The sequence below is a fragment of the Acidovorax sp. SUPP950 genome (assembly GCF_030158935.1).
Taxonomy (GTDB): domain Bacteria; phylum Pseudomonadota; class Gammaproteobacteria; order Burkholderiales; family Burkholderiaceae_C; genus Paracidovorax.
Genome location: NZ_BQXE01000001.1, coordinates 169,274 through 617,478, shown reverse-complemented (window position 1 = coordinate 617,478; position 448,205 = coordinate 169,274). Strand labels below are relative to the sequence as shown.

At 66.8% G+C, this 448,205-nt stretch carries 431 protein-coding genes, 4 tRNA genes, 2 other RNA genes and 4 pseudogenes (2 of these 441 running past the window's edge); 241 read left to right on the top strand and 200 right to left on the bottom strand.

Features of this window, described 5'->3' with window-relative positions:
- The 11 genes from hutH to hutG form a co-directional block, all read left to right on the top strand.
- Positions 1-593: the 3' portion of a histidine ammonia-lyase gene (gene hutH, locus AVME950_RS03035; RefSeq protein WP_284428714.1), read on the top strand. It extends 994 nt beyond the left edge of the window; the window shows 593 of its 1,587 coding nt (coding positions 995-1,587); its start codon lies off the left edge, out of view; it ends in the stop codon at positions 591-593.
- Positions 594-606: 13 nt separating this feature from the next.
- The gene (hutU, locus tag AVME950_RS03030) at positions 607-2,337 is read left to right on the top strand and encodes a urocanate hydratase (protein WP_284428713.1); all 1,731 of its coding nucleotides are present in this window, start codon (positions 607-609) and stop codon (positions 2,335-2,337) included.
- A 123-nt stretch (positions 2,338-2,460) separates the two neighbouring features.
- The gene (locus AVME950_RS03025; RefSeq protein WP_272563939.1) at positions 2,461-3,210 is read left to right on the top strand and encodes an IclR family transcriptional regulator; all 750 of its coding nucleotides are present in this window, start codon (positions 2,461-2,463) and stop codon (positions 3,208-3,210) included.
- 70 nt (positions 3,211-3,280) lie between these two features.
- Positions 3,281-4,057, top strand: coding sequence for a glutamine ABC transporter substrate-binding protein (locus AVME950_RS03020; RefSeq protein WP_284401839.1), 777 nt, complete (start codon positions 3,281-3,283; stop codon positions 4,055-4,057).
- Positions 4,058-4,107: 50 nt separating this feature from the next.
- Complete coding sequence (locus AVME950_RS03015) at positions 4,108-4,776, top strand: amino acid ABC transporter permease (RefSeq protein WP_284401841.1); 669 nt, start codon at positions 4,108-4,110, stop codon at positions 4,774-4,776.
- Positions 4,773-5,567, top strand: coding sequence for an amino acid ABC transporter ATP-binding protein (locus tag AVME950_RS03010; protein WP_284428712.1), 795 nt, complete (start codon positions 4,773-4,775; stop codon positions 5,565-5,567). The genes AVME950_RS03015 and AVME950_RS03010 overlap by 4 nt, the downstream gene beginning before the upstream one ends.
- Before the next feature lie 37 nt (positions 5,568-5,604).
- Positions 5,605-6,468: a phytanoyl-CoA dioxygenase family protein gene (locus tag AVME950_RS03005; protein WP_284428711.1), complete on the top strand. Its 864-nt coding sequence runs from the start codon at positions 5,605-5,607 to the stop codon at positions 6,466-6,468.
- On the top strand, positions 6,465-7,085 hold the full coding sequence (locus AVME950_RS03000; protein ID WP_272563934.1) for a HutD/Ves family protein: 621 nt from the start codon (positions 6,465-6,467) through the stop codon (positions 7,083-7,085). Before AVME950_RS03005 ends, AVME950_RS03000 begins: the two co-directional genes overlap by 4 nt.
- A 47-nt stretch (positions 7,086-7,132) precedes the next feature.
- The gene (hutI, locus tag AVME950_RS02995; RefSeq protein ID WP_284428710.1) at positions 7,133-8,395 is read left to right on the top strand and encodes an imidazolonepropionase; all 1,263 of its coding nucleotides are present in this window, start codon (positions 7,133-7,135) and stop codon (positions 8,393-8,395) included.
- Between the two features lie 58 nt (positions 8,396-8,453).
- On the top strand, positions 8,454-9,920 hold the full coding sequence (locus tag AVME950_RS02990; protein ID WP_284428709.1) for a formimidoylglutamate deiminase: 1,467 nt from the start codon (positions 8,454-8,456) through the stop codon (positions 9,918-9,920).
- A gap of 50 nt (positions 9,921-9,970) precedes the next feature.
- The gene (hutG, locus tag AVME950_RS02985) at positions 9,971-10,795 is read left to right on the top strand and encodes an N-formylglutamate deformylase (protein WP_284428708.1); all 825 of its coding nucleotides are present in this window, start codon (positions 9,971-9,973) and stop codon (positions 10,793-10,795) included.
- A gap of 66 nt (positions 10,796-10,861) precedes the next feature.
- Here hutG and AVME950_RS02980 read toward each other — a convergent pair whose 3' ends face one another.
- Positions 10,862-12,808, bottom strand: a complete 1,947-nt coding sequence (locus AVME950_RS02980; protein WP_284428707.1) for a phosphatase PAP2 family protein — start codon at positions 12,806-12,808, stop codon at positions 10,862-10,864.
- Between the two features lie 157 nt (positions 12,809-12,965).
- Between AVME950_RS02980 and AVME950_RS02975 the strand changes: the two genes are divergently transcribed.
- Positions 12,966-13,220 carry a hypothetical protein gene (locus AVME950_RS02975; RefSeq protein WP_284428706.1) on the top strand — a complete coding sequence of 85 codons (255 nt, stop codon included), beginning with the start codon at positions 12,966-12,968 and terminating at the stop codon, positions 13,218-13,220.
- 67 nt (positions 13,221-13,287) lie between these two features.
- Here AVME950_RS02975 and asd read toward each other — a convergent pair whose 3' ends face one another.
- Positions 13,288-14,139: an archaetidylserine decarboxylase gene (gene asd, locus AVME950_RS02970; RefSeq protein ID WP_284428705.1), complete on the bottom strand. Its 852-nt coding sequence runs from the start codon at positions 14,137-14,139 to the stop codon at positions 13,288-13,290.
- A 451-nt stretch (positions 14,140-14,590) separates the two neighbouring features.
- Between asd and infA the strand changes: the two genes are divergently transcribed.
- Both infA and AVME950_RS02960 read left to right on the top strand, forming a co-directional pair.
- A complete protein-coding gene (infA, locus tag AVME950_RS02965) occupies positions 14,591-14,839 on the top strand; it encodes a translation initiation factor IF-1 (RefSeq protein WP_092739728.1) in 249 nt (82 codons plus the stop codon).
- A 73-nt stretch (positions 14,840-14,912) separates the two neighbouring features.
- Positions 14,913-14,989 (top strand) — tRNA-Pro (locus tag AVME950_RS02960).
- Between the two features lie 110 nt (positions 14,990-15,099).
- Here AVME950_RS02960 and AVME950_RS02955 read toward each other — a convergent pair.
- Positions 15,100-15,381: a hypothetical protein gene (locus AVME950_RS02955; RefSeq protein ID WP_284428704.1), complete on the bottom strand. Its 282-nt coding sequence runs from the start codon at positions 15,379-15,381 to the stop codon at positions 15,100-15,102.
- A gap of 145 nt (positions 15,382-15,526) precedes the next feature.
- On the opposite strand from AVME950_RS02955, the gene AVME950_RS02950 reads away from it, so the two are divergent.
- Entirely contained in the window at positions 15,527-16,324 is a 798-nt protein-coding gene (locus AVME950_RS02950) for an acetyltransferase domain-containing protein (RefSeq protein ID WP_284428703.1), read from the top strand.
- A 110-nt stretch (positions 16,325-16,434) separates the two neighbouring features.
- Here AVME950_RS02950 and AVME950_RS02945 read toward each other — a convergent pair whose 3' ends face one another.
- The 5 genes from AVME950_RS02945 to AVME950_RS02925 form a co-directional block, all read right to left on the bottom strand.
- Positions 16,435-17,220, bottom strand: coding sequence for a foldase protein PrsA (locus AVME950_RS02945; protein WP_284428702.1), 786 nt, complete (start codon positions 17,218-17,220; stop codon positions 16,435-16,437).
- A gap of 67 nt (positions 17,221-17,287) precedes the next feature.
- A complete protein-coding gene (locus AVME950_RS02940) occupies positions 17,288-17,557 on the bottom strand; it encodes a BolA family protein (RefSeq protein WP_284428701.1) in 270 nt (89 codons plus the stop codon).
- Positions 17,554-18,141, bottom strand: coding sequence for a septation protein A (locus AVME950_RS02935; RefSeq protein ID WP_284428700.1), 588 nt, complete (start codon positions 18,139-18,141; stop codon positions 17,554-17,556). The genes AVME950_RS02940 and AVME950_RS02935 overlap by 4 nt, the downstream gene beginning before the upstream one ends.
- A gap of 37 nt (positions 18,142-18,178) precedes the next feature.
- Positions 18,179-18,592, bottom strand: coding sequence for a peptide-methionine (R)-S-oxide reductase MsrB (gene msrB / locus AVME950_RS02930; protein WP_272563923.1), 414 nt, complete (start codon positions 18,590-18,592; stop codon positions 18,179-18,181).
- The gene (locus tag AVME950_RS02925) at positions 18,589-20,073 is read right to left on the bottom strand and encodes a protein adenylyltransferase SelO (RefSeq protein ID WP_284428699.1); all 1,485 of its coding nucleotides are present in this window, start codon (positions 20,071-20,073) and stop codon (positions 18,589-18,591) included. Before AVME950_RS02925 ends, msrB begins: the two co-directional genes overlap by 4 nt.
- Positions 20,074-20,260: 187 nt before the next feature.
- Here AVME950_RS02925 and AVME950_RS02920 point away from each other — a divergent pair, with 187 nt between their 5' ends.
- From AVME950_RS02920 to AVME950_RS24365, 10 genes are all read left to right on the top strand, one after another.
- On the top strand, positions 20,261-21,901 hold the full coding sequence (locus tag AVME950_RS02920; RefSeq protein ID WP_284428698.1) for a 3-(methylthio)propionyl-CoA ligase: 1,641 nt from the start codon (positions 20,261-20,263) through the stop codon (positions 21,899-21,901).
- A 149-nt stretch (positions 21,902-22,050) separates the two neighbouring features.
- Positions 22,051-23,286, top strand: a complete 1,236-nt coding sequence (locus AVME950_RS02915; protein WP_284401886.1) for a branched-chain amino acid ABC transporter substrate-binding protein — start codon at positions 22,051-22,053, stop codon at positions 23,284-23,286.
- An 85-nt stretch (positions 23,287-23,371) separates the two neighbouring features.
- Entirely contained in the window at positions 23,372-24,325 is a 954-nt protein-coding gene (locus tag AVME950_RS02910) for a branched-chain amino acid ABC transporter permease (RefSeq protein ID WP_284409351.1), read from the top strand.
- A gap of 4 nt (positions 24,326-24,329) precedes the next feature.
- On the top strand, positions 24,330-25,640 hold the full coding sequence (locus tag AVME950_RS02905; RefSeq protein ID WP_284428697.1) for a branched-chain amino acid ABC transporter permease: 1,311 nt from the start codon (positions 24,330-24,332) through the stop codon (positions 25,638-25,640).
- Entirely contained in the window at positions 25,637-26,431 is a 795-nt protein-coding gene (locus tag AVME950_RS02900) for an ABC transporter ATP-binding protein (protein WP_272563917.1), read from the top strand. The genes AVME950_RS02905 and AVME950_RS02900 overlap by 4 nt, the downstream gene beginning before the upstream one ends.
- Before the next feature lie 3 nt (positions 26,432-26,434).
- Positions 26,435-27,130: an ABC transporter ATP-binding protein gene (locus tag AVME950_RS02895; protein WP_272563916.1), complete on the top strand. Its 696-nt coding sequence runs from the start codon at positions 26,435-26,437 to the stop codon at positions 27,128-27,130.
- 236 nt (positions 27,131-27,366) lie between these two features.
- A complete protein-coding gene (locus AVME950_RS02890; RefSeq protein ID WP_284428696.1) occupies positions 27,367-28,602 on the top strand; it encodes a transglutaminase family protein in 1,236 nt (411 codons plus the stop codon).
- 16 nt (positions 28,603-28,618) lie between these two features.
- Positions 28,619-29,215, top strand: coding sequence for an RHS repeat-associated core domain-containing protein (locus tag AVME950_RS02885; RefSeq protein ID WP_284428695.1), 597 nt, complete (start codon positions 28,619-28,621; stop codon positions 29,213-29,215).
- Positions 29,212-29,634, top strand: a complete 423-nt coding sequence (locus AVME950_RS02880; RefSeq protein ID WP_284428694.1) for a hypothetical protein — start codon at positions 29,212-29,214, stop codon at positions 29,632-29,634. The genes AVME950_RS02885 and AVME950_RS02880 overlap by 4 nt, the downstream gene beginning before the upstream one ends.
- A 333-nt stretch (positions 29,635-29,967) precedes the next feature.
- The gene (locus AVME950_RS24365; RefSeq protein WP_502869351.1) at positions 29,968-30,168 is read left to right on the top strand and encodes a DUF6980 family protein; all 201 of its coding nucleotides are present in this window, start codon (positions 29,968-29,970) and stop codon (positions 30,166-30,168) included.
- A 4-nt stretch (positions 30,169-30,172) separates the two neighbouring features.
- Here AVME950_RS24365 and AVME950_RS24360 read toward each other — a convergent pair.
- The 11 genes and pseudogenes from AVME950_RS24360 to AVME950_RS02830 all read right to left on the bottom strand — a co-directional run.
- Positions 30,173-30,241, bottom strand: a pseudogene (locus AVME950_RS24360) (hypothetical protein); the annotation flags it as partial.
- Positions 30,242-30,293: 52 nt separating this feature from the next.
- The gene (locus AVME950_RS02875) at positions 30,294-30,650 is read right to left on the bottom strand and encodes a GNAT family N-acetyltransferase (protein ID WP_284428693.1); all 357 of its coding nucleotides are present in this window, start codon (positions 30,648-30,650) and stop codon (positions 30,294-30,296) included.
- A gap of 172 nt (positions 30,651-30,822) precedes the next feature.
- Complete coding sequence (locus tag AVME950_RS02870) at positions 30,823-31,395, bottom strand: DUF3885 domain-containing protein (protein ID WP_284428692.1); 573 nt, start codon at positions 31,393-31,395, stop codon at positions 30,823-30,825.
- A gap of 167 nt (positions 31,396-31,562) precedes the next feature.
- Complete coding sequence (locus AVME950_RS02865) at positions 31,563-31,835, bottom strand: hypothetical protein (protein ID WP_284428691.1); 273 nt, start codon at positions 31,833-31,835, stop codon at positions 31,563-31,565.
- 223 nt (positions 31,836-32,058) lie between these two features.
- Positions 32,059-32,859, bottom strand: a complete 801-nt coding sequence (locus AVME950_RS02860) for an amino acid ABC transporter permease (protein ID WP_284428690.1) — start codon at positions 32,857-32,859, stop codon at positions 32,059-32,061.
- Positions 32,856-33,518 carry an ABC transporter permease subunit gene (locus AVME950_RS02855; RefSeq protein WP_272568813.1) on the bottom strand — a complete coding sequence of 221 codons (663 nt, stop codon included), beginning with the start codon at positions 33,516-33,518 and terminating at the stop codon, positions 32,856-32,858. Before AVME950_RS02855 ends, AVME950_RS02860 begins: the two co-directional genes overlap by 4 nt.
- A 6-nt stretch (positions 33,519-33,524) precedes the next feature.
- The gene (locus tag AVME950_RS02850) at positions 33,525-34,427 is read right to left on the bottom strand and encodes a glutamate ABC transporter substrate-binding protein (protein WP_284428689.1); all 903 of its coding nucleotides are present in this window, start codon (positions 34,425-34,427) and stop codon (positions 33,525-33,527) included.
- A gap of 160 nt (positions 34,428-34,587) precedes the next feature.
- Positions 34,588-37,014, bottom strand: a complete 2,427-nt coding sequence (locus tag AVME950_RS02845) for a molybdopterin-dependent oxidoreductase (protein WP_284428688.1) — start codon at positions 37,012-37,014, stop codon at positions 34,588-34,590.
- On the bottom strand, positions 37,011-38,039 hold the full coding sequence (locus AVME950_RS02840; protein ID WP_284428687.1) for an NrtA/SsuA/CpmA family ABC transporter substrate-binding protein: 1,029 nt from the start codon (positions 38,037-38,039) through the stop codon (positions 37,011-37,013). Before AVME950_RS02840 ends, AVME950_RS02845 begins: the two co-directional genes overlap by 4 nt.
- 64 nt (positions 38,040-38,103) lie before the next feature.
- Positions 38,104-38,841: an ABC transporter ATP-binding protein gene (locus AVME950_RS02835; protein ID WP_284428686.1), complete on the bottom strand. Its 738-nt coding sequence runs from the start codon at positions 38,839-38,841 to the stop codon at positions 38,104-38,106.
- Positions 38,838-39,710 carry an ABC transporter permease subunit gene (locus tag AVME950_RS02830; RefSeq protein WP_284428685.1) on the bottom strand — a complete coding sequence of 291 codons (873 nt, stop codon included), beginning with the start codon at positions 39,708-39,710 and terminating at the stop codon, positions 38,838-38,840. The genes AVME950_RS02835 and AVME950_RS02830 overlap by 4 nt, the downstream gene beginning before the upstream one ends.
- Before the next feature lie 243 nt (positions 39,711-39,953).
- Here AVME950_RS02830 and AVME950_RS02825 point away from each other — a divergent pair, with 243 nt between their 5' ends.
- From AVME950_RS02825 to AVME950_RS02780, 10 genes are all read left to right on the top strand, one after another.
- Positions 39,954-42,053, top strand: coding sequence for a 3-hydroxyacyl-CoA dehydrogenase NAD-binding domain-containing protein (locus tag AVME950_RS02825; RefSeq protein ID WP_284428684.1), 2,100 nt, complete (start codon positions 39,954-39,956; stop codon positions 42,051-42,053).
- A 49-nt stretch (positions 42,054-42,102) separates the two neighbouring features.
- Complete coding sequence (locus tag AVME950_RS02820; protein ID WP_284428683.1) at positions 42,103-43,278, top strand: acetyl-CoA C-acyltransferase; 1,176 nt, start codon at positions 42,103-42,105, stop codon at positions 43,276-43,278.
- 17 nt (positions 43,279-43,295) lie between these two features.
- Positions 43,296-43,766: a PaaI family thioesterase gene (locus AVME950_RS02815; protein ID WP_284428682.1), complete on the top strand. Its 471-nt coding sequence runs from the start codon at positions 43,296-43,298 to the stop codon at positions 43,764-43,766.
- Positions 43,767-43,850: 84 nt separating this feature from the next.
- The gene (locus tag AVME950_RS02810) at positions 43,851-45,704 is read left to right on the top strand and encodes an acyl-CoA dehydrogenase (RefSeq protein WP_284428681.1); all 1,854 of its coding nucleotides are present in this window, start codon (positions 43,851-43,853) and stop codon (positions 45,702-45,704) included.
- 133 nt (positions 45,705-45,837) lie between these two features.
- The gene (locus AVME950_RS02805; RefSeq protein WP_272568825.1) at positions 45,838-46,629 is read left to right on the top strand and encodes an SDR family oxidoreductase; all 792 of its coding nucleotides are present in this window, start codon (positions 45,838-45,840) and stop codon (positions 46,627-46,629) included.
- A 175-nt stretch (positions 46,630-46,804) separates the two neighbouring features.
- On the top strand, positions 46,805-47,248 hold the full coding sequence (locus AVME950_RS02800) for a PaaI family thioesterase (RefSeq protein WP_284427144.1): 444 nt from the start codon (positions 46,805-46,807) through the stop codon (positions 47,246-47,248).
- A gap of 105 nt (positions 47,249-47,353) precedes the next feature.
- Positions 47,354-48,370 (top strand): NADP-dependent oxidoreductase, encoded by a 1,017-nt coding sequence (locus tag AVME950_RS02795; RefSeq protein ID WP_284428680.1) that lies wholly within the window; start codon positions 47,354-47,356, stop codon positions 48,368-48,370.
- 2 nt (positions 48,371-48,372) lie between these two features.
- A complete protein-coding gene (locus AVME950_RS02790) occupies positions 48,373-48,825 on the top strand; it encodes a GNAT family N-acetyltransferase (RefSeq protein WP_284428679.1) in 453 nt (150 codons plus the stop codon).
- Between the two features lie 49 nt (positions 48,826-48,874).
- Entirely contained in the window at positions 48,875-49,816 is a 942-nt protein-coding gene (locus AVME950_RS02785) for a glutathione S-transferase family protein (RefSeq protein ID WP_284428678.1), read from the top strand.
- Positions 49,813-50,715 (top strand): SDR family oxidoreductase, encoded by a 903-nt coding sequence (locus tag AVME950_RS02780; protein ID WP_284428677.1) that lies wholly within the window; start codon positions 49,813-49,815, stop codon positions 50,713-50,715. The genes AVME950_RS02785 and AVME950_RS02780 overlap by 4 nt, the downstream gene beginning before the upstream one ends.
- Positions 50,716-50,849: 134 nt before the next feature.
- Here AVME950_RS02780 and AVME950_RS02775 read toward each other — a convergent pair whose 3' ends face one another.
- The 3 genes from AVME950_RS02775 to AVME950_RS02765 all read right to left on the bottom strand — a co-directional run bounded on the left by AVME950_RS02775 (position 50,850) and on the right by AVME950_RS02765 (position 53,556).
- Positions 50,850-51,608, bottom strand: a complete 759-nt coding sequence (locus tag AVME950_RS02775) for a 3-hydroxyacyl-CoA dehydrogenase (protein ID WP_284401082.1) — start codon at positions 51,606-51,608, stop codon at positions 50,850-50,852.
- Between the two features lie 114 nt (positions 51,609-51,722).
- Positions 51,723-52,772: an extracellular solute-binding protein gene (locus tag AVME950_RS02770; RefSeq protein ID WP_284428676.1), complete on the bottom strand. Its 1,050-nt coding sequence runs from the start codon at positions 52,770-52,772 to the stop codon at positions 51,723-51,725.
- A 223-nt stretch (positions 52,773-52,995) separates the two neighbouring features.
- Positions 52,996-53,556, bottom strand: coding sequence for a phasin family protein (locus AVME950_RS02765; RefSeq protein ID WP_272568836.1), 561 nt, complete (start codon positions 53,554-53,556; stop codon positions 52,996-52,998).
- 225 nt (positions 53,557-53,781) lie between these two features.
- Between AVME950_RS02765 and AVME950_RS02760 the strand changes: the two genes are divergently transcribed.
- Positions 53,782-54,252: an acyl-CoA thioesterase gene (locus AVME950_RS02760; RefSeq protein WP_284428675.1), complete on the top strand. Its 471-nt coding sequence runs from the start codon at positions 53,782-53,784 to the stop codon at positions 54,250-54,252.
- Positions 54,253-54,365: 113 nt separating this feature from the next.
- Here AVME950_RS02760 and ggt read toward each other — a convergent pair whose 3' ends face one another.
- Positions 54,366-56,378: a gamma-glutamyltransferase gene (gene ggt, locus AVME950_RS02755; RefSeq protein ID WP_284428674.1), complete on the bottom strand. Its 2,013-nt coding sequence runs from the start codon at positions 56,376-56,378 to the stop codon at positions 54,366-54,368.
- A gap of 322 nt (positions 56,379-56,700) precedes the next feature.
- On the opposite strand from ggt, the gene pncB reads away from it, so the two are divergent.
- The 5 genes from pncB to AVME950_RS02730 all read left to right on the top strand — a co-directional run bounded on the left by pncB (position 56,701) and on the right by AVME950_RS02730 (position 63,162).
- Complete coding sequence (gene pncB / locus AVME950_RS02750; RefSeq protein ID WP_284428673.1) at positions 56,701-57,912, top strand: nicotinate phosphoribosyltransferase; 1,212 nt, start codon at positions 56,701-56,703, stop codon at positions 57,910-57,912.
- 110 nt (positions 57,913-58,022) lie between these two features.
- Entirely contained in the window at positions 58,023-59,435 is a 1,413-nt protein-coding gene (locus AVME950_RS02745; RefSeq protein ID WP_284429554.1) for a sodium:proton antiporter, read from the top strand.
- A gap of 13 nt (positions 59,436-59,448) precedes the next feature.
- Positions 59,449-60,435, top strand: coding sequence for a 2-hydroxyacid dehydrogenase (locus AVME950_RS02740; RefSeq protein ID WP_284428672.1), 987 nt, complete (start codon positions 59,449-59,451; stop codon positions 60,433-60,435).
- Between the two features lie 122 nt (positions 60,436-60,557).
- Positions 60,558-61,973 (top strand): DNA recombination protein RmuC, encoded by a 1,416-nt coding sequence (locus AVME950_RS02735; RefSeq protein WP_502869376.1) that lies wholly within the window; start codon positions 60,558-60,560, stop codon positions 61,971-61,973.
- Between the two features lies 1 nt (position 61,974).
- The gene (locus tag AVME950_RS02730; protein WP_284428671.1) at positions 61,975-63,162 is read left to right on the top strand and encodes an MFS transporter; all 1,188 of its coding nucleotides are present in this window, start codon (positions 61,975-61,977) and stop codon (positions 63,160-63,162) included.
- Between the two features lie 34 nt (positions 63,163-63,196).
- On the opposite strand, the gene AVME950_RS02725 is transcribed toward AVME950_RS02730, so the two are convergent.
- The 9 genes from AVME950_RS02725 to AVME950_RS02685 all read right to left on the bottom strand — a co-directional run bounded on the left by AVME950_RS02725 (position 63,197) and on the right by AVME950_RS02685 (position 71,926).
- The gene (locus AVME950_RS02725; protein WP_284428670.1) at positions 63,197-64,102 is read right to left on the bottom strand and encodes a hypothetical protein; all 906 of its coding nucleotides are present in this window, start codon (positions 64,100-64,102) and stop codon (positions 63,197-63,199) included.
- 132 nt (positions 64,103-64,234) lie between these two features.
- Complete coding sequence (locus AVME950_RS02720; protein ID WP_284428669.1) at positions 64,235-65,098, bottom strand: LOG family protein; 864 nt, start codon at positions 65,096-65,098, stop codon at positions 64,235-64,237.
- A 50-nt stretch (positions 65,099-65,148) separates the two neighbouring features.
- On the bottom strand, positions 65,149-65,529 hold the full coding sequence (crcB, locus tag AVME950_RS02715) for a fluoride efflux transporter CrcB (protein WP_272547945.1): 381 nt from the start codon (positions 65,527-65,529) through the stop codon (positions 65,149-65,151).
- 95 nt (positions 65,530-65,624) lie between these two features.
- Positions 65,625-66,938: a TRAP transporter large permease gene (locus AVME950_RS02710; RefSeq protein ID WP_284427132.1), complete on the bottom strand. Its 1,314-nt coding sequence runs from the start codon at positions 66,936-66,938 to the stop codon at positions 65,625-65,627.
- A gap of 57 nt (positions 66,939-66,995) precedes the next feature.
- Positions 66,996-67,529: a TRAP transporter small permease gene (locus tag AVME950_RS02705; RefSeq protein ID WP_272568849.1), complete on the bottom strand. Its 534-nt coding sequence runs from the start codon at positions 67,527-67,529 to the stop codon at positions 66,996-66,998.
- The gene (locus AVME950_RS02700) at positions 67,529-68,539 is read right to left on the bottom strand and encodes a TRAP transporter substrate-binding protein (protein ID WP_284428668.1); all 1,011 of its coding nucleotides are present in this window, start codon (positions 68,537-68,539) and stop codon (positions 67,529-67,531) included. Before AVME950_RS02700 ends, AVME950_RS02705 begins: the two co-directional genes overlap by 1 nt.
- Positions 68,540-68,846: 307 nt before the next feature.
- Positions 68,847-70,631, bottom strand: a complete 1,785-nt coding sequence (locus AVME950_RS02695; RefSeq protein ID WP_284428667.1) for a M14 family metallopeptidase — start codon at positions 70,629-70,631, stop codon at positions 68,847-68,849.
- Positions 70,632-70,688: 57 nt separating this feature from the next.
- The gene (locus AVME950_RS02690; protein WP_284428666.1) at positions 70,689-71,372 is read right to left on the bottom strand and encodes a hypothetical protein; all 684 of its coding nucleotides are present in this window, start codon (positions 71,370-71,372) and stop codon (positions 70,689-70,691) included.
- Positions 71,369-71,926 (bottom strand): pesticin C-terminus-like muramidase, encoded by a 558-nt coding sequence (locus AVME950_RS02685; RefSeq protein ID WP_284428665.1) that lies wholly within the window; start codon positions 71,924-71,926, stop codon positions 71,369-71,371. The genes AVME950_RS02690 and AVME950_RS02685 overlap by 4 nt, the downstream gene beginning before the upstream one ends.
- Before the next feature lie 242 nt (positions 71,927-72,168).
- Between AVME950_RS02685 and AVME950_RS02680 the strand changes: the two genes are divergently transcribed.
- Positions 72,169-75,876 carry a hydantoinase B/oxoprolinase family protein gene (locus AVME950_RS02680; protein WP_284428664.1) on the top strand — a complete coding sequence of 1,236 codons (3,708 nt, stop codon included), beginning with the start codon at positions 72,169-72,171 and terminating at the stop codon, positions 75,874-75,876.
- Positions 75,877-76,120: 244 nt separating this feature from the next.
- Here the strand turns inward: AVME950_RS02680 and mnhG are convergent, their stop codons facing one another.
- The 16 genes from mnhG to gyrA form a co-directional block, all read right to left on the bottom strand.
- On the bottom strand, positions 76,121-76,492 hold the full coding sequence (mnhG, locus tag AVME950_RS02675) for a monovalent cation/H(+) antiporter subunit G (RefSeq protein WP_284401042.1): 372 nt from the start codon (positions 76,490-76,492) through the stop codon (positions 76,121-76,123).
- Positions 76,489-76,773 carry a K+/H+ antiporter subunit F gene (locus AVME950_RS02670; RefSeq protein ID WP_284415051.1) on the bottom strand — a complete coding sequence of 95 codons (285 nt, stop codon included), beginning with the start codon at positions 76,771-76,773 and terminating at the stop codon, positions 76,489-76,491. The genes mnhG and AVME950_RS02670 overlap by 4 nt, the downstream gene beginning before the upstream one ends.
- Positions 76,770-77,264 (bottom strand): Na+/H+ antiporter subunit E, encoded by a 495-nt coding sequence (locus AVME950_RS02665; protein ID WP_284401041.1) that lies wholly within the window; start codon positions 77,262-77,264, stop codon positions 76,770-76,772. The genes AVME950_RS02670 and AVME950_RS02665 overlap by 4 nt, the downstream gene beginning before the upstream one ends.
- Positions 77,261-78,943 (bottom strand): monovalent cation/H+ antiporter subunit D, encoded by a 1,683-nt coding sequence (locus AVME950_RS02660; RefSeq protein WP_284404575.1) that lies wholly within the window; start codon positions 78,941-78,943, stop codon positions 77,261-77,263. The genes AVME950_RS02665 and AVME950_RS02660 overlap by 4 nt, the downstream gene beginning before the upstream one ends.
- A 32-nt stretch (positions 78,944-78,975) precedes the next feature.
- Positions 78,976-79,341, bottom strand: coding sequence for a Na+/H+ antiporter subunit C (locus AVME950_RS02655; RefSeq protein ID WP_272568874.1), 366 nt, complete (start codon positions 79,339-79,341; stop codon positions 78,976-78,978).
- On the bottom strand, positions 79,341-82,301 hold the full coding sequence (locus AVME950_RS02650) for a monovalent cation/H+ antiporter subunit A (protein WP_284428663.1): 2,961 nt from the start codon (positions 82,299-82,301) through the stop codon (positions 79,341-79,343). The genes AVME950_RS02655 and AVME950_RS02650 overlap by 1 nt, the downstream gene beginning before the upstream one ends.
- A 99-nt stretch (positions 82,302-82,400) precedes the next feature.
- Positions 82,401-82,730 (bottom strand): ComEA family DNA-binding protein, encoded by a 330-nt coding sequence (locus AVME950_RS02645; RefSeq protein WP_284428662.1) that lies wholly within the window; start codon positions 82,728-82,730, stop codon positions 82,401-82,403.
- The gene (gene lapB, locus AVME950_RS02640) at positions 82,727-83,884 is read right to left on the bottom strand and encodes a lipopolysaccharide assembly protein LapB (protein WP_284401038.1); all 1,158 of its coding nucleotides are present in this window, start codon (positions 83,882-83,884) and stop codon (positions 82,727-82,729) included. The genes AVME950_RS02645 and lapB overlap by 4 nt, the downstream gene beginning before the upstream one ends.
- Entirely contained in the window at positions 83,874-84,194 is a 321-nt protein-coding gene (locus AVME950_RS02635) for a LapA family protein (RefSeq protein ID WP_272568882.1), read from the bottom strand. Before AVME950_RS02635 ends, lapB begins: the two co-directional genes overlap by 11 nt.
- Positions 84,195-84,308: 114 nt before the next feature.
- Positions 84,309-84,638 (bottom strand): integration host factor subunit beta, encoded by a 330-nt coding sequence (locus AVME950_RS02630; protein WP_284415059.1) that lies wholly within the window; start codon positions 84,636-84,638, stop codon positions 84,309-84,311.
- A gap of 103 nt (positions 84,639-84,741) precedes the next feature.
- Positions 84,742-86,427 (bottom strand): 30S ribosomal protein S1, encoded by a 1,686-nt coding sequence (gene rpsA / locus AVME950_RS02625; RefSeq protein ID WP_092739611.1) that lies wholly within the window; start codon positions 86,425-86,427, stop codon positions 84,742-84,744.
- Between the two features lie 183 nt (positions 86,428-86,610).
- Positions 86,611-88,629: a bifunctional 3-phosphoshikimate 1-carboxyvinyltransferase/cytidylate kinase gene (locus AVME950_RS02620; protein WP_284428661.1), complete on the bottom strand. Its 2,019-nt coding sequence runs from the start codon at positions 88,627-88,629 to the stop codon at positions 86,611-86,613.
- Complete coding sequence (locus tag AVME950_RS02615) at positions 88,629-89,516, bottom strand: prephenate dehydrogenase (RefSeq protein WP_284415064.1); 888 nt, start codon at positions 89,514-89,516, stop codon at positions 88,629-88,631. The genes AVME950_RS02620 and AVME950_RS02615 overlap by 1 nt, the downstream gene beginning before the upstream one ends.
- An 11-nt stretch (positions 89,517-89,527) precedes the next feature.
- Positions 89,528-90,625 (bottom strand): prephenate dehydratase, encoded by a 1,098-nt coding sequence (gene pheA / locus AVME950_RS02610; protein ID WP_284428660.1) that lies wholly within the window; start codon positions 90,623-90,625, stop codon positions 89,528-89,530.
- A 38-nt stretch (positions 90,626-90,663) separates the two neighbouring features.
- Positions 90,664-91,773 (bottom strand): 3-phosphoserine/phosphohydroxythreonine transaminase, encoded by a 1,110-nt coding sequence (serC, locus tag AVME950_RS02605; RefSeq protein ID WP_284428659.1) that lies wholly within the window; start codon positions 91,771-91,773, stop codon positions 90,664-90,666.
- 101 nt (positions 91,774-91,874) lie between these two features.
- Positions 91,875-94,514, bottom strand: a complete 2,640-nt coding sequence (gene gyrA, locus AVME950_RS02600) for a DNA gyrase subunit A (RefSeq protein WP_284428658.1) — start codon at positions 94,512-94,514, stop codon at positions 91,875-91,877.
- A gap of 224 nt (positions 94,515-94,738) precedes the next feature.
- Here gyrA and ompA point away from each other — a divergent pair, with 224 nt between their 5' ends.
- From ompA to ssrA, 4 genes are all read left to right on the top strand, one after another.
- Positions 94,739-95,404: an outer membrane protein OmpA gene (gene ompA, locus AVME950_RS02595; protein ID WP_272568896.1), complete on the top strand. Its 666-nt coding sequence runs from the start codon at positions 94,739-94,741 to the stop codon at positions 95,402-95,404.
- A 76-nt stretch (positions 95,405-95,480) separates the two neighbouring features.
- Positions 95,481-96,194 carry a bifunctional 2-polyprenyl-6-hydroxyphenol methylase/3-demethylubiquinol 3-O-methyltransferase UbiG gene (gene ubiG, locus AVME950_RS02590; RefSeq protein ID WP_284428657.1) on the top strand — a complete coding sequence of 238 codons (714 nt, stop codon included), beginning with the start codon at positions 95,481-95,483 and terminating at the stop codon, positions 96,192-96,194.
- Positions 96,191-96,868 (top strand): phosphoglycolate phosphatase, encoded by a 678-nt coding sequence (gene gph / locus AVME950_RS02585; RefSeq protein ID WP_284428656.1) that lies wholly within the window; start codon positions 96,191-96,193, stop codon positions 96,866-96,868. The genes ubiG and gph overlap by 4 nt, the downstream gene beginning before the upstream one ends.
- A gap of 12 nt (positions 96,869-96,880) precedes the next feature.
- Positions 96,881-97,259, top strand: a transfer-messenger RNA (tmRNA) gene (gene ssrA / locus AVME950_RS02580).
- Between the two features lie 114 nt (positions 97,260-97,373).
- Here ssrA and AVME950_RS02575 read toward each other — a convergent pair.
- The 25 genes and pseudogenes from AVME950_RS02575 to AVME950_RS02460 all read right to left on the bottom strand — a co-directional run bounded on the left by AVME950_RS02575 (position 97,374) and on the right by AVME950_RS02460 (position 114,111).
- Positions 97,374-98,540, bottom strand: a complete 1,167-nt coding sequence (locus tag AVME950_RS02575; protein ID WP_284428655.1) for a site-specific integrase — start codon at positions 98,538-98,540, stop codon at positions 97,374-97,376.
- Positions 98,516-98,764 carry a hypothetical protein gene (locus AVME950_RS02570; protein ID WP_284428654.1) on the bottom strand — a complete coding sequence of 83 codons (249 nt, stop codon included), beginning with the start codon at positions 98,762-98,764 and terminating at the stop codon, positions 98,516-98,518. The genes AVME950_RS02575 and AVME950_RS02570 overlap by 25 nt, the downstream gene beginning before the upstream one ends.
- A gap of 19 nt (positions 98,765-98,783) precedes the next feature.
- Complete coding sequence (locus AVME950_RS02565) at positions 98,784-99,119, bottom strand: hypothetical protein (protein ID WP_284428653.1); 336 nt, start codon at positions 99,117-99,119, stop codon at positions 98,784-98,786.
- Positions 99,109-99,357 (bottom strand): hypothetical protein, encoded by a 249-nt coding sequence (locus tag AVME950_RS02560; protein ID WP_284428652.1) that lies wholly within the window; start codon positions 99,355-99,357, stop codon positions 99,109-99,111. The genes AVME950_RS02565 and AVME950_RS02560 overlap by 11 nt, the downstream gene beginning before the upstream one ends.
- Before the next feature lie 655 nt (positions 99,358-100,012).
- Positions 100,013-100,213: pseudogene (locus tag AVME950_RS24290) on the bottom strand (phosphoadenosine phosphosulfate reductase domain-containing protein); the annotation flags it as partial.
- Positions 100,206-100,622, bottom strand: a complete 417-nt coding sequence (locus AVME950_RS02555) for a DUF551 domain-containing protein (RefSeq protein WP_284428651.1) — start codon at positions 100,620-100,622, stop codon at positions 100,206-100,208. The gene AVME950_RS02555 and the pseudogene AVME950_RS24290, both read right to left, overlap by 8 nt.
- Entirely contained in the window at positions 100,615-101,265 is a 651-nt protein-coding gene (locus AVME950_RS02550) for a J domain-containing protein (RefSeq protein WP_284428650.1), read from the bottom strand. Before AVME950_RS02550 ends, AVME950_RS02555 begins: the two co-directional genes overlap by 8 nt.
- A 43-nt stretch (positions 101,266-101,308) precedes the next feature.
- Entirely contained in the window at positions 101,309-103,243 is a 1,935-nt protein-coding gene (locus AVME950_RS02545) for a DNA cytosine methyltransferase (protein ID WP_284428649.1), read from the bottom strand.
- 85 nt (positions 103,244-103,328) lie between these two features.
- Positions 103,329-103,889 (bottom strand): hypothetical protein, encoded by a 561-nt coding sequence (locus AVME950_RS02540; RefSeq protein WP_284428648.1) that lies wholly within the window; start codon positions 103,887-103,889, stop codon positions 103,329-103,331.
- A 66-nt stretch (positions 103,890-103,955) separates the two neighbouring features.
- Positions 103,956-105,056 (bottom strand): RNA-directed DNA polymerase, encoded by a 1,101-nt coding sequence (locus AVME950_RS02535; RefSeq protein ID WP_284428647.1) that lies wholly within the window; start codon positions 105,054-105,056, stop codon positions 103,956-103,958.
- Positions 105,057-105,211: 155 nt separating this feature from the next.
- Entirely contained in the window at positions 105,212-105,673 is a 462-nt protein-coding gene (locus AVME950_RS02530; protein WP_284428646.1) for a four helix bundle protein, read from the bottom strand.
- A 27-nt stretch (positions 105,674-105,700) separates the two neighbouring features.
- On the bottom strand, positions 105,701-106,105 hold the full coding sequence (locus tag AVME950_RS02525; RefSeq protein WP_284428645.1) for an Lcl C-terminal domain-containing protein: 405 nt from the start codon (positions 106,103-106,105) through the stop codon (positions 105,701-105,703).
- 42 nt (positions 106,106-106,147) lie between these two features.
- Positions 106,148-106,723: an Lcl C-terminal domain-containing protein gene (locus tag AVME950_RS02520; protein ID WP_284428644.1), complete on the bottom strand. Its 576-nt coding sequence runs from the start codon at positions 106,721-106,723 to the stop codon at positions 106,148-106,150.
- Positions 106,724-106,790: 67 nt separating this feature from the next.
- Positions 106,791-107,099: a KTSC domain-containing protein gene (locus tag AVME950_RS02515; RefSeq protein WP_284412539.1), complete on the bottom strand. Its 309-nt coding sequence runs from the start codon at positions 107,097-107,099 to the stop codon at positions 106,791-106,793.
- A gap of 72 nt (positions 107,100-107,171) precedes the next feature.
- Entirely contained in the window at positions 107,172-108,887 is a 1,716-nt protein-coding gene (locus AVME950_RS02510; RefSeq protein WP_284428643.1) for a YqaJ viral recombinase family protein, read from the bottom strand.
- 17 nt (positions 108,888-108,904) lie between these two features.
- Entirely contained in the window at positions 108,905-110,083 is a 1,179-nt protein-coding gene (locus AVME950_RS02505) for a recombinase family protein (protein ID WP_284428642.1), read from the bottom strand.
- A 99-nt stretch (positions 110,084-110,182) separates the two neighbouring features.
- Positions 110,183-111,250 (bottom strand): HNH endonuclease, encoded by a 1,068-nt coding sequence (locus tag AVME950_RS02500; protein ID WP_284428641.1) that lies wholly within the window; start codon positions 111,248-111,250, stop codon positions 110,183-110,185.
- Positions 111,247-111,468 carry a hypothetical protein gene (locus AVME950_RS02495; RefSeq protein ID WP_284428640.1) on the bottom strand — a complete coding sequence of 74 codons (222 nt, stop codon included), beginning with the start codon at positions 111,466-111,468 and terminating at the stop codon, positions 111,247-111,249. The genes AVME950_RS02500 and AVME950_RS02495 overlap by 4 nt, the downstream gene beginning before the upstream one ends.
- Complete coding sequence (locus AVME950_RS02490; protein ID WP_284428639.1) at positions 111,465-111,758, bottom strand: hypothetical protein; 294 nt, start codon at positions 111,756-111,758, stop codon at positions 111,465-111,467. The genes AVME950_RS02495 and AVME950_RS02490 overlap by 4 nt, the downstream gene beginning before the upstream one ends.
- Positions 111,755-111,961, bottom strand: coding sequence for a hypothetical protein (locus AVME950_RS02485; protein ID WP_284428638.1), 207 nt, complete (start codon positions 111,959-111,961; stop codon positions 111,755-111,757). Before AVME950_RS02485 ends, AVME950_RS02490 begins: the two co-directional genes overlap by 4 nt.
- A complete protein-coding gene (locus AVME950_RS02480; protein WP_284428637.1) occupies positions 111,958-112,131 on the bottom strand; it encodes a hypothetical protein in 174 nt (57 codons plus the stop codon). The genes AVME950_RS02485 and AVME950_RS02480 overlap by 4 nt, the downstream gene beginning before the upstream one ends.
- Positions 112,128-112,475, bottom strand: a complete 348-nt coding sequence (locus tag AVME950_RS02475; protein WP_284428636.1) for a hypothetical protein — start codon at positions 112,473-112,475, stop codon at positions 112,128-112,130. The genes AVME950_RS02480 and AVME950_RS02475 overlap by 4 nt, the downstream gene beginning before the upstream one ends.
- Before the next feature lie 222 nt (positions 112,476-112,697).
- Complete coding sequence (locus AVME950_RS02470; RefSeq protein WP_284428635.1) at positions 112,698-112,994, bottom strand: hypothetical protein; 297 nt, start codon at positions 112,992-112,994, stop codon at positions 112,698-112,700.
- A 518-nt stretch (positions 112,995-113,512) separates the two neighbouring features.
- Positions 113,513-113,719: a hypothetical protein gene (locus tag AVME950_RS02465; RefSeq protein WP_284428634.1), complete on the bottom strand. Its 207-nt coding sequence runs from the start codon at positions 113,717-113,719 to the stop codon at positions 113,513-113,515.
- A complete protein-coding gene (locus tag AVME950_RS02460; RefSeq protein ID WP_284428633.1) occupies positions 113,716-114,111 on the bottom strand; it encodes a hypothetical protein in 396 nt (131 codons plus the stop codon). Before AVME950_RS02460 ends, AVME950_RS02465 begins: the two co-directional genes overlap by 4 nt.
- Positions 114,112-114,298: 187 nt before the next feature.
- Here AVME950_RS02460 and AVME950_RS02455 point away from each other — a divergent pair, with 187 nt between their 5' ends.
- A complete protein-coding gene (locus AVME950_RS02455) occupies positions 114,299-114,970 on the top strand; it encodes an SOS response-associated peptidase (RefSeq protein WP_284428632.1) in 672 nt (223 codons plus the stop codon).
- 3 nt (positions 114,971-114,973) lie between these two features.
- On the opposite strand, the gene AVME950_RS02450 is transcribed toward AVME950_RS02455, so the two are convergent.
- Both AVME950_RS02450 and AVME950_RS02445 read right to left on the bottom strand, forming a co-directional pair.
- Positions 114,974-115,729: a DNA/RNA non-specific endonuclease gene (locus tag AVME950_RS02450; RefSeq protein WP_502869375.1), complete on the bottom strand. Its 756-nt coding sequence runs from the start codon at positions 115,727-115,729 to the stop codon at positions 114,974-114,976.
- A 131-nt stretch (positions 115,730-115,860) separates the two neighbouring features.
- Complete coding sequence (locus tag AVME950_RS02445) at positions 115,861-116,517, bottom strand: S24 family peptidase (protein WP_284428630.1); 657 nt, start codon at positions 116,515-116,517, stop codon at positions 115,861-115,863.
- A 71-nt stretch (positions 116,518-116,588) separates the two neighbouring features.
- On the opposite strand from AVME950_RS02445, the gene AVME950_RS24285 reads away from it, so the two are divergent.
- Positions 116,589-116,861 carry a carph-isopro domain-containing protein gene (locus AVME950_RS24285; RefSeq protein ID WP_349817223.1) on the top strand — a complete coding sequence of 91 codons (273 nt, stop codon included), beginning with the start codon at positions 116,589-116,591 and terminating at the stop codon, positions 116,859-116,861.
- On the opposite strand, the gene AVME950_RS02440 is transcribed toward AVME950_RS24285, so the two are convergent.
- Positions 116,805-117,161 (bottom strand): hypothetical protein, encoded by a 357-nt coding sequence (locus AVME950_RS02440; RefSeq protein WP_284428629.1) that lies wholly within the window; start codon positions 117,159-117,161, stop codon positions 116,805-116,807. The genes AVME950_RS24285 and AVME950_RS02440 overlap by 57 nt on opposite strands.
- 73 nt (positions 117,162-117,234) lie before the next feature.
- Here AVME950_RS02440 and AVME950_RS02435 point away from each other — a divergent pair, with 73 nt between their 5' ends.
- From AVME950_RS02435 to AVME950_RS02225, 43 genes are all read left to right on the top strand, one after another.
- The gene (locus AVME950_RS02435) at positions 117,235-117,585 is read left to right on the top strand and encodes a hypothetical protein (protein WP_284428628.1); all 351 of its coding nucleotides are present in this window, start codon (positions 117,235-117,237) and stop codon (positions 117,583-117,585) included.
- A complete protein-coding gene (locus tag AVME950_RS02430) occupies positions 117,582-117,749 on the top strand; it encodes a hypothetical protein (RefSeq protein ID WP_284428627.1) in 168 nt (55 codons plus the stop codon). The genes AVME950_RS02435 and AVME950_RS02430 overlap by 4 nt, the downstream gene beginning before the upstream one ends.
- Positions 117,749-118,060, top strand: a complete 312-nt coding sequence (locus AVME950_RS02425) for a hypothetical protein (RefSeq protein WP_284428626.1) — start codon at positions 117,749-117,751, stop codon at positions 118,058-118,060. Before AVME950_RS02430 ends, AVME950_RS02425 begins: the two co-directional genes overlap by 1 nt.
- Positions 118,053-118,925, top strand: a complete 873-nt coding sequence (locus AVME950_RS02420) for a phage replication initiator YdaU family protein (protein WP_284428625.1) — start codon at positions 118,053-118,055, stop codon at positions 118,923-118,925. Before AVME950_RS02425 ends, AVME950_RS02420 begins: the two co-directional genes overlap by 8 nt.
- Entirely contained in the window at positions 118,922-119,392 is a 471-nt protein-coding gene (locus tag AVME950_RS02415) for a hypothetical protein (protein WP_284412583.1), read from the top strand. Before AVME950_RS02420 ends, AVME950_RS02415 begins: the two co-directional genes overlap by 4 nt.
- Complete coding sequence (locus tag AVME950_RS02410) at positions 119,383-120,312, top strand: DnaB-like helicase C-terminal domain-containing protein (RefSeq protein ID WP_284428624.1); 930 nt, start codon at positions 119,383-119,385, stop codon at positions 120,310-120,312. Before AVME950_RS02415 ends, AVME950_RS02410 begins: the two co-directional genes overlap by 10 nt.
- A 46-nt stretch (positions 120,313-120,358) precedes the next feature.
- Complete coding sequence (locus tag AVME950_RS02405) at positions 120,359-121,057, top strand: hypothetical protein (protein WP_284428623.1); 699 nt, start codon at positions 120,359-120,361, stop codon at positions 121,055-121,057.
- A 2-nt stretch (positions 121,058-121,059) separates the two neighbouring features.
- The gene (locus AVME950_RS02400) at positions 121,060-121,545 is read left to right on the top strand and encodes a RuvC family protein (RefSeq protein ID WP_284428622.1); all 486 of its coding nucleotides are present in this window, start codon (positions 121,060-121,062) and stop codon (positions 121,543-121,545) included.
- Positions 121,542-121,817: a hypothetical protein gene (locus tag AVME950_RS02395; RefSeq protein WP_284428621.1), complete on the top strand. Its 276-nt coding sequence runs from the start codon at positions 121,542-121,544 to the stop codon at positions 121,815-121,817. The genes AVME950_RS02400 and AVME950_RS02395 overlap by 4 nt, the downstream gene beginning before the upstream one ends.
- Positions 121,814-122,038, top strand: coding sequence for a hypothetical protein (locus tag AVME950_RS02390; RefSeq protein ID WP_284428620.1), 225 nt, complete (start codon positions 121,814-121,816; stop codon positions 122,036-122,038). Before AVME950_RS02395 ends, AVME950_RS02390 begins: the two co-directional genes overlap by 4 nt.
- A complete protein-coding gene (locus AVME950_RS02385) occupies positions 122,035-122,187 on the top strand; it encodes a hypothetical protein (protein ID WP_284428619.1) in 153 nt (50 codons plus the stop codon). Before AVME950_RS02390 ends, AVME950_RS02385 begins: the two co-directional genes overlap by 4 nt.
- The gene (locus AVME950_RS02380; protein WP_284428618.1) at positions 122,184-122,552 is read left to right on the top strand and encodes a hypothetical protein; all 369 of its coding nucleotides are present in this window, start codon (positions 122,184-122,186) and stop codon (positions 122,550-122,552) included. The genes AVME950_RS02385 and AVME950_RS02380 overlap by 4 nt, the downstream gene beginning before the upstream one ends.
- Positions 122,549-123,094 (top strand): hypothetical protein, encoded by a 546-nt coding sequence (locus tag AVME950_RS02375; RefSeq protein WP_284428617.1) that lies wholly within the window; start codon positions 122,549-122,551, stop codon positions 123,092-123,094. Before AVME950_RS02380 ends, AVME950_RS02375 begins: the two co-directional genes overlap by 4 nt.
- Positions 123,095-123,467: 373 nt before the next feature.
- Complete coding sequence (locus AVME950_RS02370) at positions 123,468-123,992, top strand: nuclease domain-containing protein (protein ID WP_284428616.1); 525 nt, start codon at positions 123,468-123,470, stop codon at positions 123,990-123,992.
- Positions 123,989-124,492: a hypothetical protein gene (locus tag AVME950_RS02365; protein WP_284428615.1), complete on the top strand. Its 504-nt coding sequence runs from the start codon at positions 123,989-123,991 to the stop codon at positions 124,490-124,492. The genes AVME950_RS02370 and AVME950_RS02365 overlap by 4 nt, the downstream gene beginning before the upstream one ends.
- The gene (locus tag AVME950_RS02360) at positions 124,489-124,926 is read left to right on the top strand and encodes a hypothetical protein (RefSeq protein WP_284428614.1); all 438 of its coding nucleotides are present in this window, start codon (positions 124,489-124,491) and stop codon (positions 124,924-124,926) included. The genes AVME950_RS02365 and AVME950_RS02360 overlap by 4 nt, the downstream gene beginning before the upstream one ends.
- Positions 124,923-125,186, top strand: a complete 264-nt coding sequence (locus AVME950_RS02355) for a hypothetical protein (RefSeq protein WP_284428613.1) — start codon at positions 124,923-124,925, stop codon at positions 125,184-125,186. The genes AVME950_RS02360 and AVME950_RS02355 overlap by 4 nt, the downstream gene beginning before the upstream one ends.
- Position 125,187: 1 nt before the next feature.
- Positions 125,188-125,703 (top strand): hypothetical protein, encoded by a 516-nt coding sequence (locus AVME950_RS02350; protein ID WP_284428612.1) that lies wholly within the window; start codon positions 125,188-125,190, stop codon positions 125,701-125,703.
- Positions 125,704-125,794: 91 nt separating this feature from the next.
- On the top strand, positions 125,795-126,145 hold the full coding sequence (locus tag AVME950_RS02345) for a hypothetical protein (RefSeq protein WP_284428611.1): 351 nt from the start codon (positions 125,795-125,797) through the stop codon (positions 126,143-126,145).
- A 10-nt stretch (positions 126,146-126,155) separates the two neighbouring features.
- Positions 126,156-126,326, top strand: a complete 171-nt coding sequence (locus AVME950_RS02340; RefSeq protein WP_284428610.1) for a hypothetical protein — start codon at positions 126,156-126,158, stop codon at positions 126,324-126,326.
- The gene (locus tag AVME950_RS02335) at positions 126,323-126,550 is read left to right on the top strand and encodes a hypothetical protein (protein WP_284428609.1); all 228 of its coding nucleotides are present in this window, start codon (positions 126,323-126,325) and stop codon (positions 126,548-126,550) included. The genes AVME950_RS02340 and AVME950_RS02335 overlap by 4 nt, the downstream gene beginning before the upstream one ends.
- A complete protein-coding gene (locus AVME950_RS02330; RefSeq protein ID WP_284428608.1) occupies positions 126,534-127,028 on the top strand; it encodes a hypothetical protein in 495 nt (164 codons plus the stop codon). Before AVME950_RS02335 ends, AVME950_RS02330 begins: the two co-directional genes overlap by 17 nt.
- The gene (locus AVME950_RS02325) at positions 127,025-127,237 is read left to right on the top strand and encodes a hypothetical protein (RefSeq protein ID WP_284428607.1); all 213 of its coding nucleotides are present in this window, start codon (positions 127,025-127,027) and stop codon (positions 127,235-127,237) included. Before AVME950_RS02330 ends, AVME950_RS02325 begins: the two co-directional genes overlap by 4 nt.
- Positions 127,238-127,278: 41 nt before the next feature.
- Positions 127,279-127,965 carry a hypothetical protein gene (locus tag AVME950_RS02320; RefSeq protein ID WP_284428606.1) on the top strand — a complete coding sequence of 229 codons (687 nt, stop codon included), beginning with the start codon at positions 127,279-127,281 and terminating at the stop codon, positions 127,963-127,965.
- Entirely contained in the window at positions 127,955-129,517 is a 1,563-nt protein-coding gene (locus AVME950_RS02315) for a terminase (RefSeq protein ID WP_284428605.1), read from the top strand. Before AVME950_RS02320 ends, AVME950_RS02315 begins: the two co-directional genes overlap by 11 nt.
- Positions 129,518-129,522: 5 nt before the next feature.
- The gene (locus tag AVME950_RS02310; protein WP_284428604.1) at positions 129,523-131,634 is read left to right on the top strand and encodes a portal protein; all 2,112 of its coding nucleotides are present in this window, start codon (positions 129,523-129,525) and stop codon (positions 131,632-131,634) included.
- 302 nt (positions 131,635-131,936) lie between these two features.
- On the top strand, positions 131,937-132,269 hold the full coding sequence (locus AVME950_RS02305) for a hypothetical protein (protein ID WP_284428603.1): 333 nt from the start codon (positions 131,937-131,939) through the stop codon (positions 132,267-132,269).
- Positions 132,270-132,293: 24 nt separating this feature from the next.
- Complete coding sequence (locus AVME950_RS02300; RefSeq protein WP_284428602.1) at positions 132,294-132,473, top strand: hypothetical protein; 180 nt, start codon at positions 132,294-132,296, stop codon at positions 132,471-132,473.
- Positions 132,474-132,521: 48 nt separating this feature from the next.
- Positions 132,522-133,544, top strand: a complete 1,023-nt coding sequence (locus AVME950_RS02295) for a hypothetical protein (RefSeq protein WP_284428601.1) — start codon at positions 132,522-132,524, stop codon at positions 133,542-133,544.
- A 167-nt stretch (positions 133,545-133,711) separates the two neighbouring features.
- A complete protein-coding gene (locus AVME950_RS02290; RefSeq protein ID WP_284428600.1) occupies positions 133,712-134,815 on the top strand; it encodes a N4-gp56 family major capsid protein in 1,104 nt (367 codons plus the stop codon).
- Positions 134,816-134,880: 65 nt separating this feature from the next.
- Positions 134,881-135,279 (top strand): hypothetical protein, encoded by a 399-nt coding sequence (locus AVME950_RS02285; RefSeq protein WP_284428599.1) that lies wholly within the window; start codon positions 134,881-134,883, stop codon positions 135,277-135,279.
- 79 nt (positions 135,280-135,358) lie between these two features.
- Positions 135,359-135,772: a hypothetical protein gene (locus AVME950_RS02280; RefSeq protein ID WP_284428598.1), complete on the top strand. Its 414-nt coding sequence runs from the start codon at positions 135,359-135,361 to the stop codon at positions 135,770-135,772.
- A 5-nt stretch (positions 135,773-135,777) separates the two neighbouring features.
- Positions 135,778-136,449 (top strand): phage adaptor protein, encoded by a 672-nt coding sequence (locus tag AVME950_RS02275; protein ID WP_284428597.1) that lies wholly within the window; start codon positions 135,778-135,780, stop codon positions 136,447-136,449.
- 41 nt (positions 136,450-136,490) lie between these two features.
- The gene (locus AVME950_RS02270) at positions 136,491-137,153 is read left to right on the top strand and encodes a hypothetical protein (RefSeq protein ID WP_284428596.1); all 663 of its coding nucleotides are present in this window, start codon (positions 136,491-136,493) and stop codon (positions 137,151-137,153) included.
- The gene (locus AVME950_RS02265; RefSeq protein WP_284428595.1) at positions 137,150-137,989 is read left to right on the top strand and encodes a hypothetical protein; all 840 of its coding nucleotides are present in this window, start codon (positions 137,150-137,152) and stop codon (positions 137,987-137,989) included. Before AVME950_RS02270 ends, AVME950_RS02265 begins: the two co-directional genes overlap by 4 nt.
- Positions 137,979-138,473, top strand: a complete 495-nt coding sequence (locus tag AVME950_RS02260) for a hypothetical protein (protein WP_284428594.1) — start codon at positions 137,979-137,981, stop codon at positions 138,471-138,473. Before AVME950_RS02265 ends, AVME950_RS02260 begins: the two co-directional genes overlap by 11 nt.
- Positions 138,474-138,483: 10 nt before the next feature.
- Positions 138,484-138,945 carry a hypothetical protein gene (locus tag AVME950_RS02255; RefSeq protein ID WP_284428593.1) on the top strand — a complete coding sequence of 154 codons (462 nt, stop codon included), beginning with the start codon at positions 138,484-138,486 and terminating at the stop codon, positions 138,943-138,945.
- A 362-nt stretch (positions 138,946-139,307) separates the two neighbouring features.
- Positions 139,308-140,894 carry a hypothetical protein gene (locus tag AVME950_RS02250; protein WP_284428592.1) on the top strand — a complete coding sequence of 529 codons (1,587 nt, stop codon included), beginning with the start codon at positions 139,308-139,310 and terminating at the stop codon, positions 140,892-140,894.
- 9 nt (positions 140,895-140,903) lie between these two features.
- Positions 140,904-142,739, top strand: a complete 1,836-nt coding sequence (locus AVME950_RS02245; protein WP_284428591.1) for a hypothetical protein — start codon at positions 140,904-140,906, stop codon at positions 142,737-142,739.
- Positions 142,739-143,803 (top strand): hypothetical protein, encoded by a 1,065-nt coding sequence (locus AVME950_RS02240; protein ID WP_284428590.1) that lies wholly within the window; start codon positions 142,739-142,741, stop codon positions 143,801-143,803. The genes AVME950_RS02245 and AVME950_RS02240 overlap by 1 nt, the downstream gene beginning before the upstream one ends.
- Positions 143,800-144,837 carry a hypothetical protein gene (locus AVME950_RS02235; protein ID WP_284428589.1) on the top strand — a complete coding sequence of 346 codons (1,038 nt, stop codon included), beginning with the start codon at positions 143,800-143,802 and terminating at the stop codon, positions 144,835-144,837. The genes AVME950_RS02240 and AVME950_RS02235 overlap by 4 nt, the downstream gene beginning before the upstream one ends.
- Before the next feature lie 73 nt (positions 144,838-144,910).
- Complete coding sequence (locus AVME950_RS02230) at positions 144,911-147,658, top strand: hypothetical protein (protein ID WP_284428588.1); 2,748 nt, start codon at positions 144,911-144,913, stop codon at positions 147,656-147,658.
- Positions 147,658-149,511 carry a hypothetical protein gene (locus AVME950_RS02225; RefSeq protein ID WP_284428587.1) on the top strand — a complete coding sequence of 618 codons (1,854 nt, stop codon included), beginning with the start codon at positions 147,658-147,660 and terminating at the stop codon, positions 149,509-149,511. Before AVME950_RS02230 ends, AVME950_RS02225 begins: the two co-directional genes overlap by 1 nt.
- On the opposite strand, the gene AVME950_RS02220 is transcribed toward AVME950_RS02225, so the two are convergent.
- The 3 genes from AVME950_RS02220 to AVME950_RS02210 all read right to left on the bottom strand — a co-directional run bounded on the left by AVME950_RS02220 (position 149,498) and on the right by AVME950_RS02210 (position 150,787).
- Positions 149,498-149,737 (bottom strand): hypothetical protein, encoded by a 240-nt coding sequence (locus tag AVME950_RS02220; RefSeq protein WP_284428586.1) that lies wholly within the window; start codon positions 149,735-149,737, stop codon positions 149,498-149,500. The two genes, AVME950_RS02225 and AVME950_RS02220, sit on opposite strands and share 14 nt — an antisense overlap.
- Positions 149,738-149,825: 88 nt before the next feature.
- Positions 149,826-150,290, bottom strand: coding sequence for a hypothetical protein (locus tag AVME950_RS02215; protein ID WP_284428585.1), 465 nt, complete (start codon positions 150,288-150,290; stop codon positions 149,826-149,828).
- A 2-nt stretch (positions 150,291-150,292) separates the two neighbouring features.
- On the bottom strand, positions 150,293-150,787 hold the full coding sequence (locus AVME950_RS02210; RefSeq protein ID WP_284428584.1) for a hypothetical protein: 495 nt from the start codon (positions 150,785-150,787) through the stop codon (positions 150,293-150,295).
- 81 nt (positions 150,788-150,868) lie between these two features.
- Between AVME950_RS02210 and AVME950_RS02205 the strand changes: the two genes are divergently transcribed.
- The 12 genes from AVME950_RS02205 to AVME950_RS02150 are packed head-to-tail and all read left to right on the top strand — an operon-like array spanning position 150,869 to position 156,981.
- Positions 150,869-151,225 (top strand): hypothetical protein, encoded by a 357-nt coding sequence (locus tag AVME950_RS02205; protein ID WP_284428583.1) that lies wholly within the window; start codon positions 150,869-150,871, stop codon positions 151,223-151,225.
- The gene (locus tag AVME950_RS02200) at positions 151,218-151,718 is read left to right on the top strand and encodes a hypothetical protein (RefSeq protein ID WP_284428582.1); all 501 of its coding nucleotides are present in this window, start codon (positions 151,218-151,220) and stop codon (positions 151,716-151,718) included. Before AVME950_RS02205 ends, AVME950_RS02200 begins: the two co-directional genes overlap by 8 nt.
- Before the next feature lie 9 nt (positions 151,719-151,727).
- The gene (locus AVME950_RS02195; RefSeq protein ID WP_284428581.1) at positions 151,728-152,237 is read left to right on the top strand and encodes a hypothetical protein; all 510 of its coding nucleotides are present in this window, start codon (positions 151,728-151,730) and stop codon (positions 152,235-152,237) included.
- A 3-nt stretch (positions 152,238-152,240) separates the two neighbouring features.
- Positions 152,241-152,612 (top strand): hypothetical protein, encoded by a 372-nt coding sequence (locus AVME950_RS02190; RefSeq protein ID WP_284428580.1) that lies wholly within the window; start codon positions 152,241-152,243, stop codon positions 152,610-152,612.
- Positions 152,609-153,196, top strand: a complete 588-nt coding sequence (locus AVME950_RS02185; RefSeq protein ID WP_284428579.1) for a hypothetical protein — start codon at positions 152,609-152,611, stop codon at positions 153,194-153,196. Before AVME950_RS02190 ends, AVME950_RS02185 begins: the two co-directional genes overlap by 4 nt.
- Before the next feature lies 1 nt (position 153,197).
- Positions 153,198-154,145, top strand: a complete 948-nt coding sequence (locus AVME950_RS02180) for a hypothetical protein (protein ID WP_284428578.1) — start codon at positions 153,198-153,200, stop codon at positions 154,143-154,145.
- The gene (locus AVME950_RS02175) at positions 154,142-154,552 is read left to right on the top strand and encodes a hypothetical protein (protein ID WP_284428577.1); all 411 of its coding nucleotides are present in this window, start codon (positions 154,142-154,144) and stop codon (positions 154,550-154,552) included. The genes AVME950_RS02180 and AVME950_RS02175 overlap by 4 nt, the downstream gene beginning before the upstream one ends.
- Positions 154,549-155,070 (top strand): hypothetical protein, encoded by a 522-nt coding sequence (locus tag AVME950_RS02170; protein ID WP_284428576.1) that lies wholly within the window; start codon positions 154,549-154,551, stop codon positions 155,068-155,070. Before AVME950_RS02175 ends, AVME950_RS02170 begins: the two co-directional genes overlap by 4 nt.
- A 39-nt stretch (positions 155,071-155,109) precedes the next feature.
- Positions 155,110-155,442: a holin gene (locus AVME950_RS02165; protein ID WP_284428575.1), complete on the top strand. Its 333-nt coding sequence runs from the start codon at positions 155,110-155,112 to the stop codon at positions 155,440-155,442.
- 26 nt (positions 155,443-155,468) lie between these two features.
- Positions 155,469-156,074: a lysozyme gene (locus AVME950_RS02160; RefSeq protein ID WP_284428574.1), complete on the top strand. Its 606-nt coding sequence runs from the start codon at positions 155,469-155,471 to the stop codon at positions 156,072-156,074.
- Positions 156,071-156,613 (top strand): hypothetical protein, encoded by a 543-nt coding sequence (locus AVME950_RS02155; RefSeq protein ID WP_284428573.1) that lies wholly within the window; start codon positions 156,071-156,073, stop codon positions 156,611-156,613. The genes AVME950_RS02160 and AVME950_RS02155 overlap by 4 nt, the downstream gene beginning before the upstream one ends.
- On the top strand, positions 156,610-156,981 hold the full coding sequence (locus AVME950_RS02150) for a Gp49 family protein (protein ID WP_284428572.1): 372 nt from the start codon (positions 156,610-156,612) through the stop codon (positions 156,979-156,981). Before AVME950_RS02155 ends, AVME950_RS02150 begins: the two co-directional genes overlap by 4 nt.
- A gap of 41 nt (positions 156,982-157,022) precedes the next feature.
- On the opposite strand, the gene AVME950_RS02145 is transcribed toward AVME950_RS02150, so the two are convergent.
- Together AVME950_RS02145 and AVME950_RS02140 are read right to left on the bottom strand one after the other, a co-directional pair.
- The gene (locus tag AVME950_RS02145) at positions 157,023-157,289 is read right to left on the bottom strand and encodes a hypothetical protein (protein ID WP_284428571.1); all 267 of its coding nucleotides are present in this window, start codon (positions 157,287-157,289) and stop codon (positions 157,023-157,025) included.
- Between the two features lie 79 nt (positions 157,290-157,368).
- Positions 157,369-157,860, bottom strand: coding sequence for a hypothetical protein (locus AVME950_RS02140; protein WP_284428570.1), 492 nt, complete (start codon positions 157,858-157,860; stop codon positions 157,369-157,371).
- Between the two features lie 274 nt (positions 157,861-158,134).
- On the opposite strand from AVME950_RS02140, the gene AVME950_RS02135 reads away from it, so the two are divergent.
- Positions 158,135-158,653, top strand: a complete 519-nt coding sequence (locus AVME950_RS02135; RefSeq protein WP_284428569.1) for a hypothetical protein — start codon at positions 158,135-158,137, stop codon at positions 158,651-158,653.
- An 82-nt stretch (positions 158,654-158,735) separates the two neighbouring features.
- On the opposite strand, the gene AVME950_RS02130 is transcribed toward AVME950_RS02135, so the two are convergent.
- The 6 genes from AVME950_RS02130 to AVME950_RS02105 all read right to left on the bottom strand — a co-directional run bounded on the left by AVME950_RS02130 (position 158,736) and on the right by AVME950_RS02105 (position 168,943).
- Positions 158,736-159,668, bottom strand: a complete 933-nt coding sequence (locus AVME950_RS02130) for a manganese catalase family protein (protein ID WP_284429552.1) — start codon at positions 159,666-159,668, stop codon at positions 158,736-158,738.
- Between the two features lie 351 nt (positions 159,669-160,019).
- Entirely contained in the window at positions 160,020-160,862 is an 843-nt protein-coding gene (nadE, locus tag AVME950_RS02125; protein ID WP_284428568.1) for an NAD(+) synthase, read from the bottom strand.
- A 280-nt stretch (positions 160,863-161,142) separates the two neighbouring features.
- Positions 161,143-165,762, bottom strand: a complete 4,620-nt coding sequence (locus AVME950_RS02120; protein WP_284428567.1) for a PAS domain S-box protein — start codon at positions 165,760-165,762, stop codon at positions 161,143-161,145.
- 337 nt (positions 165,763-166,099) lie between these two features.
- A complete protein-coding gene (locus AVME950_RS02115) occupies positions 166,100-167,500 on the bottom strand; it encodes a sigma-54-dependent transcriptional regulator (RefSeq protein ID WP_284428566.1) in 1,401 nt (466 codons plus the stop codon).
- Positions 167,501-167,582: 82 nt separating this feature from the next.
- Positions 167,583-168,692 carry a sensor histidine kinase gene (locus tag AVME950_RS02110; protein ID WP_284428565.1) on the bottom strand — a complete coding sequence of 370 codons (1,110 nt, stop codon included), beginning with the start codon at positions 168,690-168,692 and terminating at the stop codon, positions 167,583-167,585.
- Between the two features lie 68 nt (positions 168,693-168,760).
- On the bottom strand, positions 168,761-168,943 hold the full coding sequence (locus AVME950_RS02105; RefSeq protein ID WP_284428564.1) for a hypothetical protein: 183 nt from the start codon (positions 168,941-168,943) through the stop codon (positions 168,761-168,763).
- 28 nt (positions 168,944-168,971) lie between these two features.
- On the opposite strand from AVME950_RS02105, the gene rpoN reads away from it, so the two are divergent.
- The 4 genes from rpoN (at position 168,972) to AVME950_RS02085 (ending at position 171,750) form a co-directional block, all read left to right on the top strand.
- Complete coding sequence (gene rpoN / locus AVME950_RS02100) at positions 168,972-170,351, top strand: RNA polymerase factor sigma-54 (protein WP_284428563.1); 1,380 nt, start codon at positions 168,972-168,974, stop codon at positions 170,349-170,351.
- A 49-nt stretch (positions 170,352-170,400) separates the two neighbouring features.
- A complete protein-coding gene (locus AVME950_RS02095; RefSeq protein WP_284428562.1) occupies positions 170,401-170,679 on the top strand; it encodes a hypothetical protein in 279 nt (92 codons plus the stop codon).
- A gap of 118 nt (positions 170,680-170,797) precedes the next feature.
- Positions 170,798-171,115 (top strand): KGG domain-containing protein, encoded by a 318-nt coding sequence (locus AVME950_RS02090; RefSeq protein WP_284428561.1) that lies wholly within the window; start codon positions 170,798-170,800, stop codon positions 171,113-171,115.
- Positions 171,116-171,300: 185 nt separating this feature from the next.
- The gene (locus AVME950_RS02085) at positions 171,301-171,750 is read left to right on the top strand and encodes a hypothetical protein (RefSeq protein ID WP_284428560.1); all 450 of its coding nucleotides are present in this window, start codon (positions 171,301-171,303) and stop codon (positions 171,748-171,750) included.
- Between the two features lie 46 nt (positions 171,751-171,796).
- Here AVME950_RS02085 and AVME950_RS02080 read toward each other — a convergent pair whose 3' ends face one another.
- From AVME950_RS02080 to AVME950_RS02070, 3 genes are all read right to left on the bottom strand, one after another.
- Complete coding sequence (locus AVME950_RS02080; protein WP_284428559.1) at positions 171,797-173,260, bottom strand: iron-containing redox enzyme family protein; 1,464 nt, start codon at positions 173,258-173,260, stop codon at positions 171,797-171,799.
- Positions 173,261-173,352: 92 nt separating this feature from the next.
- Entirely contained in the window at positions 173,353-174,678 is a 1,326-nt protein-coding gene (locus AVME950_RS02075; protein ID WP_284428558.1) for a phosphoribosylamine--glycine ligase, read from the bottom strand.
- The gene (locus AVME950_RS02070; RefSeq protein WP_284428557.1) at positions 174,675-175,646 is read right to left on the bottom strand and encodes a methyltransferase; all 972 of its coding nucleotides are present in this window, start codon (positions 175,644-175,646) and stop codon (positions 174,675-174,677) included. Before AVME950_RS02070 ends, AVME950_RS02075 begins: the two co-directional genes overlap by 4 nt.
- 334 nt (positions 175,647-175,980) lie before the next feature.
- Here AVME950_RS02070 and carA point away from each other — a divergent pair, with 334 nt between their 5' ends.
- The 4 genes from carA (at position 175,981) to AVME950_RS02050 (ending at position 181,474) form a co-directional block, all read left to right on the top strand.
- Complete coding sequence (gene carA, locus AVME950_RS02065; RefSeq protein ID WP_284428556.1) at positions 175,981-177,144, top strand: glutamine-hydrolyzing carbamoyl-phosphate synthase small subunit; 1,164 nt, start codon at positions 175,981-175,983, stop codon at positions 177,142-177,144.
- Positions 177,144-180,389 carry a carbamoyl-phosphate synthase large subunit gene (gene carB / locus AVME950_RS02060; protein ID WP_284428555.1) on the top strand — a complete coding sequence of 1,082 codons (3,246 nt, stop codon included), beginning with the start codon at positions 177,144-177,146 and terminating at the stop codon, positions 180,387-180,389. Before carA ends, carB begins: the two co-directional genes overlap by 1 nt.
- A gap of 185 nt (positions 180,390-180,574) precedes the next feature.
- Entirely contained in the window at positions 180,575-181,051 is a 477-nt protein-coding gene (gene greA, locus AVME950_RS02055) for a transcription elongation factor GreA (protein WP_272568938.1), read from the top strand.
- 15 nt (positions 181,052-181,066) lie between these two features.
- On the top strand, positions 181,067-181,474 hold the full coding sequence (locus AVME950_RS02050; protein WP_284428554.1) for a DUF4149 domain-containing protein: 408 nt from the start codon (positions 181,067-181,069) through the stop codon (positions 181,472-181,474).
- A gap of 36 nt (positions 181,475-181,510) precedes the next feature.
- On the opposite strand, the gene AVME950_RS02045 is transcribed toward AVME950_RS02050, so the two are convergent.
- Entirely contained in the window at positions 181,511-182,254 is a 744-nt protein-coding gene (locus AVME950_RS02045) for a glycosyltransferase (protein WP_284428553.1), read from the bottom strand.
- Positions 182,254-182,730 carry a YhbY family RNA-binding protein gene (locus AVME950_RS02040; protein WP_272568941.1) on the bottom strand — a complete coding sequence of 159 codons (477 nt, stop codon included), beginning with the start codon at positions 182,728-182,730 and terminating at the stop codon, positions 182,254-182,256. Before AVME950_RS02040 ends, AVME950_RS02045 begins: the two co-directional genes overlap by 1 nt.
- Positions 182,731-182,751: 21 nt before the next feature.
- Between AVME950_RS02040 and AVME950_RS02035 the strand changes: the two genes are divergently transcribed.
- The 4 genes from AVME950_RS02035 (at position 182,752) to glmM (ending at position 187,816) form a co-directional block, all read left to right on the top strand.
- Complete coding sequence (locus AVME950_RS02035) at positions 182,752-183,414, top strand: RlmE family RNA methyltransferase (RefSeq protein WP_284428552.1); 663 nt, start codon at positions 182,752-182,754, stop codon at positions 183,412-183,414.
- 189 nt (positions 183,415-183,603) lie between these two features.
- Positions 183,604-185,523: an ATP-dependent zinc metalloprotease FtsH gene (ftsH, locus tag AVME950_RS02030; protein WP_284428551.1), complete on the top strand. Its 1,920-nt coding sequence runs from the start codon at positions 183,604-183,606 to the stop codon at positions 185,521-185,523.
- Between the two features lie 84 nt (positions 185,524-185,607).
- The gene (folP, locus tag AVME950_RS02025) at positions 185,608-186,447 is read left to right on the top strand and encodes a dihydropteroate synthase (RefSeq protein ID WP_284428550.1); all 840 of its coding nucleotides are present in this window, start codon (positions 185,608-185,610) and stop codon (positions 186,445-186,447) included.
- A 34-nt stretch (positions 186,448-186,481) separates the two neighbouring features.
- Positions 186,482-187,816, top strand: coding sequence for a phosphoglucosamine mutase (glmM, locus tag AVME950_RS02020; protein WP_284428549.1), 1,335 nt, complete (start codon positions 186,482-186,484; stop codon positions 187,814-187,816).
- Between the two features lie 52 nt (positions 187,817-187,868).
- Here the strand turns inward: glmM and AVME950_RS02015 are convergent, their stop codons facing one another.
- Entirely contained in the window at positions 187,869-190,088 is a 2,220-nt protein-coding gene (locus AVME950_RS02015; protein ID WP_284428548.1) for a sensor domain-containing protein, read from the bottom strand.
- A 256-nt stretch (positions 190,089-190,344) separates the two neighbouring features.
- Between AVME950_RS02015 and AVME950_RS02010 the strand changes: the two genes are divergently transcribed.
- From AVME950_RS02010 to AVME950_RS02000, 3 genes are read left to right on the top strand one after another with little or no spacing between them, the layout of a single operon-like run.
- On the top strand, positions 190,345-191,181 hold the full coding sequence (locus AVME950_RS02010; protein WP_284428547.1) for a GNAT family N-acetyltransferase: 837 nt from the start codon (positions 190,345-190,347) through the stop codon (positions 191,179-191,181).
- Between the two features lie 16 nt (positions 191,182-191,197).
- The gene (gene ppk1 / locus AVME950_RS02005; protein WP_502869349.1) at positions 191,198-193,486 is read left to right on the top strand and encodes a polyphosphate kinase 1; all 2,289 of its coding nucleotides are present in this window, start codon (positions 191,198-191,200) and stop codon (positions 193,484-193,486) included.
- Positions 193,483-193,947, top strand: coding sequence for a SixA phosphatase family protein (locus AVME950_RS02000; protein ID WP_284428546.1), 465 nt, complete (start codon positions 193,483-193,485; stop codon positions 193,945-193,947). The genes ppk1 and AVME950_RS02000 overlap by 4 nt, the downstream gene beginning before the upstream one ends.
- 51 nt (positions 193,948-193,998) lie before the next feature.
- On the opposite strand, the gene AVME950_RS24280 is transcribed toward AVME950_RS02000, so the two are convergent.
- The 3 genes from AVME950_RS24280 to AVME950_RS01985 form a co-directional block, all read right to left on the bottom strand.
- Positions 193,999-194,268 carry a hypothetical protein gene (locus tag AVME950_RS24280; RefSeq protein ID WP_349817222.1) on the bottom strand — a complete coding sequence of 90 codons (270 nt, stop codon included), beginning with the start codon at positions 194,266-194,268 and terminating at the stop codon, positions 193,999-194,001.
- Positions 194,269-194,532: 264 nt separating this feature from the next.
- Complete coding sequence (locus AVME950_RS01990; RefSeq protein ID WP_284428545.1) at positions 194,533-196,011, bottom strand: Ppx/GppA phosphatase family protein; 1,479 nt, start codon at positions 196,009-196,011, stop codon at positions 194,533-194,535.
- A 125-nt stretch (positions 196,012-196,136) separates the two neighbouring features.
- Positions 196,137-196,631 carry a fasciclin domain-containing protein gene (locus AVME950_RS01985; protein ID WP_284428544.1) on the bottom strand — a complete coding sequence of 165 codons (495 nt, stop codon included), beginning with the start codon at positions 196,629-196,631 and terminating at the stop codon, positions 196,137-196,139.
- Positions 196,632-196,823: 192 nt separating this feature from the next.
- On the opposite strand from AVME950_RS01985, the gene pstS reads away from it, so the two are divergent.
- From pstS to phoR, 7 genes are all read left to right on the top strand, one after another.
- Complete coding sequence (gene pstS, locus AVME950_RS01980) at positions 196,824-197,864, top strand: phosphate ABC transporter substrate-binding protein PstS (RefSeq protein WP_284428543.1); 1,041 nt, start codon at positions 196,824-196,826, stop codon at positions 197,862-197,864.
- 72 nt (positions 197,865-197,936) lie between these two features.
- On the top strand, positions 197,937-198,950 hold the full coding sequence (pstC, locus tag AVME950_RS01975; RefSeq protein ID WP_272569680.1) for a phosphate ABC transporter permease PstC: 1,014 nt from the start codon (positions 197,937-197,939) through the stop codon (positions 198,948-198,950).
- Positions 198,947-199,828 (top strand): phosphate ABC transporter permease PstA, encoded by an 882-nt coding sequence (pstA, locus tag AVME950_RS01970; protein ID WP_272568960.1) that lies wholly within the window; start codon positions 198,947-198,949, stop codon positions 199,826-199,828. The genes pstC and pstA overlap by 4 nt, the downstream gene beginning before the upstream one ends.
- Positions 199,829-199,847: 19 nt before the next feature.
- Complete coding sequence (gene pstB, locus AVME950_RS01965; RefSeq protein WP_272547864.1) at positions 199,848-200,630, top strand: phosphate ABC transporter ATP-binding protein PstB; 783 nt, start codon at positions 199,848-199,850, stop codon at positions 200,628-200,630.
- An 11-nt stretch (positions 200,631-200,641) separates the two neighbouring features.
- Positions 200,642-201,343 carry a phosphate signaling complex protein PhoU gene (phoU, locus tag AVME950_RS01960; RefSeq protein ID WP_272547863.1) on the top strand — a complete coding sequence of 234 codons (702 nt, stop codon included), beginning with the start codon at positions 200,642-200,644 and terminating at the stop codon, positions 201,341-201,343.
- Positions 201,344-201,359: 16 nt separating this feature from the next.
- Complete coding sequence (gene phoB, locus AVME950_RS01955; protein ID WP_272568962.1) at positions 201,360-202,067, top strand: phosphate regulon transcriptional regulator PhoB; 708 nt, start codon at positions 201,360-201,362, stop codon at positions 202,065-202,067.
- 53 nt (positions 202,068-202,120) lie between these two features.
- Positions 202,121-203,494, top strand: a complete 1,374-nt coding sequence (phoR, locus tag AVME950_RS01950) for a phosphate regulon sensor histidine kinase PhoR (RefSeq protein ID WP_284403800.1) — start codon at positions 202,121-202,123, stop codon at positions 203,492-203,494.
- Here phoR and AVME950_RS01945 read toward each other — a convergent pair.
- The 3 genes from AVME950_RS01945 to AVME950_RS01935 all read right to left on the bottom strand — a co-directional run bounded on the left by AVME950_RS01945 (position 203,457) and on the right by AVME950_RS01935 (position 206,967).
- Positions 203,457-204,815 (bottom strand): MATE family efflux transporter, encoded by a 1,359-nt coding sequence (locus AVME950_RS01945; protein ID WP_284428542.1) that lies wholly within the window; start codon positions 204,813-204,815, stop codon positions 203,457-203,459. The two genes, phoR and AVME950_RS01945, sit on opposite strands and share 38 nt — an antisense overlap.
- The gene (locus AVME950_RS01940; protein ID WP_284428541.1) at positions 204,815-206,530 is read right to left on the bottom strand and encodes a hypothetical protein; all 1,716 of its coding nucleotides are present in this window, start codon (positions 206,528-206,530) and stop codon (positions 204,815-204,817) included. The genes AVME950_RS01945 and AVME950_RS01940 overlap by 1 nt, the downstream gene beginning before the upstream one ends.
- A gap of 176 nt (positions 206,531-206,706) precedes the next feature.
- Positions 206,707-206,967 carry a type B 50S ribosomal protein L31 gene (locus tag AVME950_RS01935; protein WP_272568968.1) on the bottom strand — a complete coding sequence of 87 codons (261 nt, stop codon included), beginning with the start codon at positions 206,965-206,967 and terminating at the stop codon, positions 206,707-206,709.
- 142 nt (positions 206,968-207,109) lie between these two features.
- Here AVME950_RS01935 and sbcD point away from each other — a divergent pair, with 142 nt between their 5' ends.
- The gene (gene sbcD / locus AVME950_RS01930) at positions 207,110-208,330 is read left to right on the top strand and encodes an exonuclease subunit SbcD (protein WP_284428540.1); all 1,221 of its coding nucleotides are present in this window, start codon (positions 207,110-207,112) and stop codon (positions 208,328-208,330) included.
- Positions 208,327-211,788, top strand: coding sequence for an AAA family ATPase (locus AVME950_RS01925; protein ID WP_284428539.1), 3,462 nt, complete (start codon positions 208,327-208,329; stop codon positions 211,786-211,788). Before sbcD ends, AVME950_RS01925 begins: the two co-directional genes overlap by 4 nt.
- On the opposite strand, the gene AVME950_RS01920 is transcribed toward AVME950_RS01925, so the two are convergent.
- Positions 211,752-212,966: a citrate synthase family protein gene (locus AVME950_RS01920; RefSeq protein WP_284428538.1), complete on the bottom strand. Its 1,215-nt coding sequence runs from the start codon at positions 212,964-212,966 to the stop codon at positions 211,752-211,754. The two genes, AVME950_RS01925 and AVME950_RS01920, sit on opposite strands and share 37 nt — an antisense overlap.
- A 100-nt stretch (positions 212,967-213,066) precedes the next feature.
- Here AVME950_RS01920 and AVME950_RS01915 point away from each other — a divergent pair, with 100 nt between their 5' ends.
- A complete protein-coding gene (locus AVME950_RS01915; protein WP_502869348.1) occupies positions 213,067-214,476 on the top strand; it encodes a CoA transferase in 1,410 nt (469 codons plus the stop codon).
- Positions 214,477-214,584: 108 nt separating this feature from the next.
- On the opposite strand, the gene rho is transcribed toward AVME950_RS01915, so the two are convergent.
- Both rho and trxA read right to left on the bottom strand, forming a co-directional pair.
- Entirely contained in the window at positions 214,585-215,847 is a 1,263-nt protein-coding gene (gene rho, locus AVME950_RS01910) for a transcription termination factor Rho (RefSeq protein WP_272547856.1), read from the bottom strand.
- Between the two features lie 264 nt (positions 215,848-216,111).
- Positions 216,112-216,444, bottom strand: coding sequence for a thioredoxin TrxA (gene trxA / locus AVME950_RS01905; protein WP_272568977.1), 333 nt, complete (start codon positions 216,442-216,444; stop codon positions 216,112-216,114).
- Between the two features lie 109 nt (positions 216,445-216,553).
- On the opposite strand from trxA, the gene AVME950_RS01900 reads away from it, so the two are divergent.
- The 3 genes from AVME950_RS01900 (at position 216,554) to AVME950_RS01890 (ending at position 224,009) form a co-directional block, all read left to right on the top strand.
- On the top strand, positions 216,554-219,121 hold the full coding sequence (locus AVME950_RS01900; RefSeq protein ID WP_284428537.1) for a PD-(D/E)XK nuclease family protein: 2,568 nt from the start codon (positions 216,554-216,556) through the stop codon (positions 219,119-219,121).
- A 10-nt stretch (positions 219,122-219,131) separates the two neighbouring features.
- Positions 219,132-222,572, top strand: coding sequence for a UvrD-helicase domain-containing protein (locus AVME950_RS01895; protein WP_284428536.1), 3,441 nt, complete (start codon positions 219,132-219,134; stop codon positions 222,570-222,572).
- Between the two features lie 69 nt (positions 222,573-222,641).
- The gene (locus AVME950_RS01890) at positions 222,642-224,009 is read left to right on the top strand and encodes a TIGR03862 family flavoprotein (protein WP_284428535.1); all 1,368 of its coding nucleotides are present in this window, start codon (positions 222,642-222,644) and stop codon (positions 224,007-224,009) included.
- Here AVME950_RS01890 and AVME950_RS01885 read toward each other — a convergent pair whose 3' ends face one another.
- On the bottom strand, positions 224,010-225,227 hold the full coding sequence (locus tag AVME950_RS01885) for a GGDEF domain-containing protein (protein ID WP_284428534.1): 1,218 nt from the start codon (positions 225,225-225,227) through the stop codon (positions 224,010-224,012).
- Between the two features lie 285 nt (positions 225,228-225,512).
- An RNA gene (gene ffs / locus AVME950_RS01880) (signal recognition particle sRNA small type) lies at positions 225,513-225,609 on the bottom strand.
- Positions 225,610-225,773: 164 nt separating this feature from the next.
- On the opposite strand from ffs, the gene dnaX reads away from it, so the two are divergent.
- The 6 genes from dnaX (at position 225,774) to AVME950_RS01850 (ending at position 230,913) form a co-directional block, all read left to right on the top strand.
- The gene (gene dnaX, locus AVME950_RS01875; RefSeq protein WP_284428533.1) at positions 225,774-227,798 is read left to right on the top strand and encodes a DNA polymerase III subunit gamma/tau; all 2,025 of its coding nucleotides are present in this window, start codon (positions 225,774-225,776) and stop codon (positions 227,796-227,798) included.
- A 91-nt stretch (positions 227,799-227,889) separates the two neighbouring features.
- Positions 227,890-228,222, top strand: a complete 333-nt coding sequence (locus tag AVME950_RS01870) for a YbaB/EbfC family nucleoid-associated protein (protein ID WP_272568985.1) — start codon at positions 227,890-227,892, stop codon at positions 228,220-228,222.
- Positions 228,223-228,305: 83 nt separating this feature from the next.
- On the top strand, positions 228,306-228,896 hold the full coding sequence (gene recR, locus AVME950_RS01865) for a recombination mediator RecR (RefSeq protein WP_284400952.1): 591 nt from the start codon (positions 228,306-228,308) through the stop codon (positions 228,894-228,896).
- 65 nt (positions 228,897-228,961) lie between these two features.
- Complete coding sequence (locus tag AVME950_RS01860; RefSeq protein ID WP_284428532.1) at positions 228,962-229,366, top strand: MAPEG family protein; 405 nt, start codon at positions 228,962-228,964, stop codon at positions 229,364-229,366.
- A gap of 166 nt (positions 229,367-229,532) precedes the next feature.
- A complete protein-coding gene (locus tag AVME950_RS01855) occupies positions 229,533-230,585 on the top strand; it encodes an ABC transporter substrate-binding protein (RefSeq protein ID WP_284428531.1) in 1,053 nt (350 codons plus the stop codon).
- Between the two features lie 175 nt (positions 230,586-230,760).
- Positions 230,761-230,913, top strand: a complete 153-nt coding sequence (locus AVME950_RS01850) for a DUF3096 domain-containing protein (RefSeq protein WP_272547845.1) — start codon at positions 230,761-230,763, stop codon at positions 230,911-230,913.
- 84 nt (positions 230,914-230,997) lie between these two features.
- On the opposite strand, the gene AVME950_RS01845 is transcribed toward AVME950_RS01850, so the two are convergent.
- A complete protein-coding gene (locus AVME950_RS01845) occupies positions 230,998-232,530 on the bottom strand; it encodes a transglycosylase SLT domain-containing protein (protein WP_284428530.1) in 1,533 nt (510 codons plus the stop codon).
- Complete coding sequence (gene gloB / locus AVME950_RS01840) at positions 232,527-233,303, bottom strand: hydroxyacylglutathione hydrolase (protein ID WP_284428529.1); 777 nt, start codon at positions 233,301-233,303, stop codon at positions 232,527-232,529. Before gloB ends, AVME950_RS01845 begins: the two co-directional genes overlap by 4 nt.
- On the opposite strand from gloB, the gene AVME950_RS01835 reads away from it, so the two are divergent.
- Together AVME950_RS01835 and rnhA are read left to right on the top strand one after the other, a co-directional pair.
- Positions 233,302-234,156, top strand: a complete 855-nt coding sequence (locus AVME950_RS01835; RefSeq protein ID WP_284428528.1) for a class I SAM-dependent methyltransferase — start codon at positions 233,302-233,304, stop codon at positions 234,154-234,156. The genes gloB and AVME950_RS01835 overlap by 2 nt on opposite strands.
- 5 nt (positions 234,157-234,161) lie before the next feature.
- Entirely contained in the window at positions 234,162-234,611 is a 450-nt protein-coding gene (gene rnhA / locus AVME950_RS01830; RefSeq protein ID WP_284400891.1) for a ribonuclease HI, read from the top strand.
- A 39-nt stretch (positions 234,612-234,650) separates the two neighbouring features.
- On the opposite strand, the gene AVME950_RS01825 is transcribed toward rnhA, so the two are convergent.
- From AVME950_RS01825 to AVME950_RS01790, 8 genes are all read right to left on the bottom strand, one after another.
- On the bottom strand, positions 234,651-234,983 hold the full coding sequence (locus tag AVME950_RS01825; RefSeq protein ID WP_284428527.1) for a thioredoxin family protein: 333 nt from the start codon (positions 234,981-234,983) through the stop codon (positions 234,651-234,653).
- Positions 234,984-235,122: 139 nt separating this feature from the next.
- Complete coding sequence (gene moeA / locus AVME950_RS01820; protein WP_284428526.1) at positions 235,123-236,487, bottom strand: molybdopterin molybdotransferase MoeA; 1,365 nt, start codon at positions 236,485-236,487, stop codon at positions 235,123-235,125.
- On the bottom strand, positions 236,484-237,032 hold the full coding sequence (locus tag AVME950_RS01815; protein WP_284428525.1) for a GNAT family N-acetyltransferase: 549 nt from the start codon (positions 237,030-237,032) through the stop codon (positions 236,484-236,486). The genes moeA and AVME950_RS01815 overlap by 4 nt, the downstream gene beginning before the upstream one ends.
- The gene (gene mobA, locus AVME950_RS01810) at positions 237,029-237,706 is read right to left on the bottom strand and encodes a molybdenum cofactor guanylyltransferase MobA (RefSeq protein ID WP_284428524.1); all 678 of its coding nucleotides are present in this window, start codon (positions 237,704-237,706) and stop codon (positions 237,029-237,031) included. The genes AVME950_RS01815 and mobA overlap by 4 nt, the downstream gene beginning before the upstream one ends.
- Before the next feature lie 3 nt (positions 237,707-237,709).
- The gene (gene moaA, locus AVME950_RS01805) at positions 237,710-238,849 is read right to left on the bottom strand and encodes a GTP 3',8-cyclase MoaA (RefSeq protein WP_284426425.1); all 1,140 of its coding nucleotides are present in this window, start codon (positions 238,847-238,849) and stop codon (positions 237,710-237,712) included.
- A gap of 73 nt (positions 238,850-238,922) precedes the next feature.
- Positions 238,923-239,693, bottom strand: a complete 771-nt coding sequence (locus AVME950_RS01800) for an SDR family oxidoreductase (protein WP_284428523.1) — start codon at positions 239,691-239,693, stop codon at positions 238,923-238,925.
- Between the two features lie 46 nt (positions 239,694-239,739).
- Entirely contained in the window at positions 239,740-241,044 is a 1,305-nt protein-coding gene (locus tag AVME950_RS01795; RefSeq protein WP_284428522.1) for an FAD-dependent monooxygenase, read from the bottom strand.
- A gap of 4 nt (positions 241,045-241,048) precedes the next feature.
- Positions 241,049-244,147 (bottom strand): LodA/GoxA family CTQ-dependent oxidase, encoded by a 3,099-nt coding sequence (locus AVME950_RS01790; RefSeq protein ID WP_284428521.1) that lies wholly within the window; start codon positions 244,145-244,147, stop codon positions 241,049-241,051.
- A 343-nt stretch (positions 244,148-244,490) separates the two neighbouring features.
- Here AVME950_RS01790 and AVME950_RS01785 point away from each other — a divergent pair, with 343 nt between their 5' ends.
- On the top strand, positions 244,491-245,123 hold the full coding sequence (locus AVME950_RS01785; RefSeq protein ID WP_284400868.1) for a superoxide dismutase: 633 nt from the start codon (positions 244,491-244,493) through the stop codon (positions 245,121-245,123).
- Positions 245,124-245,211: 88 nt separating this feature from the next.
- Entirely contained in the window at positions 245,212-246,111 is a 900-nt protein-coding gene (locus tag AVME950_RS01780; RefSeq protein ID WP_284412771.1) for a ZIP family metal transporter, read from the top strand.
- Between the two features lie 77 nt (positions 246,112-246,188).
- On the opposite strand, the gene AVME950_RS01775 is transcribed toward AVME950_RS01780, so the two are convergent.
- Both AVME950_RS01775 and AVME950_RS01770 read right to left on the bottom strand, forming a co-directional pair.
- Positions 246,189-247,622 carry an aldehyde dehydrogenase family protein gene (locus tag AVME950_RS01775; protein ID WP_284428520.1) on the bottom strand — a complete coding sequence of 478 codons (1,434 nt, stop codon included), beginning with the start codon at positions 247,620-247,622 and terminating at the stop codon, positions 246,189-246,191.
- 76 nt (positions 247,623-247,698) lie between these two features.
- On the bottom strand, positions 247,699-248,403 hold the full coding sequence (locus tag AVME950_RS01770) for a Crp/Fnr family transcriptional regulator (RefSeq protein WP_284428519.1): 705 nt from the start codon (positions 248,401-248,403) through the stop codon (positions 247,699-247,701).
- 140 nt (positions 248,404-248,543) lie between these two features.
- Between AVME950_RS01770 and AVME950_RS01765 the strand changes: the two genes are divergently transcribed.
- Both AVME950_RS01765 and AVME950_RS01760 read left to right on the top strand, forming a co-directional pair.
- The gene (locus tag AVME950_RS01765) at positions 248,544-249,074 is read left to right on the top strand and encodes an Mpo1 family 2-hydroxy fatty acid dioxygenase (protein WP_284428518.1); all 531 of its coding nucleotides are present in this window, start codon (positions 248,544-248,546) and stop codon (positions 249,072-249,074) included.
- 234 nt (positions 249,075-249,308) lie between these two features.
- Complete coding sequence (locus AVME950_RS01760) at positions 249,309-250,214, top strand: hypothetical protein (protein WP_284428517.1); 906 nt, start codon at positions 249,309-249,311, stop codon at positions 250,212-250,214.
- Positions 250,215-250,220: 6 nt separating this feature from the next.
- Here the strand turns inward: AVME950_RS01760 and AVME950_RS01755 are convergent, their stop codons facing one another.
- A complete protein-coding gene (locus AVME950_RS01755) occupies positions 250,221-250,370 on the bottom strand; it encodes a hypothetical protein (RefSeq protein ID WP_284428516.1) in 150 nt (49 codons plus the stop codon).
- A 335-nt stretch (positions 250,371-250,705) separates the two neighbouring features.
- Between AVME950_RS01755 and AVME950_RS01750 the strand changes: the two genes are divergently transcribed.
- The 7 genes from AVME950_RS01750 to AVME950_RS01725 all read left to right on the top strand — a co-directional run bounded on the left by AVME950_RS01750 (position 250,706) and on the right by AVME950_RS01725 (position 258,551).
- Positions 250,706-253,165 carry an RHS repeat domain-containing protein gene (locus AVME950_RS01750; protein ID WP_284428515.1) on the top strand — a complete coding sequence of 820 codons (2,460 nt, stop codon included), beginning with the start codon at positions 250,706-250,708 and terminating at the stop codon, positions 253,163-253,165.
- Between the two features lie 12 nt (positions 253,166-253,177).
- Positions 253,178-256,138 carry an RHS repeat domain-containing protein gene (locus AVME950_RS01745; RefSeq protein ID WP_284428514.1) on the top strand — a complete coding sequence of 987 codons (2,961 nt, stop codon included), beginning with the start codon at positions 253,178-253,180 and terminating at the stop codon, positions 256,136-256,138.
- 92 nt (positions 256,139-256,230) lie between these two features.
- The gene (locus tag AVME950_RS01740; RefSeq protein WP_284428513.1) at positions 256,231-256,596 is read left to right on the top strand and encodes a hypothetical protein; all 366 of its coding nucleotides are present in this window, start codon (positions 256,231-256,233) and stop codon (positions 256,594-256,596) included.
- Positions 256,597-256,742: 146 nt separating this feature from the next.
- Positions 256,743-257,321: a hypothetical protein gene (locus AVME950_RS01735; protein ID WP_284428512.1), complete on the top strand. Its 579-nt coding sequence runs from the start codon at positions 256,743-256,745 to the stop codon at positions 257,319-257,321.
- Entirely contained in the window at positions 257,255-257,503 is a 249-nt protein-coding gene (locus AVME950_RS24275; RefSeq protein ID WP_349817221.1) for an RHS repeat-associated core domain-containing protein, read from the top strand. The genes AVME950_RS01735 and AVME950_RS24275 overlap by 67 nt, the downstream gene beginning before the upstream one ends.
- A 251-nt stretch (positions 257,504-257,754) precedes the next feature.
- Positions 257,755-258,231, top strand: a complete 477-nt coding sequence (locus AVME950_RS01730; RefSeq protein WP_284428511.1) for a hypothetical protein — start codon at positions 257,755-257,757, stop codon at positions 258,229-258,231.
- 146 nt (positions 258,232-258,377) lie between these two features.
- Positions 258,378-258,551 (top strand): hypothetical protein, encoded by a 174-nt coding sequence (locus AVME950_RS01725; RefSeq protein ID WP_284428510.1) that lies wholly within the window; start codon positions 258,378-258,380, stop codon positions 258,549-258,551.
- A gap of 136 nt (positions 258,552-258,687) precedes the next feature.
- Here the strand turns inward: AVME950_RS01725 and AVME950_RS01720 are convergent, their stop codons facing one another.
- Positions 258,688-260,769 (bottom strand): sodium-translocating pyrophosphatase, encoded by a 2,082-nt coding sequence (locus AVME950_RS01720; protein WP_284412829.1) that lies wholly within the window; start codon positions 260,767-260,769, stop codon positions 258,688-258,690.
- A gap of 258 nt (positions 260,770-261,027) precedes the next feature.
- On the opposite strand from AVME950_RS01720, the gene ppa reads away from it, so the two are divergent.
- From ppa to AVME950_RS01700, 4 genes are all read left to right on the top strand, one after another.
- Positions 261,028-261,555, top strand: coding sequence for an inorganic diphosphatase (gene ppa, locus AVME950_RS01715; RefSeq protein ID WP_272569020.1), 528 nt, complete (start codon positions 261,028-261,030; stop codon positions 261,553-261,555).
- A gap of 195 nt (positions 261,556-261,750) precedes the next feature.
- Positions 261,751-262,698, top strand: a complete 948-nt coding sequence (imuA, locus tag AVME950_RS01710; RefSeq protein ID WP_284428509.1) for a translesion DNA synthesis-associated protein ImuA — start codon at positions 261,751-261,753, stop codon at positions 262,696-262,698.
- The gene (locus AVME950_RS01705; RefSeq protein WP_284428508.1) at positions 262,664-264,286 is read left to right on the top strand and encodes a DNA polymerase Y subunit UmuC family protein; all 1,623 of its coding nucleotides are present in this window, start codon (positions 262,664-262,666) and stop codon (positions 264,284-264,286) included. Before imuA ends, AVME950_RS01705 begins: the two co-directional genes overlap by 35 nt.
- On the top strand, positions 264,283-267,522 hold the full coding sequence (locus AVME950_RS01700) for an error-prone DNA polymerase (protein ID WP_284428507.1): 3,240 nt from the start codon (positions 264,283-264,285) through the stop codon (positions 267,520-267,522). Before AVME950_RS01705 ends, AVME950_RS01700 begins: the two co-directional genes overlap by 4 nt.
- 139 nt (positions 267,523-267,661) lie before the next feature.
- Here the strand turns inward: AVME950_RS01700 and AVME950_RS01695 are convergent, their stop codons facing one another.
- Together AVME950_RS01695 and AVME950_RS01690 are read right to left on the bottom strand one after the other, a co-directional pair.
- Entirely contained in the window at positions 267,662-268,858 is a 1,197-nt protein-coding gene (locus AVME950_RS01695) for an FAD-dependent monooxygenase (RefSeq protein ID WP_284428506.1), read from the bottom strand.
- Positions 268,859-269,034: 176 nt separating this feature from the next.
- Positions 269,035-271,311, bottom strand: coding sequence for an AsmA family protein (locus AVME950_RS01690; RefSeq protein WP_284429548.1), 2,277 nt, complete (start codon positions 271,309-271,311; stop codon positions 269,035-269,037).
- 265 nt (positions 271,312-271,576) lie between these two features.
- Here AVME950_RS01690 and AVME950_RS01685 point away from each other — a divergent pair, with 265 nt between their 5' ends.
- The gene (locus AVME950_RS01685; protein WP_284428505.1) at positions 271,577-272,176 is read left to right on the top strand and encodes a hypothetical protein; all 600 of its coding nucleotides are present in this window, start codon (positions 271,577-271,579) and stop codon (positions 272,174-272,176) included.
- Positions 272,177-272,233: 57 nt separating this feature from the next.
- Here the strand turns inward: AVME950_RS01685 and AVME950_RS01680 are convergent.
- From AVME950_RS01680 to AVME950_RS01670, 3 genes are all read right to left on the bottom strand, one after another.
- A tRNA-Gly gene (locus AVME950_RS01680) sits at positions 272,234-272,307 on the bottom strand.
- Positions 272,308-272,445: 138 nt separating this feature from the next.
- Entirely contained in the window at positions 272,446-273,576 is a 1,131-nt protein-coding gene (locus AVME950_RS01675) for an IPTL-CTERM sorting domain-containing protein (protein WP_284428504.1), read from the bottom strand.
- A 206-nt stretch (positions 273,577-273,782) separates the two neighbouring features.
- Complete coding sequence (locus tag AVME950_RS01670; protein ID WP_284428503.1) at positions 273,783-274,694, bottom strand: pseudouridine synthase; 912 nt, start codon at positions 274,692-274,694, stop codon at positions 273,783-273,785.
- Positions 274,695-274,875: 181 nt separating this feature from the next.
- Between AVME950_RS01670 and AVME950_RS01665 the strand changes: the two genes are divergently transcribed.
- Positions 274,876-275,310 (top strand): hypothetical protein, encoded by a 435-nt coding sequence (locus AVME950_RS01665; RefSeq protein WP_284428502.1) that lies wholly within the window; start codon positions 274,876-274,878, stop codon positions 275,308-275,310.
- Between the two features lie 73 nt (positions 275,311-275,383).
- Here AVME950_RS01665 and AVME950_RS01660 read toward each other — a convergent pair whose 3' ends face one another.
- Both AVME950_RS01660 and AVME950_RS01655 read right to left on the bottom strand, forming a co-directional pair.
- Entirely contained in the window at positions 275,384-276,988 is a 1,605-nt protein-coding gene (locus AVME950_RS01660; protein WP_502869346.1) for a rhodanese-related sulfurtransferase, read from the bottom strand.
- A 5-nt stretch (positions 276,989-276,993) separates the two neighbouring features.
- Positions 276,994-277,662 (bottom strand): cysteine dioxygenase family protein, encoded by a 669-nt coding sequence (locus AVME950_RS01655; protein ID WP_284428500.1) that lies wholly within the window; start codon positions 277,660-277,662, stop codon positions 276,994-276,996.
- A gap of 209 nt (positions 277,663-277,871) precedes the next feature.
- On the opposite strand from AVME950_RS01655, the gene AVME950_RS01650 reads away from it, so the two are divergent.
- Positions 277,872-278,978: an LLM class flavin-dependent oxidoreductase gene (locus tag AVME950_RS01650; protein WP_284428499.1), complete on the top strand. Its 1,107-nt coding sequence runs from the start codon at positions 277,872-277,874 to the stop codon at positions 278,976-278,978.
- A gap of 66 nt (positions 278,979-279,044) precedes the next feature.
- On the opposite strand, the gene AVME950_RS01645 is transcribed toward AVME950_RS01650, so the two are convergent.
- The 4 genes from AVME950_RS01645 to AVME950_RS01630 all read right to left on the bottom strand — a co-directional run bounded on the left by AVME950_RS01645 (position 279,045) and on the right by AVME950_RS01630 (position 284,219).
- Complete coding sequence (locus AVME950_RS01645) at positions 279,045-281,591, bottom strand: TonB-dependent siderophore receptor (protein ID WP_284428498.1); 2,547 nt, start codon at positions 281,589-281,591, stop codon at positions 279,045-279,047.
- A gap of 86 nt (positions 281,592-281,677) precedes the next feature.
- Positions 281,678-282,682, bottom strand: coding sequence for a FecR family protein (locus tag AVME950_RS01640; RefSeq protein ID WP_284428497.1), 1,005 nt, complete (start codon positions 282,680-282,682; stop codon positions 281,678-281,680).
- On the bottom strand, positions 282,679-283,191 hold the full coding sequence (locus AVME950_RS01635) for a sigma-70 family RNA polymerase sigma factor (RefSeq protein WP_284401145.1): 513 nt from the start codon (positions 283,189-283,191) through the stop codon (positions 282,679-282,681). The genes AVME950_RS01640 and AVME950_RS01635 overlap by 4 nt, the downstream gene beginning before the upstream one ends.
- A gap of 71 nt (positions 283,192-283,262) precedes the next feature.
- Positions 283,263-284,219, bottom strand: a complete 957-nt coding sequence (locus tag AVME950_RS01630) for a LysR family transcriptional regulator (RefSeq protein WP_284428496.1) — start codon at positions 284,217-284,219, stop codon at positions 283,263-283,265.
- Positions 284,220-284,317: 98 nt separating this feature from the next.
- Between AVME950_RS01630 and AVME950_RS01625 the strand changes: the two genes are divergently transcribed.
- Entirely contained in the window at positions 284,318-285,556 is a 1,239-nt protein-coding gene (locus AVME950_RS01625; protein ID WP_284428495.1) for an MFS transporter, read from the top strand.
- An 18-nt stretch (positions 285,557-285,574) separates the two neighbouring features.
- On the opposite strand, the gene AVME950_RS01620 is transcribed toward AVME950_RS01625, so the two are convergent.
- The gene (locus AVME950_RS01620) at positions 285,575-286,609 is read right to left on the bottom strand and encodes an ABC transporter substrate-binding protein (RefSeq protein WP_284428494.1); all 1,035 of its coding nucleotides are present in this window, start codon (positions 286,607-286,609) and stop codon (positions 285,575-285,577) included.
- Between the two features lie 234 nt (positions 286,610-286,843).
- On the opposite strand from AVME950_RS01620, the gene AVME950_RS01615 reads away from it, so the two are divergent.
- The 5 genes from AVME950_RS01615 to AVME950_RS01595 all read left to right on the top strand — a co-directional run bounded on the left by AVME950_RS01615 (position 286,844) and on the right by AVME950_RS01595 (position 291,922).
- Positions 286,844-287,659, top strand: a complete 816-nt coding sequence (locus AVME950_RS01615) for a class II aldolase/adducin family protein (RefSeq protein WP_284428493.1) — start codon at positions 286,844-286,846, stop codon at positions 287,657-287,659.
- Positions 287,656-288,801, top strand: coding sequence for an acyl-CoA dehydrogenase family protein (locus tag AVME950_RS01610; RefSeq protein WP_284428492.1), 1,146 nt, complete (start codon positions 287,656-287,658; stop codon positions 288,799-288,801). Before AVME950_RS01615 ends, AVME950_RS01610 begins: the two co-directional genes overlap by 4 nt.
- An 82-nt stretch (positions 288,802-288,883) precedes the next feature.
- Entirely contained in the window at positions 288,884-289,843 is a 960-nt protein-coding gene (locus AVME950_RS01605; RefSeq protein ID WP_284428491.1) for an ABC transporter substrate-binding protein, read from the top strand.
- A 344-nt stretch (positions 289,844-290,187) separates the two neighbouring features.
- Positions 290,188-291,255 carry a methionine ABC transporter ATP-binding protein gene (locus tag AVME950_RS01600; RefSeq protein WP_284428490.1) on the top strand — a complete coding sequence of 356 codons (1,068 nt, stop codon included), beginning with the start codon at positions 290,188-290,190 and terminating at the stop codon, positions 291,253-291,255.
- A 1-nt stretch (position 291,256) separates the two neighbouring features.
- A complete protein-coding gene (locus tag AVME950_RS01595) occupies positions 291,257-291,922 on the top strand; it encodes a methionine ABC transporter permease (protein WP_272547794.1) in 666 nt (221 codons plus the stop codon).
- 55 nt (positions 291,923-291,977) lie between these two features.
- Here the strand turns inward: AVME950_RS01595 and AVME950_RS01590 are convergent, their stop codons facing one another.
- Entirely contained in the window at positions 291,978-292,763 is a 786-nt protein-coding gene (locus tag AVME950_RS01590; RefSeq protein WP_284428489.1) for a GNAT family N-acetyltransferase, read from the bottom strand.
- A 131-nt stretch (positions 292,764-292,894) separates the two neighbouring features.
- Here AVME950_RS01590 and AVME950_RS01585 point away from each other — a divergent pair, with 131 nt between their 5' ends.
- The 8 genes from AVME950_RS01585 (at position 292,895) to AVME950_RS01550 (ending at position 300,671) form a co-directional block, all read left to right on the top strand.
- The gene (locus tag AVME950_RS01585) at positions 292,895-293,692 is read left to right on the top strand and encodes a MetQ/NlpA family ABC transporter substrate-binding protein (RefSeq protein WP_284428488.1); all 798 of its coding nucleotides are present in this window, start codon (positions 292,895-292,897) and stop codon (positions 293,690-293,692) included.
- Positions 293,693-293,928: 236 nt separating this feature from the next.
- Positions 293,929-294,408: a rhodanese-like domain-containing protein gene (locus tag AVME950_RS01580; RefSeq protein ID WP_284428487.1), complete on the top strand. Its 480-nt coding sequence runs from the start codon at positions 293,929-293,931 to the stop codon at positions 294,406-294,408.
- A 70-nt stretch (positions 294,409-294,478) separates the two neighbouring features.
- Positions 294,479-295,378 (top strand): serine O-acetyltransferase EpsC, encoded by a 900-nt coding sequence (gene epsC, locus AVME950_RS01575; protein ID WP_284428486.1) that lies wholly within the window; start codon positions 294,479-294,481, stop codon positions 295,376-295,378.
- A gap of 69 nt (positions 295,379-295,447) precedes the next feature.
- Complete coding sequence (locus AVME950_RS01570) at positions 295,448-295,717, top strand: helix-turn-helix domain-containing protein (RefSeq protein WP_272569047.1); 270 nt, start codon at positions 295,448-295,450, stop codon at positions 295,715-295,717.
- A 60-nt stretch (positions 295,718-295,777) separates the two neighbouring features.
- Positions 295,778-296,710, top strand: coding sequence for a family 2A encapsulin nanocompartment shell protein (locus AVME950_RS01565; RefSeq protein WP_272547788.1), 933 nt, complete (start codon positions 295,778-295,780; stop codon positions 296,708-296,710).
- A 16-nt stretch (positions 296,711-296,726) separates the two neighbouring features.
- On the top strand, positions 296,727-298,775 hold the full coding sequence (locus AVME950_RS01560; RefSeq protein WP_284428485.1) for a family 2A encapsulin nanocompartment cargo protein cysteine desulfurase: 2,049 nt from the start codon (positions 296,727-296,729) through the stop codon (positions 298,773-298,775).
- Between the two features lie 261 nt (positions 298,776-299,036).
- Positions 299,037-299,591, top strand: coding sequence for an NADPH-dependent FMN reductase (locus AVME950_RS01555; RefSeq protein WP_284412884.1), 555 nt, complete (start codon positions 299,037-299,039; stop codon positions 299,589-299,591).
- 123 nt (positions 299,592-299,714) lie between these two features.
- Complete coding sequence (locus AVME950_RS01550) at positions 299,715-300,671, top strand: bifunctional helix-turn-helix transcriptional regulator/GNAT family N-acetyltransferase (protein WP_502869345.1); 957 nt, start codon at positions 299,715-299,717, stop codon at positions 300,669-300,671.
- 71 nt (positions 300,672-300,742) lie between these two features.
- On the opposite strand, the gene AVME950_RS01545 is transcribed toward AVME950_RS01550, so the two are convergent.
- Positions 300,743-301,387, bottom strand: a complete 645-nt coding sequence (locus AVME950_RS01545; protein ID WP_284428483.1) for an FMN-dependent NADH-azoreductase — start codon at positions 301,385-301,387, stop codon at positions 300,743-300,745.
- A gap of 136 nt (positions 301,388-301,523) precedes the next feature.
- Here AVME950_RS01545 and AVME950_RS01540 point away from each other — a divergent pair, with 136 nt between their 5' ends.
- From AVME950_RS01540 to AVME950_RS01510, 7 genes are all read left to right on the top strand, one after another.
- Positions 301,524-302,480 carry a LysR substrate-binding domain-containing protein gene (locus tag AVME950_RS01540; protein WP_284429547.1) on the top strand — a complete coding sequence of 319 codons (957 nt, stop codon included), beginning with the start codon at positions 301,524-301,526 and terminating at the stop codon, positions 302,478-302,480.
- A 181-nt stretch (positions 302,481-302,661) separates the two neighbouring features.
- A complete protein-coding gene (locus AVME950_RS01535; RefSeq protein WP_284428482.1) occupies positions 302,662-303,339 on the top strand; it encodes an RBBP9/YdeN family alpha/beta hydrolase in 678 nt (225 codons plus the stop codon).
- 204 nt (positions 303,340-303,543) lie between these two features.
- The gene (locus tag AVME950_RS01530) at positions 303,544-304,554 is read left to right on the top strand and encodes a sulfate ABC transporter substrate-binding protein (protein ID WP_284428481.1); all 1,011 of its coding nucleotides are present in this window, start codon (positions 303,544-303,546) and stop codon (positions 304,552-304,554) included.
- A gap of 3 nt (positions 304,555-304,557) precedes the next feature.
- A complete protein-coding gene (cysT, locus tag AVME950_RS01525) occupies positions 304,558-305,445 on the top strand; it encodes a sulfate ABC transporter permease subunit CysT (RefSeq protein ID WP_284412893.1) in 888 nt (295 codons plus the stop codon).
- Positions 305,442-306,368, top strand: a complete 927-nt coding sequence (cysW, locus tag AVME950_RS01520; RefSeq protein WP_284403923.1) for a sulfate ABC transporter permease subunit CysW — start codon at positions 305,442-305,444, stop codon at positions 306,366-306,368. The genes cysT and cysW overlap by 4 nt, the downstream gene beginning before the upstream one ends.
- 13 nt (positions 306,369-306,381) lie before the next feature.
- A complete protein-coding gene (locus tag AVME950_RS01515; RefSeq protein ID WP_272569061.1) occupies positions 306,382-307,506 on the top strand; it encodes a sulfate/molybdate ABC transporter ATP-binding protein in 1,125 nt (374 codons plus the stop codon).
- A 46-nt stretch (positions 307,507-307,552) separates the two neighbouring features.
- A complete protein-coding gene (locus AVME950_RS01510; RefSeq protein WP_284428480.1) occupies positions 307,553-308,086 on the top strand; it encodes a disulfide bond formation protein B in 534 nt (177 codons plus the stop codon).
- 72 nt (positions 308,087-308,158) lie between these two features.
- Here AVME950_RS01510 and trhO read toward each other — a convergent pair whose 3' ends face one another.
- Positions 308,159-309,832: an oxygen-dependent tRNA uridine(34) hydroxylase TrhO gene (trhO, locus tag AVME950_RS24270; protein ID WP_349817220.1), complete on the bottom strand. Its 1,674-nt coding sequence runs from the start codon at positions 309,830-309,832 to the stop codon at positions 308,159-308,161.
- Between the two features lie 52 nt (positions 309,833-309,884).
- Positions 309,885-310,763, bottom strand: coding sequence for a LysR family transcriptional regulator (locus tag AVME950_RS01495; protein WP_284428479.1), 879 nt, complete (start codon positions 310,761-310,763; stop codon positions 309,885-309,887).
- Between the two features lie 129 nt (positions 310,764-310,892).
- On the opposite strand from AVME950_RS01495, the gene bla reads away from it, so the two are divergent.
- Positions 310,893-311,819 carry a class A beta-lactamase gene (bla, locus tag AVME950_RS01490; protein WP_284428478.1) on the top strand — a complete coding sequence of 309 codons (927 nt, stop codon included), beginning with the start codon at positions 310,893-310,895 and terminating at the stop codon, positions 311,817-311,819.
- A 28-nt stretch (positions 311,820-311,847) separates the two neighbouring features.
- Here bla and argA read toward each other — a convergent pair whose 3' ends face one another.
- The 3 genes from argA to AVME950_RS01475 form a co-directional block, all read right to left on the bottom strand.
- Positions 311,848-313,194, bottom strand: a complete 1,347-nt coding sequence (gene argA / locus AVME950_RS01485; protein ID WP_284412906.1) for an amino-acid N-acetyltransferase — start codon at positions 313,192-313,194, stop codon at positions 311,848-311,850.
- A gap of 88 nt (positions 313,195-313,282) precedes the next feature.
- Positions 313,283-314,644, bottom strand: a complete 1,362-nt coding sequence (locus tag AVME950_RS01480; RefSeq protein WP_284428477.1) for an NAD(P)/FAD-dependent oxidoreductase — start codon at positions 314,642-314,644, stop codon at positions 313,283-313,285.
- Positions 314,645-314,770: 126 nt separating this feature from the next.
- A complete protein-coding gene (locus AVME950_RS01475; RefSeq protein ID WP_284428476.1) occupies positions 314,771-315,013 on the bottom strand; it encodes a hypothetical protein in 243 nt (80 codons plus the stop codon).
- Between the two features lie 343 nt (positions 315,014-315,356).
- Here AVME950_RS01475 and hrpA point away from each other — a divergent pair, with 343 nt between their 5' ends.
- Positions 315,357-319,535: an ATP-dependent RNA helicase HrpA gene (gene hrpA, locus AVME950_RS01470; protein ID WP_284428475.1), complete on the top strand. Its 4,179-nt coding sequence runs from the start codon at positions 315,357-315,359 to the stop codon at positions 319,533-319,535.
- Positions 319,536-319,753: 218 nt separating this feature from the next.
- On the opposite strand, the gene AVME950_RS01465 is transcribed toward hrpA, so the two are convergent.
- The gene (locus AVME950_RS01465) at positions 319,754-319,876 is read right to left on the bottom strand and encodes a hypothetical protein (RefSeq protein WP_272569070.1); all 123 of its coding nucleotides are present in this window, start codon (positions 319,874-319,876) and stop codon (positions 319,754-319,756) included.
- 607 nt (positions 319,877-320,483) lie between these two features.
- Complete coding sequence (gene lexA, locus AVME950_RS01460; RefSeq protein ID WP_284401200.1) at positions 320,484-321,158, bottom strand: transcriptional repressor LexA; 675 nt, start codon at positions 321,156-321,158, stop codon at positions 320,484-320,486.
- An 84-nt stretch (positions 321,159-321,242) separates the two neighbouring features.
- Between lexA and AVME950_RS01455 the strand changes: the two genes are divergently transcribed.
- Positions 321,243-322,211, top strand: a complete 969-nt coding sequence (locus tag AVME950_RS01455; RefSeq protein WP_284428474.1) for an asparaginase — start codon at positions 321,243-321,245, stop codon at positions 322,209-322,211.
- Positions 322,212-322,281: 70 nt separating this feature from the next.
- On the opposite strand, the gene adk is transcribed toward AVME950_RS01455, so the two are convergent.
- The 6 genes from adk to AVME950_RS01425 all read right to left on the bottom strand — a co-directional run bounded on the left by adk (position 322,282) and on the right by AVME950_RS01425 (position 326,229).
- On the bottom strand, positions 322,282-322,938 hold the full coding sequence (gene adk / locus AVME950_RS01450; RefSeq protein ID WP_284412921.1) for an adenylate kinase: 657 nt from the start codon (positions 322,936-322,938) through the stop codon (positions 322,282-322,284).
- Positions 322,939-323,078: 140 nt separating this feature from the next.
- A complete protein-coding gene (gene kdsB / locus AVME950_RS01445) occupies positions 323,079-323,876 on the bottom strand; it encodes a 3-deoxy-manno-octulosonate cytidylyltransferase (protein WP_284428473.1) in 798 nt (265 codons plus the stop codon).
- Complete coding sequence (locus AVME950_RS01440) at positions 323,873-324,055, bottom strand: Trm112 family protein (RefSeq protein ID WP_272547767.1); 183 nt, start codon at positions 324,053-324,055, stop codon at positions 323,873-323,875. The genes kdsB and AVME950_RS01440 overlap by 4 nt, the downstream gene beginning before the upstream one ends.
- Before the next feature lie 19 nt (positions 324,056-324,074).
- Positions 324,075-325,136 (bottom strand): tetraacyldisaccharide 4'-kinase, encoded by a 1,062-nt coding sequence (lpxK, locus tag AVME950_RS01435; RefSeq protein WP_284428472.1) that lies wholly within the window; start codon positions 325,134-325,136, stop codon positions 324,075-324,077.
- Between the two features lie 5 nt (positions 325,137-325,141).
- The gene (locus AVME950_RS01430; protein ID WP_284403947.1) at positions 325,142-325,567 is read right to left on the bottom strand and encodes an ExbD/TolR family protein; all 426 of its coding nucleotides are present in this window, start codon (positions 325,565-325,567) and stop codon (positions 325,142-325,144) included.
- 32 nt (positions 325,568-325,599) lie between these two features.
- Positions 325,600-326,229 carry a MotA/TolQ/ExbB proton channel family protein gene (locus AVME950_RS01425; protein ID WP_272569077.1) on the bottom strand — a complete coding sequence of 210 codons (630 nt, stop codon included), beginning with the start codon at positions 326,227-326,229 and terminating at the stop codon, positions 325,600-325,602.
- A gap of 374 nt (positions 326,230-326,603) precedes the next feature.
- Between AVME950_RS01425 and xseA the strand changes: the two genes are divergently transcribed.
- Both xseA and AVME950_RS01415 read left to right on the top strand, forming a co-directional pair.
- Positions 326,604-327,923, top strand: coding sequence for an exodeoxyribonuclease VII large subunit (xseA, locus tag AVME950_RS01420; RefSeq protein WP_284428471.1), 1,320 nt, complete (start codon positions 326,604-326,606; stop codon positions 327,921-327,923).
- Between the two features lie 147 nt (positions 327,924-328,070).
- The gene (locus AVME950_RS01415) at positions 328,071-328,652 is read left to right on the top strand and encodes a superoxide dismutase (RefSeq protein WP_272569080.1); all 582 of its coding nucleotides are present in this window, start codon (positions 328,071-328,073) and stop codon (positions 328,650-328,652) included.
- 95 nt (positions 328,653-328,747) lie between these two features.
- Here AVME950_RS01415 and AVME950_RS01410 read toward each other — a convergent pair whose 3' ends face one another.
- Together AVME950_RS01410 and AVME950_RS24355 are read right to left on the bottom strand one after the other, a co-directional pair.
- Positions 328,748-329,236: a DUF192 domain-containing protein gene (locus tag AVME950_RS01410; protein ID WP_284428470.1), complete on the bottom strand. Its 489-nt coding sequence runs from the start codon at positions 329,234-329,236 to the stop codon at positions 328,748-328,750.
- 130 nt (positions 329,237-329,366) lie between these two features.
- Positions 329,367-329,501 carry a hypothetical protein gene (locus AVME950_RS24355; protein ID WP_372588240.1) on the bottom strand — a complete coding sequence of 45 codons (135 nt, stop codon included), beginning with the start codon at positions 329,499-329,501 and terminating at the stop codon, positions 329,367-329,369.
- Between the two features lie 283 nt (positions 329,502-329,784).
- Between AVME950_RS24355 and icd the strand changes: the two genes are divergently transcribed.
- A complete protein-coding gene (gene icd / locus AVME950_RS01400) occupies positions 329,785-331,044 on the top strand; it encodes an NADP-dependent isocitrate dehydrogenase (RefSeq protein WP_284428469.1) in 1,260 nt (419 codons plus the stop codon).
- Positions 331,045-331,172: 128 nt separating this feature from the next.
- On the opposite strand, the gene AVME950_RS01395 is transcribed toward icd, so the two are convergent.
- The 10 genes from AVME950_RS01395 to AVME950_RS01350 form a co-directional block, all read right to left on the bottom strand.
- A complete protein-coding gene (locus tag AVME950_RS01395; RefSeq protein WP_284428468.1) occupies positions 331,173-332,492 on the bottom strand; it encodes a S8 family serine peptidase in 1,320 nt (439 codons plus the stop codon).
- Positions 332,489-333,166, bottom strand: coding sequence for an anti-sigma factor family protein (locus AVME950_RS01390; protein ID WP_284428467.1), 678 nt, complete (start codon positions 333,164-333,166; stop codon positions 332,489-332,491). The genes AVME950_RS01395 and AVME950_RS01390 overlap by 4 nt, the downstream gene beginning before the upstream one ends.
- Before the next feature lie 9 nt (positions 333,167-333,175).
- Entirely contained in the window at positions 333,176-333,754 is a 579-nt protein-coding gene (locus AVME950_RS01385) for an RNA polymerase sigma factor (RefSeq protein WP_284428466.1), read from the bottom strand.
- 85 nt (positions 333,755-333,839) lie between these two features.
- Positions 333,840-334,550 carry a TorF family putative porin gene (locus AVME950_RS01380; protein ID WP_284428465.1) on the bottom strand — a complete coding sequence of 237 codons (711 nt, stop codon included), beginning with the start codon at positions 334,548-334,550 and terminating at the stop codon, positions 333,840-333,842.
- 27 nt (positions 334,551-334,577) lie between these two features.
- Complete coding sequence (locus tag AVME950_RS01375; protein WP_284428464.1) at positions 334,578-335,912, bottom strand: enolase C-terminal domain-like protein; 1,335 nt, start codon at positions 335,910-335,912, stop codon at positions 334,578-334,580.
- Between the two features lie 48 nt (positions 335,913-335,960).
- Positions 335,961-336,929 carry a 2-hydroxyacid dehydrogenase gene (locus AVME950_RS01370; protein WP_284428463.1) on the bottom strand — a complete coding sequence of 323 codons (969 nt, stop codon included), beginning with the start codon at positions 336,927-336,929 and terminating at the stop codon, positions 335,961-335,963.
- A 129-nt stretch (positions 336,930-337,058) separates the two neighbouring features.
- Positions 337,059-337,517, bottom strand: a complete 459-nt coding sequence (locus AVME950_RS01365; protein WP_284428462.1) for a nuclear transport factor 2 family protein — start codon at positions 337,515-337,517, stop codon at positions 337,059-337,061.
- A 103-nt stretch (positions 337,518-337,620) separates the two neighbouring features.
- The gene (gene kdgD, locus AVME950_RS01360) at positions 337,621-338,532 is read right to left on the bottom strand and encodes a 5-dehydro-4-deoxyglucarate dehydratase (protein ID WP_272569093.1); all 912 of its coding nucleotides are present in this window, start codon (positions 338,530-338,532) and stop codon (positions 337,621-337,623) included.
- A 42-nt stretch (positions 338,533-338,574) separates the two neighbouring features.
- Positions 338,575-339,546, bottom strand: coding sequence for a Bug family tripartite tricarboxylate transporter substrate binding protein (locus AVME950_RS01355; RefSeq protein ID WP_272547750.1), 972 nt, complete (start codon positions 339,544-339,546; stop codon positions 338,575-338,577).
- A gap of 153 nt (positions 339,547-339,699) precedes the next feature.
- A complete protein-coding gene (locus AVME950_RS01350; RefSeq protein ID WP_284428461.1) occupies positions 339,700-340,527 on the bottom strand; it encodes a FadR/GntR family transcriptional regulator in 828 nt (275 codons plus the stop codon).
- Positions 340,528-340,592: 65 nt separating this feature from the next.
- On the opposite strand from AVME950_RS01350, the gene AVME950_RS01345 reads away from it, so the two are divergent.
- The 9 genes from AVME950_RS01345 to AVME950_RS01305 all read left to right on the top strand — a co-directional run bounded on the left by AVME950_RS01345 (position 340,593) and on the right by AVME950_RS01305 (position 350,170).
- Positions 340,593-341,405 (top strand): NAD-dependent epimerase/dehydratase family protein, encoded by an 813-nt coding sequence (locus tag AVME950_RS01345; protein WP_272569096.1) that lies wholly within the window; start codon positions 340,593-340,595, stop codon positions 341,403-341,405.
- Positions 341,406-341,410: 5 nt separating this feature from the next.
- On the top strand, positions 341,411-342,340 hold the full coding sequence (locus AVME950_RS01340) for an SMP-30/gluconolactonase/LRE family protein (protein WP_502869343.1): 930 nt from the start codon (positions 341,411-341,413) through the stop codon (positions 342,338-342,340).
- Positions 342,341-342,413: 73 nt separating this feature from the next.
- Positions 342,414-343,385: a TRAP transporter substrate-binding protein gene (locus tag AVME950_RS01335; RefSeq protein WP_284401250.1), complete on the top strand. Its 972-nt coding sequence runs from the start codon at positions 342,414-342,416 to the stop codon at positions 343,383-343,385.
- 104 nt (positions 343,386-343,489) lie between these two features.
- Positions 343,490-343,978 (top strand): TRAP transporter small permease, encoded by a 489-nt coding sequence (locus tag AVME950_RS01330; protein WP_272569100.1) that lies wholly within the window; start codon positions 343,490-343,492, stop codon positions 343,976-343,978.
- Positions 343,979-343,986: 8 nt separating this feature from the next.
- Positions 343,987-345,282, top strand: a complete 1,296-nt coding sequence (locus AVME950_RS01325) for a TRAP transporter large permease (RefSeq protein WP_272569102.1) — start codon at positions 343,987-343,989, stop codon at positions 345,280-345,282.
- Between the two features lie 20 nt (positions 345,283-345,302).
- Entirely contained in the window at positions 345,303-346,403 is a 1,101-nt protein-coding gene (locus AVME950_RS01320; protein WP_284428459.1) for a lactonase family protein, read from the top strand.
- 106 nt (positions 346,404-346,509) lie between these two features.
- The gene (locus AVME950_RS01315; RefSeq protein WP_502869342.1) at positions 346,510-347,565 is read left to right on the top strand and encodes an SMP-30/gluconolactonase/LRE family protein; all 1,056 of its coding nucleotides are present in this window, start codon (positions 346,510-346,512) and stop codon (positions 347,563-347,565) included.
- A 26-nt stretch (positions 347,566-347,591) separates the two neighbouring features.
- Positions 347,592-348,587: a Bug family tripartite tricarboxylate transporter substrate binding protein gene (locus AVME950_RS01310; protein ID WP_284428458.1), complete on the top strand. Its 996-nt coding sequence runs from the start codon at positions 347,592-347,594 to the stop codon at positions 348,585-348,587.
- Positions 348,588-348,790: 203 nt separating this feature from the next.
- The gene (locus AVME950_RS01305) at positions 348,791-350,170 is read left to right on the top strand and encodes a PQQ-dependent sugar dehydrogenase (protein WP_284428457.1); all 1,380 of its coding nucleotides are present in this window, start codon (positions 348,791-348,793) and stop codon (positions 350,168-350,170) included.
- Between the two features lie 17 nt (positions 350,171-350,187).
- On the opposite strand, the gene AVME950_RS01300 is transcribed toward AVME950_RS01305, so the two are convergent.
- The 6 genes from AVME950_RS01300 to AVME950_RS01275 form a co-directional block, all read right to left on the bottom strand.
- Positions 350,188-351,231, bottom strand: a complete 1,044-nt coding sequence (locus AVME950_RS01300) for a phytanoyl-CoA dioxygenase family protein (protein ID WP_284428456.1) — start codon at positions 351,229-351,231, stop codon at positions 350,188-350,190.
- A 16-nt stretch (positions 351,232-351,247) separates the two neighbouring features.
- A complete protein-coding gene (locus AVME950_RS01295; protein ID WP_284428455.1) occupies positions 351,248-352,561 on the bottom strand; it encodes a type II toxin-antitoxin system HipA family toxin in 1,314 nt (437 codons plus the stop codon).
- Positions 352,562-352,581: 20 nt separating this feature from the next.
- Entirely contained in the window at positions 352,582-352,890 is a 309-nt protein-coding gene (locus tag AVME950_RS01290) for a helix-turn-helix domain-containing protein (RefSeq protein WP_284428454.1), read from the bottom strand.
- Between the two features lie 133 nt (positions 352,891-353,023).
- Positions 353,024-353,239 carry a YjfB family protein gene (locus AVME950_RS01285; protein WP_272569111.1) on the bottom strand — a complete coding sequence of 72 codons (216 nt, stop codon included), beginning with the start codon at positions 353,237-353,239 and terminating at the stop codon, positions 353,024-353,026.
- A 99-nt stretch (positions 353,240-353,338) separates the two neighbouring features.
- Positions 353,339-354,751 carry a dihydrolipoyl dehydrogenase gene (locus tag AVME950_RS01280; protein ID WP_284428453.1) on the bottom strand — a complete coding sequence of 471 codons (1,413 nt, stop codon included), beginning with the start codon at positions 354,749-354,751 and terminating at the stop codon, positions 353,339-353,341.
- A gap of 98 nt (positions 354,752-354,849) precedes the next feature.
- Positions 354,850-355,437: an IMPACT family protein gene (locus AVME950_RS01275; RefSeq protein WP_284428452.1), complete on the bottom strand. Its 588-nt coding sequence runs from the start codon at positions 355,435-355,437 to the stop codon at positions 354,850-354,852.
- Positions 355,438-355,623: 186 nt separating this feature from the next.
- Here AVME950_RS01275 and azu point away from each other — a divergent pair, with 186 nt between their 5' ends.
- The 3 genes and pseudogenes from azu to AVME950_RS01260 all read left to right on the top strand — a co-directional run bounded on the left by azu (position 355,624) and on the right by AVME950_RS01260 (position 359,008).
- Positions 355,624-356,076 carry an azurin gene (azu, locus tag AVME950_RS01270; protein WP_284412969.1) on the top strand — a complete coding sequence of 151 codons (453 nt, stop codon included), beginning with the start codon at positions 355,624-355,626 and terminating at the stop codon, positions 356,074-356,076.
- A 131-nt stretch (positions 356,077-356,207) separates the two neighbouring features.
- Positions 356,208-356,417, top strand: a complete 210-nt coding sequence (locus tag AVME950_RS01265; RefSeq protein WP_284401284.1) for a hypothetical protein — start codon at positions 356,208-356,210, stop codon at positions 356,415-356,417.
- A 167-nt stretch (positions 356,418-356,584) separates the two neighbouring features.
- Positions 356,585-359,008 (top strand): annotated as a pseudogene (locus tag AVME950_RS01260) (YgiQ family radical SAM protein).
- Here AVME950_RS01260 and AVME950_RS01255 read toward each other — a convergent pair.
- The 4 genes from AVME950_RS01255 to AVME950_RS01240 form a co-directional block, all read right to left on the bottom strand.
- Positions 358,961-361,510: an EAL domain-containing protein gene (locus AVME950_RS01255; RefSeq protein WP_284428451.1), complete on the bottom strand. Its 2,550-nt coding sequence runs from the start codon at positions 361,508-361,510 to the stop codon at positions 358,961-358,963. The pseudogene AVME950_RS01260 and the gene AVME950_RS01255 sit on opposite strands and share 48 nt — an antisense overlap.
- 198 nt (positions 361,511-361,708) lie before the next feature.
- Positions 361,709-362,125, bottom strand: a complete 417-nt coding sequence (locus tag AVME950_RS01250; RefSeq protein ID WP_272569117.1) for a hypothetical protein — start codon at positions 362,123-362,125, stop codon at positions 361,709-361,711.
- Positions 362,126-362,297: 172 nt separating this feature from the next.
- On the bottom strand, positions 362,298-363,077 hold the full coding sequence (locus AVME950_RS01245) for a cold shock and DUF1294 domain-containing protein (protein WP_284428450.1): 780 nt from the start codon (positions 363,075-363,077) through the stop codon (positions 362,298-362,300).
- 3 nt (positions 363,078-363,080) lie between these two features.
- Positions 363,081-363,962, bottom strand: a complete 882-nt coding sequence (locus AVME950_RS01240) for a CoA transferase (RefSeq protein WP_284428449.1) — start codon at positions 363,960-363,962, stop codon at positions 363,081-363,083.
- 218 nt (positions 363,963-364,180) lie between these two features.
- Here AVME950_RS01240 and ygiD point away from each other — a divergent pair, with 218 nt between their 5' ends.
- Positions 364,181-365,041 (top strand): 4,5-DOPA-extradiol-dioxygenase, encoded by an 861-nt coding sequence (gene ygiD, locus AVME950_RS01235; RefSeq protein ID WP_502869374.1) that lies wholly within the window; start codon positions 364,181-364,183, stop codon positions 365,039-365,041.
- A 112-nt stretch (positions 365,042-365,153) separates the two neighbouring features.
- On the opposite strand, the gene AVME950_RS01230 is transcribed toward ygiD, so the two are convergent.
- Positions 365,154-366,350 carry an amino acid aminotransferase gene (locus AVME950_RS01230; RefSeq protein WP_284428448.1) on the bottom strand — a complete coding sequence of 399 codons (1,197 nt, stop codon included), beginning with the start codon at positions 366,348-366,350 and terminating at the stop codon, positions 365,154-365,156.
- 106 nt (positions 366,351-366,456) lie between these two features.
- Here AVME950_RS01230 and uvrB point away from each other — a divergent pair, with 106 nt between their 5' ends.
- From uvrB to AVME950_RS01150, 16 genes are all read left to right on the top strand, one after another.
- On the top strand, positions 366,457-368,538 hold the full coding sequence (uvrB, locus tag AVME950_RS01225) for an excinuclease ABC subunit UvrB (RefSeq protein ID WP_284428447.1): 2,082 nt from the start codon (positions 366,457-366,459) through the stop codon (positions 368,536-368,538).
- 251 nt (positions 368,539-368,789) lie between these two features.
- A complete protein-coding gene (iscR, locus tag AVME950_RS01220; RefSeq protein WP_092739258.1) occupies positions 368,790-369,326 on the top strand; it encodes a Fe-S cluster assembly transcriptional regulator IscR in 537 nt (178 codons plus the stop codon).
- Positions 369,327-369,412: 86 nt separating this feature from the next.
- The gene (locus AVME950_RS01215) at positions 369,413-370,633 is read left to right on the top strand and encodes an IscS subfamily cysteine desulfurase (protein ID WP_284428446.1); all 1,221 of its coding nucleotides are present in this window, start codon (positions 369,413-369,415) and stop codon (positions 370,631-370,633) included.
- 34 nt (positions 370,634-370,667) lie between these two features.
- Positions 370,668-371,066 carry a Fe-S cluster assembly scaffold IscU gene (iscU, locus tag AVME950_RS01210; protein ID WP_272553075.1) on the top strand — a complete coding sequence of 133 codons (399 nt, stop codon included), beginning with the start codon at positions 370,668-370,670 and terminating at the stop codon, positions 371,064-371,066.
- A 15-nt stretch (positions 371,067-371,081) separates the two neighbouring features.
- The gene (gene iscA / locus AVME950_RS01205; RefSeq protein WP_092739252.1) at positions 371,082-371,405 is read left to right on the top strand and encodes an iron-sulfur cluster assembly protein IscA; all 324 of its coding nucleotides are present in this window, start codon (positions 371,082-371,084) and stop codon (positions 371,403-371,405) included.
- Positions 371,406-371,471: 66 nt separating this feature from the next.
- Entirely contained in the window at positions 371,472-371,990 is a 519-nt protein-coding gene (gene hscB, locus AVME950_RS01200) for a Fe-S protein assembly co-chaperone HscB (RefSeq protein ID WP_284412986.1), read from the top strand.
- A gap of 81 nt (positions 371,991-372,071) precedes the next feature.
- A complete protein-coding gene (hscA, locus tag AVME950_RS01195) occupies positions 372,072-373,943 on the top strand; it encodes a Fe-S protein assembly chaperone HscA (protein ID WP_284428445.1) in 1,872 nt (623 codons plus the stop codon).
- 16 nt (positions 373,944-373,959) lie between these two features.
- Complete coding sequence (gene fdx / locus AVME950_RS01190) at positions 373,960-374,298, top strand: ISC system 2Fe-2S type ferredoxin (RefSeq protein ID WP_284412990.1); 339 nt, start codon at positions 373,960-373,962, stop codon at positions 374,296-374,298.
- Positions 374,298-375,026: a DNA polymerase III subunit epsilon gene (gene dnaQ / locus AVME950_RS01185; protein ID WP_272569130.1), complete on the top strand. Its 729-nt coding sequence runs from the start codon at positions 374,298-374,300 to the stop codon at positions 375,024-375,026. The genes fdx and dnaQ overlap by 1 nt, the downstream gene beginning before the upstream one ends.
- A gap of 25 nt (positions 375,027-375,051) precedes the next feature.
- Positions 375,052-375,126 (top strand) — tRNA-Val (locus AVME950_RS01180).
- A 42-nt stretch (positions 375,127-375,168) separates the two neighbouring features.
- A tRNA-Val gene (locus AVME950_RS01175) sits at positions 375,169-375,243 on the top strand.
- Positions 375,244-375,389: 146 nt separating this feature from the next.
- Positions 375,390-376,445 (top strand): histone deacetylase family protein, encoded by a 1,056-nt coding sequence (locus tag AVME950_RS01170; RefSeq protein WP_284429543.1) that lies wholly within the window; start codon positions 375,390-375,392, stop codon positions 376,443-376,445.
- The gene (locus AVME950_RS01165) at positions 376,442-377,545 is read left to right on the top strand and encodes an NAD(P)/FAD-dependent oxidoreductase (protein WP_284428444.1); all 1,104 of its coding nucleotides are present in this window, start codon (positions 376,442-376,444) and stop codon (positions 377,543-377,545) included. Before AVME950_RS01170 ends, AVME950_RS01165 begins: the two co-directional genes overlap by 4 nt.
- 124 nt (positions 377,546-377,669) lie before the next feature.
- Entirely contained in the window at positions 377,670-377,978 is a 309-nt protein-coding gene (locus AVME950_RS01160; RefSeq protein ID WP_272553263.1) for an ElaB/YgaM/YqjD family protein, read from the top strand.
- A gap of 43 nt (positions 377,979-378,021) precedes the next feature.
- Positions 378,022-378,417: a phage holin family protein gene (locus AVME950_RS01155; protein ID WP_284428443.1), complete on the top strand. Its 396-nt coding sequence runs from the start codon at positions 378,022-378,024 to the stop codon at positions 378,415-378,417.
- A gap of 4 nt (positions 378,418-378,421) precedes the next feature.
- The gene (locus AVME950_RS01150) at positions 378,422-378,739 is read left to right on the top strand and encodes a hypothetical protein (RefSeq protein WP_284428442.1); all 318 of its coding nucleotides are present in this window, start codon (positions 378,422-378,424) and stop codon (positions 378,737-378,739) included.
- Between the two features lie 90 nt (positions 378,740-378,829).
- On the opposite strand, the gene AVME950_RS01145 is transcribed toward AVME950_RS01150, so the two are convergent.
- Entirely contained in the window at positions 378,830-379,900 is a 1,071-nt protein-coding gene (locus tag AVME950_RS01145; RefSeq protein ID WP_284428441.1) for a quinone-dependent dihydroorotate dehydrogenase, read from the bottom strand.
- A 36-nt stretch (positions 379,901-379,936) separates the two neighbouring features.
- On the opposite strand from AVME950_RS01145, the gene rpiA reads away from it, so the two are divergent.
- Positions 379,937-380,626 (top strand): ribose-5-phosphate isomerase RpiA, encoded by a 690-nt coding sequence (rpiA, locus tag AVME950_RS01140; protein ID WP_284428440.1) that lies wholly within the window; start codon positions 379,937-379,939, stop codon positions 380,624-380,626.
- A gap of 116 nt (positions 380,627-380,742) precedes the next feature.
- On the opposite strand, the gene AVME950_RS01135 is transcribed toward rpiA, so the two are convergent.
- The 5 genes from AVME950_RS01135 to AVME950_RS01115 all read right to left on the bottom strand — a co-directional run bounded on the left by AVME950_RS01135 (position 380,743) and on the right by AVME950_RS01115 (position 387,636).
- Positions 380,743-381,378 (bottom strand): glutaredoxin domain-containing protein, encoded by a 636-nt coding sequence (locus AVME950_RS01135; RefSeq protein WP_284428439.1) that lies wholly within the window; start codon positions 381,376-381,378, stop codon positions 380,743-380,745.
- Positions 381,379-381,422: 44 nt separating this feature from the next.
- The gene (locus AVME950_RS01130; protein WP_284428438.1) at positions 381,423-383,462 is read right to left on the bottom strand and encodes a M3 family metallopeptidase; all 2,040 of its coding nucleotides are present in this window, start codon (positions 383,460-383,462) and stop codon (positions 381,423-381,425) included.
- Positions 383,463-383,520: 58 nt separating this feature from the next.
- Complete coding sequence (gene folD, locus AVME950_RS01125) at positions 383,521-384,372, bottom strand: bifunctional methylenetetrahydrofolate dehydrogenase/methenyltetrahydrofolate cyclohydrolase FolD (RefSeq protein ID WP_272569139.1); 852 nt, start codon at positions 384,370-384,372, stop codon at positions 383,521-383,523.
- Positions 384,373-384,454: 82 nt separating this feature from the next.
- Positions 384,455-385,081, bottom strand: a complete 627-nt coding sequence (locus tag AVME950_RS01120) for a response regulator transcription factor (RefSeq protein ID WP_092739228.1) — start codon at positions 385,079-385,081, stop codon at positions 384,455-384,457.
- Positions 385,078-387,636 carry a PAS domain-containing sensor histidine kinase gene (locus tag AVME950_RS01115; protein ID WP_284428437.1) on the bottom strand — a complete coding sequence of 853 codons (2,559 nt, stop codon included), beginning with the start codon at positions 387,634-387,636 and terminating at the stop codon, positions 385,078-385,080. The genes AVME950_RS01120 and AVME950_RS01115 overlap by 4 nt, the downstream gene beginning before the upstream one ends.
- Positions 387,637-387,800: 164 nt before the next feature.
- Here AVME950_RS01115 and aceE point away from each other — a divergent pair, with 164 nt between their 5' ends.
- From aceE to AVME950_RS01090, 5 genes are all read left to right on the top strand, one after another.
- Positions 387,801-390,524 carry a pyruvate dehydrogenase (acetyl-transferring), homodimeric type gene (aceE, locus tag AVME950_RS01110; RefSeq protein WP_284425764.1) on the top strand — a complete coding sequence of 908 codons (2,724 nt, stop codon included), beginning with the start codon at positions 387,801-387,803 and terminating at the stop codon, positions 390,522-390,524.
- Between the two features lie 103 nt (positions 390,525-390,627).
- Positions 390,628-392,331, top strand: coding sequence for a dihydrolipoyllysine-residue acetyltransferase (gene aceF / locus AVME950_RS01105; RefSeq protein ID WP_284428436.1), 1,704 nt, complete (start codon positions 390,628-390,630; stop codon positions 392,329-392,331).
- 13 nt (positions 392,332-392,344) lie between these two features.
- A complete protein-coding gene (gene lpdA, locus AVME950_RS01100; protein ID WP_284428435.1) occupies positions 392,345-394,210 on the top strand; it encodes a dihydrolipoyl dehydrogenase in 1,866 nt (621 codons plus the stop codon).
- 209 nt (positions 394,211-394,419) lie between these two features.
- Positions 394,420-395,385, top strand: a complete 966-nt coding sequence (locus tag AVME950_RS01095) for a tripartite tricarboxylate transporter substrate binding protein (protein WP_284428434.1) — start codon at positions 394,420-394,422, stop codon at positions 395,383-395,385.
- Positions 395,386-395,609: 224 nt separating this feature from the next.
- A complete protein-coding gene (locus AVME950_RS01090) occupies positions 395,610-396,560 on the top strand; it encodes a class I SAM-dependent methyltransferase (RefSeq protein ID WP_284428433.1) in 951 nt (316 codons plus the stop codon).
- Between the two features lie 61 nt (positions 396,561-396,621).
- Here the strand turns inward: AVME950_RS01090 and AVME950_RS01085 are convergent, their stop codons facing one another.
- Positions 396,622-397,521, bottom strand: a complete 900-nt coding sequence (locus tag AVME950_RS01085; RefSeq protein WP_284428432.1) for a LysR family transcriptional regulator — start codon at positions 397,519-397,521, stop codon at positions 396,622-396,624.
- Positions 397,522-397,642: 121 nt separating this feature from the next.
- Here AVME950_RS01085 and AVME950_RS01080 point away from each other — a divergent pair, with 121 nt between their 5' ends.
- A complete protein-coding gene (locus tag AVME950_RS01080) occupies positions 397,643-398,593 on the top strand; it encodes an NAD-dependent epimerase/dehydratase family protein (RefSeq protein ID WP_284428431.1) in 951 nt (316 codons plus the stop codon).
- A 46-nt stretch (positions 398,594-398,639) separates the two neighbouring features.
- Here AVME950_RS01080 and AVME950_RS01075 read toward each other — a convergent pair whose 3' ends face one another.
- The 3 genes from AVME950_RS01075 to AVME950_RS01065 form a co-directional block, all read right to left on the bottom strand.
- Positions 398,640-399,134 carry a 2OG-Fe(II) oxygenase gene (locus AVME950_RS01075; RefSeq protein WP_284428430.1) on the bottom strand — a complete coding sequence of 165 codons (495 nt, stop codon included), beginning with the start codon at positions 399,132-399,134 and terminating at the stop codon, positions 398,640-398,642.
- 150 nt (positions 399,135-399,284) lie between these two features.
- Entirely contained in the window at positions 399,285-400,052 is a 768-nt protein-coding gene (locus tag AVME950_RS01070) for a hypothetical protein (protein ID WP_284428429.1), read from the bottom strand.
- A gap of 46 nt (positions 400,053-400,098) precedes the next feature.
- On the bottom strand, positions 400,099-400,923 hold the full coding sequence (locus AVME950_RS01065) for a DUF2167 domain-containing protein (protein WP_284428428.1): 825 nt from the start codon (positions 400,921-400,923) through the stop codon (positions 400,099-400,101).
- Positions 400,924-401,470: 547 nt separating this feature from the next.
- On the opposite strand from AVME950_RS01065, the gene AVME950_RS01060 reads away from it, so the two are divergent.
- Positions 401,471-402,592 carry a sensor histidine kinase gene (locus AVME950_RS01060; RefSeq protein ID WP_284428427.1) on the top strand — a complete coding sequence of 374 codons (1,122 nt, stop codon included), beginning with the start codon at positions 401,471-401,473 and terminating at the stop codon, positions 402,590-402,592.
- Between the two features lie 47 nt (positions 402,593-402,639).
- On the opposite strand, the gene AVME950_RS01055 is transcribed toward AVME950_RS01060, so the two are convergent.
- Complete coding sequence (locus AVME950_RS01055) at positions 402,640-403,323, bottom strand: TetR/AcrR family transcriptional regulator (RefSeq protein WP_284428426.1); 684 nt, start codon at positions 403,321-403,323, stop codon at positions 402,640-402,642.
- A gap of 120 nt (positions 403,324-403,443) precedes the next feature.
- Between AVME950_RS01055 and AVME950_RS01050 the strand changes: the two genes are divergently transcribed.
- Complete coding sequence (locus AVME950_RS01050; RefSeq protein WP_284428425.1) at positions 403,444-403,875, top strand: ABA4-like family protein; 432 nt, start codon at positions 403,444-403,446, stop codon at positions 403,873-403,875.
- 133 nt (positions 403,876-404,008) lie between these two features.
- Positions 404,009-404,734: a hypothetical protein gene (locus AVME950_RS01045; RefSeq protein WP_284428424.1), complete on the top strand. Its 726-nt coding sequence runs from the start codon at positions 404,009-404,011 to the stop codon at positions 404,732-404,734.
- Positions 404,735-404,804: 70 nt separating this feature from the next.
- Here AVME950_RS01045 and AVME950_RS01040 read toward each other — a convergent pair whose 3' ends face one another.
- The 4 genes and pseudogenes from AVME950_RS01040 to AVME950_RS01025 form a co-directional block, all read right to left on the bottom strand.
- Complete coding sequence (locus AVME950_RS01040) at positions 404,805-405,671, bottom strand: isocitrate lyase/PEP mutase family protein (RefSeq protein ID WP_284428423.1); 867 nt, start codon at positions 405,669-405,671, stop codon at positions 404,805-404,807.
- Between the two features lie 4 nt (positions 405,672-405,675).
- On the bottom strand, positions 405,676-407,136 hold the full coding sequence (locus AVME950_RS01035) for a bifunctional 2-methylcitrate dehydratase/aconitate hydratase (RefSeq protein WP_284428422.1): 1,461 nt from the start codon (positions 407,134-407,136) through the stop codon (positions 405,676-405,678).
- Between the two features lie 57 nt (positions 407,137-407,193).
- A pseudogene (gene prpC / locus AVME950_RS01030) lies at positions 407,194-408,305 on the bottom strand (bifunctional 2-methylcitrate synthase/citrate synthase).
- Positions 408,302-408,727 carry an acyl-CoA thioesterase gene (locus tag AVME950_RS01025; protein WP_284428421.1) on the bottom strand — a complete coding sequence of 142 codons (426 nt, stop codon included), beginning with the start codon at positions 408,725-408,727 and terminating at the stop codon, positions 408,302-408,304. The pseudogene prpC and the gene AVME950_RS01025 overlap by 4 nt, the downstream one beginning before the upstream one ends.
- A gap of 120 nt (positions 408,728-408,847) precedes the next feature.
- Between AVME950_RS01025 and AVME950_RS01020 the strand changes: the two genes are divergently transcribed.
- The 7 genes from AVME950_RS01020 (at position 408,848) to AVME950_RS00990 (ending at position 417,711) form a co-directional block, all read left to right on the top strand.
- Positions 408,848-410,314: a short-chain fatty acyl-CoA regulator family protein gene (locus tag AVME950_RS01020; RefSeq protein WP_284428420.1), complete on the top strand. Its 1,467-nt coding sequence runs from the start codon at positions 408,848-408,850 to the stop codon at positions 410,312-410,314.
- A gap of 154 nt (positions 410,315-410,468) precedes the next feature.
- Positions 410,469-411,047 carry a sigma-70 family RNA polymerase sigma factor gene (locus AVME950_RS01015; RefSeq protein ID WP_284428419.1) on the top strand — a complete coding sequence of 193 codons (579 nt, stop codon included), beginning with the start codon at positions 410,469-410,471 and terminating at the stop codon, positions 411,045-411,047.
- Positions 411,048-411,128: 81 nt separating this feature from the next.
- A complete protein-coding gene (locus tag AVME950_RS01010) occupies positions 411,129-412,211 on the top strand; it encodes a FecR family protein (RefSeq protein ID WP_284428418.1) in 1,083 nt (360 codons plus the stop codon).
- Between the two features lie 163 nt (positions 412,212-412,374).
- Positions 412,375-414,819, top strand: coding sequence for a TonB-dependent siderophore receptor (locus AVME950_RS01005; protein ID WP_284428417.1), 2,445 nt, complete (start codon positions 412,375-412,377; stop codon positions 414,817-414,819).
- Positions 414,820-414,865: 46 nt separating this feature from the next.
- Complete coding sequence (locus AVME950_RS01000) at positions 414,866-416,515, top strand: PepSY-associated TM helix domain-containing protein (protein WP_284428416.1); 1,650 nt, start codon at positions 414,866-414,868, stop codon at positions 416,513-416,515.
- Positions 416,512-416,817 carry a DUF3649 domain-containing protein gene (locus tag AVME950_RS00995; protein WP_284428415.1) on the top strand — a complete coding sequence of 102 codons (306 nt, stop codon included), beginning with the start codon at positions 416,512-416,514 and terminating at the stop codon, positions 416,815-416,817. Before AVME950_RS01000 ends, AVME950_RS00995 begins: the two co-directional genes overlap by 4 nt.
- A gap of 27 nt (positions 416,818-416,844) precedes the next feature.
- Positions 416,845-417,711: an alpha/beta hydrolase gene (locus tag AVME950_RS00990; RefSeq protein ID WP_284428414.1), complete on the top strand. Its 867-nt coding sequence runs from the start codon at positions 416,845-416,847 to the stop codon at positions 417,709-417,711.
- 76 nt (positions 417,712-417,787) lie between these two features.
- Here the strand turns inward: AVME950_RS00990 and AVME950_RS00985 are convergent, their stop codons facing one another.
- The 5 genes from AVME950_RS00985 to AVME950_RS00965 form a co-directional block, all read right to left on the bottom strand.
- The gene (locus AVME950_RS00985) at positions 417,788-418,546 is read right to left on the bottom strand and encodes a hypothetical protein (protein ID WP_284428413.1); all 759 of its coding nucleotides are present in this window, start codon (positions 418,544-418,546) and stop codon (positions 417,788-417,790) included.
- Between the two features lie 121 nt (positions 418,547-418,667).
- The gene (locus tag AVME950_RS00980; protein WP_284428412.1) at positions 418,668-419,165 is read right to left on the bottom strand and encodes an EVE domain-containing protein; all 498 of its coding nucleotides are present in this window, start codon (positions 419,163-419,165) and stop codon (positions 418,668-418,670) included.
- Positions 419,166-419,297: 132 nt separating this feature from the next.
- On the bottom strand, positions 419,298-422,129 hold the full coding sequence (locus AVME950_RS00975; protein ID WP_284428411.1) for a DEAD/DEAH box helicase: 2,832 nt from the start codon (positions 422,127-422,129) through the stop codon (positions 419,298-419,300).
- Positions 422,130-422,188: 59 nt separating this feature from the next.
- Entirely contained in the window at positions 422,189-422,710 is a 522-nt protein-coding gene (locus AVME950_RS00970) for a hypothetical protein (protein WP_284428410.1), read from the bottom strand.
- Positions 422,711-422,724: 14 nt separating this feature from the next.
- Positions 422,725-422,976 (bottom strand): GlsB/YeaQ/YmgE family stress response membrane protein, encoded by a 252-nt coding sequence (locus AVME950_RS00965; RefSeq protein ID WP_284428409.1) that lies wholly within the window; start codon positions 422,974-422,976, stop codon positions 422,725-422,727.
- A 314-nt stretch (positions 422,977-423,290) separates the two neighbouring features.
- Between AVME950_RS00965 and AVME950_RS00960 the strand changes: the two genes are divergently transcribed.
- The gene (locus tag AVME950_RS00960; protein WP_284428408.1) at positions 423,291-423,602 is read left to right on the top strand and encodes a hypothetical protein; all 312 of its coding nucleotides are present in this window, start codon (positions 423,291-423,293) and stop codon (positions 423,600-423,602) included.
- 50 nt (positions 423,603-423,652) lie between these two features.
- Here AVME950_RS00960 and AVME950_RS00955 read toward each other — a convergent pair whose 3' ends face one another.
- Positions 423,653-424,204, bottom strand: a complete 552-nt coding sequence (locus tag AVME950_RS00955; RefSeq protein WP_272569691.1) for a C40 family peptidase — start codon at positions 424,202-424,204, stop codon at positions 423,653-423,655.
- A 266-nt stretch (positions 424,205-424,470) separates the two neighbouring features.
- Here AVME950_RS00955 and AVME950_RS00950 point away from each other — a divergent pair, with 266 nt between their 5' ends.
- The 5 genes from AVME950_RS00950 to AVME950_RS00930 all read left to right on the top strand — a co-directional run bounded on the left by AVME950_RS00950 (position 424,471) and on the right by AVME950_RS00930 (position 427,897).
- Positions 424,471-425,574 carry a PQQ-dependent sugar dehydrogenase gene (locus tag AVME950_RS00950; RefSeq protein ID WP_284428407.1) on the top strand — a complete coding sequence of 368 codons (1,104 nt, stop codon included), beginning with the start codon at positions 424,471-424,473 and terminating at the stop codon, positions 425,572-425,574.
- Positions 425,575-425,703: 129 nt separating this feature from the next.
- Positions 425,704-426,306 carry an isochorismatase family protein gene (locus AVME950_RS00945; RefSeq protein ID WP_272569259.1) on the top strand — a complete coding sequence of 201 codons (603 nt, stop codon included), beginning with the start codon at positions 425,704-425,706 and terminating at the stop codon, positions 426,304-426,306.
- A gap of 158 nt (positions 426,307-426,464) precedes the next feature.
- Entirely contained in the window at positions 426,465-426,920 is a 456-nt protein-coding gene (locus tag AVME950_RS00940) for a hypothetical protein (RefSeq protein ID WP_272569261.1), read from the top strand.
- A 164-nt stretch (positions 426,921-427,084) separates the two neighbouring features.
- Positions 427,085-427,453 (top strand): VOC family protein, encoded by a 369-nt coding sequence (locus AVME950_RS00935; protein WP_284428406.1) that lies wholly within the window; start codon positions 427,085-427,087, stop codon positions 427,451-427,453.
- Between the two features lie 36 nt (positions 427,454-427,489).
- Positions 427,490-427,897, top strand: coding sequence for a GFA family protein (locus tag AVME950_RS00930; RefSeq protein ID WP_284402811.1), 408 nt, complete (start codon positions 427,490-427,492; stop codon positions 427,895-427,897).
- A gap of 192 nt (positions 427,898-428,089) precedes the next feature.
- Here the strand turns inward: AVME950_RS00930 and AVME950_RS00925 are convergent, their stop codons facing one another.
- Complete coding sequence (locus AVME950_RS00925; RefSeq protein ID WP_284428405.1) at positions 428,090-429,019, bottom strand: DMT family transporter; 930 nt, start codon at positions 429,017-429,019, stop codon at positions 428,090-428,092.
- Between the two features lie 95 nt (positions 429,020-429,114).
- On the opposite strand from AVME950_RS00925, the gene AVME950_RS00920 reads away from it, so the two are divergent.
- On the top strand, positions 429,115-429,984 hold the full coding sequence (locus AVME950_RS00920; protein WP_284428404.1) for a LysR family transcriptional regulator: 870 nt from the start codon (positions 429,115-429,117) through the stop codon (positions 429,982-429,984).
- A 66-nt stretch (positions 429,985-430,050) separates the two neighbouring features.
- On the opposite strand, the gene AVME950_RS00915 is transcribed toward AVME950_RS00920, so the two are convergent.
- Complete coding sequence (locus AVME950_RS00915) at positions 430,051-431,670, bottom strand: methyl-accepting chemotaxis protein (protein WP_284428403.1); 1,620 nt, start codon at positions 431,668-431,670, stop codon at positions 430,051-430,053.
- A 290-nt stretch (positions 431,671-431,960) separates the two neighbouring features.
- Between AVME950_RS00915 and AVME950_RS00910 the strand changes: the two genes are divergently transcribed.
- Complete coding sequence (locus AVME950_RS00910) at positions 431,961-433,886, top strand: propionate--CoA ligase (RefSeq protein ID WP_284428402.1); 1,926 nt, start codon at positions 431,961-431,963, stop codon at positions 433,884-433,886.
- 67 nt (positions 433,887-433,953) lie between these two features.
- On the opposite strand, the gene AVME950_RS00905 is transcribed toward AVME950_RS00910, so the two are convergent.
- The 9 genes from AVME950_RS00905 to AVME950_RS00865 form a co-directional block, all read right to left on the bottom strand.
- Positions 433,954-435,093: an MFS transporter gene (locus AVME950_RS00905; protein WP_284428401.1), complete on the bottom strand. Its 1,140-nt coding sequence runs from the start codon at positions 435,091-435,093 to the stop codon at positions 433,954-433,956.
- An 85-nt stretch (positions 435,094-435,178) separates the two neighbouring features.
- A complete protein-coding gene (locus AVME950_RS00900) occupies positions 435,179-435,781 on the bottom strand; it encodes a DUF1349 domain-containing protein (RefSeq protein ID WP_284428400.1) in 603 nt (200 codons plus the stop codon).
- A gap of 2 nt (positions 435,782-435,783) precedes the next feature.
- Entirely contained in the window at positions 435,784-436,437 is a 654-nt protein-coding gene (locus AVME950_RS00895; RefSeq protein WP_284428399.1) for an HAD family hydrolase, read from the bottom strand.
- Positions 436,437-437,114: a dihydrofolate reductase family protein gene (locus AVME950_RS00890; protein WP_272569274.1), complete on the bottom strand. Its 678-nt coding sequence runs from the start codon at positions 437,112-437,114 to the stop codon at positions 436,437-436,439. The genes AVME950_RS00895 and AVME950_RS00890 overlap by 1 nt, the downstream gene beginning before the upstream one ends.
- Positions 437,115-437,151: 37 nt before the next feature.
- The gene (locus tag AVME950_RS00885; protein ID WP_284428398.1) at positions 437,152-438,171 is read right to left on the bottom strand and encodes a zinc-dependent alcohol dehydrogenase; all 1,020 of its coding nucleotides are present in this window, start codon (positions 438,169-438,171) and stop codon (positions 437,152-437,154) included.
- Positions 438,172-438,830: 659 nt separating this feature from the next.
- Positions 438,831-442,724: a sensor domain-containing protein gene (locus tag AVME950_RS00880; protein WP_349817219.1), complete on the bottom strand. Its 3,894-nt coding sequence runs from the start codon at positions 442,722-442,724 to the stop codon at positions 438,831-438,833.
- Positions 442,725-442,929: 205 nt separating this feature from the next.
- On the bottom strand, positions 442,930-443,865 hold the full coding sequence (locus AVME950_RS00875; protein WP_284428397.1) for a DMT family transporter: 936 nt from the start codon (positions 443,863-443,865) through the stop codon (positions 442,930-442,932).
- Positions 443,862-444,458: a methylated-DNA--[protein]-cysteine S-methyltransferase gene (locus AVME950_RS00870; RefSeq protein WP_284428396.1), complete on the bottom strand. Its 597-nt coding sequence runs from the start codon at positions 444,456-444,458 to the stop codon at positions 443,862-443,864. Before AVME950_RS00870 ends, AVME950_RS00875 begins: the two co-directional genes overlap by 4 nt.
- A gap of 54 nt (positions 444,459-444,512) precedes the next feature.
- Entirely contained in the window at positions 444,513-446,069 is a 1,557-nt protein-coding gene (locus AVME950_RS00865; protein ID WP_284428395.1) for a DNA-3-methyladenine glycosylase 2 family protein, read from the bottom strand.
- A gap of 239 nt (positions 446,070-446,308) precedes the next feature.
- Between AVME950_RS00865 and AVME950_RS00860 the strand changes: the two genes are divergently transcribed.
- Positions 446,309-447,697, top strand: a complete 1,389-nt coding sequence (locus AVME950_RS00860; protein WP_284428394.1) for a phosphomannomutase/phosphoglucomutase — start codon at positions 446,309-446,311, stop codon at positions 447,695-447,697.
- Positions 447,698-447,764: 67 nt separating this feature from the next.
- Positions 447,765-448,205, top strand: partial view of a carbon-nitrogen hydrolase family protein gene (locus tag AVME950_RS00855; protein ID WP_284428393.1) — the 5' portion only. Its footprint extends 366 nt past the window's final position; only the first 441 of its 807 coding nucleotides appear in the window; its start codon is at positions 447,765-447,767; its stop codon lies off the right edge, out of view.

Here is a 448,205-nt window from a genome sequence, read left to right as displayed (position 1 = left end):
GCAACTTCCACGCCGAGCCAGTGGCCTTCGCTGCCGACATCATCGCGCTGGCGGTGGCCGAGATCGGCGCCATCTCCGAGCGGCGCCTGGCGCTGCTGCTGGACACCGGCCTGTCGGGCCTGCCGGCCTTCCTCATCCGCGACAGCGGCGTGAACTCAGGCTTCATGATCGCGCAGGTCACGGCCGCGGCGCTGGCGTCCGAGAACAAGTCGCTGGCCCACCCGGGCAGCGTGGACAGCCTGCCCACCTCGGCCAACCAGGAAGACCATGTGTCCATGGCCACCTACGCCGCGCGGCGCCTGACCGACATGGTGCGCAACACGGCGGTGGTGGTCGGCATCGAGGCCATGGCCGCCACCCAGGGCATCGACTTCGACCGCGTGCCCGCACCGGGCGCCGCCGCCACCCCGTGGCTGAAAAGCTCGCCGCTCATCGAAGCGCAGATCGCCGCCATCCGCGCGCGCGTTGCCTTCCTGGAGCAGGACCGCTTTCTCGCCACCGACATCGAGGCCATGCGCGGCTGGGCCCAGGAATCCGCCTGGCCCGCGCCCGTGACCGCCCACCTGCCCAGCTTCGTTTCCCAGATTTCGTGAAGGAGCCTTTGCCATGAACGCCAACGACGCCATCCTCTCCACCGCCGCGGCCCCGCTCGCCGACCCCCGCCACGACCCCACGCGCGTGATCCGCGCCCCGCGCGGCAGCCAGCTGAACTGCAAGAACTGGCTGGCCGAGGCCGCCTACCGCATGATCCAGAACAACCTGGATGCCGAGGTGGCCGAGCGCCCGCAGGATCTGGTGGTCTACGGGGGCATCGGCCGCGCCGCGCGCGACTGGGCCTGCTACGACCAGATCCTGTCGTCGCTCAAGGTGCTGGAGGCCGACGAAACCCTGCTGATCCAGTCCGGCAAGCCGGTGGGCGTGTTCAAGACGCACGAGAACGCGCCGCGCGTGCTGCTCGCCAACTCCAACCTGGTGCCGAAGTGGGGCACCTGGGAACACTTCAACGAACTGGACCGCAAGGGCCTGTTCATGTACGGCCAGATGACGGCCGGCAGCTGGATCTACATCGGCAGCCAGGGCATCGTGCAGGGCACGTTCGAGACCTTCGTCGAGGCCGGCCGCCAGCACTACGACAACGACCTCTCCGGCAAGTGGATCCTCACGGCGGGACTGGGGGGCATGGGCGGCGCGCAGCCCCTGGCCGCCACGCTCGCGGGGGCGGTGTCGCTCAACATCGAGTGCCAGCAAAGCAGCATCGACTTTCGCCTGCGCACGCGCTATGTGGACAAGCAGGCGCGCGACATCGACCATGCGCTGGAGTTGATCCGGCAGCACTGCGACGCGAAGGAGGCCGTCTCCATCGCACTGCTGGGCAACGCGGCCGAGGTGCTGCCCGAACTGGTCCGCCGCGCGAAGGCGGGCGGATTGAAACCCGACCTGGTGACCGACCAGACCTCCGCCCACGACCTGATCCACGGCTACCTGCCCGCCGGCTGGACAGTGCCGCAATGGCAGGCCGCGATGAAGGACCCCGCGCAGCATGCCGCCCTGACGAAGGCCGCCGCCCAGTCGTGCGCGGTGCACGTGCAGGCCATGCTGGACTTCCAGGCCATGGGCATTCCCACGGTGGACTACGGCAACAACATCCGCCAGGTGGCGTTCGACGAGGGGGTGAAGAACGCCTTCGACTTCCCCGGCTTCGTGCCCGCCTACATCCGCCCGCTGTTCTGCGAGGGCAAGGGCCCGTTCCGCTGGGTGGCGTTGTCAGGCGACCCGGAGGACATCTACAAGACCGATGCCAAGATCAAGGAGCTGTTCCCCGACAACCACCACACGCACCGCTGGCTGGACATGGCGCGCGAGCGGATCGCCTTCCAGGGCCTGCCCGCGCGCATCTGCTGGCTGGGCCTGGGCGAGCGCCACAAGGCGGCGCTGGCCTTCAACGAAATGGTCAGGAGCGGCGAACTCAAGGCGCCCATCGTCATCGGCCGCGACCACCTGGACACCGGTTCGGTGGCCAGCCCCAACCGCGAGACCGAGGCCATGAAGGACGGCACCGACGCGGTGAGCGACTGGCCGCTGCTGAACGCGCTGCTCAACACGGCGGGCGGCGCCACGTGGGTGAGCCTGCACCACGGCGGTGGCGTGGGCATGGGCTACTCGCAGCATGCCGGCGTGGTCATCGTGGCCGACGGCACCGATGACGCGGCCGCGCGCCTGGGCCGCGTGCTGTGGAACGACCCGGCCTCGGGCGTGATGCGGCATGCCGACGCGGGCTACGACATCGCGGTGGCCACCGCACGAAGGCAGGGCCTGAACCTTCCCATGGTGCGCTGAGGCCTCCGCAGGGCCGCCGGAAAACGGAATTTCGCCATTCCGCGAGAAAAAAGGGGAACCCCATTCCCAATGGCCGGGAATGGGGGCGTGTGCTCCCGGGCCGCTTCCTTCGATACTGAACGCATGACCCGAAGTGCATTGCCCAGCGCCGTTGCGACGTCCGACCGAGTGCTCCAGGTGCTGGCCGTGCTGGCCCAGCAGGGCAGGGCGATGGCCGCGACCGAGCTCATGGAGCACACCGGCATGGCGCGCAGCACGCTGTACCGCCAGCTCGCGCGCCTCAAGCGCTGGGGCTTCGTGCTGGAAAGCGATGGCGGCTATGCGCCGGGCCCTTTGAGCCTTCAGCTGGCCCTCGGCTTCGACCTGGCTTCGCACCTGGTGCGGCAGGCGCGCCCCGGCATGGTGGAGCTGTCGCAGCAGTCGCAGGAAAGCGTCGGCCTGATCGTCGCGGTGAACGACCAGGCCATCTGCCTGGACATGGTGGAAAGCCACCATTCGCTGCGCTGCTCGTTCGAAAAGGGTCGCAGCGTGCCGCTGCGCACGGGCGCTTCGGCCAAGTGCGTGCTGGCCCATCTGCCGCCCGCCGCGCGCGATGCGGTGCTCGACAGCCAGTGGGGCACGGGCACGCCCGAGCGCGAGGCCGCCCAGCAGGCGCTGGAGGCGATCCGCAAGGCCGGCTTCGCCACCAGCGAGAGCGAGGTGGACCCCGGCGTCTGGGGCTGCAGCGTGCCGCTGTTCGGCGCGTCCCGCCAGGCCGCGGGCGCCATCACGCTGATGGCGCCGGTGATGCGGGCCCAGGGCCAGGAGGCCGCGCTGATCCGCATGGTGGTCGTGGCGGCTGCCCGCATCTCGCGCCAACTCGTTTTGCACTGAACCCGGCCGCATCGTTTTTCTTTTTCCCTCGAGTGCCTTTCCCTTCCTCCCACCCCCACCGGAAACTCCCATGAACATCCGACGCAATCTCCTCCTGGCCAGCCTGGCTGCCGTGTTCGCCCTGGGCGCCGGCGCCGCCCGCGCGCAAGACAACGTGCTGCGAGTGGCCACCGATGCCACCTTCCCGCCGATGGAGTTCGTCGAGAACGGCAAGCGCACCGGCTTCGACGTGGAGCTGGTGGAGGCCGTCGCCAAGAGCATGGGCAAGCAGGTCGAGTGGGTGGACATCGACTTCAAGGGCCTGATCCCCGGCCTGATCTCGCGGCGCTTCGACATGGCCGTCTCGGGCATCTACATCACCGACGAGCGCAAGAAGGTCGTCGATTTCACCGAGCCTTACTACGCCGGCGGCCTGGTCGCCATGGTCAAGGAAGGCAATACCACCATCCGCAAGCCGGCCGACCTGGACGGCAAGAAGATCTCGGTGCAGGTGGGCACCAAGTCGGTCGCCTTCCTCACGCAGAACTACCCCAAGGCGCAACGCGTGGAGGTCGAGAAGAACCAGGAAATGTTCAACCTGGTGGACATCGGCCGCGCCGACGCCGCCGTCACCGGCAAGCCCGCGGCCTACCAGTACGTGCGCACCCGGCCCGGCCTGCGCGTGATCGAAGAGCAGCTCACCACCGAGGAATACGGCATGGCGCTGCGCAAGGACACGCCGGAGCTCACCCGCGCGGTGAACGCCGCGCTGGCCAAGCTCAAGGCCGACGGCACCTACGCGGCCATCGTGAAGAAGTGGTTCAGCGGCAGCGCCGCCACCACCGCGGCCACGCCGGCTGCCAAGTGAGCCGGCGGACCACCGCCGCCGACCGAATCGACAAGCACTGAACCCGAGCGATGGAACTCGACTTTTCCCCCGTGTGGGCCGGCTGGCCCCAACTGCTGGAGGGCGCGCTGGTGACCGTGGAGATCACGGCCGCCTCGCTGCTCCTGGGCTGCGTGATGGGGTTGCTGGTGGGCATCGGCCGCCTCGACCCCCGGCGCCGCATCGTGTATGGCCTGTGCACGGCCTATGTGGCGGCCATCCGCGGCACGCCGCTGCTGGTGCAGCTGTTCATCCTGTTCTTCGGGCTGCCGCAGTTCGGCATCCTGCTGCCGGCGTTCCTGTGCGGCGTGATCGGGCTGGGCATCTACTCGGGCGCGTACGTGTCCGAGATCGTGCGCGGCGCGATCCAGTCCATCGACCGGGGCCAGATGGAGGCCGCGCGCTCCATCGGCATGTCCTCGGGCGTGGCGATGCGCTGGGTGGTGCTGCCCCAGGCCGTGGTGCGCATGATTCCGCCGCTGGGCAATGAGTTCATCGCGCTCATCAAGAACTCGGCGCTGGTGTCGCTGCTGACCATCCACGACCTGATGCACGAGGGGCAGAAGATCATCAGCGTGTCGTACCGCTCGCTGGAGGTGTACCTGGCCATCGCGGTCGTGTACTTCCTGCTCACCGGCGCGACCACGCTGGTGCTGCGCCACATCGAGTTGCGCCTGCGCGCCGGGGGGATGGTGCAATGACGCAGTCCCCATCGACCCAGGCATCCGCTGCGGATGCGGCACCCATCGTACGCATCCGCGGCCTGCGCAAGGCCTTCGGCGAGCACGTGGTGCTCAACGGCATCGACTTCGACGTGCAGCCGTCGCAGGTGGTTGTGGTGATCGGGCCCAGCGGCTCGGGCAAGAGCACCTTCCTGCGCTGCTGCAACGGGCTGGAGCAGCCCCAGGGCGGGCGCATCGACATCTGCGGGCGCACCCTGGTGGACGAGGGCCGCATGCTGCCCGAGCGCGAGCTCAACGCGCTGCGCGAAGAGGTGGGCATGGTCTTCCAGTCGTTCAACCTGTTCCCGCACCTGTCGGTGCTCGACAACGTCACCCTGGGCCCGCGCAAGCTGCGCGGCGCTTCCCGCGCCGAGGCCGAAAGCCAGGCGCGCGCCTTGCTGGACAAGGTGGGCCTGGGCCACAAGGCCGCGGCCATGCCGGCCAGCCTGTCGGGCGGGCAGAAGCAGCGCGTGGCGATCGCCCGGGCCCTGGCCATGCAGCCGCGCGTGATGCTGTTCGACGAACCCACCTCGGCCCTGGACCCGGAGCTGGTGGGCGAGGTGCTGCAGGTCATGAAGCTGCTGGCGCGCGAGGGCATGACCATGATGGTCGTCACGCACGAGATGGACTTCGCGCGCGAGGTCGGCGACACCGTGGTGGTGATGGACGGCGGCGGCATCATCGAATCGGGCCCGCCCGCCAGGATCTTCACCGAGCCCACGCAGGAGCGCACCCGCGCGTTCCTGCAGGCCGTGCTGTCGCGCACTTGAGCGCCCCCACCGAGCCGCCGAGAGTGAGGCCTTCGCCATGACGCTTTCCACCCCCCTGGTGCCCCCGCGCGACCTGCAGCAGCGGCTGCGCGAGCGCGTGACCGACGCCCTCGTGGCCGACTTCGCGCGCGACGGCGCGGTGTGCATCCGCCAGTTGCTCACGCCCGGCGAAGTGGCCCTGCTGCGCAGCGGCATCGACGCCAACCTGGCCGTGCCCAGCCCGCGCGCCAAGGTGGCGAGCCGCCCGGACGATCCGGGCCGGTTCTTCGAGGACTTCTGCAACTGGCAGGACATTCCCGCCTTCGGCCGCTTCATCGCCGAAACGCCCGTCGCCTGGGCCGCCCAGCGGCTCATGCAGTCGGCCAGCGTGCGGCTGTACCACGACCATGTGCTGGTCAAGGAGCCGGGCACGCGCCAGCGCACGCCCTGGCACCAGGACCAGCCCTACTACAACATCGACGGCACGCAGAACGTGAGCCTGTGGATTCCCGTGGACCCGGTGGCGCGCGAGGCCACGCTGGAGTTCGTGGCCGGCTCGCACCGGGGGCCGTGGCGGATGCCGCGCACCTTCATGGACCAGCAGGCGCGGTGGTTTCCCGAAGGCTCGCTGGCCGAGCTGCCCGACATCGAGGCCGACCGCGCGGCGTTTCCCATCCTGGGCTGGGAGATCGCGCCCGGCGACGTGGTGTGCTTTCACATGCTGGCCCTGCATGCCTCGGGCGGTGTGCCCGGGCCGCAGCGTCGCCGCGTGTTCTCGGTGCGCTTTCTGGGCGACGACACGCGCCATGCGCCGCGCGCCTGGAAGACCTCGCCCGATTTCCCGGGCCTGGCCGACACGTTGCCGGCCGGCGCACCCATGGCGCACCCGCTCTTTCCGCTGCTGGTGGGGGAGGCGGGATGACGGCGGCGCTGCAGCGGTTCGACCTGTCGGCCATCGCGCCCACCCCGTGGAAGAACGGCGGCGGCGACACGCGCGAGCTGGCCTGCTGGCCGCCGGGCGCCGGCATGGACGCCTTCGAGTGGCGCGTGAGCGTGGCCACCATCGCGGCGCCCGGGCCGTTCTCGGCCTTCCAGGGCGTGCAGCGCCAGATCATGCTGCTGGACGGGGCCGGCGTGCGCCTGCGCGCCGAGGACGAGGGCATCGACCATGCGCTGGACGAGCGCTGGCAGCCCGTGGCGTTCGCGGGCGACCAGGCCATCGACTGCATCCCGCTGGGCGGCGCCTCGACCGACTTCAACCTGATGCTGCGGCATGGCCGCTGGCAGGGCGCGGTGCAGGTGCTGCAGAACGCGTGCGTGCCGGGCAGCACGCCCGCGGGCCTGTGCATGGTGCTGTCGGGCCGGTGGCATCGGGGCGGCGAGGTCTTCGGGCCAGGGCAGGGCCTGTGGTGGGCCGCCGCCGCGCCCGCTGGCGCCTGCGCCGCGCTCCAGCCGCAGGCCGGCGGGGCCGACGCGCCGGCCATCGCCTGGGTGGCGCTGGTGCCAGGGTTTCAGCCAAATCGGGCGCTGGCACAATAATCACTAGGGCATACTGCTATGCATTTAATAGCAAAAGGGAGAATCGCATGACCGTGCCGCACCAGGACTTCGCCCACGCCCCCAGCGCCGACGGGGTCTGGCACACCCTGCACCTGGCGCCCGGGCTGGCGGTGGCCGACGTGCCGGTGCCCGACGGTGTGCCGGCGGCGCTGGTGGTGGAGCAGGGCGTGGTGCGCTGGGTGGGCCCGGAGGCCGCCGTGCCCGCGGCCCATGCCGCCTTGCCGCGCCACGCCGCGCGCGGCGCGCTGGCCACGCCCGGGCTGGTGGACTGCCACACCCACCTCGTCTACGGCGGGCAGCGCGCCAACGAGTTCGCCATGCGGCTGGCCGGCGCCTCGTACGAGGAAGTCGCCCGGGCCGGCGGCGGCATCGTCGCCTCGGTGCGGGCCACGCGCGAGGCCAGCGAAGACGAATTGTTCGACCTCGCCCTGCCGCGCCTGTCGGCGCTGCTCGACGAAGGCGTGTGCGCCATCGAAATCAAGTCCGGCTACGGCCTGGCGACCGCGCACGAGCGCAAGCAGCTGCGCGCGGCCCGGCGCCTGGGCGAGGCCACCGGCACCACGGTGCGCACCACGTTCCTGGGCGCGCACGCGCTGCCGCCCGAATACGCCGGCCGCAGCCAGGACTACATCGACCACGTGTGCCAGGAGATGCTGCCCGCGCTCGCGGCGGAAGGGCTGGTCGATGCGGTGGATGTGTTCTGCGAGCGCATCGCCTTCTCGCTGGCCGAGACCGAGCAGGTCTTTCAGGCGGCGCAGCGGCTGGGCCTGCCGGTCAAGCTGCATGCCGAGCAGCTCTCCGACATGGGCGGTGCGGCGCTCGCCGCGCGCTATGGCGCCTTGTCGTGCGACCACATCGAGCACCTGTCCGCCGAGGGCATCGCCGCCATGCGGGCCGCCGGCACGGTGGCCGTGCTGCTGCCGGGCGCCTACTACACCCTGCGCGACACGCACCTGCCACCCATCGCGCTGCTGCGCGAGGCCGGCGTGCCCATGGCCGTCTCCACCGACCACAACCCCGGCACCTCGCCCGCTTTGAGCCTGCTGCTCATGGCCAACATGGCGTGCACGCTGTTTCGCCTGACCGTGCCCGAGGCGCTGGCCGGCATCACCACCCATGCCGCGCGCGCGCTGGGGCTGCAGGATTCGCACGGACTGATTGCCGCGGGGCGGCCGGCGAACTTCGTGCTGTGGCCCTTCAAGGAGGCCGCGGAGCTGGCCTACTGGTTCGGGCACAAGCCGGCGCACACCATCGTGCGGCAGGGGCGCATCGCCCGGGCGGCGGCTTGATGCACCGGTGGCCCCAATCCTTTTTCTCTTTTCCCATCTGCCCCGAGGCCATTGACTGATGCGCACCACCGTTCCATCCCCGCCTGCCGAGTCCTCTGCGCCGCGGACGCCTCCCGCTGGCGCCCTGTTCGCGCAGGACGCCTTGTTGCCCGGCGGCTGGGCGCGCGACGTGCTGCTGCAGTGGGATGCCGCGGGCCGGCTCACCGCGGTGGCGCCGGGCAGCGCCGCCGGCACCGCGCCGCGTGCGCCGGGCCCGGTCCTTCCCGGCATGCCCAACCTGCATTCGCACGCCTTTCAGCGTGCCTTCGCCGGGTTGACCGAATACCGCGCGCCCCAGCCCGACGGCGGGCAGGACAGCTTCTGGAGCTGGCGCAACCTCATGTACCGCTTTGCCGCGCGCACCACGCCCGAGCACCTGGAGGCGATCGCCACCTGGCTCTATGTCGAGATGCTGGAGGCGGGCTACACCGCGGTGTGCGAGTTCCATTACGTGCACCACGACGCGGCAGGCCAGCCCTATGCCGACGATGCCGCCATGTCGCTCGCGCTGCTGCGCGCCGCCCAGGCCGCGGGCATCGGCATCACCTTGCTGCCGGTGCTCTACCAGGCCAGCGGCTTCGGCGGCCGCGCCCCGCGCGAGGACCAGCGCCGCTTCATCCGCAGCACCGACAGCATGCTTGCGCTGCTGGAGCGCCTGGCGCCCGTGGTGGCCGCGCAGGGCGGCATCCTGGGCCTGGCCCCGCATTCGCTGCGCGCCGTGCCGCCCGACAGCCTGCGCATTGCGGTCGAAGGCCTCACCGCCCTGAGCCCGGCGGCGCCGGTGCACATCCACATCGCCGAACAGACGCAGGAGGTGGACGACTGCATCGCCTGGAGCGGCCAGCGCCCGGTGCAATGGCTGCTGGAGCATGCGCCGGTCGATGCGCGCTGGTGCCTGGTGCATGCCACCCACATGACGCCCGACGAATACGCGCGCGCCGCCCGCACCGGCGCGGTGGCCGGCCTGTGCCCCACCACCGAGGCCAACTTGGGCGATGGTCTGTTCAACTTGCCGCGCTGGCTGGCGGACGGCGGCCGCTGGGGCGTGGGCTCCGACAGCCATGCCTGCGTGAACGCGGCGGAAGAGCTGATGCTGCTCGAATACGGGCAGCGCCTGTCCCTGCGCCAGCGCAACGTGCTGGCCAGCCGCGCCCACCCCGAGGTCGCCACCGCCATGGCGCTGCAGGCAGTGCAGGGCGGGGCGCAGGCCAGCGGCCGGTGCACGCCCGGCGCTCCGGCCGGCATCGCGGTGGGCGAGCGTGCCGATCTGGTGGCGCTCGATGCGCAGCACATCGCGCTGCAGGGCCTGCCGCCCGACAGCATGCTGGGCGCGCACGTGTTCGGCAGCCATCGCACCTCGGCGCTGCACAGCCTCTGGACCGCCGGCACGCCGCGCGTCGTTGCGGGGCGCCACGCGCTGCACGACCGTGCCGCCGCCGCCTTCGTGGCGGCCCGCACGGCCACCATCACCCGCGCCGGGCATTGACCGACCGGCCGGCCCTCGGCTTTCGAAGCCCCCAACGCAGACCCGATCGCATGACCGCCACCCATTCCCCGCCACCCTTCACCTTCCACCAGGGCACCGCGCCGCTGCTCGTGTCCATGCCCCACGTGGGCACGCATGTGCCCCCGGACATCGCCGCGCGCTTCACCGACGAGGCCCGCCAGGTGCCGGACACGGACTGGCACCTGGAGCGGCTCTACGGCTTTGCCCGCGACCTCGGCGCCTCGATCCTGGTGGCCACGCACTCGCGCTATGTGATCGACCTGAACCGGCCGCCGGACGGCGCCAGCCTGTACCCCGGCCAGAGCGTCACCGGCCTTTGCCCGGTGGACACCTTCGACGACACGCCGATCTACGCGGAGGCGGGCGATGCGCCGGACGACGCCGAGATCGCCGCGCGCCGCGATGCCATCTGGGCGCCGTACCACGCGCAGCTGGCCGCCGAGCTGGAGCGCCTGCGCGCCGCCCATGGCGTGGCCATGCTGTGGGATGCGCATTCCATCCGCTCCGTGCTGCCGAGGTTCTTCGCGGGCAAGCTGCCGGACCTGAACCTGGGCACGGCCGAAGGGGCCAGCTGCGACCCGGCGCTGGCGCAGGCGCTGCTGCGCATCGGGCAGTCCGACCCGGCGTACACCGCGGTGCTCAACGGCCGGTTCAAGGGCGGCCACATCACGCGGCACTACGGCGATCCCGCGCGCAACGTGCACGCGGTGCAGCTGGAGATGACGCAGTGCAGCTACATGCAGGAAGCCTTGCCGTTCCACTACCTGCCCGAGGTGGCGGCCGGCGTGCAGCCCGTGCTGCACCGCATGCTGGAGGCGGCGCTGCAATTTGCCCGCACCCGGGTGCGGGCGTAAGGCCCGCCAGGAGCGGCCGGTCCGCGCCCGCCGCACCGGGGGAAGGGCGGCGGGGCGCCCGCGGCGTCAGGCCGCCGCGTCGATCCGAAGCTGCACGGAGTCGTCCAGATAGATGGGCGTGACCTTGAAGCCGTTGACCGTGATGCTGCCGAACGTCCCGCGCACCGGGGCGCCACGCACCAGCGTGAGGGTCGATCCGATCGTTGGCGTGAAGCCCGAGCGGAAGGCGATGCGCAGGGTGCCCGCCAGCGTGACCGGGCCGGCGGCCTGCAGCTGGCCGGCGCCGTTGGCGCCCACGCGCAGTTCCAGCGTGCTGCTGCTGCCAAGGGTGAAGGCGCCGCCGATGGCCAGTTCCGCCGACGTGTTGCCGATCAGCGTGCCGCCGCTCAGGTACACGTCGCCTTGCCCCAGCGCGCTGCTGCTGTCGGCCCGCACGGCGCCCGCGGCCACTTCCGTGCCCCCGGTGTAGCGGTTCGCGCCCGCCAGCACGAGCGTGCCGCTGCCGCGCTTGGTGAGCTTGCCGGCGCCCGCAATGGGATTGCGCCAGGCGTCCAGTGCGTTGAAGCCGCCCTGCGCCGCGTCCATGGTCACCGCCACGTCGCCGTTGAAGGCGCCGTAGCCGTCGCCGGCCGCGAACAGGTTCAGGCGCCCCCAGCCTTCGGCGTCGTCCAGCACTGGGTAGCCCGAGGCGATCGCGGTGGTCTTGAGCACCACGCGGCGCTGGCCCGCATCCAGGTAGGGGAAGCGTGTTTCCAGCAGCACCTCGGCGCTCTTGGGCACGACGGCCGGGCGCGTGGTGTCGCCGATGGGGGCGAAGCCGAACGTCATGCGGCGCAGGTACTCGGCCTGGTTGGTGGCGCGGTCGGCGAAACGGTCGGCCGTGGTGGCCTGCGAATGGGCGATCTGCAGGAATTCCTCCGGCGTGCGCGCACCCACCGCCGCCATCAGCGTGCTGCGGGCCTGGGCCACGGCAGCGGCCTTGCGCGGCGCGTTCGCGCCGGTGGCGATGCTGGCGGCAGCCACGGCCTGGCCGTGCACGCGGCCGCTGATCACATCCAGGGGCGAGTGCATGCCGGCCAGGATGCGGCTTTCGCCCAACTCCAGCCCGCGCGCCAGCATTTCCTGGAACCGCTCCGGCACCAGGTAGGCCATGGCAATGGCATCCCGCACGCCCTCGGCGGTGTGGCCGCTGGTGAAGCCGCCGTCGGTGGCTGGGGTGGTGCTCCTGGCGGGCACCAGGGCCGGCACGATCTGCACATTGGCGCTCCAGCGCCACGGGCGGGCGTATTTGTAGAAGCGCTTGGCTGGCTCGGTCGAGCCGTTGTCGCCGATGCCGCCGATGAAGTCCACCACCGTGCCGAAGCCCGCATTGGCGCTGCCGCCCACGCCGGCGTTGTTGCCGGTGTCGTTGTAGAGCACCGTGGTCGCATCCGCGGGAATGCCCGAAATGCTGGTCTTTTGCTGCGCCGCGGTGCGCCATGCATTGGTCAACGGGCCCAGGCCATCGGTCACGCTGTAGGCCTTGCCGCGCCGGTCGTCTTCGTAGGCCAGGCGTTCCTGGGCCGCGGTGCGGCGCGCCGTGGCGTCCACCACGTACTGGATGTTGCGGGTGTGCACCTGCGCGTTCAGCACCGTGCCGTCGGTCGCGTCGCCGGGAATGCCGGTCCAGGCTGCCGGCTTGATCGCGGGGAAGGCGCCGTTGGCATCGGCCGTGACGCCGGCATCCACCAGCAGCGTGCTGGGTTTCCAGATGTCGAGAAAGCCTGACAGCACCCGAACGCCGGCGTTGGTGGCCAGCGTGGCGTAGCGGGCATCGCCGCGCTGGTTGGTGAAGGCGAAGTCCACGAACGCGGGCGTGGTCGATTCATTGGGCACCGGCGCCGAATCGGCATACCCCAGGCCGCGCGGCGCATCCGGTGGTGCGGCATCGGAACCCCCGCCGCCACAGGCGGAGAGCGCGAATGCGGCGGCAAGCGCCAGGATCAGGGTGCGTCGGGGCAGGGGCAGCGTCATGGGGAGCAGGCAGGTTGGAAAGGCGAGGGCGAAAACGGGTGCGCGCAGGCCGCTCGCGGCCTGCTGCGGCTGCACTCTAGGGTCGCGCTGTGACAGCGCCATGACGCCGCACGCCAATCATTTCCCCGCAAAGGGCCGCGGCGGAGTAGCATGCGCCATGGACATTGCCCCCACCCTCGCGCCTGCGGTCGCGGAAAAGCCCGCAGCCCTGCCTGGATGGGGAGAGTTCTTTCACATGCCGCTGTTTCGGCCCGGCACCGCGGTGCGCATGGGCGACCAGTGGGAAACCGTGAGCCACGTGGCCTTGCGCCGCCAGGAACTGGCCATCTACCTCGTGGGCCACGAGGCGTCCGTCTCCCCCAGCCGGCTCTTCCTGGCACCCAGCGCGTTCACCACCGTGCGCAAGCGCTGAAGTCTCCCGGTATCCCGCTTCATGCAGGAGCCGGGCAGGCCGACTCAGGCCTGGGTCATCCAATCGCTCAGCCGGCCGACTGCTCGGCCATCGCCTCGCCCAGCCGCACGGGCCGGGCAGGGGCCCATTGCTCCGAAAACCGCACCGCACCGCGCTGAAACAGAAGCACCACGGTGGAGCCCAGCAGGAAGCGGCCCATTTCCTCGCCCTGGCGCAGCACGATCTGCCGGTCGGCATAGTCCCAGTGGCGCAGCTCGCCGCTGCGCGGCGGGTTGACCTGACCGTGCCACACCGTGGCCATGCTGCCCACGATGGTCGCGCCCACCAGCACGAGCACCATCTTTCCCAAAGGCGTGTCGAACACGCACACCACGCGCTCGTTGCGCGCGAACAGGCCGGGCACGCCCCGCGCAGTGACCGGGTTCACCGAAAAAAGGTCGCCCGGCACATGCACCATGCGCAGCAAGGTGCCGTCGCAGGGCATGTGGATGCGGTGGTAGTCGCGGGGGCTCAGGTAGATGGTTGCGAAGCTGCCGTTGTCGAACTGCGCGGCCAGCGCCGCATCGCCGCCCACCAGGGCCGTGGTCGAGTAGCGGTGGCCCTTGGCCTGGAAGATCTGGTCCTGGTCGATGGGACCGAACTGGCTGATCGCCCCATCCACCGGGCAGACCGCGGCCGCCGCGGCGAGCGGGCGCACACCGGGACGCAGGGCGCGGGTGAAGAAGTCGTTGAACGTGGCGTATGCGGCCGGGCGGGGCTCGACCGCCTCGCTCATGTCCACCCGGTAACGGGCAATGAAACGCTCGATCGCGGCCGTGGTGCGGGGGCCGCCCTGCGCCCGTGCAAGCCGCCCCGCCAGCGCCGTCAGCGCCTGTTTGGGAAGTAGATATTGAGGCAGTACGGCAAGGCGGTCTGACAAGGTGGACTTCCTGAGCGGTTGGGGTGCGAGGCATTCTACCGAGCGCGCCTGCGGGGCCCCGCCGTGCGCCTTGACGCTGCATGCGCAGGCCATCTGGCGCCAGATGCCGAAACGAAGTCAGTCGGGGCTGCTGTCAAATCGAAGCCATAACCACGGGGTGCAACCGGCCCGGTGCATGGGCCGGGGAGCGGCGCAGTGGTGTATCGGCACTATTCCACACGATTCCTTACTACGTTACAATGGTGCGGTTTTGCGCAGCGCCTCGCTGCCGCTGCTGTGTGTGGAAGCCGCCCCGCCGGCCTTTTCCGACCGATGCGCCATGGGGCGCAGTGACCACCCCCGCTTGCTGTGCACCGCGCCTGGATCTCTTGCGAGATGGGCCGACATTCCGGTTGCAGTTTCGCGCAGGCCCCGATACCTCCTATTACTGTTTGAAGATTGACTTGAAATCATGGCCAAAGAAGAACTGATTGAAATGCAGGGCTCCGTGACGGAAGTCCTGCCCGATTCCCGCTTTCGCGTCACGCTGGACAATGGCCATCAACTGATCGCCTACACCGGCGGCAAGATGCGCAAGCACCACATCCGCATTCTTGCCGGCGACAAGGTCTCGCTGGAAATGTCCCCCTACGACCTGTCCAAGGGCCGCATCACCTTCCGCCACCTCCCAGGCCGTGGCCCGGGTCCTTCGTCGCGGTGATTTGGAAAAAAACTGGCAAATTTCCTTGAATCTTCCAAATACGGCTGTGATGCAGGGTTAGAATACTAGTTGTCGGAGCGTAGCGCAGCCTGGTAGCGCATCTGCTTTGGGAGCAGAGGGTCGCGAGTTCGAATCCCGCCGCTCCGACCATTGATTCAAGGGGTTAGGTCATTTGACCTGACCCCTTTTGTCTTTTTGAATTTCCCTCTCCAGTATTTCCTTTGCTGCAGTTTCCCGCGTCCATGGCAGGCGCGAGAAGGTCAGCCCCGGGTGCGGAGCAGTCTCAGGATCCATTCGCGCTGGTGTGCCAACCGCTCCGCTTCTTCCTCTTCCATGAGGAAGGGTAAATCCGGCGCGCTGGCTTCGGGAGTCGCATGCTCGAACACCATGCGCAATGCTGCAGGCTCCTGGTGCAATATCACCAGGGCCTGGGCCAGCATATTCAGCGGTTGCACCTGGGTCGTGACGTTGGCGAGTGCGCTTTTGAGCGTTCTGATTTCCTCGCGCAGCAGTTCTATTTCTGCTTGTGGATGATTGTCCATAATGCCTCCTCGGTCCCATGCTAGAACGGGGCCATAAGGCCAACAAGCTGAAATTGCATCCAGCACCACGGTAGGCCCACCCTGAGGCTCAGCCATGGCAGCGCCTGGACCGATCGCTCCACCATTTCCCACTCTTCCAAAGCACATGGCAACGTCCCGTCCGTTTTCCCCCTTTGGCTCTTCTACGCGCACCGGCGGGGCGCGCATGGAGGGCGTGGACGCCTTGCGGGGCGTGGCCATGGTGTGGATGACGGTCTTCCATTTCTGTTTCGACCTCAGCCACTTTGGGTACTGGCCGCAGAATTTCCGTGCCGATCCTTTCTGGACGACCCAGCGGACAGCCATCGTGGCGCTCTTTCTCTTTTGCGCGGGGCTGGGGCAGGCACTGGCTTGGCAGCAGGGCCTCGGATGGGCCCGCTTCTTCAAGCGCTGGCTGCAGATCGTGGGATGCGCCCTGCTGGTCACCGCAGGGTCATCCCTGATGTTTCCGCAGAGCTTCATCCATTTCGGCGTCTTGCACGGGATGGCCGCCATGCTCCTCGTCGCGCGATGCACGGCGGGGTGGGGCGCCTGGCTCTGGCCTGCCGGCGCGATGGCCGTGGCACTTCCCTCTGTCGCAGGGTGGGCGCTGACGGAGGGGCCGCTGGCGGCCGGGGCGCCCACGTTCAACGGCTATGCGCTCAACTGGCTGGGACTGGTGTCGCGCAAGCCTTTCACCGAAGACTACGTGCCGGTGCTGCCCTGGCTGGGCGTGATGTGGTGGGGCCTGGCGAGCGGGCAATGGGTGCTGCAACAGCGCCCACAATGGATGATGGCCACTCTGCCCCGGGGGCTGTCGCCGCTGGCGGTGCTGGGGCGCTGGAGCTTGAGCTATTACATGCTGCACCAGCCAGTCATGATCGGCCTGCTCATGGCGGCATCCTGGGTACTGGGCCGTTCCTAGGAAAAGGGGAAAAGGCCCGGTCCCAAAAGCAGAACGCGGCCCGTGAGGCCGCGTCGAGACGAGAGCGTGTCGGCTCGGCAGGTGACTGCCAATCCGCCGGCTAAGAGCGATTATTCGATCTTGGCCTTCGTGCGCAGTTCTTCCTGGAACTTCGCCAGCTTCTGCTGCTGCAGTTGCTGCGCCACCTGGGGCTTCACTTCTTCCAGCTTGGGCAGCTTGGCTTCGCGCACATCGTCCAGGCGGATGATGTGCCAACCGAACTGGGTCTTGACCGGCGTCTGGGTCATCTGGCCCTTGTTCAGCTTGACCAGCGCTTCGGTGAACTCGGCCACGTAGCTGCTCGGAGCCGACCAGTCCAGGTCGCCGCCACGGGCGCCGGATCCGGGGTCCTTGGACTGCTTCTTGGCGATGTCTTCAAACTTGGCGCCCTTCTTGATGGACGCGATGATGGCCTTGGCCTGGTCTTCCTTTTCCACCAGGATGTGGCTGGCCTTGTATTCCTTGCCGGTGTTGGCGGCAACGAACTTGTCGTATTCGGCCTGGATTTCGGCGTCGGTGACGGGGTTGGCCTTTTGGTAGTCGGCGAACAGTTCGCGGATCAGGATGGTCTGGCGGGCCAGTTCCATCTGGACCTTGTAGTCGGGCGAGGCTTCGAGGCCGCGCTTCTGGGCTTCCTGCAAGAAGATTTCGCGGGCGATCACTTCTTCCTTGATCTGGCCTTCGACCTCGGGGGTCACGGGGCGGCCGGAGCGTTCCACTTGCTGCTTCAGGACCTCGGCGCGTTCCTTGGGAACGGCCTTGCCATTCACAACGGCGAGGTTTTGAGCGTAGACGGGAAAGGCCGTCGCGCCCAGCACGGCAGCGGCCACGAGGCCGGACAAGAGCTTTTTCTTCATTGGGGAGTCCACAAAAAGGAAATGAGTTGCAGCCGTTTGAGCCGCAAGTCCGACAAATAGGGCCGGATCAAAGAACTTCAATGGCTATGGCGTGAGCGCCCTGGTCAATAAATTCTTGCAGCGCATCATACACAAGGCGATGTTGTGCCACGCGGGGTTTGCCTGTAAACAAAGGTGACGAAATCCGCACCCGGAAATGGGTGCCGAAACCCGTTCCGTTGGCCCCCACATGGCCTGCGTGGGCGGCGCTTTCGTCCAGCACCTGCAGCGCGGAAGGGTTCAGCCGCTCCCGCAGCCGGGCCTCCATGGCCTCGGCGGTGATGGCCAGCGCCGTCATGGCTGCACGTCCTTGCGGGCCGCCTCAGGCGTGGTCTTGGGCACGGCCTTGGTGTCGTCTTCCTTCATATAGCGGCTCAGGTACAAAGCCTGGCCGATGACGAACACCGCCATCAGCCCGATGCCGCCGAACAGCTTGAAGTTGACCCAGGTGTCGGTGTCGAAGCGGTAGGCCACCCACAGGTTGACCAGACCCATCACGGCGAAGAACCCGGTCCAGCTCCAGTTCACGGTGCGCCAGGCGGCGTCGGGCAATTCCATCTGCGCGCCCATCAGGGAGCGGATCAGGTTCTTGCGGAAGAACAGCTGGCCGATCAGCAGCGCCGAGCCCATCAGCCAGTACAGCACGGTGGGCTTCCACTTGATGAAGGTTTCGCTGTGCGAGAGCAGCGTGGCGCCGCCGAACACCACGATGACGCCCAGGCTCACCCACTGCATGGGCTCGACCTTGCCGTTCTTGTACCGCAGGTAGCCGATCTGCAGCACGGTGGCGGCGATGGCCACGGCCGTGGCCGTGTAGATGCCCCACAGCTTGAAGGCCGCGAAGAACAGGATGATGGGAAAGAAGTCGATCAGCAGTTTCATGGGGGAGGGCTGGAGCGTGGGCGGGCGTTGCCGCCGTTCAGGAGGAGCCGGGCTCGAAATCGAGCGATGCGGAGTTCATGCAGTAGCGCAGGCCGGTGGAGGCGGGGCCGTCCTCGAACACGTGGCCGAGGTGGGCCCCGCATTGTGCACAAACCGTCTCCGTCCGGACCATGCCATGGCTGCGGTCCACGATCTCCTTGATCGAGCCCGGCACCGCCTCGGAAAAGCTGGGCCAGCCGCAGCCGGCGTCGAATTTGGTGCCGGAGTCGAACAGCTTGGCGCCGCAGCACACGCAGTGGTAGCTGCCGTCGGCCCAGTGCGCTTCGTACTTGCCGGTGAACGGGCGCTCGGTGGCGGCGTGGCGGGTGACTTGCCAGGCGACGGGCTCGGCGCCTTTGCTCTGCAGCAGGGCCTGCCATTCGGCATCGGTCTTTTTGATGGGAAAGGTCATGATGAGCAGCTGATTTCGATGGAGGAAGCCCAGTCGGGCGGGAAGTCGGCCCAGGACTCGTGGCCCGAGTGTTCGTCGAACGGTTCGGCCAGCAGGGCCTGCAGGGTGTGAAGCGGCGCGAAGTCGCCTTGCGTGGCCGCGCGGATGGCCTGCTCGCCCAGGTGGTTGCGCAGCACGAATTTCGGATTGCATTTCAGCATCGAATCGGCCATATGCCGGTGATTTGATTGTCCTGGGTGCTCTGAAAATGATAGCAACCACGCCTCCCAGCCCGCCCGGTCGATGAACAGGTCGCGCACGGGTTCGAAGTCGCCGCTGGCCACGGCATGCGACAGGCGCCGCCAGAAGATGGGGTAGTCGACCCCGCCTTGGGCGAGCAGGTTGAGCAGGCCGTCCACCAGCGCAGCGTCGCCGTCGTGGACGGCCTGCAGGCCGAGCTTGCCGCGCATGCGCTGCAGGAACGCGGCCGGGAACACGGTCTGGTAGGACGCGAGCGCTGCTTGCGCCAGCGCCACGTCCTCGATCAGCGGCAGCAGCGCCTGGCCCAGCCGGAACAGGTTCCAGTAGGCCACGTTGGGCTGGCGGTTGAAGGCGTAGCGGCCCTGCGTGTCGCTGTGGTTGCACACATGGCCCGGCACGAACGCGTCGAGGAACTGGAAGGGCCCGTAGTCGATCGTGAGGCCCAGGATGCTCATGTTGTCGGTGTTCATCACCCCGTGGCAAAAGCCCTGCGCCTGCCAGTGGGCGAGCAGTTCCGCCGTGCGCTCGCTCACCGCCTGGAGCAGGGCGGCGTAGGGGTTGCCGCCCGGCGCATCCGGGCCACGGCACTCGGGGTAGTAGCGGTCGATGACGTAGTCGGCCAGCGTGCGCAGCTGCGGCAGCAGGTCGCGTGCCGCGAAGTGCTCGAAGTGCCCGAAGCGGATGAAGCTCGGCGCGGTGCGGGTCACGACGGCGGCGGTCTCCACCACCTCGCGCTGCACCGGGGCGGGCGAGCCGGTCAGGGCCAGCGCCCGCGTGGTGGGCACGCCCAGCGCATGCATGGCTTCGCTGCACAGGAATTCGCGGATGCTCGAGCGCAGCACGGCACGGCCATCGCCCCCCCGCGAATACGGCGTGCGCCCGGCTCCCTTGAGCTGTACCTCCAGGCCGCCGTCGGTCTCGCCCAGCAGGATGGCGCGGCCATCGCCCAGTTGCCCCGCCCAGACCCCGAACTGGTGGCCGCTGTACACCGTGGCCAATGGCTGCATGCCCGACAGCAGCGCGTTGCCCGAACACACCTGCAGCGCCGCGTCGGAGGCCAGCCAGGCGGCGGGCACGCCCAGCTGCTGAGCGGCATCCAGGCTCGTGGCCACCCAGTGCGGGGCGGGGAGGGGGGTGGGCACCAGTTCGGTGAAGAAATCCGGGCCCAGCGCTGCAAAGCCGTTGCGCCATTCGAGGCCGGACGCGGGCGCCGTCGCGGCGGTGGGAAGGGGGGCGTTCATCTGCCGAATTGTCTCCGACCCGCTTTGCCACGCGCGGCGAGGGGGCTTGGGCGCCCGGGGCCGCGGCGGCGGCTGTCAAGCTGGCGACAGATGCGGCCCCGGCGCTTGGCGCCCCCAGGGCGGCAGCACACAGGGCGCACGGTAGGATGCCGCGGAACCATTCACAACGACAACCCAAGGAGCCAACATGCTGGGCCTGATGCAGAGTCAACCCTTGCTGATTTCCACGCTGATCGAATTCGCCGAGCGCCACCACGGCGACGTGCAGATCGTGTCGCGCCGCGTCGAGGGCGACATCCACCGCTATACCTACCGCGACATGGCGGTGCGGGCGCGGCGGCTGGCCAATGTGCTGGACGGCATGGGCCTGGCAGCCGGCGACCGCGTGGCCAGCCTGGCCTGGAACGGCTACCGCCACATGGAGATGTACTACGGCGTGAGCGGCTCGGAGCGGGTGATGCACACCATCAACCCCCGCCTGCACCCCGAGCAGATCGCGTGGATCGTCAACCACGCCGAAGACCGGGTGCTGTGCTTCGACATGACCTTTCTGCCCATCGTGCAGGCCGTGCACGCCAAGTGCCCCACGGTGCGCCAGTGGGTGGCGCTGTGCGATGCCGACCAGCTGCCCGCCGACAGCGGCATCCCGGGCCTGCTGAGCTACGAAGCCTGGATCGGCGAAGCCCCCGACACCTACTTGTGGCCCACGTTCGACGAGAACACCGCCTCCAGCATGTGCTACACGAGCGGCACCACCGGGCACCCCAAGGCGGTGCTCTACAGCCACCGCTCGACCCTGCTGCACGCGTATGCCGCCGCGCTGCCGGACGTCATGGGCCTGTCGGCCAGCGATGCGGTGCTGCCGGTGGTGCCGATGTTCCACGTCAATGCCTGGGGGCTGCCGTACTCGGCGCCGCTGGTGGGCGCCAAGGTGGTCTTTCCCGGCCCGGCGCTGGACGGCAAATCGGTCTATGAACTCATGGATGCCGAGGGCGTGACTTTCGCCGCTGGCGTGCCCACCGTGTGGCAGATGCTGCTCAACCACGTGAAGGCGGGCGGCCTGCGCTTCGGCCAACTGAAGCGCACCGTGATCGGCGGCTCGGCCTGCCCGCCGGCCATGATCCAGTCGTTCCAGGACGACTACGGCGTGCGCGTGCTGCACGCGTGGGGGATGACCGAGATGAGTCCGCTGGGCACGCTGTGCTCGCTCAAGAACAAGCACCTGGCGCTGCCGCGCGGCGAGCAGATGCAGATCCTCATGAAGCAGGGCCGCGCGATCTACGGCGTGGACATGAAGATCGTGGACGGCGACGGCCACGAACTGCCCTGGGACGGCAAGACCTATGGTGACCTGCTGGTCAAGGGCCCATGGATCGTCGAGAACTACTACCGCGGCAAGGGCGATCCGCTGGTGCCCGATGCGCAGGGCCGCGGCTGGTTCCCCACGGGCGATGTCGCCACCATCGATGCCGACGGCTACATGCAGATCACCGACCGCAGCAAGGACGTGATCAAGTCCGGGGGCGAGTGGATCAGCTCCATCGACATCGAGAACATCGCCATGGCACACCCGGCCGTCGCCATGGCCGCGTGCGTGGGCATGCCGCACCCCAAGTGGGATGAGCGGCCCATCGTGGCGGTGGTCAAGCGTCCGGGCGCGGAGGTGACGCGCGAGGAACTGCTGCAGTTCTACGCGGGCAAGACCGCCAAGTGGCAGATCCCGGACGATGTGCTGTTCGTGGACGCGATCCCGATCGGCGCCACGGGCAAGATGCTCAAGGCCAAGCTGCGCGAGCAGCTCAAGGACTACCGCCTGCCGGGCCTGTGACGCACGCCGATGCGGCGAGGGGGCGGCCGCGAGAGGCCGCCGCCCAGTCGCATGCGGGATAGCGGATAGGGTGAATCCCTGAGCATCTCCTCTGTGGCGTGCCTTACGCTGCGCCCTGTTCCATTCAAGAACCCAAGAGGAGACAAGCGATGAGATTTGCTATCAAGGCTGTAGCTGCATCCGCAATCCTGGTGAGCGCTGGCGGCGCGTTCGCTCAAAAGGGCGACACGGTGAAGATCGCCTGGCTCGACCCGCTGTCCGGCCTCATGGCGGCGGTGGGGACCAACCAGCTCAAGAGCTTCCAGTTCCTCTCGGAGGAGTTCAACAAGAAGAACGCGGCGGGTGTGAAGTTCGAGATCATCGGTATCGACAACAAGCTCAGCCCGCAGGAAACCACCAGCGCCCTGCGCTCTGCCATGGACCAGGGCGCGCGCTACGTGGTGCAGGGCAACGGCTCCGGCCCGGCGCTGGCCATCATCGACGCGCTGGAAAAGCACAACGCGCGCAATCCCGGCAAGGAGGTCATGTACCTCAACTACGCCGCCGTGGACCCCGACCTCACCAACAGCAAGTGCAGCTACTGGCACTTCCGCCTGGATGCCGACACCTCGATGAAGATGGAGGCCATGACCACCTTCATGAAGGACCTGCCCGAGGTCAAGAAGGTGTACCTCATCAACCAGAACTACTCGCATGGCCAGCAGGTCTCCAAGTTCGCCAAGGAGAACCTGGCGCGCAAGCGGCCCGACGTGCAGATCGTGGGCGACGACCTGCACCCGCTGGCCCAGGTGCGCGATTTCGCGCCCTACATCGCCAAGATCAAGCAGTCCGGCGCCGACAGCGTGATCACCGGCAACTGGGGCTCGGACCTGGCCCTGCTCATCAAGGCCGCCAACGATGCGGGGCTGGCCAACGTCAACTTCTACACCTACTACGGCGGCGTGACGGGCAGCCCCACGGCCATGGGCGCGGCGGCGGCGGGGCGCGTGTACATGGTGTCGTACAACCACCTGAACCTGCCCGGCGACATCGGCCGCGTGGTCACCGAGTACAAGAAGAAGTTCAACGACGACATGTACACCGGTGCCGTGTACCACGCCTTCGCCATGCTGGATGCCGCCTTCGTGAAGGCCAAGTCCACCGACCCGGTGAAGGTGGCCCCCGTGCTGGAGGGCATGAAGTTCAACAGCTTCAACGGCGAGGTCGAGATGCGCAAGAGCGACCACCAGCTGCAGCAGGGCCTGTTCGTCTCCAAATGGGAGAAGGCCGGCGGCAAGTACCCCAACGACGCGGAAAATACCGGCTACACCTTCGTGCCGGTGAAGTACTACGAGCCCTACGTGGCCAGCACGCCCACCTCGTGCCAGATGAAGCGGCCCTCCTGATCCGGGCATCCGATTTCATTGCTGTGAGACCTTGGGCCCGGGGTTCCTCGGGCTCTTTTTTTAACCGTGCGGGCGCTGTTCTTCGATGAATCTTGAGTTTTTCGTGATCTCGCTGCTCAACGGCGTCAGCTACGGGCTGCTGCTGTTCATGCTCAGTTCGGGGCTCACCCTCATCTTCAGCATGATGGGCGTGCTCAACTTCGCCCACACCAGTTTCTACATGCTGGGGGCCTACATCGCCTACACCCTGTCCGGCCTGGTCGGCTTCTGGGTGGCGCTGTTCGTGGCGCCGCTGCTGGTGGGCGCGCTCGGTGCCGCGTTCGAGCGCTACGCGCTGCGCCGCGTGCACCAGTACGGCCATGTGCCCGAACTGCTGGTGACCTTCGGCCTGTCGTACCTGGTGCTGGAGGTGGTGCAGCTGGTGTGGGGCCGCTCCACCGTGCCCTACGGCTTGCCCGCGCAATTGCAGGGGCCGCTTTTCACGCTGTACGGCACGCAGTTCCCGAAGTCGCGGTCGTTCGTGATGCTGGTGGCCCTGCTGATGCTGCTGTCCGTGTGGCTGCTGCTTACCCGCACGCGCATCGGCCTGGTGATCCAGGCCGCGCTCAAGCACCCCGACATGGTCGAGGCGCTGGGCCACAACGTGCCGCGCGTGTTCATGCTGGTGTTCGGGGGCGGCTGCGCGCTCGCCGGGCTGGCGGGCGTGATCGGCGGCAACACCTACGTCACCGAGCCGGCGATGGCGGCCTCGGTGGGCTCGATCATCTTCGTTGTCGTCGTCGTGGGCGGCATGGGGTCGCTGGCCGGGGCCTTCCTCGCCTCGCTGCTGATCGGCGTACTGCAGACCTTCGCGGTGGCGCTGGACTATTCGCTGGCGCATGCGCTGCGCGCGGCCGGCATGGCGGTGACCGAGCAGACCTTCGGCTGGCCATTGCTCAAGCTCACCGTGTCGCAGGTGGCGCCCATCCTGCCGTACCTGCTGCTGGTGCTGATCCTCATCTTCCGGCCCAAGGGCCTGCTCGGCACGCGGGAGGACTGAACCCATGCGCTCCCACACCTCATCGCCGCCGGCCTACCGGTTCAAGCCGCTCAACATCGGGCGCATCGTCATCTGGGGCCTGTTCGCGGCCGCGCTCATCGTGGCGCCCATGCTGTTCACCAGCAGCCTGGCGCTCACCATGCTGTCGCAGATCGGCTACCTCATCGTCATCTGCCTCTCGTACAACATGCTGCTGGGGCAGGGCGGCATGCTGAGCTTCGGCCATGCCGTGTACACCGGCCTGGGCTCGTTCATCGCCATCCATGCGATGAACCTGGCCGGCAAGGGCGCGGTGCCCATTCCGCTGGTGTTCATCCCGCTCGTGGGCGGGCTGGCGGGGCTGTTCTTCGCCGTGCTGCTGGGCTTCGTCACCACCAAGAAGTCGGGCACCACCTTCGCCATGATCACCCTGGGCATCGGCGAGCTGGTGGCGTCCATGGCGCTGATGTTCCCCGAGTTCTTCGGCGGGGAGGGCGGCATCACCACCGACCGCGTGTACGGCAAGGGGTTCATGGGCATCACCTTCGGCCCGGCCATCCAGGTGTACTACCTGATCGCGGCCTACTGCTTTGTGTGCACCGCGCTCATGTTCGCCTTCACCGGCACGCCGCTGGGCCGCATCCTGAACGCGGTGCGCGACAACCCCGAGCGCGTGGAGTTCATCGGCTACAACACGCAGCGCGTGCGCTACTTCGCCTTCATCATCGCGGGCTTCTTCGCGGGCGTGGGCGGGGGGCTGGCGGCGATCAACTTCGAGATCGTCACCGGCGCCGACAGCGTGAGCGTGCTGCGCTCGGGCGGCTACCTGCTGTTCACCTTCCTGGGTGGGGCCACCTTCTTCTTCGGGCCCATCATCGGCGCGGTGCTGCTGGTCTTTGCCTCGGTGCTGCTGTCCGAGCTGTCCAAGGCCTGGCTGCTGTACCTGGGCCTCGTGTTCCTGTTCATGGTGATGTATGCGCCCGGCGGCATCGCCAGCCTGATCATGATGAACCTGCGCGTGGCCAAGTACGGCCGGCTGCGCACGCTGTGGGTGTCGTACCTGGCCCTGGGCTGCACGGCCCTGGTGGCGGTGCTGGGCGCGGCCTGCATGGTGGAGATGACCTACCACCTGCAGCTCAATTCGGCGCTCGGGCCACAGATGAACTTTCTCGGCGCCACGCTGAACGCGCGGGCCTTATCCAGCTGGTTCGGGGCGGGCTTCGTGCTGCTGGTGGGCCTCGGCCTGTTCGAGACCGTGCGGCGCCAGTTCCTGCTGCAATGGGGCGCCATCCAGGAAGCCATCGAGCAGGACATCAAGCGGGGGGAGGCCGCATGAGCGTGACCCCCGTCAACACCCCCTATGCGCTGGAGTTGCGCGACCTGCACAAGCGCTTCGGCAAGACCGAGATCATCCGCGGCGCCAACCTGTGCGTGGCCCCGGGCGAGCGCGTGGCCATCATCGGCCCCAACGGCGCCGGCAAGTCGACGCTGTTCAACCTCATCAGCGGACGCTTCGGCGCCACCAGCGGCCAGGTGCTGCTGAACGGCCAGCGCATCGACGGCAAGGCGCCGTACGAGATCAACCGCATGGGGCTGTCGCGCAGCTTCCAGATCACCAACATCTTTCCCAAGCTCAGCGTGTTTGAGAACCTGCGCTGCGGCGTGCTGTGGAGCCTGGGCTACCGCTACACCTTCCTGCGCTTTCTCTCGCGCCTGCACGATGCCAACGAGCGCGCCACGCAACTCATGGAGCAGATCCGCCTGGACAAGAAGCGCGACACGCTGGCCATGAACCTCACCTACGCCGAGCAGCGCGCGCTGGAGATCGGCATCACCATCGCCGGGGGCGCCAACGTCATCCTGCTGGACGAACCCACTGCCGGCATGAGCAAGAGCGAGACCGCGCGTTTCATCCGCCTCATCAAGGAAGTGACGGTGGGCCGCACGCTGCTCACCGTGGAGCACGACATGGGCGTGGTGTTCGGCCTGGCCGACAAGATCGCCGTGGTGGTCTACGGCGAGGTGATCGCCTTCGACACCCCCGAGGCCGTGCGCGCCAACCCGCGCGTGCAGGAGGCCTACCTGGGCTCGGCCGTGGCGGCAGCGCAGCAGGCGGAAGGACACTGAACCATGCTCAAGGTCGACAACCTGCACGCCTACTATGGCAAGAGCCACGTGCTGCATGGCGTCTCGTTCGGCGTGCAGCCGGGCGAGATCGTCGCGCTGCTGGGGCGCAACGGCTCGGGCCGCTCCACCACCGCCAAGGCCATCATGGGCCTGGTGGACTGGGAGGGCACGCTCGAATGGAAGGGCCAGCGCCTCGATGGCAAGAAGGCCTACGAGATCGCGCACCTGGGCCTGGGCTACGTGCCCGAAAGCCGCGACATCTTTCCCAACCTGACCGTGCACCAGAACCTGCTGCTGGGCCAGAAGGGCAAGGGCAAAGGCAGCCGCTGGAGCTTCGACGACATGTACGGCATGTTCCCGCGCCTGAAGGAGCGCCAGCACACCGAAGCCGGCGTCATGTCGGGTGGCGAGCAGCAGATGCTCACCCTGTGCCGCACCCTCATGGGCGACCCCGACCTCATCATCATCGACGAGCCCACCGAAGGCCTCGCGCCCAAGATCGTGGAACTGGTGGGGCAGTACCTCATGGCGATCAAGGCGCGCGGCATCTCGGTGCTGCTCATCGAGCAAAAGCTCACCATCGCCATGACCATCTCCGACCGCGCGCTGGTCATGGGCCATGGGAGCATCGTTTTCGAGGGTACGCCCCAGGGCCTGCGCGAGAACAGTTATGTGCGCAAGGAGTGGCTGGAGGTGTGAGGGGCGGGTGGGGTTGCTTTTGACGCAACCTGCCACCCTGTCCCGCTGAGGGCTCCTCTGGCCTATGGAGGACGCCCACGAGCATTCGCGCGACAAAAGCCACTCAAAACCATCGCACGCAACACACTGATCGGTGGTTAACAAATAGTTAATATTTGGCATGCATTTTTGCCCCGCGCCGGCCGCTCTGCCTTTAACATCCGCCCCAACAAAAAAGATGAAACGGGGAGGTTTCAATGAGCGCAGAAGGCGCGGCCATGTGCGTGCACGTCGGCGATGCACAGGTCTTGGCTTCGGCCATGGACAAGTCCAGAAGGGCGTGCCCAGGGATGCACACCAATCATGGCCGCAAGACCCAACGCAGCAGTGCATTACAGGGCCCGCGAAATCTTGCAACGCGCCCCCGACCGAAGCGGGTACGGGGCGAGGCGGAACATGCATCGAGCCCCTCTCCCACGCCTCAATGTCTGGCCTTGGCGGTGCGTTTGACGCGATGGGCATCTGCCATCTTCTTCCTGGCATTGGTTTCGATGGCCCATGCCCAGCGACTGAGCCAACCGCCGGATGAAAACCGACAAATCATCCAGAAGATGTTGGAAGCCCCAGAGGCCGACATCGACCTGTCCAGAGCCAAATTGGTCATCGACCGAATGATGGACCCCAGTGTCGATGTCGATGCGACATTGGAACGATTGAATGAGATGGCGCGGGGGATTCGAAAGACGCTGCCCACAGGGGCGTCTAAACGCTTGATCTTGGATGCCTTGCGTTTTCACATCTATCAGCCCAACGAGTGGAACGAGCGGCGGCCATTTCAATACGACCTGGAAGATCCCCTGGGCCGCGCTATCAAAAACAAACTGCTGTCCAACTACCTGAGAAGCAGAAAGGGCAACTGCGTCTCGATGCCGTTGCTTTTCATCTTCTTAGGGCAGCGGCTGGGTCTGGACGTCAGCCTGGCGGCCGCCCCCAACCATCTGTTCGTGCAATGGCGAGACAGCGACGGCAAGTTGTACAACTTGGAAACGACCAGCGGCGCCGGTTTCACGCGGGACGCCTGGCTGCGCCAGCAGTCGCCCATGACCGACATTGCTCTGAAATCAGGGATTTACCTGCGGCCCATGCCCAAAAAAGAGGCCATTGTCGCCATGGCAGAAACGCTCATGGCGTTCTATGAAAAGCAGGATCAACCGTATCGGCATGCCGCTATGGCCCAATTTTTATTGAAATACAGTCCCAATGACATCTGTGCGCTTTTGAATCTGTTCACTGCGACGCAGGAAATCCGAAAGCGGGAGTTTATTAGAAAATATCCTGGGCCCAGTGATATACCGATGAATCAGCGCCCGCGGCTCCTGATGCTGGATGATCAACTCAAGTCAATTTACGATCGGGCTTATGGGCTGGGTTGGCGGCCATTGGAAATTTCTGTCAAAAATGGATACGGCGCAAATGCAAAATTTCAAATTTAGGAGAGGGAGAATCTTGATGAAATGGTTTAAATATATATTGCTTGTTAGTTTTTTGAGCTTGGTGCAAGGGCCTGCACTAGCACGGTATATACAGGCCGATCCAATTGGGCTGGATGGTGGGTGGAATAGATATGTTTATGTGGACGGCGATCCACTGAACTATATCGACGCAACTGGTCTGGTAAGAATGAATCCTTTGGCTTTGGCGCCGGAGGGAGTTGGAGGCGGTGGGCTTGCGGGTCTTCCTCCTCTGCCACTTACTGGGCCTGGTGTGACTCGGCCATTTCGTGGTCCAAACGCGCTGCATGCACCAAATGCCACAGTAGTTGAGAAAATGAATAATCTTCCAATTACGACGGGAACTGATTGCTCTGAAATTGCAAAGGTATTAATGAGCACCGCAGGCGATGGACGAATTTTGCGAGTTACAGGAAAGAATGGTGGTGATATACGCCTGATTGAGTATGGCAAGCTGGATGCTGGATTTAAATACCACGAGGTTTATAGTGACGGAAAATATATATATGATCCGCGCTTAAATAGCATTCCAGTCCCTCTTGGTGATTGGACACGAATGATTCAGCAGTTAAATCCTGGGGTGGTAATCAAATGAAAGATTTTGGCAGAGGTGTTATTAATGCTTTGGAAGGCGTTGCCAAATTGGAATGGTTTCGGTATCCCGTATTGAAGCCTGAGCAAATCGGATTTGTACTGCCTATTGCTGTTTGGCGATTTGATAAAAATACGGTAGACGATTATCTCGAAAATCGTCTTATTTCTTGCTTGACTTCATTGTTGGAAAATTATAACGGTAATTTTCCATGGTCTTTGAGTGAGGTCGGTAGAAATTGGATTCTACAGCCTTTATTAATAAAAAAATTGCAAGATAGTGGCGCATTTAAAAATGAGGAGGAAGTTAGAAACCATGTTTTAAATTTTCATTCAAATGTAATGGCGCAAGCGTTTGATGACTATAAGGCGATTGCAGGGCTTATGGAGGCTGATTTAAAAACGCTCTCAAATAATAATTAAAATATAAATGGCTGCGAAAGTGTAGTCCTGTAGGCCACGTTTTTTATGGGCATCATTGCACTCCTGCTGGTGAAAATGGATATGAATATCAATGTGCAAAAGTGGAAAAGAAATTTTTTGACCGTTTGAGGCAGGGTGCCCGGAGAAGTTGTATATGACCGCGATGAAAAAATTTGTATAAGGAAAGATAACTGAGAAGGCGATTTTCTCACTTGGTCTTACGAAGATAAGGGATTTGGGTAAATCGAACACTTTTTGAGCTAATTTACTTATTAAATATAGAATGTAGCTTGGTAATTGTTAAATTAATTTTTTCGACACTGCTGCTCGGCCATGTATGATGGGGTAATTTCGGATGATTTTAATTTGGAATTTATTCCAAAATTCAGAGAATACGAAATCACATACGGTAACGGGGGAAGCTATCAGGCGATTGACTATTGCCCGTGGTGCAGGGAAAAACTGCCACCGTCTCTACGGGCGGCTTGCGTTTGCGTGACGGGTAGACCTCAGCGAGTTCGCCGGTCTCGATGAACCCGACATAGCGATTGATCTTTCTCTGTAGGAGAAGCATCGCATCTCGGTCCCACGGCAGATGGACAACGATGCTCAGATAAGCCGCGCCGGTCTCTGTATCCGTGCCGATCGCGTCGCAGCTGTCATGGTCGCTGTTTCTTCAGTCGGATATCTCCGTCACCAATCTCGACCTCGCTACCCCATCCGAGGTGACGATAGAGCCGCGCAGCGCGGCTCCCATTGGCGGTTTCGAGCCACGCGGCAGGGTGCCGCTCGAACAACGCGCGTTCACAAATCCGGGTCAGGCGCGAGCCTATCCCGCAACCCTCATGTTTGGGTAACACGAACAGGGCAAACAGGCACGCGTCGTCCAAATCGACCATCGCGAAGCCAACGATTTCCTCATCGATGGTCGCGACCCACGCGCAAGGTGCGCTACTAACGGCAAGGGCGATTGCTTCCGGCGTGATGCCTATCGCCGAAAGCTCGTCGGCAGTCATCGTGTTTTCTCCGACAGATGCCCTGACTTTGAACATTGCGTTCACGTCCATGGCGGAGGCAGGCCGAATTTCTGGGGGGCAAGGTTCTCATGAAGTAGCGGTGATCGCGAAGGTCTGCTTCTAGCCGGATTCTGCCCACCGTGTCAGGACGCTGTGGGCCCAAAGCTATCGTTCATAGACCGTCCGGACGAGGCGATCGCCAGTCCGCGAAGAGGGCGCGAAGCTCTTCCGGCGCGATGGAGTACGTAAAGACGTCCATTCCTCCATCGTAGGGACAGAGGATGTTCTTTGTGGACGGAGAGACAAACGATACGCCCACCTCTTTCCAATCGGCTAGCAGGCGAATCGCAGCTTCGAAAAAATCAGGTTTCCATTTGGAAACGAAAGCCCGGACATACATTCGATCCTCTTTGTCCTGTCCGAGACTGATGGGCGGCACAACAGCCAAGGCCTCTCTGAATTGCCGCCCGGCAAGCTGATGCCTCGCTTTTCCACGCAGCCTGGCCTCATCATGGTGTGCGCGAAAAACGTACAAGGGCTCGCCGGCGTTGAAGAGCGCTGAGGCGACGAGATGGTGTCGATGTTCAATTTCGGCGTATTCCTCCAGCGATTCCGCGTACCGCTTTGAGTCAGGGAGTGAATGGAACCGCACCCATTTCGCACTGAGCGCGCGACGCAGAAGATGCCCGCGAGGGGCAATCTCGCCGAACTCAGACTGCCACCAGGCAAGGGGATCAGGGTGCATATTCGTTACGCTATCCAAGCGCATTTTGCTGATTGCGTAGGCTGAAAGCGGCCATGCCGACTCGCAAGATAGTACTCATTCGTTCACGGCCACGGATTGGTAGCGACCAGCCTGAAGCCGTCAGCAAAGCACGTGTTGTGATTCGTCGCTCCTGCCTGATGGACTCATCATGTCGGCTTGCGCCGCCACGCGTCAGACCGAAGTGGTGCTGGTAGATCACCTTCGGGTTCAAGGCCTAAGGGATCCAACTCGTCGAACCAAGCATCGCGCAAGGAGGGGGCAGTTGAACCCGCGCCATGGGCAATAGACGATTCTCTGAATACCACCGCCGCATTCAGCGCGGTAATGGACTCCATTTTCTTGAAAGCGGGGCTCATAGGAAAGATAAAACTGGCCGTTGCGAGATGAGCCGTCATCTGGTGACAGAAGTGATCATGCATACCAACCAGCCTTTCGATGTGCGCGTCGGATCGAATTCCGCCCTGCGCAATTGGACACTTTCGGTTCGTTGAGGTCGCTCAGCTCCCACGTGCAGGCGTCGTCTTACAGGGCGTGACACCGACTGCCACGTCCGCCAACGACCAGAGTCGGTCCCCACTAAACCTCCTTTTTTTTCCTCTGCCAAAGCGCCGCGTCACCGACCCGCGAGTCCTTTGATAGCGTTCAATGCACCGGCCGCCCCAGCCATTGGCTCGCCCTGGAGATCGCGTAATTCACCAGGCAGTACAGCGCCGCGACCACCAGGTACACCGGTACCAGCGAGTGGTAGTTGGCGATGAGCACCTTGGCGTTCTGCATGAGTTCGCCATAGGTGACGACGTAGCCGAAGGTGGTGTCCTTGACCACGATGACCAGTTGCGCGACCAGGGCCGGGACGATGTAGCGCAGCGCCTGGGGAAAGACGACGACGGAAAAGACCTGGACCTCGGTCAGCCCCAGGCTTCGCGCGGCATCGGTCTGGCCTCGGGGAACGGCGAGCACGCCCGCGCGGTACACCTCGGCCACGACGGCGGCGGTGCTCAGGCCGACGGGCAGGGTCAGCATCCAGTAGGTGCTCAGTTTGATCCCGGCCGACGGCAGTACCAGAAAGCACACGTAGATGAGCAGCAGCGTCGGCGTGCCACGCAGGAACTCGATGGCCGCGGTGCTGGGCCAGCGCACGAGCCGCAACCGCGCCCGGCGGCCCACCATCAGTACGAGGCCGAGGGTCAGCGCGATGACGGCGGCCATCGCCGCCGAGGCCAGCGTGCCGAGCAGGCCCTTGGCCAGGAAGGCCCAGGTCGAGGGCCAGGCGAAGAATTTCCAGAACCGGGCGTCGAGCTGCCCCGCCGAGTGGAACCGGAACGCGACCGCCGCCGCCAGCAGGAGCAGCAGGGCCGCCGCGGCCCCGCTTGCGACACGCGCGACGGTTTGGGCCCGGGGGCTGGGCGCCCCGAACAGGATGTCTTCGAGGGGGCGGCTCATCGCAGGATTCGCACCTTCTTTTCCAGGGCGGCGCCGGCCCAGGCGATCAGCAGCCCGGACGCCACGTACATCGCGGCGGCCACTGCGAACGCGGCCATGCCGGCCGCGGAGTCGTTGGCGATCTTGGACACGAGCGTGGTGAGTTCCCGGCCCGGAAACGGCACCTGCGATGCCAGCGAGGTGGACAGCATCAACGCAATGAGCAGCGAGGTCATCGGTTGCACCACCGCGCGCAGCGCCTGCGGCAGCAGCACCGCCGAGACGATGCGCATCGGGCGCATGCCCAGGCTGAGGGCGGCCTCGATCTGGCCGCCGGCCACGGTGTTGATGCCCGAGCGCAGGTAGTCCGCCGTGAACGCGGAGCAGACCAGTATCAACGTCAGGATGACGGCGGGCTCATAGTCGAACAGCACGTTCAGGTCGGGCAGCGCGAACACGATGAAGATCAGCAGCGCGACGCTGGGAATGTTGCGGAAGATCTCGACGTAGACGGTCAGGACGAAGCGCAGCGGCGGCAGCGGCAAGAGCCGAAGCACCGTCACGGCCATGCCCAGCACGAAGCCGGGCACGAACGACAGAACCGTGAGCTTCCACGTCAGCAAAAGGGCCTGCCCGAAGGCAGGCCCGTGGTCGGCCAGGAGCCGGGAGACCTCGCCCATCGGGGATCAGGGCAGGGCGGGGGGCGTCGGCACGGCGGTGCTGCCGGTTCGCTGTCCGATGGAAATGGTCCAGAGCTTGGCCCAGGTGCCGTCGGCTTCGATCTTCTTGAGGAAGGCATTGACGAAGGCCACGCCGTCCGAGCCCTTGGGCAGTCCGATGCCGTAGGGGTCTTGCGCACCGAAGGGGGCGCCGGCCAGTTTGGCGTCGCCGGTTCCCAGGCTCAGGGCGTTGAGCAGCAGCGTGTGGTCGGTCACGTAGGCATCCACGCGTCCCTGGCGCAGGGCGTCCAGGGCCTCCTGGTGGGTCTGGAACTCTTGCACGGCCGCCTTGGGCGCGTACTGCGCCAGGATCGCGGGGCCCGTGGAGCCCGCCTGCGTGGCGACCTTCTTGCCGGCCAGGTCGTCGTGTGACTGGATGGTCTTGTTGTTCGCCTTGACCAGCACGCCGGCCTGCGAGGTGTAGTAGGGCCCGGCGAACGAGATCTTCTCGGCGCGGGCGGGCGTGATGGAATAGGTGGCGAACACCATGTCCACCTGACCGTTGATGAGCACCTGCTCGCGCGTGGCCGAGGTCACCTGCGTGAACTGGACCTTGGCCCCGTCGCCCAGGATGTAGCGCGTGATGAGCTGGGCCAGGCCGGCGTCGAAGCCGCGCATCCTGCCGTCCTTCTCGTTGAGCAGCGAGAACAGGTTCGAGGTCTGCGTGCCGCCCAGGCGCAGGGTGCCGGCCTGCTTGATCTTGCTGGCCCAGGTGCTGGATGCGATGGTGGCCGCGTCAGCGACGGGGCCCTGCGCGACCAGCGCGTCGAACGCCGCGGTGTTGATGGACGTGCCCTGTGCGAAAAGCGACCCGCTGGAGGCGATCGCCAGGGCCGCCACGGTGGATTTCAGAAGGGTTTTGATCGACATGCGTTCCTCTTGAATGGTGTGTTGCGTGAATCCGTGTATAGCACCGATCGCCGGACTGCGGCGCCACGGGCGCGTGCCAGCGGCGAGCATAGCCCGACTCGCCCTCGACATGCTCCGTCGGCATGTGTGCTATTTAATTGATAGCATTATGCCCTAGTAACTACTGTGCTGGAGGCCAATTGGGGTATAAGTCTTGATCGGGCTGGGGCTGGCTTGTGGCCGAATGGGCGAACGCTGCGTCCACTTTCAACCGCTGCGGCGGCTCGAACGCCGTCACCTCCGGCAACGGCCCCCGCCACAGCGCCACCTCCACCCGCGCGCTCTGCGCCGCGCAGCCCTGCGACAGGCGGGAACTGCCGACATCTGGCGTGACCAGGTTGGGGTTGCCATGCTTGTCCAGGCTGCCGGCCACCTGCGGGTCCAGCGGGTCGTACCAGGCGCCCGTGGCGATCTGCGCCACGCCGGGACGCAGGCCGTCGCTCAGCACTGCCCCGGCCAGGAAGGCGCCGTGGGCGTTGAACACGCGCACCACGTCGCCCCCGGCGATGCCGCGGCGCAGTGCGTCGGCGCGGTTCAACGTGATCGGCTCGCGGCCCTGCACCTTGGTGGCGCGGCTCACGCGGCCGTGGTCGTATTGGCTGTGCAGCCGCGCCGCGGGCTGGTGCGACAGCAGGTGGATGGGCCAGGCGGATGCCTCGGGCGCGAACCACGTGGCCTGGCCCGGGCAGTCGTCGTAGCCGAAGCGGTCGATGGTCTGCGAGAACAGCTCGATGCGCCCCGAGGGCGTGGGCAGCGGGTGCGCGGCCGGGTCTTGTCGAAAGCGTTCCAGCAGCACCACGGGTGCGGCGGGCCGGGACAGTTCGAGGTGGCCGGCGCTCCAGAACGCATCGAACGGGGGCAGTGCGATGCCCGCCGCTTCGGCGCGCGGGCGGGCGGCTTCATACAGGTGGCGCAGCCATTGCGCGGTGTCGCGCCCTTCGGTGTAGGCGGCCTCGAAGCCCAGCCGCCCGGCCAGCGCGCGGAAGATGGCGTAGTCGTCCCGGGCCTCGCCCACGGGCGCGATGGCAGCGCGCATGGCGATCATGCGCGGCTCGCTGGCGGCGCTGCCGATGTCGTCGCGCTCCAGCGAGGTGGTGGCGGGCAGCACGATGTCGGAGTATTGGGCCTGCGCCGTCCATACCTGTTCGTGCGTCACGATGGTTTCGGGCCGTTGCCAGGCCTCGATGGTGCGGTTCAGGTCCTGGTGGTGGTGGAACACGTTGCCGCCGGCCCAGTACAGCAGGCGGGCATGAGGGTAGCGATGGCGTTCGCCGTTGTAGTCGAACGGCTCGCCGGGCTGCAGCAGCATGTCGGCGATGCGCGCCACGGGAATGAAGGCGCCAACGGGGTTGTGCCCCTGCGGCAGGCGCGCGCCCGAGAAGCTGCCGTGCCCGCTGCCGATGTAGTTCATGCAGCCGTACCCCAGGCCGAAGCCGCCGCCGGGCAGCCCGATCTGGCCCAGCAGCGCGGCCAGGGTGACGGCCATCCAGAACGGTTGCTCGCCGTGCCGCGCGCGCTGCAGCGAGTAGGTGCAGTTGACGAGGGTGCGCTGGCGGGCCATGCGCCGCGCCAACGCCACGATGCGCTCGGCGGGAATGCCGGTGTGCGCGGCGGCCCACTCGGGCGTCTTGGCGGTGCCGTCGGCACCGTGGCCCAGCAGGGCGTCGCGCACCCGGTCGAAGCCTACGGTGTAGCGGGCGCAGAAGGCGGCGTCGTGCAGGCCTTCGGTGACCAGCACGTGGGCCAGGCCCATCATCAACGCGGTATCGGTGCCGGGGCGGATCGGCAGCCACTCGGCCCCGGGCACGGCCGCCAGGTCGTCGCGCGCCGGGCTGATGTTGACGAAGGCCGTGCGCCCGCCCGCGGCCATGCGGGCCAGGGCCGGCGCCGCGCCGTGGTCGCTCGCGCCGCCCGGGCTCACCTGCGTGTTGCGCACGGGCAGGCCGCCGAAGGCCACGAACAGCTCGCAGTGCTGCGCCAGCACGTCCCACGCGGTGTGGTGCTGCAGCAGCGCGTCCATGCCATCGACGATGTGCGGCAACAGCACGCGGCCGGCGCCCAGGCTGTAGCTGTCCTTGCTGGCGATGTAGCCGCCGAAGCCGTTCAGGAAGCGGTGCAGCTGGCTCTGCGCGTGGTGAAAGCGCCCCGCGCTCGACCAGCCGTAGCTGCCGCCGAAGAGGGCCTCGTTGCCGTGGGCCGCGCGCACGCGGCGCAGTTCGCCGGCCACCAGGTCCAGCGCCACGTCCCACGGCAGTTCGACGAAGGGCTCGCGCCCGCGCAGGTGGCCGCTCGTGTGGCGCGTGGCCGGGTCCAGGAAGCTGCGGCGCACGGCGGGCCGGCGCACGCGGGTGGGCGAGTCGATGGCGCCGGGCAGGGACTGGCCGATGGGGGAGGGCGCGGCGTCCCACGGCGCAGGCGCCATGCCGGTGAGCCGGCCGCCTTCGACGATGGGCCGGTACACGCCCCAGTGCGTGGCGGTGAAGGCGGCGTGGGCCGTCGGCGCCGGATTCGCAGAGTGAGGCGGATGGGTTCGCGGGGCGGTGCTCACAGCCGGGCCAGATAGTCCTTGACCTGGACCTTCTGCGGCAGGATCTTGCGCTGCGACAGCCAGTCGGCGGCGTTCTGGAATTTCTGGATGAAGGCTGCGTCGTTCACGCCGTGCACCTCCCAGCGGCGTTTGAGTTGGAGCAGCGAGGCGCGCACGGCGTCGCTGTAGTTGGCGTCCTGCTGGTAGAGCGCCTCGGCCTCGGCCGCGTTCTGCGTGGCCCATTGGGCTTCGGCGGCGTAGGCCGCGTTGACGGCGTGCACGATGGCGGTGTTCTCTTCGGCGAATTTCCGGTGGGTGACGTAGGAGTTGAAGTCGATCAGGAAGTCGAGGTCGCGCCCCTCGAAGAACACGTCATGCGCCTTGTACTCGGTGCGGGCGATGTCCACGCCCGGGCTCCACATCGACCAGGCGTCGATCTTGCCCTGCGCGAAGGCGGGGCCGGCGTCGGGTGGGTTCAGGTACACGAACTTGACCTGGCTGCGGTCGATGCCGTGCTTTTCCAGGGCGGCCACGAGCAGGAATTCGCCCAGGCCCGAGCGGTTGACCGCCACCGACTTGCCCACCAGGTCCTGCACCTTGTCGATGCCCGAGCCGTCCTTGGCGATGATGGCCGTGCTGCGCGGCTCCACGATGGCGAACTGCGTGAACACCAGCGGCGAGCCCGCGATCATGGCCGCCAGAGCGGGCGTGGTGCTGCCGCCGAAACCGAAGTCGCTGCTGCCGCCTGTCACCGCCTGCAGCGACGGCGCGTGGTTGGGAAACGGCCCCACCCACTGCACCTTGATGCCGTCCTGGGCCAGGCGCTTTTCGAACGCGCCCCGCGTCTTGGCCAGGCCGGGCAGGCCGCCGCGGCCCCAGGCCAGGCGCACGGTGTCGGTGTTGCGCGCGGCCGGGTTGGCGGCGAAGGCCGGTGCCTGCAGCGCGGCCAGGCCGCCGGCCAGCAGGCCGGCCTGCAGGAAGCTGCGGCGGGAGGACGATGGGGCGTGGGGGGCGGCGAAAGCGTCGGTCGAAACGGCGGAGGTCATGGTGCGGGAGAAAGAAAAAGTCATTCGGGAAGCCATTCGGAAGGCGGGAATCGGTGCGGGGGCATCAGGCCTCGGCGGCCACGCCCAGCTCGGCCAGCAGGGCCTCGCGCAGCGCCACGGCGTGGGGGTGGGTGCGCAGGGTCTGCGCCTCGGGCGGCACGGCGTATTCGCCGGCGATGGCGCCTTCGCGCATCACCAGCACGCGGTCGGCCAGGGCGATGGCTTCGTCCACGTCGTGCGTCACGAGCAGCACGCCGGGCTGGTGGCGCCGTACCAGCGCCTTGACCAGGGCGTGCATGCGGATGCGCGTCAGGGCGTCGAGCGCGGCGAAGGGTTCGTCGAGCAACAGCAGGCGCGGCTCGCGCACCAGCGCACGGGCCAGGGCCACGCGCTGGGCTTGGCCGCCCGAGAGGTTGCGCGGCCAGTCGTGCAGCCGGTCGCCCAGGCCCACTTCGGCCAGGGCCTGCTGGGCCAGGGCTTGCGCGGTGTCGCCCTCCAGGCCCAGCGCCACGTTGCGCCACAGCGGCTCCCAGGGCAGCAGGCGGTGTTCCTGGAACACCACGGCCGGCTGGGGCGGACCGTCGATGCGGCCGCCGTCGATGGTGTCCAGGCCCGCCAGGGCGCGCAGCAGCGTGGTCTTGCCGCAGCCGCTCTCGCCCAGCAGGGCGACGAACTCGCCGCGTGCGATGGCCAGATCGAGCCCGTCGATCACCGTGCGCTCGCCGTAGCGGCGGCGCAGGCTGTGCACGGCGACGGCGGTGCCGGCGGTGCCGGCGGTGGTGGGGGCGTGCGGCGCGCTCATCGGCCACCCCGCGCGGCGTAGTTGGGGTGCCACGACAGCAGCCGCCGCTCCAGCGCCCGCGCCACCGCGTCCGAAGCCACGCCGATGGCGGCATAGACCACGATGGTGAGCACGATCACGTCGGTGCGCAAAAACTCGCGCGCGTCCATGGCCAGAAAGCCGATGCCGGCCTCGGTCGCGATGGTCTCGGCGATCACCAGCGCCAGCCAGGCCACGGCCAGCGCGTAGCGCACGCCCGCCAGGATGGAGGGCAGGGCGCCCGGCAGCACGATGCGGCGGATCAGCGCGGCGGTGGACAGGCCGTTGACCCGGCCCACCTCCACCAGCTTGGGGTCCACCTGCCGGATGCCTAGCACGGTGTTGATGTAGATGGGGAACATCACGCCCAGCGACACCAGGAAGATCTTGCCCGCCTCGTCCACGCCGAACCACACGATGACCAGCGGCAGCATGGCCAGGAACGGCACCGCGCGCACCATCTGCACGCTGCGGTCCAGCAGGGCCTCGGCCAGCCGCGAGAACCCCACCAGCGTGCCCAGCGTGAAGCCGATGGTGCCGCCGATGGCGAAGCCCGTGGCCGCGCGCAGCAGGCTCACGCCCAGGTCGCTGATGAGCTGGCCCTGCAGCACCAGCTGCCACGCGGTCTGCGCCACGCGGCTGGGCGCGGGCAGCACCTGGGGAGACAGGGCGCCAGCGCGGGCGAACAGCTCCCACACCAGCACGAGGGCGAGCGGTGCCAGCCATGAAATCAGGGCCAGGCTGCGTGGGCTCCAGGGGCGTGGTGCCCGGCGCGCGGCCGGGGCGGCCGGCGCCGTGTGCTGCGTGCCGATGCGCGCCGCGGTGGGAAGGTGCTGTGTCCATTCGCTCATGGGAGGATCCTCTGCGTGCGGGAAAACGGCCGAGGCTACCGGCGCGCGCCGCACGGCGATACGAAGGAAAACCGACGTGCATATGACGTTTGCGTGCGAGCCCCGCGCCGGCGGGTGTCCCAGAGCGGACACCGGTGGATACCTGGCCGCCATGCAAGGCCCCTAGAATGGAAAAGCACGATCGTTCGCTAAAGAGCCGCCAAGGCCCGCAGCGTTGTCTTTTCAAACCCGAGGAACAAGCGCATGACCGCTGAGTACCAAGTCCACGGCGATGTGGCCGTGATCACGCTCGACAACCCCCCCGTCAATGGCCTGGGCCATGCCACCCGCCAGGGCGTGGCCGACGGGCTGGCGCGTGCCAACGCCGACGCGGCCGTCCGCGCCATCGTCATCACGGGCGCCGGTGGGGCGTTCTCCGGCGGGGCCGACATCAAGGAGTTCGGCACCGACAAGGCGCTGCAGGAGCCCAACCTGCAATCGGTGATCCTGGCGGTGGAGAACTCGGCCAAGCCCGTGGTGGCGGCCATCCATTCGGTGTGCATGGGCGGCGGGCTGGAGCTGGCCCTGGGTTGCCACTACCGCATCGCCGCGCCGGGCTGCAGCGTGGCGCTGCCCGAGGTCAAGCTGGGCCTGCTGCCCGGCGCTGGCGGCACGCAGCGCCTGCCGCGCGTGCTGGGCGTGGAGGCCGCGCTCAACATGATCGTGAGCGGCGAGACGGTCAAGAGCGAGCTGATCGGCTCCATCCCCGGCCAGAAGCTGTTCGACAAGCTGGTGGCCTCGCCCGAGGCGCTGGCCGCCGAGGCATTGGCCTTCGCCCAGAGCGTGGCTGACGTGCGTCCGCTGCCGCTGGTGCGCAACCTGCCCTGCAAGCACCCCGAGGGCGATGCGTACTTCCAGTTCGCGCGCAACATGGTCAAGGGCATGGCCAAGAACTTCCCGGCGCCCGCCAAGTGCGTGGACGCCGTCGAGGCCGCCACCAAGCGCAAGTTCGCCGATGGCATCGCCTATGAGCGCGAGCTGTTCATCAACCTGATGTGGACGCCCGAGTCCCGCGCGCTGCGCCACCTGTTCATGGCCGAGCGTGCCGCAAGCAAGATCGCCGACGTGCCCTCCAGCACCCCGAAGCGCGACATCCAGAAGGTCGGCGTGATCGGCGCGGGCACCATGGGCGGCGGCATCGCCATGAACTTCCTGAACGCCGGCATTCCCGTGACGATTCTGGAGACCAAGCAGGAGGCGCTGGACCGCGGCATCGCCACGATCCGTAAGAACTACGAGTCGCAGGTCAAGAAGGGCAAGCTCAAGGAAGACAAGTACCAGCAGCGCATGGGGCTGCTCGCCACCACGCTGGACTACGCCGACCTCAAGGACGCCGACCTCATCATCGAAGCCGTGTTCGAAGAACTGGGCGTGAAGGAGGCCGTGTTCAAGCAGCTCGATGCTGTGGCCAAGCCCGGCGCGATCCTGGCGTCCAACACCTCCACGCTGGATGTGGACAAGATCGCCGGCTTCACGAAGCGCCCGCAGGACGTGGTGGGCATGCACTTCTTCAGCCCTGCCAACGTGATGAAGCTGCTGGAAGTGGTGCGCGGCCAGGCCACCGCCAAGGACGTGCTGGCCACGGTGATGGCCCTGGCCAAGAAGATCAAGAAGACCGCCGTGGTCTCGGGCGTGTGCGACGGCTTCATCGGCAACCGCATGATCGAGCAGTACAGCCGCCAGGCGGGCTTTTTGATCGAGGAGGGCGCCACGCCGCAGCAGGTGGACAAGGCGGTGGAGAAGTTCGGCTTCGCCATGGGCCCGTTCCGCATGGGCGACCTGGCCGGCAACGACATCGGCTGGGCGATCCGCAAGCGCCGCTACCAGGAAAAGCCCGACATGAAGTACAGCAAGACGGCCGACCTGCTGTGCGAGATGGGCCGCTATGGCCAGAAGACCGGCGCGGGCTGGTACGACTACCAGGCCGGCAAGCGCGATGCGATCCCGAGCGATGTGGTCAACCGCATGATCGAAGACCACCGCAAGGCCCTGGGCATCACGCCGCGCAAGATCTCGGACGAAGAGATCGTGCAGCGCCTGGTGTTCTCGCTGGTGAACGAAGGCGCGCACATCCTGGAGGACGGCATCGCCGGCAAGTCGGGCGACATCGACATGGTGTACCTCACCGGCTACGGCTTTCCGATCCACCGCGGCGGCCCCATGCACTACGCCAACGAGGTCGGCCTGTTCAACGTGGTGCAGGCCATGAAGCGCTTCGCGCAGAACCCGCTGGACGACGCGAAGTTCTGGGAGCCCGCGCCGCTGCTGGCCCGGCTCGCCGCGGAAGGCAAGGCCTTCTCCTGACCCGACCGACCGCACCGCACGTGTCCCCCCGAATCCCAAGGAATTGCACATGACCTCCGCAGTGATCGTTTCCACCGCCCGCACGCCGCTCGCCAAGAGCTGGAAGGGCTCGTTCAACATGACCCACGGCGCCACGCTGGGCGGCCATGCCGTGCAGCACGCCATCGCGCGCGCCGGCATCGACGGCGCGGAAGTGGAAGACGTCATCATGGGTTGCGCCAACCCCGAGGGCGCCACGGGCGCCAACATCGCACGCCAGATCGCGCTGCGCGCCGGCCTGCCGGTCAGCGTGTCGGGCGTGACGGTGAACCGCTTTTGCTCGTCGGGCCTGCAGACCATCGCCCTGGCGGCGCAGCGCATCATCGCCGGCGAGGCCGACGTGTACGTGGCCGGCGGCGTGGAGAGCATCTCCTGCGTGCAGCAGGAGATGAACCTGCACATGCTGCGCGACCTGGCGCTGGCCAAGGCCAAGCCCGAGATCTACTGGAGCATGCTGGAGACCGCCGAGCAGGTCGCCAAGCGCTATGGCATCGGCCGCGACGCCATGGACGAATACGGCGCCGCCAGCCAGCAAAAGGCCTGCGCCGCGCAGGCCGCGGGCTTGTTCGACGACGAGATCGCCCCCATCACCGTGACGGCCGGCGTGGCCGACAAGGTGCGCGGCCTCATCACCCAGCAGGTGACGGTCTCCAAGGACGAAGGCACGCGCGAAGGCACCACCAAGGAAGGCATCAGCGGCATCCGCCCGGCCATGCCCGGCGGCGTGATCTCGGCCGGCAATGCCAGCCAGTTCTCGGACGGTGCCGGCGCCTGCGTGCTGGTGAGCGAGGACTACGCCAGCCGCAAGGGCCTGAAGCCCCTGGGCCGCTTCCTGGGCTTCGCGGTGGCGGGCTGCGAGCCCGACGAGATGGGCATCGGCCCCGTGTTCGCCGTGCCCAAGGTGCTCAAGAAGCTGGGCCTCACGGTGAATGACATCGACCTGTGGGAGCTGAACGAGGCCTTCGCCGTGCAGGTGCTGTACTGCCGCGACAAGCTGGGCATTCCCGCCGACCGCCTGAACGTGAACGGCGGCGCCATCGCCCTGGGCCACCCCTACGGCGTGAGCGGCCAGCGCCTCACGGGCCATGCGCTCATCGAAGGCAAGCGCCGCGGCGCCAAGCGCGTGGCGGTGACCATGTGCATCGGCGGCGGCATGGGCGCGGCCGGCATCTTCGAAGTGCTGTAACCGCACGGGGCACGCCCATGGCCGCGCCACCCGTCACCGTGCCGCCCGAGGCCTTCCTGGCCATGGGCCGCGAGGTGCTGGCGGCGCAGCCCTTCAGCGTGCTGCTGGGCGCCGAACTGCACGCGTTCGCCCCGGGCGCGTGCGAACTGCACCTACCCATCACCGAGCAGATCCGCCAGCAGCACGGCTTCGTGCACGGCGGGGCGGTGAGCTACCTGGCCGACAACGCGCTCACCTACGCGGGCGGCTCGGCGCTGCGGGTGCCGGTGGTCACCTCGGAGTTCAAGATCAACTACGTGCGGCCCGCCGTGGGCGAGCGCTTGGTGGCGCGCGCCCAGGCCGTGCATGCCGGGGCGTCGCAGGCGGTCTGCCGCTGCGACGTGTTCGCGGTGCAGGGCGGGGTGGAAAAGCTCTGCGCCATCGCCCAGGGCACCATCGTGGCCCTGCCATCGCATGCCGCGCCTTCGCCACCGGCTTCGCCCGGCTGAACGCCAGTGGTGGTTGTTTGCTATTGTTTTTGTAGCTGTATGCCGCCGCATTCATTGCGGTGAAGCCTTATTCGATGCCCCATCATGAGCCTGCGCACCACGGTTGATTTCTTGCTCTACGACTGGCTGGACGCTCCCGCGCTGCAGGCGCGCGAGCGCTTTGCCGACCATTCGCGCGAAACCTTCGATGCGGTGCTGGACACCTGCGAGCGCATCGCCCGCGAAAAGTACGCCCCGTTCAACCGCCTGGTGGACACCGAGGAGCCGCGTTTCGACGGCGAGAAGGTGATCCTGCCGCAGGCCACGCACGAGGCGCGCCGCGCCTATGCCGAGTCAGGCCTGCTGGGCGCCGCGCAGGACTACGAGCTGGGCGGCATGCAGCTGCCCTACACGGTGGAGGCGGCGGCCAACAGCTTCTTCGCCGCGGCGTCGGCCAGCATCGGCTCCAACCTGCTCACCTCGGGCAATGCCAACCTGCTGATGGCGCACGGCACGCCAGCGCAGCAGCAGGTGTTCGCGCACAACGAATTCAACGGCCGCTGGGCCGGCACCATGTGCCTGTCGGAGCCGCAGGCAGGCTCGTCGCTCTCGGACGTGGCCACGCGCGCCGTGCCGGACGCGGACGGCGATGGCGGCGGCGGCGATGCCTGGCAGCAGGACCCGCTGGGCCCGCGCTACCGCCTGACCGGCAACAAGATGTGGATCTCCTCCGGCGACCACGAGCTGACCGAGAACATCGTGCACCTGGTGCTGGCCAAGATCCCCGGGCCGGATGGCAAGCTGGTGCCGGGCACGCGCGGCATCTCGCTGTTCATCGTGCCCAAGCGGCTCGTCGATGCGCAGGGCCAGCTCACGGGCGTGCGCAACGACGTGGCGCTGGCGGGGCTCAACCACAAGCTGGGCTGGCGCGGCACGACGAACACGCTGCTGAACTTCGGCGAGGGGCGCTACCCCGTCGAGGGGCGCGCGGGCGCCATCGGCTACCTCGTGGGGCAGCCGGGCGAGGGCCTGAAGTGCATGTTCCACATGATGAACGAGGCGCGCATCGCCATCGGCATGGCCGCGACCATGCTGGGCCTGGCCGGCTACCACGCGAGCCTGGACTACGCGAAGAACCGGCCGCAGGGCCGTCTGCTGGGCAAGGCCGGCAAGGACGCGAGCGCCCCCCAGGTGCGCCTGATCGAGCATGCCGACATCAAGCGCATGCTGCTGGCGCAAAAGAGCTACGGCGAGGGCGCGCTGGCGCTCAACCTGTACTGCGCGCGCCTGGTGGACGAACAGCACACCGGCACCTCGCCCGACGCCGACGAGGCGCGGCTGCTGCTGGAGGTGCTGACGCCGATTGCCAAGAGCTGGCCCAGCGAGTGGTGCCTGGAGGCCAATTCGCTCGCCATCCAGATCCACGGCGGCTACGGCTACACGCGCGACTTTCCCGTGGAGCAGTACTGGCGTGACAACCGCCTGAACATGATCCACGAGGGCACGCACGGCATCCAGGCGCTGGATCTGCTGGGCCGCAAGGTGCTGATGGAAAACGGCCGGGGCCTGCAGCTGCTGGCCGCGCGCATCAACGCCACCGTGGAGCAGGCCATCCAGCAGCCCGCGCTGGCGGCGCACGCCAACGCGCTGGCCCAGGCGCTGCAGCAGGTGGGCGCGGCCACCAAGGCCGCCTGGGCGACGGGCGAGCCCACCGAGGCGCTCGCCAACGCCGTGCCCTACATGCAGGCCTTCGGCCACACGGTGCTGGCCTGGGTGTGGCTGGACGTGGCCCTGGCCACGCTGCGCGCCGATGCCGCGCAGGCCGCGCCCGCGAGCGTGGGCCGCCTGGGCGCAGCGCGCTACTTCTTTCATTACGAACTGCCCAAGATCGGCGCCTGGCTGAACGTGGTGCGCACGCGCGACGACACCTGCGCCAGCCTGCCGGAAGACGCGTTCTGAGCGCGCCCGGCCATCGCTCCCGGGACACCGCCGGGCGCCGGTCCGCAGCACAATGCACCGGCGCCGCGCGGATCGGGCAACGTTCAGGCAGGCCGCGCCGGCCCACCATCACCACCAACGAGGAGACCCCGACATGACCCGCACCATCCAACAACTGTTCGACCTCTCCGGCAAGACCGCGCTGGTCACCGGCGGCTCGCGCGGGCTGGGGCTGCAGCTGGCGCAGGCGCTGGGCGAGGCCGGCGCGCGCATCGTGCTCAGCTCGCGCAAGGCGTCCGATCTGGAGGAGGCCACGGCCACCTTGCAGCAGGCCGGCATCGACACGCGCTGGATCGCCGCCGACTGCGCGCAGGAGACCGACATCCGCCGTCTGGCCGACGAGACGCTGCAGCGCGTGGGCGACGTGGACATCCTCGTCAACAACGCCGGTGCCGCCTGGGGCGCCCCGGCCGAGGACCACCCGGTGGAGGCCTGGGACAAGGTGATGAACCTGAACGTGCGCGGCTACTTCATCCTGAGCCAGCAGATCGCCAAGCGCAGCATGATCGGGCGGCGCAGCGGCAGCATCATCAACGTGGCCTCCATCGCCGGCCTGGGCGGAAACCCCAGCGGCATGAACACCATCGCTTACAACACCTCCAAGGGCGCCGTGATCAACTTCACCCGTGCGCTGGCCGCCGAGTGGGGCAAGTACAACCTTCGCGTGAACGCCATCTGCCCCGGCTTCTTCCCGAGCCGGATGACGGTGGGCACCCTGAAGGCCATGGGCGAGGAAAAGCTCGCCAACCATGCGCCGCTCGGACGGCTGGGCGACGACGAAGACCTGAAGGGCCTGTGCGTGCTGTACGCCAGCGATGCCGGCAAGCACATCACCGGCCAGTGGCTGGCCGTCGATGGTGGCGTGAGCATCGTCACGGGCGGCTGAATGTGGCCCCCACGGTCGCGCACTGCGTGTCGCTCCCTGCCCCCCGAGGGGCCGCGTTTCGCCTTGGGGCGGCCCGGCGGCGAAACCTCCGCTACCCCTCGGCGGCACTGGTGAGGCGGGCGGTGTGTTTTCGTGGCTATGCTTTTCGTCTTCCCAATGATTCCTGGAGTGCCCTGTGCTGAGTTTTGGTGTCGAAATTCCTTTTGTCGATGAGCTGGGCTTCACGCTGCACCACATGAAGGGTGGCGCGTCCGAGCTGCACTATGAAGCGCGGCCGGAGCACATGAACTCGTTCGACGTCACGCACGGCGGTGCCTCCATGACGCTGCTGGACGTGGCCATGGCCACGGCGGCGCGCAGCGACACGCCCGACTTCGGCGTCGTCACCATCGAGATGAAGACCAGCTTCATGCAGCCCGCGCGCGGCCCGCTGGTGGCGCGGGGGCGGCTCATCCACCGCACCGTGTCCATGGCCTTCACCGAAGGCACGGTCACCGATGCGGAAGGCCGCGTGTGCTGCCATGCCACCGGCACCTTCAAGTACGTGCGGCGCAAGCCCGCTACGCCCGGCGCGCCCGACGGCGCGGGCGCCACGGAGGGCGCACTGCCCACCGATTGACCCACCCAACCGAGCCCGCCAGGGTTCGGAGTCCTATCGCCTGCCAGCGCAATGAAAACGCCGGCATGCTGCTATCAAAAAAATAGTCAACCCAAGGAGTCCAACATGCCCAGCAACGAACAGATCCTGCTCGACAACCGCCCGCAGGGCGAAGCGGCCACCAGCAACTTCAAGCGGGTGACCACCGACACGCCGGCCCTGAAGGACGGCGAGGTGCTGGTGCGCCACCACTACCTCAGCCTGGACCCGTACATGCGCGGCCGCATGAACGACAGCAAGAGCTACGCGGCCAGCCAGCCGCTGGGCGAGGTGATGATCGGCGGCACGGTGGGTGAGGTGGCGGAAAGCCGCCACCCGAAGTTCGCCGTGGGCGATAAGGTCGTCGGCATGGGCGGCTGGCAGCAGTTCAGCGTGGTGGACGGCAACGCCCCCGGCATGCTGCGCAAGGTCGATACCACCCATGTGCCGCTGTCGCACTACCTGGGTGCCGTGGGCATGCCGGGCGTGACCGCCTGGTACGGCCTGGTGAAGATCATCGCGCCCAAGGCCGGTGAAACGGTGGTGGTGAGCGCGGCCACCGGCGCGGTGGGCAGTGCCTTCGCCGCGCTGGCCAAGGCCCGCGGCTGCCGCGTGGTGGGCATCGCCGGCGGTCCCGAAAAATGCAAGTACGCGACCGAGGAACTGGGCTTCGACGCCTGCATCGACCACCGCGAGCACGGCGACCTCAAGGCCATGTCCAAAGCCCTGAAGGAAGCCTGCCCGGACGGCATCGACGGCCACTTCGAGAACGTGGGCGGCTACATCCTCGACGCCGTGCTGCTGCGCGCCAACGCCTTCGCCCGCGTGGCCGTGTGCGGCATGATCGCCGGCTACGACGGCCAGCCGCTGCCGCTGCAGAACCCCGCGCTGATCCTGGTGAACCGCATGAAGATCGAAGGCTTCATCGTGAGCGAGCACATGGAGATCTGGCCCGAGGCGCTCAAGGAACTGGGCACGCTGGTCGGCTCCGGCCAACTGCGCCCGCGCGAGACCATCGCCGAGGGCTTGGCCGCGGCGCCCGAGGCCTTCCTGGGCCTGCTCAAGGGCAAGAACTTCGGCAAGCAGCTCGTCAAGCTCGTCTGACGATGGCGCTGCACTGGACCTGGGCCCGCTTCGACGACATGGGCGTGCACGCGCTGCACGATGCGCTGGCGCTGCGCTGCCGCGTGTTCATCCTGGAGCAGGGCCCCTACCAAGACCCCGACGAGGCCGACAAGACCGCCTGGCACCTGCTGGGCCGCGGCGGCGCGGGCGACCTGCAGGCCTACCTGCGGCTGTCCGACCCGGGCGTGCACTACGTGGAGCCCTCCATCGGCCGCGTGGTGGTCGCGCCCGAGGCGCGGGGCACCGGCATGGGCTGGGCCCTGGTGCGCGAGGGCCTGGCGCGCTCGCAGGCCACCTGGCCGGACCGTGCGGTGCGCATCAGCGCGCAGGCGCATCTGCAGCGCTTCTACGGCGAGATGGGCTTCGTGGCCGTCTCGGCGGAGTACCTCGAAGACAACATCCCCCACATCGAAATGCTGTGGAGCCCCGCCTGACGGCCCGGCGGCCCGCACGCAGCAGCCACCACTGGCCAGGAGATCGTTCATGTCCGCGCTGATCCTTCACCACTACCCCTCGTCGCCATTCTCCGAAAAGATCCGCGCGGTGCTGGGCTTCAAGCAACTGGCCTGGAAGTCGGTCATCGTGCCCAGCGTCGCGCCCAAGCCCGACGTGCTCGCGCTCACGGGCGGCTACCGCCGCACGCCCTTCCTGCAGGTGGGGGCCGACATCTACTGCGACACCGCGCTGATCTGCGACGTGCTGGAGCATGCCCAGCCCGAGCCGGTGCTGTATCCGCCGCACCTCAAGGGCGTCTCGCGCGTGTTCGCGCAATGGGCCGACACCACGCTGTTCTGGGTCGCCATGGCCTACAACCTGCAGCCGCGCGGCGCGGCCGTGCTGTTCGCCAACCTGCCGCCCGCGGCCGCCCAGGCCTTCGGCGAGGACCGCAAGGCCATGAGCGCCGGCATGAACCGCCTGCGCCCGCACGATGCCACGGCGGCCTACCGTTCGTACCTGCGCCGCATCGCGCACATGGCCGAGGAGCACGAGTTCCTGTTCGGCGCCGAGCCGTGCGTGGCCGACTTCGCCGCCTACCACCCGCTGTGGTTCACGCGCACCTGCGTGCCGGTGATGGCCGAGATCTTCGCCGCCACGCCCGCGGTCACCGAGTGGATGGACCGCATCGCCGCCCTGGGCCACGGCCGCATGGAAAAATTCAACGCGCAGGACGCGATCGCCGTGGCCGCGGCGGCCGAGCCCCTGCCGCTGCCGCCGGAGCCGTTCCAGGACGAGCACGGCATTCCCCTGGGCAGCGCCGTCACCATCGCCGCCGAGACCTTCGGCACCGAGCCGACCGAGGGCACGCTCGTGGCGGCCACGCGCACGCGCTACACGCTGGCCCGCACCGACGCGCGGGCGGGCGCGCTGCACGTGCATTTCCCCCGCATCGGCTACGTACTCAAGAAAACGGAGACATCGGCATGATCGAATCGTTCCAGGGCAAGACGGCGGTACTGACCGGCGCGGCATCGGGCTTCGGCCTCGAATGCGCGCGCATCGGCGCGCAGCGGGGCATGAACCTCGTGCTGGTGGACGTGCAGCAGGACGCGCTCGATGCCGCCACGGCCGAGCTGCAGGCCGCGGGCGCCGCCGTGCTGGCCCGGCGCGTGGACGTGGCCGACGCCGCGCAGATGGCGCAGTTGGCCGCCGACGTGCAGCAGCGCTTCGGCGCGCCGCACCTCGTGTTCAACAACGCGGGCGTGGGCGCGGGCGGGCTGATCTGGGAAAGCAGCGTGCAGGACTGGGACTGGGTGATGGGCGTGAACCTGATGGGCGTGGTGCACGGCGTGCGCCTGTTCACCCCCATGATGCTGGCCGCCGCGGCGCAGCACCCGCAGTGGCGGGGCCACATCGTCAACACGGCCAGCATGGCCGGCCTGCTCAACGCCCCCAACATGGGCATCTACAACGTGAGCAAGCACGCGGTGGTGAGCCTGTCCGAAACGCTGTACCAGGACCTGGCCCTCGTCACCGACCAGATCGGCGCCAGCGTGCTGTGCCCTTACTTCGTGCCCACGGGCATCACCCGCAGCGAACGCAACCGCCCGGACGTGGCGACCGCGGCGCAGCCCACCAGGAGCCAGCTGATCGGCCAGGCCATGACCGACAAGGCCGTCAGCAGCGGCAAGGTGACGGCGGCCGAGGTGGCCCAGCGCGTGTTCGACGCGGTGGGTGCCGGGCAGTTCTACATCTTCAGCCACCCGCAGGCGCTGGGCAACGTGCAAAGCCGCATGGAGAACATCGTGCGGATGGAGAACCCGCCCGATCCGTTCCTGGCCCGGCCGGACATCGGCCAGCGGCTGCGCGAGCAGCTGCGCGGATGAGCCGCCGCGGGCCTGCCGGCACGGGTGGCTCGGCAGGCGAGGGTGGCGCTGGCGGCACAGGCGCTTTGGATGAAAAAGGCCGCCAGCGCAGATTCCACTAGGGCATTCTGCTATTAATTAAGTAGCAATCGTGCTCAGCGTGGTGCCAGGCGGATCGCACCGTCCAGGCGGATCACCTCGCCGTTGAGCATGTCGTTCTCGAAGATGTGCTGCACCAGGCGCGCATAGTCTTCGGGCGTGCCCAGGCGGCTCGGGAAGGGCACGCCCGCGGCCAGCGCGTCCTGCACTTCCTGCGGCATGCCGAAGAGCATGGGCGTGCCGAAGATGCCGGGGGCGATGGTCATGTTGCGGATGCCGTTGCGCGCCAAGTCGCGCGCGATCGGCAGCGTCATGCCCACGATGCCGCCCTTCGATGCGGCATAGGCGGCCTGGCCGATCTGCCCGTCATAGGCCGCCACGCTGGCGGTGGAGATGAGCACGCCGCGCTCGCCGGTGGCCTCCGCCTCGTTCCTGGCCATGGCCTCGGCAGCCAGGCGGATCATGTTGAAGCTGCCGATCAGGTTCACGGTGACCGCCTTGGCGAACAGGGGCAGGGCGTGCGCGCCGTTCTTGCCCACGGTCTTCTCGGCCGGGGCGATGCCCGCGCAGTTGACCAGGCCCATCAGCTTGCCCAGGGACACGGCCTTCGCCACCACGGCCTGTCCATCGGCTTCCTGGCTCACGTCGCACTTCACGAAGGCGCCGCCGATGTCGCGGGCGACCGCTTCGCCCCGGTCCGCCTGCAGGTCGGCGATGACGATCTTGCCGCCCTGCGCGGCCAGCCGGCGCGCCGTGCCTTCGCCCAACCCCGACGCGCCGCCGGTGACGATGAATACCTTGCCTTGGATTTCCATGGGGGATGTCTCCTCGATATGACGTTAACGTAAACGTCAATTATGGCCGAAGCCGCGGGCGTGAAAAAGCCCGGCATGCCGGGCTCTTGGTGCGAGGAAAGGACGGTGCGTGGCTTACTGGAAGTTCACGCGGTCCAGCATCTGCTGCACTTTGGTCATGTGCTCGCCCACCGCGCTGATCGGGATGGTCTCGCTCTTGAAGGGCTTGCCGTCCGTCATGGCTTTCAGGGCCGGATTGCCCGTGTCCACGCCCTTGGCGGCGGGCCATTCGTTGTTGCCGTTGGCGAAGTAGTTTTGCGCTTCGGGGCTGGCCAGGTATTCCAGGAACTTGACCGCGTTGGCCTGGTTCTTGGTGTTGCGTGCCACGGCGCCCCCGGCGATGTTCATGTGCGTGCCCCACGATTGCTGGTTGGGGAACACCACCGACACCTTGCCGGCAATGGCTTTGTCCTCGGGCTTGTCCGAACGCAGGATGCGGGCCAGGTAGTAGCTGTTGGTCACGGCGATGTCGCACTCGCCGGACGCCACGGCCTTGATCTGGTCGGTGTCGCCGCCCTTCGGAGGACGCGCCAGGTTGCCGGCCACGCCCTTGAGCCAGGCCTCGGCCTTCTGCTCGCCCATGTGCTCGGTCACGGCGCCGAACAGGCTCAGGTTGTAGGGGTGCGAGCCGGAGCGGATGCAGATCTTGCCCTTGTTCTTCGGGTCGCCCAGCTCTTCATAGGTGTCCACGTCTTCCTTGCTGACCTTGTCCTTGTTGTAGACGATCACGCGGGCGCGGGTGGACAGGCCGAACCAGGCGATGCCGCCGTCGGCCGCGGGCTTGGCGCGCAGGTTGGAGGGGATCGTGTCTTCCAGCACCTTGGAGCGGATGGGCAGGAACAGGCCATCGACCTCGCCGCGGTACAGGCGGGCGGCGTCCACCAGCAGGATCACGTCGGCCGGGGAGGCGGTGCCTTCGGCCTTCAGGCGGGCCATGATGCCGGCGTCGTCGGCGTCCACGCGGTTCACCTTGATGCCGGTGGCCTTGGTGAAGCCGGTGTACAGCGCTTCATCGGTGGCGTAGTGGCGGGCGGAGTACAGGTTGACGACCTGGTCCTGGGCGGAGGCGGCGCCAGCGGCGGCCAAAAGGCAGGCCGCCAAAACGGCTTTCATGGACTTCTGCATGGAGAGGGTCTCTTCTCTGGAGGTTGGAAACCGGGCGATGATAGGTCGAACGAGAATGATTCTTAAACAAGACCTGCTGAACCAGAGGTCTTATCGCCGTGGTCCCGCCCGGCCCGCGGCCACTCCAAGCGCCGCGCGCCCATAAAAAAAGCCCGGTCGCAAGACCGGGCTTGAATTGGATCCCTGAAACCCGGTTTCGAGAGATCCAAGGAGACAACGGGTTTTAGCGCTTGCGCTGCTGCACGGCGGCGGCCGACTTGGCGGCGGCGTTGGCAGCGGTGTTGGCCACGGCGTTGAAGTTGGCTTCAGCGACATCGCTGGCTTGCTTCACGGCCTTTTGAACGGATTCGAAGGCGTTGTTGGCGGCAGAGACGGCGCTCTTGAACACGGCCACGCTGGTTTCCGAACCGGCGGGCGCATTCTTGGCGGCGCTGTCCACCAGGTTGCTGAAGTTGCGCTGCACTTCGGACGCCTGGGCTTCGAACGTGCGGCCGAATTCGGCGCTGGTGCTCGAGGCGATGTCGTACAGGTGGCGGTTGTAGGCAGCGGTCTTTTCTGCCAGGGGCTGGAACAGGCTGGCTTGCAGGGACAGCAGTTCTTGCGCATCCTTGGCGCTCAGCACGGCTTGCGTGTGCGTGGCGACTTCGGCCAGGGCAGCGCGGGAGGCGGTGACGTTCAGTTCCACCAGCTTTTCCACGCCTTCGAATGCCTTGTTGGTCAGGCCGAACAGGGTTTCGAGGTGGGCCTTGTGGGATGCAATGAGTTGTTCCGGGGTCAGCGACATGGTGTATCTCCTATTGATGAGTCCTCGAGGGACGGATGGTTGAGACATCTGCGCTGTCGTGACCTGGAAGTCATGTTGCAGTGCAGCATGGGACGGATTCTAGGCGGTTGAGTTCAGGAATCAAGCGATTTTGCTGCGTTGCAACATGATTAGAGTGCATAACCAAAAATGCCGGTCACCTGAGGCACATCAAAGGAGGCGCCTCCACTGGCAGAATTTGCCGCCATGAATGCCCCCACCGTTTCCATGCCGCCCCGCCGCCTGCCGGAGCCGCGCTCCGCATATTCCGTGTTCCGCACGATTACCACCCGCTGGGCGGATAACGACGCATATGGCCATGTCAATAATGTCGTGTATTACAGCTGGTTCGATACGGCGGTGAATGCCTATCTGATTGAGCGTGGTGCCCTGGATATCCATGCGGGCGAGACGATCGGCCTGGTGGTCGAAACCCAGTGCCATTATTTCGCGCCCCTTGCTTTTCCCCAGACGGTGGAGGCTGGCATCCGCGTGGCGCACGTGGGCCGCTCCAGCGTGCGCTACGAAGTCGGGCTGTTCGCCGAGGGCGCGCCCGAGTCGGCGGCGGGCGGGCACTTCGTGCACGTGTATGTCGGCCGCGAGGACCGCCGGCCCCGCGCCTTGCCGCAGGCGCTGCTGGACGCCCTCGCACCCCTGCGCATCGCGGTCGGCCCCTGACCCGGCCCCTTCCATGAAAAAGCACCGGAACGCTCACGCGGCCGGTGCTTTTGGGATGGGGGCGCGGCAGGCGGCAGCCCTTCGGCCGGGCCGCCTGGCGCGTCAATGCACGGTCAGGGCTTGTAGGTATCGCCCAGCACCACGCCTTCGCGGCGGGGATCGGCGCCGCCTTGCAGCACGCTCTCGCCGTTGCGCTGCACGCGGATGATGGTGCTCGTGCCGCTCGACTGGGCCGAGGTGGACACCGTGTGGCCCAGTGCGCGCAGGCCCGTGATCAGCGGGTCGTTGTTGCCGCCGTTGCTGCTGTTGATGGCCGGGTGTTCGCCGCCCAGCGAGGTCGTGGGGCTGTTGCTCGCGCCGAAGTCCACCAGCGAGGTGGCCTGCTGCGCATCCAGGCCCCAGTCGAGCGCGCCGACGACCGTCTTCACCACGTACTGGATGATGGTGCCGCCGCCGGGCGAGCCCGTGCCCATCAGGAAGTCGCCCATGCTGCCGTCCGCGGCCTTCTTGAACACCAGCGTGGGTGCCATCGAGCTGCGGGGCCGCTTGCCGGCTTCGACGCGGTTCGCCACCACGGCGCCGGTGCTGTCGGTCGGCGTGGCCGAGAAGTCGGTCAGCTGGTTGTTCAGCAAGAAGCCCTGCGTCATGTGGAACGAACCCATGCCGGCTTCCACCGTCGTGGTCATTACCACGGCATTGCCCTGCTTGTCCACGATGGTGAAGTGCGTCGTGCCCTTCTCGTCGATCAGGCTCACGCCGGCAGGCTTGTTGCTCAGGTCGCCGGCCACGGCCGTGCCCATGCTCTTGGTCATGCTGATCAGGCCCGCACGGTTGCGCAGGTAGGTCTTGTCCAGCATGGCCGCGGGCGAGCCGCCGGGCAGCGACACGAAGTCGGTGTCGGCGATGTACTTGTCGCGGTCGGCATAGGCCAGGCGCTCGGCCTCGCTCACCAGGTGCACGCCCATCACCGAAGGCTTGCCGCCTTCGATGTCGATGGCCGTGGGCTTGTAGTTGGCGAGGTTGAAGTTCTCCAGGATGCCGAGCGCCGACGCCACGGCGATGCCGCCGGAGGACGGTGGCGACATGCCGCACACCCAGTAGTCGCGGTAGGTCGTGCAGACCGGGTCGCGGCGCTTGGCGCGGTAGTTGGCCAGGTCGCTCATCTCGGTCAGGCCGGGGGTGATCGCCACTGTGGGCGTGCCGCCGCTGGTGACCTTGATCTTGTTCACGATGCCTTGCGCCACGGGGCCGGTGTAGAACGCATCGGCGCCGCCGCTGGCGATGGTGTTCAGCGTGGTGGCGTAGGCGGGGTTCTTGATCAGCGTGCCCAGGCCCTTGGGCGTGCCATCGGCATTGAAGAAGTAGGCGACAGCCTCGGGATCGCGCGAGAGGCCGGTGGTGGCGCCGGCGATGGCGCTGGCCATGCGACCGCTGATCTGAAAGCCGTCCGAGGCCAGCTTGACCGCGGGCTGTAACAGCTCGCTCCACTTGAGCTTGCCGTGGTCCTGGTAGGCCATCTCCAGCATGCGCACGGCGCCGGGCGTGCCGATGGAGCGGCCGCTGGCGCGCGCGCCGCCGGGCTGCGGCAGGGTGCGGTCGCTGTCGCTGACCCAGCGCAGGTAGTTTTCCGTCGCGGCCGCGGGGGCGGTTTCGCGGCCGTCATAGGCCTGCACTTTCTTCTGCGCCGCATCGTAGTGCAGCATGAACGCGCCGCCGCCGAGGCCCGACGATTGCGGTTCGACCAGGCCCAGCACCATCTGCACCGCCACGGCCGCATCGACCGCGGAGCCGCCCTGGCGCAGCACTTCGCAGCCCGCGCGGGAGGCCAGCGGATTGGCCGTGCTCACCATGTACTGCTTGGCATAGACCGCGGTCTTGCCGACCTTGTAGCCAGAGGCGGGTTCGGGCGCTGCGGGATCGCCGGGCAGGCCGGAGCCGACCGTGACCGAGCCGCCATCGCTGACGACCGCGCAGGCCGAATCCTGTCCGGGTGCCGAAGCGCTGCCACTGCCACCCCCGCCACCGCCGCAGCCGGCAAGGACCAGCAGGGCGGCCGTCAGCGTGGCGGTGTAGCGCCAGACAGGGCGCGTGGTGGAGGGTGTGATGGGCGGGCGGGAATGGCGCATTGGAAAAATACCTTTGTTCTTGAAGGAGGAAGTGCCGTCGTCTCTGCGGCGCATCGAGCATACGCGCTGCGCGGGCCCGTTCGGACCCGCTCCATTCCGCCGTGCGACATGTGCGAGATGCGATCGGTGGCGAAGCGGATGGAGCGGTGGCGCGTGCGCGCGTTGCGGGATGCATGCAGTGCGGCGGCCGAAGTGCGGTGCAAGATCCGGACCAGTGCGGTGCCCGGCAATGGGGCGCCCTTGATGACACAATGCCATGCGACGGTGCGCCGCTGCCGTTCACTGCAGATGCCCAGCCGGCCCGCCGCGGCCGCTTCCACCCATGATCATCACCAGCCTGCTCGACACCGATCTCTACAAGTTCACCATGATGCAGGTGGTGCTGCACCAGTTTCCCGGCGCACAGGTGGAGTACCGCTTTCGCTGCCGCAATCCCGGCGTGCAGCTGGTGCCTTTCGTCAACGAGATCCGCGAGGAGATCCGCTCGCTGTGCAGCCTGCATTTCCAGGATGCCGAGCTGGCCTACCTGCGGTCCATGCGCTTCATCAAGAGCGATTTCGTGGATTTCCTCGGGCTCTTCCGGCTCAACGAAAAGTACATCACCGTGAGCCCGCTGGCCTCGGGCGAGATCGACATCACCATCACCGGGCCATGGCTGCACACCATCCTGTTCGAGGTGCCGGTGCTCGCCATCGTGAACGAGGTGTACTTTCGCAATACGCAGAAGGTGCCCGATTTTCCCGAAGGCCGCCGCCGGCTCGACGCCAAGATCGCCCTGCTGCAGGCCGATGGCCTGGGTGACCTCAAGATCGCCGACTACGGCACACGTCGCCGCTTCAGCCGCGCATGGCACGAAGAGGTGCTGCGCGTGCTGTGCGCTCGCCTGGGTACGGGGGAGCGCCGCACGACGGGCGCGCCTTCGGGGCCGGGCCAGTTCGCCGGCACGAGCAACGTGCTGTATGCCATGAAGCTCGGCGTGACGCCGCTGGGCACCATGGCGCACGAGTACCTGCAGGCCTGCCAGGCGCTGGGCCCGCGCCTGCGCGACAGCCAGATCTTCGGCTTCGAGATGTGGGCCAAGGAGTACCGCGGCGACCTGGGCATCGCGCTGTCGGACGTGTATGGCATGAGCGCCTTCCTGCGCGACTTCGACCTGTATTTCTGCAAGCTCTTCGACGGCGCGCGCCACGACAGCGGCGACCCGTTCGCCTGGGGCGAGCGCCTGCTCGACCACTACCGCCGCAACCGGGTCGACCCGCTGACCAAGACGCTGATCTTCAGCGACGCTCTCACCGTGCCGCGCACCATCGAGCTGTACCAGCAGTTCCGCGGGCGCTGCCAATTGGCCTTCGGCATCGGCACCAACCTTACCAACGACCTGGGCTGCGAGCCGCTGCAGGTCGTGATCAAGATGACGCGCTGCAACGGCCAGCCGGTGGCCAAGCTGTCCGACACCCCGGGCAAAGGCATGTGCGACGACGAGAAGTACCTGGCCTACCTGCGCCAGGTGTTCGAGATCCCGGCGCCGCAGTGAACGCATCGACCCGCATGCAGCGCACCGGTCCGCCGGCGCGCGCTTCGATGGCCACCCCCAGCCCCGTTCCCACCCTGGAGGCTTCCAACGCCATGTCCCTGTCTTTACCGATGTCCCGCGGCCTGCGTGGCTTGTTGCTGATCGCCACGGGCCTGCTGCCGGGCCTGGCGCGGGCCGCCGAGATCGACGGGAGCGCGCTGTCGGTGCTGTGGGGCGTGCCCTTCGCGGGCCTGTTGCTGTCGATCGCGCTGGTGCCGCTGTTCGCCCCCGCGTTCTGGCACCACCATTTCGGCAAGATCGCTGCCGCGTGGGCGCTGGCGTTCCTGCTGCCGTTCGCGGCAGTCTTCGGGGCCGGTGCGGCGGGTGTGAACCTGGTGCATGCGCTGCTGGCCGAGTACCTGCCTTTCGTCATCCTGCTGGCGGCGCTGTTCACCGTGGCGGGGGGCATCCACATCCGCGGCAACCTGCATGGCGGCCCCGGGCTGAACACGGCCATCCTGGCCATCGGCGCGGTGCTGGCAAGCTTCATGGGGACGACGGGCGCATCGATGCTGCTGATCCGGCCGCTGGTGCGCGCCAACGACCACCGCAAGCACGTGGCGCACATCGTCGTGTTCTTCATCTTCATCGTCTCCAACGCCGGGGGCTCGCTCACGCCGCTGGGGGACCCGCCGCTGTTCCTGGGCTTTTTGAAGGGCGTGGATTTCTTCTGGACGGTCGGGCACATCCACCAGGAGACGCTGTTCCTCGTGGGTTCGCTGCTGGCGATCTTCTACGCGATCGACCGCTGGTTCCATGGCCGGCCGGGCGAGGCGGCACGGCCGGACCCCACGCCCGACACGCGCTCGATCGGCTTCGACGGCCAGGTCAATTTCTGGCTGCTGGGCGCGGTCATCGCCCTGGTGCTGCTCAGCGGGTTCTGGAAGTCGCCGGTGGTGTGGAGCATCGCCGGCACGCCCGTGGGCCTGCCCGGGCTGGTGCGTGACGTGGGGCTGCTGGCGGTGGTGGGCGCCTCGCTGTGGCTCACGCCGCGCCAGGTGCACGCGGACAACCAGTTCGGCTGGGCTCCCATGCAGGAAGTGGCCAAGCTGTTCGCGGGCATCTTTCTCACCATCATCCCGGTCATCGCGATGCTCAAGGCGGGCACGCAGGGGCCGTTCGGCGCCATCGTCGGCGCGGTGACCCGGCCTGACGGCACCCCCGATCCGGCCATGTACTTCTGGGCCACCGGCCTGCTGAGCGCGTTCCTGGACAATGCGCCGACCTACCTCGTGTTCTTCAACACCGCTGGCGGCGACCCGGCCGTGCTCATGACCACGCTCGCCCCCACGCTGGCCGCGATCTCGGCCGGCGCCGTGTTCATGGGCGCGGGCACCTACATCGGCAATGCGCCCAACCTCATGGTCAAGGCCATTGCCGAAGAGCGCGGCGTGAAGATGCCCAGCTTCTTCGGCTACATGCTCTGGTCGTGCGGCATCCTGCTGCCGCTGCTCGTCGCCATGACATTCCTCTGGTTTCGCTGAAAGGTCCTGATCCATGTCCAAGCCCCGCATCCTGGTCGCCCGCGCCATCTTTCCCGAGGTGGTGGAGCGGCTCTCGCAGCATTTCGAGGTCGAGGCCAATCCCGCCGACGCGGTCTGGTCGCCGGCCGAACTGGCCGAGCGCCTGCAGGACAAGGACGGCGCCCTGACCACCGGCAGCCAGCGCATCGACGCCGAGTTGCTGGCGCGCTGCCCGCGGCTGCGCATCGTGGCCAACATGGCGGTGGGCTACAACAACTTCGACGTGAACGCGCTCACCGCGTCGGGCGTGCAGGGCACCAACACGCCCGACGTGCTGACCGAGACCACGGCGGACTTCGGCTTCGCGCTGCTCATGGCCACCGCGCGCCGCATGACCGAGAGCGAACACTATCTGCGGGCCGGCCAGTGGACGAAATGGAGCTACGACATGTTCGCCGGCTCCGACGTGCACGGCAGCACGCTCGGCATCCTGGGCATGGGCCGCATCGGGCAGGGCATCGCCCGGCGCGGCGCGCACGGCTTCGGCATGCAGGTGATCTACCACAACCGCTCCCGCCTCTCGCCCGCGCTGGAGGGCGAATGCGGCGCGCGCTACGTCTCCAAGGATGAGTTGCTGCGCACGGCCGACCACCTCGTGCTGGTGCTGCCCTACACGGCCGAGTCGCACCACGCCATCGGCGCCGCCGAGCTGGCGCAGATGAAGCCGACCGCCACCCTGGTCAACATCGCGCGCGGCGGCATCGTGGACGACGCGGCGCTCGCGGCGGCGCTGCGCGACAAGCGCATCGCAGCGGCCGGGCTGGACGTGTTCGAGGGCGAGCCGCAGGTGCACCCGGACCTGCTCACCGTGCCCAACGTGGTGCTGACCCCGCACATCGCCAGCGCCACCGTGCCCACGCGGCTGGCGATGGCCAACCTGGCGGCGGACAACCTGATCGCGTTCTTCGACGGCCGGGGCGCGCTGACGCCCGTCAACACGCCGGCCGAACGGCCGGTGTGACGGATGCCGCCACGGCGCGGCCGCGCCGCGCCGAGGTTTCAAGCCGAATTGGCCACATGCCGGCGATTTCCATGCCGGTGTAGCTATCAAATCAATAGCAAAAGGAGTGTCGGGTTTTGGAAATGTTCGCTGTCCTGGGTTTGCTGGTGCTGGTCGTCCTGATGCTGGGGGTTCTGCTGCTGCGCAGCCAGCGCGCCGAACTGCCCCCCGAGTGGCTGATGCGCCTGCAGCGCCTGGAGGCCACGGCCCAGGCCACGCAGCTGGCGGTGGCCAAGAACGATGGCGCGCTGGAGGGCATGGCCCAGCAGCTGCGCGGCTTCACGCAGACCATGCAGGGCACGCTGGAGAGCGTGCGCCAGGCCGTGGACGAGCGGCTGGCCCAGGCGGTGCACGAGTCGCGCAGCGGCCGGGCGGAGCTGCTCGCGGCCTTCACCGCCTTCGAAGGCAAGCTGGAGCAGCGCCTGGCGCTGGGCCAGACCGATGCCGTCGCGGCGCGGCAGGAACTGGTGCAGGCGCTGGGCGCTTTCCGTGCCGAACTCACGCAGACCGGCGAGGCCCTGCGCGGCGTGCTCAATGAGCGCCTGTCCGCCATCCAGGCCGACAACGCCGCCAAGCTGGAGGAGATGCGCCGCACCGTGGACGAGAAGCTGCACGCCACGCTGGAGCAGCGCCTGGGCGAATCCTTCAAGCTGGTGAGCGACCGGCTGGAGCAGGTGCACAAGGGCCTGGGCGAGATGCAGACGCTGGCCGGCAGCGTGGGCGACCTCAAGCGCGTGATGACCAACGTGAAGACGCGCGGCACCTGGGGCGAGATGCAGTTGGGCGCCATCATCGAGAACGTGCTCACCGTGGACCAGTTCGCGCGCAACGTGAAGGTCATGCCCGGCAGCGACGACCTGGTGGAGTTCGCCATCCGCCTGCCGGGCCGGGGCGACGAGCAGCCCGTGTGGCTGCCCATCGACTCCAAGTACCCGGTGGAGCAGTACCAGCGCCTGCTGGACGCGCAGGACCTGGCCGACAAGGCGGCGGTGCTGTCCGCGGGCAACGCCTTCGAGACTTCCATCAAGGCCGAGGCGCGCAAGATCTTCGCCAAGTACGTGTCGCCGCCGCACACCACCGACTTCGCCGTGATGTACCTGCCCACCGAGGGCCTGTTCGCCGAGGTGATCCGCCGGCCCGGGCTGGTGGAGGCGCTGCAGAACGACTGCCGCGTGATGATCACCGGGCCCGCCAATCTGGCGGCCATGCTCAGCAGCCTGCAGATGGGCTTCAAGACGCTGGCGATCGAAAAGCGCTCTTCCGAGGTGTGGGGCCTGCTCGGTGCGGTGAAGATGGAGTTCTCCAAGTTCGGCGACGTGGTCGAGGCCACGCGCAAATCCATCGACGCGGCGGCCCGGCGGTTCGACGAGGTGGGCGTGCGCACGCGCGCCATCCAGCGCCAGCTGCGCGAGGTGCAGGCCCTGCCGGCCCCGGGGGCGGCGGGGGCGGGTGCCACGGATGGCGGCCTGCCGCCCACCACCGAAGACGAGGCCGTTTGACATGAACACCGCACTGGCCCGCCTGATCGCCGGACAGATTTGCATCCACGCCTGCATGGCCGGCATGCGGCTGGCCGCGCCGCTGCTGGCCCTGCGCGAGGGCTACAGCGCGGCGGCGGTCGGCATCCTGCTCGCGCTGTTCGCGCTCACGCAGGTGTTCCTGGCGCTGCCGGCGGGCCGCTATGCCGACCGCCACGGCCTCAAGCGCCCGGTCGGCTATGCCGTGGTCGTGGCGGTGGTCGGGGCGGCCGGGGCGCTGGTGTGGCCGGTGTTTCCCATGCTGTGCCTGGCCGCGCTCATGACGGGCGGCGCCACGGGTGCCGCCACCATTGCCCTGCAGCGCCATGTGGGGCGCGCGGCGCACGACTCCACGCAGCTGCGCCAGGTGTTCAGCTGGCTGGCCATCGGCCCGGCCGTGTCCAACTTCGTCGGGCCGTTCTGTGCCGGCATGCTCATCGACCATGCCGGTCCCACGGCCGGCAGCACCGAGGGCTACCGCGCCGCCTTCGCGCTGATGGCTGTGCTGCCCATCGCCACCTGGTTCTGGGTGAGGGCCACGGTGGAACTGCCGCCCGTGATCGCGGCGGCCGGCGGCGTGCGCCCCCGGGCCTGGGACCTGCTGACCGAGCCCGGCTTTCGCCGCCTGCTCATCGTGAACTGGCTGCTGTCGTCGTGCTGGGACGTGCACACCTTCGTGGTGCCGCTCCTGGGCCACGAGCGCGGCCTGTCGGCGTCGGTGATCGGCACCATCCTGGGTGCGTTCGCCATTGCGGCGGCCGTGATTCGCGTGCTGATGCCCCTGGTGGCGGCGCACCTGCGTGAGGCGGTCGTGGTGACCTGGGCGATGGTCACCACGGCGGTGCTGTTCGCGGTGTACCCCTTGCTGCCCAACCCGTGGGCACTGGGCCTGTGTTCGGTGCTGCTGGGCTTCGCGCTGGGATCGGTGCAGCCGATGATCATGAGCATGCTGCACCAGATCACGCCATCGCATCGCCACGGCGAGGCGCTCGGCCTGCGGCTGATGGCCATCAATGGTTCGAGCGTGCTGATGCCTGTGCTGTTCGGATCGGCAGGGGCGCTGATCGGCGTGGCGGGGCTTTTCTGGGTCGTGGGTGCGGTGGTGGGCGGCGGCTCCCGGCTGGCCGCGCGCCTGGGAGACGGTGACGCGCATTCCGCCGTGCCGCATTGAGGCCGTGGCCGATCCGGCCGCTCCCTTGCCGGCTTCAGTTCGGTCTGGCACCCCGGGAATTGGGGCGCTGAGACAGCACCGGCGAATCGGCAGTCACCAGGGCGTGGAGGTTGCGCACCAATTGCGCCGGGACTTCGTTTGCTGCCAGCGCAGCCGCATGGACGGTCTCGGATGCGGATCCCTGTCTCAGGTCCATGAGGTGATCGACCACCTGGGGCACATGGCGCCCCACCTCTTGTGACAGGTCCTCCGGGTCGTCGGGATCGGGCTCGCCCATGACGAGAATCATACCGAGGGCAGCGACGGCCAGTTCCTGGGAAATTTGGGGCTCACGTCCCTCTGCCATGGCGGCTTGCGCCAAGGCCTGGAAGGCCTCTGCCATGTCCCGAAGGGCCCCGGGTGCCGCCTGGATGCCCTCCGCTATGTCCCGAAGGGCCCCGGGTGCCGCCTGGATGCCGTCCGCGACCGCCTGGGCGGCGCCAGGAAGCATCGCGAAGAAAGCGCGTGTTGCCATCAACGTGTATCCCGCGAAAGCGATCGCCGACCCTCTCACGGTTTCCAGGTCATTGGCGCGCTGGTGGTTGATCAAGGCGTAACTGCTGCCACCCGCCAGCATGGCGATTCCGGTGGTCCGGACAGGGTCTGCCAGAAAGGCAGCACCGGCTGCCGCGCCGATGCGTGCACCGGCATGTGCGACGACCGTGCCGCCATCGACCGCCGCCTGCGCTGTCTGCCGCAAGGCCTGCAGTCCCGTGCGAACGCGTGCCGGTTGCGGCGCATGCTGCGCGGCGGCAGGTGCATCTGCGCGCTGCTGCAGGCCTTCCGGTGCCTGGTGGCGCGCACTGGAGCGCCGACGCACATCGGACGGCTCTGCCTGCGTGTGTTGCGATGCGCTGGACGCGGCCTGGGCCGAGGGATTGGGAGCGTCGATGCGGGGCATGGTGGTTTGAGGAAAAGCCAAAATGCCCATTGTTCGCGCTGCGCCGGAATGCCGCCGGCGCCATGCGATGCTCCGGCCCATGGTGCGAAACAACGGGTGAACGCACCCGGTTGCAGCGCGGTCAGGCCGGATTCAAAGCTTGTAGAACGCCTTGATGATGTTCCAGGCTTCCTGCGGGTCGTCCGTGTAGTGGAACAGGTTCAGGTCGGCGGCGGAGATGGTGCCTTGCTCCACCAGCGCATCGAAGTTGACCAGCTTCTTCCAGAAGTCGGTGCCGAACAGCACGATGGGCACCGGCTTGGCCTTGCCGGTCTGCACGAGGGTGAGCACTTCGAACAATTCGTCCAGCGTGCCGAAGCCGCCGGGGAATGCCACCAGGGCCTTGGCGCGCATCATGAAGTGCATCTTGCGCAGCGCGAAGTAGTGGAACTTGTAGCTCAGCGAGGGGGAGATGAAGCGGTTGCCGCTTTGCTCGTGGGGCAGCGCGATGTTCAGGCCCACGTTGAGCGCGCCGACGTCGTGCGCGCCGCGGTTGGCGGCTTCCATGATGCCGGGGCCGCCGCCGGTGCACACGTAGATGCGGTCCGCCGGCTGCTGCTGTTCGCTGTGCTCGGCGACCACGCGTGCGAACTGCCGCGCCAGGTCGTAGTAGCGGGCGTTGCGCACGGCGAGCCTGGCGCGCGCGATGCGGCTGTCGTCGCCGCTGGCCTCGGCATCGGCCAGTTGTTGCTCGGCTTCGTCGGGGGCGATGAAGCGCGCGCTGCCGTACACCACCACGGTGTTCTCGATGCCCTGCGCGGTCTGGCCCAGGTCGGGCTTGAGCATTTCGAGCTGGAAGCGGATGCCGCGCGTTTCACGCCGCAGCAGGAATTCGGGGTCTGCGAACGCCAGCCGGTAGGCATCGGCGTGCAGCGGGTTGCCGTTCACGGCGTGGTTGTTCAATTCGGCCCAGGCATTGGCCAGGCGGCTGTCGTTGAGTTCGGTATTGGAATCCATGGGGTGAGATTGTGCGGGCAAAAAAGAAGGGCCCGTTGCCGGGCCGTCGGTCAGCGGGCCGCCCACCACAGGGCCGTGCGCATGCCGGCCCAGGTGAGGGTGAAGGAGCCGCCCACGTGCAAAAGCAGCGTGGCCAGCGCGATGCCATAGCGCTGCTGCATCAGCATGGTCACGACTTCGCCAGAGAAGCTGGAGAAGGTGGTCAGGGTGCCGAGAAAGCCGGTGATGATGAGCAGCCGCCAGGCCGGGTCGATGTCCGGCCGCTGGGTGAACACGGCGATGGCGATGCCGATCAGGTAGCCGCCGATGAGGTTCACCGCCAGCGTGCCCCAGGGCAGCAGGCCGCCGGGGTTGAGCCACAGGGCGAAGCCCCAGCGCAGCAGGGCGCCCAGGCAGGCGGCCAGGCAGATGACGGCGACGTTGAGCAGCATGCCGCAAAGTATCGCAAAAACCCGGGGCCTCGCCGCCGAGGCGCTCATCTTCCTCCCGTGGAGTGGCGGCGGCCAGCGGCACAGGACGGCGGCGCCTAGCCGCCGTCCTTGCCCATCACCAGGTCCGGCAGCACGGTGACGATCTGCGGGAACACGGTGATGATCGCGATGCACACCACCAGGCACAGGAAGAACGGAATGGCCGCGCGTGCGATCGTGTTGCTGTCCTTGCCGGTCATGTTCTGCAGCACGAAGAGGTTGAAGCCCACGGGTGGCGTGACCTCGGCGATCTCCACCAGCAGCACGATGAAGATGCCGAACCAGATCAGGTCGAAGCCGGCCTTCTGGATCATGGGCAGCACCACCGCGCTGGTGAGCACGATCATGCTGATGCCGTCCAGCGCCGTGCCCAGCACGAGGTAGACGATCGTCAGCACGCCAATCAGCGCGAAGGGCGAGAGGTTCATCGCATTGACCCACTCGGCCAGCTCGCGCGGAATGCCGGTGAAGGCCATGGTCTTGGTCAGGAAGGCCGCGCCGGCCAGGATGAACATGATCATGCAACTGGTGCGCGTGGTGCTCATCAGCCCCTCGGTGAAGTTCTTCCACGTGAGCGAGCGGCTCCACAGCGCCAGCCCCAGCGAGCCGGCCACGCCGTAGGCGGCGCACTCGGTGGCGGTGGCGTAGCCGGCCACCAGCACCCACACGATGAAGACGATCAGGACCGCCACCGGAATCAGGTTGCCGGACTGCCGGATCTTCTGGCGGAAGGTCGTCGGTGCATCGGCCGGCGGCACCTTGTCGGGGTTGCGCAGGCTCCACCAGCCGATGTAGCCCGAAAACAGCAGCATCAGCAGCAGGCCCGGCAGGAAGCCGGCCAGGAAGATGCGGATGATGGAGGCATCTGCCGCCACCGCATACACCACCATGGTGATGGATGGCGGAATGAGAATGCCCAGCGTGCCTGCCGTGGCAAGCGAGCCCAACGCCAGGCGCTCGTCGTAGCCGCGCTTGAGCAGCTCGGGCAGGGCCACCTTGCTGATGGTGGCGCAGGTGGCGGCGGACGAGCCCGACACCGATCCGAAGATGCCGCACCCCAGGATGGTGGTGTGCATCAGCCGGCCCGGCACCCGGTTGAGCCAGGGCCGCAGGCCCTCGAACATCTCTTCGCTCAGCTTGGTGCGAAAGAGGATCTCGCCCATCCAGATGAAGAGCGGCAGCGCCGCCAGCTCCCAGCTGGCATTGCTTTCCCAGAAGGCCGAGAACAAATTCTTGCCCGGCTGCGTGTTCGTGAAGAACGCCTGTCCGACCCAGCCGCAGATCGCCAGCGTCATCGCGATCCAGACGCCGCCCGAGAGCAGCACGATCATCAGCAGCAGCAAGATGCCGCCCACCATCAGAATGTCCATGGGATTCTTCTTTCGGGCCCGGCCGGGCCGCAGCGAGGGTTCAGGTCGGGTGGAGGGTCAGATGTCGGAAGAGAAATCGCCGCGCGCATGCCGGTCCTCGACTTCGCGCACGAAGGTGGGCACGCCGCCGCGCAGGACGATGATGAATTCATCGACCACCGCGACGAACAGCAGCACCGAACCCAGTGCGAAGCTCATCTGGGGAATCCACATCGGCAGCGGCAGCAGGCCCTGGGCCACATCGTTGAATTCCCAGCTTTCGTAAGTGAAGAGGCACGCCGACCAGGCCAGGTAAGCCACTGCCACCGAGCCGATGGCCAGCGAGACGATCTCGAACTGCCGGCGCCGGGGCGGCGAGAGCTTTTCCAGCAGCAGCGTGACCCGCACGAAGTCGCCGTGCTTGAAGGCATGCGCCATGGCGAAGAACGCCGCGGCGGCGCAGAACCACGCCACCACGTCGTTCAGCGCCCCGGTGCGCACCCCGACCTCGCGCAGCACGCTCTGCGCGATCATCAGCACGCAGATCAGGGCCACGAAGGTGGCGCCCAGGGCGCCCGCGCCCAGGTACAGGCGGTCCAGGAAGCGGCGCATCACTTGGCTGCCATGGGAGCCGGCTTGCGGTAGGCGGCGATGATGGCCTCGCCATCGGGGCCGGCCTTCTTGAGCCAGTCGGCCAGCATGATGTCACCGACCTGGCGCAGGTCGGCCACCAGCTTGGGCGGGGGCGGGAGGATCTTCATGCCCTTGTCGGTCAGGGCCTTCTTGTACCACTCGTTCTTTTCCGCGCTGACCTTCCAGCCGCGGGCCTCGGCCGCTGCGGCGCTCTTGAGCAGTTCGTACTGCGTGGGCTTGTCGAGCGCGTCGAAGGCCTTCTTGCTCACGATGACCGCGTTCTTGGGCAGCCAGGCCTGGGTGTCGTAGAAGTACTTGATGCTCTCGTAGAGCTTGCTGTCGTAGCCGGTGGAACCGGAGGTCATCATCGATTCGACCGCGCCAGTGGCCGTGGCCTGCGACAGCTCAGCCGCCTGGATGGTGACGGGCTGCGCGCCGATCAGCTCGGCGATCTTGGCCGTGGCGGGGCTGTAGGCGCGCCATTTGATGCCCCGCAGATTGGCCACCGAGGTGATTTCCCGCTTGGAGTAGATGCCCTGCGGAGGCCAGGCCACGGTGTACAGCAGCCGCAGGCCCTGCGCATTGAGCAGTTTTTCGAGCACAGGCTTTTGCGCTTCGTACAGCCGCTTGGAATCGGCGTACGAGGTGGCCAGGAACGGAATGCCGTCCACGCCGAAGATGGGGTTCTCGTTCTCGAAGTTGGGCAGCAGGATCTCGCCGGCCGGCGCCTGCCCGCCCTGCACCGCGCGCTTGATTTCGTTGGCCTTGAACAGCGATGCATTGGCATGCACCGTGATCTTGAGCTTGCCGCCCGTGGCGGTGTCCACGTCCTTGGCAAACTCCATCAGGTTCTCGGTGTGGAAGTTGGTGGCGGGATAGGCGGCGGCCAGGTCCCATTTGGTCTGCGCGAACGCGGTGGGGGCACACAGTCCGCAACCCAGGGCGCCGGCAAGGGCCCATGCGGACAGAGGGAGAGCGCTACGCTTCATCGATGAACTCCACAGTGGTAGTGAGACAGGGAAACGAAAGACCGCATTCAATGTAACCGCGTGTTTGCGGCAACACCCTCAGGTGTTTACCTGAACAAAGCGCATGGCAAAGGCCCGGACCGGGCCCATCGCCAGTGCGGTTCGGTATGCACAGACCGTGCCAGAGAAGGGGGCTGCCAACCCCCCCTGTTTTCATGCCGCCGGGCGCTTGCGGCAAGCGATGCGATGGCCTTCAGCGCCGGGCGTGCACCACGTCACGCACCGCCGAAGGGAACAAGGCCCGATCCCCCCATTCACCCAAGCGCAATCAGCCGCGCTCGGAAAGAATGGCCTGCCAAGCGTCAACCGCAGCCAGCACGGCGGCCTTCTGCACGCCGTGCGCGAAGCGGAAGGCATCGCTCGACACCGTCTCGTCCGGGAACTCGGTGATGAGCGTGACCGGCGCACCGCGCGGGTTCTCGGACTGCGTGCAGGCCGTGCCATGGATCACCTCGAACGGCAACGCCCCCGCATGGTGCTCATACAGCGCCATCTGGCGGGCGTTGTACTCGGGCAGGCCGGGAACGGCCTGCAGCGCCGCGGCCACCTGCTCCAGCAGCGCACGGCCTTCGGCCTGCCAGCCCGGGTGGTGGCGCAGGATCAGAAAGAACCCCTTGGGCACCGTCCACAGGCCGAAGCCACGCGGCACATAGCCGGACAGCGGCCGGGTCCACTCGTGCGCGGGGTAGCCGTGCAGGTTGATGTGCAATTGCGCGCCGGAAAGGGCCAGGGCCTGTTCGCGGGCTTCGCGCTCGTAGAGCGGCGCCGTCTCGCGGTATTCGATGTCGTCGCCCAGCGCGCTGTAGCGCGCGGCATGCTGCATGTGGTGGGCGTGGTGCGCGCCCAGTTCGCGGTGCAGCGCATAGCCGTCGGGGTTCTCCAGCGCGATGAGGGCGAAGTGCGCGCCGGGCCGCGCATGCAGCGCCTCGGCCGCGCGCAGGGCCCCCACGACGCCGGAGGTTTCGTTGGCGTGCTGGCCGCCGCTCAGCAGGATCGGGGCCTCGGTGCCGGTGCGGTACAGGCCCAGCACCTCGCGCCCCTGGCGGCTGCGCGCGGAAAAGCGCTGGCCGCCCAGCCGCGCCATCGCTTGTGCGATGCGCTCGGGCGGCGGAGCCTGGCCCATGTCGTCCAGGGCCTGTCCGGCCGTGGTGTCCGCCCAGGCGCCCGCGTCCTGTGCGGCCACGTCGAAGGCGCGCAGCGCGATGCGCAGGCGTGGCGGGCCGTCGTGTTGGCGGATGTCGGGCACGATCTGCCCGGGCTGCAGCCGGCGGTCGCCCGCAGGGCGGCCGGAGTGCTGCTGAAAGAACTCGAGCAGCGAAAAATACAGGTCTTCGTGCAGGGCCTCGTGCAGGCTCATGCATTCGTGCGGCGTGGACAGCGGCTGCTCGAAGCCCGGCAGGTCGACGCGGATGTCCAGCCGTTCGAAATAGGGCTCCTGCGCGGGCCAGGCATGCTCCCGCAGCGTGCGCATGGCGTGCGCGAAGAGGTCTTCGAAATCGGTGGATTCGGCCGCATCCTGGTTGCTGTCCGGCGCACCGGACGCGTCCACGCGCAGCCAGCCCGTGGGCGACAGCAGCGGGTCCGGGCTGGTGGGGTCTTCGTGCACCCGGTTGGGTGCGAAGACCCGATCGACCGTTTCGCGGCCATCGCGAAAGCGCAGCGCCACGCCGTAGTGCAGGTCGTCGCCCCCGGGTTCGAACCGCAGGTCGCACCCGGCCAGCAGGTCGGCCAGCGGATACGCCTCCAGCAGAAAACGCCCGGGCGAGCCGGTGGCCGGCACCGGGTAGCGCACCGTGGCGGTGGCCAGCTGGGCGGTATCGACCTCTTCCAGAAAGTAGTGCACCAGGGGCTTGTAGGCACTGCGAAACCGCGCCACCACGCCCACCGCCGCAAGGCGCTGCTCGGCCGCGCGCCGCGCGGCCACGCCCTCGAACAGCCAGCCTTCGATGCGGGCGCCGCGAAACGCGGGTTGGCCGAAACGCTCCACCCAGGCGGACAGGGTGCGGGGAAAGGTCTGGTCCAGCAAGGGACGGTGGGGGACGAAAGAGGCCATGCGATTCGGTACCTGCGGCGCCCCGGTGACGGGGCTAAAGGAAAGGAGCGCCCATTGTCATCGGGGCGATGCCGCCGCGGTGTACAGGCCGGACGCCGCACGGGGCGGATGCACGACGATGTTGCTGTACCCGCGGTAGGTGCCGTTCTTGAGCTCGTCCGTCACCCAGACGATCCATTCGGGCGGGTGGCCCCTGCCGTGGTCGATGGTGCCCACGACCTCCAGGCGGAAGAACTGCTCCGGGGTTTCCACCTGGACGGCGCTGCCTTCGGATTGGGGCGTGCCGGGCAGCAGCGTCTGGAGCGTGTGCTTCTTGCCATCGGCGCGATTGCGCAGCGACGAGGGGAACGACCGCAGGTCCAGTTTTTCATACAGGGTTTTGCCCTGCTTGCCGGAGGCGGCGGCCTTCTGCGCGACGAAGGGCTTGCCCGCGATCACGCGGATGCTGTCGCACAGCCGGTATTCGCTGCGGATCTCGAAGTTGCGGGTCGACTCGACCGGCTGGCTCTTCGACAGCAGGTCCGAATATTCGAGGCAGTTCTTGGCCGAAGCGCCGTTGTCGAACGCGAGCGGCGTGCGCTCTGCCGTGAGCGAGGCCTTGAGGTTCTGCAGCGCCGAGAGCAGTTCCGGGTTGGTGACATGCACCACACCGACCGCGTGGTCGGCGCCAGGGTTGGCAGGTGCAGCATGCAGGGCGGCGCAAGCCATCGCGGCGCTGGCCAGGGCGATCCATCGTTTCATTTGACTTTCTCCAGCAGGGCGGCTTCCTTGCCGCGGCGGGTGGGATACACATCCCCGAAGTTCTTGAGCAGCTTGACCGCTTCGGTCCAGTCCTGTTCGGTGACGGCCTTCCAGAACTTCGGCGTGGCGGCATCCAGGTTGACGCCGTACTGGAACGACACCGACGCGATGACGGTCTGCGCTTCCGCCGGCAGGTCGATGAAGTTCTTCTTGGCGGCCGTGGCCGAATCGTATTTGAGCTTCACGCTCGCGATGTGGCTGGCCTTGGTGGCCTTGTCGATGGATTCGGCCTCGGCGGCAGTGATCGTCAGCGGGGTCTTTTCGATCAGCGTCTTGGCGTCGGTGCCCTTGGTGCCGAGGTAGGGTTTGAGCTTGATGACCAGGCCGCTGGCCAGGCCCAGGTTCTTCAGATCGCTCTCGGAGCGCTGGCCCAGGTCGAACCCGGTCGCGATGGTCACGCCGCTCTTGCTCACGTTGGCCGCCGGCACGTAGCCGGTGGTCAGCGAGCCGCCCTCCAGGGCGCTCAGGAAGGCATAGTCGATTTGTTCTGGCATGTCTGGTGGATGAAGGGGATCGGTGGCTGCCGCACTCGTTGGAATGGGCTGGTTCGTTGAGGGGGCGGGGCGCCGAAAATCGCCCACGCAATGAATGCAAGCGGGCCGCAGCGGCGTGCCGCGGGCCGAAGATATCATCGAAAAAGGTCGGCAGATCGTGGATGCTCTCCTGTCTCGCAGGTGATGCCTGCGTCAATGTTGTCCAACCATTTCATTCGTAACAGGCTGAGGAAAGCATCGACATGGCAACGCAACTGTGGCAGTTCTGGGTGGACCGTGGCGGCACCTTCACCGACGTGGTGGGCCGCCGGCCCGACGGCACCCTGGTCACTCACAAGCTGCTGTCCGAAAACCCCGGGCACTATCGCGATGCCGCGGTGGCCGGCATCCGCCACCTGCTGGGCCTGCAGCCCGGCGCGCCCGTGTCGCCCGCGCAGGTGGAGTGCGTGAAGATGGGCACCACCGTGGCCACCAACGCGCTGCTGGAGCGCAAGGGAGAGCCCACGCTGCTGGTGACCACGCGGGGCTTTCGCGATGCGCTGCGCATCGCCTACCAGAACCGCCCCCGACTGTTCGAGCGCCGCATCGTGCTGCCCGAGCTGCTGTACAGCCGCGTGATCGAGGCGCAGGAGCGCGTGGGGGCCCATGGCGAGGTCGAGCAGGCGCTGGACGAGGCCCACCTGCGCGAGCGCCTGTGGGCCGCCCACGACGCGGGCCTGCGCAGCGTGACCATCGTGTTCATGCATGGCTACCGCTACACCGCGCACGAGCAGGCGGCGGCGCGGCTCGCGCGCGAGGCGGGCTTCACGCAGGTGAGCACCTCGCACGGCACCAGCCCACTGATGAAGTTCGTGAGCCGGGGCGACACCACGGTGGTGGATGCCTACCTGTCGCCCATCCTGCGCCGCTACGTGGAGCAGGTGGCCGCCGAGATGCCGGGCGTGCCGCTGTACTTCATGCAGTCGTCGGGCGGGCTCACCGATGCGCACCGTTTCCAGGGCAAGGACGCGATCCTCTCCGGCCCGGCCGGCGGCATCGTGGGGATGGCGCGCACGGCGGAGCTGGCCTTCGCGGGCGAGGCAGGCGGCGCAGGAGGTGCCGGCGGGGCCGCGGGCCCGGGGGATTCGGTGCGCGTGATCGGTTTCGACATGGGCGGCACGTCCACCGACGTGAGCCACTACGCGGGCGAGTTCGAGCGCGAGTTCGAAACCCAGGTGGCGGGCGTGCGCATGCGCGCGCCGATGATGAGCATCCATACCGTGGCCGCCGGTGGCGGCTCGCTGCTGGAATACGACGGCGCGCGCTTTCGCGTGGGCCCGCAGAGCGCGGGCGCCAACCCGGGGCCGGCCAGCTACCGCCGGGGCGGGCCGCTGGCCGTGACCGATGCCAACGTGATGGTGGGCAAGATCCAGCCCGCGCACTTTCCGCACGTGTTCGGCCACGGCGGCAACGAGCCGCTCGATGCGGGCGTGGTGCAGGCCCGCTTTGCCGACCTGGCGGCGCAGGCCGGCCGCCCCGCGCACGACGTGGCCCACGGCTTCATCCAGATCGCGGTGCAGCAGATGGCCAATGCCATCAAGAAGATCTCCGTCGCACGGGGCTACGACGTCACGCGCTACACCCTGCAGTGCTTCGGCGGCGCGGGCGGGCAGCATGCCTGCCTGGTGGCCGATGCGCTGGGCATGCAGCGCGTGTTCGTGCACCCGCTGGCCGGCGTGCTGTCGGCCTACGGCATGGGCCTGGCCGACCAGAACCTGATCCGCGAGCAGGCGGTGGAAGCGCGCCTGTCGTCCGAGGCCCTGGGCGGCATCGCCCACACGCTGGATGCGCTGGCCGAGGCGGCCCGGGCCGAGATGGCACAGCAGCAGCAAGGCGGTGCGCCGGTGTCGGTGCGCCGCCGGGTGCATGTGCGGTACGAGGGCTCGGACGCGGCGCTGGTCGTGCCCGTCGGCGAGGTGCCGGAGGTGGCGGCCATCACGGCGGGGTTCGAGGCCGCCTACCGCCAGCGCTTCGCCTTTCTCATGCGGGGCCGGGCGTTGATCGTGGAGGCGGTCTCGGTCGAGGCGGTGGTGGCCGGCGACGCGCCGGTCGAGCCGATGCAGGCCCTGCAACCGCCGCGCGAGGCGCCGCGCCGTGGCACCGTGCGCATGTACACCGTGGGCGTGGACAGCGTGCCCGCGTGGCACGACGCGGCCCTGGTGGTGCGCGAGGACCTGCGCCCCGGCGATGTGATCGCCGGCCCGGCCATCATTGCCGAGAAGAACGCCACCACCGTGGTGGAGCCGGGCTGGCAGGCCGCGCTGACGGCCCTCGACCACCTGGTGATCGACCGCACCACCGCGCGCAGCGTGCGGCATGCGCTGGGCACCACGGTGGACCCGGTGCTGCTGGAGGTGTTCAACAACCTCTTCATGAACATCGCCGAACAGATGGGGCTGCAGCTGCAGAACACCGCGCACTCGGTGAACATCAAGGAGCGCCTCGACTTCAGCTGCGCGCTGTTCGACGCCGAAGGCCACCTGATCGCCAACGCGCCGCACATGCCGGTGCACCTGGGCTCGATGGGCGAGAGCATCAAGGCGGTCATCCACCGCAATGCCGGCCGCATGCAGCCGGGCGACGTGTACGTGCTGAACGATCCGTACCACGGCGGCACCCACCTGCCGGACATTACCGTCATCACGCCCGTGTACCTGGCCGAAGAGGCCGAGCCCACGTTCTACGTCGGCAGCCGCGGCCACCATGCCGACGTGGGCGGCACCACCCCCGGCTCGATGCCGCCGTTTTCCACGCGCATCGAGGAAGAGGGCGTGCAGATTGACAATGTCAAGCTGGTGGAGCGCGGCGTGCTGCGCGAGGCCGAAATGACGGCCCTGCTGCAAAGCGGCGAATACCCCAGCCGCAACCCGCAGCAGAACCTGGCCGACCTGAAGGCGCAGATCGCCGCCAACGAAAAGGGCGTGCAGGAACTGCGGCGCATGGTGCAGCAGTTCGGCCTGCCCGTGGTGCAGGCCTACATGGGCCATGTGCAGGACAACGCCGAGGAGTCGGTGCGCCGCGCCATCGCCCGCCTGGCCGCCCGGCTCCAGAACGGTGCCTTCACGCTGCCGCTGGACAACGGCGCGCAGATCCAGGTCGCGGTGCGCGTGGACGCCGCCGCCCGCAGCGCGGTGATCGACTTCACCGGCACCTCGGCGCAGCAGGCCAACAACTTCAATGCCCCCACCGCAGTGTGCATGGCCGCGGTGCTGTACGTGTTCCGCTCGCTGGTGGACGACGACATTCCGCTGAACGCCGGCTGCCTCAAGCCACTGGAGGTCATCATCCCGCCCGGCTCCATGCTCAACCCCTTGCCGCCGGCGTCCGTGGTGGCGGGCAACGTGGAGACCTCCACCTGCATCACCAACGCGCTGCTGGGCGCTTTGGGCGTGTCGGCGGGCAGCCAGTGCACGATGAACAACTTCACCTTTGGCAACGACCGCCACCAGTACTACGAGACCATCTCGGGCGGCAGCGGCGCCGGTGGGGTGTTCGGCGATGGAGGGGAACTGGTGGAGGGTTTCGACGGCACCGGTGTCGTGCAGACGCACATGACCAACTCGCGCCTGACCGATCCCGAGATCCTGGAGTTCCGCTTTCCGGTGCGGCTGGAGAGCTACGCCATCCGCGCCGATTCGGGCGGGGCGGGGCGCTGGAACGGCGGCAATGGCGGCGTGCGCCGGGTGCGTTTTCTCGAACCCATGACGGCCGGCATCCTGTCGAACGGGCGCCGCCACGGCGCGTTCGGCATGGCGGGCGGCCAGCCGGGGCAGCCGGGCATCAACCGCGTGGTGCGTGCGGACGGCCGGGTGGAGGTGCTGGAGCACATCGGCCAGGCGCAGATGGAGCCGGGCGATGTGTTCGAGGTGCACACGCCGGGTGGCGGCGGCTTCGGTGGGGCGGGTTCTTGATTCGAGCGGAAAAGGCCGTCAGCGCAGATTCCACTAGGGCATCATGCTATTGAATTAGTAGCGTTCGGCTGTGTCCAGCCACCGATGCCGCTCGTCCGGTACGGACCGTTCGGCATGTGGTCAAACAGGCCGTGGCGGAATATTCTTCTAGGGCATATTGCTATAAATTTGGTAGCAAATGCGTCGAAGAAGGCGCCGAGAAACACGCCGAGAAACGCGCCGAAAAGATGCGCCGACGATCGCCTCAGGAGTCGCGGTCGGTGCTCTCGTGCAGGCGGCTCAGGCTGGGCGGCACGTTCTGGCCGGCCCGGCGCGCGCGGAACAGGGCGGCGCGCATCAGGAAGATGTTGGTCACCGGCACGGTGACCGCCACGAACAGGCCGATGAGCAGCGCGTGCAGCGCCAGCCCGGCGCCCTGGACCGAAAAGTACAGCAGCGTGGCCAGCACGATGCACCAGCACCCGAGCGTGGCGATCACGGACGGCGCGTGCACCCGCTCGAAGTAGGTCGGCAGGCGCAGCAGCCCGAGCGACCCCAGCAGGGCGATGCCGCACCCGGCCAGCACCAGGGCCGCGATGGCGATCTCGGCCCACAGGGGCAGGGTGGTGGCGGTCATTCGATCACCTCGCCGCGCAGCAGGAACTTGGCCATCGCCGTGGAGCTGGCAAAGCCCAGCAGCGCGATCAGCAGCGCCGCCTCGAAGTAGTTCGTGCTGCCGTAGTAGATGCCCAGCACCAGCATGCACAGCATGCCGTTCAGGTACATGCAGTCCAGGGCCAGCACCCGGTCCTGCGCCGACGGGCCCTTGAGCATGCGCACCAGGGCGCAGGACATCGCCAGCACCAGCAGGAAGACGGCGACCGGCAGCGCGATGGACAGGATGGAACCGTTGGTCATGATTCGAAAATCTCCATCAGGGGGCGCTCGTAGCGCGTTTTGACGTGATCGATGGCGGCCTGCTTGTCGTCCAGCTCCAGCACGTGCAGCATCAGCACCGAACGGTCCAGCGACAGTTCGGCCCACGACGTGCCGGGGGTGATGCACACGATCATCGCCAGCACCGCCAGGGCGTTCGGGTCGCGCATCTCCAGTGGAATCTGCACGAAGCCCGGCGGGTGCGGCCGGTGGCCCGATGGCGTTGCCAGAAAGCGCAACAGCCGCAGGTTGGACACCACGCTGTCGGCGATGACGGACGCCACCAGCCGCAGCACGGTGCCGGGCCGGCGGATGCGCACCGGCAGGGGCCGCAGGCCACGCGTGAGCACCGGGATGGCGATGGCCACGCACGCCGCCAGCACGAGCTGCCCGGCACTCACCGAGCGGTTGAGCATCAGCCACATCACGAACAGCGCCACGGACAGCAGCGGGGCCGGGAACAGGCGCTTCATGGCGTTTCCTTCGCGGGCGGCTGCGCCGGCGTGACCGGCCCGGGCACGGGCCGCGCCGACATCACCGCGCGGATATAGCTGGACGGGGTGTGCAGCGCGTTGGCGGTGGCCTGCGTGAACCGCATCACCGCGCCGGCGTACAGCGTGAGGCCGATGCACCCGGCCAGCAGCAGCGCGATCGGCAGGCCTTCCAGCACGCGCAGCTGGGGCGGGCGGCGGTCGTGCGTGGTCCAGAAATAGCGGATGCCGGTGCGGGTGAGGGCGATCAGCGCGAACAGGCCAGTGACGATCATCAGCGCCAGCAGCACCCATCCCGGCGTGCCGGGCTGGTAGCCGGACGACGAACCCAGGCCCAGCGGGTTGAGCAGCGCCGTCAGCATGGCGAACTTGCCCACGAAGCCCGACAGCGGCGGCAGCCCGGCGATCACCAGCGTGCACAGCAGGTAGGCCAGGCCCAGGAAGGCGGCGGCGGCGGGAATGACCCGGCCGATCAGCACGGTCTCGTCCTCGTCGAGGTTCAGGCCCGCGGCGGGCACCAGCTCGGCCGTGAGGAAGGGCGCGTCGTCGTGCCGCTCGTGCGGCGCGAGCGTGGCGCCGTCGTTGCGCCAGCGGTCGATCAGGTCGCCCAGCAGGAACATCGCGCTGATCGCCAGCGTGGAGCTGGGCAGGTAGTACAGCAGCCCGGCGGTCAGCACGTTCTGCCCGAAACCGGCCGCCGCCAGCAGCGTGCCGGACGAAAGAATGGCCGCATAGCCCGCCAGGTGCGTGAGCCGCTGCGAGCCCAGCATGCCGATGCCGCCGAAGGCCATGGTGATCATGCCGCCGCCGATCAGCCACAGGCTGCCGAACAGCGCGGAGGCGCCGGCCTCGCTGCTGAACATGAGCGTCCACAGCCGCAGGATGGTGTACACGCCCACCTTGGTCATCAGCGCGAACAGCGCGCCGGCCGGCGCGGTGGCGGCGCTGTAGGCCGGCACCAGCCAGAAGTTGAGCGGCCACATCGCGGCCTTGATGAGGAAGGCCGTGGCCAGGATGGCCGCCGCTGCGTGCAGCAGGCCCCGGTCCGCCGCCGCCACCTTGGGAATGCTCTGCGCCAGATCGGCCATGTTCAGCGTGCCGGTGATGCCGTACAGCATCGACACGCCAATGAGGAACAGCGACGAGGCCGCCAGGTTGATGGCGATGTAGTGCAGCCCGGCCTGTACCCGAGTGCGTCCGGAGCCGTGCAGCAGCAGCCCGTAGGAGGCGGCCAGCATGATCTCGAAGAACACGAACAGGTTGAACAGGTCAGCGGTGAGGAACGCGCCCGCCAGCCCCATCAGCTGGAACTGGAACAGCGGGTGGTAGTGCACCCCGGCGCGGTGCCAGCGCGCGGCCGCGAAGACGATGGAGCACAGGGCGACGGCACTGGTCAGCACCAGCATCATGGCCGAGAGCCGGTCCAGCGCCAACACAATGCCGAACGGCGCGGGCCAGTTGCCCGGCAGGTACACGCCCATGGTGGTGGGCACGGTGGCCTGGGCCGTCCACAGCAGCAGCGCCGTGGCCACCACCAGGCCGAGGAAGGTGGATGCGATGTTCAGGCCCAGCTTGAGCCGCTGGCGCTCTTCGCGCAGCAGCAGCATCAGCGCGGCGGTGAGCAGCGGCAGCACGATGGGCACCAGCATCAGGTGCGGCATCCATGCGGAAAGGGCGTGCGCGAGGGCCGGGGTCACGGCATCTCCTGCACGTCGTGCGAGCGCGTGCCGTCCACATGGTCAGTGCCCGACATGCCGCGCGATGCCAGCAGCACCACGAGGAACAGCGCCGTCATGGCGAAGCCGATCACGATGGCGGTCAGCACCAGCGCCTGCGGCATGGGGTCGGCATAGTGCAGCAGGTCCTTCGGAACACCTTCCACCAGCACGGGCTCCTTGTTGATGGCCAGACCCAGGCGGCCCATGCTGAAGATGAACAGGTTGACCGCATACGACAGCAGGGCCAGGCCCATGATGACCTGGAAAGTCCGCGGGCGCAGCAGCAGCCACACGCCGGAGCCGGTGAGCACGCCGATGGCAATGGCGAGAACGATTTCCATCAGCGGGCTCCTCCTTCGGGGGCGGTGGCGTCGGGGCTGGCCGCCAGTTCGGCCTCGCGCTCCTCGGCCAGGCGCGCGTGGTAGCGGTGGCCCCGCACCGATTGGTGGGCGATGGCGGTGAGGATCAGCAGCGTCGAGCCGACGACCAGGGTGAAGACGCCGATGTCGAAGAACAGCGCGCTGGCGATGTGGATCTCGCCGATCACCGGCAGGTGCAGGTGCGCGGTGTGGCTGGTCAGGAACGGATAGCCCAGCGCGATGGCGCCCAGCCCGGTGCCCAGGGCGAACAGCAACCCCGTGCCGATCCAGCGGCGCGGGTACAGCGGCAGATGCGCCTCGACCCAGTGCGTGCCCGAGATGATGTATTGCAGCAGCAGCCCCACCGACAGCACCAGCCCGGCCACGAAGCCGCCGCCCGGCTCGTTGTGGCCGCGCATGAACATGTAGAACGACACCAGCGCCGTGAACGGCAGCAGCAGCCGCACCAGCACGGCGGGCACCATCAGGTAGCCGATGGCGGTGTCGGTCGCATTGCGCGGGTTGAGCAGGTCGGTCTGCAGATCGGCCGGCATGTTGCGCTGCTGCTCGGGCAGGTCCATGGTCTCGCGCGCCGGGCGGAAGCGCCGCAGCAGCGCATACACCGTCAGGGCGACGATGCCCAGCACCACGATCTCGCCGAAGGTATCGAAGCCGCGGAAGTCCACCAGCATCACGTTGACCACGTTGGTGCCGCCGCCCTCGGTCTGCGCGCGCTCCAGGAAGAAGGTGGAGGTGCTCTCGGGGAACGGCCGGCTCATCATGGTGAAGGCCAGCCAGGCCATGCCGCCGCCGGCGGCCAGCGCCACCGCCATGTCGCGCAGCCGCCGTGCCCGCACGATGCCCGGGTGGGTGGTGTCCACGCCGCGCAGCCGCTCGTCGCGCCGGGGCAGCCAGCGCAGGCCCAGCAGCACGAGCACGGTGGTGACGATCTCCACCACGATCTGCGTGAGCGCCAGGTCGGGCGCCGAGAACCACAAAAAGGTGATGCAGGTGCACAGGCCCGCGCCGCCCATCAGTGTCAGCGCCGCCAGCCGGTGGTACTTGGCCTGCCACGCGGCGGCCACCGCGCAGATCGAGCCCAGCGTCCACAGCACCACGAAGGCCGGCGACAGGGGCAGCGTGCCGCGGTCGCCGAGCTGCAGGCCCTGCGTCCACAGCGGCAGGGCCGCGCCGGCCAGCGCCGCCAGCACCAGCCACAGCATCTGCCACTGCAGCCGCGGCGTGGCCATCAGCCGCCGCCCGTTGTGCCCGCACAGCGTGAGCCAGGTGAGGGCGATCTCGAACAGGCGCCGTCCGCTCACGCGGTAGATGAGCGGGGGCGCATCCACCTTGCCGGCGGCGCGCTGGCGGCGCAGCAGAAGGTAGAGCGCGGTGCCGCCGCCCAGGGCGACCAGGCTCATCACGAAGGGGGTATTGAAGCCGTGCCAGATGGCCAGGCTGAACTCGGGCAACGGGCCGCCGACCACCGGCCGCGCCGCCGCGTCCAGGTACTGCCCCACCGACCACGCGGGAAAGATGCCGACCACCAGGCAGGCCAGCACCAGCAGTTCCACGGGCACGCGCATCCAGTGCGGCGGCTCGTGCGGCTGGCGCGGCAGGTCTTGCGCGCGCGGGCCCCAGAACACGTCCACGATGAACCGCAGCGAGTAGGCCACGCTGAACACGCCGGCCAGCGTGGCGGCGACGGGCAGCACGGTCGCCACCAGCGGCGAGGCGTCGAGGAACACCGTCTCGGCGAAAAACATTTCCTTGGACAGAAAGCCGTTGAGCAGCGGCACGCCCGCCATGGAGGCGCTGGCCACCATCGCCAGGGTGGCCGTCACCGGCATCATGGTGCGCAGTCCGGACAGGCGCCGGATGTCGCGCGTGCCGCTTTCATGGTCCACGATGCCCGCCGCCATGAAGAGCGAGGCCTTGAAAGTGGCGTGGTTCATGATGTGGAACACCGCTGCCACCGCCGCCAGTGGGCTGTTGAGCCCCAGCAGCAGCGTGATCAGGCCCAGGTGCGAGATGGTGGAATACGCCAGCAGCCCCTTGAGGTCGTTCTGGAACATGGCCGCGTAGCCGCCCACCAGCAGCGTGCACACGCCCGCGCCGCCCACCAGCCAGAACCAGGGCTCGGTGCCGCCCATCACGGGCCACATGCGCGCCAGCAGGAAGACGCCGGCCTTGACCATCGTGGCCGAGTGCAGATAGGCCGACACAGGCGTCGGCGCGGCCATGGCGTTGGGCAGCCAGAAGTGGAAGGGAAACTGCGCGCTCTTGGTCAGCGCACCCAGCAGCACCAGCACCAGGGCCGCCAGGTACCACGGGTGGTTGCGGATCTGCTCGCCGGCGGCCAGCACATGGTCGAGGTCGTAGCTGCCCACGATGTGCCCGATCACCAGCATGCCTGCCAGCATGCACAGCCCGCCCGTGCCCGTCACGGTGAGCGCCATGCGAGCGCCCCGGCGCGCGTCCTGGCGGTGGTACCAGTAGCCGATCAGCAGGAAGGAGAACAGGCTGGTGAGCTCCCAGAAGAAGGCCAGCTGGATGATGTTGCCCGACAGCACCACGCCGGCCATGGCGCCCATGAACGCCAGGAAGAACGAGAAGAAGCGCGGCACCGGATCGGCCGGCGACATGTAGTAGCGCGCATACAGCACCACCAGCGAGCCGATGCCCAGGATCAGCATGCAGAACATCCAGGCGAATCCGTCCATGCGGATCACCAGGTTCAGCCCCAGCGCGGGCAGCCAGGGGATTTCCTGGCGCAGCACCCCGCCCGCGGCGATCTCCGGAAAGTACAGCGCAGCCTGCACCGCACAGAACAGCGCGATCGCACCGGCGAGCGTGGATTCGGTGTTGCGCGCGTTCGACGGCAGCACCGCCGCCAACAGGCTGCCGATGAAGGGGAGGAGGACGAGGAGGATCAGGGGCATGCCCGAACGATTCTACGGGCATGCCTTTCGGACATGCTATGAATACCCTAGCAGAGCCCGGAGATTGGGCGTGCTGCGGGCTCGCAATCCGTTGGGTGTCTAACGCGACGCGCCCGCCATGGGCAGCGATGGAACGGCTGCGGCCGGTGCGCCGTCGAACGCGGCACCGTTCACCGTGAGGCCTTCGCTGGACAGGCGCGCGGCGGAGGCCTTGCCCAGGCCCGGGACGCGGCCGACGAGGTCCGGCCAGTTCTGGAACGGACCTTTCTCGCGCGCCTGGAGAATTTTGGCCGACAGCGCCGGGCCGATGCCTTTGACCCCGTCGAGGTCGGCAACGGACGCCGTATTGACCTCCACGGCCGCCGCGCAGTGAACGGCCGCAGCCGCGGCCACGGCCACGAGCAGGGCCTTGATCCCCGGAAGCTTCATAGCTCTTCCACGCGCCGGGCAGGGTAGCTGTCCCAGGTCTGGCAGCCGGGGCACTGCCAAAAATGCTGTCGTGCCTCGAAGCCGCAGGCCGCGCAGCGGTAGCGGGTGAGCGGCTTGGTCGCCTGGTCCAGCGCCTTTTGCACCTGGGGATGGAACTGCTCGTGCTCCAGTGTTTCCTGCGCCAGCCACTTCGCGGCCGCCACCAGCGAGGGCTCCTTGTCCAGATGGCGCACGTACCACTGCGGCCCGGGCCGTGACGCGTCGCCCGAGGCGGCGTCCATCGACACGATGGCCTCCAGCATGTCCAGCGACGGCGCCCGCTCGTAATGGCCCAGCAGCAGCTGGTAGGTTTCCTCGGCGCGCTGGGTGGCTGCGCCCACCTCGACCAGCAACGGGGCGGCCAGGGGCAGGGCGCCGGGCGATTCGCGCGACAGCTCCAGCAGCGTGGAAAACGCCTGTTCCGGCCGGCCGCAGCGGTGGTGCAAGCGGGCCAGTTCGATGCGCGGGCGGGGTGCGTGGGGCGCGGCGGCCACGGCCTCTTCGAACTGCGCCTGCGCGGCTTCCTGGTCGCCTTGCGCGGCCCGTGCGATGGCCTGTTCGCACAGGTAGTGTGCCTGCCGCGTGCTGAAGTCGCCCTGGTGCGATCCGTGCATCTTGCGGGCGATGGCCGCCGCCTGCGGCCAGTCGCGCGAGCGTTCGTAGATGGCCAGCAGGGCCAGGCGCGACTGGCTCTCGAACGGCGTGTTCTCCAGCCGCCGCAAGGCATCTTCGGCGCGGTCGAGCAGGCCGGCCTTGAGGAAGTCCAGGGCCAGCGCATGCTGCGCCCGGTCGCGGTCGGTGCGGCTCAGGTCGCCGCGCGACAGCAAGTGCTCGTGCACTCGGACGGCACGGTTGTACTCGCCACGGCGGCGAAAGAGGTTGCCCAGCGCGAAATGCAACTCGGACGTGTCTGGATCGTTCTGCACCGCCTCGATGAACGCATCGATCGCCTGGTCCTGCTGCTCGTTGAGCAGAAAGTTCAGGCCTTTGAAATAGGCCTTGGGCGCGCGGCGGTTCTCCTCGCGCAATTGCCGCAGGTCGAAGCGGGAGGCGAACCACCCCAGCACGAACGCCAGTGGCAGGCCCAGCAGCAGCCAGCTGAAATCAAATTCCATGGATGGAGGGCGGTTGTTGTTGCAGGTCCGGCACGGCTGGAGCCGCGACCGGTGCGGGGGCCGGGGCTTCAGCCGGCAACGCGGCCTGTGCGCGCCGGGCGGCGCTGCGGTGCTTCCACCAGCGGGGCACCATGCCCAGCACGCCCACGACGACCCCGGCCGCGAAGGCCGTCAGCACGACGAGCACCAGGGGCGCGCTCCAGTGCGTGCCGAAAAAGAAGTGCACGGTGGCGTCTTGCTGGTTGTTCAGTGCAAAAGCGAACAGGGTAAAAAAAATGGCTGCCTTGAGCAGCCACAGGAGGTATTTCATGCGTCTCCCCGGTGGTGTGGGGGCATTCTACGGGCACGCCGTGGCGCGTCTGCCATCTGCGCCGATACCCGTGCCATGGGCTCCCGGCGCTTGACAGCCAAGCGCAGGCAGCTATCAATTTTGATGTTTTTGCGACGGTGCATCGACGATGCCCATTTCGACCGTGCGCTGGTCTACGGCTTCGCGCAGGGCCTTGCCGGGCTTGAAGTGGGGCACGCGCTTTTCCGGGATCGCCACGGCTTCGCCGCTGCGGGGATTGCGGCCCATGCGGGGCGGGCGGCGGTTGACCGAAAAGCTGCCAAAACCCCGGATCTCGATGCGGTGGCCACGCACCAATGCGTCGCCCACGGCGTCCAGAATGGTCTTGACGGCGTATTCGGCATCGCGCTGGGTGAGCTGGCTGAACCGTGCCGCCAGTTCTTCAACGAGGTCTGATCGGGTCATGGAATCCTAGTCTTTGCAACCTGGGAAACAGAACAAAAAGAAGCGGGCGCACGAGGCGCCCGCCATTCACAACCGCCGAAGCGGTCGTTGCCTGACTCTCGGATTACTTGTCCGAGTTGTCCAGCTTGGCGCGCAGCAGGGCGCCCAGGCTGGTCGTGCCGGCGCTTTCGCGGCTCGATTGCTGGCTCAAGTTGGCCATGGCGCCTTGCTCGTCGGCCATGTCCTTTTGCTTGATGGACAGCTGGATGTTGCGGGTCTTGCGGTCCACGTTCACCACCACGGCCGTGACTTCGTCGCCTTCCTTGAGCACATTGCGGGCATCTTCCACGCGGTCGCGGGAGATTTCCGAAGCGCGCAGGTAACCGATGATGTCTTCGCCGAGGTCGATTTCAGCGCCACGGGCGTCCACGGTCTTGACCTTGCCGGTCACCGTTTGGCCCTTGTCGTTCACCGTCACGAAGGTGGTGAATGGGTCGCCGTCGAGCTGCTTGATGCCCAGCGAGATGCGTTCGCGGTCCACGTCCACGGCCAGCACGATCGCTTCGACTTCCTGACCCTTCTTGTAGTTGCGAACGGCGGCTTCGCCGGTTTCGTTCCAGGACAGGTCGGACAGGTGCACCAGGCCGTCGATGCCGGCAGCCAAGCCCACGAACACGCCGAAGTCGGTGATCGACTTGATCGGGCCCTTGACGCGGTCGCCGCGCTTGGTGTTCTGCGCGAACTCTTGCCATGGGTTGGCCTTGCACTGCTTCATGCCCAGGCTGATGCGGCGCTTGTCTTCGTCGATTTCGAGGACCATGACTTCGACTTCGTCACCCAGCGACACGAGCTTGGAAGGAGCGATGTTCTTGTTGGTCCAGTCCATTTCGGAGACGTGCACCAGGCCTTCGATGCCGGGTTCCAGTTCCACGAATGCGCCGTAGTCGGCAATGTTCGTGACCTTGCCGAACAGGCGGGTGCCCGAAGGATAGCGACGCGAAACGCCCATCCAGGGATCGTCGCCCATTTGCTTGAGGCCCAGGGACACGCGGTTCTTTTCGGTGTCGAACTTGAGGATCTTGGCCGTGATTTCCTGACCGGCCGTGACCACTTCCGAAGGATGGCGAACGCGGCGCCATGCCATGTCGGTGATGTGCAGCAGGCCGTCGATGCCGCCCAGGTCCACGAACGCACCGTATTCGGTGATGTTCTTGACCACGCCCTGGACGATGGAGCCTTCCTTCAGGGTTTCCATCAGCTTGGCGCGCTCTTCGCCCATGGAGGCTTCCACCACCGCGCGGCGCGACAGCACCACGTTGTTGCGCTTGCGGTCGAGCTTGATGACCTTGAATTCCAGGGTCTTGTTTTCGTAAGGCGTCAGGTCCTTGATCGGACGCGTGTCGATCAGCGAACCTGGCAGGAAGGCGCGGATGCCGTTGACCAGCACCGTGAGGCCACCCTTGACCTTGCCGCTGGTCGTGCCGGTGACGAATTCGCCGGATTCCAGGGCCTTTTCCAGCGCCAGCCAGGAGGCCAGGCGCTTGGCGGTGTCACGCGACAGGATGGTGTCGCCGTAACCGTTTTCGATCGAGCCGATGGCCACGGAGACGAAATCGCCCACCTGGACTTCGACTTCGCCCTTGTCGTTCTTGAACTCTTCCAGGGGCACGTAGGCTTCGGACTTGAGGCCGGCGTTCACCACGACGAAGTTGTGTTCCACGCGCACGACTTCGGCGGTGATCACTTCGCCCGGACGCATTTCGGTGCGTGTCAAGGACTCTTCGAAAAGGGCGGCAAAAGATTCAGACATGTATTTCCTAAAGCCGCAAACAGGGTTCCGACAGCACCATTGCCATCGTTTTTAGAGCTGCCTGCGGAGGTTTTTTGCGGCAAAACCGCGGTTAGGTTGGAGAACCGCACGGTCTGGGCACTGGGTGCCTGTGGGGCCGGGCGGGCCTGTCCGGGGCGTGAGCCTCGGCGCGCAACCCCGTGCCTAGGTGGCGAAGGGCTGTCGTTCCTGCCACCAGGCAAGTACCTGCTCGACAGCCGCATCGACCGTGAGCGAGGAGTTGTCCAGAACCAGGGCATCCTGCGCCGGCTTCAAGGGCGCAACGCTGCGGGAACTGTCCCGGGCGTCGCGCGCCTCCAAATCGGCGCGAAGGTCTGCGATGCTAGCCGAAATCCCCTTTGAAATCAACTGTTTATGCCGGCGTTCGGCCCGGCATGCCGCGCTGGCGGTCAAGTAGACCTTCAAGGCGGCCTGGGGAAAGATCACGGTGCCCATGTCGCGCCCGTCCGCCACGAGTCCCGGAAGCCGCCGAAAGCTGTGCTGCAGGGCCACCAGGGCCTCCCGCACGGCGGGCAGTGCGGAGACGCGCGACGCATTCATGCCCGCTTCTTCGGTGCGGATGGTATCGGTCACATCATCGGCGCCGAGCCAGATCCGCCCGCCTTCGAATCGCACGGGCAGCCCGCGTGCGAGCGTCGCGATGCGCGGCTCGTGCGCCGCATCGATCTGCAGGCCCGCCCGCAAGGCCGCCAGCGCCGCGATGCGGTACATGGCGCCTGAGTCCAGAAACCGGTACCCCAGTCGCTGCGCCACGGCGGCGGCCACGGTGCCCTTGCCGGATGCGGTCGGGCCGTCGATGCAGATCACCGGAATGCGTTCCGTGGGGGTTTGCGTGACGGAAAACAGTGCCTCGAAATAATCCGGAAACGTCTTGGCCACGCACTTGGGATCTTGGATGCGAACGGGCAGCGCCGCCGGATTGAAGGCCGCCAGTGAAAAGCACATGGCCACGCGGTGGTCGTCGTAGGTGTGGATGCTGGCGGCCAACCAGCCACCAGGCGCAGCCGGGGGCGTGACGCGCAGGAAGTCCGCGCCTTCCTCCACCGTGGCGCCGAGTTTGCGCAGCTCGGTCGCCATGGCGGTCAGGCGGTCGGTTTCCTTGACGCGCCAGCTGGCGATGTTGCGCAGCGTGGTCGTGCCTTCGGCATAGAGGGCCATGACGGCCAGCGTCATGGCGGCGTCGGGAATGTGGTTGCAGTCCAGATCGATGGCCTTGAGCGGCCATGCGCCGCGGCGGATCTTCAGCCAGTTGGGCCCGCCCGTGACCTGTGCGCCCATGGCCTGCGCGGCCTCGATGAAGCGGATGTCCCCCTGGATGGAGTCTTGCCCCACGCCCAGGATCTGCACGCCGTCGTCCTGCTCGGCAACGCCGGCGATGGCGCCCAGCGCAATGAAATAGCTGGCCGAAGACGCGTCGGCCTCGACGTGGATGCTCCCGGGCGAACGGTATCGGCTGCGGGCCGGGATGGTGAACCGCTGCCACCGGTCATGCTGTACATCGATGCCGAACCGCGCCAGCAACTGCAGCGTGATGTGGATGTAGGGCCGCGAGATCAGCTCGCCCACCACCTCGATCACCACGTCTTGCTCGACCGCGACCAGTGGAAGCGCCATCAGCAGGGCGGTGAGGAACTGGCTCGACACGTCACCGCGCACGGGAATGGGCCTGGACAGCGATAGCGGCGGCACGCCTTGGGCGTGTGCAATGCGAAGGGGTGGAAACCCTTCGTTGCCCAGGTAATCGATGCGGCAACCGAGCTGGCGCAGCGCATCCACCAGGTCACCGATGGGCCGCTCGTGCATGCGCGGCACGCCGGACAACTCGAACTCGCCACCCAGCAGCGCCAGCGCGGCCGTCAGCGGGCGCATCGCCGTGCCGGCATTGCCCAGGAAAAGGGCGGCCGGGGCGTTCGCGGGTTGGGTGCCCAGCCCGGTGATGCGCACGCTGGCGCCCTGCTCGTCCACCGTGCAACCCAGTTGCCGCAGTGCATCGAGCATGACCCGGGTGTCATCGGATGCCAGCAGGTCGTGGATTTCGGTGGTGCCTTCGCTCAGTGCCGCCAGCAGCAAAACACGGTTGGAGATGCTCTTGGAGCCTGGAAGCTGTATGGCGCCGCCCGCCGTGGACAGCGGCGGGAGGTCGAGAAACTCGGTGCTGAACATCAGGAATTGGGGGTGGGGGTGCGTTGGGCGCCCATGCGCCAGTGCGCGCGGGTTTCGCTGGCCAGGGTGATCAGGTCTTCCAGCGCCTGGGGATTGCCCTGCTGCATGGTCTGCTCCAACTGCTGCAACGCCTGCTGGAAAAGCCGCGACTGTGCCAGAAGCTCTTCGCGGTTGGACAACAGAATGTCTCGCCAGACCTTGGGGTCGCTGGCCGCGATGCGGGTGAAATCGCGAAAGCCCGGGCCTGCCAGGGACAGGAACATATCGCCATGGTCTTGCGCCGTGATGCTGTTCATCATGGCGAAGGCCAGCAAATGAGGCAGGTGGCTGACGGACGCAAAGGCAGCGTCGTGCGATTCGGGCGACATGCTTTGCACCCGGCAGCCCAGCGTGCGCCACACTTCTTCGGCCTTTTGCAGATGGGCGGTCAAGGTGCGCTCGGTCGGCGTGAGGATGACCTGGCGCCCGCTGTACAGCTCGGCTTCCGCGTATTCCACGCCGGACACCTCGCGCCCGGTGATCGGGTGGGCCGGAACGAAGGATCCCACCTGGTCGCGGAGGGCGCGGCGTGCGGCCTGCACCACGTCGGCCTTGGTCGAGCCCACGTCCATGATCAGCATCTGCGGTGTGACGAGGTGCTTGATGGCCTTGAGCGTGGCCTCGGTCGCGGCCACGGGGACGGCCACGAGCACGATGTCGGCGCCCGCCACGGCGAGCAACGCGGACGGTGCCTCGACATCGATCACGCCCATCTGGCGGGCGCGGTCGGTGGTGGACGGCGACTTGCTGTACCCGACCACGCGCTTGACGAGGCCGGCCTTCTTCATGGCCAGAGCGAACGACCCTCCCATCAGGCCGCAGCCGATCAACCCCAGCTGTTCAAACATGGCGGGCCCGCTCATGGCGCGACCGGGTAGGTGCCCAGCACCTTGTAGAACGCACACAGCGCACGCAGTTCTTCGAGGGCCCGTGCCACATGGGGCAGGGACGGGTGGCCGTCGAGGTCGATGTAGAAGTAATACTCCCACTGGCCTGTGCGGGCGGGGCGGGATTCGAACCGGGTCATCGACACCCCGTGTGTCTTGAGCGGCACCAGCAGGTCGTGGACCGCGCCGGGCCGGTTGGGCACCGAGATGACCAGGCTGGTGCAGTCCTTGCCCGACGGTGGTGGCGTCTGCAGCGTGTGCGGCAGGCAGATGATGGCGAACCGGGTGCGGTTGTAGGCATCGTCCTGAATGGCATGCGCGACCAGATGCAGGCCGAATTGCGTGGCGGCCCGTTCGCTCGCAATGCCCGCCCACGCCGGATTGGTCGCGGCCAGCCGGGCCCCTTCCGCATTGCTGGATACCGGGCGGCGCTCTGCGTGGGGCAGGTGCTTGGACAGCCATCCCTGGCATTGCGCCAGCGCCTGCGGGTGTGCCAGCACCGCCTCGATGCCTTCGAGCGAGTCGGACTGCCGCATCAGGTTGTGGCGCACGAGCAGGCTCACTTCGCCGACCACGTGGCAAGGCGTGTGCAGGAACAGATCGAGCGATCGGGTCACCACGCCCTCGACCGAATTTTCCACGCCGACCACACCGTATTGCGCGCTGCCTGCCGCCGTGGCGTGGAACACTTCGTCAAAATTGGCGCAGTACATGAGGTCGGCCGCGCCACCGAAGAACTCCACGGCCGCCTGCTCACAGAAGGTGCCGGCCGGGCCGAGCACGGCCACCCGCTGCGGTGACTCGAGTGCCAGGCAGGCGGACATGATCTCGCGCCAGATGGCCGCGACATGCGGCCCCTTCAATGGGCCGGGATTGGCGGTCTGGATCTTCTCGATGACCTGGGCCACCCGGTCGGGGCGGAAGAAGGGCGTGCCTTCGCGCTTCTTGATCTCGCCCACCCGTTCGGCGACCAGGGCGCGCTGGTTCAGCAGCGTGAGCAGCTGCTGGTCGATGTTGTCGATTTGGACGCGCAGGCTGGCGAGGTCCGGAGAGGCTTGCGGGATGGTCATGAAAGGTGTGGGGGCGTTTTCTCTGGACTGTCAGGGCTTCAGGCGTGCTTGCGTTCAAATTCTCGCATGTAGGCCACCAGGGCCTCGACGCCCGACAGGGGCATGGCGTTGTACAGGCTGGCGCGCATGCCGCCCACCGATTTGTGCCCCTTGAGCTGCAGCAGCCCGCGTTCCTTGGCGCCTGTCAGGAAGGCATCGTTGCGCGATTCGTCGCGCAGGAAGAACGGAATGTTCATGCGGGACCGGGCGTTCTCCGACACCTTGTTCACATAGAACTGCGACTGGTCGATGGTGTCGTACAGCAGCCGGGCCTTTGCGATGTTCCGATGCTCCAGCGCCGCGATCCCGCTCAGTTCGCCCTCGCGCTGGCGCTTGAGCCACTGGAAGGTCAGGCCGGCCACGTAGATGCCCCAGGTGGGCGGGGTGTTGAACATGGACTGGTTGTCCGCCACGATCTTGTAGTCGAAGGCGCTGGGGCAGGCGGGCAGGGCGTGCCCCAGCAGATCCTCCCGCACCACCACCAGCGTGAGGCCGGCAGGGCCCAGGTTCTTCTGCGCTCCACCGAACGCCAGGCCCACGCGCGACCAGTCGACGGCGCGCGATGCCACATGGGAAGAAAAATCGATGACCAGGGGCGCATCGCTGCCCAGCGCCTTCAGGTCGGGCAGTTCGTGGAATTCAATGCCGTGGATGGTCTCGTTGCTGCACAGGTGCAGGTAGCTCGCGCCGCGGCTCAGCTGCCAGCTGGCTGGCTCGGGAAGCGTGGTGAAGTGGCTGGTCTCGCCCGATGCGGCCACGTGCACTTCCGCCGCATATTTGCGGGCCTCCTTCACCGACTTCTGGCTCCAGCTGCCGGTGACGACCATGTCCACCGTCGCTGCGCGCGAGAGGTTCAGCGGCACGATGGCGTTCTCAGCCAGACCGCCCCCCTGCATGAACAGGATTTTGAACTGCGAAGGCACCGCCAGCAGCTCACGAAGGTCGGCTTCGGCCTGTTCGTAGATCGACAAGAACTCCTTGCCGCGGTGGCTCATCTCCATGACGCCCATGCCGCTTCCGTGCCAGTCCAGCATTTCGGCAGCCGCTTGCTGCAGGACTTCGGCGGGAATGGCGGCCGGGCCGGCGGAGAAGTTGTACGGGCGATTCATGGTTTCAAGTGAAATAAGGCCTCAGCGCATATTTATCTAGGGCTGATTGCTATGGTTGTGATAGCAAAGCGCCCATCGGAGCGCTTTGCATGGGGCAGGGATCAGGCTTCTGCGGGCGGCGTGCCACCTTCTTCATCGGCGTCGATGTCTGGCACATTGGCATCGTTTTCCACGATGCGTTGCAGGCCGCTCAACTGCGAGCCTTCGTCCAGCGCGATCAGCGTCACGCCTTGGGTGGCGCGGCCCAGCTCGCGGATCTCCGACACGCGGGTGCGAACCAGCACACCCTTGTCGGTGATCAGCATGATCTCGTCATCGGCGTGGACCAGCGTGGCCGCCACGACCTTGCCGTTGCGCTCGCTCTGCTGGATCGCGATCATTCCCTTGGTGCCCCGGCCATGGCGCGTGTATTCGACGATGCTGGTGCGCTTGCCGTAGCCGTTCGCGGTGGCAGTGAGCACGCTCTGGGTCTCGTCTTCGGCCACCAGCATGGCGATCACGCTCTGCCCGTCTTCCAGCATCATGCCGCGCACGCCACGTGCCTGGCGGCCCAGGGGGCGCACGTCGTTTTCGTCGAAGCGCACCGCCTTGCCGCCATCGCTGAACAGCATGACGTCGTGCGCACCGTCGGTGAGCGCCGCGCCGATCAGGTAGTCGCCATCGTCCAGGTTGACGGCGATGATGCCGCCCTTGCGGGGGTTGCTGAATTCATCGAGCGCCGTCTTCTTCACGGTGCCCATGCTCGTGGCCATGAACACGTAGCGATCGGCCGGGAACGTCCGCATGTCGCCGGTCAGCGGCAGAACCACATTGATCTTTTCGCCTTCTTGCAGCGGGAACATGTTGACGATCGGGCGGCCGCGCGAGCCGCGCGAGCCTGCCGGAACCTCCCACACCTTGAGCCAGTAGAGTCGACCACGGTTGGAAAAGCACAGGATGTAGTCGTGCGTGTTGGCGATGAAGAGCTGGTCGATCCAGTCGTCTTCCTTGGTGGCCGTCGCCTGCTTGCCGCGGCCGCCGCGCTTTTGCGCCCGGTATTCGGACAGCGGCTGGCTCTTGATGTACCCCGTGTGGCTGAGCGTGACCACCATGTCGGTGGGCGTGATCAGATCTTCGGTCGACAGGTCCTGCGCGCTGTATTCGACCACGCTGCGCCGCGCCCCGAGCTTGTGCTGTCCGAACTCCTGCTTGATGGACGTCAGCTCTTCGCCAATGATGACGGAGACGCGTTCTGGCTTGGCCAGGATGTCCAGCAGGTCTTCGATCACCGCCATCACGTCCCGGTATTCGGAAACGATCTTGTCCTGCTCCAGGCCGGTCAGGCGCTGCAGGCGCATCTGCAGGATTTCCTGCGCCTGGGTGTCGGACAGCCGGTACAGGCCGTCCTGGCCCATTCCGTATTCACGCTCCAGCCCTTCCGGCCGGTAGTCGTCCGCATTCACGGTGCCACCGTCGGCCCGGGTGCGCGTGAGCATCTCGCGCACCAGTTTGCTGTCCCACGAGCGGGTCATCAGTTCCGCTTTGGCCACGGGGGGCGTCGGCGATTCGCGAATGATCCGGATGAAGTCGTCGATGTTGGCCAGCGCCACCGCCAGACCTTCCAGCACGTGGCCGCGTTCGCGTGCCTTGCGCAGTTCGAAGACCGTGCGGCGCGTCACCACTTCGCGGCGGTGCTGCAGGAAGACGCTGACCAGTTCCTTCAGGTTGCAAAGCCGCGGCTGCCCGTTCACCAGGGCCACCATGTTCATGCCGAACGTGTCCTGCAGCTGCGTTTGCTTGTAAAGGTTGTTCAGGACCACCTCGGGCACTTCGCCGCGCTTGAGTTCGACCACCAGGCGCATGCCCGACTTGTCGGATTCGTCCTGGATGTGGCTGATGCCTTCGATCTTCTTTTCGTGCACCAGCTCGGCCATCCGCTCCTGCAGCGTCTTTTTATTGACCTGGTAGGGCAGCTCGTCCACGATGATGGCCTGGCGCTGGCCGCGGTCGATGTCTTCGAAGTGGCAGCGCGCACGCATGACCACCTTGCCGCGGCCCGTGCGGTAGCCGTCCTTCACCCCGTTGATGCCGTAGATGATGCCGGCCGTGGGGAAGTCAGGAGCGGGAATGATCTCCATCAGATCGTCGATGGACGCGTCGGGATGGTGCAGCAGGTGCAGGCAGCCATCCACCACTTCATTGAGGTTATGGGGCGGGATGTTGGTGGCCATGCCCACGGCGATCCCGCCGGAGCCATTGACCAGCAGGTTGGGCAGCTTGCTGGGAAGCACCAGCGGTTCTCTTTCGCTGCCGTCGTAGTTGGGGCCGAAGTCGACGGTTTCCTTGTCGATGTCCGCCAGCATTTCATGGGCGATCTTCGCCAAGCGGATTTCGGTGTAACGCATCGCGGCCGCGTTGTCGCCGTCCACCGAGCCGAAGTTGCCCTGGCCATCGACGAGCAGATGGCGCATGGAGAAGTCTTGCGCCATGCGCACAATCGTGTCGTACACCGATTGATCGCCGTGCGGGTGGTATTTACCGATCACGTCGCCCACGATACGGGCGGACTTCTTATAAGGCCGGTTCCAGTCGTTGTTGAGTTCGTGCATGGCAAACAGCACGCGCCGGTGCACCGGCTTGAGGCCGTCGCGCGCATCAGGCAGCGCGCGACCCACAATTACGCTCATGGCGTAATCGAGATAACTTCGCCGCATTTCCTCTTCAAGGCTGATGGGCAGGGTTTCTTTGGCGAACTGTGTCATGGAGAACTGCGTGGACGGCGGAGGAGGGCCATTCTAGGCGGAACGTCTTGTCGCAAGTGCGCAACACATCAGGGGTAAAGCGCTTTTGTCCTACCGTGCGCGCCCCGTCTGCAACCACTTTGCGTTGTTACGTATGGCACAATCATTTCAACGTTTTTAGTGATGGTCACTGATGACGTCCATATTCGCAGCGCGGCTGCGGCTTTTTCCCCAAGAGGAGAACCATGAAGAAACTGAACAAAGTGGCGATGTTGTTGGCCTCTGCTGTGCTTGCTACCTCGGCTGGCGCTCAAGTCAAAGCAGCCGACGGCGGCAAGGTTGTTGACAACTGGCAGAACGGTACCGGCGAACTGGTGTGGAAGAACGGCACGAACGAACTGTGCTGGCGCGATGCCAACTGGACCCCTGCTACCGCTGCTGTCGGTTGTGATGGTGCTCTGGTTGCTCAGGCTCCTGCTTCTACCCCTGCCGCTGCTGCTCCCGCACCTGCTGCAACGCCTGCCCCTGCAGCGCCTCCTGCTCCCGCAGTGGCCAGCAAGGTGACGTACGCTGCCGATGCGTTCTTCGACTTTGACAAGTCCGTGCTCAAGCCAGAAGGCAAGGCCAAGCTGGATGACCTGGTTTCCAAGGTCAAGAGCGTGAACCTGGAAGTCATCATCGCCGTGGGTCATACCGACTCCGTCGGTACGGATGCCTACAACCAGAAGCTGTCGGTTCGCCGCGCTGAAGCTGTGAAGGCTTATCTGGTGTCCAAGGGCATCGAAAAGAACCGCGTTTACACTGAAGGCAAGGGCGAGAAGCAACCCGTCGCCGACAACAAGACCAAGGAAGGCCGTGCGAAGAACCGTCGCGTGGAAATCGAAGTGGTCGGTACCCGCGCTTCTAACTGATTTCCGAATCAGTCATGAAAAAGCCCCGGAAACGGGGCTTTTTTTATGGGCCATCTCTTTTGGAGCACCTACCCACATGAGCGATCACATTAATGCCGATCCAGCAGAGCTGGCCAAATTTTCCGCACTCGCCCACCGCTGGTGGGATCCGGAAAGTGAATTTCGTCCATTGCACCAGATTAATCCGCTGCGCCTGGAATGGATCAATGGCATATCGCCTTTAGAAGGGCAGCAGGTGCTGGATGTGGGATGTGGCGGCGGCATCCTCACGGATTCGATGGCCAGAAAAGGCGCGCAGGTAACAGGCATTGATCTGGCCAGCAAATCATTGCGAATCGCGCAACTGCATGCCTTGGAAACCGGGACACCCCATGTGCAGTACCGTGAAGTCAGCGTGGAGGACTTGGCCGCGGAAGTACCTGGCACCTTCGATACTGTCACATGCATGGAAATGCTGGAGCACGTGCCGGACCCCGCCTCCGTGATTCAAGCGTGCGCGCGTCTGGTCAAGCCGGGTGGCTGGGTCTTTTTTTCCACCATCAATCGCAATGCCAAGGCGTTCATGCTGGCAGTCGTCGGCGCCGAATACATTTTGGGCATGCTGCCCAAAGGCACGCACGAGTATGCGAAATTCATCAAGCCCAGCGAATTGGCGTCCGCCAGTCGGCTGGCGGGCCTCGATATCGTTCACAGTCGGGGACTGGAGTACAACCCGCTGACCAAGCGCTATTGGCTGAGTGCCGACACCTCGGTCAACTACATGCTCGCTGCACGCCGCGCCGCCTTATGAGTTCACCTGTCTTTACCCATGTTCGTGCCGTCTTGTTCGATCTCGACGGCACATTGATCGATAGTGCTCCCGACCTGGGTGCTGCTGCCGACAAATTGCGAACGGACCGTGGCTTGCCGTCTCTGCCTGCCGATCGGTATCGGCCCATGGCAGGGGCTGGAGCCAGGGGCATGCTGTCAGTGGCATTCGACATGGATACGGCCCATCCCGACTTTCCGGCGTTGCGAGAAGAGTTCTTCGTCAACTACGAGGCCTGCATTCAGCAGCGCACGAAAGTGTTCGATGGTGTGGAGTCAATGATCGCCGAGTTGACCCGGCGTGGCATGCCTTGGGGCATCGTCACCAACAAGGCGGCAAGGTTCACGGATGTGCTGGTGGCGGCCACGCCACTGTTCAGTAGCGCCGGTGCGGTGATCAGTGGCGACACCACCGCACACAGCAAGCCGCACCCCGAGCCCCTGCTCGAAGCGGCCAGACGCCTGGATATCGAACCAGCGCATTGCATCTACGTCGGCGACGATGAGCGCGATATCGTCGCGGGCCTCGCGGCCGGCATGCGCACCGTGGCTGCGTTGTATGGCTACCTCGGCACGCAAACCGCTGTGCACGAGTGGGGCGCACAGGCCGTAATTAAATCTCCGCTCGAGGTCTTGCAATTGATCTCTGCGCCTTAAAATACGAGGCTTGGGGCTGCCCTGGTTTCGACGTGGGTTCGGAATCGGTGTGGTGCATGTCGAGCTTGAGTGGCGCTCGTAAATCTGCATTCAAAAAACTAACTGCAAACGACGAACGTTTCGCACTCGCCGCTTAAACACCGGTGAGCCTTGCAACAGCATGCTAGCGGGCTGGGCAAGGGGGTCGCAAGACCTCCCGGCTGCAAGGTTATTCACGCTGGCTGGTTCCGTGCCGGGTACCTTGGCATGGAGCGAGATCCAAGGGTACTGGTGTCCCACGTAGCGTGCGACTGCGCGACGTGGGCCATGAGAATCAAAACAGACCGCTAAACATGTAGATCTGCCCGAAGAAGGCTTGCGGACGCGGGTTCAATTCCCGCCAGCTCCACCACCTTAGCCAACGCCTGCCAATGGTTCACGCCATCGGCAGGCGTTTTCTTTTGCACCATTGTTGGCATGTTTTGGCTTGTGAATCACACCGAATTCACACCCTGATTCACACCGCTCAGGACACCGCCTTCAGGACGGCCTTCGGCTTTTGGTAGTCCTCGCCGATGAATTTGCCGTAGGTCCGGAAAACCATCTCCACGTCCTCGTGCCCCAGCTGCTGGGCCAGATACCACGGGTTCGCCCCAGCGGTCAGCAGGGATGACGCGTAGGTGTGGCGGACCTGATAGGGATTCCGGTACGGCAAGCCAGATCGGGCCATCAGCGGCATCCACAGAGTCTTGCGGATCTGCGCGTCTGTCTCCCAGGGCTGGGCGTTTCTCGGGTTGAGCCACACTCGTGTGCCTTTGGCTGCGGACCATGGTCGCTGTTCGGTCAGGGCGGCGAGTGCTTCCGACGACAGGTCGACATCGCGGATGCCGGCCATGGTCTTCGGCGCCTTGATGACGCCCACCACCTGGTTCTGTTCGATCCTTGCCACTTTGCGCCCCACGTCGATGTGCCGCCACTCGAGCGCCTGCAGTTCCCCGGGCCGCAGGCCGGTGGCGAACCAGAACTGCATCATCGGTCGTTCGTCCGCTCGGCACGCAGCCAGCAGCTGCGCCCGCTCCGCCGCTGTGAATGGCTGGATGACGTAGTCGCTGGCCTTGGAGGTCTGTCGGATTAGCTTGGCCAAGGCGATGCGCTCGAAAGGGTTGAAGTCAATCAAGCCGTCGTTGAGAGCGTCCTCGAACACGCTGCGCAGTGGGATCAGGACGTTCCTGATCGCCTTGCTGGTGCAATCCATTTCAGAGATCCAGAGTCGGAGATCACTCGGTGTCACCTCGCGCACTTGGCGGCCATGCCAACGGCGCATGCGCTCCCCGTTGATTGCCTTGGCGTAACCCCGCAGTGTCGCCGGCGACATCTGCCCGTTGTCGACTTGCTGCTGGTAGGTCTGCAGTTGGACCTGGAGTGCTGTCTCCATCAGTGGAGTGCTGGCTGACGCCGCCTTCGCCTTCGGACTGTCCGGGAAGTACTCTGCGTAGACGAACGAACCGTCCTCGATCTTGCGCTTGATCTCGGCGCGGAGGTTTGAGGCGTACAGGAGGGCCCCCTTGGTGATGGGGCCCTCCGGCATCAGCTCTCGGCACTGCTTGCCCTCCCAGCTGAATGCGATCTGCAGGCGATCGCGCCTGCGCGTCACGCCGGCGGGCAGCGTCAGTGCTTCTGGCTTTCGACCCATCGGTTGTACTCCTCAATGTTGACGTAGAGCCGCTTCTTGCTTGCCAGCTTTGTGTGCTTGCCGTCCAGCCAGATGCCCCGTTTTCGGCGAGTGTGGACCATCTGGGAGGTCTCGCCCGTGCGCCGGCAATGTTCGGCCAGCAGCACCCAGCGGTAGTCGGCAGCGTCCGAGGGGGGCTCCGGCGCGGCCTTCGGGGTAGGAGTGGGCAGAGATTGCGATTTCATTCGTGTCTCCTGTGATCGCTCATGCGGAAAGAAAAAAGCCCGCGTCTGCGGGCTGTGGTGGTGGTTCGTCTGGCTGATCAGCTGTTGGCCGAGCATAGAGCGCAGCACCGTCAAGCGACCGGTAGTCCATGCGGGTCCGACCCTCCGGGAAGCGGATGGGGGGCCACTGGGTCATGTCGATCCACGCGAGGGGATCGGCCGGCGCGGCTGCGGTCAGGGCGTGCAGGCGGCGCAGCTCGGCGGCTGCGTTTACATGCTCGATGGACTCGGCGCATGATTGCAGCCAATCAGCCAGGCGCAGCGCCTCCGGCAGGTCTGCCGCTGCTGCGGGGGTGGTGGTTGGATCAGAAGCCATCGAATTCTCCCAGCGCGTCGTAGTCGCGCACGAGCAGGGTTTTGAACGTAAGGGTGTAGGTAGGGCTGTCGTCGCCCTCGCGGTCGGTCTTGCTGTCGTCCAGGCCTTCGATGTGCTGCTGTAGATCGGCTGCTGGCACGGTCAGCGTTATGCCGTCCAGCGTGATGCATGCCGCGCGGAGCATGGGCATCTGGTGGCGAATGCCGTTGGGCTGCACGCTGTGTGGGGTGGTGGTCATGGGGTTTCCTCGAAAAGTTCAATTTGCTCGTCCAGGTACGGCTCACAGGACTCAGAGCAGCCGCCGTCGTGGATGGTTGGCCGGTAGGAGGTGTCAGCCGCCGCGAATTCGGCGACGAGATCAGGTGCAGAGCGGAATCCTCGGTACAGCGGCGTGGGCCCGGCACGTTGTTCGGCCCTACGTTGCGGTAAAGCTGGTCCAGCAGCACCGGGAAATCGAAGTTGGTCGGGTCTTCGCGGTAAAGCTTCAGCAGCTTTTGGTCTGACTTTTTGTAGCAAGCGATGCAATTGCCTTGGTGCTCCGGGATTCGGAGATCCCAGTCGAATCCCTCGAAGAAGGCCAGCACATCTTGCTTGTCGGTCGGAATCATGTTGGCCAACGGGTAGACGATGCCAGCCGCCTCCGCACGCTTGGAGACCCGCCTGCGCTCGTCTGCGCGAATACCGATTGCCGTCTGGGTGCCCGCCCAGCCGATGCTGGCGAAGTAGTCGTTGATCGGGTGCAGCTTCAGTTCCCGGGTGCAGTGTCCGTATGTCTGGTTCGGCAGCCCGTAGGCTGCCACCACCGCCTCGAAGGGCTCGCCGTTGCGGCTCGCGGTTTCGTAGGTGACGACCCGGTGCCCGGACGATTTGCCAGTGTGCCGGCGTGGCACAGCTTCCACCCAGGCCAGCCCCAGCTCATAGCGACGGTCAACCTCGTGCACAAAGCGCAGCGTGTCCGGATGCTCCCAGCCGGTGTTCGCGAACACGAACCGCATTTCATACACGTCGGCCATGTTCTGCTTGAGCCAAATCGACATGAAGGCGCTGGTACGGCCGCCCGAAAACGAGACGCGCAGCCGAGGCTTGTCAGCCATTGCCGGCCTCCTTGCTTGCATTGAGGGTGGGAGGGGGAGGGAGCGGGCGCCAGTGGGTGGGGTACTGCGTGTTCCCAGTGGCATCTGTCCAATGGGTGTTGACGGAATACCACTCGCGGCGTTCCTCGTCGTAGTAGCAGGCCATGACGAATGCTTCGCCCCAACCAACTCCCGAGCAAAGCACCTCCACTCCGCCATCCGGCAAGCGATCCTCCACGCTGATCCACCCATCAGCCAGCGCTGCATTGGGCTGGGGGGCGCCCTTGAGCAAGCTGACGATGCGTGCCTGTTCAGGGCCGGCATGAACCACCGCCAGCAGCTTGTCGTCCGCCGCGCTGCGAATTTCCGTGTCTGCGTACAGAGCATTGAATTTCCACCGGGCGTGGTCCGTGCTTTTTGTGTCAGCCATTGCATTCCTTCAGCGCCTCGTCGCGGGCGCGGTTGATCTCGGCCATGCGGTCGGCACTGCCGCCGCGGTCAGGGTGATGCCGTGCAGCCAGCGAACGGTATGCGTCGCCGATCGCCTGTGTGGACGCATTGCGCGGCACGCCGAGTACTTCCCACCACTCGCGGTGCATGCCAGCCGCGATCGGCGCGGGCAGGGCGGCGAAGCCGGTGAAGGCGCGTTCCAGCACGACTGCGCCACCGTGGCGCTCGATCGCGCGCAGCGCTTCGATGGTGGCCGCCAGCGCGGCGATGTTCTGTTCGACCTTCGTGTACCGGTCGATCGCCATGCTGCGCGGCTGGCCGTTGAATGGGTCTTTCCAGTACACAGCGGCGCCGGGGTCGGCCGGCGCTGCCTGGCCCGAGCGTGGCAGCCCGTCTTGGCGAAGCACCGGGTTGGTGGACAGCACCACGGTGCTTTGCTTGGCGCCCATGCGCTCCAGCTCTGCGAGCAGTCGTGTGGTGGCCTCGGCGATGCTCAGCGGGACTTTGCTGGTGCTCCCGAAACGGTTTTCCTTCTTCATGCCGAAATTGCCGGACAGCCGAGATGCTGCAGGCGTGCGCTTCCAGCCCGCCGGCCATGAGAGTGGGTATGCGGTAACGGCCATGCGGCCTCCAATAGGTAAAGGGGTGGGGCCCGGTGGGGCGGGGTCAGGCGGCCCGGCGCAGCTCTGCTGCCTGGGCGTCGCTGTAGTTCGCGGCCACGATGAGCCGCATCGGCAGGGGGCTCACGCTGTTGCCAGCCATGCGCACTTGGGCTGTCTTTGTGAGGGGCTTACCGGCCGCGGTGCGGTCGATCACGTAGGTGGCGGGGAAGTCCTGGGCGTTGTAAAGCTCGCGCGGCACCAGCATGCGGAGCGTGATGTCCACGATCACCCAGGGCTCGCCCTGCAGCCACACCGTCACGAGCGCCAGGCGGTCGTGCGTGGTGATGGTGGTCATGGGGTCACGCAGGTCCGACCATTGGCCGCCGCTCGCGTGGTAGCGCATCAGGAAGGCCGCGCAGCGCAGCGCTCCCTCCTCATGCTCTTGGCTCAGCTCGTACTGCACCAGCGCCTGATGCTCACCGCCAGCGGGCACCGTGGTGATGGGCTCGCGCGCATCGCGCCCGGTGCTGTGCTTTCGCAGCGTGGTGAGGTGAGCCGCGATGAGCTGCTGCTGGCTGCCGGAGGTCGTGACCGTGGACATGGATTCCTGCAGGTCGCGCGCTGGCGTGCTGTTGAAGCCGCCGTTGGCCTGGACCATGAACGCAGCCGCTACGCTCTGCCCGCCACCGCTTGCTGTGACAGTCCCCAGCGGTCCGGTGATGTCGTTTGTGCCGTGGCTGCGCCGCTTCGACGTGCCTTGCCCCTCGCCGTGCCCAGCCTGGACGAGATACGCCGCTGCGGTGGCGAACTTCTGGCCGCCGGCAGTGATGGTGCCCAGTGGCTTCTGCGGATTGAGGGCGCGGGGCGCTTGTCCGGCGCGCTCGCCATATCCCATCTGCACCAGGTGGGCCGCCATCAGAGCTGTCTCGCCGCCCTTGGCTGTCGTGATGGTTCGCAGCGGCTTCGCCACGTCGAACGAAGTGTCACGGGTGTGCGTGACTGGAACAAGCGCTGGCGTCAGCAGCATCTTGTGTCCGCCGGTCAGGGCGGTAGACAGCGGCTCCGACACGGGACGGGGCACGTTGTTCGCCATGTTGTTGACGATGAACGGTTCGGGGCTGTCCAGCACGTACTTGCGCATCCCGTGAGCGATGCGGCGCATGGTGGCTTCCGCCAGATCCTTCTTGCGGCCGAAGATGCTCGTGCCAGGGATGCTCCAGTCGATGCAGTCCGCGGCCGGCCGGTGAGCCTTCAGCCCGGCGCGCGGCTTTTTCGCATGGGTCTGCTGGGGCCAGACGATCGGTAGGCCATCGCACCGCGCGACCATGTAGAGGCGCGTGCGGGTGCTGTGCGCGCCCAGGTCGGCGTTGCAGATCACCCGCCATTCGACCCTGTAGCCCATGGCGCGCAGCCCGGCCACGAAGTGATCCCAGTTGCGGCCCTTGCGCTTGGTGTCGGGCACCAGGAACTGGTTGCGCCGCGGCACCACCTCGCCAGGCGAGGCTACGCGGTAGGTGGCTTTGCCGGCGGCATCCGTCACCTTGTCCAGCGTGATGACGCGGCCCGTGGCCGAATCGCGCTTCGCCACCAGTGGGGACCACTGCAGCATCTGCTCGACGTTCTCCAGCGTGATGACATCCGGCTTCGTCTTGCCGGCCCACCGGTGCACCACCCATGCCAGGGATCGGATCTCCTCGCTGCGGGGCTGGCCGCCCAGGGCTTGGCTGTGGTGAGTGCAATCCGGCGAGGCGTGAAGCAGGCCTACCGACTGGCCCTTGGTCACAACCAGTGGATCGACTTCGCGGATGTCGGCGCGGTAGTGCTGGGTCTGTGGGTGGTTGACCTCGTGCATGCCAATGGCGTCGGCTTCGTGGTTGATCGCCTTGTCGACGTGGCGGCCGATGGCCTGCTCAATTCCGGTGGAGGCCCCGCCGCCCCCTGCGAAGAGGTCGATCACCAGCTTGGCGGACAGGGCAAGGACGAATTGGGGTGTGAGCATTCAGGGCTCCAGAAATGCAAAAGGCCCGCAGCGTTGGCGGCGGGCCGAAAACAAGAAAGCCTGCACGGGCAGGCTTGGTTATTGGTCAGTTCAAGAAGTCGGACGGCAACGTCACGGCGGTTTCGCCCTTGCGCCAACTCAATGGTGGCTCGGTGCGGATCACTTCATTGAGGGCGGCAAAGGCGGTCTTCAGCCGGTCGCTTACCTCGCCATCTTCAGATGGGAGGTCGTCTGCGAAGTGGTCTTCGGGGTCAATCTCCGAGGCCATGTTTGGGACGCAAAAGACCAGTCGCGCATCGGCGGGGGCGATGCTGTTGTCGATGAGCCAGTCCCGCAGAGAGTCCGCATCAAAAAAGAATTCATCGCCATCAAGCACCGTCACTGGGCTCTCGTCATATTCCATCCGAGGCATTGCGTCGTAACGGGCCTGCATTCGCTCATCGCGGCACAGCCTGCACCAGCCGCGTATTTCATGCGTGCCGTGCGATGAGTTCTTCTCGCACACCCGGTGTGTGGATCCTGCGTAGCGGGCCATGTGTTCGTCTTTCCCCCAGAACTGTCCGTTCGAGGAGACCCAGCCGGTGACCGTCTTGATGCTTGCAGCTTCATCGGACTCGTAGGGGATCAGTTTCTGTGCATTGCGCATGGTTGCTCCAAAAGAAAGTCCCGCACCGGGGCGGGCCTGGGAAGGGATGCCCTCCGGGGAGGGCGGCTATGCCGCTTTGCGGAATGCCTTGGTGAGGTGCTTGCCCTCTACGGCATGCCCTCGCTTGAGCAGCGCACGGCAAAGCAAGGCCTGTGCGTGGTGGCTGTGGCTGGCCTGGCGCGCGAGCCCCAGGTAGCTGTTGCCGCTTGCGTAGACGTCAGCGGCGGGCATGTCCTCCAGCCGTGCAAGGGCCGAGTGCAAGGTGCGCGGCCTGGTGGTGCGGCGCCAGGGCTTGATGACGTGGCCCACGTAGTCGATGCCACGATGGATCGGCTGCAGCACCGTCTTGCGCGGGTTGAGCGCCAGCCCAAGGCCAGGCAGAAAGCCATTGATGCTGGCGAGTGCGCCATTGAGCCATGCCGCAGACTCGTGCAACAGCACCATGTCATCGACGTAGCGCGTGTAGTGCCGGGCGCCGATACGGTGCTTGATGTGCTGGTCAACCTCGTTGAGTAACACGTTTGCGAAGAACTGCGAGGACAAGTTTCCGATGGGTAGCCCGTGATAACGGCTGGCGTTCATGAGGCGCTTGTGCGCAGGCACGGCGGCCAGCGTTGCCGCATCGCCGCGCAGCTCATAGTCCAGTCGCGGATCGTGGAACAGGACCATCTTCGTCAACCCGCGCCACCAACGCTCCGGGATTTGCCGCATCAGCAGCGGCCAAAGAACGCGCTTGTCGATGGAAACGAAGAAGTTGGCGAGATCGGCCTTTAGGTAGAAGCCGGGCCGGCTCCAGTTTTGCGTCTGGCCGCGCACCTTGGCCTCCAGGCGTTCGGCGGCGTAAAGCGTGCCGCGGCCTGGGATGCAGGCGCACGAGTCTGCGATGAACCGGGCGTGAAACCGATCCATGATCTGGTTGTAAAGCAGGTGGTGCACCACGCGATCGCGGAAGCCAGATGCCCATACCTCACGCGGCCGGGGCCGGCTGATGGCAAAGCAGATCGATGGACCCGGGCGGTAGCTGCCGCTCTCCAGCTCCTCATGCAGAGCCAGTAGGTTGTGCTCCAGGCCCTGCTCGAAGCGCAGTGCGCTCGCTGTGGTGCGCTTGTGCCGGCGGCAGTCGTAATACGCCTGCACCAGCTTTTCGAATGAATAGCCAGGATCCATAGAAACTCTCGGTGGATTTTGCGGAAGGGGCGGACCCGGAACTCGTTGTTCCGGTTGTTGTTGTTCGTGTTGCCGTTCTCGAAATCGACCGCCCACGGTCTATCGAACTTGTCACGTCGGCTCGCCGAATGGCTCAGCGGGCAAACTGCGCGGGATCACTGCGGCCCTTGCCGCCGATATCCCTGTTGCGCCTGTCGGTGGGCTTGTGGCCCAGCGGCTCGACCAGATTCCATGGCGCGTTGGTCGGACTGCCTTGACAGACCGGCGGCAAGCGCACTCTCCGAATGTTTCTGCCACCCTGTGGCTTGCTTCCCGATGCTCCCTGTCAGGGCTATGGCTCTGCTGTACTGCTTGACCGAGATCTGCCGGAGATCGACCGCGAGGCGGAGGGCAAGATTCACCGCCTCCACCTCCTGGCGCATGCGCCGCAGGATGGGCGGCTTTTCCTCTGTGGTGTTGGCCTCATAGGTGCGCATGACCAGGGCCATGCAGCGCTTGCGAAGCTCGGCGCCGAAGTCCGCCTTGTACTTCCGCTCCATGTTGGCGACGTACTCCGTGACCAGCTTGCACAGTTCATAGGTCGCCTTGTAGATTTCAGTTTCGGTGTGCAGTGCCATGCCGAGGCGGGCTACGCCCGCGAATGGTTAAAGGGATGAATCGGGAAAACTGCGGAAGGGGCGGACCCGGAACTCGTCGTTCCGGTGGGTGCTGAGCGTGTAGCCGTTCTCGAAATCGACCGCCCACGGATAGCCGTGGTGCTCGCTGCGGCTCCAGTAGTACTCGGGAGCGAAGTGCTCGCGCGCATTGATGTAGGCCAGCATCAGGTCTTCCTGGTCACCTGCATGCCAGTCGCTGTGACCGTTGATCTCGCCGAACTGCACGCCATGGGCGGCCTTGAAGTTCTGGTCTTCGAGGTCGCGGGTCGTACCGCCGTCAGCGATGACGACGTGGTGCACAACGCCATCGATCAGCCGCGAGCCGATGTAGATGCCGCCCTGCTCGGGCCAGGGCTGGTTGAGTGCGGGAATGGTTTTGGCTTGGGTGCTCACTGGGTGCTCCTTTGGTTGAGGTGAGAGAAATTGGCGAATGGCTCAATAGATGAATCTGCGGAAGGGGCGGACCCGGAACTCGTGGCTCCGGTCGTGGTAGCGCGTGTAGCCGTTCTCGAAATCGACCGCCCACGCGTAGCCCTCGGAGTACGGTGTGCTGGTCCAGTACCAGCTGTCCTTCCCGAAAGTGCTGTGCAGCGTGGCGCCGGCGAAATTCAGTTCTCGCCGCGCGGGCAGGTAGAAGTCGCTGTGGCCATCGCGCTCGTACTTGGCGGCCAGGTCTGCGGCGGGGCACTCCTTGCGGATGCGCTTCGTGTTCTCCAGCCCGTCCCAGTCGGACAGTTCCCGTTCGCCATCGGGCGCCCAGCGGGCCCGGCCCACGTCCTGCTCCGCAGCGACGATCAGCCCGAAGGGCACGCCGTCATCACCCTGGAAGTCGCCTGCGTAGATCCCGCCCTGGCCAGCCCAGTACTCGCCGATGGAGGGGCGGTTGGTTGGGCCCTCGGTGGCTGATGGCTCATCCTCTCCATCGCGCAGCAGCGATGCGAAGAGTGCGCTTGCCATGGCAGGCTGCGCCGTGTGGAAGTTGAAGACCGGGTTGTTGATGGTGATGTGCATGGCTGCTCCTGGTGGTGGATGTAAAAAAGCCCGCATGCGGCGGGCTTGGGTGGAGGAACGGCGGGGGTTAGGCGTTGGCTGGGTCAGCCTCGGGCTCGGGCTTCGGCGCCGGGAATTTGTCGAACGGGAGCGCCTTGATGCGCTTGCCGAAAAACGTGCCCTTGGAATCCGCCGCCATGAATTCGGCATACAGCTCGGGGCTCACGTCCGGGTAGTGGTAGATGGCGCCCGCACCGCGGGCAAAGCTGACGGCCAGGGTGCTGGTCGCAGGGTCGTAGCCCACGGCGCCCACTTGGTTGGACTGGACAGGTGCCATTGGGATCGCGACGTAGGGCTTGTCGGCGAAAGCGGCAGGGGCGGAAGTTGGGCGGGGCATGGTGAGTTCTCCGGAAATGAAAAAGGCCCGCGCATCGGCGGGCCCGGGTTGGGGAAGGGAAGGATTCGCGTTTCAAGCGGCGGTCGTTGCGGTGGCTTCTTGGGCCGCCTCCATGGCTCGTCGCGCAACAGCGCGGCACAGCATTGGGAACAAGGCGGCAGGGAAGTGCACAGAGGCTTTGACGCGCGTCGTGGTGAAGCCCATCGCTTCGAGACCTGCGGCGTCCAGCTTGATCGGCGCCAACAAGGTGTTGATGCGACCCAACGTGATGGTGTCGTCCTCGACTGTGGAGGCGCTCGCCTGTGCAGCGCCGATGGCATGGCGCGCATCGATCTCCGAGACTGCATCGTTCTTGAGGTCGGCGGCAAGGCCGCTCAATGCGTCAAGCAGTGGCGCAGGGAGTGCTTCGACCGCGCGTGCCTCGGCGATGCCTTCCTGGGCCAGCTTCTCCGCGTCGATCAACTGCTGGCGCTTCGCCGCTTCATCGGCGGCCTGTCGTGCCTTGCCGATGCGCAGCGCGGCCAGCGCTTGAAAGTCTTCGGCCGCCTTCGTGCCTACTGCGGCGAAGTCCGGGAACAGGGTGATCCAGTCCTGGTCTTCCTGCTTCAAGTGGGCGCGGTTTGCGGCCAGCCGCGCAGCGGCGACGTAAGCATCCGCCATGGCGCTGGCAAGTGCCGCCTTCACCTTGTTTTCCATGCTGGCCAGCGACTTCAGCCCTTTCGTTACGGGCTCGAAAGATCCGCGTGGTGCCTGCAGGTAGTTCGCGTCGAGCTGGAAATTCAGGCTGCCGATGTGCTCTGCCAGATCCTTGTCGGCTTTCGCCAGGATCGCCTCCTTGCGAGAAACCTTCTCGGTCTTCACCTTCTTCTCGATGGCGATGGCCTTATCCGTGGCAATCCTGTCCAACTGCTCCAGTACGCGCAGCACCTCGTCCACGTCGTGCATGTTGGCGCGCACAGCTTTCACGGCCAGCTTCATCCCATCGGCCACCTCGCGCAGCCACTTGCCATCGGCATCCCCCTGGGCGAAATCGTCGTCGGTCACCAACTCCATGTTCACGGAGTTGATGCGGGCCAGTGCGATCACCTGGAACTCATCCAGGTTGCTGGCGGTGATGGCGCCGCTGGCCTCGATGCGCAGCGCGGGGAGGGCCTGTTGGAGCTTGGCGGCCGCGGGCTCAGCCTTGGGCGGCGTGTAGGCCGCCACGTCCTTCTCCAACAGCTCCCAGCCGGCCACGATCTTGCCGCGCAGCGCCGGGTTCGGCGTGTACCAGCAGTGCCGCTCCTCCACCAGCTCCCACTCGCCCGTTTCGCCGTTGAGGCGCCATTCGGACGCCATGAACAGGATGCGCTCGATGGTGGGGCAGACCATGGCCTGGTGCTCGCACTGCACCTGGTAGCACAGCGGCAGATCCTCGCCCGTGCAGTCTGGCACCATTGCCTCGCGCAAGGCAGCGTTTAACCTTTTGTGTTCAAACCCGACGTCCTCCAGCATGGTCAGCCCGTCGAAGCTAGCGCCATACACGCCGTCGTCGTGCACGCCTACCACCGGGTACAGCTCCTCGCCCACGATGGTGTCGGCCAGCGGGCGGGCCAAGCCCTCGAATAGGTGGCCGCTGCTCAGGATGGCCTGCTGCTCGGGGCTGAACTCCTGCCCAATGCCGGTGGCCAGCTCGCGCACCAGCTCGCTACGTTTCTTGTACGGGCTGCAGTCCAGAACGGCCGGCGCGTCGCTGGCGTTGCGCGTGGTGCGGCGGTGGGCGAGCCACTCGGGGCTGCCCTGCGTCAATCGAAGGTGGCGCATATTTAGCCTCCCAGCTCTGCCAAGCGCAAATTGAAGATGTCGTTGAGTGCGCTGCGGTGCTCGTGCTGCAGCGTGTCGATCAGGTCGGCGGCCTGGTAGAGCGCGTCCGTGTCCTTGGCTTCGCGCAGGCGCTGGGCCAGCGTGTCGGCGTCAACGGTCGGCGCGTCGGCGTCCGGCGTTACGGCTTCGGCGTGCTCCTTCACGATGGCGTCCTGCGGTGCCAGCGCTGCCACAGCATCCGCCAGGGCCTTGCGCTGCTCGCCCGTCACGGAGCCCTTGGACTCCAAGGTGACGATCACTGCGTCCAGCGTCTTCTTGCCGGCGGCGATGGCCTTCGCCCAGCCGGGCATGCCCTTCTTGAATTCGGCGTCCGGATAGGTCTTCTCGTCTTCCGCAACGGTGCCAGTGGTCGGGTCCAGCGTGCCGGAACTCGGTGGCACGACATGGCTGCCGGTGTGCACAACGTTGCCGGCGCCGTCCTGTACAAAAACGTCCTGCACCTCCTCTGCGGTGGGCAGACCCATCAGCAGCTCCGGCGCGTAGATTCGGCCGAAGAACGCGGCGCTGCGGTAGCGCAGCATCAGGTCGGGCATGGAGCGCCATTTGCTGCCGTTCTTCCCATACCAACCCTCGTTGACGGCCATTTCCATCGTCACAGGCGCTGACTCCAGGCGCTGCCCGGTGGCCTTTTCTGTGGCCCAGGCAACGCAGCGCGCGTTCTTGATGCGGATCTTGTGCTTCTTCTCGATCTTCTGCCGGTTCTCCCACTCGAAGGTCGAGTAAGTCGCGTCGATTTCGTCCAGCCATTCGAGGTCGAAACGCAGGGGGCTGAACTTACCGCTGCTGTTGATGGCGGCGATGATGAATTGGCTTGACCAGCTCGGCTTGCCTTCGATGACGTGCAGGTTCTGCATCACCTGCAGCGGGTTGGCATTCATCCGCTGCGCCATGTCCAGCGCGATCATGCAGTTGGACATCGCTGCAGGGTTCGGCTCGATCTTCTGGTTCTGACCGTAGCCTGTTGTGACCATGGCCTGGTAGGCGGTGGGAACCATGGTGCTGCTGGCGAAGGCCTTGGCCGTGCGCTGCAGGAACTCGAAGCTGGCGAGGTCACCGAAGCCCATGGTGACGGGGAGTTGGGCGCCGCTCTGCGCCAGGGCGGTGGTTTGTTGTGTGCTCATGGATTGCTCAGTAGATGAAAGGTTGGTGCAGCCACGCCATGTAGAGAGCCATGGCGAGGGACACGGATAGGAGCCAGGCGGCAAGGGCGAGGGGAAAGTTCATGGGGTGCGCCGGAAGGTGACGACCCACACCCAGGGGTCGGTGTCCCAGGAATCCGGACCGTTGATTTCCTGCCACAGCGAGCGAAACCCTACGCGGTAGGGCTGCGGCCCGCTGCAGCCGATGTCAGCGCAGGAAAGTCGAACGTGGTCGCACGGGTCGGGGATCGGCTTTGTGCCCTCTGCCTGAGCATCCGCTTCGCTTATGTCCTGCAGGCGCTCCACTCGCACGTCGGTGATCTCCAGCAGGATGCGGCTGGCCCACCGGGGCATGTGGATAGGCGATTTCCACAGCGAGAAGGGCTTCTCGTTGCGCTCGCCGCACTGGTGCTCGCCCCACGTCTTGCCAAGCCGAGCGTCGGACACCGTGGCCTGCGAAACACCAAACTTGCGGGCAAGATCGCGTTGAGACAGCGCTGAAGATCGAATCTCAGCAACAGCAGCACCGTCTAGCTTGGCGGCGTGGTGCGCCTCGCCCATGCCTCCGCCGTGACCCTTACGGTCCTGCCAGTTGTCAGCGTGGGTGCCCCAATCGAGGTTGGCCGGCGTGCTATTAGCGCGGTCGCAATCAAGATGGCGGACCTGCGCGCCAGGCGTTGGTGGAGGCCCGTAGAACGATTCGCAGACCAGTCGATGTACCGCGTGCGTCTCCCTTGCGCCTCGGCTCAGGCAAACGGTGTGGTAGCCCTTGCTGTTTGGCGATGGCGTCAACGGCTTAGGGTCGCCGCGGTCCATCCGATAGATCACGCCGTCGGTGCCCGCCGCGTAGATCCCCTCCCACCCGGAAATCGGCTTGAAATACACGGGGAACAGGTTGGCGGCATGTTTCACCCACAGCCTGTCGCCAGGCTGGCCGTATGGGCAAGTAAACGGATCGCCAGTGCCGTGCCCGGTTGCCGCAAGCACCCAGTTCCATCCGCCTTGCCCGTTGTGATACGGGACAATCGGATGATGCTTTCTCGGGTCGTTCTCAGGTTGTGGCTTGATCACCCGTCGCGTCTGCGTCTTGCTGCCATCCAGCAGCGCGCGGACCATGGGCCCGCTGAACAGGATTGGTCGCTCCGTCATCGCGCAACCTCCACGCGCCGCAGGCAGCGCATCGACTTGTCGTCCAGCCATTCCGCTTCGCGGCCAGGCCCACACGCCCGCTGAGCGGCCCATGCGCGCGAGTGCAGCGCGGCCTCGTCTTCTCGGTCGGCTTCGGCCTCAGCGTGGCCATGGCCGGCCAGGGCTCCCACGCCGAGCGTCAGCACGCTCGCTGCGATCCAGATGAGTGCGTGCTTCATGCTGGGTCACCCTGCTCGAGAGACGCGGGGTCGAGATCTGCGCCGATGGCCAGCGCCTCGCGCGGAACAGGCGTGGGCATCTCGCGCGCTTCGTCGATCGCCGCGCGCGTGCCGCGGCCGCTGTTGCGCACGTCAATGCCGCGGCCGCCGCGCAGGTAGATGATGTCCACGCCCTGCGCCTCGAGGAAGTCGAGGCGGGCCGTGTCCGGGTGGATGTGGCGCTCCAGGTTCTGCTTTCGGACGATCGCGTTTTGCCGCATTGCTGCGGCGAGTCCTGCGGGGGTACTCATGGTCTTTTGGCCTCTTTGGGCATTGGGGTGGAGAGCGCCCGCAGCGCGGCCGTGCACTCGGCACAGACGTCGCGGGCTCGGAATTTCGTTGCGCCGGTTGCCGGCTTGGGCTGCTCGCAGCGGATGCAGTCGATGCGCTGCGCTGGCGCAAGGTCGGCCAGAGTGAGGCGTGGCGCGCGCCCCTTGGAGGGGCTGCGCTTCATGGCTCAACGGGTTCGGGGTGGTCGGGGTCCCTAGGGTCCGGATGTGCAGCCAGCCTGCGCTGGCAGGCCCGCTCGCGCCGGTCAGCGTCCAGCTCGTCGTTGTCCACCAGCAGGGCAGCGGGCAGCGGCCAGCAGCGGTGCGTGTTCGTGGTGATGGGCAAGGCAGTCATCGTGCGCTGTCTTCCTGGCAGGCCTGGGCGGACGCGCCCCAGCGTGCCAGGACAGCCCGGGCGAACGGAACAGCGAGACGGGGTGTCACCGGGACGGTGTAGGCGCCAGCTTCATCCTTTCGATAGCCCATGCCCCAGCTATCGAAGGGCCTATGTCTACCCAGTGTTTCAGCCACTTTCAGGATCTCTGCATCGCTCGGCGCTGCGGCACTGCTGGCGGCATCGCGCCCGATCCTCGCCCGGAGCAAGTCCACTACAGCCCGCAGCTGCGGTGCATCGTCTCGTGCGGCCTGCTCAATCTCCGGCAGGATGGCTTTGAAAATGTCCAGGTCGTTGGATTGCATGAATGCCTCGGGCAAGAAAAAGCCCGCGCAGTGGCGGGCCGGTTGGAATAAAAAAGCCCGCCGAAGCGGGCAAGGGTGCCGCGGTGGCACCCAGGGAGGAAAAGAAAGACCGCTGCCCTGAAGGGCTGTCAGATCAGGGATCGTGGTCCTGCTCCGGCGCGGTGAAGGGCGGCCCTGAGCGGGGACGCCGAAAAGGAAACGCCCTCGGGGTGAGGGCGTGGGTTATGCCGGCAGCAGCGCAAGCTGGCCGAGCGGCTCGGGCACCGGGCGCGTGATGCGCGCGCTGCGCTGATTGATCGCCTTGAACCGGGCCATCATGATCGCGTCGTACCGGCCGGCCTCGCTGCGATCCACGAATAGCGGCCGCATCTTGTTGGGGTCGATCCGCTTCTCGCCTCCGAGCTCGAAGGCCTGCTTGCCGACCCGTGCCGTAGCCAGGCTGGAGAGATAGGCCGGCACTGTGGTGCCTTTCGTGTTGCCCACAAAGATCTCCGATTTGCTTTGCTCTGGGTGGCTCATCTCGTTCTCCTGAAAAACAAAAGCGCCGACCCGCGACGCTTGTGTTTCGCCCCTGTTGCCAAGGGCTGTGCCGGGATTCCAACCGGCATGACCGTTTTTGTTCTTGGCCGTCTTCGCCTCACCTCTGTATCTACCGCTCCGAGGACGCGGTGCTGGGCATCTCCCAGCCTGGTTTGTGATCTCCCGATCCTCCCCAGACCGACCGTATCGCGGGCCGTTCGCTCCGGGCCTGCTTGCGCTGGCCTGAAACGAATATTAGGGATACCTTACTTGTGTGTCAATAGGCATGCCTAATTTACTAGGTTGATCTTTGGTCTAGAACGGCGCGGGAGATGTGACCACCTCTACAGGGCCCGGCCCGACGTACACCCAGTCGCCGGTAGCGCGGACATCGACCCTCCAGAGGTCGACCGCCAGGCGTCGCACCTCGTAGGCTGCAGGAGGGAGAGGCACAACGTGCTCGGCCCGCGGCCATGGCCACGATGGGATGCACAGCAGGGTGGGGTGTGGCACGGACATCAAAAGGGCGGGGGCTCGGCGATGAGCTCGATCGGGCCGATGCCCTGGTAGACCAGCACGCCACCGTGGACGACGCGGAGCGTCCACAGATCACCGCTGCGGACAATCTCGTACGCGTCGCGCCACAGGGGCAGCGGGAGGTCTTGCGTCTCACCCAGCCAAGTTGGAAGGCGCACCGAGACTGGCGCCCAGTCGGCGGCCTTCACGGCGCTGTCTCCACTCTGACGGGGCCTGGGCCGCGGTAGACCTCGCGCGGGTGCTTGCCAGCCTGGATAACGGTCCAACAGCCATCGACCTCAAGCACCGAGTATTCGGCGACTGCTGCCGGCAGGGGGATCTCGCCTTTGTGGCCCGGGATGTTCGATGGCCAGTACAGCACCGATGGATAGGGCGCCCTGGCGAATTGGGATTGGGAGCAGCTGTTGGCATAGTCCACTTCGGCTGGCTGGTCCAGTTGGCGCTTTTCCCGCCTCGTGCCCGGCACGGCCACGGCTTCCGGGTGTTCCTTGCGGATCTGCTGTTCTGTGGTTTCCCATCGGCTTGTGACCCACCGACCGCCCCACTGGTAGCGCCACCGATGTGTGATTTCGATTCGCATGCTTCCTCCAAAAGACTGTAAATCTATACAGTGATTTGGAGTGAGGCAACCATCGTTGGCGGCGCCCTTGGTGGCATTTCTGAGTCTCTCTCCGCTTGGCGTCGGCAGCGGATGCTCCAGAAAACTGAGCGTGGAAAGTGCGCATGATCCGACATGCTGCGGTGCCGAGCGGCCGCATGCTGACCCCATGTGCAACACATACAAGCCGCCGGCTGACGCCCGGGCGATCGAGCAGGGCTGGGAGATCAGCAATGGCCGAGGAAACGGCCGATGGTGGGACGACGTTCTCTACCCGCGCGGCCTGGGCCCCTTCCTGCGCCGCTCCCGAGATGACGAGGGATTCAGCCGGGAGTTGGTGGTGGGGCAGTGGAGCCTGATCCCGTGGTTTGCAAAGGCAGCCAAGCTGCCGTACCCCACCAACAACGCCAGGTCAGAGGAGATGGCGGCCAAGGCCAGCTACAAGCAGCCCTGGGCCCGCGGGCAGCGCTGCATCATCCCGGCCGAATCATTCGACGAGCCCAACTGGGAGACCGGGCGGAATGTCTGGTGGCGCTTCCGGCGTGCCGACAGTCAGTTGCTGGGCCTGGCTGGCCTCTGGAACACCTGGACCGACCCAGCCACGGGCGAGGTGCACGAGAGCTACACGATGCTGACCATCAACGCAGACCACGACCCGCTGATGAGTCGGATGCACAAGCCCGACAAGAAGCTGCCGCCTGACCAGCAGGACAAGCGGAGCGTTATCCCGCTGGACCCCGCCGACTACGACCAGTGGCTGGCCGGAACGCTCAAGGACGCGCAAGCGCTGCTGCGGCTGGCTCCTGTCGATGTGTACGACGCCGGGCCGGTGGCAGCCTGACCGTCAGTCGGGACGAGCGCCAGGCAGCAGTTGCATGCCGGTGCGCTTGATCAACTCCGCATAGCTGATCGGCCGCCCCACTTGCGCGCTCGGGTCGTTCTGTTGCCAGTGTGCCCACGACTTTTCAGTGTTCGGGTCATAGACCAGCTTGAACAGGTGCGACGGCACGGCCACGCCGCCGGCGCCGATCCGCTGCGCGCCAGGCTCGAAGACCGGCCCGGTGATCACGTACACGTCGCCCCGGGCGCGCATCACGTAGCGCCGCGTGTCTTCCTCGATCTTTGCCCACGGGCCGCCGTTTTGTTTCGGATCCTGCGGCACCATGTTGGCCAGGCTGAACGACTGGGCCATTGCCTCGGGCGTGCCCATGTCGCCGGCAGGAGCCATGTGCCCGCGCGACCAGCCTGAGCCCTTGTAGTCGGCCAGCTCGGCGCGCTCGCCGGCGGGCAGCCTGGCCTCGGCGTAGAAGCGATCGGTGCGCTTCCCGCCGCCGGCCTGCAGGATCTGGCGGTTGAGCCTCTGCGCCACATACACCGGGGTCTTCGTGTTGCCCGAGTGCAGCACGGCGAAGGAGTCGAAGCACAGCTCGCGCAGCTTGGGCGCCGCAGGGGTTACGGGAGGTTGTCCATTCGCAAAGTGCTGGGGGCAGGCTGCAAAACCTGTGGAGGTGGAGGAGGGTGGCCGGGCCTGGGCGGGCGCCACGCCGGGTGCCACGCCGCAGCTGGTGACCTGCAGTCCCACCACGCCGGCGGTGAACAGGGAAATCAGGAACCTCCGGGCCTTGCCGGAGGTGCGATGGATGAGGGTCACTGCCGACGCTCCGGCCGGCTTCTTCTTGCGTTTTTGGGTCATTGCCCGCGAGTCTACCGGCCGCTACCGGCAGCCCGCGGTTAAAGCGTGGTGCCCATCCAGAGCGCCCGGCCAATGATCGAGATCGGCTCGCCATCATCGATCTGGATCGGATCGAAAGACGGGTTGTCCGAAGTGGCAAGCCATCGGCCGTCCTGATTCCGTAGCCGCTTGACGATCAATCCCTCTGCTGGCCGGACCAGCGCAAAGATGCAATCGTGGGCTGGCTCCTTCGTTCCGGTGTCGATCAGCACCACCGCGCCATCCGGAATCGTGGGATGCATGCTGTGACCGCGGACGCTGACGACCCTCGCTTTTGCTGGAGACACCTTGCATTCGCGCAGGAAGCTGGTCGCAAATTTGAGGTTGCCGATCACTTCCTCGAGGCCTTGTACCGCGCCGTCGCCGCCCGCCAAGCGCGCATCGATGCGGAGCACGTCCTGGAATTCTTCGTCAGCTCGAGCAGGCGGCTCTTCGGGTCGCATCGGCCCGACGCCTTTGGCTAGCCATGTTGGGTTGACGCCGAGAAAGGCGGCAGCCGATATCAGGTTGGATCCTTCAATCGTCTTGGACTCCCCCGTGACCCAGCCATTCACTGACGGCGGAGACACGGAACAGGCTTTCGCGAGCGCCTTTTGGGTCTTCTTCGGAGGTCCTGCAAGCGCAAGTTTTACCCGGTCGGCCAGAGTGCTTTGCATTAGGTAAGCCTATGGGAAAAGAGTAAGGCATGCCTATTGACACCATAGTAAGGCATGCCTAATATCGGGGCATGGACGCACTTCATCTCCAGCTCATCGAGGCCCTCGGCGGCACGAACACCGTCGCCGACTTGGCTGGCGTAAAGCCGCCTTCTGTGTCTGGCTGGAAGGAGGCCGGTCGCATTCCTGACGGGAAGTTGATCCGGCTTGCCCCTATAGCGGAGACGCGAGGTGTTTCCAGCAGGAAAGAGCTGTTCCCAAACGACTGGCATCTCATCTGGCCAGAACTAGTCAACGGCTCTTCCGAAGTCGTGGGGCCTCCTTCCGAGGCCGCCCATGGCTGATGCCTGCTCGGTCACTTCGGACTCGAGCGTCCGCAGAACACCGCGCCGCTGCGCCTTGGCCAAGAGCCACGCGTCCCAGTCCGGTTCCCAGTTTCCCCCGTGCTCTTCCTCGACCTCCTCCCTCTCTGGGGCACGGGCTTTCCCGTCGGCGCTTGGTGCGCCGGCGGGCTTTTCTTCCGCATCTGTGGACGCCTTCTTGATGTCCCCCTCTGCAAAGCCAAACGCCTTCCGGCTGCCCTCCGGGGCGTTGGCTGCGCGGGTGGGGGGCATCAAAAAGGCGTTTTTTCGTGTGTTCTGCATGCGAAAAATTTTTGCCCTCTCGCAACCGGTAACTCAACCGGTAACCCCATGAATTTTTCCTTCGAGGCAGCGAATGGAACAACTTGGTCTCCCTCTGTTGGGACGCCTGGAGGGGCCGGCAACGGCTCCTTCACAGCTGGTCTGCATTGCGCAGACATACCGGGAGGCTGTGCGCCTCTCCTGGCGCCTGCGCCGCATCCACTTCGCCACCCAGAGGCAACTGGCTGCGGAAGCTGGCCTGTATGCGCCGCACGTGTCGGACTACTTGGCGGCGGACGACAAGCCGAGCCGGCGCAGTTTGCCGGCCGAGCACATCCCGGCATTTGAGTCGTTCGTCGGCCACACCCTGATTTCCCAGTGGCTGGCCGCGCGCGCACGTCTCACCGTCCTCGAAGAGATCCAGGCCACGAAAGCAGCAGCATGACGATCTTCCCACTCACAACCGCAGTGCTGCAGCAGCACGCGCGCGACGCAGCCGAGCGGGGCATCCCCCTGGCCGAGGCCAATCACTACGAACCTGGCTCGGCGCTGTGGAGCGAGTTCAACGCCGCGTATGCCAAAGCGCTCGGCGAGTGCGAGGTGGCGTGATGCGCGCCCGTGACACCCTCGTCTCGGTGCGCACCCATGCGACTGGCGAGACCCGCGTCGATCTCGTCACCGCAGTTTGCTTTGGCGCGGCCGTCGAGCCTCTCGCACCCGAGGACCAGGAGCGCGAACTGCGCATCCGTGCCCACGGGCAGCTGATGGAGGCCGAGATGCTGGCATGGGAGCGCACTGGCGAGTTCGATGCGCACGGCGCCGCCTCCCACCACCGTGCGCAGATGGAGGCGCTGATCAAGCAGCGGCCTGAGCACGTGCGTGCACGCATGGCGGCGGAGAGGGGGTTGCCCCATGGCTGAATCCTGGATTCGCATGCGCGGAAGCCTGCCTACCAACCCTCGTGTGATCGCCATGGCGCGCGCGCTGCTGGCGGACCCAGATTTTCTGGACTGGTACGGCCACACCGATGTCACGGCTGAATCGTCACGCGCCGTCACGATGCGTCACGTGACGGTCGTGACGCGCGTCACGGTGGGTGCGCTGGTTCCGCTGTGGGCGATGGTCAATGAGTGCGCCGCAGAGGATGGAATATTGCATAAAACGACCCTGTTCGAGGTCGACGCGATGGCCGGCGTGCCAGGTTTCGGCCATGCGATGCGGGCGGTCGGATGGATTTTCGAGACGCCTGATGGTGTGCGCTTTCCCAATTTTCATGAGCACAACACCGTGAAGGAGAGCCGCTCTACAGCTGCAAAGACGCCGGCAGTGCGGGCCAAGGAGTACCGGGATCGCCAGAAGTCTGAGAGTGCAACGCCGTCACGAAATTCGTCACGTGACGGCGTCACGGAAAAACGTGAAGCGTCACGTGACGCCGTCACCACAGATAAGAGAAGAGAAGAGAAGAATATAGAACCCCCTACGGGGGTGCAGGGGGGCGAGCCCCCCACGTCCCCCTCGGGTGTGAAGTTCGAAATCCCCGAGTGGATGCCTGCTCAGCCGTGGGAAGACTTCGTTTCCATGCGCAGGGCCAAGGGCAAGCGCGCCCCGTTCACGGTGGCAGCCGCCAAGGGAATCGTCCGCGAACTGGAGAAATTCCGGGAGCAGGGGCACGATCCTGCGGCTGTTCTGCAGGCGTCCGTGATGAACGGCTGGTCTGGCGTTTTTGCTCCAGGTGGGCGCAATGGCGCGCCTGCCGGCAGCGACTGGACATCGGGGGCGCAATGAACTTCCCCCGCTTCGCCGTCAACGCGCGCAATTTGCTGCAGACACGCCAGAACGGCTTCCGTCCCAGCAATCCCGTCAACGTAGCTTTGGCTGGAGACAACTTCGCGGGCACCACGCTGTACGTCCACGACGACATGCCCAACGACCTGGATTGGCGAATGCTGGTCAACGTCGATGTGTGGGTGTGGGCTGATCGCTCCGTGCCCCTTTCCCGCGTCATCGACACGACCGTCGCCATTTCGCGCGCCATGCCTTCGGGGCTGCTGCTGCGATTCATGGAGGCCGGTGCTGTGCACGACATCGACGTTGGCTCAGGCAACCACCACAACGGCGCCCCCGAAGTGGGCATCCAGCCAGAGCACTCCTTTCTCTGGCTCCCCATCAACGTCTGCGGCAGCGCCCTGGGCTACCGGCTCAAGCGCGCGCTGTGCAGCCCAACTGCAGGAGGAAAACGCAAATGCAGCTGATCGCTGACAACACCAATTTCGAGGACTATTTTGACGAGCAGCAGAACGATGCCGCTCTGGTGAAGCCCGCTAGTGAGTGGTGCGAGCAGGTCATCGACCGCTTTCATGGCGCCAACTCTCAAAGCAGTTGGCAGTCCATCGGCTGGAACAAGACGAATGGCCTTTTCGACCTGAGGCCGGGCGAAGTCACGATCTGGGCGGGCGTCAATGGTCACGGCAAGACCACCTTCCTGTCGAACGTGATGCTCAACATCATGAACGACCACGGTGCGAAGGTCTGCCTGGCGTCGCTGGAAATGAAGCCGGCCGTGAGCATGGCCAAGATGGCTCGACAGGCCATCGGCACAGGCCAGCCCACAGTGGAATACATCCGGGCCTTCCACAAGTGGACCGATGGCCGCCTGTGGATCTTCGACAAGGTCGGGAAAGTGGCTCCGAAGCGGATGCTGGGAGTGGCCACCTACGTGCGCAAGGAACTGGGCATCGACCACTTGGTGATCGACAGCCTGATGAAGTGCGGCCTTGGCACTGACGACTACACCGCGCAGAAGGACTTCGTTGACAGCCTCTGCGCCATTGCCATGGATACCGGGCTGCACATCCACCTGGTGTGCCACATGCGCAAGGGCGAAGCCGAGACAAAAGCCCCGGACAAGTTCGACGTGAAGGGCGCCGGCGAGATCGCCGACATGGCCGACAACATCGTGATCGTCTGGAAGAACGTCCGCAAGACCTCGAAGGACGAGAAAGACCAGAACAGCGACCCCGACGCCTACGTGCGCGTCGCCAAGCAGCGCCACTTCGAGTGGGAAGGCAGCTGGGCCTTCTGGTTCCACAAGGACACCCAGCAGTTCCTCGAATTCCAAGGCGGCCGACCGACCTGCGTGACGTTAGAGGCTCAGGCCTCCGCGTTCCATTGATCCCCCACCCACCACCAACCTGCAACCACCTGAGAGGACATCCACCATGGGCAATTCCGTAACCCCCATCGCCTTCCGCGAACCTACCGATGTGATGCTGAAGCACGTCAACCACCGCAAGCAATTTAACGGCGGTGGCGGTGACACCGTGCAAGGCATCGATCTGAACTTCGAATTCGATCGCCCCAACACCTTCCTGGACAGCCTGTTGCCTGGCCTGCGGGAGTCGCTGTATTGCAACCGCGACGCGGACAACGGTCAGGTAGACCTGGATGGTGTTGATGCACCTCTGCCAAACCTGCGCTACCCGAACCTGAACGGCGGCAGCTACACGCTGATGAAGAAGAAGGACGCCTTCGCAGGCTATGAACTGGGCGTGCAGTTTGGCTTGGGCGATGACATCAGCAACATGCTTTTCGACTGCTGCAAGCTGAAGATCCAGAAGGTCGAAACCAACGAAGGCGGCACCGTCCGCGTTTTCATCCAGGTCAGCTACGGCGGCGATCGCGCCGACGGCAGCACCATCGGCAAGCTGATCGAGCAGGAGGGCGGCGAGGTCACCATCCAGTTGTGGCCGCCAGCTGTGACCCAACCGGTGGAAGAGCCCGAGGAAATGGAAAACCCATTCCCGGTGCAGGAAGCGGACGAGCCGCCGCTGACGGCCGGCGACATCTTCGCCAGCGGGCCCAGCAGCGACCAGGATGCTCACGAGCAATCGGCGGCGCTGGAATCGGACGAGCGCTGAGCATGCTGTTCGTTGGCATCGATCCGGGACTCACTGGCGCATGCGCCGTTGTCGGGCCGCAAGGCCTGCGCGGCGTGTTCGACCTCCCTACCAAGCCGCTCCCCAACGTGGGCCCGAAGGCCATGGTCTCGCGCCAGATCGACGGCCGGCGTTTCGCCGAGCTACTGGCCGAACTGCTGGACCCTGCGGAGGCGCGCACCGCCATCATGGAAGACGTGCAGGCGATGCCAGGCAGCGCCATTCAGACGATGGGCTCCATGATGCACAGCAAGGGCGTGCTCGACGGAGTGCTCGCCGCCAAGGGCATCACGGTGCAGTTCGTGCGCCCCCAGGCCTGGAAGAAGCCGTATGGCCTGACCGCGGACAAGGGGGCTGCCCGGGCCTGCTGCGCCCGCCTGTATCCGACGGCGCCAGTGTCGCGCGTGAAGGACCACAACCGCGCCGAGGCCATCCTCATCGCGCACTACGGTCGGGCGGAGTTGGCATGAGCAGCGATCTCATCCGCATGGCCCGCGAAGCGGGTGCGCCTGACTGGTGGCTCGGCATCGGGATCGATGGGCAGCAGTCTGGCTCGGCCCTCGTGTGGGTTGGACGTCTGGCTGCCTCAGTTGCCGCCGCTGCTGCCGAAGTTGAACGCGAAGAATGCGCCAAGGTCTGCGACCACTACGCGACAGCGCTGGATGGTGGAGACAACCACTATTTGCGCTCAGCGGAGTGCCGCCAAGCCGCCGCCAAGATTCGCTCGAGAGGTCAGGTATGACCACTGAAGCCTTCAGCCGCATGCAGCCCTTCGTGCTCAAGGCCCTGACGGCGGTCAAGCGCCGCCATTGCGCTGAGCCCAACTATGCCCCGGCCGCGCCCGTGGCCGACCAGATCGCCTGCCCCAAGTGCGGTGGCCGCCTGAACTACACGGTCGACACCAAGGGCATGACCTCCGCCCGCTGCGCCAGCGCCGGCTGCGTGAAGTGGAGCCTGCAGTGACCCTGATCCTCGTCCCGCCCGGCCGCGGCCAGTGGCGCACTACCACCGTCCGTATTGACGGCGACCGGACTGCACCCCTGTTTTTCCGGGTGGGGCAACGGATTGAGTTGGGCGGTGTCCTTTTCAGAATTTCCAAGGTGCTTGCATGAGCCGAGAAACCGTTGACGCATTGATCGAGCGGGTGCTGGCTCAACACCCCAGTAATTCGCCGGGCGCCGTGGCCCGCTATTTCGAAGCCGTTCACCAAGAGCTGGCGCCGCTGGCGCGGGAGCTGGAGGCGGAGAACGAGCGACTGCGCCACCAGGTGCAAGGCGGCTGGATATCGGCGAAGGAGTTGCTGGCCACCCGCCAGCGTGCCGTGTTCTCGTGCGGTCGCTGCGGCAACGTGTACCGCGCCGGGGACCAGAACGTGACCATCTACGCAGAAGACGGCGCCGCGAAGTGCAGGCGCTGCAACCCCACCACCGGGCGCGGCGGCCAGGTGATGACCAAAACCATGGAGCCAAAGCAATGACGAAACCCGCATCCATCATGCTCGTGAAGCGCCACCCATTGGACGGCTTCAGCGAGTTCGAGCGGTCGATCATCCGCCGCTTTCTGTTCGACTGCTTCCGCGGCCTGGATGACCAGAACGAGGGCCGTTGGCGCCGCTGGTGGTCCCGCGTGTGGAAGGCGGAGCCCGGTCAGGTCTTCCAGCTCGACAGCGTGATCGAACGCTCCGGCGAGTTCCACAAGCGCCACATGGCCATCGAGCAGCGCCTATTCAACAGCCAGGACTGTTTCGCCAACCTGCCGGCGCTGCGTGCGTGGCTCAAGGTCGGGGCCGCTTTCGTGACTTGGGAGCCCGATGGCCGTGGCGGCATCGTGGCCGTGCCTCGCTCCACCTCCTACGACGCCTGCAGCGACGACGAGATGCGAGAGCTGCACGACGACGTGCTGGTGCACCTGCGCACCCCAGCCTCCCAGGCCCAGCTCTGGCCCCATCTCGGGCCGGCCGCGCGCGCCACGATGCTGGAAAGCGTGCTGGCGGACCGGGAGAAGGGAGAGCAAGCATGACCTACGACGTTGAGAGTAACCACTTCATGATCGGCTGCAGCTGTGCAAGAGTCCAACCGATGAGGTCGACCAGGGCCTTCGCGTCTAAGGCTGCCCTGATCCAGAAGGGGCTTTTCCAGTCCCGCACAAATAGAGGTTTTTGCATTTTTCCCTTTCGCGTGAAGAGGGCATGCGGGATGCGTCCCTACTTCTATAGGGTGACAGGACGCTCCATGCGGGCGCTGATGGGGGCCTCTGCATGAAGCGCACTTCCATGAAGCGCACCGCGTGGCTGCGCACCTCCAGCACCACCGCGAAATCAGAGCCAAATCGGGCGCAGCGCCTTGCAGAACGTGCGCAACGCGCTATGAAAAATGGAGCGGTTTGCGATCCTGTGCAAACTGCCGGAAAACGCTCTCCAGCGCTTATTTCATCGGTGCGAGTAGCTATTAAATATGTAGCGATCAACGGCACCACCGCTGCGCGGCCGCAGGCCAAGTCGGTGGCGCACCGCAACGCCCATCTGCGCGCGATGGCGCGCGGCATGCCCTGCCTCCTGCGCGTGCAGGGCGTGTGCACTCAGGACATCAGCACCGTCGTGTGCTGCCACAGCAACCTGGGCATCCATGGCAAGGCCGGCGCCCGCAAGGCCGACGACCAGTACAGCGTGTGGGGTTGCGCGGCATGCCACCGCTGGCTGGACCAGGGCCCAGCGCCACGGGCGCGCAAGGAATCGGCCTTCATGGCCGCCCACCTTCGCCAGGTGCTGGCTTGGCGCGCCATCGCAATGGACGGCGAATCAGCGAAGGACCGAGCCGCAGCCCAGTGGGCGCTGGCCCTGCTGAATGCGCTGCCGCATATGCCTCCAGCGCAATCAATACAAGGCCTTCAAGCTATTAATTCAGGAGCGAATGCATGACCATCACCCTCGAACAGATCCACTCCCGATGTGAAGAGGTCGGGGACTGCTGGATATGGCAGGGCGCCACCAGCGACACCGGCTACCCGATCATGAAGCGCCATGGCGGCCCCTGCTTGCTGGTGCGCCGCGTGGTGATGCAGCTTACGGACAGGCCGCCCGCAGCAAGGCAGCCCGTCACGGCCGCCTGTGAAGACAAGCGCTGCTGCAGCCCGAAGCACCTTCGGCTGTCCACTCCGAGCAAGGTGGGGAAGCGCGCAGCGGCCAATGGAGCGTTCTCATCCCCGGCCCGTGGCGCGAAGATCGCGGCTGCACGTCGGGCGGCATCTGGGGTAAAGCTCACCTTGGATCAGGCCCAAGAGATTCGGCTCAGCACAGAGTCAGGGCCCGTGCTCGCCGAGCGATACAAGATCCACCGCAGCCAGGTCAACAACATCAAGCGTGGCGAGGCCTGGAAGGACTACAGCAACCCGTTCGCGCGCTTGGGAGCCCGGCCATGAAGAAGCGCCGCCAGTCCAACGTAGCAGTCAACTTGGTCGAGCGCGCAGTCATCGCTGCGCAGTGGCGCCAGAACGTGGCCACCGCACGCATTCACGCGCTGATGGGCGAGAACGCCAGAGAGCTGGTGAACCAGGCCGGGCGCGTCTTTTTTGTCGTGCTCGGCGCCGCAATACAGCAGCGGCTATCTGCAGACCGGCTGGAGCTTCGCATCCTCCGAGGGGCTGTAAACGCTACCCACGACCAAGCAGGCGTTGAGCCCATTGATCCCGTGCGCCGTGCGTCGATCCTGGCCGGACTGGAGGCTGCCGCCAAGATGCTGCACGAACTCCCTCATCCCGCCCTAGTGTGCGCCGCCTGTGTGCTGGCCGCGAAGCTCAAGAATTCAGACGTTTGCATGTCGGACTTTCAAAAGCTGATTGAGGGTGCGACATGACCACAACCACATGCCCCGACTGCGCCCAAGCGCAAACCTCCAAGCACTGGGGCGGCTTCCGCGCCCATTGCAAGGGCTGCACAGTCCGGGCCCTGGCCACCGGCCCTGCTTTCTGGGAATCCCGTTGCGCGTCCCAGATCACCCCCGGCTACCGTGCGGCGCTCGTGTCCGCGTTCGGGGAAGACGGTGTGCAGGCCGGACACCAAGCGGTGAAGACCGAGTACGAGCGCAACCAGGCCATGAAATCCACCGGGAGCTGATATGTCCACCGCAGAAAAGACAACTGCCCAGATCATCTGGGATGCCATCGAGGGGCTCCACCAACAGGGCCAGGTGGCCACCCGTGAGCTGCTGTGCGAGTTGACCGGGCTGAAGATGACCATCGTCGACGATCACGTCGGCCGCATGATCGAAAGCGGGCGCCTGCGCCGGCTGCGCGCCGGGGTCTTCGGCCCGATCGCGGCCATGCCGGAGCCGCGCGCGGTGTCGTCCACCGCCATGCCCGACGGCACTTCCATCATCGAGGTCGGCGACGTGGTGCTCCACCTGTGGCCGCGCGAGCGCCGCGCCCTCGCGACCCTACTCGTGGGCGACGCCGTTCAGTACAGCAACATCCAGGCGGGCATGGAGGCGGGGACCTTGGCCACGGAGCTTGCAACCGACCTGCTGGCGACAAAGCGGGAGATGTCGGCACGGATCCAGGATCTGGAGCGGCAGCTCAACGCCGCGGTGCGCGGCGTGGCCCCCCAGCCCACCCCGCAGCTGAGCCTGCTGTAGAGCAGACCATCCGCTACGCGGCGGACCGGCATCTCTGAACTCGCGTAAAAAGCGCTTGCAATAGTCTACTCAGTAGACTATATTTGCATCCATGGTGATCGCAGTGATTGCCATCGGCGCCTTCCCGTATGAGGGGGCAAGGAAGAAAAAAATGACCGCAGCACAACAAGCAGCCCGGCACGCAGCAACCCACAACGAGGGCGGCTTCGGCTACAACCCCCACGCCGCAGCGGTGGAGCAAGAAGCTCGCGCCAAGGCCGAAGCCCGCATCCAGCACATCATCGACAACATCGGTACTTACCGTCCTAAGTGGGCTGCTGCAGTGGCCAAGCACAGCAAGGGCGGCCAGATCAACGTCGCCGACTTGGCGAAGATCGAAGCCGAGGCTGGCGTGACCAGTCTGGAGATCCAGGCGGTCAAGAGCCGGATGGCAGCCAAGTAAGGAGCGGCCCATGACCATCGCAGCTATCCGCGCAGCGCTGATCGCCAGGTTTGGTGCCCGCAAGTACCGGATCACCGCCTCCGGCGAAATCCATGCCTACGGCACCTTGCCCAACACCAGCATGGACGGCTGGTTTGTCCTGGGCGATGTGCAAACAATCCAGCCCGAGGATCTCGCTTGAGCAAGCTCGCCAAGCTGACCATCACTCGCGGCGGCTCGTGGCGTCTCTACCAGCATGCGGTGCTACCTGGCTGGGAGATGCTGGGCACGGTGCAGCGGGGCAGCGAGATAGGAGCGCTGGCGCGCGCCAAGGCCACGGGAAACCTGGTCATGATGCGCGCCGGAGCGGTCTCTATGCTCAACCAGCGCAAGGCGCAGGCTGCTCTTGATGCGCAGGCTGGTTGACTGGGCTGCTGTCGATTGGCGCAAGCCCAACGCTGTATTGGCTGCAGAGATAGGCGCCTCGGTGCATACGATCATCAAGCGCCGTACCCAATACGGGCACCGAGCAGACCCGCAGCCTTGGGCCCGCCCGGATGTGGCAGCGATCAATCAGCGGCCAGAGCGCAGGGCAGACTCTGCCCGCCAGCAGCCGCAGGCCACCGCTGCGGCCAAAGAGTCAGCAGCCGCAGGGCGCGGCATTCTCAATGTCCACGCGGTCGATTGGGTGTTGCTTTCCCCATCGGGCGAGCAGCATCATGTGCGCAATCTTTACGAGTTCGTGAGGGCTAACCCTGAGCTCTTCGCCGACGCAGATGTGGTATGGAAGCGCACCGGCGGTGCCCGCCGCGCTGGGGGTGAATGGTGTAACGCGACGGCCGGCATCCTCAACATCAAGGGCGGACGCGCCAAGAGCTGGAAGGGCTGGACCCTTGTGCAATGACCTCTGACGAACTCCGCTCCTGGCAATCGCACATGGGCTACACCTACGACACAGCGGCGCAGGCCCTGGGCTTGTCCCGCGCCGGCTACGCCAAGATGGTCCTCGGCAAATCGCCCATCGAGCGCCGCACCGCGCTGGCATGCGCTGCCCTGGCCGCAGGACTGGACGAGTGGCAGCCCACACTGGGTAGCAATACGGCCCCCCTGTAGGGTTCGCCAGAAGTTGCCACCTCCGCAACCATGCGGGGGCAATGGCAACCAATACCCCCGACACCCCAGCACCACACACCGCCGGCGCGGGCGGCGCAGCCGCCCCCGGGCGGCGGCGGGCTGACTGGGAAGCCATCGAGCGCGACTACCGCACCGGGCAGTTCTCGGATCAGGAACTTGCCGACAAGCATGGCAATGTCGTGAGCCGGCAAGCCATCAGTAAGCGCGCCAAGGTGCAGGGATGGCAGAAAGACCTCAGCCGCGAGGTTCGTCAAGCCACGAAGGCAAAGCTGATCGCCGAGCAAGTGGCGGAGCAAGTTGCCGGGGAAGTTGCCGACCGGGTTGCCAAGAGTGGCAATGCAACCGTTCAGGCCGTTCTGGCCGCAGCCGAGACCAACAAGCAGGTCATCCTGGGCCACCGCCGTGACATCGCCAAGGTGCGGGACATCACCATGACCCTGGTGGCTGCACTGGAGACTGCGGCCGCCGAGACCGATGGCGCGAAGCGCCTCCCGCTGGGGGAGCTTGTCCTGACTGCTCAGCGGGCAGGCCAATCGGTGGCTCGGCTGCAACAGCTGGAGCGGGTCGCATTCGGGCTGGATGAGGAGGACGACTCGGCGGGCGCCGCTGGCGTGTCCAAGCTGACCGACGCACAGCGTGCGGCGCGCTTGGCCGCATTGACGGCGATTGCGGCGAAGCGGCGGGAGGAGGGCGGCGATGCAAGCTAGCCCCACGCCAGCCGAGTTGCTGGAACTGGTGAAGCACCTCACCCCGGAGGAGCGTGAAGAGCTGGACGGCCTGTTGACCGAGGGACTGCCGATCTGGCTGCCTCAGGTTGGGCCGCAGATGGCTGCGTTGCAGTCCCTGGCCGACATCCTGTTCTATGGCGGCACGGCCGGCGGCGGCAAGACCGACCTGCTGCTGGGAGCAGCACTCACCGAGCAGGAGCACAGCATCATCTTCCGGCGAGAGGCTGTGCAGCTCATCGGGCTCGAGGAGCGGATGACCAAGATCCTTGGCACTCGCAACGGCTACAACAGCCAAAGCGGGCTGTGGCGGCTGCCTGGGGATCGGGTGATGGAGTTGGGCTCCGTGAAGGAGGCTGACGACTGGATGAAGTACCAAGGCCGCGCCCACGACCTGAAGGGCTTCGATGAGATCACCCACTTTCTGGAGTCTCAGTTCCGCACGCTGATCGGCTGGATGCGGACTGACAACCCCGGCGTGCGCCAGCGCGTCATCTGCGCCGGCAACCCGCCCACGAGCGCAGAGGGCGAGTGGGTCATCCGCTATTGGGCGCCGTGGCTCGACCCGCAGCACCCCAACCCGGCCAAGCCCGGAGAGCTGCGCTGGTTCGTGACCGACGAGCAGGGCAAGGACATGGAAGTGCCCGGGCCTGAGCCGGTGATGGTCGGCAAGGAGCTGATGAAACCCAAGAGCCGGACCTTCATCTCCGCCGACGTTGACGACAACCTATTCCTGCAGATCACCGGCTACAAGGCCACGCTGCAGGCGCTGCCGGAGCCGCTGCGCTCCCAGATGCTGCATGGCGACTTCATGGCCGGTCGCACGGATCCGGTGTGGCAGCTGATCCCCACCGACTGGGTGAAGGCGGCTCAGGCCCGGTGGAAGGAGCGCGAGGCGAAAGGCTTGATGACGGCCATTGGGTTCGACCCGGCGCGGGGGGGGATCGACAAGTCCTGCGTGGCGCGCCGGCATGGCCAATGGTTCGACCAACTGGTATCGGCGCCTGGCGCCGTGACCAAGGATGGGCCCACGGCGGCGGCCTTCGTCGCGCCGTTGGTGCGAGACGGTGCCGTGATAGCAGTCGACAGCATCGGGATCGGATCAAGCGCCCTTGACTTCATCAACGGTCTGGGTCTGCACGTTCACCCCGTGGTGGCATCAGCCGCCAGCACCATGATGGACAAGGCGGGGCAGCTCCACTTCAAGAACCTGCGCGCCGAGATGTACTGGCGCCTTCGCGAAGCACTGGACCCAACGAACCCAGATCCGATTGCGCTGCCGCCCGACCTCGAACTCTTGGGCGACCTCACAGCGGTTCGCTACAAGGTCGTGACCATGGGCAAGCTTGCCGCAATCCAGATGCGCAGCAAAGACGAGATCCGCGAAGTGCTGGGCCGCAGCCCGGACAAGGGTGACGCAGTGGCCATGACCTTTGTGTCCAGCCTGCCGCAACCCAAGCGCGGGCCTCGCGTCAAGAGCTGGCGCGAGCGGCTCGGCAATAGATCAATCAATGGATCGGCCCAGGCCGCATGAACACCATGGCAATGGACCAAGCAGCGAGCGAGAACTGGTACCGCTACCAGTACGGCAAGGACCGCGGGCACATCGAGTACACCGAGCGCGCGGCCCTCTGCGAGCGCATGTACCTCGGTGGGGGCGAGCAGTGGAGCGACGCTGACAAAGAGATCCTACGCAGCCAGGGGCGACCCTTCTACGAGTTCAACGAGGTGATGCCGAGCGTAAACAGCGCGGTCGGGTACCAGATTCAGAACCGCATGGACATCGCCTTCAAACCGCGGGGCGAGCAGGGCGACCTGCAGACAGCCACCATCTTGTCAAAGGTGGCCATGCAAATCGCCGATCGGACCAAGCTTCATTGGGTCGAGACGCAGGTCTTCTCCGACGGACTCATCGAGCAGCGCGGCTACTACGACGTGCGGATGGACTTCAGCAGCAACATGAAGGGCGACGTCGATATTTTCGGCCTTGACCCCCGTGACGTGATTCCAGACCCCGATGCCAAGAGCTACGACCCCGACAAGTGGGGCGACGTCATCGTGACGCGCTGGCTCTCGTTGGACGAGATCGAAAGGCTATGGGGCCGAAAGGCTCGGGACAGGGCTGAGCAATCAGGAGACGAAGGCCAGGACTTCGGTGACATGGACGACGAGGTGCACCGCGGCAAGTTCGGCAGCGATCGTCTGGCGGGACTGTTCGACGCGTTCGCCATGGGGGGCGACAGGCTCAAGCGTTACCGCATCATCGACCGGCAGATCGCTGTGTATGAGTCCACCGACTGCTTGGTCTACCCGGAGACTGGCGACGTGGCGATCATCGCCAACATGGCCCAAGACTCCATTGAGGATGCTCTCGCCAAGGGCGCCGTGCGCGCCAAGAGGATGCGCCGCAGGGTCAAGTGGGTGGTCAGCACCTACACCACCACGCTGCATGAAGGCTACAGCCCATACGACCACTTCACGGTCGTTCCCTACTTCGCTTACTTCCGGCGTGGGAAAACCCGCGGCATGGTGGATGGCGCGATCGGGCCGCAGGAAGCACTGAACAAGGCCGTCAGCCAATACGTGCACATCATCAACACCAGCGCGAACAGCGGCTGGGTGGTCGAGCAGAACTCGCTGACCAACATGGACACCGAGGAACTAGAGGCGGTCGGCGCAAAGACTGGTCTCGTGATCGAGTACCAAAAGGGCACAACTCCTCCGGAGAAGATCCAGCCCAACCAGGTCCCGAGCGGCGTGGACAAGCTCATCGATCGCGCCACCAAGGCCTTGAAAGACGTCACCGTCCCAGAAGCCATGCGTGGCATCGGTGGCAACGATGAGGCTGGCGTGGCCATCCAGGCCAAGCAGTTCGCCAGCCAGCAACAGCTGGCCGTGCCCCTGGACAACCTTGCCTACACGCGCCAGATGCTGGCCACCCGCATCCTGAAGCTGATCCAGCGCTACTACGACAGCTATCGCGTCTTTCGCATCACCGAGACCGATCCCATGACGGGCAAGCCGAAGGAGGAGGTCCTGGAGATCAACAAGTTCGACCCGGAGAGCGGGAAGTATCTCTTCGACGTCACGGTGGGCGAATACGACGTGGTCATCACCGAGCAGCCGATGCAGGTGACCTTCGAGAACAGCCAGTTCAACCAGGCCCTGGAAATGCGGAAGGCGGGGATCAACATTCCAGACCCGACCGTCATCCGCTACTCGAATCTGGCGGACAAGCACGAAATCTTGGGCCAGATGCAGGGCGCCGGTGCACCACCCCCCGACCCCAAGGCAGAGGCGGAAGCCGGGCTCAAGACAGCCCAGGCCGAAAAGACCCAGGCCGAGACCGACAAGGTGCGCGCCGAGACCGTGGAGGTGCGCGGCCGCACGATGTACAGCGCGATGCAGAGCGCCCAGGTACTGCAGCAGATGCCGGGCACAGCCATGGTGGCCGACCAGATGCTGGGCTCGCAGGGTTTTGAGGACCAGGACGCCGGGCCCGCGGTTGCGGCCATGACGGGCGGCCTGCCAGCGGAGCCAGCGCCAGCAGGTCTGATCCCCGAAAACACCGACCCGCTGACGCCCACCAGTCCGGCCGCGGGCTTCGAGGCAGGCATCGAGACGCCAGAGGCTGACGGGGTGCTGCAGTGACGGTTGTGCCGTTCAAGCGCCCTGCGCCCGAAGCGATGACCGAGCAGCACGGCGCTGGTGAGGCTTTCTGCATCGGATGCGGCCACACCTGGGCCGCAGTCGCACCCACTGGCACGCTCTCGTTGCACTGCCCGGCATGCCACAGCGAGAAGGGCCGCTGGAAGTTCGAGTTCGCCCCGTCGCCGGGGCAGATGGTCCGGGAGTGTGGCTGCGGCAACCAGCTCTTCTACCTCACGCCCGATGGACACCTCTGCGCCAACTGCGGGATCTACCAAAGCTACCGACCACCAAGAAGGAAGACCATGACCACCGAGCAAGACTCCTCAGCCGTCCAAGACGGCGCCAACACAGCAGACGACGGCCTGGTGAAAGCCATCGCCAGAGTCGCGCATGAAGTCGTCGCCGCGCACAGCGTAGCCCACGGCGACTACACGACGGAGCCCTGGGAATCGTTTCCCGAGAAGGACAAGGCCCGCACCTGCGCCAGGGTGGCCGCGTTCCTGAACAACCCCGGCCTGCACCCCACTGCCGACCTTGGGCCGGCGGTGGCCACCCTGAGCGCCACGGAGCGCTCAGCCGCCTATGTGTTCCACGGTGTGGTGCATGCCATCGCCCGAGAACAAGCTCGCACCTGATTTCAACCCCCGAAGGAGATCGACATGAAAGGTTCCGTGATGGCTGCTTCCGACGACGACAGGGACTGGCGCGCCGAGGCGGACATGCGCCGGCTGGCCGATGCCGAAGAGATCCGCAAAGACCCCAAGCGCTTGAAGGCCGCACTGGCCAAGGCCAAGGAAAAGATCAGCGAGCTGCAGGCGCTGCAGCCCGAGAAGAAGTAAGCGGCCCTCAACCATCCCAACTACCGACCACCAGAAAAGAGAATGACCATGAACCCACTGCTCCGATTGATCCTTTCCCGTGTGATGGCCCCCGCCGGCGACGAGGGCTCCGACACCGGCGGTACTGCCGCCGGCGGCGATGAAGACCGCGGCGATGTGCTCGACCCCACCCTGACAGTCGACAACCTGGAAGCGCTGGTCCAAGCGAACGCCGACGGCAGCGACGCCGACCACAGCGGCCCCGATGATGCGGCGGCAGACGCCACAGGCGAAGGTGACGACACCACCGACGAGGAACAGGCCCGCCACACCGCCGCAGGCATCCCGAAAGGCCGCTTCAACGAAGTGAACGCCAGGCGCAAGGCTGCTGAAGCCGAGCTCGCCACGACGAAGCAGGAGTTGGCCCGGTATCGGGAACAGGAGGCAGCGCGCGCCGCGGCAGCCAAGGCCCCGAGCCCTGCACCAGCACCGGCTGCCGCCAATGCCCCAGCTTCAGCACCTGCGGGCCCGCTCGATGTGCTAGCAGAGGAGGCCGCGTATATCGAGGCCTTGCTCGAAGGCGACAAGACTGCCGCCATCGCGATCCGCCGCCGGATCAACACTTACCTGCAGGAAGAGGCCAGCACGCGCGCCACGCAGCAATTCACCCAGCGGCAGACGGCGCAGTTGCTCGAAAAGACTGCACAGAACATCACAGCGGCCTACCCATGGCTCAACCAGGCATCGAACGCCGAAGTGCTGGAGCTGATCATGGCCTCTCGGGACCGCAAGATTGCCGGCGGCATGCCAGCGCATCTGGCCCTCGCGGAAGCCGCGGACACGATCGCGCCGCGCTTCGCTCCAGCTGATACCCCCAGTGGGGACTTGCCCGAGGGGGGGAAGGGCAAAGACACTCGCTCTGCAGCTGCATTGGCAAGGGGCGCGGCGGACTCAACCGCTCAGCCACCATCCATCCAGCAGGCAGGAATCGGCCAACGGGCGACCGCGGGCCGCGTGAATGTGAGTCAACTGACCGAGGAGCAATTCGAGGCGCTGACACCAGCTGAGAAGAAGCGCCTCCGGGGCGACTGACGCTCAGGGCCAGCGGGAGCCACCCGCCTGCTGGCCATCCTCTCCAGGGTGATTCCGTCCCCCACGGCAGGACGCAAATCTCCGCCCGGCGCTCTTGGCCGCCTCAAGTCCATGTCTCCGCATTGGCAGCGCACGCCTCAGTCCGTAACCAATCCGAGGAGCATGGCATGAGCCTTACCAATTTCGCGGCGCTGACGCCGCAACAAAAACTCGTCTGGTCCCGCGACGTGTGGCAGGCTGCCCGCGACCAGATGTTCGTCAAGCGCTTCCTGGGCACTGGCCAATCGGCCATGATCCAGCGCATCACCGAGCTGACCAAGACCGAAAAGGGCGAGGCAGTGATCATGCATCTGGTGGCCGACCTGGTCGAAGATGGCGTGATTGGCGACAACGAGCGCGAAGGCAACGAAGAGGCGATGCAGTCTTTCGCGCAGACGGTGACCATCGATCTGATCACCCACAGCGTGCGCAACAAGGGCAAGCTGTCCGACCAGAAGACGGTTATCAACTTCCGTGAAATGGGCCGTGACCGTTTGGCGTACTGGCTCGCGAACCGCATTGATCAGCTGGTCTTTCTCACGCTTTCCGGCATCAGCTACGCGTACCAGAACAACGGCGCGCTGCGTGTGGGTTCGCCCTTCCCGAACCTGGCCTTCGCCGCCGACGTGTCCGCCCCGTCGGCCAAGCGCTCGCTGATGTGGACCGGCACCGACCTGGTGCCGTCCACGACCGGAAGCATCACGTCGTCGTTCCTGCCCAGCTACAAGATGATCGTGGCTCTCATCGCCTATGCGAAGGAGAACTATGTGAAGCCTCTGATGGAAGGCGGCAAGGAGTACTACGTGCTGCTGGTCGCTCCGGGGACTCTGGCCGCGCTCAAGACCGACCCAGACTACCTGCGCGCCGTCACTGCGGTGGCCACGAAGTCTGGCACCGATTCGCCCTGGTTCACCGGTGCCACCGTGACCGTAGATGGCGCAGTGCTGCATGAGCATCGTCTGGTCTACACCACGAAGGGCGCGGCCGCTGGCTCCAAGTGGGGCGCGGGTGGCAACGTGAACGGCACCCGCACCGTGCTGTGCGGCGCCCAGGCATTGGGCATGGCGGACCTGGGGCCGGCGGAGTGGACCGAAAAGGAATTCCAGTACGACAGCCAGCAGGGCATCAACATCGACAAGATGTTCGGCCTCCTGAAGCCGAAGTTCTACTCGATCTACAACAAGACGGTCGAAGACTTCGGCACCGTCGCGGTGGATCACTTCATCGGCTGACAGCCGCCGCCGAAAGGGGCTTCGGCCTCTTTCCTCCCTCCCGTTGATGATGAAAGGAGGCCCTCATGGCCCTGAAGAAAAACTCCGGTCGGCAAGAGCTGATCGTCGCTCACCTCATCGTTGGCTTCGCCGACCCCGCCTATGGCACTGCCGAGAAGGCCATCGAGCTTCCACCAAACGCCGTGATCGTCGGTGGAGACGTGACCGTTGGCACGCCCTGGAACAGCGCCACCACCGCGACGCTGAAGCTGGGTGACGCCACCGACGACGACCGCTACACGCCCACCCCCATCGATCTGAAGACGGCGGGCCGCACGGCCTTGGTTCCTGTCGGCCTGAAGTACTCGACGCTGGACTTCCTGACAGCCCTCGTCGCCCAGACCGGCGCTGCCGCCACTGCAGGCTCCGCCCGCATCGCCATTCAGTACTACGTGGAAGGCCGTGCTGCCTTCGCGCAGGGCTGATCAGTTCTCTTGTGGTCAGGCCGGCAACGGCCCTTACCCGGCGGCCCAGCGCTGCCGGGTCTTTTCAAAGGACACCATCATGAAATTCCATGCCCCCACCCATGACCCGCTGCACGTCGCGCTGACGTCCGGCCACACGGCAGTTGTTACGCACGAAGGCGTGACGCTGGATCCGATGTTCCATCGCGAGGCTGTCGCCCGCGGCGCTGTTCCTGAGTCGATGTTCGCACTCGCGGCGAATGGCTCGGACGGCCGGCTTGACCTTGGCGCGTTGCCGCAGCATGTGGCTGACTCCTTCACCGACCCCAACAACGCCTCCGCCGCCCGCTCGGCGCTGATCCGCTCCACGCTGACCCAGATGATGGATGGGAGCAACGAGGGCGACTTCAACGCCGACGGAAAGCCGAACCTCAACCGTCTGAAAGCGCGTCTGGGCTTCGAGATCACGCGCGAGGAAGCCGACGCCGCCTTCGAGGACGTCGCGGCAGGCTGATCGCAATGAACGTCGCCGATTTCCTGGCCGCATTCCGCGCCGACCTGCAGGACGAAGAGCAGCCGTACCTGTGGAGCGACCAGGAACTCGTGCGCTACCTCAACGCTGCGGTTCAAGAGGCCAATGAGCGCGCGCTGCTGACCGAGGACCGTAGCACCCCCGCAGTCTGCGTGATCCCTCTGCAGGCAGGTGTTGCCACCTATGCGTTGCACCCGAGCGTGCTCCAGGTCAAGCGCGTGACCCTGCGCGGGCGACCGCTGGATGAAACCAGCATCGAATCGCTGGACTGCGAATACCGCGACTGGGAATCCCGCAACGGCCATCCACGTCGGTTCATCTTCGCGCAGGCCAGCGGCTCGATGCCCCCGCAGCTTCGGCTCGTTTCCACGCCCGTTGCTGCGGATGTGGTGAATCTAACGGTCTACCGCGGTGCGTTGAAGCCGCTGTGCGAGGATCGAGACACGGAGAAGCCAGAGCTGCCCGTTCGCTTCCATGAGCAGCTGAAAGACTGGGTGTACCGATGCGCTTACCTGAAGCAGGATGCGGAGACCCTCGACAAGGCCAAGGCGGCCGACTTCGAAGCGATCTTCGTCGGGAATTTTGGGCAACGCCCCGATGCCAACGTGCAGCGCAAGCAGCGCGATCGCAGGTCGCCAATCGTCCGATTCACTTGGTAGGCGGCACCCCCCGATAGGGTTTCCCGAAAACGCGCCCAGCCGTGACCATCACGGCCATGGCAACCATCTTCCTAGACGACTTCAACGGCTCCGGCAGTGTCGACGGACACGCGCCTGCCATTGGCGCAGGCGTCTGGCACCACTCGGATGGATACCCACCGGCGGCCACGAGCCTTGCAGGGGGTCAGGTGCAGCTCGGGGCCGGATTCAACCTGGTCTACGTGGACTTCGTCGGCTCCCAGGTTCTCACGGATGCAACGTTCGTTGCCGAGTTTGACTTCATCGGCTTAGAGGGCGTTGATGCCCGAGCCGAACTGGTGGGGCAGATGACGCTGGTCGAGAGTGAGGACGTGGAGCTGGAAGTGGGCGCCGCGCTCTACTACAGCCCTGGCAGTTCCCTGTACGACCCACCGCTGTGCACGGGCTATGCGTACGGGCCCGGCAGCGGAGGCTCTGCCGGAATCCGACCGGCGATCCCTTCGCCGGGCGTGCAGAGACATGTGCGACTCACGGCCAGCAACGGATCGCAGTCGGTGGAGCTCGACGGCATCCCCGTCTACTCTGGATCCGCCTCCCTGCCGCTCTCACCGAAGCTCAGGCTGACCTTCAAGCTGCTTGGCGCCTGGGCATTGAGCCGGGTGACCGTGCAGGGCCAGGCTGCGCCGCTGGCGTGGACCCGACTGGTGGAGGCGCAGGAGCGATGACCGATCCCGTCCGCATCGGGCCCTTCCCCGGAGGCGCCGACAACCGCCGCAGCGACGAGGAGCTGTGGAGCGAGCGGGGTGGTGCGCTGCTGCGCGCGGCTTCGAACGTCGACGTGACCGACGAAGGTCGGCTGCGCCGGCGCAAGGGCTTTGCTCTGGCCTCGGGCGAATCGGTGCCGCAGGATTTCCCGGTCGCACTGCCGATAGTCCGCACGCACTCCACCTCGGGCCAAGAGATCCTGTCCAACGACGATCTGCGCGACCTCATGAACCCGCAGCCGCGGGCATTGAGCTGCAAGCACTTCGGGCGGTATGTGGCGGCATTCGGGGACACGCTTTTCTTCAGCGATCCCTACCTCGACGGCGATGAATTCGGCCGCGGCGCGCGCACCACGGCGGACCGCAACTTCCTCCCCTTCCGTGGGCAGATCACTGCAGTTTTCTCCACCGACGATGGCCTCTACGTTGGCTCCGATGCCACGTACTTCATAGCGGGTGACGTGCAGGGCTCGGCACCGCTGCAGGTGCACCCCGCACAGATCATCCAGGGCAGCGTCACCGCCATTGCGAAGGAAAAGCGCTTCGCATGGATCTCCAGCCAAGGGCCGGTGACAGGGAGCGCAGGAGGGCAGGTAGAGGCCCTGGCCGCCGACCACCTGGAGACGGGATTCCTGCCGCCAACGCTGACCGGCACGTCGCTCTACCGAGTGGCCGGCGGCCTCCGGCAGCTTGTCATGACCCTGCACGGCGCGCCGGATGCCAGCGCTGCGGTGTCATCCGATTTCATGGACGCGGAGGTCATCCGCAACGAGGTGAATTATGGACATGGACATTGAACGTATCGCGGTGGTCTACCGGCTCCGCCATTTCAAGGGCAGCGAGCTCGTGCAGGAGGAAACGGCGACCAACTTGGTCCCGGCCGAGGGCGTCTCGCTGATCTCGGACGCGCTCTTCTTCGGCGCGGCCATCCCTGCCCAGTGGTACCTGGGCCTGTACAAGACCAACTACACGCCCACCCCTACGGTCAGCGCCGCGACCATCAACGCGCTGGCGGTGGAGTCCCTGGCCTACAGCCAAGGCACGCGCCCCGCATTCGTGCCGCAGAACGCCGGCGTGGGCGTGGTGAACAACGCGGCCTCCGTGGCGCAGTTCAACTTCTCGGCCACCGAAACCATCTACGGGGGCTTCCTGTCCTCGTCCCCCACCAAGGGTGCGCCCGCGGGCGTCCTGCTCTCGGTCGTCAAGTTCCCCACCGTCAAGAACGTCGATGCCACTTCGCGCCTGGAAGTGACCGGCGGTCTGACTCTCGTGTCTGCCTGAAAGGACCATCATGACCCTCAAACTCTCGACTGGTCTGCGCGACAAGCTGCTGGCACAGTCTTCCCTGAAAGCCCTGCTGGAAGCCGGCGACGGTGGCTGCATCCGCATCTTCACGGGCCCGGTGCCAAACACCGCGGATGCGGCCGAAACGGGCACCTTGCTGTGCGTGATCACCAAGGGCTCTGCGGCGAGCGGAACCCCTGGAAGCACTCTCACTTTCGAGGCAACGGCTGCCGGTGGCGTGCTCGCGAAGGACGTGGATGTCTGGTCCGGCGTCAATGTGGCAACGGGTCAGGCAGCCTATTACCGGCACGTGGCCACGGGCGACACCGGGGCGGCCTCTACCACCGAGGTGCGCATGCAGGGCGCCGTGGCCGTGCTCGGCGCGGAGCTCAATTTGAGCTCTGTGGCTCTTGTGAATGGCGCCACGCAGACGATCAACTCCTACTTCGTCGCAGCGCCGACGCTGTAGCCATGGCGGGGTTCACGCGCCGCGAAGGCGCCGATGACACCCGCGACGTGGTCGGTCAGGCCGGCGTCGGCCTGGACCACATGACACAGGCCCGCCCAGTCCTGGGCGGCAGTCTCACCACCGACAAGGCCGGCAACGGGATCGATGGGCACTGGACCCGGGTGACCTTTACCCCTGACCCGACCGACCCAGGCGAAACGCTTCTCGCGGCGGCCTTCGGAGACCCCTCATTCGCTGATCGGGGCGTAGAGACCGCTCCCTTCGTGGTCGAGCGCTCGCGGAACTTGGGCGCGGCCTTCCAGAAGACCAAGGTGGCCGCCAGCATCTGGCCACGGGGTGGCACCCCACCATCAGGGCCCTGCGTGACCTACCCGCTGGACGTTGCCGTCGGCGACGGGCAGCTCGCGATCAGCATCACCATCGACGGCGGGACGCCCCAGGCCATCAATCCCAAGCCCGACGCGCCAGGGTTGTACGTGTCATCGCTGCTCACCAATGTCTACTCGGTCGACATGGAGCGCCAGGCGCTGCGCCTGCGGTACGCCTTTCCTGCGCCGCGCTACGTGATCAACCACGACGAGACGCCCAGCAACCAGCCCTTCGTGCTGCCGTTCGCGCTGCACGGCCAGCCGGGCCGGGAGACCTGGGGTATCGGCTTCGTGGGCGCGAATTACGCCCGTCCCACGGGCTCGGGCAACTATTCCGCGGTGTTCTCCGATCCCCCGAAAATCGCGCTCTTCTCGGGCAACCGGGCGCCGGTGGTGCGCACGCTGCCCAGCACCGGCAACACCACGCTCGCTGACATTCCGTCTGCGGTCGGCCCCGGCGGCGCGCCTGTGATCGCCGACCACAATGACGCTTACCTCGCGCCCCTGGTGGTGGCCACGTCCAAGAAGAGCATGGTGGCGATCGTGGTGCGTGGCCGGGGCAACCTGGACCCCGCATCGCGGGACAGCAGCGGCACCCGGTTCGGATACCTCCCTTTGCCCTCGCCCAGGATCTACTGGACCGAGGACGAGGGCGTGACTTGGCTCGAGCGGCCCGGTGCCGGCTGGGACATGACCCTCTACCAGCCCTGGCAGCTCACGAGCGGGGGATTCACCATCGGGCAGAACCCCACGCTGACAAACCCCCAGGCGCTGCGAGCCGGGCTGCTGGGCGTGCCCTGGACGCCGGACTCTGCGCTGCTCGCGGGGTTCTTCATGGACGCGTCCAACGCGGCCCAGGGCGGCGCCTGGCGCATCTTCCGCGCGGGCAAGGATCTCACCGTGCAGGTGGCGGAGGTCGATGCGCCGGGGTACCAGATCGACCTGCGCAGCGCCTGTCGCCCCCGCGGCGCGGCCGTGATCAGCTACTACGCGCGCGCCCATCTCGACACCGCGCTCAACAACACCACGACGGGCGTGGTGGGGCCAGGGCAGCCGCCGAAGTACCTCACCGGTGAGTTCGCCTACCTCTACGCCCGCCTGTCGCTGGACGGTACGGTGCTGATCGATGACTCGGCAGGCTACCTGGAGCACGCGGGCGTCATCGTGGTGCTTGAGGACGGCACCGTCCTGCGGCGGCCATTCCCGTGGAGCCGGCTGCGCAGCGGAGCGTCGCCATCAGTGTTTTGCCTGGACAACGAGGGCCGCGCGATCGGGACCGCAGTCTACGAGCCGGCCACAGCCGGCCAGGAGGGAGGGTGGTACATCTACCGGTCGACCGATCTCGGGCAGACCTGGCGCCGCGCGGCCGTCCTCACCCGAAAGTGCCCGGCGCCGCGCATGGCCTATGACGGTGAAACGGGGCCGAGCTATCCACCGGAGCGCGCGGTGATCGCTGGCAAGCAGTACCGGCCCGACCAAGGCGACGAACTGGCCTACGTGAGCCCGAGCGTGGTCACCCCGTTGAGGTTTGAAGGCGCCGCGGCCCGCGCATACCCTGGCGCACCGTGGTTGTACCGATGAAAGCGCCCGATGCCTGGAACCCTGACGAAAAAGCTCATTGAGCGCACGACGGTCACGCCCGGCGCCCCAGGCACGCCCGGCAGCCCTGGCCAGCCCTACATCCCGCCCAGCGACTATGTGACCACTGCGGTCGTGTGCAACTGGGTGTTCCTCGGCACTGGGCAGTACTCGGACGATCGGACCCGCAACGAGATCGGCCGCACTGTACGGATCTGCCGTGAGGTCCAGGTGATCAACCGCTCGCCCGGCCAGCCGTACATCGCACCCACGCCCGGCACGCCGAGCACACCCAGTACTTCACGCACCGAACTGAACCTCGGGTGGACGGGCGGCGCGCACACGGTGGACGTGCTCACCGAGGATGGTGCATTCGCGTTCTCGGTGCCGCAGGCATCGGGCGCAGTGGTGGGGCTGGCGGCGAACGACTCCACGACGTCACCGGCAGAGGCGTCGCACGCACTGCAGTTCGGCTCCGGGCGGTATCGGGTGACCGAGGGCGGCATGTACCAGGGCGTCAGCGGCGTGCACGTGCCCGGCACCACGTACCGGATCAGCAGGTCGGCGGGCGTGGTGAAGATCTCTGCCGGTGGGGATGTGGTTTACACAAGCTCCACACCCAGCTCGGGGCCCGTCTCTCTGGATGCGGCGCTGTACGCCGCGGGCGACACTGTGGTCTACCTGGGCATGACGCAGAGCGCCGAAGGCCATGGTGCCGCCACGATGGAGCCGATCCAGGCCGCCGGCGGCGATCCCTATGCGAAGGGCACGGCCAGCCTGGGCGTGTTCAAGGCGTCGGGCGAGGGCTACGACATCTGGCGCGTGAACTCCTCAATCGGCCGATTCCTGTCCCGCGGCGGCGACTACGCCTATGGCGCAGGTGAGGGCGCTCTGGGCCTTTTCTCGGCGGCCGGCGAGGCGGGCTTCCCCGAACCGGACTTCGGGATCGGCACGGCGCGGCTGGCCCTGCTCCTGTCGAGCGGCCAGGGGCTCACCGGTGGCGTGGGTGGAGGTGGCGCGACGATGCAGACGTTGCTGGCGCTGGGCGCGGACGCGCCTTATGGCGCCTCGGGCTCAGCATCGGACATCGGTGCCGAATGGTTCGCGTTCGGCCAGGGCGGGCCGCTGGAGGATAAGGCGGAGATGCTCTCGCTGCTCGTGTGCGCCGATGGGCTGGCGCCGTTCACCTACCTTGCCATCTCCTTCACCAGCAGCGCGGCGGTCATCGGGAGCCTTGGCGTGCAGGCGGTGCTCTCCGCCACCATGGACTCGGGCGTGCTTGCCAGCTTCTCGGCCGGGCTGAGTAGCGTCCTGACTGCCCGCTTCGACAGCGAGATGGCGTTGAGCTCCCAAGCCGGCAACACCAAGTTCACCGGCAGCCGCCGCGCCGAGGACGCGAAGACCTGGGTCTTCAACTACGGCACGGGCGCCATGTCGGAGTACTCGGGCTTCGACTTCGACCAGATGTACGAGCGCGAGGGCCGCTACTACGGCACCCGCGGCACGGCCGTCTACCTGCTCGGCGGTGAGTCCGATGCCGGGGCGCCGATCGATGCGTTCGTCTCCTTCGGCAAACAGACGTTCGGCACATCGGCCCTCAAACACCTGCCCACGTTCTACGCGGGCTTGGCCTCCACCGGCGAGCTGCTGCTGCGCGTCAGCACGGGCAAGGAGACCTTCACCTACCGGCCGCGCCGCGTGGACGGCCACGCCAGGACGCAGCGCTTTGACCTCGGCCGGGGCCTGCGCGCCTCCTACTACGAGTTCGAGCTTTTCAACCAGGCCGGGGCCGACTTCGACCTCGACTCGGTGGAGTTCGTCGTGCTGCCCACCACCCGGAGGATCTGATGGCCGACTTTCCCGTCTTCGAGCAGGACCGGCTGACGCTTGGCAACGTCGTCAACAAGCTGGAGCAGGCGCCCCACACGCGGCAGGCCGCCCTGGACGTGATCATCGCCGCGGCCAAGCCCTACATCGACCGTGACCTCAGCGTCCAGTCTTCGACCTTCAGGGACTCGCAAGACTCCGGGTTCGCCTCGGGCTGGACATCGTTGCACGCCAGCATGGCAACGGGGGACGCGCAGCGCCTGGCCAGGGTGGCCGGCATGGACCTCGACGGCGCCGCGGTCGCGTTCTCGGATGCCTTCTTCGGCCCGCTGGGGCTGAGCCAGGGCGAGCGCAGCGCCATGATGCAGCGGCTGGCCAACATCTTCATCGACCCCCGTGAAGCCATCAGCGTGGTCGGCGACAAGCACTTTGCGCGCGCTGCGCAGCAGGCCCTGATGGACGCCGAAGTAGCGCGCGCCAAGGGGCTGGCCCGCGCCGGCGAGTACCTGGTGCCGACATATGCGCGCAACACAGCGGTGGACCGGGCGGACAACCGCATCGACACGCTGGCCACGGTGGCGCTCAGCGCCATGGAGCGACGATTCCTCGAGTTCGACCGTGGCCTGCAGGACGAGCTGGTCCAGATCCGGCTGCGTGCGGCCAAGGCGCTGTACGGGGAGATGGGCGAGGCGTTCGCGACCACGATGATGTTCACCGGGCAGGTGGCCGTGCCGGCATATGCGCGGGCCCAGGGCATCCGGCCGACGCAGGAGGACCTGGCCGGCCGGTACGCGCGCATCTACCAGACGGCGTTCGAGACCCGGGCCGGCAAGGTCGTCGCCAATGGTGAGCGCAACAACACCGCCATGCGCGAAACCTACGCGAGCTGGAAGCTGGACCACGACCTGAAGAACCAGGCTTTCGCGGAGGCCACGCGCGCCATCGTGGCCGCCGCCGGCGAGGTGTCCCGCCAACTGAGCGCCGCGCTCAACGCCGTCAGCGGCAGCGGCTCCATCGGCAGCTCCGGATCGCTGACCGAGCGCTGGAAGACCATCAACATCGATGAAAACGGGGTCGCGACATGAGCACGAGCTTCGTGGAGTTTGCGCAGACGGTGCTGGCGGAGGCCACCACGCTGGAGTCCACCTTCGCGGCCCAGGCCGGCGCGCTGGCCACCCGCTACAACGTGCCGCTGACCACGCCTGCAGCGCCCCGGCTCACCGATGAGCCCATGTACCGTGGCGATCAGTTCTCGACGGTCTCCGTGGCGCCTGGCCTCGGATCGGCAGTGCCGCCGGCACTGACCAATCGCCGGATCGACTTCGCCGCGCTGGGCTCTGCCGAGTACTCCGGCACCGTGCAGCGGGGGAAGACGTTCTTCGACAAGTGGTTCGGCACGCCCACCACCGACCAGTTGCTGTCCGACGCGTTGGCCAAGCTGGAAGGTGGCACGGTGTCCGGGCTGATGGAAGACTACATCGCCCTCAACCAGCAGGAGGCCAACGAGATCCGCCACCGGCTGATGCTGGCCCACCATCGGCAGGAGGATGAGATCCTGGCGGCCGGGGTTCGGCAGAACACGCCGCGGATGTCCGGCGCGGTGTACAACCAGATCGCCGTGCTGAAAGAGCGGACCCACGAAGCCATCCGGGACGAGCTGCGAAAGCTGGGTGGGGAGGGCCTGCAGCGAGAGTTCGCCCTCATGCTCGGGCTCATCGAGGAGCGCCTGCGGCTGAACCATGACGCCAAGCGTGCGCTCGCGCGGTGGGTCAGTGCGGTGGACGATCCCCTGTACGCCGCACAGGCTTCGCACGACGACGCTGCGCTGCGTGGCGCGGCGGCCGCGGCGGAGCAGGTGCAGGCCGTGGCCGCCCAGCTTGCCAACTTCGACCAGCGGGGCCTGGCGCTGGCCAGCACTGCACTGGGGGCCAAACGCGACCTGACCTTCGCGCCGGTGGTGTCGCAGCTGGACAAGACCAAGCTGCAGCTGGACTACCTGGTGTCCGACCTGCAGGCGCTGAGCGTGCAACTCGCGGGCTCCTACAACCGGCTCCGCGCGTCCTTCGGCGCGTCCTGGAGCAGCTCGGTCACGAAGAATATCAACCGCGAGGACGTGTAGCGGCACCCCCGATAGGGTTTGTGATGGGGCGTGGTGCGGGGGAGACTGCTGGCAATCTCCCGAAAGGACTCCCATGCACGGATTCACCCCTGCTGCGCAGCGCATGGCGCAGCTCCCCAAGCCCGGGCCCCGAGGCTTTGCCACTGGCGGCCTGATCCGCGGTCCGGGCACCGGCACCAGCGACTCCATCCCGGCCGAGGTGGCGCAGGGCTCCTACATCCTGCCGGCCGACACCACGCAGGACCTGGGCCTCGCCCCGGGCGGCGCCGCTGAGAAGCTGAGCAGCGGCGTGCCGGTGGCCCTGAGCAACGGCGAGTGGAACGTCACGCCAGAGCAGGTGCAGCAGATCGGCGCCAGCGTCCTGGACATCCTGCGCGGCGTCACGCACGAGCCCACCGAATCGGAAGGCGCGGCGAGCTCCGACCCCGCCGGCTTCGCGGGCCCTGAGGGCTTTGCCGACGGTGGGCTGGTGGACTCGCCCGCGGCGCGCGCGCTGGGTAGCGTCTCCCGCGTGGGCAACAGCTACAGCGGCGGCAACGTGGGCGGCGCGGTGACCATCAACGGCCAGGCTCCGGCCGGCACCTACTCGGAGAATCCGGCAGGATTCGCCCCGCGCGCGGCCGCCCCAGCAGTGCCGCAACCCCGGCCCTCGGCCGACATGACCACTCTGTCGTTCATCCCGCCGGCCCAGGCGGCACTGAGCACGCTCCCGGCCCGGCCCGGCTACGCCGACGGCGGCCTCGTCGATGACCCGCGCCGGCGCCCGAACAGCTTCGGCGATGTGGCTGCGGCCGCTGCCAGCCCGGGCGTCACGCAGGTGGGCGCCGCAGCGCCGCCCGCACCTGCGCCAGCGCCAGCGCCGTCCGCCGCGCAGCGCCTGGGATCGGTGGCCGACATCCCCACCGGCGGGATGCAGGCGCCGGCGGCGGACGGCTCGCAGAACAACCCCCTCACGAACAACGACGTAGGCCGCAACGCGCTGAACACGCTGTCGGCCCTGCCTGGAGCTGCGGGCTTTGCCGGGCGGGCGGCTGCGCCGACGGCGCGCGCTGTGGGTGGCGTGGCCCAGGCAGAACGCGCTGCGCCTGCGGCGTGGGAGGTCGTGCAGGAGGGGGGCGCTCTGGTCCGCAGTGGCGGGGACGCGGCCCAGCGGCTCGCCCAACTCGGCGGCAACTCTGGCGGCGCCCTGACCCGCGCCGCCGGCATGGCCCCTCCGAGCGCGGCGCAGCAGTTGGCAGCGCCTGCCGGCCAGCTGGCCCAGCGCGGCGCCAGCCAAGTCGGCGAGGCTGCGGGCTTCGCCGGCCGTGCCCGGCAGGCCACGCAATGGGCCGACGTTGTGGAGCCCGCGGCCCTCGGAGCGCCAGCCGCTTCAGGCGGTGCAGCGGCAGCGGGTGCCGGCGCAAGCGGGGTGGGGCGCGTAGCAGGCCTGGGCGCGGCGGGCGTGGGCGCCGCCGCCTTGCTTGGAGCGGACTCGCAGCCGGCTGGCGCTGCTGGTGTTCCGGCACCGGCCATTGCCGGCGCGCCACCTGCAGCAGCGCCAGCCCAACCATCGGCCGCCGCAATACTCGCCTCGCCACCGGTGACCCAGGGATTCATCACGCGCAACGGCAACAGCTATTCCGGCCCGGCCGGCATCTCGGGTGACGTCGACATCCGCAACGCCGACGGCACCTCGCGTTCGGCCCCTGCGGGCTTCGCGCCAGGTGGTGCGGCTGCGCAGCTCGCCACCTTGGCCGGCGGCGGCGTGCCCACGCCCGGCGCCATGGCCGCGGCTGACAACCTCGCGGCACGGTCCGCAACCGAATCGCTCGCCCGCCTCGGCCTTCCCGGCGCGCCAGCAGGGTTCTCCGGATCGATCGGGCAACCTGTGAGCAACGGCAATATGTGGGCTCGCACGCCCGAGCAGCAGCGCCAGGACGCTGCCACGCAGGCCACCTCCATCCAGCGCGGCACCGCAGCGCGCGGGCAGGCCGCCGTGGACAACTTCCGCGCGCAGGACATGATGGGCATTCGGAACGAGGGTGCTCTGGACGTGGCGCGCGTGCAGGACGGCGGCGCCACGGCGCGCGCCGGCATTCAGGAGCGGGGCGCCAACACCCGGGCGGCCATCGAGGCGCAGGGCCGGGTGGCCGCTGCGGCGCAGGGGCGGGCGGTTCAACAGGCCCCGGCAGGTTACCGGTGGACCGCAGGCGGATCGCTTGAGGCGATCCAGGGCGGCCCAGCCGATCCCAACGTCCGCGGCGCGCGCGCACCGCTGAACGACGTGCAGTCGAAGGCGCTGCAGTTCGGCACCCGGATGCAGACTGCTGGCCAGGTGCTTGATGGCCTCGCCGCCCAGGGCGTGGACCGACCGGGCGACATCAAGCGGGCGGCGGATTCCGTTGGCTTGGGCGCGGCCGCCAACTGGACTCAGAGCCCGCAGCAGCAGCAGGTCGAGCAGGCCCAGCGCGACTTCATCAACGCAGTGCTCCGGCGCGAGTCCGGCGCGGCCATTGCCGACAGCGAGTTCGCGAACGCACGGCAGCAGTACTTCCCCCAGGTGGGAGACACGCCCGAGGTGGTGGCGCAGAAGCGCCGCAACCGAGAGATCGCGACGAACGGAATCCTGGCCGAGGTGCCCGATGCAGAGAAGCGGGTGAACCAGGTGCTGAGTGGCACGCCGATCACCCCGAATTCCGGCGCCGCACCCGCGCCGCGGCCGGCCACCGCCGCGCCCGCTGCCGGCGGCTCCGTGCAGGTCTCGGACGCGGCCAGCTATCAGGCGCTGCCATCGGGCGCGCTGTACACCACGCCAAGCGGCGAAGTGCGGAGGAAGAAATAATGGCCAACCCATGGGACAACGACGAGATCGTTACGCCCGCGCCAGCGCCGGCCGCGCCCGCGCAAAGCATCGCGCGGCCACCAGCAGCACCAGCAGCACCAGCAGCGCGCGTGCCTTCCGCCGCGCCACCGCCAGCAGCGGCCGCCAACCCTTGGGATGCGGATGAGATCGTGACGCCGGCACCGGCGAAAGCACCGGCCCAACCCCAACGCACGCTTGGCGAGCAGGTCAGCCGCCAAGTCGGCCTCACGGCGCGCCACGCGATCAACGGCGTGGCTGCGCTGCCGGCCATGGCCGCCGATGCCGTCACAGGGGTGGCCAACACGGTACTCGACAAGACGAGAGGGCAGGGCAACGGCTTCCGTTTCCAAAAGTCCGCCCAGGCGCTGGACGACACGCTGACCAACCTGGGGCTGCCCACCCCCGAGACGGCGCAGGAGCGCTTGGTGGGCGATGCAACCTCCGCCCTGGCCGGTGCCGGCGGCGTGATGAAGGCGGGCCAGGCCCTGGCCAGAGGCGCAGCTTCGAACACCACTACCCGGGCTGTCGGCAACGCGCTCGCTGCTGATCCGGCTCTCCAGGCAACCAGCGCAGTGACCAGCTCCACTGCCGCCGGCGCAGTGCGTGAGAACGGTGGTGGCGCGGGCGCGCAACTGGCCGCGGGGTTGTTGGGGGCGGCTGCGCCAAGTGCTCTCACCGCCTCCACCCGTCGTGTGGCCATTTCAGGTGGTGCCCAGGTCCGCGAAGCTGCACAGAAGGCGAATGCCGCGGGATATGTCATACCGCCCGCCGACTTGTCGCCGGGCCCGCTGACCGAGACCCTTTCGGCCATTTCAGGCAAAGTGAAAACCGCTCAGGTGGCCAGCGCGCGCAACCAGACGGTATCCAACGGCTTGGCACGAAAGGCCCTTGGCATAGGTGATGACGTCCCGCTTGACTTCGACACTCTGGAGGGCATCCGGCGTACCGCAGCGCAGGCGTACGCTCCTGTGGCCAGCTCCGGGACGGTCGTTCCTGGCAAATCGTACGGCGCAGCCCTCGATCGCGCCCTGAGCCCTTTCACCAGCCAGGGCAGTTCCTTTCCTGGGGCCAGGGTTCCCAAGGTCGTGGACGATATCAACGCGCTTCGGACGGGCCAGTTCGACGCCGGCGACGCATTGAACATGATCCGCACCATGCGCGAGTCGGCGGACATCTCTTACAGGGCCGGCGAAGCGCTGGCTGGCAAGGCGTACAAGCAGGCCGCCGGGGCTCTCGAAGATGCGGTCGAGGGCCACCTGAAAGGGCTCGGGCAGCCGGGCGGCGATTTGTTGAAGAACTTCAGGGATGCGCGGCAGACCATCGCCAAGACTTACAGCGTTCAGAGCGCCCTGAACAACGAAACTGGGGCTGTGAACGCGATCAAACTCGCGTCCGAACTCGCGAAAGGAAAGCCGCTCACCGGCGAATTGCGAACCATCGCTGAGGCGGGTCGTGCGTTCCCGAAAGCCACCCAGGCATTGAAAGAGGCACCGAAGGCCAACAGCGTACTGGACGCTGCCACGGTGCTGGGGACTGGAATTGCGACGGGAAGCCCGTTGGCCTTGGGCCTATTCGCTGCTCGTCCTGCAGCGCGCAGTGTGCTGCTTTCCAAGATTGCCCAGGGCAAGGCTGTGAGGAATGCAGGTACCACCAGTCAGGCTGTACCGGAGTCAGCGCCTGGGATCGCTGCGAACGCGACAGCGCAAAGTTCAGACGGAGATTCGCTGGATGGTGTGGTCTACAAGAACCGGATACAGGCCGGCGCTGCGGCGCGTGCGGCGGGTGGTTCTGTGGTGCAGGTACCTGGTGGTTTTTCAGTCAGCCGCCCTTGATGCGGCCTCTGAGCAGGAAATAGAGGGCAGCTACGACGATCGCCCCCGTGCTGCCCACCACAGCGCTGACGCCGAGAAAGAAAATGCTCAGCGCCGCCACTGCTGCCAGTACGAAGACGATGGCATAGGCATCCGCACCGAGGTTCTGCCAAAAGTGCTCTTGATCGCGCGCCTTCCTGAGAAGGCGTTCGGACTCTTCCAAATCGCGCGGCGGCTGGTATGACATGCGCGCACTGTATCAGGCTCGCTCACCCTTGTGGGGTTCGCAATGGAGCGCGGTTTAAACCACCATCCCTTCCATGAATTTGCACACTCTAGTTTGGGACGCCCGGGCTGCCCTTAAGCGTATGGCCACCGATGTACGCCTTGCAACGATGGCAGACATACTTGGATGGATGTCCTTCACGTTGAAGGATGCTTATTACCTGCTGCTCAAAACAGTTTGTGCACGCCCAATGAGGTGGGCTTGCAGGCTGCATGCTTGGCTTCGACGCGTACACAAAAAGCCCAACTCCCGGAGAATGCAACTCGTAATTCTGGGATTTTGCTTCCCAGTTTTTCAGCTTACTAACTTCTTCGGCAAGATTTTGCTTGTCGCGCAAGAGCGCCAATTTCTCCTCCGCGCCGCTCGCGTTCGCGATAAGGGCTTCTGACAGCTTCTCTTGTAATGCAGTGGCGGCGTTCATTAACTCACCATACACCGCCAGCTGATCCAATTGTCTCAGCAGTGCGGTAAGACTCCGGGAACTGCTGATGGCCTCGGCAATTTCGTTTGCCATGGCTAGCAAAAGGACTGAAGTGCGGCTGCAGCTACCGTGGCGATAAGGGGATGCCGCAGGAACTGCGCCAAGAGCCCTTTTGCTTCAGCCTTTTCTTCCTCTGTCCCCTTGCTTGAGTCAATGATCTTCACGAGTTCCTGCACGCTGTGCTGGATAGTTAGTTGATTGTTGTCGCCTATCACCACGTTGGACGAACCTGTGATGTTGATGTTTTGCCCAGCCATAAGATCAATCCTCAAATCTGGTGAACTGCCGGACTCTACGACGTCAATGCCTCGCGCAGATATTCGACAGGCGACTAATTTCCTACTGCCTTCGATAAATTCCACGATTTTGGCATCGACAAATTTGTGCTCTTGAAGTTGGACACATATGCGAATCAGGTCCAAGTCGCTTATCGGTGGCTTGAGTCGCTCCCCCGCTGGCAAGTAATGGTGATCGCCACGATGCGCGTAGAGGTCGTTAAGGACCAATCCCCGAAGTTGAACGTCGTTCATTTCCATCCTCCTTTTTTTGGCACTGTAGCAGCCCCCCGGTAGGGTTCGCCATCTGTCACGCCGGCCGGCAAAGTGCCGGTCATGACCACCCCGGCCAAGCTCAAGCTCACCATCTACCAGGGCGCCACGTTCCGCCGGCGCCTGCAGTGGCTGCAGCCGGACCGCACGCCGATGGACCTCAGCGGATGCACTGCCCGAATGCAGGTGCGCGCCGAGGTGGAGTCTCCCGCCGTACTGCTGACCCTCACCACGGAGGATGGCCGGATCGCCCTTGGTGGCACGGCCGGCACCATCGATCTGATCGTCTCGGACGGAGATACGGCGCCGCTCGCCTGGGGCTGTGGGGTCTGGGATCTCGAGATAGCGCACCCCGGCGGCGATGTGACCCGTCTGGCCCAGGGCTCTATCTCTGTTTCCCCGGAGGTCACCCGTGTCTGACCTGGTTGTCGTCGAGGAAACGCAGATCCTGGCGGAGCAGGCCGACAGCTCGATCCTGGCCGAGGAGTTCAAGACCACCGAAATACTGGCCGTGGCGGAGCAGGGCCCGCCGGGGCCGCGCGGGCTGCCGGGGCCGGAGGGCGGCGCCACGCTGGTGACCGTCGGCGCCGTGCCACTCAGCGGCCACAGTGCGGTGGCCTGCAACAGCGCCGGCCTGCTGGTGCCCGCCGACAGCACGAATCCATCTCACCGCGGCGCCGTGCTAGGGCTCGTGGCGGACGCATACAGCCCTGGCGACGAGGCCGTGGTGCAGACCGCCTACGTGCTGGAACACGCCGGCTGGACCTGGGCGCCCGGTCCGGTGTTCGTCGGCACGGCCGGTCAGCCCACTCAGACCCTCCCCATTGGCGCGCTGTTCAGCCAGGCGCTTGGCCAAGCCCTTTCCGCCACGCGCGTTCTCGTGGACGTGCAACCCCCCATCACCATCGCATAGGAGCCGACCATGCCCGCCAAGACTTTCATCCGCCTCATCAACGGCATCCTGACCCGCGTTTCTGGCGTGGTGGTTTCCACGGGCGCCGCCAACGATGGCGACATCCCAGCGCTGGACGCCACGGGTCGCCTGGACCTCAGCGTCATGCCGGTGGGCATCGGGGCGGACACGGCGTCGATCACCGCGAGCGAGGCGCTCGCCGCTGGCGACTACGTCAACATCTGGAACAACTCCAGCGCCTTCGCCGTGCGAAAGGCCGACGCTACGGTGGCCGGAAAGGAGGCCCACGGGTTCGTGATCTCCGCCGTGTCGAGCGGCGCCGCGGCGACGGTGTACTTTGAGGGCACCAACACCCAGGTGACAGCCCAGACGCCGGGCCCGGTGTTCCTGCAGACCACGGCGGGGAAGGGCGCGGCGACCGTGCCGGCGGCGACGGGCAACGTCGTGCAGAACCTGGGCTACGCCACCAGCGCCACGTCGGTGAACTTCCAGTCCCAACTTCCCATCGTCCTGGCCTGATCGATGGCAGATCGCCGCGCACTTGTTCTTGTCAGCGGAGGCCCACGCGAGCTGGCGGCCGATGATCGCCTGCTCGGCTACCGACGCTACTACGAACAGGAGGCCGCGCCGAGCGATGCCCGCGCCGTGGGCGACCTGTGGCGCAAGACCAGCGCGGACGGTACCGGCGGGGTGATGTACGAGTGGTACATCGGCACCAGCTCCTCGTGCTGGGTGGCCTGGGAGAACGCGGACGAGTCCGCGGCGCCCTACCTCACCAGCGGGGATGTGGAGATCACGGACGCCACGAAAGGCCTGATCCTGCGCTCGCCCAACGGCACGCGTTGGCGGGTCACCGTCAACAACTCGGGCGCCCTCGTCGTCGCATCGCTATGACCATCACCCGATCTCCCTTGCAAGTGCCCACCACGGCCGACCTGCGGCTGCAGCCGGTGGATGCGGATGTGCTGGTGCTGACGGTGTGCGACACGGTGCTGGGCGATGACAGGGGCGGCCTCTACCGCTGGGACCCCACCAGTACCGCAGCGGAAGACCCGGCATTCCTCAACGTGGTGGCCTCCAGCTACACCGCCTTGGGCCGCTGGCTGCGTTTCGCGCAGCGCGTGCGCCAGCTCCCGCAGGGTGTGCTGACCAACCTTTGGGGCGTGAAGACCCTGATCGCGAGCGGCGTGGTCAGCAGCTCCAGCGATTGCGCGTTCAACCTGACGCTGGACAACACCACCACCGGCGAGGCCATCTTCACGGAGGTTTGGGACAACCGCGCGTACAGCAAGGGCACCGCCTCGGCCCCCGCCGGGGCGGTCATGTCATACCCGAAGGCGCTGGCCGGCAACCTGAAGACGGTCACCCACGGGTTCTACAAGGCCAACATCGTGACCATCACCCTGAGCCTTGTGTATTCGCCTTTCATGGCCGCCGACCCCGGTAGCGCGGTGGGCCTGACGATCACGGGGAAGTGACATGGCCGCGATCGACTTTCCCGCCAGCCCGACCGTGGGGCAGACATCGAACAGCGGGCGTTTCACCTGGAACGGCACAGGGTGGGTGCGCACAAAGACGCCGACCGTGATCCCGATCGCCCAAGGCGGTACCGGGTCCTCCACGGCTGCCGGCGCCCGTGCTGCGCTGAGTGTGCGCGAGCAGCTCATGGCTGCCCGGACGTACTACGTGCGCACCGATGGCAACGACAGCAACACTGGCCTGGCCAACACCGCGGGCGCGGCGTTCCTGACAATCCAGAAGGCCGTGGACGTGGCCGCCACGCTCGACAACGGAGGCTTCGACGTCACGATCTCGGTCGGCGCGGGGACTTACGCCGCGGGCTTCCGCCTCCGGTCGTTCGTGGGGAGTGGGAAGATCATCGTCACCGGCGCCGCGGCCGACCTCACCAGTACCGTGATTTCGGTGACGAGTGGGTCCTGCGTGATTTCGGAGGCTCCTACCGCGGGCAACTACCGGATCCAGTACCTCAAGATCCAGACCACGACATCGGGCTACGGCATCGTCCTCTACGGCGGGGCCAATTACCTCGAAATCAGCAACATCAACGTCGGGGCCTGCGCCAGTGGTCAGATCACCATCGGCAACGGGTCGACGGTCAACGCGTTCGGGGCAAGCTACACGATCTCCGGCAACTCGCCCACGCACATTGACGCATCCGATGGGGGCGTCTTCCGAGGCCAGTTCGGCGCTGTGACTTTGAGCGGCGCTCCTGCATTCGGCTCGTGCTACGCCAACGCCGCGCGCCTGGGGCTGGTGACGATCTTCTCGACGACCTTCACGGGATCCGCATCTGGCGCGCGCTACCTGGTCAGCACCAACGCTGTCATCTTCACGGCCGGTACCGGCGCGAGTTACCTCCCCGGCAGCACGGCTGGCTCCACCACGACTGGAGGACAGTACGCATGACGATCTACCAGTTGACCAACGAAGGCTATGTCATCCGGGACGGAGATACCAAGGTGCCGACTGTGGACCTGCCGGGCAATCCGAACACGAACCCTGACTTTCTGGCCTACAAGGCCTGGCTGGCAGCCGGCGGAGTGCCGCTCCCCGCCATCGCCGGCCCCGCCGTGGTTCCGGCCTCGGTGACGATGCGGCAGGCCAGGCTGGCGCTGCTCGCCGCCGGCAAGCTGCAACTGGTGGAGTCCGCGATCGCTGCGTTGCCGGATCCCCCGCAGACGGCCGCCCGCATCGAGTGGGACTACAGCAACGAGGTGCTGCGGCACAACGGGTTCGTTGCCATGATCGGGCCGTCGATCGGCCTGGACGCTGCCGCCCTGGACGCGATCTTCATCGCCGCGGAGAAGCTGTGAAACTCGCCTCGTACCGCTCCACCCGCCCGGGTCTGCAGGGCCTGGCCAACCGCGCCATTCGCCTGCGTCTTCGCGGCCCACACAGCCACACGGAGCTGGTCTTCGAAGCCGGTGATGGCGTGGGTCACCTGATGCCCGACGGCACGTGCGAGCCGGACGCCCACGGCGCGCTGTGGTGTGCATCGAGTGTGGCCTCGGAAGTGCTGCCTGCTCACTCAGCGCGCCGCGCAGGCAGAAGCGGTGGCGTGCGCCTCAAGCGCGTGGTGCTGAACGGCGATCGATGGGACGTGGTGCCGGTGGCTGGGAACGCGCGGGCCGCAGCCGAGTGGTTCCTCGCCCACGAGGGGGCGCTCTACGACTGGCAGCTCATCCTGGGGTTCGTGGCGTGGGTGGTGCCGGGCAAGGCCTCGCGCTGGTCCTGCTCGGAAGCTGTGGCTGCTGCGCTGGGCTACTCCGACCCCTGGAGACTCGACCCGTGCGTCCTGCATGCGGTCACGGCCCGTGGCGCCCCCCTGTAGGGTTCGCGCGATTTCCCGCCTCCCGGAATCATCCGGGGCATGAAAATCGAAACCATCGAGCAGGTCGCCTCCATAGGCAACAAAGCCACCCTGGTCGGTGGGGCAGCGGGCGGCGTTGCCGCCTTTTTGGAATCCAACGCTGTAGGGCTGCTGGGCGTGCTGGTCGCCCTGTTTGGCGTGCTGGTCAACGTGCACTTCAAGCGCAAGGCGGCCCGGCTGCGTGTCGACCTGGCCGAACTCGAGAAGGAAGAGATCCGTGCGCGCATCCGCCTGATGAATGCCACGGGCGTGCCCGTCATCCCTGTTCCGGCCGACATCGCGCGGCAAGTCTCCACCGACTTCGGCGAGCTGGAAGCGGAGCAGGGCAAATGAGCGATTCCAAGATCCCACCCGCTCTCGTGAAGAGCCTCTCTGCGTTGGTTGTCATGGCCGGCCTGGGCAGCGGCTCCTACTACGCCGGCAAGGCCACCGAGGCGGCCCAGCGGGACGAGTACGTCCAGACCGTGGCAGCGGACCCCGAGACCAGCGCCGGGGTCAAAGTGGCTATGGTCATGGGCAGCTACTACGAGAGCAGCGGCAAGCACATCGGCACGCCCTACATCGACCGCAACGGGAAGGGCGAGCCGCTGACCGTCTGCAACGGCGTCACGGGCCCAGCGGTGGTGCCGGGTAAGTGGTACGGCCCGGGGGACTGCTACAGGCTGGAGAGGGCTCGGTACATCCAGGCCGAGCGCGATGCATCTCGACTGCTGGTGCGCTGGAGCACTTACGACCCGTTCGTCCAAGGCACGTTCATCGACTTCACCTGGAACAAGGGAGCGGCGAATTTGGCCTCCAGCACCATGCTGCGCAGAGCGAACGCGGGCGACCTCGAAGGCGCATGCCGCGAGAACCCTCGCTGGAACCGCGGCACGGTCAAGGGCGTGTCCACGGTACTGCCCGGCCTGCAGATCCGAGGCGACTCCAATGACGAGATCTGCCGCAGCTGGAGGGTGACTCGGTGATCCCATCCCTCTACACCCACCTCATCGCGGCAGGCGCCGCCTTGGCCATCGGAGCGTCCGGCGCGGCCTACGTGCAGGCGCAGCGCTACGGCCTGCAGATCGAAACCCTCAAGCACAAAACCACCACCGAAGAGCTGGCCGGCGAACGACAGGCCGTGAAAGACATGGCCGCTTTCCAGAAAGGACTGAACGATGCACTCGCCAATTTCCAAGCCACCGGGAAGCGCAACGCTGCGGCGCAGCAAGACCTGGACCGCAGCCTTCGCGATCTGCGCGGCACTACTGCAGGGCTGCGGGGCGACTTTGCCGACCTGCCGGCCCGGCTCGAGCGAGCTTCCAGCGCCGCCCGAGCTGAGTACGTCACAGCCTGCACAGCCGCCTTCGAGGACCTGGCAGCTGCAGGTGGAAGACTGGCAGAAGGTGGTGCAGCAATCGCGCGACAAGCTGAAGGGCACGCGGCTGATGCTCGACTGATGCAGCAGGCCTGGCCCAAGAAACCGAGCCAGCCGGCAGCTGGCGCCACCGAAAGCAAACCATGAACGACAAAATCATCGAGCAAGAAATCCAGGCCAAGGGCAAGACCGCTGCGCGCGTGACGCCGGCAGACCTGCAGGCGAATATCGAAAGTTGCTGGTACTTCACCGCTGCTCAGGGTGTTGAAGGCGCCGCAGCAGACGGCACGCCGTACGAGGCGCAGCCGCCTGTGCATGCTGGCTCGCCACTGCGTCTGCTGACATTCTGCATGCTCGTGCTCAAGAACGGCTTTATCGTCACGGGCGAATCGGCTTGCGCCAGCCCGGAGAACTTCGATGCCGAGATCGGCCGCAAGATCGCGCGCCAAAACGCCGAGCAAAAGATCTGGCCGCTGATGGGCTACGAATTGCGCAGCAAACTGGCCGCCGGCTGACCGGCCGCCGCGGAAAGGATGCCCGCCGTGCGCGGGCTTTTTTACTGGGGGAGGGGGTGTGGGGTGCCGTCGTGCGCGATCAGCACGCCGGTGGACGAAGCCTCGACTTCGATGATGACGCCGAGGAACTTGTCGGTGCGCAGCGGAGCGTCGGCAGGCTTGCCCTGGCCGATGCCGGCGATCCGCTGCATCTCGCGCAGCTCCAGGTTCTGAGCGGGCGAGAGGATGACCTTCTTGGGATATGCGTTGTTGTGGGCCTGCCAATGGGCCCGGATGGCGTCGGTGATGCTCTGGTGGATGCTGCTCATCGGCATATTTTGCCGGGTCGCGGAGCGTTGTGTTTGCTGGCTGACGTTGGCCGAGATCGGTGCAGAAGACCAGCAAGAATCACACTGAATTCACACCATACGGCAGAAAGCCGCGCCAGCTATAGGCCTGACGCGGGTTCAATTCCCGCCAGCCCCCACTCAGGATACCGCCACACTCTGACACCGTCAGGCTGTGGCGGTTTTTTCTTGCCCGGCGCTTTGTGGGTGTCGCGCCCATCGCATCGAAATGGCCTGCGAGTCCCACGTGCTGGTTACTGCACTTGCCGATACGCCATCGAGCGTGGACGTGCCCGGCATGTCCATGCCGACTCCACGCACGTGCATCGAAAACTGTTCTGCCCTCGGTATCACGGCCTGTGGTGCCACTGCGGCATGAGCGCTGCAGTCCTACACCCGCATCGAACAGGGGTTCGCAAACTGATTTTTCCTTGGAAAGGAAATTCATGCAAACCACCAGACCAGCCGGTATTTCAAGCACCGCCAACGCGGTACCGGCCACGACGCGCATCGCCACAGGAACGCAGCCCTGCCAGGTGGCAGTGGCCGACATGCCGGAGGTACAGCCATGGTGAACCAGGTCGACTCCCCGGACGGTAAGCCGCGCAAGGACCCCGGTCGTCCCAGCCCAGAATTGGTCGAAACAGATCCCGCAATGCAGCGCATGCCGCAGAAACGGCCTGCACCGCAAAAGGAGGGGGAAGACGGCGGTGGCATTGCGGATTCCCGCGAGCCGTCAGACCCCCGTCGAAACGGCTAGCCAGACGGCCTTCAGCGCGCCGCCACCCATTCATCCATCCGTCGTCGTCTCTGGAAGAAGTCCTCCCATGAACACCCGCAGCCCTGATGCCTTTCCCTTTCCGACATCTGAAAGCCATCCTTGTCCTCCGCCTGAAGGCACTGCTCCGGCGTTGAGACCTGCGGCCAATCCCGCGCACACGGAGCCTGCCCTCGATCATGGAATAGAGGAGTCGTTTCCTGCCAGTGATCCTTTGTCGATCGCTTTGACGCAGGTCCACGTTCTGCCGACGTCGGATTTGCAATGCCTGCAGCATGGCCACCACGGCCCGCATGCCACTGCACGCTCGGTGATCAGCATAGGGCTGATGGCTGGGACTTTGGCAAGCGTCGCATCGACGATGGTGCTTGCTTGGCGGGGGCGCGGCGGGCCTGGCAAAGCTGGCATGTTGGAGCGGTGGGTCGAGCCGACTGATGGCACTCCAGGCCTTGTGGATGGCGGCTCTCAGCAGGCCATGGCAACGCTTTGTGCGACTTTCGCCGCGGGGCTTGCCGTGGGCTGCGCTGCGGCCCGTCGGGGCCACCGCATCCGTCGGGAAAACCCATAAGAAGGCATTCAGGGCCGGTCCCAGGCCGCGGCAATGACCTTATCGGGGGCATCACCACGGCCGCAGGAGCCTGCCCTGCCCATCAGTCTTCGAGCGTTTTCGGCACACCGCGCGAACGGCCTGCATCACCCACAGGGTCCAGATCTTCTCCCATGCCCAGTTCGGCACCCGTGGTGGGATCCATGTCGGGCTGAGATGCCGTGCGTGCGGCCATCTGCTCCACGGCGGGCGCTTCAAGTTCGTTCAGGGCCACGGTCGCTAGGCCATCGCCGCCATCCACCGCTTCGGCGCCCTGGGGAAGGGGAACGACGTTCCAGCGCTCTCCTTCGTTCCACGCACCCCGCACTTCCGGCTCGCCCTGCGAGGTGCGAAAGTACACGCTGGTGAAGCGCGGATCGCCTGGCAGCTTGCCGGGAGGGAAGTTCGGTTCGATGGCATAGAGTGCTTTTTCAAACGACTTCTGGTGGGCGATCTCTCGCGTCATGAGGAAGGTCAGCGCGTCCTTCACGCCCGGGTCGTCCGTGAGGTTGATGAGGCGCTCATACACGATCTTCGCGCGGGATTCGGCCGCGATGTTCGACCGCAGATCGGCGGTGGGCTCGCCGATGGTGTCGACGTACGCTGCCGTCCAGGGTACGCCTGCCGAGTTGATCAACGCTGGGCCACCCCCGTACAGCACCTGGGTGAGGTGGCTGTCGTTGCCTGCGCCGGTGATGGACCGATAGAGGTCGCCCTCTTTTTCAACGCCTTCCGCCAGTCGGCCCTTGGCGCCCTTGTTGAGCATGCCCACGATGGTTCCGATGATCTCCAGATGGCTCAGCTCTTCGGTCGCGATGTCGAACAGCATGTCCTTGCGGCCCGGATCGTCCTCGCCCAATGCCTGGGTGAAATAGCGGCAGGCTGCGGCGAGTTCGCCCTGGGGTCCGCCAAACTGCTCGAGCAGCAGGTTGGCGAGGCCGGGATTGGTTTCGCTGATTCGTACGGTGTATTGCAGCCGCTTGTTATGAGAAAACATGAATGCTCCTGGTGGGGTTGAGCCAGCGGGTTCACCGACAGGCAACGCCATGTGGCGTCGAAGGAGTCAGGGCAAGCGGTGTGCCGAAGGGCCGGGCAATGGGCCTATGGCCATGCCGGACAGGGCGGCGCAGAGGGTGAAACGCAACCAAACACGGCATGTACCTTGCCTGTTCCCTGGCGCGCCACAACCGAGAGGCCCAGTCCGGTGCGGACGGCGCTGGCAGTACAGGGCCACTACGGCGACGAGGTGCCGCGGCGGATGGGCGATTGCCCGGACCATGCCGCGCGGTAAATTTTGCAGCGGTTTTTTCTGTTCGCTCGCTGGCGCGGTCCGTGGCTTGGGGCCTGTCTAGAGAGTTGAACGGGCCATGGTTGGGGTCACGGCGGCATCGCGCTTGTGGGCGCTGGCGAGGTAGGTGTTCACGATGATCCGCTCGGCCTCGCGATCGATGGGCAGGCCTTCCAGGAAGTCGTCGATGGTGTCGTAGCTCACTCCGAATGCGTCTTCGTCGGGCCGTTGCGGGGCCAGTGTTTCCAGATCAGCCGTGGGCACTTTCATCACCAGATCGCGGGGAGCGCCCAATGCAAAACCCACCGCGCGCACGCGGCGCTTGTTCGGGCCCGCCAGCGGCAGCACATCGGCTGCTCCATCGCCATGCTTGGTGAAGAACCCCATCAGTGCCTCGGCTGCATGATCGGTGCCGATGACCAGCCCGGCGGTGGCGCCGGCCACCGCGTATTGCGCCACCATGCGGGCGCGGGCCTTGATGTTGCCGACCAGAAAGTCTTCCGCCGGGGCATCGCCCAGGTCCACGCCGGCGGCGATCAGCGCTTGCTGCATGGCATCGACCGATGCGCGGATGTCCACGGTGCGCACCTCGTCGGGCGCGATGAAGTCGAGGCACCTGACTGCCTCGGCCTCGTCCCGCTGCTGGCCATACGGCAGCCGCATGGCGATGAAACGGACGCTGTCTCCGGAGGCCCGCAGGCGGGCCACGGCCCGTTGCGCCAGGCAGCCGGCAACCAGCGAATCCACGCCGCCGCTGATCCCGAGCACGTAGGTCTGTCGCCCGGTGCGCGCCAGGTACTGGGCGAGAAAGTCGACACGGCGCTCCAGTTCGACCTCGACATCGAACTCGCGCACCACCGACAGGGATTCCGGAATCTGTGGCTGACTGGGCCTGACGCTCATTGGGGTCGCTCCTCAAAGGTGGATGGCACCGGCGCGAACTTCGCCGGGCCGCAATGGACCATTGGGCGGCCAAGTGGCCGAAGCGGTTGTCGGATGGTGCCGGCATGTCGCTGCCGCCTTGCACGGCAGGAGGCGTGTCAGTGGGTGTGTCAGGGGCGCAAGGCCTGTCAGCCGGCCCAGCCATTCCGGATGCCACCGAAGCACCGTGGATCAAAACGGCTTCCAGCACAATAAGTACTAGGGCATGTCGCTATGAAAAACATAGCGCCTGGTGGTGAACTCAGCGCGGTGCCTTGTCCCGCTGGCGGGCCTCGATCAGCGCGATGAGTTGCTGGACCTCCACGGGCTTGACCATGTGTGCGTCGAACCCCGCTTCGGCGGCGGCGTTCCGGTCGGCTTCCTGGCCCCAGCCGGTCAACGCGATCAGCTGCACGTCCGCGCCGCCCGGCAGGGTGCGCATCTGGCGCGCCACTTCGTGCCCGCTCATGCCCGGCATGCCGATGTCCAGCACCGCCACGTCAGGCATGCCCTCGCGGGCGGCCGCGACCGCCGCGGGGCCGTCGGAACAGGTGCGTACCTCGCAACCGGAAATTTGCAGCAGGGTGGCGATGCTCCAGGCCGCATCGGCGTTGTCGTCGGCCACCAGCACCTTGGGCGCCAGGGCGGAGAGATTGCGCAATGGGGCCGGCAACCCGGGCTCCGGCAACGGCGCAAGGGGCTCCGCCTGCGCCAGCGGCAGGCGCACGGTGAAGGTGCTGCCTTGGCCCTGGCCCGGGCTGGAGCCTTCCACCAGGCCGCCGTGCAATTCCACGATGCTGCGCACGAGCGCCAGCCCGATGCCCAGGCCCCGCGCGCCGGGCAGGTCGGATGTTTCCTGCACGAACATGCCGAACAGGCTATGGATGTTGTCCGCTGCCATGCCGATGCCGTTGTCCGTCACGGCGATCACGGCGGTGCGCTGGTCCACCTGGGCCCGTACCCCGATGTGGCCACCTGGAGGGGTGTATTTGGCGGCGTTGGCCAGCAGGTTGGACAGCACCTGGCTGAGGCGCACCGGGTCCGCATCGAGCACCACCGGCATGTGCGGAAGCACCACCTCCAGCCGGTGCGCGCCGGCTTCGATGGCGGGCCTGGTGGTTTCGATGGCCATGTCCACGACCTCGGACAGCAGGATGCGGCGGCGGTGCAGGGCCAGGCGCCCCAGCCGCAGGCGCGAGACGTCCAGCAGGTCGTCCAGCAGCGTCTTCATGGCGGCGGATTGCCGGTCCAGGATGCTGGACGACTGGGCCCGCTCCTCGCCGTTCAACTGCCCCGACTGCAGCGCCTCTGCGGCATTGCGGATGGAGGCGAGGGGGTTGCGCAGTTCGTGCGACAGCACGGCCAGGAAGCGGTCCTTGGCGGCGTCGGCGGCTTCCAAGGCCGAGTGCGCGGCTTCTTTCTGCCGCAGGGCCTCGACCAGTTCGGCCCGGCTGGTCTCCAGGTCTTCCTGGGCTTGGCGGGCACGGCTCTGGTCGCGCAGGATCTTGACGAAGCCGACCACGGCGCCATCGTCGAGCATCGGCATCAACACCCCGCTGGCCCAGAAGGTGGTGCCATCTTTGCGGCGGTGCAGGCGGTCGTCCATGGCGCGGCCATCGGTCAGCGCCTGGCGCACCTCGATCTGCGGTGCGCCCAGGGCGCGGTCTTCGTCGGTGAAGATGATGTCGGCGGGCTGCCCCAGCACCTCGGCCTCGGGGTAGCCGAGCAGGCGCTCGGCGCCCACGTTCCAGCGGGTCACGCGCATCTGCGGGTCGGTGGAGAAGATGGCGAACTCGACAGCGTTCTCCACGATGAGCCGCAACTGCTCCTCGCTGCGGCTGAGGGCTTCCTCCGCCCGTTTGCGTTCCGTCACGTCGGTGCACATCACCAAGGCAGCGTCCGCACGGCCTTGCACATTCGACAGGCGGCTCACGTTGTTGAAGGTCCAGATCACTGAGCCGTCCTTGCGCAGGCAGCGCTTTTCGACCTGGAACGGCTCGCCGTGGCGGGCGAGTTTCTCGAACAGCCGTGCGCTCTCGGCCCGGTCGTCGGGGTGGACGAGGTCGAGCAGCGACATGCCCACGATGTCGGCCTCGGAATAGCCCAGCAGTTCGCGGTAGCTGCGATTGGTGAATTCGATGCGCCCGTCCAGCGACACCTCCATCACCCCGGCCGTCGCCTGGCTGACGATGAGACTGAATCGGTCCTGCGAGACGCGCAAGGCCTCCTGGCTGTGCTTGCGTTCGGTGATGTCCACGAAGGTGAGCACCACCCCGGCAATGCGGTCGTCCAGCGTGCGGTAGGGCAGGGCCCTGACCAGGAACCACTGGCCGCTGCCCTTGCCGACCTCGCGCTCCATCGGCACCAGCCGCTCCAGGACGCGGCGGGCATCGGAGGTCATCTCCGGGTAGTCCAGGTGGGTTGCCAGATCGGACAGCGGGCGGCCGATGTCGGTGGGAATCAGTTTGAACAGCGTGATCGCCGAGGGGGTGAAGCGGGTGATGCACAGCTCGCGGTCCAGGAACACCGTCGCGATCGCGGTGGCGTCCATCAGGTTGTGCATGTCGCTGTTGGAGTGGCCGAGTTCATCGACCTTGCTCTTGAGCTCGTGGTTGACGGTGGTGAGCTCTTCGTTGATCGACTGCAGTTCTTCTCGGCTGGTTTCGAGTTCCTCGGTGGCCGAGCGCAGCTCTTCGTTCATGGCCTGCAGCTCTTCGTTGCTGGCCTTGAGTTCTTCGGTGGACACCTCGTACTGCTCGACCGTGTCGCGCAGGTGCAGTTTCATGCGCTCCAGTTCTTGCTCCAGGTGCTGCGCCAGTGGCTCGGAGACCGACATGGGCCGCACCGGCATGGGCAGCAGCGGCTGCAGCGCCGACGCGGGCTGGATGATCACCAGATGAAAACCCGGCGCCTCGTGGAACGGGACGATGCGGACCACCAGCACCAGTTCGCTGCCGGCATGGGTGACGGCCACGGGCGGGGTCTCCACGGCCATCTTGCGCTGCGCCGCCTGGTAGAGCGCCGCGCGCACTTCGATGCGCAGGTCCTCGTGGATGGCGCGCAGCAGGTTGCGGCTGGGCTCGCCGCCCTGAAAGCGCAGGAACTCGCCGGCGTTGGGCGACAGGTGCACGATGTCGTGGCCGGCATCGATCAGCACGGAGGGCGGCGCGATCTTCTCCAGCAGCCGGAAATGCAGCTCACCCCAGCTGTGGCTGCGGCCATCGAGGGGCGGCAGATCGCGCGAGGCCGGGGGCGTCGAGGTGAAGGCCGGGCCGGCCAGCACCGGGCCGGACCGCGCGGCGTGCTGCGCCTCCATGGCGAGCGAGACGGTGCCGGGCGCGGAGTGCCCTGGCATGCCCGAGCGCGAGGCGGGGCGGTGGCTGTAGATGCGGTGCTTCTTGTCGAGCACGACAAACAGGGAGCTATTGTCTTCGACGGATTCCGACGAGCCCAGAAACATCAGCCCGCGGGGCTTGAGCGAGAAATGGAAGGTGTCGAACACGCGGTGCTGGGCGTTGCGGTTCAGGTAGATCAGCAGGTTGCGGCAGGTGACGAGGTCGAGCCGCGAGAACGGCGAATCCTTGAGCACGTCATGCACCGCAAACAGCACCATTTCGCGGATTTCGCGGCGAAGCCGGTAGCCGCGGTGCTCCTTCACAAAATACCGGCGCAGCCGTTCTTCCGACACGTCGGCCTCGATGGTCGTTGGGTAGAGCCCCTCGCGGGCGATGCCGATGGCCTCGTCGTCCAGATCGCTGGCGAAGACCTGGATCACCGGCGCCGCATCCACCTTGCGTGCGTATTCACTGAGCAAGATGGCGATGGAGTAGGCCTCCTCGCCCGTGGCGCAGGCGGCCACCCACACACGGAGCGAGTCCCCCGGCCCCTTGCCGGCAAACAGCCCCCCGATGTGCGCCTCCAGCGCACTGAAGCATTCGCCATCGCGAAAGAAGTTGGTCACGCTGATGAGCAGGTCCTGCAGCAGCGCCCCAGCCTCACCGGGCCGCGTGCGCAGGCAATCCAGATAGCCCGGCAGATCGGCGATGCCGTTGACCTGCATGCGCCGGCCGATGCGCCGCAGGATGGTGGCCCGCTTGTAGTAGGCGAAGTCCCGGCCGGTCCGCGTTCGCAGGAAGATCAGCACGTCGCGCAGGGCCGCTTCTGTGGCCATGCCATGGGGAATCGGGTTTTCCATGGGCGGGGGTCCCTTCTCCGAAGGCAGCTTCAGGCGGCGCTCCAGCCGGTAGTACTCCAGCAGCCGGCCGGGCATGGCCGCCGCGGGCAGCGTCCAGTCCACCATGCCGGTGGCCAGCGCCGAGCGGGGCATGCTGCTGTGCTCCGCCTCGTCCGGGTCCTGGGCGATCGTGAGTCCGCCCCGCTCTTTGATGCGCTTGATGCCAATGGCACCGTCGCCATCCATGCCGGACAGCACGATGGCCGTGGCATGCGGACCGTGGGTGTCGGCCAGCATGCGAAAGAACAGGTCCACGGTCACATGGCCATGGCGCGGGCTCGGCAGATCGGCCAGCTGCAGAAAGCCGTCATAGGTGCGCAGCACCTTGCCAGGCGGGATGACGTAGACGGTGTTGACCTGGACCTTGCAGGTCTCGCGCACCTGCATCACTTGCAGGGAGGTGCTGCGCTGCAGGATTTCGGCCAGCTCGCTGTCGTGGTCGGGCGACAGGTGCAGGATGACGACGAAAGCCAGTCCGGGGTCTTCGGGCATGGACTGCAGAAAGGTCTGCAGGGCCGGGATGCTGCCCGCCGAACCACCCAGACCGATCAGCGGCAACATGTGATAGGCCCGCGCCGGCGCCACGCTGTCCAGCGCCTCTCCCACATGCTCTTCGGCTTCGTCGGGGGTGGTCAGCGAGTCATCCATGTTGGCGTCTTTCTAGTGAATGCCGATTATCGATCGTGGGCTTTCGCGTTCGACGGCGTGGTCTGGTGGGCCACGGCGGAAAGCATGCGCGGGGTTCGTTCGATGCCGTATAGGGGTTGGGCTTGCTGGGGGAGCGGCCGCTGCGCGCGGAGACGCGCGTGGACTGCTGGGGCGGGCGATGGCGTGCGCGCCCAGTGTGCCCGGCGCATGGCGGGTTCTGGATTCAGGATGTATGACCGGACAACGGGTTGTACCGGCGTTCAGGCCGCAGGCTTGGAGCCCGGACGATTTGCCGCCCTTGAGAAGGCCAGGCCCGGTGACGGCCACCGTCAGCCGGTCAGGCGCCGTCGCCGTATTCCTTCAGCCGGTTGTACAGCGTCTTCATGCTGATGCCCAGCATGGCGGCGGTCTGCTCGCGCCGCTGCCCGCAGTGGGCGAAGGTGGCGAGGATCAGCGCCCGCTCCACTTCCGCCAGCGAGCTGCCCAGCTGCAGCCGCAGTTCGGTGGAGGCGGCAGCGCCGTCGGCCATCGGTGCCATCTCGCGTTGCTGCGGCGCAAGCGGTGGCAGTGGCTGCGAAGGCACGAGGTCGCGCGGCAACCAGCGCTCGGTCACCGGCCCTTCTTGCGTCATCACGAAGGCGCGCTGCAGCACGTTGCGCAACTCGCGCACGTTGCCGGGCCACCGGTATTCCGCCAGGCGCTCCAGGGCGGCGGCGGTCAGCGTCTTTCGGCCCCCCTCACGTGCTGCGATGTCGTCCAGGAAATGCTGTGCCAGAAGGGGCAGGTCTTCCAGCCGGTCCCGCAGAGGCGGCAGGTGCAGCGGGAACACGTTGAGGCGGTATAGCAGGTCTTCCCGCAACGCGCCATCCACCACGGCCTGGGCCAGGTTGCGGTTGCTGGCAGCCACGATGCGCACATCGGTGTGTCGCGCCTCGGTGGAGCCCACGCGCAGGAACGTGCCGGTCTCCAGCACGCGCAAGAGCTTGACCTGCAGCTCCAGCGGCATCTCGGTGATCTCGTCCAGGAAAAGGGTGCCGCCATTGGCGCGCTCGAAAAACCCCAGGTGCTGTCGGTCCGCCCCCGTGAAGCTGCCCCGCTCGTGGCCAAAGATTTCGCTCTCGATCAGCTGGGGCGAGATCGCGCCGCAGTTCACCGCCAGAAAAGGACCGTCGCGTCGCCGGCTGAGGTCATGGAGGGTGCGGGCAACCAGCTCCTTCCCAGAGCCGCTTTCCCCTGTCACGAACACCGAGACCGAGGTGCCGGCCACGCATGCGATCTGCTCGTACACCTCGCGCATGATGGGCGACCGGCCCAGCAGGTGGCCGAAGCGGCCGGTCGATTCCCACTGCAGGCGCATGTCCTGGATCTCGGCCAGCAGGGTGGAGGGCGAGCGAGCGCGGGAGAGCACGGCACTGAGCCGTTGCGTATCCACCGGCTTGATAAGGTAATCCGCAGCGCCCAGGCGAAGGGCCTGGATCGATGTGTCCAGGCTGGCGTGGCCAGTGATCAGCACCACTTCCGAATAGGAGAGCAGTTCGGCCTCCTCGCACAGGGACAGCCCATTGCCGTCGGGCAACTGCAGGTCGAGCAGCACGATGTCGGGGCGCTGCAGGGCAATCTGACGGCGCGCATCCCGGAGCGAAGACGCCGTGGCTGCCGTGAATCCGCCAGTGTGCAACAAGCTCGCGAGCATGCGCGCGGAGTCGGCATCGTCTTCCACTACCAGGGCATGGGCCATGCAAATCTCCCCGAGTAAGAATTTGAAAAAGAGGAATTATTTGCAGCGATCGCTGCCATGGGTGTAAACGAACGTACAGCGGTCAACCGCTTTCGCGTTCCAGCGCGTCCGTCAGCACCTGGGGCCACTGGCCCCAGGCGGCCCATGCGTCAAAGCCTGCGCGCCGGGCGCCGGCTGCATCCAACGCCTCTTCCTGCGCACAAGGCATGGCGGCTGCCACGGCCACCATGCGGCCGGCATACCCGGTCTCCCGCGCGGCGGCTGCAAACGCGCGCGCCTCTTTGGCAGGCTGAGCATTTGCAAGAACCAGATCGGGCACGTGCTGCAGCAACAGGTCCAGCGCCGGCTGGGTCGCCCCGCCGTCCAGCACGGTATATCCCTGGCGCTCCAGAGTTCGCACTGCTTTCTGGCGATCTTGCGCGCCGTGCAGTGCGACAAGCACCTTCAGGCGCCGCAGTCGGGCTGGCGGTGGTGGCGTTTCTGCGAGGCAGGGCAGCGCGAGATACTGCAGCGGTCCATCGGAGTGCGATGGAGTGCGTCCCCCATGCAGTGCAATGACATGGTCGGCAAGAAGGTCTGCCAAGGTGGCAGGTGCGCCGACCCGCACATGCAGAGCCAGCAGGCATGCGGCTCCCGAGGGCCGCTCCATGTGGTCGTTCGGCAGGCCGCGAACTTCCACGCGCACCTCGCCCCCTTGCCTGAACACGTTCAAGTCCATGCGCATGCCCGGCGCCGCCGCTTTGCACGCCCGGCAAAGCATCTGATCCATCGCCCGGCGCATCAGGCGAGGATCTGCCATGACCCGCAGGTCCGCAGCGATCTGCTGGGTGCAGGCATAGCCTTTGTTGGAGTTCACCAATGCCTCCCAGGCCTGCCGCACCAGACCCGAGAAGTCCAGCGGCACACGCCGCAGTTCCATGCGCCCCTCGCGCGCCGCCAGCACGTCCTGCAGGTCTTCCAGCAGCGAAGACAGATGCCGTGTCTGCCGAGCGGCCACCGCGCACGCTTCGCTCTGGATGGGCATTGGATGGGGGGCGAGCGCAATCACCTCCAGCGCTGCGGACAGTGCGCCCAGCGGGGTGCGCAATTCATGCCCCACACCAGCCATGGAAAGCCACGGCGGCGCTGCAACGGGGACCTCTGCGGCGGGGTGAGGCGCTGCTGTCGGGATGGGTGTGGAGGTGTCATTCATGATGGGCGAGGGCGCTCCGCTCGTGATGGTGTTGCCGGGTGCCAGTGCCGCAGCATGCCGCGTGCCAGTCAGCGCCGGTAAAAACCGGACCAAGCAACGAACCCGTGGGCGAAACCGGCAGGAATTGCGGCAATCTCTACCGGTTGAGCAACATGCCTGCATTGAAGGATAGCGCCAAGTGCTCGTTTTCGAGGCTGGGTGAGCTCTTTCCAAGCCATGCGTTGTTTGGCATATGCCTTGCTTTGTTGCATGGGATGCTCCCCAACCCATGGACCTTCGATGAGCCAGCTTAGTCTGAGCACTTCCGCAGCACTCACCCAGAATGCTTCGCCCCGCTTGCAGCATGCCGTGCGCCTGCTGCAGATGTCCTCACAGGATTTCGCACGCGCGGTGAGGGAGGCGGTGGAGAGCAATCCGCTGCTGGAAGTCGAGGATGGCGATGCGCAGCGGGATATGCAGGCGGTGCCGCACGCGCCGCCGAGCGACTGGAGTCCGTCATCTGGCAGCGGCCGGATCCCGTCTGCCGACAGCGATGGGGAGAGGGCCTGGGAGCGTTCAGCAGCGCCCATTTCATTGCGAGCCCATTTGCATGGGCAACTGGACCTGCTTCGTCTGCCGGAGCGGGATCTGCTGTTGGCAAAGGCGGTCATCGAATCGCTGGACGACGATGGCTACCTGCGCGGCGGGCTTGAAGAGATCGAGCAGGCGGTGCACACCATGGCCCTGTCTCCGGAGCCGGATGGGCAGGAAATCCGCATGGCGTGGCGCCGGGTCCAGGGGCTGGATCCAGCAGGCGTTGCCGCCGTGGACCTGCAGCATTGCCTGCTATTGCAATTGCACACGATGGAGTGCGTGACGACCCGGGATCTGGTGCGTCGTGCCATTGAAGGCCACCTGAAAGCCGTGGCGTTGCGCGATCCCACACGGCTGTCCGAGGCGCTGGGGGTGTCGCGCGAGGCTGCAGCAGCGGCTTGCGCGAAGATTCGCGCGCTCAACCCCAGTCCTTGCCGCGCCTTCCTGCAAGACGATGTGCCGCTGGCGGTGCCTGACATCGTGGCGGTGAGGGGCGGGAGAGGTTGGCAAATGGTTCTCAACGATGCTGTGATGCCTCGCCTTCGGGTGCATTCCGCCTATGCGCGGATGTTTCAGCAGCGCAAGCGCCATGGTGAGAGTGCGGCGTTGAGCGCCTGCCTGCAGGAAGCGCGTTGGTTGGTGGGTAACGTGGCGCAGCGCTTTGCCACCATCCTGGCGGTGGCGCGAGCCATCGGGCGGCACCAGCAGGCGTTTTTCGAGCATGGCCCGTTGGCGCTCAAACCACTGAAGCTGCAGCAAATCGCGCAGGAAGTGGGGGTGCACGAATCCACCGTGTCCCGTGTCACCAACAACAAGTTCTTGGCGACCCCGTTCGGCTTGCATGAACTCAAGTATTTTTTCTCGCGCGGCTTGTCTACGCGCAATGGCACCACCTGCGCTCCTGCGGCCGTCAAGGAGCTGGTGTCGGAGTTGATTGCGGCCGAGTCGCCCTTACATGCTTTGTCCGATGCGGCGATTGCCGGCCTGCTGGCGCAGCAGGGGTTTTCGGTCGCCCGGCGCACGGTCACCAAGTACCGGCAGGCGCTTCGCATTTCGGCGGCGCCGGAACGTCACAGGAACGTTTGAACCAACGGTTTGCACCTCAGGGTGAAGACCAATTCACCAAAGATCAATCATGGCTTTCGCCTGGGCTTCCATTGACGGATTGACCTTGTTTTCCCGCACGTTGGCGGTGGATGGTCATTGGTGTGGGCTGGTCGATGTGCTGCAGGGCATGCAGCCCCGGATCACGACTGTGGCCTGTGCGCAAATGCGGTTCAGTGCAGCGCAAGCGGATTGCGATGCGATTGACCTGGTGCAGACGCTTTATGCGGGTACCGCTCGCCGCAGGCATGCGAGGCAAGAGGCTGCGCGTTGTGTCAAGCGAGCAATCCAGGCAGACGTGGACCGGTAGCTGCGCAAGGGGGCCTGCAGGTGCCGGGCATGTCGATTGCCTCTGCCGTGCCAAGCCTGGTTTGACCGCCAGGCCTGGGCCGCTCCCCTCCACGGGAGCACATTGAAGGAGTATCGAAATGGCCAACCAAGGCAATCCATCCAGTAGCAATCGTGGCTTCGCCGCCATGGATGCGGCAAAGCAACGTGAAATTTCAAGCAAGGGTGGGCAGGCGGCGCATCAAAAGGGCACGGCGCATCAGTTCACCTCCGAAGAAGCCCGCGCCGCTGGCGCCAAGAGCCATAGTCGCCGCAATTCGAATACTGGCGGTGCCAAAGCCGGTGCGTCAGCCGATGCGGAGGCCACTCTGTCGGACAGCACTTCCAGCACGAAACCCAACGGAGCGACTCGCGCGCCGCAGGGCGCAGGTCGCGATTCAGGCCCCCAAAGCCGTTGAATCCAGCGCCGGGGTGCAGACGATTTGTTCGGGGTCTACCGCTGAAAACAGATGGGTGGCACATCGATTGCCGTTGGAAGCGCTGCACGTGTCGAACCCGCATTCCTGCGCAAGCCCAGGCATTCGTTCCGTCGGCTGTCCAGGAGGGTAGGACGCGCCATAAATCCTATCCCATGAGGCAATCCATGAGCACCAACTACCCCACGCGCGCCCCGCGCCACCGCGGGCTCTTTCAGCAATTTTCGCCGCTCCATCTCGCGCCTGAGTGGGAGCAGTACAGCGTCATCAAAGCGCGGGGAGTGCGCACCATTGCCCTCGGCGGGCATGCCCCCTATGCCACTTCTGGCTGGGTGGTCGAGCAGGCAGTGGGTTGCATCGAGCTTATCGGCGCCAAGGTGGCAGGTCTGGGGCAGATGCTGCTGATCGGGTTCACCCTCGGCGAACCTGCGGCTCCTGCGGGCTTTGAAGTCACGACAACCGACGCCATCGGCACATTGATCTTGCCGGCCCACTGCTTTGCCGCCTGCGTGGCGATTGCGACCGGTCAGAACGCGCACTTTCGCATCGGCGGAGACGGACAGTTGAATGCGATCGGCAGCGACCCTTCGTTGCTGCAGATGCCATCACCCCTGTAAGTCTTTGCGGTCCACCGCTGTCTCAGGGCAATGGTCGCTCCAGCGGTCAGGCCGCCCAGCCTTCGTTGATGAAGAGCCGGGTGGCCAGCAACCCTGTCGAAGTCCAATGCGTCGCGGGAGACAGCGCGGCGCTGAGGAACTGTCGGCGCTGCTCTCCTTCCAGTGACTGGAGTTGTTCATTGAATTGATTCAGTTCGGGGTCCAGTACAGGCTCTGCGCTGGCCGCGAAAGGGCCCGCCGAGCGGTGGCGTGCCAGGGCTCTGAACGAGGGCAGTCTGCGCGTCTGGTTGGCCGAGGCGGGCTGGGCATAGTCCTGTCCGTCGCGGCTGTCCTCGCCACGAATCCAGTCGTGGATCACCTGCAACTCATATCCCGTGAAAACGCCGAACATTTCCGCGCGTTCTCCTTGAAGCAGGTTCCAGAATCGGCTTTGCGCCACCGGCGCGCCGAGTCGGATCCACCCGCCGTCCACCAGCGCGTCGAGCAATGCATCGATGTTGCCCTGGGGCCCCAGCCAATCGTTGACGGTGCGCCCGCCAATGCGGCAATAGTCGGAGTGCATGCCTGCACCGGCCGGTGCCTTTCTTTCGAAGATTTTTACCACTTCGGCCCTGGCGTCAAAAGATGTGATGACCTCCTGCGTGCCACGCCCGGCGTCTGCGAGCTTGCTCCCGGCGCGAACGCGCTGCCAAAACTGCTCGCGGTCTGCCTGCACTTCCATCATCTGAAGCACTGCTTCGCAAGCTTGCCATGCATGGCCGCTGTCGCCGTTATCGACCGTGACGTGAAGCGTGAAGTAGTAGGGGTCGATCCCAAGCTCGTTGAGCTCGTACGCCGTGATCAGCAGGTGCAGCGGCAACTGTTCATAGCCCAGGTTGAAGCCGATGACCTCCGGCAGGAAATGCTCGGCATTCCATCCCAGGGCCAATTGCACCGCGCCCTGCAGATAGTTGGCATCGTCCAGTTGCAGGTCTTGCTGAAGGCCGTGCCGGCGCATCAATTGGCGATAGAGCGTGACGTGGTTCTTGTGCGGCACGCCGTCTCCGAGTTCTTCGAGGTAGGTCTGGAGCAGGGGTCGCAGCCGTTCAGTCGATGAATGCTGCGCCAGACCGTAGAGCCAGGACCCGTCCACCAGCTTGGTGGGCGCCACCGATGCCAGAAAGTTGAGCGCATGGGCGCGGTTGTGAAAATACTGGCGCTCGCCGCCTGCGCGCCGCCCATCCAGGTAGGCTTGATAGCGCTGCGCCACAGACTGGGCGTTTGCGTGGGCCCACGCATGCAGGTCCTCGGGTGCTTCGCACAATGCGCTGGGGACGTCTTTGCTATCGTCCATCAGCCGCTGCAGCCACTGGGCGGCGTGCTGGCGGGTTTGCAGCGTGGGGGACGGCGTGAGCAGCGCTTCGTAGAGACGACGATAGGGGCCGGCGGCATTCGGGCGCTGCGCATCGTCAGCGCGAGGTGCTTGGCTGCCATGGTGGTCGACGGAGGGAAGAATTTTTTGTGCAAGCATCGTTGGCGATGGGCTGGAGGAGTGGACCCATGCTGCGATGCTGGAAAGAAGGCAGAAACCACCAGATGGCGCGAACCCCGGTCGGCAAGGTCCTACGCCGCCGATGGCTTCCCCTGCAGCCAGCCCCACGAGCGCAGTTGCTGCAATTCGCCCCCGTGCAGCCGCGGGCCAATGTCGCTACGGTACCGCAGATTGGGCACGATCACTTGGCGAACGCAATCCAGCGCGGCCAGGTTGGCGGCATGCACTGTTGCGCCCACGCCCGTGGCAACGCCCAGGTAGCCGCATGAGCCACTCGCCACCAGCTGTCCCTGATGCAGAGCCACCTCTGAAAAATGCAGGCTGTCTCGCTGTGCCTGCGTGATGGAGGGATCCAGGAACACCGGCAAACCCTTGGACAGTTCCGCATACCCATGCCGGTAGGGAAACGGCGGGACTGTAAGAACCACGCCGCAGGCAAAACCCTTTTTCGTACCGAAGTCCAACGTGTCGCGGCGCAGCATTCGGCGAAAGATGGCGTCCCACGGATCATCGTGAAGCGCTTCGCAAATCGCGAAACCCGGGTAGCCGAACCGGCAAGTGAATTCGAGGGGCCACAGCCCGTTTTCGTTGGCGATGAGGTTCACGTTGATGTAGCCACAGTAACCGCCATCCCGCAGCATGGACAGCAGGGGACGCAGGACGGTGTCGTACAGGCGCGCGCTTTCGTGGTAGCTCACGATGGTGCCCATCTCTCCGGTGAGCTCGCCCAGGTCGCCCGGGAAAAACCGCTTGTGCTCGAAATCGACACACACGGGCGACAGAAAGTCATGGCCGTTGAAATACCCGCCGACCCCGATCTCGATCCCATCGATGAACTCCATCAAGATGAAGTCCGGTGCCTCGGCCTGGTCCACTCGGGTTTTGCCCGCGTGCATGGCCAGCAGGGCGCGCACGTCGGCGCCGTTGCTGGACTGGCCGACGTAGTTGCTCGTGCGCTCGCCGGAGGCCCCGTTGAACTTGAGTACATAACGTGCGGGATGGTCATCAAGGAACACCATCGCTTCGCCATAGTCGGTGAAACGGTGGCAGCCCGCTACCTGCAGTCCCGCGGCCTGCAAGGCACTCTGCCCGAAGGCGCGGTCCGCCTCCAGTCGATCGCCGAGGGCGCTGCCGCCGATGACCTGAAAGCCTTCCGCACGCAATGCATCCTGCAATTCGCCCTGGGTCGCGGATTCGAAGAGGATCACGCCTTCGTTTCCAGCCGCCTTGATCCATCCCAGTTCGCTTTCCCATCCTTCGACCCGCTGCAGGATGCCCTGAAAGACGTCGTGGCACGCAGGGTCTTCAATCACGACCCGCACCTCGTGGCCGCGGTGCTGGAGGCCGCCATACATGGCCGCCAGGTCGTTGGTCTGCCCAATGCCCAGAAATCTCATGCAGCCCGCCTTTGCACCACCACGCCGACGGCCGCGATCCGATCCGCCTTGGCATAGGCCGGCCCTTCCAGTTCCTCTCCGAAGACATCGGGGTCCAGTTCTTCATAGTGCACCGCACAGTCGTGGGCCGCGGCGTAGGCGACAACGGAGTCGCGCAAAGCACCGCGTCCTTCGACGATGGTCGAGCCGGTGTAGAGTAGCAGGCGGCCGGTGGGCGTCAAGCGATCGAGGCTCTCTTTCAAAATGCGCTCGGAAAGGGCTTCTCCAAACTGTCCGCCTCCGTGCCGGTACGTGCGGTTGGCATCGTCAACCAAGTAGGGCGGGTTGGAGACGATGAGATCGAACCTGCCAGCGACCTCGGAGAAGAGGTCACTTTGAACGCACTGCGCATAGGGGTAGCCGGCGACTGCTGCATTGGCTTTCGCGTGCAAGAGCGCGCTGGGATTGATGTCCACCAGGACGATCTCGCATCCGTTGGGCTGCGCCTGCCACGCCCTCGCCGCGACGAGTCCTCCCGGCCCGGCGCCGCACCCCACATCGGCAATGCGTGGCGATTCCGGCTGCGGCTGCATTCGCAACTGATGGCGGATGAAACTCGCAAACCGGTAGGTGTCCGGCCCGAAGAAAACGGCATCCTCTTGCGCCGTCGGAAAGGCGGAGTGGGCAAAGAGGAATCCATCGAGCGAACTGAACCGAACGTTGCTTTGCAGCAGCCCATTTGGGGCGGACTGCAGCCAGCCATCGTCCAGCAGAGCAGTTGATAGATCTGGGGGAAGCTGGTCTTTTGGAAAAGGTCGGTTCCATCCAAATGCGTCACGCAGGTCCGAAGCCTCAGGGACGTGCGGCCTTGCAAGCACTCTCTGGTGCGTGAGCGGCGTTACCGTGACGAACCGGTAGCCCATGACCGTGAGCCACTGCCCGAGCCGCTGAAGACTGTGTTGGGCAGAATGCGTGGTGGATGCTTTCATCGGATTTGGCAAGCGGCATTGCAAGGAGAGGGGGCGAGCGGCGAGGGGGGCGGGCGCCGCAGGATGCCAACCGCTGCGATCTTTCAGGGGGCCTCGGCCGTCGTGGTGTAGGACAAAAGAGCCTGCTCGCTGACGATCGTTGCATCGCCGGATCCGGTTTGCGGGGGCTGAATGGGCCGCGGAAGTCGGGATGCTCTTTCAGTGAGGCTACAATTGGAGGCTTTCCCGCAAAAACGTCGCCCGGCAGCAACCAAAGCAATCCCCCAACAAGCAGCAGTCTTCAGGAATGTCTTCCTGCGGACTCCGGGCGACCCGTAACCATTCGGAGAACCCAGTGCTTTTGTCTCTACAGGGATCCTTCCCGCCCGCCATCCTGGCGCTCGCAGACGGCACGGTCTTTATCGGCAATTCGATTGGTGCCACCGGCACCACGGTCGGCGAAGTGGTGTTCAACACCGCGATCACCGGCTACCAGGAAATCCTCACCGACCCGAGCTACTGCCAGCAGATCGTCACCCTGACGTATCCGCACATCGGCAACTACGGTGTCAATACCGAGGACATCGAAGCCGACAAGGTCCATGCCGCAGGCTTGATCATCAAAGACCTGCCGTTGCTGGCCAGCAATTTCCGCAGCACCGAGACCCTCTCGCAGTACCTTGTGCGCGAAAACACCGTTGCCATCGCCAACATCGACACCCGCAAGCTCACGCGCATCTTGCGCACCCACGGAGCGCAGAACGGCGCCATCGTCGGGCTTGCGGCCGGCGAAGCGGTGACCCAGGCGCGCATCGACGAGGCCCTGGCCGCCGCCAAGGCGGCACCCAGCATGAAGGGCCTGGATCTGGCCCAGGTGGTGAGCACCTCTGCGGCCTATCCGTGGGACCAGACCGAGTGGAAGCTTGGTTCGGGTTACGGCACCCTTGCCGCTCCGCGCTTTCACGTGGTGGCCTACGACTACGGCGTGAAAAAGAACATTCTGCGCATGCTGGCCGAGCGCGGCTGCCGACTCACCGTGGTTCCGGCCAAGACCCCGGCAGCCGAGGTGCTGGCCATGAAGCCCGATGGCGTGTTCCTGTCCAACGGCCCTGGCGATCCGGCGCCGTGCGACTACGCCATCGAAGCCACGCGCCAGATCATCGATGCCGGCGTGCCCACCTTCGGCATCTGCCTGGGCCACCAGATCATGGCCCTGGCCAGCGGCGCGAAGACCTTCAAGATGGACAACAGCCACCATGGCGCGAACCATCCCGTGAAGGACCTGGACAACGGCCGTGTCAGCATCACCAGCCAGAACCATGGGTTTGCCGTGGAGATGGAGTCGCTGCCGGCGACCCTGCGCCCCACGCACATCAGCCTGTTCGACGGCACGCTGCAGGGCCTGGAGCGCACGGACAAGCCCGCGTTCTGTTTCCAGGGCCACCCCGAGGCCTCGCCCGGCCCGCACGACATCGCCTACCTGTTTGACCGCTTCACTGCGCTGATGGAGAAGAAATAATGCCGAAGCGCACAGACCTCAAATCGATCCTCATCATCGGCGCCGGCCCCATCATCATCGGCCAAGCCTGCGAATTCGACTATTCCGGCGTGCAGGCCTGCAAGGCCCTGCGCGAGGAAGGCTACAAAGTCATCCTGATCAACAGCAATCCTGCGACGATCATGACCGACCCGGCCACCGCCGATGTGACCTACATCGAGCCCATCACGTGGCAGACCGTCGAGAAGATCATCGCCAAGGAGCGCCCCGACGCGATCCTGCCGACGATGGGCGGGCAGACGGCGCTCAATTGCGCCCTCGACCTGTGGCGCAATGGCGTGCTGCACAAGTACAAGGTGGAGCTGATCGGCGCCACGCCCGAGGCGATCGACAAGGCGGAAGACCGCCTCAAGTTCAAGGATGCGATGACCCGCATCGGCCTGGGCTCGGCCCGCTCCGGCATCGCCCACAGCATGGACGAGGCGTGGACGGTGCAAAAGACCGTGGGCTTTCCCACGGTGATCCGTCCCAGCTTCACGCTGGGCGGCACCGGCGGCGGCATTGCCTACAACCCTGAAGAGTTCGAGACCATCTGCAAGCGCGGGCTGGAGGCTTCGCCCACCAACGAACTGCTGATCGAAGAATCGCTGCTCGGCTGGAAAGAGTACGAGATGGAAGTGGTTCGCGACAAGGCGGACAACTGCATCATCATCTGCTCGATCGAGAACCTCGATCCGATGGGCGTGCACACGGGCGACTCGATCACGGTGGCGCCTGCGCAAACGCTGACCGACAAGGAATACCAGATCATGCGCAACGCGTCCCTCGCGGTGCTGCGCGAGATCGGCGTGGATACCGGTGGCTCCAACGTGCAGTTCTCGGTGAATCCGAAAGACGGTCGCATGATCGTCATCGAGATGAATCCACGCGTATCGCGGTCGTCGGCCCTGGCATCGAAGGCCACGGGCTTTCCGATCGCCAAGGTCGCGGCGAAGCTCGCGGTGGGCTACACGCTCGACGAACTGAAGAACGAAATCACGGGCGGCGCTACGCCCGCATCGTTCGAACCCTCGATCGACTACGTGGTCACCAAGATTCCACGTTTTGCATTCGAGAAGTTCCCCACGGCCGACAGCCGCCTGACCACGCAGATGAAGTCGGTGGGCGAGGTCATGGCCATGGGCCGCACGTTCCAGGAGTCTTTCCAGAAGGCGTTGCGTGGCCTGGAAGTCGGCGTGGACGGCATGAATGAAAAGACGCAGGACCGCGAACTGCTGGAAAAGGAACTGGGCGAGCCTGGTCCCGAGCGCATCTGGTATGTGGGCGATGCCTTCGCCATGGGCCTGTCGGTCGACGAGGTGCATGACCTCACCAAGATCGACAAATGGTTCCTGGTGCAGATCGAAGAGATCGTGAAGATCGAACTGGATCTGGACAAGCTGACCGATGAAAAGGGGGATGGCGCGCTGGCTGCCATCGACGCCGCTACGCTGCGCGCGCTCAAGAAAAAGGGCTTTTCCGATCGCCGCCTGGCCAAGCTCCTGCGGACGCAGGAAAAGGCCGTGCGGGAGGCGCGCCGGGCACTCAACGTGCGTCCCGTCTACAAGCGGGTGGACACCTGCGCCGCCGAGTTCGCCACCAACACGGCTTACATGTACTCGACCTACGAGGACGAGTGCGAAGCCGCGCCCACCACCAACAAGAAGATCATGGTGCTGGGCGGTGGCCCCAACCGCATCGGCCAAGGCATCGAGTTCGACTACTGCTGTGTTCACGCCGCACTCGCCATGCGCGAGGACGGCTATGAAACCATCATGGTCAACTGCAATCCGGAAACGGTTTCGACCGACTACGACACGTCGGATCGGCTTTATTTCGAGCCGCTCACGCTGGAAGACGTGCTGGAAATCGTCGACAAGGAAAAGCCCACGGGCGTGATCGTGCAGTACGGTGGTCAGACGCCCCTGAAGCTGGCGCTCGGCCTGGAGGCCGAGGGCGTGCCGATCATCGGCACCAGTCCGGACATGATCGATGCTGCGGAAGACCGCGAGCGCTTTCAAAAACTGCTCAACGACCTGGGGCTGCGCCAGCCACCCAACGCCACGGCACGCACCGAGCCGGAGGCCCTGGAGAAGGCTGCCGCGTTGGGCTATCCACTGGTCGTGCGCCCCAGCTATGTGCTGGGTGGCCGTGCCATGGAAATCGTCCACGAACAGCGGGATCTGGAACGCTACATGCGCGAAGCCGTCAAGGTGAGCAACGACTCGCCCGTGCTGCTGGACCGTTTCCTGAACGATGCGATCGAGTGCGATGTGGATTGCCTGCGCGACCCCGAGGGCAAGGTTTTCATCGGGGGCGTGATGGAGCACATCGAGCAAGCCGGCGTGCACAGCGGCGACTCGGCCTGCTCGTTGCCGCCTTACTACCTCAGCAAGGCCACGGTGGATGAACTCAAGCGCCAGACTGCGGCCATGGCCGAGGGCCTGAGCGTGGTGGGCTTGATGAACGTGCAGTTCGCCATTCAGGAAAAGGATGGCAAAGACGTGATCTATGTGCTCGAAGTGAATCCGCGCGCATCCCGCACGGTGCCCTTCGTCAGCAAGGCCACGGGCATCCAGTTGGCCAAGGTGGCGGCCCGCTGCATGGCGGGGCAGTCGCTGGCGAGCCAGGGCATCACGCGGGAAGTCACGCCGCCTTATTTCAGCGTGAAGGAGGCAGTGTTCCCCTTCGTCAAGTTCCCGGGTGTGGACACGATCCTCGGCCCGGAGATGAAGTCCACCGGCGAAGTGATGGGAGTGGGTAAGACGTTCGGTGAGGCTTTCGTGAAGAGCCAGCTGGGGGCCGGCACGAAACTGCCGACGTCCGGCAAGGTGTTCCTCACCGTGAAGAACAGCGACAAGCCGCGTGCGGTGGAAATCGGTCGGCAACTGGTCACCCTGGGCTTCGACCTGGTGGCGACCAAGGGCACGGCTGCCGCGATCTCGGAGGCCGGCGTGCCGGTGACCGTGGTGAACAAGGTGACCGAAGGCCGCCCGCACATCGTGGACATGATCAAGAACGACGAAATCGTCATGGTCATCAATACGGTGGAAGAGCGGCGCAATGCGATTGCCGACTCCCGCGCGATCCGCACGAGTTCGCTGCAGGCCCGGGTCACCACCTTCACGACCATCTTCGGCGCCGAGGCGGCCGTGGAAGGCATGAAGCATCTGGACCATCTGGACGTTTATTCCGTGCAGGAACTGCACGCGCAATTGACGGCCTGAACGGCACAGTCAGGTTAAGCGTCCGGCCGCCTCAAACGCGGCATAATCGCCACTGACCAGAGACCGCCGCGCGGCAACGCGCGGCGGTTTCCTTTTGGGGCGTCCGTTTGTGCATCCACCGGTGTGCAAGACGCCAGGAGGGCCGCGCGTTGCGCGGCGTCGAATTGAACGTGGAGACTGATTCAATGGCCACCATTCCCATTACCAAGCGCGGCGCTGAAAAGCTCAAGGAAGAGCTGCACCGTCTGAAGACCGTCGAACGCCCTGCGGTGATCAATGCCATCGCCGAGGCGCGTGCCCAGGGCGATCTGAGCGAAAACGCCGAATACGAGGCCGCCAAAGACCGGCAGGGTTTCATCGAAGGCCGCATCCAGGAAGTCGAGAGCAAGTTGTCCGCTGCGCAGATCATCGACCCCACCGCGCTGGACGCGGGCGGCAAAGTGGTGTTCGGTGCCACGGTGAAGCTGGAAGACGAAGAGAGCGGCGATGCCGTCACCTACCAGATCGTGGGCGAGGACGAGGCCGACCTGAAGCTGGGCCTCATCAATGTGTCCAGCCCCATCGCTCGCGCGCTGATCGGCAAGGAAGAGGGCGACACGGCCGAGGTCCAGGCCCCCGGTGGCCTGCGCCGCTATGAAGTGGTGGGCGTGAGCTACATCTGAGCGAAAGACGCTGCCATGTATGACCGCGTGCCCGTTCTGGCCGCCGCATTGTGGTGGGGGAGTCTGTCGGCCATCGGGTTCCTGGCCGTACCGCTCCTGTTCGTGCATCTGCCTACACCGGCGCTGGCCGGCAACATGGCCGCACGCCTTTTCGAGGCACAAACCTTCGTCTCGATCGCTTGCTGCGTGTGCCTTTTCCTGTTGTCCAAGCGACGGCATGCAGAGACGCAGGAGGATTGGGCCCAGGCCGCGCTGGTCTTCGTGATCGCCGGGCTTTTACTGGCGTTGCTGGTGCAGTACGGCGTATCGCCCCGCATCGTCGCTCGCCAGAATCTACGGCTGTGGCACAGCGTGGGCAGCGTGATGTACGCGTTGCAGTGGGGATGCGCTCTGGCCGTCCTGTGGCGAACGTCCCGGCGCTGATTTCTCGGCGCAGGGGGCGCTCCTTTTACTGCCCGTTTACTCTTTCCAGTGCTCAGACACCCAGGTGGCAGGCTGGATGTAGCGAAAGCGGCGATTGCGCCGGCCTGCCAGGGCATCGGGCGGGTTGCACTCACCGTGAAAGATCACGATGCGCGCGTCGGCCGGAATGATTGGCGGCTTCCAATAATTGGAAGGCCATGCAGGGATGCAGTGGTACTTGAAGCTGGGGCACCAGCCTGCGGGCCAGTAGCTCAGCTTGCCCTGCTGATGCAGGAAGTCCGAAAGGTAGGCCTGTTCGTTGCGAAACTTCCGGCGGATGGCATCGAAGTGCCCGCGAAAGTATTCGAGTACGTCGGGGTGTGAACCGATCTCGAACCGATACACCGATGAATTGCCGGTGATGCGCCATGGCCGTTTGTAGTCATGGATGATCAGGAACTCGCCCGGCGCTTCGAAAAAAGCATCAAGACCGCCTGTGACGACGACATCCACGTCCAGGAACAGTGCGGTGCCTGACAGGCCATGCAGATCGGCGCTGAACGTGGCGAGCTTGGTCCAGCCGCGCTCCGGAATGCCGGCGGGCAGATCCAGTGCGGGAATCGGAAGGCATTGCACTTCGGCCCGGATGCCCGTCGAATCATCCGTCAGGCAGACAAAGCGAAAATCGCCAGTGAGATGACGCCGGACCATGGCGTAAAGTCGGTTCACATATTCGGGGCCGTATTTGGTGCCCCATTTCATGCAGATCACGTGGCGCGTTCGCGCCGTGCTGGAGCCCATCAATCGGCCTGGCGCTTCTTGACGGATTTCTGCTTGGGCTTCTTGGCCCGCTTGATCTGGCCGCCGGGCGTCAATCGCTGGTTGCCAAGGACGCGCAACTGCTTGATCTCGGGCCGCTGGCCGCCGCGCTTGCTGAACTTGAGCACTTTCACATCGCGAGGGCCGGGCATGCGGTCTTCGTCGACGGTGCGCTCCTTGGGAGGCTGCGGGCGCCAGAGCACCAGCAACTTGCCGATGTGTTGGATGGGTGCAGCGTTGAGTTCTGCCGCCAAGGTCTGGTAAATCTGTTCGCGCGATGTCCGGTCGTCGCTGAAGACGCGGACTTTGATCAATCCGTGGGCATTGAGGGCAGCGTTGATTTCTTTTTGGACAGCGGGGGTCAACCCATCGCCGCCGATCAGGACGACGGGGTCCAGATGGTGGGCATTGGCGCGGTGTTCCCGGCGCTCTGCGGGAGTCAATTGAATTTGGGGCATGGGCCGTATTATCGAGGCAGGATGAAAACAAACACGAAAAGCAAGAAGGTGAACAAGGCATGGCTCCATGACCATGTCAACGACACCTACGTCAAGCTCGCCCAGAAAGAGGGCTATCGCGCCCGTGCCGCTTACAAACTCAAGGAAATCGATGAGCAGCTGGGGCTGATCAAGCCAGGGCACATCGTGGTCGACCTGGGCTCCTCGCCAGGGGCCTGGAGCCAGTACCTGCGGCGTCGCATGTCGCCAGGAGGCGCGGCAGTCGGCCAACTCAACGGCACCATCATCGCCCTGGATCTGCTGCCCATGGAGCCGATCGAAGGGGTCGGCTTTCTCCAGGGCGATTTCCGGGAGGACGATGTTCTGGCGCAGTTGCAGGAAGCCGTCCAGGGGCGGGCTGTCGACGTGGTGGTTTCCGACATGGCCCCCAATCTGTCCGGAATCGAGTCAGCCGACGCGGCGCGCATTTCCCACCTGATCGAACTGGCCGTCGAATTCGCCGTGCAGCACCTCAAACCCGAAGGGGCGCTCGTGGTCAAGCTGTTCCATGGCAGCGGGTATGCGCAGCTGGTGCAGTTGTTCAAGGAAACATTCAAGGTGGTCAAGCCCATCAAGCCCAAAGCCTCGCGGGACAAATCTTCCGAGACTTTTTTGGTGGGAATCGGCTTGAAAAAGCAGGCTTGAACAGTATGAACGCGGTTCGTCAGCGGTTACAACCCATGCCAATGCAGTCTTGCCGTGGGTTGACCATGGCCTCTGCTGGGGTAAATCGCACCGCCTTCCACCTTGAAACGCCTAAAATGCGCCCTAAATGCGCTAGGACGTCTCCATGACACGTTCGTGGCGTTATCCCCTTTGCTTCTGGAGCCCCGCTTGAACAATCAGTGGTTTTCAAAAATTGCCGTGTGGCTGGTCATCGCCATGGTGCTCTTTACGGTGTTCAAACAGTTCGACACCCGTTCAGGCGCCAGCGCGGGCTCTGTGGGGTATTCCGAATTCCTGGAGGAGGTGCGCAGCAACCGGATCAAGAGCGCCACGATCCAGGAAGGGCAGGGTGGCACGGAGATCGTTGCCACTACCACCGATGATCGCAAATTGCGCACCACCGCGACCTATCTGGACCGCGGATTGGTGGGCGATCTGATCAACAACAACGTCAAGTTCGACGTCAAGCCACGGGAAGAGGGCTCGCTTTTGATGACCCTGCTCGTCAGCTGGGGCCCCATGCTGCTGCTGATCGGCGTGTGGGTGTACTTCATGCGTCAGATGCAGGGTGGCGGTAAGGGCGGGGCTTTCAGCTTCGGCAAGAGCAAGGCCCGCATGCTGGACGAGAACAGCAATCAGGTGACCTTTGCCGACGTGGCAGGATGCGACGAAGCCAAGGAAGAAGTCAAGGAAGTCGTCGACTTCCTGAAAGACCCTCAGAAATTCCAGAAACTCGGTGGCCGCATTCCTCGGGGCCTTTTGTTGGTCGGCCCTCCGGGAACGGGCAAGACGCTGCTGGCGAAATCCATTGCCGGCGAAGCCAAGGTTCCCTTCTTCAGCATTTCCGGCTCCGACTTCGTGGAAATGTTCGTGGGCGTGGGCGCGGCCCGCGTGCGCGACATGTTCGAGAACGCCAAGAAGAATGCGCCCTGCATCATCTTCATTGATGAAATCGATGCGGTGGGCCGCCAGCGCGGCGCTGGCCTGGGTGGTGGCAATGACGAACGCGAACAGACCTTGAACCAGATGCTGGTCGAGATGGACGGCTTCGAGACCAATCTCGGGGTGATCGTGGTGGCCGCCACCAACCGCCCTGACATCCTGGATGCCGCCTTGCTGCGCCCTGGCCGATTCGACCGACAGGTGTATGTGACGCTGCCCGATATCCGCGGCCGTGAGCAGATCCTGAACGTGCACATGCGAAAGGTGCCTGTTGGCCAGGACGTGAACCCGAGCGTCATCGCCCGTGGAACTCCCGGCATGTCGGGCGCGGATCTGGCCAATCTTTGCAACGAAGCGGCTTTGATGGCGGCACGCCGCAGTGCGCGCACCGTGGAGATGCAGGATTTCGAGAAAGCCAAGGACAAGATCATCATGGGCCCCGAGCGCAAGAGCATGGTGATGCCCGAGGAAGAGCGCCGCAATACGGCCTACCACGAGTCTGGTCACGCGCTGATCGGCAAGCTGCTGCCCAAGTGCGATCCGGTCCACAAGGTCACCATCATTCCGCGTGGTCGTGCACTGGGCGTGACCATGAGCCTTCCCGAAAAGGACCGCTACAGCTACGACCGCGAGTACATGCTGAACCAGATCAGCATGCTGTTCGGCGGACGGATTGCCGAAGAGGTGTTCATGAACCAGATGACCACCGGCGCCAGCAACGATTTCGAACGTGCCACCTCGATCGCGCGGGACATGGTGACGCGTTACGGCATGACGGAGGCGTTGGGCCCGATGGTCTATGCCGAGAACGAGGGCGAGGTTTTCCTCGGCCGCTCGGTGACCAAGACCAACAACATGAGCGAGCAGACGATGGAAAAGGTCGATGGCGAGGTTCGCCGCATCATCGACGAGCAATACGCGCTGGCACGCAAGCTGATCGAAGACAACAGCGACAAGATGCATGCCATGGCCAAGGCGCTGCTGGAGTGGGAGACGATCGACACCGAGCAACTCGACGACATCATGGCAGGCAAGCCCCCGCGTCCTCCCAAGGACTGGACGCCTCGCACGCCATCGTCGGGTGGGGATAACTCGGGCGGCGGTACGCCGGCCGTGACGACCGAACCTGCTCCTTCGGCCGCTTGAGCCTGCGGCGGAACGCTGCAACCAACAACGGGGCCTGTGTGCCCCGTTTTTGTGTTTTTCTCGTTTAAACCATTCCACGTGTCGATGCACTGGCAGACCAGCCGATTCCAGATCGATCTCTCACGGCCTCGGGTCATGGGTATCGTGAATGCCACTCCGGATTCCTTCTCCGATGGCGGGCGGCACGCCACCACCCTGGACGCGATGCGCCACTGCGAAAGTCTGCTGGCGCAGGGGGCTGACATTCTGGACATCGGGGGGGAATCCACCCGCCCAGGCAGTCCCGCCGTCTCGCTGGATGAGGAGTTGGCTCGGGTGTTGCCTCTGGTCCGGTTGGCGGTGGGCCTGGGCGTGCCGTTGTCCATCGACACCTACAAGCCCGAGGTGATGCGTGCGGTGCTGGACTTGGGCGCTGACATCATCAACGACATCTGGGCCCTTCGGCAACCCGGAGCCATGGCCGTGGTGGCCGGCCATCCTGCATGCGGGGTGTGCCTGATGCACATGCACCGCGACCCCCAGACCATGCAGGCGGCTCCGATGGAGGGAGACGTGGTCTCTCAAGTGCTATCTTTTTTAGAGCAATGTGCCCTAGATTTACATGTGCTGGGGGTCGAAAAGAGTCGTATCGTGCTGGACTGCGGCATCGGCTTTGGCAAGACGGTGGAGCAGAACTTCGCGCTCCTTGCCTGCCAGCCTTTGCTGTCCCGCGCGGGCTACCCCTGGCTGGCTGGCTGGTCGCGCAAATCGTCGCTCGGTGCGGTCACGCAGTGGCCGGTTTCAGAGCGCATGGTCCCGAGCGTGGCAGCGGCGTTGTTGGCCGTGGAGCGTGGGGCGCGCATCGTGCGTGTGCACGATGTGCGCGAAACCGTCGCCGCATTGCAAGTCTGGCAGGCCTGTCAAATTCCCCCACCCTCACTCTAGCCTGCGGATATCCTTCAGGCGGAGGCAAAAAATCATGACACGTCGATATTTCGGTACGGATGGCATCCGCGGCACCGTAGGGCAGGCGCCCATCACTCCCGACTTTGTGCTGCGGCTCGCGCATGCGGTGGGCCGGGTTTTGCGTCGCAAGGAAGAGCGGCCCACGGTGTTGATCGGGAAGGACACGCGCATTTCCGGCTACATGCTGGAGAGCGCGCTGGAGTCCGGCTTCAACTCTGCAGGGGTGGATGTGGTGCTGCTGGGGCCCTTGCCTACACCTGGAGTGGCGTACCTCACCCGTGCCCAGCGCGCCAGCCTGGGTGTTGTGATCAGCGCCAGCCACAATGCCTATCCGGACAATGGCATCAAGTTCTTCAGCGCTCAAGGGACGAAGCTCTCCGATGAGTGGGAAATGGCGGTGGAGTCGGCGCTGGATGAAGCCCCGGTCTGGGCGGACTCCGCCTCGTTGGGCAAAGCGAGGCGCCTGGAGGATGCGGCAGGCCGCTACATCGAATTTTGCAAGAGCACGTTTCCGCAGGATCTGACCCTCAAGGGGGTGAAGATCGTGGTGGATGCGGCCCACGGCGCGGCGTATCACATCGCGCCCAAGGTGTTTCATGAACTGGGCGCGGAAGTGTTGGCCATCGGCTGCTCCCCCGATGGCCTGAACATCAACCACCAAGTCGGTGCGACCCATCCCGAAGCCTTGGTGCGGGCGGTCCGGGCCAACCACGCGCACTTCGGCGTGGCGTTGGATGGTGACGCGGATCGGCTCCAGATGGTGGACGCGGCGGGGCGCCTCTACAACGGCGACGAACTGCTGTATCTCATGGCCTCTGACCGTTTGGGCCGGGGCGAGCCGGTGCCTGGCGTGGTTGGCACGCTCATGACCAACATGGCGGTAGAGCTTGCGCTCAAGGCGCAGGGCATACAGTTCGTGCGTGCCAAAGTGGGCGACCGGTATGTGCTGGAAGAGTTGGCCCGCCATCGCTGGCTTTTGGGTGGAGAGGGTTCAGGGCACCTGTTGGCCCTGGACCGCCATACGACCGGCGATGGCCTCATCAGCGCCCTCCAGGTGCTTCAGGCGTGTGTTCGCAACGCCTGCGGTTTGCCGGACATGCTGGCGAGTGTGCAACTCTTTCCGCAGGTGCTCCTCAATGTCCGGCTGGCTCCAGGGCAGGATTGGAAGAGCAACACCACCTTGTCAGACACCTTGCGTTCCGTGGAGGCGGCATTGGGCGAAACCGGGCGGGTATTGATTCGCGCCAGCGGAACCGAACCTCTGCTGCGCGTGATGGTGGAGGCCAGCAATGCCGACCATGCCAATCACTTCGCGCAACAACTGGCAGATGCGGCGCGTGCGGGGTGAGTCCATCTGCGGCGTGCTTCAGTATCTGAGCCTGCGCAGCGTCTGATCCGGCCTATTGCGCTGCATGCTGCCGCTGTAGCAGGGCGGTGATCTGGTGGGCGGGCAAAGGCTTGCTGAAGTAATAGCCCTGTGCTTCGTCGCAACCTTGTTCGCGAAGGTATGACAGCTGCTCGCTCGTTTCCACGCCCTCGGCCGTGGTCCGGATGCCCAGAGCCTGCGCCATGCGAATGATGGCGCTGACGATGGCCCGGTCGTTGCTGTCATTGCCCAAGTCCCGCACGAACGACTGGTCGATCTTGAGCTTGTAGATTTGGAAGCGCTTGAGTTGGCTCAGCGAAGAATATCCCGTGCCGAAATCGTCCATGGACATGCGCACGCCCCGGGCATGCAACTGGTCCATGGTGGCGATGGCGGAACGGGGGTCGTCCACTGCGACGCCTTCGGTCAGTTCGAGCTCCAGCCGGTTGGCCCGCAGCGAAGTGCTGTCCAGAAGCCGGCTGACCAGTTCGGGCAACTGCGGCTGTCTGAACTGCAGTGCCGATAGATTGACCGCCATGGCCAGCCAGTCCATGCCCATGGTGTGCCAGTGCTGCAACTGGTCCAAGGCTGTCTGCATGACCCATTCGCCGATCTGCAGGATCTGGCCGCTGTCTTCTGCGATGGGGATGAACTCTGCGGGAGAGATGCTCCCGAGGTCGGGATGCTCCCAGCGGAGCAGCGCTTCCACGCTGCGGATCTCGCCCGTCGCGATGGTGATCTGCGGTTGGTAGTGCAAATGCAGCTGGTTGCGCTCCAGAGCGCGCCGCAGGGCATTTTCCAGAAGGAGGGCACGCACCGACTGGGCTTGCATTTCCGGGGTGAAGAAGCGGTAAGTGTTTCGACCGTCCAGCTTTGCCCGGTACATGGCCACATCGGCGGACTGGGTCAGGGTGTCGAAATCCGCGCCGTCCTGTGGAAACAGTGCGATGCCCATCGAAGGCGCCATCGTGAGTTCGTGGTGCCCAATTTGGTAATGCTGGCGCGACGCCTCCTGCAGCTTGCCTGCGACACGTGCCGCCCCATGCGCGTTGGCCCCGGGCAGCAGCAGAATGAATTCGTCGCCCCCTAAGCGCGAAACGGTGTCCTTGTCCCGCACGACCGCCCGGAGCCTTTTGGCGATTTCCACCAGCAGAGCATCTCCGACCCGGTGGCCCAGCGAGTCGTTCACGTGCTTGAAGTGATCGAGGTCGAGGAAGATCACAGCGAGGGGCGTGCCCCCTTCGCTGGCAGCGCGGATCGCAAGGTGGCTGCGCTCAGCCAGGAGCGTGCGGTTCGGCAGACCGGTCAATGGATCATAGTGGGCCAGCCAATAGATGCGTTCCTGGTCGTGCTTGCGATCGTTGATCTCGCGATGCAGGTTGTCCACGGTTTCGCTGAGCTGCCGCGTCCGCTGGTGCACCTGACGCTCCAGGTCAGCATGCATCCGGGCCAGCTCTGCCTGTGCCTGGCGCTGCTCGCTGACATCCATGGCAATGCAAACCGATCCATTGGCCGGACGGGCAGGGTCGATGGCCTTGACGCGCACTTCGCACACCACGGCACGGCCATCCTTGCCGCGCAAGGTCATCTCGCCCACGAAGATCTTGCCGTCCGTCAGTGGTTCGTAGCAGCGCTTTTTCGCATCTTCCCAGTCCGCGTCGCTGAAATGCCATTGCCGCGTCGCTGCGTTGGCCAGCTCCCCAGGACCATAGCCCAGCATCTGTTCGAAGTGCTGGTTGCAGCGTGTCATGCGCTGATTGGAGATAAACGCGATGCCCACCATGGCGTGGTCGAAAAGGGCCTGCTTTTCCTGCACCACGGCGTGAAGCTGGGTTTGCGCATGCCGCTGCTCATCGATGTCATCGATGATCCAGATCGAGCCTTCCGCCGTGTCGGCGGGGTTGATCAGCCGACCGGCCAAGCTGCTCCAGAACAAGCGGCCGTTGCAGCGCCGCATCTGGCATTCCGTGCGGTAAGTATCCCCACGCGCAAGCACCGGATAGGCATTGCGTCCCAAGTCCCGGAACGCGTCGAGGGTGGGATACAGGGCCTGGCTGCTCAGTCCTATGGTTTCTTCGACCGTTTCATAGCCAAAGATATCGGCATAGCGTTGATTGCAGCGAACGATCTGCCGTTGGCGGATGAAAACGATGCCCACCCCGGCGCTGTCCAACAAAGTCTGCTGCTCGCGAAGGATGCGTTGCAAAGTCGGCCCGGGCTGAGAAAGTACGGGCGCATCAAGCGTGGGGCACATGGAAATGAGTGAAGCCCTGGCGGGCGGCAAGTTGTGCGAAAGTGTAGCAGTCGCCCCTGAAATCCCGAGTTCGGGATTGTCTCGATCAAAAGCGCGATGCATATCTTCTGGCAGGCCAGGCTCCGTTCTTTCCAAGTCATGAAGCTGTCATGGCCTGGACATGGCGGCGTCACTGCCGTTTGCCACAGTCTCGTCCAAGCGGGAAGGGCAACGCTCCTTCAAGCTGTGATCCAACCACCCTTGCAGGGAGAGACGAGTGAACGAACTACCCATCCCGACGATGCCCTTGTGTCCAGACTCATTGCCCAGGGGGTCACTTCATCGCCCTGGCCATTCGGGCGATGTGGCAAGCCGTTTGTCCACCGAAGGCGGGGTGGAAGTGGCTTGGGCGCGGCACCTCGACGAAGTCCGGGAAGCCCAGCGCCTGAGGTTCGAGGTGTTCGCATCGGAGATGGGAGCGCGACTCAATACCTCGGTGGCCGGCCATGACGTGGACCTTTTCGACGAATATTGCGAGCACCTGCTGGTCCGGGACATCGCCACGCGTCAGGTCATCGGTACCTACCGCGTACTCACTCCCGCTCAAGCCCGCCGGGTCGGCGGTACCTACAGCGATACCGAGTTCGACCTGACACGGCTGCGCACGCTCCGCTCTCGAATGGTCGAATTGGGGCGAAGCTGTGTCCATCCCGACTATCGGCACGGAGGCGTGATTCTGGCGCTTTGGAGCGCCCTGGCGGATTTCATGGTGCGCAATCAACTCGACACCATGATCGGTTGCGCCAGCATTCCCATGCTGCACAACGGGGTGGTGAGCGGCGATGCGGCTGCAAGCATCTGGAGCCAAGTGCAGAAGTCGCATCTGGCACCCATCGAGTTCCATGTGCGCCCGCGGTTGCCGTTGCCTGTGGATCAATTGGATGGATCACTGGCGATCGAGCCGCCCGCCCTCATCAAGGGCTATTTGCGCCTGGGGGCACGTGTTCTCGGTGCGCCGGCCTGGGACCCTGATTTCAACTCAGCCGATTTGCCAATGCTCATGCGCATTGCGGATTTGCCTTCGCGATACCGCAAGCATTTTCTCGGAGTGTGACGGCGCTTTATCTGTCATGAACATCAGCAAACCTTCCGTGACGCCTTCACCGGACTGTCATGAAAATGTCATGGTGACTGCCAATACTGGGGTGGAACCCATCCCTTCCAAAGCAGCCATGCCGTCGCCTTCCGAGCCTCTCCCCGAATCGTCTCTTCAATCTGCTGTGCCTAACGGGGAAGTCGAGGGGGCCAATGTGCCCCCTTTGCCAGAGAAATCGTTGAACTCCGATCCTGATTTTCTCAATCGCGACCACAGCATTCTTGCTTTCAATGAGCGGGTATTCGACTGGGCCGCCCGGGTCGATGTGCCGCTGCTCGAGCGTTTGCGATACCTCTGCATCGTTTCTTCCAATCTCGATGAATTTTTCGAGGTGCGTGCCGCGGCCCATCTGACTGCCGCTCAGAACGGCGATACCAAAGGCCCGTATACCGTCGCTTCGTTCGAGGAGCTGGCTGCCAAAGCCCATGACCTTGTCGCGCGGCAATACGCGCTGTACAACGACTCGCTCACCCCGGCCTTTGCAGCCCAGAACATCCACATCGTCTCCCACGGCGACCGTACCGGGGCACAGAGACGCTGGGTGAACGAGTATTTCGACCGGGAGGTTCGTCCTCTGCTGATCCCGGTCGGCCTGGACCCGTCGCATCCGTTCCCGCAGGTCGCCAACAAGTCGCTGAATTTCATCGTGCGTTTGAAAGGCAACGATGCCTTTGGACGCGAGAATGAAATTGCCATCGTCAAGGTGCCTCGCGTCTTGCCGCGCCTCATACGCATGCCCGCCAAAGTGGCCGTGACAGGAGCGCAGTTTGTCAGTCTGTCCAGCATTGTGCGGGCACACCTGGCAGAACTCTTCACCGGGCGCGAAGTGACCGAGTTTTCCCAGTTCCGTGTCACGCGCCATTCCGATCTGGCCGTGGATGAAGACGATGTGCGCAATCTGCGCACGGCGCTGCGTCAGGGGCTGGAGCACCGCCACTATGGCCAAGCGGTACGGCTGGAGGTGTCATCGAGCTGTTCGCGGTTCTTGTCAGATTTTCTGCAATTGCAGTTTGCCCTTCCCGATGCGGCGCTGTACCGCGTGCATGGCCCGGTGAATCTGGTCAGGCTCTCGCAATTGGTGGACCTGGTGAACGATCCGGCACTGCTGTTTCCTCCATGGCGTTCCGTATGGCCACGTCAAATCCAGTCGGGAAGCTCGCTCATCGAACAGATCGGTCGGCGCGATGTGCTGGCCCACCAGCCTTTCGAGAGTTTCGACGCCGTGCTGGCGTTTCTGCGCGAGGCGGTCAACGACCCGCAGGTACTTGCCATCAAGCAAACCATTTACCGCACGGGAGCCGATTCGGAATTGATGGAGTTGCTGCGGGAGGCCGTCCGGCGCGGCAAGGAAGTCATGGCGGTGGTGGAATTGAAGGCGCGCTTCGACGAAGAGGCCAACATCAATTGGGCGGAAGCCCTGGAGTCCATCGGGGCGCAGGTCGTTTACGGTGTGGTGGGCCTGAAGACACACGCCAAGATGCTGCTGGTCACGCGCCGCGAAGGCCGGCACCTGCGCCGTTATGGCCATCTTTCCACGGGCAACTACAACCCGCGGACCGCCCGCCTGTACACCGATCTGAGCTATTTCACGGCCGATGCCGAAGTCACCGCCGACATGGATGCGGTGTTCAATCATCTGGCGAGCCAGAACAAGCTGCCCAAATTGCGCAAGCTGGTGCTCGCGCCTTTCCATTTGCAGCAGCACATGCTGGACATGATCGAGCGGGTGGGAGAGGCTGCGGCCAAGGGCGACGATGCCCGCATCGTGGCCAAGATGAATGCCCTGACGGACGATATGCTGATGCGCGCGCTCATCAAGGCGGGGCAGCAAGGTGCGCGCATTGATCTCATCGTGCGGGGCGCATGCATGCTGCCGGCGCAACGCAAGGGCATCACGGACAATATTCGGGTGCGTTCGGTCATCGGACGTTTTCTGGAGCACACCCGGGTGTTTTATTTCCGGGCGGGCAAGTCAGAGGATCTGTATCTGTCCAGCGCGGACTGGATGAACCGCAACATGCTGCGTCGTGTGGAGTTGGCCTGGCCCATCACCGACAAGGAACTGCGGCAGCGCATCATCGATGAATGCTTGGTGGCTTACCTGCGGGACGATCGGGACGCCTGGACTCTGCAGCCCGACGGTACGTATGAGCGCGCGCCGCATCCCGTGTCTGGTAAAGGTGCGCAAAAAGCCCTGATGGACCGCTATGCTGCGGCGGCGGGCCGAACAATGGCCCACGGCGGCGGCAGTTCCAAGGCATGATGGATCTGATCCTCTGGCGCCACGCGGAGGCTGAAGAACTCCGTGAGGGAGAAGACGATCTGGATCGTCCTTTGACCGCCCGCGGAGAGAAGCAAGCGGCGCGCATGGCTGCTTGGCTGGATCGGCAACTGCCCGATGGGTTGCGCGTGTTGTCCAGCCCCGCTCGCCGCACGGAGGCCACTGCGAAGGCCCTGGGGCGCAAGTACAAACTGCGCGCCGAGCTATTGCCTGGTGGCACTCCGCAGGAACTGTTGGAACTGGCGCAATGGCCGAAGTCGCGCGGCGCCGTACTAGTGGTGGGGCATCAGCCGGTGTTGGGCCAAGCCGTTGCAAGCCTTTTGGCCTTGCAGGCACCGGAATGTGCGATCCGCAAAGGGTCGGTGTGGTGGCTGCGTCAGCGGCAACGGCCGGAAACCACGGAAACCATCCTGCTGGCGGTGCAGTCCCCGGATTTTCTTTGAGACCAACACCACCATGGGTGCCAGGGCCAACCGGCGCCGAGGGCTCCTGGCTTACTTGCGCGCTGTCTTCGCCGGCTTGGCAGCCTTCTTCGCGGCTGGTACAGGCTGCGCAGGCGCTTGCGCCTTTGGGCGACCGGTCTTGATGGACGGAACGGCCTGCAGCGCCTTCGCCAATGCATCGTCACCCAGCGCAGAAAGCAGCTTGAGGCCCGCGCGCAGCAATTCGCTCTTCTTGGCAGTCGTGCCTAGTTTCCCGGTGCGCAGCTTCAGTGCTTCGATGGCAGCGTACTCGTCTTTGGGAATGGTGAAGCTGTCACGCATGAGCTTGGGCTTCTTGGCCTTGGGGTCGCGGGAAGGGCTGGGCGCAGCGGGCTGGGCAGCCGCCTTGCGGGCCGGGGCCTTCTTGGAAGCAGCGGCCTTGCTGCGTGGGGCGGGCTTGGCTGAAAGGGCTGCACTCGCTGCAGGAGCAGCGGTTTCTGCAGTGTTCGATGCAGAAGCGGCGGAAACGTCTGAGGTACTGGGCATATCGGTTAAATGAGAAAACGGTATATACAGTTTATACCGTTTCATCCAGCGATTTGTCCATCATTGCAGCTCGGCTGCGAACTCCCAAGGCGTTTTGATCCAGGCCGTGCTTTCTTCTCGAAGAAGATGAGCGGACTGTGGATACGCGGCCGACCAGCCGGAGCGTGTGGAAAAAGCGAATCGATTGCCCTGCTGGGAAAGCGACAACCCTTGCATGTCGGGCGTGCGGCGGGCGTGGCAAAGCGCCACGGCGATGCGCAGGCAGACCAACTGCAGCGCCAGGTCGGGATCGTCAAGGTCGGCTTCGAGCTTGCGGACCTTCCCCCGATGGCCTTTCACCAGCAGTCCCAGCCGGTGCAGTTCCCAAACCGCAAAGCCGGCGGCGTCGGTATGGTCCAGGATGTACGCGCCATGGTGGTGGTACTCGCTGTGAGAAATGCGGCATCCCACTTCGTGTAACTGCGCGGCCCAGGCCAGTTTCCGCTCGGCACGTTCGCAGGGCTGGCGGCACGCTTGCGTGAACAACCAACAGGCCGTCTTTGCCACCCGCTCCGCGTGATCGATGTCCACCGCGAACCGGTGCATCAGCCCTCGCACCGTGGACGATCGCAAGTCCGTTTCCGGCAGTTCACGGTCGAGCAGGTCGTACAGCGCTCCTTGGCGCAATGCCCCTTGCGCCACCTGCATCTGATCGATCTGCAGTAACTCGAAAATGGCGCGCAACACGCTGAGGCCGCCGCCGATCACGCTGCGGCGTTCTTCCTTGAGCCCCTCCATGCGCACCCTGTCTGCGGAACGGACACGCAGCAGTTGCTCCTGCAGCCAATCCAGTCCCTGGCGCGTGATGAGTCCGCCGGGATGGCCTGCCGCGGCAAGAACGTCCCCCACCGCCCCGACCGTGCCAGACGACCCGTAAGCCACGTCCCAGGTGTCCGGCCGGTAGATGTTGAGCGCTTCGTCCAGCACAGCCTGGGCCGCAATCTCGGCCGTCCGGAATGCCTGGGGCGTGAAGATGCCTTCCGGAAAATACCGGCTGGACCAGGCCACGCTGCCCACCCGATAGGATGCGACGGCACGCGCCGAAAATTGCTGCCCCAGAATCAGTTCGGTGGATCTTCCGCCAATGTCCACGACCAGCCGACGTTCGTCGGACTGCGGAAGCAGCCGAGCGACCCCTTGATAGATCAGGCGGGCTTCTTCAGGACCCGAAACCACCTCGATCCGGTGGCCCAGGATGTCGCTGCCGCGTTGGAGAAACACCTCGCGATTGCGCGCTTCCCGGAGGGTCTGCGTGGCGACGGCGCGGACGTGATGGGGTTCGAAGGCGGTCAAGCGTTCTGCAAAGCGGGCAAGGCAGTCCCAACCACGCTGCATCGCCTCGGGGGTCAGGTTGCGGTCTTCATCCAGGCCATTGCCCTGGCGAACCGTTTCCTTGAGGTATTCCACACGCTGGATATGGCCGTGTTCGAAACGCCCGATTTCCAGGCGAAAGCTGTTGGATCCGAGATCCACAGCGGCAAGCAGTGTTCCGTCGTGCATGTTGTTGCGTAAGGCGCGCTGGTTTTCAGGCGGGGCAGCATAGCACCTGCCTCTCCAGTCGATGGCGCATCGGAGCTGTGCCAGGAAGGGCGGGGGATGCCGCCCCTCCTGCAATGTCGATTCAGTTACTTCTTGGCTGGTGGCATCAGCACGCGGTCGACCACGTGCACCACCCCATTGCTGGCGGGAATGTCGGCTTGAACGACCATCGCATCTTCCACGGTCACGAAGGTGCCGGCGCGCGACAGTGTGATCTCGCTGCCTTGCAGGGTTTTCGCCGAGCCAGGCTGGATGTCGGCCGCCTTCAGCCGCTTGGGAACAATGTGGTAGTTCAAGACCGCCTGGAGCTTGGATTTATCAGCCTGGAGTTCTGCCATGGTCTTGGCTGGCACAGCCTTGAACGCTTCATCGGAAGGGGCGAAGACCGTGTAAGGGCCGTTGGCAGCCAGCGTATCCGCCAGACCGGCTTGCGTGGCCAGCGTGCGGAAGGTGCTGATGGAGGGGGTTGCCGCCAGCGCGGCGGGAATGGGGCTGGAGGCGCTGGGGCCCGTGGCACAAGCGCTCAGCGTCGCGGCAGTCAGGGCAGCAAGCAGAAAAGGAAAGACGTAGCGGCGGTACATGTTGGGTTCTCCGAAGGTTGCCGACGGTGTCGGTGCGCCGGAGGCTACGCAGCAATGATGACGATTGCGTGACAAGCAAAGACGGATATGCCTCTGAAAATCGCAAATGACAGCTTGCATGGAGTGTCACGATGGTGTCATAAAGCGCTTCTAGAGTCGCCTCACTGATTCTTTCAACCAAGAGGTTCCTACATGAAACTGTCTGTGATTCGGATTCTGGTGTCTGGTGTGGTCGCGGCCGGCGCTTTTTCCAGCGCCTGGGCCCAGCAGGAAGCCACGGGTGCTGGCGCGAGTTTCCCCGCACCGCTGTACTCCAAGTGGGCAGCCGACTACAACAAGGCCACCGGCGTCAAGATCAACTACCAGTCGGTGGGCTCGGGTGCCGGTCTGCGCCAGATCGAAGCCAAGACGGTGGATTTCGGTGCGTCCGACGCGCCCCTCAAAGACGATGAACTGGCCAAGAAAGGCCTGCTGCAGTTCCCCACCGTGATCGGTGGCGTGGTTCCCGTGGTGAACATCAAGGGCATCTCGCCCGGCCAGATCAAGCTGAGTGGGCAAGTGCTGGGCGATATCTACCTGGGCAAGGTGACGAACTGGAACGATGCGGCCATCAAGGCGCTGAACCCCGGCGTGAACCTTCCGGACGCCGCCATCGCTCCCGTCCGCCGTGCGGACGGCTCGGGCACCAGCTTCATTTTCACGAACTACCTGTCCAAGGTGAATGCCGAGTGGAAGTCCAAGGTGGGTGAGGGCACCGCGGTGAACTGGCCCACCGGCGCCGGCGGCAAGGGCAACGAAGGCGTTGCCGCTTTCGTGGGCCGTCTGCCAAACTCCATCGGCTACGTGGAATACGCCTATGTGAAGCAGAACAAGCTGAACTACGTCCAGCTGCAGAATGCGGACGGCGCTTTCGTGTCGCCGGAAGACAGCGCCTTCAAGGCCGCCGCTGCCGGCGCCGACTGGGCCAAGAGCTTCTATCAGATCCTCACCAACCAGCCGGGCAAGGATGCATGGCCGATCACGGGTGCCACCTTCATCCTGATGCACAAGACGCAGGACAAGCCTGCACAGGCAACCACCTCGCTCAAGTTCTTCGAGTGGGCCTACAAGTCGGGTGACAAGACGGCGGCGGACCTGGACTACGTGCCCATGCCTGACTCCGTGAAGAACGTCATCATCAAGTCCTGGGGTGACATCAAGGACACTTCCGGCAAAGCCGTTTCGCTGAAGTGATCCCATGGTGGCCCGCCGACGCGGGCCACCAGTTCGTTTTTTCTTATGGAAGGCACAGCAGTGTCCAGCACCATGCCAGTACGTCAGTCGTCCTCGATGCCGGTTCGCGCCGAGGCTCCCCGTACCACGCCGCCTCCGCGGTCGCCGCTGCTGTCGGGCGTGATGGCCGATCGGGTTTTCGGCTTTCTCGCCCGCGGTGCGGCCCTGCTCACGCTGGCGCTGCTCGTGGGTATTTTGTTGTCGCTCGTGGTCGGTGCCTGGCCCTCGATCGAGAAGTACGGCCTGACCTTCCTCACGCGCAGCGTGTGGGACCCCGTACAGAACGACTACGGCGGCCTGGTGATGATCTATGGCACGCTTGCCACCTCGTTCATCGCGTTGCTCATCGCCGTTCCCGTGAGCTTCGGCATTGCGCTGTTCCTGACGGAACTCTCGCCCGCTTGGCTCAAGCGTCCCTTGGGCACCGCCATCGAGTTGCTGGCGGCGGTTCCCTCCATCGTGTATGGCATGTGGGGCCTGATGGTGTTCGGCCCCATTCTGGCCACCTGGGTCCAGCAGCCGCTGCAGTCGCTGTTCAGCGGTATTCCTTATCTGGGCGCCCTGGTGTCCGGCCCCCCGGTCGGTATCGGCATCCTTTCGGCCGGGATCATCCTGGCCATCATGATCATTCCGTTCATCGCCGCGGTGATGCGGGATGTTTTTGAAGTCACCCCTGCGCTGCTCAAGGAATCGGCCTATGGGCTGGGCTCCACCACCTGGGAGGTGGTGTGGAAGGTTGTGCTGCCCTACACCAAGACGGGTGTGCTGGGGGGCGTGATGCTGGGCCTCGGCCGTGCATTGGGCGAGACGATGGCCGTGACCTTCGTGATCGGCAACATGAACCAACTCAATTCGCTGTCGGTCTTCGAAGCCGCCAACAGCATTACCTCCGCACTGGCCAACGAGTTCGCAGAAGCCGGCGAAGGCCTGCATCAGGCCTCGCTCATCTACCTGGGCCTGGTGCTGTTCTTCATCACCTTCGTGGTACTGGCCCTGTCCAAGGTGCTGCTGTCCCGCCTTCAAAAGAACGAAGGAACCCGCGCATGAGCACGTCTCAAACCCTCATCACGGCCGCTGAAATGGCGCAGGTGCGCCAGCGCCGCTACGACAGCCGCAAGCGTGTGAACAACATCGCCCTGACACTCTCGCTCGCCGCCATGGTGTTTGGCGTGTTCTGGCTGGTGTGGATTCTCTGGGAAACCATCCGCCTGGGCATCGGCGGACTCAGCCTGGCGCTCTTCACCCAGATGACACCCCCGCCCAACGAGGTCGGCGGCATCTCCAACGCCATCTTCGGCTCGCTCGTGATGGTGTCGCTCGCCACGTTCGTCGGCACCCCCATCGGCATCATGGCCGGTGTGTACCTGGCCGAATACGACACGCGCGGCTGGCTGGCCTCCACGACCCGCTTCGTGAACGACATCCTGCTCTCGGCACCCAGCATCGTCATCGGCCTGTTCGTGTACGCGGTGGTCGTGGCCCGGTTCAAAAGCTTTTCCGCCTATGCCGGTATCCTGGCGCTGGCGCTCATCGTGATTCCCGTGGTCATCCGCACCACCGAGAACATGCTGGTGCTGGTGCCTGCCAGCCTGCGCGAAGCGGCCTATGCGCTCGGAACGCCGAAGTGGAAGGTGATCACCATGGTGACGCTGCGGGCTGCCCGGGCCGGCGTGATCACCGGTGTGCTGCTGGCGGTGGCCCGCATCGCTGGCGAGACCGCACCGCTGTTGTTCACGGCGCTCAACAACCAGTTCTGGAATGCCGACCTGGGCAAGCCCATGGCCAGCCTGCCGGTCACCATCTTCAAGTTCGCCATGAGCCCTTACGAGAACTGGCAGCAGCTCGCCTGGGCAGGGGTGTTCCTGATCACCGTCGCCGTCCTCGGCCTCAATATCCTGGCCCGCGTGCTCACGCGCCAGAAGTAAGCAATACAAGGAAGACACCATGCCCTCCCCAACGCCCGCTGTGTCCGAGACGCCGAAGATCACGGTCCGCGACCTGAATTTCTACTACGGCAAGTTCCACGCCCTCAAGGGCATCAACCTCGATATTCCGGAAAAGAAGGTCACTGCCTTCATTGGTCCGTCGGGCTGCGGCAAGTCCACCTTGCTGCGCACCTTCAACCGCATGTTCGAGCTGTATCCCGAGCAGCGCGCCGAAGGCCAGATCGTGCTGGACGGTGAGAACCTGCTCACCAGCAAGCAGGACGTGGCGCTGATCCGCGCCAAGGTCGGCATGGTGTTCCAGAAGCCCACGCCGTTTCCCATGTCGATCTACGACAACATCGCGTTCGGCGTGAAGCTCTTCGAGAGCCTGAACGCCACCGACATGGACGACCGGGTGGAGTGGGCGCTGCGCAAGGCGGCCCTGTGGAATGAAGTGAAGGACAAGCTGCACCAGAGCGGCTCCGGCCTGTCCGGCGGGCAGCAGCAGCGGTTGTGCATCGCCCGTGGCATTGCCATCAAGCCCGAAGTGCTGCTGCTGGACGAGCCATGCTCGGCGCTGGACCCCATTTCCACCGCCAAGGTCGAAGAGCTGATTGCAGAACTCAAGAACGATTACACCGTGGTGATCGTGACGCACAACATGCAACAAGCTGCGCGCTGCAGCGACTACACGGCCTACATGTACCTCGGCGACTTGATGGAGTTCGGCGAAACCGAACAGATGTTCTTCAAGCCGCAGCGCAAGGAAACCGAGGACTACATCACCGGCCGGTTCGGCTGAGGAGCGACAACATGCCCGACAAGCACCTTTCTTCGCAGTTCGACAGCGAACTCAACAGCATCTCCGCCCGCGTCATGGAACTGGGCGGATTGGTGGAATCACAGATCCGCCAGGCCATCTACGCACTCTCGCAGTTCAGCGTGGAAGCCGCCGACCAGGTGGCTGCCACCGAGCACCGCGTGAACGCGATGGAAGTGGAGATCGACCACGAGCTGTCGTCCATCATCGCGCGCCGCCAGCCAACCGCGCGTGACCTGCGCCTGCTGATCGCCTTCTCCAAGGCCACCGCCAATCTTGAGCGCATGGGCGACGAGGCCAACAAGATGGCGCGCATGGTGAAGTCCATCATCGAAAGCGGCTCTGCCCGGCTGCTGCCCACCAGCGATCTGCGGGTGGCGGCAGATCTGGCCTCCGGCCTGCTGCGCAAGACGCTGGATGCCTTTGCCCGCCTGGACACCAAAGCGGCCGTGGCGATCCTCAAGGAGGACGACCTCATCGACAAGGAGTTCGATGGTTTCGTGCGCAAGCTCATCACCTACATGATGGAAGACCCTCGCACCATTTCGGCCAGTCTGGACCTGCTCTTCCTCGCCAAGGCGATCGAACGCATCGGTGACCATTCCAAGAACGTTGCCGAACTGATCATCTACCTCGTCAAAGGCAAGGACGTACGCCATACTGCACTGGACCAGATCGAGTCCGCGGTGCTTTGAAGGGCGGTGCATAGCCATGAAGAGACTTCCCCGTGTACTCATCGTCGAGGACGAACCCGCGATCGCCGAACTGATTGCGGTCAACCTGCGGCACAACGGCTTTCAGCCCATCTGGTCGGAAGACGGTGAATCCGCCCAGCGCGAGCTGGACGCGGTGCTGCCCGACGTGATCCTGCTGGACTGGATGCTTCCCGGCCAAAGCGGTCTCACGCTCGCCCGCAAGTGGCGCGCCGATGCGCGCACCAAGCCCATCCCCATCCTCATGCTGACGGCGCGCGGCGATGAGCCGGACAAGGTCGCCGGCCTGGATGCCGGTGCCGACGACTACATCACCAAGCCGTTTTCCACGCAGGAGCTGCTGGCGCGCATCCGCGCCGTGCTGCGCCGCCGTGCGCCCGAACAGGTCAGCGACAGCGTGACAATAGGCGAGTTGACGCTGGACGCCGCCACCTACCGCGTGACCTTCCAGGGGCAGCAACTCAAGATCGGTCCGACCGAGTTCAAGCTGCTGCACTACCTGATGAAGCACCCCGAGCGCGTGCACAGCCGTGCGCAGTTGCTGGACAAGGTGTGGGGCGACCACGTCTTCATTGAAGAGCGTACCGTCGATGTGCACGTCAAGCGCCTGCGGGAGGCCCTGGGCGTGGCCGGTGCCATGGTGGAAACGGTGCGCGGCGCGGGGTATCGCCTCACGGCACAGCCTCCGGCACTGATGCGGGCTTGACGTTCGCTTTGCGGCGCCGGGCGCGCCGCGCCCTCTGACCCGTACTGCACGACATGGCTTGGCGCTTTTTCTTCTTTTTCTCCTTTCAGTTGGCGGGTCTGGCTGTGGGATGGTGGCAGGGCGGACCGTGGGGGGCGATGCTGGCGGCGGCGTTGGCGGCCTGGGTGTGGTTCATCTGGGATTTGTTGCGCGGCGCGCGCGTTGTGGCGTGGCTGCGTGAGGGCGATCTGGCCCGGGCGCCCAACCTGCGTGGCCTGTGGGGCGAGGCGGCCGATCGCGCGCGGCGGCTGCTGCGCCAAAGCCAGGCGGAAGTGGCCGCAAGCGACGCACGGCTGCAGGAAATTCTGGCGGCGCTCCAGGCCACGCCCAACGGCGTGGTGCTGCTGGACGGTGAGGGGCGCATCGAATGGTGCAATCACATCGCCGCCAGCCAGTTCGGGTTCGACGCGCAGCGCGACGTCATGCAATCCATCGGCAACCTGGTGCGCGATCCGGATTTCAGCGCTTACTACTCTAGCCAGGATTTCTCACACGATGTCGTGCTGCAGGGCCGCGACAGCACGGCCTCCCGGCCGGTGCGCATTTCGGTGCACCTCCACCCCTATGGCGACGGGCGCAAGCTGCTGCTGTCGCGCGACGTGACGGCGCTCGAGCAGGCGGAAGCCATGCGCCGGGATTTCGTCGCCAACGTGTCGCATGAGATCCGAACCCCCCTCACCGTCTTGACCGGCTTTGTCGAGACGCTGCAAACGCTGCCGCTCTCCACCGAAGAGCGTTCACGCTACCTGGGCATGATGTCTCAGCAGGCAGCACGCATGCAAAGCGTGGTGCAGGACCTGCTGACCCTGTCGCGGCTCGAAGGAAGTCCCTTACCCGGCATCACCGAATGGACACCGGTGGAGGTGCTGCTGCGTCGCTGTGAGGACGAGGCCCGCGGCCTGTCCGCCTTGCTCACGCAGAACCAGCCCCGGCCGCACACGATCCAGTTCCCTTCGCTGGAAACCATGCGCGCGGCAGGCCAGTTGGGTGGGGTGCCGGCCGAGTTGCAGAGCGCTTTGTCCAACCTCATCGGCAACGCGGTCCGGTACACCCCTGCCGGTGGCTCCATCACCGTCGAATGGCTGACGCTGGAGGATGGCAGCGCACGCTTTACGGTGCGCGACACCGGCCCGGGGATCGAGGCGGTGCATCTGCCCCGTTTGACGGAGCGCTTTTACCGCGTGGACCGCAGCCGCTCGCGCGAGACCGGGGGCACGGGCCTGGGGCTGGCCATCGTCAAGCATGTCTTGCAGCGCCATTCGGCATCGCTCGACATTTCGAGCACGGTCGGGAAGGGCTCGGTTTTTTCCGTCACCTTTCCTGCGGGCCGGGTGCAGAGCCGCCGCCCGGTCACTGTGCTGGAGGCGGGAGCGGTTGCCCAGGCCTGAGCGCCCTGGTCAGCATCGTGACGAACACCATGGCGGTCGTGATGAGCGCTGCGGCACTGGCCCCCCAGAATGCCGACGGTGATCGAAGGGCCTCCCATCCCAGGGCACCTTCGTAGGCCAGCAGGTAACCTCCGGTCAGTCCGCCGCCCCACAGCAGCACGCAATAGACGACCAGCGGCGCGAGCGTGATGCGGTAGCAGCGCAGGATGAAAACGCAGACCGTTTGCAGCGCATCGGCGACGTGATAGATCGATACCCAGACCAGCAGCGAGGCTGTGAGCCAGGCGACTTGGACCGAAGACGTGTAGAACGGTGCGATATGCCCTTTTGCTATGAAAAGCATAGCTGCCAAGGCAATACTTATCCCGGCAGAGAGGCGAAAACCCATCCAGGCTGCCGCACGGGCGCGGGATTCGTCGCCCGACCCGCGCCAGAAGCTCACCCGTGCGCTGGTGGCAATGGACAACGACAACGGCACCATGTACAGCACGGCGGTGAGGTTGGAGGCGATCTGGTGCGCTGCTGCCGCAATGTTGCCTTGCCGGGCGATGAAGAGCGCCATCAGCGTGAACGACGTCACCTCCACCAAAATGGCCAGCCCCGCCGGGACGCCCAATTGGGCGAAGCGGCCGATCTGCGCCCAGTCCGGTTTTTCCAGCCGCCGCCACAGGGCGAGCGGCGCGTACAGCGGCTGGGTGTTGAGCAGCCAGGCCGCCACAACGAGCAGCGCGTAGTTGACCACCAGGGTGGCCCAGGCGCAGCCCACCGCGCCCTGCGCTGGAAGCCCGGCACCGCCGAAGGTGAACCAGATCGACAAGGGAATCTTGACCAGCAGCGAGCCCACCTGCAGCCAGGTGACCAGCTGGGGGCGCCCCAGCGCCTGGTTGAGCGTGCTGTAGATCCGGAACAGAAGGGCCGGGGGCAGTGCCAGCGCCAGCACGCCCAGGTAGCTGCCCACCACGGCGCGCAGTGCTTCGGGTACCTGGGTCCACCGCAGGATGGCGCCGGGCGACACCAGCACCACGATGCCCATCGCGCAGGCGATGGCGCACAGGTACAGCGCCTGCCGCACCGTTCGGCCGATGCCTTCCCGTTCTCCCGCTCCGCGCTGCTCGGCCCAGACCGGCAGGAGGGCCTGCAGCGCGCCCATGAGCGCCACATAGATGCTGACGTAGATCGCCGACCCGATCGACAGGGCCGCCAGGGCGGCGGCGGAATGCCGGCCGGCCACGATGGTGTCGGTGACGCCGAACGCCATGACCGCCAGCTGCCCGGCCAGCACGGTGCCGGCATGCCGCGCGATGGTGGCGCGTTCGGACATTACCGCAGCGTGGCCGCGCGCCGCAGCACCAACAGTTGGTCGTTCTTGTCGGTGGGCCGGGGGAGCTGAGTCACTCGCGACCACTCTGGCGGCGATGCGATGTCGCCGCCGGGTGGCTGGGCTTCGCTGTCGGCCACCAGCCACTGGCAATCGGACGCAGCCGGCAGCCGGCGGCCGTCGGTCGGCTGCAGCGAAAGGCCTCCGTGGTATTGGAGCGCCGCCACCTGGGCACGGCTCAGGCCATGGGTGATGATGCACCCCGGCTGCGGGCCCAGCACGGCCATCAGGTTGTTGATCTGCGGGCGATAGCTGCGACCATAGTCGAGCAGCGGCAGCCACAGCGTCATGAGCAGCAGCCAGCCCAGCGTGGCGCCGCTGGCTGGCAGTACCAGGCTCTTCCAGATCACGGCCCGGTCGCGCGAGGCGCGCCACCACACCAGCGCACACCAGGCAGCGGTGGCGATCAGCGCGAGGGTGAAAGCAATCGCCGAAAAGTGCGGCACGAACGCCGGGGCCAGCCGGGCCACGTTGGCCGCCGGTTTGGACGGCACGCCCGTCTGCAGCGACAGCCAGATCACCCAGATCGTGATGGCGGAAGCACTGAAGAAAAGCAGGGTGAACCAGTCGATCAGCGAAGCGATGGCGCGGCGCAGTGTGGGCAGCGCGAACGCCGCCAACGCCGCGAGGGCCGGCAGCCCCAGCAGCAAGGCGCGGTCGGCGGGCTGGGTGGTGATGGTGGCGCCCAGCGTGACCGCTGTGAACCACAACGGCAGCAGCAGATGGCGGTGCATGGCGCGGCTGGTGATCTGGTGGCGCCAGCGCCACAGGGTCCACAATGCCAACGGCCAGGCCGGCCATGCGAACCAGGTCAGCAGGCGCAGCAGGCTTTGCCAATCCTTCGCGCCCTCTGCGCTGCCCACGATGCGCCAGCGCCAGAGGTTCAGCTTCCAGGCCAGCAAGGCGGCCACCACCGTCAGGCCCAGCAAGGCCAGCGCCCAGGTGCGGCTCGAACGCGGTTCGTGGTCGGCTGTGCGCAGCACCAGCAAGGCGCTGCCCGCGCCGAGCAGGGCGGCCATGGTGGGCGCCCCGCTCAACACCAGTCCGATCAGCCCGAGCGCGGCGGCCGCCGTGGGCAGTGCGGTGCGATAGGGCAGGGCCGATGCCGCAAAGAACAGCAGGGCGGTGCAGGCCAGTTGGGTGAGATAGCTGGTGATCTCGTGCGACAGCTGCGCCAGGCCCAGGCAGGCCAGCAGGGCCAGCAATCCGCCGTCGGCCATGGCGCGGGCGTAGTCGGCGGGCAGGGCCTCGCCGCCGAATGCAAAAGCCACCGGCTGGGCACCCGGACTTTTTGCCAGGTAGTAAACGCCGTACCAGGTGGCCACGAGGGTGGCCGCCAGCAGGGCAATGAAGGGCAGCCGCGCTGCCATTTCCTGTGAAAGCCAGGAGGGCGCGATCTGCAGGGCCAGCGCCCCCAGCCAATACGGCAACAGGCCTTCCGTTTCGGGGGGCATTCCGGCCAGCGAAGGGGACAGCCACGCCGTTGTGCCGTGCGCCAGCTCGAGCATGTAGCCGAAGGCGGTGACGTCGGCGTTCTTCCAGGGGTCTCGCATGACGAACCCGGGCACCACATACGCCAGGCACAGCAGCAAGAGCGCCCAGCGCGGCAGCGGGCGGACTGCGCCTTGGGTGACGATGGCAGGGGTGGGGTGGATCACTCGGCTCGTTCTGGTGGCGGAAAAGGACGCCCGAGAATACGGGCAAAAAGACAAAGAAAAAGGCAGCGCGGTCGAGCCGGGCTGCCTTTCTTCAAACGGTGTTGTCGGCCTGCGGTAGCAGGCCGGCTGCCTTGCGGCACCGCAGGCCAGGGCCTGCACACATCGTTGTCCGCCGATTACTTCGCTGCGGTCGTCTTGCCGAAGCGGTTGCGGAACTTCTCCACGCGGCCGCCCATGTTGTCCACGGACTTTTGCGTACCGGTGTAGAAGGGATGCGATTCGCTGGAGGTGTCCAGCTTGAACAGAGGCAGTTCGCGTCCGTCATCGGTCTTGCCCATTTCCTTCGTGTTCACGCAGGAGCGGGTCACGAACTTGAAACCGTTGGACAGGTCCACGAACAACACTTCGCGGTAATTGGGGTGAATGCCTTCTTTCATGGCATGGTCCTTTCAGGGGCTGCTGCGGTAGCCACGCCGCACCCATTGCGTCGCACTTTCCGCGGAAATTAGCCTTCGATTATTGCATAGGCCTGCCAAAGTGAGACCATTGCCATTCCAGAACTTCTCCAAAAGCCACGAATTGCGCCTCCTGCATACCTCCGACTGGCATCTGGGCCAACACTTCATGGGCCAGACACGACAAGCCGAACACCTGGCTTTCATCGACTGGCTGGCGCAGCAGGTCCGCGCGCAAGCGGTGGACGCCGTGATCGTGGCAGGCGACGTCTTCGATACCGGCGCCCCTCCAAGCTATGCGCGCGAACTGTACAACCACTGCGTGCTGGCGTTGCGTGACGCCGGGGCGCAATTCGTCGTTCTGGGCGGCAACCATGACTCCGTTTCCGTGCTCGGCGAAAGCCGCAGCTTGCTCGCGCATCTCAATACGCGGGTGGTTCCAGGCATGGCGGAGCGGCCGGAAGACCAGGTGCTGGTGCTTCACACCCGCGCTGGCGTGCCGGGAGCGGTGCTGTGCGCCGTGCCTTTCTTGCGCCCGCGGGACCTGCTGCTGAGCCAGCCCGGGCAAAGCGCGGCCGACAAGCAGTTGGCGTTGCAGGCATCCATCCGTGCCCATTACCAGGCCTTGCATGCCCTGGCCGTCGAGCGCAGCGCCGCGCTGGGCGGCGTGCCCATCGTGGCGACGGGGCACCTCACCACCGTTGGCGCCAGCGCCAGCGAATCGGTGCGCGAAATCTATGTGGGCACGCTGGAAGCCTTTCCCACCAACGCGTTTCCACCGGCCGACTACATCGCCCTGGGCCACATCCATCAGCCGCAAAAGGTCGGAGGGCTAGAGCATGTGCGCTACAGCGGATCGCCGATACCGCTGAGCTTCGACGAGGCGCGCCAGCGCAAGGAAGTGCTGCTGGTCGATTTCGACCTGGCGGGCCTGAAGTCCGTGACGCCGCTGCCGGTGCCCTGCTTTCAGCCGCTGGCCAGCGTGCGCGGCCGCCTGTCGGAACTGCCGGCGGCATTTGCCGCTGCCGCCGGCAGCGCAAGCGACTCTTTACCGGTTTGGGTCGAGGTGGAAGTGGCCCATGACGACTACCTTGCCGATCTGCAGGTGCGCGTGGCCCAGATGGCGGAAGGCCTGCCGATCCAGATCCTGCGTGTGCGCAGGGCCCGCAATGTGCTTCCCACCGCGCTGGATGCCGCTGAGGGAGAAACCCTCGATGAACTGGGCCCCGCAGAGGTCTTTGCCCGCCGGCTGGCGGCCCAATCGCTCGAACCGGCACTGGAGGAGCGGCTTTCGGCGCTGTATCGGACCGTCCTGGCCGACCTGCAGGAAAGGCCCGCGCCATGAGAATCCTGAGCCTGCGCCTCAAGAACCTGAATTCGCTCAAAGGCGAATGGCGCATCGACTTCACCACGGCACCCTTCGCCGGCAACGGCCTGTTCGCCATCACGGGCCCCACCGGGGCGGGCAAGACCACCATCCTCGATGCGATCTGCCTGGCGCTCTACCACCAGACGCCGCGCATCGCTGGCGTATCGCAAGGGGGCAACGAGGTCATGACCCGGCACACCGCGGAATGCCTGGCGGAAGTGGAGTTCGAAGTTCGCGGCGCCCGCTACCGGTCGTTTTGGAGCCAGCGCAGGGCACACGGCAAGCCCGATGGGGCCTTGCAGCAGGTGCAGGTGGAATTGGTGGCCCAGGTCCGCGGCGACGGCGGAGGCGAAATTTTGACCACCAGGGTGCAGGACAAGCTGCGCCAGACGGAAGTGCTCACCGGGCTCAATTTCGAGCGTTTCACCCGGTCCATGCTGCTCGCGCAGGGCGGCTTTGCGGCCTTCCTCGAAGCCAGCGCTGGCAAGCGTGCGGAGTTGCTGGAGGAGTTGACGGGGACCGATATCTACGGGCAGATTTCGCAGCGGGTGTTCGAGAGTGCACGGGACGCGCGCACGGTGCTGGAGCAACTGCGGGCCCGTGCCGGTGGCGTGGAGTTGCTGGACGAGGCCACGCGCGCCACGCTGGCGGGCGAAGCCGGCCGCCTTGCCTTGCATGCCGATTTGCTGCAGGCGCAGCGACAGGCCACCGCCCGCGAGCGCCAGTGGCTGGCGGACAAGGACCGCGCCCAGATGCGGCGTGACGAGGCGGTGCGGCATCGGGAGCAGGCCCAGGCCGAATGGGATGCCGGTGCCGAAGAGCGCCTGCGCCTTGCCGCCAGCGAGCCCGCTGCGCGGCTGCAGCCGGTCCATGTCGCATGGCAGGCCGCGCGGCACGATGCGGTGGCCGTGGTTCGGCAACGGGATGACGCGCAGGTGCGGCATGGTCAGGCGGTGGATCGCTGCGCCCAAGCGCTTCGCCAGGTGCAATGCGACAGCCAGCGCCTGGCCCGGTTGCGCGAAAACGAATGGCAGGATGTTGTGCGGGCCCGCCAGACGCTGTCCCAAGAACTCGCGGCGTTGCCCCAGCACGCCCAATTGGGGGAATGGTTGAGCGGATGGCGCGAGCAATTCGGCGCCCGTGCGCACCGGTTGCAGGCGATGGCCGAAACCCGGGCGCGCCAGGAAAAACAAGGCAGTGAGTGTCAGGCCCTGGAGGCACAACGCGCCGGCCATGAACAGGCATGCCAACGTGCTGCTGCGGCCTTGAACCAGGCGCAACAGGAGGCCGAGGCAGCGCGCCAGGCCCATGAGCGCCTGACGATGGGGCGTGAAGAATCCGCATGGCGCGATGCCCCGTTGCAACTGCTGGAGCGCAGCCATGCCTGGGAGCGCCTGGGCCAGAGCCTGAGCGCATGGCAGCAATCCCGAACGCGCCAGGCGCAATGGATGGCGGCCCAGACGGAGCGGCAGCGGCAGGAGGCGGACGAAGCGCAGGCCGTGCAGTCGCTGCGCGATCGCTATGCCAGCCTGCACCGGCAAGTGCAGGACCAGGAAAAGCTCCTGGCGCAAGAGCAGCGCATTCAGGCCCTGGAGGCGCATCGCAGCCATTTGCAGCCGGGCGAAGCCTGTCCGCTGTGCGGATCGACCACCCATCCCGCCGTCGACGCCTACGAGGCGCTGGACGTTTCCGCGACCCAGTCCGCACTGGAGATGCTGCGCGCGCAGCGCGACGAGGTGACCGAGCAAGGGCAGGCGCGGCGCTCCCGCCTGGCCGCGCTGCAGGCGCAGAGCGATCAGGCGGCGCAGCAGATCGCCGAAGGAGAGCAGGCTTTGGCACAGTGGCTGGCGCAGTGGCAGGCATGTTGCGCGGCCACTGACTGGCCGGTGGATGCCGTGGACGCCCAGGCCATTGTCGATACCCAGGCCCGGTACGCGGCCGAGCTGGAAGCCGCGCAACAGCGATGGGCGGAGATCGTCCAGGCACGAACGCGGCTCGACGAGACGCTGTCCGCATGGCAACAGGCCGAACAGGCCGAGCGCGCGGCCCTGCAGCAGCGGGCCCTGTCGGACAAGGATCTGCAGGCGGCCCGAGGGCGTGCGGACGAGTTGGCGCGGCACCTCCAACAGCAGCAGAGCCAGCACGCTGAGGCCGAAGCGGCGCTGGCGAGCCAATTGCAAACGTTGGGCTACGCGCTGCCCAGCGATGGGGCGGACTGGCTGCAGCAGCGTGTGCAAGAACATCGCGCGTGGCAGGCGGCGCAAGCGCGCCTTCAGGCATTGGCGGCCAGTGAGTCGGCATTGAAACAGGTGGCCGACATGGCGGGGGAGGCCGCCCAGCGTTGGGCGGCCGTGGGAGCGTCTGGCACGCGGGCCGAGGTCGATGCCCTGCTGCGGGAAGATCCCGAATCCGGGCCCGCAGACTTGGCACAGGCAGTCGAACAAGCCGAGGCGCTCTGGCGTGCGGCAGAGAACGAGCTGGCCACGCTGCAAGGCATGCTGGAGTCCTTGCAGCGCCGGCATGCCGAGGTGCAGGTGGCCCAGGTCCAGGCCGAGCAGGATTGGGCGCAGGCGTTTTCGCTCAGCCCCTTCGCCGATGAAACCGCTTTTCACGCGGCGGGCATGGCCGAGCCGGAGCGCGAAGCGCTGCGCGCACGGCTGGGGCAGCGGCAGCAGGCGCTGACCGAGGCGAACGCCCTGCAGGCTGCCGCTGACGCAGCCTTGGCGGAGCTGCAAGCCCTGCCCCTCACCGAGCGGAGTTCAGAGGATCTGACCGCGCTGATGGCGCAGTGGGAGGCTGAGCTCACCTTGGCGCAGCAGCAGCAGGGTGCCATCGCGAGCCGGCTGCAAGACGATGCGCAGCGCCGCGATGGCTTGCAAGCGCTGTTGGCACAGATCCAGGCCCAGGAGACCGACCATGATCTGTGGCAGCACCTCAATGGGCTGATCGGCTCTGCCGATGGCGCCAAATACCGCAAGTTCGCTCAGGGCCTCACGCTGGACCACCTGGTGCATTTGGCGAATCGCCAACTGGGGCGGCTGCACGGGCGCTACCGGCTGGGCCGCCGCTCTGCGGGCGAACTGGAGCTGGAGGTGATCGACACCTGGCAGGCCGATGTGGCCCGCGACACCCGCACCCTGTCGGGCGGCGAGAGCTTTCTGGTGAGCCTGGCGTTGGCGCTGGCGCTTTCCGACCTGGTGAGCCACAAGGCCAGCATCGACTCGCTTTTTCTTGACGAGGGATTCGGCACGCTGGATGGAGAAACACTGGAGACCGCCCTGGATGCGCTCGACACCCTCAACGCCAGCGGAAAGACCATCGGCATCATCAGCCACGTGGAGGCCCTCAAGGAACGCATCCCCGTGCAGATTCGCGTGCACAAGGGCGTCGGCCTGGGCTACAGCGCGTTGGAGCGGCGATTCTCCGTGGGCTGAGCCGGCCCCGGTCCGTTGTACGCAGCGCGCGGCCGGATGAGCTGCCCGCTTTCGCGCTGCTCCAGCGCATGGGCCACCCAGCCGATGGACCGCCCGAGGGCGAACAGGCCGAAGGCCGCTCCTTCCGGAAGCGCCAGATGGCGCCGAAGGGCGACCAGCGCCAAATCGATCGAAGGCCGTTGGCCTGTCAAGGCCTGGGCCTCAGCGATCCAGCGCTGCAAGCGTTCGTTGTGCGGCAGCAGTGGGCGCAGCAGGCATTCGGCGCGCACATCCCCTTGCGGATAAAGGTGGTGGCCGAAGCCTGGCAGTTCCTCTCCCCGTGCCAGGCGCTGCTGCAGGCGTTGTTCTGGCACGGCGTTGTCCAACTCGTCCCAGAGGGCTTCCACGCGTGCGGTGGTGCCGCCGTGCTTGCTGCCCGTGAGCGCGGCCAGACCACCGATCACCGCGGCCCGCAGGCTCGCGCCAGTGGAGGCCACACAGCGGGCGGTGAAGCTGGACGCGTTGAGTTCGTGGTCGGCGCAAAGCACGAGCGCCTGGCGGATGAGGTCCGCCCCCTTGGGGTCCAGCCCCCATGCCGCGCCGCATTGTTGATGGATCGGGGCCGTTTGGGGTGCCGTGCCCAGCAGGCACGCGGCCAGCAGCCGCACCAGCGCACCGCATCCCTGTGCCAGCCGCTCGGGCGACGTCTGCCACACAGCGGTGTGGACGTCCTCGCTGCCCGCGGCAAAGAGCGGCAGCAGCTTGTCTTCGGGCCGCAGCCCGGCCAGACAGGGCTGCAATGCCGCCATGGCCCGGGGCCAGGCAGGCGTGTCGGAGCCGAAAGCGGATGCGGTGGGCCAGCGCCACAGCCGGGCTGCGAGATCTTCCACGGTGCAGGCGGCGGCCAGCGGGATGGCGTTTTCTCCACGGTAGTAAAGCTGCCCATCCTCGATCAATGTGATGGAGGACTCCAGCACCGGCAAGCCCCAGTCCAGCGCCGCCTTGACCACCTCCTTCGGCTTGCGGCCCCGCGTGCGCTGGCCGGCGAGCCGTTCCACGTCCTGCTGCAGGTATCGGCTCTCGCGGGTGCTGTCGCCCGCGTGGGCTGGCAGCAGGCCCCGGCTCACATAGGCGTAGAGCGTCTGTCGGGAAACACCGAGGCGGGCGGCAGCGTCAGGGGCGGACAGATAGACGGGCATCACGGCTCCCGGATAGAAATAGGTTGATGTTGAAAATATAAATCAATATTGACAATTTAATGGGTTGATCTAGTCTGATGCATCGTTTTTGAGGCCTGCCATGTCCACCCATTCCTCCGCTCCTTTGCCCCCTTCTGCGTCACTCACCCATTTCGCGCGCACGCTGTGGAAGGGCCTGGGCGGCACAACGGATCCGATGGATGCGCTGTCTTTCACGGGCGCTGGGCAATTGCCATCGGTCTTTCCCGTGACCGACCTGGCCAGTGCCTCGATGGCGGTGGCCGGTCTCGCATTGGCGGAGGTCGCGGCACCTTCCCGCGCACTGGTGCCGCAGGTTCGGGTGGATCGGCGGCTGGCGTCCTTCTGGTTCGGTGGATCGTTGCGTCCGATCGGCTGGGCCCTGGCACCGCTGTGGGATAGCGTCGCAGGCGACTACCGCGCTGCGGATGGATGGATCCGCTTGCACACCAATGCGCCGCACCACCGGGCCGCGGCGCTGGCGGTGCTCGGCGGGGTGACGGACCGGGAGTCGGCCGCCCAGGCGGTCGCTGGCTGGCGTGCGAGCGATCTGGAGTTCGCCATTGTGGAGCAGGGCGGTTGTGCCGCCGCCATGCGAAGCCTGGACGAATGGTCGTCCCATCCCCAGGGTCGCGCCGTCCAGGCGGAGCCTTTGCTCCACATGGCCTTTGGCGCGGAGGGGCCTGCGCGCGCCTGGGTGGGAACGGCGCAACGCCCGCTGCATGGCGTGCGTGTGCTGGACCTCACCCGCATCCTGGCGGGGCCGGTGGCAACGCGTTTCCTCGCCGGCTTTGGTGCCGAGGTCCTGCGCATCGACCCGCCGGGCTGGGAAGAGCCCGGCACCGTGCCAGAGGTGGTTCTGGGCAAGCGCTGCGCGCGCCTGGACCTGAGGCAGGCCGCCGACCGCGCGGTGTTCGAGCATTTGCTGCGCCAGGCCGATGTGTTGGTACACGGGCTGCGGCCGGAGGCCCTGGAGCGGCTGGGGCTGGGCGTTTCATGGCGGCGCGCGGTCCATCCCGGATTGATCGATGTCTCGCTCGACGCCTATGGGTGGAGCGGCCCGTGGCGCGGACGCCGGGGTTTCGACAGCCTCATCCAGATGAGCACCGGCATTGCCGAGGAAGGCATGCGCCGGACCGGGCGGCAGGTGCCGGTGCCACTGCCCGTGCAGGCCATCGACCATGCCACCGGCTACCTGATCGCGGCCGCCGCCCTGAAGGCGCTGGCGCATCGCCGGCAGACCGGCCGGGGTTGCGAGGTGCGTGCGTCGCTGGCGCGAACCGCCCACTGGCTGGCACAGGCGCCGTCGTCGCTGGACCGGGAGCCGCTGTTGCCCGAGTCTTTGCATGACCAGTGTCCGGAGATCGAAGCCACCGCCTGGGGGCCGGCCAGGCGCTTGCTGGTGCCGCTGTCCATCGAGGGCATGCCGATGCGCTGGGAGCTGCCTGCACCTGCGCTGGGATCGTCCGCCGCCGCGTGGTCCGGTACTTGAGCGGGGAGGTTGCGGCCTTCAGCAAAAAGCCCCGCAGGCCGGATGGCCTGCGGGGCTTTTGGATGTACACGGGAGCGGCGCAAGCCACCCAGTACGGACGGCAAAAAATCAGCCGCCGCGGCGCATCATGTCGAAGAAGTCCACATTGGTCTTCGTCGCCTTCATGTTCTTGATCATGAGCTCCATCGACTCGATCTCGTCCATGTTGTACATGAACTGGCGCAGGATGCGGGTCTTTTGCAGGATCTCGGGCGGCAGCAGCAGCTCTTCGCGGCGGGTGCCGCTCTTGTTGAGCTCGATGGCCGGGAACACGCGCTTTTCGTACAGGCGGCGGTTCAGGTGGATTTCGCTGTTACCCGTGCCCTTGAATTCTTCGAAGATCACTTCGTCCATGCGGCTGCCGGTGTCGACCAGCGCCGTGGCGATGATGGTCAGCGAACCGCCTTCTTCCACCTTGCGCGCCGCGCCGAAGAAGCGCTTGGGGCGCTGCAGCGCAGCGGCATCCACACCGCCCGACAGCACCTTGCCGGAGGAGGGCACCACGTTGTTGTAGGCACGGGCCAGGCGCGTGATGGAGTCCAGCAGGATCACCACGTCCTTCTTCAATTCGACCAGGCGTTTGGCCCGCTCGATCACCATCTCGGCCACGTGCACATGGCGTGCGGCAGGCTCGTCGAAGGTGGAGGCGATGATTTCGCCCTTCACGGTGCGCTGCATTTCGGTCACTTCTTCAGGGCGCTCGTCAACGAGCAGGACCATGAGGTGAACGTCGGGGTTGTTGGCGGTGATGGCGTGCGCGATGTGCTGCATCATCATCGTCTTGCCGCTCTTGGGCGGTGCGACGATCAGTGCACGCTGGCCGCGGCCGATGGGGGCGATGATGTCGATGATGCGGCCGGTGATGTTCTCTTCGCCCTTCATGTCCCGCTCGAGCTTCATTTGCTCCTTGGGGAACAGCGGCGTCAGGTTTTCGAACATGACCTTGTGCTTGTTCTGCTCCGGCGGGCCGCCGTTGACCGCGTCGAGCTTGGTCAGCGCAAAGTAGCGCTCCCCGTCCTTGGGGGTGCGCACTTCGCCTTCGATCATGTCGCCGGTGTGCAGGTTGAAGCGCCGGACCTGGCTGGGCGAGATGTAGATGTCGTCGGTGCTGGCGGTGTAGCTCGTGTCGGGGCTGCGCAGGAAGCCGAAGCCATCCGGCAGGATTTCCAGCACACCGTCGGCGAAGACCTGCTCACCGGCCTTTGCGCGCTTCTTGATGATCGCGAACATCAGCTCCTGCTTGCGCATGCGCCCGGTGTTCTCGATCTCCAGCTCTTCGGCCTGCTTGAGCACTTCGGACACGTGCAGTGCCTTGAGTTCGTTTAAATGCATGGGGTGACTCCTGAACGGAGCGGATTTGAATCAGGGGGGAGGCCGGGAGCCGGGCTGCCGCTGTTTGCGGACCTCGGATGGCCTGGGGATCTGGAACCGGCCGCCAGTGCATGCGGACGCGATGATCTGCGGCGATTATGACAGGAAAAAAAACCGGTTTGCCAAGGCCCGGGCAGCAAGATCGCTGCCATCGAACAATGCTTGCGGGCGGGGTGGCGTGCTGCGGACCAGGCCGCCGCCCGCGCCAGCCCCGAAAACCACCAATCAGGCCAGTTGCTGGTCGATGAACGCGGTGAGCTGCGTCTTGCTCATCGCGCCAACCTTGGTGGCGGCCAGCTGGCCGTCCTTGAACAGCATGAGGGTCGGGATGCCGCGGATGCCGAACTTGGCAGGCACTTCGCGGTTCTCGTCCACATTCATCTTGGCGACGGTCAGCTTGTCTTTGTAGGTGTTGGCGACTTCGTCCAGGATGGGCGCGATCATTTTGCAGGGGCCGCACCATTCGGCCCAGTAATCCACCAGCACCGTGGTGCCCGGTTGCAGCACATCGGTTTCAAAACTGGCGTCGGAAAGGTGTTTGATGAGTTCGCTTGCCATGGCACATTCCTTTGTGGAGCAAGTTGAGGTGGGCGGGGCCGGATAAAGTCAGGGGATTGTGACAGAAAGATATTTCCCGCCCCACGGTGTGGCCGCGGCCTCCACCGCTATGACAGTCATAGCGAAAAACGATGCGCCCGGCAGCGTTTGGGGCCCGGTGCTGGACCGGGTGCAGGCCCACATCCGGCGCACTGGCGCGCACCCCGCGGCCACCGTGGTGCTGGTGCCGTACGCCCAGCTCATGGCCGAGGCGCAGCGCGAATGGGCGCGCTGCGTGCCCGACGGCTTCGCGCCGCGTTTCGAGACCACCCGAAACTGGGCCTCCCGCATCGCCTCTTTCGTGCCGGAAGGCGACGATCTCTCGCACGACATGGGGCGCGACACCCTCACGGCGCGCGCGTTGCTCGATCGGGTCGGCCTGACCGAGCAGCGCGACGTGCTGGCCGCGCCGCTGCTGGAGGCGGCGGCCCAATTGGCCAGCGTCGTCTGCGCCGTGCCGCCGTCCGAGCGCGACGCTTGGGCGGTGGGCGCGCGCGAATCGATGCCCACCGCAGGCGACGGCGCGGCACTGCGCTACGAGGCGGCGGTGGCGCGCATCGCCCTCGAATGGGTGCTGGCCTCCCGCCACGCAACGGACGTGCTGTTCGAGCCGGGCACGCGATCGGCCGTGGATGCGCTGGTGGTGCTCGGCGGCTTTCAGGCCGATCCGCTGGCCAAGACGCTCTGCACCCGGTGGGGCGACCGCGCGCTGTCTCTGCCGCTCGGTGAGCCGCGTGAAACGGCGCTTCCCGCGCTCGGCGAGGTGTTCCTGCACGAGGCCGCCGATGCCGAGGATGAAGCCCAACGCGCGGCGGCGTGCGTGCTGCACCGCCTGGCGCAGGGCCAGGCTCCGCTGGCCCTGGCCGCGATCGACCGGGCCTTGACGCGCCGCATCAGCGCGCTGTTGCAGGGCCGCGGGGTGGCCGTGCACGACGAAAACGGCTGGACCTTGTCCACCACGCGCGCGGCGTCCCATGCCATGGTGGCGCTGCGGGCATGTGCCTGGAACGCCTCCGCCGACGCGGTGCTGGACTGGCTCAAGCACGTGCCGGCCGCCAGTCCCCAGGCGGTGGGCGCGGCCGAGAAATGGCTGCGCAGGGCCGGCACCGGCCACTGGTCGGCCATCGAGGAACGCAGCGATGCCATGCCGCCTGCAGCGGCTGCAGTGCAAGCGCTCATCGCTCAGGTACAGGCCTGGCGCACGCCGTGGCAGGCCGCGAGGCCGTTGGCGGCATGGCTGGCCGCATTGCGCGAACTGTTGCAGGCAACGGGGCAATGGGAGGCGCTGCAGGCCGACGCGGCGGGGGAGCGCGTGCTGGCGGAGCTGCGGCTTCAGGACGGGTTGCCTTCCGATCTGGAGGGGCTGGCAAGCGCCGGGCGGCCCATGGCGCTGGCCGAGTTCACGCGCTGGGTGGACGAGGTGCTCGAAGCCGCACGCTACCGGCCCGGCCACGACGGCAGCGCCTCGGTGTTCGTCGTGCCGCTGCCGCAGATCCTGGCGCGCCCGTTCGCCACGCTGGTGGTGCCCGGCTGCGACGAAAAGCGCCTGCCGCCCGCTCCGGAGCCCCCCGGCGCCTGGACCCGGGCGCAGCGCGAGGGCCTGGGCCTGCCCACCCGCGAGGCGCTGGAGGCCGCCCAGCGCGCGGCCTGGCGCAATGCCTTGTGCACCGCCCACGTGGATGTGCTGTGGCGCAGTGGCGACGAGGGCGGCGAGCCTTTGCTGGCCAGTCCGCTGGTGCTGGCCCTGCCGCTGGACGGGCAGGCCCGCGCCGGCACCGATCCGCGAAGTGCGCGCGAAGTGCCGCTCGCACCCGTGCCCCGGCCGATGCCGACGGGCGAGGCCCTGCCCGTGCTGCAGTTGTCCTCCACCGCCTACTCCGATCTGCGCCACTGCCCCTACCGCTTCTTCGCGCTGCGCCAGTTGGGCCTGCAGGAATCCGACGAGCTGGGCGCCGAAGTGGGCAAGCGGGATTTCGGCAACTGGCTGCATGCCGTGCTCCAGCACTTCCACGAGGCTCTGCAGGCGGCGCCCAACGAAGCCTTGCCGGCGCGCCGCGCGCTCATGGATGCCGCGGCCGAGGCCGTTACCCGTGCGCAGCGGCTGGCGTCGGGCGAGTTCCTGCCGTTCGCCTCCGGCTGGCCGGCCCTGCGCGACGGCTACCTTCGCTGGCTGCAGGACCACGAAGGGCAGGGCGCTGCCTTCCGGCAGGCCGAGGTGCGCTCGGCGCAGTCGCTCGGTCCGCTCCAACTGGTGGGACTGCTCGACCGCATCGATACCGTCCGCTCCGGCGTACCGGGCGAAGCACCGACCGTGCTGGTGATCGACTACAAGACCGAGAACGAAGCCGTCACCCGCAAGCGCCTGGCCGCCGGTACCGAGGACACACAACTGGCTTTCTATGCCGCGCTGCTGCATGACGACCACCTGCGCGCGGCCTACGTGAACGTGGGCGAGCGCGGCGACACGCGGACCTTCGAGCAGCCCGACATCGTGGCCCTGCGCGACCAGCTGGTGGACGGCATCCTGCAAGACTTCGAACGCATCGCTGCTGGCGCCGCCATGCCGGCGCTGGGCGAGGGCGCCGTGTGCGACTACTGCGCTGCGCGCGGCCTGTGCCGCAAGGATTTCTGGGCATGAAGAACGCACCATGACGCTGGCCGCCTACGAACACAACGGCCGTCCGGTCACGCGCGAGGCGTTCTATGCGATTGCCTGCGATCCGGACCGCAGCGTGGCGGTGGAAGCCTGCGCGGGCGCGGGCAAGACCTGGATGCTCGTCTCCCGCATGCTGCGTGCCTTGCTGGACGGGTGCGCGCCGCACGAAATCCTGGCCATCACGTTCACGCGCAAGGCCGCGGGCGAGATGCGCCAGCGCCTGCAGGAATGGCTGGAAGAGTTTGCCCAGGCCGAGCCCGAGCGCCTGGCCCGGGAACTGGTCGCCCGCGGCATCCCGCCCGATCGCGCGCTGGAAAAGCGCGTGCTGCTGCAGACGCTGTACCGCTCGATGCTCGAATCCGGGCGGCCGGTGCAGATCCGCACCTTCCACAGCTGGTTCGCCGCGCTGCTGGGCACGGCGCCGCTGGGGGTGCTGCACGCACGCGGGCTGCCCGGCAACTACGAGCTGCTGGAGGACGACGCCGAGGCCGTGCGCCAGGTCTGGCCGCCGTTCCTGCAGCAGGTGGCCGACGATGCCGCGCTGCATGCCGACTACCTCGCGGCAGTGGCCTCGCACGGGCGGTCGCAGACGCACAAGGCCCTGGGCGCGGCGCTGTCCAAGCGCATCGAGTTCGAATTGGCGGACGCGGCCGGCGTGATCGACGCCTCGGTCCCGCCGTTCCATGCGCACTTCCCCGACCTGCAGGGGCTGGACAGCCCGGCCCAGGCGCTGGAGGGCGATGCGGCGCGCGCCCGCTGGCTGGCCCGCGCCAGTGCCCTGGGCACCGAATCCAACAAGACGCCGCAAAAGGCGGCCGACGCAGTGGTCGATGCCTTCGCATGCGAGGACCTGCACGAGCGCCTGGAGCGCTTGCGCCGCGCCTTCTTCGTGGCCAAGGAAGACCGGCTCAGCAAGAACCTGGAGAAGTTCGCCGCGGCGCAGGAAGCCGAGGCCGAGCTGCAGCGCCTGTGCCTGGCACGCCGCCAGCACGAGGCTTGGGGCCACCACCACCGCATGGCCCGGCTCACGCGCGCCCTGGTGGCTGCATTCGCTGCCCTCAAGCGCGATCGCGGCTGGGTGGACATGAACGATGTCGAACGCACGGCGCTCGTCATGCTGTCCGACCCGGTGCTGAGCGGATGGGTGCAGGAGCGGCTGGATGCGCGGGTGCGGCATCTGCTCGTGGACGAGTTCCAGGACACCAACCCGCTGCAGTGGCAGGCGCTGCACGCCTGGCTGTCGGGCTATGTGGGCGCGGGCGGAGGGCGTGCGCCCAGCGTGTTCATCGTGGGCGATCCCAAGCAGAGCATCTACCGCTTTCGGCGTGCCGAGCCGCAGGTGTTCCTCGCCGCGCAGGCCTTCGTGCGCCAAGGCCTGGGCGGCGACCTGCTGAGCTGTGACCACACGCGCCGCAATGCGACGGGCGTGATCGACGCGGTCAACCACGTCATGCAGGCCGCGCAGGGCCAGGGGGAATACGCCGGCTTTCGCGACCACACCACCGAGTCCACCGACCCGGGAATGCGGCTGCGCCTGCCCGCCATCACCGCGCCCGATGATGGCGCGGGCCCTGCCTTCGACCCCATGGCGTGGCGCGACAGCCTCACGCAGCCGCGGCACGAGGCCGAGGAAACCCTGCGCATGCGCGAATGCACGCAGGCCGCCCGCTGGGTGGCCGGGCGCATCGCCGACGGTGTGCCGCCGCGCGAGGTGATGGTGCTCGCCCGCAAGCGCGACCGGCTGGCCGCCATGCAGGACGCGCTGCGCGACCTGCACCTGCCCTGCGTGCAGCCCGAAAAAGCCGAGCTGGCCGAGGCGCCCGAGGTGCAGGACGTGGTGGCGTTGCTGGATGCGCTGGTCTCGCCGGGCCACGACCTGTCGCTGGCCCGCGCGCTGCGCTCGCCGCTGTTCGGGGTGGGCGACGACACGCTCGTGCGGCTGGCGCTGTGGCGGCGCCAGCCGGAGAACCTCGAATGCAGCTGGCTCGATTTGCTATTAAAAAGTGAGCATGATACCCTAGATTTTATTGCTCTGGGGGGCGATTTGGCTCTGTACAAGGGTTGGTTCGACGCATTGCCGCCCCACGACGCGCTGCAGGCCTTCTACACCCACCGCGACGTGCTGGCCCGCTATGCCGCCGCCGCGCCCGCCACCCAGCGCGCCAGCGTGCTCGCCAACCTGCGCGCGCTGCTGTCGGCCGCGCTGCAGATCGACGGCGGGCGCTACCTCACGCCCTACGCCTTCGTCCGGGCGATGAAGCGCGCCGGCCAGCGCGCGCCGGGCCGGGTGGACGCGCAGGCGGTGCGCCTGCTCACCGTGCACGGCGCCAAGGGCCTGGAAGCGCACAGCGTGCTGCTGCTGGACACCGACACCCGCCCGCAAAAGGCCGAGACCATGGGCGTGCTGGTGGACTGGCCGGGCGAAGAACCGCTGCCGCGCCGCTTCGTGTTCCTCGCCAGCGAAAGCACGCCGCCGCCCAGCGCGGTGGACATGCTCGCCGCCGAACAGGCCGAGCGACAGCGCGAAGAACTCAACACCCTGTACGTGGCCATGACGCGGGCCAAGCACTGCCTGGCGGTCTCGTCGGTGCAACCCTCGTCTTCGGCGCCCGGCAGCTGGTGGAACCGGCTGGCGCCCCTGTTGAAGGATGAGGACGAGAACGTTTTGGCCGAACCGGCCGGCGAAGCACCATTGCCGCTAAACCATGGGCGGGCGCAGGACCATGCCTTGCTGGCCGAACTGCCGGCCTGGTCGCCGCCGCCGAAGCCGGAGCCCGATGGCCCGGCCGTGCCGGCGGTTGCCGTGTCCACCCCGGCATCGCGCCAGGGCGAGGCCATGCACCAGTTGCTGGAGCAGGCCGCCATGGCCACCGCCGGCGGGCCGGCCCCCTCCGGCGGCGGATGGCCCGCCACGCGGCTGGCACGGCTGGCGGCAGACTTCGATCTGGCGCCGGAGTCCGCCACCCTGGCCGCCGGCATGGCCCAGCGCATCCTGGGCGGCGAGGGCGCCTGGGCATGGCAGGCCGACGCGGTCGATAGGGCGGTGAACGAGGCCACCATCGTTCACGCCGGGCAGACCTTGCGCATCGACCGGCTGGTGCGGCGCGTCGATTCCGGCGGCGAGCCGGTCTGGTGGGTGCTCGACTACAAAAGCGCGGCGGACCCCGAACGCCGTCCCCATCTGATGGCCCAATTGGCGCGCTACCGCGAAGCTGTTCAGGCCCAGATGCCGGGCCACGCGGTGCGCGCGGCGTTCCTCACCGGCGACGGGCGGATGGTGGAGGTGGGCGGCGAGACTGCGCCACCGCCACCGCCACCGCCACCGCCACCGCCACCGCCACCGCCACCGCCACCGCCACCGCCACCGCCACCGCCACCGCCACCGCCACCGCCACCGCCACCGCCGGCTCCGGTGCAGGGCGCCCTGTTTTGATGGCGCGGCGCGCTGCAGGCTCCCGGACTGCGGCGCCGCGCCCCGATGTTTCCAAAGCAAAGGTTGAAGATGACTGTTTCCGAATCGATCGCCCCCGTGCTGGCCTGTGATGTCGCCGTGATCGGCGGCGGCCCCGCCGGCCTGATGGCGGCCGAAGTGCTGGCCCGTGGCGGCCTGGCCGTGCATTTGTTCGACGCCATGCCTTCCGTGGGGCGCAAGTTTCTGCTGGCGGGCAAGGGGGGGCTCAACCTCACGCACTCCGAGGCGTTCGAGCCGTTCGCGGCCCGCTTCGGCGAGCGCCGCGCCGCCATCGAGCCCCTGCTGCAGGCCTTCGGCGCCGATGCGGTGCGCGCTTGGGCGCAGGGCTTGGGGGTGGAGACCTTCGTCGGCACCTCGGGCCGGGTGTTCCCCTCCGACATGAAGGCCGCGCCGCTGCTGCGCGCCTGGCTGCACCGCCTGCGCGGGCAGGGGGTGGTGTTCCACATGCGCCACCGCTGGCTGGGCTGGAGTGACGAGGGCGCCGCGCAGGACGGCGATGCGGCCGCCATGACACTGGGTTTCACCAGCCCTGCGGGCCTGGTGCCGGTGCAGGCCCGGGCCGTGGTGCTGTCGCTGGGGGGGGGCAGCTGGGCCCGGCTGGGCTCCGACGGCGCGTGGGTGCCGCTGCTGGCCGAAAAGGGCGTGCCCGTGGCCCCGCTGCGCCCGGCCAACTGCGGCTTCGACACGGTGCGTGCCGGTGGCGCACCGGCAGGCGAGACGCGGCGGGAATTCCTGCGCGAGCTGATGGGGCGGGCACCCGATCCGGCCGGCTGGACGCCGCATTTCACCGAGCGCTTTGCCGGACAGCCCTTCAAATCGGTCGCGCTGCATTTCTCCGACCACCAGGGGCGCACGTTCAGCCGCCGGGGCGAGTTCGTGGCCACGGCCACCGGCGTGGAGGGCAGCCTGATCTACGCGGTCTCCAGCCTGCTGCGCGACGAGATCGAGGCGCATGGCCATGCCACGTTCACCCTGGATCTGCTGCCCGACCACACGCCCGAGCGCGTGCTCAAGGAAGTGCGCCATCCGCGCGGTGCCCGCAGCCTCAGCAGCCACCTCAAGAGCCGCCTGGGGCTGGACGGCATCAAGATGGGCATCCTGTACGAGCAACTGGGCAAGGAGGGCATGAACGATGCCGCCGCCCTGGCCCAGGCCATCAAGGCGCTGCCCATCACCGTGGGCGCGACCCGACCGCTGGACGAAGCCATCAGCACCGCGGGCGGGGTGCCGTTCGAGGCGATGGATGGCAGTCTCATGCTGACGGCCCTGCCCGGCGTTTTCTGCGCGGGCGAAATGCTGGACTGGGAGGCCCCCACGGGCGGCTACCTGATGACGGCCTGCATGGCCAGTGGCATGGCCGCTGCCGAAGGGGCGAAGGCCTGGCTGCAGCGGGCCTGATCAGGCGCTTTGAGGCTGGGGCTGAGGCTGTGCCGTCGCTGCCGGGGACGCCTCGCCGTCGGGGCCGAAGTGCATGCAGAAACGGTTCTTGCCTTCGCGCTTGGCCCGGTAAAGGCCCAGGTCCGCGCGCCGGATCAGTTCGGAGGTGGTGCAGTCCGCCTCCCCGCGGGTCAGGCCTGCGCTGATGGACAGCCGGCGGCCCTGGAAGGCAGGGTGGTCCACCGGCACCGCGTACAACGTGTTCACGGTGTTGACCAGCGCCTGGGCGAGTTCACAGGCCTCGGGCAACGTGGCGGCATCCACCACCACGCCGAACTCCTCGCCGCCCAGGCGGCCGCACAGGTGCCGGCCGGCCTGCCGCTTCAATGCCGACGCGACGTCCTTCAACACCACATCGCCCTGGTCGTGCCCGAACTGGTCGTTGATCGATTTGAAGTCATCGATGTCGATCATCATGAAATACAGGCCTTCGATGTGCCCGGCGTCCTGCAGCGACTGCATGTGCTTGAGCAGGCTGCGGCGGTTGGCCAGGCCGGTCAATGCATCCTGGTAGGCCAGGGTTTCCAATTCCAGTTGCTGCCGGTGGCTGTCTTCCCGCAGGCGAAAGAGGGCCATGTTCAGCAGCATCCCGCACAGCGATGACAGGGTGACGATCAGCATGCTCCAGACCGGATCGTGCGCGGAGCGCATCTGCTGGAAATCGCCGTGCCCGAACGCGAGCCAGATGACGGCCACGGACGCCAAGTACTGCCATGTCGTGATGAACATGAAGGCGATCAGCAGCGTGAAGGCCACCCCCAGGGCCAGGCAGAAGTAGACCCCGACCGGACTCGGCACCGACAGCAGCCAGAACCCGTGGGCCAGCAGGCCACAGGCCGGCAGGGCGGCCAGCACCACCCTGCCAGGGGTGCTGGCGAACATCGATGCGATGATGCAGCAGTAGAAGGCGATCGCCAGCAGGGCGAACAGGATGTTGTCGTAGTGATAGGTGGGCGCGGCCGTCCACCAAGCCGCCAGCCAGCCCAGGGAGCCGAACGCAAGGAGGGAGCCGTTGACGCGCCGCATCTTTTCGAACGTGAACTGGTCCAGTGGCTTGGGAGTGGACTCTTCTTCGATCGCTGACGGGCTCGCACTGGCAACACGCGCGGGTTCGGCTGCGGACGGCACACCCGCCGCGCCGCGCAGGGCGGCAGTTCCTCGCGCTGGACCTTCTGCCATAAGGGCTCCTCAAAAGAAACAAATAGTAACTTGAAATTGCTAAATGTGAATATTTTGATAGGTTGGCCGTGGTTTTTGAGCCGTGCAAAGACGCGCGGGTGATGGCTGCCAGAGCGGGGACAGGTCCGAATGCCGGCCACGGAATCGACCGTGGCGAATGCTACGAAGGCTTTGGAAGGGGGAAAACCCTGCAGAAAGGGGGAGCCCTGAAGTGCGTGGACCGCTGGGGTGGCGCATGCCCTGCGCCAGGGGCCGTGATGGCATGGCAGGGATGGCTGAAAGATAGTTGACGAGCCTTACCCCCGGCACTGACTCTACAGTTAGGGCTGCTTGGTTCCCCACCTGACCCGGTTGGCTGCTTCACCATGCGGGGAGGCCCGTCACCGCCGATTGTAGGCGATAAAGCAGGCCGTTCCGGCCGGGACGACCCTGCACGCCGTGCAGGTGTTGGCCATGGTGGCCTGACAGCGGGGCGCACCGGGGCCCGGCGTGGAATCGGTACCCCGGCGATCCGGGAGGGCGCGCCCGGCCACATAGAATCCCCCCATGTCTTACCTCGTGCTCGCCCGCAAATACCGTCCCAAGACCTTCTCGGAGATGGTGGGCCAGGAGCATGTGGTGCAGGCGCTGTCCAATGCGCTCACGCAGCAGCGGCTGCACCACGCCTATCTTTTCACCGGCACGCGCGGCGTGGGCAAGACCACGGTGTCGCGCATTCTGGCCAAGTCGCTCAATTGCCAGGGCCCGGACGGGCAGGGCGGCATCACGGCCACCCCTTGCGGCGTGTGCCAGGCCTGCACCGACATCGACAGCGGCCGTTTCGTGGACTACACCGAGCTCGATGCCGCCTCCAACCGCGGCGTGGACGAAGTGCAGGGCCTGCTGGAGCAGGCGGTCTACAAGCCGGTGCAGGGGCGCTTCAAGGTCTTCATGATCGACGAAGTGCACATGCTCACCAACACGGCGTTCAACGCCATGCTGAAGACGCTGGAAGAGCCGCCGGAATACCTCAAGTTCGTGCTGGCCACGACCGATCCGCAGAAGGTGCCGGTCACGGTGCTCTCGCGCTGCCTGCAGTTCAACCTGCGCCCGATGGAGCCCGAGACGGTGCTCGAGCACCTGGGGCGCGTTCTGGCGCAGGAGAACGTGCCGGCCGAACCCCAGGCGCTTCGCCTGCTGTCGCGTGCGGCGCGGGGCTCGATGCGCGATGCGCTTTCGCTCACCGACCAGGCCATCGCGTTCGGCAGCGGCCAGTTGCAGGAAGCGGGCGTGCGCCAGATGCTGGGCAGCGTGGACCGGTCGTATGTGTTCCGCCTGATCGAAGCCCTGGCCCAGGGCGATGGCCGCACGGTGGTGGAAACCTCCGATGTCCTGCGCCTGAACGGCTTGTCTGCCGCCTCCACGCTGGAGGAGATGAGTGCGGTGCTCCAGCGCATGGCCGTCATGCAGGCCGTGCCGAACATGGCCCAGGCGCTGGATGCCAACGACCCAGAAGCCGTGGAAATCGCCCGTCTGGCCGCGCAGATGCCCGCGGACGAAACCCAATTGCTCTACAGCATCTGCCTGCACGGCCGTGCCGAACTGGGGCTGGCCCCGGACGAATACGCGGCGCTGACCATGGCGCTGCTGCGGCTGCTGGCCTTCAAGCCGGCGGATGGCTCGGCAGCCCCGGCCCCTTCGGCTGAAAAAAAAACTCTGACGCCGGTTGAGCCGGCACCCGCGCAGGCTGCGACCCGGGTGGCTGCGGCAGCCGATGCGTCGCCAGGGCAGCGGCCCGCGGCCGAACCGGCGCGCGATGCGGGTGCGCCAGCGGTGACCGTGCCTGCCGAGCCGATGCCCGCGCAGACCACCAGCGCCCCCGTTGCCGAGCCGGAACCATCCGTCGCAGCCCTGCCGGTGCCTGCGACCGATTCCACGCCCGCGTGGGAAGACGCCGGCACGCCGGTGCAGCCCCCTCCCGGCGAGCCCCAGCCGGCAGCCTCGCCGGTGCGGCTACCCGTCCATTCGCCCGATGATTTCCGCCGCGCGGCCTCTCCAGCCCCTGTGCCAGCGCAACGACCAGTGGCGTCGGCGCCGTCGGCGCCCGAATACATGGCGATCCCCGTGCGCACCGCTCCCGAGCCGGGCGCGCGCCTGCAGCCGCTCGCGCCGACGGGCTCCCTTCCCGCATCCGCCCGCTACACGGCCACGGAAGAGGGCGATGTCTGGCACGCCACCGTGCAGCAACTCGTGGCTGCCGAGGCCATTGCGGCGCTGGTGCGGGAATTGGCCCTGCAGTCCCAATTGGTGGCACGTGACGCCGGACACTGGCTGCTGCGCGTGGAGCGCGAATCGCTCAACCAGCCCGTGGCGCGCGAGCGCCTGCGGGCGGCGCTGGAGGCCGCGGGCCATGCGACCCAGATCAGCGTCGAACTGGGCGTGGTCATCGACAGCCCGGCCCGGCGCAATGCGGCCGCCGCGGCAGAGCGCCAGCGCGTGGCCGAGGAGATCGTGCACAACGACCCGTACGTGCAGACGCTGGTGCGGGACTTCGGCGCCAAGATCGTGCCGGGCAGCATCAAGCCGGCATGACGGCAGGCGTTGCCATCCTCCAGACGATTCGCTGATTCATTCATTCCATTCAAGCCTCCCCCTTCATTCCCATCAGAAAAGGAAAACTCACATGTTCAACAAGGGACAACTCGCCGGCCTCATGAAGCAGGCCCAGGCCATGCAGGACAACCTGAAGAAGGCCCAGGACGAACTCGGCAACATCGAAGTGGAAGGCGAATCCGGCGCGGGCCTGGTGAAGGTGCTCATGACCTGCAAGCACGACGTCAAGCGCGTGACCATCGACCCCAGCCTGCTGGCCGATGACAAGGACATGCTCGAAGACCTGGTGGCGGCCGCCTTCAATGCGGCGGTGCGCAAGGCAGAAGAAACCTCGCAGGAAAAGATGGGCAAGCTGACCGCTGGCATGCCGGGGCTGCCTCCCGGGATGAAATTCCCTTTCTGATCCAGGTGGCGGCCGCCGGGCGCGCCGCACCCTTTCATTGCCTTTCGCGGGCATGTCTCTTTGATTCTTGAACGGCGCCTTGCATGTCCGACACCAATTCCCTCGATGCCCTGGTCCAGGCGCTGCGCCGCCTGCCGGGCGTGGGCGTGAAGTCGGCACAGCGCATGGCCTTCCATCTGCTGCAGCACGACCGCGAAGGCGCCGAGGTGCTGTCGCGGGCGCTCCATGAGGCGACGGTGTCGGTGCACCACTGCGAACGCTGCCACACCTTCACCGAAGCCGCGGTGTGCGACACCTGCCTGGATCCGGAACGCGATGCCAGCCGGCTGGCCGTGGTGGAAACCCCGGCCGATCAGGCCGCGCTGGAGCGTACGGCGGCGTTTCGCGGGCTGTATTTCGTGCTCATGGGGCGGCTGTCGCCACTGGACGGAGTGGGGCCGAAGGACATCGGGCTGCAAAAGCTCATGGAGCGGGCCACCGATGGCGTGGTGCAGGAGGTGATTCTGGCCACCAATTTCACGGCCGAGGGCGAGGCGACGGCCTATGTCATCAGCGAGGCACTCAAGAGCCGGGGGCTGCACGTCACCCGGCTGGCCCGCGGTGTTCCGGTGGGCAGCGAACTGGAATACGTGGACCTGGGCACCATCGCGCATGCGCTGGTTGATCGCCGCTGACACTATAAAATTGATAGCTGCCAGCGCAATGTTCAATGGCGCTGGAGCACGAAAAGGCTTGAACCATGAATTCCCTGCATGTGGCGCATTTCACCGTCGCCTACTGGTGCGTGCTGCTGATGGCGCTGCTGCCCACGGTGTGCGCCCTGATCGCCAAGCGCGGCAGCTTCCAGGTGTCGGACAACCGCGATCCGCGTGGATGGGCCTCCCGGCAGACCGACTGGCGCGCCCGTGCCCTGGCCGCACAGTCCAACACCTTCGAGGCGCTGCCGTTCTTCATCGGTGCGGTGGTGATCGCGCACCAACTGGGGGCCGGGCAGACGCTGCTCGATATCCTGGCGTTGCTCTTCGTGATGCTGCGCGTCTTCTACGTGATGATGTACGTGTCCGACCTGCCCACCGCCCGCAGTGCCGTGTGGCTCGGGGCGCTGGTGGTCAACATCGCCATTCTCTTCATCGGCTACCGCTGAGGCGGCGCCGCGGTGGTACCGCGGCAATCCACCGCTGGATCGCCCTGGCATCCATCCACTAACCCGACTTTCCGTGCCTGTCCCTCAGGGATTGCCCTGACGGGGCGGCTGCGCGCAGGTGGCACGATTGCTGCACTGCAGCATTTCCTTGAATTCGCTTTTCCCCATGGATTTTCCTCGCATCCGCCGCCGCCACTTCGGTACGTTGTCCGCCCTCTCGATGGCGGCCTGGGCGGGCGCGGATGCCTTGGCGGTGCCGTCGCCGTTCAAGGCTGGGACCGGTCCGCTGCGGGTGGCGGTCGGAGGCTCGGGGCTGCTGTACCACCTGCCGCTGACCATCGCTCAGGAGCTGGGCTTCTTCCGGGCCGAGGGGTTGCACGTGGTGGTTCAGGACTACCCGGGCGGCGCCCTGGCCTTGCAGGCGTTGCAGGACGGCGAGGCCGATGTGTGCTCGGGCGCGTACGACCACGTGCTGCGTCAGCAACTGCAGGGCCGCAGCTACTGCGCCATCGTGCTGCAGGGGCGGGCGCCGCAACTGGCCCTGGCGGCATCGACACGGGCATGGCCCGTCAAGAGCGTGAGCCGCTTCAAGGGCATGCGCGTGGGCGTGTCGGCCCTGGGGTCTTCCACCCACCATGTGGCGCAGTTGATGCTGTCGCGGGATGGCGCGCCGCTGGACGAGGTGTCCTTTGTCGGTGTGGGCTCCGCCCTGGGGGCGGTGGCCGCGCTGCGACAGGGGCGGGTGCATGCGCTGTGCCATGCCGATCCGATCGTCAGCGCGCTGGAGCAGCGCGCCGAGGTGCGGGTGCTGTGCGACACGCGCTCGCTCAAAGGGTCACAGGAGCTGTTCGGCGGCACCATGCCGGCCGCCAGCCTCTATGCGCCGCAGTCGTTTGTGCAAAAGCAGCCGGCCCGCTCGCAGGCCCTGGCCAATGCCATGGTCCATGCCCTCAAATGGCTGCAGACAGCCAGCCCGGCCGACCTGGTGCGTGCCGTGCCGTCCGGGTACCTGCTGGGCGAGCGGGGGGCTTATCTGGCGGCATTCCACAAGGTGCGGGACACCTTCTCGCCCGACGGCCTCATGCCCGATGACGGCCCGGCCAACGCGGCGCGGGTGGTGGCCCGCCTGCGATCCGAACTGGCGCCGCTCAAGATCGATCTGGGGCGCACGTTCACGAACGAATTCGCGCGCAAGGCCAAGCAGAAGTTCAATGCCTGAGGGGCAGGTCCCTGCGGTGCCTGCTTGCGCCGGCCGGCATTTTGGCTGAACTGTCCGACACACGGCGGCAAGGGCGTGGCGATAGAGTCGAGGGCGCGCCGGCGTCGGTCTCACCGCGGCGCTGCAACGCAACGGTTGCGCTCCTTCATTCCATCACTCCAACAAGGATCTTTCCATGTCGCTGAACCTCAGTATCGGCCCCCTCGTTTCCCTGATCGCAGGCATCCTGATCCTGGTCATGCCCCGCCTGCTCAACTACATCGTGGCCCTGTACCTCATCGTGATGGGCGTGCTGGGCCTGGTCGGCATGCACAACCTGCGCCTCTGAAGCGCATGCTTGCCGGGCCGCCCCGCGCAAGCGCTGGACGGCCAGCCTCTTCAGGGCGATGCCTTGATTCGGCCCGGCTTCCGCTCAGCGCTTCTTGCGCGAGGGCGTTCCACCCTTGCGGGTGGGGGCCGCAGGGGCCTTGGCGCCTCGCGTGGAGGTCTGCTTGATCGCCGGGCGCGCGGACGAGGTGGCGGCCAGCTTCACCGGCAGGTACATCACGACCTGCTGGCCGGCCTTGAAGGCGGCGTTGGCCTTGACGTCGTTCCATTCGGCCACATTGGCGGCGCTCACCTTGTAGCGGTTGGCGATGCTGGCGACCGAGTCGCGCTTGCCGGCGCGCACCGTGGTGCGGCGCGTGACGATTTCCGGCGTGAAAGCCACCTGCCCGTTGTCTGCCACTTGGCTGGACACGTCCTGGCGCGTGGTCGTGGCACGGGGCACCATCAGGGCCGAACCCGCCTTGATCATCATGCGCGGCGGAATGCGGTTCACGTTGCGCAGGTCGTTCTCGCTCATGCCGACGCGTTGGGCAGCGGTTGCCACCGTCATGGTGGTGGGCACGCTCCACACCGTCCAGCTGGCGTACTGGCCTTCGCGGTGGGCTTCCAGGTTCTTGAGGAACACCTTGGCGTTGTCCCAGGGCAGCAGGATCTGCGGCATGCCCGCGGCCAGGATCACGGGGCGGTGCAGCGAGGGGTTGAGTGCGCGGAAGTCCTCTTCGCGCACGCCGGCCAGGCTGGCCACCAGCGAGACATCGATATCGTGCGTGATGTCCACCGTCTGGAAGTAGGGGTGGTTTTCGATCAGCGGCAATTCGGTGCGAAACGCCTGCGGGTTGGCGACGATGTTCTTCACCGCCTGCAGCTTGGGCACGTACATGCGGGTTTCGGCCGGCATGGTGAGTTCGGTGTAGCTGGTGCCCAGGCCCAGCTTCTGGTTGCGGGCAATGGCCCGGCTCACGCTGCCTTCGCCCCAGTTGTAGGCGGCCAATGCCAGGTGCCAGTCGCCGAACATGCCATACAGGCGCTGCAGGTAATCGAGTGCGGCGCGCGTGGAGGCCAGCACGTCGCGGCGGTCGTCGCGGAAGGCGTTCTGCTTGAGCTGGTAGTCGCTGCCGGTGGCCGGCATGAACTGCCACATGCCGGCGGCCTTGGCGCTGGAGACGGCCTGCGGATTGAAGGCGCTCTCGATGTAGGGCAGCAGGGCCAGTTCAGTGGGCATGCCCCGCAGCTCGAGCTCTTCGACGATGTGGAACAGGTATTTGCTCGAGCGCTCGGTCATGCGCTGCATGTAGTCGGGGCGCGTGGCATACCACTGCTCGCGGTCGCGCACGAGGTCCTGGTCCAGGTCGGGCATGGCGAAACCGCGGCGGATGCGGTCCCACAGGTCGGATGGCGCGTAGAGCGATGCCACCTCGCCGTTGCTGGCCTGCACGGCCGAGATCGGCTGCAGCGGCCCGGAGGGGATCAGGGGCGTGTGGGAGGACGAAGACGAGGTGTCGGTGGTGGCCGGCGAAGAACCGTCCTTGCTCGCGGCGCTTCCGGGCGGGGTGCCTTGCGTGGCGCAGCCGGTGAGCCAGACCACGCTTGCCAGGCCCAGGATGTGCAAAATTTTCATTGAAACTCGTTTTTCCATTGGCGCAGCGCCGCGAGAACGGCCACTGCATCTTGGGGATCGACCTGCGCATCGAAGGCCCGGGCGGCCTGGGCCACCGTGGGTTGCCGCGTGCGCAGGAAAGGGTTGATGTCGCGCTCGGTGGCCAGGCGCGAGGGCAGCGTGGGCCGGCCCTGCTGCCGCAGCGCCTCGCAGTCGCGGGTGTACTGCCGCAACGCCCCGTTGCCGGGCTCCACCGCCCGGGCGAACTTCAGGTTGGACAGCGTGTACTCGTGTGCGCAGCACACACGGGTGTCGCCTGGTAGCGCGGCCAGGGTGTCGAGCGACGCCTGCATCTGCGCGGGCGTGCCTTCGAACAGCCGGCCGCAGCCGCCGGAAAAGAGGGTGTCCCCGCAGAACAGCACGGGGGTGCCGTTCACATCGGGGGCGTAATAGGCGATGTGCCCCGCCGTGTGGCCGGGCACGTCGAAGACCTGAAAGCGCAGGCCCAGCACCTCGGCCGTGTCGCCCTGCACCAGGCGGGCGATGGGCTCGGGCACGGTTTCGTGCGCGGGTCCGAAGACGCGGGCGCCAGTGGCCTCGCGCAGCGCCGGTACGCCGCCGACATGATCGGCGTGGTGGTGCGTGACTAGAATCGCCTGCAATGGCAGGTCCAGGGTTTGCAATGCCTGCAACACCGGGCCCGCTTCTCCCGGATCGACCACGACCGCGGCCTGCGCGTCGTGCAGCATCCAGATGTAGTTGTCGGTAAAGGCGGGCAGCGGCAGCAAGTTCATGAGCGATGAAATTATAGGTTTGCACCACTGGTTCGACTCTTCCCCCGGCCGATACCTGCTGGCGTGGGAGCAGGAACGCTATGACGAGCTGGTGGCCGACATCTTCGGCTACCACGCCCTGCAGCTCGGAATGCCGGGTTTGCAGGGCCTGCGCGCCAACCGCATGCCCCACCGCTGGCTGGCGTTGGGCGCCGAAGAAACCCTGCTGTGGACCGACGAGGCGGCCGGCTGGCACGCGGCCGGGGCCCTGGGGGGCGGAGAACCGGGCGAGCCCGCCCTGCTGGCCGATCCGGTGGCCCTGCCTTTCTCGGAGAACAGCGTCGATCTGGTGCTGCTGCCGCATGCGCTGGAACTCAGCATCGACCCCCATGCGGCGCTGCGCGAGGTGCAGCGCGTGCTGGTGCCCGAGGGGCGGGTGGTCATCAGCGGGCTGAACCCCGTGAGCCTGTGGGGCCTGCGCCAGCGCCGGGCGCGGCTGTACCAGCGCCTGGGTGCGGGCGGGCGGCTGTACCTGCCCGACGTGGGCGAGTTCATCGGCCACTGGCGGCTGCGCGACTGGCTGCGGCTGCTCAATTTCGAGGTCGAGTCGGTCAGCTTCGGCTGCTACCGGCCGGCGGTGCGCAGCGCGCCCTGGCTGGAGCGTTTCGACTGGATGGACGGACTGGGGGCCCGCTGGTGGCCGATACTCGGGGCCGCCTACGTGGTGGTGGCGGTCAAGCGCGTGCACGGCGTGCGGCTGCTGGGCGCGCCCTGGCGCCGCGCGCCCAAGGGCGCTGCGGCGCCAGTGCCGGTGGCCAATCGCGGCACGGTCCGCGATGGCGGGCCGGCCTTTCATGTGGATGGACGGGAGTAACGTTTTTGAATCAGGTTGTGATCTATACCGACGGGGCTTGCAAAGGCAATCCGGGCCCTGGCGGCTGGGGGGTGGTGCTGCGTTCGGGCGCGCTGGAAAAGGAATTGTTCGGGGGGGAGCTGGGCACGACGAACAACCGCATGGAGCTGCTCGCGGTGATAGAGGCCCTGGGCGCGCTCAAGCGGCCGTGCGAGGTGACGCTGTTCCTGGACAGCCAGTACGTGCGCAAGGGCATCACCGAATGGATCCAGGGCTGGAAGAAAAAGGGCTGGCGCACGGCCGCTGGCCAGCCGGTCAAGAACGTGGAGCTGTGGAAGCGGCTGGACGATCTGGTGGCCCAGGGCGGCCACGTGATCGACTGGCGCTGGGTGAAGGGCCATGCGGGCGACCCGGGCAACGAGCGTGCCGATGCCCTGGCCAACAAAGGGGTGGACAAGGCGCTCGGGCGCGGCTGAGGCCGCCGTCGAGGCCCGCGTCTGAAAAGCCTGCGTCCGTCAGGCCCCGGGTGCGATCGCCTGCAGGCCCGCCTGCAGCGGCTCCGGTCCCTGGGGCCGCACCACGCGGTCCACCTCCTTGCCGTCGCGCAGGAAGACGAGGGTCGGCCAGAGCTTCACGCCGAAGCTGCGGCCCAGTCGCTGGCCCGGTCCGTCCTCGACCTTGACGTGGGCCACATCGTCCCGGCCCTCCAGCGCGGCCTGGATGAGCGGCTGCGCCCCCTGGCAGTGGCCGCACCAGGGCGTTCCGAACTCCAGCACCGTGGCACCGGCCAGGCGGTCCACATCTTCGCGGGCGGGGGGCTGTTCGAGATGGCGGGCGCAATATGTCATGGCGATGGGGTCCTTGTCATGTGGTTGTGGGCAGGGCCTGGGTTGGCGGGGGAACCTGTCTTTCAGCATAGGCCTGTGCCCGCAGGCACCGCGTCCGGCGCATGCGCCGCCAGGCTGTGGGACCGGACTGGCAGGCGGTTCACAGCGCGCCATCGAACATCATCACGTCCACGGTCTCTCCTGCGGCCACCGGCCCCCGGGGCGGGTGCAGCACGATGAGGCCGTTGGCCTGCACCATCGAATGGAGCAGGCCCGAGCCCTGGTGGCCGGTGGTGCGCACCTGCAGCGATCCATCCGGCGCGGTGCTGACGATGCCGCGCTGGTATTCGGTGCGGCCGGCCTTCTTGCGCAGGGGCTCGGTGCTGACCGCACGCAGCAGGGGCGGCGCGGCCCGGGTGCAGCCCATCGCGCGCAGCAGCGCAGGCCGCACGAACGCCAGGAAGGCCACCATCACGGCGACAGGATTGCCGGGCAGGCCGAACCAGAGGGTCCCGCTGGTTGAAACGGGTTTGCTATTATTTTCATAGCTGAATGCCCTAGTATTGATTGCGCTGAAGGCCATTTCGGCATCTGCTCCCGACGTGTGCTCGCCGTGCAGCCGCCCCACCGCCATCGGCCGGCCGGGCCGCATGGCGACCTGCCAGAACGCCACGTCGCCCAGCCGTTGCACCGTGGAGCGCAGGTGGTCCGCATCGCCTTCGCTCACGCCCCCGCTGGTGATGACGGCATCCGCCTGCTGCCCTGCCTGGCGCAGCGCGGCTTCGAGTTGCGCGGGCGAATCGGGCACCACGCCCAGGTCGATCGGCTCCACGCCCAGACGGGCCAGCAGGCCGATGATTGCGTAGCGGTTGCTGTCGTACACGGCGCCCTCGCGCGGGGCGTCGCCCGGGGCCAGCAACTCGTCGCCGGTCGAAAAGCACGCCACGCGCAGGCGGCGGAACACGGTGACGGTGGGCAGGCCCAGGCTGGCCACCAGGCCGAGCGCGGCGGGGGTGAGCCGCTCGCCACGGGCCAGCGCCACGCCGCCCCGCACCAGGTCTTCGCCCGCGCGGCGCCGGTGGTCGCCGGGCCGCACCGCGTCGGCCGCGAGGTGCACGGTGCCGCCCTGCACGGTGGCCAGCTCTTGCGGCACCACCGTGTCCAGCCCTGGCGGCATGACGGCGCCGGTCATGATGCGAACGCATTCCCCGGGTGCGGCATGGCCCGTCCAGGGCCGGCCGGCCAGGGCGGTGCCGGCCACCCGCAGCGACAGCGGCTGGCCGGCGCGCAATGCCGAACCGTCGAATGCATAGCCGTCCATGGCCGAGTTGTCGTGCGGCGGCACGCTGATGGGCGAGACGAGGTCGCAGGCCAGCACCCGGTCGAGCGCCGCGGACAGCGCCACGGTTTCGGTGCCGGCCACCGGCTGCACCAGTTGTTCGAGGAAGGCGGTGACGGCCTCGGCACCCAGGGCGTGGGCGTCGTAGCCGGGCAGGCCGGCGGCGATCTGTGCAAGGGTCTTCATGCGGCAGAAAAAAGAGGGGAGGCCGGCAGCCACCGCACCATGTGCAGCTTGTCGTGCCCGATGCCCTGGATGACCACCGCGCGCGGCAGCAGGCCCCAGGCGCGAAAGCCCGCGCGCTCGTACAGGCGCACGACGTGGGTGTTGGCGGCGGTGACCGTCAGCACCAGCTGTTCCAGCCCGGCCACCTGTTCGGCGAGCTGCACGCAGGCCTGCACCAGCGCGCGCCCGACGCCGCCGCGCTGCGCGCGCGGCGCCACCATCATGCCCACCACGCTGGCGCAGTGGCGCTGCTGCAGGCGGGCCTCGCGCTCGCAGCCGATGCTGCCGAGCAACTGGCCGTCCGCAGCGAACGCCCCGAGGAAGAAGGTGCCCGTGGCGGGCGCGCCGAAGCGCTCGGCATACGACTGGGCCGGGCGCAGCACCGCGCTGGCGTGGTCGGAGGTGAAGGCCTCGGGCGCGCAGCGCAGCGCCTCGTCGCGCAGGGCCTTGTAGGCGTGCAGGTGCGCGGTGCCGAGCACGTCGATCCGGAAGGGGTCAGGGGTCATGGGGCGAGCGCGCGTTCGAGCGCGTGCAGTTCGGCCAGGGTGTTGGCGTTGCAAAAGCCGAGCGGGTCGTCGCCAGGCTGGTCGAAGGCGGCCATGGCGCACGGGTGCTGGGCGATCCAGGCGCCGATCTTGCGGCCGCCGCCCACCATGAATTGCGCGAGCGACTCCCGCAGCGAGGCCCGCAGGAGGCAGAACACCGGCTGCGTGCGCAGGGGCGCGGCGCCCGGTTCGCCCGCGTGGGGGGCATCGGCGGCCAGCCCATCGGATTGCGGCGCGGCGGCGATGGCCAGATCCACAGGCCCGCCCGCCGTGTCCATGGCCCAGGCCGCCGCCATCAGGCGCCGGGCCAGATCGGGCGGAAACAGCGGCGTGTCGCAGGGCACGGTGAGCAGCCACGGGGTTTCGCAGCGCGACAGGCCGGCCAGAAATCCCGCCAGGGGCCCGGCGTGGCCGGCCTCGGCATCGGTCACGACCGGGACGCCGAAGGTGGCGTAGCGGTCGAGGTGGCGGTTGGCGCTGACGAGCCGCGGGCCGACCTGGGACTGCAGCCGCTGCAGCGCATGCAGCGCCAGCGGAACGCCCTGGAAGGGCTGCAGTCCCTTGTCCTGCCCGCCCATGCGCGTGCCCTGGCCGCCGGCCAGCACCAGCCCGGTGATGCGGGTGGCGTCATCCATGCGTCAGCCGCCGATGTAGCTCATTTCCACCCGCCGCGCGCCCTGGCCGGTGTCCGCAGGCAGGCTGCTGCGCAGTTCGGAATAGCGGTCGCCGCGGCCGTTCCAGATGCCGGCGATGGCGGCGGCGATGTCGGCATCGGTGGCGCCGCCACGCAGCAGGCTGCGCAGGTCCCAGCCCTGGGTGGCGAACAGGCACAGGTAGAGGCTGCCTTCCATCGACAGGCGGGCGCGGTTGCAGTCGCCGCAAAACGCTTGCGTGACGCTGCCGATCACGCCCACCTCGCCCAGCGCCGGGTCGTGGCGCCCGGTGGCATCGGCGTAGCCCCAGCGGCGCGCGGTTTCCCCGGGGGCCTGTTCGGGCAGGGGCACCAGGGGCAGGTGGGCCTGCAGCCGCTCGATCACGTCGGCGGATGGCAGCACCTCGTCCATTCGCCAGCCGTTGGTGGCGCCCACGTCCATGTATTCGATGAAGCGCAGCGTCACGCCCGTGCCGCGAAAGTGCCGCGCCATGGGCACGATCTCGTGGTCGTTGGTGCCGCGCTTGACCACCATGTTGACCTTGATGCGCGCGAACCCCGCGGCCTGCGCCGCGTCGATGCCGGCCAGCACCTCGGCCACCGGAAAGTCCACATCGTTCATGTGCCGGAACACCGCGTCCTGCAGGCTGTCCAGGCTCACCGTGAGGCGGTTCAGCCCGGCGTCCTTGAGCGCCTGGGCCTTGCGCGCGAGCAGCGAGCCGTTGGTGGTCAGCGTGAGGTCGGGCGCCGTGCCGTCCGGCATGCGCAGCTGCGCCAGCATGCCGACGAGGTTTTCGAGGTGCTTGCGCAGCAGCGGCTCGCCGCCGGTGAGGCGGATCTTGCGCACGCCGTGGTCGACGAAGCTGCGGGCCAGGCGGGTGATTTCCTCGAAGCTGAGCAGCGCGCTGTGCGGCAGATAGGGGTAGTCCTTGTCGAACACCTCCTTGGGCATGCAGTACGCGCAGCGGAAGTTGCAGCGGTCGGTCACGCTGATGCGCAGGTCCCGCAGCGGGCGAGCGAGCGTGTCGGTCAGCCATCCCGATGGAATCCCGGACAGGCCCTGCGGCACGGCGGGGCGCAGCGCAGCGATGCGCTGGTCCACCAGGGGGATGACACGTTCAGCCATGGGCCGATTTTGCCGCATGGGGTGCGGTAGGGTTATCGGCGCAATGGGCCGCGCCGCTGTCGGCCGGCAGCGATCAGACGCAGCGGGCGCCATCCACTTCGATGCACATGCCGCTCACGAAGGCCGCTTCGTCGCTGGCCAGGTACAGCGCCGCGTTGGCCACGTCGAGCGCGGTGGAAAAACGCCCCAGTGGAATCGAGGCGAGAAATTGGGCGCGGCGCGCGTCGTCCACCGGCCCGCCGGCGAACTCGGCGGCCAGGCCCGTGTCGGGGTTGAACACCGGGTTGATGCAGTTCACGCGGATGTTGTCGGGGCCCAGCTCGGCCGCCATCGACTTGCTGGTGGTGATGACCGCGCCCTTCGACCCGTTGTACCAGGTGAGGCCCGGGCGGGGCCGCAGGCCGGCGGTGGAGGCGATGTTGATGAAGCTGCCGCCCGCCGTGCCCGGGTTGGCGCGCATGGCCGGCACGGCGTGGATGGCCGAGAGGTAGAGGCTTTTGACGTTGATGGCATACACCTTGTCGAACTCTTCCTCGCTCACTTCCAGCATGGGGCGGTTGCGGTGCGTCCAGCCGGCGTTGTTCACGACCACGTCGAGCCGGCCATGCAGGCGCACTGCCTCGTCCACCAGGGCTTTCATGTCCGCAGAGCGGGTGACGTCGGCGGCGAAGAAGTCCGCCGTGCCGCCCGCGGCGCGGATCTCGGCCGCCACGCGCTGGCCCCCGGTGGCCTGGATGTCGTTGACGATGACCCGGCCACCCTCGGCTGCGAGCCGCTTGGCGATGCCTTCGCCGATGCCGTTGCCGGCGCCGGTGACGATGATGGATTTGCCTTGCACGCGCATGAAGCCTCCGATGGCGCTATGTTGTCGATAGCTGCCTGCGCAATTCTCACCAGGGCGGTGGCGGGATTCCGTTGGATGGGTTCTCGCGGCCGGTGGCCGTCGGCTGCGCGGGCGGCCAAGGCAGTGTAGCCACCGCTTTGCCGCCCGGCGTGCCCGGCACTGCCCCCTGCGCGACAGGGTGGCCCGCCTGCCGGCGCGCCCAGAAGGCGGAACCGGGCCAGCGCGTTTCCATCGCGTAGAAGCCCTGCAGCTGCTTGCGGTACACCCGGTGGATGTCCCGCAGGTGGTCGGCATAGCGCTGCGGCGCCTGCAGGTCGCCCGCCCCGTGCGCCAGCACCGCCTGTGCCGCGCGCATGCCGGTGTAGAGCGCGTTGCCGATGCCCTTGGACGACAGCGGGTCGAAGGCGAGGGCGGCGTCGCCCACCGCCAGCCAGCGCTCGCCGGCCGCGCGGTCGAGTTCGGCGCTGCAGGCATCGGCGCCCTGCACCGCGCCGTGGGGGCGATAGCCGTGCTCGGCGCACAGCGCGCCCAGGTGGGTGGTGTGCTGCAGGTGCTGCCACAGGCCATCGTCGTCCAGCAGGGTGCGGCGGTCCAGCAGGTCGGCATCGCCCAGGAAGGCCACCACGCGCTCGCCGCTGGGCAGCAGCACGCTGTACCACCATCCGTCTTCGACCGCCTCGACCCAGGTGCGGCCGTCCAGATCGGTACGACTGTCGGTGCGCAGGCGCTGGTAGAAGGCCAGCAGCCGGTCGTAGTGGCGGCGGCGCGCGCCCAGCCGGCAGGCCTGGGTGGCCATGCGGCCGCTGGCGTCGATCAGCCAGTGCGCCGTCACGTGCGACAGGGATTCGCCCGCGCGGCGCAGCTGCAGCCGGTGCAGCGGGCCGGATGCCTCCTGCGGGTCTGCCGAGGCGGTGCCGGTGCTGCTGGCGGGATCGGCGCCCTGCGCATCGTCGCACTGCAGGTGGGTGGAAAGCGCGACCGTGCAGCCCGCCTCGCTGGCGGCGGCCCGCAGCGTGGCGTCGAAGCGCACGCGGTCCAGCTGCAAGCCATTGCCATGCAGCTGGCGCAGGGTGTCGTTGGCGTGGCCGGCCAGTCCGCCCCAATAGGCGAGGGTGCCGTAGCTGGGGCGGTGGCCGTCCGCCAGCACGCGATCAAGCACGCCAAGCTCCCCCAGCAGGCTGCGCACGGGTGGCGGCAGGCCCTCGCCGATGCGAAAGGCCCGCTCGCCGCCGCCGTCGGCCAGCAGCACGCGCAGGCCGGCGCGGGCCAGGGGAATGGCACAGGCCGCGCCGGCAGGGCCACCGCCAGCGATGGCCACGTCGAACGCCTGCGCGGTTTCCAGGCGGGGCACGCGTTCAGCCGCCCGGCGGCCGGCGGCGCACCGGCAGCGGCGCGTTCCGGGCTTCGGCGTGCGAGCCGAAATTGGCGCCGTGCGGCAGGGCGCGCGCCTTCGGGTGGATGGGGGCGGTGGCATCGGCCGCGTCGCTTTCGACGGCGGCGGCGCCCAGCAGGCGGGTCTGCGCGGCCAGCGCGGCGTCGCTGAGGCTGGCGGCGTCGGCGGCCGAGACATCGGGGCCGTACGACGCCACCATCATCTGCGCCGGGAAGGCCGGATCGTCCGGCACGCCCGGGCGCACTTCCACGAGGCCCATCGATCCGAAGATGCGCACCATTTCTTCCATCTGCCCGGCCGTGGTGCCGTGCAGCGGCTTGTTCCAGCTGGTGCGGTTGGAGAACGCCTCGATGCGCCGGGCCATGGGCTGCTGCCGGTCCACGACGATGGCGTAGTCCTCGGCCGTCAGCACGTGGTTGGGCACGCGGGCCGGCCAGAAGGTGGGCGCGAACGGGTCGTAGGCGGTGTCGTACCCCGCCCGGCAGTAGGCCGTGTCGGCCTGCCAGGGCAGGCCCATCCAGCGGTTGATGTCGCCGGGCCCCTGGGCATACAGCGGCCCCTGGGCCGACAGCGCGGTGGCCTGGTCGAGCGTGGGCCCATAGCTGGGCTCGGCCGTGCCCGCCGGACGCTGGCGGATGCGGAACGGGCGGCTGTACAGCGTCAGATGTCGCATGGGCCAGGTCATCTCGCAGCCGGGGTGGAAGGCGTCGGCCAGGCAGAACTCCAGCGCCGCCCGGTCCAGCGTGGCGGGCTGCTGCGCCAGCGGCACCGCGTCGATGCTGGCCGGCAGCTGGCGGCCGGCATCCCAGTCGGAGACGAAGTCGCCTTGCACCCAGCGCGCCAGCACATTGCTCTGCGTCTGGCTGATGCTGGCGTTCTGGCGCGGGCTCTGGCCTGCGGGCACCGTCATCGCATCGCCGTACAGCCAGGGCCAGGGCATCTGGTTGCCGTCCGGTGGGCTGGGGGGGCGGAAGCTGTTGAACACCTGCCGGCGCAGTTCGGCGTTGGGGTCATAGCCGCCTGCGGGGGGCAGGGCGGAGAGCCGCTCGATCAGCGCGGGGTTCTCGAAGTCGTACTGCCCCTGGTGGCCGAACAGGGTGGCGAAGCCCTGGTTCACCCATTGCAGGCCCGACAGGCGCTGCAGGATGGGGTACACGTCGTCGGCGAACGATATTGTGGCCGGCGCGGGCAGCCAGCCGGCCTGGACGTACAGGTCCTGCAGCAGGTCGTACAGCGTGCGCTGGGTCTTGACCTGCGGTGCGTAGTTGGGCGGGGCGGTCACCACCCAGGCGGATTCCACCGGAATCTCCTGGCCCTCGATGCGCACCGTGGCCGAGACCGGGCCGTCGCAGGTGTCGTCGTACCAGCCGTCGGCGTTGATGAACGAGTCGCCGTCGGCCGGGTTGAAGATCGGGCTGCCCGTGGGCGAGGCCGAGACGCCGTGGCCGGGCAGGAACACCAGCCGGCCGCTGGCGTCGGTCTGCAGCTCGCCGATCTTGACCGGCACGCCGGTGAACTGCCCTGTGCAGGGCACCGGCGCCGCGTTGCGGCCCGCGATGCGCTGCACGCCCGCGTCGATGACCAGCGTGTCGCGCGCGGCGTTCTTGGCATTGCGCAGCGGCAGCTGGGTTTTGGCCGCCTCCGGAATGTCGAGCGCGATCTGCCACTGGTACCAGGCCGCCTTGCTGTTGGCGACGTGCACGGACCATTCGATGTCGGCCCAGTCGGCGGTCAGCTCGCGCACCACGTCGCCCGCGGCGTTGTAGCCGTAGATGCGGAACTGCGCGGCCTCGCGCTTGAGCGCGCCGGTGGCATCGCGGTAAAAGCCCTGGGGCTGTGGCGGCGGGTTCACCACCTGAGGGCCCAGATAGAACGCTGTCTCGCTGTTGCCCACCCGGGCGATGCCGATGGCCGGGTGGATGGCGGCGCGCACGATGCGCGTGTCCTTCGCGGCGGGGTAGTCCACGCCGGGCGCGTACTGCGCCGGACGGGGCACCACGGGCTCGCCCAGCGGCACGCCGTTCACGTTGCGGCGGTTTTCGGACGAGGCCCGGTACACGGCCTTGCGCGCCTCGGCGATGCTGCCCATGGGCATGTGCTCGGGCAGGGCATGCCAGGGGTTGTAGGCCAGGTTTTCGCCGTAGCCCGACTGGCCCCGGGCGTCCAGGTCCTGCTGGGGCAGCTCCAGGATGCCGACCTCGATCGGCACGCTGGCCTGCTCGCTCCAGCGCACCGTGGCGGCGTCGAGCGGCATGTCATGGTCGTTGGTCTGGAACTGCACCAGGAAGCGAAAACGCGCCGGGCCCTTGCGCAGGCGGGCATGCAGATCGGCCCGCAGGTAGAACGGGTCGTCGAAGTCCGGCGGCGCGTCGGCCGGCGGCGCCTGCACCGGCTCGATCTTGTATTTGACGAAGCGGCCCTGGCCGAAGCAGGAGGGCAGCACGCTCCAGTAGTCGGTGGCCAGCACGGAGTCCACCGTCTTTTCCATGTCGTTCAGGATCTGCGCGGTGACGGGGTGCGCCTTCAGGTAGGCATCGCCCCGGCCGTGCAGCGATTCGCAGGTGAACTCGCACATGTCCCGCGCGGTGTCGGTGAAGAACACATCGTGGTTCTGCAGGATGAAGTCGTGCGTGGTGGCGTCCTGATCGGGCTCCAGCAGCTTGCGCCCCTGCACCCCGAACAGCTTGATCGCGATGCCCGTGGTGCCCTTGAGGTCGGGGTTGCCGGGCTGCACGTCGGCCGAGAAGCGCACCCACACCGGGTACTGCGGTGCCTGTCCGAACACGCCGACCCGCAGCTCGGGCGGCAGATTCGGATCGATGGTGAACTGGCCATGCGCCACGCCGTGCAGGCGCAGGAACACCGGCCGCGTGGCCGGGTCGCGGCCCGCCGCCATGCCCTTGCCCTGGAAATAGTCCACGAACAGCTGTTGGAGCCCGGCCACCGGATCGCTGTCGCAGCAGCAGGGACTGGGCGGCAAGGTCGGGGGCAAGGTGATGGGTGTGCCGGCGCAGGTGCTGGTGGCGGCCGACGGCGCGGGTGGAACTGACGTGCTTTTCATCGCAACCCTCCTTTGTTTTATGGATCGTCCTGGACGATGTAACGCTCCCTCCCGAAAAGGCCAGCGTGAACGCCGTGCGCTTTGGGACCCGAACATTCTGCGGGGGAACGGCAGGGGGAATATTCAGGGTTTCCACCCGGTGGAAAAAGAGCGACGCCACGGCGCGGCGCGTGTATGCAGGCGCAAATCCCACAAAACCCTGCGCAAAACCGTGCCATCATCGTGGTGAATGAAAATAATTATCATTTCTAAAGACCAGGTTTTCTGTGAAGACCACCGTCCAAAGACCGTTCCCCGGTCGCCCGGTCACCCGTTTCCGCTCCCTTTGTAGAAAGTGAAAACCATGCCCCATACGCTTCCCGCTCTGCCCTATGCCTACGACGCGCTCGAACCCCACATCGATGCGCAGACCATGGAAATCCACCACACCAAGCACCACCAGACCTACGTCAACAACCTGAATGCCGCGCTGGAAGGCACGCCGCAGGCCGACCTGTCCATCGAGGCGCTGGTGGCCCAGGTGCAGACGCTGCCCGAGAAGCTGCAGGCGCCCGTGCGCAACAACGGTGGCGGGCATGCCAACCACAGCCTGTTCTGGACCGTGATGGCGCCAGCGGGCCAGGGCGGCGGCGGGCAGCCCTCCGGCGCGCTGGCGCAGGCCATCGATGCGGAGCTGGGCGGGTTCGACGCCTTCAAGGAGGCCTTCACCAAGGCCGCGCTCACGCGCTTCGGCAGCGGCTGGGCCTGGCTGTCCGTCACGCCCGGCGGCCAGCTGGCGGTGGAGAGCAGCGGCAACCAGGACAGCCCGCTCATGGCAGGCCTGCTGTCGGGCAACACGCCCATCCTGGGCCTGGACGTGTGGGAGCACGCCTACTACCTGAAGTACCAAAACCGCCGCCCGGAATACATCGCCGCGTTCTATAACGTCGTGGACTGGGCCGAAGTGGCCCGCCGCTACGCGAAGGCCCGCGGTTGACGCCAGGCGAGGGCCGCAGCGATTCTTCGTCTTGACGGCGCTCCCCGTTTCCGATCCATCGATCCACCCTCCGACCAGGGCCTTGCACATGAACGCTGACGACACACTCACCGGACGCACCGGCTGGCGCATGCGCAGATGGATGGGGGTGGCCATCGTGCTGGCCGGCGTCCTGGTGCTGGGCCGGCAGTTCTTCCAGTTCCTGGCCGACAACCCGCGCGTGGAGCAGGCCTGGCACGGGGGGCTGGTGGCGGCCCTGGCGACCGCGCTGGGCACGCTGCCGGTGGTGTTCTCGCAGCGGCTGTCCGAGCGGGTGCAGGACACGCTGTTCGGCTTCGGCGCGGGGGTGATGCTGGCCGCCTGCTCGTTCTCGCTCATCATTCCCGGCATTGCCGCGGCCCAGTCGGCGGGCGCGGGGGCCTGGGGCGCGGGCGGCATCATCGGCACCTCCATCCTGCTGGGCGGACTCGCGTTGCTGGTCATGGAGCGGCTGCTGCCGCACGAGCATTTCATCAAGGGCGTGGAGGGCGGCCCGTCGCCTCGCACGCTGCGGCGTACCTGGCTGTTCGTCTTCGCGATCGCGCTGCACAACCTGCCCGAGGGCCTGGCCATCGGCGTGGCCTACGGCGGGGCCGATGCGCTGCGCGCCGGCACGCTCACGGCCGGCATCGCCATCCAGGACGTGCCCGAGGGCCTGGTGGTGGCCGTGGCCCTCCTGGCCGCCGGCTACAAGCGCTGGCTGGCCGTGGCGCTGGGCATGGCGTCAGGCCTGGTGGAGCCGCTGGGCGCGGTGCTGGGCGCCACGGTCATCGGCTTTTCCTCTCACCTGCTGCCGTGGGGCCTGGGCTTTGCGGCCGGGGCGATGCTGTTCGTCATCAGCCACGAGATCATTCCCGAGTCGCACCGCAAGGGACACGAAGCCTGGGCCACGGGCGGGCTGATGATCGGCTTCGTGATCATGATGATCCTGGACACCGCGCTGGGCTGATTCAGGGGGCTTGAGGTCAAAAAGGCCTCCAGCACAATATCCACTAGGGCATGATGCTATCTGTTTAATAGCAATCGCTACCCGTGGCGGATCGCCACCGTCTTGAGGGTGGTGAAGCCGTACAGCGCCTCGAAGCCCTTTTCGCGCCCGTGGCCGCTCGATTTCACGCCGCCGAAGGGCAGTTCCACCCCGCCGCCCGCGCCGTAGTTGTTGATGAAGACCTGGCCGCTGGCGATGCGCCGCGCCATGCGGAACTGGCGGGCGCCGTCGCGCGTCCACACGCCCGCCACCAGGCCGAAGCGCGTGGCGTTGGCCAGCTCCACCGCGTGGTCCTCGTCCTCGAAGGCCATGGCCGAGAGCACCGGGCCGAACACCTCTTCCTGCGCCAGGCGGTGGTCCACCGGCACGTCGCGCAGCAGCGTGGGGGCCTGGTAGAAGCCGGTCTCGGGCGCCTCGTCCACCACCGTGCCCTGCGCCACCAGCGGGATGCCGGCCACCTGGGCATCGGAGAGGAAGTCCCACACGCGCTGCTGCTGGCTCTGGCGGATCAGCGGGCCCACGTCCAGGTCCATCGCCGCGGGGCCCACGCGCAGGGCCTTGAAGGCACGGCCCAGGCGCTCCAGCAGCGGTTCGTAGATGAGCGAGTCGATCAGCACGCGCGAGCCGGCCGAGCAGGTCTGCCCGGCGTTCTGCACGATGGCGTTGATGACCACCGGCACCGCCGCATCCAGGTCGGCGTCGGCGAAGATCACCTGCGGGCTCTTGCCGCCCAGCTCCAGCGTGACGGGGCAGTGCCTCTCCGCCGCCGCCTGCTGGATCAGCGTGCCGATGCGCGGGCTGCCGGTGAAGCTGATGTGGTCGATGCCCGGGTGGCGGGCCAGCGCGTCGCCCGCCTCGTGGCCGTAGCCGGTGACGATGTTGATGGCCCCCGCCGGAAAGCCCGCCTGCGCGGCCAGCTGTGCCACGCGCAGCAGGGAAAGGCAGGCGTCCTCGGCCGGCTTGACCACGCACACGTTGCCCGCCGCGAGCGCGCCGCCCACGCAGCGCCCGAAGATCTGCATCGGGTAGTTCCACGGCACGATGTGCCCGGTCACGCCGTGCGGCTCGCGCCAGGTGAGCACGCTGTAGCCGTCCAGGTAGGGCAGGGTCTCGCCGTGCAGCTTGTCGCAGGCGCCGGCATAGAACTCGAAGTAGCGCGCCAGCGCCTGCGCATCGGCCCGGGCCTGCTTGGTGGGCTTGCCGCAGTCGCGCTGCTCGATGGCGGCCAGTTCCTCGGCATGCTCGGACACCAGCACCGACAGCCGCATCAGCAGGCGGCCCCGCTCGGCCGGCGCCAGCTTGCGCCATACGGCCTCGTGGCACTGGCGCGCCGCGTGGACCGCCGCGTCGATGTCCTCCTCGGTGCCGCGCTGGATCTCGTCGAAGGGCTGGCCGTCGGAGGGGTCGATCACGGCGATGGTGCGGCCGGAGGACGAGGCCACGGGCGCGTTGGCGATGTAGTGGAGCTGCATGGGCGGATTGTGCGCCAGCAGGGCCCGGGCGGCGCCCGCCAAGCCCGCACGCTGGCAGCGGTCGAGGGGCCTGCGCTCAGCCGCCCGCCGCGCGCAGCGCCAGCAGATCGCACACCTCGATCTCCCCGCGGTGCACCTGCAGCAGGCCGCGCGCCTGCAGGTCTTTCAGGATCTGGTTGATGGTCTGGCGCGACAGCGCCAGCATCAGCGACAGCTCCTCCTGCGACAGGGCGATCACGCGCCGCGACCGGCCCGCGTCCGTCCATTGGCCGTAGCCTTCGGCCATCAGCGCCAGCCGCCGCGCCACCCGCTGCGGTGCGGGCAGCAGGGCCATCTCTTCCATGGCGACCAGCGCGGTGCGCAGCTTGTCGGTCAACAGCAGGGCCAGCGCATGCCAGTGCTGCGGGTGCCGCGCCAGGTGGGCCAGCAGCGGCTCCTGGGGCACGTGCAGCAGCGTGGCCTGGGTGGCGGCGTGCGCATCGTGCGTGCGCACCGAGCCGTCGAACAGCGCGATCTCGCCGAACCAGGCCGGCGCCTCCAGCCGCGTGAGCAGCGAGGCGCGCGCCTTGTCGCTCTGGCCGCCCACGCCCGAGATGTCGATGGCGCCGCGCACCACGGCGTAGAGCCCGCAGGGCGCGTCGCCGCGCAGAAACAGGGCCTGCGCCGGGGCCAGCGACCGCAGCTCGGCCCGCGCCATCAGGGCCTGCGCCAGATCGGCGGGCAGCGCGGCGAACCAGCGGCCGGAGCGCAGGGTGGGCAGGTGGTCGGCGGGGGAGGTCATGAAAGAGGAGGAGGGCGGCGCCCGGAGCGTGTTCGCGGCCCCCAGCCGTGGCGCGTTGTGTCGGCTGGCCGACAGACGCCCTGGCCGCACTGGCGCGATTATTCCGCGCAGCGGCGACGCACAGACCCCGGAGACACCCTATGAAAACCCTGATCGACCACCTGTCGGGCTATGCCGACTACCACCGCGACCCGCGCAACATCCACACCCATTTTGTCGGCGTGCCCATGATCATGCTGGCCGTGACGGTGCTGCTGTCGCGCCCCGCAGCGATGCTGGGCGGCCTGCCCGTGTCGCTCGCGCTGCTGGCAGCGCTGGCCGCGTGCGTCTTCTATTTTCGGCTCGATGCGCGCTACGGCGTGACCATGGCGCTGGCACTCGCCGCCATGCTGGCCGTGGGCCAATGGCTGGCCGCGCAATCCACGGCGCTGTGGCTGGGCGCGGGGCTGGGGCTGTTCGTGGTGGGCTGGGTCATCCAGTTCGTGGGCCACTACTACGAAGGCCGCAAGCCGGCATTCGTGGACGACCTGGTGGGCCTGCTCGTCGGCCCGCTGTTCGTGGCGGCCGAGCTGGGCTTTGCGATGGGCTTGCGGCGCGAGGTGCAGGCGGCCATCGAGGCGCGCTCGGGCCCGGTGCGCCTGCGCCCGCACGGGCAAGGCACGGCTGCCTGACGCGCCGTTTGGTTTCTTTTTATAAAAAGTTGCGATTTTCTATTCGGTGGGCATACGCCATGCCAAGTAAAAAATAGAAGCACTAATGCATTTTTAGAGAAATTGCCAATTGATTTCAATGGCGTGTGGGTTTTGTTGCGCTGAATGGCATGCAGATGTAACTGAGTGAAATTGCTCCAGTCATTGGTTGCGCCTCGCATAGGCTACGGGCCTTTCCAAAACCCGCGCGCAACCATGAATCGTCCAGAAACCAAAAATCTTTCCAACATCTCTGGCTCTTTCGGAATTTCCAAAACCACCACCTCGGTACTCGGCGCCATCGCCCTGTGCGTTTTATCGGCATGCGGAGGCGGAGGGGGTGGCGACAGCAGCACCGGCACCACGGGTGGCACCACCCCCGTGACGCCCACCCCAGGCGATACGGCACCCGCAACGCCCACCACCCCTTCGACCGTCGCCAGCGATTGCGGCGAGGACGGCCATGTCCTCACGGTGGCCGGCAATAACGCCCAGATCGACGCCAACGTGTATTACACCGACGGCACCACGGTCATTTCCACCCAGCAACGCAGATTCGCCACGTCGAATGGCGCGAGCTTTCGCGGCAGGACCGGGCTGTTCCTGGTGAACCAGGTCAATACCACCACTTACAGCAACGCCACCGTTAATGGATCCTTCGGCGGCAGCGTCATGACCACGACCGAAAACAATTATTCGAGCGTTGTCGGTGACGTGCGGCAGACCTACGGTTTGACCGTCTCCAATCTCTTTCAGGGCACGACCACCACGGCCAGCAGCTATTTCACGCCCTACGCCTATACGGGTGCACCGCTGAACCCTGCCTTGGACACGGCCTACGCGGCCAGCTATTCCACCACGACGGAAAGCGGCGGGACCACGCAGCCCGCGCTGGCGCAGACCAGCATCACCACCTATTCCACAGAGTCGGTCAGCGTGCTGGCCGGGACGTTTCCCGCCTGCAAGGTCAAGATCGAGGTGACCGGCGGCGCGACGACGGCCAACGTCAGCTACACCTGGCTGGTCGCCTCGGGCCGGTACAAGGGTCTGGTCGTGCGCACGGCCAATGCCAATGGCGTCAAGACGTCGGAGGCGACGCGCCTGCTGGTGAACGGGCAATAAAGGGAATCACACCACAGCCGAAAGCCAAAACACCGCTGGGTTGCAGGCAGAACCCATGCGGCGTTTCCCGCCTTCGGCAAGCTGCACGCTCGCTTCGGGCGCATGCTGGACGATCCAGTAGGCGCTGCCGATACCTGCGGCGACCGAGATCAGCACGCGCTCGTCCAGCGTCTGCCGGCCACTTCGTGGTTGACTTGACTTTGAAGCAATAGAATTATTGTTTTGTAGTTAAAATCGCGACAACGCGTGTTGGTGCAAATTTTTGATCTTGAGGGTCTCTGGCCCATCAATAAAAATTGCCGACAGCACCCACTCCGTGAATTTGATCGACCCTGCGGTTCCCTAGTGGAGTTGCGCCAGGAACACGCTCTGATGAAAGCGAGTGGGGCATTGAGGGGCTCCCCATTTTTACCTTTACCTCTGACATTGAAGCGCTTGCCGGACTGCGCTATCGATCTGAAAAAGATTTTTTGAAATTCGCTGGAAAAACAATGAGATTTCTTGAAAAGCTGGTCCTGATTTTCAATTTGCGATTGAAAAATGTCCGGCGGTACCTGCTCCTGACGGCTCTTTTCCTGTTCTCGCCGCTGTGTGTTGCAGCTGCTCCCCCGGCTCCTCTTTGGGGGCCTCCCGGCTTTCACGCAACGCCAGGCGAAGCTTGTGAGCAGTCGATCATTGATGCCAATGCGTGGAGGCCAGGGTGGTATGAATCGTATGAATTATTGCCCGGTAGCTTTTCATATCAAAAGGTATGCATGTTTTATGGTCCTGGGCACCTATATGCAAGCGAACAAGAGATCGCCGCATCTTGTCCTTATGGGTGGTATCCCAACGGGCCTTTTGCACACCTTATGCCCAGCGAAGATAACGCCTCATGCGTTTGCCCTCCAGGAAGCCCAGTTTATTCGCCTGAATATCAAGTTTGCATAAGCAGCTTCAGCATCAGTATTGATGGTCCGGCGGCCACAAAAGTCTTGCCTGCGGGGCCATCATTATCAATGGCTGCAACAGTAAAAGCCAATGGTGAGCCGGGCAAGAATTGGCTTGTTACAGTTTCTGTTCCTGGAGGTTTATCGATCAGTGGAAAAACTGATATTAATGGGAGGTTTAAATTTACTTATATTCCCCCGCGCCGCCCGATGGTTGCCCGCCTGACAGCAATCTGCAGAGATTGCAATAACGTTAGTACAGAAATGGATATCAATGTCACAGATGTTCCCATCTGCAGAGCGGATCCAGGGATGCTGCTTGGCAATCCTGTTGCCCCTGTGTCTGGCGCCAAAATTCAAGTTGAAACTGATTGGCAGGACCAGAGCGCTCACCCTTTAAGCCTTGTCCGCACTTATCGCAGCAGCGGTAGCCAGGTCCCCGTAGGTTGGGGAGGCTATTGGTCACACAATTATTCTGCTCAGCTGGTAGGCGGCGATTTCCAACGCAATGCGCAATTCGGCAACGGGACATTGGCCCTGTTCACACGAAATACCAAAACGGATCCCTGGGTCAACGACAGCGGGGAATACCGCTTGGAGCAAAATACGGATGGATGGCGGATCACTCGCCTGGAGGACGATGCATATTGGCAATTCGATGGTAATAACGTACTCGTCAAAATAGGGCAGCGCAACGGGTGGGTCATGACACTCAGTTATGCAGGCGGTGCGTTGACCCAGGTGACCAATGCCTTTGGTCGCAAGCTGCAATTCTTCTATGACACTCAAGGCCATCTTGCAAGCGTTACGGCCCCTAATGGCCAGACCATCGCATATACCTTGCATGGCACGGGTCGTCCCCTTGGCGTGCTTTATCCAGACAGCCGAAGCAAATCCTATCTATATGAGAATGCTCAATATCCTGATTTGCTGACCGGCATCAACGATGAGAGCGGACGGCGCTATGCGACCTTCAGTTATGACGCTGACGGCCGTGCCACATCCACCAGCCACGCAGGGGGTGTACTCAGCTATAGCGTCACATACCCCGAAGGTAATAGTGCGGATAAGGGCAGCCTGACCACTGGCAGTGTCGATGGGGTCATGTACCAAAGCAGCGTTCAAACCACCGATCCGCGTGGCAATGTGCAAACCTGGAACTACCAAGGTGGCGACGGCACGGTGCGCACCCTAGGCGCGAGCGGTCCCTTTGAAGGCGCTACCGTCGCCAGCCGCAGTTTTGCCGATGGTTTGAATCTGCCCATTCTGGAAACAGACTTCCTTGGTAACAAAACCACCTTTGAATGGGATGTTTCACGCCGTTTGCTGCTTAAAAGCACCCGCGCAGCCAGCACCCCTTTGGCACAAACCACGCAAACTCAGTGGCACCCAGCGCTGCATCTGCCGGTCATGATCACGGAGGCGGGCCGCACCACCGCATACACCTACGACCCGTTGGGCAACAAGCTCAGCGAAACCATCACCGACGCTGCGAGCAACGAGAGCCGGACCGTTCGTTGGACATACAACGATCAAGGCTTGGTGGCAAGCATGACCGACACGCGCGGCAAAGTATGGACCTACGGCTACGACATTGCGGGGAACACCACCAAGGTCACCAACCCATTGGGCCATGTCACCCTGTACAGCTACAGCGGCGCAGGCCAGATCACCCAGATTACCGATCCGAATGGTGTTGTCACTGCCAATACCTACGATGCGCGCCAGCGCCTGTTGAGCACTTCGGTTGCGGGTCAGACAACCACTTATGCATACGATGCCGTAGGTCAGTTGACGCGGGCCACGCGTCCCGATGCTAATTGGATTGGCTTTGAGTACGACGCTGCCCACCGTTTGACCGCCGTTACTGACAACCTGGGCAACCGAATCGATTACACGCTGGACAACGCAGGTAACCGTGTCGCTCAGCAAACCAAAGATCCTGCCGGCGTTCTCAACCGCCATATCACCCGTATGTACGACGCTGTGGGCCGCTTGCAAAAGACCACCGGCTTGGAATAAGAGACGCCCAACATGTTTGCATTGATTCAGCCGGCCTCGATGGATACAGCCGCTCTTTTTAAAGCCCCTGTGCGGTCATTCTTGCGCCGTCTTTTTTTCATCCTCTGCTGGTGCCTTGTTCCATGGTTTACCCAGGCTCAGGCCTTGACCAAAACCACGAGCGATTTAACGCTCGCGTCGTCCACCGTCTCTGTGGGGCAATCCACCACACTTACGGCAACCATCAAACCGAGTGCCGCAAAGGGCACGGTTCGTTTCATGGCGGGAACCACGAACTTGGGTAATGCCACCCTGAACAGCACAGGCGTGGCCAGCCTGGCTACAACGTTCGCTACGGTGGGCACGCAGAGTCTCACAGCCGTATATGCAGGCAATAGCACCTACGCTGCCAGCACCTCTTCGGCAAAGCAACTGACGGTCAAGGCAACCGCCACTGCCAGCACGCTGGCATTGGGCGCCGCCCCTTCGAGCAGCGTCGCCAACGAGGCCGTCACCCTGCGGGCCACTATCAGCCCATCCACGGCCACAGGGACCGTCACATTCAAGGACGGCTCTGCCTCCTTGGGCACGGCCAACTTGAATGCCGGTGTTGCGACGCTGAAAACCAGCTTTGCCGTGGCTGGCGCCCATCACCTGAGCGCCAGCTATGCTGGTAGTGCAGCGGTCTCTGCCAGCAACTCCAATGCGTTGTCTTTCACCGTGGCGGGTGCACCGATGGCATTGCCCAGCCCGCCTGTTTCGCCCACACCCGTGGTGAGCTTGGCTTATGACGCTCAAGGTCATCCGACGGTGGTGACTCAGGCACCCGATAGCCCAGACTTGGCTTTGGCAACCAGTAATGAATACGATGCATTGGGGCGGACCAAGAAAGTTCTCGATCCATCCGGCAACAGCACCGTCATCAGCTACGACAGCAGCAACCAGGTCAGCGCTGTATTCGACCCGATAGGCCTGACGACACAGTATGACCGCGACGGATTGGGGCAGGTCAAACAGCAGCGCAGCCCAGATACCGGTAGCACCGAACTGAGTTACGACCCTGCGGGCAACCTGCTGACCAGCAAAGACAGCCGTGGCGTGCTTGCCACCCATACCTACGATGCCATCAACCGCCTGACCGGCAGCACTTTCAGCCAGGCTGGGCAGCAAAGCCAAAGCTACACATGGATTTATGACCAGACGGGTGGCGATTTCGCCAACGGTATCGGTCGGTTGACCACGATCAGTTTCCCTGAAGGGACGACCACCTATGCCTACAACGCCCAAGGGCGTGTGACCAAGGCCCAGCAAACGCTCCATCCGAACTCGACTGCCAACCAGAAGGCCGTTGTCTTATCCACGCTTTACGAATACGACGCGGCGGGCAACGTGATCGGCGTGACCTACCCTTCGGGTCGCAAACTGAATATCGGATATGGCGGTGGTTTGCCCGTTGCCCTGGGTCTCGGCAAAGATGCTTCCAGCACGCCCATCTCCTTGATCACCGGGTTGCGATACGCACCTTTCGGTGCACCGCAAAGTTGGAACTGGGCGATGACCAGCGGCTCGTTGGCGCACAGCAGGGTCATGGACACCCATGGCCGGTTGATACGCTATCCGCTGGGCGAGTATCTGCGTGACGTGTCTTACGACGGGGCAGGCCGTATCACGGGCTACACCCACTACCGTGCAGTGTCAGGTGCAACGAGCGGCTCATCGGCCCCCTCGCTGGATCAGCAGTTCAGCTACAACGCATCGGGCAGACTGACACAGGTGAGCACCGCCCAAGGAACCTGGACCTACATGTATGACGGTACAGGCAACCGCATCAACGTGGCCTCGGACAACGGCGTATCGAGCTGGTACAACCTCAAGCCCAAAAGCAACCAGTTGGCCTCCATCGATAAGCCAGCGATCACGCTGACCTATGACGCAGCGGGCAACGCCACGTCGGATGGCAACTTCGCGCTGCAATACGACTTGAAAGGCAGGCTGGTTCGGGCAACCAATGCGCAGGGCTCCACCAGCTACACCTACGACAACAACGGCCTGCGGGTGCGAAAGAGCACGGGGCTGGCCGGTGGTACAACGATTTTTGTGTACGACGCCGAAGGCCATCTACTGGGCGAATACGACGCGTCAGGCAATCCGATCCGGGAAATCGTCTGGCTGGGAGACATGCCATTGGCGGTCTTCACTCCGGATTCCGCGTATGGCGCCAATGCGGCTTCGAATGCGCCACAGGTCTACTACATCCATGCAGACCATTTGAATACTCCGCGGGTGGTGGTTGATCGTGCCAACACGGTGCGCTGGCGTTGGATGAGCGAGCCGTTCGGCACCACGGCGGCTGAGAGCAGTCCTGCGGGTCAGGCGGACTTTGTATTCAATCTGCGCTTTCCAGGTCAGTACTATGACGTGGAGTCGGGGATTCACCAGAATTGGAATCGGGATTACGTTCCAGGGTGGGGGAGATATGCGCAAAGTGATCCTATTGGATTGGGTGGCGGAATGAATACTTACACTTATGTTGGGGGAAATCCACTTTCCCGCACCGATAGACTGGGCTTGGCCACGGATGAGGAAATCAGAAAAGCGGTGGCAACACTTCGATGCGCTAACCCCGGTGAATTCGAAAAATTAGCGAGGTCAATCACGATGGCCGACATGGGTAAGAACGGTGCAGGTATGACCGACTGGAGAAACAATATTACGTTGAATTCGAGAGACTACGGCGATAGCAGCACCCCAGTTGATAAACTGGGTCCATACCAATCCGAGCTCATGTTGCAAACAATTGCACATGAGATGCTGCATGTAAACGAGGCACTGGGCAGTCGATTGCTGAGCAATAGCTTTCGAATGGGAAATCCATTGGGGTACTTCCACCGACAGCTTGACGAAAAGGCTGATGCGATGATTACCCCAGCATTTTTGAAGCAATTCCGTGATGCAATGAGCAGCGGCGATGCGGGGTGCATATGCTCTCAATAATAAAAAATTGCATAGCCTTTTTGTTGTGCATACTTATGTTGGGTTGTAATCAGCCAAGTGATTACACGCCAAAACATATGGCCGGATCATATTTGGCCCATACCACCTCGCTAAGAACCGAAATTGCTAAGTCGTTGATAGCATCCCCTGGGAGGCCTGTACCGCAGGCAGGTCCGTTGCAACTGCCGCAGACACCTGGTTTTAGCACGCCTGAATTCGCATTCGGTTGGGTGACAACAGGCGGTGCCATCGTGATTCAAAGCACCAAGTACACAGTGGTTGTGTTGCAAGAACCGACCCTTGATCAGGGTAAAGTGAAGTGGAGTTGCGTCGTGCATCCAGTTGAAGCCAAGCCCAATCTTTGTGGATCGGATTATCAGAATGAATTGCTACAAAATAAGCAGTCCGCTCTGAAAAAATTCCAAACCCTTGATCTAAATCGGAGTTCTTCGGGTTGATGGGCGCATGATTTGCAAGGTATGGTTTTAGCAGTATCTGTTTTCCAGCAAATTTCTCCAAGGAAATCGATAGAGCCAAAGCCCTCTCCGCAATAGTCCGGTGACTATTCTTCCCGGAACCTCTCAAAACCTCCGAATTTGCAAGTTTGAGCGTCGTACCAATACATCGCTACATTGAAAGGCCGGCGGATTCGGTAACCAATGCGCAGGGCTCCACCAGCTACACCTACGACAACAACGGCCTGCGGGTGCGAAAAAGCACGGGGCTGGCCGGTGGTACAACGATTTTTGTGTACGACGCCGAAGGCCATCTACTGGGCGAATACGACGCGTCAGGCAATCCGATCCGGGAAATCGTCTGGCTGGGAGACATGCCATTGGCGGTCTTCACTCCGGATTCCGCGTATGGCGCCAATGCGGCTTCGAATGCGCCACAGGTCTACTACATCCATGCAGACCATTTGAATACTCCGCGGGTGGTGGTTGATCGTGCCAATACGGTGCGCTGGCGTTGGATGAGCGAGCCGTTCGGCACCACGGCAGCCGAGAGCAGTCCTGCGGGTCAGGCGGACTTTGTATTCAATCTGCGCTTTCCAGGTCAGTACTATAACGTGGAGTCGGGGATTCACCAGAATTGGAATCGGGATTACGTTCCAGGGTGGGGAGATATGCGCAGAGTGATCCGATTGGTCTTGCAGGTGGGTGGAACACGTACAGCTATGTAGGCGGCAATCCGCTCTCCCACACCGACAGGTTGGGATTGGCTACTGATGAGGAAATCAGAAAAGCGGTGGCAACGCTTAGATGTGCCAATCCTGAAGAATTTCGTAAGCTCGCCAACTCAATCACGATGACGAACATGGGTGAAGATGGAACAGGGAAAACTGACTGGTTCAATAACATCTAGTTAAACTCAAGAAATTACGGCGATAAAAACACATTAGTAGATGAGTTTATCCGAAGCGATTTCTTGCAAACACTCGCTCACGAAATGCTGCATGTCAATCAAAATGCTGGAAATTTCTTTTTAAGTAATCAATTTCGAATGGGTAATCCTTTGGGATACCGTCATCGTCAGCTTGACGAGAAAGCCACAACCATAATAACGCCTCAGTTGCAGGGGCAATTTCGTAAGGCGCTTAACAACGGTGATGTGGGGTGTTCATGCTCTCGCTAATTCAACGATTTGCATTGGTATGCATTGGCTTTGTGCTGGTGGCATGCGGTCACGTAGATGAAGTTACTCCCAAAAAGTATGTCAGTCTTATCGTCGCTCACACTGCACGATTGAAGATTGAAATTGCCAAGTCATTGATTGCAAACCCTGGAAAGCCTGTACCTCAGGCGGGCGTATTGCAGTTGCCACCGCCTCGCGGTTTGGCCCCGATGAAATTCGACTTCGGTTGGGTGACAGCAGATGGGGCGATCGTGATTCAAAGCACCAAGTACGCAGTGGTTGTGTTGCAAGAACCGACCCTTGATCAGGGTAAAGTGAAGTGGAGTTGCGTCGTGCATCCAGTTGAAGCCAAGCCCAATCTTTGTGGGTCGGATTATCAGAATGAATTGCTACAAAATAAGCAGTCCGCTCTGAAAAAATTCCAAGCCCTTGATCTAAATCGGAGTTCTTCGGGTTGATGGGCGCATGATTTGCAAGGTATGGTTTTAGCAGTATCTGTTTCCCAGCAAATTTCTCCAAGGAAATCGATAGAGCTAAAGCCCTCTCCGCAATAGTCCGGTGACTATTCTTCCCGGAACCTCTCAAAACCTCCGAATTTGCAAGTTTGAGCGTCGTACCAATACATCGCTACATTGAAAGGCCGGCGGATTCTGTAACCAATGCGCAGGATTCCACCAGCTACACCTACGACAACAACGGCCTGCGGATTCGAAAAAGCATTGGGCTGGCCGGCGGCGCGACGACGGCCAACGTCAGCTACACCTGGCTGGTCGCCTAGGGCCGGTACAAGGGTCTGGTCGTGCGCACGGCCAATGCCAACGGCGTCAAGACGTCGGAGGCGACGCGCCTGCTGGTGAACGGGCAATAGGCCCCAAGCCGCTGGGCTCCAGGCCGCTGCCCGTGCCGGGGCGGGCTCACCCCCCGTGAAACCGCACCACCAGCGGCACGATCAGCAGCGCCACGATGTTGATGATCTTGATGAGCGGGTTCACCGCCGGGCCGGCCGTGTCCTTGTAGGGGTCGCCCACGGTGTCGCCGGTGACGGCGGCCTTGTGCGCCTCGCTGCCCTTGCCGCCGTGGTGGCCGTCCTCGATGTATTTCTTGGCGTTGTCCCAGGCGCCGCCGCCGGTGCACATGCTGATCGCCACGAACAGGCCGGTCACGATGGTGCCCATCAGCAGCCCGCCCAGCGCCTTCGGTCCCAGCAGCAGGCCCACGGCGATGGGCACCACCACCGGCAGCAGGCTGGGGACCACCATCTCCTTGATGGCGGCGGTGGTCAGCATGTCCACGGCCTTGCCATACTCGGGCTTGCCCGTGCCGTCCATGATGCCGGGGATGGTCTGGAATTGGCGGCGCACCTCGACCACCACCGCGCCCGCCGCGCGGCCCACGGCCTCCATCGCCATGGCGCCGAACAGGTAGGGGATGAGCCCGCCGATGAACAGGCCCACGATCACCATCGGGTCCGACAGGTCGAAGCGGATGGCCTGGCCATAGGCCGAGAGCTTGTGCGTGTAGTCGGCGAACAGCACCAGCGCCGCCAGCCCCGCCGAGCCGATGGCGTAGCCCTTGGTGACGGCCTTGGTGGTGTTGCCCACGGCGTCCAGCGGGTCGGTGATCTCGCGCACGCTGGCGGGCATTTCGGCCATCTCGGCGATGCCGCCGGCGTTGTCGGTGATGGGGCCGTAGGCATCCAGCGCCACGACGATGCCCGCCATGCTGAGCATGGCCGTGGCCGCCACCGCCACTCCGTACAGGCCCGCGAGCGCATACGACACCAGGATGGCCAGGCACACGCACAGCACCGGCCAGGCGGTCGAGCGCATCGACACGCCCAGCCCCGCGATGATGTTGGTGCCGTGCCCTGTGGTGGAGGCCTGTGCGATGTGCTGCACGGGCGAATACTGCGTGCCGGTGTAGAACTCGGTGATCCACACCAGCGCGGCCGTGAGCACCAGGCCCGTCGCGCAGGCGCCGAAGAGCCGCATCTGGCTGCCGCTGGCCGCGATGGCGTTGTCCGGCACCAGCCAGGCGGTGACGAACCAGAAGGCCACCAGCGAGATCACGCCCGCGATCGCCAGGCCCTTGTACAGCGCCGGCATCACGTTCTTCATGCCGGGCGAGGCCTTGACGAAAAAGCAGCCCACGATGGACGCGAGGATGGACACCGCACCCAGCGCCAGCGGGTAGGTCACCGCGGCCACCGGCGCGGCCGTCACCATGAGGGCGCCCAGCACCATGGTGGCGATCAGCGTGACGGCGTAGGTCTCGAACAGGTCGGCGGCCATGCCGGCGCAGTCGCCCACGTTGTCGCCCACGTTGTCGGCGATCACGGCGGGGTTGCGCGGGTCGTCCTCGGGAATGCCGGCCTCCACCTTGCCCACCAGGTCGGCCCCCACGTCCGCGCCCTTGGTGAAGATGCCGCCGCCCAGCCGCGCGAAGATCGAGATCAGCGAGGAGCCGAAGGCAAAGCCGATCAGCGGGTTGAGCAGCGCCGCCAGATCGGCCGTGGGCGTGAACTGCCCGCGTCCCACCAGCAGCCAGCAAAAGCCGGTCACGCCCAAAAGCCCCAGGCCCACCACCAGCATGCCGGTGATGGCGCCGCCGCGAAAGGCCACGTCCAGCGCCGGGCCCATGCCCTGCGTGGCGGCCTGGGCGGTGCGCACGTTGGCGCGCACCGACACGTTCATGCCGATGAAGCCGCAGGCGCCCGACAGCACCGCGCCGGCCACGAAGCCCCCGGCCGTCATGGCATCGAGGAACAGGCCGATGAGCACGGCCAGCACCACGCCCACGATGGCGATGGTGCGGTACTGGCGCGCCAGGTAGGCGGCCGCGCCGGCCTGGATGGCGCCGGCGATCTCCTGCATGCGGGGGTTGCCCGGGTCCTTGGAAAGGATCCAGCGGCGGGCCCATAGGCCGTAGGCCACCGCGATCAATCCGCAGATCAGGGCCAGTATCAGGGGAGGGTTCAACGCTGCCGGGTTCGCCATGCTCTTTCTCCTTGGGGTGTCGATTGCACGGAAAGGAAACACAACGCATCGGTGGTGCTTCCGCTGCGTTGCTTCCTCGTGCCCCGGGGCCTGCGCGCGAGCAGGCGGAGACGATTGGCCAACGCAGCCAATTTACTGCCAAGGGCCCGCGCGGGCAAGCGCGGCCGGGCGTGCGCCTAAAATCGCACCACCCCCGGCCCGGTGCGGGCTGGCCCCGCGGCCGCCGGAGCCCATCACCTCCTCAACCTTCAGAGATCCATGTCCCTCAACAACGTCACCCCTGGCAAGAACACCCCTGAAACCTTCAATGTGGTCATCGAAATCCCCATGGACTCGGACCCCATCAAGTACGAGGTGGACAAGGAATCGGGCGCCATCTTCGTGGACCGTTTCATGACCACGGCCATGTACTACCCCTCCAACTACGGCTACGTGCCGCAAACGCTGAGCGGCGACGGCGACCCGGTGGACGTGCTGGTGATCACCCCCTATCCGCTGCTGCCCGGCGTGGTCGTGCCCTGCCGCGCGCTCGGCATCCTGAAGATGGAAGACGAAGCGGGCGTCGATGGCAAGGTGCTGGCCGTGCCCACCACCAAGGTCCTCAAGATGTACGAAAACTGGAAGACCGTGGACGACGTGAACCCGATGCGCCTGAAGGCCATCAGCCACTTCTTCGAGCACTACAAGGACCTGGAAGAAGGCAAGTGGGTCAAGGTGCTGGGCTGGGAAGGCATCGAGGCCGCCCACCAGGAAATCGTGGAAGGCCTGGCCAACTACAAGAAGTGAGAGGGCGCTTCCCTTTAGCTCCTTTTCCCCAGGTTCCTCAATTCCGGCCGCCGCCCTGGCGCCCGGGGCCGAACCTGCCAAAGCCTGCCGGCCTGCGTGCCCGCAGGCTTTTTTCATGGGGCGGTATCTGCGGATGGCGCTGGGCCGCAACGGATTTGAATACTGTATATTTAAACAGTCTTCGATGCCCACCCCATGTCCCGCCTTGCCCTTGCCTCCCTCCCGCCGGACGCCGCCGCCCGCAGGGAAAGCGCTGCCCGCCTGGAACTGCCCGGCGTGTGGCAGGGCGATGCGCTCACGGCGCAGAACGGGCGCGTGCAGCCTTCCGGCCATGCGCTGCTGGATGCGGCGCTGCCCGGTGGGGGATGGCCCCTGGGGGCCATGACCGAGGTGCTGCAGCCGCCGCAGGGCGGGGCCGAGTGGCCTCTGGTGCTGCCGGCGCTCGCCCGGGCGGTGGCGCAGCGGGGCGGGCAGGTGGTGCTGGTGGCACCGCCCGCCGAGCCCTTCGCTCCCGCGCTGCAGGCCGCGGGCCTGCCGGCCGACCGGCTGTGCCGCGTGCGCCCCCTGCCTTCGCGGCACGACCAGTCGGCCGCCTGGGCCAGCGAGCAGGCCCTGCGCTGCCGCGACGTGCTGGCCGTGTTGGCCTGGCTGCCCCAGGCGCCGCCCGAAGCGCTGCGCCGCCTGCAGCTGGCCGCGGCCCAGCAGGCGGCGCTGCTCTGGGTGTTCCGCCCGCAGGACCTTCGCCAGCAAGCCTCGCCCGCGCCGCTGCGGCTGTGGGTGGTGCAGGGCGTTCCAGCAATCCAGGGGATTCAGGGGGCAGAAGGTTCGCCAGCGCTGGGGCACGCGCCGGGGCTGCCGGCTCCGGCGCAAGTCCCGGGATGGCCGGACGGGGGCAGGGCGCCCGGCGTGCTTCAGGTGCATGTTCTCAAGCGGCGCGGGCCGCCGTTGATGCAGCCGGTGCCGGTCTGCGCGCATGCGTCCGCGCTGTCCGCCGTGCTGGCGGCGATGCGGGCGTTGAAGGCGCGCCGGTTTCCGGGCGATGCCTCCGTGCCGGCTGCACAGCGGCCTGGCGCGCCACAGGGGGTGGCGGTCCATCAGGAGCGGGTCCATGCACTGGATCGCCGTGCCTTCGTCGCTGGATGAACTGCCGCCCGGCGCGCCGGCCGCCTCGGCGGGCTGGTGGGCGCTGCGCTTCACGCCTCGGGTGGCGCTGCTCGACGAAGCCCTGCTGCTGGAGGTGGCCAGCACCGAGCGCCTCTGGGGCGGCCGGGCCCGGCTGCTTTCGCTGATCCGGCAGCACCACCCGGCCTTCAGCGGGCAGGGCGAGCTGGCAGGGCCTGCCGAAGCGCAGGAGACCCCAGCGTCCGGACGGCCAAGGCAAGGGCCAGGACCAGGACCAGAAAAGGACAAGGCCGCCGCCCGCCGCCTGCCGCAGCCCTCCGGCGGCGACCCGGCACTGGCCCAAGGCGCCACGGCCTTCGAAGCCCTGGCCCTGCTGCGGCTGGCCGAGGCCGACCCTCCGCATCGCCCGCCGCGCCGGTTGCCGCACGACCTGCCCCTGCGCACCCTGGCGGCCCTGCGCCCGCACGCCGCCAGCCTGGAGCGCATGGGCTGCCGCACGCTGGGCGCGCTGCGGGCCTTGCCGCGGGCGGGCGTGGCGCGCCGGTTCGGGGCCGATGCGCTGCGGGCGCTGGACCAGGCCTTTGGCGACGTGCCCCATCCCTTGCCCTGGATCGAGCTGCCCGAGCGCTTTTCGCTGTCGGCCGAGCTGCCCGCGCTGGCCGAATCGGCCGGCACCTTGCTGTGGTCCGCCAACCGGCTGCTCGGGGTGCTGCACGGCTGGCTGCAGGCGCGCCAGCAGGGCGTGCTGGCGCTGGAGCTGGCCTGGCGCCACGACCTGCGCCGCATCGACGGCGTGGACGTGCCAGCCCAGCAAAGCCTGACGGTGCGCACGGCCGAGCCTACGCAGGACCTGGCCCATCTGCGCCGCCTGCTCGCCGAGCACCTGGGCCGCCAGCGCCTGGCCGCGCCGGTGAACCAGATCACCCTGAGCGGCACCGACACCCGTCCCTGGGCCGAGGCCAGCGCCAGCCTGCTGCCGCCCAGCCCCGAAGACGCACGGCGCGCGCAGGGCGAGCCCTGGCACCAGTGGGTGGAGCGGGTCTCGGCCCGGCTCGGCGCGCAGCAGGTGCAGGTGGCCGTGCTGCAGGCGGATCACCGGCCGGAATGCATGCTGCGCTGGGAGCCGGCCGCGGGCCAGGCCGCACCGGTGCCGGGGCCCGCCGGCATGCGCTCCCCCCGGGCACGCTCTGGAGGGGGGGCCGCGACCACGGCGGGGGCGGGCAGGGCGGACGATGGCCGTGCCACGGGGTCGGCCCGCCGCGATGGCGGCGCAGGGAGTGCTGGCAGCAGCGCCAGCACTGCCAGCCACCGCGATTCCCGGCCCGCCGCCGTGGCCGCCGATGCCGCGCTGTGGCCCGGCTGGCTGCTGCGCCCGCCCCAGCGCCTGGCCCTGCAGGGCAGCCGCCCGCTGTGGCACGGCCCGCTGCGCCTGCTGGCCGGTCCCCACCGCTTCGATGGCGGTTGGTGGGACGCCTCGCAGCACCTGGAGCGGCGCGACTATTTCGTGGCCCACAACGACACCGTGGGCACGGTGTGGATCTTTCGGCAATGGGCGGGGACGCGCGAGGCAGGCCGGCACGAGTGGTTCCTGCACGGGGTGTTCGGATGAGCGGCGCCACCGCCTTCCCATCCCCGGGTGGACCACCGACCCGGCCCACGCATGCCCTGCCGGACTATGCCGAGCTGCATTGCCTCACCAACTTCAGCTTCCAGCGCGGCGCCTCGCACCCCGCCGAACTGGTGCAGCGCGCGGCGGAGCTGGGCTACGCGGCGCTGGCGATCACCGACGAATGCTCGGTGGCCGGCGTGGTGCGGGCGCACACCGTGGCCAAGCGGCTCGGCCTGAAACTTATCGTGGGCAGCGAGTTCGCCTGGGGCGATCTGCGCCTGGTGGCGCTGGCGCGCGACGCCGAGGGCTGGGGCAACCTGTGCGAGTTCATCACCGCCGCGCGCCAAGCAGCCCCCAAGGGCGAATACCGCCTGCACGCCGGCACCGACTTCGCGCTGCTGCGCGGCTGCGAGGTGCTGCTGGCGCCGCGCCGCGACCGCCTGGGTGCTACTGATTTGATAGCTATCGAGGCATGTTTTTCTAGGGCATTGGCCCAATTGAGCCCATGGGGCATCGCCCCCTGGCTGTCCGTGGAGCAACCTTTGGCCCCCGACGACAGCCTGTGGCTGACCACGCTGGAGCAGGTAGGGCAGACGCTCGGCCTGCCGCTGGTGGCGGCGGGCGACGTGCACATGCACGTGCGCGGCCGCAAGCGCCTGCAGGACGTGGTCACCGCCGTGCGCCTGGGGCGGCCCGTGGCCGAATGCGGCTTCGCGCTGCAGCCCAACGCCGAGCGGCACCTGCGCGCGCGCATGCGGCTGGCCGCCATCTACCCGCCTGCGCTGCTGGCGGCCACGCTCGCCGTGGCGGCGCGCTGCACCTTCAGCCTCGACGAGATCCGCTACCGTTACCCGAAGGAAACCGTGCCGCCCGGCATGACCCCGGGCGAAGCCCTGGCCTGGTACACCGAGCAGGGCGCCCAGAGCCGCTACCCGATGGGCGTGCCGGAGACCGTGCGCACGCAGATCGCCAAGGAGCTCGACCTCATCGCGCACTGCCGCTACGAGATGTACTTCCTCACCGTGCACGACATCGTGCGCTACGCCCGCAGCCGGGGCATCCTGTGCCAGGGGCGGGGCTCCGCCGCCAATTCGGCGGTGTGCTTTTGCCTCGGGGTCACGGCGGTCGATCCGACCAAGACGCGGCTGCTGTTCGAGCGCTTCATCAGCAAGGAGCGCGACGAGCCGCCCGACATCGACGTGGACTTCGAGCACGACCGGCGCGAAGAGGTCATCCAGTACATCTACGACAAGTACGGCCGCGAGCGGGCGGCCATCGCGGCCGTGGTCATCAGCTACCGCACGCGCAGCGCGCTGCGCGACGTGGGCAAGGCCCTGGGCGTGGCGCCCGCGCTCATCGATGCCTTCGCCAAGGACCACCACTGGTTCGACGAGGCCATCGCCACCGAACGCCTGCAGGAACTGGCCGAGGCCGTGGACGAGCCGCTGGCGCCGCACATCGCCGAACTGTGGCTCAAGCTGGCGCGCGATCTGAAGGGCTTTCCGCGCCACCTGAGCCAGCACGTCGGCGGTTTCGTGCTCACCGAGGGCAAGCTCACGCGGCTGGTGCCCGTGGAGCCCGCCAGCATGGATGGCCGATCCATCATCCAGTGGGACAAGGACGACCTGGACGACATGCACCTCATGAAGGTGGACGTGCTCGCCCTGGGCATGCTGAGCGCGCTGCGCCGCGCCCTGGACCTGCGCGCCCTGCTGCGCGGCGAGCACTGGGACCTGGCCGGCATCCCGCGCGAGGACGGCACCACCTACGACATGATCTGCGCGGCCGACACCGTGGGCGTGTTCCAGATCGAAAGCCGGGCGCAGATGAGCATGCTGCCGCGACTGCGCCCGCGCGAGCTGTATGACCTGGTGGTCGAGGTGGCCATCGTACGGCCGGGGCCGATCCAGGGCGGCATGGTGCACCCGTACCTGCAGGCCCGGGAGCGGCGGTTGCGCGGCGAGCCGCTGGAACTGGAGCACAAAGAGTTGACAGAGGCCCTGGAGCGCACGCTGGGCGTTCCCATCTTCCAGGAGCAGGTCATGCAGATCGCCATGATCGCTGCCCGCTTCACGCCTGGCATGGCCGATGAGCTGCGCCGCTCCATGGCCGCATGGAAGCGCACCGGTGGCGTCCACCATTTCGAACAGCCGTTCATGGAAGGCATGGCTGCCAACGGCTATCGCGAAGATTTTGCCCGGCGCATTTTTCAGCAGATCAAAGGGTTCGGCGAATACGGCTTCCCGGAGAGCCATGCCTACAGCTTCGCCATGCTGGCTTATGCGAGCAGCTGGTTCAAGTGCCACGAGCCCGCATGCTTTCTGGCGGCGCTGCTCAACTCGCAGCCCATGGGTTTCTACACGCCCTCACAACTGGTGCAGGACGCCGTGCGCCACGGCGTGCGCGTGCTGCCCATCGATGCGGTGCACAGCGACTGGGACGCGACCCTGGAGGGCGAGCCCCAGCCCGTGCGTGGCGTGGCCGACTCGCAGCCGGCTGTGCGCATGGGCCTGCGGCTGGTGGCCGGGCTGGCGAAGGGCGCGGCCGAGCGGCTGGTCGCGGCGCGCGCGGTCCAGGCGTTCGCCGGCACCGAAGACCTGGCCCTGCGCGCCCGGCTGGACCGCCCCGCGCTGCAGGCATTGGCCGCAGCCGATGCGCTGCGCTCCCTGTCGGGCCACCGGCGCCAGCAGGCCTGGGACGCGGCGGCACAATGGCGCGCGCCGGCCTTGCTGCAGGACGCGGCGGTGAACGAGGCACCCCTGGCCCTGCCCGAGGCGCCCGAAGGCGAGGAGATCCTGTTCGACTACGCGGCCACGGGCCTCACGCTGCGCCGCCATCCGCTGGCGCTGCTGCGCGGCCGGCTGGAGCGCTGGCGGCTGTTGACCGCCCTGGCGCTGCGCGACATGCCCAACGGCCGCCGCGTGCGTGCCTGCGGCATCGTCACCGTGCGCCAGCGGCCCGGATCGGCCAACGGCACCATGTTCATCACGCTGGAAGACGAGACCGGGCCGGTCAACGTCATCGTCTGGCCGTCGCTCGTGGAGACCTGGCGCAATGCGCTGCTGCGCTCGCGCCTGCTGGCGGTGGAAGGCCTGTGGCAGTCCAGTCCGAACCCGCCGGGAACGCCGCCAGGGCAGGGCGCGGTGCGGCACCTGGTCGCCCAGCGCTGCAAGGACATGACCCCCTTGCTCGGCCGCCTGGCCCAGGCGCTGGACGGCAGCCGCGATTTCCATTGAGGCGTGGGCGAGGTTCCCGGGGAACGGTGCGTCGGTGCAGCGCCTCGGCCTGCCTCGCTACTGCCTCGCTATTGCTGCTGCTTCGCGGTGTGCCGATGCCAGCAGGCGCCCCTTTCAGGCACCACCGCGTCGATCTCTCTCATGCAGGGTAGCGCGACAGGTCCGGCTCGTCGAGCTGGCGGTTCATCAGCTTCGCGAACGCATCGCGCACTCCTGGCAGGCTGGCCAGATGCAGCGCGCCGTGCAGCAGGTGAATGCCCAGCCGGCTGTGGGGGTTCATCAGGCGGGGACCGATCTTGGGCACGTTCTGGCCCTGTTCAACCATCGGCCGCATGGCTTTTTCATAGGCGGCAAAAGCCTCTTCGAGCCTGCCTCCATCGCCAGCCCGTGCGATTTCACCGGCCAGCACATAGGCGCCCGTGAGGGCCAGCGTCGTGCCGATGCCTGCCAGCGGGGTGGCGCACCAGGCGGCGTCGCCCGTCAGCACCACACGCCCACGGTGCCACCGCGCAAGGCGCACCTGACGCAACGCGTCGAAGTAGAAATCGCTGGCCGTCTCCATGCCCGCCAGCACGCGCGGGGCCTGCCATCCGGCATCGGCAAACTGTTCGCGCAGAAAGCGCTTTTGCCTGTCCATGTCCCAGTCCTGCTCGCCCTCCGTGGGGCGCTGGATCGTCAGCATGGCGCGCGTGGTGCCGTGCCGGTCGGGCCGCAGCGAGACGCTTCGACCGCCGGTGGTGTGATACCAGCGCCACATCCGGTCGTCGTCCGGTGCACGGGCGATGGTGAAGTAGGCGAGCGTCAGGTCCATCCAGCGCGGTTCGTTTTCGCCGGAAAACACCCGTTCGCGCGTGGTCGAACCCACGCCCTCGGCGACGACCACCGCATCGAAGCGCTCCTGCTGCCCGCCCGCGAAGCGCACGGTCGCCGCCGTGCCATCGTCTTCGATGGCCGCCACATGGTCTCCGAACCGGTAATCGGCCCGCTTGCGCGCCGCGTCGTACAGCAGCCGGGCGAGGTCGCCGCGCAGGATTTCCATCTCGGCGGTGGGCCCGTCGCTGGACAGTTCTTCGGTCTTGAACTCGGCGACGGCACGGCCATCCTCGTCGATCCAGGCCGTGCCTTCCTCGCCCGTGCCCTGGTCCAGCGCTGCCTGCTCCAGTCCCATCCGGCGCAGCACCTCGCGGCCTGCACCGCGCACGTCGATGTTCTGCCCGCCGTCACGGAACTCCGGCGCCCGTTCGACCACGGTGACTTTGCAGCCGGACCGGGCCAGGGCCCAGGCGGCGGTGTTGCCGGCGACGCTCGCGCCGGTGATCAGGATGTGCCGTGGCATGGGGTTCTTTCCAGATGGGTTTCTCGAGACCGCTGTGCGCAGGGAAAGCGCGCCTATGGGATGCGGGTCAAAAATGGCTTCGGCGCATATTGATCTAGGGGGTTATGCTATTAAAAATATAGCAATCATGCCCGCCTTGGAGCGCTTCAACGCACTTGAGCGCGCCTTTGCACGTCTCAGCGCGCCTTGGCTGGCGTGGAGGCTGGCGGTTTTGGGGCTGCCCCTGCGGCACCGCCCTGCACCCTGTCCCCGGCGCGGGCCAGCAGCACGGCGCAGTTCTCGTCGTCGTCCGCTGCAGGCACCGTGATGGGGGCCAGCGCCAGCGCCACCGGCGCGACCACGGCGGCCGCCACGGCGGCGCCCGCGCGCAGCAGCAGCGGGCCGGCTTCCAGACCCACCTTGGGATCGGCGAACGGGCCCTTCACGTACAGCGGCGTGCGCAGGGAGAAGAACTTCCACTGCAGCGATTCGGGCTTGATGCGCAGGTCGAGGTGCTCGCGGCCCAGGTCGGCCGTGCCGGTGGCTTCCACCGTGGCCTCGTTGGTGCTCAGCTTCACCGAGCGGGTCTGCGCGATGCCGTCCTTCACCGCGAAGTCGGCCACGGCGCAGCGCAACTGCACTTCCTTGTCGTCGCCGAAGAGCTTGGCCACCACCACGCTCCCCACGTTGAGCGCGGCCAGGTCCAGCATCTGCTTGCTGAAACGGCCATCGCGGATGTACAGGCGGGTTTCGCCGCTGGCGCTGCCCAGCATGCTGGCCACCGACTGGCCACTGCCGTTCAGGGCCACGGCACCATCGAGCCGGCCGAAGCTCTTTTCCATCAGTTCGACCTTGGGAAACAGGCCCGACAGCCGCAGCCCTTCCACGCTGCCGCGCAACTGGGCCTTGAGCGGCTTCGTGCGGCTGTCCAGCACCACGGTGGAATCGATCTTGCCCTGCGCCACACCGAACTGCAGGGGCGAGAGGGTGAGCAGGGCGTTGTCCAGCACCGCATGCACGCGCAGGTTTTCGATCGGCAGGCTCTCGTCGCGCACGATCTGCTGGCCACTGAAGGTCAGGTCCAGGTCCATCGCGTTCCAGCGGTCGGTGGCGAATGCCACGTCGGGCAGCACCTTGCCGGGGCGTTTGGAGGTGCCTTTTTCCGCCTTGCCTTCGCCCGTCGGTGCGCCCAGCACGGGCCCCAGGTCGGCAAGACGCAGCTTCTTGGAGGTCATCGTGCCCTTGAGGCGGGGGCGGGGCTTGGCCGACGTGTAAGTCAGACTGCCATGCAGATCGCTGTCGCCCACGGTGCCGTCGAAATCGCGGTACTCCCACACCGCGTTGTCCGGCTCCAGGCTGCCCACCAGCCGGCCGCGCGTGCGAAACGGCGGCGTGTTCGGCAGCACCAGGCCGGTCAGGTCATACAGGTCGGCCATGCTCTCGGCCTTGAGCATCACCTTCAGGTCCATGCCCGACAGCGCGGCCGGGTTGGACAGGATGCCTTCCACCTCGGCTTCCACCGTGCCGGCCTTCGCCTTGAACCGCAGCGGGTAATCCACGACCTTTTCGCGCAGGTCCATGACGTGCCCGCCTTCGCCCCGGCCCTGGATGCGGGCCTTGGCGTAGCGGCCCCGCACCTCGAAGCGCACGCCGTACGGGCCGGGCGCCTGCCCGGCGGGTGTATCGATGGTTCCGAGCTTGGCGGTGAAAGCCAGGTCTTTCACGGCATCGGCATAGGCCAACTGGCCATCGCGCACCACGAGCCGTCCCACGCTCACGCTCCAGGGATTGGGCTTCGCCGGCCCGCCGTCCTTGGCGGGGCGGTCGAAGGTCCAGTTGTTGCTGCCGTCGGCCTTGCGGGCCAGCGCCACGTCAGGCACGGTGAGTACCAGCGTGTCGATGGCCACATGGCGCGACAGCAGCGGCAGGAGCCGAAGCGAAGCACTGACGCTGCCCAGTGTGGCCATGGGCTGGCCGGACGCGGGCACCGAGGCCGTGCTGTCCGGCGCGGCCGGCACGGAAGCCGCCGATGCAGCCGACACCGCAGGCGTGGCCGATGCGGCGGCCTTCTCGGCACGCGCCTTCACGGTGGCGGTGGATGCATCGTCCGTCTGCACATCCAGGGCGCCGAAGTGCCCGAAGTCCGCCCGGTTGTCCATCACCAGCCGGTCCGCCTGCACCGTGACACCTGGAACCCAGCGGCGCCAGCCGGTTTCCACGGGCTGCGGCCACTGCCAGTGGGCCCTCAGATCGCCCTCGATGGCAAAGCGACGGCCGGTGGCCTCGCTGACCTGCTGGTTGATCCAGGGCTTGGCCCGATTCCAGTCGAACCACGCCACGAAGGCCAGCAACAGCAGCAGCACAACGAGCAGCCCCGCCACTGCGGCAAGCGGCAGCCGCGACCGCCGCCTCCGGGAGGGCGTGGGCGATGCAGGGGCGGGCGCAGGGGAGGAAGGCGAAGTCTCAGGGGGCATGGTCATGGGCGTTTTCTTGGGGCCATGCTAGCCCGCGCTTGCGGCTTCCCCCCGCTGCCATGCCGCTTTGCCGCCGTTGTCCTACAGGGGAGACCATGCTGTTGCACGGGGCGGAATGACGTGCATCAAAGACTGTCGAACGGACCCGATGGCGTTGAGCGATGCGCTGCCGCGCCAAGCGGTTTCGGTCGGCAGGGCATCGTTTCGGGTGCTGGCCGCGCGCTCCTGAACGCAATTGCAACCATGCCTGCATGAGAAGATGTGCGTGGATTATTTGAAAAAACTGAGTCGCTCGCTGACTCCAAAAACCGTCTCTGCCGGAGAAGCTTCATCCTCCGAAACGGCCGAGCCGCAGGGACGCACCGTGGGCCGATCGAGTTCCATGCGTATTCCGGATGCCCTGAGTTCGCTGCTTGCGCGCCGCAGCACTCGGCGTAGCCAATCCATGGACCTGGAAAGCCGCCAATCCCGCGAGGAACTGGCCAAGCTGAAGGCGATGCAGCATGACAAGTACCCTTTGGAGGCCATGCTGGACGTGATCAACTTCGCATTGCTGCCCAACCCTCCGCAGGACACTCGCTCTCACGCCGAAATCAAGGCGCAGCGGCGTGAGCGATATGACCTGAAAAAACTGCGCCCAGGTCCCTCACGGCAGGGCTCGGAAGAAATCCAGCAGCTACTGCAGGAGCTGCTGCGGCGCGCGGCGTACTTGAAATCGGCCCGAACGTCAGCTTCGGACCTGTCGACCCGGCTGCCGCCCCTCGAGGAGCATCCCAGCGGCTCCACTGCCGATGCGAAAAAGCCCCCGCAAGACGACTCTCGTCAGCGAAATCCGTTCCGGCCAGGCCATAGGAAAAGGGGCTGAAAAGCCCCTTTTGCAGCGACCCAGAGACGCATCGGCATCTGTGGATCAGGCATCGATTGGAGCGGGTGAAGGGAATCGAACCCTCGTATGAAGCTTGGGAAGCTGCCGTTCTACCATTGAACTACACCCGCATGGCGCCAGAGGCTGGGGCATTGACTGGCAATGCCTTTCGCTGTGGCGCGCCGGATTATATAAGGCTCGTCGGGCTGGTTCCCGCACGACGTGGCAAAGATGCCATGCACGCGGTGCCTCGCTCGATTGCCCAGCCCTCAGCGATTGGCACGGCTTCGCCGCCGATGCATGAACAGTGCGAACGCTGCCATCAACGCCGTCAGAAGGTATCGCCCCCACTCGCTGAGCGTTGGGATGGCCGCAGCCGCAGCCACGGGTGGCACCGCCACGGCAGTGCAGACGACAGCGACGTTGCTGACGGGGCCCGACACCGTGCCGCTGCCGTTCGTCACGGTGCAACTCTGCGCTGGCGATGTGGGCTGGTTCAGCACGGACACTGCATAGGTCGCGCCGTAAGGCACGGCCGACAGCGAGAATGCTCCGTTCGCTGAAATCGACGCGTTGCCGCCGCCGTTGATTTGTAGAACGAGGCCCGTTCCCGTCAGCCCCGAAACCGTTCCACCGACGGCATAGCTGCACTGGCTGGTGACATCCGATGCCACCCAATTGGAGGCGGTCCCGGTGAGTGCGAAGTTCTGCAGCGTGCCGTCATTGCCCCCGGCCCCATCGGGCAGGCTGGTCTGCCCGGCATTGTTGCCTCCTGCATTGCCTTGGTCGAAAGCATATGAATTCGACGCACCCGCCGGGGCCTGGCAGCCGGCTTTGGCCGTGGTGACCTCGGAGGCGGTCAGGACCCGGTTGAAAAGATCGAAGCGATCCATCGATCCGGGGAAAGACTGCGCTCCGTCGGTCCGCGAACCGATCGTCATCAACCCATTCGTGCCGGTGGAACTGGCCCCACCGGGCATGCTGGGCTGCAAGACGCCATTGATGTAGAGGGCGACGGTGCTTGTCGAAGCATCCCAGGTCATGGCAACGTGATTCCAGGCGCCTGCCGTGACCGCGTCGGTGGATCTCGTCGACACCGTGGCGCCACCATTGACGACATAGCCCAGGATTGCGCCAGAGGTGGACATCAGCAGCGTGACGAAGTTGGACGTGTCCGTCTGGGCGAAGAACACCCGGGCGGCCGTCGGCAGCGAATCGGGCTTGATCCACACCGTGGTCGAGAAACTGTTGGCTGCAGCCAGTGCCGCGGGAACGGGCATCGCGACCTGGTCGTTCGCGCCATCGAAGTGCAGCGCGTTGTCCGCGGCCGAAGCCGAAAAAGCGGCCACGATGAGGCCGATCGATGCCAGCATCCGCCATGGTTTCTGTGTCCAGGCCATTTCCGCATCTCCTCTTCATCGGTCACCAATGGATAGTTGTGGAATATATCTGCAGTGGCATTGATAGCAACAGCCCCATTTCTTTCCGAACCCATGCGCCATGGGCCGGCTCGCCACAGCCGTGCGAAGCAGCCCCGGGGCGCGGTTTGCCGTGCAGATGCAGCCCGTTGCGGGTCACCCGCCCGGGGTACCGGGCCGCATGGGGGTCATTCCAAGGCGCCCAATTCCCGCTCGCTGTCGAAACGCCGGGGCACTCCGGTGACCGGGTCGTCGAACACCAGCGACCGCGCCAACAACTGCAGCGGCTGCGAAAAGTCGCCTTCGGGCGGATCGTTGACCACAGGATAGAAAGCGTCGCCGCGCAGCGGCAGCCCCAGCGCCGCCATGTGCACGCGCAACTGGTGGCGCTTGCCCGTCACGGGCGACATGCGGTAGCGGGCCCAGGCGCCGGCCACCTGCAGCACCTCGATGCGCGTGAGCGTGTTGGGCTCTCCTGGCACTTCCTGCATGCGAAAGAACTGGGGGCTTTCCTCCATGCGGCTGGCGTGCTCGCGGGGAAAGGCCAGGTCGTCGCGCCACGGCGCCACGGCTTCATAGGTCTTGGCGATGCGGCGGTCGCGGAACAGGGCCTGGTAGGCGCCGCGCGTTTCGCGCTGCACCGAAAACAGCACCAGCCCGGCCGTGTCGCGGTCGATGCGGTGCACGGGCGCGAGGTCGGGCAGGTTCAGGCGGCGCTTGAGCCGCACCAGCAGCGTGTGCTGCAGGTAGCGGCCCGTGGGCACCACGGGCAGGAAATGCGGCTTGTCGGCCACGAGGAGGTGGTCGTCCCGGTAGAGCACGGCTTCCTCGAAGGGAATGGCGGTTTCCTGCTCCAGCGCCCGGTAGTAGTACAGCCGGATGCCGGGGGCGAAGGGCCGCTCGGCCGTGGCCGGCACGCCGAACTCGTCGACCACTTCGCGCGCGGCCATGCGCTGCAGCCAGCCTTCGCGGCCTACGGCGGGCAAGCGCTCCACGAGAAAGTCCAGCAGGCTGCCCACGCCAGTCGAGGGCAGCGCCACGCAACTGGGGCTCACCCCGTCGCGCATGGGCAGGACGCGGGGATCGTGGCGGTTGTGCATGGCGGGCCGATTGTAGTGAGCCGCTCCGCCTGGGCCCGGTGCTGCCGCGCCATGCCGATTTCGTGGCGCCCCCACCGAAGGGGGGTTGGCTGGAATGGCCCGGCATGGTCCATTAGGGGCCCGAAATCTCTCACCCGAAGGAACTGCCATGCCAGACAGCGCGACGCCACTCCGTTGCAGGATGCGATGGCCCGCCATTGGCGTGGCGGCCGGCCTGGCCTGCGTGCTGTCGGGCTGCGCGCTGACCGGCGCGGCCGGCTATCCGCCGAGCGCATCGCGGGTTCTGGCCGTGCCCGCCGACCTGCCCACCCCGCGCCTGTTCGACTGTGCCGCGGCTGGCCTGGCGCGCATGTCCGAGACCGGCAGTGCGTGGCCGGGGATCACGCGCAGGGACGATGCACAGGGCCTGCTGGAGTCGGGCCACTTTCCGGAGTGGAACCGCAGCGGCTTTCGCGTGCGCATCGAACGCCCGCCCGGGGCCGGCGAGGCCACGCTGGCCCTCAAGGCCGGTGGCGCCTATCTCGCCGACCTGGGTGCGGCGCAGGCGATGAACGATTTCGAGGCGGTGTTGAGGCCCTGCATTGGCGCCGCAGGCGGCGGCAGAACTCAAGGCTGAAAGCCTGAAGCCTTTTGGGCCCGATGCCCTAGGGTTTCTTGCCTATCTTGCTATTAATTAAATAGCAAAACATTCAGGCGACCGCAAAGCCGTGCGTGCCGTCGCGCGCCAGTTGCTCCACCAGCCCGAACTCCCAGTCCAGATAGCCCTGCATGGCTTCGCGCGGGGCGTCGGTGCCTTCGTAGGGGCGGCGGTAGCGGTCGATGCGCGGGGAGGCCAGGCGCGTCTCGCCATGCTCCAGGGGCAGGTTTTCTTCGATCCATGCCAGCGTGCCGCCTTGCAGCACGGCCGTGGGCGCGCCGGTCAGCCGGGCGACAGCTTCGGCGGCATGGCGGGCGAGGGCGCTGGTGCCGCAGGTCAGCACATAGCGGCTGGCGGGCGGCACGTGTTCCAGTGCCTGCGCCAACTGGGACCGCAGGACGAACCAGGCACCGGGGATGTGGCGCCGAACGTATTGGGCGCTGGCGGTGAAATCCAGAACGGCTGTGTGCCCTTCGGGCTCTTCCCGCAGCCAGCGCGCGAGCTGACGTGGCGCGACCCAGGTCAGCGGCCCGTGCGGCTCGGGCGCGAGCGGCGGGGGCTGGCCCGTCTCCAGCGCGGCGGCAGGATCGGCGCCGTCGAGCACCCATACGTCCCAGCCCATCTGGGCCAGCCAGGACGCGGTCATGTTCGCTCGCGTGCCATCGTCGTCGGCCAGCACGATGCGGGCGCCGCGCACGGGCGCCGCATGGTCGGTTTCCTGTACGAGCTGGCCGCCCGGTGCGCTGCGAAAGCCGGGCAGGTGCCCGGCCTCGTACTCCTCGGGCGTGCGCACGTCGAAGCGGTAGGTGGTGCGGCCGGCTTCGGCGGCGAAGCGGGTCAGATCGGCCGGGCCGGCCCGGCGCACGCGGGCGCGGTCCGCCACCGCACGGGCGCGGGCGGCGGCAGCGGCGCGCTGCTCCGGCGGCACCGGCAGGAAGCGGCGGTCGGCGCCATGCTCCAGCGTCTGGCCGGCCAGCAGCCAGCCGATGGTGCCGTTGCGCAGCGCGGCCACGGGGTTGGGCAGGCCCGCGTTCACCAGCGACTGCGTGCCGATGATGCTGCGCGTGCGCCCGGCGCAGTTCACGATGATGCGCGTGGCCGGATCGGGCGCAAGCGCCTGGGCGCGCAGCACCAGCTCCGCACCGGGCACGCTGATGCCGCCCGGGATGTTCATAGTTTGGTATTCGTCGAAGCGGCGCGCATCCAGCACCACCACGTCGGCCTTGGCCTGCAGAAGCGCCTGCACCTCCTCGGCCGGCAGCGATGGCGTGTGGCGTTCGCTCTCCACCAGTTCGCCGAAGGCCTTGCTGGGCACGTTCACGTCGATGAAGACCTCGCCCCCGGCCTCCTTCCAGCCCTGCAGGCCGCCTTCCAGGAGCGACACGTCGGTGTAGCCCAGCGCGCGCAGGGTGCGCGCCGCAGGCTCGGCCAGGCCTTCGCCGTGGTCGTACACCACGATGGGCGTGGTCCTGCGAGGAATGCGGGTCCAGGCGTCCAGCTCGATCCGCCCGGCGGGCAGGTTGGCGGCGAACAGCGGGTGGCCTTCGGCGAACGGGGCCTCTTCGCGCACGTCGAGCAGTGCGATCTCCTGCTGGTCGAGCAGGGCCTGGCGGACCTGTTGGGGGCGGGTGGTGGCAAAGGCGGTGGTATCGGTCATGGCACTCATGGGGCGGCGCAGGCGGAGGGAGCGGTGTGGGAGGCCGGGCCGGCGAGCGGCTGGTTCCAGAGGTTGGGCAGGGTGGCGTTGCTGTAGCCGGAGACGAAAGGGCGCACGGAACCGTCCTCGCGGTACACCGACCGCTGCACGGCCCCGATGTTGGCGCCGTACACGTGGATGCTGATCGATGTCTCGCCGGCCAGCGCGTTGCTCACGCGGTGCACGTCGCCGATGGTGGGCGAGACGGCCTCGGTGTCGCCCGGCTGCAGCCGGTGCGGGGCGCCACGGGGCTGCCACCGGCCATCGCCGTCCTGCCCGTAGGCCTGCGACAGCTCCGCGCCGCGCAGCATGCCCACCAGGCCCCACACCGTGTGGTCGTGGATGGGCGTGGCCTGGCCCGGCCCCCACACGAAGCTCACCACCGAAAAGCGCCCGAGCGCATCGGCATGCAGCAGGTATTGCTGGTAGCGCTCGGGATCGGGCTGGGCATATTCCGGCGGCAGCCAGTCGTCGTGCGAGACCAGGTCGGCCAGCAGGGCGCTCCCGCGCGCGAGGAGGTCGGGCTCTGCCGGGCGGGGCTCCAGCAGGGCGGCGATCTGCTGCACGAAGTGGCGCAGGCGGGCCGTGTTGGGCGGGTTGTTCACGGGGGCGGTTGGCGAGGGGGCGGTTGGCATGCCGCCATTGCACCAGCCCGGCCGCCGGCAAGGGAAGCGGGTTTTTCATATGCATGCATGTTTTTCTTCTTTCCCCCAGCGCCCCGGACCGACGGCGCCCCCTTGCAGAAACCGAATGACCACAGGCGTTTTTCTTCGTTGGCGCGGGTGGGCGCGATGCCCATCATCGGTGGCTCGCTGTCTGTCTCACGTTCCTTCAAGGAGTCTCCATGGGTGTCCAGTTCATCGGCATGATCCAGCCGCACGAGGTGTCAGAAACCATCGCCCGCAAGGGCCCGGCCGTGGACCCGGCGTACGTGCGGGCCTTTGCCCAGGCGCATGAGCACGCGGGCTTCGACCGCATCCTGGTGCCGGCCAGCGGCACCAGCCCCGACACGCTGCTGACCGTGGCCTACGCCGCCTCGGCCACGCAGAAAATCGCCTTCCTGCTGGCACACCGCCCCGGCTTCGTGGCCCCGACCCTGGCCGCGCGCCAGCTGGCCACGCTGGACCACTACACCGGCGGCCGCGTGGCGGTGCACTACATCTCGGGTGGCTCCGATGCCGACCAGCAGCGCGACGGCGATTTCCTGGGCCACGACGAGCGCTATGCCCGCACCGACGAATACCTCACGCTGCTGCGGCGCGTGTGGACCGAGGACCGCCCCTTCGACCACCACGGCACCTACTACCAGGTGAAAGGCGCTGCGTCCGAGGTCAAGCCGCTGCAGGCGCCCTATGTACCCATCTACTTCGGCGGCGCCTCCGCGCCCGCGCTGAAGGTGGCCGGCAAGCATGCCGACGTGTATGCGCTTTGGGGCGAGTCGCTCGCCCAGGCCGGTGACCTGGTGCGCCAGGTGCGCGCGGAGGCCGCGCAGCATGGCCGGCACATCGAGTTCAGCATCTCGTTCCGCCCCATCCTGGGCCGTACCGAGGAAGAGGCCTGGGCCCGCGCGGACCAGATCCTGGAAACCACCCGCCGCCTGGGAGTGCCCCAGGGCCACGCGCGCGGCACCGGCCCGCAGCAGAGCGAGGGTGCGCAGCGCCTGCTGGCCGATGCGGCCAAGGGCGACCGCGTGGACGAGCGGCTGTGGACGGCCATCGCGCGCGAAACCGGCGGTCGGTCCAACTCCACCTCGCTCGTGGGCACGCCCGAGCAGGTGGCCGACGCGCTGCTCAAGTATTACGACTTAGGGATCACCACGTTCCTGATCCGGGGCTTCGACCCCCTGGTGGATGCGATCGAGTACGGCCGCGAACTGTTGCCGCTGGTGCGGGCCAAGGTGGCCGAGCGGGATCGGGTGAATGCCAATCGGGCGGCGTTGAAGGTGGCCTGATTCCGTCGTGTCCGCGTCTCCGAGCGCGGTGTGCTCAGGGCAGCCCACCGCGCTCGCAGTTCTGGATCACCAGCTGTAGCGCGCCGTCAGATAGACGCTGCGCCGCTCGCCGTAGTAGCACCCCGTGGATGCGATGCACGAGGCCACGTACCGCTTGTTGGTGAGGTTGGCCACATTCAGTGCCAGCCGCACGCCTTTGAGCGATGCCTGCACCCGGCCAAGGTCCCAGCGGATGGCGGCGTCGAACAGCGTGACGCTGGGGACGAGGAAGAGGTTGGCGTTGTCCCCATAGCTGCTGCCCGTGTGCCGCGCACCCGCGCCCACCGACAGGCCGGCGAAGTCTTCGCTTTGCAGGGCATAGTCCAGCCACAACGCCGCCTGCTGCCGCGGCACGAAGGCGAACCGATTGTTCTGGATGCTGGTGCCGGCCGCGTTGGCGTTGGCGCGCGTGACGCGGCTGTCGGTGTAGGCATAGGAGGCAATGGCGTCCAGGCCCCGGGCGAGGGGGCCACGCGCCTCCAGCTCCAGTCCGCGCACCCGCACCTCGCCCGTCTGCTCGTTGAACGACCGGCTGAGCGGATCCGGCGTGAGCACATTGCGCTGGGTCAGCTCGTAAACGGAGGCCGTGAACATGGCGGACGATCCCTCCGGCTGGTACTTCACGCCCACTTCGGCCTGACGCCCGGTCGTGGGATCAAAGACCCCACCGAGCCGGTCGGTGCCAGCCGCAGGCTGAAACGAGGTGGAGTAGCTGATGTAGGGCACCACGCCGCCGTCCAACGTGTACATGAGCGCGGCGCGGCCGGTCCATTGGCCGTCTTCCTGGTCCGTGGCCACCGACCGGCCGGTGGCCGTGGTCAGCGTGCGGGTCGCCGTGTCTGCCCGGTCGTATCGGCCGGCGAACACGCCGGTCCAGCGCTGCCACCGCATCTGGTCCTGCGCATAAACACCCACCTGCCGACGCTTTTGTTCAATATGGGTGCCCACCGTCGGCACCACGCCGCTGTCGGTGCCGTACACCGGCTCGTAGGCGTTGAAAGGCCTGGCAAGCACACGCAGGTTGCTCTCGTCATAGGTCGCCCGCTCGTCCGAAAAGTCGATGCCGGCCAGCACGGTGTGCGCCACCGAGCCGGTGCGGAAATCGGCCTGCGCCTGCGTGTCCACGGTCCACAGGTCCGCCGCTTCCGGAAAAGCCCAGGCATAGCGTGCCAGGGCCGCGGGGTTGCAGGCGCCCTGGCAGAAGGCCTGGATGCGGCGCGTTTCTGCCGTGACCTTGCCGTAACGCAGGTTCTGCCGCAGCGTAAGGTCGCTTGCAAGGCGGTGTTCCACTTCGTAGCCGACGAAGCGCTGCCGATTCTGGTAGCGGTCGAAGCCTGGCTCGCCGACGAAGGTGCGGGTCGGCAGCGCGGCATACCTGCTGGTATCCAACGTGCCCGCAGCGGGCAGGGCGGGTGCCCCGCCTCCGCCGGGCGAATCGAGGGACTGCCACTGGCCCAGCAGGGTGACCTGGGTCGCATCCGCCGGGCGAAACGTCAGTGACGGGGCGAAGTAGGTCTTCTTCTCCGATACCGCATCGAACGAGGTGTCGGCTTCGCGGCGCAGGCCCACCAGCCGATAGCTCCAGACGCCGTCGGCGTCCAATGCCCCGCCGAGGTCGAAGGCGGCCTGCTTGCGCTCGTGGCTGCCCGCCTGCAGTTCGATCTCGCGCACCGGCACCACGGTCGGGCGCTTGCTGACCATATTGATGAGCCCGCCTGGCGCGGCTTGCCCGTACAGAACGGACGACGGTCCCTTGACGACTTCGGTGCGCTCCAGTCCCCAGGGTTCGATGCGGGGCTGTGAATAGCCACGCGCACCGAAGGGAAGGCGCAGGTTGTCGAGGTAGCGCGCCGGCGGGGTGAAGCCGCGCAGGGTGAACCAGTCGTAACGCAAATCGGTGTTTCCGTACTGCGCGACGATCCCCGGCGTGTAGCGCAGGCTTTCCACCAGCGTGGTGGCCCCCTGGGATTCCATCTGGCCGCGCGTGACGACCGAGATGGACTGGGGTGTTTCCATCAGCGGCGTGTCGGTCTTGGTACCGCCAGTGGCCCGGCGTGCGACGAAACCGGTGCCTGGCCCCTTGCCCGACTCCACCTCTGCGGCAGCGGTGACGGTCACCGGCGCCAGGGTCGCAGCGCTCGCTGCCGGACGCTGGCCTGTGACGCGCACTTCGGGCATGGCAGCAGTGGGTGCGCTGCGTTGCAAGGTGTAGATCCCGCCGGGGGCCGCCACAGCCCGCAGGCCGGTGCCTTCCAAAGCGAGGGCCAGGCCCTCGTCCACGGTCAGGCGCCCGCGCACGCCCGCGCTGGCAATGCCCTCGGTGAGCGCTGCGTTCGACGACAGCAAGATACCGGACTGGCCCGCGAACTGGCTCAGCACCGTGCTCAATGGACCGGCGGCGATGGCGTAGTCCCGTGCGGCAGGCGCCGCGGTTTGGGACTGCACCGGCATGGCCGCGATGCAGGCCGCGAGAGGCACCGCCGCGAATGCGGCGAACCGCAGCGCACGGGGGCGCGCTGGGCGCAGCAGGGGTGAAACCGAAAGACGGCGTGGCAAGGTCGGGTAGGCAGGCATGGTGGCGGTGGGTTCAGAAAAAAGTTGGGTCGGCATGGGCTATGCCAATCCAACCCGCGAAAGGGGAACCCCGCTGCCCAAAAAAATCAACGCGCGGCAGCTCCTGCGGCCGGACTGGCGCGGGCCTCGACCACGGTCCACCAGGGCATGGGCTGGCGGACTTGCACCGGCAAGGTGGCCTGCAGGGCCGACAGGATGCGGTCGGTATCCGCGAGCGGGTAGGAGCCGACGATGCGCAAATCCGCCACCTCCGGCGCGCAGGCCAGGTAACCGCGCCGGTAACGGCGCAGCTCGGCAATGAAGTCGCCCAGCCGCATCCCGTCAGCCACCAACATGCCGCGCTGCCAGTCCGGTAGCGCGCCTGGCTGTCCTGGCGTCAGGTCCACCCGGTCGTGAAGCAGCAGCGCGCCGCGCCCTGCAGGGACGACGACCGGCTCGCCTCGGCCTCGGGGCGCCACGCGTACCGCGCCCTCGAACACATCCACGCTGACACCGCCGTCATCTTGGTAACGCACGGAAAAACGGGTGCCCAGCGCCGTGAGCCTTCCGGGTGCCACATCCACCACCAAGGGCCTTGGCGGACTGGAAGGGTCATGGCCGGAGGTGATGAGCACCTCCCCCCGATGAAGCACAAGGCGGCGCAGCGTGGCGGAGTAATCGACATCCAGGGCCGTCGCCGTGTTGAGCCACAGTTCGCTGCCGTCGGACAAGGCGACGGCGCGCTGTTCTCCCGTGTCGGTCCGATAGGCAGCGCCCCATCCGCGCCAGGGGCCAAACTGCGACAGCGTCCAGCCGGCAAGGACCGCTGCAGGCGCCACCAGCAGCGCGCGCCGCACGGTGCGCCGTTGTCGCGATACGGCAGGGCGGCGCTCCAGCACCTGCCGCGCCAAAGGGTTGGCAGCGCCGGCGAAGACGTCCGCCACGGCCAGCACCTGGTCCCAAGCCACACGTTGGCGGGGCCCGGTGTCCAGCCAGCGCTGCCATTCCTGCCGTTCCTCTTCACTGACTGCGCCGCCCTGCAGCACGGCGAACCAATCTGCCGCCTGCTGCAGGTCCTCGAAGGAGGGGGACGCCTCCCCCGCCTCCGTCATTCGCCTGCCAGCAAAAGACACTGCAGCATCGCCTGGGCCATGTATTTCTTGACCATCCGCTCCGATACCCCGAGTTGCTCGCCGATCTGGGCATAGCCCAGGCCGTCGAGCTGCGATAGCAGGAAGGCGCTGCGTGCCTTGGGATTGAGCCGATCGAGCATTTCGTCGATGCGGCACAGTGTCTCGAGCGCCACCGCGCGCTCCTCCGGGGACGGGGTGACCGGCTCAGGCTGAGCCGAGACTGCCGCGGCCCAGGCACGCTCGATGTCGATCCGCCGCCAGTGGTTCACCACCACGCCATGCGCCAGGGTGCGCAGGAAAGCACCCGGTTCGCGCAGCGCCGCCACATCGCGCGACGCCATCAGGCGAAGGAAGGTGTCGTGCGCAAGATCGGCCGCCTGGCACGCGCTGCCCAGCCGCCGCTGGAACCAACCGAGAAGCCAACCGTGGTGGGACCGATAGATCGCGTCAACGGTGGCGACGGCCGCAGGGTGCAGTGAAGTGGGCATGTGGGAAAGCGAAGGCGGAGGGCAGGGATGCGAACCATTCGCATTCTATTCGCCCTGGTAGGCCGGCCCTGTCACCCGGCTCCACCTGGCGCTCGCATGCCGGCCAAGGTTGGCAAGGTAGCGCGCATCGCATCCAGAAACCGCCGCAGCCGCGCCGGATAGAACCGGGCATGCGGATACACCAGGTACACCGGCAACGGCGCCGCCTGCCACGCGGGCGCCAGGTGCCGCAGGCGGCCCTGGCGCAGGTCGGCCTCCACCGCCCAGGCGGAGGCAATCGCCGCGCCCAGGCCCGCCAGCGCCGCGCTGCGCAGGGCATAGAGGCTGTCGGTGCCCATGCGCGGGTGGATGGCGAAGCGCTCCACCGCGCCGTCCGGCACGCGGGTGAGGGACACCTCGCGCTGGTAGTAGGTGCGCAGGGCCAGCCAGGGCAGGTCGCGCAGCGCGCTCGCGTGCTCGGGCACGGCGCCGCCCGGCAGCAGTTGCGGCGCCGCGACAACGATGCGCGGCACCTCGGCCAGGTGGATGGCGACCACCGAGGGGTCGTCCACCGCCCCGACCTGCACCGCGCAGTCGATGCCCTCGGCGATGAAGTCGGGCCGGCGGTCGTGCAGCAGCCATTCGACCGACACCTCGGGATACTGCCGCAGGTAGTCCGCCAACGGGGCGATGAGCTGCTCCTGCCCGAAGGCATGCGGCACCAGCACACGCAGCGTGCCGCGCGGTGTGTCGTGCGCGCCCCGCAGGTCGGCCTCCATCGCGCGCCAGTCGTCCAGCAGCGCCTTGGCATGCGCGAAGCAGCGCTCGCCGTCTTCGGTGAGCTTCATGACATGGGTGGAACGCTGCAGCAGCCTGAGCCCCAGCGACCGCTCCAGCGCCTGGAGCCTGCGGCTCACCGTGGGCTGGGTGGTACCCAGTTGCTGGGCGGCGGCGGAGAGGTTGCCGGCTTCGACGATGCGCACGAAGGTCTGCATGAGTTCGATGCGATCAACGCCGGCAAGGGAGGCCGTGGCAGAGGCTTGCTTCATACGCCAAGCGTATAGCAGATGTGCGAATGAGCCCACTACCCAGAGCGAGGCGGTTCGCACAAACTTCGGCCCATCGCTTCCATTCAAGGGTCTTCCCCATGTCTTCCATTCAAAACCCGCATGCAGCCGCTGAGACGGGTGGTCCTTCCACGGGCGTGCCGGCGCCGCTGTTGCTGCTGCTGGCCACTGCCGCGGGCTTGAGCGTGGCCTCGCTCTACTACAGCCAGCCCATGCTGGGCGTGCTGGGCCCGGACATCCACGCCAGCGAGCGCGCCGTGGGCCTGGTGCCCACGCTCACGCAGCTGGGCTATGCGCTGGGCATCTTGTTTCTGGCCCCGCTGGGCGACCGCTACGACCGCCGCCGCATCATTTTGGCCAAGGCCGCCGTGCTGGCCCTGGCCTTGCTGATGAGCGGGTTCGCTCCCGGCATCGGCTGGCTGCTCGTTGCCAGCCTGGCCATCGGCCTGTCGGCCACGCTGGCCCAGGACGTGGTGCCGGCCGCGGCCACGCTGGCCCCGGTGGCCCATCGCGGCAAGGTGGTGGGCACGGTGATGACCGGGCTGCTGCTGGGCATTTTGCTGTCGCGGGTGGTGAGCGGTTTCGTGGCCGAGCACTTCGGCTGGCGCGCCGTGTACGTGGCCGCTGCCGTGTCGATCGCGCTGATCGGCGTGGCTGCCTGGAAAGGCCTGCCCAGCTTTGCGCCCACCACGCCGCTGCCGTACCGGGCGTTGATCGGCTCGATGGCCGCACTGTGGCGCCGCCATGGCGCGCTGCGCCGCGCCGCCTGGGCACAGGGATTGCTGTCGGTGGGCTTCAGCGCCTTCTGGTCCACCCTGGCCGTGATGCTGCATGGCTCGTTCCATCTGGGCAGCGCAGCCGCTGGCGCTTTCGGCCTGGCCGGCGCGGCGGGCGCCCTGGCTGCGCCGCTGGCCGGCCGCATCGCCGACCGCAGCGGCCCGGAGCGGGTGACGCGGCTCGGCGCCGGACTGGCCGTGGTCTCGTTCGCCGCCATGGGCCTGGCCCACTGGCTGCCGCCGCAAGCCCAGCTGGGGCTGATCGTGGCGAGCGCCATCGGGTTCGACTTCGGGGTGCAGGCCACGCTGGTGGCGCACCAGACCATCGTGTACGGCATCGAGCCCGCCGCCCGCAGCCGCCTGAATGCGCTGCTGTTCACCGGCATGTTCGTGGGCATGTCGGCCGGCGCGGCGCTGGGCAGCTTGGCGCTGGCGCAATGGGGCTGGCTGGGGGTGGTGGCGCTGGCCACCGCCGCCTCGGCCGCGGCCCTGGCCGTGCGGTGCCTGCCGGGGCGCGGGGCTGCCACCGCCGCGGCGATCTGAGCGTGTGGCGCGCGGTGCTCAGGCGGCGGCGCGGTCCGCGCCCGCCAGCACCGGGCCGAAGCTGCGGTCCCACAGCGGCGCCACCTGGGCCTTGCCGTCGAGCACGCCCAGTTGCAGGAAGGCATCGGCCACGGACTGGTGGCCCTGCACCACGGCCTCGGTCACGGGGCGCAGGTCGTAGTCGGTGCTGCGGTTGTTCCACAGCTCGATCAGATCGCCCACCGGCACCCGGGTTTCGGCGGCCTGGGCCCGCGCGTAGTCCAGGTAGTTGCCATTGGCCCACAGGTAGGCGCGGCGCAGCCGCTGCAGGTAGTCGGCCAATGCCGCATGGCGCAGCGGATCGGCCACCGCGCGGGGGTTGGCGTAGAGCGGAAAGTTGCCAGAGAGGTACCCCACCCCGGTCTTGAGCACCCGCGCGCCGTAGCGCAGCCGGGCGATCTGCCCGTTGTAGCCGTAGATGGCCCAGGCATCCAGGTCGCCCCGGTCGAAGGCCGACAGGCCATCGGACGGCGTGAGGCTGACCGGCGTGATGTCCGCGAACGACAGGCCCGCCTCGGCCAGCTGGCGGCTCAGGAAGTAATGCGAGGTGGTGGCCCGCACATAGCCCACGCGCTTGCCCTTCAGATCGGCGATGCGCTGGATGGGTGCATCCTTTCGGGCGAGCGTGACCTGGTTGTTCAAATCCTCGCGCGTCACGGCCACGAAGCGCACCTGGGCCTTCTGCCGCGCCGCGAACAGCGCGGGAATCTCGCTGCCCGACCCCAGGTCCAGCGCATCGCCGTTGATGGCCTCGATGTGCAGCACGCCGTTGTTCAGCTCGCGCCACTCGATGCGGTAGGGCGTGTTGGCCAGGCCGGCCGCGCTGATCAGCGGGCGCCACAGGCCCTTGTAGGTGCCGATGCGCAAGGTGACGCCGGACAGGTCGGTCCCCGCAGCCGGTGGCCGCGCCAGGGCCGGCAGGCCCAGCGCTGCGGCGGCTCCGGCGGCCAGCGAGCGTTGCAGCAGCGCGCGGCGCTGCGGGGACGGGGGATGGGTGGTGGTGTCGGGGCGCATGGCGGGTTCTCGCTTCGGGCGGTTGGATCGAAGGCCCGAGCGTGCGGCCGGCGGGCGCCGTCGCCAACGACGGATCCGTAGCAAGCTCATGCGGAAAAGCCGCGCCGGCCCCTGGGTGCGCCTCATGCCGAAACCGCATGTGTTCACGCGCTTTTCTTCGTTGGTGGGGGCGCCGAGCGCTCCTAAGGTGGGCGCAGTCCCATCCCTCGTCCCCGACCGAAAGCCCACCCCACGATGTCTGCCGTTCTCTCGCTCCCGACCACCGCGCTGCAGCGCCGCCCCGATCCCCAGCGCAAGGACTGGTTCGACGCGCCGCCGCCGCGCCCCACGGTCGAGGCCGAGCGCCGCCACCGGCAGGAGCAGCTCGCGGTGGCGTTTCGCCTGTTCGCGCGGCATGGCTTCGACCACGGGCTGGCGGGCCACATCACGGCGCGCGATCCCGAGTGGCACGACCACTTCTGGGTGAATCCGCTGGGCCTGCATTTCTCGCGCATCCGCGTGTCGGACCTGCTGCTGGTGAACGCGCGCGGCGAGATCGCCATCGGCGAGGGGCCGCTCAACCGCGCGGCATTCGCCATCCACGCGGCGCTGCACGAGGCGCGGCCCGACATCGTGGCCGCCGCGCACACGCACTCCACTTACGGCAAGGCATGGTCCACGCTGGGGCGCACGCTCGATCCGCTGTCGCAGGACGCCTGCATCTTCTACGAAGACCATGCGCTGTTCGACGACTTCACGGGCGTGGTGTGGGAAACGGACGAGGGCTTTCGCATCAGCGAGGCGCTGGGCGCGCGCAAGGCGGTCATCCTGAAGAACCATGGCATCCTCACGGCCGGGCCCAGCGTGGAGTCGGCCGCGTGGTGGTACATCGCGCTGGAAAACGCCTGCCACACCCAGTTGCTGGCCGAGGCCGCCGGCACGCCGCAGCCCATTCGGCACGAGGTGGCGCGCCACACCCATGGGCAGATCGGCGGGCCGGGCGGGGCGCATTTCACGTTCAAGAGCCTGTTCGAGACCGTGGTGCGCGAAGACCCCGGGGTGCTGCAGTGAACGCACCGCTCACCGCCGGCCAGCGGGCCCGCACGCTGGCCGCCGAGTTCGGCGCGCGCGCGGCGGCGCACGACCGCGAGGCCAGTTTTCCGCACCAGAACTTCGCCGACCTGCAGCAGGCCGGGCTGCTGGCGCTCGCCGCACCCCGGTCCCTGGGCGGGCAGGGCGCGAGTGCTGCGCAACTGGGCGAAGTGGTCGGCGCGGTGGCGCAAGGCTGCCCCGCCACGGCCCTGGTGTTGACGATGCAATACATCCAGCACCGCGGCATGGGCCGGCCAGGCTCCGCGTGGCCGGTGGAGCGGGCCCGCCAGCTGGTGCAGGAGGCGGTGCAGGGCGTGTCGCTCATCAACGCGCTGCGGGTGGAGCCCGAGCTGGGCTCGCCCGCGCGCGGCGGGCTGCCGGCCACCGTGGCGCGGCGCACGGCAGAGGGCTGGCGGCTCAGCGGGCACAAGGTGTACAGCACCGGCGCGCCGGCGCTGCGCTGGTACGTGGTGTGGGCGCGCACGGACGATGCCGAGCCGCGCACGGGCTCCTTCCTCGTGCGGGCCGGCCAGCCCGGTGTGCGCATCGAGCCCACATGGGACCACCTGGGCCTGCGGGCCAGCGGCAGCCACGATGTGCTGTTCGATGAGGTGGCGGTGCCCGCCGACCACGTGCTGGAGCTGCGGCTCCCCAAGGACTGGGCGCGCGGCGAGCCCGCCATGCAGGCCGAGATGGCGGTGATGCTGGGCTCGCTCTACACCGGCGTGGCCCGCGCGGCGCGCCACTGGCTGGTGGGTTTTCTGCAGGAGCGAAAGCCGGCCAGCCTGGGCGCGCCGCTGGCCACGCTGGCGCGCGCGCAGGAGGCCGTGGGCCGCATCGAAGGCCTGCTGTTCACCAACGACCGGCTCATCGCCGGGCTGGCCGCCGCGCTCGACACCGGCGCTCCGCTGCCCTCCGAGGAGAGCGGGCTGGTCAAGGCCACCACCACCCACAACGCCATCGAAGCGGTGCAGTCGGCCCTGGCGCTGACCAGCAACCACGGCCTGGCGCGCAAAAACCCGCTGGAGCGCCACCTGCGCGACGTGCTGTGCGGGCGCGTGCACACCCCGCAGGACGACAGCGTGTACCTGGCGGCCGGGCGCCGCGCGCTGGGGCTGTGATCGCTGGCGCGCGGGGCGCGGTGGCGCCGTCTCCTTCCTTTTCCTCTGCCTTTTTTCTTCCCTTTCAGAACACGGAGCTTCCATGGCCTTGCAACGGCGACATTTCCACCGCTTCATGACGGCCTCGGTGGCCGCGGCGTCCTTTCTCTCGCCCGTGCTGGGTCACGCGCAGCAGCGGATCGCACTGCGCGCGGGCGACCAGAAGGGCGGGCTGCGCGCGCTGCTGGAGGCGGCGGGCGAGTTGAAGGGCCTGCCCTACGACATCCAGTGGAGCGAGTTCCCGGCCGCCGCCCCGCTGGCCGAGGCGCTGAACGCGAACGCGGTGGACTTCGGTCCCATCGGCGACGCGCCCCTGCTCTTCACCCTGGCGGCCGGCAGCCAGGTGCGGGCATTCGCCGCCAACCGCTCCGACCCGTACGGCACGGCGGTGCTGGTGCGGCCCGACTCACCCTTGAAGACGGCGGCCGACCTCAAGGGCAAGCGCATCGCCACCAACCGCGGCTCCATCGGCCACTTCGTCACGCTCAAGGCGCTGGAGTCCGCGGGCCTGAAGGGTGCGGACGCCGACGTGCGGTTCATCCCGCCGGCCGACTCCAAGCTGGCGCTCACCCAGGGCTCGGTCGATGCCTGGGCCACCTGGGAACCGTACACGGCACTGGCCGAGACGAGCGGGCACGCGCGGGTGCTGGTCAACGGGCGGGGGCTGTCGAGCGGGCTCAGCTTTCTCGCGGCCACGCAGGGGGCGCTGGACACCAAACGCGAGGCCCTGCGCGACTTCAAGGAGCGCGTGGAGCGCGCGCAGCTCTGGTCGTACCGCAACGCCCGGCCGTTCGCCGAATCGCTGTCGCGCATCATCGGCATCCCGGTGGAGGCGGCGCAGCTGCAGTTCGAGCGCCGCGCGACGAAATGGGTGGACATCGACGCCGCGGTGGTGGCCGACCAGCAGCGCACGGCCGACTTCTACCTGAGGGCCGGGCTGCTGCGCCAGCGGCTGGACGTGCGGCAGACCTTCGATACGGGGTTCAACCGGGGCCAGGCGTGAGCCGGGGCCTTGGCTGGGGTTTTGGGTAGAAAATGCCTCCGGCACAATATCCACTAGGGCATATTGCTATGAAATAAATAGCAATCGAATCCACCCGGTGCAGGTTGGGCGCGGGTCGAGGCCCACTGCGACCCACCGCCCGGCCATCCCGAACGGCCCAAAACTCCAGCGCGGGAAAAGATCGTTTTGCCACGACTTCGGCGCGGCTACATAACCGCAATGTCTTAGCACCCAATTTCAGGGTCGTTGGCGTTTGGGGTGCAAGCCCGTACATTCCCGCATCCGCATTTTTCCTTTTCAGCGCCGCCGCGGCCTGCGGGCTCCGGTGGCGCCATGGCATTTTCATGATCGATTTACGGGGTATCACCCAGATTTACCAGGGCTCGCAGGGGCCGGTGGAGGCGCTGCGCGGCATCGACCTGCACATCACGCCGGGCGAAGTGTTCGGCATCATCGGGCGCAGCGGCGCGGGCAAGAGTTCGCTGGTGCGCGTCATCAACTTGCTGAACCGGCCCACCCGGGGCGAGGTGATCGTGGCGGGGCGCGACCTGACCCGGCTCAATGATGCGCAGCTGCGCGAGGCGCGACGCGACATCGGCATGGTGTTCCAGCATTTCAACCTGCTGTCCTCGCGCACGGTGTTCGAGAACGCGGCCCTGCCGCTGGAGCTGGCCGGCATGGACAAGGCCGCCATTCGCGGCCGGGTCGATCCGCTGCTGGACCTGGTGGGCCTGTCGGCCCTGCGCGACCGCTATCCGGCGCAGATCAGCGGCGGGCAAAAGCAGCGCGTGGGCATCGCCCGGGCGCTGGCCAGCCGGCCCAAGGTGCTGCTGTCGGACGAGGCCACCTCGGCACTCGACCCGGAAACCACCCGCTCCATCCTCGCGCTGCTGCGCCAGGTGAACCAGGAGCTGGGCCTGACGGTGGTGCTCATCACCCACCAGATGCAGGTCATCAAGCAGGTGGCCGACCGCGTGGCCGTGATCGATGCCGGCCGCATCGTGGAGCAGGGCCCGGTGCTGGAGGTGTTCACCCGGCCCCAGCAGCCCATCACCAAAAGCCTGATCGACGAGATCGTGCCGCAGGAACTGCCCGCCAGCGTGTTGGACCACGTGCGCCACCTGGCGTCGCAGCTGCGGGCCGCGGGCCAGGGCGGCGTGGGCCAGCTGCTGCGCCTGTCGTATGCCGGCGAGCGCGCCTACCAGCCCATCCTGTCGCGCCTGATCCGCGAGCACGGGCTGGACCTGTCGATCCTGCACGGGCAGATCGACGAGATCCAGGGCCAGACCTTCGGCTCGCTCGCGGTGTATGCCAGCGGCGACGCCGCGCGGCTGGCCACGGCGATCGCGCAATTGCGCGCCGAGGGGGTGGTGGTGCAGGAAGTGCAAGCGAGCGAAGAGAGCGGGGTCTGAGATGTTCGAGAATTTTTCGGAAATGATGCTGGAGCTGTTTGCCACCTCGCTGTGGGAGACGGTCATCATGGTGGGCATCTCTGGGGTGGTCGGCGCGCTGCTGGGCATCCCGCTGGGCGTGTTCCTGCGGCTGACCGACCGCGGCGGCGTGCTGGAGAACGGCCCGCTGAACAAGACGGTGGGCTGGATCGTGAACGCCGTGCGCTCCACGCCGTTCATCATCCTGCTGGTGGCGATCATCCCGTTCACGCGGCTCATCACCGGCTCGTCCATCGGCACGGCCGCGGCCGTGGTGCCGCTGACGCTGGCCGCGGCGCCGTTCGTGGCGCGGCTGGTGGAAGCCTCGCTGCGCGAGGTGGACAACGGCCTGATCGAAGCAGCCCAGGCCATGGGCGCCACCACCGGGCAGATCGTCTGGAAGGTGCTGCTGCCCGAGGCGCTGCCCGGCATCGTCGCGGGCCTGACCATCACCTTCGTCAGCCTGACGGGCTACTCGGCCATGGCCGGCGCGATCGGCGGCGGCGGCCTGGGCGACCTGGGCATCCGCTACGGCTACCAGCGTTTCCTGCCCGACGTGATGCTGGCGGTGGTGGTGGTGCTGATCTTCTTCGTGCAGGCCGTGCAGAGCCTGGGCGACTGGGCGGTGCGCCGGCTGAGCCACCGCTGAGCGGCCCGCAGGGAGGGCGCCCGGGCCGGATCGCGTGGTCCGGCGGCCGCCCGCATCAAGGGGTGGATCCAGGGTCTGCCGGCACCCGGTAGTGGTAGCGGTAGGTGTCGGTGAACCCCAGCGCGGCGTACAGCCGCCGGGCCGTGGCGTTCTCGCCGCGCACCTGCAGGTAGGCAGACCCCGCGCCGCCCGCCTGGCCCCACTGCATCAGCGCCTGCACCAGCGCGCGCCCGTGGCCCTGGCCTCGGTGCCCGGGCGCCACCACGATGTCGAACAAGCCGACGGCCCCGCGCTCGCGCACGCCCAGGCCGAAGCCCACGGCGTGGCCGTGCTGGCGCACGGTGGCGAAGGCGCAGGGCAGGGCGATCGACTGCACCATGGCATGGTGCGTGGCGTGGTGCGCCGCTGCCACGCCGTTGGCGGCGGCGAACCCGTCCAGCCATTCAGCCGTCGGCGCCTGCGCGATTTCCACCGAGGGCTGCGGCGGTGCGCTCTCCGGCAGTGGCGCCTGCATGACCCACGTGGGCTCGAAAAGCGCATAGCCCGCGTCCTCCAGCGCCTGCTCGGCGCTGGCGCTCACCAGCGGCGAGATCCGGAACACGGGCCGCAGGCCGTGGCTGGCGTAGAGCGTTTGTGCCGCCTCGAGCACGCCGTCGAACGGCATTCCGGGCTCCAGCGCATTGACCGAATTGGCCCGCTTGGTGAAACCGCCGGACAGACGGAACACCCAGCCCTGGTGGAAAACGGTCTGGCGGGCGGGCCAGGCATTGAAAGCGCGCTCTTCCAGCGCGCGCACGGTGGGCAGGTCGAAATCCGGAGCAGAGGTGGCTTGGGAGGGCATGCAGGATTTATAGCAGCGCCATCTGCCCTTGTTTTTATGTCCACCCGTAGTAAGGAAATGAAAACGTATTCTTATGGGTTTTATAAGCCAAACCCTAAGATGCGGACATCTCTTCTCAAAAGGTGTTTTCCGTGAACAAGCGTTTCCTGCTGCAATCGACCCTAGCTCTGGCCCTGGGCGCTGGCTTCCAAACCGGCGCGCTGGCCCAGGACAAGCCGCTGAAGATCGGCGTCACCGCCGGCCCGCACGCGCAGATTTTCGAGCAGGTCAAGAAGGTCGCTGAAAAGGACGGCCTCAAGCTCCAGATCGTCGAGTTCAGCGACTACGTGCAGCCCAATGCGGCGCTGGCTTCCGGCGACCTGGATGCCAACAGCTACCAGCACAAGCCCTACCTGGACGCGCAGGTCAAGGACCGCGGCTACAAGCTCGTGTCGGCGGGCTACACGGTCAACTTCCCGATCGGCCTGTATTCCAAGAAGGTCAAGAAGCTCGAAGACCTGAAGGAAGGGGCCAAGTTCGGCATTCCCAACGATCCGACCAACGGCGGCCGCGTGCTGCTGGTGCTGCAGGACAAGGGGCTCATCAAGCTCAAGGAAGGGGCCGGCCTGAAGGCCACGCCGCTGGATGTCGCCTCCAACCCCAAGAAGCTGAAGTTCGTCGAACTCGATGCGGCACAACTGGCCCGCTCGCTGGACGATCTGGACGCCGCCGCGGTCAACACCAACTTCGCGCTGTCCGCCGGCCTGAACCCCGCCAAGGACGCCATCGCGCAGGAAAGCGCCAAGAGTCCCTACGTCAACCTGATCGCCGTGCGCGAGGCCGACAAGGACAAGCCCTGGGTCGCCAAGCTCGTGAAGGCCTACCAGTCGGAAGAAATCCGCCAGTACATCCAGACGGAATTCAAGGGCGCGGTGCTGCCGGGCTTCTGATCTGCCCGCGCTCCACATCCAGCCGCCAGCGCCTTTCCGGGTGCTGGCGGCTTTTTTCATGGCTGCGGGGCGCCGAGTTGGACCGTCAACGAGTTGCTTAGATGTTTTTCGATGGAGAAACCGATTTTTTATTCGTTGGATTCGCGCCGGCGCGGTTCTACATTGGCTTGGACGGCCAGGCCCCGCCAAACGGGCGGCTGCAGCCACCCATTCACACAGGTCCAAAGGAACGATCCATGTCCACCGCTGTGCAAGACACCGAACTGCCCACCGCATTGCAAGCCGCCCACAACGACGCCCAGGCTTCGGGCCTGGCCCACGCCGGCGGCGTGCCACCCACGGTTGCGTGGGACCTGTTCACCTCGGGCCAGGCCCTGCTGGTGGATGTGCGGTCGGGCGAGGAGCGCAAGTTCGTCGGCCACGTGCCGGGCAGCCTGCACGTGGCCTGGGCCACGGGCACGGCGCTCACCCGCAACCCCCGCTTCGTGCGCGAACTGGAGGCGGCCATCACCAAGGCGGCCACGCGCGATGCCCCCGTGCTGCTGCTGTGCCGCAGCGGCAAGCGCTCGGTGCTGGCGGCGGAGGCCGCGGCCAAGGCGGGCCTGCAGAATGTCTTCAATGTGACCGAGGGCTTCGAAGGCGAGATCGACGATCGCCAGCAGCGCGGCGCGTCGGATGGCTGGCGCCATCACCGCCTGCCCTGGGTGCAGGACTGATGGCGGCCTCGCGGCCCCACCAGCGGCCCGCTGAGGGCCGCCATTTTTTCATCCCAGGCAGGAGGCCTTGATGGCTGTCTTCGAGATCGATCACATCGTGCAGTCGCTGCACGCCGTCCGCCGCGAATGGCGCGATTCCCAAAAGCGCTCCCAGGAACCCGGCGGGCGCGAATTTCCGTCGCGCGATGCGCTGGCACAGGCGCTGGAGCAGCTGAAGGGCGCGCTCTTTCCCATGCGTCTGGGGCCGCACGACCTGCGCCAGGAAAGCGAGGACTGGTACGTGGGCCACACGCTCGACCTGGCGCTGCACACCTTGCTGGCGCAGATCCGGCTGGAGCTGCGCTACGTCGCGCGCCAGCAGGGCTCGGGCGACGGCACGGCCATCGAGCCGCAGGCGCTGGAGGCCGCGCAGGCGTTCGCCGCATCGCTGCCGGACATTCGCCGCCTGCTGGACAGCGATGTGCTCGCCGCCTACCAGGGCGACCCCGCCGCGCGCAGCGTGGACGAGGTGCTGCTGTGCTATCCGGGCGTGCTGGCCATGATCCACCACCGCATCGCGCACCGCCTCTACACGCTGGGCCTGCCGCTGCTGGCGCGCATCGTGGCCGAACTGGCGCACGGCCAGACCGGCATCGACATCCATCCGGGCGCGCAGATCGGCGCGGGTTTTTTCATCGACCACGGCACGGGCGTCGTGATCGGCGAGACGGCGGTGATTGGCGAGCGCGTGCGCCTGTACCAGGCCGTCACGCTGGGCGCCAAGCGCTTTCCCACGGATGCCGACGGAACTCTGCAGAAAGGTTTGCCGCGCCATCCGATCGTGGAGGACGACGTGGTCATCTATGCGGGCGCGACCGTGCTGGGCCGGGTCACTCTCGGGCGTGGGGCAGTCATCGGCGGCAACGTGTGGGTCACCCACGATGTGCCGCCGGGCGGCAACGTCACGCAGGCGGTGTCGCGAGAAGGGTAGGTGCGGCGCAGCCCCCGAAAACAGGGCGCGGCGCTGCCAAGGCATCAGCAAAAAGAAACAGGGAAACGCATGTCTGTACTGATCAAGAACTTCGGGGTTGCGGTGCGCCAGTCGCGCGAGGCGCAAGGCTGGTCGCAGGAGCGGCTGGCCGAGCATTCGGACCTGAACCGCTCCTACGTCGGGGAGATCGAGCGGGGTGCCGCCATCGCCTCGCTGCTCACGGTGGAAAAGCTGGCCGGCGCCCTGGGCGTGCGGCCCTCGGCGCTGGTCACGCGGGGCGAGTCGATCGGCCATGCGAATCTCGTGCGGGGACTGCAATTGACGGCTATAGCCTGTTGAGCGATGCGTTGGAAGCTTTGACACTGCCCAGGCTTTCTTCAACAACGCACGGAGTTCTCCATGTCTGCAACTGTGGGCGGTACGACCGCCTTGGGTGACAACGCCGCACGGCAATTGGCCAACGCGACCAAGACGGTCCCCCAACTCGAAACCATCAGCCCCCGCTGGCTCACGCACCTGCTGCAATGGGTGCCGGTGGAGGCGGGCATCTACCGCCTGAACAAGGTCAAGAACCCGGAATCCATCCGCGTCACTTGCACGGCCAAGGAAGAAGAAAACCAGCTGCCGCGCACCTTCGTCGATTACGAAGAAAACCCGCGCGAATTCTTCCTGAACGCCGTGAGCACGGTGCTGGACGTGCACACCCGCGTGTCGGATCTGTACAGCAGCCCGCACGACCAGATCAAGGAGCAGCTGCGCCTGACGATCGAGACGATCAAGGAAAACCAGGAAAGCGAGCTCATCAACAACCCCGACTACGGCCTGCTGGCCCAGGTGACCGATGCGCAGCGCATCTTCCCGCTCACCGGCGCCCCCACGCCGGACGACCTGGACGAGCTGCTCACCAAGGTGTGGAAGGAGCCCGCCTTCTTCCTGACCCACCCGCTCGCCATTGCCGCTTTCGGCCGCGAGGCCACGCGCCGCGGCACGCCGCCGCCCACGGTGAGCCTGTTCGGATCGCAGTTCATCACGTGGCGCGGCATTCCGCTCATTCCGTCCGACAAGGTGCCGGTGGCCGACGGCAAGAGCAAGATCCTGCTGCTGCGCGTGGGCGACAAGCGCCAGGGCGTGGTGGGCCTGTTCCAGCCGGGCCTGGCGGGCGAGCAGGGGCCGGGCCTGTCGGTGCGCTTCATGGGCATCAACAACCACGCCATCGCGTCCTACCTGATCTCGCAGTACTGCTCGCTGGCTGTGCTCACCAGCGATGCGCTGGCCGTGCTGGACGATGTCGAGGTGAACAAGTACCACGACTACCCGGACACCTACAAGTGAAGCGCAAGGAGCGGCCATGACCCTCGCTTCCTTCTCGCCGGGCGCCGACGCGTCCGGCGCCCCCATCGACCCGGCGCTGATCGCGCGCATGGCCAATGCCCTGTTCTCGGCGCTGCCGGGCGAGGCGGCATCGCCTGCGGGCGTGCACTCCGCGGGCGGCCTGCCTTCGGTGCCGCCTTCGTCCGTGCCCGGCCTGGGCGCCGTGCCGCCGGGCGTGCAGGCGCCGGCCAACATCGCGCCGCCCGGCTCGCCCCTGGCCAGCCCCGCCGGCTTCGGGCCCAGCGTGCCCGGCATGCCGATCCCGCAGGGCCAGGTGCCCGGCACCAACCTGCTGCCGGCTTCGCCCACGCAGGTGCTGTCGCTCGGCCACCGCGCCCCCGCGCTGCTGCCGCACGCCACGGCGGCCAACGGCCTGCCCGACACGGTGGTGAGCACGCTGCCGGCCTACGAGCCGCGCCTTGGCAGCGGGGTGCTGGGCGTGCCCGAGGCCTCGGGCGCGAGCGTGTCACAGGCCGCCGCCCATCCGGCAGCGCCTGCCTCTGCGGCCTCGCCTTACTACTTCGTCGGCGAGCGCCAGGCACAGCCATCGCCTGGGGGCGCGCCGGTGCCCAGGGCGCGGTCCGGCGACCGGCTGGATGCACTGGCGCGCCTGCCGTTCGCGCAGCCGCAGGCAGCGCATGCGGGCCAGGCCCCGGCCGCACCGGCCGGCCTGGCGGCTGCGCCGTCGTCCGATCCGAAGTTCTACTTCGTCGACGCGGTGGTGCTGCCCAGCGGCTATGTCACCCCTGCCAAGCCCGCGCCGCACGGTACGGTGCCGCTGGCGGGCCAGGGGCAGCACCCGCCGTTCGACGTGCACGCCATCCGGCGCGACTTTCCCGTGCTGTCCGAGCGCGTGAACGGCCGCCAGCTGGTGTGGTTCGACAACGCGGCCACCACGCACAAGCCGAAGGCGGTGATCGACCGCATCAGCCACTTCTACGCGCACGAGAACTCGAACATCCACCGCGCGGCGCATGAACTCGCCGCCCGCGCCACGGATGCCTACGAAGGCGCCCGCCAGCGCGTGAAGACGTTCATCAACGCGCCCGACGTGAACGAGGTGATCTTCGTGCGCGGCACCACCGAGGCCATCAACCTGGTGGCCAAAAGCTGGGGCGGCCAGCACGTGGGCGAGGGCGACGAGATCATCGTCAGCCATCTGGAGCACCACGCCAACATCGTGCCCTGGCAGCAGCTCGCTGCCGCCAAGGGGGCGAGGCTGCGCGTGATTCCGGTGGACGACTCGGGCCAGGTGCTGCTCGATGAATACCAGAAGCTCCTGAACGACCGCACCAAGATCGTCGCCGTCACGCAGGTCTCCAACGCGCTGGGCACCGTGGTGCCGGTTAAGGAGATCGTGGCGCTGGCCCACCGTGCGGGCGCGAAGGCGCTGGTTGATGGCGCGCAGTCGGTCTCGCACATGCGGGTGGACGTGCAGGACATCGGCGCGGACTTCTTCGTGTTCTCGGGCCACAAGGTGTTCGGGCCGACCGGCATCGGCGTGGTCTGGGGCAAGCGCGAAGTGCTCGAAGACATGCCCCCGTGGCAGGGCGGCGGCAACATGATTGCCGACGTGACGTTCGAGAAGACCGTGTTCCAGCCGATCCCGAACAAGTTCGAGGCCGGCACGGGCAACATCGCCGACGCGGTGGGCCTGGGCGCGGCGATCGACTACGTGAACCGCGTGGGCATCGAGAACATCGCGCGCTACGAGCACGAGCTGCTGGTGTACGGCATGCAGCAGTTGCGCGCCATCCCGGGCGTGCGGCTGATCGGCACGGCCGACGACAAGGCCAGTGTGATGTCGTTCGTGCTGGCCGGCTACTCGACCGAGGAAGTGGGCAAGGCGCTGAACGACGAAGGCATCGCCGTGCGCACCGGACACCACTGCGCGCAGCCCATCCTGCGGCGATTCGGCGTGGAGACCACCGTGCGGCCGTCGCTCGCGTTCTACAACACGTTCGACGAGATCGACCGGCTGGTGCATGTGGTGCGCCGCCTCGCCGGCCAGCGCCGCGCCGGGTAGGACAAGCGCGCATTTGCGACAGGCCCCGCACCCCCGGATGCTGCGCTGCAGCGCCGGGGGTGTTTTGCTTGAAAAGGGCGCCAGCGGAATCAATACTAGGGCATATAGCTACAAAAATAATAGCAAATGGCGCTTTGGCGTTCCTCGAAAGCGGGCCCTGAAGGCGCCGCGCGCAGCGCTGGAACGCCGCAGGCCGTGTCTATCATGGCCCGTTGCGGCCCCGCGCCGTCCCGTCTTTTGGCTGTTTCACAAGGAGTGCTCATGGACCAATACCAGATCGCCGTCATCGTCGGCAGTCTCCGCAAGGACTCGTTCAACCGCAAGCTGGCCACGGCGCTGGCCCGGCTCGCACCGCCGGACTTCCACTTCACGCAGCTGCGCATCGACGACCTGCCGCTGTACAACCAGGACGACGACGCCCATCCGGCTCCCGCCGTGCTGCGCCTGAAGACCGAGATCGCCCAGTCGCAGGGCCTGCTGTTCGTCACGCCCGAATACAACCGGTCGATTCCCGGCGTGCTCAAGAACGCGCTGGACCACGCCTCCCGCCCCTATGGGCAGAGCGCCTGGGGCGGCAAGCCGGCCGGCGTGATCGGGGTATCGATCGGCGCCATCGGCACGGCCATGGCCCAGCAGCACCTGCGCAACGTGCTGGCTTACCTCGACGTGCCCACGCTGGGCCAGCCCGAAGCCTTCGTTCAAGCCAAGGATGGCCTGTTCGATGACGACGGTAACATCGGCGAGGCCAGCCGCCAGTTCCTGCAGGGCTGGGTCGAGAAGTACGTGGCCTGGGTCAAGCAGCACGCCAAGCTCTGACCAGCCGCTGGTTTTCAGCGCCTCCAGTCCGGCCGCCCCGCCATGGGCGGCCGGACTTTTTTATTTGCCTTTCGTGTTTTTGATTGCTAAAGTCAACCAATTATTTGATGAAGGCAAATGAAAATGGCGTCAGATCCCCAGGTCGCTCCCGCGCCTGCGCCCGTCCCCGCGGCCGCGGTCAGGGCGCTTCGGCAGTTCAACCGGTTCTTCACGCGCCGCATCGGCGTGCTCGACGCCTATCTGGGCAGCGACCTGTCCCTGACCGACGTGCGCGTGCTCTACGAGCTGGCCCACCGCACCGAGCCCGTCGCCACCGACATCGCCAGGGACCTGGGCCTGGACGCCGGCTATCTGAGCCGCATCCTGCGCCGGTTCGAGAAGGCCGGCTGGCTGGAGCGCCGCCCGGGCGCAAAGGATGCGCGCCAGAGCCTGCTGCGCCTGACCGACGCCGGACACGCCGCGTTCGCCCCGCTGCAGCAGCGCTCGCGCGACGAGGCGGCGGCGATCCTGGCGCGCTTGTCGCCCACGCAGCAGGCCGACGCGCTGGCCGCCATGCAGCGCCTGGAGACGCTGCTGTCTCCCGAGCCGCCCAGCCGCCCCCGCCTCGTGGTGCTGCGCGACCCGGTGCCCGGTGACATGGGCTGGGTGGTGCAGATGCATGGCGAAATCTACTGGCGCGAATACGGCTGGAACCAGTCGTTCGAGGCCATGGTGGCCGAGATCGCCGCGCGGTTCGTGCGCGAATTCCGGCCCGGGTTCGACCGGTGCTGGATCGCCGAGGTCGACGGCGAACGCATGGGGGCGGCCTTCGTGGTGCGCGAGTCCGACACCACCGCCCGGCTGCGCATGCTGATCCTGGCGCCCCAGGCGCGGGGCATGGGACTGGGCGGCCGGCTGGTGGACGAGTGCATCGCCTTCGCGCGGGGCCAGGGCTACGCGGAGATGACGCTGTGGACCAACAGCTGCCTGGCCGCGGCCCGCCACCTGTATGCGCAGCGCGGCTTCACGCTCGTGGCCTCGGAACCCTACACCGCCTACGGCCAGTCCCTGGTGGGCGAGACCTGGACGCGTGCGCTATAGGCGCCTTGCGGCGCACGCAAAAAAGCCGGCGCAAGGCCGGCTTTCTGGTGATTGCGCAGTTGTCCGGTGGATCAGGCGGCTTCGGCCACGGCTTCCTGGCGGGATTGCGCCACGTGTGCCCGGATGTCGGAATCCGCGCTGTCCAGGGCCTTGGACTTGGCGTCCGGTCCCATGGCCACGCCTTCGGCGCGCACGAAGCGCACGTCGGTGATGCCGAAGAAGGCGAACACGGTCTGCAGGTAGCTCTCCTGGTGTTCCATGGCGCGGCCGGCATCGCTCGTCGAATACACACCGCCGCGGCTGGAGGCGACGATCACCGTCTTGCCCTTGGCCAGGCCCTGCGGGCCCGTGGCGGTGTAGGTGAACGTGCGGCCCGGCTGGGCAATGCGGTCGATCCAGGCCTTGAGCTGCGTGGGAATGCCGAAGTTGTAGAGCGGCGCGCCGACCACGATGACATCGGCCGCCAGGAACTGGCTCACCAGCTGTTCGGACACGGCGTTTTCACGGCGCTGTGTTTCACTCAGGCCTTCGGTCTGGCCGGTGCGCGGCGCCATGGCCTCCATCGTGAAATGGGCCGGCGCCTGGGCGACCAGGTCCAGGTGCTGCACTTGCGTGCCGGGATGGGCCTCGACCCACGCCGCCACGGTGCGGGCGGTGAGTTGGCGCGAAACGGACTGTTCGCCGGTGATGGCGGAATCGATGTGCAGCAGTTGCATGGAAGGTTCTCCTCAGGATGGGGGCCGCACCCGGTGTGCAGCGTTGGATAGATTGTGCAGATGAGCGCATTGATTGATAAGCCGGCCACTTTGCGATAGATTGTTCTATAGGTGGAACAATCTGCGAGGGATGACGGTGCAAGATCTCAACGACATGCTGTATTTCGCCGAGGTGGTCGAGCGCGGCGGGTTCGCCGCCGCGGGCCGGGCGCTCGGCATCCCCAAGTCGCGCCTGTCGCGCCGCGTCTCCGATCTGGAGGCACACCTGGGCGTGCGGCTGCTGCAGCGCACCACGCGCAAGCTGTCGCTCACCGAGGTGGGCGAGGCCTATCTGCGCCACTGCCAGGCCATGCGCGAATCGGCGCAGGCAGCGGCCGACACGGTGGCCCACGTCCAGGCCGAGCCGCGCGGCACGATCCGCGTGGTGTGCCCCGTCACGATCGCACAGACCCTGCTCGGCGACATGATGCCGGTGTTCATGGCGCGGTATCCGCTCGTGCGGGTGGAGATCCAGGTGAGCAACCGCGTGGTCAACCTGGTGGAGGAGGGGGTCGACGTGGCGCTGCGCGTGCGGGCCAAGCTGGACGACAGCGGCAGCATGGTCATCAAGCGGCTGGGCGAGGGCGACCTGCTGCTGGTCGCGAGCCCTGCCCAACTGGCGCGCCAGGGCACGCCACACACGCTGGAGGAACTGTCACGCATGGACAGCATCGCCATGTCCGCCGCCGACGGCCGTGCTTCGCTGCGGCTGGTGGGCCCCGGAGGGCAGGAGGCCGTGTGGCAGCACAGCCCGCGCTATGTGGCCGACGACCTGCTCACGCTCAAGTTGGCCGCGCAGGGCGGCGTGGGCATCTGCTGGCTGCCCGACTACATGTGCCAGGACGAGTTGCGCAGTGGCCGGCTGGTGCATCTGCTGCCTGACTGGGCCCCGGAGCGCGGTGTGATGCACGCGGTGTTTCCCTCCCGCCGCGGCCTGACGCCCGCGGTCCGGCGGTTTCTGGACTTTCTGGGCGAGACGCTGCAAGGCGCGACGACGGCGGCGCCGGCATCCGAGACCGAGGGCCTCGGCAGCGCGACATCGATCGCTTCTTAAGATCAATTCGCGATTAATTCAAAAGAATATATTCGTTTGGGTTTTAAGGGCGGAATCGCAGAATGGGCCGCATCCACCGTTGAGGAGCCTGTTCCATGGCCACTGCACTGTCGTTCCGCACCTCCTGTGGGGTTCGAATCCTTCCCTTGTTCCATCCCCTGGCCACCGTGCCCCGCCGGCCATGAGCAGCAGCGCACCCACGTCTTCGTCCGCATCCGGGCGGCCGGTCGGCCGGCTCGACGGCGCAGCGCCGCAGGCGGCCCCGTCCGCACACACCGCTGCAGGCAGCCCGGTCTCGGTGGTCATCGTCCCGGGCTGGCGCGATTCCGGACCCGGCCACTGGCAGAGCCTGTGGGCGGAGCGGCTGCCCGGCGCACGGCGCGTGGTGCAGGACGACTGGGTCACGCCCGCGCGGGCGCCCTGGGTGGCGGCGCTGGAGCGCACCGTGCTGGAGGCGCCGCACCCGGTCGTGCTGGTGGCGCACAGCCTGGGCTGCATCACCGCGACGCACATGGGCGAGCCGGCGGCAGCCCGGGTGCAGGGCGCCTTGCTGGTCGCCCCGGCCGATCCGGAGCGCCGGGCGGTGCTGAGCGACTTCGCCCCCGTGCCTTACGCGCCGCTGCCGTACCGCAGCATCCTGGTGGCGAGCAGCAACGATCCCTACTGCCCCATCCGCCTGGCCGGCGCTTACGCGAGGGCCTGGGGCAGCGAGTTCGTTCGCCTGCCGCAGGCGGGGCATGTGAACGTGGACTCGGGCCATGGCGAATGGCCTCTGGGCTGGGCACTGCTGCATTCGCTGGTGGATGGCGCGGAGTGGGGCCTCGGCCAGGGGGCCACGGAGACCCGCTCCGCCGCCTGACAAGGTTGCTATTGTTTTTGTAGCTAAACGCCGTAGTACCCATTGCGCTGGAGGCATTTTTGGCTGAAATCTGCCATGCCGCCCCTTGGTTTTGCCGGGGTTCTATATTCTGGAGATCGATTAATTAACAAGAATATATTCTTTTGAGTTTTAAGCGCCGCCGACCACAATCGGTTTCACTTTTTCAGTAACGAGGGCGCAGACATGACTTCCCGGACAAAACTCAAGACTTTCCTGGCCGTGCTGGCCCTGGTCGCTGGCGGCGTCGCGTCGGCACAGACGTCCACGCTGCTGAACGCTTCTTATGACGTGGCCCGCGAGTTCTACAAGGACTACAACCCCGCCTTCGCCGCCCACTACAAGAAGACCACCGGCAAGGACGTGAAGATCGACCAGGCCCATGGCGGCTCCAGCGCCCAGGCCCGCGCAGTGAACGACGGCCTCGACGCCGACGTGGTCACGATGAACACCACGACCGACATCGACTTCCTCGCCACCAACGGCGTGGTCGCCAAGGACTGGGCCAAGCGCTTTCCCAACGATGCATCGCCCACCACCTCGACCATGCTGTTCCTCGTGCGCAAGGGCAACCCCAAGAACATCAAGGACTGGGACGATCTCGCCAAGCCCGGCGTGCAGGTCGTCGTGGTGAACCCCAAGACCGGCGGCAACGGCCGCTACGCCTACCTGGCGGCCTGGGGCAGCGTGCGCGAGAAGGGAGGCACCGACGCCCAGGCCGCTGAGTTCGTGGGCCAGGTGTTCAAGAACGTCCCCGTGCTGGGCAAGGGCGGGCGCGATGCCACCAGCATCTTCCTGCAGCGCAACACGGGCGATGTGCTGATCACGTTCGAATCCGAGGTGCTGTCCATCGAGCGCGAATTCGGCAAGGGCAAGGTCGATGCGGTGTACCCCTCCAGCAGCGTGCTGGCCGAAAACCCCGTCGCGGTGGTCGAGCGCACCGTCGCCAAGAAAGGCACGGGCGAACTGGCCAAGGCCTATCTGGACTACCTCTACTCCGATGAGGCGCAGGAGATCGCGGCCCGCCACGCGCTGCGTCCGCGTTCCGAAGCGGTGCTGAAAAAGCACGCCGACCTGTTCAAGCCCGTCAAGCTGTTCACCGTGGCCAAGTATTTCGGCTCCCTCGGCGAGGCACAGAAGGTGCACTTCAACGACGGCGGCCAGTTCGACAAGCTCTACACCCCCGGCGCCAAGTAAGACATGAACGCTGCGACCTCTGCCTTGCCCGGCGCCGCCGTGGCGTCCACGGGCGGGGCCCGGCGCAGCCCGAAGCGGGTTCTGCCCGGCTTCGGCCTGACGCTGGGCTACACCATCTTCTACCTGAGCATCATCGTGCTCATCCCGCTGTCGGCGCTGGTCTTCAAGACCTTCACGCTGACCTGGGACCAGTTCTGGACCGCCATCAGCGCGCCGCGCGTGCTGGCGTCCTACCGGCTCACCTTCGGCGCGTCGTTCATCGCGGCGGTGGTCAACCTCGTGTTCGGCCTGCTGATCGCCTGGGTGCTGGTGCGCTACCGCTTTCCGGGCAAGAAGATCGTCGATGCCCTGGTGGACCTGCCGTTCGCGTTGCCCACGGCGGTGGCGGGCATTTCGCTCACCGCCTTGCTGGCCGGCAACGGCTGGGTCGGACGGTACCTGGAGCCGTTGGGCATCCAGTTGGCGTTCAAGCCCGCCGGCGTGGTGATCGCGCTAATCTTCATCGGGCTGCCCTTCGTGGTGCGCACGGTGCAGCCGGTGCTGGAAGACGCCGAGAAGGAGCTGGAAGAAGCCGCCACCAGCCTGGGCGCCACGCGCTGGCAAATTTTCACGCGCGTCATCCTGCCTGCGATCACTCCGGCGCTGCTCACGGGCTTTGCCATGGCGTTCGCGCGGGCGGTGGGTGAATACGGCTCGGTCATCTTCATCGCGGGCAACATGCCCATGATCTCCGAGATCACGCCCCTCATCATCATCGGCAAGCTGGAGCAGTACGACTACGCGGGCGCCACGGCGGTCGCGGTGGTGATGCTGGTGATCTCCTTCGCGCTGCTGCTCGTCATCAACGCATTGCAGGCCTGGCAGCGTCGCCACGCAGGAGCCCCGGCATGACTTCCACCGCTTCCAACTCCGGCGGGCGCAACGTGGTGCGCCGCGCCCAGGCCGGCACGACCGAGGCCCCCTGGGTGCGCTGGACGCTGATCGGCATCGCGCTCGCGTTCCTGCTGCTGTTCCTCGTGCTGCCGCTGGCCGCCGTGTTCACCGAGGCGCTGCGCAAGGGCTTCGGTGCCTACGTGGCGGCGCTCAAGGAGCCCGATGCATGGGCCGCCATCCGGCTGACCCTCATCACCGCGGCCATCGCGGTGCCGTTGAACCTGGTGTTCGGCGTGGCGGCGGCCTGGGCCATCGCCAAGTACGAGTTCCGGGGCAAGGCGTTCCTGACCACGCTGGTGGACCTGCCGTTTTCCGTCTCGCCCGTGGTGGCCGGCCTGGTGTACGTGCTGATGTTCGGCGCCAACGGCTGGTTCGGCCCCTGGCTGGCGGCGCACGACGTCAAGATCATCTTCGCCGTGCCGGGCATCGTGCTGGCGACGATCTTCGTGACCTTCCCGTTCATCGCGCGCGAGTTGATTCCGCTCATGCAGGCCCAGGGAAGCGACGAGGAGCAGGCGGCCATCGTGCTGGGCGCGAGCGGCTGGCAGACCTTCTGGTACGTGACGCTGCCCAACATCAAGTGGGGCCTGCTGTACGGCGTGATCCTGTGCAATGCGCGCGCCATGGGCGAGTTCGGCGCGGTGTCGGTCGTCTCGGGCCACATCCGCGGGCAGACCAACACCATTCCGCTGCACGTGGAGATCCTCTACAACGAATACCAGTCTGTGGCGGCGTTCGCTGCGGCCTCGCTGCTGGCCCTGCTGGCACTGGTCACGCTGGTCATCAAGTCCATTGCCGAATGGCGCAACGAGCAGGAGCGCAAGGCCGCGGCCGCGCTGCCGCCCGAGCGCCCCGCACCCGCCGCCGTGGGCGCGCGCTGAACGAAAGCACACCATGAGCATTGAAATCCGCAACATCAGCAAGCAGTTCGGCAGCTTCCAGGCACTGCGCGACGTGAGCCTGGACATCCAGTCCGGCGAACTCATCGCGCTGCTCGGTCCCTCGGGCTGCGGCAAGACCACGCTGCTGCGCATCATCGCGGGGCTGGAGACGCCCGACGTGGGCACCATCCACTTCTCGGGCGAGGACACCACCGACGTGCACGTGCGCGACCGTGGCGTGGGCTTCGTCTTCCAGCACTACGCGCTGTTCCGGCACATGACGGTGTTCGAGAACGTCGCCTTCGGCCTGCGCGTGAAGCCGCGCGGCGAGCGCCCGAGCGATGCGCAGATCAAGCAGAAGGTGACCGACCTGCTCAAGCTCGTGCAGCTCGACTGGCTGGCCGACCGCTATCCGTCGCAACTGTCCGGCGGCCAGCGCCAGCGCATCGCCCTTGCGCGCGCCCTGGCGGTGGAGCCCAAGGTGCTGCTGCTGGACGAGCCCTTCGGCGCGCTCGATGCCAAGGTGCGCAAAGAGCTGCGCCGGTGGCTGCGCCGCCTGCACGACGAACTGCACGTGACCAGCATCTTCGTGACCCACGACCAGGAGGAAGCCCTGGAAGTGGCCGACCGCGTGGTGGTCATCAACCAGGGCCGGATCGAGCAGAGCGGCTCGCCCCAGGAGGTGTGGGACCAGCCGGCCAGCCCGTTCGTCTATGGATTCCTGGGCGACGTGAACCTGTTTCGCGGCCGCGCCCACGAAGGGCTGGTGCACGTGGAGGGCATGGCCATCGATTCGCCCGAGCATGCGGGCGCCCAGAACGCCAGCGCCTTTGCCTATGTGCGTCCGCACGACCTGGACGTGCAGCGCTACTCGCCCGGCGAGGGTGTGGACGCCGACGGGCGCCCGCGCGGCATCGTCGCACAGCTCAGCCGTGCCATCGTCGTGGGGCCGATCGCGCGGCTGGAACTTATTCCCGATGCCGACCACAAACCAGCGGACAATGCGAGCCCCGACTCGGTGATCGAAGCGCAGATTCCTGCGCAGCAGTACCGGGAGATGGGTTTCAGGGAGGGTGAAACGCTGGTGGTCACACCGCGCCGCGCCCGCGTTTTTCTGGACCACGCCGCCGGTATCTGATGCAGCCTTCGAGGGCTGCCGACCGCGGCCTTCAAGGACAAGAACAATGGTGTTGAACTGGTTGGATGCCGCGCCCCGCCGCGTGCTGGGCCTCATCGCGGCGGCCTGCGTGGCCATGCTGGCTTTTGGCATGTACCTGCAGCATGTCGTGGGGCTCGAGCCCTGCCCGATGTGCATCGTGCAGCGCTATGCGCTCATCGGGGTCGCCGTGTTTGCGGCCCTGGCCAGCGCCCGGGGCACCCGGGGCTGGTGGATGTCGTGGGCCGTCCTGGCGCTGCTGTCGTCGGGATTCGGCGCCTTCGTGGCGGCGCGGCAAAGCTGGCTGCAGTGGTACCCGCCCGAGATCGCCACCTGCGGTCGCGACTTCTACGGAATGATCGAGCACTTCCCCATCGGCCGCGCGATCCCCATGATCTTCCGCGGTTCGGGCGACTGCGCTGCGGTGGACTGGACCTTCCTCGGAGGCTCCATCGCCAACTGGTCGTTCATCTGCTTCGTGCTCATGGCCGTCGTGCTGCTGGTGCTGCTGGCCCGTGGTGGGCGAGGGGGCGCCAACCGCTGCCCGCTGGCTGCGGCTTGAAACCGGCCTGAACCCCGTTGAATGAAAAAGGCGCCTTGAACAGGCGCCTTTTTCTTGGGCGTTGCAAATCCGTCAGATCGGTGCCGGCGCTGCCATGGACTCCTGGGCGGGAAACACCGGGCCCCGGGTTCCGGGCACCCAGGGCGCCATCTTGTCCATCACCTGCGTGAACGCCGTGCTGGCCTCCCATGCTGCCAGCCAATTTCGCACATGGGGCCAGGGGCCCGCCTGCCAGTCCGTGGCGTCGATGCCTGCGAACTGGCGCACGAACGGCATGATGGCCACGTCGGCCAGCGTGGGCCGCGGGCCGCACAGGAAGGCGTGTTGCGCCAGCCGCTCGTCCCACTGGGTCAGGAACGCGGTGGCGGTGGCCTGGGGCGTTGGCGCGTCCTCCACGCCGTCCTCCGTGCCGGTCTGCTGCGGATAGCGGTTCGGGTACTTGCAGCGGTCCAGGGCCTGTTTGAAGGTGCCGTCGCAGGCCGCGATGAGCGCATCGGCGTCCCGGGCCGTTGCGGCATCTTCGGCCATCCAGCCCTGTGGATCGTGGCGAGCGAGCGCCCAGCGCATGATCTCCAGGCTTTGTTCCAGCACCTGGCCATCGGGCAGCACCAGCACGGGCACCGTGGCTTTGGGCGATGCGTCCCGCAGGGCTTGCGGCTTGTCGCGCAGCACCACCTCGCGCAATTCACAGGCCTGCCCGCTGGCCGCGATCGCCATGCGGGCGCGCATGGCGTAGGGGCAGCGGCGAAAGGAATACAGCACGGGCAGGCCGCTGGGCGCGTCCGATGGTTGACGATCGGACTGCGCCACACCGGAGGCGCCCAGGCGCGCGCCGATGTGTTCCTGCCCGCGCTGCCGCGCGAGCTCCATCTGTTGCTCGCGCTCGGCCAGGGCGCGCTCCTGCTCGGGCGTGCGCGTGCCATGGCAATAGGGACAGCTCACGCCGGGGCGGTACTGGGGCGATGCGAGTTCGGCCTCGCCCAGCGGCATGCGGCAGGAACGGCACAACTGGTGCCGGCCCGTGGACAGGCCGTGGCCCACCGACACGCGTTCGTCGAACACGAAACAATCGCCGTGCCAGCGGCTGTCTTCGGCGGGCACGTCTTCCAGGTACTGCAGGATGCCGCCGTCCAGGTGGAACACCTCGTCGAAGCCCTGCGACTTGAGCAGGGCGGTGGATTTTTCGCACCGGATGCCGCCCGTGCAGAACATGGCCACCTTGGGCCGGTGTGCCAGCACGCCACCCGGCGCGCGCTGCTGCTCCACCCAGGCCGGAAACTCCGTGAAGCTGCGCGTGCGCGGGTTGATGGCCCGGGCGAAGCTGCCGATGCCCACTTCATAGTCGTTGCGCACGTCGATCACCACCACCTCGGGGTCGTCGATCAGGGCGTTCCATTGCGCCGGCGGCACGTGCGTGCCGGCATTGCGTGCCGGGTCCAGTCCGGTCACGCCCAGGGTGACGATCTCGCGCTTGAGCCGCACCCGCATGCGGTAGAACGGCATGCGGTCGCCCAGCGCCTCCTTGTGGCGCAGGCCGGCCAGCCGCTCATCGGCACGAAGCCAGGCCAGCACGGCCCGCACGCCTGCGGGCTCCCCTGCGATCGTGCCGTTGATCCCCTCGGGCGCCAGCAGCAGCAGGCCCCGCACGCCATGGGCCTCGCACACGGATTGCAGTGGTGGCTGCAGTGCGGCGCAGTCGGGCAGATCGACGAAATGGTAGAGGGCGGCGGTGAGGATCTCGGGCATGGGGTGGCGATGATAGCGGGGCATCTGGAACGGCCGGGGCGCGGGCGGCCGATCAGGCCGGGTTGCTCGATGGACTGCCGCAGCCGGCCAGCAGCCAGCCGCGAAAGGCCTGCAGCGCAGCGCTGGGCGGGCGGGATTTCAAGCGCGTGAGCCAGTAGGCACCCAATGCGATGTGCGTGCCGAAGGGCTGCACGAGCCGCCCCTGTTGCAACTCCCTTTGAAAAAGCCGCACCGGCAGCAGCGCCACGCCCGCGCCCTGCGCGGCGGCCTCGGCCAAGGCCAGGGAGGAGTCGAACACCGTGCCCCGCACGAGCGGGCAGGGCACACCGGCTGCGCTGAACCAGGCGGCCCACTCGTCCGCGCGGTACGAACGCAGCAGCGATTCGTGCGCCAGGTCGACCGGCGCCCGCAGCCGGGGGGCGATGGAGGGCGCGCACATGGCGGACAGCGGCGCTTCCAGCAGGCGGTCGGCCTCGGTGCCATGCCAGGCGCCGTCCCCGAACCGGATGGCGCAGTCCAGTCCCTCGCCCGCGATGTCCACCCGGTTGTTGTGCGTGAGCAGGCGCAGGTCCACGAAGGGGCACGCCTGCTGGAACTCGCGCAGCCGCGGCAGCAGCCACCCCACGGCGAAGGTGCCCACGGCGCCGACGGTGAGCACTTCGCGGGGGCGGGTGTCGCTGAACTGCTCCAGGGCACCGGCAATGCGGCCGAACGCATCGGCCAGCACCGGCAGCAGGGCCAGGCCCTCATCCGTCAATGCCAGTCCGCGCGGCAGGCGCCGGAACAGCGGTTTGCCCAGGCGCTCTTCGAGGTTGCGGATGTGCTGGCTCACCGCGGTCTGGGTCACGCACAGTTCCTGGGCCGCACGGGTGAGATTGAGGTGGCGCGCCGAGACCTCGAAGGCGCGCAGGGCATTGAGGGGCAAGTGCATGGCGTCGGAATCAGGCGGGCAAGTAGCAAGCAGTTTTTCTTGGGGCTCTTCCCGATTATTGTCGATGGTGCTCTGGCCGACATGTCTCTATCGTTCGGGTCTTCTTGCTTTCAACGACAGGTTCATTCCATGCAAAGACGCCAGTTTTCCTTTGATCTCTTCGCCGCCGTGGCTGCCGCTTCGACGGCCGCCTTGTGGGCCGGCCCGGCCCATGCTGCCGCGCCAGCGGGCCAGCGCAACGCGCGGGAGGTGGCCTGGCAGGCCGCCATGCGGCAGCTTGAATCGGCACTGGACGGCCACCCCAAGGCGCGGCTCGGGGTCGCCATGCTCGACACGGGCTCCGGGCTGTCGCTGGGCTGGCGCCAGGACGAGCGCTTTCCCATGGCCAGCACGTTCAAGCTGCTGCTGGCCGCGTGGATGCTGGAGCGGGTCGACCGGGGCCAGGAGGCGTTGGACCGCCGGGTGCATTTCGACGCGTCGGCGCTCGTCGCCTATTCGCCGGTGACGGAAAAGCGGGTGGGCGACGTCGGCATCACGGTCGGCGAGCTGTGCGAAGGCACCGTCACGCTGAGCGACAACACCGCGGCCAACCTGCTGCTGTCGCGCCATGGCGGCCCGCAGGGCTTCACCGCCTTCGCGCGGAGCCTGGGCGACACGGTGACGCGGCTGGACCGCACCGAGCCCACGCTGAACGAGGCCATTGCGGGCGATCCGCGCGACACCACCACGCCGCAGGCCATGCTGCAGTCGCTGCGCAAGGTGGCCTTGGGCGATGCGCTGAGCCCGGCCTCGCGTGCCCAGCTGGTCGAATGGATCGTGGCCACGAAGACGGGCGACAAGCGGCTGCGTGCCGGCGTGCCGGGCTGGCGGGTGGGCGACAAGACGGGCACGGGCAACCAGGGTTCGTCCAACGACATCGGCGTGCTGTGGCCGCCCGGCGGCGGTGCGCCCATCGTGGTCACCTGCTACATCACCCAGACCACCGCCACGTCGGAAAAGCGCGATGCCACCATCGCCGAGGTGGCGCGCCAGGTGGCCCGGGCGGTCGCCGCCTGAGCGGTGTGGCCGCGGGCCGGGCCGCCGCCTACAGTTTCTTGACCAGCACCTGGCTGCGGCGGTCCCAGTTGTACTTGCGCTTGCGGGCTTCGGGCAGCCACTCGGGGTCCACGGGCTGGAAGCCGCGCTTGATGAACCAGTGCATCGTGCGCGTGGTGAGCACGAACAGGCTGGTCAGGCCCATGCCCCGCGCCCGCTGCTCAATGCGTTTGAGCAGCTTTTCGCCATCGCCCGTGCCCTGGCTGTGCGGCGACACGGTCACGGCCGCCATCTCGGCCGTGCTGCCCTCCGGATAGGGGTAGAGCGCCGCGCAGCCGAAGATCACGCCGTCGTGTTCGATGATGGTGTAGTTGGCGATGTCGCGTTCGATCTCGGTGCGGTCGCGCTTGACGAGCGTGCCGTCCTTCTCGAACGGCTCGATCAGCTGCAGGATGCCGCCCACGTCGTCCGGCGTGGCTTCGCGCAGTTCTTCCAGCTTCTCATCGACCACCATGGTGCCGATGCCGTCGTGCACGTAGATCTCCAGCAGCAGCGCACCGTCCACCGCGAAAGGAATGATGTGGCTGCGCTCCACGCCGTTCTGGCAGGCCTTCACGCAGTGCTGCAGATAGAACGCGGTGTCGGTCGGCCGCTGGCTGGGCGGCACGCGTGCCAGCATCTGCCGGGCCTGGGCCAGCGGCAGTTCCGTGTCGATGGGGTTGTCGTCGCTCTCGGGCTCGTCGGGGTTCATGCGGATGCCGGGCACCTCGCACACGAAGACCAGCTTGTCGGCCTTGAGTGCGATCGCCACCGAGGTCGCGACCTCTTCCATCGTCAGGTTGAAGGCCTCGCCGGTGGGCGAGAAGCCGAAGGGCGACAGCAGCACCAGCGCGTCCATGTCGAGCGAGCGCCGGATGCCCGCCACATCCACCTTGCGCACCAGGCCCGAATGCTGGAAATCCACCCCGTCCACGATGCCCACGGGCCGCGCCGTCAGAAAGTTGCCGGAGATCACGCGCACCGTGGAGCCCGCCATCGGCGTGTTGGGCAGGCCCTGGCTGAAGGCGGCCTCGATCTCGTAGCGCAACTGGCCCGCGGCCTCCTGCGCGCAGTCGAGCGCGACCGAATCGGTGACGCGGATGCCGTGCGAATACTTTTCTGCATGCCCCTTGGCCGCGAGCTGCTCGTTCACCTGCGGGCGAAAGCCGTGCACGAGCACGATCTTCACGCCCATCGCCTGGATCATGGCCAGGTCCTGCGCGATGGCCTGGAGCTTGCCGGCCGCGATGGCCTCGCCCGTGAGCCCGATCACGAAAGTCTGGTGGCGGAACTTGTGGATGTACGGCGCAACCGAGCGGAACCAGGGGACGAAGGTGAAGTTGAAGACGGCGGACATGGCGAAAGGGTGAAGAGAGCGGGGACCGCACCCTGCGGGGCGGCGCAGGGTGCGTGGTGAGGGCGGGGCGTTTTCCGCTGCGGCCGAATTATCGTCGCCATCGCTGCGGACGGAACGGCGCCAGGTCGATCTCGGGAGGCTGCCCGTCCATGCACTGCGCCACCACCCGTCCCGTGCGGGCCGAAGCACCCAGGCCCACATGGCCGTGGCCGTAGGCATGGATGACGTCCGCGCAGGCGCTGGCGGGGCCGATGCAGGGCAGTCCGTCGCTGGTGCTCGGACGCCGGCCCATCCAGAAGCGGGCGCCGTCCTCCAGCGCGGCGCGGGGCAGCGAAGGGTACAGATCGAATACGTGTCCCAGCAGGATGCGGGCGCGGCGCCAATCGGGTGCGGCGTGCAGGCCGGCGATCTCCACCTGGCCCGCCACCCGCAGGCCGTGCTCCATCTGGTGCACGATGAGCTTGCGGTCCATCACCATCGTGGAGGTGCGGGGGCCGGCGGGCGCGCGCTCCCCGGCGCGGGCCTGCACGTCCAGCATCGCGTGGTACCCGCGTTCGGTGTCCAGCCACACGCGGTCGCCGGCGGCTAGCGCCAGCGGCCGCGAATAGGCGCCCGCCGCGATGACCGCGCCCTGGCAGGGCAGGTCGCCCTGGTCGGTCCGCACGGCGTGCAGGCGGCCTGCCTCGATGTGCAGCCCGGTGGCCTGGCCCGTGACCCAGCGCGCGCCGAGGGATTGCGCATGGGCCACCAGGGCAGCGAGGTAGGCGCCGGGGTTGGCGCAGTGGCCGGCTTCGGCCACGCGCACGCCGAAGCCGTAAGCAGGGGCCAGGTCGGGCTCCTGTACGCGCAGGCTGGCGCCTTCCACCGTCTCGAACGCGATGCCTTCCTCGCCGCGAAGCCGCCAGCCCAGCGCATCTGCCTCGAAGTCCGCCCGCGAGCGGTAGGCGTGCAGCAGGCCGCGCTGGGCCACCAGGTGCGGGACGCCGGCTTCGCCGGACAGCCGGGCATGCAGCGCTGGCGCATCGCGCAGCAACTGGCGCAGGGCATGCGCGGTGCGGGCCACGTGCGCGGGCGTGCGGCCCGAGCGCAAGAAGCGCCACAGCCACGGCAGGGCGCGGGGCAGGTAGCCCCAGCGCACGGTGAGCGGGCCCTGCGGGTCCAGCAGGTAGCCAGGCACCTGCTTCCACATGCCGGGCCCTGCGGGCGGAAGAATGGAATGGGAAGACAGCCAGCCCGCATTGCCGTAGCTGGTGGCTTCTTCGCCGGCGGGGGCATGGGGGTTGAGCAGCGTGACCTGGCGGCCGGAGCGCAGCATCTCGATCGCGCACACCGTGCCCACGATGCCGGCCCCGATCACCACGACGTGCCGGCGCCGGTCGGCAGGCCCGGCCGCCCTGGCCTGGGTGGCGTGTTCGGCAAGGGCGGGAGTGGCGGAGGCTGTGGCGGGCATGTGTGCGGCTGCGCAGGGCAGCGAGGAGAAGAGGGGGTGTGGGCCGGACCCGGTCGTGTCATTTTTCCACGAAAGGGTCCGGTCCACGGTGCCCTGCCGGCCTGGTGCCCGGTGAGCACCGGCGGATCAGCCGTCCGCGCCGCGGCGCACGGCAAGCTGCAGCGCCATGCGGTCGGCGCGGCGCTGCGCGCCCTGGCTGCGGATGTGCTTGCCTGCCGCGGCGCTGGTGCCGCGTGCCGCCAGCGCGCGGGCCACCGGGTTGCGCGGCGGTGCGCTGGCTTCGAGGTGCAGCACCATCGGCTGCTTCATGCGGCGCAAGGCCTTGACCCGGCCTTGCTGGAAGGCGCGGGAACGTTTCTGAGCACTCATGTGCGATTCCTGAAAAGCAAAAAGCCCCGGCTGAGCAAGCCAGGGCTTTCGTGCGGCGCACCCCCATTCGAATGGGGCGGGGGAGCGCAGCAGCCTTGGCTGAACAGTGTGTGAGCGACACGGTTCAGCCGGGGCGAGGAACCGTGTTCAGTGGAGGGTGTTGAACAAATGAGGCATGGAAAGACAGCTCCTGAAAGGTGCGCAGCAAGGGTGCTCGTTGCAGCGCTGGTGAAGCGAAGGCGCGATTATCGAAGCGGCTTCGCGGGCGTGGCAAGGCCTGCCGTGGCCCCTGGCGGCCCTTGTTGTGCAGGGCCAACGGCGGGCTCGGATAATGCAGCCCTTCATGACCGAATCCGCGCCTTCCTCTTCTTCCCCTTCTTCCTCCACCGCCGGGGCGCCCAGCGCGCCGTTGCGCATCACCTTCCCGCCGTCGCTGCCCGTCTCGGCGCGGCGCGACGAAATCATGGCGGCGATGCGGGAGCACCAGGTCATCATCGTGTGCGGGGAGACCGGCTCGGGCAAGACCACGCAACTGCCCAAGATCGCGCTGGCTCTGGGGCGCGGCAAATGCAACGCCGCGCCGGGACAGAAAGGCCAGCTCATCGGCCACACGCAGCCGCGCCGCATCGCTGCCAGCAGCGTGGCCAAGCGCATCGCCGAAGAGCTGCAGACCCCGCTGGGCGACGTGGTGGGCTACAAGGTGCGGTTCCAGGACCGGCTGTCGCGCGACGCCTCGGTCAAGCTCATGACGGACGGCATCCTGCTGGCGGAGACCCAGACCGACCCGCTGCTCAAGGCCTACGACACGCTCATCATCGACGAAGCGCACGAGCGCAGCCTGAACATCGACTTCCTGCTGGGCTACCTGCGGCAGATCCTGCCGCGCCGGCCCGACCTGAAAGTGGTCGTCACCTCGGCCACCATCGATGCCGACCGCTTTGCCAAACACTTCGCGCTGCCGCGGCGGCTGACCGGCCGCTCCAGGTCCGGCGAGGGGCCGCAGAGCGATGCGGCGCAGGCAGCCGGGCCGCAGGGCGCGGAGCTGATTCTGGCGCCCATCATCTACGTGTCGGGCCGGACCTTTCCGGTCGAGCAGCGCTGGCGCCCGTTCGAAGAGTCGCGCGACTACGGCCTGAACGAAGCCATCGCCGACGGCGTGGACGAGTTGTGGGCCGGCAACGCGGGCGGCGACATCCTCGTCTTCCTGCCCGGCGAGCGTGAGATCCGCGAGGCCGCCGACCACCTGCGCAAGCACCTGGCGCACCAGCCGGTGATGCGCAATGCCGAGGTGCTGCCCCTGTTCGCGCGGCTGTCGCAGGCCGAGCAGGACCGCATCTTCGACGGGCACACGGGCCGGCGCATCGTGCTGGCCACCAACGTGGCCGAGACCTCGCTCACCGTGCCCGGCGTTCGCTACGTGATCGATGCCGGCACCGCGCGCGTCAAGCGCTACAGCTTCCGCAGCAAGGTGGAACAGCTGATGGTCGAGCCCGTCAGCCAGGCCGCCGCCAACCAGCGTGCGGGCCGTTGCGGCCGCGTGGCCAACGGCATCTGCATCCGGCTCTACGACGAGGCCGACTTCAACGGCCGGCCCCGGTTCACCGACCCAGAAATTTTGCGGTCCTCGCTGGCCGGCGTCATCCTGCGCATGAAGTCGCTGCACCTGGGCGACGTGACGCAGTTCCCTTTCATCGAGGCGCCTTCGGGCCGCGCGATCGCCGACGGCTACCAGTTGCTGGGCGAACTGGGCGCGGTGGACGAATCCAACGAACTCACGCCGATGGGCCAGGAGCTGTCGCGCCTGCCGCTCGACCCGCGCGTGGGCCGCATGATCCTGGAGGCGAGGGAGCGCCAGGCGCTGGACGAGGTGCTCATCATCGCCAGCGCCCTGAGCGTGCAGGACGTGCGCGACCGCCCCATGGATGCGCAGCAGCAGGCCGACCAGGCCCACGCCAAGTTCGACGACGAAAAGAGCGAGTTCAGCGGCTACCTCAAGCTGTGGAAATGGATCAACGAAGCGCGGGGTGGCGCGACCACCCTGCCGTCGGCGCGCATGCAGAAGCAAGCCGCACGCAAGGGCGCACCCTCGCAGGCCGTGCTGCCCGTGGCACAGCGCATGGCCGCGGCGGCCGTGATGCCGCCAGCGGCCACCGAGGCCGCAGCGGCTGCGCCCACCCACAAGCTCAGCAACCGCCAGTACGAATCGCTGCTGCGCCAGAACTTCATCAGCGTGCGCCGTCTGCGCGAGTGGCGCGACATCCACACGCAATTGCTGACCGTGGTGACCGAACACCGCTGGCGCATCAACGACCGCCCTGCCAGCTACGAGCAGATCCACCTGTCCATGCTGGCCGGGTTGCTGGGCAACATCGGCGTCAAGAGCGACGAGGACGACTGGTACCTGGGCGCACGCGGCATCAAGTTCTACAAGCACCCGGGCGCGCACCTGTCCAAGAAGCCCGGGCGCTGGATCGTCGCGGCCGAGCTGGTGGAGACCACGCGCCTCTTCGGCCGGGGCATCGCGGCCATCGAGCCGCAGTGGATCGAGCAACTGGGCGGGCACCTGCTCAAGAAGCAGCTGCTCGACCCGCATTGGGAAAAGAAGGCGGCCGAGGTCAACGCGCTGGAGCGCGCCACGCTGTACGGCATCGTCATCTACAACAACCGGCGGGTGAACTTCGGCAAGGTGGACCCTTATGCGGCGCGCGACATCTTCATCCGCGAGGCGCTGATCGGCGGGCAGTGGGAAACCCGTCTGCCTTTTCTGGCCGCCAACCACAAGCTCATCGCCAAGGTCGAAGAGCTCGAACACAAGTCGCGCCGACAGGACGTGCTGGTGGACGACGAACTGATCTATGCCTTCTACGACCAGCAGTTGCCGGCCGACGTGTGCAGCGGGCACAGCTTCGAGGCGTGGTACCGCGAGGCGAGCGCGTCGAACCCCGACCTGCTCAAGCTGACGCGCGAAGAACTCATGCGCCACGAGGCCGCGGGCATCACCGGAAATGCCTTCCCGCGCACGGTGCGGCTGGGCGGCGTGGATTGCGCAGCGAGCTACCTGCACGAGCCGGGCGATGCGCGCGACGGCATCACGGTCACCGTGCCGCTGTTCGTGCTCAACCAGGTGAGCGACGAGCGCTGCGAATGGCTGGTGCCCGGCATGCTGCAGCCCAAGATCCAGGCCCTGCTCAAGAGCCTGCCGCAGCGCCCCCGCAGCCGGTTCGTGCCGCTGCCCGACAGCGCTGCCCGGCTGGCCGGGCTGCTCGGCACGCCCGAACGCTTCGGCCACGGCAGCCTGGTCGAGGTGCTGCTCAAGCAGGTGCGCGATGAGACCTCGCTCGACGTCAAGCGGGCCGATTTCAAGCTTGACATGCTGAGCCCGCACCTGTTCATGAACTTCCGCGTGGTGGACGAACACGGGCGCCAGCTCGGTCATGGGCGCAACCTGGGTGCCCTCAAGGCCGAATGGGGTGCGAAGGCGCGCGGCGCCTTCCAGGCCCTGGCAGGGCTCAAGCTGGGCGGTGATGCCAAGGGTTTTGAAGAAAAACAGGCTCCAGCGCAAGAAGTACTAGGGCATTCTGCTATCAAAAATGAAGCACCTCCCGCTGCAGCGGGGGGCCGCGGCCCTGCGGCGGTGACGGCGCCGGCCGCTGCGGCCCGGCAGGCGCCCGCCGGCCAGCGCCACACCGCATGGACCTTTGGCGAGCTGCCCGAGCTGATGGAGATCCGCAAGGGCGGCCAGACGCTGATCGGCTTTCCCGCGCTCATCGACGGTGGCGATGCCGTCACCATCGAGGTGTTCGACGAGCCCGAACTGGCCGCCGCCCGGCACCGTGCTGGCCTGCGCCGCCTGTTCGCGCTGCAGATCAAGGACGCGCTCAAGTACCTGGAAAAGAACATTCCCGACCTGCAGAAGATGGCCGTGGCCTACATGCCGCTGGGCACGCAGGAAGAACTGCGCAGCCAGATCATCGACGTGGCGCTGGACCGGGCCTTCCTGCTCGACCCGTTGCCCACCGATGAGGCCGCGTTCAAGCGCCGGGTGGACGAGGGACGCGGCCGGCTCACCCTGATCGCCAACGAGGTCGCGCGGCTCGCCGGCACGATCTTGCTGGAGTACGCCGCCGCGGCGCGCAAGATCAAGGACACCAAGAACGCACCCGAAGCCGTGCAGGACGCGCAGCAGCAGTTGCAGCGCCTCATGCCCAAGGCGTTCCTGGCCGCGGCACCGTGGGCGCAACTGGCGCACTTTGCCCGCTACCTCAAGGCGATCACGCTGCGGCTGGACAAATACCGCGCCGATCCGGCGCGCGACGCCACCAAGCTGGCCGAACTGCGCCCGCAGGAGCAGCGCTACTGGCGCCTGGTAGCCGAACGCAAGGGCGCGGTGGATGCGCGCATGCAGGAACTGCGTTGGCTGCTGGAAGAATTGCGGGTGAGCTTTTTCGCCCAGGAGCTGCGAACCCCGCAGCCGGTGAGCGTGAAGCGGTTGGACAAGCTCTGGGCGCAACTCAACAGTTGAGGGCGGCAGCCAGGCTGCGCGGCGCTTCGCATCGACATCGGTACGGTGGGCGGCGGGGCACGGGGACCCATGGTGGAAGACTTGCCCAACCCTGCTCGGCCCCATTCATCGCGGAGCGGCTTCCCCCGAGCACCCACCAGGCACCCACCAGGCACCCACCAGGCACCTCCGGGTGCTTCAGGGTTGCCGGGCTTTGATTGCGGCTGGGATGTGCAGCCTCAATGCGGCGCCTGCAAGGCCGCCTCGGCCCGCACGAGGCGGTCCAGTTCCGCGCACACATCGGCCATGCGGCCGGAGATCAGCACGCGCGCCGCCGCACCGGGGCCGCGGCGATCCAGCACCCGCAGCGGGCGCGCAGCAGGCCTGGGGCGGCTGCAACCCGCAAATGCCCCACTGTCATTGGCGCTGGTGCTGGGCCATGACCGTGCAGACGGGGTTGTCGCCAGTGTGGGGGGACATGCTGAAAAGGGCTGGTCGGGCGGTGCCTGCCGCGGCCGAACCACCACGAAGCGCCGTGGCAGGGGGGCGAGCGCTGCAGGACACGGCAGGCCCTCTGCCGCCGCACTTTCCAAGGCGGTGCATGGCAGCGGTTCGATGGCAGCCGGCCGCGTGGCGGACGGGCTGATGGCGTCGGCATGGAGGCCCGGGGCCACGGCATGCACCGTGCCTCTGCCGCTGGCGCCGCCTGGCTGGCCTGCGACGGCCCTGCGGTCCTGGCGTGGAGGGCGGCAGGCGGGCGCGCGCAGCCACCGCGCCAAAGCATTCAGCGGTTGCGAAAAGGAAGAAAAAGCGAGCAGGGCAAATCCCATGTGAAAACTCCAGCGAAGTGCGAGGGGGTTGAACACAGGCAGGATTGCCGAGGAAAAACACACTGCCGCAGGGTTGGCTGACCAGGGCTTCTTGCCCCTGGCCGCCAGACGCCCGCCACCTGCGGCGGTGTGCAGCGGGCTACATCAGCATGGTGTTGCGGATCAGGCCCACTGCGAGCCCTTCGATTTCGAAAGGCTCGCCCGGATGCACGGTGATGACGGGGTAGTCAGGGTTTTCGGGCAGCAGCTCGATGGCGGTGGCCGTGCGGCGCAGGCGCTTGACGGTGACGTCGTCGCCCAGCCGGGCCACGATGATCTGGCCGTTGCGCGCCTCGCGGGTGGATTGCACGGCAAGCAGGTCGCCGTCCATGATGCCCGCATCGCGCATGGACATGCCGCGCACCTTGAGCAGGTAATCCGGCTTGTGCTGGAACAGGCTGCCCTCCACGCTGTAGGTTTGGTCGACGTGTTCCTGCGCGAGAATGGGCGACCCTGCCGCCACCCGCCCCACCAGGGGAAGCGACAGCTGCGACAGGCCCGGAATGGGCAGGTTGAACTGGGTGCCGCGGGCGGCATTGATGGAGCGCACCGTGTCGCTGCGCAGCCGGATGCCGCGCGATGTGCCGCTGACCAGTTCGATGACGCCCTTGCGGGCCAGGGCTTGCAGGTGCTCTTCGGCCGCATTGGCGGACTTGAAGCCGAACTCGGCGGCGATTTCCGCCCGGGTGGGGGGGGCGCCGGTGCGGGAGATGGCGGTCTGGATCAGATCGAGGATCTGTTGCTGGCGGGCGGTGAGCTTGGGACTGTCGAACATGAGTGACTCCGGTGCTGAACGGATAGGCAGGGAGAGGCCTGTTTTTTAATCCAGTCACTGTATTTTTAACCAGTTTTTTGGAGCGTGCAAGTGGGCACAGGAAAAATCGTGGTGCTGGGCACCGGCGGAACCATCGCGGGCAAGGCCGCCAAGGCCGGAGACAACATCGGCTATACCGCCGGGCAGGTGAGCGTGGGGCAGTTGCTGGAGGCGATTCCTGGATTGGCGCAGGCGGCCCGTGGCCGGATCGAAGCCGAGCAGATCGCGCAGATCGACAGCAAGGACATGGATTTCGCCGTATGGCGGCAACTGGCCCACCGATGCACGCAGTTGCTGGCCGATCCCGATGTGCGCGGGGTGGTGGTCACGCACGGCACCGACACGCTGGAGGAGACGGCGTGGTTCCTGGACTCGGTCCTGGACACTGCCGAACGCCCCGTGGTGCTGGCCTGCGCCATGCGGCCGGCAACGGCGATCGCGCCGGACGGTCCGCAGAATCTGCTCGATGCGGTGGCGGTAGCGGCCACGCCCGGGGCGCGCGGGGTGCTGGCGGTGGTGGCAGGCACGATCCACACCGCGCGCGACGTGCAGAAAGTGCACCCCTATCGCGTGGATGCCTTCAGTTCAGGAGACGCCGGGCCGCTGGGCTGGGTGGAGGAGGGCGCGGTTCGTCTCACCCATGGCTGGCCGGCCCCTTCGGTTCCGCGATTGGATGCGCTTCACCACATCGCCAACACTTACCTGTGGCCGCGGGTGGAGGTGCTCATGAACCATGTCGGCGCCGACGGCCGCATCGTCGACCTGCTGGTGCTCGACGGCGTGGATGGCCTCGTGGTGGCGGCGACGGGCAACGGCACGCTGCACCATGCCCTGGCCAAGGCGCTGGAGCGCGCGCACGAGAGCGGTGTGGAAGTGCGCGTGGCCACCCGCTGCCCGCTGGGCCGGGTGCTGCCCAAGCCGGGGGACGCCTTGCCCCACTCGGAGGGGTTGAGCCCGGTGAAGGCCCGCATCAGCCTGCTGCTCGATCTGCTCGCCCGGCCTCGGCGCCCCTGAAATGGCAACGCCCCGCAGAGGGCGGGGCGTTCCAGGCACGGCCGAGGTGCCGTGCGGGTTCAGTCGGCAATCAGCCGGCCAGTGCGGCCAGCGCGCGCTGGGTGATCTCTTCCACGCTGCCCGTGCCGCTGATGGCGCGGTATTTGGGAGCGCCGGCCGGATCGGCCTTGGCCCAGCTGGAGTAGTACTCCACCAGCGGACGGGTCTGGGCGCTGTACACATCCAGGCGCTTCTTGACGGTGGCCTCCTTGTCGTCTTCGCGCTGGATGAGGTCTTCGCCGGTCACGTCGTCCTTGCCTTCCACCTTGGGCGGGTTGAACTTGACGTGGTACGTGCGACCGCTGGCCGGGTGGGAGCGGCGGCCGCTCATGCGTTCGATGATGGCATCGAAGGGCACGTCGATCTCGAGCACGTAGTCGAGCTTGACGCCCGCGGCCTTCATGGCGTCGGCCTGCGGGATGGTGCGGGGAAATCCGTCGAACAGGAAGCCGGACGTGCAGTCGGGCTGTGCGATGCGCTCTTTCACGAGATTGATGATGAGGTCGTCGCTGACCAGCGCCCCCGCATCCATGACGGCCTTGGCCTGCTGCCCCAGCGGCGTGCCTGCCTTGACGGCGGCGCGCAGCATGTCACCGGTGGAGATTTGCGGAATACCGTATTTCTGGCAAATGAATGCGGCCTGCGTGCCCTTTCCGGCGCCGGGTGCGCCCAAAAGAATCAGTCTCATGGATGTCCTCTAAGTGTTGAATTCGGCTGGCGCCACTGGCCACGGGCTTGCCTCCGGCCCGGGATGCGGCGCTCTGATCGCGGGCAAGGATAGCACGCGGGTCCACGCGCTTTCCTGACACGGCGGGGACTCTGAAAACGCTAGGAAAACAGCGCTCGCACGCGTTCCAGATCCTGGGGGGTATCCACGCCGGGGCCAGGTGCCGAAGCGGTCACATGCACGGCGATGCGGTGGCCGTGCCACAGCGCCCGCAACTGCTCCAGTGCCTCGACCGCTTCAGTGGGCGCGGGCGGCAGGGCCGGAAACTGCCGAAGGAATGCGGCGCGGTAGCTGTAGAGGCCGATGTGGCGCAGCGGCGCATACCCTTGCGGCACGCCGGTGGCCGCGCCATCGGGCCCCTGCGTCCACCAGGCAGCGCCGGCATGGTCGCGTGCATGCGGAATGGGCGCCCGGCTGAAGTAGTGCGCGAGACCGCGCGCATCGAGCACGACCTTCACGACATGGGGGTTGGTGTAGTCGGCCAGCGTGCCGATGGCATGGGCGGCGGTCCCCATGCTGGCGTCCGTGCGGGCCGGCAGCAGGGCGGCCACGGCATCGATCAGCGCGGGGTCGATCAGCGGCTCGTCGCCCTGCACGTTCACCACGATGTCGTCGCCTGCCAGGCCCAGCTGTTCGCAGGCCTCGGCCAGGCGGTCGCTGCCGCTCGGATGGTCGGGCCGCGTGAGCAGGGCCTGCACGCCATGCGCCTGGCAGGCCGCGAGGATGCGGGCATCGTCCGCCGCCACGATGACGCGCGTGGCCTGGCTTTGCGCCGCGCGTTGCGCCACGCGCACCACCATGGGCAGCCCGGCGATGTCGGCCAGCGGCTTGTCGGGCAGCCGCGTGGAGGCCAGCCGCGCCGGTATCAGGATGGTGAAAGGCGTGGCGGGCGCGGTCACGCCTCCAGCTCCTCGTCCGTCAGGGTGCGTGCTTCGTTTTCGAGCAGCACCGGAATGCCGTCGCGCACCGGGTAGGCCAGGCGGGCGCTGCGCGACACCAGTTCCTGCCGCTCCCGGTTGAAAGTGAGCGAGCCCTTGGTGACGGGGCAGACCAGCAGTTCGAGCAGTTTGGGATCCATGGCGGTAGTGGCTTCGGGGTCAGTCGGAGGGCGATGATAGCGAGCGGCGTGCGGCAGCCCGCAACCGCTCGTCCAGCAGGGAGAAAAAAGCGCTGTCGATTTCCAGGTGCAGCGGCACGGCCAGCGCCTGGGGGTGGAGTCGCCACAGCTTGGTGGCATCTTTTTCGGTGCAAACCAGCGTCATGCCGGTGTTTTGATTGTCTTTCCAGCTATCAAAATCATAGTGATCGGGCAAGGCGGTGGTCCGCTGCAGCGTGAGTCCTCTTGCCCGCAGCATGGCAAAGAATTCCTGTGGCCTGGCGATGGCGGCCACGGCGTGCAACGGCCGGCCGCGCCACTGCGCCAGGGGCTCGGTGCTGCCGTCCGCACGCATGGCGTCCGGCCCGAGCGAGCGTCTCAGGGAGAATGCCGGCGATGTGCCGGCCGGAGCCGGTCCGGCATGGAGCACGCAGTCGACCTGGCGTGGCCAGGGTTCGCGCAGCGGTCCGGCCGGCAGGAGGAATCCGTTGCCCACGCCGTCGTCGTTGAATACGCAGATTTCGATGTCGCGGGCCAGCGCCAGATGCTGCAGGCCGTCGTCGCAAACGATCACATCGGTGCGGGGATGCTGTGCCAGCAGTGCGCGCGCCGCCTGCGCCCGGTGCCGCGCCACGAACACGGGAACGCCCGTGCGCTTTGCGATCAGCAAAGGCTCGTCGCCCACTTCGGTCGCGCGGCTGTCCGCGCACACTTCGCGGCAGTCGTCGGTGGACCGCCCGTAGCCGCGCGACACCACGCCAGGCTGCCATCCGCGCGCCACCAGATGTCGCACGATGGCCTGCGTGACCGGGGTCTTGCCCGCCCCTCCGGCGATCACGTTGCCCACGACGATCACCGGCACCGCCACGCGCTCGGCGCGCAGGACGCCCAGCCGATAAAGCGCTCGCCGGATGGCTACAGCGATCCGATACAGACAGGACAACGGCCACAGCGCCCAAGCCAGCGGCCCACGCCGTTTCCAGGCCGCTTGCAGGGTGGGTGCCTGGGCATGGGGGGCGGTGGAAGAGGGTGCAGAGGGCGGCTGCGGCCCGGCGGCAGCCATCGCGGCTACTTGCCGGCGCTGGCCGTGGACTGGGTGGCGAAGGTGATCTGCGACAGGCCCACGCGGCGCGCGGCTTCCATGACGGTGACCACGGCCTGGTGCGGCGAATTGGCGTCGGCACTGATGATGACGACGCTGTCCTTGCCGGCGCTGGCCGCCGCGGCCAATGCCTGGGCCACCACGTCCACGCTTTTGCCCTCGACCGCCAGCTTGTTGATGGCATAGCGGCCATCTGCGGCGACGGCCACGATCACTTCCTTGGGGTGATCGCGCTGCTGCTCGGCATCGGCCACGGGCAGCGTCAGTTGCAGCTCGGTGAACTTGCTGTAGGTGGTGGACAGCATCAGGAAGATGAGCACCACGAGCAGCACGTCGATGAACGGAATCAGGTTGATTTCCGGCGCTTCGGTGGGGCGGGAGCGAAAGTTCATGTCCGTTCAGCCGATGGTGTGTGGGCCATGATTCACTTGCGAAGCCGGCTGATGTGCCGCACGAACTGCTCGGAGGCCAATTCGAGGGTCAGCAGATAGGCGTCCACGCGGCTGCGGAAGTACCGCCAGAAGATCAGCGCCGGAATGGCCACGATCAGGCCGAACGCCGTGTTGTACAGCGCAATGGAAATGCCCTGTGCCAACTGGGCCGGGTTGCCGCCGCCGGACTGACCGGCCCCCGCTTGGGAGCCGAAAATCTCGATCATGCCGATCACCGTGCCCAGCAGGCCGAGCAACGGGGCGGCGGACGCGATGGTGGCCAACGCACTGAGGTATTTTTCGAGGCGGTGGGCCACGGCCCGGCCGGAACTCTCCATTGCCGCGCGCACGTCGGCTTCGGTGCTTTGCGGATTGCTGTTGAGCGTGCGCAGGCCGCTGGCCAGAACCTCACCCAACGCGGAGTTCTGCGCCAACTGGTTCACCACATCGGGCGTGGGAACGGAGCGGGACGACACGGTGATCGCTTCATCCAGCAGCTTGGGAGGTGCGACCCGGGCGGTTTTAAGGGCGATGAAGCGCTCCACGACGAGTGCCAGCGCCAGGACGGAGCAGGCTATCAAAGGCCAGATCGGCCAGCCTGCGGCTTGTATGATCGACAGCAATTCTCTCTCCGCGCAGATGGAAGCAATCCGCGATTATGGCCCAGTTGACGTGGTGGTCCGTGGCGGAAAACGGCCGGGCTGCCCGGCGCGTTCTGCACCTTCGCATCCCCTGTCGTCACCCACATTTTCTGTGGATAACTTTGTGGGCAACCGGGCTGCGATGGCCCGCCAAGCGGCTCCAGCCCGTGAATTTGACAGATTGATGAAAAATAACGCACCAAAAAAACGTTTGAAATCAAGGGGTTGCACGTATCTGCTAGCGATGCGCGGGGATGGGCGCCTGTGTACAGGGCCAATCAGCCATCCTCGCGCGCTGTGGACTAGTGCCTCCTGGCAATGGCCTGCAACCCCTTGCTCCATCGGTGTCTGAGGCCATGAACCTCGCAACGGCGCCACGTATCTGGCAGGTTGGGGCGCTATGCCGCGCCATTGCTGACACCCTGGAGGCCCGGTTCAATCCCGTGGCCGTGCAGGGCGAGATCACGGGCTTTTCACGCGCGTCCAGTGGGCATTGCTATTTCACGATCAAGGACGGCCAGGGCCAGATCCGCTGCGCCATGTTCCGCCGTGCCGCCCTGTTGCTCGACTTCGCTCCGCGGGACGGGGAACTGGTCGAGTTGCGCGGCCGCCTGGGGGTGTACGAGGCGCGCGGCGATCTGCAGCTCATCGTCGAAAGCATGCAGCGGGCCGGCCAGGGTGCCTTGTTCGAGCAGTTCCTGCGGCTGAAGTCGCAACTGGAGGCCGAAGGGCTTTTCGACAGCGCGCGAAAGCGGCCCTTGCCTTTGATGCCGCGTGGCATCGGCCTGGTCACTTCCCCGGGCGCGGCGGCCCTGCACGACGTGGTGACCGCCCTGCGCCGGCGCGTGCCGCACATTCCGGTCACGCTGGTGCCCGCGCTGGTGCAGGGCGCCAATGCGCCGGCGTCGATGCGGGCCGCGCTGTCCAAGCTCTACGCACTGGTGGACGCGGGCAACGGGGCGCAGGGCACGGCGTCCCGCCAGCCCCCGTGCACCATCGATGTCATCCTTCTGGTGCGGGGCGGCGGGTCCATGGAGGACCTGTGGGCATTCAATGACGAGCAGTTGGCTCGCACCATCGTCCAGAGTCCGGTGCCGTTGGTTTGCGGTGTCGGGCACGAAACCGACTTCACGATTGCTGATTTTTGCGCCGATCTGCGCGCACCGACGCCGACCGCCGCCGCTGAACTCATCTCCCAGCCACGGGCCGTCTGGCTGGGCGCCATCGATCTGTTGGCCGATCGCTTGTCGGACGGTGTTCAGGCGCAGTTCGATGTGCGCCATCAACGCCTGGACCTGGTGGCCCAGCGCCTGGGCCGGCCTTCCGGCCTGGTGGCGCGCCAGCAGACGCGTCTGGCACGGCTGGCGGAGCGCATGCGCCACAGTGTGCTACTGAAAATGCAGCGCCTGACTCAGCAGCAGCAAGCGCTGGAGGCACAGTTGCCGCAAACCCTCCAGCGGCGAATGGGCCGCCAGTCCGAACGGCTGGAGCGTGGGGCGCTGCGCCTGCAGTTGCTGGATCCGCATCTCGTCCTGCAGCGGGGCTATGCACTGCTCACCGATGCGCAAGGCCAGCCGGTGACGAAGGTGGCCCAGGTGCGGCCAGGCGACGCCGTCCGGGCGGCGTTGACCGATGGTGAGATCGATCTGCAGGTGTCACCGCGCCGGTTGCTGTGAATGGAGCGGCTGGAGCGCTTTTTCTGCCATTGGCCCTCGCCTACAGCAGGCGCTGCTATTACTTTCTACAATGCCCGTTCGGACCGCGCCAGCCCCTGGAGGGCAGCGGTCCCATTCCAAGAATTTCAACCCACGAAGGACTGCACCATGGAACATACCCTGCCACCGTTGCCCTATGCGATCGACGCACTGGCGCCTCACTACAGCCAGGAAACCCTGGAATACCATCACGGCAAGCACCACAACGCCTACGTGGTGAACCTGAACAATCTGCAAAAGGGCACGGAATTCGAGAGCATGACGCTTGAGGAAATCGTGAAGAAGTCCAGTGGCGGCATCTACAACAATGCAGCCCAGATCTGGAACCACACCTTCTTCTGGAATTGCATGGCTCCCAGCGGCGGCGGCGAGCCGTCCGGCGCCCTGGCCAATGCCATCAACGCGAAGTGGGGCAGCTATGCTGCCTTCAAGGAAGCTTTCGTGAAGAGTGCCGTGGGCAACTTCGGCTCTGGCTGGACGTGGCTCGTGAAGAAGGCTGACGGCAGCGTCGATATCGTGAACACCGGCGCGGCCGGCACCCCGTTGACCACGGCCGACAAGGCCCTGCTGACGGTCGACGTGTGGGAGCACGCGTACTACATCGATTACCGCAACCTGCGCCCCAAGTTCGTCGAAACCTTCTTCGACAAACTGGTGAACTGGAAATTTGCCGAAAGCAACTTCGCCTGAGCGTTCCGCGCCCAATGAAAACGGCCCTTTTGGGCCGTTTTTGTTTTGGCATGCCCTCTGTCCGTAAGGGCAGGCTTGCGGGCGTGCTCCGCCGGTCAGCGGCGGGCAAAGGGCGTGCCGGACAGTTTGAAGCCCGCCTTGATTCCCTTTTTCGAGAACCAGCCCTGGTTCATTTCCAGCACGTAACGCACAGGCTTCTCAGAGCAGTGAGAGTCCTCGGTCTGCGGCTTCATGTCCGCCAGATTGACGATGGTGCCGTCGTCCGCGACGAAAGCGGCGGTCAAGGGCAGGATCGTGTTTTTCATCCAGAAGCACTGGACGGCAGGCGCTTCGAACACGAACAGCATGCCTTCCTGCTGGGGCATCTCCTTGCGATGCATGAGGCCGATCTGACGCTCTTGCGGAGACACCGCGACCTGCGCGTCGATGCGGTGCATGCCGGCACCCAGTTCAACGCGCTGCAGGTTCATCTGGGGTGATTCCTGGGCGCCTGCCGCCGTACAGACGAAGAGGACGAGCGCAGCCAAAAGCGGGGCAAGGGCTTTTTCAGAGCCGTCCGCCGCGCGCACGAGAAGGGATTTCATCATCCGGCTTTCCATAAATGCAATGGGAATCGAAAGGGTAGCAGCCAAAGGCAAAAAAGCCCGCGGAGGCGGGCTTTTTTGGAGGGCGTCGGCGCGGGCTGAAAGCCTTGCCGACGATGGAGCTTACTCTTTAGGCAGCCGTCTTGGCGTGCTTCTTGGTGGCCTTCTTGTGGGCGACCTTGTGGGCTGCGGGCTTCTTGGCCTTGGCCTTGGCGTGCGCCTTGGGGGCGGGGGCGGCTGGCTCGGCGCTGGGGGCGGAAGTCACGGCGGGGGTTGCCGGTGCGGCTGGCGTTGCGCCTTGTGCAAAAGCACCAGCGGCGAACAGACCAGCAACCAGGACAGCGAGGAGTTTTTTCATATATGCCAATTCCTTGAAGAGGTTCGGATGGGAGCCGCGCGAAGTGCCGCGAAGCACCTCCACAACGGCGCCGTCACGGGGGCCGTTGACAGGAAATATGTGATTTTTTTAAGGCTTAGAATTGCCGGCTGTACCGCGTTTGCCTAACCAGCTGAAGCCCCTTCATCGTTTCACCGGAGAGACCCGTTCAATGAGCAGCTACCAGCACATCAAGGTGCCAGCCGAAGGCCAGAAAATCACCGTCAACGCCGACATGTCATTGAACGTGCCGGATCAGCCCATCATTCCGTACATCGAGGGCGACGGCACTGGTTTCGATATCACGCCCGTGATGCTCAAGGTCGTGGACGCTGCTGTGGCAAAGGCCTATGGTGGTAAGAAGAAGATCCACTGGATGGAAGTGTTCGCTGGCGAAAAGTCAACCAAGGTTTACGGCCCCGACGTGTGGCTGCCGGAAGAGACGCTGCACGCCGTGCGCGACTACGTGGTGTCCATCAAGGGCCCGTTGACCACGCCCGTGGGCGGTGGCATCCGTTCGCTGAACGTCGCGCTGCGCCAGGAGTTGGACCTGTATGTCTGTCTGCGCCCCATCCAGTACTTCAAGGGCGTGCCCTCGCCGGTCAAGGAGCCCGAAAAGACCAACATGGTGATTTTCCGCGAGAACTCGGAAGACATCTACGCCGGGATCGAGTTTGAAGCCGAGTCCGAAAAGGCCAAAAAGCTCATCAAGATCCTGCAGGAAGAGTTCGGCGTCAAGAAAATCCGTTTTCCCGACACTTCCGGCATTGGTGTAAAACCCGTGTCCCGCCAAGGCACCGAGCGACTGGTGCGCAAGGCGATCCAGTACGCCATCGACAATGACAAGCCCAGCGTGACCATCGTGCACAAGGGCAACATCATGAAGTTCACCGAAGGTGGCTTCCGTGACTGGGCCTACGCGCTGGCGGCAAGGGAATTCGGTGCCGAGCTGATCGACGGCGGCCCCTGGATGAAGTTCAAGAACCCCAAGACGGGCAAGGACATCACCATCAAGGACAGCATTGCGGACGCCTTCCTGCAGCAGATCCTGTTGCGCCCCGCCGAGTACAGCGTGGTGGCCACGCTCAACCTGAACGGCGATTACATCTCTGACGCGCTGGCGGCCCAGGTGGGCGGCATTGGCATCGCTCCTGGCGCCAATCTGTCCGATACGGTGGCGATGTTCGAAGCCACGCACGGCACCGCGCCGAAGTATGCTGGCAAGGACTATGTGAATCCCGGCTCTGAAATCCTGTCGGCCGAAATGATGCTGCGTCACATGGGCTGGACGGAAGCTGCCGACCTGATCATCCGGTCCATCGAGAAGTCGATCGCCAGCAAGAAGGTCACCTATGACTTCGCCCGTCTCATGGAAGGCGCGACGCAAGTGAGCTGCTCTGGCTTTGGCCAGGTCATGATCGACAACATGTAATCACTTGGGCGGATGCCGAGAGGCATCGGCTTACTGGTGCGGAAACCCTCGAAGTCCTGTCCGGATTTGGAGGGTTTTCTTTTGGCCAGGGCGCGTTTCTGGCAGATGAATGGCTGGTCGGTGGCTGGTCAGCGTTTTGCCAGCCGCTGGCCTTGGTTCGGCAGGGATTCCAGCGCCCGCTCGGCATTGACCATCCATGGCCTGCCCACACTTTTTTCGCTCTCCAGCAGGAGGTTATTAATGGTCTTGAGGTCGAGTTGCGGGGCGCTGGATTGGAGCAATGCAATCATCCCGCTCACGTGGGCCGCAGCCATCGAAGAGCCTGTGGCGAAGTCGTAACGCCCCTGGGGCTGCAGCGTGAGCACGTCTTTTCCGGGCGCAGCCAGAACACCCTTGGCCGCCAGATTGGCGTTGTCGGCCATTCCCACGACGATCACGCCGGGCACGCCGGCAGGAAAACCCGTGCGCTCTCCGTTGGACGGAAGCGCGGCGACCACCGCACGGCCCTGTTTGACCAGTTGGCCCAGCAGCGTGCCGAGCAACGGATCCTCAGGGCCTCCCAGGCTCATGTTGATGGTGCGCGCATCGGACGACATCACGGCCACGAGCGCCTTGGCGAGAGTGAACGAATTGCAGCGTGCGCCGGCTGCTGGCTGATGTGCCGGATACCAGCAGGCTTTGTAGAGGCTCACCTTTGCCTCGGGTGCGACACCGACGATGCCCTGCAGGTTGTTGCCCGCCGCGGCGATGATGCCCGCGACCTGGGTACCGTGCTGATCTTGCTGAAAGCCCGCGGCATTTTCATCGACGAGGTTGTAGGCGGCATCGATCTGCCCGCGCAACTCCGGATGCTCCGTCTGCGCGCCCGTGTCGATCACGGCAATGTGCGCTCCTTTGCCGGTGCTGAGCTTGTGCGCCCGTGCCACCTGCATGTCCACAAAGCCCTGTTGCAAGGGCATGTAGGGGTCGTTGTAGGCCACGGCCGAAGTCTCCGGCTCGGGGCTTGCGTTGACCGAAAAGTCCTGCAGGGGCTGCGCCAGTTGCACGCGGGCATCGCGCGAAAGCGCGTGCAGCAGCGCGTCGCGGGACGCGGTGGCGCTGATCTCGAACACCACGCAGTGCGCATTCATCGGCGGGATTGGCCAGGCAGTCACTTCCCGCAGGCCGTAGTCCACGGCGATGGCCTGGACTGTCCTTGCCGCGCGGTTGCCCATGGTGTAGCGCGGCGGGGCGCCGTAGCTGGAAAGGCTGGTGCCCGCGCGGCCCGGTACATGTTCCAGCGGATTGGGAACCGCCACGATGATGTAGCGGGTGCTGTCGGCACGCATGCCCGCCTCACCGGAGGGCTGCAGCGTCCTAGCGTCGGGAGGAGGTTCCGCCGGCACGCTGCTGCAACCGGACAGTGTGCATGCCAGCAGCAAGGCCGCGGTCAGAAGACGGGTGGTCATGGCGGGCCTCCGATGGGTTCGACCATCTGCATTCCCGGGGTGCTGCGCAGCCGCTCCAGGGCCTGGGTATTTGATTGGCGCATGTCTTTCGCAGACACCGCATAAGCCCCCATCGCGTTGGGGCCACTGACCACCTGCAGGTTCAGCGAATCCAGCAACGCCTTCCAGTCTGCCAGCGTGATGCGTCCATCGGGAACGACGCGGATGGCGTTTGGCTGGCCAGCGGCCGCAGTGCCCGGGGCTGGGGGGCTGCTCAATGTCTGGAACGCCGATGGTTCCTGTTCGGACAAGCGATGTCCCATGAAGGCCAAGGCAACGGCTTGCAAGACGGCGAAGGTGGCCAGTGCATAGGTGAGCCGGCCACCGTGCCGGCGTGCACCTGCCATGGGTTTAGGCAGCGGTTGATCGCAAAGGGCGTCCATTTCGATGCGCTCCAGCAGTTTGGCCAGGCCCGCCTGTTCATCGGGCATGCGCGTGGGGGCCAATGCCATGGCGGCCTGCACCTGCTGCTGCGTCTGGAGTTCGTCCCGGCAGTCGGCGCACTGTGCCAGGTGCTTTTCCACTTCCGCACGCTGCTCATCGCTGGCACGGCCATTGACGATCCAGGGCAGGGCTTCCTGGGTCAGTAGATGGGAGCGGTCCTGGCTTGGGGAATCAGGAAAACGGGAGGGCATGGTGCAATCCTATTGAGCGGTGCTGCGGGTGGCCAAGGCCGGCAGCAAGTTGCGCAGCTTCACTCGCGCGTGGAACATGCGCGCTTTGACGGTTCCGACGGGTGACTGGGTGATGACGGCGATTTCTTCCAGCGAATGCCCGCCGGCATAGGCCAGTTCCAGTACCAGCCGCTGGTCCACCGAGAGCCGCTCCATGCCCTTGTCCAGCCAGTTGCGCAGTTCCCTCGCTTCGCCGGGGTCAGTGGCCAGATTGGGCTGGACTTCCAGATCGTCGTCCGCAATGGAGAGCATGTCCGTTCCCCCGTCCTGCCGCAGGGCCTTGAGCCCGCAGCGATAGGCGATGCCCATGATCCAAGTGGAGACTTTCGACTCTTCACGGAAACTGCCCGCTTTTTGCCAGACGATCCAGAAGCAATCGTTGATGACCTCTTCGATCAGGTCGGACCGGCGGGTCAGGCGGGTCAGAAACTGGCAGAGCCGGCGGTGGTACGCCCGGTACAGTGCTGCCAGGGCCGCGCGATCGCCGGACGCGATGCCATGCAGCAGTTCGAGATCGGCTGAATCGTCGGGAAAGGAGAGGGCAGCCATGGCGTAGAAGCGGGCGGATGAGCGTCGTGGAAGGTGGAATCTTGCGACGTGTGTGCCTGCAATGCACCAAAAGGTTGCGGATGCTTCAAAAAGAACGGGCCCACATGAACGACCAGTGGCCTGCAGTGTTGCCGGGGGACAACGGGCGGGCCCGACTGTCGGTTGCCAAATAGCTGAGTGAGGCGCGCCAGGGGCCTTGGCGCCAGGCGGCGCCAACGCTGCCATACGCATAACGGTCTTGCGGGCGGACCTCGGCCAGGCCGATGGTGCCCGTCAAGGAAAATTGCTCGTCGATCGGTAGCCGACCGCCCAGATCCACGGCCCACCGCATGGGCCGGGCGGCATCCCGGGTGTGGGGATATCGAAATACCGACGCACCTGCCGTGATCAGATCGCGATAGCTGAAGCTCAGGGCCGTTTCCAGCCGGTCCAGCAACTGGGCGGTGGGGTTGTCCGGATAGGCGTAGTACTGGGTGACGGCTTGGTACTGCCAGTCATTGGACAGCACACCGTCGTAGGCGAGGCGGACGATCGCCCGGCCATAGCGGCGGCCGTTGGTCTGCATTCCCAGCACGGCGCCGGCCGACCATCCCGTCGCATCGTAGAGCGTGAGCAGCCCCTGGACGATGGGGCGCTTGATGGGCGTCTGGAAACCCCGTTCGGTGAGGTCACTGCTGACGGCGATTTCACCGGTGACATCACGGGTCTGCGCGCCGCAGCCGGCTGTTGCTCCCAAAAAGATCCAGGGCAGCAGGCTTCGGGCGGTGTTGTCAGGCCATGCGTGTGAAAAAGGCATGACAGCAGTTTAGGCCAGCCTTGCGGGTCAGCGAACGAGGCAAGGGCGCTTGGGATCGAACTTCCAGCCGGCGTGAAGGTACTGCATCGCGATGCTGTCGTCGCGTGCGCCCAGCCCATGCTGGAGATAGAGCTGGTGCGCGCGCTCCACGGCCGCCATGTCGAGCTGAACGCCCAGGCCCGGGGTGGTCGGCACGGTCACATGCCCGTCCACGATCTGCAGCGGCGATTGTGTCAGGCCCTGGCCATCCTGCCAGATCCAGTGGGTGTCGATGGCCGTGACCTTGCCCGGGGCCGCAGCCGCCACATGCGTGAACATGGCCAGCGACACGTCGAAATGGTTGTTGGAGTGCGAACCCCAGGTCAGGCCCCAGTCGCGGCAGGTCTGGGCCACGCGCACCGAGCCAGCCATGGTCCAGAAGTGCGGGTCGGCCAGTGGAATGTCGACCGAATGGAGCGAGAGCGCATGCACCATCTGGCGCCAGTCGGTGGCCACCATGTTGGTGGCCGTGGGCAACCCGGTGGCGCGGCGGAACTCGGCCATGATCTCGCGGCCCGAAAAGCCGTCTTCGGCACCGCAGGGGTCTTCCGCATAGGCGAGCACGCCGTGCAGATCCCGGCACAGGCGAACGGCGTCCTTGAGCAGCCAGCCGCCGTTGGGGTCGAGGGTGACGCGCGCCTTGGGAAAGCGCTCATGCAGCGCCCGAATGGCCAGGACTTCGTCCTCGCCGCGCAGCACGCCCCCCTTGAGCTTGAAGTCGTTGAAACCATAGCGTGCGTGCGCGGCCTCGGCTTGGCGCACGATGGTCTCGGGGGTGAGGGCCTGTAGATGGCGCACTCGGCTCCAGTCGCTCTCGGTGGCATCCACATCCTGGGCGCGCACGTAGGGCAAATCGGTTTGGCCGGCATCGCCCACGAAGAACAGGTAGCCCAGCATTTCCACGCGGTCGCGCCGCTGGCCTTCTCCGAGCAGTGCGGCCACCGGCACGCCCAGGTGCTGGCCCAGCAAGTCGAGCAAGGCCGACTCCACGGCGGTGACGGCGTGGATGGCGATGCGCAGGTCGAATGTCTGCAGGCCGCGTCCGCCGCTGTCGCGCCCTGCGAGGACGGCCTGCACCTGCTGCAGCAGCGCCAGGTGGTTGCCCACCGGCTGCCCGACGAGCAGGGGCCGGACATCTTCCAGGGCCTGCCGGATCTTTTCGCCGCCCGGCACTTCGCCGACCCCGGTGCGCCCGGCACTGTCGGTGAGGATGAACAGGTTGCGCGTGAAGAACGGGGCGTGCGCGCCGCTCAGGTTGAGCAGCATGCCGTCGCGCCCGGCGACCGGAATGACGCGGACTTCGGTGACGGTAGGGGTGTGCATGGCAGTGGGCATGGGTGTGGCTTCGGAGAGTGGCGGAGCGAAGTGGGTTCAAGCCGTCCCGGTGCTGGGCACCGGGGCGCGGACAGCACCCGTGGCGTAGAAGGCGTGCAGGTTGTCCAGCACCATGTCGGCCATGGCGCGGCGGGTTTCATGGGTGGCGCTGGCGGTGTGCGGTGTCAGGACCACGTTGTCCAGCGCCTGCAGGGCGGCCGGCACCGATGGTTCGTTTTCGAACACGTCGAGGCCCGCACCGGCGATGCGGCGTTCTGCCAGGGCGTCGATCAGGGCGGCTTCATCGACCACGCTGCCCCGTGCCACGTTGATCAGAAAACCCCGGGGGCCGAGGGCCTCCAGCACGGCGCGATCGACCAGATGGCGGGTTTCCGCCCCTCCAGCCACGGTCAGCACCAGGTAGTCGGCCCATCGGGCCAGTTCCAGCAATGAGTCGAAATAGGGCAGGGCGGACTGGGCGCTGGGCCGGCGGTTGTGGTAGCCGACCTCCATGCGAAAGCCCGAGGCGCGTTCGGCCACGGCCTGCCCGATGCGGCCCATGCCGACGAGCCCCAGGCGCTTGCCGGACACCCGGGTCTGGGGCGCGAACCGGGCGGTGGTCCAGTCGCCGCGCCGCACGAAGCGGTCGCTGGCGCTGACGCCACGCGACACATCCAGCAGCAGGGCAAAGGCCAGGTCGGCCACGCAATCGTTCAAGACGCCGGGCGTGTAGCCCACCTGGATGCCCCGCGCGCTCGCCGCCGCGATGTCCAGCGCGTCGAACCCCACGCCGAAGCTGCTGATGACCCGCAATCTCGGCAAGGCATCGATCACCTCCCGTTTCAGGCCAATGGAGGCGGAGGTGACCACGCCCGTGAAGTCGGCGCCGCGTTCGGCAAGGAACGCGGCGGGATCGGGTTGGTCGGACAGGCAAACGATGTCGAACTGCGCAGCCAGGTCGGCTTCGAGCGCCGGCAGGGGCAGGCGGGCGATTTGCAGGAGGCGGGGCCGGGGTGTGGTGCTCATGGGCGGGGATGGTACGGCGGCGCATCCAGGGCCTTGGGGTGCAGGCCGGTGTGAAAGCGGTCGCAGGGAGCAGAAAGAATTCGAAGCCCCACGAGAAAGCCGCACGCGCGGCCTCCTCGTCGGGGGGAATCAGGGCGCTGCGCGGACGGCCTGGCGGGCCAGCAGCTTCCAATCGGCGCCTTGCTTTTGCCAGACGCCCAGGATCTTGATCTGCACCTTGCCGGGCTTGCCCGAATCGTTGGTATCGGCCGTCAGGGTGTGGCGGACGATGGCCACGTCGCCGACCACCTTGATGGTCTGGTCGCTGATGACGATGGTGACGAAGTCGGACTTGCCGTCGAGCAGGTCGCTGATGAAGCTGGCCTTGGTGTCCACCCGGCCTCCCGAGTGGCCATAGCTCAGGTCGTCGGCCACGAGCTGGTTCAGCGCGGCGGGGGTCGGGTCGATCATGGCGATTCGCAGGCGCTCGGCCGCGGTGGCGACCGACTGCGGCGCATCGGCGACCGCGCCGGCCGGTGCCGTGGCGCAGCCGCCCAGGGCCAGCAGGGTGACGGCCGTGGCCGCCGCAAGGAACAGTTTCTTGTACATCTCTTGTCTCCGTTGTGGTGTGGTTTTATGGATGCCCCGTGCGGATGGCTTGACCCACCGGCGCCCGTGCACGGCCGGGCGCCGGATCTTCAGCCGCGGCGCCTTATTGCGGGCCGAGCTTGTCGATGAGTGCCTTGAGTTCCTGCATTTCGCCGGGCTTGAGGTCCGTGAGCGGGGCGCGCACGGGGCCGGCGTCGTGGCCGACGATCTTCGCGCCGGCCTTGACGATGCTGACGGCATAGCCGGCCATGCGGTTGCGCAGTTCGAGATAAGGCATGAAGAACTCGCGCAGCAGGTGGTGCTGCGTCGCCAGATCGTCGTTGGCCACGGCCTTGTAGAAGTCCATCGCCGTCTTGGGGATGAAGTTGAACACGGCCGACGAATACACCGGCGTGCCCAGTGCCTTGTAGGCCGCGGCATACACCTCGGCAGTCGGCAGGCCACCCAGGTAGGCAAAGCGGTCGCCCATCTTCATGTAGATGGAGTTCATCAGTTCGATGTCGCCCACGCCGTCCTTGAAGCCCACCAGGTTGGCGTTGCGCTCGGCCAGGCGTGCCAGCGTTTCGGGGGTGAAGCGGCTCTGGCCGCGGTTGTAGACGATCACGCCGAACTTCACGCTCTTGCACACCTCTTCGACGTGCGCGGCCAGGCCTTCCTGGCCGGCTTCCGTCAGGTAGTGCGGCAGCAGCAGGATGCCGTGGGCGCCGGCCTTCTCGGCCGCCTGGGCGCACTGGATGGCAAAGCGGGTAGGGCCGCCGGCGCCGGCGATGATCGGCACCTTGCCGCGGCAGGTGTCCACGGCGGTCTTGATGATGCCGGGATACTCGTCCGCCGTGAGCGAGAAGAACTCACCCGTGCCGCCTGCCGCGAACAAGGCGCTGGCACCGTAGGGGGCCAGCCATTCCAGGCGCTCCGCGTAGCCCTTGGCGTTGAATTGGCCCTGGGCGTCGAAGTCCGTGAGCGGGAACGACAGGAGGCCGGAGCCCATGATGGTCTTGAGTTCTTGAGGTTGCATGGCGGTACGGGGTAGTGGGTGGAAAAAGGGAAAAGTGAAAAATCAGTCGAGTCGGATCTGCGCCGCCGACACCACACTGGCCCAGCGTGCGCGCTCCTTCTCGAAGAACTTGTCTTGCTCGGCGGAGGCCATGGTCACGACCTCGGCGCCCTGGCCCGCGAGGCGGGAGCGGATTTCCGGCGTGCGGATGACGGAGATGAGGGCCGTGTTCAGGCGCTGCACGATCGGATCGGGCGTGCCGCGCGGCACGAGGATGCCTTGCCAGGTGCCGGACTCGAAGCCGGGGATGCCCTGCTCGGCAATGGTGGGCACATCGGCCAGCAGCGGCATGCGCGTGGCCTTGGACAGCGCCAGCACCTTGAGCTTGCCGCTCTGCACGTGGGGCAGGGTGGCGAGCATGCCGTTCATCAGCACCTGGGTCTGGCCGGCCATCGTGTCCTGGATGGCGGTCACGCCGCCCTTGTAAGGCACATATTGCCAGCGGGCGCCACTGGCGCGCTCCAGCGCCACGCCGGCCAGGTGCGGCGCGCTGCCCGTGGCGGTGACGGCGAAATTCAGGTCGGCCGTCTTGGACAGGGCGATCAGTTCCTTCAGGTTGTTGGCGGGCACGGACGGGTGCACCACCAGCATGTGCGGCGAGTAGGCCAGCATGGTCGCGCCACGCAGGTCCTTGGAGGGGTTGAATGGCAGCTTGGTATAGACCGAGGGGCTGATGGCCAGCGCCCCCACGTCGCACAGCAGCATGGTGTAGCCGTCAGGCTGGGCCTTGGCGACGAAGTCAGCGCCCAGGTTGCCGTTGGCGCCGGGCTTGTTTTCCACGATGACGTTCTGCTTGAGCAGGTCCGACAGCGGCTGGCTGATGGCGCGCGCAATGATGTCCGAACTGCCGCCGGGCGGGTAGGGCACGATGAGGCGCAACGTTTTCGTGGGCCAATTGGCGGTCTGGCCCATGGCCGTGGTGCTGGCCAGGGCGGCGGCACCATAGACCATGGCGTGGCGGCGGTTCAAAGTCATTGCATGTCTCCTTGCTTGGGTTGGATCATTTTTTGTTGTACGTCATCATACAACTTAAAAATGGCAAGGCACAAGCGCCGGAGGATGCTTTTCCGCGGCTCTTCGGGTTAACGATGACCCGCGCTGCCCGGCCTTTGGGCGAGTGGCTGGGTTTCAGGCTTCGGGTGTGGCGGCGGGGGCTTGCACCGGAGCCGGCGGTGTTTTGGCCGCCTCCTGCGCCAAACGCAGGCGCTCGCGGCTGTTGGTGAGGTGGATGCGCATGGCCGCGCGCGCCGACTCGGGGTCCTTGCGGGCGATGGCCGAATAGATCTCTTCGTGCTCGCGGTTCACCCGGCTCAGGTATTCGTGGCCCCGCACTGCGTTGCGGATGCCCGAGATGCGGGTGCGCGGAATCAGCGTGGTGCCCAGGTGGTTCATGATGTCGGCGAAGTACGGGTTGCCCGTCGCCTCGGCGATCTGCAGGTGAAAGCGGAAGTCGTGCCCCACCGTGTCGCCGCCCATGGCCACGTTGCGCTCGAAGTCGTCCAGCGCCTGGCGCATGGCCTGCAGGTGCGTTTCGCTGCGGCGCATGGCCGCAAGGCCGGCCGACTCGGTTTCCAGGCTGATGCGCAACTCCAGCACGGCCAGAACGTCCACCGACGCCGTGAGTTCGGACGGGTCCAGGCGGAACACGCCGCCGGCGCGCGGGGGCAGAACGAAGGTGCCGATGCCGTGCCGCGTTTCCACGAGGCCGGCGGCCTGGAGCTTGGACAGGGCCTCGCGCACCACGGTGCGGCTCACGTCGTGGGCGCGCATGATTTCCGATTCGGTGGGCAGCTTGTCGCCCGGCGTCAGCAGCCGGTCGCGGATCTTTCCAGAGAAGTCTTCCACCACGGCGTTGGCCAGTCCGCGGGCGCGCCGGACCGGGGCCGGGGACAGGTTCGGGGCCGTTGATTCGGTGGGGGCGGGGTATGCGGGTAATCCCTTTATCGGTGCGGCCATGGCGGTGATGATAATCGCTGAACGTTGTATGACAACATATGACAAATACTAGCCAGAGGAGCTTCATGAGCCAGCCGTCCCGTTTACCCCGTCTTCTTTTGACCGGCGCCGCAGGCGGCCTGGGCCAGGTGTTGCGCGAAAGACTGCGCCCGTATGCCGAGGTGCTGCGGCTGTCCGACATCTCCACCCTGGCCCCTTCGCGTGGCCCCGATGAAGAGGTGGTGCCCTGCGATCTGGCCGACAAGGCTGCGGTGGACGCGCTGGTGGCCGGCTGCGACGCCATCGTGCACCTGGGCGGGGTATCGGTGGAGCGGCCCTTCGAGCAGATCCTGGAAGCCAACATCAAGGGCGTGTTCCACATCTACGAAGGCGCGCGTCGCCACGGCGTGCGCCGCGTGGTGTTCGCCAGCTCCAACCATGTGACGGGCTTTTACCGCCAGGACGAACGCATCGACGCCAATGCCCGCCGCCGGCCCGATGGCTATTACGGCCTGTCCAAGTCGTTCGGCGAAGACATGGCGAGCTTCTATTTCGACCGCTATGGCATCGAGACGGTGAGCCTGCGCATCGGCTCCTCGTTCCCTGCGCCGCGCGACCGCCGCATGATGAGCTCCTGGCTGAGCTACGACGACCTCACCCAGCTCGTCGAAAAGGCCCTGTTCACCCCGGACGTGGGCCACACCGTGGTGTATGGCGCCTCCGCCAACCGCGATCTGTGGTGGGACAACCATGCGGCAGCGCACCTGGGCTTCACGCCCAAGGACAGCTCCGAACCCTTTCGTGCCCAGGTCGAGGCCCAGCCCGCACCCGCGCCGACCGACCCGGCCGCCATCTACCAGGGCGGGGCCTTCACGGCCCAGGGCCCGTTCGAAGGATGACCGCCGTGAACGCCAGCGCGGAACTGGTGCTGGATGCGCGCTGCGCGACGGGCGAGAGCCCGGTGTGGCGCGCTGCCGGGCAGGCGCTGTACTGGGCCGACATTCCCCAGGGCGTGCTGCACCGCTGGTCCGCGCAGACCGGCGAGCAGGCGCAGTGGAAGGCACCCGAGATGGTCGCCTGCATCGCTCCCTGGGCCGGGCAGCCCGGCCGATGGCTTGCCGGTTTGGAAAGCGGCTGGTTCCAGCTCGACCTGCCGCCGGGCGGTGCCGCATCCGGCCCGCTGCAGGCGCAGCGCCTGGCCACGGCCGACCACGCCCGGGCGGGCATGCGCTTCAACGACGGCCGCTGTGACCGCCAGGGGCGGTTCATCGCCGGCACCATGCTGCAGGACATGGGCGCCGCCGCCCGCGTGGGCAAGGTGTACCGGTTCGGTGCGCAGGAGATGGCGGCCGGCGCAGGCACCGACCTGGCGCTGGGCGATTTGATCGTGCCCAACGGCATTGCTTTCAGTCCCGACGGGCGCACGATGTACCTGTCCGATTCGCACCCCCAGGTGCAGGCGATCTGGGCCTTCGACTACGACACCGAGACCGGCACGCCGAGCCGCCGGCGCCTGTTCGCCGACATGAATCCGCTGCCGGGGCGCCCCGATGGCGCGGCGATCGATCTGGATGGCGGCTACTGGATCTGTGGCAACGACGCGGGCCTGGTGCACCGCTTCACCCCCGATGGCCGGCTCGACCGGTCCCTGGCCGTGCCGGTGAAAAAGCCCGCCATGTGCGCCTTCGGCGGCCCGCAGCTCGACACGCTGTACGTCACCTCCATCCGCCCCGCAGGCGTGGACCTGTCGGACCAGCCGTTGGCCGGCGGTGTCTTCGCATTGCGCCCGGGTACGCAGGGCGTGCCGGAGCCAGAATTCACCGCCCCTGTCTGAACGGGGCCTGGGTCCCTCTACCGATTTCTCCCCCAAAACGTATTTCCAACAGCAAAAGAGACGAGGCAGACAAATGAAATTCCTGAAGACCACCCTGGCCACCCTGGCCGCGCTCACACTGGGCTTCGGCGCCGCGCAGGCCACCGAGCTGCGCTCCGCGGACATCCACCCTGACGACTACCCGACCGTGACGGCGGTCAAGTTCATGGGCGAACGCCTGAAAGCCCTGTCGGGCGGCAAGCACACCATCAAGGTGTTCAACAACGGCGCCCTGGGCAGCGAGAAGGACACCATCGAGCAGGCCAAGATCGGCGCGCTGCAGCTGGTGCGCATCAACATTGGCGCGATGAACAACATCTGCCCCGAGACCGTGGTTCCCACGATGCCGTTCCTGTTCCGCTCGGTCGAGCATCTGCACAAGGTGCTGGACGGCCCGATCGGCGAGGAAATCCTCAAGGCCTGCGAAAAGCAGGGCTTCGTGGGCCTGGCCTACTACGACAGCGGCGCCCGCTCGATGTTCACCGCCAAGAAGCCCGTGCGCAGCTTCGCCGACATGAAGGGCCTGAAAGTGCGCGTGCAGCAGTCCGACCTGTGGGTGTCGATGCTGGAGGCCATGGGCGCCAACGCCACCCCCATGCCCATGGGCGAGGTGTACACCGGCCTCAAGACCGGCCTGATCGACGCGGCCGAGAACAACTACCCCACGTACGAGAGCTCGCGTTCGTTCGAGGTGGCCAAGTACTACACCAAGACCGAGCACTCCATGGCCCCCGAGATGCTGCTGTTCTCCAAGCGCGCCTGGGACCGCCTGTCGCCCGAAGAGCAGGGCTGGATCCGCCAGGCCGCCAAGGAGTCGGTGCCCTACATGCGCAAGCAATGGGCCGAGCGCGAGATCAAGTCGCTGGCGACGGTGAAGGCCGGCGGTGCCGAGATCATCGAAATCGACAAGGCCCCGTTCCAGGCCGCGATGAAGCCCGTGTACGACAAGTTCATCCCGGACGCCAAGCTCAAGGACCTGGTCAAGCGCGTTCAGGACACCCAGTAAGTCCCTTTCTGCCCACTTCCTGAAGTGGGCTTTTTTTGCTCTTAAATCAATAGCATGGTGCCCTAGTGGATATTGCGCCAGGGGCCTTTTTTACTCATAACAAAATGTATACCCAAATTTGCCGCACGCTCGCCCGCGTCTGCATGTGGCTGGGCATCCTCGGCCTAGTCGCAGTGATCTGCGCCGTGAGCTGGCAGGTGTTCGGACGCTATGTGCTCAACAACACGCCAACCTGGGCGGAAAGCCTGGCCCTGCTGCTGGTGATCTACGTCACCATGTTCGGCGTGGCGGTGGGCGTGCGCGATGCCGGCCACATCGGGCTCGAATCGTTCCTGGTGCTGGCGCCCGACTGGCTGCGCCTGAAGATGGAATACCTCATCCATGCGCTGGTGCTCGTGTTCGGCGCCGTGATGGCCTACAGCTGCGCGTCGCTCGCGCAGTCGGTGTGGGACTACCGGCTGCCCACGCTGTGGATCTCCGAAGGTTGGAAATACGTGCCGGCCGCGATCGCGGGCGTCCTGATCGTGATGTTCTCGATCGAACACATCATCGCGCTGGCCCAGGGCCGCGAAGTCGAACCTGCCTGGGGCTGAGAAAAACCATGACCGTGCCACTTTTGATCCTGAGCGTGTCGTTCACGCTGTTCCTGCTGCTGGGCGTGCCCGTGGCGTTTTCCATCGGCCTGTCGGCCCTGGCCACCCTGCTGTACGAAGGCTTGCCCCTGGAGGTCGGCTTCCAGCAGATGACCTCGGGCATGGGCATCTTCTCGTTCCTGGCGATTCCGTTCTTCATCTTCGCGGGCGAGCTGATGCTGTACGGCGGCATCGCCGACCGCATCGTCAACTTCGCGCGCAACCTGGTGGGCCACGTGCGCGGCGGGCTGGGCATGTCCAACGTGGTGGCCTGCACGCTGTTCGGCGGCGTCTCGGGCTCGCCGGTGGCGGACGTGTCGGCCATGGGCGCCGTGATGATCCCGATGATGAAGAAGGAGGGCTACCACGCCGACTACGCCGTCAACGTGACGACGCACGCGGCGCTGGTGGGGGCGCTCATGCCCACCAGCCACAACCTCATCATCTATTCGCTGGCGGCCGGCGGCAAGGTGTCCATCGCGGCGCTGATCCTCGCGGCGCTGATTCCCGCGCTGGTGCTCACCATCAGCAACCTGGCCGCGGCCTACCTCGTGGCCGTCAAGCGCGGCTACCCCGCGGGCACGTTCCCGGGCTGGCAGATCGTCGGGCGTTCGTTCGCCGCCGCGCTGCCGGGGCTGTTCATCGTCGTGCTGATCCTGGGGGGCATTCTTTCGGGCATCTTCACCGCCACCGAATCGGCGGCCGTGGCCGTGCTGTATGCGCTGGGCCTGACCGTGTTCCTGTACCGCACGCTGAAGTGGGAGCACTTCATCAAGGCGGCCTCGAAGGCGGTGCGCACCACGGGCGTGATCCTGCTGCTGATCGGCATCTCCAGCACCTTCGGCTACCTCATCAGCCTGTACGGCGTGGCCGAACTCACGGGCCAGATGCTGTCGCAGGTGACCAGCACGCCGTGGGTGATCTTCCTGCTGATCAACATCATCCTGTTCGTGCTGGGCACGTTCCTGGACATGGCGGCCACCATCCTGCTGTGCACGCCGATCTTCCTGCCCATCGCCCAGCACTACGGCATGAGCTCGGTGCAGTTCGGCATCGTCATGCTGATCAACTGCGCGCTGGGCCTGAACACGCCGCCCGTGGGCACCACCCAGTTCGTGGGCTGCGCAATCGGCGGCGTGTCGGTGGGCACGGTGATGCGCACGATCTGGCCTTTCTACGGCGCGCTGATCTTCGCGCTGGCCCTCGTGACCTTCGTGCCGGCCTTCTCGACCTGGCTGCCCAGCATGTTCATGGTGGTCAAGTGACCCCGGAAAGAGAGCGATCCATGGCGATTTCTTCCTCCTTCCTGCGCGCGGTGGCGCTGGCCCCCGTGGCCGCCGCCGCGCTGATGGCGGCCAGCGGCGCGGCCTCGGCCGCCACCTGGGTCTATGTGTCGAACGCCGACAGCCAGGACATCTCGGTGTACGAACTGGACCGCGCCGCCGGCCAACTCCAGCCGGTGGAGACCGTGACCGTGGGCGGCCAGGCCATGCCCATGGCGGTCTCGCCCAACAAGCGCCAGCTGTACGTGGCGCTGCGCTCGCAGCCTTTTCGCGTGGTGACGCTGGCCATCGATCCGGCCAGCGGCCGCCTGAAGAAGCAGGGCGAGGCCGCCCTGGCGGACAGCATGGCCAACATCGACACCGATGCCACCGGCCGCTGGCTGTTCGCCGCGTCCTACCCGGGCCACAAGATCACCGTCAACAGCATCGACAAGGACGGGCTGGTGGGTGCGGTGCAGCAGCTCATTCCCACGGCGCCCAACGCGCACGCCATCCATGCCGACGCGGCCAACCGCTACGTGTTCGCCACCAGCCTGGGTGGTGACCATCTGTCGAGCTGGCGCTTCGACGCCACCACCGGAAAGCTGACCGCCAACGAGCCGGCGCTGACCGCGGTGGCCCCGGAAAAGGCCGGCCCGCGCCACTTCGTCTGGGACAAGGCGCAGCGGTATATGTACGTGGTGGACGAGCTGGACGCGGCCCTGCACGTGATGGCGTACGACGCCGAGCGCGGCACGCTGCGCGAGGTGCAGCGCACCACCACCTTGCCGCCGGGCTTCACCGGCAAGCCCTGGGCGGCCGACCTGCACCTGTCGCCCGATGGGCGCACGCTGTATGCGTCCGAGCGCACGTCGAGCACGCTGTCCTCCTTCCGCGTCGATGCGGCCACCGGGCAGCTCGAGCCGCTCGGTCAGGTGCCGACCGAGAAGTCGCCGCGCGGCTTTGCCGTCGATGCCTCGGGGCGCTTCCTGATCGCGGCGGGGCAGGACTCGCACAGCGTGTCGCTGCACCCCATCGATCCAGCCACCGGCGTGCCGGGCACGCCCACGCGCGTGGCGGCGGGCAAGAACCCCAACTGGGTCGAGATCGTCGACCTGCCGTGAAACATCGACGCCTTGGTGCGTGGGCACGCATGCGCCTGCCCGCCCGCGCGGCTTCGGGACCTGGAGCCCGCCGCGCTTCCTGAAAACACGACCGGAGACAAAACCCATGCAAAGAGCGACACAAGACGCCACCCCCCAGACCCCGCCATCGCGCCGCCGTTTCATGGCCGGCGCGCTGGCCGCCACGGCCACGGGCCTCGCGCAGGCCCAGGCGTTCGACTTCAAGCCGCAGCAGCGCTACCCCGATCCCTCGGTGCAGATCCTGGATCCGTCATTCGCCAAGTACCGCCTGTTCAGCAGCAGCGTGGAGCAGATCGCCACCGGCTTTCGCTGGGTCGAAGGCCCGGTGTGGTTCGGCGATGGGCGCTACCTGCTGTTTTCCGACATTCCCAACAACCGCATCCTGCGCTGGGACGAGGCCACGGGGCAGACCGGCGTGTTCCGCCAGCCCTCCAACTTCTCCAACGGCCTGGGCCGCGACCGCCAGGGCCGGCTGCTGACGTGCGAGCACCTGACCCGCCGCGTGACCCGCACCGAGTACGACGGCAGCATCACCGTGCTGGCCGACCGCTTCGAGGGCAAGCGCCTGAACTCGCCCAATGACATCGTCTGCCCGAGCGACGGCTCGGTCTGGTTCACCGACCCGCCGTTCGGCATCGGCGGCCACTGGGAGGGCGACAAGGCCGTCTCCGAGCTTCCGCATGCGCTGTACCGCATCGATCCTTCCGGCCGGCTGGATCGCGTGCTGGAGGCGCGCTTTCCCAACGGTCTGGCGTTCACGCCGGACGAAAAGCAGCTCTACCTCGTGGCGCGCACGGCCGACAACCGCCGCCAGATCGTGCGCTACGACGTCACCGCCCGCCAGGGTCTGGCCAACCCGACCGTGCTGATCGAGGGCGGGGCGGGCGCGCTGGACGGATTCAAGGTCGATGAAGACGGCAACCTGTGGTGCGGCTGGGGCAGCACGGGCGCGGCCGACTCGGTCGCCGCGGACCTGGACGGCGTGATGGTGTTCAACCCATCCGGCAAGGCCATCGGCCACATCCGCCTGCCCGAGCGTTGCCCGAACCTCGTGTTCGGCGGCCCCAAGAAAAACCGCCTCTTCATGGCCAGCAGCCACTCGATCTATTCGCTCTACGTGGAAACGCGCGGAGCGGTCTGATTTTTCAAAACCAGGAGACAACGCACATGCAACGCAGAACCTTCATCGCCGCCGCGGCCGCTGCGGCCGCCGCCGGCAGCTTCATCGGCCTGCCCGTTTTCGCGCAGGGCACCTGGCCCACCGGCAAGACCATCACCTACCTGGTACCGTTCGCGGCGGGCGGCACCACCGACACGCTGGGCCGGCTGATCAGCCAGCAGCTGGGCACTGCCCTGGGCACGACCGTGGTGGTGGACAACAAGGGCGGGGCGGGCGGCAGCGTCGGCTCGGAAATCGCGGCCCGCGCGGCACCGGACGGCTACACGCTGCTGGGCGGCACCATCAGCTCACACGCCATCAACGTGAGCCTGTACCCGAAGCTGGGCTACGACCCGGTGAAGTCATTCGCGCCCGTCACGCTCATCGGCACCAACCCGGTGGTGCTGGTGGTGGCGGCCAGCAGCCCCTACAAAACCCTGAAGGACGTGCTGGACGCGGCCCGCGGCAAATCGGGCGGCCTGTCGTCCGCCTCGGCCGGCACCGGCACCTCGCAGCATCTGGCGCTGGAGCTGCTGGCCTACAAGTCGGGCGTGAAGTTCACCCACGTGCCGTACAAGGGCAGCGGCCCGGCCATCCAGGACGTGATCGGCGGGCAGGTGGACATGATGTTCGACACCACCGTCGTGGCCGCGCCGCACATCCAGAGCGGCAAGCTGCGCGCCATTGCCGTCACCTCGGCCAAGCGCCTGGGCTCGATGCCCGACGTGCCCACCGTGGCCGAATCCGGCTTGAAGGACCTGGCCGACTTCGAGGTGCAGTCGTGGCAGGCCATCTTCGTACCCGCCGGCACGCCCGAGCCGGTCGTGACCCGCCTGCACACCGAAATCCGCAAGATCCTCGCGCAGCCGGACATGCAGACCCGCCTCAAGAGCTTCGGCATGGAGCCGGCCGACATGACGACCGCGCAGATCGCCACCTTCCAGAAGGCCGAAGTCGCCAAGTGGGCGCAGGTGATCAAGGCCGCCAACATCAAGGTGGACTGACACCGCGCGGTGGCGTGACGCGGCCCGGTGCCCTGGCGCCCGGGCCCGCTGCATGCCGGAGAGGGGAGGGGATGGGAGACCCGTCCGGCGCGTTCGCGTCCATGGCTGACAGGGGCGGTGGTGCCAGCGCGGCACACTGGCCCGCATCGCGGCGCATCCGCCGCGATCGGCACCCCAACACAGCACAGAAGGCAGGTTCTCCCATGCACGCGCGACGCTCCCATCTCCCCCCGTTTTCAACCGCCCGCTGGCCTGTCGCCGTCCTGGGCTGCGCGCTGGCTGGGGCCCTGGCCGGCTGCGGCGATACGGCGCGGCTGCCGCCCGAGGCCGGCGTGGGCCCGTCGCCCACGCTGCCCGAACCCCACAAGACCCTGATCCCCACCGTTCACATCGCACCCGCCAAGGGTTGGCCCGACGGCATGCAGCCCACGCCCATGGCGGGCATGCAGGTCACCGCGCTGGCCAAGGGGCTGGACCATCCGCGCTGGGTGTACGTACTGCCCAACGGCGACGTGCTGGTCGCGGAGAGCAACACGCCGGCCAAGCCCAAGGAAGACCAGGGGCTGGTGAAGAACGTGCGCAACTGGGTCATGGGCAAGGTCATGGGCCGCGCGGGCTCGGGCGCGCCGTCGGCCGACCGCATCACCTTGCTGCGCGACACCGACGGCGATGGCGTTGCGGAAACGCGCAGCGTATTCCTGCAGGGCCTGCATTCCCCGTTCGGCATGGCGCTGGTGGGGGGCGATTTCTACGTCGCCAACACCGATGCGGTGGTGCGCTTTCCTTACACGGCGGGCCAGACCACCATCACCGCGCCCGCCACCAAGGTGGTGGACCTGCCCGGCCTGCCGTTCAACCACCACTGGACCAAGAACCTCATCGCCAGCCCCGACGGCCGCAAGCTCTATGTGACCGTGGGCTCCAACAGCAACGTGGCCGAGAACGGCATCGAGGCCGAGCAAGGCCGCGCCGCCATCTGGGAGGTGGACCGCGCCAGCGGCACCCACCGCATCTTCGCCAGCGGCCTGCGCAATCCGAACGGCCTGGGCTGGGCCCCCGGCAGCGGCGCGCTGTGGACGGTGGTGAACGAACGCGACGAGATCGGCAGCGACCTCGTGCCCGACTACCTCACCTCGGTGAAGGAGGGCGCGTTCTACGGGTGGCCCTACAGCTACTACGGCCAGCATGTGGATGTGCGGGTGAAGCCACCCCAGCCGGACCAGGTCGCCAAGGCCATCGCACCCGACTATGCGCTGGGCAGCCACGTGGCACCGCTGGGGCTGGCCTTCTCGGGCCCGCCCTCGGCCGGCAACGGGTTGCCGCAGCAACTGGCCCAGGGGGCGTTCGTGGGTCTGCACGGCTCGTGGAACCGCAAGCCGCGCAGTGGCTACAAGGTGGTCTTCGTGCCGTTCGAGAACGGCCAGCCCAAGGGCCAGCCGATCGACGTGCTGACCGGATTCCTCAGCCCCGAAGGCGATGCCTATGGCCGTCCCGTCGGCGTGGCGCTGGATGCGCGCGGCGGGCTGCTGGTGGCCGATGACGTGGGCAACGCCATCTGGCGGGTTTCGGGCACGCCCCGATAGGGGATGGTGGAGGCTGCTCAGCGCCAGATCGCCTGAATCGGCACGTCGGCGGGCATCATGTTGATGTACTGCACCAGACGGGGCCGCGCACCGCGGTTGGGGCTGGCGCCGTGGGGCAGCGCCTGTTGCCAGATCACCAGATCGCCGGCCTCCGCGCCGATGGGCCGGGCGCCCAGCACCTGGAAATCCTGCCTGCGCGGATCGGCGTCCGGCGGCAGTCCGGCCAGCCACCTTTCCACCTGGCGGTGAAAGCCCGGCACCACGGTGAGCGCGCCCTGTTCGGGCGGCGTGTCCGTGAGGTACAGGATGCCCTGGGTGCAAAACGGGATGGGTGGCTCCAGGCTCACATCCCAGTGCAGCCCCTGCGCCTGGTAAGGGTGGCCGGGGCGCTCCGGCACATTGAAACCGCAGCGGTCCGTGCTGCGCCACAGGTCGGCGGTGCCCCACAGTTGCGCGAACGCCTTGTGGATGCGCAGCGCCCGGCGGTTCGCGTCGAACGCGGGGTGCTGGAACAGTTGCACCATGATGTTGCGCGGGGCGTTGCGGTACCACGACTCCACATCGTCCGGCGTGGCGCCCACCGCCTCCCACACCACTTGCGCCGCGGCGGCGCTGTCGTCGGGCGCCACGGCCTGCCGCACGATCACGTAGCCGTGCTCGTCCCAGTGCGCCAGGTCGTCGGCATCCAGCACGGGCGGCATGGCGTCGACCTGGGCGTGCAGCCGGGCCACGGCGTCGGGCACCGGCCCGCCGTCCACCAGCGCCTGGATGCGGGCGATGGTGGCGGCATCGGGCGCCCCGGCGGTGCGCACGATCCAGTCCTCGAAGTCCGCGAACTCCGGCGCATGCCACAGCACGTGCTGCATGGTCTGCTCCAGGCCCAGGCCCATTGCCGCGAGCACGATCTGCGTGCGATGGGATTCCGCGTTCTCGCCCGTGGGCAGGCCTTGGCGCGCCGCCATCCAGCGGGACCAGCAGCGCTTGAGGTAGGGCACCTGCAAGGCGCCGCGCTCGCCGGGCGGGCAAAGGGGATCGGCTGGGTTCAATGATGGGGTGGTCATGCTGGGAGTTGTGCTTTCAGTTCCGTGTGAGGGCGACACCGCCTGCCAGGCGCTCCGCGACCGATCGGCGCATCGCGGGCGGTGCGTCGGCGATGCGCTCGGGCCATGCCTGCTGGGCCAGGCGCACCGAGTCGCGCAGCAGCGCAAGATGGCGCGGCGCCCGCAGCAGGCCGGCGGCCTTGATCAGCCCCTCCATGTCGTCCCATGAAAAGGCGCGCAGGGTTTTGTCGATGGCCCGGTTCACCGCGTACTGGCTTTCGGGCATGCCCTCGAAGAACGCGGCGACGCACACGGGGTCGTACAGCGGCGACAGCTGCGGTGCGCGCCCGTCAGGGTAGACCAGCGCCCAGTTCTTGAGGTGCGCATCGGTGTTGCCCATGAGGATGAAGGCGACCATGCGGGCGAGGAACTCGCGGGTGTCGTGCACGGGCTGGTGGCTCAGGCGGTCCAGCACGCGCAGCATGGTGGCGTAGTCATGCAGGATGCCCTTGCCGTACTTTTGCCGCGGCGTGTAGCCCAGCACTTGGTTGAACTCTTCCATGTGCACCCGCTGGCCGCCGGGCAGGTGGTCGAACCGCTGCACGGCCAGGATCTCGTCGAAGGGCACGGCATCGGGCAGATCGGCCTCGGCGCGGGTGATGACATCCGCCTGGGCGCAGTCCAGGCCGAGCGCCCGGCACAGCTGGTAGCCGGCGTGTTCGTTGGCCACCAGGTCGGGGTGGGCGGTGGTGGGCAGCTTCAGGATCACGCTGCCGGCCGCGCCCTTGCGGTGCACGGTGTAGCGCCGCCCTTCCTGCACCGCGCTGAACTTGGTGACCACGCCGGGCAGCGAGGCCGCGTCCTCCACGGGGTATTCGACGAAGCCCGGCTCCAGCACGTCCAGGCCCTGGGTGGTGTGCCAGTGGCGAACCACGTCGGGCACGCCGTCCTGTGCGGGCACGGGCTCCACCTCCAGCGCGCCCATCAGATCGTGGCCCGCGGCGGCCAGCAGCTCGAACTCGTCCTCGGGCGTGCAGCCGCGCTCGCGCGCGAGGCGCTCGCGGTTGTGGCCTTCGGGCAGCAGGTTCTGGAAGTACACCGGCCAGCGGCCATCGGTGCGCACCAGCCGGGCGTCGCGCGCCGAAGCCAGGATCTGCTGCGTGGCGGCCTCGGTCTCGCCCTGAAAGCTGAGCGACAGGGTGGGGCGGCCGGGGTCGTTGATGTAGCTGGCATCGAACGATACGCGCAGGATGTCGCCGTACTGCGAGAGGTAGCCGATCGCCATGCGGCCGGCACCCTGGCCGGCCGGGCGGTGCAGGTACAGGCGCAGGTAGCGGATGGAGGTGCTCATGGCGGGTCAGCCGGCCGCGCTCAGCCTTTTTTGCGCAGGCTGTCGATCACCGAAGGCGGGGCATCCACGCCCTGGGGCTGTCCCAGGAATTTGCCGCCCGACTGGATGAAGGCCTGCAGGCTCGGCCGAAGGGTGCTGGGCACGGCGATGATGTCCATCCCCAGCACGCGGGCCATTTCCGTCAGAGTGGAATAGCGGGGGTCCAGGTCGCCCCCTTCGGTGCGCTGCACCGTCATGCGCGAGAGGCCGGCCCGTTCGGCCAGCTCCGCCTGGGTGAGCTGGCTGGCCTTTCGGGCCACGGTCAGGCTGTGGATCAGATCGTTGGTCATGATCCTGTTTATACTCTTTTTTGGCTAAAAGAGTATTCCAAGTTTCACCTGCCGGTGGTTTGGGTGAATCAGATCGCGGCTTTCACCATAAGACCGCCTCCCCGTAAAGCGCCGGCCCCTCGAGGCCGCCGGCTCAGGCGAACGTGTTGACCTGGGTGCCCAGCGCGCCGGAGGTGGCCAGTGCCGGTTGGGGCATCGATTGCTTCATCGATTCGATCAGCAAGGTGGCGGAGGCCTCTTGCGTGTCCAGCGCCTTTTTCAGCACCCGGATGTTCAGGGCATCGGAATTCTTCTGGCTGGCCATGGCCGTTGCGGTGTTGACGACCGACTGGGAAAGCGCGACATCCATGGGGTGCTCCTGTTGGGGCCTCGGGGCGAGGCGAAGGCAAAGACCCCTCCTTTTTCGGCACCCCCGCCCGGAACTGAAGCCCGGGTGGGTGCGGAATATTCAATCGAGCGCGCTGGCCCCATAGGCGGAGCAGGCCGACAGGTCCGAAGCGCTGCCGCTGGGCAGGTGCGAAGCCGCATCGCGCAGCGCGGTGCGCAGGCCTTCCTCCAGGACCGGGTGGTAGAACGGCATGCGCAGCAGGTCCTGCACCGTGAGCGACCGGTCGATGGCCAGCGCCAGCAGATGCGCCATGTGCTCTCCGCTGGGGGCGCAAAGCTCCGAGCCCAGGATGCGGCCGCTTTCGCGCTCCGCATACACGTTCAGGCGGCCCTGGTTGTGCTGTGCCACGCGCGCGCGGCCCTGGCGGGAGAAATCCACCGAGCCCGTCACGAATTCGCCTTCTTTCAGGTCCTTCCAGGCCTGGCCGATCACCGCCGCGTTGGGCTGGGTGAACACGATGGACAGCGGCGTGCGACGGCGAAAGCATTGCGGCTCGGGTGCCATGGCGTTCAGGGCGGCCATGTGGCCCTCGTCGGAGGCCTCGTGCAGCAGCGGCCGGCGGTCGTCTGCATCGCCGGCCATGAACACGGGCAGGTCCGCGATCTGCATGGTGCGCGCATCCACGGGCGGCTTGCCGTGCGCGTCCAGGGGGATGCCCAGGGTATCGAGGCCGAGGTGTTCGATGTTCGGCCGCCGCCCCATGGCCGCCAGCACCTGGTCCACCACCACCGTGGTGCTGCCGTTGCTGACCTCGATGCCGCCCGGCACTTCGCGCAAGCGGGCCTCCTCGCCCACGCTGACGACGAATTCGTCTTTCAGCACGCCCTGGAGCGCACCGAGGATGTCGGGATCGGACAGCCCGGCCAGCGATGGCCCGGTCGAGAACGCCGCCACTTCCACGCCCAGCCGCGACAGGGCCTGCGCCAGTTCCGCGCCCAGCGGTCCCAGCCCGATGACCGCCACGCGCGGCCCCAGGGTGGGCTGCTCGAAGAGGGTGTCGGTGGTCAGGATGCGGTCGCCGAACGCCAGCCATTCCTCGGGAATGATGGGGCGCGAGCCGGTGGCGATGATGACGCTGCGGGCATGGTAGGTCTTGCCTCCCACTTCCACCGTGCCCGGGCCGCGCAGCCGCGCGTGGCCCGAAATGCCCTGGTCGCCGACCGCCGATGCCTTCTCGGTGCCCGCCACGAACTCGTCGCGCAGGGCGCGCACGCGCTCCAGCACGGCAGGCATGTCGACGGAGAGGCCGTCCCCGCCGCGCAGGCCGAAGGTGTCGAATGCGTGGCGCCGGTGGTAGGCGTTGGCCGCTTCGATCAGCATCTTGGAGGGCATGCAGCCCACCCGCGCGCAGGTGGTCCCCCAGGGGCCATCGTTGACGATCCGCACGCGGTCGGTGCGTTTGCGAACCTCGCGCAACGCGGCAAGGCCTGCCGATCCCGCGCCGATGATGATGGCGTCCAGGGGTGGGCTCATGGGTCGATCTCCTCAGGGGTGGCGAATGGCTGAGTGTCCCCGGGCCGCAGGGTGGGGCCTGTAGGTGCAGGGCACTTTCGGCGCAGGCGATGGCGGCGCTACGGCGCGATCCAGCCGATCCGGCCCTGGCAGGCGTCGTTCAGCCGCTGCACGAACGCCGCCTCCTGCGGCTGAGGCAACTGGATGCGCACGGCCACCAGCGAGCCGTGGGCCACCTCGCCCAGCGTGGCGCCGGCCGCCTCGACCTCGCGGCGCACCAGGCCCTCCAGGGCGTAGGGCACCTCGCACTGCAGCACCACCATGCGCTGCAGCGGCACCTTCTCGGCCGGCAGCAGCGCCTGCGCGATGGTGTCGGTGTAGGCCCGCACCAGCCCGCCCGCACCCAGCTTGACGCCGCCGAAATAGCGCACCACGGTGGCCAGCACGCCTTCGAGGTCCTGGTGGCGCAGCACCTCCAGCATCGGCCGGCCCGCGGTGCCGCCGGGTTCGCCGTCGTCCACCGCGGCCGACTGGCCGCCCGCCAGCAGCGCCCAGCAGACGTGCGCGGCACCGGGGTGCTGCTGCCACAGCGCATCGACGGTGGCCTGGGCCGACGCGCGGTCCGCCATGGGCTGCACGCAGCCGATGAACCGGCTTTTCTTGATGACCAGTTCGCTGTGGGTGGGGGTTCGCACGGTGTAGGGCATGGGCGGCGGAGCTTAACTGCACGCCGGCTCCATGGACGGCGTTCGGCACAAGGCTTGATGCACCTCAAGGCGCTGCAGGCGCCCCGCGCATACGCTCCCTGCATCGCGCTGTTGCTTCGCCCGGCTGCATGGAGCAGCCCGGCAACGCCAGGCACACGGACCTGTTTTACGAAGAAGGAAGACCTCATGGCAAACCACTGGAAATTCGCGGCGCTGGCCCTGGTATTGGCGGCTGGCCCCACCTGGGCCGCCGACTGCACGGCCGAGATCGAAGGCAACGATGCGATGCAATTCAACAAGGCGACCCTCGCGGTGCCGCAAAGCTGCAAGCAATTCACCGTCAAGCTCAAGCACGTGGGCAAGCTCCCGAAGACCGCCATGGGCCACAACTGGGTGCTGAGCAAGGCCGCCGACCTGCAGGCCGTGGCCACGGATGGCATCGCCGCCGGGGCCGCCAAGAACTACGTGAAGGACGCGGATGCCCGGGTGATCGCGCACACCAAGATCGTGGGCGGTGGCGAAAGCGATTCGGTGACGTTCTCCACCCAGGCGCTCAAGGCCGGCGAGTCGTATGCCTATTTCTGCTCCTTTCCCGGCCATTCCGCGCTGATGAAGGGCACGCTGACGCTGGCGAAATAACCCTTCGCTTCCCGACGGTGTGGCCGTTGGCACACAAAGGGCTCCCTTTTCGGCGGGCCCTTTTTCGTTGACACGAAACAGTCACCCCGCCGCCATACGCTGGCGGCAACCCCGCATGAAAAGGACCCGCCATGCTTGCCGCTGCGCTGACCCACGTGATGAACGCCATGGTGTTTCCCGCTGCCCTGGCCGGTGCCAACGGGCCGGGCCGCGTGGAGGAGGGCGCCTTGGCCGCTATTCCTACCGCCTGGACCGCCAGAGCCACCGAACTGCACTCGCCCTACGGCGAGCCGCCCGCACCGGATCTGGACCAGCGGGTGCGTGCCTCCGGCGAATGGTGACGGGCCGATCGGGGCCCGCCACGCCGCGCACCGAGACCGCCGCCAGGCCGCTCGCCACCCGCGGCTGACCCCCTGCGGCGCAGGGCGCGGGCACGCGCCTTGGCCCTCGGTTTCGACAGGAAAGGCCCGAAAGCCTAAAATCGCGGCTTCCCCACGCCTTGCCCTCCATGAACGCCCCCGTTGACGTTTCCTTTTTCGCGCGCGCCGCGAAGCCGCTGACCAGCTATCGCCCCTATTGGGCGAAACGCTTCGGCACGGCCCCGTTCCTGCCCATGAGCCGCACCGAGATGGAGCGCCTCGGCTGGGACAGCTGCGACGTGATCCTGGTGACGGGCGATGCCTACGTCGACCACCCCAGCTTCGGCATGGCCGTGATCGGCCGCACGCTGGAGGCGCAGGGCTTTCGCGTGGGCATCATCGCCCAGCCCGACTGGCAGAGCGCCGATGCCTTCAAGGCCCTGGGCCGCCCGAACCTGTTCTGGGGCGTGACGGCGGGCAACATGGATTCCATGATCAACCGGTACACCGCCGACCGGAAGATCCGCAGCGACGACGCCTACACTCCTGGCGACGTGGGCGGCAAGCGCCCCGACCGCGCGGCCATCGTGTACAGCCAGCGCTGCCGCGAGGCCTACAAGGACGTGCCCATCGTGCTGGGCGGCATCGAAGGCAGCCTGCGCCGGATCGCCCACTACGACTACTGGAGCGACAAGGTGCGCCGCTCCATCGTGGTGGACGCCAAGTGCGATCTGCTGCTGTACGGCAACGCCGAACGCGCGCTCGTCGAAGTGGCCCACCGCCTGGCCGCGCGCGAGCCCGTGGAGCAGATCACCGACGTGCGCGGCACCGCCTTCGTGCGCCGCTCCGACGACGAAACCGGCCAGGGCTGGTTCGAGATCGACTCCACCAGCGTGGACGAGCCCGGCCGCGTCGAGGCGCACGTCAACCCCTACATGACGACCAGCGAGCAGGCCGCCGCCCAAGGCAGCACCTGCAGCAAGTAGGATGCTCCTGATTCGATAGCATCCATGCCAATGGATACTGGGGCGCAAGGGCAAAATGGCTCGAAATCCGCCGAGCCCAACCCCGCCATCCAGCCGATGCTGTTCGTGGCCAACCCGAACCTCAAGGCCAAGCTCAAGGTGCCGCCGCGCGAGCGCAGCGTGATCCGCCTGCCCAGCTACGAGCAGGTCAGGAGCGACCCGGTGCTCTACGCCCACGCCAACCGGGTACTGCATCTCGAGACCAACCCCGGCAACGCCCGTGCCCTGGTGCAGGCCCACGGCGAAGGCCCGACGGCGCGCGATGTGTGGATCAACCCGCCGCCCATCCCGCTGACCACGGCCGAGATGGACTACGTGTTCGATCTGCCCTACGCGCGCGGCCCGCATCCGAGCTACGCCGACGAGAACGGCAGCCACGACGGCGTGACCAAGATCCCGGCGTGGGAGATGATCCGCTTCAGCGTGAACATCATGCGCGGCTGCTTCGGCGGCTGCACCTTCTGCTCGATCACCGAGCACGAGGGCCGCATCATCCAGAGCCGCTCCGAGGACTCCATCATCCAGGAGATCGAGGACATCCGCGACAAGGTGAGCGGCTTCACCGGCACCATCTCCGACTTAGGCGGCCCCACGGCCAACATGTACCGGCTGGGCTGCAAGAGCCCTGAGATCGAGGCCGCGTGCCGCAAGCCCAGTTGCGTGTACCCGGGCATCTGCCAGAACCTCACGACCGACCACGGCCCGCTCATCAAGATCTACCGCCGCGGCCGCGCGCTCAAGGGCATCAAGAAGATCCTGATCGGCTCCGGCCTGCGCTACGACCTGGCCGTGAAGTCGCCCGAATACGTGAAGGAGCTGGTGCAGCACCACGTGGGCGGCTACCTCAAGATCGCTCCCGAGCACACCGAGCAGGGTCCGCTCACCAAGATGATGAAGCCGGGCATCGGCAGCTATGACAAGTTCAAGCAGATGTTCGAGCAGTTCAGCGAAGAGGCGGGCAAGAAGCAGTTCCTGATCCCGTACTTCATCGCCGCGCACCCGGGCACGAGCGACGAGGACATGATGCACCTGGCCATCTGGCTCAAGAAGAACGGCTTTCGTGCCGACCAGGTGCAGACCTTCTACCCGAGCCCCATGGCCACGGCCACGGCCATGTACCACTCGGGCAAGAACCCGCTGCGCAAGATCGGCCGCGACAGCGAGGCGGTGGACATCGTGCGCGGCGAAAAGCGCCGGCGCCTGCACAAGGCCTTCCTGCGCTACCACGATCCCAACAACTGGCCGCTGCTGCGCGAGGCGCTGAAGACCATGGGCCGGGCCGACCTGATCGGCAACGGCAAGCACCACCTGATCCCGACCTTCCAGCCGATGACGGACGGCAGCTACCAGAGCGCGCGCCGAAAGAACAGCACCGTGGCCCCGGTGGCGCCACAACGCAAGGCACCGCCGGCCAAGGGCGTGGCGTTCAACAAGGCCGCGCAGCAGCCCGTGGTCGGCCGCATGCTGACCCAGCACACCGGCCTGCCGCCCCGCGCCGGCCTAGCCGGCGGCACCCCTTCCGGTAAAACGTTCCGCAAGGGGCGCTGAGCCCTCCGGCGCCGCCGCGCCCGGCCCGCCCGCCGGGGGCGTGCCCTGGACGGCGGCCCGTGGCATCGGCTCCGGGCGGCTGATGGCATGGCCCTGTGCATGGTCCACGCCCATGGCGCGCAGCGCCTCCACGATGGCCGGCGTCTCGGCGAACTCGGCGATCGTCTGCTTGCCCATCACGTGGCCGATGTGGTTGACCATCTCCACCATCGCCCGGTTGGCCGGGTCCTCCAGCATGTCGCGCACCAGGGCGCCGTCGATCTTGAGATAGTCCACCGGCAGATGCCGCAGATAGGTGAACGAAGACATGCCCGCGCCAAAGTCGTCCAGCGCGAAATGGCAGCCCTGCTGCTTGAGCTCGCGGATCAGGCGGATCGCGTTGGGCAGGTGGGCGATGGCAGCGGTCTCGGTCACCTCAAAGCACAGCTGGTTGGCCTGAACGCCGTAGCGGGCCATCTGGTCGCGCAGGTACTCCAGCAGGCTCTCGTCGCCCACGCTGGTGCCGGACAGGTTGATGGCGCACAGCGTGATGGGCCGCTCATGCGGCTGCTGCCGGCGGCGCTCGGCCAGTGCGGCAAAGGTGTGCTCGACCACCCACCGGTCCAGGGCCTGTGCGAGGCCGAAGCGCTCTGCGGCTGGCACGAATTCGCCAGGGAAGATCGCCTGGCCGCCGTCCCCCTGCAGGCGCAGCAGCACCTCCACATGAATGCCGCCGTCGTTCGGCGCCCGCAGCGGGGCGATCTCCTGCATGTAGAGCTGGAAGCGGTCCTGCTCCAGCGCCTGGCGAATGCGCTGCACCCAGTGCATGTCGTCCAGGTGGCGCGACATGGCCGCGTCCTGTGGCTGGTAGACATAGACCGTGTTGCGCCCGCGCTCCTTGGCGCCGTAGCAGGCCATGTCGGCCACGCGCAGCACCTCCTGCAGGCTGGTGAGGTCGGCCGTCAGGTGCACGAGACCGATGCTCAGGCCCGTGCGCAGGGTGCGGGCACCCCAGGGCAACCGCAGCTCCTGCGCATGGTGGCGGATCTGCTCGGCGATCCGCTCGGCCACCTCCTGGGGGCAATCGTGCAGCAGCACACCGAACTCGTCCCCGCCCAGCCGCGCCAGCGTGTCGCCCTCTCGCAGGCCGCGCTGCAACATGCGGCAGACCTCGCGCAGCATCTCGTCGCCCGCGGGGTGGCCGCAGGTGTCATTGATCACCTTGAACTGGTCCAGATCGATGTACAGCAGCGCACCCGCCACCTCGGAGGACCGCGGCCGCGCCAGCATCTGGCCCAGGCGCCGCTCGAACTCGCGCCGGTTCGCCAGGCCGGTGAGCGTGTCGTGGCTGGCCTGCCACGCAAGCTGCTCCAGATACTGCTGCTCGCGCGTCACGTCGTGCAGCACCAGCACGGCGCCGGCCAACTGGCCCTGGTTCATCAGCGGCGATCCCACCAAAGTGACGGGCACCGTGCTGCCGTCCGGCCGCACGATGCGGTGCGGGTGTTCGTCGTGCAGCCCGACGGTGCCGTGCAGCGCGCGCTCGAGCAGTTGGGTGATGCTGCTGCCGTGGGTGGCGGGTGGCTCGGCGCTGCCGGTGGCCTTGGCGCCGTCTGGGGGGCCCGTGTGCAGCAGTTGCGCCAGCGGCATCCCAAGGCTGTCCTGGCCGGCGCGGGCCAGCAGGCTTTCCGCGGCGGGGTTCATGTAGCGCACGTTGCCGTGCAGATCGGTGGTGACGATGCCGTCGCCGATGGCCGCCAGGGTGGTATGCGCCTGTTCGCGCTCGGCCTCCAGCGTGGCCTCGACCTGGCGGCGTTGTCCCATCAACTGGCGGGTGTGCGCCAGGGTCAGGGCGATCAGCGCAAGCACCGTGGCCACGTTCAGCCACAGGAGCCACCCCATGATGCGCCGCGAGCTGTCGCCCATCGCCGCGCTGAAGTCGGTGGCGGCCGGCGTGACGCCGACGTCGATCTCATCGACCTGACGCTGCCAGCGCTGCACCATGTCGGGCGTCACGCCCCCGGCCACATAGCCGGCACGGATCTCGCGCGACAGGGCGTCCAGCCGCTGCAGGTATTCGTCGCCCAGCATCCAGTGCCGGATGGGCTCGCGCAGGATGTCGTGGTCCCGGAACAGGTGGAGCATCCAGATCAGCCCCGTCACGTCGCTCGGGTGGTTGCCGCCGCGCAGGAACGCGTCGCGGGCGCCGGCCAGATCGGGCTCGGGGGCCTCGATGAGCAACCGTGCCTCCCGGTCGGCCAGGGGAATCTGCAAGGCCTGCTGGAACTGCTCGTACAAGCGCCCCTCGCCCGTGGCGACGTATTGGCCCAGGTGGTGGATGGCGTCCTTCTGGCCCTTGGTCCACTGGCTCTCGCCTGCGACGAACGCGCGCACGGTGGACAGCACGTACAGGCTGGCGGAGGCCACGACGGCCTGCAGGATCAGGATCGCAATGAAGGGCCCGGTGAGGCCGGACGTCCACGGGCGCCGACGGTTTCCTTGCAGGGGAGTCGGCGTGTCCATGCAGTCACCAGGAAGGAATGCCGATGTTCGGTGGCGGGCGGCGCCAGCCCTGCGGGAAGGCCATGCCCGGCGCCCCCATCGTGAGAGGGGCGCATCCGGCAGACGACGCGGTGAGGCAGGCCATGGCGAACTATATCGGCAGGGGCGCCAAAGTCCAAGGTGCCTTGCCGGTCAGTCCGGTGCATGCTGCTCGCCCGGTCAGGGCACGGGCTGCGGGATCAGGTCCTCGATGATGAGCCGGCGGTAATAGAAGGCGGCTTGCGCGCCGTGCGGCTCCAGCGCGGCCTGCAGGGTTTCCGCGTCGTCGTCGTCACCCACCTTGACCAGCAGGCCATGGTGCCCGGCCGCGGCCAGGTCGGAGATGCGGCGAACGATGGTGCCTTCCGCGCCCACCGAGGGCAGGGGGGTGTCGGCATTGCCCAGCGTTCGCACCACATGCTGCAGGATGGCGTCCGGCGTGGCGTGGGAGATGTCGGTGCGTTCGCCGTCGGCCCCCAGGGCTTCGGCGGCATCGCGGGCGTGGGCCTCGTCGGGAAAGAGGGCGAAGACATGGCCGGTGGGGTAGAAGGTGCCGGCCGAGGACGTCATGTCCGGGTCGAGGACAAAGGGCTTCATGGGGTTCCTCTCGCTGTGGATTCAGCGGCCATTGGGCCCGGGCCCGGACGCCGGCGCTGTAGGGCGGGGCAAGGCCGCCGTGTGGGACGCGTCCCAGTCGGGCGTTGCCGGACTGGCGCAGACCCGGCATCGAAACGGCCTGCGGCGCAATGAAATCGCCGGCATGCCGCTACTAAAAACGTAGCAATATGCCCGACTGATGGGCCAGCACCGCGGCCAGCGCGGCGCAGTGCACGGCGACGGTGAGCCAGTAGACCGCGCGGAACGATGCCTTGCTCGACTTGTGCCGCAGCCACTGCTGTGCCCACCAAGCGGTCGGCCAGCCGCCCAGCACGGCGAGCAGATGCAGCCGCTGCTCGCTGGTGCGCCATCCCCCGCTGCGTGCGGCGTCCTTGTCGCTGGCATACACGGCGAAGGTCACCACGTTGACGGCCACCAGGGCCGCCAGCCATCCCATGGAGATTCTCTGCGTCCAGACGCCCCAGGCCACGAGCGCCAGCCACGCGACCATCCACGCATAGGCCACGCCATGGTTCGCGGAGCGGGCATCGCGCGAAGGGGGGCGCCGCCGGGCCGGTGGCGGCGCAGCGGCGCGTGCCTGGGCGCCTCCGGCGGGCCCACGCTGGTGCGTTTGCCGGGGCGGTGCGCGGCCAGGATCAGTCCGGGCGGGCGGGGCCGATGCCGGGGACGGGGGGCGCGGCCCGCGTCGCGCCACCAGCTGAGGACCTCCACCCGCCTGAAACGGCCCGTGGGCGGCCCGCACAGCCATCGCCCGCGGCCCTTTTCCGCCCACGTGGATTTCCTCGTACACCACGGCCAGGCCGGGCCGCGGCTCCGACAGGCCCTGCAGGTCCCGCACATGAAAGAACACATCCACGCCCGTATCGCCGCTGCGCAGAAAGCCGAATCCGCGCGTGGCGTCCCAGCGCAGCACCGTGCCTTGCTTTTGCATCGTTCAGTCCAGCGTGTGCAGGGGGATGTCCTCTCCCGTGGCCAGCCCGTCGAGCGTGGCGCGCGTCTGCACCTGCAAGAACGCTGCGATCGCGGCATGGGTGCCGGGCGACCGGGGATCGGCCTCTGGCGGCAACCCTGCCGCCCGGGCCAGGCGCGCGAAGAAATGCGGCTCCAGTGCCGCCACCGCCACCCGCCCGTCGACGCACGAATAGACCCGGTAGCCCGCATGCGCGCCGCCCACATCGCCATCCGGCAGGGTCAGGCCCCAGTCGCGTGGCTGGGCCAGCCACTCGGCGGCGTCCGACAGGGCCACGTCGATGCACGTGCCCTGGCCGGACGCGGCGCGCGCCAACTGCACCTGCAGCACGGCCTCGCTGGCCATGAGGGCGCCGCCCATGTCGGCATACAGCGTGGGCGGCAGCGTGGTGCCGGTGACCAGCCCTGCATCGGCGAGGTAGGTGAGATCGTGCCCCGGCTCTTCCGCGCGGCTGCCCGGCGCGCCCACGATGCGAACCATCGACAGCCGGGGGTGGCGCGCGTGCAGCGCGTCCCAGCCCAGCCCGAGCTTGGCCAGCGCCGACGGCCGAAACGAGGTGATGAGCACATCGGTGCGCGCCAGTTCCGCCTGCAGCACGGCCTGGCCCGCATCCGTCTTGAGGTGGGCGTGCACCACGCGGACCTGGGCATGCATCGCCGCGTAGGCGGGCGGGCTGTACATCGCCATCGGGTCCGCGCTGGAATGGCCGTCGGGCGGTGGCGGCTCCAGCTTCGTGCATTCGGCGCCCAGGCGCTGGCAGCGCAGCAGGGCGGCGGGGCCGGGCAGGTTCAGCGCCAGGCTCAGGAGCCGGACGCCACGCAGGGGCAGCAGGGAAGGTGCAGTCATGGGCGGAAGGCGAGGTGAATGGAAAGCGCGGCGCGGGGTGGAACAATGCATGGCCCGGGCCGGCCGTGGAACGTGGCGAACCGGCCGGAACTTCGGCCCACCGTGCCGCTCCGTCCCCGCGGTTATACAAAATCCCATTCCATCGTCCCTTTCGCATGCAACGCAGAACGTCCGTGGCCGCCCTGGCCGGCTTCGCCACCCTTCCAGGAGCTTTCCTCATGTCGCCCTTGTCCAGCGCTGCCACGGCCAACGCCCTGGAGCGGCTCAAGCCCTCGCCGCGCATGCCGGTGCTGTTCGTGGGCCACGGCAGTCCGATGAACGCCATCGAGGACAACGCCTGGCGCCGCGCCTGGCAGGCCATGGGCACCGAGTTGCGGACGCGCGGCACGCCGCCGCAGTTGATCCTGTGCATCTCGGCGCACTGGCTCACCCGGGGCGGGTGGCAGCTGACGGGCATGGCCGTCCCGCGCACCATTCACGATTTCGGTGGGTTCCCACAGGCGCTGTTCGACCAGCAGTACCCCGCGCCGGGCGCACCGGTGGTCGCCGCGGGCCTGGCGGGCGAGTTGCGGTCGCCGGCCACGGGCCAGCCGCTGGGGGTGGATGCGGGCGAGTGGGGCCTGGACCATGGCACCTGGTCGGTGCTCAAGCCCATGTACCCGGCGGCGGACATCCCCGTGCTGCAGCTCAGCATGGACTACGGCAGCCCGCCGGCTGAGCACTATGCGCTGGGCCGGCAACTGCGCAGGCTGCGCGAGCGCGGCGTGCTCATCGTGGGCAGTGGCAACATCGTGCACAACCTGCGCGTCACCCGCCGGGGCACGGCGCCCACCGAGGCATACGACTGGGCGGTGGAGTTCGACACCGTGGTGCAGAACCAGATCAAGCAGGGCGAGCTGGATGCGCTGCAGCACTTTCAGCGGCTGGGCCCGGTCGCGCAGCAGGCCCACCCCAGCCACGAGCACTACCTGCCGCTCCTGTATGCCGCCGCCGCGGCCGATGCGCGCGAAATGCCGCGCTTCTTCAACACCGGCTACCAGTCGGCCTCGATCTCGATGCGGTCGGTGCTGTGGGGTTGATTGCTATATTATTTATAGCGGTATGCCCTAGAAGATATTTTGCTGGCGGCCTGAAACACCCTTAATAAAAAACCGCCCGAAGGCGGTTTTTATTGGCGGCCGGGGCAGGGGGTCACACCACCTTGGCGATCGACTGGCAGACGTAGTCGATGTTCTTGCTGTTGAGCGCGGCCACGCACATGCGGCCGGTGTCGGTGCCGTACACGCCGAACTCGCTGCGCAGGCGCACCATCTGGTCCTTGGACAGGCCGGAGTAGCTGAACATGCCGATCTGCTGCGTGATGAACGACATGTCCTGCTTCACGCCGGCGACCTTCAGGCCGTCGACCAGCTTCTGGCGCATGGCCTTGATGCGCACGCGCATCTCGCCCAGTTCCTTTTCCCACAGCGCGCGCAACTCGGGGTTGCCCAACACGGCCGCCACCACCGCGCCACCGTGGATGGGCGGGTTGGAGTAGTTGGTGCGGATGGCGATCTTGAGCTGGCTCAGCACGCGGCCGGCTTCTTCCTTGTCGGCGCACAGCACCGACAGGCCGCCCACGCGCTCGCCGTACAGGCTGAAGCTCTTGCTGAACGAGGTGGACACGAAGAAATTCAAGCCAGCGGCGACGAACTTGCCGATCACCGCACCGTCTTCGGCGATGCCGTGGCCGAAGCCTTGGTAGGCCATGTCCAGGAAGGGCGTCAGGCCCTTGGCCTTGACCACCGCGATCACCTGGTCCCACTGCTCCGCCGTGATGTCGTAGCCGGTGGGGTTGTGGCAGCAGGCATGCAGCACGACGATGGTGCCGGCCGCGGCCGCGTTCAGGCTGGCGAGCATGCCTTCGAAGTTGACGCCGCGCTTGGCCGCGTCGTAGTAGGCGTAGGTATCGACCGTGAAGCCGGCGTTGGTGAACAGCGCGCGGTGGTTTTCCCAGCTGGGATCGGAAATCAGCACCTTCGCATCGGGGCTGACCTTCTTCAGGAAGTCGGCGCCGATCTTGAGGCCGCCCGTGCCGCCGATGGCCTGCACCGTGGCCACGCGGCCGGAGGTGGCGGGCTCGCTGTCCGCGCCGAACACCAGGGCCTTGACCGCGTTGTCATAGGCCACGATGCCGTCGATGGGCAGGTAGCCGCGGGCGGCGGGCTTTTCCATCATGGCCTTTTCGGCGGCCTGGACACATTGCAGCAGGGGCAGCTTGCCGTTGTCGTCGAAATACACACCCACGCCCAGATTGACCTTGTGGGGGTTGGTGTCCGCGTTGTATTGCTCATTCAGACCCAGGATCGGGTCGCGGGGGGCCATTTCGACGGCGGTGAACAGAGACATTGAATAGTCCTTGGAGGTTGGAAAACTGACGTTGCGCCCCAAGCTGCGATAGGCTTTCGGGTCAACCGCCGATTTTAGCGGCCCATGCAAGCGAGTCCCCCACACCATGCACCCAGTCATCACCGAACCCGTGACCGGCCAGTTCGTCAGCTTCGCGGACTCGCCGTTCGAGCTGTACCAGCCCTATCCCCCTGCGGGCGACCAGCCCGAGGCCATCGAAAAGCTCGTGGAAGGGGTCAGGGACGGCGAGGTCTTCCAGACCCTGCTGGGGGTGACGGGCTCCGGCAAGACGTTCACCATGGCCAACGTGATCGCGCGGATGGGGCGTCCGGCCATCGTTTTCGCGCCCAACAAGACCCTGGCTGCCCAGCTCTATAGCGAGTTCCGCGAGTTCTTCCCGAAGAACGCCGTGGAATATTTCGTAAGCTATTACGACTATTACCAGCCCGAAGCCTATGTGCCGCAGCGCGATCTCTTCATCGAGAAGGATTCCGCGATCAACGAGCACATCGAGCAGATGCGCCTGTCGTGCACCAAGAGCCTGATGGAGCGGCGCGATGTGGTGATCGTGGCCACCGTGTCGGCGATCTACGGCATCGGCGAGCCCGAAAGCTACCACCGCATGGTGATGACGCTGCGCGTGGGCGACAAGCTCAGCCAGCGCGACGTGATCGGGCAGCTCATCCGCATGCAGTACCAGCGCAACGAGCAGGACTTCAGCCGCGGCAAGTTCCGCGTGCGCGGCGACACCATCGACGTGTTTCCGGCCGAGCACTCCGAGCTGGCGATCCGCATCGAGCTGTTCGACGACGAGATCGAAAGCCTGCAGCTGTTCGACCCGCTCACCGGGCGCGTCAAGCAGAAGATCCCGCGCTTCACGGTGTACCCGAGCAGCCACTACGTGACCCCGCGCGACAAGGTGCTGACGGCGGTGGAGACCATCAAGCTCGAACTGGCCGAGCGCCTGGGGCAGTTCGTGTCCGAAGGCAAGCTGGTGGAAGCGCAGCGCCTGGAGCAGCGCACCCGGTTCGACCTGGAAATGCTCAGCGAAGTGGGGCACTGCAAGGGCATCGAGAACTACACCCGCCACCTGTCGGGCGCTGCGCCGGGCGATCCGCCCAGCACCCTCACGGACTACCTGCCCAGCGATGCGCTCATGTTCCTGGACGAGAGCCACCAGATGATCGGCCAGCTCAACGCCATGTACAGCGGAGACCGCTCGCGCAAGACCACGCTGGTCGAGTACGGCTTCCGGCTGCCGTCCGCACTGGACAACCGCCCGCTCAAGTTCGAGGAATTCGAGACGCGCATGCGCCAGGTGATCTTCGTGTCCGCCACGCCGGCCGATTACGAAAAGACCCATTCCGGCCAGGTGGTGGACCAGGTGGTACGCCCCACCGGGCTGATCGATCCCGAGGTCGAAGTGCGCCCCGCCACCCATCAGGTGGACGACGTGCTGCAGGAGATTCGCATCCGCGTGGACAAGGCCGAGCGCGTGCTCATCACGACGCTGACCAAGCGGATGGCCGAGCAGTTGACCGACTACCTGAGCGACAACGGCGTGAAGGTGCGCTACCTGCACTCGGACATCGACACGGTCGAGCGCGTGGAAATCATCCGCGACCTGCGATTGGGCGCCTTTGACGTGCTGGTGGGGATCAACCTGCTGCGCGAGGGGCTCGACATTCCCGAGGTCTCGCTGGTGGCGATCCTCGACGCCGACAAGGAAGGCTTCCTGCGGGCCGAGCGCAGCCTGATCCAGACCATCGGGCGCGCCGCGCGCAATCTGAACGGCAAGGCCATCCTGTACGCCGATCGGGTGACCGAGTCCATGAAAAAAGCCATCGGCGAAACGGAACGCCGGCGCATCAAGCAGATCGCACACAACGAGGAAAAGGGAATCACGCCCCGCAGCATCGTCAAGCAGGTGAGAGACCTGATCGATGGGGTGTACAGCGAGAAGGCTGGCAAGGACGCCGAACGGCTGGAGCAGGAATCGATGCGCCGTGCCCAGGTGGAAGACATGTCCGAAAAGGATGTGGCCCGGGAAATCAAGCGGCTGGAAAAGCTCATGCTGGAGCATGCCCGCAACCTCGAATTCGAACATGCCGCCCGTGTGCGGGACCAGTTGGGTCAATTGAAATCGCAGGCGTTCGGGGCCTCCGGGGGCGACCAAGTGGCGCTGTAACGGCCAAGTTGGCGACGGTTGGGGAGGAAAGGTGACTGATGGGTTTTGTTACCCGACAAAAACAATAGGGATTTGTGCTATACTTGGGTGAAACACTCAACAAAACAGCCCAACGATGAAGGGCTCCCAAAGTCTCTTCGCTTTCATGCGAGAGGTGCACGGAGTTAGGGGCGGAGACGGTGCCTCAGGCGGCAATCATGTTGCCTCGGGGCGTTTCTATAACGGACAAGCCTGACGACAAGGAGCTTGCGATGCGTCTCACTACCAAAGGCCGTTTTGCGGTCACTGCCATGATCGATCTGGCCCTGCGCCAGAACAATGGCCCCGTCACTTTGGCGGCAATCAGCCAGCGGCAACAAATTTCACTCTCCTACCTGGAGCAGCTTTTCGGCAAGTTGCGCCGGCATGAATTGGTCGAATCCACCCGTGGCCCCGGCGGCGGCTACACGCTGGCCCGCAAGGCGGCGGACATCACCGTGGCGGACATCATCGTCTCGGTGGATGAGCCCATTGATGCCACCCAGTGCGGTGGCAAGGAAAATTGCCTGGGCGAAGCCGGCCGTTGCATGACGCATGAACTGTGGGCGTCGCTCAACCAGCGCATGGTCGAGTTTCTGGACTCGGTCACGCTTCAGAAGCTGGTGGACGACCAATTGGCCAAGGGCGTTCAGATCGAAGACAAGCCCGTCGTGCGCCGTGCCATCTCGACAACGCCGGTCGTGAAGCCGATTCGCGTCAATGCGCCCAACTCGGTTTTCGCGTTGGGCAACGTGTTCGCCAAGTCGTGAGTGGATGCCCGGCTTTGGCCGGGCAGTCGCATACGCCGGATTTTGACTTCTGACTCTCGCCAGCCAGACCCCTTACTGAGCCAGCCATGGACATGACCCCCCACTTTCCCATCTATCTCGACTACGGTGCCACCACGCCAGTGGACCCGAGGGTCGTGGATGCCATGATTCCATGGTTGCGCGAGCATTTCGGCAACCCGGCTTCACGGAGCCACGCCTGGGGTTGGGAGGCGGAAGAAGCCGTTGAAAAAGCCCGTGTGGAAGTTGCTCGCCTGATCAATGCGGACCCGCGTGAGATCGTCTGGACGAGCGGCGCCACCGAGTCCAACAACCTGGCCATCAAGGGTGCAGGGCAGTTCTACAAAGGCAAGGGCAAGCACCTGATCACGGTGAAGACCGAGCACAAGGCCGTGCTGGACACCATGCGCGAGATGGAGCGCCAAGGCTTCGAAGTCACCTACTTGGACGTGCAGGAAAACGGCCTGCTCGATTTCGAGGTGCTCAAGGCGGCCATTCGCCCAGACACCATCCTGTTGAGCGTCATGTTCGTGAACAACGAAATCGGGGTGATCCAGGACCTGCCGGCGATCGGTGCCCTGTGCCGTGAAAAGGGCATCATCTTCCACGTGGACGCTGCGCAAGCCACGGGCAAGGTGGACATCGATCTTTCGATGCTGCCTGTCGATCTGATGAGCCTGGCCTCCCACAAGACATATGGCCCCAAGGGCATTGGCGCGCTGTATGTGCGGCGCAAGCCCCGCGTGCGGCTGGAGGCGCAGATGCATGGCGGCGGGCATGAGCGCGGGATGCGTTCCGGCACATTGCCGACCCATCAGATCGTGGGCATGGGCGAGGCTTTCCGCATCGCCCGCGAAGAGATGGCGCAGGATCTGGCAAAAGCCAAGGCACTGCAAAAGCGCCTGCTCGATGGTTTGCACGACATCGAGCAGGTATTCGTGAATGGCGACATGGAGCGCCGTGTGCCGCACAACCTGAACATCAGCTTCAACTACGTCGAAGGCGAGTCGCTGATCATGGGCATCAAGGGCCTGGCCGTGTCGTCGGGCTCTGCCTGCACTTCCGCCAGCCTGGAACCCAGCTACGTACTGCGCGCTCTGGGCCGCAGCGACGAGCTGGCACACAGCAGCCTGCGCATGACGATCGGCCGCTTCACCACAGAAGAAGAGATCGACTACGCGGTATCCACCATCCGACACAACGTGGCCAAGCTGCGCGAGTTGAGCCCTTTGTGGGAAATGTACAAGGACGGCGTTGACATCAGCGCCATCCAGTGGGCCGCCCATTGATGGCGTCGGTCAGCAGATTCAAGAGGTAAACATCATGGCTTATTCAGACAAAGTGATCGACCATTACGAGAACCCCCGCAATGTGGGCTCGTTCGACAAGGGCGACGATTCGGTGGGCACCGGCATGGTGGGCGCACCGGCGTGCGGCGACGTGATGAAGCTGCAGATCAAGGTCAACCCCGAAACCGGTGTGATCGAAGATGCCCGCTTCAAGACGTATGGCTGCGGTTCGGCGATTGCATCGTCGTCCCTGGTCACGGAATGGGTGAAAGGCAAGACGCTGGATGAGGCGGCTGCCCTCAAGAATGCGGAAATTGCGCAGGAACTGGCCTTGCCTCCGGTCAAGATCCATTGTTCCATCCTGGCGGAAGACGCAATCAAGGCGGCCGTGCAAGACTACAAGGCCAAGCACACCGCTATGGCCGCTGCCTGAACGGGGCGAGGTGACATGGCGATCACATTGACCGAAGCTGCGGCCCGACATGTGAGCCGCTATCTCTCCCGTCGCGGCAAGGGCGTCGGGGTTCGGCTGGGCGTGAAGACGACGGGTTGCTCCGGCTTGGCTTACAAGCTGGAATATGTGGACGAGCAGGGTCCGGAAGACATGGTGTTCGAAGACCATGGCGTGAAGGTGCTCATCGATCCCAAGAGCCTGGCCTACATCGATGGCACCCAGCTGGATTTCGTGCGCGAGGGGTTGAACGAAGGCTTCAAATTCAACAATCCCAACGAGCGCGACCGGTGTGGCTGCGGAGAGAGCTTCCGGGTTTGACCTTTCCATCCACGCTGGTTGCAGTGAACCGCCAACGCGTTCCGTGCTGGCGGTTTTTTTCTTGACATGAACCTTCAATCCGACGACTTCGAACTCTTCGGCGTGCCACGCCAATTCGCGCAGGATCGCCCGGCCCTGGATGCCCGTTGGAAAGAGTTGCAGCGCGAAGCCCATCCTGATCGATTTGCCATGCATGGCCCCTCGGCGCAACGCCTGGCAATGCAATGGTCGGTGCGCATCAACGAGGCATACCAACGCATCAAGGACCCCCTCAAGCGCGCGGCCTATTTGTGCGAACTGGGCGGCGCGTCGATCCGGGCCGAAGACAACACGGCCATGCCCACTGATTTTCTGATGCAGCAGATGGAATGGCGCGAGGCGCTTGACGACGCGGCGGATCCCTCTTCGTTCGATGCGCTGGACCAGGCCGTTCGAGACGCGCGCGCTACGGCCCTGCAGCGGTGCGAACAGCTTTTGGATGGGCAGCGCGACTACGCTGCCGCCGCGAACGAAGTCAGAGCCCTCATGTTCATTGCGCGATTTGCCGACGATATCGACCGCCGCAGAGACGCACTGGGACAATAGCGCCTGCCTTTATTGATTGATTGATCGATCGAATGGATGCGGCAGCCAGTGCATGCCGCCTCCCACCTAGAAAAATACCCCATGGCGCTTTTGCAGATTTCAGAACCCGGCCAATCCCCCGATCCGCACCAGCGGCGCATTGCCGTGGGCATCGATTTGGGCACCACCCATTCCCTGGTGGCGGCTGTGCGCAACGGCGTGGCCGAGTGCCTCCCCGACAACCAGGGTCGTGTGTTGCTGCCGTCTGTCGTTCGCTACTTGGCAGAAGGCCGTCGCCAGATCGGCTACGAAGCGGTGGCAGCCCAGGCGCAGGACGCGGGCAATACCATTGCCTCAGCCAAGCGGTTCATGGGGCGCAGCCTGCAGGATATTGCCCATCCCGAAAAGCTCCCCTACGACTTTGTCGAAGCGCAGGATGAAGGCGGCGGTGGCATGGTCTCTCTGAAAACCGTGGACGGCGCCAAGTCGGCGGTGGAGGTCAGCGCGGAGATCCTGGCGACATTGCGCTTCCGTGCCGAAGACAGTTTCGACGACGAGATTTTCGGTGCGGTCATCACCGTCCCGGCTTATTTCGATGATGCGCAGCGCCAAGCCACCAAGGACGCAGCGCGTTTGGCGGGCTTGAATCTGCTGCGGCTCATCAACGAGCCGACTGCCGCCGCCATTGCCTACGGCCTCGACAATGCCAGCGAAGGCGTCTATGCGGTGTATGACCTCGGTGGGGGTACGTTCGATGTGTCGATCCTGCGGCTGACCCAAGGGGTGTTCGAAGTGATCGCCACGGGAGGCGACTCGGCTCTGGGTGGCGACGACTACGACGCGGCGCTGGCCGACTGGGTGCTTCAGCAGCAGGGCCTGGTGGCTGCCACCGCCCGAGACAAGGCCGCCGTTCGGTTGGCCGCCCGCGCATGCAAAGAGGCGCTCAGCGCTGCCGATACTGCAGCCTTCGTTGCCGAGGTATCGGGCGCGAGCATTGACGTCGCCGTGCACCGGGCCGATCTGGAAGCGGCCACGGCGCCACTCACCCAGCGTTCAATTGCGGCGGCGCGCCGCACCCTTCGCGATGCGCAGCTCTCTCCCGAAGAGGTGCAAGGCGTGGTCATGGTGGGTGGCTCCACGCGCATGCCGCAAGTGCAGCGCGCAGTGCAAGCGTTCTTCGGAACGGAACCACTGAACAACCTGAATCCGGACGAGGTCGTCGCACTGGGTGCCGCCCTTCAGGCCAACCAGTTGGCGGGCAACAATCCATCGGGCGACATGCTGCTGCTGGACGTGATTCCTTTGTCGCTCGGCATCGAAACCATGGGCGGACTGGTCGAGCGCATCGTGTCTCGCAACGAAACCATTCCCACCGCCAAGGCGCAGGACTTCACCACGTACAAGGACGGCCAGACCGCCCTGGCCATTCATGTGGTGCAAGGCGAACGCGATTTGGTGGCGGATTGCCGGAGCTTGGCGCGGTTCGAGCTGCGCGGCATTCCACCGATGGCTGCAGGCGCGGCCAGGATCCGGGTCACGTTCACCGTCGATGCCGATGGCCTGCTCAACGTGAGCGCGAAAGAGCAGGGCAGTGGCATCGAAGCGCGCGTCGACGTCAAGCCTTCCTACGGCCTGTCGGACGACCACATTGCACGCATGCTGCAAGAAGGCTTTGCAACGGCCGCGCAGGACATGCGGGCGCGGTCGCTGGTCGAAGCGCGGGTGGATGCCGATCGCATGTTGATGGCCACCCGCAGTGCGCTGGATGCCGATGCCGATCTGCTCGAAACCGACGAACGCGAAACCATTGAAGCACTGATGCTGGCCTTGCAGCAGGCGCGTGAACTGGACGACGCGGCAGCGATCGAGGCGGCGACCCAGGCCCTGGCCCACGGGACCGAGGCATTCGCGGCGCACCGCATGAATCGCGGAATCCAGCAGGCCCTTGGCGGCAAGAACGTGCAAACCCTTTAAACGACGATCCAGCCCCATGCCCGTCATCAAAATACTGCCCCATCCCGAGTACTGCCCTGCGGGCGCCGACATCACAGCGCCTTCCGGTACCTCGATCTGCGAAGCCTTGCTCGACAACGGCATCAAGATCGAGCATGCGTGTGACATGAGTTGTGCCTGCACGACCTGCCATGTGATCGTGCGTGCCGGGGGAGGGTCCCTCAATGAGGCCGAAGAGGAAGAAGAGGACCTGCTCGACCGCGCCTGGGGCCTGGAGCCACAGTCGCGTCTGAGTTGCCAGGCGATTCTTGCCCAGAGCGACGTGACGGTGGAGATCCCCAAGTACACCATCAACCACGCCAAGGAGAACCACTGATGTCGCGTCAGATCGTTCTGGACACGGAAACCACCGGCCTGTCGGCCGAAGGCGGCGACCGCATCATTGAACTGGGATGCGTGGAGTTGCTGAACCGCAAGCTCACCGGCAACAACCTGCACCTGTATTTCAATCCAGGGCGCGACAGCCATGAAGACGCGCTCAAGGTGCACGGCATCAGCAACGAATTCCTGCGGGACAAGCCGAAGTTTGCGGAGATGGCCGACGACATCCTGCAGTACCTGCAGGGTGCGGAAATCATCATCCACAACGCAGCCTTCGACGTGGGCTTCCTCAACAAGGAACTGGAACTGACGGGCCGCCCCGGCTTCAAGACGTACGTCGAGAGCGTGACCGACACGCTGGTGATGGCCAAGGAGATGTTTCCTGGCAAGCGCAATTCGCTGGATGCCCTGTGCGACCGGCTGGGCGTCGACAATTCCGGCCGCACGCTGCACGGCGCGCTGCTGGATGCGGAACTGCTGGCTGACGTCTACATCAACCTGACGCGCGGGCAGGACCCGTTGCTGATCTCTGACGAAGAGAGCGACACCAAATCCGGCATTCGTGTGGCGCCGATCGATCTGAGCGCGCTGGTCTTGCAGGTGCTCACCGCCAGCGAACAGGAACTGTCGTTGCACGAGGAGACGCTGGCCCATATCGACAAAGCCAGTGGTGGAAAAACAATTTGGCGAATTGAGTCTTCGGTCGAAAAAGCTGTGCAATAATCATGGGCTTGTCGCAAGACAACACGGGTGATTAGCTCAGCGGTAGAGCACTGCCTTCACACGGCAGGGGTCACATGTTCGATCCATGTATCACCCACCAGTGTTTTTTTGAACCAGAAGTGCGTCGCATGGCTGATTCAATGGGTGATTAGCTCAGCGGTAGAGCACTGCCTTCACACGGCAGGGGTCACATGTTCGATCCATGTATCACCCACCACATCAACCCCTGCAGGCTTTGTCTGCAGGGGTTTTTTGTTGCCTGCTTCGCGATGGATGGGGCCTCGCCGGATGCCCGCCGCCAACGCGTTCGGCGCGCTGCGTTCGGCCACAATCGATGGTTTCGATTCCCGAGGCCGCCAGACGATGCTCACCTTTCACAATCCCCTGCACAACGCCCATGCCCCGGTGCATGAGTTCTTTCGCGGCGAACGGGTGCCGTGCTTCGAGAAGCCGGCGCGCCAGGATTATGTCGAGCAGCGTCTGAAAGAGTGTGGTCACGCGCTCTTGGCACCCAATGTCGACAGCACTGCCGTGTTGAAGCAAATTCATGCGGAGCGGTATCTGTCGTTCCTGCAGACCGCGTGGCAGCAGTGGCTGGCGCAAGACCCGGCGAATGCCGCTGTGCAGCCGTTTCCCTCCGTGTGGCCGGTTCGCACCTTGCGCTCGGACATCGAACCCGCGAATTTCACGGCGCGCTATGGTCTGTATTCCATGGACAACGGGACTCCGCTGGCCGAAGGCACCTGGGCCGCGGCCAAGGCGGGCGCGGACGCGGCTGCCAGTGCCGCGTCCGCGGTGGCCAGCGGTGTCGCGGGCGCATCGTTTTGCGTGACGCGGCCGCCCGGCCACCATGCGGGGCCGGACTTCATGGGAGGCTACTGTTTCCTCAACAATGCTGCCGTCGCAGCCCAGACGCTGCGCAACTCCGGCATGCCTCGCGTGGCGGTGCTCGATGTGGACTACCACCACGGCAATGGCACCCAAAGCATTTTTTACGAGCGTTCGGATGTGCTGTTCATCAGCATCCATGGCGACCCAATGACTGAATACCCTTTTTATCTGGGCCATGCGGACGAGACCGGCCACGGCGCCGGAGCAGGCTTCAACCTGAATCTTCCGCTGCCCGCCGGCACCGGGTTCGACGCATGGTTTGCCGCATTGGAAAAGGCCTGCGTGGCCATCCTGGCTTACGGGCCGCAGGCGGTGGTGGTCTCCCTGGGCTTGGATACGTTCGAGGGGGATCCCATCTCGCGCTTCTCCTTGGCATCCCAGGACTTTTCTCGGATCGGGCAGCGCCTGGCACAACTGAACCTGCCGACCGTGTTCGTGCTGGAAGGCGGCTATGCCGCCGCAGAGCTGGGTCTCAACGCAGTGAACGTGATCGATGGGTTCGAAGCGCAAGGCAGGCAGTCATCATGACCGAGTCGGTGGATTGCGTCGTCGTTGGCGCGGGGGTGGTGGGCCTGGCCGTTGCGCGCGCCCTGGCCCTGCGGGGCCGCGAGGTGCTGGTGCTCGAAGCCGCCAATGCGATTGGCACGGGAACCAGCTCCCGCAACAGCGAAGTGGTGCATGCGGGGATCTACTACCCCCCAGGATCGCTCAAGGCCCGGCTGTGCGTGCAGGGCCGCGACATGCTCTACGCGTATTGCGAGGCAAGGGGCATCGCGCACCGGCGCTGCGGCAAGCTGATCGTTGCCACGTCGGACGAGCAGCGGGCATCGCTGGAAAGCATCCAGCAAAAGGCGCATGCCAATGGCGTCACCGACCTGCAATGGCTGACGCGGGAGCAGGCCCGGGCGTTGGAGCCCGCGCTGGAATGCGTGGCCGCATTGCTGTCGCCCAGCACCGGCATCGTGGACAGCCATGCCTTCATGCTCTCGCTCCAAGGCGATCTGGAGAACCAGGGTGGCATCGTGGCACTGAATTCGCCTCTGGCGAATGCAGTACTAGGGGGTGATGCTATCGTTTTGGAAGCGAGCGACGGTACGCGCTTGAGTGCCCGCACGCTGGTGAATGCCGCAGGCCTGCAGGCGCCCGATCTGGCCAAGCGGTTCCATGGCCTCGATCCGCGCCATGTGCCAACGGCCCGGTACGCAAAGGGCAGTTACTTCACGTTGACGGGTGCATCGCCGTTTTCCCGCTTGATCTACCCCGTTCCCGAAGCGGCTGGCCTGGGCGTGCACCTGACACTGGACATGGGACGCCAAGCCAAGTTCGGTCCCGACGTGGAGTGGGTGGGCTCGGCCGACGACCTGTCGGTCGATCCTGCGCGCGGCGAGGCGTTCTATGCGGAGGTTCGCCGGTACTGGCCCGGCCTGCGGGATGGCGCTCTGGTGCCTGGCTATGCAGGCATTCGGCCCAAGATCCACGGGCCGGGCGAGCCCGCAGCGGACTTTTGCATCCAAGGCCCTGAAACGCATGGTATGGGTGGGCTCATCCAGCTGTTCGGCATCGAGTCGCCAGGCCTTACCAGTGCGCTGGCGTTGGGCGAGCATGTCGCAGATCAAGTCTCCCGCTGACTTTCTCATCCAAGCGGCCATGGCCTACGGCCGTATGTAAAGCGTGTGACTAAGATGGGGTATCCGCCTACAGCCCGGCTGTATGGGGCGGATTACCTTTATTCCATGCTATGAAAGGCTCTTCATGACTTCTGCATCCAACACGCTTTCTTCCGCGCAAAACGAACTGGAAAAGCTGGTTTCTGACTTGCGTGGCCTTTTGTCCAGCAAGGATCTGGACAGCGTTCCGGAAATCAAGCAACTGCGCCAGCGCCTGGACGATGGCATCCACTCGGTGCGTGACTCCGCTGTGCGCGCTGCCCAGGATGCCGCCTACCAAGCCAAGGAAGCCGCCCGCGCCGCTGACCAATACGCCCATGACGAACCTTGGCGTGTGGCCACCGCTGCCCTGGCAGCAGGTGCCTTGGTCGGCTTCCTGCTGGCACGCCGCTAATCCCCATTAAAAACAATGACCTGATGGCTCAAGAGAGGCTCGCATGAATTGGTTGGCACTTCTGGGATTGGACGGCTGGGTTGCGCGATGGCGCGCTGCCGTCATCGAAGGGGCCATTGCTGCGGAAGACCGGCTGGATCTGGTGAGGCTCGAATGGGCCGAACAGAAGCGGCGCTTGGGCTTGATGGTCATGCTGGTGGTTGCCGTGGGCGGTCTCACGGTCGTCACCCTGGTGCTCGCGTCACTCGCCGTGCTGGTGCAATTTTGGGATTCACCCCAGCGCACGATGGTGGGCTGGCTGGTGGCGGGCACCTGGCTGGTGCTGTGGGCCGGTGCCTTGATGGGATTGATCTCCGTGGCCAAGCAGGCGGGCAACGCTTTCGTGCTGACGCGGCAAGAACTGGCCCAGGATTGGCGTGATATCAAGGAAAGGCTCTGAGCCCATGACTTTCAAATCGCAAGATGGCTCCGCTTCCTTGAGCGATCGCCAGCAAAAGGTTTTAGAGCGCATCGCCATGCAACGTCAGCGCGTGCGCGCACGGCGCGCCGCTCGATCGCAGGCGATGCAGGTGCAGGCCGCACAAGACCAACGGCAAGCTGCTGACTCAGACACTTCGATGACCATCCGGCTGCTCGCCTTCGCGCGATCGCACCCGGCCGCTGTTGCCGTGGTGGCCGGACTGGCAGTAGTGGCGGGGCCTGCGCGGCTGATTCGGTGGGCGGGTCTGGCCATGCCGCTGATCATGCAGATGCGGCGTTGAGGCCGCGCCTCGCACGCGTAGTAAGCCTTGCGTGGAACATTCGAAAGGACCCTCCTGGGTCCTTTTTGCATTGGCTTCAACGCATTGGCTTCAGCGCATGGCCTTGATCGCCCGGGCTGCCTGCGGAACCAGCGAAGGGCCCTGGTAGATCAGGCCGGTGTAGATCTGCACCACATCGGCGCCCGCCTTGATCTTGCTCACCGCGTCGGCCGCACTCAGAATGCCGCCCACGCCAATGATTGGAAATTGCGGCCCCAGTGCCTGCCGCAATTGGCGGATCACCCGATTGCTGGCTTCCAGCACCGGCGCGCCGCTGAGCCCGCCAGTTTCCTCGGCATGCTGCATTCCCTTGACGGCATCGCGGGCGATCGTGGTGTTGGTGGCCACGACGCCATCCATCCCGTGGCGCTGCAGTGTGGCCGCAATCAGCTCAACCTGGGCCGCGTCCAGATCGGGGGCGATCTTGACGAACACCGGTACGCGGCGCGGAGCGCCCTGTGCGTTGGCATGGCGCTGGGCAAGGGCTTCTCGCCGCTCGGCGATGGCGCCCAGCAGTGCATCCAGGGCCTCATCGCTCTGCAAGGCGCGAAGGTTTTGTGTGTTCGGTGAACTGATGTTCACCGTGACGTAGTTCGCGTGGGGATAGACGCCGTCCAGGCAGGTTAAGTAGTCCGCAGTGGCATTCTCGATCGGCGTGGTGGCGTTCTTCCCGATGTTCAATCCCAGCAGCATGGGGTGTTTGCGCGCCTGGGTGCGAAAGCGCGCCTGCTGCACGTTGTGCAGGAAAGCGTCGAGCCCTTCGTTGTTGAACCCCAAGCGGTTGATGAGCCCGTTGGCCTGCGGCAGCCGGAACATGCGTGGCTTGGGGTTGCCCGGCTGGCCCTTGGGCGTGACGGTGCCAACCTCGACAAAACCGAAGCCCATGGCACCCAGTGCGTCGATACAGCGGGCGTTCTTGTCCAGGCCCGCGGCCAACCCGACCCGGTTGGGAAAGGTCAGGCCTGCCAGCGTCACGGGATCGTCCACGGTGTCGTTGCACCAGGCCCATTGCAAGGGCGTGCGTTGGCCGCGCGACAGCATGTCCATGGTCATGTCGTGGGCGGCTTCGGCATCCATGCCGAAAAGAAGAGGACGGGCGAGGGCGTAGGGGATCAAGGACATGGGGATAATTCGGTGAACTACTCTCGATTTTCCCCCATGACGACACCCTCACTCCTCACCCAAGAAGAACTCAAGGCCCTGGTCGGCCAGGCGGCCCTGCAATACGTCGTGCCTGGCGAGATCGTCGGCGTCGGCACCGGCTCCACGGTGAACCATTTCATCACCGCGCTGGCCACCATCAAAGAGCGCATCCGGGGTGCCGTGTCCAGCTCCGAGGCCAGCACCCAGCGGCTGAAGGCCTTGGGGATTCCCGTGTTCGATGCGAACGAAGTCGAGTCCCTGGCGGTTTACATCGACGGCGCCGACGAGATCGACGGTCAGGGCCACATGGTCAAGGGCGGCGGCGCCGCGCTCACGCGCGAAAAGATCGTGGCGGCGCTGGCCCGGCAGTTCGTGTGCATTGCCGACGAGTCGAAGCGGGTGGATGCACTGGGCCAGTTTCCGCTGCCCGTGGAAGTCATTCCCATGGCGGCACAGCAAATTGCCCGCCGCTTCGCGGCCCTGGGCGGCCAAGCCACGCTGCGCCAGAAAGACGGCGCGCCTTTGGTGACGGACAACCAGCAGCACATTCTGGATGTGCGTGGTTTGCGCATCACCGATCCACTGGCTTTCGAATCGGAGGTGAACCAATGGCCGGGCGTCGTGACCGTGGGTGTGTTCGCGCACCAGAAGGCCCATGTGTGCCTGCTGGGCACGGCGCAGGGCGTGCGCACCGTTCAATACTGAACACCCTCAGTGCCGGGCTGCCGCCGGCCTGATGGCCCGGTACCGAATGGCACTGCAGACCGTATTGCAATCTGCGGGAGTGACGCCGCGCCCGGCCTGCAGTGCCGGATGTTGCGTCAGAACGTGATGCCTGCCGGGTTGCTTGGCGTTCTGCCACCATTGCCGCTCGGTGCGGCGGGGCGCGGTGCTTCCGCCGGCGCGGCAGGTGCCGCCGCTGCTGCGGGGGCTGCCGGCTTGGCGGCGACCATCGGTGCCGCAGGGGCGCGGCGATAGCTCGGCGGCAGCTGCGATTGCTTGGGGTAGCCTGCCGCGTCGAGGTACTGCATCCACTCGCTGTCCGAAAAGCCGACGAGCTGTTGCGAGCCGATGGTGCCGAACGGCAGGTTGGTCGAGCCGCTGAGGCGCTTGAGCGCATCGGCATCTTCTTCGGTGTTCACCGTGCGTTCGGTGAATGGTACGCCGCGGTGCACCAGCAGGTTGCGCGCGCTCACGCACGGCGCGCAGTCGTTGCCGGTGTAGAGCGTGACCGGAAAACGGGTGGCGACCTGCTGCAGTTCATAAGGCAGGGCCGGGCCGTTGGCACGGCCGCCGCCCACCTGGGCCGGCGGCGTCTTGGCATCGGGCGCGCGGTCCGAGAAGGTTACCTTGCCATCGGGGCCGACGATGCGGTACACCTGCTGTGCCTGGGCGGGCAGGGCGGTCACGGCCAGGAAGGTCGAAGCCAGCGCGAGGGCAAAGAGCGGTTGCTTCATGTCGTAGGACTCCAAAGGGAACAATCTCGGGGTATCGATTGGGGTCAGGCGTTGCCGGCCATGCCCTGGTGGCGCAGCAGCGCATCCAGGCTGGGCGCGCGGCCGCGGAACGCCTTGAACGACTCCATGGCCGGGCGGCTGCCGCCCGCTTCCAGAATGGCCTGGCGGTAGCGGCGCCCGGTCTCGGCGCTGGGCAGGCCGTCCGCGCCGGCCGTCTCCTCGAACGCGGCGTAAGCGTCCGCGCTGAGCACTTCGGCCCATTTGTAGCTGTAGTAGCCTGCGGCATACCCGCCTGCGAAGATGTGGCTGAAGGTGTGGGCGGTGCGGCTGAAGGCCGGCGGCGTCAGCACCGACACCTCGCTGCGGACCTGGGCCAGCAAGGGCATGAAGTCCTGCGACGGGTCGTGCGAGGTGTGCAGCAGCATGTCGAACAGTGCGAATTCGATCTGCCGCAGCGTGCCCATGCCGCTCTGGAAATTCTTCGCCGCGATCATCTTGTCGAACAGCGCGCGCGGCAGCGGCTCGCCAGTTTCCACATGGGCGGTCATGTGCTTGAGCACGTCCCACTCCCAGCAGAAGTTTTCCATGAACTGGCTGGGCAACTCGACCGCATCCCATTCGACGCCGCTGATGCCCGAGACATCGCGCTCGTTGATCTGGGTGAGCATGTGGTGCAGGCCGTGGCCGAACTCGTGGAACAGCGTGATGACGTCGTCGTGCGTCAGCAGCGGCGGCGCGCCGTTCACGCCTTCAGCGAAGTTGCACACCAGGTGCGCCACGGGGGTTTGCAGCTTGCCCGTGTCGGGGCGCAGCCAGCGGGTGCGCACATCGTCCATCCAGGCGCCGCCGCGTTTGCCGTTGCGCGCCGGCTGGTCCAGGTAGAACTGGCCCACGAGCTCCGTGCCGCGCTCGATGCGGTAGAACTCCACGGCCGGGTTCCAGACGGGCGCGCTGTCGCGGCGAATGGCCACTTCGAACAGCGTCTCAACGATCTTGAACAGGCCGGCCAGGGCTTTGGGCGCGGTGAAATACTGTTTGACCTCCTGCTCGCTGAAGGCGTAGCGCGCTTCCTTGAGCTTCTCGGAGATGTAGGGCCAGTCCCAGGCCTGCGGATCGGCAATGCCGAGATCCTTCGCGGCGAACTCGCGCATGTCGGCGACGTCTTTTTCGGCGTAGGGCCGGGCACGGCGGGCCAGGTCACGCAGGAAGTCGATCACCTCCTGGGGCGAGTCGGCCATCTTGGCGACGACCGACACCTCGCCGAAATTGGCGTAGCCCAGCAGTTGCGCCTCTTCTTTGCGCAGTGCGAGGATCTCGCGGATGAGGGCGCTGTTGTCGAAGCGTTTGGCATCGCCTTCGGCCTGGTCCGAGGCGCGGGTGACATAGGCGCGGTACAGCGTTTCGCGCAAGGCGCTGCTGCGGGCGAACTGCATCACCGGCAGGTAGCAAGGCATCTTGAGGGTGAGCTTGTAGCCGGCCTTGCCCTCGGCTTGCGCGGCGGCCAGTGCGGCCTGCTTCACGTCGTCGGGCAGCCCGTCGAGCTCGTCTTCCCGGGCGTAGTAAGCGAAGGCGTCGGTGGCGTCGAGCGCGTTTTCGCTGAACTTCTGGCTGAGTTCCGCCTGGCGCTCCTGGATCTGCGCGAAGCGTTCGCGCGCCGCGCCCTGCAGTTCGGCGCCCGACAGCACGAAGTTGCGCACGGCGTTGCGCAAGGCCTGGCGCTGCTCGGTGTTCAGCGTCTGCGGATCGATGGCCTTGTACTTGGCGTACAGGCGCTCATCGGCGCCCAGGCGGGTCCAGAACTCGGTGACGCGGGGCAGGGCCTCGTTGTAGGCCGCGCGCAGTTCGGGGGTGTCGGCCACGCTGTTGAGGTGGCTCACCGCGCCCCAGGAGCGCCCCAGCGCTTCGGTCGCGACATCCAGCACCTGGGCAATCGATTCCCATCGCGCCGGAAAGTCGGGCGCCGTGACGGTTTCCAGTGCCGCGCTCGCACGTTGCAGCAGCACATCGACCGCCGGAGCCACGTCGCTGGGCTGGATGCGGTCGAACAGGGGGAGGTCGGAGGGGGCGAGGAGGGGATTGCTCATGCGCGGATAGATGGCGTTGGATGGGTCAGGTTCAAGCCGGCCGTGGCAGCAAAAATGGTCAGGCGGCTGCGCGCTCCGCGGCTTCGAGCGTGTTGACGAGCAGCATGGTGATGGTCATGGGGCCGACGCCGCCGGGCACGGGCGTGATCCAGCCGGCCACCTCGCTCACGCCGGCGAAGTCCACGTCGCCGCAGAGCTTGCCTTCGTCGTTGCGGTTCATGCCCACGTCGATCACCACCGCGCCGGGCTTGACCATGTCGGCCGTGAGCACGTTGCGCTTGCCCACGGCAGCCACGATCACGTCCGCCTGCAGGGTCTGCGCCTTCAAATCTTGCGTGGCGCTGTGGCACACGGTCACGGTGGCGTTCTTTTGCAACAGCATGAGCGCCATCGGCTTGCCCACGATGTTGCTGCGGCCGATGACCACCGCATGCTTGCCCTGCAGCGAGTAGCCGATGGATTCGAGCATCTTCATGCAGCCATAGGGCGTGCAGGGCCAGAAACCGGGCATGCCGGTCATGAGCGCGCCGGCGCTGGCGATGTGAAAGCCGTCCACGTCCTTGGCGGGCGAGATCGCCTCGATGACCTTCTGCGCGTCGATGTGCGCGGGCAGCGGCAACTGCACCAGGATGCCGTGGATGGCCGGGTCGTTGTTCAGGGCCTCGACGCGGGCGAGCAGCTCGGCCTCGCTCATCGTGGCATCGTACTTTTCCAGCACCGAATGCAGCCCGCTGTCCTCGCAGGCCTTGACCTTGTTGCGCACGTAGACCTGGCTGGCAGGGTTGTCACCCACCAGCACCACGGCCAGGCCGGGGACGGTGCCGCGCGCTTTCAGGGCAGCGGCGCGCTGGGCCACTTCGGTGCGCAGTTGGCGGGAGAGGGCGTTGCCGTCGATCAGTTGGGCTGTCATTCGTCGAGAAACTCAGGTTGGCAATGAAAACGGCTGCCTGCCGGCGGTTTGATTGTGCTGGCAGCTATCAAATCAGGAGCAATCAGCCTTTGGGCGCATTCTGGCCGAGGGCGATCTTGAGCAGGTCGGCCACGGTGTTGGCGTTCAGCTTTTCCATGATGTTGGCGCGGTGCGCCTCCACGGTCTTGATGCTGATGCCCAGGTCGTCGGCGATCTGCTTGTTCAGGCGGCCGGCGACGATGCGCTCCAGCACCTGGGCTTCACGGCCGGTGAGCTTGGACAGCAGGGCGTCGCGGCTGGCGGCCTGCTGGTGGCCGGCGAACGATTCGCGCGCCCGGTCGAGCATGCGGTCCACCAGGCCCACGAGCTCTTCCTCGTTGAACGGCTTCTGGATGAAATCGAGCGCGCCTTTCTTCATGGTGTTCACGGCCATGGGCACGTCGCCGTGGCCGGTGATGAAGACGACGGGCAGGGGGGACTTGCGTTCGAGGAGCCGGTCCTGCAGTTCCAGGCCGGTCATGCCGCCCATGCGGATGTCCACGATGAGGCAGGCGACTTCGCGGGGGTCGTAGCGCGAGAGGAAGGATTCCGCCGAATCAAAGCAGCGCACCCGATAGTCCTTGCCTTCCAGCAACCACTGCAGGGAGTCGCGGACGGCTTCGTCGTCATCCACGACGTAGACGGTGCCTTTTTTCGGAATCAAGCTCATGCAGGGGTCCTTGGATGTGATGCGTTTGCTACAGAATTCGTAGTGGCATCCGCAGGCTGCGCCAGCGGAAGCCAGAAGGAGAACCGGCAGCCGGTGACCTCCGGGCCATTGTAGAGGTTCTCCGCCTGCATCCTCCCCTGGTGGGACTCGACGATGCTGCGGCACAGGTTCAGGCCCATGCCCATGCCTTCCTGCTTGGTGGAGAAGAAGGCCTCGAACAGATGCTCCAGCACTTCGGGGGCCAGACCCTTGCCGGTGTCCTGCACCGTGAACTCGATCACCTCGCGGCCTTCGAGCTGGCGGGGAACGACACGCAGCTCCACGCTGCGCCGGGGCGGCGGGCGCTGGGCGTGCTCGATGGACTCGGCGCCGTTCTTCATCAGGTTGACCAGCACCTGCTCGATCAGGATGGTGTCGGCCATCACCTGGGGCAGCCGCGCCGCCACATAGTGGGTCAGGCGCACGTTGTGCCGGCGCAGTTCGATGTCGGCCAGTTCGACCGCCTCGCTGACCATGGTGTGGACGTCCGCCAGGGCGCGGTTGGGCTCGCTGCGCTTCACGAAGGCGCGGATGCGCTGGATGATCTGCCCCGCGCGCTGCGCCTGGTGGGCGGTCTTTTGCAGCGCGGACAGCAGCGCCTCTTCGGTGATCTGCCCGCTTTCGATGCGCGAGACCATGCCGCTGCAGTAGTTGCTGATGGCGGTGAGCGGCTGGTTCAGTTCGTGCGCCACGCTGGAGGCCATCTCGCCCATGGTGATGAGCCGGCTGACCGACTGGGCGCGCTCGGCCTGCCGCGCGGCCTGTTCCTCGGCCTGGCGGCGCGGCGTGATGTCGGTGGCAATCACCATCTGGGCCAGTCGTCCGTCCACCCAGTTCAGGTAGCGCGATCGCACTTCGAGCCACTTGCCCAGGTCCGGCAGGTAGATCTCGGCGTTTTCGGACCGGGCGCTGGTGAGCGGGTCGGTGGGCAGGCCCATCAGTCCGTCCTCGTCGTCCATGCCGCGCGCGCTGGCGGTGGTGGAGGGCAGCACGCCCGCCTGCGCGACCAGTTGCAGATGCCCGCCCGTCTGCGAGCCGAACCACTGGCGGTACAGCTTGTTGGCGAACAGCAGTTCCTCGCTGCCCAGCGGCGCGACCGACACCGAGGCATCGAGCGACTCCAGCACGATGGTGAAGCGCTCGTGCGATGCCGACAGCTGCTCGCGCACGCGATTGGGCTCGGTGATGTCGGTCATCGACGTCATCCAGCCGGTCTGGTGGCCATGGGCGTCGATCAGGGGCGAGACATACAGGCGCGCGTCGAACAGCGTGCCGCTCTTGCGCTTGACCCGCACCTGGAACCCGCCCAGCGTGACCTTGCCGCTCAGCTCGTCGCGCAGCTTGGCGTGCAGCGCCTCGTGGTCGCTCTCGGGCCAATAGGTGTAGGGCGGCGACTGGCCGACCAGATCGGCCTCGTTCCAGCCCGTCATCTGGCAGAACGCGGCGTTCACGTAGGTGATGCGCCCCTGCATGTCCAGGGCGCGCATGCCGGTGAGGATGGAGTTTTCCATCGCCCGGCGGAAGTTCGTTTCGGCCACCAGCGCCTGCTGGGCCTGCATGCGCCGGCGGGTGTGGCGCCAGGTGGCGATCAGCAGCCAGGCCGTCATGGCGCTCAGCGTGCCCACCAGCCAGAACAGCCCGCTGCCCACCACGCCGAGCGAGGTGCGGTAGGCCTGCGCGCGAAGCACGAGGCCGTTGCCCACGGGCGAGACCGGCACCTCGTATTCGTTGGCGCGCGCGGTCCACGGCAGCAGCCCGGAGGCGCTGCGCGGCATGAGCGCGCTGCCCGCCAGCACCTGGTCGCGCCCATCCAGCATGGTGACGGCGTAGCGCGCCAGCACCTCGGTCGGCGTGCCGTAGCGCAGCAGGCTGTCGATGGAATATTCCGCCAGCACCACGCCGGTGAATTTGCCCTGCGCGGCCAGCGGCACCTGCAGCTGCAGCAGCGGGGCGGTTTCGCCTTCGGTGCCGTTGGGCTGGGCGTACACGGGCTGCTGCAGGTCCCGGGCGAGGCTGAAGGTGTCGGCGGTGTCGCCGTTCTTGAGCACCTCGCCCGCCACGCGCAACTGGCCGCTGGTGACGGTGGGCGCCGCATGGCTGGCGCGGATGCGGCGGCGGTCGTCGATCCAGCTGATGGCCTGCAGTTCAGGGTACTGGCTGATGAGGCCCTCGGCACGCGCCACGAAGTCGGCGCGCTCCAGGTCCTGGTTGGAGAGGTCGCGCGCGATGCGCATGATCTGCTCCTGCCGCTCCAGCAGGCGCAGCCGCACGCGCTGCTGCGCGTATTCCACGTCGCGCTTGAGGGCTTCCTGCTCGCGCTCGCCTTCTTCCATGCGCAAATACCAGAACGCCGCCACGATGGCCGCCAGGAACATCAGCACGGCGGCCAGTGGCGCCAGGGCCGCGAAGCGGTCCTGGCGGGTGGGGGAGAGGCTGCGCCACCAGGTGCGCCACCAGCGCACGGGGGCGACCACGGCGGGCCCGATGGCGGGGGGCGGAGAAGGCGGACGTTCCATGGGCGGAGTGTAGGGGAGCACTGGAGGCCTTCTTCCGGTATGAAAAATGTGCACTTGCAGCAATATTTTGCATTATGAAAATGAAAAGCACAATTTGAAATACCAAAAAAATATGAGACACTCGCCCGAAATTTCCAACGCCAGCACCCATAAAGGAGACAGGCATGTCAGCTCAGACCGACCCCCAGGCCGGAAACCCGGCGTCGTCCACCCCCGACACCGATCAGCAGGAAACCCGTGAGTGGATGGATGCGCTGAGCGCCGTCATCGACAAGGAAGGTGCAGAGCGCGCCCACTTCCTGATCGAGCAACTGCTCGAACATGCCCGCCAAAGCAGCATCGACCTGCCTTTCTCCGCCAACACCGGCTACGTGAACACCCTGGAGTCGAACCAGGAAGCCCGCTGCCCCGGCAACCTTGAAATCGAAGGCCGCCTGCGCGCCTACATGCGCTGGAACGCCATGGCCATGGTCGTCAAGGCCAACCGCCACCATCCGCCCGAAGGCGGCGACCTGGGCGGCCACATCGGCTCGTTCGCCTCGCTGGCCAACATGTTCGGCGCCGGCTTCAACCACTTCTGGCACGCCGAGAGCGAAAACCACGGCGGCGACCTGCTGTACATCCAGGGCCACGTGTCGCCCGGCATCTACGCCCGCGCTTACCTGGAAGGCCGCCTGTCCGAAGAGCAACTGCTCAACTTCCGCCAGGAAGTGGACGGCAAGGGCCTGTCCAGCTACCCGCACCCCAAGCTGATGCCCGAGTTCTGGCAGTTCCCCACGGTGTCGATGGGCCTGGGCCCGCTGATGGCGATCTACCAGGCGCGCTTTCTCAAGTACCTGCATGCCCGCGGCATCGCCAACACCGAAAACCGCAAGGTCTGGGTGTTCTGCGGCGACGGCGAGATGGACGAGGTCGAATCGCTGGGCGCCATCGGCCTGGCCGCGCGCGAGAACCTCGACAACCTGATCTTCGTCATCAACTGCAATCTGCAGCGCCTGGACGGCCCGGTGCGCGGCAACGGCAAGATCATCCAGGAGCTGGAGAGCGAGTTCCGCGGCTCCGGCTGGAACGTCATCAAGCTGCTGTGGGGCAAGGGCTGGGACGACCTGCTGGCGCGCGACAAGGACGGCGCGCTGCGCAAGATCATGATGGAGTGCAACGACGGGGACTATCAGTCGTTCAAGGCCAACGACGGCGCCTACGTGCGCAAGCACTTCTTCGGCCGCGATCCGCGCACGCTGAAGATGGTCGAGCACATGAGCGACGACGAGATCTGGAACCTGCGCCGCGGCGGCCACGATTCGCAGAAGGTCTACGCCGCCTTCCACGCCGCCAACGAGCACAAGGGCCAGCCCACCGTGCTGCTGGTCAAGACCGTCAAGGGCTTCGGCATGGGCAAGATCGGCGAGGGCAAGAACACCGTCCACCAGACCAAGAAGCTCGGCGACGAGGACATCAAGGCCTTCCGCGACCGCTTCAACATCCCGATTCCGGACAGCCAGATCGCCGACCTGCCGTTCTACAAGCCGGCCGACGACACCCCCGAAATGAAGTACCTGCACGAGCGCCGCAAGGCCCTCGGCGGCTACCTGCCCAAGCGCCGCGTGAAGGCCGACGAAAGCTTCACCGTGCCCGCGCTGGAAACGTTCAAGGCCATCCTCGAGCCCACGCCCGAAGGCCGCGAAATCTCCACCACGCAAGCCTACGTGCGCTTTCTCACGCAGTTGCTGCGCGATCAGGCCCTGGGCCCGCGCGTGGTGCCCATCCTGGTGGACGAGGCCCGCACGTTCGGCATGGAAGGCCTGTTCCGCCAGATCGGCATCTACAACCCGCACGGTCAGCAGTACACCCCGGTCGACAAGGACCAGGTCATGTACTACAAGGAAGACAAGGCCGGCCAGATCCTGCAGGAAGGCATCAACGAAGCCGGCGGCATGAGCAGCTGGATCGCGGCCGCCACCTCGTACAGCACCAACAACCGCATCATGGTGCCGTTCTACGTGTACTACTCGATGTTCGGCTTCCAGCGCATCGGCGACCTGGCCTGGGCGGCGGGCGACATGCAGGCGCGCGGCTTCCTGCTCGGCGGCACCTCGGGCCGCACCACGCTGAACGGCGAAGGCCTGCAGCACGAAGACGGCCACAGCCACATCCTGGCCGGCACCATCCCCAACTGCGTGAGCTACGACCCGACGTTCGCCCACGAAGTCGCGGTGATCATGCACGACGGCATGAAGCGCATGGTGGAGCGCCAGGAAAACGTCTTCTACTACCTCACGCTGCTGAACGAAAACTACCCGATGCCCGGCCTGCAGCCCGGCACCGAAGAGCAGATCATCAAGGGCATGTACCTGTGCAAGCAAGCGCCGGCCCTCAAGAAGGACGCCCCCACCGTGCAATTGCTGGGCAGCGGCACGATCCTGCGGGAGTCGTTCTTCGCGCAGGAACTGCTGGAAAAGGACTGGGGCGTGGCCGCTTCCGTGTGGAGCTGCCCGAGCTTCAACGAGCTGACCCGCGACGGCCAGGACGCCGACCGCTGGAACCTGCTGCACCCCACCGAAACGCCGCGCGTGCCGTTCGTGGAGGAGCAGTTGTCCAAGACCACCGGCCCGGTCATCGCCTCCACCGACTACATGAAGGCCTACGCCGAGCAGATCCGCCCCTTCATCCCCAAGGGCCGCGCCTACAAGGTGCTGGGCACCGACGGGTTCGGGCGCAGCGACTTCCGCCGCAAGCTGCGCGAGCACTTCGAGATCAACCGCCACTACATCGTCGTGGCGGCGCTCAAGGGCCTGGCGGACGACGGCGTGGTGCCGGCGGCCAAGGTGGCCGAGGCGATCCAGAAGTACGGCATCAACACCGACAAGATCAACCCGCTCTACGCTTGAACACCGATCGGAGACGCACGGTGAACCCCCACGCTCATATTCATTCGCTGCCCCTCAAGGGGGCACATGCCTCCTTTGAGGCGGCTCGGCAGGAGGCATAAACATGGCATTGGTCAATATCCAGGTCCCGGACATCGGGGATTTCGACGAAGTGGGCGTGATCGAACTGCTGGTCAAGCCCGGCGACACGGTCAAGGCCGAGCAATCGCTCATCACGGTGGAATCGGACAAGGCCTCGATGGAAATCCCGTCGAGCCACGCCGGCGTGGTGAAGGAGCTGAAGGTCGCCGTGGGCGACAAGGTCAAGCAGGGCTCGGTCATCGTGGTGGTCGAAGCCACCGATGGGGCCGCTGCCGAGTCCAAGCCGGCCCCAGCGAAGGCCGAGGCCGGGCAGGGCGCTGCCCAATCGGCCGCACCCGCGCCCGCCCCAGCTGCGGCGCCTGCCGCCGCCCCGGCACCCGCTCCCGCCGCGTCGGGCCCGGTGGAAGTGCACGTGCCCGACATCGGCGACTTCAAGGACGTGGCCGTCATCGAACTGCTCGTCAAGGTGGGCGACACGGTCAAGGCCGAGCAGTCGCTGTTCACCGTCGAATCGGACAAGGCCTCGATGGAAATCCCGTCGCCCGCGGCCGGCGTGATCAAGGAACTCAAGGTCAAGATCGGCGACAAGCTCAACGTGGGCGATCTCGTGGCGATCATGGAAGGCGCCGCAGGTGCAGCCCCAGCGGCGGCGGTGGCCCCTGCGCCTGCTGCTGCGGCCCCCGCACCGCAGGCCGAGCCGAAAGCATCGGCCGCCGAAGAGGCTGTGCCCCAGGCCAGCGCCAAGCCGGCTGCAGCGCCCGCGCCGCACGCCCCGGGCGCCGCGCCCGTCGGCTTGCCGCACGCCAGCCCCTCGGTGCGCAAGTTCGCCCGCGAACTCGGCGTGCCACTCGAAGAGCTCAAGGGTTCCGGCCCCAAGGGCCGCATCACGCAGGACGACGTGCAGGCCTTCACCAAGCAGGTGATGAGCGGCGCCACCCAGACCAAGGCCCAGGCCGCCAAGGCCCCGGCCGGTGGTGGCGGCTCCGGTGCCGGGCTGGACCTGCTGCCCTGGCCGAAGGTGGACTTCGCCAAGTTCGGCACGGTGGAGCGCAAGGACCTGTCGCGCATCAAGAAGATCAGCGGCGCCAACCTGCACCGTAACTGGGTGATGATTCCCCACGTCACCAACAACGACGAGGCCGACATCACCGAGCTGGAAGCCTTCCGCGTCTCCACCAACAAGGAGAACGAGAAGTCCGGCGTGAAGGTGACCATGCTCGCCTTCGTCATCAAGGCCGTGGTGGCCGCGCTCAAGAAATTCCCCGAGTTCAACACCAGCCTGGACGGCGACACGCTCGTCTACAAGCAGTACTACCACGTCGGCTTCGCGGCGGACACGCCCAACGGCCTCGTGGTGCCGGTGCTGAAGGATGCCGACAAGAAGGGCATCCTCCAGATCAGCCAGGAAATGGGCGAACTGGCCAAAAAGGCCCGCGACGGCAAACTCGGCGCGGCCGACATGCAGGGTGGCTGCATGTCGATCAGCTCGCTGGGCGGCATTGGCGGCACGCACTTCACGCCCATCATCAACGCACCCGAAGTGGCCATCCTCGGCCTCTCCAAGGGCCAGATGAAGCCGGTGTGGGATGGCAAGGCCTTCGTGCCGCGCCTGGTGCTGCCGCTGTCGCTGTCGTACGACCACCGCGTGATCGACGGCGCCAGCGCCGCGCGCTTCAACGCCTACCTCGGCCAAGTGCTGGCGGACTACCGCCGCATCCTGCTGTAAAGGAGCATCCCCTATGGCAGTGATCGACATCAAGGTGCCCGACATCGGCGACTTCGCTGAAGTGGGCGTGATCGAAGTGCTGGTGAAGCCCGGCGACACCATCCAGGCCGAGCAGAGCCTGGTCACCGTGGAGTCCGACAAGGCATCGATGGAAATCCCGTCGAGCCATGCCGGCGTGGTGAAGGAGCTCAAGGTCAAGATCGGCGACAAGGTCGCGGAAGGCTCCGTGCTGCTCACGCTGGAGGCGTCCGACGCCGCCAGCGCGCCGGCCGCGGCGCCCGCGGCAGCGCCTGCGGCAGCTTCCGAGCCAAAACAGGCTCCAGCACAATCAACACTAGGGCATGGTGCTACAAAAAGCGTAGCAGCCGCTCCAGCGGCCAGCTACGGCGGCACGGTCGACCTGGATTGCGACGTGCTCGTGCTGGGCGGTGGCCCCGGCGGCTACAGCGCCGCGTTCCGTGCGGCCGACCTGGGCCTCAAGGTGATCGTGGTCGAGCGCTACGCCACCCTGGGCGGCGTCTGCCTGAACGTGGGCTGCATCCCGTCGAAGGCGCTGCTGCACGTGGCGGCGGTGATCGACGAGGTCAGCCACCTGAAGGCGGCGGGCATCGATTTCGGTGCGCCCAAGGTGGACATCGACACGCTGCGCGGCCACAAGGAAAAGGTCATCGGCAAGCTGACGGGCGGCCTCGCGGCCATGGCCAAGATGCGCAAGGTGACCACCGTGCGCGGCGTGGGCCAGTTCGTGGGTGCGAACCACCTCGAAGTGGAAGAGACCACGGGCGCCACGGGCCAGGAGAAGACGGGCAGCAAGAAGGTCATCGCCTTCAAGAACGCCGTCATCGCCGCCGGCTCGCAGGCCGTGCACCTGCCGTTCATGCCCAAGGACCCGCGCGTGGTGGACTCCACCGGCGCGCTGGAACTCAAGGCGGTTCCGAAGCGCATGCTGATCCTGGGCGGCGGCATCATCGGCCTGGAAATGGGCACCGTGTACAGCACCCTCGGCGCGCGCCTGGATGTGGTCGAGATGATGGACGGACTGATGCAGGGCGCCGACCGCGACCTCGTCAAGATCTGGCAGAAGATGAACGCCAAGCGCTTCGACAACATCATGCTCAACACCAAGACGGTGGGCGCCGAAGCCACGCCCGAGGGCATCAAGGTGACGTTCGCTGCAGCGCAAGAGGGCGGCACCGCGCCGGAACCCCAGGTGTACGACCTGGTGCTGCAGGCCGTGGGCCGCACGCCCAACGGCAAGAAGATCGGCGCCGACAAGGCCGGCGTGGCCGTCACCGACCGCGGCTTCATCGACGTGGACATCCAGATGCGCACCAACGTGCCGCACATCTTCGCCATCGGCGACATCGTGGGCCAGCCCATGCTGGCGCACAAGGCCGTGCACGAGGCGCACGTGGCGGCGGAAGTCATCGCCGGCGAACTGCAGGGCAACAAGGAGCTGGCCGCCGCCGCCTTCAACGCCCGCGTGATCCCGAGCGTGGCCTACACCGACCCCGAAGTGGCCTGGGTGGGCCTGACCGAAGACCAGGCCAAGGCGCAAGGCATCAAGGTCAAGAAGGGCCTGTTCCCCTGGACAGCCTCTGGCCGTGCCATCGCCAACGGCCGCGACGAAGGCGTGACCAAGCTGCTGTTCGACGATTCGCCCGAGGCCCATGGCCACGGCCGCATCCTGGGCGGCGGCATGGTCGGCACGCATGCGGGCGACATGATCGGCGAGATCGCCCTGGCGATCGAGATGGGCGCCGACGCGGTGGACATCGGCAAGACGATCCACCCGCACCCCACGCTGGGCGAGAGCATCGGCATGGCGGCGGAGATCGCGCACGGCTCCTGCACGGACGTGCCGCCGCAAAAGAAGTGAGTCCGGCGCCACTGTGCGGCGCCCTCATCACGCAAGGCAGCTTCGGCTGCCTTTTTTCATGGGCCGGAAGGTCGCGATTGGACGGGGCGTGGGCGCCGAGGGGACGCCAGCGGCGGCCTATCATGGGTCGAAGTTCGGGCCGGGCGCAACAATGCACTTGCCGCCACGCGCTGCGATGGACTCGAATCCACCACAGGAGACATTTCCCCATGCGATTGAAATTCTGCGCGCCGGCCGTTCTGCTGGCGCTGTCCAGCGCCGCCATGGCGGCCTGGCCCGAAAAGCCCATCACCCTGGTCGTGCCCTTCCCACCCGGCCAGGCCACCGACATCTTCGCCCGGGCGCTGGCCGAGAAGCTGGGCACCCGCCTGGGGCAGCCGCTGGTGGTGGACAACAAGGCCGGCGCGGGCAGCAACATCGGCACCGAGCAGGTGGTGCGCGCCAAGGCGGACGGCTACACGCTGGTGATGGCCGGCAGCGCGATGGCGGTGAACCAGACGCTGTACCGCAAGGTCAACTTCGATCCGCGCAAGGATCTGCAGGGCATCAGCCTCGTCGCCAAGGTGCCGCTGGTGTTCCTGGCGCACCCCCAGTCCGGCATCAAGTCCATGCAGGACCTGGTGGACAAGGCCCGGGCCGAGCCGGGCAAGCTGAGCTATGCCAGCGCGGGCATCGGCGGCACGCAGCACCTGAGCGGGGAAATGGTCAAGGCGCGTGCCAGGATCGAGATCGAACACATTCCCTACAAGGGCAGCGGGCCGGCGCAGGCCGACTTCATCGGCGGGCAGGTGCCCTTGATGGTGGATTCGGTGACGGCGGGCCTGGCCAACATCCAGGCGGGCAAGGCCGTTGCGCTGGGTGTCACCTCTGCCACGCGCTCCAGCCAGTTGCCGAACGTGCCAGCGATTGCCGAGACCGGCCTGCCGGAGTTCAAGGGCTTCGAAGCCGTGGGCTGGCTGGGCCTGATGGCACCCAAGGGCACGCCGCGTGCCATCGTGGACCGCCTGAACCACGAGGTGGTGGACATCCTCTCCAGCGCTGAGATGCAGAAGTTCATCCGCGACCGCGGCTCCGAGCCGTCGCCCAGCACGCCCGAGGCCATGGACCAGTTCGTCGCCCGCGAAATCGTGGAGTGGGGCAAGGCCGTGAAGCAATCCGGCGCGTCGGTGGACTGATCCGATGCGCTCGCGGGGCGGGCCGGGCAAGGGATGGCCAGGGTGAAAGCGTGAGCAGGCGGCCCTGCGCTTCGGAGTGGCGGCAGTTCGTTGGCGCACCGGCCCGCGAACGCGATGGGTGGGCACGCCAGGGATGGCGGTTGCTATGGAATTGGTAGCTGGTAGGTTCGGATCGGCAAGCGGCGGAGGGCTTTTCGCCCTGGTTTCTTTGCCACAATCGCACCATGCAACCCTTGCTTGACGCCATCGCCACGATGGCCCTCCCCACGGACGCCCAGCGCATCTTCCACGGACGCGGCGGCCGGTTTCCCGGCTGCGAACATTGGTCGCTGGATGCCTACCCGCCGGTCTTCGTGCTCACCAGCTTCCAGCCCGTGGCCGAAGAAGACCTCGCCACCGTCGGCGCCGCATTGCAAAGCCGATGGGAGGCGATCGCGCCGGGCGAGCCGCTGAACTGGGTGTTCCAGTGCCGCCACGAGCCACTGCGCTTGCAGGGCCGCGCAGAAACCAGGCTGATGGCAGGCGCCGTGCCGGACCCGCATGTGGTCACGGAGCAGGGCGCGCGCTTTCGCGTGCACGTGCTCAAGGGGCAGAACCACGGCCTGTTCCTGGACATGGCGGAAGGCCGGCGCTGGGTTCGGCAATGCGTCGCAGCGCACCAGGCACGCGAACCGCGCGGTGCCAAGGTGCTGAACCTGTTCGCCTACACCTGCGCGTTTTCGGTGGTGGCACTGCAGGCGGGCGCCCGGCAGGTGGTGAACGTGGACATGAGCCACGGCGCCATCGCCATCGGGCAGCAGAACCACCAGCTCAATGGACTGACCACGGGCGCAGGCTTTCTGGCCCATGACATCTTCAGCACCTGGGGCAAGATCACGCGCGGCGGCCCCTACGGCCTGGTGATCGTGGACCCGCCCAGCTACCAGAAGGGCAGCTTCGTCGCCACCAAGGACTACGCGCGGCTCATGCGGCGGCTGCCGGACCTGCTGGCGCCGGGCGGGCACGCGCTGCTGTGCCTGAATGCGCCGGAGCTGGGCCTGGATTTTCTGCAAGGGCAGATGCAGGCGCTGGCGCCCGACTTGGCGTTGGTGGAGCGGTTGGCCAACCCCGCAGTGTTCGCGGACGTGCAGGCGGAGCGGGCCCTGAAGGTGCTGGTGTACAAGGCGCCGGATTGAAGCCCGGTAGAAGGCCCATGCCCCTGCGCGGGTGGCCGAATCGCCTCGTGGGCGGGCCGCTTCAGCCGCCGCTCTGGATGTAGCGCGTGAGGCCCGCCGCCAACGCGGCGAAGGTGGCAGCGCAGCGCGGGCTCTCGCGCAGGTCCTCATGCATGGCGATCCAGGTGTCCAGCGCGGGCGAAAACGCCGGCTGCAGCACGCGCACCAGCGACCTGTCCCGGGCCGCCAACCCGACCTGGCAGGCGCCGATGCCGAAGCCTGCCCGGATCGCTGCCAGTTGCGCCAGATCGCTGTCTGCCCGAAACGCGAGCCCGGGGCGAGCGAACACCGGGAATTGCGCCTGCATCCTGCGCAGAAAAGGCGTCTCGTGGTCGAACCCGATCATCGCGTGGCCGGCCAGATCGTCCATCGACTTCGGCACGCCATGGGCCGCCAGATAGCGCTTGTGCGCATACAGCCCCAGTTCCACAGCGCCGATGCGCCTGGCCACCAGGGCCTCCTGCGTGGGCTGGAACATGCGCACGGCAATGTCGGCCTCCCGGTGCAGGAGGTCGTCCGCCGCATTCGACAGCACCAGCTCGATGGTCAGTTGCGGGTGTGCGCTGCGCAGGGCCGACAGGATCGGGGGCAGCACCTCGACCCCGACGATCTCGCTGGCCGTGAGGCGCACCGTGCCGCGCACGCCGGATCCATGGCTGCTGGCCACGCGGCGCAGCGCCGCCGCGGTGGACGCCAGGCCGGCCGCATAGGGTTGCAGTTCCAACGCGGCTTCGGTGGGCTTGAACCCATCGAACGAGCGCGTGAACAGCTTCAATGCCAGGGCGTTTTCCAGGCTGTCGACATGGCGGCCGACGGTGGGCTGCGTCAAGCCCATCGCCCGCGCGGCCGCTGACAGCGAACCGGTTTCCAGCACCTGCAGGAAGGTCCGGTACCACTCCCAACTCGGTTCGGGATCGGCCATGGTATGCATTGATGAATAGTGGGGATGCGATTTTAGGCAATTTTCTTTGACCCACTCCGCTCGCAAACTGCAGGCTCGCACCGCTGAAGTACCGGCGGTCCAGATTCAGCAGGACATCACCATGCCCCCCATCGCACTCTTCGGCGCCGCAGGCGCCATTGGACAAAGCATCGCCGCTGCGCTTCGCGCCAAAGGCCAGCCCTATCGCGTCGTCGGCCGGACCCGATCCAGCCTGAGCCAGGCTTTCGGCACCGATCCGCTGGCCGACATCATGACCTGGAATCCCGACGACCCGGCTTCGGTGCAAGCGGCCGCGTCGGGCGTGGAGACGCTGGTCTACATGGTGGGTGTGAACTACTGGCAGTTCGGGCTGCACCCGGACGTGATGCGCAAGACGCTGGCGGGCGCCATCGCGGCCGGCGTCCGGAACATCGTTCTCATCGGCACGGTGTATCCGTACGGCCGCCCGCGGACACAGCCGGTGCGCGAAGACCACCCCCGGGCGCCGCACACGTTCAAGGGCCGAATGCGCAAGGCACAGGAAGACTTGGTGATGCAAGCCCATGCCGAGGGCCGTATCCGCGCCACGGTGCTGCGCCTGCCGGATTTCTATGGCCCCGGCGTGCAGGCCAGCCTGCTGCATGGGGCTGCGCAGGCCGCCGTGCAGGGCGGCACCGCCGACATGGTGGGGCCCATCGACCGCCCGCACGAGTTCGTTTACGTGCCGGATGTGGGCCCGGTGGTCGTCCAGATGGCGAACACTCCTGCGGCATTCGGCAAGATCTGGAACCTGGGCGGAGCCGGCGTGACCACGCAGCGTGAAATGGTGTCCGAAATGGAGCGCCAGACCGGCAGGGTGCTCAAGCGCAGGGTGGTGGGCAAGACCATGCTGCGCCTGATCGGCCTGTTCAACCCGTTCATGCGCGAGATGGTGGAGATGCACTACCTGCTCACCGACCCGGTGCTCATGGACGACTCGGCCCTGCAGCAACTGCTGGGGCCGATCCACAAGACGCCTTATGCGCAAGGCATCCGGCAAACGCTGGCGGCCGCGGCAGGGCGCGGGGGCTGATGCCTGCATCTTTCATGCAGGGCATCCAAGCGGTTCAGAAGATGGCCTAGCCCTTGGCGTACAGCACATCCGACCGCAGCACGTGCTTGGTGCCTTCCACCAGCGTGCCGCCTTCGTGCCAGGTGTCGTGGATGAACACGAGGGCCGTACCTTGCCTGGGTTGTACCTGGAAGGTCTTGAAGTTGGTGGCGCCTCCCTCGAAGCCTTCGTTCAGGTACACCAGGAACGTGAGCGCGCTGCTCAGGCCGCCTTCATGCCATGGGCCGTCCTTGTGCATCTTGAACCGCTGGCCGGGCGCGTATTTGTAGAAGCGCAGGTCCTTGGGCAGGCCCGCCGCATGGGCACCCTCGATCTCCGGCAGTTCCAACTGCGACAGCCTGTGCCACAGCAGCGCCACCCAGTCAGGGCTTTCCACCATCGTGCGCTGGTTGTTTCGCACCTGGGGCAGGGGTCGGGGTCCACCGTGGGTGCGCACTTCCGCCGCGATGAAACCCGTGTCCTCAGCCAGCTGGATGAGTTGACCGCATTCGGCGGGCGTCAAAAACTGGGGGATGGTGAAAACGCGAGGACTCAGTGTCACCCGATGCATGGTTCGATCTCCGCCAAAAAAACGTCTGAAGCGCAGCCGAAGACCAGCGCGCAGACTGCGTGCTTCGATGGTCTCACAGTGCGTGGAGATGCCGGCTTTGGGCTACTGCACATGCCCATCCGCACTGGCGGCGATGCTGGCTTGCAGCTCGTCAAGGGCTGCGCTGAGCCGCTGCAGCGTCTGGGGGTTGTCCTCGGCCTGCGCCTGGTCCATGCCCGCTTCGACGACGGCTTGCGCGCGCTCCGCCAGGTCGCGCCACGCACCCGGCTCCAGCACGGCATGGGCAGCCTGAAGCCAATCGCAAGGGGGCGAATAGGCTGCCGACAGCTTGCGCACGGCGTTGAGCGCAAACGGCGGGCACAGGATGGCCTGCACCGCCACCGAGCGCGCGGTGTGCCGTGGCGTATGGCCGCGCCGCCCCTGCCGCAGGGCCAGCAGCGCGATCCAGAACGCAAACCCGTAGATCAGCGCGAGGCAGCCCAGTTGCGCGGCTTCGCTCGGCCAGAGGAACAGCGCCGCAGGCAGCAGCATGAACAAGGTGGCCCCGAGGCCATACAGCGGCCACGCGAAGCCAGCGAAACCCGTGGCGTGCTGGCGCAGGCCCTCGATCGCCCGCGCATCGCCCGGCAGGTGGACACGCTCCGCGTCCCACCGCAGGGTGTAGACGGGCTGGTGCGGCAGCAGCAAGGCAGGCCAGGCCAGGTAGGCCCAGCGGACCTCGAAACCCTGCGTCGCCAGCAGCCCGTGCCAAACCCGCCGGCCCCGGCGCAGCAAGCCGGCATCTGCGGCCAGCGGCACGCAGGCGTCATACGCGTAGAAGGCGCAGATGGCCAGCATCACCTGCGCTTCGGGGCCCAGCAGCGTGAACACGGGGTGTCAGAGGTTGGCGGCGAGGGGACCGTAGCGGGCGCGGTGCTCAGGCTTCCTTCTTGCCGCGGCCGAACAATTTGCCGATGGCACCGAAGACAGCGGCCACGCCGACGAGCAGGAACTTCCAGAACGCGGCGATGAAACCGCCGATGACCGTCCACAGACCCTTCTTGGACGCCACGGCCGCTGCGCCGCCCAGCACCAGCGCACCCAGGCCGATCTTGGCGAGCTTGTCGCCGTTCTTGAATTCGGCGTAGGTCTGGCCGCTGTTGTAGTTGAATCCGGTGAGCACCTGCTTGAACTGCTCGGTGTCCTTCGCGAGGTTTTCGGGATCGGACACGAGGATGGCGCTCATCACGCCGGTGCGGCCCAGGATGCGCGAGGTGTAGTTGATCGCCTGGTGGCCGCTTTCATCGCGAAGGCGCAGGCCCCATTCCAGGCGCTTGCTCTGCGCGTCGTAGTGCGGCTCGACCTGCCAGCCCTCGGTGTACAGGGCCTCCATGCCCAGCTTCTTGCGCTGCTGGTTGCCCTCTGCATCGGCCGCCTTGATGGACGACAGCAGTTCGGGGGCATTGATTTTCTCGTCGTCCTTGATGTAGCCGGTGTCGTCGAACGAGAACACCGCGAACCAGTCCAGCGAGCGCGGGGCGATCAGGTAATGGTTCGGCGTGGGCGGATTGCCATACAGCTGCAGCAGTTTGGCCGTGTCCTTGTCGTCCAAAAAGGCGTATCCCTTCGGGATCTTGACCGTGGCGTTGCTGCCGATTTCGCCCTGGCCCTGGTCGATCCAGTGCAGTGCCTTGACTTGCTCCGCGAGTTTTTCCTGGCGCTGCTGTGATTCCGGCGCCTGGGCCCAAAGGGCCATGGACATGCTGATGCCCAAGATGGCCGTAGCCAACGACTTGATCATTTCTTACCCTGTTATGAATTGGTTTTTGGAGTGTGCGCACAGGCCTTCCGCCCAGCCCGTGGCTGGAGCAGACACCTCTCCCGCCCGGCGCCACGGCAAATGTACCCGGTGCGCCGCACCAACCAACCGCACCGGACAGGGCACGAAGATGGCCATGATCCGGTCGGCATCGAAGGGTTGCGTCAGGGCGTTGTCGAAATCCGGAATGCCCTCGCGCTGCGCTGAGCCACTGCTGCAACGCCACTCGATCAGGCCAGCGGCAGAGGGGGCATTTCATTCGGCACGAGGTCAAGAATGACTACATCGAAATGGCCGCAGGGCGCCTGCGGCAGCCCCCGCCGGCCATCGTAAGCTGGCCTGCGCGGACCGAACAGGATTTCAAATCATCGGCGGTTCGCAGAGCAGGCCTGCGCAGTCACGGTGCCCATCGACACCACCCCGCGCTCGGCTTCATCTTGTCTCGGTAACCACCACGTTACTTATCGTTAAGGCCGATAGGAGTATTGCCATGCGCCTTGCGCAGTTCATTCGCCACGCTCGGGAAGAAATCCTCGCCGAGTCATTTGCCTACGCGACCCGCATCCCCGCGCTGCAGGGCTCGGCTGCAAGCGTCTTGCGCAATCACCTTCCGCTGGTGCTGGACGCCATCGCACTGGACCTGGAGCAGCCGCAAAGCCGGGAGCAGTCCATCGACAAATCCCTGGGGCATGCCGCGCCCCCTGCCGAGGAGTCCGCCGCGCAGTCCCATGGCACGCTGCGGGCCCGCATCGGACTGGACATAGAGCAGCTGGTGGCGGAGTACCGCGTGATTCGCTCCTGCGTGCTGCGCCTGTGGATGGAATCCGGCCAGCCGACCGCCTTCGCGATGGACGACACGGTGCGCTTCAACGAAGCCATCGACCAGGCGGTCGCGGAGTCGGTGGCGTTCCATGCGGCTGAGGTCGCCAAGTGGCGGCATATCTTTCTCGGCGTGCTGGGCCACGACCTGCGTGGTCCCCTGAACGCCATGCTGCTGACCGCGCAATTGCTGGAGCGGGTCGGGAGCCAGAACCCTGAGCAGGCGACCTATCTGGTCGGCGCATTGCTGCGCAATGGCCGCCACCTGAATGTGCTGCTCGACTCACTGCTGGAATACAACAAGGCCACGCTGGGCGTGGGCACGCCGCTGCATCGCCAGGCGGTCGACTTGGGCGCGGCCTGCCAGGAAGAATTAGAGATGCTGCAGCAGGCTTTTCCCAAGCGCCGGATTCGCTGGCAGATCACGGGTGATGCCCGGGGCGACTTCGACCCGTCGCGTGTGCGGCAGGCGGTCTCCAACCTGGTATCGAACGCAGCCCAGCACAGTCCGGAGGGCAGCGAAGTCGCCGTGATCGTCGTAGGGCAAGCGGCAGCGGTGGAGATCACCACGGAGAACCTGTCCGATCCAATTGCCCCGGAAGTGCTCGATACCTTGTTCGACCCCTTGCGACGCAACGCCAGCCCTTCAGGGGCTTCGTCGGGGCACCTGGGCCTGGGCTTGTTCATCGTGCGGGAGATTGCCAAGGCGCACCAGGGCGAGGTGACCGCCTCGACGGCGGACGGCGTCATCCGGTTCAAGATGGTGTTGCCAAAATCTTCGAAGGCGGCCTGAGGCCCCTGCGCGCGCGCTACCCGGTCGCAGTAGCGCGCGCTTTGGTGCTATGGGGTGGGCCCAATGGCCAACGCCAGTTGGTCGATGGCGCGGTCGATGATTGCCTGCCGTTCCTCTTCGGCAAAGGCCTGCAGGAAGCCTGCAGTTCCTTCGATCAACAGGTAGGAAAGGCCGTGGACAAGGCCCCAACTGGAAGCCACTGCCGTGGCCGCCTCGACAGGCGAGGCTGCGGGCCCCAGCGCAGCCTCGATGCATGACCGCAGCAGCGCCAGCGGGTTGGCAGGGCCTTGGGGTGCGCATTCCGTCGGCTCCTGGGGAAGGCGCTGGCCGAAGAACATCAGCCTGAAAAGCTGCGGATGGGCCCGCGCAAACATGACGTAGGCCCTTCCAGAGGATGCCAATCGCGCTTGGGGACCAGGTTTGCCTTGCGCCATTTCGCGCTCCATCGCCTCCGACAACTGGTCAAAGCCCCGATGCGCCAGTGCGGACAGCAGGGCTTCGGTGTTCGGGAAGTGGTGTGCGGGCGCCGCGTGGCTGACTCCCGCGCGCCGTGCCGTGCCGCGCAGCGAAAAGCCCGCAATGCCCTTGTCGTCGAGTTCGGCTGCGGCCGCATCGAGCAATGCGGCACGCAGATCGCCGTGGTGATAGCCGCGCGGCGCTGGCAGCGGGGCCGGGGCGGGCCGGGTGCGTCGCTTCGCCGTGGCAACTGCGGGTGTCTTGCTGGTGGGCATGTCTTGCTTGTCCAAAAAACGTCAGGCGTGAAAAAAACAGAGTTTATCTAGACGCTGTATAAATTAATGTTTACAGTGCCTAGATTCAATGCTTTTAACCGAATCCATCTGAAGCCTGCCATGACACTGGACTCCATTTTTTCAATCTCCTCCGGGCTGGCTCTGCTGGGCTGGATGGTCCTGGTGGCCAGCCCGGTCATGCCCCGATGGTCGAACCGCCTGGCGGTCTGGGTGATTCCTTCGCTGCTTGCCACGCTCTATACAGCGCTCATGCTGGCGCATTTCGCCGCAGCGCAGGGCGGCTTTTCTTCGCTCGATGACGTGGCGCGCCTGTTCGCTTCCAGGCCGGTGCTGCTGGCGGGTTGGTTGCATTACCTTGCCTTCGATCTGGCCATCGGTGCGTGGGAAGTGCGGGATGCGCGCCGACGATCGGTCAGGTTCTGGCTCGTCCTGCCCTGCCTGGCGGCCACCTTTCTGTTCGGCCCGGCCGGCTTTCTCCTGTACCTGATCGTGCGCAGCACCGCGCCACGGCGCCAGACCGAGGCAGGCTGACGTGTCCGATACAAGCACCATGGCTGCCGCTACTGAATTCACCCCGTCTCTGCGACCACCCTGGCGGTCGTCGCTCGCAGATTGGGATGGCCCAATGGTCCGGCTCGGTGGCGCGCTGCTGGCCGGTCTGCCCGTGCTGGTGCTGGCCGGTCTGCTGGACGACCGGGAATGGCACGGGCTTACGCTGTGGACGAAGCCGATCAAGTTTGCGATCGGCTTTGCCCTCTACCTCATGAGTCTGGGCTGCTTTGCCGCCTTCATCGACCCGGCTTGGCGACAGCGGCGGGTGTTCCGGGTGGCGATCTTTGCCGGCCTATTGGCCATCGCCATGGAGCAGGCCATCATCACGCTGCAGTCGGCGCGGGGCGTGGGCTCGCATTTCAACATCGCCACGGCCTTCGACGCGGCGCTTTACAGCGCAATGGGTGCGGGTTCCCTGGTGCTCCTGGTCATGGTGCTGCCCATTGCATGGGGCCTTGCACGCCATCCCGGCACCCAGCCGCTGTCCGCGAGCATGCGCCACGCGCTGGTCGCCGGACTGCTGTTGACTTTCGGGCTCACGCTGATCACCGCCGGGACCATGGCGGTGATGGGAAGCCACCGTGTCGGTGCACTGCCTGGCACCAGCGGGGCGATGGCATGGATGGGCTGGCTGCGACATGCCGGCGACTTGCGCGTGCCGCATTTCTTCGCCACCCACGCCATGCACGCCATCCCGCTCGCGGTGCTGATGCTGGGCCCACTCCTTCGGCTGGGCCAGCGCGGCGTCGTTGGCGTGGCTGCGATCTACGGCGCTGTCGTCCTGGCGGTGTTCGTGCAGGCTTTGCAGGGCCATGCGTTTCTTGCGTTCATCGGATAGCGCGCACCATCTGCTTCGAAGGACCGTGCACCCATGGCGCGGGCGAGGGGGAGTCGGCTACCCAGCCGCATCAGACATAGCGCTGCTCCAGGGCGTCCCAAGCGGGTTTGTCCACCAGGCGCTGGCGCTCTGCAAAAGAGGCCACCAAGGCCGGGTCTTCGCCGAGGCGCTTCGTCTCGCGCAGCACGGTGAGCGCTTTCTGCATGCCGGCCACCGCGCCCTGCAGCGCTGCATTGGCATACAGCACGATCCCGTAGCCCAACTGGCCCAGTTCCTCTGCCCCGACGATGGGCGTGCGCCCGCCGATCACCATGTTCATGAGCTGCGGCGTGGCCAGGCGTCCAGGCAGCGCGCGAATGTCCTCGGCTTTGGTGACGGCCTCGATGAACAGAAGATCGGCCCCGGCTTGCGCGAAGCGTTCGGCACGCTCGATGGCCGCCTCCAGGCCCAGCGTCGCGGCCGCGTCGGTGCGCGCCATGATGAGCAGGTCGGGATCGGTGCGCGCATCCACCGCCGCCTTGATTTTGCCGACCGCCTCTTCGCAGGCGATCACCTCCTTGCCGGCAAAGTGCCCGCAGCGCTTGGGCGCGACCTGGTCTTCGAGCTGGATGCAGTCGGCGCCAGCACGTTCCAGCACGCGCACGGTGTGCCGGACGTTGAGCGCGTTGCCAAAGCCCGTGTCGGCATCGACGAGCAGGGGCAGGGCGACCGCGTCGCGGATGCGCGCCGTGTGGTCGGCGATCTCGTGCAGGCCCATGAAGCCCTGGTCCGGCAGGCCGAACCACATGTTGGTCACACCGGCACCGGTGACGTAGAGCGCTTCGAAGCCCAGGTCTTCGACGACCCGGGCCGACAGCGCATTGAACGCGCCCGGCACCAGCACGCCGCGGCGGGCCTCCACCAGTGCGCGCAGGTGTTTGCGTGGGGTGTGGGCCATGGCGTCAGATCACGTAGAGGTCGATGTATTCGTGCACTGGCAGGGCCTCCAGCGTCTGCGCATCGAGCGAGGCCGCCAGGATCGCGTCCTGCTGCTTCGGGGGGAAGCTGCGCGCGAGGTTGCGGCGGAACTTGGCCTCCAGCAGTGGAATGCCTTCGGCGCGCCGGCGCCGGTGGCCGATGGGGTATTCGACCGCCACTTCGGGCAGGGCGCTGCCGTCGTTGAACACCACCGTCAGCGCATTGGCGATGCTGCGCTTTTCCGGGTCGTGGTAGTCGGCGGTGTAGCGGGGGTCTTCCACGCAATGAATCCTGGCGCGCAGCGCGTCGATGCGCGGATCGGCCGCCACGCCGGCTTCGTAGTCGGCTGCGGTGAGCCGGCCGAAAATCAGCGGCACCGCCACCATGTACTGGATGCAGTGGTCGCGGTCCGCCTCGTTGTTCAGCGGGCCCTGCTTGTCGATGATGCGGATGCAGGCCGCGTGCGTGCGGATGGTGATGCGCTGCACGTCGTCCACGGTCTTGCCTGCGTCCCGCAATTGCTGGTGCAAAGCCATGGCGGCTTCGACCGCGGTCTGGCTGTGGAACTCGGCCGGAAAGCTGATCTTGAACAGCACGTTCTCCGCCACATAACTGCCGTAGGGGCGCTGGAAGCGGAACGGCTGGCCCTTGAAGCACACGTCGTAGAAGCCCCAGGTTTTCGCGGTCAGTGCCGAGGGGCAGCCCATCTCCCCGGTCTGCGCGATCAGCGCCAGGCGCACGGCACGGCTGGTGGCGTCACCTGCCGCCCAGCTCTTTCGGCTGCCTGCGTTGGGTGCGTGGCGGTAGGTGCGCAGGCTTTGTCCATCGACCCAGGCCAGCGACACGGCGGCCAGCGTCTCGTCGCGCGACAGGCCCAGCAGCTTCGAGACCACGGCGGTCGATGCCACCTTGACCAGCACCACATGGTCGAGCCCGACCTGGTTGAAGGCGTTTTCCAGCGCGATAACGCCCTGGATCTCGTGGGCCTTGACGATGGCGGCGAGCACGTCGCGCATCACCAGCGGTGGCTTGCCCGCCGCCACGGCGGTACGGCTGAGCCAGTCGGCCACGGCCAGGATGCCGCCCAGGTTGTCCGACGGATGGCCCCATTCGGCGGCCAGCCAGGTGTCGTTGAAGTCGAGCCAGCGGATCAAAGCACCGATGTTGAACGCGGCCTGCACCGGGTCGAGCTGGAACGGGGTGCCCGGCACCTTGGCGCCGTGGGGTACGGACGTGCCCTTGACGATGGGACCGATGAGCTTGCGCGCCGCGGGATACTCCAGCGCCTCCAGCGCCTCCAGCCCGCAGCCCAGGGTGTCGATGAGGATGTGGCGGGCGGTGGTGAGCGCGAGGTCCGAGGTCACCTCGTAGCGGAGCGCGTAGTCGACGATATCGACGATGACCTGGTCGTATTCGGGGCGGATGTTGCTGATGGGCGCGGACATGGGGGCTGGGGTGTCGGGTAGTGGTGAAAAGAAAAGGTGGGATGCGCCAATGCGGCTTCAGGTGCGGTCCGCCAGCGCGACGAAGGCCTGGTCTTCGGGCCCCGTGTAGTTCGCGCTGGGCCGGATGATCTTGTTGTCGATGCGCTGCTCGATCACGTGCGCGGCCCAGCCGCTGGTGCGGGCGATGACGAACAGGGGCGTGAACATGGCCGTGGGCACGCCCATCATGTGGTAGCTCACGGCGCTGAACCAATCCAGGTTGGGGAACATGTTCTTGGCCTCGCGCATCACGGCCTCCAGCCGTTCGGCGATGTCGAACATGCGGGTCGATCCCGCCTCCTGGGACAGGGTTTTGGCCACGCCCTTGATGACCGCGTTGCGCGGATCGCTCACGGTATAGACCGGGTGCCCAAAACCGATCACCACCTCCTTGGCCTCGACGCGGCGGCGGATGTCGGCCTCGGCTTCGTCGGGGTTGTCGTAGCGCTTCTGGATCTCGAAGGCCACCTCGTTGGCGCCGCCGTGCTTGGGACCGCGCAGCGCGCCGATGGCGCCCGAGATCGACGAATACAGGTCGCTGCCGGTGCCGGCGATGACGCGCGCAGTGAAGGTGGAGGCATTGAACTCGTGCTCGGCATACAGGTTGAGTGAGGTGTGCATGGCGCGCTCCCAGCTCGCCGGCGGCTTGCGGCCATGCAGCAGGTGCAGGAAGTGCGCGCCGATGGAGTCGTCATCGGTTTCGACGTCGATGCGCCGGCCCTGGGTGGACCAGTGGTACCAGTACAGCAGCATCGAGCCGAGCGATGCCAGCAGCCGGTCGGCGATGTCGCGCGCGCCGGGCGTGGGGTGCTCGTCCTTTTCGGGCAGGGTGCAGCCGAGCGCCGACACGCCGGTGCGCATCACGTCCATCGGGTGGGCATGCGCGGGGATCTGCTCCAGCGCCGACTTGACGCTGCGGTGGTCGGCAGTTTGCCGTGCACCAGCAGGTGGGCGATTTCCTCGAACTCGCAGACCTCGGCGATGTCGAGGATGTCGTAGCCGCGGTAGTGCAGGTCGTTGCCGGTGCGCCCGACGGAGCACAGCGCCGTGTTGCCGGCCGTGACGCCGGACAGCGCCACGGATTTCTTGACGCGGGCGCCGGGGGGGGCGATGGGGGTTGCGAGGGTCATGCGATTTCCTTTGCAAAGGGGAGGGGGTCGGTGGGCAGGGCGGCACCGGAGCGGGGGATGGTTGCGGGGCGCCCGGCGGCGTCCACCGCCACCATTTCGAACACCCCCCGAAGCACCTCCTCCTGCGGACCGCCCAGGGCCTGCGCCAGGCCGGTCACGCAGACGGTCATCGAGCTGCGGCCGACCCGGCTCACGCGGGCCTGCAGCGTGAGCACATGGCCCACCGGTACGGGCGACACGAAGTCGATGCCGGTCACGCTGGCCATCACCACATCCCGCTGGGCCACGCTGCGTCCCACCAGGAACGCCGCTTTGGCCATGGATTGCAGGGCATGGCCTGCGAACAGCGTGCCGTGGTGGTTCGCCTGGCAGGGAAAGACGATGTCCTGGAACGCGAGAATGGGGCCGCTGGGGGTTGTCATGCTTCGCAATCTACGCACAATGAGCGCATTGATAAAGCACTGAAAGAGCGAAGCTTTGCGAATGAAAAACAGCCAGTTTGCAAATTCTGCGAATTTTTCTTCTGGGTGGCGGGCAACGCGGTGAAGAAAACCTTCATGGGGGTGCGCCTGCGCAAGCTGCGCGCCGAGCGCGGCCTGTCCCAGATCGCCATGGCGCAGGCGCTGGGCCTGTCGCCCAGCTACCTGAACCAGCTGGAACAGAACCAGCGGCCGCTCACCGTGGCCGTGTTGCTCAAGGTCAGCCGCACGCTCGGGGTGGACGTGCAGCAGTTCTCCGAAGACGAAGAGGCGCGCATGGTGGCGGGCCTGCAGGAGGCGCTGGCGGACAACCCCGGGGGCGAGTCGGTCGCGCTGCCGGAGCTGCGGGAGATCGCCTCGCAGATGCCGGCCGTGGGCCGTGCCTTGCTGGCGCTGCACCGGCGCCACCTCGAAGCCACGCAGCGGCTGGAGGCACTCGCCGTGCGCCTGGGTGATGGCCGGGGGGAAGAAGGGGGGCCGGACAACGGCCAGGCCCCCCTTGCACCCGTGCAGCCCATGGCCTTCGAGCGCGTGCGTGACTTCTTTCTCTCGCACCAGAACTACCTGGATTCCATCGACCGCGCCGCCGAGCAGCTGGCCGCCGAGGCGCAGGCCGAGGGCGGACTGCTGTCCGACTGGCTGGCGCGGCGCCTGCAACAGCAGCACGGCGTGCGCACCGTGCCATCGCAGGACGACATGGGCACGCACCTGCGCAGCTACGACCCAGGCAGCAAGGTGTTGCGGCTGTCCCCGTCGCTCGACCCCGGCCAGCTCGCCTTCCAGCTGGGCACGCAGTGGGCGCTGCTGGCGCATTCAACGCTGCTTGATGCGCTGGTGGACCTGCCGGAATTCCGGCACGACCCGCAGGCGCGCGCACTCGGGCGCATCGGCCTGGCCAACTACTTCGCTGGTGCCTTGCTGCTGCCCTACGCCGTGTTTCTGCAGGCCGCCGAAACCACGCGCTACGACATCGACCGCCTGGCGCGGCGCTTCGGGGTGGGCTTCGAAACCATCTGCCACCGGCTCAGCACGCTGCAGCGGCCCGGTGCGCCGGGCGTGCCGTTCTTCTTCATCCGCGTGGACCGGGCCGGCAACATCTCCAAGCGCCAGTCCGCCACCCATTTCCATTTCTCGAAGACGGGTGGCACCTGTCCGCTGTGGAACGTGTACGAGGCGTTTTCGCAGCCCGGCAAGATCCTGCCGCAACTGGCGCGCATGCCGGACGGACGCAGCTACCTCTGGATCGCCCGGACGGTCTCCACGGGTCAAGGCGGCTTCGGCGCGCCAAGCAAGACCTTTGCGGTGGCCCTGGGCTGCGACATCCGCCATGCGCCCCGGCTGGTCTACTCACGCGGCATGGACCTTGACGATCCTGAGATCGCCACGCCCATCGGAATGGGCTGCAAGGTGTGCGAACGCATCGGCTGTCCGCAACGGGCCTTCCCATTCCTGGGCCGGCCGCTGGATGTGAGCGAGAACGAAAGCCGCTTCACCCCGTACCCGGCGGGGGACACGGCGGGCCGTGGGTAGCCGCGCACCGTGGCACGGGCCGATGAACGCATCGGCGAACATGGTGCATGCAGTTCGAAGTGAATCTCATTTACTGCATCTCCTATACTGCGGCCTTCACTTGCCTTTTGCGCCATCGATCCTGCGTTCGCGGGGTCTGGCCATGTCGATGGGCATGGCCCATTCCCTGGTTCAGATGTCCGTGTTCGCGCGCTATTACCGAGAGTTGCTGAGGTTCCTGCAGGGGTCCGTCCAGGATCGCGAGATGGCGGCCGACCTGGCGCAGGAAAGCTATGCGCGGGTGCTGGCCGTGCAGCAGTCGGGCGAGACCATCGCCGAACCCCGGGCGTTTCTGTACCGCACGGCGCGCAACCTCGTCATCGACCAGCACCGCCGCGACGCGGTGCGCGGCCAGCATGCCCCTCTGGACGGAGACGATGGCTTCGAGCAGGCCGCTCAGGCCCTGGCCGGCCCACGGGCCTGCGAGCCCGAGGTGGCGGCCATGTCCTCCCAGACCGTGAACGCGCTGCTGGCTACCATCGGCGAACTGCCGCTGCGCTGCCGCGAGGCGTTCATCCTGCACAAGTTCGATGGCCTTGCCCAGGCGGACATCGCGCGCCGCATGGGCATCTCGGTGACCATGGTGGAGCGCCACATCCAGCGGGGCATGCAGGCCTGCCGCGATTGCCAGGACCGGCTGGGCGGCTCCCCCCGCGCACCGGCACAGCCCACGCTACCGGAAGGCCCGCGATGACGCGCTGCCCATTCCTGGATCCGCAAGGTTGGGATGGCGCCGTGCCGTGCGTCTACTGCCAGGTACCCTTTTGAAATGTCCATGACCGATCCCCACCGCGCGGCCCCCTCGTCCAGTGACCTCGATACCGAGGCGCTGGCGTGGTTCGCGCGCCTGGACCGGGAACAGGGCGCCGAGCAGAACGCCGAATTCCAGGCCTGGCTGGCCGGGCACCCGGGCCGGCAGGCGGCATTCGCCCGCTGGCAGGCCGACTGGCTGCGGCTGGACCAGTTGCCCGCTGCCGGCGTGGCGCAATTGCGGCGGCAGCTGGCGGCCGGGCAGGCCCAGGCGGACCGCAAGCCCACGCCGGCGCCCACCGGGCGCAGGGCGTGGCTGCAGGGTTGGTCGGCCCTGATGCCGCAGGCCGCCGTGGCGGCGGTGGTCGTGCTCATGGCCGGGGGCGGCAGCTACCTGGCCTGGGACCACTGGCAGCAGCAGCCGGTTTTCGTGCAGAACTTCTCGACGGAACGCGGCCAGCAACTGGACGTGCAACTGCCCGACGGCAGCCGCCTGCGGCTCGATACCGCCACGCGGGTGGAGGTGGCGCTGTACCGCCAGCGGCGCGAGGTGCGCCTGCCCGAGGGGCACGCCGTGTTCCAGGTGCAGGGCGACGCCACCCGGCCGTTCGACGTGCTGGCCGGCGCCGTGAAGGTGACGGTGGTGGGCACGCGGTTTTCCGTGCGCCACACCGCCAGCGTGCCCGGCGACAACGGCGTGCGCGTGGCCGTGGAGGAGGGACGGGTGCGCGTGGCGGCGGCCGGCGGCGCCGTGAGCCCACCCGGGCAGACTGGCGCGGCCGCGGTGGTGCTCACCGCCGGGCAGCAGGTGGCGGCCGATGCCGCGGGCCGCATGGCGCCGGTCGGCCCGGTGGCGACGGCTGGGGTCGCCCCTTGGCGCGACGGGCGCATCACCTTCGACGATGTGCCGCTGGCGCAGGCTTTGGCGGAGTTCGAGCGCTACGGGCCGACCGGCCTCGTGGTGCGCGATGCGGCCGTGGGCGCGCTGCGCATGACCGGCACCTTCGACCCGCGCCGCCTGGACAACTTCCGGCAGGCGCTGCCCAAGGTGCTGCCGGTGCGCCTGCAGGGCGAGGCGCCGCACACCGAAATCGTCGCGGCGCACTGAGCCGGCCTTGCGCCAGGCGTGCACGAACGTGCGGCCCGACCGCGGGGGCACAAGCCACTGAATCGCCTTTCGAAAAAAAGCGCAAAACCCAGGTTGGGGTTTTGCCAAGCCATGCGTCTACCTGAGAAGGCTTCTTATTCCCAACCTTCCGGAGATCGTTCGCATGTCCCGTTTTCGTTTCCATCCTGCCCCGTTGGCTGTGGCGGCCGCCCTGGCGCTGGGCGCCTTGCCCACCCATGCCCAGCCGGGGGCCGGTGCGCAGGCTGCGGCATCCGTGCCGGTGGACATCCGCATCGCGGCCCAGCCCCTGGCCCAGGCCCTGGATGCGCTGGCGCGGCAGGCGCGCGTGGAGCTGATGGTGCAGCCCGCACTGGTGGAGGGCAAGGTGGCGCCGGCCGTGCAAGGGCGCCTCACCGCCCGCGAGGCGCTCAACCGCCTGCTGGCGGGCAGCGGGCTGTTCGCGGAGATCGAAGGCACCTCGGTGGTCGTGCGCCGCGTGCCGCAAGGCGCAGGCACGGCCACGCTCGCGCCCGTGACGGTATCGGCCCAGGCCGAGCGCCCGGTGGCGACCGAGCACACGGGCTCGTACACCACACGCGCCGTCACGGTGGGCAAGGGCGCCCAGGCGCTCAAGGACATTCCCCAGTCGATCAGCGTCGTCACGCGACAGCTGATGGACGAGCAGAACATCACCTCGGTCTACGACGCGCTCGCCAGCACCACCGGCATCACGCTGGCGCAAAGCCCGCAGGGCGGCAAGTACATCTATTCGCGCGGCTACGACCTGACCACGGTGCAGTACGACGGGGTGCCACTCAACCGCGGCATGTACGGGCGGGCGAGCAACTATTCATCCAGCATGGCGATCATCGACCGGGCCGAGGTCCTGCGCGGCGCTGCCGGCCTGCTGCAGGGCGAAGGCAGCCCCGGTGGGGCGGTCAACCTGGTGCGCAAGCGTCCTCTCGGCACCAATGCCACCACGGTGGAGGCCCGCGTGGGCTCGTGGGACCGCTACGGCGCGCAACTGGACGCCAGCCGCGTCCTGAACGAAGAGGGCACGCTGCGCGGCCGCGCGCTGATCGACTACGAAGACCACCACTCGTTCATGGACTATGTGAACCGCCGCAGCCCGACCGTGTACGGCACGCTGGAATACGACGTCTCGGCCGCCACGCGCATCAACTTCGGGGCCAGCTCCGAAGAAACGCGGGGCCGCCCTTCGATGAACGGTCTGCCGCGCTACGCCACCGGCGGCGACCTGAACCTGCCCCGCTCGACCTACCTGGGCGCCACCTGGAACCGGCAGGAGTCGTCCAACCGCGGGCTGTACTTCGATGCGGCGCACCAGTTCAACGACGACTGGAAGCTGCAGTTCACGGCGATGCACCTCAAGGAGGAGCACGACCTGAAGTACGCCGGGGTCAACCGGGCGGTCAACCCGGCGCTGATGCAGAGCGCCAACATCGTGGCCCGGTCCATCGCCGACATCGAGACCTCGGGCATCGACGCGAACCTGACCGGAAAATTCGACGCCTTCGGCCGGCGGCACGAACTGGTGAGCGGGGTCAACTACACGCACACCACGAACGACACCATCTACGGCTTTCGGACCAACTACAACATCTTCGGCCTGAACAGCTACAACCCCGACTTCCGCGAGCCCACGGACGCCGAGATCTACACCGGCACCCGCGAGGCGCGGCAGGGCAAGGCCCGGCAACTGGGCTTCTACAACGCGGTGCGCCTGCAGCTGACCGACCCGCTCAAGCTGGTGGTCGGCGCGCGCGTCAGCTGGTTCCGCACCGACTGGGACACCGTCACCACCGGCGCGGCGCCGTCCACCTCGGCCACCCACAGCCGCGAGAACGCCAAGGTCAACCCCTATGCCGGGCTGATCTACGCGCTCGACCCGCAATGGTCCGCCTACGTGAGCTATTCCGACATCTTCAAGCCGCAGTCCGAACTGAACGAGGCGGGCCAGTTGCTCAAGCCCATGGTGGGCGCCAATTACGAGGCGGGCCTCAAAGGCGAGCTGATGGACGGCAAGGTGAATGCCTCGTTCGCCCTGTTCCGCGTGGACCAGAAGAACCGCGCGCAGGAAGACTTCAGCACCAGCCCCACCTGCCGCAGCGACTACTACTGCTACACCGACACGGGCGAGGTGCGCAGCCAGGGCCTGGATGCCGAGGTGAGCGGCGAAGTCGCGCGCCACTGGAACCTGTTCGCCGGCTACACCTTCAACCAGACCAAGTACCTCAAGGATGTGAGCAGCCAGGGCCTGTCCTTCAACAGCTACACGCCCAAGCACCTGTTTCGCCTGTGGAGCACCTACCAGCTGCCGGGCGAGTGGAACGCCATCACCCTCGGGGGCGGCGTCAACGCGCAAAGCGGCAGCTACCGCCAGATCGGCGCCGTGCGCGCCACCAACGGCGGGCGGGCGGTGTGGAATGCGCTCGTCAAGTACCAGATCAACCGCCACTGGACCGCGGCGCTGAACGTCAACAACGTCTTCGACAAGCGCTACTACAGCTCGGTCACCGCGCTGGTCAACGGCAGCTATTACGGCGACCCCCGCAATGTGATGCTGACCCTGCGCGGCGCCTTCTGACCGTGCGCAGTCGATCGCGCAGCGAAAGGCCAGGGATGGGGCCCGCATGAAAGGCAACGGCAACTTGCGCCAGTCCATGTCGTGGCTGCACACCTGGTGCGGCCTCGTCTGCGGATGGCTGCTGTGCGCCATCTTCCTCACGGGCACGCTCAGCGTGTTCCGGGAGCCGATCACCCGCTGGATGGAGGCCCGGCCCGTGCTGGCGGACGCCGGGGCCGGCACACAGGGGGCCGTGCCACATGCGCTGGCCCAGGCCATGCGGCACTTGGCCGCGCAGGCACCCGGCGCGCGCTTTTGGCGCATCGAGCTGCCCCAGCGCCCGGGCGATGCCCTGCTGCTGGCGTGGCGCGATGGCCGTGCCAACCAGACGGCCGCGCTGCACCCGGTGACCGGCGCCGTGCTGCCCCTGCCCTGGGGCCGGGCGACCGAAGGCGGGCGCCACTTCATGTCATTCCACTACATGCTGCAGTGGAATGCGCTCGGCTTCTGGGTGGTCGGCTGGGTGTCGATGGCCATGCTGGTGGCGCTGGTGTCCGGCGTGGTCGTGCACCGGCGCATCTTTCAGGATTTCTTCACGTTCCGGCCGGGCAAGGGCCAGCGCTCGTGGATGGACGCCCACAACGCCACCGCCGTGCTGACGCTGCCCTTTCTGTTCATGATCGTCTACACCGGGCTGGCGATCTTCTACACCTCGTACATGCCCTGGCCACTACAAGCGGCCTACGGCAGCGGCGAGTCGGCCCATGCCCGGTTCCAGGCCGAGTTGCACCACGGCGAGGGCGAAGCGCTGCGCCGCCCCCGCACGGGCCGGCCCGCGGCCTTGCACGATCTGGCACCGCTGCTGCAAAGGGCCCGCGACCTGACGGGTCAGCCACCGCGCATGGTGGTGGTCGAGGCGCCGGGGGATGCGAATGCCACGGTGCGCGTGCTCGGCCCCCGCGAAGCCGAGCCAGGCGCAGGCCAGCGCCGCGCCTTGCTGAACCCGGTGGCCACCGCGGTGTTCGACGGCGTGAGCGGCGCCGTGCTGCAGGTGCGCCGGCCGGACCCCGACGCGGCCTTCGCCTCGGAGCAGGTGCACGCCGTGATGGAGTCGCTGCACTTCGCCCGCTTCGGTGGCTGGCCGATGAAGTGGCTGTATTTCGCCAGCGGGCTGCTCGGCACCGTGATGGTGGCCACCGGCACCGTGCTGTTCAGCGTGAAGCGGCGCCGCGCCTGCGGCAATGAGTTCGGCCGTGCCACGGCCGGCGTCTACCGCGCCATCGAGGCCCTGAACGTCGCGGCCGTGGCAGGCATCGGCGTGGCCTGCATTGGCTACCTCCATGCCAACCGCCTGCTGCCTGCCGAGCTGCCCGGCCGCGCGCTGTGGGAGATCCGGGCCTTCCTGGCGGTCTGGCTGGCCACGCTGCTGCACGCCGCGCTGCGCCCGCCGCGCCGGGCCTGGGTGGAGCAGCTGGGCGCGGCAGCGGCGCTGTGCGTGGCGCTGCCCGCGCTGAACGCCTGGACCACCGGCCAGCACCTGGGCCGCTACGCCCTGGCGGGCGATGGACAGCGCGCCGGCGTGGAGTTCATCGCGCTGGCCTTCGGCGCGGCGCTGGCGTGGGCCACGTACCGCACCGGGCGGGGCTGGCACGGCGCGCGCAAGGCGGTGCCGGGCGCCCCCCGGCGCCCTGCGCCGCACGGCGGGGTGCAGGGATGAGCCGCCCCCTTCGGCCCGCGATGCGTTCGGCCGGCCGGCTCGGCGTTGCCAGCCGGGTGCTGGCCGCGTGTGTGGGCGGGTACGCCGTGGCGTCCCTGCTTGCCACCGTGCTGGCGCTGGCCGCGCCGCGCCTGTGGGGAGGGAGCCGCGCGGATGGCGTGCTGCTGGCGACGTTGCTCAGCTTCGCGGTGTACGCGGCCATCGCGCTGTGGGTGTTCTGCGCGCGCAGCGCGGCGCGGGCCTGGCTGGGCCTGGGCGTGGCGGCAGCGCCCTGCGTTGGCCTGCTTTGGTGGTGGCGGTGACCCCATGGGCCGCTAGCATCGCTGCCCATGCAACGTCGAAGAATCCTCGCGGCACTCGCTGCCGCCTTTTTGTGCCTCGCGGTTTGGCTCGGTGCGGGCGAAGTCCTGAGCCATCCGCACCACCGGCCCGTGGGCCCGGCCCCGGGCGATCTGCCCGCGAGCCCGGTGCGGTTCGATACCGTCACGGGCCAGTCCCTTGCGGGCTGGCTGGTCCGTGGCGATGCCGGGGCCGGGGCGGTGCTGCTTTTGCATGGCATCGGTGCGGACCGGCGGCAGATGCTGGGCCGGGCCCGGTTTCTCCATCGCCTGGGCTATTCGGTGCTGCTCATCGATCTGCCCGCGCATGGCGAGAGCGCCGGGGACCGGGTGACTTTCGGCTGGAACGAATCGCAAGGCGTGGCGGCGGCCCTGGACTACCTGTCCGACGTGCTGCCCGACGAGAAGATCGGTGTGATCGGCGCATCGCTCGGGGCGGCCTCGCTCGTGCTGTCCCGGCCCGACGTGTCCCTGGAGGCCGTCGTGCTGGAGTCGATGTTCCCCACGATCGAAGACGCGGTCTCCGACCGCCTGGCGATGTACCTGGGGCCGGCGGGCCGGTGGCTCACGCCGCTGCTGCTGTGGCAGCTTCCCGTGCGGCTGGGCGTTTCCGCGGATCAGCTGCGGCCCATCGCCGACCTGCCGTCGCTGCAGGTGCCGCTGCTGATCGCGGCCGGATCGGAGGACCGCCACACCCCCCTGGCGGAAACCCGGCGCATCTACGCGGCGGCCGACGACCCGAAGGCGTTGTGGGTGGTCGATGGTGCGGCGCATGTCGATCTGCATGCGTTCGATCCGCCGGCCTACGAGGCGCGGATTTCGGCGTTCCTCGCGAAACACCTGCGCGACAGCGACTGAGGCCGTGCGCCGTGCCGGGCGGATCTCGTGCGTGACGCGGGGGCGAGCGGGCAGGGGAGCGCTGCCTCATCCCCCTTCAGTGCCCGCTGGCGGCTGTCGTGGCGGACCCTCCGTTGTCGGCCGGGTCACCACCAGGCGCGTGGTGCGCCATTCCCATCGCGCCGCCGTTCCCGCTTTCGCCCATTCCACCGCCGGCGCCGCCCCCATTGCCTCGCACACCGCCATCGGCATTGGCGCGCCGGGCGCCCGCGCCACCGCTTCCTCCGGGCCGCAGCGGCCCCTGCACGGGAATCGGCACATGCTCCGCAATCGGTTCCAGGTCCAGCGCCGCCCGGATGAACTGCCGCAGCGACACCACCAGCTGCGCCGTTTCGATGCTGCGGCCGGCCACCATGTCCTGCGCGGCCTGGGCGGCGAGTTGGACCTGCTCCTCGGTGCCCAGCAGGATCACGTCGGACAGCGCGGCTTCCACCGCATCGCGCACGCGGCGTTGGCGCTCGGTGCTGGTCAGCGGTGCCAGCGCCTCTTCCACGGTGGCCGGATCGCCTTCGGCAGGGGGCAGCGATGGCGTTGGGCTGCCAGCCGGCCGGCGCAGGTCGCGCATGTGCGTCGGGCTCACCTGCAACTGCCCGGTGAACGAGCCGCCCAAGGTCTTGTAGGCGGCGATCAGGGTCTTGAGCCGCTCGTTGATCTGCCGGTTTTCGCGTTGCTGGCGGCGCTGGATGGTCTGCATGAAGACGAGCCGGATGCCCACCATGAGCAGTGAGGCCAGCAGCAGCCCCAACGCGGTGGTGAGCAGGGTGTGCCAGGAACTGAAGTCGAGCATGTGGCGCATGGCGGACGCGGGGCGCTGGCGCCGCCGCGAAAGGGGAGTGGAGGGCAGGCCATGATAGGCACGGGCACCAGGTGCTGCACCCGTGGCCGGGCGGCACCGTTGGGCCCTCGCAGGGCGCGGCTCAGGCGGGCGCCGCCGCGTCCAGCATTTCGACGACCCGCTTCCAGTCCGCCGCATCGACCGGCGTGATGGACAGGCGGCTGCCTTTTTGCAGCACCTGCAGGCCGGCCAGTTCCGGCCGGGCGCGCAATTCGGCCAGGGGCAGCAGGCGGGTCTTGCGCACCGCCTGCACGTCCAGCAGCAGCCACCGCGGTTGGTCCGGGCGGGATTTGGGGTCGTGGTAGGGCGATTCGGGGTCGAACTGCGTCGGGTCCGGCCGGGTGGCGGATGCCACGCGCGCCAGGCCGGCAATGCCCGGCTCCGGACAGCTGGAGTGATAGAACAGCACGCCGTCGCCCACCTGCATGCCGTCGCGCATGAAGTTGCGCGCCTGGTAGTTGCGCACGCCGGTCCAGGGCACGGTGGCATCCGGGGCGGCCAGGGCGTCGTCGATGGAGCATTCCTGCGGCTCGGACTTCATGAGCCAGTAGCGGGGTTCGGGGGGCGGGGTCGTCGTCATGGCGCCATTCTGGCGGGATGCGGCGCAAGGATCGAGCCCTTCCCGCCGCCAGAGAGTCGTTGCTATTAATTTAATAGCAATGAAGGCATGATTCACTAGGGCATGGGGCCAAAAACACCCATATTCGCGAATTCACCGCATGCTCGCCGGTCCCGTGCCGCCCCACCGGATCGCATCGTGCGCCGGGATGGCCAGTGGGTTGTCCTGGGGTTCCGACAAGGGGGCGAGCAGGGCGTTCAGGTCCGCCTCGCTGAACTTGGCCGCACCCGCGGCGTCGTGCCCCAGCACCCCCTGCGCCAGCGCCTGCTTGCGGGCCTGCAGTTCCAGCATGCGTTCCTCGATGCTGCCTTCCACCACGATCTTGTAGACGAACACCGGCTGGTCCTGCCCGATGCGGTGGGCACGGGCGGTGGCCTGCTCCTCCACGGCGGGGTTCCACCAGGGGTCCAGGTGGATCACTGTGTCGGCGGCGGTCAGGTTCAGGCCCACGCCGCCGGCCTTGAGGCTGGCCAGCAGGACGGGCGGCGCGCCCGCATCGCCGCGGTCCTGGAAGCGCCGCACCACGGCGCCGCGCGCGCGGGGCGGTGTGTCTCCGGTCAGCGCGAGGAAGGGCAGTGCGAGCGCCTCCAGCGTTTCGGCCACCAGGGCGAGCATTTCGGTGAACTGCGAGAACACCAGCACGCGGCGCCCTTGCGCGACCAGGGCGGGCAGCGCGTCGGCCAGCCATTCGAGCTTGGCGCGCTCCATGGTGGCGGGCTGCGCCCGGGCGGCCTCGCTGCCCTTGACCAGGCGCGGATCGCAGCACACCTGCCGCAGCTTGAGCAGCGCATCCAGCAGGGTGATCTGCGCGCCGTCGAAGCTCTGGCGCTGCAGCACGCGGCGCACCTGCTTGTCGGCGGCGGCACGCACCGCTTCGTACAGCTCGCGCTGGCGGCCCTGCAGCGGCAGCCGCAGCACGACATCGGTGCGCGGCGGCAGTTCGGTGGCCACGTCCTGCTTGCGGCGGCGCAGGATGAACGGGCGCACGCGCCGGGCCAGCACCTCGGCCCGCAGGGTTTCGCCGTTCTCCTCGATGGGCTTGCGCCAGCGCTGGGAGAAGCTGCGCGCATCGCCCAGAAAGCCGGGCATGAGGAAGTCGAACTGCGCCCACAGCTCGCCCAGGTGGTTCTCCAGCGGCGTGCCGGTCAGGCAAAGCAGATGCGCAGCGTTCAGGCGCCGCAGGGCGCGGGCGCTGCGGCTGCCGGCGTTCTTGACCATCTGCGCCTCGTCCAGGATCAGCAGGTGCCACGGCTGCGCGGCCAGCGCGTCGATGTCGCGCCACACCAGCGGGTAGGTCGTCAGTACCAGGTCATGCTGGCCGATGCGGGCAAAACGCTCGCGCCGGTCCGCGCCGTGCAGGCTGAGCACGCGCAGGCCCGGGGCCATGCGCTGCGCCTCCGCCTGCCAGTTAAAGACGAGCGAGGTGGGCAGCACCACCAGCGCAGGGTGAGGCAGCCGGCCCGCTTCCTTTTCGGTGAGGACATGGGCCAGCGCCTGCGCGGTTTTCCCCAGGCCCATGTCGTCGGCCAGGATGCCGCCCAGCCCTTGGGCGCGCAGGTATTGCAGCCATGCGAGACCGTCGAGCTGGTACGGCCGCAGCGGCACCTGCAGCCCGGCCGGCGCGGCCACGGGCGCGGGCGTGCCGATGGCCTTCAGCCGCCGCGCCAGATGGGCCAGGCCGGCATCGCCCTGCAGCTGCCAGCCGTTGTCCCAGCCGCTGACCGTGCCCACGCGGTGCGCTTGCACCAGGCCGGCGCGCAGGGCCTCGATGCGCCGCATCTCCCAAGGCCCCAGGCGCAGCGGGTCGCCGTCCTGGCGCTGCCGGCCGGCGTTGCGCAGCGGATCGGTGAGCAGGTCCACCATCGCGCCGACGATGGCCTTGAGCGGCGCCGCGGGCGCATCGATGCGGCGCCCGCCGGGCGCGCGCAGCGAGACGGTGGCGTGGTCGTCGATGGCGGCCATCTGCGCGGCGTTCAGCCAGCGCGGCTCGCGCCGGAGCAGATCGGCCAGCAGGGGCGCCAAGTCCAGCGTCTCGCCGTCCACCTCGATGCCCAGGCTCAGCAGCCACGCCCCTTCGCGTTCGGGCAGATGCAGCTTTTGCACCGGGCGTTCGCGCGGGCCGAGCGGGCCGGCGAGGTCCTTGCCCAGCAGCTCGCCGGTGTCGGGGTCCAGGCGCAGCGTCCAGCGCTGCACGGGAACGCTCTCGTGCGCGAAGCCAGGCAGTACCGACACAGCCCAGCCGTGGGCCTGCAGGCGCGGCACCTGCTCGGCCCAGAAGTCGCCGAAGGCCGCCTCCTGCGGCAGCGTCCAGACAGGGCCCAGCACGGGAGCACCCGCACGGTCGCGCCACTGCAAGGCCGTTTCGGGCACCGGCAGCAGGCCCAGGTCGCGCACGAGGTCGATGGCGTCTGCCTCGGCCGCCCCATCGCGCTGCAGGCGCAGCACGGGGCCGCCGGTGTCGTACAGCTCCTGCACGGCCGGCGGGCGGCTGTTGAGCACCGAGGTGGGGGCGGGCGTTTCCCAGGCGGCGCCATCCAGCGTGCGGTAGGTCCAGTCGATGCGGGCCAGCGTGACCTGGTCGCCGCGCGGGCCGATCGGCCCGTGGGGCCGCAGGCCCAGCAGGCCGTCGCCACGGCCCAGCGTCTGCAGCGTGATGCGCGGCTGGAATCGGCCCGGCGTGGCGAGGGTGCCGTCCGCCGGGCCCGGCGGGGCAGACGGGGCGGCGGCGCGGGGCGCATCGCCGCGCATGCGCGCCATGACCTGCGCGGCCTCGGCATCGGACAGGGTGGGCAGCCGCGCCAGCGTTGCGGCATCGGCCCGGCGCTGCAGCGCGGAGACCCAGGCGCCGATGGCATGCTCGCGCGCAGCCGAGGCAACGGAAGGGCGCTTGGCGCGAGGGGAGTCAGCGGGGGGGCGCGGCGGCATGGGCGGCCATTGTGCCGGGCGAGCGGCCGCGTTCGAATGCTGGGCCGCCGGGCGGGGATTCAGCGCTTCGAATCGGCCTGTGGCGCCGGCAGGGTGAGTTGGGCCGCCTTGGCGACTTCCACGCAATCGCGCAGGTGCTGCTCGCCGAGCAGGCGCAGCGTGGTGTAGCCCAGCACGGCCGCCACGGCCTGGCCGGCCAGCGGCACATATTTGGCCGCCTGCTTGGCCGTAAGGCGCATGCCCACGGCCTGGGTGGCCCGGATCACCAGCTCGCGGGTGACGAACTTGCCGATCAAGGCCGACCCGACGAGGCCGACCGCCTTCTGCACCTGCTCGCGCTTGTGGGGCGTGAGCCGGTCGATCTGCTCGGGCGTCAGGCCGAATTCCGCATTGATCTGCGGCACCAGTCGGGACAGCAAGGCCGCGTCCACCGCCCAATCGAGGCCCGGAATGGGCACGGTGCCCGCCGCGGCGGCCATCAGTGCGCGCCGGTGCAGCAGGCGCCGGCTGCGCTGCACGGCTGCCAGCAGATCGGGGTCGTTGCCGGCCAGGGCCGAGGCGCTGGGAACACGTTTCGCCACGGGGCGGCCGCCTTTCAGTTCTTGCTCTTGAAGAGGCTGTACACCACCAGCAGCAGCATCGCGCCCAGGATGGAGGCGATCCAGCCGGCTGGCTCGCCCTCCTGGTACCAGCCCATGGCGAGTCCGATGTAGGTGGCCAGGAACGACCCGGCCACGCCGAGCAGCGCCGTCATGATCCAGCCGAGCTTGTCATCCCCTGGCTTGAGCGCACGGGCGAGCAAGCCCACCACGAGACCGACGAGAAGAACACCGAGGACGGAAAACATGGGCAGGCACTTTCTGGTTGAGATAGGGCGAATCTACCCGGCGGCTCCCAAGGCGCCATGTCGGACGAGGCGCACTGTGCTGCCGGCCGAAGATAGGGGTTTTCGGGGAAGATCAGGCAGCGGGGAAACGGCGTGCGCGGTGTGGGAGCAGGCCGACAAGCCGACGCGCGTGAATCCCGCGCTTGGCCAATTGCGGGCTGGATAAGGTCATGGCTCTCCCACAAGAAAAGAAAGGAAAGCCCATGCCCATCCGATCCCCCCGCACTTTCTTGTCCGCCACCGTGTTGGCATTGGCCGCGGCCACCGGGGGCGCCATGCTGCCCTCCACGGCCCTCGCACAGAGCGATCAGGCATCGCTGGAGCGCGGCGCACGGCCGGACACCACCCCTGCGCAACGCTATCAGACCGCGATCCGTGAAGCGGGCGGTGGTTTGAAAGTGGGTTTGGAAGAATGCCGTGCGGGTGAAGCAGGTGCCCGCAAGTCGTGCGAATCACAGGCCCGGGCGCGCTACCAGGCCGACATGGCTGCCGCCAAGGAAATGCTGCGCAATCCCGATGCCCGTCCCGTGAATGTGGTGGGCGAACCCATTCGCAGCACGGAAACAACGACCGTCATCAAACCCTGACAGGCTCAGGCGGCTTCACCATGCGCACGCGGTGCACTACGCCAGAGCGCTCAGTTGGCGGAGCCGTCCTTGCCGCCGTCTTCGGTACTCACGCGGCGGGCGCCGTTGAAGCGGCGCTGCCAGTAAGAGGCGCCCATGTCTTCCACGCGGACTTCCGCTCCGCTGCGGGGCGAGTGGATGAACTTGCCGTCACCCACGTACATGCCCACATGGCTGAAAGCGCGGCGCATGGTGTTGAAGAAGACGAGGTCGCCCGGTTGAAGGTCTTTCTTTTCGATCTTCTCGGTGGCGGCCGCTTGCTGGTCAGCCCGGCGCGGGAGCACCAGGCCCGCCGCCTTGCCGTAGATCGTGCGGATGAAGCCGCTGCAATCAAAACCGGTTTCGACGTCATTGCCACCCCGGCGGTAGGGCACGCCGAGAAATCCCATTGCCGTGGCAACGACTTCTCCAGCCTTGTCCTGCACGTTGTGCCTGGCTTCCTGGAATTGCGAAAGCATCGTCCTTTCGCGGACAAGACGGTCTAAATCATCGGAGGGCGCATTGTTGGGGGCGGCGTGGGCGCTGGCGCAGGCCAGCAACAAGAGGCAGATCCATCGAGACATGGGGCGCGAGGTTATCACGCATGTTCCGGCTTCCATTAGCAAAAAGTGTCGCAAAACCAAAGCCCCATGGCTTTTGGCTATGAAGCGGCTGCGTGGCATGCTCTTCCCTCTCGAAACGAAATTCGGCGAGTCCTACTTTTCCCTGGGGACGCGATGACTGGCAGGCCCTTGTGTTACAAAATTTCCGCTGTATGAAATTCGATAAATCTGGCTCTCTGTCTTCTGTTTTTTACCGGCTGTTATTGGTTACATCTGGCGCTGCGGCAATGGTAGCCGGCGTGGAGGCCCGCGCCCAACCGGCTCCTCCCGTCGTGCCGCAGGCAGCAAAGACGCCAGGCCAGGCGGTGACCGTGGCCCACGATCTGGCCAACCCCTGGGCGGTGGCGTTCCTTCCGGGCGGACGGTTCCTGGTGACGGAGCGCTCCGGCCGTCTGCGGGTGATCGAGGCCAATGGCCGGCTCCATTCGCCCGTGTCCGGCCTGCCGCCGGTCGTGTTCGGCGGGCAGGGCGGCCTGCTCGATGTGGTCACCGACGCGGATTTCGAACGCAACCGGCGCATCTTCTTTTGCTACTCCGAGCCTGCGCCGCAGGGCGAGACCGGCAACAGCACCGCCATGGCGAGCGCGGTGCTGCCCCCCGGCGAAACTGCCTTGACCGACGTGCGGGTGATTTTCAGCCAACGGCCCAAGGTGCAGAGCTCGCTGCACTTCGGCTGCCGCATTGCGCAGGCCCGGGACGGGTCCCTCTTTCTGGCCGTGGGCGAGCGCTCCTCCCGCAAGGAAGACGCCCAAAAGCTCGACGGCCACCTGGGCAAGATCATCCATGTGCAGCCCGATGGTTCGCCAGGTCCGGGCAACCCGACCGGCGCCGGCGCGCTGCCAGAAATCTGGAGCTGGGGCCACCGCAACCCGCAGGGCGCGACCATCGCCCCGGACGGGCGGCTGTGGATCCACGAGCACGGCCCGCAGGGGGGCGATGAAATCAACGTGCCCCAGGCCGGGCGCAATTACGGCTGGCCGGTCGTCACCTACGGCGAAAACTATGGCGGCGGCAAGATCGGAGAAGGGCTCACGCACAAGGCGGGCATGGAGCCGCCGCTGCACTACTGGGTGCCGTCCATCGCGCCCTCGGGCATGGCCTTCCTGACCAGCGACCGCTACGGCGCCGACTGGCGGGGCAGCCTGTTCGTCGGCTCGCTCAAGTTCAGCCGGCTGCACCGGCTGGAGCTGGCGAACGGCAAGGTGGTGCGCGACGAATACCTGCTCGGCGGCCTGGCCGAACGCATCCGCGACGTGCGCCAGGGTCCGGACGGCTGGCTGTACTTGCTGACCGATGGCCCCCAGGGCCGGCTGCTGCGCCTGACGCGCTGACTACCACTGGGCGGATCGATCGGGCGTTCCCGCGCCGGTCCACCCCCGTCGCACGCCCCCAAGGAACCTGCGCCAAGCACGGCTGCGACAATCCCCGCATCTTTCACCTTTGCCCAGCGCACCCCGCCCATGCTGCTCGACGCCTCCGAATCCCAACTCGTCCTGGTCGATTACCAGGAACGCCTGATGCCCGCCATCTTCGAAGGCCCGGCCGTGCTGGCCAACGCGCTGCGCCTGGCCCGGGCGGCCCAGTTGATGGAGGTGCCGGTATGGGGCACCGAGCAAAACCCCTCGCGCCTGGGGCCCAACGATCCGGCGCTGCGTGCGCTGTGCCGCAAGACCCTGGCCAAGATGCATTTCAGCGCGGCCGAGGAAGGCCTGGGCGAATGGTTGCGCCCCGAGCCGAAGCCGCCTGCCGGCAACGCCCGCAGCCTGCCCAAGCACCTGCAGAAACCCCAGCCCACGGCCGAAGAGCCCGGCGCCATCGTGATCGCCGGCTGCGAGGCCCATGTGTGCCTGCTGCAGACGGCGCTGGACCTGCTGGAGGACGAATTCGACGTGTGCGTGGTGACCGACGCCTGCGGCTCGCGCACCGAGCGCAACCGCGACGCCGCCTTCGACCGCCTGGCCGGCGCGGGCGCCGAACTGGTCACGACCGAGATGGTCATCTTCGAATGGGCGCGCACGGCGGAACACCCGGCCTTCAAGGATTTGCTGGCGCTGGTGAAGTGAGCCTGGGGTGGGGGAGCGGGCCGGCGAGCCTGCCCCTGTCCCATCCCTGGGCAGCGCCCGGCGACCGGGTTGATAGGATCTGATCGCGTCCTTCGCAGCAGCCCCCTCCGGTGCGGCTGCAAGGTTTGGAGTTTTACCCCACAAGGAGTTTTCACCCCATGCATTGGAAGTCCGCTTTCGCTTTGCTCGCCCTGTCTGGTGCGACCCTGCCCACATTCGCGCAATCCGACCGGCAAGTGGCCGAAGACATGGTGACCCGCTCAGCCAATGTCTGCCCCGGCCACAGCACCGAGCGCACCACGCCCACGGTCAAGGCCGTGCCCGTCGGCGCATTGCGGGTCATGCGGGACCGCGGCCTGGTGATGTGCCCGGACCGTCGCCTCGATGCCGACGCGCCGGCCGTGTTCTACGGCAGGGTCGGCGTGTTCGCATGGAACCCGGAAGTGGCGGCTGCTTCGGCCGTGATCGTCCAGCAGATCGGCGCCATGACCCGCAAGGACGAGTACCCGGTGGAGACGCTGGTCTGGGATGCCAAGGGCGCCCCCCTGAAACAACGCACCGTGCCGGCCTTCGAACCCAGGCCCGGGGCGGCGGTGCTGTACAAGATCCGTTGAGGCGAGGGTGACCGCTGTGGCGGCCGGGTCCTGTGCCTCGGCGTGAATTGATCTGCCGCAATGCAGATTGGCAAGCCAGCCGCTACAACCGAGGTGGGCGGGCTTGGCGGAAACGGGGCCGAAGGGGCCGGCCTCCATCCTCACATCCCCGAACGGGAGTTCTCGTGTTCGACCACATCGGTATCCGCGCCAGCGACAGCGAGGCCAGTGCATCCTTCTTCCTGCGCGCACTGGCGCCCCTGGGGATCGCCGTCGCCATGAAGGGGCCGCACGGGGCGGGCCTGGGCAAGAACGGCAAACCCTCGCTCTGGATCTACGATGCGGAGGACCGACCGAGCCCGCTGCACCTGGCGTTCACGGCGGAAAGCCGGCACCAGGTGGACGCGTTCCATCGTGCGGCGATCGAAGCCGGGGGGCAGGACAATGGCCCTCCCGGACTGCGCCTGCACTACCACCCGCACTATTACGCCGCCTTCGTCATCGCGCCGGATGGCCACAACGTGGAAGCGGTGTGCCATCTGCCGCAGGAGTGAAGTGGCAATCCGACACCAAGGCCGAAGGAGCCAACGATGAAGGTTGAAGGAAGCTGCTACTGCGGCGCCATCGAATACGAAGCGCAGGTACAGCCCGGCACCACCACGGTCTGCCACTGCGCGGACTGCCAGGCCCAATCCGGCTCCGCCTTCCGGGCAAACATCGCCGCGCCGGCAGACGGGTTCCGGCTGATCAAGGGGCAGCCCCGCACCTACACCAAGACAGCCGCCAGCGGCAACCAGCGCCTGCTCGCGTTTTGCGAAGTCTGCGGGAGTTCGCTGTATGCCTGTGCGCTCGAGAATCCGCAGTCCTACTCGTTGCGGATCGGCACTTTGAAGCAACGGCAAGAGCTGGGCACCCCGCAGCGCCAGATTTGGACACGGCGTCGTCACGATTGGGTGGGCCTGCCAGACAGTGTGGAGTCGTTCGACGGGCAGCCGTGAGCCGGGCAGGGCGGTGCCCGTGCCACTGCAACCCTGCAGGTTCGCAGAAGCTGCCGGGTGCCTCCATCTGCAAAGCCTGGCGAATGGCCTCTGACGGGCGTGTCGGCAGAAGCCGGCCGCCAAAACATCTTCGCGAGAGGACTCTTGGCGCGGCATGCGGGCGCGCCTTCCACTCCAAGTCGCGTGACCGGGCTATCGGGTCTTGATGACGAAGAGCGCCAGAGCCATCAGGCCGACGCCTGCCAGTTGGGTCGCGCTCAGCATCCGGCCGTAGACCGCCCAATCCAGCAGCACTGCCGTCAATGGATAGACATACTGCAGCACAGCGACCCTGCCCAGAGTCAGGCAGGCCATTGCCGTGAACAAAATGGCATAGGCCAGACCGGTATGCAGCACGCCCAGTCCGGCCAGCCAGGCCCATGCGGCGGCGTCCGAGGGCCAACCATGTGCCCATGGAACCCATAGCAGCACCAGCGTTCCCACCGCGCACTGCCACCACGCCAGCGCGAACGGGGTGACGACCTTCTCTGTCTTGGCGATGATCGTCACGCCCGCATAGCTGAGCGATCCGCCCAGGCACATCAGCAAACCCGTCAGATAGTCCCCCCCCCCCGATGCGCCGGCCACGGAGCCACTGCCCCACAGGCCGGTCGTCAAGACCAGACCGCCCAATGCCACGGCGGTTGCGATTTTCTGTGCTGCAGTGACATGCTCGCGGAGCACCAGCGCACCGAACACCATGATCCACACCGGCTGAATGTGGAAGACCACCGTCGCGACGGCAATCGACGTGCGCGGTATGGCGGCAAAGAACAGCGCCCAGTTCACGACCATCAGGCCGCCCGTCGCGCAGACGATCCATCCGCTGCGACCGCGCAGGCGAAGCTCTCTCGTTCGGCCGGTTGCCATGCCCCATGCCAGCAACGCCAGCGCTCCGAATGCGCAGCGAAACAGCACGGTCACCAAAGGGTGTTGATTCGCCTCTTCGACGAACACGCCGACGGTGCCCAGCAACAGGCCGCCCGCGATCATCAGCCATTGGCCCTGCGCCTCCCGCTTGGCACAAGCGCCCACCTGGGTGGGTAGCGATGGTTGAAACGTGGCGGAAGGCTTGTGGTCCATGTCCCGATGCTCATGCCGCAGCGGGCTGGCGTAAAGCAAATAGTTCAATCGCTTAGTATTCGACAATCGAATTCAAAGAGGATCGAGCGCATTCAATGACCTACCCCGATCTGCAAATCGACTGGCTGCGCGCCTTTGTGGCGGTCGTGGATGCGGGCTCGCTTTCGGCGGCAGCACCCCTGGTTCACCGCTCCCAGGCGGCCGTGAGCATGCAGATCAAGAAACTGGAGGCCGCCTTGGAACGGCCGGTGCTGCTGCGCGGGCCGCACCACCTGCAGCTGACGCCAGCGGGCGCCGAGCTGCTGGGCTATGCGCGACGCATGCTGGCCCTTCAGACGGAGGCGCAGACGGTGCTTTTCGGGCCGGACCTGTCCGGGCGCGTGCGGCTCGGCGTTCCCGATGACTATGCATCGACCTACCTGACACCGGTGTTGCGCAGCTTTGCGGGCCGCTATCTGGGGGTGGAGATCGAGTTGACCTGCGAGCAATCCACTTCGCTCATCCCCAAGGTGGTACGGGGTGAGTTGGACCTGGCGCTCGTGTCCCGCGACAAGCCGAAACGGGGCCGGCTTCTCTTTCAGGAGCCCTTGGTCTGGGCCGGCGCTGCGCAGCATGAGGTGTGGCGCAAGACCCCGCTGCCCATTGCCGTCTACGAGGAAGGCAGCATGGCCAGGACCGCGGCGCTGTCCAGCCTCGCGGCCCATCGCCGGGCCTACCGCGTCGTGTACCACAGCTCGAGCCTGGCAGGACAACTGGCCGCGGTGGAAAGCGGCCTTGCCGTCGCGGTTTTTACCCACTGCAGCGTGCCTGCCCATCTCCAGGTATTGCAGAACCTGCCCGCGGGATTCGAGCTGCCGCCCTTGATTTCCATGGAAGTGGCCGCGCTGCGCAGCAAGGCATCCAGGCACTCGGCGGCAGTGGACGCCATGGAAGAGCAGCTGCTGAAAACGCTGGCCAGGCCATAGGCCCGGCGCCTCGATGGCGTGCGGTTTCGGCAAGCGGGTTGTCACCCGGCCTGCACCTGCGCTCTCTCACTGAAGGCGCGGCGCTCCAGACCCCGGGGCCGCAGCAAGCGCCCCCCGTGCCAGTCCCGCGCTGCCCATCGCATTGAGCCGGAACCGCGCCACCGTCGCCGCCAGGCGGCTGGCCTGGTCGTTCAGGCTTTCCGCGGCGGCTGCGGATTCCTCCACCAGGGCCGCGTTCTGCTGGGTCATCTGGTCGAGTTGGTTGACGGCGGTGTTCACCTGGCGGATGCCGTCCGACTGCTCGGAGGTGGCAGCGGTGATCTCCCCGATGATGTCGCTCACGCGCTGTACGCTGCTCACGATCTCTTCCATGGTCGTGCCCGCGTCCTGCACCAGGCGGGAGCCGGCCGCCACCTTCTCGACCGAGTTGCCGATGAGGGCCTTGATCTCCTTGGCCGCGTCGGCCGAGCGGCCGGCCAGGCTGCGCACCTCGCTGGCCACCACCGCGAAGCCGCGGCCCTGCTCGCCGGCCCGTGCGGCCTCGACGGCGGCATTCAGCGCCAGGATGTTGGTCTGGAAGGCGATGCCGTCGATCACGCCGATGATGTCGCTGATCTGGCGCGAGCTCTGGTTGATCTCGTCCATGGTGGACACCACCTGGGTCACCACCTGCCCACCGCGCGCGGCCACTTCGGCGGCCGAGGTGGCGAGTTTGTTGGCGGTGGCGGCGGAGTCGGCCGATTGGCGCACGGTGGCGGTCAGCTCTTCCATGGAGCTGGCGGTTTCCTGCAGGTTGCTGGCGGTCTGTTCGGTGCGCTGGCTCAGGTCGGCGTTGCCGGTGGCGATCTCGCGCGTGGCGGTGGCGATGGAGTCGGCCACGTTGCGCACCTCCATCAGCGAGCCTTCGAGCGCGCCGCGCATGGAGGCCAGGGCGCGCAGCAGCAGGCCGGTTTCGTCGGTGGCGTGGCGCCCGTGGTCCTGGCCGGTGAGGTCCATGGCCGCGATCTGCTCGGCCACCTGGCGCGCTTCGGCCAGCGGCCGCGTGATGCTGACCGTCAGGCGCCAGGCCAGCAGCGCCGCCAGCAGCAGCGAGCCCACGCACAAGGCGGTCAGCAAGCCGGTGGCGGCCTGGCTGGCCGCGCGGATGCGCTCGCCCGCCGCGTCCAGTTCGCTGCGCTGCAGGTCAGCCATCCTGGCCATGGTCTTTTGCAGGTTGGCCGAAGCTGGCTCGTAGCGTTCGGTGAACGCCCGGGCCGTGGCCTCGGCATTGCCTTCCTTCTTGAGGCGCGACACCTCGTCGCGGGTGGAAAGGTACGCCTTGCGGTTCTCTCCGATCTGGGCGAACAGCGCCCTCTCGGCGTCGCTGTCCAGCATCTTTTCGATCTGCTGCTGAAGCGCCGATGACTGCTTGCTCGACTCGGCCGCGGTGGCGGCGAAGAAGTCCGCCAGCGACGGGTCGCTGCTCTTGGCGATGGCGGCCACGCGCTGCGCGCCGTTGGTGATGTTGCGATACCAGTCGCTGGCGGCCCGCTCCTTCGCCAGCGACGTGTTGAGCATGGTGTTCATTTCCTGCGTGACGGCCCGGAGCTGGACGATGCCGTACAGGCAACTGACCAGAAACAGCACCAGGATGGTGCCGAGCACGAGTGCCAGGCGGCGGCCGATGGTGAAACGGGTGGGTGTCATGAAGGTGCCTTCCAGGACGCTGAGCCAGAGGAAATGGGAAAACAGGGCCTCGGGTGACTGGGGTGGATGCCCTTGCCCGATGTTTCAAAGTGTAGGTGGGCCGTGCGCCAAGGTGGGGAGGGCAAACGAGAGCATGGCGCCTCGCATGGCGGAATTCGCTCCATTGCGACAGGGGTGGGGGGGGGGCCGGTCAGAGGGCACGGCAAGCTGCAGCGCTGTCAGGGCGGCGTCGGGATCCCTGGGCAGAATGGCGCGGTCCCGGCAAAAGAAAGATCCCAAGGAGACAAGCCATGCCCCGTTACGCCGACTTTCACCACCGGTCCCTCGACGACCGCGACGCCTTCTGGGCCGAACAGGCTCGCCTGATCGACTGGCACACCCCGCCGCAGCAAATCTGCGACGACAGCGATCCGCCGTTCGCGCGGTGGTTCGTGGGGGGCCGCACCAACCTGTGCCACAACGCGGTGGACCGCCACCTGGCCCACCGGGCCGACCAGCCGGCGCTGATCGCCGTCTCCACCGAGACGAACACCGAGCGCACCTATTCCTTCGCCGAACTGCATGCCGAGGTGCAGCGCATGGCGGCCGCGCTGCGGTCGCTGGGCGTGGGGCAGGGCGACCGCGTGCTGATCTACATGCCGATGGTGGCCGAGGCGGTGTTCGCCATGCTGGCCTGCGTGCGCATCGGCGCGCTGCACTCCGTGGTGTTCGGCGGTTTCGCGGCCGCGTCGCTCGCCACGCGCATCGACGATGCCGAGCCCGTGGCCATCGTGAGCGCCGACGCGGGCTCGCGCGGCGGCAAGGTGGTGCCGTACAAGCCGCTGCTGGACGAGGCCATTGCCCAGTCGCGCCACCCGCCCGCCACCGTGCTGCTGATCGACCGCGGCCTGGCGCCCATGGCCCGCCAGGCCGGCCGCGACCACGACTGGGCGGCGCTGCGCGAGCAGCACCTGCATGCCGAGGTGCCCTGCGAGTGGGTGGACGCCACGCACCCCAGCTACACGCTGTACACCAGCGGCACCACCGGCCGGCCGAAGGGCGTGCAGCGCGACACGGGCGGCTATGCGGTGGCGCTGGCGGCCAGCATGCGGCACATCTTCGGCGTGGGCGGTGCAGAGGGCGGTGCAGAAGTCGCCGCTGCGAACCCCGGCGTTTTCTTCGCCACCAGCGACATCGGCTGGGTGGTGGGCCACAGCTACATCGTCTATGGCCCGCTGATCGCCGGCATGGCCACGCTGGTGTACGAAGGCCTGCCCACCCGGCCCGATGCGGGCGTGTGGTGGGGTCTGGTGGAAAAGTACCGCGTCACGCACATGTTCTCCGCGCCGACGGCGGTGCGGGTGCTCAAGAAGCAGGACCCGGCCTTTCTGCGCCGGCATGACGTGTCCAGCCTGCAGGGCCTGTGGCTGGCAGGCGAGCCGTTGGACGCGCCCACGGCCGAGTGGATCGCCCAGGCACTGGGCGTGCCCGTGATCGACAACTACTGGCAGACCGAAACCGGCTGGCCCATCCTCACCCTGGCCCGCGGCGTGGAGCCGCAGGCGGCGCGCCTGGGCAGCCCGGGCCGGGCGATGTACGGCTACGACGTGAAGCTGATCGACGAGGCCACGGGCGAGGAACTCACCGGGCCCGACCAGAAGGGCGTGCTCGCCATCGAAGGGCCGCTCCCTCCGGGTTGCCTGCAGACCGTGTGGCGCGATGACGAGCGCTTCGTGCAGACGTACTGGCAAAGCCTGCCCGGCCCCATGCGCTACAGCACCTTCGACTGGGGCATCCGCGACGCCGACGGCTATTACTTCATCCTCGGGCGCACCGACGACGTGATCAACGTGGCCGGCCACCGCCTGGGCACGCGCGAGATCGAGGAGAGCATCGCCGGCCACCCGCAGATCGCCGAGGTGGCAGTGGTGGGCGTGGCCGATGCGCTCAAGGGCCAGGTGGCCATGGCATTCGCCGTGGTGCGCGATGCGGCGGTGCTTACCGATGAAGCGGCGCGCCTGCGGCTGGAGGGCGAGGTGATGCAGCAGGTGGCCCAGCGCCTGGGCGCGGTGGCGCGGCCGGCGCGCGTGCACTTCGTGGCGGCACTGCCCAAGACGCGCAGCGGCAAGCTGCTGCGCCGCGCCCTGCAGGCCGTGGCTGAGCGGCGCGACCCGGGCGACCTCACCACGATGGAAGACCCGGCGGCGCTGCAGCAGGTGAAGGAACTGGTGGGCTGACGGACCGATTCGCCAGAAGATGGAGGCCACCGCACCGGGTGGCCGATAGGGGAAACCGGCTTTTGCGTCAATGCGCCAGGGCCGGTGCCTGCCTGCGCGACCGCCGAGACATCCACAAGAGCAAGCCGATCATGCCCGCCGGACAGAGCGCGACGGCCAGCAGCCCGATGTGGATTTCCGAGTATTCGATGATGATGCCCACCAGCCAGGGGATCAGGCTGCATCCGGCATTGCCGAAAGCGGTCAGCACACCGAACATGGTCGCCCCACCGCGAGGGTAGGCGTCCGCCGTGATGGCCAGCATCGTGGGCCACAGGCAACTGCCCGAAAACCCAGCGGCAATGCTGGCGGCGATGGCCACGGCCGGGCTTGGCGGAAAGCTGATGATGAAGAAAAGACCGATGGTCACGGCACAGCAGCCCAGCATCAGGGAAATCGGCGCGATGCGTTCATGCAGCAGGGCCGCGGCCATTCTGCCGAGTGCCATGCCGACGGAAAACCCGGCCAGCGCAAAGCCGCCCACTTCCTTCGAATACCCCAGCCCCTGCTCCGCATAGGTGGGTAGCCATTGCGACAGCCCCGTTTCCGTGGCGCCCCCGAGAAAGATGGCGATCAGGCACGCGATGAAGTAGGGCTGCTTGATCAGCTGGGGCATGGCTTCCCGTTGCGCGTCTTCCTGGATCAGGGGCGGCAGCCTCAATCCGAGAAACAGCAGGAAGGTGACGATCGGCGCGATCGTGATGCCCAGAGCAACCATCCGCCACGACACGTCCCATTTCAGGCCGATGCTGGCAATCAGCACGGCACCCACCGCCCCGACGCAGAAAAACGCATGCAGCCAATTCATGGCCGCGCTGCGGCGTTCGGGCTGGAGTGCGACCACGATGGGACTGAGGATCATGTCCAGCACGCCAGCGCCGAATCCCATCACGGCGACGGCAAACAGCAAAAAGGCGTAGGAAGGGGCAAAGCCGACCAGGACCAAGCCGGCGGTGGTGGTGATGAGCCCAAAAAGAATGATCCGCCTGGCATCGCCTCGGTCCGCCAAAGGCCCGGTCACCAGGATGGCAATGATGAAGCTGAGAAACATGATGGCCGGGATTCGCCCCAGCTGCTCCGCGGTCAGCCCGCCCTGTTTCCCGAAGGTGTCGCTGAACGTGGTCAGGTACACCGGCAGAAAGTTCAGGGCAATGGCCAGGCACATCATGGCCGCGTAGCAGACGTAAAGCGCGCGCCGGTTCTGATCGACTGAAGTTTTCATGGTGAATAGGGATATGGGTATGGCTGCTGTCTCAGAAGCGGGTGGAACCGTGTTCTTTCCAGAGGCATTCCGTCCACTCGATTTCCGAGAAATGCGCCTCGAATGACGAGTCGCCCGGGCTGCTGGCGAAGAACCCGAATCGAACGGCGCCTTGCGCATGGAATAAATGGAACATGCGCATCATGCTGAAGCGGATTCCATCGGAGGAGTTTTCAAGTAGAAAATCGCTGCCCCTTCGGCTCAGCCGGTAATGCATGGTTTGCGTGGTCCGGTCATAGTTGGCCATGGACCAGTCTGAAAAACCATGGTTGGTCACGACGGCGAACAATTGCTGAAAGCCGTTGCTCTGGTATTCGATACCGCTCTTCATCCAGGTGTTTTTGTCCTGGTAGATGAACAGGCCGCATTGGTCGAAGTGCACTTTGGAATCGAAGGCAACCTTGGCCTTCAGGGTCCAGAATGGTTCCTCGCTGGAAAGGACGAGCGCAGGTGCGTTGTCGTATTCCAGCCCGTAATAGGTACCCTGCCAAAAATCCGTATCCGGGCTGGTGCGAATGACGATTTCCTGATCGGTGATGGAAGACGACGCCGGTGGATTGATCCAGTTCAAATCCGCGATGTTGAATTTTTTCATTTTCATTGCTCAAGAAACCACTTCGTGATCTCGTCATGGTGGCGCACATGCCGATCCGCCGCGCTCAAATCCTGAAGTCCCGAATGGGGGTTGACGAATCCGATGCAGAACATGCCCGCGGCTTTGGCAGCGGCCACACCGTGGCTTGAATCTTCGATCACCGCACATTCGTGGGGAGCGACACCCAGCCGGCCGGCTGCCAAAAGAAAGATTTCGGGGTCGGGCTTGCTGTTTTTGACGTCCGTTCCACACACCACACGATCGAAAAAAGGCAGCAGTTCGGTTTTCCGCAAAATGACTCCCACCAGTTCAGCGGGCGAGGACGAAGCCACGGCGCAAGGTATTTCCGCTTCTTTCAACTTGACGAGAAAATCCGGCACGCCGGGCATGGCCGAAAGGGGGGCCATGCCCATGGCCCGAACCACCTGCTTTTGGTGTTGTGCCATCAGGAAATCCAACGGCTCGGCCAACCCATGCTCCGCCTTGATGGTGCTCCACATATACCGCTGCGTGGTTCCCACGAAACGCGACAGCCCCACCGTGTCGAGGGCCACGCCGTAGCGGGCGTAGGAAAGCCTTTCCTGCTCCATATAAAGGGGTTCGCTGTCGACCAGTACCCCGTCCATATCGAAAATAACGGCGCGGATTTCCGGCATCAATGCGTCCTTTGCGGTGCCAGCTCGCGCTTGAAATGCATGAGGTTGTAGTTGGAGCGCGCATCGAAGGCATGCAGCTTGAATGACTTGGTCATTTCGATGTTTCGATAACCTTCGCCATCCGTCAGCGTGGTCGTTTCCGAGCCGCCGATGATGATGGGCAACTGCATGAGGATGATTTCGTCCACCAGGTCGAGATCGAAAATCTGCCAATTCAACTGGCCACCGCCCTCGACCATGATGTGCCTGATTCCGCGCGCTTCCAGCAAGGGGAAAAGCAGCTTGAAATCCACCTGCGATGCGCCGACGAAAATCACTTCCTTTCCCTGGGCGCGAATCTGCTCCACCATCTCGTGGTCGCGCGCCTGCTCCGTCGTGGCGATGATGGTTTCTTCAGGCGAACTCAGGACCTTGGCGGACACGGGAAAGTCCAGCGATGTCGTCGGAATGATGCGGATGGGGTTGCGCCCGGCCTCATAACGGTTGGTCAACTGGGGATCGTCAGTGACGATGGTTTTGCGGCCGACCATGATGGCGTCCACCTCGCCGCGAAATTTATGGATGAAGCGCATGTCGTCATCGTTGAAACGCTGGAACAGCGCCTTGCTCGATGCCCCATTGCCCCCCAACGTCAATTTGCCGTCGATGGAAATCTGGCTGAATACAGTAACCTTCACGATAACTCCCTTTGGTTTTTTGATGGCTGGCTGGGGTTCAAAGGTATTGCGGGTTCGGCGTGAACACGCCCTTGATCGTGGGCACGGACGGGTCATTCAATAACCCATCGAATGCCGCGGCGTAAGCCTCCAGTCCGTAGCGGTGCGTTACCAAGCGGCCCAGCTCGGGCAGCATTTTTGCCATGCGCAGTGCGCGGGGAAAATGCTGGTTGTATTCGCCGGCTGAAATAATGCTGATGGCGTTGACAAGAAAATGCTTGACGGGCAGCGGGTACTGATAATTGCCGTTGAATCCGAAAAGGACGATTTTTCCGCCCCGGCGAATGTATCGAGCGGCCGTGCCGAGCTGATTGCCAACGGTATCGATGGCGGCGTCCACATGGCCTTGCTGCATGCGGGCCTCGAGGTCGTCGGGGTGCATGACCTCCAATCCGAGCGAACGGCCGAATGCGATCCGGTGCGGATTCAGATCGGTGGCGAGGGTCTGAACGCCCATCGCGCGCAAAAGCAGTTGTGCGACCAGGCTCATGGGGCCGGAGCCGAGCAGCAAAACCCTTTGGCCTGCCTGAATCGCTGCTTGGTCGATGTTGTTCAAAATGCAGGCGACGGGTTCGATCAACACGCCAGTCTCCCAGCTCATGTCGTCCGGCAGGGGATAGACGAACCGCTCGCGGGTGGTGAAGCGTTCGGCAAAGGTGCCATGCTTGTTGACCCCCGCGATATTCAGCGTTGCATTGGCGCCGCCATTGCAAAGGTGGGTTTGGCCGGAGGCACAGAATTCGCAGGTTCCGCAGTACTCGTTGGGATCCACCACCACCCGCATTCCGGTGCGCAGGTATTTGACGCCTGCGCCCACCCTGGTGATCACACCGACTGCCTCGTGGCCGCGAACCACGCCGATTTTCCCTTCCTCCCGGCCGGACAAGACCGCCAGGTCGGTGCCGCAGATGCCTGACAGGACAATATCGATTTCCACGCCATCGGCTGCAAATGCATCGATGTCATGGTGGGTGATCAAACCCAGTTTTTGCTGATCGATCAAACCAAGTGCGTTCATACCGTCTTCATACCTCCGAATGATTTTTTTGCGAAAAGCCGGGGCGGAATCTGCATGGCGTGGCAGACCATGGGTGAAAACCGCCAGTTGCAGCGTCAGTGATTCATTGATAGCTTTTGCATTGACAGGGGTGCTGCCATTCGCGCTTGGCCAAAAATCGCCCCGTGTCAATGGCATTTAAATAAATGGCATTCAAGGCAATTTCACTCCGGCTGCTTGTGAATCAAATGCCCTCCGGTACTTTATCCCAGTTGATATCCAAAATATTTTATTCAGAGAATGAATATTTTAAATATCAACGATATTCTTATGGCATTAATCAATATTGCCTTATATGTATTTAAATCATTCTTGTTTTTCAGAATGAAATGGCCGGAGCGGGGGGTACCGGCCAGGCGAGGCCCTCCGCTTGCCGTGCTGCGCGAGCCAAAGGGGCGTTGAATGGGGCGCCTTGTCGGCACCCTGCGGTGAACCAGGCCGGTCACCTGGCTGGAATCGCCATCACGCCATACCGCCGATTGCTACTATTTGTATAGCAGTATGCCCTAGTGGATATTGCGCTGAAGGCCTTTTTGATCCAAGGCTCAACGCGGCATGCGGTCGCTAAGCGACGCCGTCCGGTGCCAAGTTGGCCGGTTTCTGGCGGAACCGGCTTGGCGTCAAAGCCCGCGGCGCGGCTGCCAGCCTTCGGGCGCCTGCCATTGCCCCAGCCACTGCGGCAGTTCATCGGCCGGCATGGGCCGGGCGATGCAGTAGCCCTGCGCCAGCGCGCAACCCATCTGCAGCAGCATCTGCCCCTGCTCCACGGTTTCCACGCCTTCGGCGACGATGGAGTAGCCGAACGACCGCGCCAGGCCGATCACGCCCTGCACGATGGCCAGGTCGCCCGAGTCGGTCATCATCCCGTGCACAAAGCTCTGGTCGAGCTTGAGCGTGTCCATGGGCAGGCGGCGCAGGTAGGTGAGCGACGAGTACCCGGTGCCGAAGTCGTCCAGCGACACCGTCACCCCCAGGTCGCGCAGCTGTTGCAGCTGCAGCGCGACGTGGCCGATGTCGTAGAGCGCCGCGCTTTCGGTGATCTCCATGTCCAGCAGGCTCGCGGGCACGTCGGGCCGCTGCGCCAGGCGCCCGGCCAGCCAGTCGGCAAAGCCTTCGCGCTGCAGGTGCTGGGCCGAGATGTTGACGCTCACCGGCAGCCGCAGCCCGGCGCGCAGCAGGGCGGCGATGCAGTCCAGCGCGGTGTCGACCACCCATTCGCCGAAGACCGTCTCCAGGTCGGTGCCGTCCATCAGGTGCAGGAAGGCGCCGGGCGACAGGGTGCCGCGTTGCGGGTGGTGCCAGCGCGCCAGCGCCTCGGCGCCCACCACCGTACCCCGGCGCATGTCCACCTTGGGCTGCAGGAAGAGGGCGAACTCGCCCGCCACGATGGCATCGCGCACCTTCTCGCCCTGTTCGCGGTGGCTCTGCAGCGCGCGCTCCTGCGCGGCGTCGAAGGCGTGGAAGCGGTTGCGGCCGGATTGCTTGGCCGCGTACATGGCCTGGTCGGCATGGCGCAGCAGGGCATCGGCGTCCGCGTCGTCGTCGGGGTAGATGGTGTAGCCCACGCTGGCCGTCACCGTCACCGCCACCCGCTCGGTGCCCAGCGTGTAGGGCGCGGCCACGCTTTCCATCACCCGGCGCAGCAGGCGCTCGCCGTCGGCGCGGGTCGCCAGATCGGGCAGCAGGATGACGAATTCGTCGCCACCCAGCCGCGCCACGCAGTCCACGGGGCGCAGCGCCCGCGTGAGTCGGCCGGCCACGATCACCAGCAGGCGGTCGCCCGCGTCGTGGCCGAGCCGGTCGTTCACGGGCTTGAAACCGTCCAGGTCGAGGTAGGCCACGCCCAGCAATTGGCCCCGCTCGCGCGCCCGCGCCATGACCTGCTGCAGCCGCGTGGCCAGCAGCACCCGGTTGGGCAGGCCGGTGAGCGCATCGAAATGGGCGAGCTTTTGCAGCAGCTCTTCCTGCACGCGCTGGCTGCTCACGTCGATGCCCACGCCCAGCATGCGCTGCGGCCGGCCGGCCTCGTCGTAGTCCACGATCTTGCCCAGGTTGCGCACCCAGCGGCCGGGCCCCTGGGGCAGCGCGATCTGCCAGGTGGCGTCGAACGGCGTGGCGGGGTGGGCGGTGTGGCGCGCCAGCTCAGTGGTCACCGCCTCGATGTCGGCGGGCGCCATGCCGGCGGTCCAGTGCACGGGCAAAGCGTCGCCGGAGGCGGGCGGCAGGCCCTGCAGGTCGCGCCAGCGGCGGTCGCCGGTGAGCGATCCGGTCTGCAGGTTCCAGTCCCACAGTCCGATGGAGGCGGCCGAGATGGTCAGCGACAGCAGCGCCTCGCGCTCGCGCACCTGGTCTTCCATGCGCTTGCGCTCGGTGATGTCGTGCCCCGAAAACAGCCAGGCCTGCACGCCGTCGATCTCGGTGGCGTGCATGGACTGCAGCACCGTGCGCAAGCCGTCGTGGCGCGTGCGCATGGTGATTTCCACGCCGTTGACGGCGATGCGGTCCTGCACGGATTCCACCAGCGCCGCACGCACCTGCGGGGTGATGATGCCCAGCTCGACGGCGGTGCGGCCGATGGCCTCGTCCCGGGGAATGCCCAGCAGGGCCTCCCAGGCGGGGTTGACGTCGATGTAGGCGCCGTCCTCGCGGCGCGACAGGCCCATGGGGTAGGGCATGAGGCGGAACACGCGGGCGAAGCGGTCCTCGGACTGGCTCAGCCGCTCGCTGGCACGCCGGGATTCGTCGATGTCCTGGATCACGCCGCGCACGCGGGTGACGTGTCCGTTTTCCAGCACGGGCTCGGCGGTGGCGGTCACCCAGATGTGCCGGCCGTCGTCGGCCCGCTGGATCTGCACCTGCATGCTCCATTCGGCCCGGTCCACGATGCATTGCCGAAAGCGCTCGCGCAGGGCTTCGCGAAAGGGCGGCACCACGAACCGCTCCAGGTAGTCGGTGCGCGGCAGCGGCGCGTCGGGCGGCAGGCCGTGGATGTCGTACGAGACATCGGACCAGTACACCAGCCCCTCCCCGACGATGTGCTCCCACGCGCCCATGCGGGCCATGCGGCCGGCCTGCTGCAGCAGGCGGTTGGCGTCCATCAGCCGGGCGCGGCTGTGTTCCTCGGCCGTCATGTCGTGGAACACGAAGACGATGCATTCCTGGCCCGATACCGTCACGGGCCGCGCCGACATCAGCCCGGGAATGGGCCGCTTGCCGCGCTGCGCCACCATCGGCATGCGGTCCACGTAGCCGTCGCGGCGGTGCAGCGCCACCATCTGCGCGCGCTGCTCGGGATGGGCCCAGATGTCCAGCTCGGTCGAGGTGCGGCCCACCGCCTGTTCGCGGGTGTAGCCCAGCAGCTCGGTGAAGGCCTCGTTCACATCCAGGTAGCAGCCATCGGACAGGCGCGCCACGCCGGCGGGGTCGGGCAGCATCTGGTAGATGGTGGTGTACTTGACCTCCGACAGCCGCAGCGCCTCCTGCATCTCGTGCAGCGAGGTCACATCGAGGTCCATGCCCACCAGGCGCAGCGGCCGGCCGTGCGCGTCACGCTCGGCCACCTGCCCCCGGGCGATCACCCAGCGCCAGCGGCCATGGATGTCCTGCATGCGGAATTCGGCATTGAAGCTGTCTTCGTGCCCCTCCATCGTGCGCTGCAGGTAGGTGGCCAGGCGGGCGGCGTCGTCCGGATGGCGGCGTTCGTTCCAGCGCTGCCAGTCGCTCGCGTCGCGCGCGGCTGAGCCAGCGCCACGGCGGGTGTCCCGGTCTTCCAGCCCGAAGGCCTGGTAGAAGCTGCCGCGGTAAGAAAACCGGCGTTGGGGCACATCCCACTCCCAGCGGCCGCCGCCGGTGGCATCCAGGGCCATGAGCAGTTCCTGCTCCTGCTGGCGCAGCGTCTGCAGTGCCCGGGCCCGGCCGCACAGCAGCTGCGTGCCCCCACCCAGGATCAAGAAGCCCATGCCATAGCGCCAGGGCAACTGCTGCAGCCAGGGCATCAGGTCGCCCTCCAGCAGGAAGCCCGCCGGCCCTTCTCGCCAGAACAGCATGCACGGCGGCAGGCAGGCGGCCACGGCGACGATCACCACCCACAGGTTCAGGCCCGTCGCCTGCCGCACCCCGCGCCACAGCAGGCCGATGGCGAACACGGCGCCGATCGCGCCCAGCCCGGCAGGCAGCGGCCCGGCCGACAGCCACCAGAAGCCGGCGGCCGTGACCCCGGCCGCCAGCGCCCCGGCCAGCGGGCCGAACATCACCGTGCACACCGCCGTCACCGTGGGATGGGGCAATTCGGCATACAGGGGGTCGAACGCCCGGGTGAACACCATGATCAGCACGGAGGCCAGGCCCCCGATCAGCCCGGCCTGCACCCGCGTGCGCCGCGATGGCTGCAGCAGTTCGGCGCCGGGCAACAACGCCAGCACCGCGATCAGCAGAAGGTGCAGCCCGCCGAGGAAGAAGATTTCATAGCCCATCGTGCGGCGCCGAAGGGAGAACACCTTGGCGGCCCATGGCACGGACCCGGACAGGACAATCCATGCGGAAGTGGGGCGCGAGGGGCATGGGCCGAGTTTAGAACGGGTTCATGACCATGGCAGAGCAGCGCCCGCAGGAAAGTGGGCGGCCGGGCGCCTCTCTCGGGGTTTTCCGGAAGGCGGACGTCACGGGGCCGATGGGGCATGCGCGGGTGCGCGGGCGCCCCCCGCCGGCCTTTGCGGTTCGTCAGCCCGCGCCGGTGCGCCGCCGCGGCCCGATCAGCCCGGTGGACAGCATCGTGCCGCACACGATCACCAGCCCGCAGCCCACCATCCACGGCGTGACGGCCTCGTGCAGGAACACCGCGCCGTAGAACACCGCGAACACCGGCGCCAGGAAGGTCACCGCCAGCGCCCGGCTGGGCCCGGCATGGGCGATCAGGCGAAAGTACAGGATGTAGGCGATGCCGGTGCACAGCACGGCCAGCGCCACCACCGCGGCCCAGGCGCGCAGGCCGGGCGCCTGCGCGGGCCAGAACCAGATCGCCGGCAGCGCCAGGCCCAGAGTCGCGCCCAGCTGGCTGCCCGTGGCCGTGGTCAGCGGCGGAATGCCCGTGAGGTAGCGGCGCGCGAAGCTCGCGGCCACCGCGTAGCACGACGAGGCCAGCAGGCAGGCCCCGAGCGCCCAGCCGGCGTGCCCCGTCTTCAGGCCCACGCCCGCCGGCGCCCGCCAGGCCAGCAGCGCCACGCCGATGAACCCCAGCGCCAGCCCGAGCCAGCGCAGCCGCGTGATGCGGTCGCCCAGCCACACCCAGGCCACCAGCGCACCGAAGAGCGGCACCGTCGCGTTCAGGATGGACGTGAGCCCGGTCGCCAGGTGCATCACCGCCCAGGCGAACAGCGCGAACGGAATGGCGGAGTTGATCAGCCCGGCCAGCATGATCGGCCGCCAGTGCCGGCGCAGCGCCGGCCACTGGCCCTGGCGCAGCAGGATCGGCCACAGGAAGAGCGTGGCCAGGCCCACGCGCAGGCCGGCGGCGGGCAGCGCGCCGAACTCCGCCGCGCCCAGCCGCATGAACAGGAACGAGGCGCCCCACAGCGCCGACAGCACGATGAACTCGCCCAGCCACGCCCTGGGCGCCGCGCCCACGGCACCCGGCGCGCCGGCCGCCCGCGCGCTCATGCCGTGGCCCCAAGGGCGGCAGGTGCTTCGCCGGCAAAGAGCGGCAGCGTGCCCGGTCGGTCGTTGTGCCCCCCGCTGCCGGGCGGCACCGCGCCTTCGCGCTGCAGCAGCCAGGCCTTGCGCGGCAGCCCGCCGGCATAGCCCGTCAGGCTGCCCGCCGAGCCCACCACGCGGTGGCACGGCACGATCACGCTCACCGGGTTGCGGCCCACCGCCGCGCCCACGGCGCGCACGGCCAGCGGCCGCTCCAGCAGGCGGCTCAGGGCACCGTAGCTGGTGGTGGCGCCGCAGGGAATGCCCAGCAGCGCCTGCCACACGGCCTGCTGGAACGGCGTGCCGCCCGACAGGTCCAGCGGCAGGTCGAAGCGGGTGCGCCGGCCGTCCAGGTATTCGTGGAACTGGGCCGTGGCCCGCCGCAGCAGCGGGTGGGCGTCTTCCACGGGCCAGGCGCCGGGGCCGTCGAGCAACGCTTCTGGCTGGTGGCGCTGCCCGTCGAACCACAGGCCCGACAGGCCCAGCGGCGAGGCGGACAGGCGCACGTCGCCCAGCGGGGTGGGCGTGCGGCTTTGCACGGTGAGGGGATGGAACTGCATGATCGAATCCAAGGTAAAAAGTGGCTCCAGCACAATGAATGCGCCGGCATATTGCTATGTTTTTGATAGTGATTGCGGGGTGGGCGCCCCCGATGCCGTGGGCGTGCCCCCCAGCGTCCACGCCCGGATCACCGCATAGCTGCGCCACGGCCGCCACGCGTGCGACGCGGCCGTGGCCGCCTGGGCAGCGCGCGGCGCGCCCTGCACGCCCAGGGCCTTGTGCAGCGCCACGTCGCCCGCCGGAAACGCATCGGGCCAGCGCAGCGCCCGCATGGCGATGTACTGCGCCGTCCAGTCCCCGATGCCCGGCAGCTCGCACAGCGCCGACGTGGTGGCCGCCACATCGGCCGCGCCGTGCAGCGCCAGGCGCCCGCTGTCCACCGCCTGGGCCAGCGCCACGATGGCGGCCTGCCGCTGGCGCACGATGCCCAACTGCCCCAGCGCATCGCCCGCCGCGCCGGCCAGCACCGCGGGCGAGGGGAACATCCGCGTCAGCGCCGGCCAGGGCGTGTCGATGGGCTCGCCGAAGCGCTCCATCAGCCGCTGCGCCAGCGTGCGGGCGGCGGCCACGGTGATCTGCTGGCCCAGCACGGCGCGCACCGCCAGCTCGAACCCGTCGAACGCGCCAGGCACGCGCAGCCCGTCGCCCTCGGGGAAGGCACCGTGCAGTACCGCGTTGATGGCCTGCGGGTCGGCGTCCAGGTCGAGCAGGGCGCGCACCCGCGCGATCACCAGCGGCAGCACCGGGTGCAGGTTGTCGCTGGTCTGCAGCAGCACCTGGGGACGGTCGGGGTCGAACCGGGCGCTCAGCCAGCCGGCATGCACCTGCCCGCCCACCACCAGCCGCACCGTGCGGCGCAGGGCCTGCTCGCCCTCGGTGGACACCGACTCCACCGCATGGATCTGCCGCTTGGCGAAAAACGCCAGCAGGGCCGGCACGTCCAGCGGCGGCCGGTAGGCCAGGCGCACCGTGCTGCTGGCGCCACCCGCCGCCGTGCCCGCGCCGGTCTTGCGCAACTGCGTGGGATTGAGCCCGTAGTGCCCGGCAAACGCCGCATTGAAGCGCCGCACGCTGCCGAAGCCGCTGGCCAGCGCCACCTGCGTGACGGGCAGGTCCGTGTCGGTCAGCAACTGCTTGGCGGCCAGCAGGCGGCGCGTCTGCAGGTATTGCAGGGGCGACACGCCCAAAGCCGTCTCGAAGATGCGGCGCAGGTGCCGGTCGCTCACGCCCAGCCGGGCGGCCAGGCGCTGCAGGGGAGACGGGCCGGTGGCGCTGGCCTCCCACGCGCCTTCGCCCTCCAGCAGGCGCAGCGCCTCGCGCACCAGGATGTCGGGCGCGTCCTGCACCGACCAAGCCAGCGCGCGCGGCGCCAGTTCGGGCCGGCAGCGCAGGCATGGCCGAAAACCCGCGCTCTCGGCCTGGGCGGCCAGCACGAAGAAGCGGCAGTTCTCGCGCCGCGGCGTGCGCACCGCGCACACCGGCCGGCAGTAGATGCCGGTGGAGGTCACGCCGGTGAAGAACCGCCCGTCGAAGCGCGCATCCCGCGCCGCCATCGCCCGGTAGCGGGCATCGTCGGCATCGGGGGCCAGGGGAGGGCGGGAGGCAGTCATTGCAGGGCCATCATAGGCCGGCGACGTGGCAGCGCTGGCCGTTTCCGGACATGTGCCTGACGCGCTGGGGACGCGCCCGGCGCGGCCGAAGATGCGGCGCCGGCCTACGCGCCGCGGCCCCGGCGGCGCCCGACCCCGCGCCTACAATGCCGCGACCCCGTCCAACGAGAAGGGGCGCCGCAGCGCACCGTGCGCCCGCCGCGCCCCGCGATTTCTCCCGAACCGCGAAGGAACCCCCTGTGCAGCCCACGCCCGCCATCTTCAAGGCCTACGACATCCGCGGCATCGTGCCGAGCACCCTGAACGACGAAGTGGCCCGGGGCCTGGGGCGCGCCTTCGGCACCGCCGCGCGGGCCGAGGGGCAGACGGTGGTGGCCGTGGGGCGCGACGGCCGCCTGTCCGGCCCCTCGCTGGCCGCCGCGCTGATCGCCGGGCTGGTGGACGCCGGCATCGAGGTCATCGACATCGGCCCCGCCACCACCCCCATGCTCTACTTTGCCGCCCACACCCTGTGCCACAGCGGCATCCAGGTCACCGGCAGCCACAACCCCAAGGACTACAACGGCTTCAAGATGGTGCTGGCCGGCCGCGCCATCTACGGCGATGAGATCCAGGCCCTGCGCCGCACCATGGAAGAAGAAAGCTGGACGCTGGCCCAAGGCGGCAGCGTGCGCCAGGCCGACGTGCTGCCCGCCTACGTGCAGCGCATCACCTCCGACGTCAAGCTCGCCCGCCCCATGAAGATCGTGGTGGACAGCGGCAACGGCATTGCCGGCGCCTCGGCCCCCGGCATCTTCCGCGCGCTGGGCTGCGAGGTGATCGAGCTGTTTTCCGAGGTGGACGGCAATTTCCCCAACCACCATCCCGACCCCAGCAAGCCCGAGAACCTGCGCGACCTGATCGCCACGCTGCAATCGAGCGACGCCGAACTGGGCCTGGCCTTCGACGGCGACGGCGACCGGCTGGGCATCGTCACCAAGGACGGCCAGAACATCTTTCCCGACCGCCAGATGATGCTGTTCGCCCGCGACGTGCTCTCGCGCGTGCCCGGCGGCCACATCCTCTTCGACGTGAAGTGCACCCAGCGCCTGGCCCCCGCCATCACCGAGGCGGGCGGCCAACCCGTCATGTACAAGACCGGCCACTCGCTCATCAAGGCGCGCATGAAGGAACTCGACTCGCCCCTGGGCGGCGAGATGAGCGGGCACATCTTCTTCAAGGAACGCTGGTTCGGCTTTGACGACGGCACCTATGCCGGCTGCCGCCTGCTCGAAATTTTGAGCCGCGAAAGCAACCCCGGCGCTGTGCTCAACGGCCTGCCCACCAGCCATTCCACGCCCGAGCTGAACGTGTCGTGCGCCGAAGGGGAGCCGCACCGCCTGACCGCCGAACTGCAGGCCCTGGCCGCCGAAACCTTCGCCGCCCCGGCCGAGATCAACACCATCGACGGCCTGCGCGTGGACTGGCCGGACGGCTTCGGCCTCATCCGCGCCAGCAACACCACGCCCGTGCTGGTGCTGCGCTTCGAAGGCCACACGCCCGAGGCGCTGGCGCGCATCGAAGCGGCCATGCTCGCGCTGCTGCACCGGGTCAAGCCCGACGCGCACGTGGGTGCCGCGGCCCACTGATCGTTCGCCGCCAGCCGCCTGCCATCCACCGCCCGCTTCACGGACCATCCGCCCCTTGAATCCCCCCGTGTTCCCACCGCTGTACACCGTGGCAGCGGCGCAGTCGATCTCAATCCCCGGCGATGTGCCGGCCAACGTGCAGGCGCACCTGGCCATGGTGCAGGCCGCCGCCCAGGAAGGCGTGCAACTGCTCGTCTTTCCCGAGCTGTCGCTCACGGGCTATGAGCCCGACCTGGCGGCCCGCCACGTGCTCGGCGCGGACGACGCCGTGCTGGCGCCGCTGCGCGAGGCAGCCCGCGCCCATGGCATGGCCGTGGTGGTCGGCGCGCCCGTGGCCCCCACCGTGCCGGGCGGCCTGCCGGCCATCGGCGCCTGGGTGTTCGAGCCCCATGGCCGCGCCGCCCTGTACCGCAAGCGCCACCTGCATCCCGGCGAAAACACCTTCGCCAGCCCGGGCACCGAGGATTTCCACGTGCGCCCCCTGGCCGGCCAACCCACTGCGCTGGCC

What these genes read in the sequence shown, in the direction of transcription:
- hutU (WP_284428713.1), top strand. Translation starts at nt 607, where the DNA reads ATGAACGCCAACGACGCCATCCTCTCCACCGCCGCGGCCCCGCTCGCC.
- AVME950_RS03025 (WP_272563939.1), top strand. Translation starts at nt 2,461, where the DNA reads ATGACCCGAAGTGCATTGCCCAGCGCCGTTGCGACGTCCGACCGAGTG.
- AVME950_RS03020 (WP_284401839.1), top strand. Translation starts at nt 3,281, where the DNA reads ATGAACATCCGACGCAATCTCCTCCTGGCCAGCCTGGCTGCCGTGTTC.
- AVME950_RS03015 (WP_284401841.1), top strand. Translation starts at nt 4,108, where the DNA reads ATGGAACTCGACTTTTCCCCCGTGTGGGCCGGCTGGCCCCAACTGCTG.
- AVME950_RS03010 (WP_284428712.1), top strand. Translation starts at nt 4,773, where the DNA reads ATGACGCAGTCCCCATCGACCCAGGCATCCGCTGCGGATGCGGCACCC.
- AVME950_RS03005 (WP_284428711.1), top strand. Translation starts at nt 5,605, where the DNA reads ATGACGCTTTCCACCCCCCTGGTGCCCCCGCGCGACCTGCAGCAGCGG.
- AVME950_RS03000 (WP_272563934.1), top strand. Translation starts at nt 6,465, where the DNA reads ATGACGGCGGCGCTGCAGCGGTTCGACCTGTCGGCCATCGCGCCCACC.
- hutI (WP_284428710.1), top strand. Translation starts at nt 7,133, where the DNA reads ATGACCGTGCCGCACCAGGACTTCGCCCACGCCCCCAGCGCCGACGGG.
- AVME950_RS02990 (WP_284428709.1), top strand. Translation starts at nt 8,454, where the DNA reads ATGCGCACCACCGTTCCATCCCCGCCTGCCGAGTCCTCTGCGCCGCGG.
- hutG (WP_284428708.1), top strand. Translation starts at nt 9,971, where the DNA reads ATGACCGCCACCCATTCCCCGCCACCCTTCACCTTCCACCAGGGCACC.
- AVME950_RS02980 (WP_284428707.1), bottom strand. Translation starts at nt 12,808, where the DNA reads ATGACGCTGCCCCTGCCCCGACGCACCCTGATCCTGGCGCTTGCCGCC.
- AVME950_RS02975 (WP_284428706.1), top strand. Translation starts at nt 12,966, where the DNA reads ATGGACATTGCCCCCACCCTCGCGCCTGCGGTCGCGGAAAAGCCCGCA.
- infA (WP_092739728.1), top strand. Translation starts at nt 14,591, where the DNA reads ATGGCCAAAGAAGAACTGATTGAAATGCAGGGCTCCGTGACGGAAGTC.
- AVME950_RS02955 (WP_284428704.1), bottom strand. Translation starts at nt 15,381, where the DNA reads ATGGACAATCATCCACAAGCAGAAATAGAACTGCTGCGCGAGGAAATC.
- AVME950_RS02950 (WP_284428703.1), top strand. Translation starts at nt 15,527, where the DNA reads ATGGCAACGTCCCGTCCGTTTTCCCCCTTTGGCTCTTCTACGCGCACC.
- AVME950_RS02945 (WP_284428702.1), bottom strand. Translation starts at nt 17,220, where the DNA reads ATGAAGAAAAAGCTCTTGTCCGGCCTCGTGGCCGCTGCCGTGCTGGGC.
- AVME950_RS02940 (WP_284428701.1), bottom strand. Translation starts at nt 17,557, where the DNA reads ATGACGGCGCTGGCCATCACCGCCGAGGCCATGGAGGCCCGGCTGCGG.
- AVME950_RS02935 (WP_284428700.1), bottom strand. Translation starts at nt 18,141, where the DNA reads ATGAAACTGCTGATCGACTTCTTTCCCATCATCCTGTTCTTCGCGGCC.
- msrB (WP_272563923.1), bottom strand. Translation starts at nt 18,592, where the DNA reads ATGACCTTTCCCATCAAAAAGACCGATGCCGAATGGCAGGCCCTGCTG.
- AVME950_RS02925 (WP_284428699.1), bottom strand. Translation starts at nt 20,073, where the DNA reads ATGAACGCCCCCCTTCCCACCGCCGCGACGGCGCCCGCGTCCGGCCTC.
- AVME950_RS02920 (WP_284428698.1), top strand. Translation starts at nt 20,261, where the DNA reads ATGCTGGGCCTGATGCAGAGTCAACCCTTGCTGATTTCCACGCTGATC.
- AVME950_RS02915 (WP_284401886.1), top strand. Translation starts at nt 22,051, where the DNA reads ATGAGATTTGCTATCAAGGCTGTAGCTGCATCCGCAATCCTGGTGAGC.
- AVME950_RS02910 (WP_284409351.1), top strand. Translation starts at nt 23,372, where the DNA reads ATGAATCTTGAGTTTTTCGTGATCTCGCTGCTCAACGGCGTCAGCTAC.
- AVME950_RS02905 (WP_284428697.1), top strand. Translation starts at nt 24,330, where the DNA reads ATGCGCTCCCACACCTCATCGCCGCCGGCCTACCGGTTCAAGCCGCTC.
- AVME950_RS02900 (WP_272563917.1), top strand. Translation starts at nt 25,637, where the DNA reads ATGAGCGTGACCCCCGTCAACACCCCCTATGCGCTGGAGTTGCGCGAC.
- AVME950_RS02895 (WP_272563916.1), top strand. Translation starts at nt 26,435, where the DNA reads ATGCTCAAGGTCGACAACCTGCACGCCTACTATGGCAAGAGCCACGTG.
- AVME950_RS02890 (WP_284428696.1), top strand. Translation starts at nt 27,367, where the DNA reads ATGAGCGCAGAAGGCGCGGCCATGTGCGTGCACGTCGGCGATGCACAG.
- AVME950_RS02885 (WP_284428695.1), top strand. Translation starts at nt 28,619, where the DNA reads ATGAAATGGTTTAAATATATATTGCTTGTTAGTTTTTTGAGCTTGGTG.
- AVME950_RS02880 (WP_284428694.1), top strand. Translation starts at nt 29,212, where the DNA reads ATGAAAGATTTTGGCAGAGGTGTTATTAATGCTTTGGAAGGCGTTGCC.
- AVME950_RS24365 (WP_502869351.1), top strand. Translation starts at nt 29,968, where the DNA reads ATGTATGATGGGGTAATTTCGGATGATTTTAATTTGGAATTTATTCCA.
- AVME950_RS02875 (WP_284428693.1), bottom strand. Translation starts at nt 30,650, where the DNA reads ATGACTGCCGACGAGCTTTCGGCGATAGGCATCACGCCGGAAGCAATC.
- AVME950_RS02870 (WP_284428692.1), bottom strand. Translation starts at nt 31,395, where the DNA reads ATGCACCCTGATCCCCTTGCCTGGTGGCAGTCTGAGTTCGGCGAGATT.
- AVME950_RS02865 (WP_284428691.1), bottom strand. Translation starts at nt 31,835, where the DNA reads ATGCATGATCACTTCTGTCACCAGATGACGGCTCATCTCGCAACGGCC.
- AVME950_RS02860 (WP_284428690.1), bottom strand. Translation starts at nt 32,859, where the DNA reads ATGAGCCGCCCCCTCGAAGACATCCTGTTCGGGGCGCCCAGCCCCCGG.
- AVME950_RS02855 (WP_272568813.1), bottom strand. Translation starts at nt 33,518, where the DNA reads ATGGGCGAGGTCTCCCGGCTCCTGGCCGACCACGGGCCTGCCTTCGGG.
- AVME950_RS02850 (WP_284428689.1), bottom strand. Translation starts at nt 34,427, where the DNA reads ATGTCGATCAAAACCCTTCTGAAATCCACCGTGGCGGCCCTGGCGATC.
- AVME950_RS02840 (WP_284428687.1), bottom strand. Translation starts at nt 38,039, where the DNA reads ATGACCTCCGCCGTTTCGACCGACGCTTTCGCCGCCCCCCACGCCCCA.
- AVME950_RS02835 (WP_284428686.1), bottom strand. Translation starts at nt 38,841, where the DNA reads ATGAGCGCGCCGCACGCCCCCACCACCGCCGGCACCGCCGGCACCGCC.
- AVME950_RS02830 (WP_284428685.1), bottom strand. Translation starts at nt 39,710, where the DNA reads ATGAGCGAATGGACACAGCACCTTCCCACCGCGGCGCGCATCGGCACG.
- AVME950_RS02825 (WP_284428684.1), top strand. Translation starts at nt 39,954, where the DNA reads ATGACCGCTGAGTACCAAGTCCACGGCGATGTGGCCGTGATCACGCTC.
- AVME950_RS02820 (WP_284428683.1), top strand. Translation starts at nt 42,103, where the DNA reads ATGACCTCCGCAGTGATCGTTTCCACCGCCCGCACGCCGCTCGCCAAG.
- AVME950_RS02815 (WP_284428682.1), top strand. Translation starts at nt 43,296, where the DNA reads ATGGCCGCGCCACCCGTCACCGTGCCGCCCGAGGCCTTCCTGGCCATG.
- AVME950_RS02810 (WP_284428681.1), top strand. Translation starts at nt 43,851, where the DNA reads ATGAGCCTGCGCACCACGGTTGATTTCTTGCTCTACGACTGGCTGGAC.
- AVME950_RS02805 (WP_272568825.1), top strand. Translation starts at nt 45,838, where the DNA reads ATGACCCGCACCATCCAACAACTGTTCGACCTCTCCGGCAAGACCGCG.
- AVME950_RS02795 (WP_284428680.1), top strand. Translation starts at nt 47,354, where the DNA reads ATGCCCAGCAACGAACAGATCCTGCTCGACAACCGCCCGCAGGGCGAA.
- AVME950_RS02790 (WP_284428679.1), top strand. Translation starts at nt 48,373, where the DNA reads ATGGCGCTGCACTGGACCTGGGCCCGCTTCGACGACATGGGCGTGCAC.
- AVME950_RS02785 (WP_284428678.1), top strand. Translation starts at nt 48,875, where the DNA reads ATGTCCGCGCTGATCCTTCACCACTACCCCTCGTCGCCATTCTCCGAA.
- AVME950_RS02780 (WP_284428677.1), top strand. Translation starts at nt 49,813, where the DNA reads ATGATCGAATCGTTCCAGGGCAAGACGGCGGTACTGACCGGCGCGGCA.
- AVME950_RS02775 (WP_284401082.1), bottom strand. Translation starts at nt 51,608, where the DNA reads ATGGAAATCCAAGGCAAGGTATTCATCGTCACCGGCGGCGCGTCGGGG.
- AVME950_RS02770 (WP_284428676.1), bottom strand. Translation starts at nt 52,772, where the DNA reads ATGCAGAAGTCCATGAAAGCCGTTTTGGCGGCCTGCCTTTTGGCCGCC.
- AVME950_RS02765 (WP_272568836.1), bottom strand. Translation starts at nt 53,556, where the DNA reads ATGTCGCTGACCCCGGAACAACTCATTGCATCCCACAAGGCCCACCTC.
- AVME950_RS02760 (WP_284428675.1), top strand. Translation starts at nt 53,782, where the DNA reads ATGAATGCCCCCACCGTTTCCATGCCGCCCCGCCGCCTGCCGGAGCCG.
- ggt (WP_284428674.1), bottom strand. Translation starts at nt 56,378, where the DNA reads ATGCGCCATTCCCGCCCGCCCATCACACCCTCCACCACGCGCCCTGTC.
- pncB (WP_284428673.1), top strand. Translation starts at nt 56,701, where the DNA reads ATGATCATCACCAGCCTGCTCGACACCGATCTCTACAAGTTCACCATG.
- AVME950_RS02745 (WP_284429554.1), top strand. Translation starts at nt 58,023, where the DNA reads ATGTCCCGCGGCCTGCGTGGCTTGTTGCTGATCGCCACGGGCCTGCTG.
- AVME950_RS02740 (WP_284428672.1), top strand. Translation starts at nt 59,449, where the DNA reads ATGTCCAAGCCCCGCATCCTGGTCGCCCGCGCCATCTTTCCCGAGGTG.
- AVME950_RS02735 (WP_502869376.1), top strand. Translation starts at nt 60,558, where the DNA reads ATGTTCGCTGTCCTGGGTTTGCTGGTGCTGGTCGTCCTGATGCTGGGG.
- AVME950_RS02730 (WP_284428671.1), top strand. Translation starts at nt 61,975, where the DNA reads ATGAACACCGCACTGGCCCGCCTGATCGCCGGACAGATTTGCATCCAC.
- AVME950_RS02725 (WP_284428670.1), bottom strand. Translation starts at nt 64,102, where the DNA reads ATGCCCCGCATCGACGCTCCCAATCCCTCGGCCCAGGCCGCGTCCAGC.
- AVME950_RS02720 (WP_284428669.1), bottom strand. Translation starts at nt 65,098, where the DNA reads ATGGATTCCAATACCGAACTCAACGACAGCCGCCTGGCCAATGCCTGG.
- crcB (WP_272547945.1), bottom strand. Translation starts at nt 65,529, where the DNA reads ATGCTGCTCAACGTCGCCGTCATCTGCCTGGCCGCCTGCCTGGGCGCC.
- AVME950_RS02710 (WP_284427132.1), bottom strand. Translation starts at nt 66,938, where the DNA reads ATGGACATTCTGATGGTGGGCGGCATCTTGCTGCTGCTGATGATCGTG.
- AVME950_RS02705 (WP_272568849.1), bottom strand. Translation starts at nt 67,529, where the DNA reads ATGCGCCGCTTCCTGGACCGCCTGTACCTGGGCGCGGGCGCCCTGGGC.
- AVME950_RS02700 (WP_284428668.1), bottom strand. Translation starts at nt 68,539, where the DNA reads ATGAAGCGTAGCGCTCTCCCTCTGTCCGCATGGGCCCTTGCCGGCGCC.
- AVME950_RS02695 (WP_284428667.1), bottom strand. Translation starts at nt 70,631, where the DNA reads ATGGCCTCTTTCGTCCCCCACCGTCCCTTGCTGGACCAGACCTTTCCC.
- AVME950_RS02690 (WP_284428666.1), bottom strand. Translation starts at nt 71,372, where the DNA reads ATGAAACGATGGATCGCCCTGGCCAGCGCCGCGATGGCTTGCGCCGCC.
- AVME950_RS02685 (WP_284428665.1), bottom strand. Translation starts at nt 71,926, where the DNA reads ATGCCAGAACAAATCGACTATGCCTTCCTGAGCGCCCTGGAGGGCGGC.
- AVME950_RS02680 (WP_284428664.1), top strand. Translation starts at nt 72,169, where the DNA reads ATGGCAACGCAACTGTGGCAGTTCTGGGTGGACCGTGGCGGCACCTTC.
- mnhG (WP_284401042.1), bottom strand. Translation starts at nt 76,492, where the DNA reads ATGACCGCCACCACCCTGCCCCTGTGGGCCGAGATCGCCATCGCGGCC.
- AVME950_RS02670 (WP_284415051.1), bottom strand. Translation starts at nt 76,773, where the DNA reads ATGACCAACGGTTCCATCCTGTCCATCGCGCTGCCGGTCGCCGTCTTC.
- AVME950_RS02665 (WP_284401041.1), bottom strand. Translation starts at nt 77,264, where the DNA reads ATGAAGCGCCTGTTCCCGGCCCCGCTGCTGTCCGTGGCGCTGTTCGTG.
- AVME950_RS02660 (WP_284404575.1), bottom strand. Translation starts at nt 78,943, where the DNA reads ATGCCGCACCTGATGCTGGTGCCCATCGTGCTGCCGCTGCTCACCGCC.
- AVME950_RS02655 (WP_272568874.1), bottom strand. Translation starts at nt 79,341, where the DNA reads ATGGAAATCGTTCTCGCCATTGCCATCGGCGTGCTCACCGGCTCCGGC.
- AVME950_RS02650 (WP_284428663.1), bottom strand. Translation starts at nt 82,301, where the DNA reads ATGCCCCTGATCCTCCTCGTCCTCCTCCCCTTCATCGGCAGCCTGTTG.
- AVME950_RS02645 (WP_284428662.1), bottom strand. Translation starts at nt 82,730, where the DNA reads ATGAAGCTTCCGGGGATCAAGGCCCTGCTCGTGGCCGTGGCCGCGGCT.
- lapB (WP_284401038.1), bottom strand. Translation starts at nt 83,884, where the DNA reads ATGGAATTTGATTTCAGCTGGCTGCTGCTGGGCCTGCCACTGGCGTTC.
- AVME950_RS02635 (WP_272568882.1), bottom strand. Translation starts at nt 84,194, where the DNA reads ATGAAATACCTCCTGTGGCTGCTCAAGGCAGCCATTTTTTTTACCCTG.
- AVME950_RS02630 (WP_284415059.1), bottom strand. Translation starts at nt 84,638, where the DNA reads ATGACCCGATCAGACCTCGTTGAAGAACTGGCGGCACGGTTCAGCCAG.
- rpsA (WP_092739611.1), bottom strand. Translation starts at nt 86,427, where the DNA reads ATGTCTGAATCTTTTGCCGCCCTTTTCGAAGAGTCCTTGACACGCACC.
- AVME950_RS02620 (WP_284428661.1), bottom strand. Translation starts at nt 88,629, where the DNA reads ATGTTCAGCACCGAGTTTCTCGACCTCCCGCCGCTGTCCACGGCGGGC.
- AVME950_RS02615 (WP_284415064.1), bottom strand. Translation starts at nt 89,516, where the DNA reads ATGTTTGAACAGCTGGGGTTGATCGGCTGCGGCCTGATGGGAGGGTCG.
- pheA (WP_284428660.1), bottom strand. Translation starts at nt 90,625, where the DNA reads ATGACCATCCCGCAAGCCTCTCCGGACCTCGCCAGCCTGCGCGTCCAA.
- serC (WP_284428659.1), bottom strand. Translation starts at nt 91,773, where the DNA reads ATGAATCGCCCGTACAACTTCTCCGCCGGCCCGGCCGCCATTCCCGCC.
- gyrA (WP_284428658.1), bottom strand. Translation starts at nt 94,514, where the DNA reads ATGACACAGTTCGCCAAAGAAACCCTGCCCATCAGCCTTGAAGAGGAA.
- ompA (WP_272568896.1), top strand. Translation starts at nt 94,739, where the DNA reads ATGAAGAAACTGAACAAAGTGGCGATGTTGTTGGCCTCTGCTGTGCTT.
- ubiG (WP_284428657.1), top strand. Translation starts at nt 95,481, where the DNA reads ATGAGCGATCACATTAATGCCGATCCAGCAGAGCTGGCCAAATTTTCC.
- gph (WP_284428656.1), top strand. Translation starts at nt 96,191, where the DNA reads ATGAGTTCACCTGTCTTTACCCATGTTCGTGCCGTCTTGTTCGATCTC.
- AVME950_RS02575 (WP_284428655.1), bottom strand. Translation starts at nt 98,540, where the DNA reads ATGGGTCGAAAGCCAGAAGCACTGACGCTGCCCGCCGGCGTGACGCGC.
- AVME950_RS02570 (WP_284428654.1), bottom strand. Translation starts at nt 98,764, where the DNA reads ATGAAATCGCAATCTCTGCCCACTCCTACCCCGAAGGCCGCGCCGGAG.
- AVME950_RS02565 (WP_284428653.1), bottom strand. Translation starts at nt 99,119, where the DNA reads ATGGCTTCTGATCCAACCACCACCCCCGCAGCAGCGGCAGACCTGCCG.
- AVME950_RS02560 (WP_284428652.1), bottom strand. Translation starts at nt 99,357, where the DNA reads ATGACCACCACCCCACACAGCGTGCAGCCCAACGGCATTCGCCACCAG.
- AVME950_RS02555 (WP_284428651.1), bottom strand. Translation starts at nt 100,622, where the DNA reads ATGGCTGACACAAAAAGCACGGACCACGCCCGGTGGAAATTCAATGCT.
- AVME950_RS02550 (WP_284428650.1), bottom strand. Translation starts at nt 101,265, where the DNA reads ATGGCCGTTACCGCATACCCACTCTCATGGCCGGCGGGCTGGAAGCGC.
- AVME950_RS02545 (WP_284428649.1), bottom strand. Translation starts at nt 103,243, where the DNA reads ATGCTCACACCCCAATTCGTCCTTGCCCTGTCCGCCAAGCTGGTGATC.
- AVME950_RS02540 (WP_284428648.1), bottom strand. Translation starts at nt 103,889, where the DNA reads ATGCGCAATGCACAGAAACTGATCCCCTACGAGTCCGATGAAGCTGCA.
- AVME950_RS02535 (WP_284428647.1), bottom strand. Translation starts at nt 105,056, where the DNA reads ATGGATCCTGGCTATTCATTCGAAAAGCTGGTGCAGGCGTATTACGAC.
- AVME950_RS02530 (WP_284428646.1), bottom strand. Translation starts at nt 105,673, where the DNA reads ATGGCACTGCACACCGAAACTGAAATCTACAAGGCGACCTATGAACTG.
- AVME950_RS02520 (WP_284428644.1), bottom strand. Translation starts at nt 106,723, where the DNA reads ATGCACATCACCATCAACAACCCGGTCTTCAACTTCCACACGGCGCAG.
- AVME950_RS02515 (WP_284412539.1), bottom strand. Translation starts at nt 107,099, where the DNA reads ATGCCCCGCCCAACTTCCGCCCCTGCCGCTTTCGCCGACAAGCCCTAC.
- AVME950_RS02505 (WP_284428642.1), bottom strand. Translation starts at nt 110,083, where the DNA reads ATGAGCACACAACAAACCACCGCCCTGGCGCAGAGCGGCGCCCAACTC.
- AVME950_RS02500 (WP_284428641.1), bottom strand. Translation starts at nt 111,250, where the DNA reads ATGACGGAGCGACCAATCCTGTTCAGCGGGCCCATGGTCCGCGCGCTG.
- AVME950_RS02495 (WP_284428640.1), bottom strand. Translation starts at nt 111,468, where the DNA reads ATGAAGCACGCACTCATCTGGATCGCAGCGAGCGTGCTGACGCTCGGC.
- AVME950_RS02490 (WP_284428639.1), bottom strand. Translation starts at nt 111,758, where the DNA reads ATGAGTACCCCCGCAGGACTCGCCGCAGCAATGCGGCAAAACGCGATC.
- AVME950_RS02485 (WP_284428638.1), bottom strand. Translation starts at nt 111,961, where the DNA reads ATGAAGCGCAGCCCCTCCAAGGGGCGCGCGCCACGCCTCACTCTGGCC.
- AVME950_RS02480 (WP_284428637.1), bottom strand. Translation starts at nt 112,131, where the DNA reads ATGACTGCCTTGCCCATCACCACGAACACGCACCGCTGCTGGCCGCTG.
- AVME950_RS02475 (WP_284428636.1), bottom strand. Translation starts at nt 112,475, where the DNA reads ATGCAATCCAACGACCTGGACATTTTCAAAGCCATCCTGCCGGAGATT.
- AVME950_RS02470 (WP_284428635.1), bottom strand. Translation starts at nt 112,994, where the DNA reads ATGAGCCACCCAGAGCAAAGCAAATCGGAGATCTTTGTGGGCAACACG.
- AVME950_RS02460 (WP_284428633.1), bottom strand. Translation starts at nt 114,111, where the DNA reads ATGCGAATCGAAATCACACATCGGTGGCGCTACCAGTGGGGCGGTCGG.
- AVME950_RS02455 (WP_284428632.1), top strand. Translation starts at nt 114,299, where the DNA reads ATGTGCAACACATACAAGCCGCCGGCTGACGCCCGGGCGATCGAGCAG.
- AVME950_RS02445 (WP_284428630.1), bottom strand. Translation starts at nt 116,517, where the DNA reads ATGCAAAGCACTCTGGCCGACCGGGTAAAACTTGCGCTTGCAGGACCT.
- AVME950_RS24285 (WP_349817223.1), top strand. Translation starts at nt 116,589, where the DNA reads ATGGACGCACTTCATCTCCAGCTCATCGAGGCCCTCGGCGGCACGAAC.
- AVME950_RS02440 (WP_284428629.1), bottom strand. Translation starts at nt 117,161, where the DNA reads ATGCAGAACACACGAAAAAACGCCTTTTTGATGCCCCCCACCCGCGCA.
- AVME950_RS02435 (WP_284428628.1), top strand. Translation starts at nt 117,235, where the DNA reads ATGGAACAACTTGGTCTCCCTCTGTTGGGACGCCTGGAGGGGCCGGCA.
- AVME950_RS02430 (WP_284428627.1), top strand. Translation starts at nt 117,582, where the DNA reads ATGACGATCTTCCCACTCACAACCGCAGTGCTGCAGCAGCACGCGCGC.
- AVME950_RS02425 (WP_284428626.1), top strand. Translation starts at nt 117,749, where the DNA reads ATGCGCGCCCGTGACACCCTCGTCTCGGTGCGCACCCATGCGACTGGC.
- AVME950_RS02420 (WP_284428625.1), top strand. Translation starts at nt 118,053, where the DNA reads ATGGCTGAATCCTGGATTCGCATGCGCGGAAGCCTGCCTACCAACCCT.
- AVME950_RS02415 (WP_284412583.1), top strand. Translation starts at nt 118,922, where the DNA reads ATGAACTTCCCCCGCTTCGCCGTCAACGCGCGCAATTTGCTGCAGACA.
- AVME950_RS02410 (WP_284428624.1), top strand. Translation starts at nt 119,383, where the DNA reads ATGCAGCTGATCGCTGACAACACCAATTTCGAGGACTATTTTGACGAG.
- AVME950_RS02405 (WP_284428623.1), top strand. Translation starts at nt 120,359, where the DNA reads ATGGGCAATTCCGTAACCCCCATCGCCTTCCGCGAACCTACCGATGTG.
- AVME950_RS02400 (WP_284428622.1), top strand. Translation starts at nt 121,060, where the DNA reads ATGCTGTTCGTTGGCATCGATCCGGGACTCACTGGCGCATGCGCCGTT.
- AVME950_RS02395 (WP_284428621.1), top strand. Translation starts at nt 121,542, where the DNA reads ATGAGCAGCGATCTCATCCGCATGGCCCGCGAAGCGGGTGCGCCTGAC.
- AVME950_RS02390 (WP_284428620.1), top strand. Translation starts at nt 121,814, where the DNA reads ATGACCACTGAAGCCTTCAGCCGCATGCAGCCCTTCGTGCTCAAGGCC.
- AVME950_RS02380 (WP_284428618.1), top strand. Translation starts at nt 122,184, where the DNA reads ATGAGCCGAGAAACCGTTGACGCATTGATCGAGCGGGTGCTGGCTCAA.
- AVME950_RS02375 (WP_284428617.1), top strand. Translation starts at nt 122,549, where the DNA reads ATGACGAAACCCGCATCCATCATGCTCGTGAAGCGCCACCCATTGGAC.
- AVME950_RS02365 (WP_284428615.1), top strand. Translation starts at nt 123,989, where the DNA reads ATGACCATCACCCTCGAACAGATCCACTCCCGATGTGAAGAGGTCGGG.
- AVME950_RS02360 (WP_284428614.1), top strand. Translation starts at nt 124,489, where the DNA reads ATGAAGAAGCGCCGCCAGTCCAACGTAGCAGTCAACTTGGTCGAGCGC.
- AVME950_RS02355 (WP_284428613.1), top strand. Translation starts at nt 124,923, where the DNA reads ATGACCACAACCACATGCCCCGACTGCGCCCAAGCGCAAACCTCCAAG.
- AVME950_RS02350 (WP_284428612.1), top strand. Translation starts at nt 125,188, where the DNA reads ATGTCCACCGCAGAAAAGACAACTGCCCAGATCATCTGGGATGCCATC.
- AVME950_RS02345 (WP_284428611.1), top strand. Translation starts at nt 125,795, where the DNA reads ATGGTGATCGCAGTGATTGCCATCGGCGCCTTCCCGTATGAGGGGGCA.
- AVME950_RS02340 (WP_284428610.1), top strand. Translation starts at nt 126,156, where the DNA reads ATGACCATCGCAGCTATCCGCGCAGCGCTGATCGCCAGGTTTGGTGCC.
- AVME950_RS02330 (WP_284428608.1), top strand. Translation starts at nt 126,534, where the DNA reads ATGCGCAGGCTGGTTGACTGGGCTGCTGTCGATTGGCGCAAGCCCAAC.
- AVME950_RS02325 (WP_284428607.1), top strand. Translation starts at nt 127,025, where the DNA reads ATGACCTCTGACGAACTCCGCTCCTGGCAATCGCACATGGGCTACACC.
- AVME950_RS02320 (WP_284428606.1), top strand. Translation starts at nt 127,279, where the DNA reads ATGGCAACCAATACCCCCGACACCCCAGCACCACACACCGCCGGCGCG.
- AVME950_RS02315 (WP_284428605.1), top strand. Translation starts at nt 127,955, where the DNA reads ATGCAAGCTAGCCCCACGCCAGCCGAGTTGCTGGAACTGGTGAAGCAC.
- AVME950_RS02310 (WP_284428604.1), top strand. Translation starts at nt 129,523, where the DNA reads ATGGCAATGGACCAAGCAGCGAGCGAGAACTGGTACCGCTACCAGTAC.
- AVME950_RS02305 (WP_284428603.1), top strand. Translation starts at nt 131,937, where the DNA reads ATGACCACCGAGCAAGACTCCTCAGCCGTCCAAGACGGCGCCAACACA.
- AVME950_RS02300 (WP_284428602.1), top strand. Translation starts at nt 132,294, where the DNA reads ATGAAAGGTTCCGTGATGGCTGCTTCCGACGACGACAGGGACTGGCGC.
- AVME950_RS02295 (WP_284428601.1), top strand. Translation starts at nt 132,522, where the DNA reads ATGAACCCACTGCTCCGATTGATCCTTTCCCGTGTGATGGCCCCCGCC.
- AVME950_RS02290 (WP_284428600.1), top strand. Translation starts at nt 133,712, where the DNA reads ATGAGCCTTACCAATTTCGCGGCGCTGACGCCGCAACAAAAACTCGTC.
- AVME950_RS02285 (WP_284428599.1), top strand. Translation starts at nt 134,881, where the DNA reads ATGGCCCTGAAGAAAAACTCCGGTCGGCAAGAGCTGATCGTCGCTCAC.
- AVME950_RS02280 (WP_284428598.1), top strand. Translation starts at nt 135,359, where the DNA reads ATGAAATTCCATGCCCCCACCCATGACCCGCTGCACGTCGCGCTGACG.
- AVME950_RS02275 (WP_284428597.1), top strand. Translation starts at nt 135,778, where the DNA reads ATGAACGTCGCCGATTTCCTGGCCGCATTCCGCGCCGACCTGCAGGAC.
- AVME950_RS02265 (WP_284428595.1), top strand. Translation starts at nt 137,150, where the DNA reads ATGACCGATCCCGTCCGCATCGGGCCCTTCCCCGGAGGCGCCGACAAC.
- AVME950_RS02260 (WP_284428594.1), top strand. Translation starts at nt 137,979, where the DNA reads ATGGACATTGAACGTATCGCGGTGGTCTACCGGCTCCGCCATTTCAAG.
- AVME950_RS02255 (WP_284428593.1), top strand. Translation starts at nt 138,484, where the DNA reads ATGACCCTCAAACTCTCGACTGGTCTGCGCGACAAGCTGCTGGCACAG.
- AVME950_RS02245 (WP_284428591.1), top strand. Translation starts at nt 140,904, where the DNA reads ATGCCTGGAACCCTGACGAAAAAGCTCATTGAGCGCACGACGGTCACG.
- AVME950_RS02240 (WP_284428590.1), top strand. Translation starts at nt 142,739, where the DNA reads ATGGCCGACTTTCCCGTCTTCGAGCAGGACCGGCTGACGCTTGGCAAC.
- AVME950_RS02235 (WP_284428589.1), top strand. Translation starts at nt 143,800, where the DNA reads ATGAGCACGAGCTTCGTGGAGTTTGCGCAGACGGTGCTGGCGGAGGCC.
- AVME950_RS02230 (WP_284428588.1), top strand. Translation starts at nt 144,911, where the DNA reads ATGCACGGATTCACCCCTGCTGCGCAGCGCATGGCGCAGCTCCCCAAG.
- AVME950_RS02225 (WP_284428587.1), top strand. Translation starts at nt 147,658, where the DNA reads ATGGCCAACCCATGGGACAACGACGAGATCGTTACGCCCGCGCCAGCG.
- AVME950_RS02220 (WP_284428586.1), bottom strand. Translation starts at nt 149,737, where the DNA reads ATGTCATACCAGCCGCCGCGCGATTTGGAAGAGTCCGAACGCCTTCTC.
- AVME950_RS02215 (WP_284428585.1), bottom strand. Translation starts at nt 150,290, where the DNA reads ATGGCAAACGAAATTGCCGAGGCCATCAGCAGTTCCCGGAGTCTTACC.
- AVME950_RS02210 (WP_284428584.1), bottom strand. Translation starts at nt 150,787, where the DNA reads ATGAACGACGTTCAACTTCGGGGATTGGTCCTTAACGACCTCTACGCG.
- AVME950_RS02205 (WP_284428583.1), top strand. Translation starts at nt 150,869, where the DNA reads ATGACCACCCCGGCCAAGCTCAAGCTCACCATCTACCAGGGCGCCACG.
- AVME950_RS02195 (WP_284428581.1), top strand. Translation starts at nt 151,728, where the DNA reads ATGCCCGCCAAGACTTTCATCCGCCTCATCAACGGCATCCTGACCCGC.
- AVME950_RS02190 (WP_284428580.1), top strand. Translation starts at nt 152,241, where the DNA reads ATGGCAGATCGCCGCGCACTTGTTCTTGTCAGCGGAGGCCCACGCGAG.
- AVME950_RS02185 (WP_284428579.1), top strand. Translation starts at nt 152,609, where the DNA reads ATGACCATCACCCGATCTCCCTTGCAAGTGCCCACCACGGCCGACCTG.
- AVME950_RS02180 (WP_284428578.1), top strand. Translation starts at nt 153,198, where the DNA reads ATGGCCGCGATCGACTTTCCCGCCAGCCCGACCGTGGGGCAGACATCG.
- AVME950_RS02175 (WP_284428577.1), top strand. Translation starts at nt 154,142, where the DNA reads ATGACGATCTACCAGTTGACCAACGAAGGCTATGTCATCCGGGACGGA.
- AVME950_RS02165 (WP_284428575.1), top strand. Translation starts at nt 155,110, where the DNA reads ATGAAAATCGAAACCATCGAGCAGGTCGCCTCCATAGGCAACAAAGCC.
- AVME950_RS02150 (WP_284428572.1), top strand. Translation starts at nt 156,610, where the DNA reads ATGAACGACAAAATCATCGAGCAAGAAATCCAGGCCAAGGGCAAGACC.
- AVME950_RS02145 (WP_284428571.1), bottom strand. Translation starts at nt 157,289, where the DNA reads ATGAGCAGCATCCACCAGAGCATCACCGACGCCATCCGGGCCCATTGG.
- AVME950_RS02140 (WP_284428570.1), bottom strand. Translation starts at nt 157,860, where the DNA reads ATGTCGGCCACTGCCACCTGGCAGGGCTGCGTTCCTGTGGCGATGCGC.
- AVME950_RS02135 (WP_284428569.1), top strand. Translation starts at nt 158,135, where the DNA reads ATGAACACCCGCAGCCCTGATGCCTTTCCCTTTCCGACATCTGAAAGC.
- AVME950_RS02130 (WP_284429552.1), bottom strand. Translation starts at nt 159,668, where the DNA reads ATGTTTTCTCATAACAAGCGGCTGCAATACACCGTACGAATCAGCGAA.
- nadE (WP_284428568.1), bottom strand. Translation starts at nt 160,862, where the DNA reads ATGAGCGTCAGGCCCAGTCAGCCACAGATTCCGGAATCCCTGTCGGTG.
- AVME950_RS02120 (WP_284428567.1), bottom strand. Translation starts at nt 165,762, where the DNA reads ATGGATGACTCGCTGACCACCCCCGACGAAGCCGAAGAGCATGTGGGA.
- AVME950_RS02115 (WP_284428566.1), bottom strand. Translation starts at nt 167,500, where the DNA reads ATGGCCCATGCCCTGGTAGTGGAAGACGATGCCGACTCCGCGCGCATG.
- AVME950_RS02110 (WP_284428565.1), bottom strand. Translation starts at nt 168,692, where the DNA reads ATGAATGACACCTCCACACCCATCCCGACAGCAGCGCCTCACCCCGCC.
- AVME950_RS02105 (WP_284428564.1), bottom strand. Translation starts at nt 168,943, where the DNA reads ATGCAACAAAGCAAGGCATATGCCAAACAACGCATGGCTTGGAAAGAG.
- rpoN (WP_284428563.1), top strand. Translation starts at nt 168,972, where the DNA reads ATGAGCCAGCTTAGTCTGAGCACTTCCGCAGCACTCACCCAGAATGCT.
- AVME950_RS02095 (WP_284428562.1), top strand. Translation starts at nt 170,401, where the DNA reads ATGGCTTTCGCCTGGGCTTCCATTGACGGATTGACCTTGTTTTCCCGC.
- AVME950_RS02090 (WP_284428561.1), top strand. Translation starts at nt 170,798, where the DNA reads ATGGCCAACCAAGGCAATCCATCCAGTAGCAATCGTGGCTTCGCCGCC.
- AVME950_RS02085 (WP_284428560.1), top strand. Translation starts at nt 171,301, where the DNA reads ATGAGCACCAACTACCCCACGCGCGCCCCGCGCCACCGCGGGCTCTTT.
- AVME950_RS02080 (WP_284428559.1), bottom strand. Translation starts at nt 173,260, where the DNA reads ATGCTTGCACAAAAAATTCTTCCCTCCGTCGACCACCATGGCAGCCAA.
- AVME950_RS02075 (WP_284428558.1), bottom strand. Translation starts at nt 174,678, where the DNA reads ATGAGATTTCTGGGCATTGGGCAGACCAACGACCTGGCGGCCATGTAT.
- AVME950_RS02070 (WP_284428557.1), bottom strand. Translation starts at nt 175,646, where the DNA reads ATGAAAGCATCCACCACGCATTCTGCCCAACACAGTCTTCAGCGGCTC.
- carB (WP_284428555.1), top strand. Translation starts at nt 177,144, where the DNA reads ATGCCGAAGCGCACAGACCTCAAATCGATCCTCATCATCGGCGCCGGC.
- greA (WP_272568938.1), top strand. Translation starts at nt 180,575, where the DNA reads ATGGCCACCATTCCCATTACCAAGCGCGGCGCTGAAAAGCTCAAGGAA.
- AVME950_RS02050 (WP_284428554.1), top strand. Translation starts at nt 181,067, where the DNA reads ATGTATGACCGCGTGCCCGTTCTGGCCGCCGCATTGTGGTGGGGGAGT.
- AVME950_RS02045 (WP_284428553.1), bottom strand. Translation starts at nt 182,254, where the DNA reads ATGGGCTCCAGCACGGCGCGAACGCGCCACGTGATCTGCATGAAATGG.
- AVME950_RS02040 (WP_272568941.1), bottom strand. Translation starts at nt 182,730, where the DNA reads ATGCCCCAAATTCAATTGACTCCCGCAGAGCGCCGGGAACACCGCGCC.
- AVME950_RS02035 (WP_284428552.1), top strand. Translation starts at nt 182,752, where the DNA reads ATGAAAACAAACACGAAAAGCAAGAAGGTGAACAAGGCATGGCTCCAT.
- folP (WP_284428550.1), top strand. Translation starts at nt 185,608, where the DNA reads ATGCACTGGCAGACCAGCCGATTCCAGATCGATCTCTCACGGCCTCGG.
- glmM (WP_284428549.1), top strand. Translation starts at nt 186,482, where the DNA reads ATGACACGTCGATATTTCGGTACGGATGGCATCCGCGGCACCGTAGGG.
- AVME950_RS02015 (WP_284428548.1), bottom strand. Translation starts at nt 190,088, where the DNA reads ATGTGCCCCACGCTTGATGCGCCCGTACTTTCTCAGCCCGGGCCGACT.
- ppk1 (WP_502869349.1), top strand. Translation starts at nt 191,198, where the DNA reads ATGAACATCAGCAAACCTTCCGTGACGCCTTCACCGGACTGTCATGAA.
- AVME950_RS02000 (WP_284428546.1), top strand. Translation starts at nt 193,483, where the DNA reads ATGATGGATCTGATCCTCTGGCGCCACGCGGAGGCTGAAGAACTCCGT.
- AVME950_RS24280 (WP_349817222.1), bottom strand. Translation starts at nt 194,268, where the DNA reads ATGCGTGACAGCTTCACCATTCCCAAAGACGAGTACGCTGCCATCGAA.
- AVME950_RS01990 (WP_284428545.1), bottom strand. Translation starts at nt 196,011, where the DNA reads ATGCACGACGGAACACTGCTTGCCGCTGTGGATCTCGGATCCAACAGC.
- AVME950_RS01985 (WP_284428544.1), bottom strand. Translation starts at nt 196,631, where the DNA reads ATGTACCGCCGCTACGTCTTTCCTTTTCTGCTTGCTGCCCTGACTGCC.
- pstS (WP_284428543.1), top strand. Translation starts at nt 196,824, where the DNA reads ATGAAACTGTCTGTGATTCGGATTCTGGTGTCTGGTGTGGTCGCGGCC.
- pstC (WP_272569680.1), top strand. Translation starts at nt 197,937, where the DNA reads ATGCCAGTACGTCAGTCGTCCTCGATGCCGGTTCGCGCCGAGGCTCCC.
- pstA (WP_272568960.1), top strand. Translation starts at nt 198,947, where the DNA reads ATGAGCACGTCTCAAACCCTCATCACGGCCGCTGAAATGGCGCAGGTG.
- pstB (WP_272547864.1), top strand. Translation starts at nt 199,848, where the DNA reads ATGCCCTCCCCAACGCCCGCTGTGTCCGAGACGCCGAAGATCACGGTC.
- phoU (WP_272547863.1), top strand. Translation starts at nt 200,642, where the DNA reads ATGCCCGACAAGCACCTTTCTTCGCAGTTCGACAGCGAACTCAACAGC.
- phoB (WP_272568962.1), top strand. Translation starts at nt 201,360, where the DNA reads ATGAAGAGACTTCCCCGTGTACTCATCGTCGAGGACGAACCCGCGATC.
- phoR (WP_284403800.1), top strand. Translation starts at nt 202,121, where the DNA reads ATGGCTTGGCGCTTTTTCTTCTTTTTCTCCTTTCAGTTGGCGGGTCTG.
- AVME950_RS01945 (WP_284428542.1), bottom strand. Translation starts at nt 204,815, where the DNA reads ATGTCCGAACGCGCCACCATCGCGCGGCATGCCGGCACCGTGCTGGCC.
- AVME950_RS01935 (WP_272568968.1), bottom strand. Translation starts at nt 206,967, where the DNA reads ATGAAAGAAGGCATTCACCCCAATTACCGCGAAGTGTTGTTCGTGGAC.
- AVME950_RS01925 (WP_284428539.1), top strand. Translation starts at nt 208,327, where the DNA reads ATGAGAATCCTGAGCCTGCGCCTCAAGAACCTGAATTCGCTCAAAGGC.
- AVME950_RS01920 (WP_284428538.1), bottom strand. Translation starts at nt 212,966, where the DNA reads ATGCCCGTCTATCTGTCCGCCCCTGACGCTGCCGCCCGCCTCGGTGTT.
- AVME950_RS01915 (WP_502869348.1), top strand. Translation starts at nt 213,067, where the DNA reads ATGTCCACCCATTCCTCCGCTCCTTTGCCCCCTTCTGCGTCACTCACC.
- rho (WP_272547856.1), bottom strand. Translation starts at nt 215,847, where the DNA reads ATGCATTTAAACGAACTCAAGGCACTGCACGTGTCCGAAGTGCTCAAG.
- trxA (WP_272568977.1), bottom strand. Translation starts at nt 216,444, where the DNA reads ATGGCAAGCGAACTCATCAAACACCTTTCCGACGCCAGTTTTGAAACC.
- AVME950_RS01900 (WP_284428537.1), top strand. Translation starts at nt 216,554, where the DNA reads ATGACAGTCATAGCGAAAAACGATGCGCCCGGCAGCGTTTGGGGCCCG.
- AVME950_RS01895 (WP_284428536.1), top strand. Translation starts at nt 219,132, where the DNA reads ATGACGCTGGCCGCCTACGAACACAACGGCCGTCCGGTCACGCGCGAG.
- AVME950_RS01890 (WP_284428535.1), top strand. Translation starts at nt 222,642, where the DNA reads ATGACTGTTTCCGAATCGATCGCCCCCGTGCTGGCCTGTGATGTCGCC.
- AVME950_RS01885 (WP_284428534.1), bottom strand. Translation starts at nt 225,227, where the DNA reads ATGGCAGAAGGTCCAGCGCGAGGAACTGCCGCCCTGCGCGGCGCGGCG.
- dnaX (WP_284428533.1), top strand. Translation starts at nt 225,774, where the DNA reads ATGTCTTACCTCGTGCTCGCCCGCAAATACCGTCCCAAGACCTTCTCG.
- AVME950_RS01870 (WP_272568985.1), top strand. Translation starts at nt 227,890, where the DNA reads ATGTTCAACAAGGGACAACTCGCCGGCCTCATGAAGCAGGCCCAGGCC.
- recR (WP_284400952.1), top strand. Translation starts at nt 228,306, where the DNA reads ATGTCCGACACCAATTCCCTCGATGCCCTGGTCCAGGCGCTGCGCCGC.
- AVME950_RS01860 (WP_284428532.1), top strand. Translation starts at nt 228,962, where the DNA reads ATGAATTCCCTGCATGTGGCGCATTTCACCGTCGCCTACTGGTGCGTG.
- AVME950_RS01855 (WP_284428531.1), top strand. Translation starts at nt 229,533, where the DNA reads ATGGATTTTCCTCGCATCCGCCGCCGCCACTTCGGTACGTTGTCCGCC.
- AVME950_RS01850 (WP_272547845.1), top strand. Translation starts at nt 230,761, where the DNA reads ATGTCGCTGAACCTCAGTATCGGCCCCCTCGTTTCCCTGATCGCAGGC.
- AVME950_RS01845 (WP_284428530.1), bottom strand. Translation starts at nt 232,530, where the DNA reads ATGAAAATTTTGCACATCCTGGGCCTGGCAAGCGTGGTCTGGCTCACC.
- AVME950_RS01835 (WP_284428528.1), top strand. Translation starts at nt 233,302, where the DNA reads ATGAGCGATGAAATTATAGGTTTGCACCACTGGTTCGACTCTTCCCCC.
- gloB (WP_284428529.1), bottom strand. Translation starts at nt 233,303, where the DNA reads ATGAACTTGCTGCCGCTGCCCGCCTTTACCGACAACTACATCTGGATG.
- AVME950_RS01825 (WP_284428527.1), bottom strand. Translation starts at nt 234,983, where the DNA reads ATGACATATTGCGCCCGCCATCTCGAACAGCCCCCCGCCCGCGAAGAT.
- moeA (WP_284428526.1), bottom strand. Translation starts at nt 236,487, where the DNA reads ATGAAGACCCTTGCACAGATCGCCGCCGGCCTGCCCGGCTACGACGCC.
- AVME950_RS01815 (WP_284428525.1), bottom strand. Translation starts at nt 237,032, where the DNA reads ATGACCCCTGACCCCTTCCGGATCGACGTGCTCGGCACCGCGCACCTG.
- mobA (WP_284428524.1), bottom strand. Translation starts at nt 237,706, where the DNA reads ATGGATGACGCCACCCGCATCACCGGGCTGGTGCTGGCCGGCGGCCAG.
- moaA (WP_284426425.1), bottom strand. Translation starts at nt 238,849, where the DNA reads ATGGCTGAACGTGTCATCCCCCTGGTGGACCAGCGCATCGCTGCGCTG.
- AVME950_RS01800 (WP_284428523.1), bottom strand. Translation starts at nt 239,693, where the DNA reads ATGCGCGTGCAAGGCAAATCCATCATCGTCACCGGCGCCGGCAACGGC.
- AVME950_RS01790 (WP_284428521.1), bottom strand. Translation starts at nt 244,147, where the DNA reads ATGAAAAGCACGTCAGTTCCACCCGCGCCGTCGGCCGCCACCAGCACC.
- AVME950_RS01785 (WP_284400868.1), top strand. Translation starts at nt 244,491, where the DNA reads ATGCCCCATACGCTTCCCGCTCTGCCCTATGCCTACGACGCGCTCGAA.
- AVME950_RS01780 (WP_284412771.1), top strand. Translation starts at nt 245,212, where the DNA reads ATGAACGCTGACGACACACTCACCGGACGCACCGGCTGGCGCATGCGC.
- AVME950_RS01775 (WP_284428520.1), bottom strand. Translation starts at nt 247,622, where the DNA reads ATGCAGCTCCACTACATCGCCAACGCGCCCGTGGCCTCGTCCTCCGGC.
- AVME950_RS01770 (WP_284428519.1), bottom strand. Translation starts at nt 248,403, where the DNA reads ATGACCTCCCCCGCCGACCACCTGCCCACCCTGCGCTCCGGCCGCTGG.
- AVME950_RS01765 (WP_284428518.1), top strand. Translation starts at nt 248,544, where the DNA reads ATGAAAACCCTGATCGACCACCTGTCGGGCTATGCCGACTACCACCGC.
- AVME950_RS01760 (WP_284428517.1), top strand. Translation starts at nt 249,309, where the DNA reads ATGAATCGTCCAGAAACCAAAAATCTTTCCAACATCTCTGGCTCTTTC.
- AVME950_RS01750 (WP_284428515.1), top strand. Translation starts at nt 250,706, where the DNA reads ATGAGATTTCTTGAAAAGCTGGTCCTGATTTTCAATTTGCGATTGAAA.
- AVME950_RS01745 (WP_284428514.1), top strand. Translation starts at nt 253,178, where the DNA reads ATGTTTGCATTGATTCAGCCGGCCTCGATGGATACAGCCGCTCTTTTT.
- AVME950_RS01720 (WP_284412829.1), bottom strand. Translation starts at nt 260,769, where the DNA reads ATGGCGAACCCGGCAGCGTTGAACCCTCCCCTGATACTGGCCCTGATC.
- ppa (WP_272569020.1), top strand. Translation starts at nt 261,028, where the DNA reads ATGTCCCTCAACAACGTCACCCCTGGCAAGAACACCCCTGAAACCTTC.
- imuA (WP_284428509.1), top strand. Translation starts at nt 261,751, where the DNA reads ATGTCCCGCCTTGCCCTTGCCTCCCTCCCGCCGGACGCCGCCGCCCGC.
- AVME950_RS01705 (WP_284428508.1), top strand. Translation starts at nt 262,664, where the DNA reads ATGCACTGGATCGCCGTGCCTTCGTCGCTGGATGAACTGCCGCCCGGC.
- AVME950_RS01700 (WP_284428507.1), top strand. Translation starts at nt 264,283, where the DNA reads ATGAGCGGCGCCACCGCCTTCCCATCCCCGGGTGGACCACCGACCCGG.
- AVME950_RS01695 (WP_284428506.1), bottom strand. Translation starts at nt 268,858, where the DNA reads ATGCCACGGCACATCCTGATCACCGGCGCGAGCGTCGCCGGCAACACC.
- AVME950_RS01690 (WP_284429548.1), bottom strand. Translation starts at nt 271,311, where the DNA reads ATGCCCCCTGAGACTTCGCCTTCCTCCCCTGCGCCCGCCCCTGCATCG.
- AVME950_RS01675 (WP_284428504.1), bottom strand. Translation starts at nt 273,576, where the DNA reads ATGGCCTGGACACAGAAACCATGGCGGATGCTGGCATCGATCGGCCTC.
- AVME950_RS01670 (WP_284428503.1), bottom strand. Translation starts at nt 274,694, where the DNA reads ATGCACAACCGCCACGATCCCCGCGTCCTGCCCATGCGCGACGGGGTG.
- AVME950_RS01665 (WP_284428502.1), top strand. Translation starts at nt 274,876, where the DNA reads ATGCGATGGCCCGCCATTGGCGTGGCGGCCGGCCTGGCCTGCGTGCTG.
- AVME950_RS01660 (WP_502869346.1), bottom strand. Translation starts at nt 276,988, where the DNA reads ATGACCGATACCACCGCCTTTGCCACCACCCGCCCCCAACAGGTCCGC.
- AVME950_RS01655 (WP_284428500.1), bottom strand. Translation starts at nt 277,662, where the DNA reads ATGCCAACCGCCCCCTCGCCAACCGCCCCCGTGAACAACCCGCCCAAC.
- AVME950_RS01650 (WP_284428499.1), top strand. Translation starts at nt 277,872, where the DNA reads ATGGGTGTCCAGTTCATCGGCATGATCCAGCCGCACGAGGTGTCAGAA.
- AVME950_RS01645 (WP_284428498.1), bottom strand. Translation starts at nt 281,591, where the DNA reads ATGCCTGCCTACCCGACCTTGCCACGCCGTCTTTCGGTTTCACCCCTG.
- AVME950_RS01640 (WP_284428497.1), bottom strand. Translation starts at nt 282,682, where the DNA reads ATGACGGAGGCGGGGGAGGCGTCCCCCTCCTTCGAGGACCTGCAGCAG.
- AVME950_RS01635 (WP_284401145.1), bottom strand. Translation starts at nt 283,191, where the DNA reads ATGCCCACTTCACTGCACCCTGCGGCCGTCGCCACCGTTGACGCGATC.
- AVME950_RS01630 (WP_284428496.1), bottom strand. Translation starts at nt 284,219, where the DNA reads ATGAAGCAAGCCTCTGCCACGGCCTCCCTTGCCGGCGTTGATCGCATC.
- AVME950_RS01625 (WP_284428495.1), top strand. Translation starts at nt 284,318, where the DNA reads ATGTCTTCCATTCAAAACCCGCATGCAGCCGCTGAGACGGGTGGTCCT.
- AVME950_RS01620 (WP_284428494.1), bottom strand. Translation starts at nt 286,609, where the DNA reads ATGCGCCCCGACACCACCACCCATCCCCCGTCCCCGCAGCGCCGCGCG.
- AVME950_RS01615 (WP_284428493.1), top strand. Translation starts at nt 286,844, where the DNA reads ATGTCTGCCGTTCTCTCGCTCCCGACCACCGCGCTGCAGCGCCGCCCC.
- AVME950_RS01605 (WP_284428491.1), top strand. Translation starts at nt 288,884, where the DNA reads ATGGCCTTGCAACGGCGACATTTCCACCGCTTCATGACGGCCTCGGTG.
- AVME950_RS01600 (WP_284428490.1), top strand. Translation starts at nt 290,188, where the DNA reads ATGATCGATTTACGGGGTATCACCCAGATTTACCAGGGCTCGCAGGGG.
- AVME950_RS01595 (WP_272547794.1), top strand. Translation starts at nt 291,257, where the DNA reads ATGTTCGAGAATTTTTCGGAAATGATGCTGGAGCTGTTTGCCACCTCG.
- AVME950_RS01590 (WP_284428489.1), bottom strand. Translation starts at nt 292,763, where the DNA reads ATGCCCTCCCAAGCCACCTCTGCTCCGGATTTCGACCTGCCCACCGTG.
- AVME950_RS01580 (WP_284428487.1), top strand. Translation starts at nt 293,929, where the DNA reads ATGTCCACCGCTGTGCAAGACACCGAACTGCCCACCGCATTGCAAGCC.
- epsC (WP_284428486.1), top strand. Translation starts at nt 294,479, where the DNA reads ATGGCTGTCTTCGAGATCGATCACATCGTGCAGTCGCTGCACGCCGTC.
- AVME950_RS01570 (WP_272569047.1), top strand. Translation starts at nt 295,448, where the DNA reads ATGTCTGTACTGATCAAGAACTTCGGGGTTGCGGTGCGCCAGTCGCGC.
- AVME950_RS01565 (WP_272547788.1), top strand. Translation starts at nt 295,778, where the DNA reads ATGTCTGCAACTGTGGGCGGTACGACCGCCTTGGGTGACAACGCCGCA.
- AVME950_RS01560 (WP_284428485.1), top strand. Translation starts at nt 296,727, where the DNA reads ATGACCCTCGCTTCCTTCTCGCCGGGCGCCGACGCGTCCGGCGCCCCC.
- AVME950_RS01555 (WP_284412884.1), top strand. Translation starts at nt 299,037, where the DNA reads ATGGACCAATACCAGATCGCCGTCATCGTCGGCAGTCTCCGCAAGGAC.
- AVME950_RS01550 (WP_502869345.1), top strand. Translation starts at nt 299,715, where the DNA reads ATGGCGTCAGATCCCCAGGTCGCTCCCGCGCCTGCGCCCGTCCCCGCG.
- AVME950_RS01545 (WP_284428483.1), bottom strand. Translation starts at nt 301,387, where the DNA reads ATGCAACTGCTGCACATCGATTCCGCCATCACCGGCGAACAGTCCGTT.
- AVME950_RS01535 (WP_284428482.1), top strand. Translation starts at nt 302,662, where the DNA reads ATGAGCAGCAGCGCACCCACGTCTTCGTCCGCATCCGGGCGGCCGGTC.
- AVME950_RS01530 (WP_284428481.1), top strand. Translation starts at nt 303,544, where the DNA reads ATGACTTCCCGGACAAAACTCAAGACTTTCCTGGCCGTGCTGGCCCTG.
- cysT (WP_284412893.1), top strand. Translation starts at nt 304,558, where the DNA reads ATGAACGCTGCGACCTCTGCCTTGCCCGGCGCCGCCGTGGCGTCCACG.
- cysW (WP_284403923.1), top strand. Translation starts at nt 305,442, where the DNA reads ATGACTTCCACCGCTTCCAACTCCGGCGGGCGCAACGTGGTGCGCCGC.
- AVME950_RS01515 (WP_272569061.1), top strand. Translation starts at nt 306,382, where the DNA reads ATGAGCATTGAAATCCGCAACATCAGCAAGCAGTTCGGCAGCTTCCAG.
- AVME950_RS01510 (WP_284428480.1), top strand. Translation starts at nt 307,553, where the DNA reads ATGGTGTTGAACTGGTTGGATGCCGCGCCCCGCCGCGTGCTGGGCCTC.
- trhO (WP_349817220.1), bottom strand. Translation starts at nt 309,832, where the DNA reads ATGCCCGAGATCCTCACCGCCGCCCTCTACCATTTCGTCGATCTGCCC.
- AVME950_RS01495 (WP_284428479.1), bottom strand. Translation starts at nt 310,763, where the DNA reads ATGCACTTGCCCCTCAATGCCCTGCGCGCCTTCGAGGTCTCGGCGCGC.
- bla (WP_284428478.1), top strand. Translation starts at nt 310,893, where the DNA reads ATGCAAAGACGCCAGTTTTCCTTTGATCTCTTCGCCGCCGTGGCTGCC.
- argA (WP_284412906.1), bottom strand. Translation starts at nt 313,194, where the DNA reads ATGTCCGCCGTCTTCAACTTCACCTTCGTCCCCTGGTTCCGCTCGGTT.
- AVME950_RS01480 (WP_284428477.1), bottom strand. Translation starts at nt 314,644, where the DNA reads ATGCCCGCCACAGCCTCCGCCACTCCCGCCCTTGCCGAACACGCCACC.
- AVME950_RS01475 (WP_284428476.1), bottom strand. Translation starts at nt 315,013, where the DNA reads ATGAGTGCTCAGAAACGTTCCCGCGCCTTCCAGCAAGGCCGGGTCAAG.
- hrpA (WP_284428475.1), top strand. Translation starts at nt 315,357, where the DNA reads ATGACCGAATCCGCGCCTTCCTCTTCTTCCCCTTCTTCCTCCACCGCC.
- lexA (WP_284401200.1), bottom strand. Translation starts at nt 321,158, where the DNA reads ATGTTCGACAGTCCCAAGCTCACCGCCCGCCAGCAACAGATCCTCGAT.
- adk (WP_284412921.1), bottom strand. Translation starts at nt 322,938, where the DNA reads ATGAGACTGATTCTTTTGGGCGCACCCGGCGCCGGAAAGGGCACGCAG.
- AVME950_RS01440 (WP_272547767.1), bottom strand. Translation starts at nt 324,055, where the DNA reads ATGGATCCCAAACTGCTCGAACTGCTGGTCTGCCCCGTCACCAAGGGC.
- lpxK (WP_284428472.1), bottom strand. Translation starts at nt 325,136, where the DNA reads ATGGCTGCCGCCGGGCCGCAGCCGCCCTCTGCACCCTCTTCCACCGCC.
- AVME950_RS01430 (WP_284403947.1), bottom strand. Translation starts at nt 325,567, where the DNA reads ATGAACTTTCGCTCCCGCCCCACCGAAGCGCCGGAAATCAACCTGATT.
- xseA (WP_284428471.1), top strand. Translation starts at nt 326,604, where the DNA reads ATGAACCTCGCAACGGCGCCACGTATCTGGCAGGTTGGGGCGCTATGC.
- AVME950_RS01415 (WP_272569080.1), top strand. Translation starts at nt 328,071, where the DNA reads ATGGAACATACCCTGCCACCGTTGCCCTATGCGATCGACGCACTGGCG.
- AVME950_RS01410 (WP_284428470.1), bottom strand. Translation starts at nt 329,236, where the DNA reads ATGAAATCCCTTCTCGTGCGCGCGGCGGACGGCTCTGAAAAAGCCCTT.
- icd (WP_284428469.1), top strand. Translation starts at nt 329,785, where the DNA reads ATGAGCAGCTACCAGCACATCAAGGTGCCAGCCGAAGGCCAGAAAATC.
- AVME950_RS01395 (WP_284428468.1), bottom strand. Translation starts at nt 332,492, where the DNA reads ATGACCACCCGTCTTCTGACCGCGGCCTTGCTGCTGGCATGCACACTG.
- AVME950_RS01390 (WP_284428467.1), bottom strand. Translation starts at nt 333,166, where the DNA reads ATGCCCTCCCGTTTTCCTGATTCCCCAAGCCAGGACCGCTCCCATCTA.
- AVME950_RS01385 (WP_284428466.1), bottom strand. Translation starts at nt 333,754, where the DNA reads ATGGCTGCCCTCTCCTTTCCCGACGATTCAGCCGATCTCGAACTGCTG.
- AVME950_RS01380 (WP_284428465.1), bottom strand. Translation starts at nt 334,550, where the DNA reads ATGCCTTTTTCACACGCATGGCCTGACAACACCGCCCGAAGCCTGCTG.
- AVME950_RS01375 (WP_284428464.1), bottom strand. Translation starts at nt 335,912, where the DNA reads ATGCACACCCCTACCGTCACCGAAGTCCGCGTCATTCCGGTCGCCGGG.
- AVME950_RS01370 (WP_284428463.1), bottom strand. Translation starts at nt 336,929, where the DNA reads ATGAGCACCACACCCCGGCCCCGCCTCCTGCAAATCGCCCGCCTGCCC.
- AVME950_RS01365 (WP_284428462.1), bottom strand. Translation starts at nt 337,517, where the DNA reads ATGTACAAGAAACTGTTCCTTGCGGCGGCCACGGCCGTCACCCTGCTG.
- kdgD (WP_272569093.1), bottom strand. Translation starts at nt 338,532, where the DNA reads ATGCAACCTCAAGAACTCAAGACCATCATGGGCTCCGGCCTCCTGTCG.
- AVME950_RS01355 (WP_272547750.1), bottom strand. Translation starts at nt 339,546, where the DNA reads ATGACTTTGAACCGCCGCCACGCCATGGTCTATGGTGCCGCCGCCCTG.
- AVME950_RS01350 (WP_284428461.1), bottom strand. Translation starts at nt 340,527, where the DNA reads ATGGCCGCACCGATAAAGGGATTACCCGCATACCCCGCCCCCACCGAA.
- AVME950_RS01345 (WP_272569096.1), top strand. Translation starts at nt 340,593, where the DNA reads ATGAGCCAGCCGTCCCGTTTACCCCGTCTTCTTTTGACCGGCGCCGCA.
- AVME950_RS01335 (WP_284401250.1), top strand. Translation starts at nt 342,414, where the DNA reads ATGAAATTCCTGAAGACCACCCTGGCCACCCTGGCCGCGCTCACACTG.
- AVME950_RS01330 (WP_272569100.1), top strand. Translation starts at nt 343,490, where the DNA reads ATGTATACCCAAATTTGCCGCACGCTCGCCCGCGTCTGCATGTGGCTG.
- AVME950_RS01325 (WP_272569102.1), top strand. Translation starts at nt 343,987, where the DNA reads ATGACCGTGCCACTTTTGATCCTGAGCGTGTCGTTCACGCTGTTCCTG.
- AVME950_RS01320 (WP_284428459.1), top strand. Translation starts at nt 345,303, where the DNA reads ATGGCGATTTCTTCCTCCTTCCTGCGCGCGGTGGCGCTGGCCCCCGTG.
- AVME950_RS01315 (WP_502869342.1), top strand. Translation starts at nt 346,510, where the DNA reads ATGCAAAGAGCGACACAAGACGCCACCCCCCAGACCCCGCCATCGCGC.
- AVME950_RS01310 (WP_284428458.1), top strand. Translation starts at nt 347,592, where the DNA reads ATGCAACGCAGAACCTTCATCGCCGCCGCGGCCGCTGCGGCCGCCGCC.
- AVME950_RS01305 (WP_284428457.1), top strand. Translation starts at nt 348,791, where the DNA reads ATGCACGCGCGACGCTCCCATCTCCCCCCGTTTTCAACCGCCCGCTGG.
- AVME950_RS01300 (WP_284428456.1), bottom strand. Translation starts at nt 351,231, where the DNA reads ATGACCACCCCATCATTGAACCCAGCCGATCCCCTTTGCCCGCCCGGC.
- AVME950_RS01295 (WP_284428455.1), bottom strand. Translation starts at nt 352,561, where the DNA reads ATGAGCACCTCCATCCGCTACCTGCGCCTGTACCTGCACCGCCCGGCC.
- AVME950_RS01290 (WP_284428454.1), bottom strand. Translation starts at nt 352,890, where the DNA reads ATGACCAACGATCTGATCCACAGCCTGACCGTGGCCCGAAAGGCCAGC.
- AVME950_RS01285 (WP_272569111.1), bottom strand. Translation starts at nt 353,239, where the DNA reads ATGGATGTCGCGCTTTCCCAGTCGGTCGTCAACACCGCAACGGCCATG.
- AVME950_RS01280 (WP_284428453.1), bottom strand. Translation starts at nt 354,751, where the DNA reads ATGAGCCCACCCCTGGACGCCATCATCATCGGCGCGGGATCGGCAGGC.
- AVME950_RS01275 (WP_284428452.1), bottom strand. Translation starts at nt 355,437, where the DNA reads ATGCCCTACACCGTGCGAACCCCCACCCACAGCGAACTGGTCATCAAG.
- azu (WP_284412969.1), top strand. Translation starts at nt 355,624, where the DNA reads ATGGCAAACCACTGGAAATTCGCGGCGCTGGCCCTGGTATTGGCGGCT.
- AVME950_RS01265 (WP_284401284.1), top strand. Translation starts at nt 356,208, where the DNA reads ATGCTTGCCGCTGCGCTGACCCACGTGATGAACGCCATGGTGTTTCCC.
- AVME950_RS01255 (WP_284428451.1), bottom strand. Translation starts at nt 361,510, where the DNA reads ATGGACACGCCGACTCCCCTGCAAGGAAACCGTCGGCGCCCGTGGACG.
- AVME950_RS01250 (WP_272569117.1), bottom strand. Translation starts at nt 362,125, where the DNA reads ATGAAGCCCTTTGTCCTCGACCCGGACATGACGTCCTCGGCCGGCACC.
- AVME950_RS01245 (WP_284428450.1), bottom strand. Translation starts at nt 363,077, where the DNA reads ATGCAAAAGCAAGGCACGGTGCTGCGCTGGGACGCCACGCGCGGATTC.
- AVME950_RS01240 (WP_284428449.1), bottom strand. Translation starts at nt 363,962, where the DNA reads ATGACTGCACCTTCCCTGCTGCCCCTGCGTGGCGTCCGGCTCCTGAGC.
- ygiD (WP_502869374.1), top strand. Translation starts at nt 364,181, where the DNA reads ATGTCGCCCTTGTCCAGCGCTGCCACGGCCAACGCCCTGGAGCGGCTC.
- AVME950_RS01230 (WP_284428448.1), bottom strand. Translation starts at nt 366,350, where the DNA reads ATGTCTCTGTTCACCGCCGTCGAAATGGCCCCCCGCGACCCGATCCTG.
- uvrB (WP_284428447.1), top strand. Translation starts at nt 366,457, where the DNA reads ATGCACCCAGTCATCACCGAACCCGTGACCGGCCAGTTCGTCAGCTTC.
- iscR (WP_092739258.1), top strand. Translation starts at nt 368,790, where the DNA reads ATGCGTCTCACTACCAAAGGCCGTTTTGCGGTCACTGCCATGATCGAT.
- AVME950_RS01215 (WP_284428446.1), top strand. Translation starts at nt 369,413, where the DNA reads ATGGACATGACCCCCCACTTTCCCATCTATCTCGACTACGGTGCCACC.
- iscU (WP_272553075.1), top strand. Translation starts at nt 370,668, where the DNA reads ATGGCTTATTCAGACAAAGTGATCGACCATTACGAGAACCCCCGCAAT.
- iscA (WP_092739252.1), top strand. Translation starts at nt 371,082, where the DNA reads ATGGCGATCACATTGACCGAAGCTGCGGCCCGACATGTGAGCCGCTAT.
- hscB (WP_284412986.1), top strand. Translation starts at nt 371,472, where the DNA reads ATGAACCTTCAATCCGACGACTTCGAACTCTTCGGCGTGCCACGCCAA.
- hscA (WP_284428445.1), top strand. Translation starts at nt 372,072, where the DNA reads ATGGCGCTTTTGCAGATTTCAGAACCCGGCCAATCCCCCGATCCGCAC.
- fdx (WP_284412990.1), top strand. Translation starts at nt 373,960, where the DNA reads ATGCCCGTCATCAAAATACTGCCCCATCCCGAGTACTGCCCTGCGGGC.
- dnaQ (WP_272569130.1), top strand. Translation starts at nt 374,298, where the DNA reads ATGTCGCGTCAGATCGTTCTGGACACGGAAACCACCGGCCTGTCGGCC.
- AVME950_RS01170 (WP_284429543.1), top strand. Translation starts at nt 375,390, where the DNA reads ATGCTCACCTTTCACAATCCCCTGCACAACGCCCATGCCCCGGTGCAT.
- AVME950_RS01165 (WP_284428444.1), top strand. Translation starts at nt 376,442, where the DNA reads ATGACCGAGTCGGTGGATTGCGTCGTCGTTGGCGCGGGGGTGGTGGGC.
- AVME950_RS01160 (WP_272553263.1), top strand. Translation starts at nt 377,670, where the DNA reads ATGACTTCTGCATCCAACACGCTTTCTTCCGCGCAAAACGAACTGGAA.
- AVME950_RS01155 (WP_284428443.1), top strand. Translation starts at nt 378,022, where the DNA reads ATGAATTGGTTGGCACTTCTGGGATTGGACGGCTGGGTTGCGCGATGG.
- AVME950_RS01150 (WP_284428442.1), top strand. Translation starts at nt 378,422, where the DNA reads ATGACTTTCAAATCGCAAGATGGCTCCGCTTCCTTGAGCGATCGCCAG.
- AVME950_RS01145 (WP_284428441.1), bottom strand. Translation starts at nt 379,900, where the DNA reads ATGTCCTTGATCCCCTACGCCCTCGCCCGTCCTCTTCTTTTCGGCATG.
- rpiA (WP_284428440.1), top strand. Translation starts at nt 379,937, where the DNA reads ATGACGACACCCTCACTCCTCACCCAAGAAGAACTCAAGGCCCTGGTC.
- AVME950_RS01135 (WP_284428439.1), bottom strand. Translation starts at nt 381,378, where the DNA reads ATGAAGCAACCGCTCTTTGCCCTCGCGCTGGCTTCGACCTTCCTGGCC.
- AVME950_RS01130 (WP_284428438.1), bottom strand. Translation starts at nt 383,462, where the DNA reads ATGAGCAATCCCCTCCTCGCCCCCTCCGACCTCCCCCTGTTCGACCGC.
- folD (WP_272569139.1), bottom strand. Translation starts at nt 384,372, where the DNA reads ATGACAGCCCAACTGATCGACGGCAACGCCCTCTCCCGCCAACTGCGC.
- AVME950_RS01120 (WP_092739228.1), bottom strand. Translation starts at nt 385,081, where the DNA reads ATGAGCTTGATTCCGAAAAAAGGCACCGTCTACGTCGTGGATGACGAC.
- AVME950_RS01115 (WP_284428437.1), bottom strand. Translation starts at nt 387,636, where the DNA reads ATGGAACGTCCGCCTTCTCCGCCCCCCGCCATCGGGCCCGCCGTGGTC.
- aceE (WP_284425764.1), top strand. Translation starts at nt 387,801, where the DNA reads ATGTCAGCTCAGACCGACCCCCAGGCCGGAAACCCGGCGTCGTCCACC.
- aceF (WP_284428436.1), top strand. Translation starts at nt 390,628, where the DNA reads ATGGCATTGGTCAATATCCAGGTCCCGGACATCGGGGATTTCGACGAA.
- lpdA (WP_284428435.1), top strand. Translation starts at nt 392,345, where the DNA reads ATGGCAGTGATCGACATCAAGGTGCCCGACATCGGCGACTTCGCTGAA.
- AVME950_RS01095 (WP_284428434.1), top strand. Translation starts at nt 394,420, where the DNA reads ATGCGATTGAAATTCTGCGCGCCGGCCGTTCTGCTGGCGCTGTCCAGC.
- AVME950_RS01090 (WP_284428433.1), top strand. Translation starts at nt 395,610, where the DNA reads ATGCAACCCTTGCTTGACGCCATCGCCACGATGGCCCTCCCCACGGAC.
- AVME950_RS01085 (WP_284428432.1), bottom strand. Translation starts at nt 397,521, where the DNA reads ATGGCCGATCCCGAACCGAGTTGGGAGTGGTACCGGACCTTCCTGCAG.
- AVME950_RS01080 (WP_284428431.1), top strand. Translation starts at nt 397,643, where the DNA reads ATGCCCCCCATCGCACTCTTCGGCGCCGCAGGCGCCATTGGACAAAGC.
- AVME950_RS01065 (WP_284428428.1), bottom strand. Translation starts at nt 400,923, where the DNA reads ATGTCCATGGCCCTTTGGGCCCAGGCGCCGGAATCACAGCAGCGCCAG.
- AVME950_RS01060 (WP_284428427.1), top strand. Translation starts at nt 401,471, where the DNA reads ATGCGCCTTGCGCAGTTCATTCGCCACGCTCGGGAAGAAATCCTCGCC.
- AVME950_RS01055 (WP_284428426.1), bottom strand. Translation starts at nt 403,323, where the DNA reads ATGCCCACCAGCAAGACACCCGCAGTTGCCACGGCGAAGCGACGCACC.
- AVME950_RS01050 (WP_284428425.1), top strand. Translation starts at nt 403,444, where the DNA reads ATGACACTGGACTCCATTTTTTCAATCTCCTCCGGGCTGGCTCTGCTG.
- AVME950_RS01040 (WP_284428423.1), bottom strand. Translation starts at nt 405,671, where the DNA reads ATGGCCCACACCCCACGCAAACACCTGCGCGCACTGGTGGAGGCCCGC.
- AVME950_RS01035 (WP_284428422.1), bottom strand. Translation starts at nt 407,136, where the DNA reads ATGTCCGCGCCCATCAGCAACATCCGCCCCGAATACGACCAGGTCATC.
- AVME950_RS01025 (WP_284428421.1), bottom strand. Translation starts at nt 408,727, where the DNA reads ATGACAACCCCCAGCGGCCCCATTCTCGCGTTCCAGGACATCGTCTTT.
- AVME950_RS01015 (WP_284428419.1), top strand. Translation starts at nt 410,469, where the DNA reads ATGGCCCATTCCCTGGTTCAGATGTCCGTGTTCGCGCGCTATTACCGA.
- AVME950_RS01010 (WP_284428418.1), top strand. Translation starts at nt 411,129, where the DNA reads ATGACCGATCCCCACCGCGCGGCCCCCTCGTCCAGTGACCTCGATACC.
- AVME950_RS01005 (WP_284428417.1), top strand. Translation starts at nt 412,375, where the DNA reads ATGTCCCGTTTTCGTTTCCATCCTGCCCCGTTGGCTGTGGCGGCCGCC.
- AVME950_RS01000 (WP_284428416.1), top strand. Translation starts at nt 414,866, where the DNA reads ATGAAAGGCAACGGCAACTTGCGCCAGTCCATGTCGTGGCTGCACACC.
- AVME950_RS00995 (WP_284428415.1), top strand. Translation starts at nt 416,512, where the DNA reads ATGAGCCGCCCCCTTCGGCCCGCGATGCGTTCGGCCGGCCGGCTCGGC.
- AVME950_RS00990 (WP_284428414.1), top strand. Translation starts at nt 416,845, where the DNA reads ATGCAACGTCGAAGAATCCTCGCGGCACTCGCTGCCGCCTTTTTGTGC.
- AVME950_RS00985 (WP_284428413.1), bottom strand. Translation starts at nt 418,546, where the DNA reads ATGCGCCACATGCTCGACTTCAGTTCCTGGCACACCCTGCTCACCACC.
- AVME950_RS00980 (WP_284428412.1), bottom strand. Translation starts at nt 419,165, where the DNA reads ATGACGACGACCCCGCCCCCCGAACCCCGCTACTGGCTCATGAAGTCC.
- AVME950_RS00975 (WP_284428411.1), bottom strand. Translation starts at nt 422,129, where the DNA reads ATGCCGCCGCGCCCCCCCGCTGACTCCCCTCGCGCCAAGCGCCCTTCC.
- AVME950_RS00965 (WP_284428409.1), bottom strand. Translation starts at nt 422,976, where the DNA reads ATGTTTTCCGTCCTCGGTGTTCTTCTCGTCGGTCTCGTGGTGGGCTTG.
- AVME950_RS00960 (WP_284428408.1), top strand. Translation starts at nt 423,291, where the DNA reads ATGCTGCCCTCCACGGCCCTCGCACAGAGCGATCAGGCATCGCTGGAG.
- AVME950_RS00955 (WP_272569691.1), bottom strand. Translation starts at nt 424,204, where the DNA reads ATGTCTCGATGGATCTGCCTCTTGTTGCTGGCCTGCGCCAGCGCCCAC.
- AVME950_RS00950 (WP_284428407.1), top strand. Translation starts at nt 424,471, where the DNA reads ATGGTAGCCGGCGTGGAGGCCCGCGCCCAACCGGCTCCTCCCGTCGTG.
- AVME950_RS00945 (WP_272569259.1), top strand. Translation starts at nt 425,704, where the DNA reads ATGCTGCTCGACGCCTCCGAATCCCAACTCGTCCTGGTCGATTACCAG.
- AVME950_RS00940 (WP_272569261.1), top strand. Translation starts at nt 426,465, where the DNA reads ATGCATTGGAAGTCCGCTTTCGCTTTGCTCGCCCTGTCTGGTGCGACC.
- AVME950_RS00930 (WP_284402811.1), top strand. Translation starts at nt 427,490, where the DNA reads ATGAAGGTTGAAGGAAGCTGCTACTGCGGCGCCATCGAATACGAAGCG.
- AVME950_RS00925 (WP_284428405.1), bottom strand. Translation starts at nt 429,019, where the DNA reads ATGGACCACAAGCCTTCCGCCACGTTTCAACCATCGCTACCCACCCAG.
- AVME950_RS00920 (WP_284428404.1), top strand. Translation starts at nt 429,115, where the DNA reads ATGACCTACCCCGATCTGCAAATCGACTGGCTGCGCGCCTTTGTGGCG.
- AVME950_RS00915 (WP_284428403.1), bottom strand. Translation starts at nt 431,670, where the DNA reads ATGACACCCACCCGTTTCACCATCGGCCGCCGCCTGGCACTCGTGCTC.
- AVME950_RS00910 (WP_284428402.1), top strand. Translation starts at nt 431,961, where the DNA reads ATGCCCCGTTACGCCGACTTTCACCACCGGTCCCTCGACGACCGCGAC.
- AVME950_RS00905 (WP_284428401.1), bottom strand. Translation starts at nt 435,093, where the DNA reads ATGATGTGCCTGGCCATTGCCCTGAACTTTCTGCCGGTGTACCTGACC.
- AVME950_RS00900 (WP_284428400.1), bottom strand. Translation starts at nt 435,781, where the DNA reads ATGAAAAAATTCAACATCGCGGATTTGAACTGGATCAATCCACCGGCG.
- AVME950_RS00895 (WP_284428399.1), bottom strand. Translation starts at nt 436,437, where the DNA reads ATGCCGGAAATCCGCGCCGTTATTTTCGATATGGACGGGGTACTGGTC.
- AVME950_RS00885 (WP_284428398.1), bottom strand. Translation starts at nt 438,171, where the DNA reads ATGAACGCACTTGGTTTGATCGATCAGCAAAAACTGGGTTTGATCACC.
- AVME950_RS00875 (WP_284428397.1), bottom strand. Translation starts at nt 443,865, where the DNA reads ATGAGCGCGCGGGCGGCCGGCGCGCCGGGTGCCGTGGGCGCGGCGCCC.
- AVME950_RS00870 (WP_284428396.1), bottom strand. Translation starts at nt 444,458, where the DNA reads ATGCAGTTCCATCCCCTCACCGTGCAAAGCCGCACGCCCACCCCGCTG.
- AVME950_RS00865 (WP_284428395.1), bottom strand. Translation starts at nt 446,069, where the DNA reads ATGACTGCCTCCCGCCCTCCCCTGGCCCCCGATGCCGACGATGCCCGC.